The organism is Kaistia nematophila (genome assembly GCF_026343855.1).
Lineage (GTDB): Bacteria > Pseudomonadota > Alphaproteobacteria > Rhizobiales > Kaistiaceae > Kaistia > Kaistia nematophila.
Genome location: NZ_JAPKNK010000001.1, coordinates 1 through 453,879, shown reverse-complemented (window position 1 = coordinate 453,879; position 453,879 = coordinate 1). Strand labels below are relative to the sequence as shown.

The following is a 453,879-nucleotide window of genomic DNA, read 5'->3' as shown; positions in this document are numbered from 1 at the left end:
CTTGCTCCGCGATGTTGATCCGGATCCCATTCGCTTCGATAAACCGATGCTGCATCCTATCCTCCGGCCTGGCGGGTGGTTTCGCGGTGGCGCTGCGGACGGGAACCGACGCCAGAGCCGAAGAAGCCGCCCCGGCCAGACTGGCCAAAAATGTCCGTCTCAACATGTGCCACACCTCGTATGCGAAACTACATAAGTTACACATTCGGACGAGTCAATAATCCGTAACAGGATCAGTTACAGACGAGGATACCGCCTTGCGAAGCGACAGCCGCCTTTCCCGGATGCTGCATGTGCTCGTCCACATGCAGCTTCTCGGAGGAACCGAGACATCCGACACCATCGCGCTGATGCTGAAGACGAATCCGGTCGTCGTGCGTCGCACGATGGCCAAGCTGAAGCAGCATGGGATCGTTTCGTCGGAGGGAGGTCCCGGCGGCGGCTGGCGACTGCTGCGCGCGCCCGCGGACCTGACGGTGCTGGAAGTCCACCGCGCCCTGACCGACGCCTCGGTCTTCACGCTGGCGCTATCCGCCGATCATCCGGCCTGCCCCGTCGAACGCGCGGTCAATGCCCGACTCTCCCATGCGATGAGCCGCGCGGAAGCCGTGCTGGCCGAGGAGTTCGGAGCAACGACGCTCGCCGACATTGCCCGCGAATTCCAGCCGGCGGGCTAAAGCGGCGCGATCCGGAACTCCCGAAGAGGCCGCGGATTACGGCAGGTCGGTCGTCGACCCGCCGCCAAGCCGCCCGAAATATCGCCGGACCGAAGCGAAAAAAGCGCCCGAAAGGGCGCCACGACGTCATTAAGCAAACAAGGGAAATGGCGCGCCCGAAGAGATTCGAACTCCTGCCCCCCAGATTCGTAGGCTCTCTGGGCCATTGACTTCATTAAATTGCGTTCCCAACCGGGCGGACGGGAATGGCATGAAGGCGGCTCTCGACGGGAGCCGCCTTTTCTATTGCAGTTGCAGCTTTAGGACTTCGATGGCGCGGCACTGGGCGCTGCGGAGGCAGTTGCGACTCGATCGCCTTGATCGTCGCCTGCGGCATCTTGTTGCCAAGATCTGCTTGCAGGTCGTTGGCCGATCAGCCCATCGAGTGAACGCGATAAACGCTCCAGCCGCGCACATCGAGCGACAGTTCGCGCGACTCGAAATCCTGCTCTTCGGCGATGACGCCTCTGCTCTCGACGAACGTGCGACGGGTGATCTCGACCATGGGGCCTACTGCATTTGGCCCGGTCGCATTTGAATTCGAGTGAGGACCCACGCGCCGCCTCGCTCAGCCGCTCCAGGCTCCGGCAGCCTCAACCAATCTCTTGGTCCAAGCGGGAACGGACACGGCGGATGCGTCCTTCCCACAGCCCGGTGCCGAGCATGACGAGGCTGGTCAGCCATCCCGCGACCAGCAGGTCGGCGCTGAGCAGGACGGGGATCAGCGCGACGAGCACGATCGCGCCGACGACATGCGATACCGGAAAGGCGCCGTAGACGACCTTCTTGTAGATCGCGCTGCCGGCCAGATAGAGCACCGGGCCAAGCGACAGAATCAGGCCGTAGGCGAGCTTCACCTCGTCATGCGGATGCGCCATGACGAGGTCGTTGCCGACCGCCGTCGCAATGATGCCGGCGATCAGGATGGCATGCACATAGTGGAAGGCGGCGCCGATCCGGCCGGGATCGTCGGAATGGGTGATGGCATCGGTGGCATCCTTGCTCGACGTCCCGAAATAGAGCCACCACATGGCAAGCGTGCCCATGAAGGTCGCGAGCATCGCCGACAGGACCGGCACGTCCCAGACTTCCGCGCCGGCCAGCATGGCGCCGGTGGCGAGCAGCGTCTCGCCGAGCGCAACGATGACGAAGAGCTGGCAGCGTTCGGCGAGGTGGCCACCTTCGATCGTCCAGTCCCGGGTCGAGGAGCGGCCGAGGCCCGGCAGGGCGAAGCCGAACATCGGCGAGACATATTCGCAGAGAACCGCCACGGCCCAGAAGCCGGCGCGCAGCCAGGATTCCGAAAGCCCGCCGGCGATCCAGAAACACGCCGCGATCAGCAGCCAGCCGAGCATCCGCCGGTAGTTGGCGGCGAGCGGATGATCGCGCCCGAGCGAGAACAGGATGAAGGCGGTGCGCCCGACCTGCATGGCGGCATAGGCGCCCGCGAACACCAGGCCGCGATCGCCGAACGCGCCATCGAGCGCCGAGGCCATCACCAGGGCCAGCGCCATGGTGGCGAACAGCACGCCGCGAATGGGCGGCGCCTCGGGATTGAACCAGTTGGTGAACCAGCAGGTATATTGCCAGCCGAGCCAGACCGCGAACCAGAGGATCAGCGTCTGCAGGATGCCGACCGGGCCCAGATCGTGCAGCAGTTCGTGGCTCAACTGCGTGACGGCGAAGACATAGACGAGATCGAAGAACAGTTCTTCGAAGGTCACGCGCGCATGGTGCCCGTCGCGCCGGCGCAGCAAGGGATGGTGATTGGCCTGTCCGCTCATGTCCGTCCGTCTCCCTACCGCCCGACACGCCAGAGCGCGACACCGGCAAGCGCCGCCGGCACCGTGAAGACGATGACAAGGATCGGCAGCTCCTGCTTCACCGAATAGCCGGCGCGCGTCACGCCGACCCACAGATTGGCCAAAGCGACCAGCGCCCAGACCGGTATGAACAGCTTCGCCGCGAGGGCGAAGTCCGGCGCCGTGCCGCCCCAGAGCCTGCCGAAGAGCAGGAACAGCCCGAGCAGCACGGCCCCGCCACCGATCACCAAAAGCACATGCATCGTTCTTCTTTTCCCATCCTGCGGGAGTCGAAAAAGACGCCGGCCTGCCCGCCCGGCGTCTTGTCTTATTCAGGTATTGCGTCGCCGTGCGACTACCACTTGACGCGGAAGCCGGCAGTCCCCTTCAGGTCGTAGCTGTCGGCGACGTTCTCGAGACTGGTGTTGACCGAACCCTCACCATAGATCGAGTACTTGTCGTCATTCCAGTCATAGGATCCACCGAGGCCGACGCCGCCCCACAGCCGGTCGGAGCGGCTGGCCAGAGTCGCGCCGGAGACATCGACGGAGGTCCCGTCGAGGAACTCGTAGTAGAGGTTGGCGATTCCGTAGACGTGGCTACGCGACACCAGACCGTTGTCGCCACGCCAGGACTTGTTCTGGTCGAGCGACATGCCGAGACGGCCGCGCAGGCTGTCGTTGTTCAGCAACGAGATCGCGGCAACGTCCTCACCGCCATAGGTCTGCGTGAACGAGTCGAAGTCGACGGAGGAATAGACCAACTGGGCCTGCGGCGTGAGCGAAAGGCCATTGTCCAGGCCGATCCGCTTGCCGGTCTCCAGCGACAGGGCATAGCCCGTGCCGTCATTGCCGGAAGCGAGGTTGCCCAGCACATCCGAGCCGAGATCGCTGTCGTACCAGCTCACCTGCGCCTGACCGTCGACATAGAAGCCGCTATTGCCGTACCAGGTCAGCGTGCCGCCGAAGCCCGCGCCGTCCGTGCTGATCGAGCCATTACCGAACGAGGACGAGATATCGGCCGATGCATGACCATAATGCCCGGTAACGGCACCGATCAGCTTGCCGGATTCGTTCTCGAGGACCGCGAAGTCGACGCCGGCCTGGAACTTCAGCGTGTCGAAGTCATAGCTGGAACCCGTGGTCGAGACGGCCGGATCGATCGAGTTGTGTGCCGCCTCGATGCGACCCCAGATGCCGCGACCCTCGATGCCCGACAGGGGCTCAGGAGCCAGCTTGGAGTCTGTGTCGACCGGACCACCGCTCCACGAGCGGTTGCCGACGCGCTGCTGCAGGGTCGGCAGGCTGTTCAGGCCGAGCAGGACACCGGCATAGGCCTCGAACACCGGCGCGCCGGGCTGGTAGAGGAGACCGCCCGGGTTCGAGCCGGTCGGAGCGAGCTGCGAACGCAGGTACCAGTCGCCGTCATCCGGGGTCGAGATGCCGTTCTTCCACAGCGTGTAGCCGTAAGCACCGCCAAGGACGGCCTGCTGTCCGGCGATCTCGTAGTCGCCGACCAGCGAGAACGTGCCGTCCGAAGTACCCGTAACGTCGATGATCTTGATGCCTTCGACCGTCTGGGCTCCCAGTCCGCCGGTATTGTTCACCGCGACGCTTGTGGTGCCTTCGGCCGTGCCGCCATTGAAGTACAGCCGGTCGGTGACGGAGGTGTCATCGCCAAGTACCGTGTCGATCAGGATCGCGCCGCCATCGCCCGAGTACTGGCCGCCGATCGTCAGCGTATCGCCGGCAGCGCCGACACCGGCCGGCGTGGCAAGCGAGACGAGGCCGTCATTGTGGAGGCCGCCGAGGATCAGGACGCCGTTCCCGACCGCGTCGCCGCGGGAATAGAACGTGCTGGTCGCGTCGATCGAGAGGTTGCCGTAGGAGTCGTAGTCTGGGTTCTCGCTGACATCGAGCACCGAATTGTGCAGGAAGATGCCGTTCGACATGTCCACTGCCGCACCGACATCGGTATCCGTGCCGGTCGAGAGCTTCAGCGTGGTGTCATAGAGGTGGATCGAGTCCCAGGGACCGAGTGCGTCGGCATCATAGGTGCTGTTGGCATCATAGACATTCAGCGTGTCGCCGATGGTCTTGCCGCCATAAAGCGAGGTGATGCCGGAGAAGCCGCCATGCAGGTTCAGCACGTCGACGCCGTCACCGAGATTGATCTGGCCAACGATGGCGTTCGAGGCCTCGGAGGCGTCCCAGATGGTGACGATGCTGTCGCCGTCGGCGTTGAAGATGGCAAGGTTGCTATCCGCCTTGACGGTCGAGCCAGCAAGGACATCGATCTTGGTCATCACGCCGGGATCGGTATCGGTATAGATGCCCCAGCCGGTGCCGGCCTTGATGTTGCCGCGGGTGACGATGGTCAGGTCGTTGCTGGGATCGCCCGGGCCGACGGCGTCGGAGACGTCGACGACATAGATGCCGTAGTCGGCGCCCTTGGCGTTGTTGACGTCGAGGTTCACGTCCTTGACGGCGCCGTTGTCGAGGACAAGCTCGATGGCGTCATCGCCGGAGTCGATCGAACCCCTCACCGTGACGTTGACAGAGCCGGTGCCGCTGTGGACGGCATTGATGCCATCGTTAGCGGCCGTGATGTTGTTCACATCAATGGTGAGGTCCTTCGTGGTCCAGTCCGTGTCGAGCCAGATGCCGACAAAGCCTGAGTCGATATCGTTGGCAGTGACAGAGACGTCGCCGGAACCCCAAGTGTTGAACCGGATACCGCTGGCGCCTGACGTAACGTCGTTCACCTTGATCGTGAGATCGGTCGTATTCGCATTCGCTTCGAGATTGATGCCTTCGTTGCCGGCGTAGATATCGCCGACATCGATGGTCGTCGCGCCCGCGGCGAGGCTCGGATCGATATCGATCCAGATGCCGTTGGTGCCGGCCGTGATCGAGTCATGCACCGTTATGTTGGTGTCGCCGGTGCCGCTGGAGAAGCCGTAGATGCCGTTGGCGTTCGTGGACGTGATCTTGTTGACGTCAATCGTGAAGTCGTGCGTCAGCGGACCATTGTCGAAATGGATGCCGTTGCTGCCCGACTCGATGTCGTTGGCCGTAACCGAAATGTCGCCCGTGCCGGAATTGCCATTCAGAAGGACACCGTAGACCCCGGCATTGATATCATGGGCGTCGACGGTCAGGCCGTCGGTATTCGCCCCCATCGTGGCGGTGATACCCGAGAAGTTCGTGCCCGAAGTAACATCGTTCGCCGTGATGGAAAAGGTCCCGGAGCCAAAGTGATAGGCGTGGATGCCCTCGTTACCGCCATGGACGTCATTGACTTCGATGGTCAGGTCCGAGGAATTCGACCCCCCTACGACATAGATGCCGTCATAGTTATCCGACTGGACGTTGTTGGCCTTTATGTTGACCGCGCCCGAGCCGTAATAATTGTCGATCCTGATGCCGTATCCAAATCCGTTGACGTCGTTGACGTCGTAGGTCAGCCCGGTCTGGTTGGTGGTGCCCGTGTAATAGATGCCGGCACCGCCCTGCCCCGTGATCGTACCATTGGACGTGATGGTGACCGAGCCCGCGTTGCTGCCGTCGACCACTATACCAGCATTGCCGCCGCCGATGATCGTTGACTGGTTGGTGTCGGTGAACGAGACGTCGCCAGTGCCGCTGCCCACGAGCGTGATGGCCGTGCCGCTGGCGTCGATCCCGAAGCCCGGATCGGTCGTCACCGCCGTCGCGCCAGGATTATTGATCACGATCGGCGTGTCGGTGCCGGGTGCGCCCGCCGCGCCCGAGCATTCGAAATTGGTGTTGTCGGAGGTGCTGCACGTGCCGGCGTTCGCGACAGAACCGGAGAACGCGACGACACCCAGCGCGACAAGTCCGGCCGAGGCCAGATGAGGGGCGACGCTGCCGACGATGCCCTTGTACTTGACCATGCGCCCGCCCCTCACGAGGAACGCGCGCCAGCTGGCTTCTCGTGAGGCGTTGTCCCGGCTCGTTTCGCCAGCGGATGTCGTGGGAATTGCGTTGCGCATGGTTCGTTCCTGGTGATGCGAATGGCTATTCGAGGTCATGGGAGGCGATCATCGAGGCGGGACTTGCCAGCGCTCGAGCCGATCAGAGACAGTTGAAACGTCCCGGGGCCCGGGCACGGCAGTCGACCTGCGCGGCGGGGACGATGCGGCGAGCATGGCGAGCGGATGCAGAAACTCGTCCGCCTTGCGCCCGCTGCCGATGCTGCTTTTTCGGTGGTAGGACTATGAGATTGGTCGAAGACGACCGACGATACCCATGGCGATCGGCTGTGAAGCGATCGAATGGATCGCCCCGCGAGACGCCATTGGTCCAAACGTCTTGGCACGTCTTGCTTGAGTAGGTTCGACCTGCTTTGCCAGGTCCGTCGAGCAAAACCCGATCCATACTAACCCCGCCTGCACGCGACGAAGTCATCACCGCATATCTAGCGATGCTCGTGCATGCATTTCTCATTCGAGCGCGCCAATCGCGCACTCTTCCCCTCCCTTACAAATAATTAATGAGACGATTCTTCACAATTTCAGTATCTGTCGCCTCCTGTCACTCGCTGTCACTCGAACTAACGTTGACACCAAGGACTGCCAGCGAACATTACGCTACGACATCTTGCAGGCCATCACCGGAGCGGGCCATTTTACTCGGCAAAAGCAAAACCCTGCCCACGCACGGCATGGAGAGGGAGGCGCATGTCGCATTTCTCCGCTCTTCGGCGCAGGCGGCTCGCAATGGTGTCCAGGTGTGCATAGTTGAATTCATAGACATCGGCGCCAAGGGCCTCCACGAGCGCACGGCGCTCGACGGTTTTCCCGCGCTCCTGGAACAGGCGCTCCAGAAAGCGCTGCTCCGAGACGGTGAGGCGGAGGCGATGGCCCAGACCATCGGTCAGCACCCAGCCGGCCTCCACCAGCGCCCAGTTCGGCGTTGGCGGCGATGCGGCAAGTGCGTTCCGGTTCAGCCGCGCATGGAGAGCGATGACCGTGGCAGCGAGTTCGCGGACGTCGATGGGCTTTACAAGATAGGCGTCGGCGCCCTGCTCGAGGCCGTGTACCTTGTCCTCGATGTCTCCCCGGCCCGTCGCCATCACGATCCCGACCGATTGCGAGGCGCGCAAATGGTTTGCAATCGACAGACCGTCTTCCCCTTCCAGGGCGATATCGAGAATGACGATATCGCAGGGTCTACCGGCATAGGCCCGGTAGAACTCGGAAGCGTCATTGAATCCGTGGGTGTTCAGGCCCAATCTGGATAAGCCAAACACCATTTCGTCCCGGAAATCCTCGTCGTCATCAACGAGGTAGACGAGCGGAGCTGGTGTGCCGTCGTTAGATCTGGGCTTTTTGCTGGCCATCAATGCGAAGCTCTGGTCGTGCTTAGATATGGAAATCGGTAGAGGCGGATCGGCCACCCGCGGCAGCCTGAGGCCGGCGCACGCGTCGTCCGACGCTATTCGTCCGGCACCACTGCCGGTGCGCTGCCAGCATCCTCGGTCGGGCCTGGCTCACGGGACTGCCGGCCGAGGACAGGCGCCTTGAGGGTCCGCTTCACTCGGTGGTTCGCGTCCGCTTTCGAGAGGCCCGAGGGTGAAACACCCTTCAGATAGTTCTTCTGCCATTTCTGTTCTTCGGTCAGTTCGTCCCGCATCTGAAGTCCGGCATTGAACAGCCGACGCTCGCTGTTCCAGATCTTGTGCTCCCGGTGGAAATCAGGATCGTCCTCCATCGGCAGGATGACCGGCTGCACGTCTTCGATGGCGACGCTCGGTGTCATGGTGATGAAGCAGAACGGCTCCCCCTTGGCGAAGGTCACGGCGCCGGGGCGGGTGAACTTCCAATTCATGGTGAAGCTGAATGGAAGCCAGTTGGTCTCCACGAGGCCGTCGAGCGGATGGATACCGTCCTTGATGCGATTGGGGCCGCCACGAGCCCAGACCATCCAGCCCGGATCGGTACGGAAGACATAGCCGGGATGGAAGGTGACGATGCCATGGCCAAAGGTCGACGAGATGAAGCGGTGCGTCACGCCCGGCTCGTGCACGCGGATGATGATATCGCTGGTGCTGTTGTAGCCCGTCCAGATGACCGTCACCTCATGCGGGTTGAGGAGTTCCCATCCGGAAGCGTTGGCGATCGACAGCGGGGTGCAGCGATAGGCGAAATGCTCGTTGGTGGCATCCATCCAGTCGCGCTGGCCGGGAGCCGGCACGAGAGCCGGCGGATTGGGCGACTGGATCATGCATTCTAGGCGCGGTGGGGCCATCTTCTGCTCGCGACAGTGGGCGCTTGAAGTGTCCATTGCCATGCTTCTGGCCGGCCATTTCAGCTTCTGGCAAGGTTGACGCATCGGCAGCGGGATGAGCAAGCGTTGCATGATGCCCGCAACACACCCATCCTGGGAATTCCTGCCTTTTCACGCCCTGGAAACGACCATCGCGGCAAGCTGCCGCGATGGGTTCCGACGGACGATGTCGTGGATCAGCCGGAGGCACCGGGGGCGCCGGGCGGGCCCGTCGGCCCTTCCGGCCCGGGATCTCCCGGTGCACCCGGAACACCGGGCAGGCCATCCTTGCCTGGACTTCCCGGCTGGCCGTTTGCTCCCGGAGTTCCCGGCAAGCCGTCCGATCCGGGCGTACCGGGCAGGCCATCCTTTCCTGGCGTGCCGGGCAGACCGTCCGATCCGGACGGCCCTGCCGGGCCCGTGGGGCCGGTAGGGCCAGCGGGCCCCGTGGGGCCTGTAGGCCCAGCGGGCCCGGTAGGTCCCGTGGCTCCATCGCTGCCAGGCGCACCTGGTGCGCCCGGCTGGCCGACGACATTGACCGAACGCGGCAGATCGCCCGCGTCGCGACCGAGATAGGTCGGCAGGTAATCCTCGCGATCGCGCCGGATGAGGGACTTGTTGCCCGTTCCGAAGTGGAAGCGAAGTCCGCCCATGGCGGTCACGTCATTGCCCCCGCCGTCATTGCCGCCGACGTCGAACGCGACATCGCCGAAGATCGACGCGGCGGTACCGGTCGAGAACTGGGTCAGGTATTCCGCCCCGCCGACGACCTCGGTCCTGTCGCTGCCAAACGCATCGGCGTAGCGCAGGCCGGCATTGACCTTGAAGTTGTCGGTCGCATACCAGCTGGCTCGCCCCTCGGCGAACAGGCCGGCATTGTCGTCCAGCGAATCCCAGTTGACGCCGGCGAGACCCTCCAGGGTGAAGCGGTCGAGATAGAGCTGGCCCTCGACGCCGACCTTCGCCTGCGAGACTCCCTGTTCGAAGCTATCGCCGTCCTGATACGAGCCGTTGCCATAGAGGTAGCTGGCATAGGCGCCGACCGCTCCCTTTTCGGGATCGCGCGTGAACAGATGCACGGCGGAGCCGGCAAAGCCGTTCTCCTGCGAAATGCCGCCCAGCGCATCGAGCTGGACCCCTCCGCGCTCGCCGAGCGGTATGGCCAGCGACCCCTCCGTATAGCCATAGCCTTCGTAGCGGCCATTGCCGCCGCCACCGCCGATGCGGAAGTTGGGAGCTGCCACCGCGAGGCGGCTGGGCGGCGCCTCGCCGCCATAGTCCACCATCATCCGGCTTCCGGCCGCCTGTGCGGAGATCTGCCCCTGAATGGCGGTCGATGCAGACCGGACCTCGGCGAGCTCGGCCTGGGCCCTGGCCGTTTCGGCGCGGGCCGCCATCAGTTCACCCTCCAGGCGACGCTGACCCTGCTGGAGGTCCAGGATCATCCTGTAAAGCTGGTCATTGCTGGGCGTCCGAGCCATCGCCCCGGGGATCGCCCGACCGCGGGGCTGGCTGGACTGCTCCACATAGCCTTGACCTTCAGCGAGGTCTGCGGCTCGGGCGAGCCCACTGCCGAAGACGGCGGTAAGGGCAAGAACCGAGCAACTTATAAGCAGTCTATTCCGATCTGGTTTCATTCCATTATCCCCCGGGGCTGAATAGAACTCAGGGTTTTCGCCGCATGTTCAATCCACGCTAACTCCGCCGGCCCTCAATCCTGCCCAGATCGGTCCCGCGATACGCGCCAGCCAGATTGGAATTGATGTCGGTTTGATCGATACCGTTAACGATCTCCTGCGTAATGGCTCGTTTGATTTGCGACAATTTCAGAGACTGTCAGTTACTGACACTTGCTTTCACTTGATGAGAATTTGCGCAACAACGCCCTAAATTCGCTCTGTCTAGGCAAACGAAGAACTTGATTGCCGACACCGAAGAAGAGAACTCTGTTTAGTGAAAGCGGATGGCTGGGGAGCATGAGACGGTGAAATGAGGCTTGATGGACCCTTGGCATCGCCGGCGTCTGCCCAAACGGGGCCTGACCCATTTGCGCAGCCAAGAGAACAGGCGTTTCAGACAATCGGCCCTAGACCCAAGCCCGGCCGGCCCACAGCGGTATCTGGCACCTCGCAATCCATGGGCGCGGAAAGGATGAGAGCCTATCCATGACAAGCACGAGGCCGGATCAAGCCGCTTCGGGCCAGAGCATTCCTACTGCGGGGGAAGAGAGCCCGGCTCAGCCACGACGCAATCGGAAGATGCTGCCGCTCGTTCACCGACTAACGTTGAGTGCAGCCCTGACCTGGCTGGTACTGGTGGCCGTCGCGGGTTTGTGGATGTCGCAGCGCACGATGACGGCTCAGCTTGGCAGCCTGACCGCCAGCGCCGAATACGAGGCCATCACCACCGCACGCGTGATGGACCGGCTGTTCACCGAAATGGTCAGCGTCTCGAACATGGTGGCGAGCCAGGGTCAGGTGATCGAACTCGCGACCCGCTACCGCACCGATCTACCCGGCGCTGCCGAACTGACACGCCAGCAGCGGGCTGCCCAGTTCACCCGCGACCCGCTGGTTCGGCAGGTCGGCGACTTCATGAATGCGCTGGCAGGCGATCTTCGCTATGCCCGCATCTACATGAACAACATGTCCGACGACACGGTGACGGCCAGCAACTGGGCCGAACCGGAGAGCATCGTCGGCATGATCTACACCGGTCGCCCTTACCTCATGGACGCGCTGCGTTACGGCAAGGGCGCATCGTTCGGCATTGCCCGCATCAACAAGACCCCATCCTATTTCGTGGCCAGCCGCGTCGACGACGCAAACGGTATTCCGCTGGGCTCGGTCACTGTGAAATTCGACGCACCCGACGTAGCCCACTACCTCACGGGACGACACATTGCTCTGGTCGTAAACCGCCAAGGGCGCGTCATCACCACCACATCCGAACCCTTCATGCTGCGCAACGTGGCGGCGTTGCTGCCGCCCGACAGCATCGAGCCCCCCGACGGCGGGGAGGAACTGGGCGAGCCGATGGCCATACGCGCGCTGGCCGACGCGGGCCAGGGGGACCAATGGTCGATCGAAGGCAACCCTTATCTTCTGCGCAGCCAGCCCCTGACCAATACGCCATATCAATTGCTGATTCTGGCCGCGCTGGACGAACTGGCCCCCATGCGCACGCAGCATCTCGTGACCACGGGACTGGTGGCGGGCTTCGGCCTCGCCCTCATCCTTCTGTGTGGCCGTATTGCTGCACAGTTGGGCGAGCGCCGTGCGCGCGCGGAACAGGATCGCGTCCTGGCGATCTCCCAGGCGGCAGAACGCGACCTGACGATCAAGGTACGCGAGCGAACATCGGAGCTGTCGGACGCGAACGCATCGCTCAAGGAAGAAGTGGATCGGCGTCACGTCCTGGAAACCAGGCTCCGGCAATCCCTGGACTCCGTCAACGAAGCGCTTTCCCAGCAGCGGGACTTCCTGGCGGTCGTCTCGCACGAGTTTCGCGGCCCCCTCGCCGTCATTGCAGCAGCCGCCGACAACCTGTCGCTTTCCGCGCCCGAAGGCGCCGATGACGTCAAGACCCGAAGCTCGAGGATCCGACAGACCGTCAAGCGAATGACCCTGCTGATCGAAAACGTCCTGGCCGGCGACCGGCTTGACGCCGCGGAGACGCCCAACGCGATCGTCGAAACATTCGATATCAACGAGATCCTGCGGATCGCGCAGACGGGACTGGATGACGATGCCGCCGGTCGGGTCAGCTTCTTTGCCGGCGAGCCAGCCCTGGTGAACGGCGACCGCTACCTGCTGGAAATCGCGCTGCAGAACCTTGTCCAGAATGCGCTCAAATATTCGACGCCTCCCAGCCCGGTGATAGTTCGCCTGTCGACCGAGAGCGGCTTCGTGCTGGTGAGCGTGACAGATCAGGGCATGGGCGTCCTGCCGGAGCACCGCGAATTCATATTCCTGAAGTACTACCGAGCCGCCGGCCACCGGACCAAGGGCTCCGGCCTGGGACTCTACATATCGAGGGAAATCGCGCGGCAGCACGGCGGAGAATTGGCGCTGACCGCCAGCGACGGAAGCGGATCGACATTCTGCCTGTCCCTGCCGCTCGCTCCCCGGCCTTCCGGAGACACATAGGTCGAGCGTACCCGCCTTCGAAACAGGAGGGCTAAATCGAAACTATGTATGCGACCAGACGCACAAATTTGCATGACATCGCCACGTCAGAAGATGACAGGAAATGTAACAAAGCGACAGTTACGTATATCTCGATAGCGAAGGTCTCATCGACTTCGCGACATCGAAGCCCGGCCGCGAGATGAAGATCGACACGACGCTCTATCCGCTCATCTCGGCCGAGATCGCCAGGGTGAAGCCGGCGGACCGCATCGGGCCGATGATCATCGACGAACGCTCAGGGCTGCCCTACTCCGAAAAGGAGTACAGCAAGCGCTGGCGCAAGATCGCGACGGCGGCCGGCGTGCCAAAGGAAGTCTGGAACAGGGACAGCCGCGCAGGCGGCATCACCGAAGGACGGGATGCGGGCGCGGCCGTGGAAGATGTGTCGAAGCATGCCGCCCATACCGACGCGACCGTCACGTCACGCGTCTACGATCGCGGCGAACTGGAAGCCTCACGCCGCGTCGCGACGAAGAGAAAGGAGCACCGGGAACGCGTGGGGAACGTGTAATGGGGAACGCGTGGGGAACGCGTTACAGGAAACTTCGGCTAAGTCATTGAAAAGATGGCGCGCCCGAAGAGATTCGAACTCCTGACCCCCAGATTCGTAGTCTGGTGCTCTATCCAGCTGAGCTACGGGCGCCTGTCGATTTGCACCACCCTGAAGCAACACTCCCGGGCGCCGCGCCGACCCTCAGGTCGTCGACGAGGGGATTGCTACAGCCTCACTTCGCCGATTGCAAGCGCCGAGTTGGACGAGGCTGTGGAGAATTTTCTATCCCACCTAAAAACCCGAGGCAGTGCCGCGCGGCGCGGGCGGCTTTGCCCGAGCTGCGTCGTCCGCCGGAAGCCGCGCTAGCCGACGCGGGCGCGCGCGGCGAGATCGAAGTCGATCGGCCGGTCCGGCAGCGTGATCTCGAAGGCCGCGCCCGGCGCGCTCTGGTCGACCAGGGCGATGGTGCCGCCATGGGCGCGCACGATCTCGGCCGCGATGGCGAGGCCGAGGCCGGCGCCGCCGGGGCGGACGCCGCCCTGGAAGGCCTGGAACAGATGCTGGCGCGCCTTGGCCGAGACGCCAGGGCCGGTATCGCAAATACGGATGACGACGACGCCGCCCTCGCGCCGCCCCTCGACGAACAGGCGGCGCACGACGGCCGGGTCGGCCTCGCCGTCCATCGCCTGCACGGCATTGCGGCAGAGATTGAGCAGGACGCGGAACAGCTGGTCCGGGTCGGCGTCCACCTCGAAGCCCGCCTCGATCCGGCTGTCGAAGACGATGGTCGCGTGATGGTCGAGCCCGAGCACGTCGGCGACCTCGCGACAGATCCGGCCGAGATCGACGAGGCGGCGCTGCGGCTCGCGCTCGCGCGCCCGGCCATAGGCGAGCGTCGTCTGGCAATAGTCGATGGCGCGGCCGAGCGTGGCGATCAGCTTCGGCGCGAAGCGCTGCACCGCCGGGTCCGGCAAGGCCGCGATGCGATCGGAAAAGAGCTGCGCCGAGGCGAGCAGGTTGCGCAGGTCGTGGTTGACCTTGGACACGGCGAGACCGAGATCGGCGAGATGTCGCTTCTGCGCCAGCGATTCGGTCAGGTGGTTCTGCATGGCGGCGAGCTTGTCCTCGGCGATGCCGATCTCGTCGGAGCGGCCGCTCGGCTCGATGATGCGGGACTTGTCCTCCGGATCCTCCGAATAGCGCACCATGGCCTGCGCCAGCTGGCGCATCGGCCGGATCAGCAGGCGCTGCAGGCTGATATAGATCAGCACGGCCGTGAGGATCGAGATCACCGCCGACAGGATCAGGATATTGGCGGCGAAACGCATCATCGCCGCCCGCAGCGGCCGGTCGCTGATCACGAGCTCCAGGCTCTTGCCGTCCCGGTCCGCGCCGATGACACGCAGGGTGCGCGGCGTCCAGGCGGTGAGCGTGGTGAAGGCGGCCTGGGCGGAGCGCCAGAGCGAGGTATCGCGCAGGTCCGCCACCTCGTCGACGGATGGCGGCATCTCAACGGCGGCGAGCAGCCGGCTCGCCTTGCCGGTGCGCAGCACGATGGCGGTGGCGCCAACGGTCGCAAGCAGCTCGTCCTGGACGGTGCGCGGCACATTATCCCAGGCGGCGGAGCCGAGCAGCACGGCGGCGGCCTGCGCGGTCGCCAGCTTCTCTTCCAGGAAGCGGACGCGATAGCTCGAGACGGACGGCACGAAGGCCGCCACTTCGCTGACCATGACAAAGACGATCGTCAGGAGAATGAGCTTGATCGACAGGCCGAAGGCATGACGCCGTGGCCGCGCAGGAGCGACATCCGGCAAGGGGACCTGCGCGACTAAACCGGATTGCAAGGGGCTCGCGTTGAGATCCGTCACTTTGGCGTCATTCAATCGGCGCTCCCATCTCGGGCCGACGACCCCTCTATGATGACTCGGGCGGGTGGACCGCGTCAAATTCACGTCGGAATCGCCGTGGACCACGGAATTTCGCGTTATTCATGGCATTGGGTGGCCGCCAACGCCTTCTCTACGCGGCGCGCCGGACTCGCGTTGACTTGGCTGGACCTTCTCCGTATAAGCCGGGCTCACGAGAGCACGCTTCCTGTCGTGTCATGGCTTCGGCCGTGGCCGCGGCGCCAAACCGCCGGGACGGCTCGCTCATCCGATGACAAACTCTGAATTCGAGGGGCCGCCCCAAGCGGTGACGACGCATGAAGCGCACCTATCAACCTAGCAAGCTCGTTCGCGCCCGCCGCCACGGCTTCCGTTCCCGCATGGCCACCGTCGGCGGCCGCAAGGTCATCGCGGCTCGCCGCGCGCAGGGCCGCAAGAAGCTCACTGCCTAATCAGGCGGTCGAACAGCCGGCCGGCGCCCGGAAAGGCCTCCCATGGATCACATGAAGACCATGGATCGTCTCAAGAAACGCGCCGAATTTCTTGCCGTCGCCGGTGGGCCCCGCGCCTCCCGGCGCGGTTTTGTTTTGCAGAAACGCAGCCCGCGCGCCGAGGAGGCCGATCGGCCGGCGCGCATCGGCTACACGGTCACGAAGAAGATGGGCAATTCGCCCGAGCGCAACCGGATCCGCCGGCGCCTGCGCGAGGCGATCCGCATCGCGGGCGGCGAACATGCCGCCGTCGGCACCGACTATGTCCTGGTCGGCCGCCGCGCCGCTCTGTCGCAGCCCTTCGAACTTCTCGTTGCCGACCTTATCTCCGGCTTCGACGCGCTGCAGCGCCCGACGCCGGCTTCGCGCCCGAAAGCGCGCGGCAAGGAAACGGCCCGGCAGCCGGGCCAAGCGACTCACCCGAAAGACGTGAACGATGACCGATAACCGCAATCTGATCCTAGCCGTCGTCCTGTCGGTGGCGGTCGTCTTCGGATGGCAGTATTTCGTCGCGGGCCCGAAGGTCGACCAGGCGCGCCAGCACGCCGCCCAGACCAGCACGGCCACGCAGACCACGGGCGCCGCGACGTCGACCGCGGCCGGCACGGAAGGCGCGGCGACAACGACCGGCGCCGCCCCCACCACGGCGGCACAACCTGCGGTCATGACCCGCGACCAGGCGCTCGCCGCCAACCCGCGCGTGCCGATCAACACCGCCTCGGTGACCGGCTCGATCAACCTGAAGGGCGCCCGCTTCGACGACCTGCATCTCGACGGCTTCCGCGAGACGGTCAATCCGAACAGCCCGACGATCGTTCTGCTGTCGCCCTCCGGCGCGCCGAACGGCTATTTTTCCGAATTCGGCTGGGTCGCACCCGCCGGCGTCGCCGCTCCCGGCCCGGACACGCTCTGGAAGGCCGAGCCCGACGCCAAGCTGACCGACACCACCCCCGTCGTGCTGACCTGGGACAATGGCGCCGGCCTGACCTTCAAGCGCACGATCTCGATCGACCCGCGCTTCATGTTCACCGTCAAGGACGAGGTGGCGAACGCCACCGGCGAGGCCGTCAGCCTGTCGCCCTATGGCCGCGTCGTGCGCCTCGGCGAACCGACGGTTGCCGGATACTACATCCTGCATGAAGGCCCGCTCGGCGTGCTCGGCGAAAAGGGCCTGCAGGAGATCACCTACAAGAACCTGCGCAAGGCCGGCTCCGAATCCTTCCAGAACATCGAGACCGGCTGGCTCGGCATCACCGACAAGTACTGGGCCGCCGCCGTCGTGCCGCGCGACACCAAGTCGTTCGACGCCTCGTTCAGCTTCGTCGACGGCCAGACGCCGCTCTACCAGACCGACTTCAAGAGCAAGGCCGTCACGGTCCCCGCCGGCGGCAGCGCCTCGGCCGAGGGCCTGCTGTTCGCCGGCGCCAAGCAGGTGTCGGTGATCCAGGACTACCAGAACAACCTCAAGATCGACCGCTTCGACCTGCTGATCGACTGGGGCATGTTCTATTTCTTCACCAAGCCGCTGTTCTTCCTGATGGACTATTTCTTCAGGCTGTTCGGCAATTTCGGCGTGGCGATCCTGCTCGTCACCGTCATCGTCAAGGCCGTGTTCTTCCCGCTCGCCAACAAGTCGTACAAGTCGATGAGCGCGATGAAGAAGGTGCAGCCGGAGATGCAGGCCATCCGCGAGCGCTTCGCCGACGACAAGGTGAAGCAGCAGCAGGAGCTGATGGCGCTCTACAAGAAGGAAAAGATCAATCCGCTCGCCGGCTGCTGGCCCGTGCTGATCCAGATCCCCGTCTTCTTCTCGCTCTACAAGGTGATCTTCGTCACCATCGAGATGCGGCACGCGCCGTTCTTCGGCTGGATCCAGGACCTGTCCGCGCCCGATCCGACGACGATCTTCAACCTGTTCGGCCTGATCCCCTGGACGCCGCCGCACATGCTGATGATCGGCATCTGGCCGCTGATCATGGGTCTCACCATGTGGGTGCAGATGCGCCTGAACCCGGCCCCGGCCGACCCGGCTCAGCAGGTGATCTTCAACTGGATGCCGGTGATCTTCACCTTCATGCTCGGCACGTTCCCGGCCGGCCTCGTGATCTACTGGGCCTGGAACAACACGCTGTCGATCGCCCAGCAGTGGGTAATCATGCGGCGCCAGGGCGTCGACGTGAACCTGCTCGGCAACATCATGGCCACCTTCAAGAAGAAGCCCAAGGACGGCGGCGACAAGACCTCCGTGCCAACCAAGGCCAAGAGCTGATGCCGGAAATCGACCCGGAAGAGATCGACCGCATCGAAAGCGGCCGCCTGTTCTTCGCCAAGGCGTGGGACTTCGTGATGAGCGTGCCCACGATCGGGCACCTGCCGCCGATCGACGTCGCCGAGATCGCCTTCGCAGGCCGCTCGAATGTCGGCAAGTCGTCGCTGATCAACGCGCTGACCAACCGCATCGGCCTGGCGCGCACGTCGAACACGCCGGGCCGCACGCAGGAGCTGAACTTCTTCACCTCCGGCAGCGGCCTGTCGATCGTCGACATGCCGGGCTATGGCTATGCCGAGGCGCCGAAGAAGCTCGTCGACGCCTGGAACCGGATGATCCGCGACTATCTGCGCGGCCGCGTCAGCCTGCGCCGCGTCTACGTGCTGATCGATTCGCGCCACGGCATCAAGGCGAACGACAAGCTGACGCTCGATCTCCTGGACGAGACGGCGGTCTCCTACCAGATCGTCCTCACCAAGGTGGACAAGCTGAAGACCGGCGAACTCGCCAAGGTCAAGGCGGCGACTGAGTCGGCGATCGCCCGACGTCCGGCCGCTTATCCGACCGTCATCGCCACCTCATCCGAGACCGGCGAGGGCATGGACCTGCTGCGCGCCGAGATCGCCCAGCTGGCGAGCTGACGAAAGCGGGGCGGCGGACGCGTCACCGTCATTGTTCCGCCATCTCAAAATCGCTATAGAGCGCTGCCTTTAGCGGAGCGGAGATTTGAGGATGGATATGCGGGTAGAGGACAGCACGGATCCGGTGCTGACCGCGCGACTGATCGCCACTGCGCTGCCCTACATGCTGCGCTATGACGAGAAGACGGTGGTGGTCAAGTTCGGCGGCAATGCCATGGGCTCGGAAGAGCTCGGCAAGGCCTTCGCCGAGGACATCACGCTCCTGAAGCTCGCGGGCATCAATCCCGTCGTCGTCCATGGCGGCGGCCCCCAGATCAACGCCATGCTGAACCGCCTCGGCATCAAGTCCGAATGGGCGGCCGGCATGCGCATCACCGACAAGCCGACCGTCGAGGTCGTCGAGATGGTCCTCGCCGGCTCGATCAACAAGGAGATCGTGCAGACGATCACCGAGGCGGGCGGCCGCGCCATCGGCCTGACCGGCAAGGACGGCAACATGGTCACGGTCAAGCGCCTGACGCGCAAGGTCGTCGACCCCGACTCCAACATCGAGAAGGTCGTCGACCTCGGCTTCGTCGGCGAGCCGACCCGCGTCCGCACCGAGGTGCTGGAAGTGCTGGCGAAGTCGGAAATCATCCCGGTCCTGGCACCCGTCTGCGCGGGCGAGGACGGCGAGACCTACAACGTCAACGCCGACACCTTCGCCGGCGCCATCGCCGGCGCGCTCGGCGCCAGCCGCCTGCTGTTCCTGACCGACGTCCCCGGCGTTCTCGACCGCAACAAGCAGCTGATCAAGGAACTCACGGTCGCCGAGGCGCGCGCCATGATCGCCGACGGCACGATCTCGGGCGGCATGATCCCCAAGGTCGAGACGTGCATCGAGGCTCTCGACCGCGGCGTCGAGGGCGTCGTCATCCTCGACGGCAAGACGCCGCACGCCGTCCTGCTCGAGCTCTTCACCGAGCGCGGCGCCGGCACGCTGATCAAGCGCTGAGCCGGAAATGAGCGGAAGCCCAATGTCGGCGGATCCGGCGCTCGCCCGGTTCGCCGACATCCGCGCCTGGGTGTTCGACCTCGACGACACGCTCTATTCGAGCCACACCGGCCTGTTCCGGCAGGTCGGCGACCGCATCCAGCTCTATCTGCAGCAGTTCCTGTCGATCACGCCCGAAGAGGCGGTCGAGGTCCGGCGCGACTATTACCGTCGCCACGGCACCACGCTGCGCGGGCTGATCGTCGAGCACGGCATAGCGCCCGACGCCTTTCTCGACTTCGTGCACGACATCGACCATTCGCCGCTCGACCCGGATCCGGAACTCGTCGCCGCAATCGAGCGGCTGCCCGGCCGACGCTTCATCCTGACCAACGGCTCGCTCAGCCATGCGGAGCGGATCCTGGCGCGGATCGGTTTCGACAAGCCGTTCGACGACATCTTCGACATCATCCGGGCCGACTTCCTTCCGAAGCCGAATCCGGACACCTATGCCCGCTTCCTCGGCCAGAACGGCATCGACCCCGCCACGGCGGTGATGTTCGAGGACCTGCCGCGCAATCTCGAAGTGCCGAAGTCCCTCGGCATGGCGACCGTCCTCGTCGTGCCGCGCGGCACCAGCGACGTGCCGCTGGAGGCGTGGGAGACCAGCGCCAACGCGGCGCATATCGATCATCTGACCGATGATCTCGGCGCGTTCCTCGCCCGACTCGGGCCGCTCGGCTAGCGCCTCGGCCGCAGCATGAGCGTGGCAGGAAAGTCACGCCGCCCCGCTTTCACCGCATTTCGCCCGGCCGCGCCGCCAGCGCCGGCCGGCCTCTTCCTGGCATCGCCGCGCAACTCGCCCGCATGGCGATCCCGCGCGCATCATGGCGAACGCTGCGTCAGCTCCAAGCCCGTCCCGACGTCAACCTTCCTCCAAACTAGACTAAGAACATCTCTAATATTCGATTCTATATTTGAACGATAATAGATCATAATTTTGCCATTTCGTTGACACCGCGCAAATCGAGGCACTAAGCAAGCCCCGACCTGCCAGCAGCCAGCGATTGCAAGACAACAAGCCAGCGACTGGTCTCCCCAATTTATCGCAGGAGGCTCTATTGCACCCTCACGCCGTGAGTGTGGCGCACTTGTTGTTGTCCACGACGATCCTTGCAACATCTTTGACAATCTTGACGACGACTGCGCACGCCCAGAGCGCCGCGGTGACGTCGCCGGCCGCTACAAGCGAAGAAGAAGCCGAGGCCAGGAAGAAGGCCGACGCGCAGAAGGTCACCGTTCTCGAGCCGATCACCGTCACCGCCGGCTCGGTGATGGACGCGCCCTACATGACGCCCGGTGGCGTCAGCGTCGTCGACGGCAATGTCGTGCAGGAGAAGTTCGGCGGCGACGCCAACGCCATCATCCGCTCGATCCCCGGCACCTTCACCCGCATCACCTCCAGCCAGCCGGGCGTCGCCGTCAACATCCGCGGCTTCGAGTCGGACGGCCGCGTCAAGACGATGATCGACGGGGTGCCACAGACGTTCCGCAACACCAACGGCCACGCCTCGACCGGCGGCGAACTGCTCTACATGGACACGATCCTGCTGGCGGGCATCGGCGTCGAGCGCGGCGCGGTCAACGGCGCCAACGGCATGGGGGCGCTGGCGGGCGCGGTCAATTTCCGCACCATCGACTTCGAGGACGTCGTCCTCGACGGCCAGAATGTCGGCGTGATGACCCGGCTCAAGACCGGCAGCAACGGCTTCGGCTTCTCCAGCATGATCGCCGGCGGCGCCAAGGCCTCGCTGCCGCAGTTCGGCACGGCCAGCATCATGGGCGCGCTCAGCTACAGCGAGCACGAGAACTACCGGCGCGGCGACAACGGCATCATGAACACGCCCGACGCCAGCAACTCGCCGACTTCGGGCCTGGTCAAGCTGCACTACGAGCCGAATGGCGAGCACGACCTGAAGCTGGGCGGCCGCTGGTACGACAACGCCTTCATCGTCTCGGGCTATGACTGGGGCGTCAAGAACGCCACCTACACGGCGAACTACCACTACGACCCGGACAATCCCTGGATCGACCTCAAGCTCAACGCCTTCTACAACAAGACCGACATGTCCTACGATCCGACGGTCGGCGGCTCCTATCGCTACCGCGAGACCGAGGCGGTCGGGCTCGGCTTCGACATCGCCAACACCAGCCGCTTCAACCTAACCGACACGATCGGCGTCAGCTGGAACTACGGCGCCGCCTATACGTCGGACGACTACACGGTGAACCAGTACCGCGGCGCCAACCCGCCCGGAAAGATGGAGAAGGCGCGCGCCTTCACCGATATCGGTTTGAACTGGGGCATGTTCGACCTGAACGGCGGCCTCAACTACGACTACTGGACGCTGTCCGGCCACCAGAGCCCGTGCACGGCCGGCGTCGGCTTCTGCCCGGATACCGGCGGCGACGTCGACGTCTCGCGCGACGGCAACTCGCTCAACCCGAAGATCACGCTGTCGGCCAAGCCGCTCGACTGGCTGCAGCCCTATGTCACCTATGCCCACACCTATCGCCCGCCATCGGCGCGCGAGGCGCTCTGGGCCCTGGTGCCGATCGGCGCCGGCATCGGCGGCGGCCAGTATTCGAACTTCTACCTGGAGCCCGAAACCAGCAAGGGCTGGGAGTTCGGCGCCAACGTGCTGAAGAACGACCTGCTCTTGGCCAACGACGCGCTGCGCCTCAAGGTCAATTATTTCGACATGGCGATCGACAACTACATCGTCAACGACCTGCTGACCCTGCCGGGCGACCCCTACCAGCGGGCGATCTGGGTCAACGTGCCGGGCACGACCCATTCGCGCGGCGTCGAGATCGAGGGCGGCTACGATGCCGGCTTCGCCTATGTGAACCTCGGCATGACCTTCTCGGACATGAACCAGCCCGTGGGCTGGGGCGCCGGCATCGGCAATGGCGACTCGACCTTCCTGCCGGAAGACTATTCAACGGTCGATATCGGCATCCGCCTGTTCGACAAGGCGCTGACCATCGGCGGCAAGATGAACCATGTCGGCGGCAGCCGCTATGCCACGGGTCTCGGCGCAACGGCCGAGAAGGAGGCCTACACGCTCTACGACCTCTACGCCTCCTACAAGGCGAACGAGCATGCAACCGCCTTCGTCAATGTCGAGAACCTGACCGACGTCGCCTATAGCCCGGCCGTGTCGGGCGACTCGACCGTGCAGAGCGGCCGCGGGCGCACCATCGTCGGCGGCGTCACGCTGCAGTTCTGACAATCCGTCCCCGCCGGCCGCCCCTGCCGGCGGGGACGTCTCTCCCCCACCTCCCCGCTCCCACCCCGCCCCGGAATGGCCGACTGGCCATCGGGGCGGGCAGACGCCGGCAAACCGAACGCACGAGCGGCGCAAAACCGCCCTCTCCGCGCCTTGCGCGTTGACTTCCCCCGATTGGCCGATATCGTCCCGGCCGAACCTATCCGGCGGCCTCCGCGCCGGGGGATGTCCGCTCCAAGGAAAAAAGATGACCACGCACGACCTCGCCGCCCTGAAGTCCACCGTCGAAGCCGCTTTCGAGGATCGCGCGAATATCGGCCCCGCCACCCAGGGCGCCGTCCGCTCGACCGTCGAGACCACGCTTGGCCTGCTCGACCGCGGCGAGGCGCGCGTCGCCGAGAAGATCGACGGCGACTGGGTCGTCAATGACTGGCTGAAGAAGGCCGTCCTTCTCTCCTTCCGCCTGAACGACATGGGCCCGATTCCGGGCGCGCCGAACGGCTCGACCTGGTGGGACAAGGTGCCGACCAAGTTCGAGGGCTGGGGCGCCGACGAATTCACCAAGGCCGGCTTCCGCGCCGTGCCGGGCGCGGTCGTGCGCCGCTCCGCCTTCATCGCGCCGAGCGTCGTGCTGATGCCGTCCTTCGTCAATCTCGGCGCCTATGTCGACAGTGGCACCATGGTCGACACCTGGGCAACCGTCGGCTCCTGCGCCCAGATCGGCAAGAACGTCCATCTTTCCGGCGGCGTCGGCATCGGCGGCGTGCTGGAGCCGCTGCAGGCGAGCCCGACCATCATCGAGGACAATTGCTTCATCGGCGCGCGCTCCGAGGTGGTCGAGGGCGTCATCGTCGGCGAGGGCTCGGTGATCTCGATGGGCGTGTTCATCAGCGCCTCGACCAAGATCGTCGACCGCGAGACGGGCGAGATCCATATCGGCCGCGTGCCGCCCTATTCCGTCGTCGTCTCCGGCTCGCTGCCCGGCAAGAACCTGCCGAACGGCCAGCCCGGCCCGTCGCTCTATTGCGCCGTGATCGTCAAGAAGGTCGACGCCAAGACCCGCTCGAAGACCAGCGTCAACGAGCTGCTTCGCGATTAAGACCCGGCCGGCTCGCGTCTTCGTCTCGCGAGCCGGCATTTCCTATATTCGAACTGCTCGGGCAGGACCCAACGCCATGGCCAGCGATCCCATTCGCATCCTGCAAGACCTGATCCGCTGCCCGTCGGTGACGCCGGCCGAAGGCGGGGCGCTCGCCTATCTCGAAAGCGTCCTGACCGAGGCGGGTTTCACCGTCGATCGGCCGGTGTTCACCGAAGCCGGCACGCCGGACGTCGAAAACCTGTTCGCCACCATCGGCAGCGGCGCGCCGCATTTCGTCTTTGCCGGCCACACCGACGTCGTGCCGCCGGGCGACGAGGCGCACTGGCAGCACGGGCCCTTCTCCGGCGAGATCGCCGACGGCATGCTCTACGGCCGCGGCGCCGTCGACATGAAGGGCGGCATCGCCGCCTTCGCTTCCGCCGCGCTCGACTTCCTGTCGGAAGGCGGGCTGAAGCAGGGCACGATCTCGCTGCTGATCACCGGCGACGAGGAAGGTCCGTCGGTCAACGGCACGGTCAAGCTGCTCGACTGGGCGGCGAAGAAGGGACACCGGTTCGACGCCGCGATCGTCGGCGAGCCGACCAACCCGCAGGCGCTCGGCGACGCGATCAAGGTCGGCCGGCGCGGCAGCCTTTCCGGCACGATCATCGTCCAGGGCCGGCAGGGCCACGTCGCCTATCCGCATCTGGCGGTAAACCCGATCCCGCAGCTGACGACGCTGATCCGCCGGCTGACCGCCGAGGCGCTCGATGCCGGCAGCGAGCGCTTCGATGCCTCCAACCTGGAATTCGTCGGCCTCAGCGTCGACAACAAGGCCTGGAACGTCATCCCCGCCGAGGCCAAGGCGCGCTTCAACATCCGCTTCAACGACCAATGGACGCGCGACACGCTGGAAGCCTGGCTGATAAGCCGGCTGGAGGAGGCGGCGCGCGGCGCCATCGAATTCGAGCTCGACCTCGAGCCGGGCGGCAGCGAGTCCTTCCTGACCCACTCGGAGACGCTGATCGGCACGCTGTCGGACGCGGTCGAACGGTCGACCGGTCGTCGCCCCGAACTCTCGACCAGCGGCGGCACCTCGGATGCCCGTTTCATCAAGGACTATTGCCCGGTGGTCGAGTTCGGCCTCGTCGGGCAGACGATGCATCAGGTCGACGAGCGTGTCGCCGTCGAAGATCTCGTCACGCTCACCGCCATCTATCGCTGCTTCCTCGACCGGTATTTTGCGTGACGGCAGAGGCGCGATGATCTCCCCCTCGTCATCCAGCGCGCTGACCGGCGCGTTCGAGCTGTTTCTCGGGCGGCGCGAGGGATTGCAGCGCTTCGATTTCAGCGTCGAGGGCTTCTGGCGCTCTTTCGGCGCCATCTTCTTCATGCTGCCCTTCTTCGCGATCAGCGTCGCCGTCGAGCACCGGCTGCGGCCGGAGGACGTCACCGTCGCCGGCCCGACCGACGCGATGTTCATCGTGTCGCGCGGGCTCGACCTGATCCTCGACTGGACGGCGATGCCGGTCCTGCTGGCGATTTTCGCGAGAAGGCTCGGCATCGCGCGCAGCTATGCGTCCTATATCGTCGTGCGCAACTGGGCGTCGGTAATCATGGCGGCGCCGCAGGCGGGCGTGGCGCTGCTGGCCGGGCTTGGCCTGATACCGATTGAGTTCGCGGCCGTGGTGTCGCTCGCCATCGTCGGCGTCATGCTGCGCTACCACTACCAGATCGTCGGCGCGACGCTCGGCAAGTCAGTCGGCTTCCGGGTTGGGCTAGTCGCCGCCGACCTCGCCCTAAGCCTCGTCCTCAGCGGGGTCTTCACCCAGCTGTTCGGCGCCTGAGCCGTAGTCGACCTGCACGAGATAGAGCCCGCCGGGCGGCGCCACCGGGCCGCAGGCCTTGCGGTCGCACGCTTCCAGCACCTCGCCGACGCGGGCGACGGGCCACTTGCCCTCGCCCACCTTCTTCAGGGTGCCGACCATCGACCGCACCTGGTTGTGCAGGAAGGAGCGCGCGGAGACCCCGAACAGGACATGGTCGCCCTCGCGGGTGATCTCCAGCCGGTCGAGCGTCTTCATCGGGCTCTTCGCCTGGCAATCGGCCGAGCGGAAGGTGGTGAAATCATGCCAGCCGAGCAGCAGGTTCGCCGCCTGCTGCATCGCGTCGATATCGAGGCGCTTGCGCACGTCCCAGACGCGGTTGATCTCGAGCGCGGCGGGGGCGCGACGATCGAGCACGCGATAGATGTAGTGCCGCTTGACCGCCGAACGGCGCGCGTCGAATTCGTCCGGCACCGGCTCGGCCTCGATCACGGCGATCGGCTCGGGCCGCAGCTGGGCGTTCATGGCGTCGCGAATGCGCAGCCCGGTCCAGTGCCCGGTCAGGTCGAAATGCACCACCTGGCCCGTCGCATGAACGCCGGCATCGGTGCGGCCGGCGCCGCGCGTCGGTACCGCCTCGCCGGAAAAGCGCAGGATCGCCTCCTCCAGCGCCTGCTGAACGGAAGGCGCATTCGCCTGTCGCTGCCAGCCGGCATAGGGCACGCCGTCATATTCGACGAGAAGCTTGTAGCGAGGCATCGACCGGCTAGCCGAGGACGGCGCCCGGCGCGATCGCCGCGCCGCGCAGGAACTCGACGGCGCCGAGCGGCTTGCCGCCGGCGCGCTGCACCTCGACGAGGCGCACCGCGCCGTCGCCGCAGGCGATCACCAGTTGGTCGTTCAGCACGGTGCCCGGCGCACCGGAACCGGCCGCCAGCGTCGAGCGCAGCACCTTCACCCGCTCGACCTTGTCGCCGAACGTCATCTCGCACCAGGAGCCTGGAAAGGGCGACAGGCCGCGAATGTGGTTGTGCACCTCGGCGGCCGGCTTCGACCAGTCGATCCGCGCCTCGGCCTTGTCGATCTTGGCGGCGTAGGTGACTCCCTCTTCCGCCTGCGGCACGGCATCGAGGCCGCCACGCGAGGCGGCGGCGAGCGCCCGCACCATCAGATCGGCGCCGAGCCGCGCCAGCTTGTCGTGCAGGTCGCCGGTGGTGATGTCAGGCGCGATGGCCAGCTTCTCGGCCATGGCGACCGGGCCGGTATCGAGGCCGGCCTCCATGCGCATGACCATCACGCCCGTCTCGGCATCGCCGGCCATGATGGCGCGATGGATCGGCGCGGCGCCGCGCCAGCGCGGCAGCAGCGAGGCATGCAGGTTGAGGCAGCCCTCGCGCGGCGCGTCGAGGATCGCCTGCGGCAGGATCAGCCCATAGGCGACGACGACGGCGACGTCGGCATCGAGCGACGCGAAGGCCTCCTGCTCGTCGGCACCCTTCAGCGATTTCGGCGTGAAGACGGGAATGCCAAAGCGCTCGGCCGTCTCGTGCACGGGCGACTTGCGCTCGGCCATGCCGCGGCCGGCCGGACGCGGCGGCTGCGAATAGACGGCGACGACCTCGTGCCCCTGACCGATGATCTCGACAAGCGTGGGCACCGAGAATTCGGGCGTGCCCATGAAGACGACGCGGAGGCTCATCTCGGCCTCACATCTCGTCGGGGGTGTGCGACTTGAATTCCGGCCGGACGCCGGACTTGGCGGCCTTGACGAACTTCTTGATGACCATGTCGCGCTTCAGCCGCGACAGGTAGTCGATGAACAGCTTGCCATCGAGATGGTCGATCTCGTGCTGGACGCAGGTCGCGAGGATGTCGTCGGCCTCGATTTCCTGCAGCTTGCCGTCGCGATCGAGATAGCGGATGCGCACGGAGGCGGGGCGCTCGACCTCGGCATAGTAATCCGGGATCGACAGGCAGCCTTCCTCATACACCGAGCGCTCGTCCGACGAGGTCAGGATCTCGGGATTGATCAGGAACAGCGGCGCGGGCTTGCTGCCCTCCTCGCGGCCCGAGACGTCGATGGTGACGACGCGGCGCGGCACGCCGACCTGGATGGCGGCAAGGCCGATGCCCGGCGCCTCGTACATCGTCTCCAGCATGTCGTCCATGAAGCGCAGCAGTTCGTCGTCGATGCGCTCGACCGGCTCGCTGACGAGCCTCAGCTTCGCGTCCGGCAGGGTGATGATGTCGAGAAGAGCCATGAAAACCTCGGTTTGAGCCGTTTCAGATAAGAGATGCGGCCGGGTCGGTCAACGAGGAATGATGGGCGGGACCTCAGGCCGCGCCGCTCATGTTCTTGTTTTGATCTCGTCTATCGGCCCGAATCTGCTATGAAGGTGGGATGCAGGACACCCTCTTTCTCCTCGGCGACCGGCCGATCACCGTCGCCATGCTGGTGCTGGCCGCCGTCCTCCTCGGCGTCGTGCTGCTTTTCGTCGTGCTGGTCGTGGTCTGGCGAGGCATGCGCCGCCGGGATCTGGCCGAGGCCGACCAGGCGATACTCGGCGGCGAATTCGAGCGCCGGATCGCCGATCTGGTGCGCATCCAGAGCGAGATGACCGGCCGGATGCAGGCGATGGCCGAAGTCTTCGGCTCGCGGCAGTCCGAATTGCTGCAGGGGCTTTCCAGCCGCATGGACGGGCTCGGCCACCGGATCGGCCAGACCATGGTCGAATCGACCCGCCACACGCACGAGAACCTCACCCGGCTGAACGAACGCCTCGCCGTCATCGACACGGCGCAGCGCAACCTGACCGAGCTTTCCAGCCAGGTGGTCGGACTGCAGCACATCCTCGCCAACAAGCAGACGCGCGGCGCGTTCGGCCAGGCGCGGATGGAGGCGATCGTCCAGGACGGCCTGCCCCTCGGCGGCTACCAGTTCCAGGCGACACTCTCCAACGGCAACCGGCCGGATTGCGTCATCGCCTTTCCGAACGGTGCCGCCAGCCTGGTCGTCGACGCCAAGTTTCCGCTCGAGGCCTGGAACGCGATCCGCGCCGCCGAAGGACCGGACATGGCGCGCGCCGCCGAGACGCAGTTCCGCCGCGACGTCACCAAGCATCTGAAGGACATCGCCGAGCGCTATTTGATCCCCGGCGAGACGCAGGACACGGCCTTCATGTTCGTGCCGTCGGAATCGATCTTCGCCGACATCCACGAGCGCTTCGAGGATCTGGTCCAGGCGGCGCACCGGCTGCGGATCGTCATCGTCTCGCCCTCGCTCCTGATGCTGTCGATCCAGGTGATCCAGTCCGTGCTGAAGGACGCCGGCATGCGCGAGCAGGCGCATCTGATCCAGGGCGAGGTAATGAAGTTGATGGAGGATCTCGGCCGGGTGGACGAGCGCGTCCGCAAGCTGAAGACGCATTTCGACCAGGCGTCGAAAGACATCGACGACATCCTGATCTCGACCCGCAAGCTGACCGCCCGCGGCGCCAAGATCGAGGCGCTGGAGTTCGGCGACGAAGGCTCGCCGGCCTATGACCGCCAGCCGGATCTCCTGGCCGGGGAGTAGCCCATGGGCGCGATCCGGGCCGGAGCGATCTACTTCCTGATCGTCTTCGCGATCGGCTTCGTGCTCGGCTCGGCGCGGGTGCTGCTGCTCGAGCCCCGGATCGGCGCCCTGGCGGCAGTGGCGATAGAGCTTCCGTTGATGCTCGCCGCAGCCTGGATCGTCTGCGGCGGCATCCTGCGCCGCTCGCAGGTTCGCGCGCGGCGCGGCGCCGACCTCGGCATGGGAGCCGTCGCCCTGCTGTTGCTGCTGGCCGCCGAGTTCGCGCTAGGCCACTTCGGCTTCGGCCGTGATATGACCGCTCTATTCGCGGCTTATGGGAGGTCGCCCGGCCTGCTCGGCCTCGCAGGCCAGATCGGCTTTGCCGCGATCCCGGCCGTCCGATGCCGATGGCTCAGTAGCCGCGGCCATCCTTGAGAAACTCGATCTCTTCCGGCGTCGAGGCGCGGCCGAGATCGGCATTTCGATGCGGGAAGCGGCCGAAGCGCCGGATCAGGTCGCGGTGCTTCTCGGCATAGCCCACAAACGACTGATAATCTTCCTTGTCCGCCTCCGGCACTTCGGCCAGCAGCGCCTCGTAGAGGCTGACGGAGAGATCCTGGTCCGCCAGTTCCTCGCTGTGTTCGAACGGAAGATAAAGGAAGACACGCTCGATCGGCGCGAAGCGCTCGACGCCGCCGGCGATCAGCCGCCGCACCGCCGCGCGGGCGCGCGCGTCATAGGCAAAGGCGCGGCCGTCATCGCGGAACAGGTTGCGCGGAAACTGGTCAAGGAAGAGGACGAAGCCGATGCCGGCCGCCGGCGGCAGCGTCTCGAACGACCAGTCGGTATCGGCGACGGCGTCGAGGTGAGCGCCGAACCGAACGCGGCAGGCGTCGTCCGTCGCGTCGTGGCGCGAGAACCAGACCTTGACCCGCTCGGCCGGCACGTCGATGCCGGCAACCAGCTCCTCGAACCAGAAGCAATGCGCATCCAGGAGGATGGCAGGGTCGAGCGTATCAGTCGTCATGGTTCTTTTTCCCCGTATGTCGCAGGTCGGTAAGGCCCCTCCCTCTGCACGGCGCGGTGCAGACATCAGAGCCAAGCCGGCTCCGGCAGTCCCCTCTCCCGCTCGCGGGAGAGGATTGGTGAGGGTCTATTCAGAAAGGCGTGCGGGCGCGGATAGCTGCGGCGAGCGTGCCCTCGTCGAGATAGTCGAGCTCACCGCCGACCGGAACGCCATGCGCGAGGCGCGAGACGCGGACCGGCGTGCCGGTCAGACGGTCGGTGATGACATGCGCCGTGGTCTGGCCATCGACGGTCGCGTTGACGGCCAGGATCACCTCCGCCACCTCGCCGGTCGAACAGCGGCTCACCAATGATTCGATGTTCAAATCTTCCGGACCCACGCCGTCGAGTGGCGACAGCGTGCCGCCCAGCACGTGGTAGCGCGCCTTGATGGCACCGGCCCGTTCCAGCGCCCAGAGATCCGAGACGTCCTCGACGACGACGATCGTCTTCGTGTCGCGCGCCGGATCGCTGCAGATCGTGCAGGGATCGGAGGTGTCGATGTTGCCGCAGGTCGAGCAGGTCAGGATCCGCTCGGCCGCCACCGTCATGGCGCCGGCCAGCGGCACCAGCAGCTGGTCCTTCTTCTTGACCAGCGCCAGCGCCGCGCGGCGGGCCGAGCGCGGGCCCAGGCCGGGCAGCCGCGCGAGCAACTGGATCAGGCGTTCGATCTCGGGGCCGGCGGTGCTGCGCGACATTCTTATTCCAGGGCTGCGGCGGGTCGGAGCGGATGCCTCGGCACCCGCCCCTCAGAAGACTAGAACGGCAGCTTGAGGCCGGCCGGCAGACCGAGGCCGCCGGTCAGCGCTTCCATCTTCTCGGCCATGGTGCGCTCCGCCTTGGCGCGCGCATCGGCATGGGCCGCGGTGATCAGGTCCTCAAGGATTTCGACGTCTTCCGGCTTCAGCAGCGACGGATCGATCGAAAGCTTGCGCAGGTCGCCCTTGGCGGTCATCACAACCTTGACGAGGCCGGCGCCGGAAGAGCCTTCAACCTCGATATTGGCGACCTCGGCCTGCATGTCCTGCATCTTCGACTGCAGTTCCTTGGCCTTGCTCATCATGCCGAGAATGTCGCGCATGCGGGTTCTCCTGGTTCGATTGGAATTGATTGCGACGGATCAGTCGTCGTCGGGATCGGGCGCTTCGTCCGGATTGTCGACGGGAACGGCCGGCGACGGCAGGCCCTCGGGCTCCTCGGCGCCGCGGATCTGGATGTCGACGATCTTGGCGCCCGGGAAGCGGGAGAGCACCGCCGCGACCAGCGGATCGGCGGCGGCGTCCGAGCGCGCCTTGTCGCGGGCGAAGGCGCGCGCCTCAGCGATCGTCGGCTCGGTAGCGCCGCGCCCGAGTGCCACGACCCAGCGTTCGCCCGTCCAGTCGGAAAGCTTGCGGCCGAGATCCTGCGCGAGCGTGCGCGGCGCGTCCTCGGTCGGCTCGAACTCGAGCAGGCCGGGCTCGAACCGGATCGGCTTGACCTGCTGTTCGAGCGCGAGCTTCAGCGGGATGTCGCGCTTCAGACCGACATAGGCGACGAGGTCCTCGAAGCGCTGGAAGCGGATCGCCGGCTCGGCCTTGGCCTGGGGCACTCCAGCCGGCTGCGCCATCGACGCGGCGGCCGGCATGGCAGCCGTGTTGGTGATCGTGCGCATCTGGCCGATCGGCCCGCCATTCGAACCGCCCGAAGCCTGCGGCGCGGAAGCCGGCTGGTAGGAAACCTGCGGGGTCGCGCCGCCAGCCGAAGAAGCGGCGCCGAACTGGCCGCTCTTCAGCAGGCGCAGCGCCTCGTCCGGCGTCGGCAGGTCGGCGGTGTGGGCGATGCGGATCAGCACCATGTCGGCGGCGGCGAGCGGCCGGCTCGAGCTCGACACTTCCTCGATGCCTTTCAGCAGCATCTGCCAGGCGCGCGCCAGAACGCGGAGCGAAACGGTCCCGGCCAGCGCGCGGCCGCGCGTCCGCTCGTCCTGCGGCAGCGCGGCGTCCTCGCCCGAGTCCGGAACGACCTTGAAGCGGGTCACGGCATGGGTGAAGGCGGCGAGATCCTGCAGCACCACGGCCGGGTCGGCGCCGATGTCGTATTGCTCCTTGAGCAGCGCCAGCGCTTCCGCGATGCGGCCGCCCATCAGCGCCTCGAACAGGTCGATGACGCGGGCGCGGTCGGCGAGACCGAGCATGCCGCGCACGTCTTCTGCCGTGATGGCGCCGGCGCCATGCGCGATCGCCTGGTCGAGCAGCGAGAGCGAATCACGTGCCGATCCCTCGGCGGCGCGGGCGATCATCGCCAGCGCGTCGTCACCGATCTCGACATGTTCCTTGTCGGTGATCGAGCGCAGCAGGCCGATCAGCCGGTCCGATTCGATCCGGCGGAGGTCGAAGCGCTGGCAGCGCGACAGCACGGTGACGGGAACCTTGCGGATCTCGGTCGTCGCGAAGATGAACTTCACATGCTCGGGCGGCTCCTCGAGCGTCTTCAGCAGGCCGTTGAAGGCCGCGCCGGAGAGCATGTGCACTTCGTCGAGGATGTAGACCTTGTAGCGCGCCGAGACCGGCTTGTAGCGCACGGCCTCGATGATCTCACGGATGTTGTCGATGCCGTTGTTGGAGGCGGCGTCCATCTCGAGCACGTCGACATGGCGGCCTTCCATGATCTCGGCGCAATGGACGCCGAGCTCCGGCATGTCGATGGTCGGACGGTCGACCTTGCCGGGAACGGAATAGTTCAGGCCACGGGCGAGGATGCGAGCCGTCGTCGTCTTGCCGACACCGCGAACGCCGGTAAGCATGTAGGCCTGCGCGATGCGGCCGGTCTCGAAGGCATTCTTGAGGGTGCGGACCATCGGCTCCTGGCCGACGAGGTCGTCGAAGCTACGAGGCCGGTATTTGCGCGCAAGGACGCGGTAGGCGCCGGTCGCGCCATCCTTCGGGGTGCTGGAAAGATCGCCGCCGTCCATGCGTCGCCGTTGCCGTCCCTGCTTCCGGGTCCAATCCGCGCCACCCTCGCGGGCAAGCCTCTTCGACCTTAGCACACCCTTGAGGGCGCGCCGTCATCGAGGCTGACGCGATGGCTGGGGAAAAGGTGGGAGGCTGGCACGCGACCCGTGCCGTGGCTCGTTGGGGCTGCTTCCTTCCGGACCTGACCCGGTTGGCGAGTGGCTCGTCCACCACCAACCTCCCGCGGAGACATATCGTCGTTCCCGATCGAAATGGCAAGCCCGAAGCGCAAGGAGGGGCTATCGCCGGCCGAAACCCTGTGGCGTAATCACCGGATTGTTTTCGAGTCGGCGCCCGCCGACCCGCTTTCCAGCACCACAGCAGCACCATGACCCGCAGTTTTTTTGATCGATTGCCGCCGGTCGAGCCGAGCACGACCGTCGGCTTTTCCGGCAATTCGCTCGACCGCCGCAGCGAGGCGCGCAACGAATCGACCTTCGCCGCAGCCCTCGCCGATCCCGGCGCACGGGTGTTCCTGCTGCGCGGCGACGAGGCGATGCTTCGCTCCGGCGGCGCCGCCGAAAGCCTGTTCACGCTGAAGGAAGCCAAGGCGCTCGGCGCCGCGATGGACGACGCCATCCTGCTCGGCTGGGACAATTCCGCGCCGCGCATCGCCGCCACCGTCGGCAGCGACACGTCGTTCGACGTCGACGCCTTCCACGCAGTGCCGCTGCGGACGCTCGCGATCAACGCCTATTCCGGCAGCGTCCTGTCCGACACGGTCGAGCCGGGAACGCTCGGCGCGCTGGCGCAGGCGCGCGCCCTGCTGCACTGGCACGCCGCCAACCGCTTCTGCGGCCGCTGCGGCACGCGATCAGCGATGGCGCAGGGTGGCTATCGCCGCGACTGTCCGAATTGCGGGCTGCAGAAGTTTCCGCGCACCGACCCGGTCGCGATCATGCTGGCGGTCGATGGCGACCGCTGCCTGATGGGGCGCCAGGCGCGCTTCGCGCCCGGCACCTATTCCTGCCTCGCCGGCTTCATCGAGCCGGGCGAGACGATCGAGGATGCGGTCCGCCGCGAGATCCAGGAAGAGGCCGGCATCCAGATCGGCCGCGTCGCCTATCACGCCAGCCAGCCCTGGCCGTTCCCGATGTCGCTGATGATCGGCTGCATCGCCGAGGCGACCTCGACCGAGATCGTCCCCGATACGGAAGAGCTGGAGGATTGCCGCTGGTTTTCGCGCGAGGAAACGCGCGCGATGCTCGACGGCGACCATCCGGACGGCCTCTCGACGCCGCCGCGCATGGCGATCGCCCACACGCTGATTCGCGCTTGGGTGGAGGCCGGCTGAAGCCGGCCCGGGCGCCCAAGGCCCCGACGCACCCCTCTCCCGCGCGGGAGAGGGTCAGGGTCTGCTAGACCACCACGCGAAAACTTCCTAGCTGGGCTCGACAATGTCGGCGCGGAACGGCGCCGCCGGATAGACGCCGAGAATGCGCAGCTCGGCCGAGAAGAACGCCAGTTCCTCCAGCGCATGGGCGAGGCCCGTATCCTCCGGATGGCCCTCGACGTCGACATAGAAGCGCGTCGCCGAGAAGCGGCCGTCGAGCTGGTAGCTTTCGAGCTTCGTCATATTGACGCCGTTGGTGGCGAAGCCGCCGAGCGCCTTGTAGAGGGCGGCCGGAATGTTGCGGACGCGGAAGACGAAGGTGGTGATGACAGGGCCGGCGCCATAGGCGGCGGGCTGCGGCTCGCGCGACAGGATGACGAAGCGGGTCGTGTTGTGGGCGGCGTCCTCGACATTCTCGGCCAGGATGTCGAGGCCGTAGATCTCGGCGGCGAAGCGCGGCGCGAGCGCGGCCCGCGTCAGATCGTCGGTTTCCGAAATCACGCGGGCGGCGCCGGCCGTGTCGCCGGCGACGATGGCGCGATAGCCGTGCTCGCGCAGGATGCGGCGGCACTGGCCGAGCGCATGCACATGGCTTTCCACCGTCTTGATCGTCTCCAGCGTGGCGCCCTTCAGCGCCATCAGCTGGAAGCGGATCGGCAGGAAGTATTCGCCGATGATGTGCAGGCCCGAATCCGGCAGCAGATGGTGGATGTCGGCGACGCGACCGGCGAGCGAGTTCTCGATCGGGATCATGGCGAGGTCGACATCGCCGCGCGTGATCGCCTGGAAGCAGTCCTCGAAGGTGGCGGCCGGCACGGCCTCGTAGTCGGGATAGACGTCGGCGCAGGCGATGTGCGAGTTGGCGCCAGGCTCGCCCTGGAACACGATCTTCTTCATGGGATTGGGACTTCTGTTCGAGAGTGCCGGTTCTAGGAGCCGTGCGGGACGGCCAGCAGGGCGCGCGCCCTTTCCAGATCGGCCGGAGTATCGACACCGAGCGGCACGGCGTCAACGAGAGCGACGTCGATGCGCATGCCGGCCTCGAGCGCCCGCAACTGCTCCAGCTTTTCGCGCTTTTCCAGCGTCGAAGGCGGCAGCGCGACATAGCGGTCGAGGGCGGCGCGGCGATAGGCGTAGAGCCCGATATGGTGCAGCAACGGCCCCGGGCCCCAGGGCGCGGTGGCGCGGGTAAAGTAGAGCGCCCGCAGGCGTTTCTCCGAGAGCGGCGACCCGACGATCTTCACGACGTTCTCGTTGGTGCGGTCCTCGTCGCGATCGATCACCGCGGCGATCGTAGCGATGTCGACGGCCGAATCAGCAAGCGGCGCGAAGCAGGCGGCGACCGAGGCCGGCTCGATCGTCGGCAGGTCGCCCTGCACGTTGACGATGACGTCGTAGCGCCGAGCCGGATCGAGGATCGCCACCGCCTCATGAATGCGCGCGGAACCGTTCTCGTGATCGGCACGGGTCATCACCGCCTCGCCGCCTGCGGCGCGCACGGCCTCGGCGATACCGGCGTCGTCGGTCGCGACCACCACCGGCCCGATCTTCGCCTCGCTGGCCCGGCGCCAGACATGGACGATCATCGGAACGCCGTGAATATCGGCCAAAGGCTTGCCCGGAAGCCGCGTCGCCGCCATGCGGGCGGGGATAAGCACCAGGGCCTCGGAGGCGGAAGACATCGGGGTTTTCCTCATATTTGCCCGATGAAGGGCATGCAGGTGTCAAAACGTCTCAATCTGGAAGCGTTCATACGTATTGCACCCAACACTGGAAAGCTTGTAGTTTCCGCGCCACATGCGGGGGCGATGGCGCCGAGGCGGCTGCCGACCCCTATCGTCTATTCGAAGCGTCTGGGGCCAAGACCGATGGATTCTTTCGAGCTCAACAAGATCGTCGGTGCGATCCTGTTTACGCTTCTGGTTGTGATGTCGCTGAGCATCTTCTCGGGAGTGATCTATTCACCTGCCGTCCCGGAGAAGCCCGGCTTCGTCATCGAAGTCGCCGAAGAGGCATCCGAGGGCGGCGCCGCACCGGCAGCCGCGCAGGATCCCGCGATCTCGACCCTTCTGGCCAGCGCCAATGTCGATGCCGGCGCGGCCGTCGCCAAGAAGTGCGCCGCCTGCCACAACTTCGTCGAGGGTGCCGGCGCCAAGGTCGGCCCGGACCTCTACAACGTGATCGACCGTCAGATCGGCTCGGCCGAGGGCTTCAAGTATTCCGCCCCGCTGCAGGCCGCGCATGACGAAGGCAAGAAGTGGACCTACGAGCACCTCTACCACTTCCTGAAGAACCCGAAGGCCGACATGCCGGGCACGGCAATGGGCTTCGCCGGTCTCGCCAAGCCGGAAGATCGCGCCAACCTGATCGCCTACCTGCGCACGCTGTCGCATGAGCCGGCCCCTCTGCCGGCCCCCGAGGCTGCCGCCCCGGCGGAAGCGGCTCCGGCCGCCGCCGAGGCTCCCGCTGCACCGGCTGCTGCCGAACCGGCGCCGGCTGCACCGGCCGCCGAGCCTGCACCGGCAGCCCCCGCGGCTCCGGCCGCAGAGCCCGCTCCGGCGGCTCCGGCTCCCGCAGCCGAGCCGACCCCGGCCGCTCCGGCACCTGCCGAGCAGCCCGCGGCGCACTAAGCCCCGCACATCCCTGCGACAATTTCGAAAGGCCGGAGATCACTCTCCGGCCTTTTTCTATTGCCAAGTCGGTTGCATGCGGTCACGCGGGAGTTGCCCTTCGCGCGATCCGCCTTAGTAATGAGCGTAACCAGCCGGAGAATCGCCGATGAAGCTTGCCGCCGCCGCCCTGCTCAGCCTGTCGCTCCTGCTGCCCGCGACAACAGGTGCGAAAGCGGACGACGTCTGGCGCACATCGACCTCGCTGATCGGCAAGCCGAAATACGAAGACGGCTTCAAGCATTACGACTACGTCAACCCCGACGCGCCCAAGGGCGGCACGCTGAACCAGGCGGCCGTCGGCACGTTCGACAGCCTCAATCCCTATATTGTCCAGGGCAGCCCGGCGGCGGGCCTGTCGCAGACCGGCGGCGGCCGGCTCTACGACACGCTGATGGACACCGCGACCGACCAACCCGGCACGGGCTATCCGCTGATCGCAGAGGCACTCAGCTATCCGGACGATTACAGCTGGGTGAAGTTCCGCCTCAATCCGGCGGCGCGCTGGCATGACGGCACCCCGATCACGACGGACGACGTCGTCTGGACTTTCAATACGCTGAAGGCGCAGAGCCCGTTCCACAACAAATACTACGCCAACGTCGTTAAGGCCGAGGCCACGGGCGAGCGCGAAGTGACCTTCACCTTCGACAAGGGCGGCAACCGCGAACTCCCGAACATCATGGGCGAAATGGTCGTGCTGCCGAAGCTCTGGTGGGAGGGCACCGACGCAAGCGGCAAGAAGCGCGACGTCACGAAATCGACGCTCGAACTCCCGCTCGGCTCCGGCCCCTACAAGATCGATTCGATCAGTGCCGGTCAGCGGATCACTTGGGCCCGCGTTCCCGACTATTGGGCCAAGGACCTGCCGACGCAGCTCGGCCGCAACAACTACGATCGGGTGGTCATCGACTATTACCGCGACCCCAACGCGGCGTGGCAGGCCTTCCAGAAAGGCGGCCTTGACGATATCCGCCAGGAGAACCGCATCGCGCGCTGGATTCAGGAGTACAATTTCCCGGCCGTGAAGCGCGGAAATGTCATCCTGCACTCCTATCCGATCGCTTCCTCGGGGCGCATGCAGGGCTATGTGCTCAATCAGCGCCGCGACCAATTCAAGGACCCGCTCGTCCGCGAAGCGCTGAACTATGTATTCGATTTCGAGACGATGAACCGGACGCTGTTCTTCGACAAATACAAGCGCATCAACAGCTACTTCGCCGGCATCGACCTCGCTTCCAGCGGCCTGCCCCAGGGCCAGGAACTGGAGATCCTCGAAACGGTTCGGGACGAGGTGCCGCCGGAAGTCTTCACCAAGGAATTCAAGGGACCGGTCAACGACACGCCGCAGGCATTGCGGGAAAACTTCCGCACGGCGCTGCAACTGTTCGAGAAGGCCGGCTGGGTTCTGAAGAACAACAAGCTCGTCAACGCAAAGACCGGCCAGCCCTTCACCATCGAATTCCTCGAGGCGGACCCGTCCTTCGAGCGCGTCGTGAACCCGTATATCCAGAATCTGAAGCGGATCGGCATCGATGCGAGCCTGCGTATCGTCGACACGGCCCAATACATCGCCCGCATCAACGACTTCGATTTCGATGTCGTCTCGACCGTGATGGGCCAGTCGCATTCGCCCGGCAACGAGCAGCGCGAGTTCTGGGGTTCGGCCGCCGCCGACCTGAAGGGCAGCCGCAACCTGATGGGCATCAAGAACCCGGCGGTCGACAAGCTGATCGACCGCGTCGTCTATGCCAAGGACCGCGAGGAGCTGGTTGCCGCCACGCACGCGCTGGATCGAGTGCTGCTCTGGAATTATTACGTCGTGCCGCAGTGGTACAGCGACACGATCAACGTCGCCTACTGGAACAAGTTCGGCATCCCGGAGAAGCAGCCTGAATATGTCGGTATCGACATTGATTCATGGTGGGTGGATCCGGCCAAGGCAGCGGCCCTGGGGGCCAAGCCTTGAGCGGCGGGCCGTTGCACGACGCACATCACCGACCGAGTCTGACGCGGCGTGCCTTGCTCACAGGGGCGGCGGCGGGCGCCATCGCGCCGATGATCGGCCTTCCGCCGTTCCACGCCATCGCGGCAGAGTCCACGAATTCGCACGGGCTCTCCGTCTTCGGCGACCTGAAATACCCGCGTGATTTCAAGCATTTCGACTATCTGAACCCGGCCGCGCCAAAGGGCGGCAGCTTCGTCTTCGCGGCACCAAACTGGTACTACAACCAGAACGCCTACACCTTCAACACACTGAACGGCTTCACCTTCCGGGGCGACGCGCCGCCGCGGATCGAGCTCTGCTTCGACACGCTGATGGCGGCAGCCTCCGACGAACCGAGCTCGGTCTACGGCCTCGTCGCCGAAAGCGTCGCCGTCTCGGAAGACGGCAACACCTACGTGTTCCGCCTGCGCGATGACGCGAAGTTCAACGACGGCTCGGCACTGACCGCCGACGACGTCGTGTTCTCGTTCCAGACGCTGAAGGAAAAGGGTCATCCCGACATCTCGCAGTCGATCCGCGATATGGTCTCGGTGACAGCGACCAATCCGCGCGAGGTGACCGTGGTCTTTTCCGGCAAGCAGAACCGGAAGGTGCCGCTGATCGTCGCCTCGACGCTGCCGATCTTCTCGAAGGCCTACTACGCCGGCCGCGATTTCGAGGCCTCGACCATGGACCCGCCGCTCGGGTCCGGCCCCTATCGCGTCGGCAAGATCAGCCCCGGCCGCTCGATCGAATATGAGCGCGTCGCCGACTATTGGGGCAAGGATCTGCCGGTGGCCGTCGGCGCTTACAATTTCGACCGCATCCGCGTCGAGTTCTACCAGGACGACGAGGTGCAGTTTCAGGCCTTCGCCAAGGGCGAACTGCTGTTCCGCGAAGAAGTCTCGTCCAAAACCTGGGCGACGGGCTACGATTTTCCGGCCGCCCGCGACGGCCGCGTGCAGAAGCCGTCCTTCGCGGCCGAACGCCGGCCGGACATGTATGGCTGGTTCTTCAACCTGCGCCGCGCCAAGTTCGCCGATCCGCGCACCCGCCAGGCGATCGGCATGGCGCTCGATTTTCCCTGGACCAACAAGAACCTGTTCTTCGGCCTCTATGTCCGGGCGACCTCCTTCTTCGCGATGTCGGATTTCGCCGCCTCCGGCTTGCCCGGCCCGGATGAACTGGCGCTGCTAGAGCCGTTCCGCGACCAGCTGCCGGCCGAGGTTTTCGGCACGGCGGTCATGCCGCCCGAGGCCGACGGCAGCGGGCGCGATCGCAAGCTGCTGCGCCAGGCCGCCACCCTGCTGGCGGATGCGGGCTGGCAACGGAAAGGCAATGACCTGGTCAATGCATCGGGCGAGACGCTGACGCTCGAATTCCTGATCCAGTCGCAGGCGTTCGAACGCGTGCTGTCGCCCCTGATCGCCAATCTGAAGGCGATCGGCGTCAACGCGTCGATGCGCATGGTCGACGCCGCGCAGTACCAGAGCCGCAAGAACAGCTTCGATTTCGACATCATGGCGCATCGCATCATGTTCGACGCCACGCCGATCGACGGCATCGAACAGATCTTCGGTTCCGCCAGCGCCGATCTGCCGAGCGGCTCCAACCTGGCCGGACTGAAGAATCCGGTGGTCGACGCCCTGGTGGCGAAGGCTGCCAACGTCCGGGACCGCGCCGAGCTGGAGACGCTGATGCGCAGCCTGGACCGCGTGCTCAGATCCCTGCATATCTGGTTCCCGGCCTGGCTTTCGACGGCGCATCGCGTCGCCATCTGGGATATGTTCGGCTGGCCGGCGACAAAGCCGGACTACGGCTTTTCGCCGGAAACGACATGGTGGCAGGACGACGCCAAGGCCGCCGCCATCGGCAAGGCCGGCTAGGGCGGGAGACAGATGGCAGCCTATATCTTTCGACGCATCCTGCTGATGATCCCGACGATCTTCGGCATCATGGCGATCAGCTTCATCATCGTGCAGTTCGCGCCCGGCGGTCCTGTCGAGCGCGTCATCGCCCAGTTGCAGGGCAATGACGTCTCCGCGACCAACCGGATCGGCGGTGGCGGCGGCGCCGATGCCGGCATGGGCGGGCAGGACCGGACTCTGGGAAGCGCTCCCGTCTCCTCGAAATATCGCGGCGCGCAAGGGCTCGACCCGGAGTTCATCGCCAAGCTCGAAAAGCAGTTCGGCTTCGACAAACCGCCGCTGGAGCGCTTCGGCCTGATGCTCTGGAACTACATCCGCTTCGATTTCGGCCAGAGCTATTTCCGCGATATCAGCGTGCTGCAGTTGATCAAGGAAAAGTTGCCCGTCTCGATCACACTCGGGCTCTGGATGACGCTGATTTCCTACGGTATCTCGATCCCGCTCGGCGTCGCCAAGGCGGTTCGCGACGGCGCCCGCTTCGACATCTGGACCTCGGCGGTGATCGTCGTTGGCTATGCCATCCCCGGCTTCCTGTTCGCCATCCTGCTGGTGGTACTGTTCGCCGGCGGCAGCTTCTTCGACTGGTTCCCGCTCCGGGGGCTGACCTCGGACAATTTCTCCAGCCTGTCGCTCGGCGGCAAGATCGTCGACTATTTCTGGCACATCGCGCTGCCGATCATCGCCATGTCGCTATCACAATTCGCCACGACGACGCTGCTGACCAAGAACTCATTCCTCGACGAGATCCGAAAGCAATATGTCGTGACGGCGCGCGCCAAGGGGCTGTCGGAGCGCAAGGTGCTCTACGGCCATGTCTTCCGCAACGCGATGCTGATCGTCATCGCCGGCTTCCCCGGTGCGTTCATCACATCCTTCTTTGCCGGATCGCTGCTGATCGAGACGATCTTCTCGCTCGACGGGCTCGGCCTGCTCGGCTTCGAATCCGTCATCAACCGCGACTATCCCGTCGTGTTCGCAACGCTCTTCATCTTCTCGCTCATGGGGCTCGTCATCGGCCTGCTTTCCGACCTGACCTACACCTGGATCGATCCGCGCATCGATTTCGAAAAGCGGGATGTCTGACGTGACCGATGTCTCCATACAAGCCCGCGAAATCGAGCCGAGCCGCTTGGCGCTCTCGCCGCTCAATCTCCGCCGCTGGCGCAATTTCAAGGCGCACCGGCGCGGATACTGGTCGCTCTGGATCTTCCTGGCACTGTTCGGGCTGACGCTCTGCTCGAACTTCATCGCCAACGACCGGCCGCTGGTCGCTTCCTACAAGGGCGAATTGCTGCTGCCGGTCTTCACCGACTATCCGGAGGAGAAGTTCGGCGGCTTCCTGGCGACCACCAACTTCCGCGATCCCTTCATCCAGGAAGAGATCAACGCCAATGGCTGGATGATCTGGCCGCCGATCCGCTATTCCTACGACACCGTCAACAACGACATGGCGACGCCGGCGCCCGCCCCGCCCTGGTGGATGATCCCGAAGGAAGATCGCTGCCGCGCCTATCCGCTCGGCGACGCCGACCCCAATTGCACGCTCGGCAACTTCAACTGGATGGGCACCGATGACCAGGGCCGCGACGTCGTCGCGCGCCTGCTCTATGGCGTGCGCCTGTCCGTGCTGTTCGGCCTGGTACTCACCGTCGTCTCCTCGGCGATCGGCATCCTCGCCGGCGCGGTGCAGGGCTATTTCGGCGGCTGGCTCGACCTGATCTTCCAGCGCTTCATCGACATCTGGACCTCGCTGCCCGAGCTCTACATCCTCTTGATCATGGCCTCGATCCTGGTCCCGAGCTTCTGGGTCCTCCTCGGCATCCTGCTGCTGTTCTCCTGGGTCCGGCTGGTCGGGCTGGTGCGCGCCGAATTCCTGCGCGCCCGAAACTTCGAATATGTCCGAGCGGCGCGGGCGCTCGGCGTCAGGAACCGGACGATCATCGTCCGCCACGTCCTGCCCAACGCCATGGTGGCGACGCTGACCTTCCTGCCCTTCATCCTGAACGGCTCGATCACCACGCTGACCTCGCTCGACTTCCTCGGCTTCGGCCTGCCGCCGGGCTCGCCGTCGCTCGGCGAATTGCTGGCGCAGGGCAAGAACAACCTTCAGGCGCCCTGGCTCGGCCTGACCGGCTTCGTCGTCATCTCGGTGATCCTGAGCCTGCTGGTCTTCATCGGCGAGGCCGTGCGCGACGCGTTCGACCCCAGAAAGACGTTCGGCTGATGACGGAAAAGACCATGACCGCCGAACCCGGCACCGCCCCGCTCCTCGCCGTCGAGGACCTCTCCGTCCACTTCCTGCAGGGAGAGACGCGCACCGTCGCCGTCGACCGGATCTCGTTCACCGTCGGGCGCGGCGAAACCGTCGCGCTGGTCGGCGAATCCGGCTCCGGCAAGTCGGTGACGGCGCTCTCCATATTGAAGCTGCTGCCCTACCCTTCGGCCGAGCACCCGACCGGCCGCATCCTGCTCCACGGCAAGGACCTCCTGACCGCCAGCGACCGCGAGTTGCGCAAGGTGCGCGGCAACGACGTCACGATGATCTTCCAGGAGCCGATGAGCTCGCTCAACCCGCTGCACACGATCTCGCAGCAGATCGGCGAGATCCTGAAGATCCATCGCGGCATGTCTGGCAAGGCGGCGGAGAAGCGTATCCTCGAGTTGCTCGTCGAGGTCGGCATCCGTGACGCGGAAAAGCGCCTGAACGCCTATCCGCACCAGCTTTCGGGCGGCCAGCGCCAGCGTGTCATGATCGCGATGGCGCTTGCCAACGAGCCGGACCTGCTGATCGCCGACGAGCCGACCACCGCGCTCGACGTCACCGTTCAGGCGCAGATCCTGAAGCTCCTGAAGGAGATCCAGGGCCGCACCGGCATGGCGATGCTGTTCATCACCCATGACCTCGGCATCGTGCGCAAGATCGCCGACCGGGTCTGCGTGATGACCAAGGGCAAGATCGTCGAACAGGGGCCGACGAAGGAAATCTTCGCCCACCCGCAGCACAGCTACACCAGGCACCTGCTGGCGGCCGAACCGAAGGGCGCGCCGCCGCCGGCCGACGACAGCGCACCGGTCGTCGTGCAGACGCATGATCTCAAGGTCTGGTTCCCGATCAAGCGCGGCATCTTCCGGCGCACGGTTGACAACATCAAGGCGGTCGACGGCATCGACGTCGCCGTCCGGCGCGGCCAGACGCTCGGCGTCGTCGGCGAATCCGGCTCGGGCAAGACGACGCTCGGCCTCGCCATGATGCGGCTGATCAGCTCGAAGGGCGCGATCGACTTCCGCGGCGAACGCATTGACAGTCGCGGCTTTCAGGCGATGCGGCCGCTGCGCCGGCACATGCAGATCGTTTTCCAGGATCCGTTCGGCTCGCTCAGCCCGCGCATGTCGGTCGGCGAGATCGTCGCCGAGGGGCTTCGCGTGCATGAGCCGCAGCTCTCGTACCGCGAGCGGGAGCGGAAGGTGGCGCAGGGGCTGGAGGAAGTCGGCCTGGATCCGGCGACCCGACACCGCTATCCGCACGAATTCTCCGGCGGCCAGCGCCAGCGCATCGCGATTGCCCGCGCCATGGTGCTGGAGCCGCAATTCGTCATGCTCGACGAACCGACCTCGGCACTCGACATGTCCGTGCAGGCACAGGTCGTCGACCTCCTGCGCGACCTGCAGAAGCGGCACGGCCTCGCCTATCTGTTCATCAGCCACGATCTCAAAGTGGTGCGCGCGCTCGCCAACGAGGTCGTCGTCATGCGCGGCGGCAAGGTGGTCGAGCGCGGCGCCTCGGAGAAGATCTTCACCGCGCCGGAAACCGACTATACCCGCGCCCTGATCGCAGCCGCCTTCTCGATCGAGACGGCCCCGGAAGGCATCGTTTCGCAATGACCGACAAGACCGTTCTGCCCGGCGTCCTGATCGCCTCCGGCAATTGGGCGCCGGAGCCGTGGGCGGCGCCCTTCGGCCGCGAGCCGGAGCGGCCGCTGGCGATCTGGCCGGACGTGCCGGACCGGGCCGCCATCCACTATGTGCTGGCCTGGCGTCCGCCGGCGGAGGCCTTTGCCGATCTTCCCAACCTCAAGGCGGTGTTCTCGCTCGGCGCCGGCGTCGATCATGTCGTCGGCAACACAGCCCTGCCCGACGTGCCGATCGTCCGCGTCGTCGATCTCGACCTCACCACCCGCATGACCGAATGGGTGACGCTGCAGGTGCTGCTGCACCACCGCCAGCATCTCGCCTACGCCCGCCAGCAGGCCGCGCGCCAATGGCGCGAGCTGCGCCAGCCGGTCGCCCACGACGTCCGCGTCGGCATCATGGGCCTAGGCGAGCTCGGACGCGACGCGGCGGAAGTGCTCGCCCGCCTCGGCTTCCAGGTCGCCGGCTGGAGCCGCTCGGCCAAGGACATTGCCGGCATCGAGTGCTTCCACGGCGAGGACGGCCTCACCGCCTTCCTCGGCCGCACCGACATCCTCGTCGCGCTGGTGCCACTGACGCCGGATACGCGCGGCATCCTCAACGCCTCGGTATTCGATCGGCTTGCCAGGGACGGAGCGCTCGGCGGGCCGGTGCTGATCAATGCCGGCCGCGGCGGGCTGCAGGTCGACGCCGACATCCTCGCCGCGCTCGACGACGGCCGCCTGATCGGCGCCAGCCTCGACGTGTTCGAGCCGGAGCCGCTCGCCGCCGACAGCCCGTTCTGGGGCCACCCGCGCGTGGTCGTGACGCCGCATGTCGCCGCTTCCAGCGAGGCAAGCGTGCTCGCAGTCGGCATCCATCGACAGATCCTCGATTTCGAGGCCGGAAAGCCGCTCGGCAATCTGGTCGATGTCACGCGCGGCTACTAACCAACGCGCTATCTGAAAAAATTGGAGCGCTTCACGTTTCCATGAAGCGCTCCGGAGGGTGCCGGCGAACCGGGGGGCACGCCGACGACCTTTCTCGATCCGGAACCTAGCCGCGCGTCTCGCCCGACGCGGACGGCAGTCCCTCCGCGGCCCGCTCTACGTTCGCCCTGGCCTCCTCCGAGGCCAGCTTGAGCAGATAGGCCAGGTCCTGGAGGCCATGTTGCTGAGCGAGTTGGCTCAGCTGACCCGACAGCTCCTCGATATATTTGGCGGTTCTTTGCATCGCCGACCCCATCGTCCTGCGCCCCGATCGCCCCGAACGAAGTGTTTCAAACGGTTCTAAACCGTGGCGAGCCAATAGCATTGACCTGCCTCAAGCGGGAGGCCAGATCGCCCTGATTACGAAGAAGTAAGGAAGCGGCAGGGTTACGGTTAGGATCAGGGGCGTCGAACGGTAGTTGCGACGAGGCCTATACCGGCATAGCGCCCAAGAACATCCGCCAGCGGTTCCGAAACGACAACCATCTGCAGGCCACTTGCATGCAGCAGCGTTTCGGAATCTCGCAAGATGCCGACATGCCCTTTCCAGAAAACGAGATCACCCCGCCGGAGCGAGCCATCGATACCTTTTTCGACCCGCGAACCGATCGCCTGCTCTTGCTGGTCGGTATCGCGAGGGACCCGGACGCCAGCCTCCGCCAGAGCGACCTGCACCAGCCCCGAGCAATCGAGCCCGAAGCCGGACCGGCCACCCCATAGATAGGGCGTTTCGAGGAAGCGCTCGGCGACCGCGACATAATCGGGGGCTGCCGCCTCGTCCAGCGCCGCGACGTGACGGGCGATGACGGTGCCGCTGCCGTCCCCCAGCCAGCGATAGCGCGTGCCGCGTGTCTCCGCCTCGCCGCCGAGGGTTAGCAGGCTGCCGATCGAGAGCGCGGTGACCGGCGGAAACTTCAGATCGGCCACCGGATAGACGAAGGTGCGGAGCGCGGTGACGCGATGCGTTGGCGCAGGATCGACCGGCCCCAGCGCGTCCGACGAGACGAAGCCGACATAGGAGTCGGTTTCAAGCTGGATCCAGGCCCAGCCCTCGGCGGTCGCCTCGAACACCCGCACCACCTCGCCGCGCAGCGCCTCGCTGTTGATCGACGCGTCGGAGCGCGGCGCGCTGCGGATCGGCGTGGTCGGCGCGGCGACACGGCGCCGTTCTCCCTCGACGAAACGCGCGGCCTCGACCTGTGCCTGCAACCGGATATCCGCAAGATCCGGACGGTAGGCATGCATGCGGGGATCCAGCGTCAAAGCGGCAGTTCCTTGTGGCGGGCGATGACGAGATCGCCGAGGCGTTCGACCGCCAGCGCCCCGGCAACGGTCCTTTGGATCACGACATTGCGGCGATCCTTGGCATCGCGGTGACGGCTGACGAGGCCGAGCCGCCCCATCGTGTCGAGCGCGCGGGTGATCGCCGGCTTGGTCACGCCGAGCTTGGCGGCGAGACCGCGCACGGTGTGCGGCGGCAGCTCGAGATAGACGGTTAGCAGCACGGCCATCTGGCGGGCCGAGAGATCGTGCTCGCCGTCGCGGACCAGATCGAGCGTCACGTCATGCCAGAGGCGCAGCGCCTGGGTTGGACGCAGTTCGACGGGCATGGACGGCTCCCCTCATCCAATCGTTTCGGATCCGATCTATCTAAGCGCCCGCCTGCCTCCTCCACAAGACAAGGTTGCGATTCCGCTCCTATGCCGTGCCGAATCGCTCCTGGATCAGGGCGAACAGGGCGCGGATCGTCTGCGCCTCGCCGCCCTCCGGCCGGCCGGGCCGGCTCGACGCGTTCCAGGCATAGATGTCGCCATGGATCCACGGGATCGTCTTGGGAACGAAACGGTCCAGGAACAGCGCCGCCGTGATCGAACCGGCGAAGCCGCCGGCGCCGGCATTGTTGATATCGGCGATCTTGGAATCGATCATCGCCTCATAGGGCGCCCAGAGCGGCAGCCGCCAGAGCGGATCGAGGCGCTGGACGGCATGGCGGGCGAGATCGGCAGCAAGCGCCTCGTCATGCGTGTAGACCGCCGGAAGCTCGGGGCCGAGCGCGACGCGCGCCGCGCCGGTCAGGGTGGCGAGGTCGATCAGCAGCGCCGGATCCTCCTCCGCCGCGACGGCCAGAGCGTCCGCCAGGATCAGCCGCCCCTCGGCATCGGTATTGCCGATCTCCACCGTGACGCCGCCGCGCGAGCGCAGCACGTCGCCGGGCCGGAAGGCGGGGCCGGAGATCGCGTTCTCGACCGTCGGCACCAGGAGACGCAGCCGGACGGGCAGCTTCGCCTCCATGATCATGTGCGCCAGGCCCATCGTGTTGGCGGCGCCGCCCATGTCCTTCTTCATAAGCAGCATGCCGCTCGACGGCTTGATGTCGAGACCGCCGGTATCGAAGGTGACGCCCTTGCCGACCAGCGTGACCTTGGGATGGGCGGGATTGCCCCAGACGAGATCAACCAGGCGCGGCTCGCGATCGACGTCGGCGGCGCGGCCGACGGCATGGATCATCGGCAGGTTGGCCGAAAGCAGTTCGTCACCGACGATCTCGCTGACCTTGGCGCCGAAGCGCGCGCCGAGATCGTGAATCGCCTGCGACAGCTCCGCCGGGCCGAGATCGTTCGCCGGCGTGTTGATCAGGTCGCGGACCATGGTGATCGCCCGCGCCATGCCGCGCGCCTCAGCCGGGTCGACGCCGCGCGGCACCACGAGGCGGGGAATCGGCGACAGATTGGTCTTGTAGCGCTCGAAGCGGTAATTGCCGAGCGCCCAGCCGACCGCGCCCAGCATCGGATCAGGCAGCTCGGTGGCGAACTGGTAGTCGCCCTGCGGCAGCATCGCCGAGAGCTTGCCGGTGATCATCGCGGCGCGGCTCCTGTCAGAGCGGCCGAGGCCGAACAGCACCCGGCCGATGCGGCCGCCCGCATCGGCGATGATGGTGACGGCGCCGGCCGCGGCGTCGAAGCCGGTCGAGCGCGCCCAGGCCGCCTCGACCTCGCCGATCGACGCCAGCAGCGCATCGAGCCCTTCCGGATCCACCGCGTGGATCGGAATGGCGACGTCGGAACTGTCGATCAGGCTGTCGCTCACGGCATTCATCCTTGGCTTGGTTCGAGTCGAAACGGGTGCCGATCATGGCCTCCCGCCCGGCGCGGATCAATTGCGCCGGGGTGACGCGGCAACCGGCCTGGCGGATCGGCAGATATAGCTGATCGCGCCGAATTTCGGCTAAGCTGCGACGGGGCTTCAACTCTCCATCTGACGAAGGACATCATGCCGCCTGCCGCCGAAGCTCTCCCTGACGACCGGATGGCATCGCCTCGCGATACCGTGACCCTGGACGGCTCGGCCCTCCGCCTTTCGACCCTCTCCCTGATCGGGCGCGGTCTTCTGCATGTCGTTCCCTGCGAGACCCGCCTCGTCGAGGTGGCGACCGCCTATGAAGCGGTGCGCGGCGCCGTCGAGGGCGGAAGGCCGCTCTATGGCGTCACGACCGGCGTCGGCGCCATCAAGGATCGCGCCGTCGCGCTAGCGGCCTCGGCCGACCGCACCGACCTGGTGCGCGCCCATCATTTCGGCGTCGGCGAGCCGCTCGCGCCGGAGATCGTCCGCGCCGGCATCGCCATCCGCGTCAACACCGCGCTTTCCGGCATGGTCGGCTGCAGTCCGGAACTGGTGCGCGCCTATGTGGCGGCCCTCGACGCCGACATCGTGCCGGTGGTGCGGCGGCTCGGCTCGATCGGCGCCGCCGATATCGGGCTGATGAGCCAGGTCGCGACGGCGCTCGCCGGCGAGGGACAGGTGTTCCATCGCGGCGTACTGAGATCGGCCGCCGACGCGCTGCGCGCCGCCGGGCTGACGCCGCTGGTGTTCCGCCTGAAGGACGCGCTTTCGGCCGTCAGCACCAATGCGCTGACGATCGCCAGCGCCGGCGCGACGCTGATCGACGCGGCGCAGACGGTGCGCGTCGCCATGGCCACAGGCTCGAGCGCGGCGGCGGCGCTGCGAGCGTCGCCGGAGCCCTGGCGGGTCGCCATCCGCATCGGTTCGCCGCGGGAGGCCGCCGCTGGCACCGTGCTCACCGCCGTCGCCGAAGCCTTCCCGTGGGCGCCCGCCACCCATCTGCACGACCCGCTCAGCCTCCGCATGATGGCGCAGATCTTCGGCGCTTCGGCCGGCGTGGTCGCCTTCGCAGCCGCCGCCGTCGAGGCGGCGACGGCGCGGCCGGACGACAATCCCGTCGTCATAGACGGCATTCCGATGGCCTCGGGCGGCTCGCTGCCGCTGGAACTGGCGCTGACGCTGCAATCCGTCGGGCCCGGCCTCGCCCATCTCGCCCGCAATATCCTGAACCGCATTGTCCTGATCGCCAATGGCGGCCGCGGCGTGCTGCCGGCCAACCTCGTCTCGGAGACGACCGACGCCACCGGCTTCGGTCCGCTGGTCAAGCTCGCCGGCGACCTCGCCAGCCGCGTCATGGGCGAGCTGGCGCCGGTTTCCGCCATGCCGCTGCTGATCGCCGGCGGCATGGAGGACGAGGCGATGTTCGCGCCGCTGATCGTCGAACGGCTCAACCGCCAGGTCGCGGCGCTGAAGATGATGACGGCGATCGAGGCGCTGCTCGCCGCGCAGGGGCTCGACATGCAGGGGATGAAGCCGGCCGGCCTGGTCGCCGCCGTCTATGATTCCGTCCGCTCCGAGGTGGCGTTCCTGCACAAGGATCGCGCGCTGTCGCTCGACATCGAGACCATCGAACGCAACCTTTTTCAGCCGGCGCTCTTGGAGACAGTCAGGAATTTCTACGAATCCATAACAACGGACGAGCTGATTTTCTCGCGTTGACGCGCGCGGAACCCTAAGAAGAAAGCAAACCGCCAGATCCACCGACAGTAGAGGAATTCCGCCATGAAAGCCTTGAAGACCCTTGCGGCCGCCACCGCGCTCCTCGCCTCGCTCGGCGCGGCGCACGCGGCCGATGTCGTCGTCTCGTCGAAGATCGATACCGAGGGCACGCTGCTCGGCAACGTCATCGCCCAGGTGCTCGAGGCCAACGGGATCACGGTCGAGGACCGCATCTCGCTCGGCGGCACGCCGGTCGTGCGCAAGGCGATCACCGCCGGCGAGATCGACATCTACCCGGAATATACGGGTAACGCGGCCTTCTTCTTCAACAAGGCGGACGACCCGCTCTGGAAGGACGCCGCCAAGGGCTACGAGACGGCGAAGACGCTCGACTATGACGCCAACAAGATCGTCTGGCTTTCGCCCTCGCCCGCCAACAACACCTGGGCGATCGGTCTTCGCGGCGACGTAGCGAGTGCCAACAGCCTGAAATCGCTCAGCGATTTCGGCAAGTGGGTGACAGGTGGCGGCAAGGTGAAGCTGGCCGGCTCGGCCGAGTTCGTAAATTCCGCCGCGGCGCTTCCCGCCTTCCAGACCGCCTATGGCTTCGCGCTGAAGCCCGAGCAGCTGCTGGTCCTCTCCGGCGGCGACACCTCGGCGACGATCAAGGCGGCGGCCGAGCAGACCGACGGCGTCAACGCCGCCATGGTCTATGGCACGGATGGCGCGATCCAGGCGGCCGGCCTCGTCGTGCTCGACGACGACAAGTCGGTGCAGCCGGTCTATGCCCCGGCGCCGATCATCCGCGAGGAAGTGCTGAAGAAGTTCCCGAAGATCGAGGAAGCGCTGAAGCCGGTGTTCGCCGCGCTCGATCTGAAGACGTTGCAGGAGCTGAACGGCCGCATCCAGGTCGGCGGCGAGCCGGCCAAGGACGTCGCCAAGGCGTTCCTGACCCAGAAGGGCTTCGTGAAGTAGCGCCCGGGCGCCGAAACCCGCTTCACGTGAAACCCGGACGGCGTCGAAACCACGCCGTCCGGCGGCTGTTAACAGCATGCTCGCCTGTTAGCCCCGCGTTAACCTTGCGGTACGCCGAATTGCCCTTAAGCTCTTCGGCAACGAGAGGGAGCCATCCGGCGTGACGGAAGCGAGCCAGACCGCAGCCCAGCCCCTGACCGCGCGCCTCGACCGCGTCGGCGTCGTCGTTGCTGTTATCGCCGTGCTCGGCATGGACTGGCAGCCCTTCGCGACCCTGAAACCCAATCGCCTCATCTCCGGCCAGGGCCTCAGCCTGTCCGCCTCGCTGCCGACACTGTGGGCGGCGATCGGGATCGGCGTGCTGTCGATCGCCACCATCGTCGCCGTTCTCCGGACCGGGGCGCTGCTCCGGCTCGCCACCGGCATCGGGTCGCTGCTGCTGCTCGCCATCCTGATCGGCATCGTGCCGGCGACCGTCGTGCCGCCCGAAAACACCTATGCCCGCGTCTCGCCGGCTTCCGGCTTCTGGCTGATGGCCTTCGCCTTCGACGTGCTCACCACCGACGCCATCGCCAAGCTCCGGCTCGGGCCGCTGGCGCGGCTCGCCATGCTCGCCGGCGCCGTGGTGGCGGTGGCGGTCATTCTCGGCTCCGGCCACTGGGACGGGCTGTCGATCCTGAAGGAATACGCCACCAATTCGCAGAAGTTCTGGCGCGAGGGGGCGAAACACATCGAACTGGCGCTGGGTTCGCTCGCCGCCGCCGTCGTCATCGGCCTGCCGCTCGGCGTCGCCTGCCACCGCAACGCGACGCTGCGCGGCATCACGCTTCCCGTCCTCAACATCATCCAGACCGTGCCGTCGATGGCGATGTACGGGCTGATGATCGTCCCGCTCGGCCTGCTCGCCGCCTGGTCGCCTCTCGCCGCCTCGCTCGGCATCCGCGGCATCGGCACGGCGCCGGCGCTGATCGCGCTGTTCCTCTATTCGCTGCTGCCGGTCGTCGCCAACACCGTCGTCGGGCTCGGCGAGGTGCGCCGCTCGGTGGTCGAGGCGGCCGAGGGCATGGGCATGACCCGCCACCAGCGCCTGTTCCAGGTCGAGCTGCCGCTGGCGCTGCCGGTCATCCTCACCGGCATCCGCATCGTGCTGGTGCAGAACATCGGCCTCGTCACCATCGCGGCCCTGATCGGCGGCGGCGGCTTCGGCACCTTCGTCTTCCAGGGCATCGGCCAGGCCGCCACCGACCTCGTGCTGCTCGGCGCGGTTCCCACCATCGCGCTCGCCTTCACCGCCGCCGTCCTGCTCGACGCGGCCATCGAGCTTTCCGAAAGGCGCCGGCTTTGATCGAACTCGAACATGTCAGCCGCCGCTTCGGCGACCAGATCGCCGTCGACGACGTCTCGCTCTCGGTCGAACGCGGCACCATCACGGTGATCGTCGGCACGTCGGGCTCCGGCAAGTCGACGACGCTCCGCATGATCAACCGGCTGATCGAGCCTTCCGCCGGCACGATCCTGATCGACGGCAAGGACACCGCCGCTGTCTCCGGCGAGGAGCTCCGGCGCGGCATCGGCTATGTCATCCAGGGCAACGGCCTGTTCCCGCACTGGACGGTCGCCCGCAACATCGCCACCGTGCCGACGCTGCTCGGCTGGGATTCCGCCCGCATAGCCAGGCGCGTCGACGAGCTGTTGACCCTCTTCAGCATGAAGCCGGCCGATTTCCGCGAGAAATTCCCGCATCAGCTCTCCGGCGGCGAACAGCAGCGCGTCGGCGTCGCCCGCGCGCTCGCCGCCGAGCCCGGCCTGTTGCTGATGGACGAGCCGTTCGGCGCGCTCGACCCGATCATCCGCGCCAAGGCGCAGGAGGATCTCCTCGCGGTCCAGCAGCGGCTCGGCATCACCGTCGTGCTCGTCACCCACGACATGGAGGAAGCGATCCATCTCGGCGACCGGATCGCCGTGATGGACAAGGGCAAGCTGCTGCAATACGCGACGCCGACCGAGATCCTCGCCCGGCCGGCGCCCGGCTTCGTCGCCCGGCTGGTCGATGGCGTCGACCGGCCGTTCCGGCTGCTTTCGCTCGCGCCGGTCTCGCAGATCGTCGAGCCCGGCACGGCGGAGGGGCCGCCCATCCTCGAAACCGCGACCCTGCGCGACGCGCTTTCCGAGCTGCTCTGGCAGCAGCGCGACGCCCTCCCCGTCACCGCCAGCGACGGCAGCGCCCGCGGCCGGATCTCGCTCGCCGCGCTGATCGCGCATGCCGGCGGCCCGACCGGCGGCCTGCCGGCAAGCGGTCCGGCAGCGAGCAGTCCGAGATGAGGCGGTTCGTCGGCCCGCTCGCCCGCCTCGCGGCGCTGGCGCTGCTCCTCGCGCTCGTGCTTCGGCCCGAATGGTTCGAGCCGATCCTGAAGCCGTTCACCGAGAACAACGCGCCGGTGATCTACACCCAGTCGAGCCTGCTCAGCCTGACGCTCGCCCATCTCGCGCTCGTCGCGGTGGCGAGCGTGATCGGCGCCGCGCTGGCGCTCGTGATGGGGGTGTTCGTGACGCGGCCGATGAGGGCGGAGTTCCTGCCGCTGTCGAGGAGCCTGGTCAATATCGGCCAGACCTTCCCGCCCGTCGCCGTCCTGGCGCTCGCCGTGCCGGTGGTCGGCTTCGGCGTCAAGCCGACCCTTATCGCGCTCGTCCTCTACGGCCTGCTGCCGATCTTCGAGAACACGATCACCGGGCTCAAGGAAGTGCCGGAGAACATCGTCGAGGCGGGGCGCGGCATGGGCCTCAGTCCGTCGCAACAATTGTTCCGGGTCGAGCTGCCGCTGGCGCTTCCCGTGATCCTGGCCGGCATCCGCCTGTCGGTGGTGATCAACATGGGCACGGCGACGATCGGCTCGACGGTGGCGGCGAAGGGGCTCGGCGAAGTGATCATCGCGGGCCTCTTGACCTCCAACACCTCGTTCATCCTGCAGGGCGGCATCATCGTCGCGCTGCTCGCCGTGCTGATCTATGACGGGCTGGCGATCCTCGAGCAGCATGTCGCCAAGCGGACGGGGCGGCTGGCCGAAGGGTCGCTGTGACTTCAGTCACAGCGTCGGCAAACGCCCTTCACTATCGACCCCTTGGGCCGCATGCAGCGGCGTGGCCACTGGCGGGGGCGAAATGGGTCTGGAATCGAAGGTCGGCGACGGCGCCGCCGGCGCAGCGCGCCTCTCTCACAGAACGGCCTTTCCATTTCGACGGCAAAGCCGTCAACATGGCGGCAAGCCTGCGCCGTGGACGCTTCGCCCCCGCGATTCGATCCCAGCCAACCCCCCGGTGACCGCATGAGCGATTTCGATCTCGTCCTGTCCGGAACCGTCGTCACCGCCGATCGCCTGATCGAGGGCGGCTTCGTCGCCGTGCGCGACGGCAGGATCGCGATGGTCGGCCAGGGCGAAGCGCCTTCGGCGCCGGAACGGCACGAATTGGGCAAGGCCCTGATCCTGCCCGGCGCCATCGACGCGCAGGTGCATTCGCTGAGCCAGAAGGACCAGGAGGATTTCATCTGGTCGACCCGCTCGGCGGCGGCCGGCGGCGTCACCACCATCGTCGACATGCCCTATGACGAGGGCAATCTCGTCTGCTCGGCCGAGGCGGTGCGGAGGAAGGTGGCGCATGCTGGCGCGCAGGCGCGCGTCGATTTCGCGCTTTACGGCACGATCGATCCAGAGGAAGGCACGTCGCGCATCCGCGAAATGGTGGCGGCCGGCGTCGCCGCCTTCAAGTTCTCCACTTTCGGCACCGACCCGAAGCGGTTTCCCCGCATCGCGCCGGCGCTTCTGGCCGACTGCTTCGCCGCCATCGCGCCGACCGGGCTGACGGCCGGCGTCCACAACGAGATCCACGAGGCGGTCGACGCCCACATGGCGCGCGTCCGCGCCGCCGGCATCACCGACTGGCGGGCGCATGGCCTGTCGCGGCCGCCGATCACGGAACTCCTCGCCGATGTCGAGATCTTCGAGACCGGCGCTATGACCGGCTGCCCGGCGCATGTCGTTCACTCCTCGCTGGCGCGCGGGGCGGAACTCGCCGCGCGCTACCGCGCCGAGGGACACGCGGCGACGGTCGAGGTCTGTATCCACTATCTGACGCTCGACGAGGAGCACGACGTCTGCCGGCTCGGCGGCAAGGCGAAGATCAATCCGCCTATCCGGCCGCGCGCCGAGGTCGAAGCGCTGTGGCGGCAGGTGGCTGAGGGCAGCGTCACGCTGGTCTCGACTGACCATGTCTCGTGGTCGGAGGACCGCAAGACCAGGCCGGCCATGCTCGACAACGCCTCCGGCGTGCCCGGGCTAGAGGTGATGGTGCCGCTCTTCGTCAAGGGCGCGCTGGAACGCGGCATTCCGCTCACCTGGGCGGCGCGGCTGATGGCGGCGAACCCGGCGCGGCACTTCCGCATCGACCATGAAAAGGGCGCGCTGGAGGTCGGCAAGGATGCCGACATCATCGTGCTGACACCGGAGCCGCAGCTCTATGACGCGGCGGCGAGCGGGCATAATGTCGTGGGCTGGAGTCCGTATCACGGCATGACCCTCCCCTGGCGGGTGAGCGGCACGTTCCTGCGCGGAAATCCGGTCTTCGATGGCCGGAACGTCCTGGCCGAGCCCGGCTCGGGCCGTTTCGTGCGTCCCCTCGCGTCCCTGCCGATCGAGATCTGAACCTTATGCGTACCAATCTGCCCATCGACGCGACCCGGCTCTGGGACGACCTGATGGCGCTCGCCGAGATCACGGACCCCGACCGGCCGTGGACCCGGCGCGCCTTCTCCACCGTATTCCTGGAAGGCCGCGCCTATGTCGCCCGACGCATGCGCGAGGCCGGGCTGACGGTCCGGCTCGATACGGCCGGCAACATGATCGGCCGGCGCGAGGGCCGCTTCCCGGGCCACAAGGCGATCGTCCTCGGCTCGCACACCGACACCGTGCCTGACGGCGGCCGCTTCGACGGCACCGCCGGCGTGATGGCGGGCATCGCCGTGGCGCGCAGCCTGCACCGCGACGGGGTCGTGCTCGATCACCCGCTCGAGGTGATCGACTGCCTGGCCGAGGAGGTCTCGATCTTCGGGCTTTCCTGCATCGGCAGCCGCGCCATAGCGGGCCAGCTTTCGACCGAGCAGCTCAGACGCCAGGCGCCGGACAGCCACGAGATCCTGCACGACGCCATCAACCGCATGGGCGGCGACGCCGCCGATGTCGGCGCGGCGCGGCGCGACGACATCGCGGCCTATCTCGAGCTGCATATCGAGCAGGGGCCGGTGCTGCAGGACGAACGGCGCGACATCGGCATCGTCACGGCGATTTCCGGCATCACGCGACTGGAGATCGTCATCGAGGGCCAGGCCGACCACGCCGGCACGACGCCGATGCATCTGCGCCGCGACGCGCTGGTCGCCGCCGCCGCCGCCGTCACGGTGATCCGCAAGGACGCGCAGAGGCGCGCCGCCGCCGGCCACGGCCATTTCGTTGCCACCGTCGGCGAATTCCGCGTCGAGCCCAATGCCGGCAATGTCGTGCCGAGCCGGGTGACGCTGCTGGTAGACGCGCGGGCCGAGGAGCGGAGCTTCATGGAGGGCTTCGTCGCCGAGCTGCCGCCGCTGATCGAGCGGGCGATTTCCGGCTCTGGCGCCGAGATCACCAGCTTCCGCGCCATCTCCGACAATCGTCCGGCGCTCTCCGATCCGCTGCTGCTCGAGGTGCTGGAGCAGTCGACCGAGAAGTTCGGCTTCGCGGCGCGCCGGATGGCGTCCGGCGCCGGCCACGACATGGCCTGGTTCTCGCGCGTCGCGCCCTCGGCGATGATCTTCATTCCCTCGCGCGACGGACGCAGCCACACGCCGGAAGAATGGACCGAGCCGGGCGAGGTCGCCGCCGGCGCCGCCGTGCTGCACCAGGCCGTGCTCTATCTCGACAAACTGCTCGCCTGACAGAAGGAGACCGACCATGGGCCGCATCCTGACCGAGAAGGACGTCGAGCCCGCCGTGCGCGGCGGCTCGGTCTACGCGGCCGGTGGCGGCGGCTGGGCCGACCACGGCCGCATGCTCGGGCTCGCGGCGGTGCGCATCGGCCGGCCCGAACTGGTCTCGGTCGAGGAACTCGCCAAGGACGACTGGGTCGCCACCGCCGCGGCGATCGGCGCGCCGGCCGGCACCACGGCCTGGGAGATGCAGGGCGTCGACTACGTCAAGGCGGTACGGCTGCTGCAGGAGGCGATGGGCGAGCCGATCGCCGCGCTGATGGTGGGCCAGAACGGCCGCTCCTCGACGCTGAACGGCTGGCTGCCCTCGGCCATCCTCGGCACGCGGGTGCTCGACGCCGTCGGCGACATCCGCGCGCACCCGACCGGCGACATGGGCTCGATCGGGCTCGCCGCCTCGCCGGAACCGACGATCCAGACGGCGGTCGGCGGCAACCGCGCCGAGAACCGCTACATCGAGCTGGTCGTGCGCGGCGCGACGGCCAAGGTGTCGCCGGTGCTCCGGACCGCTTCCGACATGTCGGGCGGCTTCATCGCCTCGGCGCGCAACCCGGTGCGCGCCAGCTATGTGAAGAAGAACGCGGCGCTGGGCGGCATCTCGATGGCGCTGGCGCTGGGCGAGGCGATCCTCGCCGCCGAGGGCCGGCATACCGGCCACAGCAAGGGCGCCGCCGTCATCGACGCGATCTGCAGGACGACGGGCGGCCACATCGCCGTTTCCGGCCGGATCACGAAGAAGGACGTCGTCTACACCAACGCCGCCTTCGACATCGGCACCGTGGTGATCGGCAGCGGCGACCAGGCGATGACGCTGCATGTCATGAACGAATACATGGCGATCGACGACGCCGGCGGCGCCCGCCTCGCCACCTTCCCGGACGTGATCACCACGCTCGACAAGGACGGCGAGCCGCTGTCGGTCGGCCAGCTCCGTGTCGGCATGACCGTGCATGTGCTGCATGTGCCGAAGGCGATCATCCCGCTCTCGGCCGGCGTGCTCGATCCCTCCGTCTACCCGCCGGTCGAGGCGGCTATGGGCATCGAGATCGCGCGCTATGTGTTCGAGGAGACGCCGAAGAAGAAGCGGAAGGGCAGGAAGTGATGCGGAACCCCCGCTATCCCGTCACCTCGGGAACGACGCTCCGCTGCAAGGGCTGGCGGCAGGAGGGCCTGCTGCGGCTCCTGGAAAACGTACTCTCGGTCGGCGAGGACCCCGACAGCCTCGTCGTCTATGCCGCGCTCGGCAAGGCGGCGCGCAACTGGGCGGCGCATGACGCCATCGTCGAGGCGCTGACGACGATGGAGGAAGACGAGACGCTGGTGGTGCAGTCCGGCAAGCCGATCGGCCTCCTCCGCACCCAGGTGCAGGCGCCGATCGTCATCATGGCGAACTGCAACATCATCGGCCAATGGGCGAAGGCCGAATATTTCTACGAGCTGGAGAAGAAGGGCCTGATCTGCTGGGGCGGGCTCACCGCCGGCGCCTGGCAGTATATCGGCAGCCAGGGCGTCATCCAGGGCACCTACGAGATCTTCATGCGCATCGCCGAGAAGCACTTCGGCGGCGATCTCGCGGGACGCTTCATCCTGACCGCCGGGCTCGGCGGCATGGGGGGCTCGCAGCCGCTCGCCGGCCGCATGGCCAATGCCGCCATCCTCACCGTCGATGTCGACCCGGAGCGGGCGGAGAAGCGCAGGGCGATCGGCTATGTCGACGAGATCGCGCCCGACCTCGACACGGCGCTGCAGCGCATCGCGCATGCCCGCCATCACCGCGAGGCGCTGTCGGTCGCGCTCGTCGGCAACGCCGCCGAGATCTACCCCGAGATTTTTCGGCGCGGCATCGTGCCTAATATCGTCACCGACCAGACCTCGGCGCACGACCTCGTCTACGGCTATGTGCCGGCGGGCCTGCCGCTCGCCGAGGTCCGGGCGCTGCGGCAGAACGATCCGGCGAAACTGATGGCGCTGTCGCGCGCCTCGATCGTCCCGCATGTCCGCGCCATGCTCGATTTCCAGAGACATGGCTCGGTCGTGTTCGACAACGGCAACCTGATCCGCACCCAGGCGCGCGAGGCGGGCGTCGCGAACGCCTTCGACATCCCGATCTTCACCGAGGCCTATCTGCGGCCGCTGTTCGCCCGCGCCATCGGCCCGTTCCGCTGGATGGCGCTCTCCAACGATCCCGACGACATCCGCCGCATCGACGACCTCGTGCTGGAGCGGTTCCCCGACAACGCCATCGTCACCAACTGGATCCGCCTCGCCCGCGAGAACGTGCCGTTCGAAGGCCTGCCGGCGCGGATCGCCTGGCTCGGCCACGGCGCCCGCACCGAGCTGGCGCTCGCCGTCAACGACATGGTGGCATCAGGCGCCCTCTCCGGCCCGATCGCCTTTTCGCGCGACCATCTCGACGCCGGCGCTATGGCGCATCCGAACATCATGACCGAGAAGATGCGCGACGGCTCGGACGCGATCGCCGACTGGCCGCTCCTTGACGCGATGGCGCTATCCGCCTCCGGCGCCGACCTCGTCACGGTGCATTCCGGCGGCGGCGGCTATGCCGGCTACATGACCTCGGCCGGCGTGACCCTGATCGCCGACGGCCGACCGACGGCGGGCGAGCGGCTGGCGCGGGCGCTTACCAACGACACCTCGCTCGGCGTCATGCGCTATGCCGACGCCGGCTACGAGGACGCGCTCGACGAAGCGGCGGCAAAGCACATCCGCCGCTTCGACGTGCCGTCGGAGGCGGTCGAGCGGCGGGGGTGACCTTCGACGCGCGCCGGCACACGCGCCGTCGTCCTCTCCACCCTCGCCGTCATCCCGGGCTTGACCCGGGATTCATGCAGCCGTGTTTTCACAGGACGAGACCCCCGTTGCCTCGAAAGATGGATCCCTGCTTTCGCAGGGATGACGCCTGAGTCCGGGGAGATGGCAGAGCGGACTTGCCGAGCCCTACCCGTGCGGACGGGAGAAGATGTCGGCCAGCATGGCGACGAAGCGCTTCGGGTTGGCGTCGAAGGCGACGTCGGCGTTCGGCGCGCGGTTTCCCCGGAAATGCGTGTCGATGACGGTGCGGCCGACGGTCAGCGCGCCGCCGGTCTCGACGTCGACATGCAGGTGCCGCGTCGTCAGGATCTCGCGGTCGACGAGATAGGCGACGCAGACGGCGTCATGCACCGGCGCGGTGCCGAGCACGTCCATCTTCTGGGCGATGTCGTGCATCTCGATACGGAAGCGGACGATGTCAGAGGTCGCCTGCGCGGCCGGGGTGCCGAGCATGGCGAGATGGTCGCAATCGGCATAGGACACCAGCGCCCGGTGCGTCGCGTCGAGCGTCACCAGCGTCACCTTCTCGAAGCCGGCATTGAAGACGCGCGCCGCCGCTTCCGGATCGGCCCAGATGTTGAACTCGGCCGACGGCGTCATGTTGCCGATCTCGTGGCCGCCGCCCATGATGATCAGCTCCGGCACGCGGCTGGCGAAATCCGGATCGGCGGCGAGCGCCGCCGCGATGTTGGTGAGCGGGCCGACCGGCATCAGCACGATCGGATCGGTGGCATTGCGATAGGTCTCGACCAGATAGTCGACGGCGCCCTTGTCGGCCTTCCTCGACTTCGCCGCCGGCACGGGCAGCGTCTCGACATGGAACTTCGACGCCTGATCGGTGACGCCGCGCGCGACCGGGAAATTGTCGCGCACCAAGGGACGGTTCGAGCCCTCGTAGACAGGGATGTCGGAACGGCCGATATGGTCGAGCACGCGCAGCGTGTTGTCGGTGCAGAACTTCACCTCGACATTGCCGTTGACCGTGGTGACGCCGATCAGCTCGATCTCCGGGTGCAGCGCCGCCAGCATGATGGCGACCGCGTCGTCGGTTCCGGTATCGACATCGAGAATGAGCTTCTGGGCCACGCGCGGCTCTCCATGGGCAGGAACAACAGGAAGGCGGGAAATTCCCGGCGCCGGCCGAACCGTCGTCGGCGGGCTGGGCCGGCGGACGTTAGGGGCGCGCGCCTCGAAGCGTCAAGCGCGAGTTCGACGCCCGGCCGGGTCCCACCGATCGCCCGGGGCGGAACCGGCGCGGCGGCCGCGGGTTTACCGGAGGGCGGGCCGCGGGCGCGGCGCCACCCGCCGCGCATTCCGCCGCTTTCGGCGCGCAACCTGCCGGCGGCACCCGCTATGGTGTTGCTTTGGCAATGATTTCCACGCCAATCTCCGCTCCAGCCTATTCGAACGGGAGTCCCCCATGTTTCCGACGCCGGTACCCAAGCTCGTCCCCAACACCTACGACTTCGAATCGAAGCCGATGGTGAAGCCGACGGGCTTCCGGGAGTACGACGCGCGCTGGCTGTTCGGGGACGAGATCAACCTGATGGGCGTGCAGGCGCTCGGCATGGGCCTCGGCACGCTGCTCGGCGAGCTCGGCGTCGCGCGCGAGCTCGTCACCGGCCACGACTTCCGCTCCTATTCGGCATCGATCAAGCAGGCGCTCGTCAACGGCCTGATGGCGGCGGGCGTCAAGGTGCACGACATCGGCCTCGCCGTGACGCCGATGGCCTATTTCGCCCAGTTCGACCTCGACGTGCCGGCCGTCGCCATGGTCACCGCCTCGCACAACGAGAATGGCTGGACCGGCGTCAAGATGGGCGCGGCGCGGCCGCTGACCTTCGGCCCCGACGAGATGAGCCGGCTGAAGGAGATCGTGCTCACGGCCGCCTTCGACCTCTCCGGCGGCGGCTCCTATGTCTTCCACGAGAACTTCCCGGCCCGCTATCTCGCCGACATCACCAACCGGCCGAAGCTCAAGCACCCGATCAAGGTGATCGCCGCCTGCGGCAACGGCACGGCCGGCGCCTTCGCGCCCCGGGCGCTGGAGATGATCGGCGCCGAGGTCATCCCGATGGATGCCGAGCTCGACTACACCTTCCCGCGCTACAATCCGAACCCCGAAGACATGAAGATGCTGCACGCGATCCGCGACGCGGTGCTCGAGCATGGCGCGGCGGTCGGCCTCGGCTTCGACGGCGACGGCGACCGCTGCGGCGTCGTCGACAACGAGGGCGAGGAGATCTTCGCCGACAAGGTCGGCGTGATGCTGGCGCGCGACCTGTCGGCGCTGCACCCGAATTCGACCTTCGTCGTCGATGTCAAGTCGACCGGCCTGTTCGCCACCGATCCAGTGCTGATCGCCAATGGCGCCAAGGCCGATTACTGGAAGACCGGCCACTCCTACCTGAAGCGCCGGGTGCACGCCCTGAACGCGCTGGCCGGCTTCGAGAAATCCGGCCACTATTTCTTCAACAAGCCGATCGGCCGCGGCTATGACGACGGCCTTGTCTCCGCCTTCGCCATCCTCGACATGCTCGACCGCAACCCCGGCAAGAGCATGGCCGAGCTGAAGAACGCGCTGCCCAAGACCTGGGGCTCGCCGACCATGTCGCCGCATTGCGACGACGAGAAGAAATACAGCGTCATCGACAGGGTGGTGAAGCGCTTCGAGGAGAAGAAGGCGAAGGGCGAGCTGGTCGCCGGCCAGAAGATCATCGACCTCGTCACCGTCAACGGCGTGCGCGTCGTCAACGAGGACGGCACCTGGGGCCTCGTGCGCGCCTCGTCGAACAAGCCGGAGCTGGTCGTCGTGGTCGAGAGCCCGGTCTCGGAAGCGCGCATGCGCGAGATGTTCAAATCGGTCGACGAAACGCTTCGCGAGAATCCGGAAGTCGGCGCCTACAACCAGACGATCTGATCTTTTGATCCCAATAAGCCCGCGGCCGGCACGCCGGTCCGGGCCGATAATAAACGCAGAGAAAAACACCCAACGGAGAGAATGCCCATGACTTCCCGCACCTTCGGCACGATGCCGGATGGCACCCCCGTCAAGTCCGTCACCATTTCGAACGGCGACCTGACGGCCACGATCCTGACCTTCGGCGCCGTCATCCAGGACATCCGGCTTGCCGGCGTGCCGCATCCTCTGGTGCTCGGCTACGACAACATCGAGGCCTATCGGCGCAACCGCACCTATTTCGGCGCGATCGCCGGCCGCTTCGCCAACCGCATCGCCGAGGGCCGCTTCTCGATCGACGGCCAGGACTACCAGGTGTCGCAGAACGAGGCGCCGAACCACCTGCATGGCGGCTTCGACGGCTTCGGCACCCGCGTCTGGACGCTGCTGCGCTCCAGCCCGTCCAGCGTGACGCTCGGCATCACCAGCGCCGACGGCGAGGAAGGCTATCCCGGCAAGGTCGAGGTCGAGCTGACCTATTCGATCGAGGCGCCCGGCACGCTGAAGACCGAAATTTCCGCCACCACCGACAAGCCGACGCTGGTGAACCTGGCGCAGCACAGCTATTTCAACCTCGACGGCGCCGGCACCATCCGCGACCATGTGCTGACGATCCCGGCCGAGACCTACCTGCCGATCGACGCCGGCAAGATCCCGACCGGCGAGTTCCGCCCCGTCGCCGGCACCGAATACGACTTCCGCAACGGCCGGCGCTTCGGCGAGGGCCATGACGGCGTCGTCGAGAGCTACGACCACAACATGGTGGTCCGGCGCGAGAAGGTATCGACGCCGCAGCCGATCGCCGTGCTCGCCTCGTCGAAGAGCGGCGTCGCGCTGGAAGTCACCTCGACCGAGCCCGGCGTGCAGTTCTATGGCGGCCAGATGGTGGCCTCGAAGGACAAGGGCATCAACGGCGAGGTCTATGGCGCCAATGCCGGCCTCTGCCTGGAGGCGCAGCTCTTCCCCGACGCGCCGAACCAGAAGGATTTCCCGAGCGCGGTGCTCCGCCCCGGCGAGACCTACCACCAGGAAACCCTGTTCCGCTTCAGCCGCACGGGCTGAGGACAACACATCCCGTCCCCTCCCTCACGCGGGAGGGGACACATCCACGGTCCCCACCCTCGCCGTCATCCCGGGCCTGACCCGGGATCCATCCAGCCGGGTTTCGGGACAAGCGAGCCTCCCCATGCTTCGGCGGCATGGATCCCCGCCTGCGCGGGGATGACGCAGGGGGCGCGCTTCGCGGAACCGCTCCAAACACGCGATTTTTCTTCCCTTCCGCAGCGGCGCGGCCCATTCTGACGTGCTCTCGCAGTCCGGTTCGCTGGAGCATCATGACGACGATCAACCGTTCGACGCATATCCGTCTCACCTCGCATCCAGGCGCCCAGGCGCCGGTCCGCTTTCCGATCCGCTGGGGAAATGCCGATCCGCTGAAGCGCGGCCCCGTCATCGGCACCGTGTCGAACCCGGCCGACCGCAACACCGTCGGCACGCATGGCGGCTCCTATTCGCTCTATCGCGCGCTCGCCGTCTCCTCCGGCGCGCTCAACCCGATCCAGCGGCCCGATTTCCGCAACACCGCGCCGGTCACGCCGATCGGGCCGCATCCGCAATGGTCGGAGCCCGGCAGGATCGTCTCGCTCGACCCGTTCGGCCATCTCGCCGCGCAGATCTTCGCCGACCGCATCGCCGAGGGCGTCGACATCCGCCCGACCATCGCCATCACCAAAGCGCGGCTCACCATGATCGAGCTGCACGAGGCGATTCGGCTGAAGCGGCTGCCGATCGACGGCGCCATCGTGCACGACAATGGCGACGTCGCCGTCACCAAGGCGGCGATCGACCCGGTCTGGCACCTGCCGGGCATCGCCGGACGCTTCGGCGTCAGCGAGGAGCAGTTGCGCCGCACCCTGTTCGAGCAGACCGGCGGCATGTATCCCGAGCTCGTCACCCGGCCCGACCTCGAGGTCTTCCTGCCGCCGATCGGCGGCATGACGCTCTACATCTTCGGCGATCCGGCCGCGCTGGCCGATCCGGCGCGCCGCCTCGCCTGCCGCGTGCACGACGAATGCAACGGCTCCGACGTGTTCGGCTCCGACATCTGCACCTGCCGGCCCTATCTCGTGCACGGCATCGAGGAGGCGGTGAAGGAGGCGCAGGCGGGCGGCGTCGGCCTGATCGTCTACAACCGCAAGGAAGGCCGCGCGCTCGGCGAAGTGACGAAGTTCCTCGTCTACAACGCCCGCAAGCGGCAGGAGGGCGGCGACCAGGCCGCCACCTATTTCGAGCGGACCGAATGCGTCGCCGGCGTGCAGGACGCGCGCTTCCAGCAATTGATGCCCGATGTGCTGCACTGGCTGGGGATCACCAAGATCGATCGCTTCGTCTCGATGTCGGACATGAAGTTCGACGCCATCACCGGCTCCGGCATCGCGATCGGCGAACGGGTGCCGATCCCGGACGAACTGATCCCGATCGATGCGCGCGTCGAGATGGAGGCGAAGAAGGCGGCCGGCTATTTCACCGCCGACGCGCCGCCGACGGCTGACGAGCTCGCCCACACCATCGGCCGCTCGCTGGAGAAATACTGAGGGCGGGCCGCAAACGGTCCCCTCCCCCTTGCGGGGAGGAGACCTCCGGAGACGGCATCCAGCGGTCGGGACGGACGCAACTCTTGCCTCCGCCTCGAGGGATAGGTCGGGGCGACGCTCCGGGCGAGGGTTTACGCCCTCTTCGGAAACGCCGTACACCTTGTCCCTGTCCGACCTCTCGTCCTGCCGGAGCATCCCTTGGCCTCGATCCCCTCCCTCCTCACCGCCGCCGCCGTGCGCGAGCGCGCCAACCGGCTGCTCGAACTCGGCGTCGCCGGCAAGCTCGACCATTTCGCCGTCGACCTCGACCGGCTGCCGACGGTGGCGGACTTCGTGATCGATACGGCGCGCGAAAGCTATCCGGACCTCGACATTCCGTTCCATTCCCGCTGGCGTCATTTCGAGGCCGGACGGATCGACCGCTTCGGCGGGCTGATCGACGCGGCCGGCATCACCGATCCCATCCGCTTCGGCCGCACCGCCTATGACCTCGCCATCGTCAGCGTGCTGCTCGATGCCGGCGCCGGACCGGACTGGCGCTACCACGAGGCGGCGACCGGCGAGACCTATTCACGCTCGGAAGGGCTGGGGGTCGCCAGCTTCGCCATGTTCGCCTCGGGCCTGTTCTCGCAGGATCCGGCCGACCCGCTGCGCGCCGACGCGGCGGCGCTCGCCGTGCTCGACGCGGCCGATCTCGCCGAGGGCTTCCAGGTCACGGCCGAGAACCCGATGGTCGGGCTCGACGGCCGGGCCAGGCTGCTGAACGCGCTCGGCCGGGTGGTCGCGGACCGGCCCGACCTCTTCGGCACCGGCGAGGCGCGGCCGGGCGGCCTGTTCGACGCCGTGCTCGCCACCGCCGACGCCGACGGCCGCGTGTCGGCGCCCAGAATCCTCGAACTGGTGCTGGAGGCGTTCGGGCCGATCTGGCCGGGCCGGCTGCTGCGCGACGGCGTGGCGCTCGGCGACACCTTCGAGCACCGCAAGCTTGTCACCGACGACGCCACCGCCGGTCTGATGCCGTTCCACAAGCTGTCGCAGTGGCTGACCTATTCGCTGATCGAACCGCTGATCTGGACCGGCGTCGAGGTGATCGACCTCGACGGACTGACTGGCCTGCCGGAATACCGCAATGGCGGGTTGTTCCTCGATTTAGGCGTGCTGGTGCCGAAGGATGCGTCCGCCGTCAAGCGGCGCTGGAAGGCGGGCGACGAGTTCATCGTCGAATGGCGCGCGCTAACCGTGGCGCTGCTCGACCGCACCGCGCGGCTGATCCGCGACAAGCTGGGGCTGGATGCCGATTCGTTGCCGCTGGCGAAGGTGCTGGAGGGCGGCACCTGGTCGGCCGGCCGCCGCATCGCCCGCGAAAAGCGCGCCGACGGCGTCCCGCCGCTCACGATCGAAAGCGACGGGACGGTGTTTTAGGGATCGGATTGGTTGCTTCACCTCTCCCACGGGGAGAGGTCGACGGCCGGAGGCCGGCGGGTGAGGGGTTCAGCCCTCACCGGAGAGATCGCAACCCCTCACCCGGAGCTTCGCTCCGACCTCTCCCCATGGGAGAGGTGGCGAGGGGGCGGCCGATCAGGAACAGCCTCAGCCCTTCTTGCCCGGCTGCAGCAGATAGACCCAGGCGAGCAGGATCGGGCCGATGGTGAGCGCGACGTCGGCGAGGTTGAAGACGAAGAAGCCGCGCTCGTTCCAGTGCAGGAACAGGAAATCGATGACGTGGCCGTGCCAGACGCGGTCGATCAGGTTGCCGAGCGCGCCGCCGACGATCAGCGCGAAACCGGTGGCGGCGATCCGGCCGCCCTCGGTCGAGCCGCGCCAGACATAGATCACGACCGCCGTCACCACCGCCGTCAGGGCGATCAGGATCAGGCTGTCGGCGCTGTTGCCGAGCGAAAACGCGATGCCGGTGTTGTTGACGCGATAGAGCGCCAGCAGGGACGGGATCAGCTCGATGCCCTGCTGGTAGACCAGATTGGCGTCGGCGATCCATTTCGACAACTGGTCGACGACAACGGTCAGCCCCACGATGGCGAGGCCGAGCGCCGAGAGCGGGCCGGGAATGCGGGTGGCGGCGGGGGCGGCCTCGGTGTCCGTCTCTGGCGTCATCGCGTCCAAGCCTTCATCGTCGTCCTGCCTGTTGTCAGAGCTTCAGCTTGTCGCGGCGGATCTCGTAGAGCATCACGCCGGTGGCGATCGCCAGGTTGAGCGAATCCGCCCTGCCCGCCTGCGGGATCTTGACCAGGTGATCGCAGAGCGCGGCGAGGTCGTCGGGCAGGCCCGACTGCTCGTTGCCCATGAACAGCATCACCGGCCGGTCATAGTCGACGGCGCGATAGTCCGACTTGCCGGAAAGATGGGTGCCGACGACGATGCCGGGCCAGCCCTTCCGCCAGGCCTTGAACTCGTCGACGGCCATGCGGGCGAGCTTCATGTGGAAGATCGAGCCCATGGTGGCGCGCACCGCCTCGACGCCGAACGGATCGACCGTGTCGCCGACCAGGATGACGCCCTCGGCGCCGACCGCGTCCGCCGTGCGGATGATGGTGCCGAGATTACCGGGATCCTTGATGCCCTCGAGCGCAACCCAGACGCCGGCGGGGCCCGGCCGGACCTCGCTCTTCGGCGTCAGCTTCTGCTCGAACACGCCGACGACCATCTGCGGATTGTCGCGGCGGGTGATCTTAGACAGCACCGCTTCCGAGACTTCGAGCACGTCGCCGCCGCGCGCCCGCGCCGTGGTGGCGACGCGCTTGACGACGGGGTGGTCGGCGACCTTGGCGCCATAGACAAGGATCTTGATCGGCCAGTTTTCCTCGACCGCGTCGGCGACCAGCTTCATGCCCTCGGTGACGAACAGGCCGCTTTCCTTGCGGTTCTTCGGCAAAGCGAGGCCGCGAATGTCCTTGATCGTCGGATTGGTCAGGCTCGTGATGGTCCTGACCGCGCCGGGCGCGGCAATGTCGGAATGATCAGCCATCGCGGGACCACCGGGAAAAGAGCGACGTGGAAAGGAAACGGCCGCCGCCTTCCTCGCGGATCAGCAGCTCGCCGGATTCGAGCGTGCCCGGCAGGCCCGAAAGCGCCTCGGCCGAGGTCTCGTGGATCGCCATGAACGAGGCGCGGATCGAATAGGCGGAAAGGCAGAGGAACAGCGCGTCGTCGGCGAGAAGCTGGCGGCAGAGCGCCATCATCTCGGGCAGGCGCTCGAAGATGTCCCAGACCTCGCCATTCGGGCCGCGACCGAATTTCGGCGGGTCGAGGATGACGCCGTCATATTTCGAGCCGCGACGCACCTCGCGCTGCACGAACTTCATCGCGTCGTCGACGATCCAGCGCACCGGCAGGTCGGCGATCCCCGACATCTGCTGATTGTCGCGCGCCCAGCCGATCGCCTTCTTCGAGGCGTCGACATGCGTCACCTGCGCGCCCGCCATGGCGGCGACGAAGGAAGCGATGCCGGTATAGCCGAACAGGTTCAGCACCTTCGGCTGCCGCTTCGGATCGGCATATTGCGCCTCGCGGATCTTCTTGCCAAACCAGGCCCAGTGCATCTCCTGCTCGGGGAAGAAGCCGACATGTCGGAAGGCGGTGAAGCGGCCGAGGAAACGCACCTCGCCCTCGCCGACGGCGCGCGGCAGCGGCCAGGCCATCGGCCAGGTCTCGCCGATCGGCTTCCTGTATTTCCAGCGGCCGTCGGAATCCTCGTCCTTGGCGCCGGTGAAGATCGCGTCGGCGCGATCCCATTCCTCGGCGGAGAGACGCGGCGTCCACAGCGCCTGCGCCTCGGGCCGCACGATGCGGTAGGGACCATAGCGCTCGAGCTTGCGGCCATGGCCGGAATCGATCAGCGCATAGTCGGGCCAGCCCTCGGTCGTCAGCATGACCGGCCAGCGGGACGCGGGCGCTGTCGCGCCGGAGGCGGAATGGGGAATGTCGGAAGCGATCGTCATGGTCGGTTCATAGCGTTCGCCGCGGCGAAAGCCAATCTCGTCCTGGCAAGCGAGACGACGGCCGGCTTGCCGTTCCGGGGGGCCCATGCAAGATAAACTCACAGGCGACCCGCGCGTGGATGCACGCGGCGAAAACGGTCGGCCGGCGGACGAGGACGACGATCGATGGAGATGACGGGCGAATATCGCATTCCCGCCAGCCGCGACGCGGTCTGGCAGGCGTTGAACGACCCGGAAGTCCTGAAGGCCTGCATTCCCGGCTGCGAGGCGCTGGAGCGCACGGCGGACGACGCCATGAGCGCCAGGGTCACTGCCAAGGTCGGGCCGGTGAAGGCGACCTTCGTCGGCCAGGTCACCTTCTCCAATGTGCACGCGCCGGAAAGCTACACCATCACCGGCGAGGGCAAGGGCGGAGTCGCAGGTTTCGCCAAGGGCGGCGCCGATGTCCGCCTCGCCGAGGACGGCGACGCGACCGTGCTGACCTATGACGCCAGGGCGCAGGTCGGCGGCAAGCTGGCGCAACTCGGCTCAAGACTGATAGACACAACCGCGAAGAAGCTGGCCGACGAGTTCTTCGGCGCTTTTGCCACCCGACTTTCTGGAGACGAGCCGACGATGGCCTCACCCACCCTGACCACCCCGACCGATGCCGAGCCCGCCGACGCGGCCGCCCGCGAGGAACTGACCGACCGCATCGAGCACAAGATCGACGACGAATCGCTCGATCTCGGCGAAGTCGCGGAAGAGATCGAGGAAGAGGTCGAGGTCGCGGCCGGACGCGGCTTCCTGGGCGGCCCCTATGTATGGGGCCTGCTGGCGCTGATCGTCGTCATCCTCTTCCTGGCGGTCGTCAGCCGCTAGGCCTGGTTCGACATCGAGCAAGAAGGACGCTCCGGGGAAATCGCCTCCGGGGCGGTCCGACCCGAAAGGGAAAGACTGGCGTCGTCAGAGGTTTCGGGGTCCCGCAAGGGCAGCCGGAAAGGAGGCGTTGGATGACAAGCATCTCCGTCACGGTCAACGGCACCGTGCGGCAGGCGGATGTCGAGGGGCGGACGCTGCTCGTCAGCCTGCTGCGCGAAACCTTCGGCCTGACCGGCACGCATGTCGGCTGCGATACCTCGCAATGCGGCGCATGCGTCGTTCATGTCGACGGCAGGGCCATCAAGTCCTGCACCATGCTGGCAGCGCAGGCCGACGGCTCGACCGTGCTGACGATCGAGGGACTGGCGCGGGACGGCGCGCTGCATCCGGTGCAGGCAGCGTTTCACGAACATCACGGCCTGCAATGCGGCTTCTGCACGCCGGGCATGATCATGGCCGCAATCGACATGATCGAGCGGCATGACGCCGAACTCGACGAGGCGACGATCCGGCACGAGCTCGAGGGCAATATCTGCCGCTGCACCGGCTACCACAACATCGTCCGCGCCATCCGGGCCGCCGCCGACCGCATGGCCGGCCTGCGCCGCGCGGCGGAGTGAACCAGGGAGGGAGTCGCCATGTACGAGACGAACTATCATCGTCCGCGCGATCTCGCCGAGGCCGAGAGCCTGTTCGCCGCCGCCGCCGAGGGCCGTTATCTCGCCGGCGGCATGACGCTGCTGCCGACGATGAAGCAGCGCCTCGCCGCGCCGACAGACCTCGTCGATCTCGGCCGGCTGCCGGCACTGAAGGGGATCACAATTGCCGAGGGAACCGTGACGATCGGCGCCGGCGTCGTCCATGCCGATGTCGCCGCCTCGGCCGAGATCCGCGCCGCCCTGCCGGCGCTCGCGGCGCTCGCCGGCCAGATCGGCGACCCGCATGTGCGCCATCGCGGCACGATCGGCGGCTCGCTGGCCAATGACGACCCGGCCGCCGACTATCCCGCCGCCGTGCTGGCGCTCGGCGCGACCATCGTGACGACGCGACGCGAAATCGCGGCGCAGGATTTCTTCCAGGGCCTGTTCACGACGACGCTGGAGGAAGGCGAGATCCTCGTCGCGGTCCGCTTCCCGGTTCCCGTGCGCGCGGCCTATGCCAAGTTTCCCAATCCCGCCTCGCGCTATGCCATGGCGGGCGTGTTCGTGGCGCAGTTCGCGGACGGCGAGGCGCGGGTCGGCGTCACCGGCGCCGGGCAGGACGGCGTCTATCGCGACCCCGCCTTCGAGGCGGCGCTCACCGCGCGCTTCGATCCGGCGGCGCTCGACGGCGTTTCCGTCGACGCGACGAACATGCTGGCCGACCTGCACGGATCGGCCGCCTACCGGGCCAACCTGGTCAAGGTCATGGCGAAGCGGGCGGTCGCCGCCGCCCTCGCATGATCCGGCGTCATCGAAACGCCCTCATCGCGGCGGAAAACGACTGAACGCGCGACGGGGTGCGGCACAACCGGAAGAAGATTGGCAGTCCGGTGGCGGATTGCGCCGGCAACGTCTATCTTTGACCAAACGGAAGCCCACGGAGGCAACCCCAGTCCCCTGTCATGATCGTCTGTTCCTGCAATACCCTCACCAAGGCACTGATCCTCGAAACCGCCGAACGCCTGGCGCGTGAAACGCCGGGGCGGCCGTTGACGCCCGCCCGCGTCTACCGCGCCCTCGGCATGAAGGCGCAATGCACGGTCTGCTTCGCGCTGGTGCGCAAGCTGCTCGCCGAATCGGGCGCCATCATCACCTGCCCCGAACCGCTCGGCAGCGGCGCGGAAGAGCCGGAAGACGTCGCGCTGTTCGGCTGAACCCAGGCACCAACCCTGCCGGGTGCAAATCGCGTTTGACCATCGACGCGACGCACCCTAGTCTGGATTAGAACTATTCCAGACAAAAGGGTGCCGCGATGAAGGGTGATGCCAAGGTCATCGAATATCTCAACCGGGCGCTTCGCCTCGAGCTGACCGCGGTCAACCAGTACTGGCTGCACTACCGGCTCACCGAGGATTGGGGCTACGCCAAGCTCGCCAAGAAGGAGCGTGCCGAATCGATCGAGGAGATGCACCACGCCGACAAGCTGATCGCGCGCATCATCTTCCTCGAAGGCTTCCCCAACCTGCAGGTGCTCGACCCGCTCGAGATCGGCCAGAACATCAAGGAAGTGCTCGAGGCGGACCTGCGCGGCGAATACACGGCGCGGAACTACTACAAGGAAGGCCGCGACGTCTGCTTCGCCGCCGGCGACTATGTCTCCATGGCGCTGTTCGAAGAGCTGATGAAGGACGAGGAAGGCCACATCGACTTCCTCGAGACTCAGCTTGGCCTGCTGAACGACCTCGGCAAGGAGTTCTACTACCAGCTGCAGGCGGCCCCGAGCAACGAAGCCGAATAGCTTCGCGCCAGCACAGGTTCCGTTAGCCTCGGCGTCATCCGAGGCTCGCCGGCGCCGCCGCGGTACACCACACCGCGCCGGCGCCGGTTTTCTTTTGCCGGCTCGGAAAACCCCGCCGGGGCAGCGATCATCACCCCAGCCACTGTCCTGATCCTGTCACAGAGCCTGCCGTATTCCTGTCCGCCATGGCGCCATGCGGCGTATCCGGGGCGGCAGCGGGGGCCGGGTGATGGCAGAACGACAGGCGGTTCCACACAGGGACTTTTCGGCCGGCGGCAAGACCGCGCCCCCCCTGCGCGCCCGACCCGGCGACGCCCCGCTATCGCTGACGCGGCTCTACGGGGCGATGGGCATGCTCGCCGCCGTCTCGCTCTTCTTCATCGCGTTTCCCGGCCTCGACCTCCATGTCGCCGCCCTCTTCCATGCCGATGGCGGCTTCCCGGCGACGCAGAATCCGTCGCTCGTCGCCCTGCGCGCGCTCGGCAAGAACCTCGTCGTGCTGGCTTGCGCCGTCCTTATCGCCGGCCTCGCCATGCAGCTCGTCCGCTCGCCGCGCCGGATGCCGATCCGCGCCAGCCACATCTGGTTCCTGCTCGCCTCGCTGGCGCTCGGGCCGGGGCTGATCGTCAATGGCATCCTGAAGAGCCTCTGGGGCCGGCCGCGCCCGATCCAGGTCGACCTCTTCGGCGGCGCAGCGCCGTTCGAGACGGCGTGGACGATCAGCGGAGCCTGCCAGTCCAATTGCTCCTTCGTCTCCGGCGAGGCGGCGTCCGCGTTCTGGCTGCTCGGCCTCGTGCTGCTGGCGCCGCCGCGCTACCGGCCCGCGCTCGCGGCCGGCATCGGGCTGCTCGCCTTCGCCCTGTCGCTGAACCGGCTCGCCTTCGGCGGCCATTTCCTCTCCGACATACTGATTTCCTGGGCCATCACGCTCGTCGTCATGTTCGGCCTCGCCCGCCTCATGCTGGAGGAGCCGTTCCGCAGCCGCATCGACGCTGCGACCGAAAGCGCGCTCGGCCAGCTTGCCCTTGCGTCTCGGGCCGCGTTGGGGCGTATTGCGCGGCAGCGAACCTCGGACCATCGCAGCGGACCGGACAGAGTTGACCCACCGAATTGAGATGCATGCCGGCGCGCGGCCCGTCGCGGAAAGCCGCGTCGGCCTGCTCGTCCTCCTCCTGGCCGTCATCACGCTGGCACGCCTGCTGGCGCTGCGCTTCTCGGTGACCGACCTGCAGGTCGACGAGGCGCAATACTGGGATTGGTCGCAGCATCTCGCCTTCGGCTATTTCTCCAAGCCGCCGCTGATCGGCTGGACCATCGCCGCCGCCAACATGGTCTGCGGCACGGGCGTCGCCTGCGTGCGGGCGCCGTCGCCGCTGTTCTATTTCGGCACCTCGCTGCTGATCTACGCCACCGCCGTCAGGCTCTACGACCACCGCATCGCCTTCTGGGCGTCGCTCGGCTTCGCCTTCGCGCCGGGTGTCGCCTTCTCGTCGGCGATCATGTCGACCGACGTGCTGCTGCTGTTCTTCTGGGCGCTGTCGCTCTACGCCTTCGTCCGGCTGCGAGCCGGCGGCGGCTATCGCTGGAGCCTGCTGCTCGGCTTCGCGCTCGGCTGCGGCCTGCTGGCGAAATACGCCATGGCCTATTTCGTCGGCTGCGCGCTGATCGCCGCCGTCCTCGACCCGCAGTCGCGCGCCGTCATCCGCTCCGGCCGGTTCTGGCTCGCCGTCGCGATCGGGCTGCTGCTGCTCTCGCCCAACATCGGCTGGAACCTCAACAACCACCTGGTCACGCTGCGCCACACCAACGAGAACATCTCGGGCGACGGCCTGAAGATCAGCCTCGGCAACGCCATCGGCTTCCTCGCCGCCCAGTTCGGCATCATCGGGCCGTTCCTGATGGGCGGCGCCTTCGCCGCGGCGATCGCCGCCTGGCGCAAGGGCGTGCCGGACGAGGACCGGATGCTGCTCGCCTTCGCGCTGCCGGTGATCCTGGTCGTCACAATCGCCAGCGTGCTCACCGTCACCAACGCCAACTGGGCCGCCTCCGGCCTGGTCGCCAGCGCCCTCGTCGGCACCGCCTTCCTGATCCGCGCCGACCGCTTCTCACTGGTGCGCGCCGGCCTCGTCATCGGCATCGTCGCGCAGGTCGTGCTCATCGCCGGCAACACCATCGCCGACAAGGTGAAGCTGCCGCTCCTGAAGCATGGCGACATCTACAAGCAGGTGCTCGGCTGGAGCCGCCTCGGCGATGCCGTCCGCGCCGAGGCGAAGGCATCCGGCGCGACCATGGTGGTGACGCTCAGCCGCGCCGACGCGGCGGCGCTCGTCTACTACCTGCGCAACGACCCCGTCGCGGTCACCGTCTGGCCCGACGATCCCGGCCCGGACAACCAGTTCGAGCTGACCCGCAGCATCGTCGATCATGCGCCGACCGGCCCTGCCCTGCTCGTCGCCGGCTGCGCCGAGGCGGCCCGGCTCGGCCCCTTCTTCGGCGGCGTCGAGGACAAGGGCCGGCTGACGATCCCGAGCGGCCCGGGTTCAAGCCGGCAATACCAGCTGTTCCGGCTCGACCAGCCAATCGCGCCGCTCAGGACCGTGCCGCTCTGCGTCCGCGACGCGGACTAGGGTTCTCGGCGGCGCGTGGCGCGCCGCGCGCAGGCCAGGCCCAACGCCGCTGCGGTTGCTGGCGGGTGGCGCGCATACTATAAGCGCAGCCATCCTTCATCTTCGCGGAAACGGCCTTACCATGTCCGATGTCAAGAAGGTCGTCCTCGCCTATTCCGGCGGGCTCGACACCTCCATCATCCTGAAGTGGCTCCAGCTCGAATACGGCGCCGAAGTCGTCACCTTCACCGCCGACCTCGGTCAGGGCGAAGAGCTCGAGCCGGCCCGCAAGAAGGCCGAGATGATGGGCATCAAGCAGATCTACATCGAGGACGTGCGCGAGGAATTCGTCCGCGACTTCGTGTTCCCGATGTTCCGCGCCAACGCCCTCTACGAGGGCACCTACCTGCTCGGCACCTCGATCGCCCGGCCGCTGATCGCCAAGCGCCTCGTCGAGATCGCCCGCGAAGTCGGCGCCGACGCCGTCGCCCATGGCGCCACCGGCAAGGGCAACGACCAGGTCCGCTTCGAGCTCTCGGCCTATGCGCTGAACCCGAACATCAAGGTCATCGCGCCCTGGCGCGAATGGAGCTTCAAGTCGCGCACCGACCTGCTCGATTTCGCCGAGAAGAACCAGATCCCGGTTCCGAAGGACAAGCGCGGCGAGGCGCCGTTCTCCGTCGACGCCAACCTGCTGCACTCCTCCTCCGAGGGCAAGGTTCTGGAAGATCCCTCGCAGGAAGCCCCGCCCTACGTCTTCATGCGCACCATCGCGCCGGAGGATGCGCCCGACGTCGCGACCTATGTCGAGATCGGCTTCGAGAAGGGCGACGCGGTTTCGATCAACGGCGTGCACATGTCGCCGGCGACGATCCTGACCAAGCTGAACGAACTCGGCCGCGACAACGGCATCGGCCGTCTCGACCTGGTCGAGAACCGCTTCGTCGGCATGAAGTCGCGCGGCATCTACGAAACCCCCGGCGGCACCATCCTGCTCGCCGCGCACCGCGCGATGGAGAGCCTGACGCTCGACCGCGAGGCCGCCCATTTGAAGGATTCGATCATGCCCCGCTATGCGGAGCTGATCTATTACGGCTTCTGGTTCTCGCCGGAGCGCGAGATGCTGCAGGCGCTGATCGACAAGAGCCAGGAGCATGTCGAGGGCACGGTCCGGCTGAAGCTCTACAAGGGCAGCGCCACCGTCGTCGGCCGCTCGTCGCCGAAGTCGCTCTATTCCGACGCGCTCGTCACCTTCGAGGACGATCGCGGCGCCTATGACCAGAAGGACGCGGCCGGCTTCATCCGGTTGAACGCGCTCCGTCTGCGCACGCTGGCCGCGCGCGACAAGCAGGGCTGAGGCCCGGACGAGCTTTTCGCGTTTCGAAGGGACGCGGAAAGGCAAATTGCTCAACCCGGTTGCGTCTTCGGACCTAGGAGCCATAGCCGGCTCACCCGGAAACGCCCGAAAAAGCGAGGCAACAGGCCAACGTCATTGGCCTGTTGCTAAAGCTTCATTTTAGAGTTAGGTTATTCGGACTGGCCCGGCCCCCACCTCGGGGGCGGGACCGGTCCGGTGCCTGAAAGCGCCGGCGCCTCGGACACAAGACACGGACGGCCGCAAGATGCGTATGGATCTCGTCAGGAAAGCAGCCCGCACGGCCGACAAGAAGGCTTCGGAAGTGCGCGTGATGCTGCGTACGGCGGGCCTGCGTCCGACCCGGCAGCGCCTGGCGCTCGCGGAAATCCTGTTCGAGCGCGGCAACCGTCACATCTCGGCCGAAGGCCTGCACGAAGAAGCGATGAGCCATCGGGTGCCGGTGTCGCTCGCCACCGTCTACAACACGCTGCACCAGTTCACCGAAGCCGGCCTGCTGCGCGAAGTCGCCGTCGACGGCTCGAAGACCTATTTCGACACCAATGTCGACGACCACCACCACTTCTTCGTCGAAGGCGAGAATCGGGTGCTCGACATCCCGATGTCGTCGCTGCGCGTGGAAGACGTGCCGGTGCCGCCGGAAGGCATGGAAATCACCCGCGTCGACATCGTCGTGCGCCTGCGCCGCATCGGCAGCTGATCCCGCCCGATACCGAATTCACAACGCCGCGCCGGCCCACCCGCGCGGCGTTTTTGTTTGTTCGCTTTTGCGCGCAGGAATGGTGGCCGCGGCCGGGCGAGGCAAGACAGGTGCGGGAGCGCAGCGAAGCAAGCCCCTCAGTCGATCACTTCGTCCGGATAGACGCCCCAGAGATTGGTCTGCTTGATCCAGCCGCGAAAGCGCTTGTCGACCAGGCGGCACCAGCCGCCCTCGCAGGTCGCCACCGAGGAGACGACCTTCGGCTGCAGATAGGCGGTGATCTCGGCCGTGTCGTTCGGCGCAGCGCGGATCGGCAGCGGGTCGCCGTCCTGCCAGGGCGCGACCACGGCGGTGCGCTTGCCGACGAGCAGGCTGTGGAAAACCCAGCCCTCGGTGCCGTCGGAATCGCGGATGCGGCGCCAATTGTCGAATTCCTGCACGATCTCGACCGGCAGGGCCGAACGGGTGAACACCCACGAGACCTTGTAGCCCTGGCCGGGACCGACGCGGACATTGACGCGGCCGGCCTTGAGCGAGACGAAGCGCGGCAGAGGCAGGCCGCTTGGCCCAAGTTTCGGCGCGGCGCCGGCGGCGCCCTGCGCGTTGGCGGAGCCGGTCGGCTGGGCGACGAGGACGAGCGCGGCGACCATCGCCATGCCAAGCGCGGAGGGGATTGCGCGCGCCTTGTGCAGCCGACGGGACATCCCCTGGAACACAGCCCAAACCATCACGCATTCACCCCTCTTTACCGCCCGTTGCTGCGACCGGAAGTGCTTTCCCGAAAGCCCGACCACCGATACGGTTGTGATCGTCGGGCTGTCTGGTAAGGGATCGCGATACGCAGCGACGGGGTACACCAGCCGACGCGCATAGTCTGACGCTCCATGGTTAAGGAGCTCTCAACGGGGAGGCCGCGATGAAGAAGAAGCCGCTGGTCATCGTCACGCGCCGGCTGCCCGACGCGGTCGAGGCGCGCATGCGCGAACTGTTCGACACTGAGCTCAACATCGACGACCGGCCGATGTCGCCGGCTGAGCTGATCGAGGCGGTGAAAGTGGCCGACGTGCTGGTGCCGACCGTCACCGACCGCATCGACGGCGCCATCCTCGCCGAGGCGGGCGAGCAGCTGAAGCTGATCGCCAGCTTCTCGAACGGCTTCGACCATATCGACGTCGAGAAGGCCTTGGCGCGCGGCATCACCGTCACCAACACGCCGGGCGTGCTGACCGAGGACACCGCCGACATGACGATGGCGCTCATCCTCGCGGTGCCGCGCCGGCTGGTCGAGGGCGCGCATGTGCTGCGGCCGGACCACGACTGGGCCGGCTGGTCGCCGACCTGGATGCTCGGCCGGCGCATGTCGGGCAAGCGGCTCGGCATCGTCGGCATGGGTCGGATCGGCCAGGCCGTCGCCCGCCGCGCCAAGGCCTTCGGCCTGTCGATCCACTACCACAACCGCCACCGCCTGCCGGCGGAGATCGAGGAAGGGCTGGAGGCGACCTATTGGGACAGCCTCGACCAGATGCTGGCGCGGATGGACATCATCTCGGTGAATTGCCCACGCACGCCCGGCACGTTCCACCTGCTGTCGGAACGTCGGCTGAAGCTGCTCCGGCCCGAGGCCTATGTGGTCAACACCTCGCGCGGCGACGTCATCGACGAAAGCGCGCTGGCGAAGCTGCTCGAGACGGGCGCCATCGCCGGCGCCGGCCTCGACGTGTTCGAGCACGAGCCGGCGGTGAACCCGAAGCTGCTGCGCCTCGCCGCCAAGGGCAAGGCGGTGCTGCTGCCGCATATGGGCTCCGCGACGATCGAGGGCCGCATCGCCATGGGCGAGAAGGTGCTGATCAACATCCGCGCCTATTTCGACGGCCACAAGCCGCCGGACCGCGTGCTGCCGTCGATGCTCTGAGTCGGCTAAGCGCCGGAGCTAAGCCGGATTCGGATTTTCGGAATGACCTCACCTCTCCAATGGGGAGAGGTCGGAGCGAAGCTCCGGCGAGGGGTTGAGGCCGGCTCCGAGCCACCACATCACGCGACCCACTCCGCCATCATCCTGAAGTGCTTCGTGAGCGAAGCCTCGAAGGATGATGGGCGAGCTCGGGAAGACGTCGCGAACGTCTTCTTGTCTGACCCGATCGGACCGCCCTACCCGGTCCTCGGCGCTGCCGTCGACTGACGGACCAGCAGTTCGACCTCGAAGCGCTCGCGGCGCGGGCTGTCGATGCCGTCCAGGATCATCTCGGCCGCCATACGGCCCATCACGTCGATCGGCTGCGCCACGGTGGTGAGCGGCGGCTCCGATACCTCGCCTTCCGCGACGCCGTCGAAGCCGATGACCGAGACGTCGCCCGGCACGGAAAGGCCGCGCTGGCGCAGCCAGTCGAGCGCAATCAGCGCCGACCGGTCGGACATGCACAGCAGCGCCGTCGGCCGGCGCCCCTCGGCATAGAAATGCTCCAGCGCCGCGCCGACCGTCCGCGCATTGTTCTGCGTCTCGAAGACGGGGACCGCCACCGGATCGACGCCGAACTCGGCCAGGCCGGCGAGATAGCCCTGGATGCGGTTTCGCGTGCCGGAATAGAACGCGGCCTCGACCTCGCCCGGCGCGACAGGACCGATGCGATCGTCGACCAGCTCCAGCGACACGACGGCGACGTCGCGATGGCCGAGCGCGCCGATATGGCGGGCGGCGGTGCGGGCGCCTTCGAAATCATCCACGCCGATCACCGAGATCGTCTCGTCCGAGGCGTCGAGCTGCAAGGCGACGAAAGGCAGCCGGCGCTCGCGTGACAGCTCGACCAGTCGCTCGCCACCCTCGATGCAGAAAAGGACGAAACCGTCGACGATCGCGCTCTGGATGTTCCACGACAGCTTTTCGTCATTGGCGGCGGAGATCAGCGATATGCCGGCGCCGCGCTCGTCGCAGGCGGCGGAGATCGAGGCCATCACGGCGCGGGCATAGGGATCGGCGAAGAAATAGTCGAGCGTCTCGGTGGTGGCGACGCCGATGGCGTTGACCTTGCCGGCGCGCAGCAAGCGGCCCTTCGGATCCGGCCCGGCATAACCGAGTTCGCGCGCCGCCGCCTCGACCTTCTCACGCACTTCCGGCCGGACGATTTCCGGACGATTGAACGCATTCGAGGCGGTGCCCTGCGACACGCCGGCGGCCTTGGCCACATCCGAAAGCTTGATCACGCGATTCATGCCGGTCTCTTGCCCGCTCCATCTCTGCGCCGGGGCGCCTGCCTGCCGTCTCTCCCTACCATAACGCCCGGCTTCGCGCGCCGCACCCGTCGTCGCGCCCGCCTCTCCCGGCGATACTGTCTGTTCACGTCTTCTTGTATCGGTTCAATTTCCGCTTGACCAGCCCCGCGAGCGTACCTAGATTTGAACCGGTTCAATCGGACGCATCCGCGTCGAAATTGAATCGATTCATTCCAGCCCACACGGGAGCGGAAGCCATGATTCCCGCCAGCTATCTGTACAAGAGCCTGTATCAGGACCGGTTCGAGCGCGAGCTGCCGCCGGCCGAAACCCGCGACACGCGGACGCCGCCACAGGATGGCCTGCGCGGCGCGCGCCATCCCGCCGTGCCCTTCCTCGCTCTGCTCGGCCTGTTCGGCCTCGCGCGCTAGAACCATTCCGTGTTTCATGGAAACACGGAATGGTTCTAGCTCTTTGTTTGGTCGCGTTTTCTTCACGCGAACCGGTATCCACTTCGCTCGGAAACGCTCTAGGATTCCGCCGGGCGCGCCTTGCGCCTGTAGCGGATGGTCTCGAAGCGCATGGAGAGCGCGTCGACCAGCAGCAGCCGCCCGACCAGCGGCTCGCCGATGCCGAGGACAAGCTTCAGCACCTCCGCCGCCTGCAGGCTGCCCAGGATCCCCGTCAGCGCGCCGAGAATGCCGGCCTCCGCGCAGCTCGGCACAAGGCCGGGCGGCGGCGGCGCCGGAAACAGGTCGCGATAGCTGGGGTTCTGCGCGCCCTCGGCATCGACCGTCCAGGGCAAAAGCGTCGTCAGCGAGCCGTCGAAGCGTCCGACCGCCGCCGTCACCAGCGGCCGCTCCAGCGCAGCGCATCGGTCGGCGGCGAGATAGCGCGTCTCGAAATTGTCGGTGCCGTCGGCGACGACGTCATAGGCGGCAAGCAGCGCATCGGCGTTTTCGGCCGTGAGCCGCAGCGCATGCGCCTCGACGGCGACATGCGGGTTCAGCCGATGCACGGCGGCGCGGGCACTCTCGACCTTGAGGGCGCCGACCGCCGCCGTGTCATGGATGACCTGGCGCTGCAGGTTGGAGAGCGCGACGCGGTCGTCGTCGACGACGCCGATCGTGCCGACGCCGGCGGCGGCCAGGTACTGGATCAGCGGCGCGCCGAGCCCCCCGGCCCCCAGCACCAGCACCCGCGCGGCGGCAAGCTTCTGCTGGCCGGGGCCACCGACCTCGGCGAGCAGAAGATGGCGCGAATAACGCTCGATCTCGTCGGCGGAGAACGCCATGTCCGTTGTCCGAAACCGGCAGCGCGGAGGCCGGACCGAAGCCCGGCCTCCGACGCTTGGGTCCTTACTTGGTGCCGTACATCCGGTCGCCGGCGTCGCCGAGGCCCGGAACGATATAGCCCTTCTCGTTCAGCTGCTTGTCGATCGAGGCGGTGAAGATCGGCACGTCGGGATGAGCGCCCTGGAAGTTGGCGATGCCTTCCGGCGCCGCCAGCAGGCAGAGGAAGCGGATATCCTTGGCGCCGCGCTCCTTCAGCCGCTCGACCGCGGCGATCGCCGAATTGGCGGTCGCCAGCATCGGGTCGACGACGATGGTCAGCCGCTCGTCGAGGCTGTCCGGCGCCTTGAAGTAATATTCGACCGCCTGCAGCGTCTTCGGATCGCGATAGAGGCCGATATGGGCGACGCGCGCCGCCGGCACCAGGTCGAGCATGCCCTCGAGCAGGCCGTTGCCGGCGCGCAGCACCGAGGCGAACACCAGCTTCTTGCCGGCCAGCGTCGGCGCTTCCATCTCGGTGATCGGCGTCTCGATCGTCGTCGTCGTCATCTCGAGGTCGCGCGTCACCTCGTAGCAGAGCAGCGTCGAGATCTCGCGAAGGAGCCGGCGGAAGCCGGCGGTCGAAGTGTGCTTGTCGCGCATGATGGTGAGCTTGTGCTGCACCAGGGGGTGGTTGATCACCGTCACGCCGTTCATCATTGGCCTCGCTTGTCTTGGTTGCGCCTACCGTAGCCTGCCAGCCCGGCGCTGGAAACCGCGCCGCTGCGTCAGCTCGCCGGCAGCCGCCGATTGTCCCCACGGATCGCCCCGCTTGTGACCGTGGCCAAGCCTGGCCTATCTTGTCGGCCCGATCGCTCAGGTTGTCCCTTCATGCCGCGCGCCATTCTGATTGTTCTCGATTCCGTCGGTATCGGCGGTGCTCCCGACGCCGAAGCCTATGGCGACGCCGGCGCGGATACGCTCGGCCATATCGCGGAAGCCTGCGCCGCCGGGCGCGGCGACCGCGCCGGCCTGCGCGCCGGGCCGCTGGCGTTGCCGAATCTCGGTCGCCTCGGCCTCGGCGCGGCGGCGGCCGGCGCCAGCGGCATCTGGCCGGCCGGCCTGCCCGAGCCGGCGCCGACGGCGATCTTCGGCCGTGCGGCGGAAGTCTCGAACGGCAAGGACACGCCGTCCGGCCATTGGGAGATCGCCGCCGTGCCGGTGCCGTTCGACTGGGGCTATTTCCCCGAGACCGAGCCCTGCTTCCCGGCCGAGCTGACCGAGGCGATCCTGCACGAGACGGGCCTGCCCGGACTCCTGGGCAACAAGCACGCTTCCGGCACGACGATCCTGGCCGAGCTCGGCGAGGAACACATCCGCACCGGCAAGCCGATCGCCTACACCTCGGCCGATTCGGTCTTCCAGATCGCCGCGCACGAGACCCATTTCGGCCTCGACCGGCTTTACGCCCTCTGCGAGACGGTGCGCCGCCTGGTCGACCCCTACCGGATCGGCCGCGTCATCGCCCGGCCCTTCATCGGCGAGACGGCGGAGACCTTCGAGCGCACCGGCAACCGGCGCGATTATGCCGTGCCGCCGCCCGAGCCGACCCTGCTCGACCGGGTCATAGCCGCAGGCCACACCACCCGCGCCATCGGCAAGATCGGTGACATCTTCGCCCACCAGGGCATCGGCAGGCTCTACAAGGCGGCCGGCAACAAGGCACTGACCGACGCGACGCTGGCGGCGATCCGGGACGCGGCGGACGGCGACCTCGTCTTCTCGAACCTGGTCGATTTCGACATGCTCTATGGCCATCGCCGCGACGTTCCCGGCTATGCGGCGGCGCTAGAGGCGTTCGACGCCCGCCTGCCGGAGATCGAGGCGGCGCTCAGGCCCGGCGATCTCGTCGTCATCACCGCCGATCATGGCTGCGACCCGACCTGGCGCGGCACGGACCACACCCGCGAGCAGGTGCCGATCCTCGCCTTCGGCCCCGGACTACCGGGAAAAGACATCGGCGCGCGCGCCAGCTACGCCGATATCGGCGAGACGGTCGCGGCGCATCTCGGGCTCGCGCCCGGACGACATGGACGGAGTTTTCTCTGATGGTTGCCCAACTTCTCAAGGCCGAGCTGCATTGCCACGTCGAGGGTGCGGCGTCGCCGGAACTGGTGCGCCATGTCGGCGCCCGCCACGGCGTCGACCTGACCGGCCTGTTCGACGAGCAGGGCGCCTTCGCCTGGCACGACTTCACCTCGTTCCTGAACGCCTATGACCGCGCCGCCGCCGTCTTCCGCACGCCGGAGGACTATCGCGACCTCACCTTCACCTATTTCTCCAGCCTCGCCGCCGAAGGCGCGATCTATGGCGAGGTGTTCATCTCGTCCGACCACGCGCTCGCCTCCGGCCTTTCCTATCGCGACTATGTAGAGGGCCTGGCGCAGGGCATTCGCGATGCGGAAGCTGCGACCGGCATCGTCGGGCGGATGATCGCCACCGGCGTGCGCCATTACGGCCCGGACCGCATCCTCGTCGCCGCCGAGACGGTGGCGAACGAGCCGCATCCGCTGGTCACCGGCTTCGGCGTCGCCGGCGACGAACGCATGCACCACCCCAGGGACTTCGCCGACGCCTTCCGCATCGCCGGCGAGGCCGGACTCGGGCTCACCGTGCATGCCGGCGAATTCGGCGGCCCGGAGAGCGTGCGCGCCGCGCTCGACCATCTCGGCGTCACGCGGATCGGCCATGGCGTGCGCGCCATCGAGGACGCCGACCTCGTGCGCCGCATCGTCGAGGAAGGCATCGTGCTGGAGCTCTGCCCCGGCTCCAACGTCGCGCTCGGCCTCTATCCGGCGATCGCCGACCACCCCTATCGCCGCCTGCAGGACGCGGGCGCCCGCGTCACTGTCAGCTCCGACGATCCGCCCTATTTCCGTTCTTCGATCGGGGCCGAATATGGCTGGCTGTCGCGCGATCTCGGCCTGTCCGACGCCGCGCTCGAGCAGGCGACCCGCACCTCGATCGAGGCTGCCTTCGTCGACGAGCCGACGCGGAGCCGCCTGCTCGCCCGCCTGCCCGCCTGAGGAGAAGACATGCGCCGCGCCCTCGCCTGGATCGCCCTGCTGCTGACCTTGACCGCGCCGGCCTTCGCCAGCTGGCGCGACGACGTCGGCACGCTGCGGGTCGGCTTCATCGCCGGCGACAATCCGAACTACGAGGTAGCGCGGCTGGAGAAATTCCGCTGGCAGCTGCAATACGCGCTCGCCGTTCCGGTCGAGCTGTTCCCGGCCAGAAGCTATGAAGCGCTGATGGAGGCTCAGGCGACCGGCCGCGTGCAATATGCCGTGCTGTCCTCGCTGGCCTATATCACGCTCGACCGGCGCTGCGATTGCGTCGAGCCGCTGGTACAGCCGACCTCGGCCGACCATCTGCGCGGTTTCCGCGCGTTGCTGGTGGCGCGCACAGACGGCCCGGTTTCCACCCTCGCCGAGGCGCGCAACATGCGGCTTGCCGTCGGCGGCAAGGATTCGCTCTCCGGCCGCCGCGCCGCCTATGCGGGGATGGCGAAGGAAGGCATCGATCCCGCCAGCTATTTCCTGCGCATCGTCGAGACACCCGACAGCGCCGCGGCGCTCGCCGCCCTTGCCGCCGGCGAAGTCGACCTCGCCACGGCATGGTCGATGGCGTCCGATCCGCTGAGCCCCTCGATCGGTTCCGGCCCGTTCGGCCAGCTCGCCGGCGACGGCGTGCTCTCGCCCTCCACGCTCAAGATCGTCTGGCAGTCGGATCTGATCCCTTTCGGGCCGCATGTCGTCCGCAAGGACCTGCCGGAGATGGCGAAGTCGAGCCTGCTGCAGGCGCTGACGGAAATGCGCAATGTCCAGCCCGAGGCCTATGACGCGATCGAGCGCGGCCTGCCCGGCGGCTTCGTCGCCGCCGATCCCGCGCTCTATCGCCAGTTGGCCGAGACGCTGAACCTGCCCCGCCGCCGCGACTAGGCCCTCTTCGCGTGCAGCAACTCGGCGCCGAGCACGCCAGCGCCGGCACGCCCCCCCAAACGAAAAAGCCCGCGTCGATCGAAATCGGCACGGGCTTCAACTGGATCAGGCTCGGGTGGCCGGGCGCATCGCTGCGCCCAGTGGATCAGACGAGCACGTCGTCGCTGGCGAGGATGTTGTCCTGCATCTTCAGGAGCGCCAGGCGCATCGTCTCGATGACGGCCGGGTCGATGCCGCGCTCGGCATCCTCGCGCACCGTCTTGCCGACGGCGCGGATGCGCCGCACGACGCCGGCGGCGTTCGGCGTCAGCCGGATCAACTTGGCACGGCGGTCGGCCGGATCCTGGATCCGCTCCACCAGCGTCGCCGCCTCGAGCCGGTCGAGGAAGCCGACGAGCGTCATCGGCTCGACGCAGAGCTCCTCGGCAAGGGTCGACTGGCGAAGGCCGGGATGACGGCTCACGAAGGCCAGGGTTCGCGCCTCGGCGACCGTCAAACCGAGCCCGGCGTTTTCCAACGCCTTCTCAAAGCGCCGACGCAGCAATCGCGCGACATCGACGAGGACGAGACCAAGCGGATCTTCGGTCGTGGCTGCCAAAAGTTGACTCTCCAGCGTATAATAAGAATTCCATATTATAAATCGCGATGGCCGGAAAAGTCAACGCGACGCTGGGGAAAGCGCGATCCGCTGGTCAAACTTACGTTACGTCACAAGCCGAGCCTTCCGTAGCGTCATCACAACCCCCGCAAGGGAGGTTGCGTTTTACGGCCTTTTCGATCATTTTGCGCCGCAAAATCTGCCGGCCGTCTCGAGGCACCTGTCCGACGCCGCCGTGCCTTTTCGGATTCGCACATGACCCTTCGCAATATCGCCATCATCGCGCACGTCGATCATGGCAAGACAACCCTCGTGGACAAGCTGCTGCAGCAGTCCGGCTCCTTCCGTGACAACCAGCGCGTCGCCGAGCGCGTCATGGATTCGAACGACATCGAAAAGGAGCGCGGTATCACCATCCTCGCCAAGGCGACCTCGATCACCTGGCACGATGCCCGCATCAACATCGTCGACACCCCCGGCCACGCCGATTTCGGCGGCGAGGTCGAGCGCATCCTGAACATGGTCGACGGCGTGATCGTGCTGGTCGACGCCGCCGAAGGCCCGATGCCGCAGACCAAGTTCGTCGTCGGCAAGGCGCTGAAGCTCGGCCTTCGCCCGATCGTCGCGATCAACAAGGTCGACAAGGCCGACGCCCGCGTCCAGGAAGTCGTCAACGAGGTGTTCGACCTGTTCGCCGCCCTCGACGCCACCGACGAGCAGCTCGACTTCCCGATCCTCTACGGTTCCGGCAAGAACGGCTGGATGTCGCTGTCGCCCGACGGCTCGCATGAGGAGGGCATGGCGCCGCTGTTCGAGCTCGTGCTGAAGCACGTGCCGGAGCCCCGCGTCGAGGAAGGCCCGTTCCGCATGATCGGAACGCTGCTCGAATCCAATCCCTATCTCGGTCGCCTGATCACCGGCCGCATCACCTCCGGCAACGTCAAGCCGAACCAGATGCTCAAGGTGCTGTCGCAGGACGGCTCGACCGTCGAGTCGTTCCGCGTCTCCAAGATCATGGCTTTCCGCGGCATCGAGCGGCAGCCGATCGAGGAAGGCGTGGCGGGCGACATCGTCGCGATCGCCGGCATGACCAAGGGCACCGTCGCCGACACCTTCGTCGACCCGGCCGTCACCGAGCCGATCAAGGCGCAGCCGATCGATCCGCCGACCGTGTCGATGACCTTCATGGTCAATGACAGCCCGCTCGCCGGCACCGAGGGCGACAAGGTCACCAGCCGCATGATCCGCGACCGCCTGCTGAAGGAAGCGGAAGGCAATGTCGCGCTGAAGATCGAGGAATCGTCCGAGAAGGACTCGTTCATCGTGTCCGGCCGCGGCGAGCTCCTGCTCGCCATCCTGATCGAGAACATGCGCCGCGAAGGCTACGAGCTGGCCGTGTCGCGTCCGCGCGTCGTGTTCCAGAAGGACGTTTCGGGCCAGACGCTGGAGCCGATCGAGGAAGTCATCATCGACGTCGACGAGGAGCATTCCGGCGTCGTCGTGCAGAAGATGTCCGAGCGCAAGGCCGACCTGGTCGAGCTGCGCTCGTCCGGCGGCGACCGCCAGCGCCTCGTCTTCCACGCGCCGACCCGCGGCCTGATCGGCTACCAGGGCGAGCTTCTGACCGACACGCGCGGCACGGCGATCATGAACCGCCTGTTCCACGCCTATGCCCCGCACAAGGGCGAGATCCCCGGCCGCCGCAACGGCGTGCTGATCTCGACCGACCAGGGCGAGGCCGTCGCCTTCGCGCTGTGGAACCTCGAGGATCGCGGCCCGATGATGATCGAGCCCGGCTGGAAGGTCTATGGCGGCATGATCGTCGGCGAGCACACCCGCGACAACGATCTCGAAGTGAACGTCCTGAAGGGCAAGAAGCTGTCGAACGTCCGCGCCGCCGGCAAGGACGAGGCGGTCCGCCTCACCCCGCCGATCCGCATGACGCTCGAGCGCTCGCTTTCGTGGATCTCGGACGACGAGCTGGTCGAGGTCACGCCGAAGTCGATCCGCCTGCGCAAGGCGATGCTCGACCCGATCGAGCGCAAGCGCGCCGACCGCTCCAGCAAGACGGCCTGATTCAACGGCCTGATCCGGGCCCATCCGCCCGGCGGATCCAATATTCCGGACGGCGCCCTCGCGGCGCCGTCTTCGTTTCATGCGTCGTTCCGGTGACACCGGCGTCACGGCTTGGCGAACGCGCTCATCAATCCCAAAATCCCTCTTCCCCGATGCGAAACTCGGACATATCTTGATCGACATGAGCACTCTGTCGATCGGTGTCCGTCGCGCAGAAGCCAGTGACGCGGAAGCAATCACCGCGGTTCACGACAGCGCTTGGCGTCAGGCGTATGATGGGTTGATCCCGGCTCGGGAACTCGGCCGGATGATCACGCGGCGCGGTCCTGCGTGGTGGAGCCGGGCGATCCGGCGGGGCACCGGCATCGTCGTCATCGACGTGGGCGGCACGGTCGCCGGCTATGCCACCTTCGGCCCCAACCGGGCGCGCAACCTCGTCCAGCGCGGCGAAATCTACGAAATCTACATGCGGCCGGAATATCAGGGCGTCGGCCTCGGCACCCGCCTGTTCCTCGCGGCGCGGCGCGAACTGCTGCGGCACGGCTTCGATTCCGCCGTCGTCTGGGCGCTGGCCGAGAACGAGGGCGCCTGCCGCTTCTACAAGAATGCCGGCGGCCGCAAGGTCGCCCGCGGCAGCGAACGCTTCGGCGACACGGTGCTGGCCAAGGTCGCCTTCGCCTTCGCCCGCGGCTGAGCCGGCTTCCCTTCAGCGACCGGATCGGGACCGCGGCGTGCTGCGCTGCGGCGAATTCGGACTTGCGGGCCGGCATGGCGACCTCGTAAAGGAAAGCGCCCTTTTCACTCGAGGTACCACCATGCGCATCGACGCTGTTCCGATCGGCAAGAATCCCCCGCACGACATCAACGTCATCATCGAAGTGCCGGTCGGCGGCGAGCCGATCAAGTACGAGATGGACAAGGACGCCGGCGCGCTCTACGTCGACCGCTTCCTCTACACGCCGATGCGCTATCCCGGTAACTACGGCTTCGTCCCGCACACGCTCTGCGGCGACGGCGACCCGATCGACGTGCTCGTCGCCAACCAGCGCGCCATCGTCCCCGGCGCGATCATGAGCTGCCGCCCGGTCGGCGTGCTCAAGATGCGCGACGAAGGCGGCGAGGACGAGAAGATCCTGGCGGTTCCGTCGACCAAGCTGACCCGCCGCTACGAGACCGTGAAGTCCTACAAGGACCTGCCGGCGATCACGCTGCAGCAGATCGAGCACTTCTTCCGCCACTACAAGGATCTCGAGAACGGCAAGTGGGTCGAGATCACCGGCTGGGGCGACCTCGACGAGGCGCAGCAGCTGATCGTCGACGCCATCGAGCGCGCCAAGAAGGGCTGATCCGATGACGCTCACGCGGCGCGGCGTCGCGCGGCTTTTCCTGGTCGCGACGCTCGGCGCGGCGGGCTTTTCGACCTCTGTCGGATCGTCGGTCGCCGCCGACGATCCGGAAGCCTTCGTCGCCTCGATCTACGAGCGCTACGAGAATGGCGGCGACGGCGTGCCGCTCGACGATGCCGCGACGATCCGCGCCCTGTTCGAACCGCGCCTGGCCGAGATGATCCTCGCCGACCGCGACGAGGCGGCCGCTGTCGGCGACGTGCCGAAGCTCGACGGCGACCCCTTCGTCGACGCGCAGGATTTCGACATCACCGATCTCCGCATCGACGTCGAGGACGGCACGCCCGACCGGGCCGAGGCCCATGTCAGCTTCCTGAACTTCGGCGAGCCGAAGCGGATCGACCTGCGGCTGGAGTGGCTTGAGACCGGCTGGCGCATCCGCGACATCTACTGGCCGGAAGGGTCCCTGCGCGGACTCTATACGCACTAGGAATCGAAGCTGCGGGGTTCCGGGCTCAGCCCGGGGCCGCCGCCCCGCCGAGCCGCCGGACGATCGCGTCCGCGTCGCCCTCGATGCGCAGGCTCTTCAGCCGCGCCGTATGGCCGGAGAGAATCGTGACCGCCGAACGCGGCACGCCGGCGGCCTTCGCCAGCACCGCCTCGATAGCCGCGTTGGCGGCGCCCTTGTCCGGCACGGCGCGCACCCGCGCCAGCAGCACCTTGCGGCCGTCGGAGAGCTCGCCGACTCCGTCGAGCCCGTCGCGGCCGGCCTTCGGCGTCAGCCGCAACTGCACCACGACATGGCCGTCGCCGACGCGATAGAAACCGGCCTCGCTCAAAACACGTTCGGGTAGATGTACCGGATGATGACCTGCTGGATCAGGATGATGCCGAGCAGCAGGATGATGGGCGAGATGTCGATCGCGCCGAGATTGGGCATGAAGGCGCGGATGCGGCGCAGCGGCGGCTCGGTCGCCTGGTAGAGGAAGCGGCCGATCGACGACACGACCTGGTTGCGCGGATTGACCACGCCGAAGGCGTAGAGCCAGCTGAACAGGGCGCTGGCGATCACGATCCACCAATAGAGGTTGAGGGCGATCATAACGACGTCGAGGATAGCGCGCATGGGTTTCCCGGATCTGACGCGGAACAGGTCGCTCCTGATGTAGCGGTCGCCTGTCGCCATCGCAACCCGGGGACGCGGCGCTTCTCGCCGCCGGCAAATCCGCGCCGGAGCGGGCGCGTCCGGCCCGGACGGCGCCGGCCGGCCCAAGCGACGAATAGCGAGCGCGCCCCGAAGCCCGGGAAACGCCAACGGGCTTCCCGGCCGCACGGAAGAAGCGCCTGCCGCCCCGCGGATCGGGCCCCGGCCGAAGCGTGCGCCGGCAAGGCCGGCCTTCGCGCCCGTCCTTCCACACCACACTTCGCAGAGCGCTTGACAGCCCTCGGTGCCCCCCTCTAAATGGCGCCCGTCGCGACGCGACGGGGCCGTAGCTCAGATGGGAGAGCGCTGCAATCGCACTGCAGAGGTCAGGGGTTCGATTCCCCTCGGCTCCACCAATTTTCCAAGCCATTCGTCTTTCTGAAACATGATGGCTTGCTGTCGCACTCGCTTTCCGCATTCCTGACGATGAAATCGGCGGAGCCATCGGCTCGCTGCACGACCTGCGCTGCGCCACGATTGACGCGGTCCTTGCCTCGGTCGAGATCCGAGAATGCGGCGGAGTTCGCGCCCCGCCGCGTCGTCTTGAGAAGTACCGCGCGCGGGTCAGGCGAGCGCGCGCCGGAGGCCGGGCAGGAGGCGCAGGAGCGTCGCGTCGAGCAGGAGCACGGCGACGATGGTTGCCCCGGCCAACGGAAAGGCGATGCCGAGGACGACGACCAGCGCCGCCGCTCCCTTCCAGAACGGCACATCTTCAGGTCGCGGCGGCGCCGCCAGCCTTCCCGCCCCGCTCGGCCGCCGCCGCCACCACATCACCAGGCCGGAAACGGCCACGCCGATGACGGACAGGCAGAACACCGTGTTCAGCACGAAGTTCCAGACGCCGAGATCGCCCTCGTGGAACGCGATGCCCCAGGCCATCGCCTTGGCATAGGGCGAATAATCGGCATAGCGGACATCCGCCAGGACGTTGCCGGTGAAGCGGTCGATATGGATGGTGCGATCTGCCGCCGGATCGGGACCGTCATTCGACATGCTGTCATGGCTGATGGTCCAGACGCCGGCATCCCCCTTCGGCAGATTGACCTGGAAGCGGCCGACGAAGCCGAGGCTGCGAGCGAAGTCCGCGACACTGTCGATGTCGACGGTCCCCTCAATCGCCGCGGTGCCCTTCAGAGAACCCGAGGCCGGCATCGGCGTCTGCTCCAGCCCCCACGGCACCTCCTTGGCGGCGCCGTGATTCATGCCCGCATGCACGTCGTCGGACAGGGGCACGCTGTCCCATTTCTCGGCCGGGAATGTCGACCAGGCCTGGACGATCTTCTCGCCCCAGATGCCGGCCCAGCTCAGGCCGGAGATCAGGAAGACGATCAGCATCAGCGACACCCAGAAGCCGACGACGCCATGCAGCGACTTCCAGAACGTCCGGCCTCGCGCCGAGAGACGCGGGACCAGCGCGTTCCGCCAGGAGGCGCCGCGCCGGGGCCAGTGCAGATAGACGCCGCTCGCCACCATCACGAGCCCGAGGCTGGCCGCGATCTCGATCAGCCGGTCGCCGAATGCGCCCAGTAGCAGCGTGCCGTGGATCTTGTTGGCCAGGTCATAGGCGCCGGCCCGCCACGGGAAGGTGTGCAGCACCTCGCCCGTATAGGGGCTCAGCGCGACGCCGGTGTTGCCGGCTTCGGTCGCCACCGAGAAGACGGCGACGCGATCGGCCGCCAGCGGCTCGACATACTGGATCGCGCGGCCGCCCGGTATGGCCGCTTCGGCGGCCATCTGCAGCGTGCTCGCGGACAGGGCCACCCCGCCCGGCTGGACGGCCATGCGCTCGGCGCCGACGCCGGCCATCCACGAGATCCAGAGCATGACCAGGCCGGTCGTCGCCAGCATGATCAGGAACGGGATCACGTAGAGCCCGGCGTAGAAGTGCCAGCGCCAGGCGATGAAGTAGAACTTGTTGGCGGCAGGGGACTGCGCAGCCGCCAGCGCCGACCCGCCGGTGCGAACCGGGGGAATTGTCGTATCCGTCATGGTTCCCTCGATCTCAGGCGCCGGCGACCAGCCGCTTCAGCTTTTCCAGCATCGTGTCGCGCGCTTCGCCATAGGCGAGCGTGCCGATGAATTGCCCTTTTCCGTCCATGAGATAGACGGAAGCGGTGTGATCGATCGTGTAGTCTCCGCCCTCGACGGGGACGCGCTTGTAGTAGACGCGATAGGCCTTGGTGACGGTCTCGATCTCCGCCTCGGTGCCCGACAGGCCCTGGATGCGGCCGTCGAAGGCGGAGAGGTAGCTCGCCATCTCCTTCGGGCCGTCACGACCCCAATCGACCGAGACAAAGACGAAGTTCATCTTCTCTGCCTCGGGTCCGAGCTCCTTGATCAGCCCGGAGAGCTCGTAGAGCGTCGTCGGGCAGACCTCGGGACAGAAGGTGAAGCCGAAGAAGATGGCGGTCGGCTTGCCGAGGAAGTCGCGCTCGGTCACCGCCTTGCCGTCGCTTCGCGTCAGCGTGAAGGGGCCGCCAATGCTGGCGACCCCCGTGACGACCTGGCCGGCGGGCGTCGACTGCCGCGACTTCACCAGCGCGGTGAAGCCGACCAGCGTCAGGACGATGGCGAACGCACCGCCGACGAGAAGGCCTATGTGCCGCGGTCGCATCAGTTCGCCCCCCCGTGCGATGCACCGTGATCCATCGCGCCGTGCTGCATCGCCGGGGAGCCGAGCGCGCCGGCAGCCAGTTCGACGTCGACCGCGCCGGCATGCTCGAAGCGGAGGGTGACCGGCACCTTTTCGCCCTCGCGGATCGGCGCCTTCAGGTCGATCAGCATCAGGTGAAAGCCACCCGGCTCGAGCTTGACCGTTTCGCCGGGCGGGATCGGCAGGCCGTCGGCCAGTTCCCGCATCTTCATCACGCCATCGACCACTTCCATCTTGTGGACCTCGACGCGGCCGGAAGCGGACGACGAACCGCCGAGCAGGCGGTCGGCGGTCTGGCCGTGATTGATCAAGGTGAGATAGCCGCCGCCGACCCGCGCGGCCGGCGGCGTGGCCCGCGTCCAGGGATGGCCGATCTCGATGTCGCCGGCCTTGTATTCGTGGGCGAAGGCGGAAGGGGCGGCCAGCAGGATGGCGGCCGCGAGCAGACGCGAAAAGATTCGCATGATGATTCTCCAAATGCGCGAGAGCGGCCGGCGCGCGGGATGCGCGCCGAGCCGTGAAATCAGGCGTCAGATGGAGAGCGAGGGCGGTCCCCGGGCCTCGGGAACCAGGCGGGTTTCGGAAGGCGGGCCCCTTACCGTGCCGGCCGGGCGCCATTGCGCGGGCCGGGCATCGACCCGGAAGGCGAACACGACCGGAGAGGGAGCCAGTGACGGCCCGATGGCGCTTGCCGCCTGGCAGAGCGTCGAACAGCAGTCGCGCGCCAGCGCCTTGATCGGATCCTCTGCGTCCGCCCCGCCGAGCGGAGAGCAGATGATGAAGCGGGGCCCTGCCTCCGCCGCGGCCATTGCGGTCTGGGCGTAGGCCGAAATCAGCCCTTGCGAGAGCAGCAGATAGACGACGCCGACCGCCAGAAGGGCAGTCTTCAGCTCTTGCCAGATGAGCTTGCGCAACGCGTCCATGAATCGCTGATCGCATGAGGCGGGGGCTTTGTCACCGCGACAATTCTCCCCGTGATCGCCAGGCGGGCGGGAAAGCACCCCGCGGACCCTCGCCATTTCAGGTTGTGAGTATGAACTTTTTGACTCGACATCATACTCGCTTACCACCTAGCCTCGCATCCGGCAGAGAAAATCACTTAGGGGTTGATGGATGCGCGGAATTCTGGTCGGGGCGCTGCTCGGGATCGCGGCGGCCATGGCGCCTGTTTCGGGCGCGGTCGCGGAGACGCTGAATTTCTCCTGGCCGTCCAATGTCGGGCCGCTCGATCCGCACGGCTATGCGCCGAGCCAGATGTTCGCGCAGGGCATGGTCTACGAATCGCTGGTGAAATACCGACCGGACGGCAGCGTCGTCCCCTGGCTCGCCGCCTCCTGGACCGCCTCCGAGGACGGCCGCACCTATGTTTTCAGGCTGCGCGACGACGTCACCTTCGCGAACGGCGAGCGGTTCGACGCGGCGGCGGTGGTCGCCAACCTCGAGACCGTCATGGCCAATCGCCGGAGTCATGACTGGCTGGAGCTCATCCACCAGCTCCGGTCGGTCGAAGCGCTGGACGACTTCACCGTCGAACTGAAGCTGAAGGACCCGTATTACCCGCTGCTGCAGGAACTGGCGCTCGTGCGCCCCGTGCGCTTCCTGGCGCCGTCGCAGCTCGCCGCCCCGGGCGGCATCAAGGCGCCGATCGGAACCGGCCCATGGAAACTCGCCGAAACGCGGCTCGGCGAATATGACGTGTTCGAGCGCAACGACCGCTACTGGGGCGAAAAGCCGGCCTACGACAGGGTCGTCGTCAAGGTCATCGCCGACAGCAACACGCGCGCCGTCGCGCTCGAGACAGGCGACATCGACCTGATCTACGGCGACGAGGGCCCGATCACGCCGGACACCTTCGCCCGCCTCAAGGCGCAGGGCTACCAGGCGGGGATCTCGCCGCCGCTCGGCACGCAGGCCATCGCGCTCAACACCAACAAGGCGCCGACCAGCGAGCTCGCCGTGCGCCAGGCGATCAACCACGCCATCGACAAGGACACGCTGATCGCAGCGATCTATCACGGCACCCAGACCCGCGCCGACACGCTGTTCGCGCCGACCGTCCCCTATGCCGATATCGGCCTGAAGCCCTACGGTTATGACGCGGCGCTGGCGGCGAGCCTGCTCGACAAGGCCGGCTGGACGCTCGCGCCGGGCGCCGCCTTCCGCGCCAGGGACGGGCAGACGCTGCGGGTCGATCTCGCCTATATCGGCACCGACGCGGTGATGAAGTCGGTGGCGGAGGTGCTGCAGGCCGATCTCGCCAAGGTCGGCATCGAGGCCACCCTGCTGGGCGAAGAGGCCAATTCGTTCTATGCCCGCCAGACGGACGGCAATTTCGGCATGATCTTCGGCAGCACCTGGGGCGCGCCCTATGATCCGCACGCCTTCGTCAGCGCGATGCGCGTGCCGGCGCACGCCGATTACCAGGCCCAGCTCGGCCTCCCCGACAAGGCGAAGATCGACGCCGAGATCGGCCAGGCGCTGACGAGCACCGACGCGACGAGGCGCCAGGCGCTCTATACCGACATCCTGACCCGGCTGCACGAGGAGGCGGTCTACCTGCCGCTGACCTATTCGACCGCCATGCTGGTCGCGCGCGGCAATGTCGGCAATCTCACCTTCGGCGCCACCTCGTTCGACTATCCCTTCGCCGACCTCAAGCCGAAGGACTGAGCGCCGCCATGGCCGGCTTCATCCTCCGCAGGTTGCTCCTGCTCGTCCCGATCCTGCTCGGCGTCTCGATCCTGATGTTCGTCATCCTGCGGATGGCGCCCGGCGATCCGGCCGTCGCCTATCTCAAGCTCTCGAACATCCCGCCGACGCCGGGCGCCGTCGCCGAAGCACGCCACACGCTTGGCCTCGACCAGCCCATTCTCTCGCAGTATGTCAGCTGGATCAGCAACGCGGTGAAGGGCGACTTCGGCGTCTCGCACGTCACGCGGCGCCCCGTCCTCGACGACATCCTGCACTATCTGCCGGCGACGCTGGAGCTCGCCGGGCTGGCGCTGCTGTTCACGCTCACCGTCTCGGTGCCGCTCGGCATCTGGTCGGCGCGCTACAGGGACCGCTGGCCCGACCACCTCGTGCGCGGCTTCGCCTTCCTCGGCGTCTCGACGCCGAACTTCTGGCTCGGCTTCCTGCTCGTGCTGCTCTTCTCGCTGACGCTCAGATGGCTGCCGCCGATGGGCAAGGGCGGCTGGCAGCACATGATCATGCCGGTGCTCGCCGTCTCGTTCATGTCGCTCGCCATCAATGCCCGCCTGCTGCGCGCCAGCATGCTGGAGACGGCCAGCGCCCGGCATGTGCTCTATGCGCGGCTGCGCGGTCTCTCCGACCGGCAGGTGGAACGCTCGCACATCCTGCGTAACGCCATGCTGCCGATCGTGACGGCGACCGGCATGCATGTCGGCGAGCTCTTGGGCGGCACGCTGGTGATCGAAAGCGTGTTCGGCTGGCCGGGCATCGGCCGCTATGCCGTGTCGGCGATCTACAGCCGCGACTTCCCCGTCATCCAGTGCTTCACCCTGTTCCTGGTGACGATCTTCGTCGTCTGCAACCTGCTGGTCGACGTCCTCTATGCGTGGCTCGATCCGCGCATCCGCCTGAATGCGGAGGCCGCCCCGTGACCCTTGCCAGCCTCGACGAACACGCGCCCCGGCGCCCCGCCTGGCGCTTGCCGCTGCGCGACACCTGGCTGGTGCGGCTCGCCCTTGCCATCGTGGTCGTGCTCGCCATCGCCGCCGTCGCCGCGCCGTGGATCGCGCCCTATGACCCCAACGCCGTCGACCTGACCCAGCGCCTGCAGGGGCCGAGCCTGGCGCACTGGCTCGGCACCGACCATCTCGGCCGCGACGAACTCTCCCGCCTGATCTATGGAACGCGGATATCGCTCGGATCGGTCGCGCTCTGCATCGTGCTGATCATGACGCTCGCGATCGCCGTCGGCGGCGCGTCCGGCTATCTCGGCGGCCGGGTCGACCAGGCAGTGATGCGCTTCTGCGACATCTTCCTCGCCTTCCCGACCATCGTGCTCGCGCTGTTCCTGATCGGCATCCTCGGCACCGGCATGGTCAACGTCGTCATCGCCATCGCGCTGTCGCACTTCGCCTGGTACGCGCGCATGGTGCGCGGCCTCGTGCTTTCCTTCCGGCAGCGCGATTTCGTGCTCGCCTCGCGCGCCGCCGGGGCGGGCCGGGTACGGATCTTCATGGAGCACCTGCTCCCCGCCATCCTGGCGCAGATGATCGTGCTCGCCACGCTCGACATCGGCCACATGATGCTGCACGTCGCCGGCCTCTCCTTCCTGGGCCTCGGCGTGCAGCCGCCAACCGCCGAATGGGGCGTGATGATCGGCGACGCCCGCCAGTTCGTCTGGTCCAACCCGATGCTGATCGTCTGGCCCGGCCTCGCGCTGCTCCTGAGCGTGATGGCCTTCAACATACTGGGCGACGCGGTGCGCGACCGGCTCGATCCGAGCCTGCATGGAGACCACCAGCATTGACCGAGACGCTCACCATCGAAGACCTGCGCATCGCGGCCAGGCATGGCGACCACGACCACGTCCTCGTCGACGGCGCCAGCCTGACGATCCGGCGCGGGCGCATCCTCGCCCTCGTCGGTGCCAGCGGGTGCGGCAAGTCGATGACCTGCGGCGGCGCCCAGGGCGTGCTGCCGCCCGGCGTCCGGGTCACCGCCGGCCGCGTGCTCCATGACGGCCGGCCCATCGCATCGGAAAAGCTGCGGGGCCACCTCGTGGCGACGATCCTGCAGAACCCGCGCTCGGCCTTCAATCCGGTCCTCACCATGGCGGATCACGCCAGGGAAACGCTGCGCGCGGTCGGCAAGCTCGATTCCGGCTGGCGTGGCCGGACGCTGGAGGCGTTCGCGACCGTCGGCCTCGAGGATGGCGACGCGGTACTACAGTTGCATCCGTTCGAGATGAGCGGCGGCATGCTGCAGCGGGCGATGATCGCGCTGGCGCTGCTTTCGGACGCGCCGTTCCTGTTCGCCGACGAGCCGACCACCGACCTCGACCTGATCGTCCAGGCGCGGATCCTCGACCTGCTCGACGACCTCGCCCGCCGCCGCAATCTCGGCGTCCTCATGATCACGCATGACATGGGCGTCGTGGCGCGGCTCGCCGACGAGGTAACGGTGATGGAGAACGGCCGCATCATCGAGACGGCGCCGACCCGCGAGATCTTCGACAACCCGAAGCGCGCCGCGACCCGCGAACTGGTCGAAGCGCACATGGCGCTCTATCCGGAGGTCGCATGAGTCCCATCCTCTCCGCGCGCTCGGTGTCGAAGGTCTATTCCACCACGTCGCTGGTCGGGAAATCCGCGCCGAAGGCGGCGCTCCGCGACGTGTCGCTGGATATCGCGGCCGGCGAGAGCATCGCGCTGCTCGGCCGCAGCGGCTCCGGCAAGAGCACGCTCGGCCGGCTGCTGCTCGGCTTCGAGCGGCCGGACGCCGGCAGCGTCGCCTTCGAAGGAAGCGATCTGCGCGGCCTCTCCGGCGAGGCATACCGGACCTACCGGCGCTCGGTGCAGATCGTGTTCCAGGATTCGATCGGGGCCACCAACCCGCGCCATACGGTCGGCCGCATCATCGCCGAGCCGTTGCGCCACCTGACGACGCTCGACGCGGACGCGCGCGAGCGCAGGGTCCGTTCTCTGCTGATGCAGGTCGGCCTCGCACCGGATGATGCCCGCAAGCTGCCGACGCAGATGAGTGGCGGCCAGCTGCAGCGCGTCTGCATCGCCCGCGCCATCGCGCCGGCGCCGAAACTGCTGGTGCTGGACGAAGCCGTCTCCAATCTCGACCTCGTGCTGCAGATGCAGATGATCGCGCTGCTGAGGGAACTACAGTCGACCCTGAAGATGGCCGTGCTGTTCATCACGCACGACCTTCGCCTGGTGCGCCTCTTCTGCAGCCGCGTCATCGTGCTGGCGGAAGGGCGGATCCAGGAGGACGCCGCCGTCGGACGCGGGCTGGAACTGCGCTCGGCCGAGGGCCGGCTGCTGCAGGCCGCCATCCTGCCGGCGCGGCCGGTGCATCGATCGCTGGAACCGGCCTAGCCGACCGGCGCGCCGGTCAGCCCGCGCGCATGGTGGCGCGGCCGGCGGCCTTGGCGGCATAGAGGCCGCGGTCGGCGCGCGCCAGCCAGTCGGCCGCCGTCTCGCCGGAGGCGAGAGTCGCGAGGCCGATGCTGGTCGAGGCGGTGCCGCGCGTCGGATGCGGGATCGCCGCCGCCGCGAGATCGTCGAGGAGGCGCTGCGCCACGATCGCCGCGCCGGCCTGGTCGGTGCCGCTCAGGATGAGCGCGAATTCCTCGCCGCCGACGCGCGCGGCCAGGTCGTCGGAACGCCGGGCCGAGCCGGGCAGCATCTGGCCGAATCGCGCCAGCACGGCGTCGCCGCCGGCATGACCGAGCCCGTCATTGATCTGCTTGAAATGGTCGAGGTCGATCAGGAGCACCGAGGCGGGCTCGCCGGTGCGGCGGGCGCGCCGCCAGGTCCGCTCGAACTCGTCGTCGAACATGCGGCGGTTGGCGAGGCCGGTCAGCGCGTCCGTATGGCTCAGCTTGCGCAGCTCGGTGTTGCGCTTGGCGAGCAGCAGCTCGTGGCTGGAAATGGCGGCGAGATCGCGCAGGATGTCGGTGCTGAAGGCGGCAGGGGCGCCCGGCGCCTCGCGCAGGATGCAGAGCGTGCCGATGATGTGGCCCTGCTCGCCGCGCAGCGGCACGCCGGCATAGAAGCGCCAGGGCAGATTGCCGGCGATCGGATGTCCATCCAGCCGCGGCGACGTCCGCATGTCCTCGATCACCACGTCGTCGTCCGCCGCGATCACCAGCGTGCAGACGGCCTGGTCGCGGTCGATATGCTCGTGCAGCGCGTCGCAACTGCGCGATTTCATCCATTGCTGGCTGGCGTCGATGAAGCTCAGGAACGCGACGTCGGCCGCGTAATAGCGCGACGCGATCCGGGTGATCCGGTCGAAGCGCTCATCCGGCGTCGTGTCGAGAATGTCGTAGCTCTGCAGTTCGGCGAGACGTTCGGCCTCGGATGCAGGCGGGGGAGGAGTTTGCCACATAAGCCATTGCAATTGCGAAACGATGCCCGGACAGGATCACAGGTATCGGCTGCAATGGAAAGACGCAATCCAAGGTGTCGTAAACATCGAGTAAGCGGGGCGCCGAAGACGCCCCGCCGATCGCGCGGGCTACTGGCCCGACTGGTTCTTCAGCGCCTCGTCGATCTGCGCCTTGACGGCCTCGAGATTGAACGAGGCCGGCGCTTGCATCGGCGGAAATTCCAGCGCCGTGCTCGCGAGCTCGGCAACGGCCTTCTGCACGAGAACGAAGCGCCAGAACTGGCGGGCGTAGAAGTCGTTCATGTAGCCGCCACCCATGTCGTTGATCGTCTCGCCCCGGATCGACGGCGTCCTCTCGAACGGGTCCTGCCGGATGTTGACGATCGTCGGCATGTCGGTCGTGACCTTCTCGCCCGGCCAGCCATAGGGCTGCTGGAAGAACTGGAACTTGAAGTCGTCGAAGCGCAGTGCGCCGAGCTTCGCGCCACCGAAATAGAACAGCTCATGCCGGGCCGACGGTCCCTTGCCCCGCAGCAGGTCGAGCTGGTTGTAGCCGTCCAGATGGTTCTTGTAGGTCTGGCCGTTGAGCTGGACGCCCTTCAGCAGCTGTTCCTTGATGTCGGGATTGCCGGCAGCCGCCGCGAGCGTCGGCAGCCAGTCGAGGCCGGAGAATATACCGTTCTCGATGCTGCCCGGCTTGACCTGGCCCGGCCAGCGGATGATCGCCGGCACGCGGAAGCCGCCTTCCCAGGTCGTGCCCTTGGTCGCCTTGAACGGCGTCATGCCGCCATCCGGCCAGGTGAACACCTCGGCGCCGTTGTCGGTCGTGAAGATGACGATGGTGTTGTTTTCCTCGCCGATGTCCTTCACGTGCTGCAACAGCGCGCCGATGCTGTCGTCCATCTGCGCCATGCCGGCTTCCTCGAGACCATAGTTCGAGGTCGGCGTCATCATCGCCTGATACTTGGGCGGGATGTACGTGAAGACGTGCATGCGCGTGGTGTTGTGCCAGACGAAGAACGGCTTGCCGTCCTTCTTGGCCTTGTCCATGAAGTCGCTGCTGGCCTTGACCAGCACGTCGTCGAACGTCTCCATGTTGTATTTGGCGTCGCGGCCCTTCTGCCAGTTCTGCCGCCCTTCCATGTTCGGGAACGGCGCCAGCGGACCCTCGTCGACGATACGCTGCTTGCCGACCTTGCCCCAGCGCGTCTCGACCGTGGTGTCGTCCGTCGCCGTGGCGTAGCTGTGGATCAGGTCGCGCGGGCCATATTTGTCGATCCAGTCCTGCGGGTAATCGTACCAGTAGGGATCGGACATGGCGTCCAGATGGTACAAGTAGCCAAAGAACTCGTCGAAGCCGTGCACGGTCGGCAGATACCTGTTCAGGTCGCCGAGGTGATTCTTGCCGAACTGCCCGGTCTCGTAGCCCTGCGCCTTGAGCACGGTGGCCAGCGTCACGGCCTGGTCCGGCATGCCGACATCTGCGCCGGCCTGGCCGACGGTGGTGAGGCCGGTGCGGATCGGCAGTTCGCCGGTGATGAAGTTGGCGCGGCCGGCAGTGCAACTCGCCTCGGCATAATAGTCGGTGAACATCATGCCTTCCGACGCCAGCCTGTCGAGGTTGGGCGTCTTGCCCGACATGATGCCGCGATGATAGGCGCCGATATTGAACCAGCCCACATCGTCACCCATGATCACCAGGATGTTGGGCTTTTCGGCGGGCGCCTGAGCCAACGCCGGGCCGGCGCTGCTCAGCGCCGACGCCACCATCATTCCAGCGGCGAGAAGACCAAAACCGGCGCGCCGACAATTCATGGCGGCCCGATCAGACATTGAATGCTGCAGGCTCATTATCCACTCCTCAAAATAAAGAAGTCTGACAAAGATCCAATTGCATTCGATCGGCGTGCCCGGCCGGGACCATACAATGGCGGCCTCTGCAACTTCCAATGACAAGCTCGCGAGATGATTCGCGCGCCGGCGGGAGGGATTTTCACGGGCCGATCCGGACCGGCGATCTCCCGATACTGGGAATGAGCGGGCATCCGCCGGGCGAAGACCAGCTCAGTGCCGCGAAGAAAGGGAAAACGATCCGACTCTTTGTCTTGTCGCGGTTTCTTCACGAAAGCCGGTATCCACTTCGCTCGAAAGCGCTCTAGCGCCGCCGCTTCCCCTGCTTGCGGCCGACGGCGAAGCGCCTCCGGAACGCGGCCCAGTCACGGCGAAGCGCCGCCTCCGCCTCGACGCGGCCGAAGGCCTCCTGGCCGAGCAGGACGCCGAGGGCGCGGTTGGCGGCGGGGGAGAGTTCCGCGTCGGCAAGCCGGCCCAGCAGCTCCGGCGACCGACGGGCATCGTTCTGCCGCCCGAGATCGTCCTGCAGCTGCCTCAGCCGGTCGACATGCCGCTCCGCCCTCCGCCCGGCCTGCACCATCGGCAGGAACATGTCGCTGGCATAGCGCAGCGTCTTGAGGGCGATGCGCAGGCGATGCCGCCCCTCGGCATCGAGGCGATCGAAGTTGCGACCACGGCGGAGCACCTTGCGATGCGACGCGACGAGCGCCTTCTTCGCCAGCCGGGCGACCGGACGGTCCGTCGGCCCCCGCCCGTCCGTCGCGCCGTCGCGCCAGCCATGCCGGCTCGCCCAGAGGCCGAGATCGAGCAGGAAGCGCCCGGCGCGGGACGACGCCATCGCCGCCCCCGCGCGGGCATGCGCCGCCAGCCGCAGCGGCTCGATGCGCGCCGCCAGCTCCCGAAAGCCCTCGCCTTCCAGGCCCCGGTCGGCGACGGCCGGCATCGTCTCGGTCGCCAGCACGTCCCATTCGCGAGCGTCGCTGAGCTCATTCGCCAGCCAGGCGGCCTCGGCCGACAAGGCGCGCGCCTTCTCCGGCGGGCCGACCTGCTGCGCCAGCCACAGCGCCACGCGGATCCGGCGCAGCGCCACGCGAAGCTGGTGGACGCCCTCGGGATCGCCCGCGTCGCCCACCCGCGGCAGGTGATCGACCGCCTGCGCCAGGGCGGCGGTAAGGATGGCCAACATCGCCTCGTCGCTCGTCATGTCGCGCCTGAGCGAGGGAGCGACGCTCGCGCCGGGCTCGGGCAATCCTGCGCTGCCGAGCGCGAGGGCGAAGCCGCGATCCGACTTGGTGCGCGCGCTCGGCACCAGCGCCACATCGGCCGAAAGCTCCAGCGCAAGCGCGTAGAGCGCCGCGACCGGGCCGCGCTTCAGCTCCAGCTCTAGCTCCACGAACGGCTCGGCCCGCGCGCCGGCGATAACCCGGCCGCGATCCATGGCGACCTCGATCGAGGCGCCGGCGAAATCGAGCGTGACCTCCTCGCGCTCGATCCGCGACACGAACACCGGCAAAAGCGGCTCGCCCTCCAGCGCGTCGAGGAGCGCGACGGGAAGCAGGCGCTTCAGCTGCTGGCGATCGAGCTGCGCCGAACTGTGCCTTTCCTCGCGCTCGAACCGGGTCAACCCCGGTCCGCGCTTCGCCTTGACCGTCACGATGTAGCGGCCGACATCGTCGCGGACGCGCAGCGTATAGCCCTGCCGCAGCAGCCTGTAGTCCGGCGTGTCGTAATAGGTCGAGACCAGTTGCCGGGTGCGCCTCGCGGCCGCCTGGGCCAGGAGCGGCATCGCCGCGACAAGGTCGAGATCCGCCGGATCGCGGCACAGGAGCTTGAGTTCCGTCTCCTCGTCGCCCGCCGGGTCCGCCGCCCAGGGGGCATGCCGCCGCGCCGCGCCAAGCTCCCCATCCCCACCCCGCACGCTATGCAAGACCACCTCCCCTGCCCACCGAACCGTCCGTAGCCACGCCCGGTTGCAGCCGAAGCCGATCCGGACCCCCTCCAGATCTACGCCTTCCCGCGCGTTTCACAAATCACTTGCCGGTTTTCTTTGCCGTTGCCTTTCCGGTTCCTTGCCGCTCCCTGCCCGTTTCGTCGCCAGCGCGCGCGCAGGCAGTCTCGATGCCGCCGGAGGCTGTCCGAACAACGATCATATGATGATTTTACGGACAATATTGAGCGTTGATATTTGATAGTCCCTGCCATAACGTGGCCGGTGACGTCGAAAGCCCGACGCCGAAGCGGGGTCGGAGTTCTTCCGGAATTTCCCCGCCCAACGCGACAAGAACAGGCTTCGCCGTCCACCGACCAGACCGGAGACTGGCACAGGGGACTCGGCGCCAGGCGCCGCGATCGAGGTTTCGGGCGAACGGAAGACCAAAGGGTCGACGGACGGCAACAGTCCGCGACCCCGGACGGCGCGGAGCGGCCGGGCCGCCTCCCGCGAGACGACGCGGAAGACCACCCAAGGGAAGGGGTTCACGATGAAGACCAGAGACACAGGGATGAAGCTTGCGGGCGGCCTCGATCGGCGCGCCTTTCTGAAGGCCGGCGGCGCCACCGCGCTCGCCGCCATGCTGGCGCCGGGCCTCGCCGGCCGCGCCGAGGCCGCCGGCTTCACCGGTTCGCTCGACATGCTCGCCTGGGACTTCCAGCCCGACACGATCAAGAAGCTGGTCGGCGAGTGGACGGCCAAGGGCAATCCGGCCGTCAATGTCGCCGTCATCCCCAATCTCGGCTATTCGCCGGCGCTGCAGACGCGGCTTCGCGGCGGCGACGCGATCGATCTCTACTACAACTTCGCCTACAATTCGCAGAAGTTCATCGACCAGGGCTGGGCGTCGAAGCTGAACGGCCTGCCCGGTGTCGACGACATGGTCGGCGACATGTTCGAGAGCGCCCGCTCGGCCTATGTCAACGCCGCCGGCGACATCATCAGCGCGCCCTATTTCTCCGCCGTGCACATGATGCACTACAACGACCGCATGCTGAAGGCGGCCGGCATCGCCGCCGCGCCGCAGACGCTGAAGGAAGTCTATGACGCGTCGAAGACGCTCAAGGACAAGAACGTCGTCGCCTCGCCCTATGTCGCCTATTGGGTGAAGGAATTCTGCGAGGAATACCTGCACACCTATCTGCTGAACGAGGGCGTCACCGCCTTCGACGCCGCCGGCAAGCCCGTCTTCGCCGACGACCCGAAGACCGAGGGCGTCTTCGAATGGTGGCAGGCGATGTACCAGGAGGGCCTGGCGCCGAAGTCGGTGCTTAACGACGACCCCGGCAAGCTCTCCAACCAGATGGCGCAGGGCGAAGCCGCCTTCTTCGTGCTGCACCACTACTTCCTGTCGTCGATCCGCAGCCTCGGCGGCCCGGAATCGAACAACGTCATGCAGGGCCCGATCGGCGGCTCCAATCACACCTTCCAGATCGGCGAGGTGCTGCAGCTCGGCGCCGGCGAGGATCCGGCCCGGCGCGAGGCGGCCTGGGACCTGATGAAGTTCTATGGCTGGAAGGATTCGGCCGGCAAGTTCAGCGTCTTCAACCAATGGGCCAAGGCCGCCGGCCTCGCCGCGCCCTATCCGGGCTTCTTCACCGACCCCGACGTGATCGCCGCCTTCCCGGACTATTTCGACCTGCCGATGATCTCGAAGACGTTCGCCACCGGCTCCAAGGTCGTGCCGGCGCGCACGCTGCCCTGGTATCCGGACTTCCAGGCCAAGGTCGGCGACATCGTGCATGCGCTGCTGCTCGGCCAGGCGACGCCGAAGCAGACGGTCGAGGACCTGACGACGGCGGCGAATGGCGCCCAGAAGGGCCGCAGCCTCTGAGGCTGCCCTTCTTTGCCTCTTCCTGAGGGAGAGGTCGACGGGGCAGGAACGGTCCACGCGGCCATCCTGCCCCGTCGCCGCAAACCCATGACATGCCCGAGGGAGTGACCGTGTCGGCCTCACCCATTTCCAGCGGCGCGCTCAGCCGCGACGACCGGCGTTTCGGCTTCCGGCTGACGGCACCGGCCGGCCTCATCCTGGCCGTCCTGCTGCTCGTCCCGACGACGCTCACCATCCTCTACAGCCTGCACGACGTGCCGGCGAACGGCCGCAGCCTCGGCCCGTTCGTCGGGCTCGAAAACTACACCATCGTGCTCGGCAGCTCGGTGTTCTGGCGCTCCGCCAAGGTGACGATCATCTTCTCGATCGGCTTCGTCGTGTTCTCGACGCTGATCGGCCTCGCCATGGCGCTGCTGCTCAACCAGCGCTTCATCGGCCGCGGCCTCGCCCGCGCCCTGCTGATCATTCCCTGGGCGACGCCCTGGCTGATGATCGGCATCCTGTGGAAGTGGTTCGCCGATGGCAGCGTCGGCGGCCTCAACGCCGTGCTGCTGATGCTCGGCGCCACCAGCGACTATCACGACTTCCTGTCCGACCCGAATTCGGCGCTGGCGATCACGATCGCCGCCGCCGTGTGGCGTCAGGCGAGCTTCGCCGGCATCCTGCTGCTCGCCGGCCTGCAGACCCTGCCCGACGACCTGAACGAGGCCGCCTCGCTCGACGGCGCCAATCTCTGGCAACGCTTCCGCAACATCACCCTGCCCTGGCTGCGGCCAGCGCTCGTCACCGTCACGGTGCTCAACATCATCTACGCCTTCCTGCAGTTCGACGTGATCTTCGCCATGACCCAGGGCGGACCGGGCGACGCGACCCAGGTGCTGTCGATCCTGATCTACCGCCAGCTCTTCGGCGTCACCCAGATCGGCCTCGGCTCGGCGCTCGCCGTCATCCTCGGCTTCATCGCGCTGGCCGGCGGCCTCATCACCGTCAAGCTGCTCTACCGCACGGAAAGGCAACCGGCATGAGCGACATCGCCCTTTCCCGCGCGCCGCGCCGGCGCGGCAAGGCCGCCACGGCCGCCGGCCTCAAGCGCAGCACCACGGCGACGGTCATCCTCTATCTCTGCGTCGCCGTCTTCGCCGTCTGGATCCTGCTGCCGGTCTGGTATCTCGTCGTCTCCAGCCTGATCACGCCGACCCAGCTCGGCGTCAAACCCTTCCCGATGGTTCCCTCCAGCATCACGTTCGACAATTACCGCTCGGTGCTGACGGGGGCGACCGGCTCGAAGGGCTTCGGCAGCACCGACATGGGCGCGCGCCTCATCCCGGCGATCGGCCAGAGCTTCTTCGTCAGCGCCGTGCTGGTGGTGCTGAACCTCTTCATCGCCGGCATCGCCGCCTATGGCCTGTCGCGCTACCCGTTCCGCGGCTCGCGCCTGTTCGAGCTGTCGATCATCGTCTCGCGCGTCGTGCCGGCGATCGCCATCATCGGCCCGTTCTTCGTGGCCTTCCGCGTCGTCGGCATCCTGAACACGCCCTGGGCGCTGATCATCAGCTACAACGTGTTCACGCTGCCGCTCGCGATCATGATCCTGAAGAACTATTTCGACCAGCTGCCGCGCGAGATCGAGGAGGCGGCGAAGATCGACGGCGCCTCGCGGCTGCAGACGCTCTGGATCATCGTCATGCCGCTCGCCCGGCCCGGCCTCGTCGCCGCCGGCGTGCTGATCTTCCTCGAGGCGTGGAGCGAGTTCTTCTATTCGCTCGTGCTCACCAACCAGCTGACCGTGCCACCGCTGCTCGCCGGCTTCCAGTCGGTGCAGCAGTTCAACTGGAACGCGCTCGCCGCCGCCACTGTCATGTCGATGATCCCGCCCGTCGTGCTGGTCGTCATCTTCCAGCGCCATGTCGTCGGCGCGCTGACCGCCGGAGCCGTGAAATGACCAAGCCCATCCGCGCCGGCGTCATCAGCGCCGGCGCCTGGTCGCAGTCGAGCCATCTGCCGACGCTCGCCGCCCATCCCGATGTCGATCTGTTGGCTCTTTCGAGCCCGAACGCCGAGACGGCGCAGAAGCTCGCCGCCGCCTTCGACGTTCCGCACGCCTTTGCCGACTGGCGCGACGTGCTGGCCGAAAAGCCCGACATCGTCGTCGTCTCCAGCCCGCCGGTGGCGCACGAAGAACAGGTGATCGCGGCGCTTGAGGCCGGCGCGCATGTGCTGGTGGAAAAGCCGTTCGCGCTCGAAGGAGGCGCCGCGCGCCGCATGCGCGACACGGCGGAGCGCGTCGGCCGCGTGCTCCTCGTCGGCTTCGGCTGGCCGGCCGCGCCATGCTTCGCGCTCTCGAAGCAGCTGATCGACGCCGGCGAGATCGGCGCGATCGAACATCTGACCATGCATCTCGCCGTCAACACGCGTGCGCTGCTGATGGGCGGCACGGATGGCGGCTGGGGTGGCGACGGCAGCTCGGCCGCCTCGACCTATACCGACCGCAGAATCTCGGGCGGCGGCTCGGCCGCCGTCTCGATGTCGCACCAGCTCGGCCTGATCGAATGGCTGGCCGGCGAACCGATCGTCGCGCTCAACGCCAGCACCTATCCGCCGGGCCGCGAGATCGACCTGCACGCGACCGTCAACGCCGAATTCGCCGGCGGCGGTTCGGCGGCGATCAGCAGCGCCTCGACCCATCCCTACCTGGCGCGGCCGCAATGGCACATGGCGCTCTATGGCTCGAAGGGGCAGATCTGGCTCGATTCCGTCGCCGACCATGTCCGCCTGGTGCGGGCGAATGGCGACGTCGTCGAATACAACCCCGTCGAAGCATCGGGCGTCTATGACGCCGGCGCCCCGACCAAGGCGCTGATCGCCTGCGCGCAGGGCGCCCCCGCGCCGACCGGCCTGACAGCGGAACTCGCGGCCCATGTGGTCGCCGTCACGGACGCCATCTACGAGAGCGCCCGGACCGGAGAGAAGATACGGATCCCCACAGAATGACTGCAAAGACCACGCTGTTTGCCGGCGGCATCCTCGTCGACGGCCTCGGTTCCGATCCCGTGCGCGGCGACGTGCTGGTGGAAGGCGACCGCATCGTCCGCGTCACCGACGGCACGGAAAAGCTCGAAGCCGACCGCATCATCGCGATTCCCGGGCTGATCCTCGCGCCCGGCTTCATCGACATGCACACCCATTCCGACCTGCAGGTGCTGGTCCAGCCCGACCACACCTCGAAGATCACGCAGGGGGTGACGACCGAGGTGCTCGGCCAGGACGGCCTCAGCTACGCGCCGATCGACGAGGCGACGCTGGCCGAGCTTCGCGCGCAATTGAAGGGCTGGAACGACGATCCGCCGGGCTTCGACTGGAACTGGCGCTCGGTCGCCGAATATCTGAAGCGGCTCGACGGCAACACGGCGGTCAACACCGCCTATCTCGTGCCGCACGGCAATCTGCGCATGCTGGTGATGGGCAACGCCCCCCGCCTCGCCACATCCGACGAGCTGGAGCAGATGAAGGCGCTGCTGCGCACCGCGCTCGAGGAAGGCGGCGTTGGTCTCTCGACCGGCCTCACCTATGTGCCGGCGATGTATTCCGACACCGACGAGCTGGTGGCGCTCTGCGAGGTGGTGGCGGAATATGGCGGCTTCTATTGCCCGCATCACCGCAATTACGGCCTCGACGCGCTCGGCGGCTACCGGGAGTGTTTCGAGATCGCCCGCCGCTCCGGCGTCGCGCTGCATCTCGCCCACACGCACCTCTCCTTCGAATGCAATCGCGGCAAGCTGCCGGAACTTTTGAAGATGCTCGACGACGCCATCGCCGACGGCGTCGACCTGACCTTCGACAGCTACCCCTATCTCGCCGGCATGACGACGCTGCTGTCGCAATTGCCGAGTTGGGCGCTCGCCGGCACGGGCGCCGAGCAGATGGCGCGCCTCCGCTCGCCGGAAGACCGTGCGAAGATCATCGAGGCGCTCGACGTCATCGGCTCGGACGGTCACCAGGGCCTGACCGTCAACTGGTCGACGGTGCATGTCGTCGGCACGCCCGGCGTGCCGGAGCTCGAATGGGTGATGGCGACCGACCTCGCCACCGCTGCCGCGAAGGCCGGCAAGCGCCCGGCCGAATTCGCGCTCGACCTGCTCGTCGCCACCGAGCGCAGCGCCCCTTGCGTCTTCTTCATCGGCCACGAGGAACATGTGCGCGCGCTGATGCAGCGTGACGAGCACACGGTCGGCAGCGACGGCATCCTGGTCGGCGACCGGCCGCATCCACGCTCCTGGGGCACCTTCCCGCGCATGCTGGAAACCTATGTGCGCGAGGAGAAGGTGCTCACGCTCGCCGAATGCGTCCGCCACATGACCAGCACGGCGGCGAACCGCCTGCGCCAGCCCGACCGCGGCCGCATCGTCGAGGGCGCCAAGGCCGACCTCGTCGTGTTCGACCACCTGACGGTGAAGTCGCACGCGACCTATGAGGTGCCGCGCCAGGCCGCCTCCGGCATCTTCCATGTGATGGTCAATGGCGAACTGGCGCTGGAGGACGGCCAGATGACCGGTCGCCGCGCCGGCCGCGTCATCCGCATGCCTGCCTGATATTTCAGCGTGCTCATCGCATGAGCGCGCTGCTATGAACGCCGCACCGATCCGCCCGCCCATCCGACCAAAGGCTCCCCGCATGTCCGCCACCGCCCCCGCCGTCGCCGCCTCCCGCTGGGCCGAAATCCCGGTCGCCACGCCGGGCCTCGTGCTCGATCGCGACGTCCTCGACGCCAACCTCGACGAGATGGCGGCGATCGCCCGTTCGGCCGGGGTCGAACTGTTCCCGCATGCCAAGACGCATCGCATGGCCGAGGCCGGCCGCCGCCAGATCGAGCGCGGCGCGCACGGGCTCTGCGTCGCCAAGCTCGGCGAGGCGGAAGCCTTCGCCGATGCCGGCATCGAGCGGCTCTTCATCGCCAACCCGATCTTCGGCGCCGAGAACGGCGCGCGCGCGCTGGCGCTTTCGCGCCGCGCCGACGCGCTGTTCGCGACCGACAGCGTCGCCGCGGCGGCGAGCATCGGCGCCGTCTTCGCGGCTTCGGGCGAAACCGCGCGCATGATGCTGGCGATCGATTCCGGCCTCGGCCGCGAGGGCGTCACGCCGGCCAAGGCGGCCGAGGTCGCCAGCGCGATTGCCGCCGCGCCCGGCGTCGAGCTGGTCGGCATCTATACGCATGAGGGCGCCACCTATGGCGCAAAGGACCGCGCCGACCTCGAGGCGCGCGCCGTCGCCGCCGGTGAACTCATGGTCGGCGTCGCCGAGGCGATCCGCGCCACCGGCATCGCGCTGCCGATCGTCTCGCTCGGCGCCTCCGCCTCGGCCCGCGCCGTCGCGCATGTGTCGGGCGTGACGCAGATCCGCCCCGGCATCTACGCCTTCAACGATGTCGGCCAGATCGCGCTCGGCAACGCCACGCTCGACAGCGTCGCCGTCCGCGTCATCGGCACCGTCGTCAGCCATCCCGATCCCGACCGCGCCTGCATCGACGCCGGCTCGAAGTCGCTGTCGACCGACCTTGTGCCGGCCGCCGCCCACCGCGACGAATATCCGGGCATGGGGCTGATCGTGAATGCACCCGGCTGGGTGATCGAGAAGATGTCGGAGGAGCATGGCTGGCTGCGCTGGCACGGCGAAGGCGAGCCGACGCCGCTGCCGGTCGGCACGCGGCTGGAAATCGTGCCGAACCATGTCTGCATGGCTTTCGCCATGCTCCGCCGGGCCGCCATCCTCGGCGACGGCAAGGTGGTGGAGACCTGGGAAGGGTTCGGGCCGGGTTCTTCGGAGTAGAGATCGGGACGCGGAGCAGCTGCTCTCCTCTCCCATGGCGTCCCTGTCCAGCCGTCATGCCGCGCACGATTTCCATCATCCTGAGGTGCCCGAGCGCAGCTCGGGCCTCGAAGGACGCACGGAGGCGATGCAGCCGATCGATTGCACAGCCGCCCTGCGTGCTTCGAGACGGCCCTCCGGGCCTCCTCAGCATGATGAGGATGGTGTTTGACAGACACCTCCTCAAGGCGAGAGGTGAAGCAGAGCGTCTTGTTTCAGAGCCGATGGATCTTGCACTAAGCTCCACGGGAACAGCAAAATTCGATCGGGGGAGACCAACATGTCCGACGTCCATCTCGCCAGCGGCGAGGCGCTCTTCATCGCCTCGCGCGGCGTTTTCGAACTGCACGGCCTGACGCGCTGGGCGCTGAAGGACGGTGCCTGGAAGGGCGAGACGCTCGGACGGGCCGAGCATCTCTCGGCGCTGGCCTGGCACCCGACCCTGCCGGTGATCTACGGCACCTCGCGGGTCGGCATGGACGGCTCGATCCACGCCTGGCGGATCGACGGCGACAAGGCCGAGACGATCGGCGAGAAGGAAAGCGGCGGCGCCGAGCCCTGCCACCAGGTCGTCGATCCCTCGGGCAGGCTGCTGGTCTTCACCAACTACACCACCTCGACGCTCGGCCTGCAGCGCCTCGCCGCCGATGGCAGCTTCGATGGCGACGTCGCGCTCGTGAAACTCGCGGGCGGTGGCCCGGAACTCGACCGTCAGGACGACGCCCATCCGCACCAGGCCTTCTTCGTCGGCGAAACGCTGTTCGTCATCGACCTTGGCGACGATTCGGTGCGCGAATTCAGCGTCGACCTTTCGAAGCCGGGCGCCGAGGCGCTGACGCAGACTCGGGTGACGAAGCTCCCGGCCGGCTGCGGTCCGCGCCATGCCGTGGTGCTGAACGACGGCCGCCTCGCCATTTCGGGCGAGCTCGGCTCCAACCTTCTCGTCGGCCATCCCGGCGCGCCGGAAGGCGCCTGGCAGAGCGTGCCGAGCACGACGCGGCCGGGTCCCGCCCGCACCCGCCACCGCCGCAATTATCCCGGCGACATCCAGCGCTCGGCCGATGGCCGCTTCGTCTATTTCGCCAATCGCGGCAACGACACGATTTCGACCTTCGACGTATCCGGCGCCACGCCCAGGCTTGTCTCCGAGATCGACTCGACCGTGTTCTGGCCGCAGCACCTGCTGGTGCAGGGCGACCGGCTGCTCGTCGCAGGATGGGACTCCTCGCGCATCGCCGTATTAACGCTTGAGGACGGCGTGCCGGTCTCGGCGGCGACCGCGTTCGAATGCGCGTTCCCCGGCTGGATCCTGGCGCAGCAGCGGGCCTGACAGCGCTATTTCGCGACGGAAACCGCGCCGCGCCCGACCGACGACGACGTCGGGGAAGCCGCTCCCCGGCGCCGCCTCCATGCCGCTGGCGCGATGAAAATTGTCATCGAACTGTCGCGCCAGCTTCGCAACGCTGACAACAAACGCCGTCACTGAGCGCCTGATGGCGCGGTACCGGACGCGCCTCCAGCAGGAAGCGAAGACGGGTGATGACGGATATCGCGATCTCGGGACTCGGCAAGGCATTCGGCGGCAACCGGGTCGTCTCGGATGTCAGCATGCACATCCAGTCCGGCGAGTTCGTCGCCGTGCTGGGGCCGTCGGGTTGCGGGAAGACGACGCTGCTGCGGCTGATCGCAGGGTTCGAGCGGCCGGACGCCGGCAGCATTCGCTTTGCCGGCGAACTAGCGTCTTCGGCCAGCCATCACACGCCGCCGGAACAACGCGATCTCGGCATCGTCTTCCAGAACTATGCGCTCTGGCCCCACATGTCGGTGGCCGAGAATGTCGGCTACAGCCTGAAGGTCACGGGCGTCCCGGCCGGTGAGCGCAGGCGCCGCGTCGCCGAGGCGCTGAAAACCGTCGCGCTCGACGGGATGGCCGAGCGCCGCCCTTCCGATCTTTCCGGCGGCCAGCGCCAGCGCGTGGCGCTCAGCCGCTGCCTCGCCGCCCGCAACGGCATCGTCCTGCTCGACGAGCCGCTCGCCAATCTCGACGTGCATCTGCGCGCCGCCATGGAACACGAGTTCACCCGCTTCCACCAGGCGAGCGGCTCGACCATGGTCTACATCACGCATGACCAGTCCGAGGCAATGGCGCTCGCCGACCGCGTCGCGGTGATGGATGCCGGAAGGCTGGTGCAGTTCGCAGCCCCGGCAACGCTCTATCGCGAACCCGCCACCGAAATGGTCGCCGGCTTCATCGGCGAAGGCATCGTGCTGCCGGCCGAGGATATCATCGCCGACGGCGCGGGCCGCGCGCAGGCAAACATCCTCGGCGCCCCGGTGACGCTGCGCTGCGCGCCGGGCGAACGCGCGCGCCGAAGCGCCGCGATCGGGCTGCACCCGCAGGATATCCGCCTCGCCGTGCCAGGCGAGACGAGCCTTCCCGCCCGCATCCGCCGCCTCTCCTATCGCGGCGGCAGTTTTCGCGCCGAAGCGGTCTGCGAAGCCGCACCCGAGACCGTCCTCGCCTTCGATCTTCCCGAACAGGCACCGCTCGCGCCCGGCGCGCCGGTGTCGCTTGCCATCGGCGATGGCTGGGTCATCCCCGCCCTCGCCGCCTGACTTCCATGCTGCCCCTTCCGCCTCCCTTTGAAACAGAGACAGCCATCATGCGCATCCTCGCCGCGACTGCCCTTCTGCTCCTGGCCGGCACCGCCGCCAATGCCGGCACCCTGACGCTCTACACCTCGCAGAGCGCCGAAATCGCCCAGCAGACCGTCGACGCCTTCCAGGCCAAGTACCCGGACGTGAAGGTCGAATGGACCCGCAACGGCACCAGCCAGCTGATGAACGTGCTGCAGGCCGAGATCGCCGCCGGCGACATCCGCCCGGACGTGCTGCTCGTCGCCGACACCATCAATCTCGGCCAGCTCAAGAAGGACGGCCGCCTGCTCGCCTATCCGGAAGCCAAGGTCGGCGCCTATGACAAGGCGACCTACGACAAGGACATGATGTTCTTCGGCACGAAGATCATCTCGACCGGCATCGCCTACAACACGGCCTCGGCCAAGCCGATCGACAGCTGGAACGCGCTGCTCGACGAGGCGAACCGCAACCAGATCGCCGTGCCGAGCCCGCTCTATTCGGGCGCGGCCCTCAACCACCTGCACACCGTCATCCACGTGCCGGCGATCGGCTGGGACTTCTACACCGGCCTCGCCAAGCTCGACATCGCGCCGGAAGGCGGCAACGGCCCGGCCCTGAAGGCGGTCGCCAGCGGCATCGCCAAATACGGCCTGATCGCCGACGCCGACGTCATCCGCGCCAAGGCCGCCGGCTCGCCCGTCGACCTGATCTTCCCGAAGGAAGGCGTCTCGTTCATCACCGAGCCGGCCGCGATCCTTTCCTCGGCCAAGAACCCGGCCGACGCCAAGCTCTTCATCGACTTCCTGCTCTCGAAGGAAGGCCAGGAAATGGTGGTGAAGCAGGGCAACATGCCGCTCGACCCGACGCTGACGCCGCCGGCCGGCTTCCCCAAGCTCACCGACATCAAGCTGCTGCCGATGGATGCCGACGCGGCGGTCGCCACCGACGCCGACGTCCGCGCCAAGTTCACCGCCACCTTCGGCGGCTGAGCATGACCTTGGCAGCGGCCGGCTTTGCCCGGGAGCGCCCCAGACGGGCGCTCTCCCTTTCGACGGAGACCTGGGTGCTGGGGGCACTCGGGCTCTTCGTCATCGGGCTTTCCTTCGCGCCGCTGCTGCGCCTCGTCTTCACGGCGATCGCGCCGGACGGCTGGCCGGATGCCAGCCGTCTCGGCGAGGTGCTGGGCACGCGCCAGGTGCTGGCGGCGACCGTCAACACGCTGCGCGTCGCCCTGTTCTCGACGCTCGTCTCGCTGATCGGCGGCACGCTGGCGGCGACGCTGGTGGCGCTGACCGACATGCGCGGCAAGTCCGTCTGGGTGTTCGCCTTCATCCTGCCGCTGATGATCCCGCCGCAGGTATCGGCGCTCGCCTGGGTGCAGGCCTTCTCGCCGTCGAGCCCGATCCTCGGCCTGCTCGGCCTGTCGCTGCCGGCCGGCGCCCGTCATCCGCTCTATTCCGAAGCCGGCATCGTGCTGCTGCTCGGCATCTACAACAGCCCGCTCGTCTTCCTGACCGTGCGCGCCGCGCTGCGCCGCCTGCCGGCCGAACTGGTCGAGGCCGGCCAGGCCGCCGGCGCCTCGCAGGCGCGGCTGCTCCTCACCATCATCCTGCCGCTGGCGCGGGCGGGCATCTTCGCCGGCGCCGCGCTCGCCTTCGTCTCGGCGATCGGCAATTTCGGCATCCAGGCGATGCTCGGCATCCCCGCCCGTTTCCCGACGCTGATCACGCTGATCTACCAGAAACTCAACACCGTGGGCCCCTCCGCGCTCGCCGACATGGCGATCCTCTCCATGCTGCTCGCCGCGCTCACCATCGGCGGCATCACGCTGGCCGGCTGGCTCGGCAGCCGACGGGATGTCCGCGTCGACGGGTCGGCACGGCCGCTGACGCTCCGCCTCGGCCGCTGGCGGTTGCCGGTCGAGCTTTTCGCCTGGCTAGTCCTCGTCGCGACGCTCGTCCTGCCGCTGTCGGCGCTCGTCACCACCTCGCTCGTCCGGGGCTTCGGCCAGGAGCTGACGCTGGCGACCCTGACGCTCCAGAACTACACCAGCGCCCTCTTCCGCCAGGCGGCGATCCGCGAAGGCTTCCTCACCAGCCTGTGGCTGACGACCACGACGGCGCTCGTGCTGACCGCCGTCTCGATCCTGCTCGGCTACTTCCTGACCTGGCATCGCAGCGGCTTCGTGCGCGTGCTGCATCTCGCCGGCGAACTCGCCTATGCCCTGCCCGGCATCGTCATCGGCGTCGCCATGATCCTGTTCTTCCTGAAGCCGCTGCCCTTCACCGGCTTCAGCATCTACGGCACGGTGTGGATCATCCTCGCCGCCTATCTGGCGTCGTACCTGGCATTGTCTCTGCGCTCGACGCTCGGCGGCTTCGCACAGGTCGACCGCTCGCTCGAGGAGGCGGCGCGGGTGGCGGGCGCCGGTTTCCTGCGGCGGATGCGCGACATCGTCGGCCCGCTCGTCTCCCCCGCCGCGGCGGCCGGCGCCATCATCGTCTTCATGAGCGCGCTCAACGAGATCCAGTCCTCGATCCTGCTCGTCTCGTCGAAGGCGAAGACGCTGGGGCCGATGGTCGTTTTCCTGGAGGAAGGCGGGTCATCGACGCTCGCCGCCGCCGTGGGCTGCCTGATGGTCGCCATCGTGCTCGCACTGATGCTGACTGCCTCGGCGCTGTCCCGCTTCCTGCCGCGCGGGGTTCTGCCATGGCAAAACTGACGGTCATCAGCGGCGTCGGCGGCAAGCTCCCCGCCGCCTTCCTTCTCGAAATCGGCGGCGCCCGCCTGCTGCTCGATCTCGGCGAGGGACCGGAAGCGGGCGTGCTGCCGGATCTCACCAAGGTCGGCCGCGTCGACGCCATCCTGCTCTCGCATGCGCATATCGACCATGTCGGCGGCCTCGGCCTGCGCGGGACGATCGGCAATCCGCCCGTGTATGCGACGGCGGAAATATGGCGGCAGATTTCGGAAACGCTCGTCGCCCCGGCCGATCGCCATGTCCTGCCGCTCCGCGGCACCGCCACCGTCGCCGGCGTTGCGCTGACCACCGGCCGGTCCGGCCATGCGCCGGGCGGCATATGGGTCCACACGGCCGAAGCCGGCGGCTTTCTCTACACCGGCGACTGGAGCGTGGAATCGACCGTGTTCCCGTTCGACCCGCCGCCGCCGGCCGCGACCGTCTTCACCGATGCCTCCTATGGCGACCGCGAGACGACGCTGGAAAGCCAGATCGATGATATCGCCGAAGCGGCGCGGGACGGGGCCGTGCTCTGCGTGCCGGCGTTCGGACGCGGGCCGGAAATGGCGCTGCGCCTCTCCGCGCTCGGCCTGCGGCCCAGGCTATGCCCGGCGATCCGCGCCGAGGTCGAGCATCTGGCCGCCGACCGCTCCGGGCTCGCCGCGCCCGGCGCCACGGACGCGTCCGCCGCCCTGCTGGCGACACTCGCCGACGGACCCGTGACGCCCGACGACGTCGTCATCGCCACCGAAGCGAACGCGGAATCCGGATTCGCCGCGACGCTCTACGCCCGCCGCGACGAGGGGTTCCGCTTCCTGTTCAGCGGCCATGTCCCCGCCGGCACGCCGGCCGCCCGGCTGATCGCCGCCGGCGAGGCGCGCTGGCTGCCCTGGAACGTGCATCCGCGCCTCGCGGACACGCTCGACCTCGTCGACCGGCTCGGCGCGCGGACGGTGATCGCCGCCTTCACCGCTCCCGCCAGCATGCCGGTCCTCGCCGGCCGGCTCGGCGACCGCCTGTCCTGGCAGGCCAATATCAACCTTGCGAATAGCCGATGACCTGCCCAATGACCCTCGGAACGACCGCGCCCGCCCCGATGCTGACCGACGAGCAGGAGGATGCGCTTCCCGTCCTGCTGCCGGTCGCCGGGCCGTTCGGACCGGCGCGGGCGACGATCTATCTCGGTAATCGCGTCGCCGCCGACGATGCCGCGCTGCTGTTGGCGGACGGCATCACCTCGACGATGAACCTCGCCGTCAATGTCGAGATGGGGCCGCTGGCGCTCGGTGACGGCAGCTTCGTCCGCCGCACCCATATCGGGCTGATCGACGGGCCGGGCAACACGCCCAACCATCTGCTCGCGGCCGTGCTGGCGCTCGATGGCATCCTCGGCCAGGCAAGCCCCGGCAAGGCGCATTATCCCATGCACCGGGCGGGCAATGTCCTGGTCCATTGTCGCGGCGGCCGCAGCCGCTCCGCCACCGTGATCGCGCTTTATCTGCATCTCGCGCGGCCAGAACAGTTTCCGACCCTCGATGCGGCGCTGGCGCGCATCCGCGCGCTGCGAAACCTCGAGGCGAAGCTGCCGGCGGCCTCGATGATCGCGCTGGCGGAAGCCGCCCTGAAGACGGCTTCCGGCCTCGTCGTCGGAATGGACTGAAGCCCGCCGCTAGATCATTTCAGCGTTTCGCGGAAACACTGGCGTGATCTAGCTCCCTGTCTTCTCGCGCTTTCGTCACGCGATCCGGTATCCGCTTCGCTCGAAAGCCCTAGGAGGCGTGGAAGCGCTTCTGCGCCGCCTCGTGCAGATCGCCGAGCTGGATCAGCTTCAGGAAGTTCAGGTCGTCATTGTCGAGCCCGAGACGGCGGAGCGTCAGGAACTCCAGCGATTCCGCGATGGTGAGGCCGCGAAAGCATTCGCGCCCGACGGCATCGATCACCAGCGCCTGCTGAGGCTCCAACTCGTCGCGCTCCTCGACGGTCAGTTCGAGGAGGCGCACCGGCCGGTGGTTCGGCTCGGCGGCGGCCACGCCGGGCCGTCTTGTATCCGTGAAAGCAGCCACCGGCGGCGTCGGCTTCTTCGGCAGCTTCGTCTTCTTTCCTAGCGACATCGAGTTCTTGCCTTGCAGGTCGTCCCTGACCCGATAAAGCGGCCTCACCCGTTCGCAAACTCAAAAACGGATCATCGCAATTTGAACGATCTCGCGATTTCCGCGGCAGCGGCGAAAGGCGCGGCAAGCGCGGCTTTGCCACGGGCGCGGGCGTGCCCGAGGCATCCGGAAAGCGTCGATCGGAACAGGGAATCGGAATGGGCGCTCACACGTCGTCAAGCGATCGCGAGGGACCGCATCGGGCCTGCCGGACGCCCCGGAGACGCCCTAGTGGCGCGACTTCGACATCGACTTGGAGTGCTTCTCCATCGACATCAGCGCATCGGCCTGACTGAGCAGGTCGTCGAGCGACTCGTTGCCGCCCGGCTTCGCCTGGACGATGCCGACGCTGATCGACAGCGTGCACTGAGCGGGCGACAGGCGATTGAAGTAGTCGAGCCGGGTACGCAGGCTGTTGCGCAGCGCCTCGGCCGGCGCCAGCGGCGCCTGCACGAGCACGCAGAATTCGTCGCCTCCCATCCGGCCGACGATATCGGATTGGCGCACGCTGTCGCGCAGCACGCTGGCGCAATCGGCGATCAGGCTGTCGCCGACCGTGTGGCCGAACTTGTCGTTGACCTTCTTCAGCCCGTCGACGTCGATGAAGGCGAGCTGGCAGCCATTGCCGCCGGCGAGGATCGCCTCGGCGGCGCGGCGGAAGCCGCGCCGGTTGAGCAGGCCAGTCAGCTCGTCGGTGATCGAAAGCTCCTCGATGTCAGCCTTGGCCTTGTCGAGCTCGGCCGCGCGCAGGCGCACGCGCTCCTCCAGCTCGCCATGGATGCGGATGTTCTCGATCGCCAGCGACACCGCATCGGCGAGCTTCGAAAGCAGGCGGAGATCATCCTCGTCGGGACCGCCGGGCGCCGCCCAGTAGACGCCGATGGCGCCAACGGGCTCATGGCCGCGCACCGGCACGACGGCCAGGCTGCGGACGAAGGTCGCGTCATAGGCTCCGGGCAAGACCCGGTCGTCGGCGGCGACATCGCGCACCAGCACCGGCTGGCGATGCAACATCGCCGAACCCTCGATGCAGCTCGAGAGCGGAACGCGCATACCCTTCCAGAGCGGCGTGACCGCATCCTCGTCGACGAAATGGCAGGAGGCGCCGTCGCGCAGGACGAAACAGGCGCCGTCGCTACCGGTCAGCTGGCGCGCGGCGGTCTTGACGATCCGCTGCACCTGACCCGGCTCGCGCGTGAAGGACAACGCCTGCACGGCCGAGAACAGGACTTCGACGCCGCGAAAATAGCGCTCCGGGTCGCGCGGAGGCGTGTAGGGCGTCGCGCCCGGTGTGTCCGATCCCTGCCCTTGCATTTCCGTCATCAACCGCCCCGAACTGATCGCTTCCTCGTAGCAGATGCAATCATTCCGACACAATCATTATGGCGGTTCGCAAGCGAACAAGCCTTCACATTACGTAGAAGTGGATCCTCCCGCGAGAACAACGCGGGAGGATCGCGCCCCTAGCCGTTGACCGAGGCCAGGAACTTCTTGAACACGAAGCCGCGCTTGCCATCGACGACGACCTCGCACCAGCCCTTGCACTGCACCACCTGGACCTGCTCGCCGGCCTTGAGCAGGCCGACCGTCGGAGCGCCATTGTCCGGGTTGCCGCGCAGCTTGACGGCGCTGGTGACCCGGGCGAGGCCCGGCGCCGGGGATCCGGCGGAGACAGCCTTCGACGGCGCGACCGCGGCCGGCTTCGGCGCGGCGGCCTCCGGCTCGGCGGCGACGCCGGCGTCATCGGCGGAGGGTGCGGGCTCCGTCACCGACGCGGTCTCTACCGCGGTCGGCTTCGTCACCTCGGCCGGGGCGGCGTAGGCGGCGCGCACGTTCGGCGTCACCGGCTGCGTGCTGACGGCGGAGCCCGGCAACATCGCGGCGCCAAGCGTGGGGGCCGAACCGGGCACCGGGTCAACCGAGGCCTGCGCGGTCGGCGCCTGATTGAGCGGCGTCGCCTGGTTGATCATGTCGGCGCCGCGCAGCTGCGGCGATTCCGGCAGCGACCGGTCCTCTGCGGCGCGGTCATAGGACTGCTTCGCGGCCGGGGCCGGCAGCGGCGCCGGCGGGTCGGCCTTGACGATGCCGGCCGTGGCCGCGCTGTCCAACTCGCCGACGACGGTGGCGTCGCCCGACGCGGTGACGGAGCGGATCGTCAGCAACGCGCCACCGCCAACGATGGCGAGCAGGGCGACGACGGCGAGCAACTGCTTGTTGAGGGTGGTGAGGCCACGGCTGCCGCCAGCATTGAGGCTGCGGTCGGCATCAAGGGTCGGTTGCTCGCCATCGGCGATGCGCAACTCGTCGACAGCGATGGAAAGGCGTTGGGCCAGTTCGCCGGCGAGCCGGTCTTCCAGCTCCACGGCCGCCGGGGCCCGCTCCGCCGGCTTCGGCGCCGCCGAAGGCTGGCGTCCGCGCGCCAGCAGCAGCTCGACGGCGAGGCGGTCCTGCTGCGGCAGGTCGTCCTTGGTCAGCTCAGCCGGCGGCAGCTCGGAAGCGAGCGTCGGATCGAGCTCGACCTGATCGAGCGCCATCGGATCCCGCGCCGCTTCGTTGGCCGCTACCTGTTCCGGCGACATCAACGCGGGAAGGGCAAGCTCCGGCAGGGCGAGTTCCGGCAGAGCCAGTTGCCGTGTCGGCGGGGCGGAAGATTCAGACGCGGCCGCAGCCTCGGGCTCGTCCCAGAGCGAGGCGACCTTCTGAAGGTCGCCCATCAGCGCGGCTTCGAGCTCGGCCGCGAGATCTTCCAGCTGCGGCAGCGCCGTCTCGGCCGGCGGCTCCGGCTGCTGTTGAACCAGCTTGGGGAATCCGCGAACGACGTTCGAGCGGATGTTTTCGTGCGATGAATCGCGTTCGGAGGCCGGGTTGGAGAGACCTGGATCGGTCAGCTCAGCGAGACTGCGCACGCGCAAGGCGGCGCTCGATTTGCCCGAATGTGTCATGGTACTCATCTCTACTTTGTTTCGACACGTAACCCCCGCTGCCGCCAAAACAGATCGCAAACTCTCCTTGGTTAATGTTTCGTTTCGAGACGCTGTTCTGAGTCATTCGTCGAACAATATCGCGGAAACGGAATCGAACCGGCTTGGATCGATCCACCGTGATCATGAACGACAATTACGGCGACTCTTTGCCGCCTGTAGGGCTGGAGTCACAACGACCGCGAGCAACTGCAACTTCTACGACGTTGCTTAGTTGACCTGACGATCAGGGCGCGGACGCAAGGTGCGCAGCGTGAAGATGTAGACGGGCAGGCCCGAAATCAGCACCAGCAGCGCCGCGAAGGGCGCGGCGGCGGCGTAGGCGCTGTCATTGGTGTGCGACCAGACCTCGGTCGCGAGCGTGACGACGCCGGTCGGCGCCAGGATCAGCGTGGCGGTCAGCTCGCGCATCAGCTCGAGCGCGACCAGCGCCAGCGCGGCGCCGAGCCCCGGCGCCAGCGACGGCAGCGTCACCGAGACGAAGGCCTGCCACGGGCTGCGGCCGAGCGTGCGCGCCACTTCCTCGATCTCGCGCGGCACCAGCTCGGCCGAGGCGCGGATCGCCGATTGCGCCAGCGGCAGGAACAGGATCGCATAGGCCGCGAACAGCACCGCGCGGGTCTGGTAGATCGCCGGCAACAGGCGGATGGACAGATAGACCAACGCCAGCGCGACGACGAGGCCGGGCAGGCCGTGCACGACATAGGGCAGCCGGTCGGCGAAGCGGGCGAAGACGCCCCGGCTGCGCAGCACGAGCAGAACCAGCGGCAGCGCGATCACCGTGGTGACGAGCGTGCCCGGCAGCGCCAGGGACAGCGAGCCGAACAAAGCCGGGCCGAGCGCATCGAGGCCGCGACCGGCCGAGACGCCCCTGACCAGCCAATAGCCGAGCCGGCCGAACGGCACGCCGAGCGAGACGATCGAAACGGCCACGAAGCCGAGCATGACGAGCGGCGCCCAGCGACCGAGGCGGGCCGGCGAGCCGCGCCGGGCCGTGTTGCGGCCGACCTTGGAAAGGCGGACGCCGCGCCGCAGCCACATCTCGCCGAACGCGACCGGAAGGCAGAGCAGCATCAAGAGGCCCGAGAGCACCGCCGCCGAGGCATTGTCGAACTGCAGCTCATATTGCTGGAAGATCGCGGTGGTGAAGGTCTGCACGCGCAACAGCGCCAGCGCGCCGAACTCGGACAGCATGTGCGCGGCGACCAGCAGCGCGCCGCCGCCGAGCGCAGGCAACGTGCGCGGCAGCGTCACCTTCCAGAACGTTTCCCCCGGCCCCTTGCCGAGCGAGCGCGACACTTCCTCCATGCCGGGGTCCATGCTGCGCAGGGAGGCGGCGACCGGCAGGAAGATGAGCGGGAAGCTCTCCATGGTCAGGATCAGGATGGCGCCGGACATGCCCTGAAAACCAGGGCCGAGCGACTTCCAGGCAAAGCTGGCGACGAAGGCCGGCATGGCGAGCGGCAGGCAGCAGAGCACCCGCCAGAGCCATTTGCCGGCGAGATCGGTGCGCTCGGTGAACCACGCCGCCGTATAGCCGATCAGGCTGGCGAACAATGTCACCGACAGGCAGAGGGTGACGGTATTGCCGAGCAGCATCAGCGTGCGCGGCCGCGCCAGCTCGGCCCAGACGCCGCTCCAGCCGGCGCCCCAGGCACGCATCAGCACATAGATCACCGGCAGCGCGATCAGCGCGGTCGGGATCAGGGCCAGCGCGACGAGCAGGCGCGATGCCGGCGCGCCGTGGCGGGCGTCGCGCCGGGAAGGGCTGCCGGAAGCGTCGGCAGCGGCCGTCAAGCGAGGTCCGCTTCGCGCAGCAGCGCCAGCGCGTCGGCGGCGTCGCCGAGATCGGCCGGCGTCACGGGGGCGGGATCGAGCTGGTCGAACGGCTTCAGCGGGAACGGCGAGACGACGCCGGGCCGGAGCGGATATTCGGCGATCGCGCCGACGATCGCCGCCTGGCCCTCGGCGCTGACCATGAAGGAAACGAAGCGCTGGGCGGCCTCGGCCTTCTTGGAAGTCTTCAGCACGCCGGCGCCGGAAACGGTGATCAGCGTTCCGGGATCGCCATTGCCGATGAAATACAGCGCCGAGTTCATATTGTCGGGGCCGAGCTCCTGCTCGAGCGCGTACCAATAGTAGTTGTTGCTGAGCGCGACGGGGATGTCGCCGCCCTCGACGGCCTCGACCGCGGCGGAATCGCTGTTGTAGACGCGGCCATACTGGCGCAGGCCCTTCAGCCAGGCGAGCGCCGCATCACGGCCCTTGAGCAGCGCGACCGCGACGACCTGCTGCTGGAAGGCGCCGCTGTTCGGCGCGAAGGCGACCTTGTCGGCCCAGGCCTCGCCGGCGAAATCGAGCACGCTCTTCGGCAGCGCCGACGCCTCGATCATCGACTTGTTGTAGACGACGACGCGGCAGCGGGCGCCGGCGCCGACCCAGGTGCCATCCCTGGCGGTGTACTTCTCCGGGATCTGCTTCAGCGTCTCGGGATCGAGCGGCGCGAGCAGGCCCTTGCCGTCAACGGCGGCGAGCGACGGGCTCTCCTCCGACCAGAAGACGTCGGCCGGCGAATTGGCGCCCTCCTCGATCAGCTGGCTGGCGAGCTGGGCGCTGTTGCCGTTGCGGGTGACGACGGCGATGCCGGTGGCGGCGGTGAAGGCGGCGACCAGCGCCTCGACCGGCGGCCGGTGCTGGCCATTATAGAGCGCCAGCGTCTGGTCCTCGGCCCGCGCCGGGACCGAAAGGCCCGGCAGCATCGCGGCGCCGGCAGCGCCGATGCCGAGATGCATCAGCTGACGTCGCGTGACGTCGTACATTGGAATAACTCTATGTTATTGATGTCGATTGCTTTTCGTACCAATACCTGCGCGGCGGCCCTGTCAACTCCGTAGCCATACGGAGCGGAAAGCGTCGCAGGCCGGTTTGCCGGGGAAAGCAGCGAAGCGGCAAAAGCCGGACGACGGACCGCGCGGACAGGATTGCGGCCGGGGGCGAAGGCTAGGCGCGGATGCGCAGCCCCTCCGGATCATAAAGCGGATCGAGATGCGCATAGGCCACGACGCGCTCGCCGGCGACCTCCAGCTCGTAACTTCCCGACAGCACGAAATCGCGATCGACGCCGGCAGCGCGGCGGACATAGCCATAGCCGATGGGCCGCCCGACCGCATAGCCATAGCCGCCGCTCGCCAGCCAGCCGACCCGCTCGCCGTCGCGATAGATCGTCTCGCGGCCGAGCAGGACGATCGACGGATCCTCGGTGGTGAAGGCGGCGAGCAGGCGCGGCAGCGGCTTTGCCGCCTGCGCCTCCAGCGCCGCGCGGCCAAGGAAGGGGATGGGCTTCCTGAGCTTGACGAAGGCGCCGAGGCCGGCGACCAGCGGCGAATGATCCGGGCCGATCTCGGCGCCCCAGGCGCGATAGCCCTTTTCCAGCCGCAGCGTCTCGATGGCGCGGTAGCCGGCGAGCTTCATGCCCAGAGGACGCCCGGACTGCATCAGCGCGTCATAGAGCGTCAGCGCGAATTCCATCGGCACGTGCAGTTCCCAGCCCAGTTCGCCGACATAGGTGACGCGCAGCGCCAGCACCGGGCAGCCGGCGATGGAGAGCCTCTTTGCGCGGCCGAACGGGAAGGCGGCGTGCGAGATGTCGGCGTCGGCCAAGGGCTGCAGGATTTCTCTCGCCCGCGGCCCCATCAGCACGAGAACCGCGTTCTGCGAGGTGACGTCGGTCAGCCGGGCGTCGAGACCTTCCGGGATGTTCGACTGGATCCAGTGAAAATCATGCGTGGCGAAGCCGGTGCCGGTGACGATGTAGTAGCGGTCCTCGGCCACGCGGGCGACGGTCAGGTCGCATTCGATGCCGCCCTTCGCGTTCAGCATCTGCGTATAGACGAGATGGCCGACCGGCCTGGCGACGTCGTTCGCCGCGATCCAGGAGAGCGCCTTCTCGGCGTCACGGCCGGAGAGCTCGAACTTGGCGAAGGAGGTCTGGTCGAACAGCACCGCCGCCTCGCGCGCCGCCCGATGCTCGCGGCCGACCGGCTCGAACCAGTTCGGCCGTTCATAGGTGTAGCGGTCCTCGGCCGCCTCGCCTGCCGCCCGGTCGGCGAACCAGTTGGCGCGCTCGAAGCCGAGCTTCTCGCCGAACACCGCGCCCTCCGCCGCCAGCCGGTCATAGAGCGGCGAGCGGCGCAGCGGCCGGCCGGAGAGGAATTCCTCCGACGGCCACGCCATGGTGTAGTGGCGGGCATAGGCCTCCAGCGTCCGGTTGCGGATCCAGGAGAGGTCGTGGTGGTTGCGGCCGAAGCGGCGGATGTCGACCGGCCAGAGATCGAAGGGTGGCGCGCCGTTGACCACCCATTCGGCCAAGGCCATGCCGGCGCCGCCGCCGGACGCGATGCCGAAGGCGTTGAAGCCGGCGCCGACGAAGACGTTCTTCACCTCCGGCGCCTCGCCGAGAATGAAGTTGCCGTCCGGCGTGAAGCTTTCGGGCCCGTTGATGAACTCCTTGATGCCGACCGTCTCCATCGCCGGCACGCGGCCGAGCGCCTGCTCCAGGATCGGCTCGAAATGGTCGAAATCGGACGGGAGCAGCTGGAATTCGAAATCGCGCGGCAGCGGATCGACGTCCCAGAGCTTCGGGTTCGGCTCGTAGCCGCCCATCACCAGCCCGCCGACCTCCTCCTTCCAGTAGGTGAGGCGGTCGGGATCGCGCAGCGTCGGCAGGTTCGGCGTGACGCCGGGGACGGCGTCGGTGATCAGATACTGGTGCTGCACCGAGACGAGCGGAATGTTGACGCCGGCGAGCCGGCCGATCTCGCGCGACCATTGGCCCGCGCAGACCACGAGTTTCTCGCAGGCGATGCGGCCTTCGCTGGTCTCGACGGCGACGACCGCGCCATCCTCGACGACGATGCCGGTGACGGCGACGCCCTCGCGGATCGTCACGCCCTTCTGGCGCGCGCCCCTGGCGAGCGAGGCGGAGATGTCGGAGGGCGAGACCTGGCCGTCGGTCGGCAGGAAGGCGGCGCCGACGACGTCGTCGACCTGCATCAGCGGCCAGAGGTCCTGCGCCTCGCGCGGCGAAAGGAGCTGCATCTCCAGCCCGAAGGAGCGCGCCGTCGTCGCCTGGCGGCGCACCTCGGTCCAGCGCTCGGCATTGCAGGCAAGCCGCAGGCCGCCATTGCGCTTCCAGCCCGTCGCCTGGCCGGTCTCGGCTTCGAGCCGGTCGTAGAGCGCGACCGAATAGCCGAGCAACTGGGTGATGTTCGCCGAAGTGCGAAGCTGGCCGACCAGGCCGGCGGCATGCCAGGTCGAGCCGGAGGTGAGCCTGCCGCGCTCCAGCAGGATGACGTCGGTCTGCCCCATGGCACCGAGGTGATAGGCCACCGACGCGCCGACAATGCCGCCGCCGATGATGACGATGCGGGCGGAACCGGGAAGATCGCTCATGCGCGCTCCATCTCGTCAAAGCTGGCGAGCGCGAGCTTGAAGCGCCCGAGATATTCGGCCGTATAGGCGGGATAGTCGAAGACCAGGTGGCTGTGCAGCTCCGACACCATGCTCCACATGGTCTCGCGCAGCAGCGACGCCGCCGTCATCGCCGCCGCCCGCCGGCGGAGTTCATCGGTGAGCGGCCGGTCGAAATAGAGTTCGAGCGCGCGCTCGGCCTGCTGCCGCGACAGCAGGTTGTTGGAGGCCAGCCCGCCGAGGTCGAACAGCGGCGAGTTGAAGCCGGCATAGTCCCAGTCGACCAGCCAGAGGCGCTGGCCGTCGTCGATCAGATTGGCCGCCAGCATGTCGTTGTGGCCGAAGACGAGCTCTACCGGACCGACCGCCTTTTCCAACCGCTCGGTCGCGTCGAGCACCCGCACCAGCATCGGCAGGTAATGGCTCTCGCCCGCCTCGAGCGTGTGGGTGTAGTCGCGGATGACCTGGAACACCCAGAACAGCGGCGCCGGGCCGCGAAAGAAGCGCGGGATGTCGTGATGGGCCCGCCGCAGCAGCTCGACGATGCGGCCGAGATAGCGCTCGTCGCGGATATCCGCCGGCGTCAGGCTGCGGCCCTCGACGAAATCGATCACCATCGCGCCCGGCTCGGCATGCACGACGATCGGCGAGATGCCGGCCTCGGCGGCCGCGTGGCTCGCCGCCAGCTCGGTCGAGCGGATGATGCCGTGCTCGATCATGTCGCCACCGATGCGCACGACATATTTGCGGCCGCCATCCTCGACCAGGCAGTTGGTGTTGGTGAGGCCGCCGGCCAGGGGCTGCGGCGAGACGGGGCCGCTCCAGAACGAGAGCCGCGCGGCGCGCGCCAGCGAATCCTGCGTGTCCGTCATGACCGAAGGTTCCCCCCGCGACGGAAGGAATCCGCCACGCCGCTATAGGAGACCAGGGAGGGGTTGGGATGCAAGCGCCGCGTGCAGGGGCGACGGAAAGCGGAGCGGAGAAGGGTTACCGGGGGTCATCGGTTCCACCCTTCTCCGTCCGATCAGAGCTGACTACGCACAACCGGAAGGTCAGCTTGCCAAGATGTGTCGCAAGCCTCCTGCCAGTTGTGCCGGCCCATGCCACCACCAGATATGGTTATAATTTGAATCAAATCGTCCAGATCTGGGGATGGTTAACGACCGATTCACCTTCCGCGCATCGCAATTTGCAAGAGGTTTCGCAATTTGCAACGCGGAGGCGGCTCAGCCGAGGCCGATCGGCTCGGGCGTGCCGGGATCTACCTCGGCCGGTTCGCCATTGGCGCGCGGCAGGCGCAGCCAGAAATCGAGGAAGCCGTCGAGGAAGCGCGAGGTCTGGCCGTCATAGACCGCCCGCCCCTCCATGTGCTGCGCGCGCGGCTGGGCGCCGGGCAGCTTGAAGCGCTCTTCGCCGGTCGTGGTCCAGCGATGCATCATCGCCAGGGTCAGCTCGATATGGAACTGGAAGCCGAAGGCGGACGGGCCGTATTGAAAGGCCTGGTTCTGGTAGAGCTGGCCCTCGGCGAGCAGCGCCGCGCCGGCGGGCAGGTCGAAGCCCTCGCCATGCCACTGGTAGACGATCTCGGGCCAGGCGCAGAGCCCCTGCCCCGCCTCGGTAGCGCGCAGCGGATAATAGCCGATCTCGACCAGACCGTCCGGGCGCGGCCCGACGCGGGCGCCGAGATGGCGCGCCAGCATCTGCGCACCGAGGCAGATGCCGAGCAGCGGCGCCTGTTCGGCGAGCGGCACCGACATCCAGTCGATCTCGCGGCGGATATAGTCCTCGTCGTCATTGCTCGACATCGGGCCGCCGAAAACGATCGCGCCGGCATGATCGGCGAGCGTGTCGGGCAGCGGATCGCCGAAGCGCGGCCGACGGATGTCGAGCGGATGGCCGCGCTCCGCCAGCCGATGGCCGACGCGACCGGGCGTCGAATGCTCCTGGTGCAGGACGATCAGTACAGGCTTCGGCGACTGCGGCACGGCGGAGATCCTATCCCCGGAGCCACCGGCTCCGCGGGTCGTTGCGATTCATTCCTTCGGCGGAACCAGCATCTCGACGGCATTGCCGCCGGACTGGACGATCTTCTTCAGGCGCAGCCGCGCCCGGCCGGAAACGCCAAGCAAATCGGCGACGCGCCAGATCGCGTTGTCCTCGAACTCGGTCAGCCGTCCATCCGCATAGACGAGGTCCCACATCATCGCGACCACCTGCTCGCGGTCGATCTCTTCGAGCTGCGATTTCAGCACGCTGGTGAAGCGGTAGAAGTCGACCGCCTCGTCGTCGGCCTGCTCGGCGGCGCGCATGAGGTCGTCGGTCGCCTCCTCGTCAAGGCCGAAGCGCGCCTTGAGCAGGTCGTGCAGGCGGACGCGCTCCGCTTCGGAGACCTCACCGTCGACGGCGACGACGTGGTAGAGCAGCGCCGCCGCGGCCAGGCGGTGGTCATTCTCGCCGAAACGCCGGGCCGGCGCCTCGCCGGTCAGCTCCGCGATGAAGTTGCGAAGAACGTTGAGCATCCAATTCCTCCAGGCAACCGACTCGAACGCCGATTCGGTCGTCGTGACGTCCCAAGCTGCATGAGATTAAGGCATGGATAGGAAAGTGGCGCGCGACATGCCGTCGCCGGGCAGAATCGAGACTGGGCCGCCGCGGAATCGCCCGAATCCAGCCGAGTAGCAGGCCGGCAGCGCCACACTCGGGCAAAGTAAACGGCCCACAAAAACAAACCGCCGACCTTTTGGGCCGGCGGCTAAACCATAACTTAAGAAGAATAATTCTTCGCCCGAACCAAAAAAAACTCGAGCTCATCAATTCTAACTACAACTGCGTATCCAATAAGATTCGAATACACTTCTAACCGGGAAGCTCCCGAATGCGTCGAGAGAGAAGGCGACTTAAGATTTGGTGAATCGTCTGCCCCCGCGACAAGAAAAGAATATGGTCTTCTGCGGCAGGACGCAAGCGGGTTTTGCCCTCCAGGCGCCACATTTTCACAACCCGCCGAATTTCGGCCCAATTTGGGGTTAATCCGAGGAAACCATACTAGGGTTAGTAAAAGGTTGAGAAAAGCGGCCTCGCCGGACCGGATCGAGCCCCGGCGAAGCCGGCCACCCGAGCCCGCCGTCCGCCGGCCAAAAAGAAAGGGCCGGCGCGATTGCTCGCGTCGACCCTCATGATCTTCACCTGGCGTCGGATGTCAGCGTCGACGTGCCGCGCCACCGCGGAAGGGCGGCCTGGGTGCTTGCGGTGCAAGCGGTTCGCCCTTGTGCCGGAAAACCAGTCGCGCCCGATCGAGATCGTATGGCGTCATCTCGACGGTTACGCGGTCGCCCGCCAGCGTCTTGATCCGGTTCTTCTTCATCCGGCCTGCGGTGTAGGCGACGACGACATGCCCGTTCTCGAGTTCCACGCGGAACTTGGCGTCGGGCAGGACCTCGACGACCGTACCCTCGAATTCGAGCGCTTCTTCCTTCGCCATGTGTCGTTCCTTACGAGACCTTCAGTTCCGTCGCGGACGTCTTGCCGCGACGGTCGGTCTCGAGCTCGTACGAGATCTTGGCGCCGTCGCGCAGCGTCGACAGACCAGCGCGCTCAACGGCGCTGATGTGCACGAACACGTCCTGACCACCCTGGTCCGGCTGGATAAAACCGTAACCCTTGGTCGCATTGAACCACTTAACTGTACCCGTCGCCATGGAAATCTCCTTCAGTCTGGCGGTAGAGAACTTTGCTAACGACGTTCCCGTCGTCAAGCCGCTCGACGGCGCTGTTGGCCACGCCACCGATTTTTCTTGCTCTTTTCTTGCATAGGCTGCCCGTCCCGAGCCGGCTTATCGCCCCGATGCGTCTCCGCAGCGGGTCTCTGAGCCGAAGACGGGGCTTTGAAATTGGTCGCGACTTCCGGAATCGAACGGCGAATCAGCCGCTCGATGGCCTTCAGACGCGCAGCTTCGCCAGCGTCGAACAGAGAGAGTGCGAGCCCGCTGCGACCAGCACGGGCCGTACGTCCGATACGATGGACATACGATTCCGGCTCGTCGGGCAGGTCGAAATTCACAACATGGGTCACGCCAGAGACATCGATGCCGCGGGCAGCGATGTCGGTCGCGACGAGCACGCGAAGGCTTCCATCCTTGAAGCCTTCCAGCGCCTTTTGACGGGCGCCCTGTGACTTGTTGCCATGCAGGGCGAGCGTCTCGACGCCTGCCTTCTGCAGGTGTTGCGCGACGCGGTCGGCGCCGTGCTTGGTACGCGTGAAGACGATGACGCGCTCCATCGCCGGATTGGAAAGCAGATCCAGCAGGAAGTTGCGCTTTTCCGCCGTCGGCACGCGGTAGAGCTTCTGGTCGATGCGATCGACCGTGACGGCCTCCGGCGTCACCTCGACCCGGACCGGGTCCTTGAGGATCTTGCGAGAAAGCTGCGCCACTTCGGCCGGCATGGTGGCCGAGAACAGCAGCGACTGCCGGTTCTCGGGCAACAGGCCGACGATCTTCATGACGTCGCGGACGAAGCCCATGTCGAGCATGCGATCGGCTTCGTCGAGGACGAGATGGGTGACCTCGTCGAGGCGGACGACGCGGGCCTGCAGATGGTCGAGCAGGCGGCCGGGCGTGGCGACGAGGATGTCGACACCCTTTTCAAGGGCGCGGATCTGCGGCTGATGGCCGACGCCGCCGAAGACGAGCGCATGGCGAATGCCGAGATATTTCGAGAACTTGCGCAGCTCGGAGTCGATCTGGATCGCCAGTTCGCGAGTCGGGGCCAGGATCAGCGAGCGCACGCTCTTCGGCGCAAGGCCATCGGCGCGGCGCGAGAGCTGCTGCAGCAGCGGCAGGCCGAACGCGGCGGTCTTGCCGGTTCCGGTCTGCGCAATGCCGAGCATGTCGCGGCCTTCGAGAAGCGCGGGGATTGCCTGGGCCTGGATCGGCGTCGGCGTCGTGATGCCGGCCACGTCGAGCGCGCGCACCAACGGCTCGGCAAGTGCCAGAGCCGCAAAATTTGTCAGTTGATTCAAGAAGAAAGCCTAATTGTGCGAATACCACCCGGTACTCGACTTCTAGCCATGACCCACGCGCGACAGGATCAGAGGACGGGGTCGTGTCCCGCCATTTCCAGCGAGATGGAGCCACCGAATCTCGTGTGGCACAGCGCGATCACGATGATCGTCGCCGCGTATATGCAGGTTCGACGCGGAAAAAGCAAATGAAAAGTCGCCGCCCCGCAGAAGAAGCCGCCGGATCGCGACGGAAGGGTCTTCGTTCCGGTTGCCTCTGCCGTGCTTCTGTGCAGAGTGCATATTCTCTCATCCCCCAAGTGATCTCATGTCCGCCACCAGCCCCGCCGCTACCGTCCGCCCGCTCTCCGGCCCCCTCCTCGGCATCGCCCTGATGGTACTGGGCATCCTGCTCTACTCCGTCAACGACACGCTCGGCAAATGGCTGGTCGGCACCTATTCGGTCGGCATGATCCTGCTGATCCGCTCGCTGGCGGCGCTCCTCGTCATGCTGCCGGTGATCTGCCGCGACAATGGCGTGCGCCAGCTCGCCAAGGCGCCGCGCCCCTGGATGCAGTTGCTGCGCGTCGGGGTCATCACCGGCGAGATCGGCTTCTTCTACTGGGCGGTGTCGCTGCTGCCGCTCGCCGACGTGATGACCTATTACCTCGCCGGACCGATCTATGTGACGGCGCTGTCGGCGCTGCTGCTGAAGGAAAAGGTCGACGGCCCGCGCTGGGCGGCGATCCTCGCCGGCTTCGTCGGCGTGCTGATCGTGCTGCAGCCCTCGTCCGACAGCCTGAGCTGGGGCGCGCTGATCGCGATCGGCGGCAGCCTGTTCTTCGCCGCGCTGATGATCGTCACCCGCCAGCTGCGCGGCACGCCGGACAAGACGCTGCTGACCTTCTCGACGGTGAGCACGTTGCTCGTCGGCGCGGTGATCGCGCCGTTCAGCTGGGTGACGCCGACGACGATCGACTTCGGCCTGCTCGGCCTGCTCGGCGTCGTCGCGCTGATGGCGCAGTTCTGCGTCACCCGCTCGCTCAAGCTGGCGCCCGCCTCGGTGGTGGTTCCCTACCAGTATACGATGCTGATCTGGGCCGTCGTGTTCGGCTATTTCGTATTCGGCGACCAGCCCAAGGTGTCGATGCTGATCGGCGCCGCGATCATCATCGCCTCGGGCCTGTTCATCTTCATGCGCGAGCAGCGCGAGACGAGGAACAAGGCCGGCGAGACGATTGCCGAAGAAGTCGGCGACAACGTCCCCGGCTAGCCCGCAACGATGCTTCCGGCGCGCCGAAAAAGGCCGGCGCGCTCACGATTGCGTGTTGGAAAAGGTCATAGCGGCGCCGCAATTGCGGCGGGAGATCCGCACTCCGGATGGTGCTCCGATCCCGAGGCGCCGCTCTTCCGGAGCCTCTTGCGGATCGATCGAAATGGGCGTTCCATCGCGCCTCGTGAGTGCCGTCGACGCCCCATCGCCTCCCGTGTTCACCGTGCGCCCCGCACTGGCCGCCGATGTCGACGGGCTGGTCGCGATCGAGGCCGCCGCCTTCGAAACGGACCGGATCGCGCGGCGCAGCTTCCGCAAGCTGGTCGAGGCGCCGACTGCCGCCATCACCGTCGCGGCGCTGCCCGGCGGCAGGTTGATCGGCTACGCGCTGCTGCTGTTCCGGGCCGGCACCGGCATGGCGCGGCTCTATTCGATCGCCGTCGTTCCCGAGCAGCGCGGCAGCGGCGCCGGCACGGCGCTGATGGCAGAAGCCGAGCGGGTCGCCTACGCCCGCGACCGCCTGCTGCTGCGGCTCGAGGTGCGCGAGGACAATGCCCGCGGCATCCGCCTCTATGAACGGCTTGGCTATCGCCGCATCGGCCGCTATCTCGACTATTACGAGGACCACGCCAACGCGCTTCGCTACGAGAAGCGGCTGCGCGGCGACGCCCAGACCACCGCCGTCCGCTACTATGAGCAGACCACCGATTTCACCTGCGGCCCCTGCTGCGTGATGATGGCGCTCGGCCATTTCCGCAAGGACTACGCCCTCGGCCCGGTCGAGGAGATCAAGCTGTGGCGCCAGGCGACGACCGTGTTCATGATGGCCGGACTCGGCGGCTGCGACCCGCACGGGCTGGCCGTTTCCGCCGCGCGCAACGGCCTCTCGGCCAGCGTGCATGTCAGCCGTGAGGGCTCGCTCTTCCTGGAATCGGTGCGCGATCCCGAGAAGCGCCGCGTCATGGAGCTGGCACAGGAGGATTTCCGCCGCCAGACCATCGCCTTCGAGATCCCGATCGCCTATCGGCCGCTCGACGTGGCGGCGATCCGGGCGGGGCTGGCCGAGGGCGCGCTCGTGATCGTGCTGATCTCGGCCTACCGGATGTTCGGCAAGAAGGTGCCGCACTGGGTACTGGTGGTCGGCGACGACGGCCGCCATCTCTTCGTGCACGACCCCTGGGTCGAGGACCGCGAGCACGAAACCCATGCCGACGCGGCCAACCTGCCGATCCCCTACGCCGATTTCGAGCGCATGGCGCGCTGGGGGCGGGAACCGTTGCGCGCCGCCGTCGTTCTGAGACCGAGGTGAGCCATGGTGGATTGGGTGATCCTGGTCGACGCGGCCAAGGACTTTCCGAATGAAGACACGCCGCACAAGGTGATCACGACCAAGGACTATCTGGCCCGCGCCAACCTGTTCCGCGGCTCCCGTCCGAAGATCATCAACCTGTCGCGCTCCTTCGCCTATCAGAGCCGGGGCTACTACGCCTCGCTTCTCGCCGGCGCGCGCGGCCATCGCGTCGTGCCGACGGTCGAGACAATGATCGATCTCGGCAGCCGCACCCTCTATGCCCAGGCCCTGCCCGAGTTGGAGGACCAGCTGGCCAAGGCCGTCTCCAACGGCGACGACAGGGAAATGCCCGCCCGGCTGCTGGTGATGTTCGGCATCTGCGAGGATCACCGCTTCGACCGCTTCGCCCGGCTGCTGTTCGACTGGTTCCGCTGCCCGGTGCTGGAGGTGACGATCGAGCCCGCGGGCCGCGCCGAGATCCGCAAGCTCGCCCCGGTGCCGATCAACAAGTTGACCGCCGATGAGCTCGCCTTTTTCCATCAGGCGCTACACGACCATACGCGCCGCGAATGGCGCTCGAAGAAGGCGACCCCGACGGCGCCGCGTTATTCCTTCGCCGTGCTGCACGACCCGGCCGAGGCGATGCCGCCCTCGAACCTCGCCTCGCTGAAGCACTGGGCCCGCATCGCCGAGAAGCTCGGCGTCGAAGTCGAGCCGATCACCAGGAAGGACCTGGCGCGGCTGGCCGAGTTCGACGCGTTGTTCATCCGCGAGACGACCTCGATCGACAATCACACCTATCGCTTCGCCCGCCGCGCCGTGCAGGAAGGCATGCCGGTGATCGACGATCCCGTCTCGATGATCCGCTGCACCAACAAGGTCTATCTGCAGGAGCTGATGACCGGGAACGGCATCGCCGTGCCGCCGACCATCATCCTCGCCGGCAATGGCGACCTCGAGCGGGCGGCCGACGAGCTCGGCTTCCCGCTGGTGATGAAAATCCCGGATTCCTCGTTCTCGCGCGGCGTGAAGAAGGTCGACAACCATCGTGAGATGGACCAGTTGGCGCGCGCCTGGTTCAAGGACACCGATCTGCTGCTGGCGCAGAAATTCATGCCGACGGAGTTCGACTGGCGCGTCGGCGTGCTCGGCGGCAAGCCGCTGTTCGTCTGCCAGTACACCATGGCGCGTAAGCACTGGCAGATCGTCAAGCACCAGCGGAACGGCAAGGCGCTCGAAGGCGGCCTGCGCTCGATGACGATCGGCGAGGCGCCGCCGGAGGTGATCGACATCGGCCTCCGCTCCGCGCAGTTGATCGGCAGCGGGCTCTATGGCGTCGACATCAAGCAGACCGACGACGGCTTCTTCGTCATCGAGGTGAACGACAACCCGAACATCGAGCACGGTATCGAGGACGCGGCCGAAAAGGACCAGGTCTGGATCGAACTGACCCGCTGGTTCGTCAACCGGCTGGAACGGTGAGGCAGGCTCTCCGGTCTCTCCAGCTCATGCAATCATGGCCGCGAACCCGCGGTCATCCCGGGCTGGACCCGGGATCATTCAGCCGGACTGACCACCGCGAAACTCCCGGCTTCGCGGCTGCATGGATCCCGGATCTCCGCTGCGCTGCGTCCGGGATGACGGCGAGCGTGGAACTGGGGCAGCGGCACCCAGCCTCAATGATCCCAGGCCTGGATGTTGGTCTGGCGGCGGATCTTGCCGTCGGCGAGCTCCAGCATGGCGCTCATGTAGACCTTGACGCCGTCCGGATAGGTGCAAGTCTCGGAAAAGGCCATGTGGCTGCCATCGACCAGTCCGTCATCGACGTGGTGCTTCATGGCGCGGTTGCAGACGTCGTCGAGCATGGCGCCGATCGCCTGCTTGCCCTTGAGCACCAGCGGCCGGCTCGGCGGATGATCCTGGTCGATCACGCGGATCTCGGCATCGTCGGCATAGAACGCCGCCAGCGCCCTCGCGTCATTGCCTTCCACGGCCTTGCGGAGACTGGAGAGATTGAGCCCATCCTGCATCGCTTCCTCCCATGGCTTGGACACGCGCCGCCCGGGGCGCGAAGGGAAGCTTAGCCGATCCGGGCTGGGGCAGGAGGCGTTCGCGACGGCCGCCCGGTCACATTCGGGCGACCGGGTCGCGATCGGGAGGGGGAAAGGGATCAGCGCTTGCCGTCGCGGTCGCGCGGTTCGACGACGTGGTAGTCCGCGTCGATGGTCGGGCCGTCGCCGGCACGGGGACCGGACGCGCCACGGAACGGATTGGGCTCTTCGAAGGGCGTCGCCGTCTCATAGGCCGTGTCGTAGCCGGTCTCGCGGCCGAAGCCGGCGGCGCCGGGCTGCGCGCCCGGCGGCATGGCGCGCGCCAGGATGGCGCGCAGGATGCGCTTGCGGAAGAGATAGACGACGGCAAGGACGGGGATCAGCACCAGCGCGATCGAGAACGACACCACCAGAGCCGCGAAGACCACGGCAGCGCCGACGACCATGGCTGCGCCAAGCTTGAGCTTGTCCTTCCAGCTGGTCGCGCCACGGGGGCCTGAAAGCACGTAGGTCCGGTAGGTCGTCATCATCTCCGCCTGTTCAATATCGCCGACACCATGTGGGAGCGATGGATCGTTCGTGCAATGCCCGTGCGATCCGTAACGGCAGGATTGCGGGCGAATGCGCCCGGATTTGGGCCGTCGCGCAACGGTGCGTTGCGCGACGGTATCATTTTGTTTCCGCGCCGGCGCCGGCGCGAAGCGGCCTCAGGCCTGGATCTCGGATCCGTCCTGGCTCCAGCGGGTGTGGAACTTGCCGGGCTTGTCGAGGCGGCCATAGGTGTGGGCGCCGAAATAGTCGCGCAGGCCCTGCAGCAGGTTGGCCGGGCCGCGGGCGCGGCGCAGCCCGTCATAATAGGCGATCGACGAGGCGAAGGCCGGAACCGGGATGCCCTCGGCGATGGCGAGGCCGACGACCTTGCGCCAGTTCGCCTCTGCCTGGACCACGGCGTCGCGGAAATAGTCCTGGAGCAGCAGGTTGTCGCCGGCGCCGCCCGTTTCGTAGGCCTCGCGGATGCGGTTCAGGAAGCGGGCGCGGATGATGCAGCCGCCGCGCCAGATGGTGGCGAGGTCACCGAGCTTCAGGTCCCAGCCGAACTGCTGCGAGGCGACGGCGAGCTGCTCGAAGCCTTGCGCATAGGCAACGATCTTCGACGCGTAGAGCGCATCTCGGATCGCGTCGATGTCGGCCTGGGTGATGGTCCGCTTCGTCGTGGCCGGATGCGGGAAGCGCTTTTCCGCCTCGGCGCGCTGGGCGCGGCGGCCGGAAAGCGCGCGGGCGAACACGGCCTCGGTGATCGAGGTCAGCGGCACGCCGAGATCGAGCGCCGATTGCGCGGTCCAGCGGCCGGTTCCCTTCTGCTCGGCTTCGTCGACGATCGAATCGACAAGCGGCTTGCCGGTCGAGTCGACCTTGCGCAGCACGGCGTCGGTGATCTCGATCAGGTAGGAGTTGAGCTCGCCCTTGTTCCATTCGGCGAAGATGTCGGCGATCGCGCCGGCCTCCAGCCCATAGACCGTCTTGAACAGGTCATAGGCCTCGGTGATCAGCTGCATATCGGCGTATTCGATGCCATTATGCACCATCTTGACGTAATGGCCGGAACCCTCGGTGCCGATATAGGTGCAGCAGGGCTCGCCATCGACCTGAGCCGCCATCTTGGTAACGATCGGCTCGATGCGGGAATAGGCCTCGCGCGTGCCGCCCGGCATCATGCTCGGACCTTCGAGCGCGCCTTCTTCGCCGCCCGAAACGCCCATGCCGATGAACTTGATGTCCCGGTCCTTGAGGTAATGGAAGCGGCGGTTGGTGTCGGTGTAGAGCGAGTTGCCGCCGTCGATGATGATGTCGCCGACTTCCAGATGCGGCAGCAGTTCCTCGATCACGTCGTCGACCGGCTGGCCGGCCTTGACCATGATGATGATGGCGCGCGGCTTGGCGATCGAGGCGACGAATTCAGGGATCGTCTTCGACGGCGTGAAGCGGCCTTCGCCGCCATGCTCGTTGATGAGTTCGTCGGTGCGGGCGCCGTTGCGATTGAACACGGCGACACCGAAGCCCTTGCGGGCAGCGTTGCGGGCGAGGTTCGCGCCCATCACGGCGAGACCGAGCACGCCAATATCAGCGAGTTGCTGCAATGTGTTTCATCCCTGATGCGTGTGAGTTGTTGACCATCGCACTGCTTATGCTGGCGAGTATGGCACCGGCCACGCGGCTTGCGGAAGTAGACGAGCGCATGACGTATGAACCGATGGCGGAGCGAGGGCAATATGGCGACGGCAAATTGCTACGAACCTCGAACCATCGGGCGCTTGCCGGCCGATGAAATCCGGCCTCTATTGGACGTGGATCAGCCGGGGAGAAACCCATGCGCCGCTTCGTTCTCATCGCCGCAATGACGCTTGCGGGACTGCCGGCGGCGCAGGCCGTCGACTGCGACAATGCCGAAGACCAGGCAACGATGACCGCCTGCGCCGACATGGCGCTGAAGGCGACCGACAGGCAGCTGAACACCACTTATCAGGCGATCACCCGCCGTCTCGCCGACGATCCGGACACCGCCAAGCAACTCGTCGCCGCCCAGCGCGCCTGGATCGCCTTCCGCGACGCCGAATGCGACTTCCGCAGTTCCGGCGTGTCGGGCGGCAGCGCCTATCCAATGGTTCGCGCCGCCTGCCTCGATGGCCTCACCCGCACGCGCCTCGATCAACTGAAGACGCTGCTTGCCTGCCAGGAAGGCGACATGAACTGTCCCGTGCCGGCCGAATAGGCCGGCCGAGACGGCGCCCCCTCCCGATCAGACGTCGAGATTGACGACGCTGAGGGCGTTGTCCTGGATGAAGTCGCGGCGCGGCTCAACCTCGTCGCCCATCAGCTTGGTGAAGAGATCGTCGGCGGCGTCGGCCTCCTTGATCTTCACCTGCAGCAGCGAGCGGACGTTCGGGTCGAGCGTCGTCTCCCAGAGCTGGCTGGCGTTCATCTCGCCGAGACCCTTGTAGCGCTGCAGCTGGATGCCCTTGCGACCGGTGACAAAGACAGCCTCCAGCAACGAACGCGGGCCGTGGATCGGCGTCGACACTTCTTTGCGGCGCAGCGTCGAAGGCCTGGCGAAGACGTCGGAGATGCGCGCGGCGATGGCGTGCAGCTTGCGGGCATCGGCCGAATCGATCAGCGCCATGTCGATCGAATGCACCTCGCGGACGCCGCGGACCTCGCGCTCGAAGCGGTAGCCGCCCTGCGGGTCGAGCGTGCCCTGCCAACCGCGCTCGGTTTCCTCGGCGATCAGGTCGAGCCGCTCGGCAATGGCGTGGGCGGCGGCGAGCGCGCGGTCCTTGTCCTCGAGCAGCGCCGGGTCGAGGCCACCGGCCATCGCCGCCTGCTCGACCATGCCGCGATCGTAGCGGGTATGGATACCGCTCAAGATCTGGGCAATCTGGCGCGCGTCCTGGATCAGGTGTTCGAGATCGGCGCCGGCGCGGACTTCGCCGTCCTCCAGCTGCAGCGCGGCCTCGTCGAGGCCCTGCTGGATCAGGTAGTCCTCCAGCGCCCGCTCATTCTTCAGATACTGCTCCGAACGGCCCTTGGTGACCTTATAGAGCGGCGGCTGGGCGATGTAGACATGGCCGCGCTCGATCAGCTCCGGCATCTGGCGGAAGAAGAAGGTGAGCAGCAGAGTGCGAATATGGGCGCCGTCGACGTCGGCGTCCGTCATGATGATGATCTTGTGGTAGCGCAGCTTTTCCGGCGTGAACTCGTCCTTGCCGATCGAGGTGCCGAGCGCGATGATCAGCATGCCGATCTGCTCGGACGACAGCATCTTGTCGAAGCGGGCCCGCTCGACGTTCAGGATCTTGCCGCGCAGCGGCAGCACGGCCTGGTTCTCGCGGTTGCGGCCCTGCTTGGCGGAGCCACCTGCCGAGTCACCCTCGACGATGAAGATTTCGGACTTGGCCGGGTCGCGCTCCTGGCAGTCGGCGAGCTTGCCGGGCAGCGAGGCGATGTCGAGCGCGCCCTTGCGGCGGGTCAGCTCGCGCGCCTTGCGGGCGGCCTCGCGCGCGGTCGCGGCCTCGACGACCTTGGACAGGATCGCCTTCGATTCCGCCGGATGCTCCTCGAACCACTGGCCGAGCATTTCGTTGACGATGTTCTCGACGACCGGGCGCACCTCGGACGAGACGAGCTTGTCCTTGGTCTGCGACGAGAACTTCGGGTCCGGCACCTTGACCGAGAGCACGGCCGTCAGGCCCTCGCGGCAGTCATCGGCCGAAAGCGACACCTTCTCGCGCTTCGAAATGCCCTCGCGGTCGGCATAGCCGGTCACTTGGCGCGTCAGCGCGCCGCGGAAACCGGCGAGATGGGTGCCGCCATCGCGCTGCGGGATGTTGTTGGTGAAGCAGAGCACGTTCTCGTGGTAGCTGTCGTTCCACCACATCGCGACCTCGACGGTGATGCCGTCGCGCTCGTTGCTCATGGTGACCGGCGCCGGCATCAGCGGCTTCTTGGTGCGGTCGAGATAGCGCACGAAGGCCTCGAGGCCGCCGTCATAGACGAGTTCCTCGCGCCGAACCTCGACGCCGCGCTTGTCGGTCAGCACGATGCGGACGCCGGAATTCAGGAAGGCGAGCTCGCGCAGCCGGTGCTCCAGCGTGTCGAAATCGAACTCGACCTTGGTGAAGGTCTCGGTCGATGGCAGGAAGGTGACCTCGGTGCCGTTGCGGCCGTCCCAGTCGCCGACCACCTTCAACGGCGACACGGCGTTGCCATGCGCGAACTCGATCTCGTGCACCTTGCCGTTGCGCCAGATCTTCAGCTTCAGGAAGCTCGACAGCGCGTTGACCACCGAGACGCCCACGCCATGCAGACCGCCGGAGACCTTGTAGGAGTTCTGGTCGAACTTACCGCCGGCATGCAGCTGGGTCATGATGACCTCGGCCGCCGAGACGCCCTCTTCGGCGTGCAGATCGGTCGGAATGCCGCGGCCATTGTCGCGGACCGTGCACGATCCGTCCGGATTGAGGGTGACGTTCACCTCGTCGGCATGGCCGGCCAGCGCCTCGTCGATGGCGTTGTCGACCACCTCATAGACCATGTGGTGCAGGCCCGAGCCGTCGTCGGTGTCGCCGATATACATGCCCGGGCGCTTCCGGACGGCGTCCAAGCCCTTGAGCACCTTGATAGAATCGGCGCCATAGGCTTCAGAGGCTTGATCGCGGGCGGTATCGGACATTCAGGCTTCCTTGAACGTGTCGCGCGCGCGTGCGCGCGAACAGTCGAATCGAGTGGCTAATATATTGCCTGGACAAGCAAATTGCACCCTTTCCCCTAGCAGGAAATCGCGGCGGCGCCGTGGCGAAACGCAGCTGCCGCGCCATCCGGGCACCATGACCGCAACGGCGCTTGCCAGCCTGGCCATGGCACCGGATGCTGTCGGCCTGCCGCCGGTCCCGGCGCCCGCGCAAGGAATGTCCGCCCGATGTCTGCGATCCACGCCTTCCTCGTCCAGTACGGCCTGATCGTCGTCTATCTCGGCGTCATCATCGAGGGCGAAAGCGTGGTGGTCGCCGCCGGCTTCCTGGCGCACCAGCACGTCCTGAACCCCTACTCCGTGTTCCTCGCCGCCTTCGCCGGCTCGGTCACCGGCGATCAGCTGCTGTTCTTCGTCGGGCGCTATTTTGCAGGCAGCCGCTTCGTGCAGCGTCAAACGAAGCGACCCTTGTTCATCCGGGTGCTCGACCAGATCCAGCGCAACCAGGTGGCGTTCATCCTCGCCTTCCGCTTCATCTACGGCATGCGGACGATCAGCCCGATCGCGATCGGCATCGCCCGCGTCAACCCGGTGCTCTATGCGGGGCTGAACCTGGCCTCGGCCGCCGCCTGGGCGGCGATCATGACCACGATCGGCTACCTGTTCGGCCAGACGGTCGAGCGCTTCGCCGGCAGGCTGCACCAGGATCACAAGCTGATCATCGCCGGGCTGCTGCTCATCGGCCTGCTGGTGGCGATCGGCCTTGCGCGCAGCTGGCACGCCCACCGGCAGGCGCGCGCCGCATCGGACGCGGAGGCGCCGTAGCTGGCGCCGGTCAGGCGTGCAGCGCCTCGAGGAACGCCTCGCCATAGAGGGTCAGCTTGCGTTCGCCGACGCCCTGCACGGAGCGCATCTCGTCGAGCGTGCCGGGCATCGCCTCGGCCATTTCGATCAGCGTGCGGTCTGGGAAGACCATGTAGGCCGGCACGCCCTCGTCGCGGGCGATCTCGCGCCGGAGCGCGCGCAGCCGCTCGAACATCGTCGCCGTCGCCTCGTCGAGACCATCGGCGCGGTCGTCCTTGTCGGCGCGACGGGCGCCGCGCCGCGGCGGCGCCTCGCGGATCGAGCGCAGCGCGATCTTCTCGTGGCCGAACAGCACCGCCTCGCCTTCCGGGGTGATGCGGAAGCCGCCATGCTCGGCGCTCGCCTCGGCGAGCGCGCCGGCGGCGAAGAGCTGCCGCACCAGCGTGCGCCAGACATGGGCGCTGCGATCGGTGCCGACGCCGAAGGTCTTGATGCGGTCGTGGCCCTGACGCTGCACGGCGTCGGTCGCCTCGCCGCGCAGGACATCGACCAGATGCGCGGCGCCATAGCGCTGGCCGGTGCGCACCACGGCGGAGAGCACCTTCTGGGCGTCGATGGTGGCGTCGACCAGCTCGGCGCCGCCCTGGCAGAGGTCGCAATGCCCGCACGGCCCCATCTGCTCGCCGAAATAGGAAAGCAGCGCCTGGCGCCGACAGGTGGCGTTCTCGGCGAGATCCGTCATCGCCTGGAGCCGCTTCATCTCGACCCTGCGCTGCGCCTCACTGATCGCCTTCTCCTCGATCTGGCGGCGGCGGAACGCCATGTCGTCGAGGCCGTAGAGGGTGAGCGTGTCAGCCGGTAGGCCGTCGCGGCCAGCGCGGCCGATCTCCTGGTAGTAGGCCTCGACGCCGCCCGGCATGTCGGCATGAACCACGAAGCGCACGTCGGGCTTGTTGATGCCCATGCCGAAGGCGACGGTGGCGACGACGACGACGCCGTCCTCCTGCAGGAAGACGTCCTGGTGCCTGGCGCGGACCTCGGAATCGAGGCCGGCATGATACGGCACCGACCGGATGCCCTTGCCGACCAGCCATTCCGAAAGCTTCTCGGTCTTGTCGCGCGACGAGGCGTAGATGATGCCGCTGCCGCCCTTGTGACGGGCGAGGAAGTCGGCGATCTGCGTGCGCGGCCGGTCCTTCGCCTCGAAGCGCAGATGGATGTTGGGCCGGTCGAAGGAATGCACCACGACGCGGGGCGGTTCCGGAAACAGCTGGGCCGCGATGTCGTTGCGGGTCGCCTGGTCGGCGGTCGCCGTCAGCGCCACCACCTGCACGCCGCCGAGCGCCTCGCGCACCGAGGCGAGTTGGCGGTACTCGGGCCGGAAATCATGCCCCCATTGCGACACGCAATGCGCCTCGTCGATCGCCAGCCGCCGCACGTCGCAGGCGGCGAGCAGCGACACCAGGCCATCGCCGGCGAGGCGTTCGGGCGAGACGAAAAGCAGCGTGATCTCGCCGGCGCGCAGCCGCCGCAGCGTCTCGCGATTGGCGTCCTCGCCATTCATCGAGTTCAGCGTCGCCGCGGCGACGCCGACATGCTGCATCTGCTGCACCTGGTCGCGCATCAGCGCGATCAGCGGCGAGACGACCAGCGTCAGCCCGCCATCGACGATCGCCGGGAGCTGGTAGCACATGGACTTGCCGGAACCGGTCGGCATCACCGCGAGCACATGCTCGCCGCGCATCACCGCAGCGATGACCTCGTCCTGTCCGGGGCGGAAATCGTCATAGCCGAAGACGGATTTGAGCGCGGCACGGGCGCGCGAAAGCGGCATGGGGTATCCGGGAGTGATTCGTTTTCGCGCCAATGCTAACCGCTCGACAGCCGGCTTACACGCGCGAAAGCCGGGGCGCGGCGATCCGTCTGGCGCCCAGCTCTTTGTTGGGTCGCGTCTTCTTCAAGCGACCCGGCATCCGCTTCGCTCGAAAACGATCTAGCGCGAGGCGATCGCCACCGCCGCGCCGGCCATGACGACGCTGCTGCCGCGATTGACGAGCCGCACCGCCTTCGAACTGGTGATCAGCCGGCGCGCGCGCAGCGCCACCAGGACATAGAAAGCGAAGACGCCGCCGACGACCGTCAGCGTGACGGTGGCGAGTTCCAGGAAGGCGAGGCCGTCGATCTTGTTGATGTCGAGGATCGAGGGCAGCAGAGCCAGGTAGAACACCATCGTCTTCGGGTTGCCGAGGCAGACGGCGAGCCCGGCGAAGAACAGTTTCACCCGGCTCTCGCGCGTCGTCACCGGGGCGAGGTCGGGCGCGGCGGCGGGCGCCTTCCACATCTTCCAGGCGATGTAGAGCAGATAGGCGGCGCCGGCATATTTGATGACGGCGAAAACCTCATGGAAGGTCTGCGCCACGACGGCGAGGCCAAGCACGGCGAGCGTCAGCCAGACGATGTCGCCGATCGCCATGCCGGCGGTGAACGCGACGGCGCCGGGGCGGCCGCGACCGAGCACGCGGGCGACGATCGCGGCGATGCCCGGACCGGGCGCGAAGGCGGCGACGGCCAGCGCGGCGGCGAACAGCGCCAGTCCCGAGATCGAAAGTCCTGTCATCTCACCCCTCGCCCGAAAACGGCTCGACGCGACCCGGCGTCACCGTGAAGATCTGCGCCGATTGCGGCAATTCGGCGAAGAGCGCCGGATCGGCGCCGGTCATGAACACCTGTCCGCCCAGCCTGTCCAGTGCCTCGAACAGCGCGGCCCGGCGACGCTGGTCGAGATGCGCGGCGATCTCGTCGAGCAGCACGATCGGCGCCAGCCCGCTCATCCGCGCAACGAGGCGGGCATGAGCCAGCACGATGCCGACCAGAAGCGCCTTCTGCTCGCCGGTCGAGGCTCGGCCGGCGGGCACGTCCTTCGGGCCGTGGCGGACGACGAGATCGCTCGCCTGCGGACCGACCAGGGTGCGGCCGGCGGCGCGATCGCGGGCACGGCCATTGCGCAGCGCGGCACGGTAGCGGTCCTCGGCCTCGACGGCGGGACCCTCGCCGATCCAGCCCTCGACATCGCCCTCCAGCGCCAGCACGGCGAACGGGAACGGCGAGGCGTCGTCGCGCTCCTCGGCGATCAGGCCGGCGAGGCGCTCGGCCGTCTCCTTGCGCGCCGCGGCGACCGCCACGCCGATCTCGGCGATCTCGGCCTCCAGCCCGTCGAGCCAGGCGCGATCGGGCGCGGGATCCTCGAGCAGGCGATTGCGGCCGCGCACGGCCTTTTCGAACGCGTTGACGCGGGCGCCATGCTGAGCGTCGACCGCGAGCACGAGCCGATCGAGGAAGCGGCGACGGTCGCCGGCCGGCCCGGTGAAGAGGCCGTCGAGCGTCGGCGTCAGCCAAACGATGCGGAGATATTCGGCAAAGGCGGTGGCGGAGGAGACCGGCGCGCCGTCGATGCGGCAGCGGCGCGACGGCGGCTGGCCGTCGAGCGCCGTGCCGAGGCGGACCGGCCCGTTCGCCGTGTCGAGATCGACCGCGACGACGAATCCGCCACCGCCGCCGATCCGCGCCATATCGGCCATGTCGGCCCGGCGCAGGCCGCGTCCGGGCGCCAGCAGCGAGATCGCTTCGAGAAGGTTGGTCTTGCCGGCGCCGTTCTCGCCCGAAAGCGCCACCAGCCGTCCGCTGATCGGGACATCGAGGCGGGTATAGGAGCGGAAATCGGCCAGCGTCAGCCGCGTGATGCGCGGCTGGGCAACCTCGGAAACCAGGCTCACACGCGCATCGGCATCAGGACGTAGAGCGCGTCCTCGTCGCCGTCGTCCTGGATCAGCGTCGGCGAACCGGGATCGGCCAGCTTGAACAGCGCCGTCGCCGTCTTCAGCTGTCCGGCAATGTCGAGCAGGTAGCGCGAATTGAAGCCGATATCGATGGGATCGGCGCCATAGTCGACGTCGAGCTCTTCCGTCGCCGAGCCAGAATCCGGATTGTTGACGGTGAGCGCCAGCCGGCCCTCGGAGGAGAGCGACAGCTTGACGGCGCGGCCGCGTTCGCTGGCGATGGTCGAGACGCGGTCGACGGCGTTCGAGAAGGTGCCGCGATCGACCTTGAGCAGCTTGTCATTGCCCTGCGGGATGACGCGCGCATAGTCCGGGAAGGTGCCGTCGATCAGCTTCGAGGTCAGCACCACGCCGCCGAAGGAGACGCGGATCTTGGTCTCGGACAGCTCGATCGTCGCCGTCTCGTCGGAGTTCTCGAGCAGCTTCTGGATCTCGCCGACGGCCTTGCGCGGCACGATCACGCCCGGCATGCCCTCGGAGCCGGCCGGCGCGGCGGTCTGCGCCCGGGCGAGACGATGGCCATCGGTCGCCACCGCCCGCAGCACGGTGCGGCCGTCGATCGTCGGCGTGTGCAGATAGATGCCGTTCAGGTAATAGCGGGTCTCTTCCGTCGAGATCGCAAACTGGGTGCGATCGATCAACGTCTTGAAGGCGGAGGCCGGCATCTCGAAGCGGATCGGGAATTCACCGGTGGTCAGGTCCGGGAAATCCGCCTCTGGCAGCATCTGCAGCGAGAAGTTCGAGCGGCCCGAGCGGACCGTCAGCGTCTGGCCGTCGGCCGAAGTCTCCAGCGCCACCTCGGAACCGTCCGGCAGCTTGCGGACGATGTCGTAGAGCATGTGCGCCGGCACGGTGGTCGCGCCGGGGCGGCCGACGTCGGCGGCGATGGTCTCGAGGATCTCGAGGTCGAGATCCGTCGCCTTCAGCGTCAGTTCCGAACCGGAGGCCCGCAGCAGGACGTTGGAGAGGATCGGGATCGTGTTCCGCCGTTCGACCACGCGATGGACGTGGTTGAGGGACTTGAGGAGATTGGATCGCTCGAGGGTCGCTCTCATGGAACGCAGGAACCTTGACAGAAAAGCCGCGCGGATGGCGCGGCGGCACCGACAGAGGCCGGACATGCGTCCGGTACGGACCGTGGAAGTTGGCTTGTTCCAGACCGGAACGCAAGGCCTCCACAGCGAATGGACGAAGCGCGGCGAAAGCCGGGACGGAAACGGGCCGGCGGAAGGGATCCGCCCGGCCCGCCGTCTCGACTATTCGTCGATCATGCGCTTCAGCAATTCGATCTCTTCCGCCAGATGCTGGTCGCCCTGCATCATCTCCTCGACCTTGCGGACGGCGTGCAGCACCGTGGTGTGGTCGCGACCGCCGAAGCGGCGACCGATCTCGGGCAGCGAGCGCGGCGTCAGCGTCTTCGACAGATACATGGCGATCTGGCGCGGGCGCACGATGGTGCGGGTGCGCCGGCTCGACAGAAGGTCGGCCTTCGAGACGTTGTAGTGGCGCGAGACGATCTTCTGGATGTCCTCGATCTTGACCCGGCGCGGCTCGGAAGCGCCGACCAGATCGCGCAGCGTGATCTCGGCCGAGCTCATCGTCACCGGCTGGTTGGTGAACTGCCACTGCGCCACGAGGCGGTTCAGCGCGCCTTCGAGGTCGCGGCCGTTCGAGACCACGGACTGGGCGACATATTCGATGACGGTCTCGGGAACGTCGACGCCCGGGTTCTGCGACTGCGCAATCACATAGCGTGACTTCAGTATATCGCGACGAAGATCCAGGTCCGGCGAGCCGATCTCGAAGGCGACGCCGCCGCGCAGGCGCGAACGGACGCGCTCGTCGAGCGTCTCCAACTCGGCGGCCGGCCGGTCGGCCGCCACCACCACCTGGCGCGCGCCGTCGATCAGCGCGTTCAGCATGTGGCAGAATTCCTGCTGCACGGACTTGCCCTGCAGGAACTGCAGGTCGTCGATCAGGAGCAGGTCGATCTCGCGAAGGTTTTCCTTGAAGGCGATCGCCGACTGGTTCTTCAGCGCCGCGACAAAGCGGAACATGAAGTGCTCGGCGGTCAGGTAGACCACCTTGCGGCTCGGATCGGCGCGGCGCGCCGCCTGGGCGATCGCATGCAGCAGATGCGTCTTGCCGCGGCCGACGCCGGCATGGAGATAGAGCGGGTTATAGGGCGTCGGCCGGCCGGCCGGCGTCTCGGCGACGGCGCGGGCCGCCGCATAGGCGACGCGGTTGGCACCGCCCTCGCAGAAGGTTTCGAAGGTGAAGCGCGGGTCGACCGGCGAGCCGGCGCCATCGGCCTCGGCGCGGGCGGGGCTGGCCGGCGCAAGGACGGGCGCGGCGCTGGCCGCGGGAATGAAGGTCGGCGTCGGCGCGGCCGGAGCCGCAGCGGTCGTCGCGACCGGTTTGTCGACCTTGGCCGGAGCACGGGCACGGACAGCGCCGCGCACCACCAGCTCGACGCGCCGCACGCTGTCGACTTCCGCCGTCCAGAGGCCAAGCAGCTTGTCGAAATAATGCGACTGGATCCAGGACTTCAGGAACCGGGTCGGCACCGACAGGTTGACCGAGGCGCCATCCGCGCCCTCGAATTCGACCCGGGCGAACCAGCTCGAAAAGACGTCCTCGCCCAGTTCGGTCCGGAGCCGCGTCTTGACGCGCTCCCACAGCACCGCATCGGCACGACCGCTCATCGGCTGAACCTCATCGACGGCGAGAGCCCGCAGGGCCGAAGCCCCCGATCCGAATTCGCCAGTCCTGTCGTCGCGCATCTGAGCCCCTCTCGTATCGAATGGCATCTATTCATGATTGGACCCAAGGCAGTCCCGCGGCTTTCCAGCCATCCACGGAACCACGATGTCGGCCCTCGTCCAGCGGCCCTTCGAAGCCGCCGGCAATGTTGAAGCACCGGTCGTAACCGGCATCGGCCAGGGCGTTCGCCGCCGCGAGGCTGCGCGCGCCGGACCGGCACAGAAAATACAGGGCCGTCTCGCGGCCGACGCCGCGCCGGTCCAGCTCGGCCGCCAGCACCTCGGCGAAGTCGGCGTTGACCGCCATCGTCGGGTAGCTCTGCCACTCCACCAGCAGCGTTTCCTTGCCGATCGCGCTCAGATCGACGATGCCGACATAGGCCCACTCGGCCCGGGTCCGAACATCGATCAGCATCGACTGCGGCTCGCTGGAAAGACCTTCCCAAGCCTCATCGGCCGAAACGTCGCCGGCGAAGCTGCCGGCAGGCGAACGAGACATACTGCCCCCTCACGCACATGACCGTCAGATCATGGGCTATGTGTAAAACGCTAAGTTGATACAGGGTGGTGGAGGTTCTTCCAGAACGCGGAAGCAGTTAAATACGCATAAACACTACATATAGAGTAAACTTAATGTCCGCGCTTTCACTGCCTGTACGCCCCTAAACTTTCAGGGGCGAGAAACGCCCGTTTGAATAATGGCCGGCTCACCCGTCCGGCGGAGGACGACTGCTGTCGCCGTCTCCATGAACAGGAAAATACACAGGGGGTTGGTGGCTCGCAACGGCGATGGGCCAAGATTCGCCCGCGCCCCCGCGCCGCACCCCCTGCCTTCCGCCCCCTCACTCCCGCCAGCCCGTCCGAATCCCTTACGACTCAAAGGGTTCAGATGGCGTCCGCCGGGACCGAGAAAAGATCCGAAGCAGGCGAAAAATATTCGACCTGCGCCTCTTGACTCGCCCAGAATCCGCCCGAGTCGATGGAGACCGATCGGACCGCAACGCAAGTCATTGATTTTGTTTATCAAATGCTGCGAAGCAGTCTGGCCGTCGGCGCTCGCGCCATGGCCAAAACGGCATTTCTGAGGCAAGGCAGTCACTTACCCGCATAACAAAAAAGCCCGGCCGAAGCCGGGCTTTTTGTCAATCCCCAGAACTCTGAGATCAGGCGGAGATCGCCTTCACGCGAGCGGCAAGGCGCGAAACCTTGCGGGAAGCGGTGTTCTTGTGCAGCACGCCCTTCTGGGCGGCGCGCATCAGTTCCGGCTGGGCGCTCTTGAGCGCATCGGCGGCGGCGGCAGCGTTGCCGGAAGCGATCGCCTCCTCAACCTTGCGGATGAAGGTGCGCATGCGGCTGCGACGGGTGCGGTTGACCTCGGCACGGCGAGCAATCTTGCGGGTCGCCTTCTTGGCGGACGGCGTATTGGCCATGAGGGGCCTTCCTGAAAAAGCGGTTCGTTGGACTTTCCGTGCCACAAACCCACGCGGAATTCGGGCTAAACGGAAGGGGCGGCTTCGCGGCCGCCCGGGTTCATGGCGGGCTTATAGTCGTCTGCCCGCGCGGCGTCAATCGGGAAGCGCCGGATTCAGCGGTTGCGGAACGCGGCCGGCCGCTTGTCGAGAAAGGCCGCCATGCCCTCGCGCGCATCCTCGGTGGCGAAGAGCGAATGAAACAGCCGACGCTCGGTACGGATGCCTTCGGAAAGCGGGCTTTCGAAGGCGCGGTTGACCGCCTCCTTGGCCATCAGCACAGACGGGCGCGACAACGCGGCGATCTTCTGCGCCGCCGCCAGCGCCTGCTCGACCAGCTCGGCCGCCGGCACGACGCGCGAGACCAGGCCGATCCGCTCCGCCTCGGTCGCGTCGACCATCCGGCCGGTCAGGACCATGTCCATCGTCTTCGCCTTGCCGACCGAACGGGCGAGGCGCTGGCTGCCGCCGGCGCCCGGGATCAGGCCCAGCGTGATCTCCGGCTGGCCAAATTTCGCGTTGTCAGCGGCGATGACAAGATCGCACATCAGCGCCAGCTCGCAGCCGCCACCGAGCGCAAAGCCGGCGACCGCCGCGACGACCGGCTTGCGCACGCGCGACAGCCGCTCCCAATGCGCGACGAAATCGTCGAGGAAGACGTCGACATAGCCGAGCGCCTGCATCTCCTTGATGTCGGCGCCGGCGGCGAACGCCTTCTCGGATCCGGTCAGCACGATCGCGCCGATGGCGTCGTCCGCCTCGAAGGCGTCGAGCGCGGCGTTCAGATCGGCGATCAGCTGGCGGCTCAGCGCGTTCAGCGCCTTGGGACGGTTCAGGCGGATGAGACCGACGGCGTCCCGCGTCTCGACAAGGATGGTCTCATAAGCCATGGCGCGCTCCGCTCTTCCGGTTGTGCCCTGCTCCGCCGGCGAGGGCGGCGCGAAGGGCAGATCGAGGCAAACGCCTAGCCGACGCGTCCCGGACCTTCAAGGGCGCCGGCTCCCCTCCTCCCGCGAGCCACGCGGGAGGAAGATCATTTCTGGCAGGTGGCGCAGAAGAAGGTGGAGCGACCGGACTGCACCTTGCGCTCGATCACGCCGGAACAGTCGAGCTTCGGGCAGGGTTCGCCCTCGCGGTCATAGACGCGGAACGAATGCTGGAAATAGCCGAGTTCGCCATTCGCCTGGCGGTGGTCGCGCAGCGATGAGCCGCCGGCGGCGATGGCGGCCGCCAGCACCTCGCGGATCGCCGCCGCCAGCCGGTCGGCCGCCTTGGCGGTGAGCGATCCGGCGGCCCGCTCCGGCGACAGGCCGGACATGTTGAGCGCCTCGCAGACATAGATATTGCCGAGCCCGGCGATCAGACCCTGGTCGAGCAGCGCGGCCTTCAGCGGCGCCTTCTTCGCCTCGAACAGGCGATGCAGGACCTTGCCGTCGAAGGCGTTGCCGACCGGCTCGACGCCGAGGCCGGCGAGATGGCGCGCCGTCTCGATGCCGGCGCGCGAGGCGAGATCCATGAAGCCGAAGCGGCGAGGGTCATTATAGATGACGCGCTTGCCGTTCGAGAGATGGAAGACGACGTGGTCATGCGCCAGCGCTTTTCCGCGCGGATGATGGAAAGCGCCCGGCGTCTCCGGGTCGGCGAGCGGCCCCTCCTCGACGCGGAACGAGCCCGACATGCCGAGATGCATGATGACGACGCTGCCGTCGTCGAGATCGGCAAGCAGATATTTGGCCCGCCGCCCCAGCCCGTCGATGCGCCGTCCGGTCAGCCGCTCGGCGAAGCGCTCGGGAAAGGGAAAGCGCAGGTCCGGCCGGCGCTGCTCCAGCCGGTCGATCACGGCGCCTTCCATGGCGGGGGCGAGGCCCTGGCGGACGGTTTCTACCTCGGGAAGTTCTGGCATTTAGGCTGCGTCAACTCTGCGGGTGTCGGGGCCGTGGCGCATGAAGGGCGCTTCGGTTATCAAGGACTTCGATTTTCCCGAGATCGGGCGGGGGACGCCGCTTCTGCGCGGCGCGACCCGTCCAAGCGATCTCTGGCTCACATGCGTAATATAAGGAGTGGGACGCCATGGCGACCGAATCTCGCAGCGAGACGCCCGGAACGGGCCGCGCCTCCTTCGGATTCCGCGATGTCGACGTCGATGCCAAGCAGGGCATGGTCAATGACGTCTTCCACAAGGTCGCCTCGCGCTACGACCTGATGAACGACTTCATGTCGGCCGGGCTGCACCGCGTCTGGAAGGACGCGATGGTGTCGTGGCTGACGCCGCCGCGCAACCGCCCCTTCGAGGTGCTCGATGTCGCCGGCGGCACCGGCGACATCTCGTTCCGCATCGTCGAGCGCTCGCACAAGTCGGCAACCGCCACTGTCTGCGACATCAATGCCTCGATGCTGGAAGTCGGCCGCGAGCGCGCCGAGAAGCGCGGCCTCGCCGACCATGTCAGCTTCGTCGAGGGCAATGCCGAGGAGCTGCCCTTCGAGAGCAACCGCTTCGACGCCTATACGATCGCCTTCGGCATCCGCAATGTGCCGCGCATCGACCAGGCGCTGAGAGAGGCCTACCGCGTGCTGAAACCGGGCGGCCGCTTCCTCTGCCTGGAGTTCTCCGACGTCGACGTGCCCGGCCTCGACAAGATCTACGATTTCTATTCGTTCAACCTGATCCCGGCGATGGGCAAGGTGGTCGCCGGTGATTCCGAAAGCTATCGCTACCTGGTCGAATCGATCCGCCGCTTCCCGCATCAGGAGCGCTTCGCCGAGATGATCCGGCAGGCGGGCTTCGCCAAGGTCTCCTATCGCAATCTGACGGGCGGCATCGCCGCCATCCACTCGGGCTGGAAAATCTGACGCGATGGCGCTCGGCATAGCCGCCCTCTTCCGCCTCGCCGCGGCAGGCTTCGTTCTGGCGCGCGAAGGCGCGTTCGGCCTCGTCGACATCGACGACCTGCCCTCCGGCGCCCGCCTCGGCGTCCGGCTCGGCCGGCTGCTCGAGCGCCGTTCTGCCGCCGACGCGGATCGCGGCGAGCGGATCACCGCCGCCCTCAACAAGCTCGGCCCCTCCTATGTGAAGCTCGGCCAGTTCATGGCGACCCGGCCCGATTTCGTCGGCGAGGATGTCGCCGATGCGCTCGGCCGGTTGCGCGACGAGATCGAGCCGTTCGGCGAGCCGGCGGCGCGCGTCGTGATCGAGAAGAATTTCGGCCGGCCGGTCGAGACCATCTTCGCCTCGTTCTCGCCGCCGCTCGCCGCCGCTTCGATCGCCCAGGTGCACAAGGCCGAGGTGGTCGAGCGCGATGGCAGCCGGCACGCCGTCGCGGTCAAGGTGCTGCGGCCGGGCGTGCGCGCCCGCTTCCACCGCGACCTCGAGACCTTCTATGCCGGCGCGCATCTGGTTGAGCGGGTCGATCCGGCGATGAAGCGGCTGAAGCCGATCGCCGTCGTCGACACGCTGGCTCGTTCGGTCTCGATGGAGATGGATCTTCGCCTGGAGGCGGCCGCGCTCTCCGAAATGGCGGAGCGCACGAAGGGCGACCCCGGCTTCCGCGTCCCCAGGGTCGACTGGGCGCGGACGGCGCGCGACGTGCTGACGCTCGAATGGATCGACGGCGTCAAGCTTTCGGATCCCGCCGGCATCGAGGCGGCCGGCCATGACCTGAAGGCGGTCGCCCGGCGGCTGATGCAGGCCTTCCTGCGCCACGCCATGCGCGACGGCTTCTTCCATGCCGACATGCACCAGGGCAACCTGTTCGTCGACGCGGCCGGCGACGTCGTCGCGGTCGATTTCGGCATCATGGGCCGGCTCGGCCAGGCCGAACGGCGCTTCCTCGCCGAAATCCTCTACGGCTTCATCAAGCGCGACTATCTGCGCATCGCCGAAGTGCACATGGAAGCCGGCTATGTCCCGGCCCGCCACGCGCCGGAAGACTTCGCCCAGGCGCTGCGCGCCATCGGCGAACCGATCCACGGCCAGCCGGCCAGCGACATCTCGATGGCCAAGCTGCTGACGCTGCTGTTCGAGGTGACCGAGCTCTTCGACATGCAGACGCGGCCGGAACTGCTGATGCTGCAGAAGACCATGGTCGTCGTCGAAGGCGTCGCCCGCTCGCTCGATCCCGAGTTCGACATGTGGGCCGCTTCCGAGCCGGTGGTGCGCGAATGGATCGAGCGCAATCTCGGTCCGCTCGGCAAGCTGCAGGAAGCGGGCTCCGGCATCGCCGATCTCGGCCGCGCCGCGACGGGCCTGCCGGCGCTGCTGCAGAACGGCGCCCGGATCGCGGCGCAGCTGAGCGACGCGACGCGCGACGGCATCACGCTGTCGCCGGAAACCGTCGAGGCGATCGGCCGCGCCGAGGGCCGGGGCAATCGCTGGCTGACGATCGGCGTCTGGGTGGCGGTTGTGCTGCTAGCCTGGAATATGTTCACCTGATCCGGCGCATCGACGCGCCAGATCGAGCGGGGAAGCATCATGGCGGATATTGACGCGACGCTTCGGGGCAAGCGCATCCTGCTCGTCATAGCGGGCGGCATCGCGGCCTACAAAAGCCTCGACCTGATCCGCCGGCTGAAGGAGCGCGGCGCCACGGTGCGCGTCGTCATGACCCGCGGCGCGACCGAGTTCATCACGCCGCTCGCGGCCGGCGCGCTCGCCGGCGGCACGGTCTACACGGACCTGTTCGACCGCGAATCCGAGCAGGATGTCGGCCATATCCGCCTCGCCCGCGAGGCGGACCTGATCGTCGTCGCGCCCGCCACCGCCGACCTGATGGCGAAGATGGCGGGCGGCCATGCCGACGACCTCGCCAGCGCAATCCTGCTCGCCACGAAACGGCCCGTGCTCGTCGCGCCGGCGATGAACCCGGCCATGTGGGCGCATCCGGCGACCCAGCGCAACGTCGCGACGCTTCTCGCCGACGGCATCCATCTCGCCGGCCCCGAGCGCGGCGAGATGGCCGAGAGCGGCGAGGCGGGAACCGGGCGCATGGCCGAACCGCTCGCCATCGTCGCCGCCGTCGAGGCGCATTTTCCCGGCAGCAAGACCGACACGGTCGACGCGACGAAGCCCTTGACCGGAAAGCATGTTCTGGTCACGGCCGGGCCAACGCACGAGCCGATCGACCCGGTCCGCTACATCGCCAATCGTTCCTCCGGCAAGCAGGGCTTTGCCATCGCTGCTGCTGCGGCGGCGGCCGGCGCCCGCGTGACGCTGGTGGCCGGACCGGTCGGCCTGCCGGATCCCGACGGCGTCGCCGTCCGCCGCGTCGAGACGGCGCGCGACATGCTGGCCGCCGTCGAAACCGCGCTGCCGGCCGATATCGCCATCTTCGCCGCCGCCGTCGCCGACTGGCGCCCGGCGCAGGAGGCGACGTCGAAACTGAAGAAGGACGGCTCCGGCGTCGTGCCGCCGCTCCATGTCACCGAGAATCCCGACATTCTCGCCACCATCGCGCACCTGAAGGACCAGCGCCCCGGCCTCGTCGTCGGTTTCGCGGCCGAGACGGACGATGTCTTTGAAAACGCGAAGAAAAAGCTCGGCCGCAAGGGCGCCGACATCATCGTCGCCAACGACGTCTCGCCGGAGACCGGCGTCATGGGCGGCGGCGCCAACACCGTGCATCTGGTGACGGCGGAGGGGATCGAGAGCTGGCCGCAGATGCCGAAGGACGAGGTGGCGCGCCGACTCGTGCACTGGATCGCCGGCCGACTTTCGCCCACCGCCTGACCGGAGGCACGCATCATTCGCGCGCTTCGCACCCTCCTGCTCTGGCTCGGACGACTGCTGCTCTGGCTCGCCATCGCGCTGACGGCGGTGCTGGTCGGCATGGCCTTCTGGTACCAGCTGCCGCTGCCTCAGACGGCGCTGAAGCTCGCCATCGGCGCCTGGGCGATCTTCGCGATCGTCGTGCTTTGCCTTGAGATAACAAGGCGTTCGTGGATTTCGCGCGGCGTCTATGGGCTCGCCCTGATCGCGGCCGTGCTCTGGTGGGCGGGCATCCGGCCGAGCTTCGACCATGAATGGGCGCCGGATGTCGAGCACATCGTCACCGGCACGCGCGACGGCGACATCGTCACGCTGAAGGACGTCCGCGACTTCGACTGGAAGAGCGAGACCGACTTCACGCCGCGCTGGCAGACGCGGACCTACGACCTCTCGAAGCTCGAGACGGTCGACCTGTTCCTCTCCTACTGGTCGAGCCCGGCGATCGCCCACACGCTCGTCTCCTTCGGCTTCGAGGGCGGCGAACATATTGTCTTCTCAGCGGAAATCCGCAAGGAGAAGGGCGAGAGCTTCTCCTCGATCGGCGGCTTCTTCAAGGAATTCGACCTGGCGCTGATCGCCGCCGACGAGCGCGACATCATCCGCCTCAGGACCAATATCCGCGGCGAGGACGTCTATCGCTACCCGATCCACATGCCGCAGGCCGGCATGCGGGAGCTGTTCCTCTCCTATCTCGAGACCGGCAACCGGCTTGCGACCGTGCCAACCTTCTACAACACGGTCACGACCAACTGCACGACGGTGGTCTTCCGCCTGCTCCGGGCGCTCGATCCGGCGCTGCCGTTCGACTACCGCATCCTGCTTTCGGGGTATCTCCCCGGATATATCTATCAGAATCAGGGCTTTAGCACTGGCCTGACCGAAGCGGAATTCCGCGCCCGCGCCGCGATCAGCGCGCTCGGAATCGCCGCCGGCGACAGCCCCGATTTCTCCGCCGCCATCCGGGCCGCCGGCACGCTGCCGCGTTAACGGCCCGTTATCGTCTTGTTAAGCATGAGGACCGCGCCGTGCCGCACCAGCCGACCATCGAACTGAAGGTGCTCGACCCGCGCCTCGAGGCCTGGGGCATGCCCGCCTATCAGAGCGACATGGCGGCGGCGATCGACCTGCGCGCCGCCATCGACGCGCCGCTTGCGATCGAGGCCGGCTCGCCGGCCGTGCTGGTCCCGAGCGGGCTCTCCCTCTTCATCCGCGACCCGTTCGTCGCCGCGATGATCCTGCCGCGCTCCGGCCTCGGCCACAAGCAGGGCCTCGTGCTCGGCAATTCGACCGGGCTGATCGACGCCGACTATCTAGGGCCCATCCTGGTCAGCGTCTGGAACCGCAATGCCGCCGGCACGGCGCCGATCGCGATCCAGCCCGGCGACCGCATCGCCCAGATGATGTTCGTGCCGGTGGTGCGGCCGCGTTTCGAGGTGGTCGCCGAATTCTCCACGGAGACGGCGCGCGGCGCCGGCGGCTTCGGCTCGACCGGCGGCAAATAGCCGGCGAGGCTCGACCCGGCCGCCGGGCTCGACTAGACTTCCGCCACAAATCCAACGGGTTAAGGAGGAACGAATGGCCGAAGCAACCAAGCGCGGACGCGGCAAGATCTACGCCTCGATCACCGACACGATCGGCGACACGCCGATCGTCCGGCTCGACCGTATCGCCGCCGAGAAGGGCGTGAAGGCCAACCTCTTGGCCAAGCTCGAATTCTTCAATCCGATCGCCTCGGTCAAGGATCGCATCGGCGTCGCCATGATCGACGCGATGGAGGCCGAGGGACGGATCACGCGCGGCAAGTCGACCCTGATCGAGCCGACCTCCGGCAATACCGGCATCGCGCTCGCCTTCGTCGCCGCGGCGCGCGGCTACCGGCTGATCCTGGTGATGCCGGAGACGATGTCGATCGAACGGCGCAAGATGCTGAAGCTGCTCGGCGCCGAGCTGGAGCTGACCGAGGGCGCCAAGGGCATGAAGGGCGCCATCGCCCGCGCCGAGGAGCTGAAGGCCGAGATCGGCGACGCCGTCATCCCGCAGCAGTTCCAGAACCCGGCCAACCCGGCGATCCACCGCGCCACCACGGCGGAGGAGATCTGGAACGACACCGATGGCGGCATCGACATCCTCGTCTCCGGCATCGGCACCGGCGGCACCATCACCGGCGTCGGCCAGGTGCTGAAGCCGAGGAAGCCGTCGCTGAAGGTGATCGCGGTCGAGCCGGCCGAGAGCCCGGTGCTCTCCGGCGGCGCCCCCGGCCCGCACAAGATCCAGGGCATCGGCGCCGGCTTCGTCCCCGGCGTGCTCGATACCTCGATCTATGACGAGGTGGTGCAGGTGGCGAGCGCCGAGGCGCTTGCGACGGCGCGCGAGGTGGCGCGGATCGAGGGCATCCCGGTCGGCATCTCGTCCGGCGCCGCCGTCGCCGCCGCGCTCAAGGTCGGCGCGCGCCCGGAAAACGCCGGCAAGAACATCGTCATCATCATCCCCTCCTTCGCCGAGCGCTATCTCTCCACCGCGCTGTTCGAAGGGCTGGAATAAGGCTCGCCCCCGCTCCCGCACGCGCGAGAGGGGGGGGTTAGGGTCTGCCCGCATCCTCTCCGCGTCATCCCTGCTTTCGCGGGGATGACGGCGAACCGGATGTCTGGCATGGCGAGCCCCTCACCTCTCCCACGGGGAGAGGTCGACGCACGCAGTGCGGCGGGTGAGGGGTTCAGGCCTCGTCCGTGAGATCGCATCCCCTCACCCGGAGCTTCGCTCCGACCTCTCCCCATGGGAGAGGTGAACGACATCGCCCCGGCACTCCAAGCGTGCCCCCAAAAACAAAAAAGGGCCGGCGCGGACGCCGACCCTTCTTCTCGAAATGGGAAAAACTCAGACCCAGCCGCCGTCGACGATGTAGCTCTGGTTGGTGCAGCCCGACGCCTCGTCGGAGGCGAAGAACAGCACCGGTTTGGCGATGTCATCGGGGAAGAGCTTGCGCTTCAGGCACTGCTTGTTCATCAGGTCGACCTCGGCTTCCGGCGTCAGCCAGAGGTCGATCTGGCGCTGCGTCATGATCCAGCCGGGGACGACCGAGCAGACGCGGATGTTGAACGGCCCCAGATCACGCGCGAGGCCGCGGGTAAGACCCTGCACGGCGGATTTCGCCGAGGTATAGGCCGGCATGCCGCCCTGGCCGATCATCCAGGAGGTCGAGCCCATGTTGATGATGGCGCCCTTGCCGGCGGCCTTCATGTCCTCGACCACGGCCTGCGCCGCGAAGAACTGGTGGCGGATGTTGACCTGGTAGCGCTCGTCCCAATATTCGGGCGTCACGTCTTCCAGCTTGTGGCGCTGGTCGTGCGCGGCGTTGTTGATCAGGATGGTGATGGCCCCAAGCTTTTCGCGCACATTGGCGATCGCCTGGCGCAGCGCCGCGATGTCGCGCAGGTCGCACTTCTCGAAATGCACGGTGCCGGAAGCGGAAAGCTCCTTTGCAAGGGCTTCCGAGGCCTCGGCGTTGATGTCGAGGAAGCCGACCTTCGAGCCCTGGGCGACGAAGTGGCGGACGATGGCCTCGCCGATTCCGCTGCCGCCGCCGGTAACGAGCACGGTCCGGTCCCTGAGGCTCGGATAGATGGCGCCGCTGGTCATAGATGTCTCCGTCCCTGGATCTCGCGAACGGTCGCGAGCGATGTCTGCAACGCGCCGGTCAAGCCGGCCCGCGCCTGTTTTAGGCGAAAGGCCGAGCGAGCGGAACCGAAATTTGAGGGGCGCACGTCAGGGAGGCCAAGCCACTGATATCATGCAGGCGCATTGCCAACGACCAAAAGCTCGGCTAGGAACAGATAAGGAACAGGATGCCATGTCCAGCGGTTATGACGGGCGAGCAGTAGCGAACTACGTCCTCGATTTTTGCGCCAGCAAAGATCGACACGTCACTAACCTTTCGCTGCAAAAGATAGTATATTTTTGCCACGTCTGGTCTCTGATCGAACTACGGAAGCCATTGGTTCGACAGAGCTTTGAGGCTTGGGAGTACGGACCAGTACTCCCCTATCTCTACAGAGAGTTCAAAAGGTACGATAGATCACCTATTGTCGGGAGGTCAGAGCGCATTGACCCTTTCACCGGCGGAAGCCGGATAGTAGAATTCGACTTCGACTCAGAGACGACTCTCCTTTTAGAGCGAATCGTCGATTTCTACAGTAGGCTTTCTGCGGGCTATTTGATCGATCTAAGCCACGTAGATAACGGACCATGGCACTCAGTTTGGAACCATGGCGGGGCAACCAACCCCGGAATGAAGATTAGCAATACGGAAATTGAGAAATTCTATGAAAGAGTAGCGCGTCCATTCTCACTCCAATAGCGGCAGAGCTATATGACGGAACTGCGTGTCCCTTCTATTCAACATCTTGCCCGAAATTGGCACAACGATCCAAATGCCATCGCCAAGAAATTGGTCTCGTTGGCCCGCAATCCTCCGACCTTCAATTACAATCCACTTATCAGTGCAACTAAGGATCTACTCGTTCTAGGCGCATCCTACGATAGCGTCCTAGAGGGACTTTCTCGCCTTCCCCGACGAGATGTTCGGAATAATTTCCTAGAAGTCCTACCTTTGATATACGGCCACTTCTCAGGACTATCTCCTGACTTTTATCAGAATGTTGGCAGAAGGCACTATCAACTGGGTCGAGATCTGGCAATTCCGTTCGACCCCATCATGATCTACGGCATTAACGGCCAGTTGCATTTTCCGTGGTTAAGCTTTTGGAGAAGCAACCCGCTGGATCGTGAGCGCTTGTCTCTTTTCGTCACCCTTGCTGACGAAATACTTATGCAAGACCCCGATCTCGAAGATGCACGCTTCGAAATTCTGGACTTTAGCTGCCCCAGGGCAAAGACACCCAGAGAGCTCCGCATAACAGATGCTCGCGACATCCCTCGGATAGAAGCTGCAAAGAAAGCGTCCATGCTGGAGACTTTCGCGCAGGGCTTCTTGATGGCGAAGTCCATACTTGCCGCAGATCCGGCGGCAGCGTCGCAAGAGCGACCGCAAAGAGAACGAAATATCCATCCCGGTCAGGACGATTTATTTCCCCCCGAATGAGGAAACTCGCCCCGACCAGCGCCTCCTAAGGCGCCAGTCGGCGGAATCGCGGAGGGTTGAGCCGCGCCGTTGCTCACCGGACAGGCCATCCTTCGCGCGTGGATCCTCATCGCCTTCGTCGCGCACTTCGGCATCGTGCTCGGGCTGCTTTCGGAGGCGTTTTCCATCGCCTTTGACGGCGTCTATGCGCTTGCCGGAGCTGGCGTGATTTCGCAGGCGCTCAGCCTTTGCTAAGTCGGCTTTCTTTCCTTCTGCTTCCCCCCGGACCGCGCCATACGCCGCGCGGTCCGAGTGAGCCACACCCTACCCCAACACCACCCCACCCGCCGCCTTGACCGGGATCTTCAAGTAGCGGACGCCGTTCGCTTCGGCCTCCGGAAAACGGCCGGCGCGGATGTTGACCTGGATCGACGGCAAAAGCAGCGTCGGGGCCGAGAGGGTGGCGTCGCGTGCTTCGCGCAGCGCGACAAAATCCGCCTCGCTCGTGCCGGCGCCGACATGGACATTGGCGGCGCGCTGCGCGGCAACGGTCGTCTCCCAGGCATAGTGATCGCGGCCCGGCGCCTTGTAATCATGGCAGAGGAAGAGCCGCGTCCCGCCCGGCAGGTCGAGTAACCGGCGGATCGAGCGATAGAGCGTGCGCGCGTCGCCGCCGGGAAAATCCGCCCGCGCCGTGCCGTAATCCGGCATGAACAGCGTATCGCCGACAAAGGCGGCGTCGCCGACGCGATAGACGATATCGGCCGGGGTGTGGCCGGGCGTATGCAGCACCGACGCTTCCAGCTCGCCGATCCGGAAGCGCTCGCCATCGGCGAAGAGATGGTCGAAATCGCTGCCGTCGGCCTTCAGGTCGGTGGCATTGAAGACGGGCCGGAAGATCCGCTGCACGTCCTTGATGTGCTCGCCGATGCCGATCTTCGCGCCCGTCCGCGCCTTGATGAAGGGGGCGCCGGAGAGATGGTCGGCATGGGCATGCGTCTCCAGCGCCCAGACGATTTCGTAGCCGGCCTTCGCGGCGGCGGCGAGGATCGCCTCGACCGAGCGGGTGTCGACCGTGCCGGAGGCGGCGTCATAATCGAGCACGGGATCGATGACGGCGGCTTTTCGCGTGGCCGGGTCGGCGACGAGATAGCTGATCGTATGGGTCGGCTCGTCGAAGAAGGCGCGGATTTCCGGCGCGCTGGCGGCGACCGGGGCTGAGTTCAGGGTTTCGGTCTTCATGTCGGCAACTCCATCGGGTTGGTGCTTGACATATATATTAGCGATATCTAATTTAGCAACAGCTAATGTAAGGAGCCGACAAATGGCCGTCTTCCTCGACCTCTCCGCCTTCGAAGCGAACGCGCTTCAGGTTGCCGATCTCCTGCGCGCGCTCGGCAACGAGAAGCGGCTGATGATGCTCTGCAAGCTGGTGGAGCATGGCGAGATGACGGTCGGCGCGCTCGCCGACGCCGTCGGCCTCGGCCAGTCGGCGCTGTCGCAGCATCTGGCGCGCATGCGCGACGAGGACATCGTCGCCTTCCGCCGCGACGGCCAGACGCTCTGGTACCGCATCGCCGATCCCCGCATCGAGGAGATGATGGCGCTGCTGCACCGCCTCTATTGCCGGGACAAGCCGGCCGGCTGATCCCCTCCCCCTGAACAGAAAGAAAGCCATGTCCCTGACCCCGATCTCCGCTGACCGGGCGGCCGAACTCGTCGCCGCCGGCGCCCTCCTCGTCGATATCCGCGAGGCCGACGAATATCGCCGCGAGAAGATCGCCGGCGCCTTGTCGCGGCCGCTCAGTGCGCTTTCCGCGCTGGCGCTGCCGGAAGAGCGCGCCATCATCTTCACCTGCCGCTCCGGCGCCCGCACCACCGCGCATGCCGACCGCCTCGCCGCCGCCGCCGGCCGTCCCGCCTTCCGCATCGAGGGCGGGCTCGACGCCTGGAAGAAGGCCGGCCACGCCGCGGTCGCCGACAGGCGCCAGCCGCTCGAACTGATGCGCCAGGTGCAGATCGCGGCCGGCAGCCTGGTTGTCGCCGGCGCGGCGCTCGGCGCCTTCGTGCATCCGGGCTTCTACGCGCTCTCCGCCTTCGTCGGCGCCGGGCTGGTGTTCGCCGGCGCCACCGGCACCTGCGCCATGGCGCGGCTGCTCCGGCACGCGCCCTGGAACCGGCCCGCCGCGACGGCGGCCATCACCACGGGATGAGGCAACGGCAATGATCCATGGCACAGACGGGCTCGCCATCGGCTTCGGCTCGGTGGTCGGCTTCATCCTCGGCCTGGTCGGCGGCGGCGGCTCCATCCTCGCCGTGCCGTTCCTGGTCTATGGCGTCGGCGTCGCCTCGCCGCATGTCGCGATCGGCACCGGCACGGTCGCCGTCGCCGTCAGCGCCTTCGCCAATCTCTTCCCGCACTGGCGGTCCGGCCGGGTGAAGTGGCGCTGCGGCGCGGTCTTCGCCGCCGCCGGCGTTCTCGGCGCGCTCGCCGGCTCGGAACTCGCCAAGGCGGTCGACGGCGAGAGGCTGCTGATGCTGTTCGGCGCGCTGATGGTGGCGGTCGGCTTCGTCATGCTGCGCCGGCGCGGCGCGGCCGGCGATCCCGACATCCGCCTCCAGGCATCGACGGCCTGGCGGCTGCTGCCGCGGCTGATCGCGGCCGGCTTCGGCGTCGGCGCGCTTTCCGGCTTCTTCGGCATCGGCGGCGGCTTCCTGATCGTGCCGGGGCTGATGCTGGCGACCGGCATGCCGCTTCCCTTCGCCATCGGCACCTCGCTGGTGGCGGTCAGCGCCTTCGGCGCGGCGACGGCGTCGAGCTATGCGGCGAGCGGGCTGGTCGACTGGCGGCTGGCGCTCGTCTTCATCCTGGGCGGCCTCGCCGGCGGGCTGGGCGGCGCGGCGATCGGCGGCAAGCTCGCCAACCGCAAGGCGCTGCTCGGCCGGATCTTCGCCGGCGTCGTGATCACCGTCGGGCTCTATGTGCTGCTGCGCGGCTTTCTCGCCTGAGCCGGACGGGCGTGCATCGCGCCCCGGGGATCGCTAAGCTCCCGCTCCGGTTGCGATCCGGCAACCGGGGAGCAGGAGAAGCCATTTGACCGAGCAGGGCGTGCTGCGTGCCTCGATCGTCGTCACCTTCCTCGTCGCGACGTTCGGCATCGTGTTCGGCCTGCTCTCGGGCTCGTTCTCGATCGCCTTCGACGGCGTCTATTCGCTGGCCGACGCCGGCATGACGACGGTGGCGCTCGGCGTCTCGCACCTGATCGTGCAATCGGCGAAGCGCGACGCACTTTCCGGCAAGCTGCGCAACCGCTTCACCATGGGCTTCTGGCATCTCGAGCCGATCGTGCTCGGGTTGAACGGCACCATCCTGATCATCGTCGCCATCTACGCGCTGATCAACGCCCTCCTCTCGATCCAGGGCGGCGGCCGCGAGCTCGAATTCGGCTTCGCCATCGCCTATGCCGCGACGACGCTTCTGATCTGCCTCGTCATGGCGGCGATCGACTGGCGCGCCAACCGCGCCATCCAGTCCGACTTCCTGAAACTCGACATCCATTCCTGGGTGATGTCGGGCGCGATCAGCGGCGCGCTGCTCGTCGCCTTCGCCATCGGCTATGGCGTCGAGGACACGATGCTCGAATGGATCTCGCCCTATATCGATCCGGTCGCGCTCGCGGTGATCAGCGCCGCCATCATCCCGATCCCGATCGGCACGGTGCGGCAGGCCGTCGCCGACATGCTGCTGCTGACCCCGCCCGACCTGAAAGAGCAGGTCGACGGCGTGGCGAAGGAGACGGTGGCGCGGCATGGCTTTCTCGGCTACCGCGCCTATGTCGCCAAGGTGGGCCGCGCCAAGCAGATCGAGATCTATTTCATCGTCGCCCGCGACGGGCCGGCGCGGCGGCTGGAGGAATGGGACCGGATCCGCGACGAGATCGGCGAGGCGATCGGCGACGAGAGCCACAATCGCTGGCTCACCATCGCCTTCACCACCGACCGCGAATGGGCCGAATAGGTTTTTTCGCCGCCGCTGTCGATCCGGGCCGGGCTCGTTCGTTGTGCAAGGAAGGCGTGGCCGTTTCGGCCGCGCCGGGGAAAGACCTGCGAAAGGGATGGACCATGCCTCACGACCAGATCACGCAGCCAGGCCTCGTTCCGGCAACGGCGCTGGCCGCCCGCAACGACCACCGCGTCCGCAATGAAAGCGACGCATACCGCCGCGCCCGCCAGGCGCTGCTGGCGGAGGAGATCGAGCTGCGCCGCCAGATCGAGCGGGTGGCGGCGCTGCGGCGCGACCTGCCGCCGGGCGGCATCGTCGACAGGGACTACCGGTTCGATGGCGAACTGGGGCCGGTCGATTTCGCCGGCCTGTTCGGCGACAAGCAGACCCTCGTCGTCTACAGCTACATGTACGGGCCGCAGCGCAAGCGCCCCTGCCCGATGTGCACCTCGCTGATGAGCGCCTGGGATGGCGAGGCGCAGGACGTCGAGCAGCGCGTCGCGCTCGCCATGATCGCCCGCTCGCCGATCGAGCGGCTGTGGGCGTTCAAGCAGGAGCGCGGCTGGAAGGGGCTGAAGCTCTATTCCGACATCAGCGGCGACTATACGCGCGACTACGTCGATCCCGCCGACGGCGACTCGCCGGGCCTCAACGTCTTCACCCGGCGCGACGGCACCATCCGCCATTTCTGGGCCGGCGAAATGGGGTTCGAGACGGCCGATCCCGGCCAGGACCCGCGCGGCGCACCCGACCTGATGCCGCTCTGGAACATCCTCGACATGACGCCGGAAGGCCGCGGCACCGACTGGTATCCGAGCCTCGAATATCGCTGAGATCGAAAGGGGAGGTCCCGATGCAGTTTGCCTGTCTGGTCTATGTCGACGGCGACGCGATGGCGGCGCTCTCGAGCGAAGAGCAAGCCCAACTCACCGACGAGACGATCGCCCAGGACTGGGCGCTGCGCCAGGCGGGCCGGCTGATCCTGGCGCGGCCGCTGCAGGCGCCGACAACCGCCGCCATCGTGCGCGTGCGGGCGGGTCGCGCCACCGTCACCGACGGCCCCTTCGCCGAGGCCAAGGAAATGCTCGGCGGCTTCCTGATCATCGAAGCGGATGACCGGGATCAGGCGATCGCGGTCGCCAAGGCCTCGCCCATGGCGCGGATGGGCAGCATCGAGGTGCGGCCGATCCTGGTCCAGACGCACAGCGTGACGGGAGAGGGGCGGCCGCCCGCCCTCTCGCCCGCCGGATAGGCGACGGCGGAATCAGCCGTCGACGCGTTCGTAGACCGTCGCGGTGACTTCGGGGCGGCTGCCGAGGCGGTAGGCGGCGCGCAGCAGCCGGGCGGCATGCGCGGCCTCCGCCTCGCTGCGGGCGTGCACGCGGGCAAGCGGCGTCTGCGCATCGACCCGCGTTCCCATGCCGGCGAGACCGGAGAAGCCGACCGAGAGGTCGATCGGGTCGCTGGCGACGCGGCGGCCGCCGCCGAGCTCGATCACGGCGATGCCGACGGCGCGGGTGTCGATCGCCGCGACATGGCCATCCCCCTCGGCCAGCACGTCGCGGACGACGGCCGCCTTCGGCAGGTAGTCGTCGACGCGCTCGACGAAATCGGCGGGGCCGCCGAGGCCGGCCACCATGCGGCCGAAAATCTCGGCCGCATGGCCGGAGGCGATCGCCGTCTCGATGCGGTCGCGCGCGGCGCTGACGCCATCGGCCCGGCCGGCGGTGATCAGCATTTCGGCGCCGAGCGCCACGGTGATCTCGTGCAGGCGCGGGTCTCGCGCCGCGCCGGTGAGATAGTGAACGGCGTTGCGGACCTCGAGCGCGTTGCCGGCGGCCGACGCCAGCGGCTCGTTCATATCGGTGATCAGCGCCGTCGTCCGCACCCCCGCGCCGTTCGCCACCTCGACCAGGCTCTTTGCCAGCGCGCGGGCGTCAGCGTGGCTGGCCATGAAGGCGCCGGTGCCGGTCTTGACGTCGAGGACGAGGCCCTGCAGGCCGGCGGCGAGCTTCTTCGACAGGATCGAGGCGGTGATGAGCGGGATCGACTCGACCGTCGCGGTGACGTCACGGATGGCGTAGAGGCGCTTGTCGGCGGGCGCGAGATCCGCCGTCTGGCCGATCACCGCCGTGCCGCATTCCTTGACCACCTTGCGGAACAGGTCGAGGTCGGGCTGGCTGCGATAGCCGGGGATGGAATCGAACTTGTCGAGCGTGCCGCCGGTGTGGCCGAGGCCACGGCCGGAGATCATCGGCACATAGACGCCGCAGGCCGCCACGGCGGGCGCCAGCATCAGCGAGACATTGTCGCCGACGCCGCCGGTCGAATGCTTGTCGACGACCGGTCCGTCGAGCTCGGACCAGTCGAGCACCGACCCGGAATCACGCATGGCGAGCGTCAGCGCCACCGCCTCGTCCCGCGTCATGCCACGGAAGAAGATCGCCATGGCGAAGGCGGCGACCTGGCCCTCGGAGACAGAGCCCGAAGTCAGGCCCTCGACCATGAAGCGGATCGCCTCGGCGGGCAGCACCTCGCCCTCGCGCTTGGCGCGAATGATTTCCTGCGGCAGCATCGTTTTGCTTTTTCCTCCCTTACCGATACGCGTCCAGCCATGGTCACGGATCGCACGAATTCTCACCTCTCCCATGGGGAGAGGTCGACGGCCAAAGGCCGGCGGGTGAGGGGCTGCGATCTCTCCGGAGAAGCCTGCCCCCCTCACCCGGCCCTGCGGGCTGACCTCTCCCCATGGGAGAGGTGGAGGCCCCTCTTCGTCAGTCCTCCAGATCCCTGAGGAACCGGCGGATGATCTTCTCGAGCTTCTTCGCGCCGAGGGGAGCCATCTCCTTGGTCTCCTCATGCGACAGCTCGCCCGCCGCCATGCCGGCGCCGAGATTGGTGATGTTGGAGACGGCGGCGACCCGGAGGCCGAAGAAGCGCGCCAGGATCGCTTCCGGCACGGTCGACATGCCGACGGCGTCAGCGCCGAGGATGCGCGCCATGCGGATCTCGGCCGGCGTCTCGAAGGACGGGCCGGAGAACCACATGTAGACGCCGCTCTCCAGATCGATCGCCTCGCGCTTGGCGGCGCGCTCCAGGCTCGCGCGCCAGACGAGATCATAGGCGGTCGACATGCCGACGAAGCGGGCGTCGGTCTCCTCGCCGATCAGCGGGTTGCCGCCGGAGAAATTGATGTGGTCGACCAGCATCATCAGCGAACCCGGCCCCATTTCGGGCCGGAGCGAGCCGGCGGCATTGGTCAGGATCACGCCCTCGCAGCCGAGCGCCTGCAGCATGCCGATGGCATTGCGCATGACGCCCGCATCGCCGGATTCATAAAAGTGCGAGCGGCCGGAGAAGACGAGCACGTCGACGCCCTCGAGCCTGCCGGCGACAAGCGTGCCGGCATGGGCCGAGACTTTCGAGAGGGGCATGCCGGGCAACTCGGCATAGGGGATGCGGACGGCGTCGATGACCGCGTCGGCCAGCGGGCCGAGGCCGGAGCCGAGCACGATGCCAAGGCGATAAGGCGCATCGCGCCGCTCGCGCACAACGGCGGCCGCGGCGCGGCCGTCGTCCCGGAACGCCGACATCAGAACCGCTCGTCCATGGAAAAGCCGGCCGGCAGTAGCTCGGCCATGGTGAAATCCTGGCCCTTGCCGGTCGGGTCCGAACAATGGATCTGCGTCTTCGGATGCGAGAATTCCTTCAGCCGCTGGCGGCAGCCGCCGCAGGGCGTGCAGACGATGCCGCCATCGACGCGATCGGCGACGACGACGACCGCCGCGATGCGGCGGCCCTCGCCCGGAACACCGGCGGCGATCATCTGGCCGATCGCCGAGGTCTCGGCGCACCAACCCTCGGGATAGCTGGCGTTCTCGACATTGGCGCCGACATAGACGCTGCCGTCCTCGGTCAGCACCGCCGCGCCGACCATGAACTTCGAATAAGGCGCATGCGCGTTGATGCGAACGGCCTGGGCTCGTTCGAACAGGTCCGCCTTGATTTGGTCGTCCATTCTAGCGCTCCTTCACATAGGGTACGCCGCCGGCCTTGGGCGGGATCGCCTTGCCGATGAAGCCGGCGAGCAGGATGACGGTCAGGATGTAGGGCAACGCCTGGATCAGCTGCACCGGCACTTCGCCGATGCCCGGCAGGATGATGCCCTGCAGGCGGATCGAGGCGGCGTCGAGGAAGCCGAACAGCAGGCAGGTCAGAAGCACGTTGAGCGGCTTCCACTTGGCGAACACCAGCGCGGCGAGCGCGATATAGCCCTTGCCGGCCGACATCTCGCGGATGAAGCTCGCCGACTGCGCCACCGACAGATAGGTGCCGGCAAAGCCGGCGAGAATGCCGCAGCAGATCAGCGCGCGATAGCGCAGCCAGGCGACCGAAATGCCGGCCGTGTCGACGGCGCCGGGGTTCTCGCCTACCGCGCGGACACGGAGGCCGAAGCGCGTGCGGTAGAGCACCCACCAGGTGAAGGGCACGGCGAGGAAGGCCAGGTAGACGAGGATGTTCTGGCCCGAGATCAGCCCGGAATAGATGGGCCCGAGGACCGGGATCGGGGCGATATCGGCAGCGAACGGCAGCGTGATCTCGGTGAAGCGCGCCGAATTGGGCAGTTGCGGCGTGCGGCCGCCCTGGCCGAACCAGGCATTGCCGAGCAGGATCGTCAGGCCGGAGGCGATGAAGTTGATCGCGACGCCCGAGATGATCTGGTTGCCGCGCTGGGTGATCGAGGCAAAGCCGTGCAGCAGGCTGAGCAGCACGCCGGTCAGGATGCCGGCGAACAGCCCGAGCCAGGCCGAGCCGGTGACGGTCGCAACCGAGGCGGCGGAGAAGGCCGCGAACAGCATCTTGCCTTCAAGACCGATGTCGAAGATGCCGGAACGCTCGGCATAGAGGCCGGCGAGGGCCGTGAAGATCAGCGGCACGGAAAGGCGGACCGTGGCGGCGAGAATCTGGATCAGATCGGCGAAGTCCATGATCGCTCCTCAGGCCGCGCGGGCGGCCGGGGCCGCCGCCTTGGGTTTGGGCGCGAAAAGCGCGATCAGGGCGGGGCGGAACATGTGCTCCAGCGCGCCGGCGAACAGGATCACCAGGCCCTGGATCAGGATGATCACCTCACGCGAGATGTTGGGCATGTCGAAGGCGAGCGCCGCGCCGCCCTGGTAGAGCACGCCGAACAGGATCGAGGCGATGATGATGCCGACCGGATGCGAGCGGCCCATCAGCGCGACCGCGATGCCGACAAAGCCGGCGCCGGCGGGGAAATCGATCTGCAGCTTGCCGGCGTCGCCCATCACCGGGTTCAGCGCCATCATGCCGGCGAGGCCGCCGGAGATCAGCATGGTGACGACGACGGTCTTCACATAGGGAATGCCGGCATAGACCGCCGCCGTGGCATTCGTCCCCATGGTGCGGATCTCGTAGCCGAAGCGGGTGCGCCAGATCAGCAGCCACACCGCGAAGGCCGCTATCAGCGCGATCAGGAACGAGACGTTGAAGGGCGCCGCGCCGATGTCGAGGCCGAAGAGCTGCATCAGCCAGCCGAGCTTCGGCAGCTGGCCGCCTTCCTCGAACAGGCGCGTTTGCGGCGACATGTTGCCGGGCTGCTTGATGACGTTGACCAGCAGGTAGACCATCAGCGCGGCGGCGATGAAATTGAACATGATCGTCGTGATGACGATGTGGCTGCCGCGCTTCGCCTGTAGCCAGGCCGGGATGAAGGCCCAGAGTGCGCCGAAGGCGAAGGCGCCGGCCGTCGCCACCACGGCGGTGATGTACCAGGGCATGATCCGGTCCAGCGCCAGCGCGCCGAAGGCGACGCCGAGGCCGCCGAGATAGACCTGGCCCTCGCCGCCGATGTTGAACAGGCCGCCATGAAAGGCGACCGCCACGGCGAGGCCGGTGAAGATGAAATTGGTGGCGTAATAGAGGGTGAAGGCGATGCCCTCGCCATCGCCGAGCGCGCCCTGGACGAGGTATTTCACCGCCTCGATCGGGTTCTCGCCGATGAACAGCACGACGAGGCCGGAAAGGGCGAAGGCCACGGCGACGTTGAGAAGCGGCAGCAGGCCAAAATTGACCCAGCGCGGCAGGGTTCCGAGTGGGACGCTCATGGGTGTGCTTCCGGGTGGTGGGCCGTGGTGGTAGCTGCACCTCTCCCAGAGGGAGAGGTCGACGGCAAAGCCGGCGGGTGAGGGGTTGCGATCTTCCCGGTGAGGCTTGAACCCCTCACCCGGCCCTTCGGGCCGACCTCTCCCCGTGGGAGAGGTGAAAGCAGCAGCCGTTCGCGAGATGCGACAAACGCCATCACTCCGCCGCCTCCCGGCCGATGCCGGCCATCATCAGGCCGATCTCCTGCTCGTCGGCATGGGCGTCCGGCTCGCCGACGATGGTGCCGGCGAACATGACGAGGATGCGGTCCGACAGCGAGCGGATCTCGTCGAGCTCGACCGAGACGAGCAGGATCGCCTTGCCCTGGTCGCGCAGCGCGACGAGCCGCTTGTGGATGAACTCGATGGCGCCGATGTCGACGCCGCGCGTCGGCTGGCCGACCAGCAGGCAGGCCGGGTCGCGCTCGATCTCGCGCGCCAGCACGATCTTCTGCTGGTTGCCGCCGGAGAAATTCGCCGTCTTCAGGCGCGGATCGGCCGGGCGGATGTCGTATTTCTCGATCTTCTCGACCGCGTCCTTGCGGATCGCGTCGATGTCGAGGAACGGCCCCTTGAGATATTTCGGATCGTCCTGGTAGCCGAGGATCGAGTTTTCCTTCTCCTCGAAGGCGAGCACCAGGCCCATGTGGTGCCGGTCCTCCGGCACATGGGCGAGGCCCTTCTTACGCAATTGCGCCGGGTCGACATGCTCGACCGGCTCGCCGTTCAGGAGGATGCGGCCGGACGACGGCTTGCGGATGCCGGCGATCGCCTCGAGCAGCTCGGACTGGCCGTTGCCGGCGACGCCGGCAATGCCGACGATTTCGCCGGCGCGGACCTCGAACGAGACGTTGTCGACCATGGTGACGCCGCGACCGTCCTTGACGGTCAGGTTCTCGACCGCGAGCACGACCGGGCCGGGCTTCGACTCGCTCTTCTCGACGCGCAGCAGCACGCGGCGGCCGACCATCAGCTCGGCCAGCTCCGGCATGGTGGTTTCGGCGGTCTTGCGGGTCGCGACCATCTCGCCGCGCCGCATGACCGAGACGGTGTCGGTGATCGCCATGATCTCGCGCAGCTTGTGCGTGATCAGGATGACGGTTTTGCCCTGCGCCTTCAGCTGCGCCAGCATCTTGAACAGGTGATCGGCCTCGGCCGGGGTCAGCACGCCGGTCGGTTCGTCGAGGATCAGCACCTCGGCGCCGCGATAGAGCGCCTTCAGGATCTCGACCCGCTGCTGCTTGCCGACGGGGAGCTCCTCGATGATCGCGTCCGGGTCGACGTCGAGCCCGTATTCGCGCTCGATCTGCTGCAGCGCCTTGCGCACGGCGGTCTCGCCGCCCTTCAGCAGCGCGCCGCCCTCGACGCCGAGCATGACGTTTTCGAGGACGGAGAAATTCTCGACCAGCATGAAGTGCTGATGGACCATGCCGATGCCGGCCCGGATCGCGGTCTGGCTGTCGGTGATACGGATCTCCTTGCCATCGACCAGGATCTGGCCGCTGTCGGCATGGTAGAAGCCGTAGAGGATCGACATCAGCGTCGACTTGCCGGCGCCGTTCTCACCGATGATGCCGTGGATGGAGCCCTTGGCGACGGAGAGATGGATGTTCTTGTTGGCGTGGACCGGCCCGAAGCGCTTGTCGATGCCGACAAGCTCGATGGCGGGCGTTGCATCCAGGGTCGAAGCTGTCATTCAGGGGCCCCGAAACGGCTGCGCCTTCGCGCGAAGGCGGCCGAACCAATCATCGCCGTGACCGGATCCGGGGCCGGACCTCCGTACCCGGCGCGGAGCCGCTGCTCCACCGGGATGCCCCTTGTCCGGCGTCGCCGCCGCCCTCAATGCCGAGAGGAACGACCGCGCTTCCGGCCGCATGGATCGAAGAGCCGCGACGCCGGATAGCTCCGGCATCGCGGCCTTTGTCTCAGGAGAGGCGCGGGCTTAGCCCGGGCACTTCTCGTCGGTCATGTAGTTGTGCACCTTGACGGCGCCCGAGATGATGTCGGCCTTGGCCTTCTCGACGGCGGCCTTCATGTCGTCGGTGACGAGCGGCTTGTTGTTGTCGTCGAAGGCCCAGTCCACGCCGCCTTCCTTCAGGCCGAGCTGCTGGGTGCCGGCGGTGAACTTGCCGTCCTTGACGTCGGCATAGGCGTTGTGCACGGCGACGTCGACGCGCTTGACCATCGAGGTCAGGATCTTGCCGGGATGCAGGTGGTTCTGGTTGGAATCGACGCCGATGCCGAGCTTGCCCGCGTCGACGGCCGTCTGCAGCACGCCGAGGCCGGTCGCGCCGGCAGCGGCGTAGATCACGTCCGCACCCTGGTCGATCTGCGACTTGGCGAGTTCACCGCCGCGAACCGGGTCGTTCCAGGCGGCGCCCGTGGTGCCGGTCATGTTCTGGAACACTTCGGTCGCGCCGGCCGCCTTGGCGCCCTGGACGTAGCCGCAGCCGAACTTGCGGATCAGCGGGATATCCATGCCGCCGACGAAGCCGACCTTCTTCGATTCCGACTTCAGGCCGGCGAGCACGCCGACGAGATAGGATCCCTCGTCCTCGGCGAAGACAACCGAACGAACGTTCGGCGCGTCGACGACGGAGTCGACCAGCACGAACTGGGTATCCGGGAATTCCTTCGAGACCTTGGCGATGGCGTCGGTCCAAGCGAAGGAGAGCGCCACGACCGGGTTGTAGCCGCGCTTGGCGAAATTGCGGATCGCCTGCTCGCCCTGGGTGTCGTTCTGCGGCTCGAAATCCTTGTAGTCGATGCCGGTCTCTGCCTTGAACTTCTCCGAGCCGTTGTAGCCGGCTTCGTTGAAGGACTTATCGAACTTGCCGCCGGTGCCATAGACGATGGCCGGCTTGACGTCAGCCGCCCAGGCCGCGCCCGTGGCCATGAGCGCAACGACGGCCGCCCCGATGAACTTACGGATCATGATGCTAGCTCTCTCCTCTTGAAGCCAATTCGACCGGCGTTTCCCGCCCGGCCGAGAGTTCCCCTGACGCCGCGGCCAAGCGGCGGTTCCTTTTTCTATTTCGCACGGGGACCGGCAAATTTCATGCGCTTTCTTTATTCAGGCCCCGTCGATCCGCCACCCCTGCAAACGAGACGGATCCTGACTCTCAGATTATGCGGCGACATTTTTTTATACAACTGATCAAAGAAACGCCGACCCGCGGATGCCCCAATCAAATTGTCGCCCTGCCTCACTTTCGGCTTTTCCTCGGACCCCGATTTTTCTATCACTGGCGGACCGGTCCGGACGACCGCATGGAGACTGCCAATGACGATCCGCCCGGCCCTGGCGCTGGTTGCCCACGACAAGAAGAAGGACGATCTCGTCGCCTTCGCCGTCTCGCACCAGAACAAGCTCGCCGAATTCGACCTTTACGCCACCGGCACCACCGGCAGCCGCATCCTCGCCGCCGCGCCCGACCTACCGGTGACGCGGCTGAAGAGCGGACCACTCGGCGGCGACCAGCAGATCGGCGCCCTGATCGCCGAGGGCCGCGTCAAGGGCCTGATCTTCTTCGTCGATCCCCTGACGCCGATGCCGCATGACGTTGACGTCAAGGCGCTGATGCGGCTTGGTGCGCTCTACGACATCCCGATGGCCCTGAACCGGGCCACGGCCGACCTTCTGATCGCCCACCCCGACGCCTTCCTGCAGACCACCTGACGCCTGCCTCGACCTCTCCTGCGACCGCTCAGCCCAGACCAAGGCACCATGACCACGACAACACCGAGCCGCGCCTTCGTTCCGTTCCCGACGCTGATCGGCGACATCGGCGGCACCAATGCCCGCTTCGCGCTGGTTCCTGACGAGACGGGCCGGGTCATCCGCTTCCCGACGGTGCTGACGGCCGATTTCGCCACCATCGACGACGCGATCGCCGCCGTGCTGCCGCCGGACGTGACACCGCATTCGGCCGTGCTGGCGCTGGCCGGGCCGATCCAGGGCGACCGGGTGCCGCTGACTAATTGCCACTGGGTGGTGGAGCCGAAGCGCATGATCGCCCGCTTCGGCATCGACGAGGTGATCCTGCTCAACGATTTCGAGGCGCTGTCGCTGTCGCTGCCGGCGCTCGCCGGCGACGACCTGGTGTCGATCGGCAGCGGCGCGCCGCTCGCCAATGCCGCCCAGGTGGTGGTCGGCCCCGGCACGGGCCTCGGCGCCGCGGCGCTGATCCACGCCAACGGCGCCTGGCTGCCGGTCCCCGGCGAAGGCGGCCATATCGACCTCGCCCCGGTGAGTGCGCGCGACTTCGCGATCTGGCCGCATATCGAGCGGCCGCACCAGCAGACCGATCCGTTCGCCCGCATCGAGGGCGAGACGCTGCTCTGCGGCAGCGGCCTGCTCCGCCTCTACCGCGCCGTCGCCTCCGCCAATGGCGTGGCGCCGCGCTTCGACGATCCCTCCGGCATCACCGCGGCGGCGATCGAGCGCTCCGACGCCGTGGCCGAGGAGGCGCTCGAGCTCTTCTGCGTGCATCTCGGCCGGCTCGCCGGCAATCTGGCGCTGGTCTTCATGGCGCGCGGCGGCGTGTTCCTCGCCGGCGGCATCGCCGCCAAGATCGCGCCCTTTCTAGCCGAGAGCGGATTTCGCGAGGCCTTCATCGACAAGGTTCCGCATGGCGCGCTGATGGACCGGATGCCGACCTCGGTCGTCGTCCATCCCGAACCGGCGCTGGCCGGCATCACCGCCTATGCCCGCCACCCCGACCTGTTCGGCGTCGTCACCGAAGGCCGCCGCTGGCACAAATAGGCGGCACCCGGCGAAGCCCCTCACCCAACCCTCTCCCGCAAGCGGGCGAGGGCTTTTGGACTGCGCAGGCGGCGATCACTCGGACTCCGTCATCCTGGCGAAAGCGAGGATCCATGCCGCCGAAGCCTCGGGGAACCCGAACCCGGCTTTTGCGGCGATAGCCCGGATGAATGGATCCCCGCCTTCGCGGGGATGACGGCAAGCGTGGGACAGCGACCGGCGTCCAACGGGAGAGACTCGCTCAGCTGGTCCGCAGCAGGCTCGCGATCTCGATGTCCTCGCCGAGATCCGGCCAGTGGATCGCCTCGCCGCGACCGGTCAATCGCCAATTCTCGCGCTCGGCGCGGGTGGCGCCGACGAGGCGGGGAAACCAGTCGATCGGGGTCGCCAGTTCGCGGCCATCGGCGAGGCTGACCAAGAGCGCATCCCTGGTGACGGCCGCATCGATGGCGACGGGATCAATCTTCATGGTCGTTCCTTTCCACGGCGGCCGGGATGATTCGGATCTGTCCAGCATGCCCACAGCAGCATGGCGATTCCGAGTCCCTCAACGCGCCCTGTTGGGACGTCACGTCCCGCGCGGCTTGGCGCGCGCCGTCGCCTGCGCGGTCAGCGGGTCATCCGGCCAGACATGCTTGGGATAGCGGCCGCGCATGTCGGAGCGCACGTCCTTCCACGACCCGCGCCAGAAACCGGGCAAATCCTTCGTGATCTGGATCGGCCGGTGGCCGGGCGACAGCAGCGTCACCGTCACCGGCGCGGCGCCATCGGCAACGGCCGGGTGGCGATCGAGACCGAACAGTTCCTGCACCCGGATTTCCAGCACCGGGCCGTTCTCGTTCGAATAGTCGATCGGCACGCGCGAGCCGGATGGCGGATCGAAATGGGTCGGCGCGAGGCGATCCATCTGCGCGCGCCTGGCCCACGGAACGAGGCTTGCCAGCCCCTCATGCAGGATGCCCGGCGTCACCGCGTCGAGCCGGCGCTTGCCACTCAGAAACGGCCCCAGCCAGTCTGCAAGCGTTTCGGCCAGCGCTTCATCCGAGACATCCGGCCAATCATCACCGAACCGCGCATGCAGGAAGGCAATGCGGGCGCGGAACTGTTCGGCCGTCTTTTCCCAGGGCAGGTCAGCGACGCCGCGCCGGCGGATTTCGGTGAGCAGCGCCGCCTGCACCGCCGCGTCGGAAACCTTGCCGCTGGCGCGGTCGGCGAGAACCAGCCGGCCGAGCCGTCGCACGCTGCGGCCGCGGACGGAACCGGTCTGCGGATCGAAGGCGACGCCCTCCTCCTCGGTGATCAGGCTGGCGAAATTTGCCTCGATCTCGGCGAGCGTGATTGGCGCCGCCGTCAGGATGCGGGCCTTTTCCGCCGCGCCCTGCAGGCTGGCGATCGCGAGGAAGGGTTCGCGCGACAGGGCATCGGACGCTTCGAGAACGCCGCCACGGCCATTCGCCATGACGAAGGCGCCCGGCGCGCCGCGCGCCATGGCGATGCGATCCGGGAAGGCGAAGGCGATGAGCAGACCAGCCTCCTCCGGGGTATCGCGGCCGTCATCGGGCCGCGCGCCGACATCGCGGGCCCAGCGCGAGGCGAGCTGCAGCGAGTCCCGGCTCCTGGGATCGCGGGCGGCATAGAGCCGGCGCAGCCGCTCGCGCAGGTCGGTGTCGCTGCCACCAAGACCGGTTTCGGACAGCACGGCGGCGATAGCGCCGGCAAGCCCGCCGAGCCCAAGCTCCGCCCCCTTGCGCAGCATGTGGCCGAGGCGCGGGCTGACGGCAAGACGGGCGAGCGCCTCGCCCTCCCGGGTCAGGCGGCGATCGGCGTCGAGGGCGTCGAGCCGGGAGAGCAGCGCGACGGCTTCCTCCCAGGCCGGCTTCGGCGGCGGATCGAGGAAGGCGAGCTGACCGGGATCGGCGACGCCCCAGTTGGCGAGATCGAGCACCAGCGGCGCGAGATCGGCTTCGAGGATTTCCGGCCGGTCGAAGGGCGCAAGCGCCGCCGTCTGCCCCTCCTCCCAGAGCCGGTAGCAGACGCCGGGCTCGGTGCGGCCGGCGCGGCCGCGCCGCTGGTCGGCCGAAGCGCGCGAGACGCGACGGGTTTCGAGCCGGGTCAGCCCCGTCGCCGGCTCATAGATCGGCGCGCGGGCAAGACCTGAATCGATGACGACGCGCACGCCCTCGATGGTGAGCGAGGTTTCGGCGATCGAGGTCGCCAGCACGACCTTGCGCCGGCCCGGCGCGGCGGGTCGGATGGCGCGGTCCTGCGCGGAAAAGTCGAGCGCGCCATAGAGCGGCGCGATCTCGACATCGGCCCCGACGCGCCCCTCCAGCCGCTCGGCGACGCGGCGGATTTCCGCCTGGCCGGGCAGGAAGACGAGCAGGCTGCCGGCCTCGGCGGCGAGCGCGCGGCGCACCGCGTCAGCGACGTCGTCCTCGATGCGGCGGGCGGGATCGCGGCCGCCATGCCGGGTCTCGACCGGGAACATGCGGCCGAGGCTTTCGACCACGGGCGCGTCGCCCAGGAGCCGCGCCACGCGGGCGCCGTCGATCGTCGCCGACATGACGAGGAGGCGCAGGTCGTCGCGGAGACCCGCCTGTGCGTCCAGCGCCAACGCCAGGCCGAGATCGCCATCGAGGCTGCGCTCGTGGAACTCGTCGAAGATCACCGCAGCAATGCCGTCGAGCGCGGGGTCGTCGAGGATCATGCGGGTGAACACGCCCTCGGTGACGATCTCGATCCGGGTCTTCGCCGAGACCTTCTTCTCCAGGCGGACGCGGTAGCCGACGGTCTGGCCGACCTCCTCGCCGAGCGTCTCGGCCATGCGGCGGGCGGCGGCGCGGGCGGCGAGCCGGCGCGGCTCCAGCATCAGGATGCGGCGATTCTCCCGCCAGGGCGCGTCGAGCAGCGCCAGGGGTACACGCGTCGTCTTGCCGGCGCCGGGCGGCGCCACCAGCACGGCGCTGTTTCCGCGTTCCAGCGCGGCTTTCAATTCGGGAAGGGCATCATCAACGGGCAGCATGGCTGCCGTCATAGAGTGGGATGGGCGTTCGTGCCAGTGGGGACAAGGTTCTCGCGAAGATGCGGCTGGAAAGGCGGAGCGCGCGATCAACATGGATCCCTGCTTTCGCAGGGATGACGGCGAGGGTGGGACTACAACGAGATCTCGCCGTAGAGATCGAGCCAGTCCGGATTGGCACGTTCGATCAATTCAATCTTCCAGTCCCGCTTCCAAAGCTTCATCTGCTTTTCGCGACGGATGGCCGATTCCATTGTGTCATGCACCTCGAAGTAAACCAGCGTCTTGATCCCGTAGCGACGCGTGAAGCCCTCCAGCAAACCTTCCCGGTGCTGCCAGATCCGCTGAGGCAGATTGCTTGTCACGCCGATGTAGAGCGTTCCATTTCGGGCACTGGCGAGGATGTACACGCACGGTGTCATGCACCCAAGATTGCACGACCCATCCTCGCCGTCATCCCTGCTAAAGCAGGGATCCATGGCCGGTTCACGCGCGGACGCAACCGGGATGACCGCAAGGGCAAGCCGTGTCTCGCCGCCTACAGCCACCCCCCAAAACGCAAAAAGGGCGCCGCGGGGGCGCCCTTCGAAATCGTCGACGGGGCCGAAAACCCTACTCGACCGCCTGCGGGTTGTTCGCCTCGGCATTGGCCTCGTGCACCTTCAGCTCTTCCAGCCGCGGCATCGAGACGATGTTGTAGCCGGAATCGACGAAATGCACGTCGCCGGTGACGCCGGCGCCCAGCTCCGACAGCAGGTAGAGCGCCGAGCCGCCGATCTCGTCGAGCGAGACGGTGCGGCGCAGCGGCGAATTCTTCTTCTGGTAGTTGTACATGATGCGCGCATCGGCGACGCCGGAGCCGGCGAGCGTGCGGACCGGGCCGGCCGAGATGGCGTTGACGCGGATGTTGTCGCCGCCGAAATCCATGGCGAGGTAGCGCACCGAGGATTCGAGCGCCGCCTTGGCGACGCCCATGACGTTGTAGTTCGGCATGACCCGGGTCGAGCCGCCATAGGTCAGCGTCAGGATCGAGCCGCCATCCTTCATCAGCGTCGCGGCGCGCTTGGCGATCTCCGTGAAGGAGAAGCAGGAGATCACCATCGTCTTCACGAAATTGTCGCGCGTCGTGTCGGCGTAGCGGCCCTTCAGCTCGTTCTTGTCGGAGAAGCCGATGGCATGAACGATGAAATCGATCTTGCCCCATTCCTTCTCCAGCGCCGCGAAGACGCTGTCGACCGAGGCGAGGTCCTCGACATCGCACGGCAGCAGCAGCTTGGCGCCGACAGCGTCGGCCAGCGGCTTGACGCGCCGGCCGAAGGCCTCGCCCTGATAGGTGAAGGCGAGTTCGGCGCCATGCGCGGCCAGCGTCCGGGCGATGCCCCAGGCGATCGAATGATCGTTGGCGACACCCATGATGAGACCGCGCTTGCCGCTCATCAGGTTGCTGATTGGTGCCGTCATTCGATCGTCCTTGTTCTTGTTGTGTCTCAGGCGACGTAGCGCTGGAAGACCAGCGAGGCGTTCGTGCCGCCGAAGCCGAAGGAGTTGGAGAGTACGGTATCGATCTTCGCGTCGTCGATGCGCTTGCGCACGATCGGCATGTCGGCGAAGGCCGGATCCAGTTCTTCGATGTGCGCCGATTCGACGATGAAGCGGTTGTTCATCATCAAGAGGCTGTAGATCGCTTCCTGCACGCCGGTGGCGCCGAGCGAATGGCCCGTCAGCGCCTTGGTGGCGGAAATCGGCGGGCACTTGTCACCGGAGCCGAACACGGTGCGGATCGCCTCGATTTCCGGGGCGTCGCCGGCCGGCGTCGAGGTGGCGTGCGGGTTGATGTAGTCGATCGGGCCCTTCACGGTCGAAAGCGCCTGGCGCATGCAGCGGATGGCGCCCTCGCCCGACGGGGCGACCATGTCGTAGCCGTCCGAGGTAGCGCCGTAGCCGACGACCTCGCCATAGATGCGGGCGCCGCGGGCCTTCGCATGCTCGAGCTCTTCCAGCACCAGCACGCCGGCGCCGCCGGCGATGACGAAGCCGTCGCGGTTCTTGTCATAGGGGCGCGAGGCGACGGCCGGGCGGTCGTTGTACTTGGACGACATGGCGCCCATGGCGTCGAACAGCACGGAGAGCGTCCAGTCGAGCTCCTCGCAGCCGCCGGCGAACATCACGTCCTGCTTGCCGTACTGGATCATCTCATAGGCGTTGCCGATGCAATGATTGGAGGTCGCGCAGGCGGACGAGATCGAATAGTTGACGCCCTTGATCTTGAACCAGGTCGCGAGCGTGGCGGAGGCGGTCGACGACATCGCCTTCGGCACCGCGAACGGGCCGACGCGCTTCGGGCCCTTGGAGCGGGTGATGTCGGCCGCCTCGACGATGGCGCGGGTCGACGGGCCGCCCGAGCCCATGATGATGCCGGTGCGCTCGTTCGAGACCTCGTTCTCCTCGAGGCCGGCGTCGCGGATCGCCTGCTCCATGGCGACATGGTTCCAGGCGGTGCCGCCGCCGTGGAAGCGCATGGCGCGACGGTCGACGACCTCGGCCGGATCCAGCGTCGGCATGCCCTGCACCTGGCAGCGGAAGCCGAGCTCGGCGAAGTCCTTGGCGGCGGTGATGCCGCTCCGGGCCTCGTGCAGGCTCGCCAGCACTTCCTGGGTGTTGTTGCCGATGGAGGAGACGATACCCGTCCCGGTCACTACGACCCGCTTCATCGCTCGGTGTCCTTCCTGAATTCTAACGTTCGGCCATGACCGGCCGGCCCGCACGGGCCGGCCCCGCCATCAACCGACGGCAGGTGTCGCCTCGCCCTGGAACAGGCCGACGCGCAGGTCCTTGGCGCGGTAGATGGTGACGCCATCCGCCTTCAACCAGCCATCGGCGATGCCGAGCACCAGCTTGGAGCGGAGAACGCGCTTCAGGTCGACGCCGTATTCGACCTTCTTGACGCTCGGCACGACCATGCCGGAGAACTTGATCTCGCCGGTCGAGAGCGCGCGGCCGCGACCGGGCGAACCGCTCCAGCCGAGGAAGAAGCCGAGCATCTGCCACATGGCGTCGAGGCCGAGGCAGCCCGGCATCACCGGATCGCCCTTGAAGTGGCACTGGAAGAACCAGAGATCGGGATTGACGTCGAGCTCGGCGCGGATGTGGCCCTTGCCATACTCGCCGCCCTCTTCGCTGATCGACGTGATGCGGTCGAACATCAACATGGGCGGCAGCGGCAATTGCGCATTGCCTTCGCCAAACAATTCCCCTCGCCCGCAGGCGAGCAGAGCCTCATAGTCGAAGCTCGACGGGCGATCTGCCATGCCGTCAATCTACCTCTGTTCGGCGCGGCCTCTTAACAATGCGGGCCCGCGCACTATCCTGTTTGCGTGGAGACGTTCGCCCCCCGACGCTGATCGAGGCCTTCCTAACATAGCCGTTCCCCGATCGAAAGCCCGGCGGATTTGTTCGTTCGTGCTGCGCCGGCCGCGCTGATAGGATGAAGCGGGCCGCGATCGCCCCGATGCCGCCAGGAGATGATTCGATGCCGAGATCCTTCCGCAGGAGCGTCGTTTTCGGCGCGCTGGCGATGTTTGCCGGCTTGGCAGCGGGGCCGGCGCTCGCGGGCAGCGGCATCGACACGCCGCAACTGTTCCAGCAACCCAATCTTTTCAGCCAGCCAAAGATGTTCACGGCGCCACAGCCGACCGTGCGCACGCCAGCCGGTCCGCAGATCCGGCCGATGGTCGGCAGCGAATGCCGCACCCTGCTCGGCACCTGCCCGCTCGGCCGGCTGGAGCAGGCCGGCGACCGCTGCTTCTGCCGGACGCCGAGGGGAGCCGTGCAGCAGGGCACGACGGAGATCCGTCGCCAGGGTCGCTGACGGCCGGGGCCGCGTGGCTCTTCAACGTCGGGAAGGCAACGCCCGGAGGCGCCGGTCAGGACTTCGGACCGAGGATCGCCGGCAGCAGGCCGGGGAAGCGGGCTTCGAGGTCGTCGAAGCGGACCGAGATCATCCGCTTGGCGCCATCGATGCGGGCGCGGGTGACGCCGGCCTCGCGCAGCTTGGCGAGGTGATAGGTCAGGTTGGTCTTGGGCAGGCCGGAAAAGGCCGAGGTCGCGCCGCAGCTGTCCTCGCCAACCTTCATCAGGTGCTGCACCACGTCGCGCCGGATCGGGTCGCTCAGCGCCTCCAGCACGGCGGAAAGATCGATCTGCTCGGTGAGCGGGTGAAACAGGTCCTTGGCCATGGACGAGACATAAAGCTGGCGACCAATCAGTTCAAGAGTTATTGAACTTTGCTTGACGCCTCCGATTGCCGCGCCATATTGTCCAACAGTTTTTGAACTCTTGGATAAAACACCATGCTTCGCTCCCTGATCTGGCTGGCGCTCGGCACCTTCGCCATCGGCACGGAAGGCTTCATGATCGCCGGCATCCTGCCGATGATCGCCGGCGACCTGCAGGTGTCGGTCGCGGCGGCCGGCCATCTCGTCACCTGCTTCGCGCTGGTCTACGCCGTGGCGGCGCCGCTGCTCGCGGTGGCGACGGCCAACTGGCCGCGCAAGACGCTGCTCGCCGCCGCCATCACCGCCTTCGGCCTCGCCAACATCGTCGCCGGGCTGGCGCCGGACTATCTCTGGCTGATGGTGTCGCGCGTGCTGCTGGCGCTGTCGGCCGCCGCCTTCGTGCCGTCCGCCTCGGGCACGGCGGCGACCATGGTCGCGCCGGAAAAGCGCGGCCGCGCCATCTCGATCATCTACACGGGCATGACGGTGTCGATCATCGTCGGCGTGCCGATCGGCACGCTGGTCGCCGAGCATTTCGGCTGGCGCGCCACCTTCCTCGGCGTCGCCGGGCTGGCGGCGATCGCCCTTGTCGGCATCCTCGCCGCGCTGCCGCGCGTCGACGCGCCGGCCAGCGTCTCGCTCGCCGCCCGCATCGAGATGGTCCGCCGCCCCGACCTCCTGATCGTGCTGGCGCTGACCTTCCTGACGCTCGGCGGCATCTTCGCGATCAACACCTATTTCGGCGCCCTGATGACCGAGATCTTCGGCGCGACGCCGGAAATGGTCGCCGGCGCGCTGTTCCTGGCCGGCATTGGCGGCGCCGCCGGCAACCTGATCGGCGGCTATGCCGCCGACCGCTGGAACGGCAGGCGCTTCCTCACCGCCGTGCTGGCGACGCTGACGATCAACTTCGCCGCGCTGTCGCTGGTCTCGGTCTTCGCGCCCGACCGGCACGGCCTCGTCGTCGCCTATGTCATCGCCGCCGTCTGGGGCCTAGCGGGCTGGTCGTTCCCGGCCGTGCAGCAGGTGCGGCTCGTCCGCCTGGCGCCGTCGCTCGCCGCGGTGTCGCTGTCGCTGAACTCGTCGGCGCTCTATTTCGGCACGGCGACCGGCGCCGCGATCGGCGCGCTCGCGATCGATTTCGTCTCGATCACGGCGATCGGCTGGACCGCCGCGCTGTTCGAGCTGGCGGCGCTCGTCCTGATGCTGGCGACGATGAAGGCGCCGGCGCGACAGGCGGAGCCTTCTCCCTGCCCCGCCGCCGAGCGGGCCTGATCAGGCCTTCTCGGGATAGAGACCGAGCAGGCCGGCGCGGCTCGCCTCGGCGACGCCGCGCTCGGTGACGAGGCCGGTGACGAGGCGGGCGGGCGTCACGTCGAAGGCCGGGTTGCCGACCTTGGTCCCCTTCGGCGCCAGCCGAACCTTGACGATCGAGCCGTCGCCGGCGACGCCGGAGATATGGGTCACCTCGTCGGAGGCGCGCTCCTCGATCTCGATCTCGGCGACGCCGTCCTCCATGTTCCAGTCGATCGTCGAGCCGGGCAGCACGACATAGAAGGGCACGTGGTTGTCTTTGGCCGCGAGCGCCTTCAGATAGGTGCCGATCTTGTTGCAGGCGTCGCCCGAGGCGGTGACGCGGTCGGCGCCGACCAGGCAGATGTCGACCTGGCCATGCTGCATCAGGTGACCGCCGGCATTGTCGACGATCAACGTGTGCGGCACGCCATGCGAGCCGAGCTCCCACGTCGTCAGGCTGGCGCCCTGGTTGCGCGGCCGGGTCTCGTCAACCCAGACATGGACGGGGATGCCGTCGTCATGGGCGCGGTAGATCACGCCGAGCGCCGTGCCCCAGTCGACGCAGGCGATCCAGCCGGTGTTGCAATGGGTCAGGATGTTGACCGGGCGCGAGCGGCCATTGGCCTCGTAGATCTCGCGCACCAGCCGCGCGCCCTGTTCGGCGATGGCGCCATTGGTCTCGATGTCCTCTGCACGCAGCCGGTCGGCGACGACATAGGCGGCGACGGCGCGATCGTCCGGGGCCAGGTCGCGGATCTCGCGGCGCAGGATCTCGAGCGCCCAGCGCAGATTGACGGCGGTCGGCCGGGCGGCGTTGATCGCGTCGAAGGCGGCATCGACATTGGCGTCGGACGGGTCGTCGCGCAGCGCCATCGCATAGCCATAGGCGCCGGTGACGCCGATCAGCGGCGCCCCGCGCACCACCATGCGCTTGATCGCGTCGATGGCGTCGGCGACGTTCATCAGCTTCAGCGTATCGAAGCGATGCGGCAGCAGGGTCTGGTCGACGACGGTGACCGTGGTCTCGGAGGGATCGCGCCAGATCGACCGATAGGATACGCCGTCGACTTTCATCAAAAACTCCGCGACCGAAAATGGGATGACCGCCCTCACGTAATCGAGTAGAGGCGGAAGTACCAGTAACCATCAGGGCTCCATCGATGTCGACCCCGCAAATCCGCGCCATTTTGACCGATATCGAGGGCACGACCTCGTCGATCTCCTTCGTCAAGGACGTGCTGTTTCCCTTTGCGCGCAGTCGCCTCGCCGGCTTCGTCGCCGAACACGCGGCCGACCCGGAAGTCGCCGACGCGCTGGCCGAGGCGCGCACGCTGGCCGAACGGCCCGATCTCGACACGGAAGCGACGATCGCCCTCCTGCAGGGGTGGATCGACGAGGACCGCAAGGCCAAGCCGCTCAAGGCGCTGCAGGGCATGATCTGGGAGGACGGCTATCGTTCCGGCGTGCTGAAGGGCGACATCTATCCCGACGCCATCGCCGGGCTCGAGGCCTGGAAAGCCGAGGGCCTCGCCCTCTACGTCTATTCGTCCGGCTCGGTGCTGGCGCAGAAGCTGATCTTCGGCTTCACCCATGCCGGCGACCTGACGCCGCTCTTCTCCGGCTATTTCGACACCGCCATCGGCTCGAAGCTCGAGGCGGCGTCCTATACCGCGATCGCCGGCGAGATCGGCATCGCCCCGGCCGAGATCCTGTTCCTCTCCGACAACACGAAGGAACTGGACGCGGCCCGCGCCGCCGGCATGAAGACGATCGGCCTCGACCGCGGCGAGGCGGTGATCCCGCCCGACCAGACCCATCCGCTCGTCACCGAATTCGGCGCCATCGACGCGAAGGCCGGCACCGTCCGCAACGCAGGATGAACCGGGAATCGGGCTCCGCCACGGCGGTCGGCGCCGCCGCGATCGGCCTCTGGGCCTGCCTCGCGGCGCTGACCGGCGCCAGCAAGTCCGTTCCGACCTTCGAGGCGCTCGGCCTCACCTTCGCCATCGCCGCCGTCGCGGCGCTGGCCGGCTTCCTCGCCATGCGCGGCCCGGCCGGCGTCCGCGCCGGCCTGCGGCAATGGCCGCTCCGGGCATGGGTCCTGACCACGGTCGCGATCTTCGCCTATCACGCGCTCTATTTCGCCGCGCTGCGCCTCGCCCCGCCGGCGCAGGCAAGCCTGATCAACTATCTCTGGCCGCTCCTGATCGTGCTCTTCTCCGGCCTGATCCCCGGCGGCAGCACCAGGCTCGGCCTGCCGCAGGTCGCCGGCGCCGTCCTCGGCTTCGCCGCCACGCTGCTTCTGGTCGGCGGGCCCGGCCCGGTCGAGGCGAGCGGCACGGCGATGGCCGGCTATCTCGCCGCCCTCGTCTGCGCCTTCACCTGGTCGCTCTATTCGGTGCTGAACAACCGCATCAACGCGCCGGGCAGCGAGCCGATGATCGTCGTCTGCGCCCTCGTCGCCGTGCTGGCGGGCCTCTGCCATCTCGCGATCGGCGAGACATTCGTCCTGCCCGATACCGGCGCGACATTGTCGCTGCTCGCGCTCGGCATCGGCCCGATCGGCGCCGCCTTCGTCGCCTGGGACCACGCCACCAAGCATGGCAGGCTGGCCCTGCTCGGCGCCATGTCCTATGCGGCGCCGCCGCTGTCGACGCTGATCCTGGTGCTGACCGGCCAGGCGGAGCCGAGCCTCACCCTGCTCGCCGCCACCCTGCTCGTCGTCGCCGGCGCCGGCCTCGCGGCGTTCGGCTCGAAATGGCTGCAGCGCCGCGGCCAGCCGGCCTGAGCGCGCCGCGAAGGGGCCGCTCTAGCGCAGCGTCTCGGCGAAGAAGTCGAGCAGCCGCTTCCAGTGCCGCGCCGCGCCAGCCTCGTCATAGACGCCGTGATCGCTGACCGCCCAGCCATGCGCCATGCCGACATAATTCTCGACGATATGGTCGACGCCGGCCTCGCGCAGCGCCTCGGCCAGCTTCGCCGATTGCGCCGGCGGGAAGCTCGCGTCGACGCCTGCCTCGCCGACATAGACGCGCGCCCGGATCGAGCCGGCGCGCAGATGCGGGCTGTCGGGCGCGTCGCTGGCGAGATTGCCGCCATGGAAGCTCGCCGCCGCCGCGATCCTGTCCGGATAGGCCGCCGCCGCCGTCAGCGCCCGGCCGCCGCCGAAGCAATAGCCGACCGCGCCGATCGGACCGGTCGCGCCGGCCGCGGTCAGCGTCTCGATGAAGGCGGCGCCGTCGCGCTCGGTCATCGCCTGGGTCGTCGCCTGCAACATCGCCCGCAGTTGGACCCGCGTCGTCTCGTTGCTGAAAGCGGTGGTGTCGAACGGCCCATAGGGCGCGGACCGGTAGAAGAGGTCCGGCACGAGGACGAAATAGCCGGCATCCACCAGCTTCTCGGCCATGCCGTAGAGCGCCGGCCGGAGGCCGAAGGCGTCCATGTAGAGGATGACGCCGGAAAGGGTGGCGTTCGGCCCGGCCGGGGCGAACAGGGCGGCGCTGGCGGCGCCGTCGGCGGTCTTGATCTCGACGTCCTGTCTCATCGCAATGCGTCCGTGGTGGGAGAAGCAGCCGGAAGGCAACGGACGGAAGATAAGGCGGCCGAAGCGAACCTCAATCGCCGTCGCGGCCGAAATTGCGCACCAGCACGGCGGCCAGGATGATCGCGCCGGTCAGCAGGTCCTGCAGGAAGCTCGGCACGCCGAGGATGGTGAGGCCGTTGGAGACGACGGCGATGATCGCCGCGCCGACCAGCGTGCCGGGCACGCTCGGCTCGCCCTCGCGGAACGCCGTCATGCCGAGGAAGACGGCCGCATAGGCCTGCAGCAGGTAGCCGCCGCCGCCGGTCGGATGCGCGCTGCCGAGGCGGGCCGTCAGCAGCAGGCCGGCGAGGCCGGCGAGCGCCGCGCAGAGCGCGAAGGCGATGACCATGTCGCGCCGGACCGGCAGGCCGACCAGGCGCGCCGCCTCGCGATTGCCGCCGATCGCATAGAGCCGGCGGCCGAACTCGGTCTGGTCGAGCAGCAGCCAGAACACGATCGCGACGCCGATCAGCCACAGCGTCGGCACGGGCACGCCGGCGAGCGTGCCGCGGCCGAGATCGCGAAAACCGGCCGGAATGCCGGAAAAGAGGGTGGCGCCGTTGGAAACCCAGAAGGTCAAGCCGCCGATCACCGTGCCGAAGGCGAGCGTGGCGATGAAGCTCGGCACCTTGTAGCGGGCGACGAGGAAGCCGGAGACGGCCCCCATCGCCACCGCCGAGACGAGGACGACGATCATCACCACGGGAACGGCGACGCCGGCCGCGAACAGGGCGGCGGCGGCGATGCCGGCCCAGGAGACGACGGCGGAGACGGAGAGGTCGAACTCGCCCAGCACCATCACCAGCGTCGCGCCGATGGCGACGATGGCGAGCAGCGCCATCTGCTGGGTGATGTTGACGAGGTTCGACATCGAGCCGAAGGCCTGCGGCGAGGCGATGGCGAAGACGAGGATGATCAGCGCCAGCGCCAGAAGCGTGCCGTAACGGCGAAAGAAGGTCATGCGGAGCGTTCCGAGGGCGGCCGATGCTCGTCCGGAGCATGGCCGAAGGCGGCGGCGACGACCGCCGCGCGGGTGAGCGAGGAACCGTCGAGCTCGGCCACCAGCCGACCGGCATGGAGCACGAGGACGCGGCCGGAAAGGGCGAGGAGTTCCTCGATGTCGCTGGTCGCCATCAGGACGGCGGCGCTGTCGGCGGCGATCCGGCGCATCTCGGCATGGATCTCGCCCTTGGCGCCGACATCGACGCCGCGCGTCGGCTCGTCGACGAGCAGGGCGCGGATCGGGCGGCCGAGCCAGCGGCCGAACAGCAGCTTCTGCTGGTTGCCGCCGGAAAGCGTCGCCGGCGAGCGGTCCGGACCGGCGGCGACGAGGCGGAGACGGGCGCCGGTGGCCTTGGCGAATTTGCGGATTTTCGAGCGCGACGGGACCGGAAGGCGCGGGACCGCGCGAAAATCGGAAAGGTGAGCCAGCGAAAGATTGCTCTCGATCGAGAGCGAATTGGCGAGGCCCTCGCGGCGGCGGTCCTCGGGCACATAGGCGCAGCCGGCGGCGATGCGGCCGGCCGGCCCATGCCCGGGCACCTGGCCGTCGATCGCGATCAGCCCCCGTCCCGGCGTCGCGCCCCAGAGCGTGCGCAGGAGCGACGAACGGCCGGCGCCGACGAGGCCGTAGAGGCCGACGATCTCGCCCGGCCGCACGGCAAGGGCGACGCGACCGTCGCCCGGGCCGAAGGCGAGATCGGCGGCCAGCGCGGGCTTTTCACCTCTCCCATCGGGAGAGGTCGACGGCGCAGCCGGCGGGTGAGGGGTTGCGGCGTTGCCGGAGGGGCCTGTCCCTCTCACCCGGCCCTCCGGGCCGACCTCGCCCCCTGGGAGAGGTGAATGAGTGGAAGAGCCCGCCCCCGTAGTCCCCGACATCATCGCGACCAGACCGGCGCGGCTGGTGTTGGCGACGGCGCCGAAGCCGACCGTGCGGCCGTTTCTGAGCACAGTGTAGCTGTCGCAGAGGTCGAGCACCTCGTCGAGCCGGTGCGAGATGAACAGAACGGCGCAGCCCTCGGCCGAAAGCTGGCGCACGATCGCGTGCAGCCGCTCGGCCTCGCCCTCGGACAGGCTGGAGGTCGGCTCGTCCATGACGACGAGGCGGCAGGGGTCCATCAGCGCGCGAACGATTTCCGCCATCTGACGCTGGCCGGGCGTCAGCCGCGCCGCCGGCCGGTCGAGCGGCAGGTCGGGGGCGATGCGCGCCGCCACCTCGGATACCTTCGCCCGCATGGCGCGGCGATCGATGAACGGGCCGCGGCGCGGATGGCGGCGGCCGATCCAGGCATTGCCGACGGCGTCGAAATGCGGAACCAGGTTCAGTTCCTGGTGGATGAAGCGGAGACCCAGCGCCTCGGCCGCGCGCGGGCCGTCGATGGTCACGTCGGCGCCATCGAGGCGGATCGTGCCGGCATCGGGCTGGTAGAGGCCGGAAAGCGTCTTGATCAGGGTCGACTTGCCGGCGCCGTTTTCGCCGACAAGCGCATGCACCGACCCCGCGCGGAGCGCGAGATCGGCGGAATCGAGAGCTTTCGTCGCGCCGAAGTGCTTGACGAGGCCGCCCAGCGCGAGAAAGGAATCCGATGTCACGGGCAGGTGACGCCCAGCGTCTCCGGGGTGATCAGCTTGGCCGGCGCGTAGATCTCGGCCTTCTCCGGCGCCTTGCCGGCGAGAATGCCGGTCAGGCCCTCGGCCGCGAGGCTGGCCATGGCGTCGAAGTCCTGGCTGACCGTGCCCTTGATGTGCGAGCACGACTTGATCAGCTCGACCGCCTGCGGATTGCCGTCGATGCCGGCGATGATGATCTTCGAATCCGGCTTGTCTGCCTCGATCGCCAGCTGCGCGCCGATCGCCGGCTCGTCCCAGGCCGCCCAGACCGCGTCGATCTGGTCGCCCTGGCTCTTCAGCCAGTTCTCGGTGGTCTTGCGCGCGTCGTCGACCGGGCCCGGCACGACGACATAGTGATCGGCGACGACCTTGATGTCCGGGTACTTCTTCAGCGCCGCGTCGAGCGCCAGCTCGCGCTGGTGCACGCCCGGATGGGCCGAATAGTAGAACTTGGCGATGTTGCCCTTGCCGCCGAGCTTGCCGAACAGGAAGTCGGACAGCTTGGTGCCGAGCTCGAAATTGTCCGAGGTGACGTTGAGCACGACGCCCGGCGCCTTGGCGCCGTCGATGGTGACGACCGGAATGCCGGCAGCGGCGGCGGCGTTGACCTGATCCTGGATCTGGGTCGGATCGACGCTGACGAGCACGATCGCCGCGACCTTGGCGGCGATGACATCCTCGATGCGGCTGGCGAGCTGGCCCATGTCGCCGCGCGTGTCGACGACCGTGGCGTTCCAGCCGGCCGTCTTGGCCTTGTCCTGGAACACGTTGATCATCTGATTGGTGGCGACCGAGCTCTGATACGGCGTCAGCACCGCCACGTCGGCGGCGAAGGCGCCAGCCGTCGAGGCCATCAAACCGGCCAAGGCCAAACCAAGAATTCCAGCCCGCATTTTTTCACTCTCCCCTTGGGTGCGGGGAGAGTGATATCGCTTCCGCCACGCCGGGCGCAAGCGGCTCAGAGCGCCGGATCGAGCGCGGCGGCGAGCGCCCGCGCATGCGACGCCGCCTCACGATAGGCGGCAAAGCGCCGGGCAGCCCGTCTGGCCCGATCCTTCCTCGGCTTGACGACGGTTTCGTCGCTGCCGGCCGCCGACTTTTCCGCCTTGCCCGCAGCCTTCTTGGCGCCGACGCCCGCCCTGGTCGCACTCGCGGCCTTGGCGGCGGCCGAGCCGCCCTTCGGCGCGAGCCCGATGATCGGCGCGATGATGCGGAAGGCGCCATAGGCGGTGACGATGCGCGAAGCGGCCGGAACGGTGACCCTGGCGCCGGTGACGTCGGCGATCAGATGCGCCACCGTCAGGCTGCCGGCGACGCCGCCGGCGAGCGCGATGGTGGCGGGCTTGATCGGCAGCGCGTCGAGATTGTCGCGGATGGCGTGAGCAAGCCCTTCAAGCACGGCATAGGCCAGCGCTTCCGGCGCGTGATCGCGATCGAGGCCGAAGAAGGCGCCGCGCACGGCGCGATCGGAAAACGGCGCCCGCTCGCCGATCAGATAGGGAAGGAACAGCGCGCCCGGCGGGTTGGCGTCCTGCGCCTCTGCCGCCGCATAGAGCTCGGCGACCGGCCGGCCGGCGACATGGGCGAACCAGTCGATGGCGAGCCCTGCGGCGAGGAAGGGCGAGATGACGATGACGTCGGTGCCGACAGGAGCGGCGAGCGTATAGGCATCGCGCGGCGGCTTCGCCACCGAATGGGGCATGGTGGCGGCGATCCAGCCGGTGGTGCCGAGATAGGCGTGCGGCCGGTCGTGCTGCTCGCTCGACGTGCCCCAGGCGGTGGCCCCGCCATCGCCGGCGCCGACATAGACGGGAATGCCGGGCTTCAGGCCAAGCGCGCCCGCGGGCTCCGGCAGCAGCGGCCCGGCGAGCGCGTCGGCATCGAGGATGTCGGGCAGGATCCGGAGCGACAGGCCGATGGAACCGAGGATCGTCGCGTCCCAATGCCGCTCGGCGAGATTGAGCAGGCCGGTGGTGGTGGCGCAGGTCGGATCGACGACGGCGCGGCCGGTCATGCGGTGGATCACGGCGTCCTTGGCGCCGAACAGCACGCGCTCGACCGCCGTCATGGTGTCGATCTCGTGGTTGAGCAGCCAGTCGAGCCGGAACAGGCAGAGCGCCGGCTCGGCGCGGTTGCCAATGCGGTTCTCGAAATCGGGCGGCAGCTGCGCCTTCACGGCCGCGATCTCGGCCGCCGTCACGCGGGCGTCGCTATAGAGCAGCGCCGGCCGCACGCTGGCGCCGTCGCGGCCGAGCAGGATGACGTTCTGCATCGAGCCGGTCAGCGTGATGGCGATCGGCTGGATGTCGATGGCGAGCGCCTGGACGGCGTCAACGGTCGCCTTCCACCAGGCGGCCGGATCCTGCTCCGCCCAGCCGGGATGCGGCACGGCGGTCACGATCGGCGTATCGGCCGAGCGCAGGGTGCGGCCCGTCTCGTCGAACAGCGCAGCCTTCACCGACGAGGTTCCGACGTCGATGATCAGTACCGTGCGCTCCGGCGACGGCTTCCTGACCGGCTTCCTGACTGCCATGTTCGAATCCCTGTCCGCGGTTTCGGGAGGCGCAATCTAGAGCCTGTTCCCGCCGGAGGGAATCGGCATGGCGACGCGCCCCTCCCCTTCGGGCAGGTTGTTCGCCGGAAACGCTCTGGGCCGCGCGGCCGGGACGGGAGGCCGCCGCTCAGGCGGCGTGGGCGCTGTGCGGCAGGATGAAGGGCGCGTCGGTCGGCACACCGCCGACATGGACGCTGACGCCGAAGACGGAACGCATCATCGCGTCGGTCAGCACCTCGCGCGGGGTGCCGCTCGCGGCGATCCGGCCGGCGCTGACGACGAGGATCTTGTCGGCATAGAGCGCGGCGAGGTTCAGATCGTGCAGGATGGCGACGACGCCGCCGCCGGCGCGGGCGAAGCTTCGCGCCGTGTCGAGGGTGAGCAGCTGGTGGCGGAGATCGAGGCTCGCGGTCGGCTCGTCGAGGAACAGATAGCGCGGCACGCCGGCCACGACCGGCTCCCAGACCTGGCAGAGCACGCGGGCGAGATGGACGCGCTGCTGCTCGCCGCCGGAGAGCTCCTGGAAGAAGCGGCCGCCGAAGCCGTTCAGGTCGACGCGGGAGAGCGCGGCGGCGACGCGGGCGGCGCGGGCCGCCGGGTTCAGCGCGCCGCTGGTGCCGAGGCGGACGACCTCGTGCACGGTGAAGGGAAAGGCGAGCGACGAGGCCTGCGGCAGCACGGCGCGGCGCTGCGCCAGCTCATAGGGCCGATAGGCGGAGAGGTTCCTGCCGTCGAGCCGGATCGAGCCGGAGGCCGAGCGCAGCTCGCCCGTCACCGCCTTCAGGATGGTCGACTTGCCGGCGCCGTTCGGCCCGACCACCGCCGTCAGTTCGCCCGGCTTCACGCGCAGCGACACATTGTCGAGGATGGCGCGCTGGCCGGCGCGGACGGTGAGGGCTTCGACTTCGAGCATGACGGCTTCCGGTTCGGAGGAGCGCGGCCGCCGGGCGGCCGCAGCTCCACGGTTCAGGTCGGGGCGTTGCCGCCCTAGAGGTCGATGACGCCGCGCTTCCTGAGCAGGATCGACAGGAAGAAGGGCGCGCCGATGGTGGCGGTGACGATGCCGATCGGCAGTTCGGCCGGGGCGACGATCGTCCGGCAGACCATGTCGGCGACGATCAGCAGCGTCGCGCCGAGCAGCGCCGTCGCCGGCAGCAGCGTGCGGTGCTCCGGGCCGATCACCAGGCGCAGCACATGCGGCACGACGATGCCGACGAAGCCGATGATGCCGGCGAAGGCCACCGACACGCCGACCGCGAGCGCCACCACCAGGATGATCAGGCTCTTCAGGAACTGCGTGTTGAAGCCGAGATGGCGGGCTTCCGCCTCGCCCAGCACCAGGGCGTCGAGCCCCCGCGCCGTGAACGGCATGGCGATGAAGACGCCGATGACGAAGGGGAGCGTCAGCAGGATCTTGTGCCAGGTGGCGCCGCCAAGGCCGCCCATCGACCAGAAGGTCAGCTCGCGCAGCTGGAAGTCGTTGCTGCGGAAGACGAGATAGGCGGTGATGGCGCCGGCGATGGCGCCGAGCGCGATGCCGGCGAGCAGCATGGTGCCGACCGAGGTCTGGCCGCGCCGGGTCGCGATCGAATAGAGCAGCAGCGTGGTGCCGAGACCGCCGAAGAAGGCGGCGATCGGCAGCGCGCCGATGCCGAGGAAATCCATCACCGGGGCGAGGAAGGCGCCGCCGAGCACGATCACCAGCACCGCGCCGAGCGCCGCGCCGGCCGAGACGCCGACGAGGCCGGGATCGGCGAGCGGGTTGCGGAACAGGCCCTGCATCATCGCGCCGGCCAGCGCCAGCGCCGCGCCGACCATCGCGCCGAGCAGCGTGCGCGGGATGCGGATGTCGAACAGGATGACGTGGTTGACGGTGTTGATCGCGTCGAAGCGGCCGGCAAGCGCATCGGAAAGCAGGCCCGCCACCTCCGCCGTCGACAGGCCGGACGGACCGACGCACACCGAGATCACGCAGACGGCGAGAAGCAGCAGGACGAGGGCGGCGGTCACCACCCGCGCCCGGCCGCGACGGTCGCCGGCGATCGGCGCTGTCATCACGAGGCTCATCAGTTCGCCGCCGGCCACTCGGGAAGGTCGAGCTTCGGATAGAGCGCGTGGGCGAGGTCGCGCGCCGCATCGGCCGTGCGCGGACCGAAGCCGAGCAGATAGAGGCCGTCCATCGCCACCAGCGCCTTGTCGCGGGCGGCGGGCGTGGCGCGCAGCGCCGGCGAATCGAACACGACGTCCGGATCCGGCACCGACTGCGAATTCATCATCACGACGACCTCCGGGGCGGCGGCGATCAGCGCCTCGTCGGAGGCGGGCTTGTAGCCCTCGACGGCGGCCATCGGATTGACGCCGCCGGCAAGCGCGATCATCGAATCGGCGGCCGTGTTGTGGCCGGCCGCGAGCGGCTTGCCGCCGTTCAGGCTCATCACGAAGACGGCCTTCTTGCGCTCGTTTTCCGGGATCCTGGCGATCGCCGTCTCAAGCGCCTTGAACTTGGTGGCCAGGTCGTTGGCGATCTTGTCGCCCTTCTCCGTCTCGCCGAGGATGTCGGCGATCAGGCGGACCTTGGCGATGATGCTGTCGCCCGAGCGGCGCTCCGGCACGATGACGATCGGCACCGAGGCGGATTCGAGCAGGGTGATCGCGTCCTTCGGGCCGGAGCCCTCGACGGCGATGATCAGGTCCGGCTTGACCGAGAGCACACCCTCGGCCGACAGCGCGCGCATGTAGCCGACATCCGGCTTGGCGTTCGCCTCGGGCGGATAGGACGAGGTGGTGTCGCGGGCGATGATGCGGTCGCCGGCGCCGAGCGCATAGACGATCTCGGTGATGTCACCGCCGATGGTGACGATGCGGTCCGTCGAGCCGATCGTGACCTTGCGGCCGGTGGCGTCCTCGATCACCCGCTCGGCCGCGACCGACTGGACGATGGCGCCGCAGGTGATGACGATGGCGAAGGCCAGGCCAAAGAGGAACTGGAAGCGACGACCTGCCAGGCGCTCGACCGAGCGAGCCAGGCCGAAATGCAGGGGAGAGTGCGCGAGCCTCATGATTGATCCCGTCTACTTGTTCAATATGAGCTTGCCGGCCCGGGTGAGGCGCAGCCTGTAATCCTCGCCGACATGGCGAATGATGATTTCCCGCGCTCCCCGAAGCAGTTCTTCACTGGCAATCACGCGCGGACCGGAGCCCGGGGCGGGCGAGTCCAGCGCTTCTGCGGCCGAAAATGTGTCGTGCATGTCAGCTCCACCGGATTGCCTGGGTGGCGGCAATTTCGAGTCATTCTAAACTTGCGAACTATTCGCAACAATTTAGTTGACTGACGTACTCACCTTTTCGTATCTCCGCAAGTGAAAGATCACTGCGCCGGTTCGGCCGCCCTCGGGGGAGCCGCGGACGACCGGCATTCCGCCAAGCACGCCAGTGCCGCGCGCCCCGCATCGAGCGGGCCCCGGACAGCCAGCCAGGCCTTCCACCTACAGAACGCCTATGGGGCTCGCATGCGTGTCGCTCGACATAAGACTTGGCTGATGGCTGGTACGGCCGCAGCCCTCCTCGCTGCCTTTTCCGCGACCGTTGCGAAGGCGCAGTCCGCCGCCGCGCCGACCGCCAACAGCTCGGAAACCGACGAAGAGCTGAAGAAGAAGGCCGCCAAGGGCCAGACCAGCTTCCTGGCGCCGATCACGGTGACCGCCGCGCCGGAAGGCTGGAAGAACCCGTTCGCGACCCCGGCGCCCGTCAGCTCGGCCGGCGAGGACGAGATCCAGCTGTTCGGCCAGCGCAACCTCGGCAACGTGCTGCGCGCCATGCCCGGCACCTTCTCGCGCGATTCGATCCAGAACGCCGGTCTCTCGGTGAACATCCGCGGCCTCGAAGGCTCGGGCCGCGTCAACACCATGATCGACGGCGTCCGCCAGAACTTCCGCTTCACCGGCCACGAGGCGCAGGGCTTCGCCTATGTCGACCCGGCTCTGGTCGCCGGCGTCGACGTCACCCGCGGCGCGATCTCGACCGCCGGCGGCGCCGGCGCGCTGGTCGGCTCGGCCAATGTCCGCACGCTCGGCGTCGACGACATCCTGACCGACGGCAAGAACTGGGGCGCGCTCGCGACGCTGACCTGGGGCAGCAACGGCGTCGGCTTCTCGGAAATGGCGGCCGGCGCGGTGCGCTCGGCCGGCGGCGGCGCGGCGATCGCCGGCGCGATCAGCTACGCCAACCCCGACAACTACAAGAACGGCGACGGCATCGAGGTGCCCTATACCGGCCAGGATCGCCTGTCGGGCCTGGTCAAGGGCGAGTTCGCCCCGACCGACGACCTGACCGTCAATGTCGGCGCAGTGCTCTACACCAACGACTTCCTCGCCAATTCCTACAACCAGAACATCCGGTCGGACACCTACACCGCCGGCTTCAACTGGGATCCGGACAGCGAACTGGTCAACGTCTCCGGCCATTTCTACGTCAATGACGTCAAGATGACCTATGGCGACAACGCCGCCGGCACCGCCAACACGACGTCCGGCCGCGTCATCGAGGACCTCGGCATCGGCTTCGACCTGTCCAACACCTCGAAGTTCAACCTCGGCAACGTCGCCGTCAGCTCGACCTATGGCGTCGAGTACTTCCACGACGACGTCGACGCCTACAACACCTGGACGCCGAACAGCGAAGGTGGCGTCAATCCGAGCGGCAACAGCGGCATCGGCGGCGTCTTCTCGGAGACGACCTTCACCTACAACATCGTCGACGTGATCGCCGGCCTTCGCTACGACTTCTACACGCTCGACGGCACCACCAACGTGCCGAGCAACAATCTGGCCGGCCTGCCGGCGGGCAATTACGACCTCGACCAGTCGGAAGGCCGCGTCGATCCCCGCATCACCCTGGCGCTCAACCCCTATGAGTGGCTGCAGCCCTACGTGACCTATGCGGAGACCTTCCGCGCGCCGACGATCAGCGAGACCATGCTGGGCGGCATCCATCCGGGTAGCGGCCCGACCAACAGCTACAGCCCGAACCCGTTCCTGGAGCCGGAAATCGCCAAGGGCTGGGAATTCGGCGCCAACATCAAGAAGGACGGCCTGCTGACCGAAGGCGACATCTTCCGCCTGAAGGCCAACTACTACTACCAGAACATCGAGAACTACATCGCCGTCCAGAACGTCGGCTATGTCTGGTGGTTCGTGAACACGCCCGGCACCTCGGTCATCAAGGGTCTCGAACTCGAGGCTCTCTATGACGCCGGCTTCGCCTTCGCCAACGTGTCCTACACCCATGCGGAATCGAACCTGCCGCCGACCCAGAACGGCCTCGGCGTCGCGAGCTACCTGCCGGACAACGTCTTCGCTCTGACCGCCGGCGCCCGCTTCCTGGAGCGTCGCCTGACGGTCGGCGGCCGCGTCAACTATGTCGGCAACACCGACGCCGGCCAGGGCTTCTTCGGCTCCACCGTCGCCGACTGGGACGCCTACACGCTGGTCGACGCCTTCGCCAACTACAAGTTCGACAACGGCCTCGACCTGTCGCTCAACGTGACCAACATCTTCGACAAGGCTTACACCCCTGCCCTGTCGACGCTGAGCAGCTGGACCGGCGACACCGGCCGCGGCCGCACCGTCCTGCTGACGGCGAAGATGCAGTTCTGAGCCGGATCTGAATACACCGGCCCGGCGGTGTGGTGACGACGGGCAGGTGTGAGGAGGGAAGGCCGGCGACGGTCCTCCCTCCTCCTTTTTTTGCCGGATTGCCGGCGCACACCCACACGCACCTCATCGGCACGCAAACGGAAGATCCATCATGTACATCGCCATGAACCGCTTCAAAGTCATCAAGGGCATGGAAGCCGAGTTCGAGGAAGTCTGGCGCAACCGCCCGCGCAACCTCCATGAGATGGAAGGTTACGTCTCCTTCAACCTGCTGAAGGGCGCCACGGCGGAAGACCACACGCTCTATTCGTCGCACACCGTCTGGCAGACCCAGGAGAACTTCGTCGCCTGGACCAAGTCGCAGCAGTTCCGCGATTCCCACAAGGGCGCCGGCGACCGCAAGCCGATGTTCCTCGGCCATCCGAACTTCGAGGGCTTCGAGTCCGTGGAAGGCGTCGGCTAGCCAGCAGGCCGCATCGGCCGTCACGAGATTTTGAAGCCAGAGCCCTTGCGATCGGCCGACCTGTGGGCCTATCGATGATTAGGTCAGGGTAACTTACTATATCCCGATCATATCAATAGGGCGCGCTTTCTGTCGTTCGTCCGCAGCTCCGCCGCGGACGAACCCCAAAAAGGCCCCTCGGGGCCACAAGAATGCAAGCCGAACACCACGCCGCGCGCCCGGCGAACTACAAATGGGTCGCGCTCAGCAACACGACGCTCGGCATGCTCGCCGCGTCGATCAACGGCTCGATCCTCCTGATCAGCCTGCCCGCGATCTTCCGCGGCGTCGGCCTCAAGCCGCTCGAACCCTCCAACGTCAACATCCTGCTCTGGTCGATCATGGGCTACATGGTCGCGACCTCGGTGCTGGTGGTGACCTTCGGCCGGCTCGGCGACGCACTCGGCCGCGCCCGGATCTACAATCTCGGCTTTCTCATCTTCACCATCTGCGCGGTGGCGCTCAGCCTGATCCCGAGCGGCGGCGGCGCGCTCGCCGCCTGGTACATGATCGGCGTGCGCGTCATCCAGGGCGTCGGCGGCGCCATGCTGATGGCGAACTCCACCGCGATCCTCACCGATGCCTTTCCGCAGGACCAGCGCGGGCTGGCGCTCGGCATCAACACGGTGGCGGCGATCGGCGGCTCGTTCATCGGCCTTTTGATCGGCGGCCTGCTCGCCGACATCGACTGGCAGCTGGTGTTCTGGATCAACGTGCCGTTCGGCGTCATCGGCACGGTCTGGGCCTACTGGAAGCTCAGGGATCGCACCACGCCGCGCCGCCGCCCGGTCGACTGGGCCGGCAACCTCACCTTCGGCATCGGCCTGATCCTCGTCCTGATCGGCATCACCGAGGGCATCCAGCCCTATGGCAGCTCGGCCATGGCCTGGGGCAGCCCGGAAGTGCTGACGCTTCTCGGCGTCGGCCTGGCGCTGATCGTCGCCTTCCTGATCGTCGAGAGCCGCGTCGCCTTCCCGATGTTCGACCTGAAGCTGTTCCGCATCCGGCCGTTCTCGCTCGGCAACCTAGCCAGCCTCAGCGCCTCGATCGGCCGCGGCGGCCTGCAGTTCATGCTGATCATCTGGCTGCAGGGCATCTGGCTGCCGCTGCACGGCTATTCCTTCGAGGAGACGCCGCTCTGGGCCGGCATCTTCATGCTGCCGCTCACCGTCGGCTTCCTGGTGGCGACCCCGGTCTCCGGCTATCTCTCCGACCATCACGGCGCCCGGCCCTTCGCCGTCGGCGGCATGCTGATCGGCGCGCTGAGCTTCGCCGCGCTGATGATGCTGCCGCCCGATTTCAGCTATCCGCTGTTCGCGGCGCTGCTGTTCCTGAACGGCCTCGGCTCCGGCCTGTTCGTGGCGCCGAATTCGACGGCGATCATGAACTCGGTGCCGGCGGCCGAGCGCGGCCAGGCGGCCGGCATGCGGGCGACGACGCTGAACGCCGGCCAGGTGCTCTCGATCGGCATCTTCTTCAGCCTGATGATTCTCGGCCTGACCGAGCAATTGCCGGGCGCGATGGAAGCGGCGCTGATCGCCGAGCAGGTGCCGCAGGCGGTCGCCCATCACGCGGCCTCCGCGCCGGCGGTGGCGAGCCTGTTCGCCGCCTTCCTCGGCTACAACCCGATGGGCGAACTGCTGTCGCCGGACGTGCTCGCGACGCTGCCGCCGGCGAGCGTCGCCGAGATCACCGGCAAGACCTTCTTCCCGCATCTGATGGCGGCGCCGTTCATGCACGGCCTCGTCTTCGCCTTCACCTTCTCGATGATCCTGAACCTGATCGCGGCGGCGGCGTCCTGGGGCGCGGGCGGCAAGTTCGTCCACGCCGAGAGCGAAGCGTCCCCCGTCCCGGCCGAATAGGCTCTTTCCCAAAAAACAAAGGCGCGGCCCTGCGGCCGCGCCTTGTTATGTGACACAGGCACCCCTTCACCTCTCCCTGAGGGAGAGGTCGACGGCCGCGGGCCGGCGGGTGAGGGGTTGCGATCTCACCGGATGGGCCTCAGCCCCTCACCCGGCCCTTCGGGCCGACCTCTCCCCATGGGAGAGGTGAAGGAGAGGCTAAGCCGAATATCAGTGCGCCTCGTCCCAGTTGTCGGCGGCGCGGGCGTCGACGTTCAACGGCACGCTGAGCGCCACCGCCGGGCTGGGCGCGTTCTCCATGATACGGGTGACCAGCGCCAGCGTCGGCTCGACCTCGGCGTCCGGCACCTCGAAGATCAGTTCGTCATGCACCTGCAGCAGCATGCGGGCGTTGAGGCCGGCCGCTTCCAGCGCCGGCTCGACGCGGATCATGGCGCGGCGGATGATGTCGGCGGCCGTTCCCTGCAGGCGCGCGTTGATCGCGGCGCGCTCGTTGAAGGCGCGGATCGAGGCATTCTTCGAGGTGATCTCGGGATAATGGCAGCGGCGGCCGAACAGGGTCGTGACATAGCCGAGGTCGCGGCAGATCCGCTTCGTCTCCTCCATGTAGTCGCGGATACCCGGGAAGCGCTCGAAATAGCGCTTGATATAGGCGCCGGCCTCGTCGCGGGCGATCGACAGCTGGTTGGCGAGGCCGAAGGCCGAGATGCCGTAGATGATGCCGAAATTGATCGCCTTGGCGCGACGGCGCACTTCCGAAGGCATGCCCTCGACCGGCACGCCGAACATCTCCGACGCCGTCAGCGCGTGGATGTCGATGCCCTCGGCGAAGGCGTTCTTCAATTGCGGGATGTCGGCGATCTCGGCGAGCAGCCGCAGCTCGATCTGCGAATAGTCGGCCGAGACCAGCTTGTGGCCGGGCTCGGCGATGAAGGCGGCGCGGATCTTGCGGCCCGCCTCGGTGCGGACCGGGATATTCTGCAGGTTCGGCTCGGACGAGGACAGGCGGCCCGTCGTCGTCGCCGCCAGCGCGTAGGAGGTGTGGACGCGCCTGGTCTCGGGATGCAGGTAGGTCGGCAGCGCGTCGGTATAGGTCGAGCGCAGCTTGGAGAGCTGGCGCCAGTCGAGGATCTTCTGCGGCAGCTCGTAGCCCTGCTCGGCCAGGTCCTCGAGGATGCTGGCGCCGGTCGCCCAGGCGCCGGTCGCCGTCTTGGTGCCGCCCGGCAGGCCCATCACGCCGAACAGGATGTCGCCGAGCTGCTTCGGCGAGCCGACATTGAAGGGCTGGCCGGCCAGCTCCTGGATCTCGGCCTCGAGCGCGCCCGCCTTCTGCGCGAACTCGCCGGAGAGGCGCGAAAGGATGGCGCGGTCGATCGAGATGCCGCGCCGCTCCATCGAGGCGAGCACCGGCACCATCGGCCGCTCCAGCGTCTCGTAGACGGTGGCCATGCCCTCGGCGGCGAGGCGCGGCTTCAGCACCTGCCAGAGCCGCAGCGTGACGTCGGCATCCTCGGCGGCATATTCGCTGGCGCGCTCGATCGGCACGCGGTCGAAGGTGATGCGCGACTTGCCCTTGCCGGTGACGTCGTCGAACGAGATCGGCTTGTGGCCGAGCCACTTTTCCGACAGCGGGTCCATGCCATGCGTGCCGCGGCCGGCATCGAGCACGTAGGAGATCAGCATGGTGTCGTCGAACGGCGCCGTGTCGATGCCGTAGCGCGCGAGGATCAGCCAGTCATATTTGAGGTTCTGCGCCACCTTGAGCACGGCGCGGTCCTCGAGCAGCGGCTTCAGGATGGCGAGCGCCGTGCGGATCTCGAGCTGGCCGGGCAGCAGACCCTCGGTGAAGAGGCCATCGCCCTCACCGCGATGGCCGAGCGGGATGTAGCAGGCCTCGTTCGGCGCAACGGCGAGCGAGACGCCGACGAGCTCCGCCTGCATCGGATCGAGCGAGGTGGTCTCGGTGTCGACGGCGACGACGCCGAGCTCGGTGGCGCGCGCCACCCAGGCCCAAAGCCTGTCCTCCGTCGTCACGACCTCATAGCCGGAATGGGTGAACGGGACCGCCTTGACGGCGGCGGCGCGCGCGGCGGCGAGGCCGGAGGGCGTCAGACCGCCAATATCCTCGATCGCCGGCTGCGGCATACCGTCGGGGCCGAGGACGGGCGCAGCGGCATCGGCCTGACGCCCCTTCGCGACCAGCGCGCCGCTCGCCTCGACCGCGCCGGATTCGACCCCTGTCGCGGCGGCGACGCGGCCGGTCAGCGTGGTGAACTCCATCGCCTTCAGGAACGAGATCAGCTGCTCGCCGATGACGGGCCGCACGCCGAGCCGGTCGATCGGCTCGTTCAGGGGCACGTCGCGGTCGAGCGTGACGAGCCGCATCGAGATGCGCGCCAGCTCGGCATTGGCGATCAGCGCCTCGCGCCGCTTCGGCTGCTTGATTTCCTCGGCCCGGTTCAGGAGCGTCTCGAGATCGCCATAGGTCTCGATCAGCTGCGCCGCCGTCTTGATGCCGATGCCCGGCACGCCGGGGACATTGTCGACCGAATCGCCCGCGAGCGCCTGCACGTCGACGACCTTCTCCGGCGGCACGCCGAATTTCTCGATCACCTCGTCGCGGCCGATCGTCTTGCCCTTCATCGTGTCGAGCATCAGCACGCCCGGCTCGATCAGCTGCATCAAATCCTTGTCGGAGGCAACGATCGTCACATCCGCGCCGGCCGCCACCGCCTGCTTCGTGTAGGTGGCGATCAGGTCGTCGGCCTCGAAACCTTCCTGCTCGATCGACGGCACGTTGAAGGCGACGACGGCCTGTCGAATCAGCCCGAATTGCGGGCGCAGGTCCTCCGGCGGCTCCGGGCGCTGGGCCTTGTACTGGTCGTAGAGCGCATTGCGGAAGGTGGTCGAGGAATGGTCGAAGATGACGGCGAGATGGGTCGGCTTGACGCCGGTCTCGTTCGCGTCCTTCAGCAGCCGCCACAGCATGTTGCAGAAGCCGGCGACCGCGCCGACCGGCAGGCCGTCGGACTTGCGCGTCAGGGGCGGCAGCGCGTGATAGGCGCGGAAGATGTAGGAGGAGCCATCGACGAGAAAGACGTGATCGCCTTTCTGGACGGGGCGGGACTGGATGGCGGAAGCGAGCGTGTCTGACATGCGCGGACTATGCCCGCGAGCATCCGGTTTGGCTACAGCGGCCGATACGATGACAACGGTTCTGCTGCCATCGTGCTGTCGGCCGGGAACGGTCAGCGGAGCCGGACAGGCGCGACCGGGACCGGGCTCGTCGCGACGACGCTGGCGACGGCGAGACAGGCGGCGATGCCCGTCAGCGCCAGCACCATCTGCATCAGCGGGCCCTCGGTGAGGCCGGCGCCGGCGGCGATGGCGACGACCAGGCCGAGGCCGAAGGCGCCGCACAGGCTGCCGAGCCGCTCGCGGGCGAAGGCGGCGACGACGGCGCGCAGGCTGGAAGCGGTGAGCAGGCCCAGGATGGCGAAGGCGGCGAAAAGCGCCCAGTCCTCGGAGGGCGGCAGCAGCGGCCCGAACGGGGCGATGCCGGTCAGCGCCGCGGCGCCGAGGATCGGCCGGCGCGACAGGCTCATGACGCTGACCGCGGCAAGCGCGCCGGCAAGGTAGAGCAGCGCGCAGAGGGCGATCGGGGCCAGCGCGGCCAGCGCCGCCGCCGGCTCGAGTGGCGCCTTGCTGCCGAGGAAGAGGACGATCGTCGTCGAGGCCGCCAAAGTCGCCGCGATGCGCATTGTCGCCTGCTGTCCTGTCAATTCCGCTACCTGTGCCATTGCGGTCTCCTTCCAACGACCTGCTGTTTAACGGAACATTATCCATCTTCGTTCCCGGCGCTGTTACGCGGGTCACAGCCTCCCGCCGGCCGTTACCGGCGCTCCCCTCCGCCGCCGCCGCGAAGAGTGGTGGGCAAGTGCCAATTCCCCTTAAATCGCCGCATTCAGGGAGCATTCGGACCGGTAAGGATGCGTTCGACGCATTTTCCGGCGCCCCGCGCCTCACCACCCCTTGGACTGGAAGACGAAACAGGCATGGCGAGACCGCCGCGGAACGAACGGATCGAGCCGGCGCTCGACAAGCCGAACGACAGCGACGAGGGCGCCTTCGACATCCGCCTCGGCGCCGAGGACCGGACGGCCGGCGGCCACTACGCACCACGCGCCGAGCGGAGCCGCCCGCGTCAGGAACGCAGCGATCCGAGCTTCAGCGACCAGCGCAGCGAACCGGGCTTCGGCGGCCAGCGCAGCGAGCCGGCCTTCGGCGCGGAACGCGCGCAACCCGAATTCGGCAAGGCGCGCGTAGAGCCCGGCTTTGGCGCCGAACGCGGCGAGCCCGCTTCGGATCGCCAGGCGCGGAGCGAGCCGAGCTTCGGCAGGAGCGCTGCGGAAAAGACGGACGATGCCGACTGGGACGACAGCGACTGGGACGATCTCGGCTGGGACCAGTACGAGGCGGAATCCCGCAATCCGAAGGCCAGTGCGAAGACGGAGCCGAAGGCTGGCGCGGGCGAACGGCGCGAGCCCGGCAAGTCGCTGGAGCGGACCGAGCGCCGCCGCGAGCAGGCGGATCCGGGGCCCGGCCCGAGCGCTGGCCGCGAGCGGCGCGAGGGCGATCTCGGCGCCGCCGATCGCCGCGACCGCCCCGGCGAGACCGGCCCCCTGATCGACATTGAAGATGCGGAATTCATCGATCTCGGTGAAGATGACCCCATGGCCGAATCCCGTCGCTCCAAGCCCCGCCGCAGCAAGGCGCCAGCCCGCAAGAAGGCGCGCTCTGGCGGCCGCAAGCGGTCGTCCGGCGGCTCGGGCGTGGGAAAATGGATCCGGCGCGGCATCAAGTGGACCGTGATCCTGATGTTCTGGGGCACGATCGCGCTGGCCGGCGGCATCGCCTGGTACGCGACGCAATTGCCCTCGACGGCCAACTGGTCGGTGCCGAAGCGGCCGCCCAACATCAAGATCCTCGCCAATGACGGCACGCTGATCGCCAATCGCGGCGATACGGGCGGCGAATCCGTCCGGCTGGAGGAACTGCCGCCCTATCTGAGCCAGGCGGTGATGGCGATCGAGGACCGGCGCTTCCAGAGCCATTTCGGCATCGATCCGCTCGGCCTGCTGCGCGCCGCCTACATCAATTTCCGCTCCGGCGACGTCGTGCAGGGCGGCTCGACCGTCACCCAGCAGCTCGCCAAGAACCTGTTCCTGAAGCCGGAACGCACCATGGACCGCAAGATCCAGGAAGCGATCATGGCGATCTGGCTGGAGACGAAATACTCCAAGGCGCAGATCATGGAGTCCTACCTGAACCGAGTCTATCTCGGGGCCGGAACGTATGGCGTCGACGCGGCGTCGCGGCGCTATTTCGGCAAGTCGGCCCGCGACATCTCGCTGAAGGAAGCGGCGATGCTGGCGGGCCTGCTCAAGGCGCCGTCGCGCTATGCGCCGACCAGCGATCCGGTCGCCGCCAATTCGCGCGCCAATGTCGTGCTCGGCGCGATGCGCGAGGCGGGCTTCATCACCGCCGCGCAGCAGAAGGAAGCCGCCTCGATCACCGTCAAGGCGCAGCCCGAGGGCGAAGGCGGCGCCGGCCGCTATGTCGCCGACTGGGTCGCCGACCTGGTGCCGGAAGTTGTCGGCGCGCTCGACCAGGACGTGATCGTCGAGACGACGATCGATCCGCATCTCGAGGAGAGCGCCGGCAAGGCGCTGACCGAGGCGCTCGACAAGAGCGGCAAGTCGTTCGGCGTGTCGCAGGGCGCCCTGGTGGCGATCGACGGCACCGGCGCCGTGCGCGCCATGGTCGGCGGCCGCGACTACCAGAAGAGCCAGTTCAACCGCGCCGTCGAGGCGAAGCGCCAGCCGGGCTCCGCCTTCAAGCCGTTCGTCTACCTGTCGGCGCTCGAATACGGCATGGTGCCGGAGACGATCCGCGTCGACGAGCCGACCCGCATCGGCAACTGGGAGCCGAAGAACTACGAGAAGATGTACAAGGGTCCGGTCTCGTTGCAGACCGCCCTCGCGCTCTCGATCAACACCGTCGCCGTGCAGCTCGCCAACGAGGTCGGCCCGGACCGCGTCATCAAGACGGCGGAGCGGCTCGGCATCAATTCGCCGTTGCAGCCCAACCCGTCGATCGCGCTCGGCACCTCGGAAGTGAATCTGCTGGAGCTGACCGACGCCTATGTGCCCTTCGCCAATGGCGGCTATGGCGCCAAGCCGCATGTCATCGCCACGGTGAAGAACGTCGCCGGCAAGACGCTCTACGAGCATCCCGCCACCAAGGCGACGCAGATCATCGACCCGCTCTATGTGGGCATGATGAACAGCATGATGACCGACACGCTGCAGCGCGGCACCGGCCGCAAGGCGGCGATCGCCGGCTGGCAGGCGGCCGGCAAGACCGGCACCACCAATGATTCGCGCGACGCCTGGTTCATCGGCTACACGGCCAACCTCACCACCGGCGTCTGGCTCGGCAACGACGATTCGAAGCCGACCAAGCGGATGACCGGCGGCAGCCTGCCGGCGCAGATCTGGAACCGCTTCATGACCGAGGCGCACAAGGGCGTCGCGGTCGCGGCGCTGCCGGGCAACTATGCCTATCGCGACCCGGCCGAGACAGCGCAGGAGCTCTACCAGAACGGCCAGTATGTCGGCCCCGAGCAGGGCGGGCTGGTCGATGAATACGGCCAGGTGGTCGGCAGCGGCCCGCCGCCGTCGCAGCAACAGCAACAGCCCACCTATCAGGGCCAGCAACAGCCGTCCTATGAAGGCCAGCAGCAAGGTCAGCCGGGCGGCCAGCAGCAGCCGCAATATCGCGACCAGCAGGCGAGCCAGCCCGATTATGGCGGCTACAACGACCCCGAGGCCGCCGACGGCTCCTGGAGCGACGGCGGCGACTACCAGAACCCGCCGCCGGGCGCGCGCATCTATCGCGAGGGCGACCCGTCCTATGGCGCCGAGCGCGGCGCCCCGGTGCCGCCGGCCGCGGTCGGCGAGGACGGCCAGGCGGGCGTCTACCAGGCGCGCCCGCACCGCCGCAACCTGCTCGACCGCCTGTTCGGCGGCTGAGCGGGCGGGCGGCCGGCCATCGTGCGGTGGACATTGCCGGCCAGCCGTGGATAGTGGCGACGCGCCGCTTCGCGGCGCTTCCTTTCCATGCCCATCCTTCCCTGCGGAACGGCCGGGCGCCCTGCCCCAGGGAGAGATCCGGCAATGGCCGACAAGCGCAAGCTCTACCGCGAGTTGGCCGTCGAACCCGACGCGACGCCGGCCGAGATCGACAAGGCCTATCGCCAGCGCGCCCGCACCGCGCATCCGGACGCCGGCGGTACGGCCGAGGCGTTTCACGCGCTGAGCCACGCCTATGCCATCCTTTCCGATCCCGACCGCCGCAAGGCCTATGACGAGACGGGCTTCGAGGGCGAGCTGACAGACGACATCGTCAGCCGGGCCATGGAGCGCATCCATGCGCTGGTCGCCTCGGTGCTGGAAAGCGACCTGCCCTTCGAGACCGTCGACCTGATCGCGCCGATCCACGACACGCTGACCAAGCAGAAGGCCGATATCGGCGCCGGCATCCGCAAGCTAGAGCGCCAGGCGAAGCGCGCCGAGGCGATGGCCGCCCGCTTCCGCAAGCGCGAGGGCGACAACATCATCCGCAAGGTGCTCGAGCGCCGCGCCGCCGACACGCGCGAACAGGCGGAAAAGACCCGGCGCGAGGAGGCGATCTTCGCCAAGGCGATCGAGCTCCTGGCCGACTATTCGTTCGACTTCGAACCGCCGCCGCCCAAGACCGCGGAGCCGATCAAGGCGTCCGAACCGGCGCGGCCGGCCCCGGCGGCAAAGCCCGCCGAGCCGATCCGCCCCGTGCCGACCGCCACAAAGCCGGGCGAACCGGTCAAGCACGCGGAAGCGGCCGCGAAGCCCGCCAAGCCGGGCCCCCGGACGCTCAACCTGGTCCGCTGAAATCAGCCGGCGCTGGCGCGCGCATCCTCATAGTGCCGGCGAATGAAATCGCGCTCGATCGCGAGATTGCCGAACTCGTCATCGTCCGGACCGTCATAGATCAGCGTCAGCGGGCCGCGGAAGCCGGCCGCGTCCGCCGCCATCAGGCAGCGCCGGTAGTCCTCCGCATGCAGCACGCCGCCGCCGAAATCGGCCTTGGCGTGGCAGCAGGTGGCGAGATCGAAGATCGCCTCGAGGTCGTCATACTTGGCCGGGCCGGACCAGTTGCCGAAATCGCCGTTCAACCCCACCGTGTCGTCGAGCCGGTCGAACAGGTAGCGTACCTCGCGCGGGCCGGGCAGCAGCTCGAACCAGTTCTCGGTGACGACGCGGACGCCGCGCGCCTCGCCATAATGGCCGAGGCGGGTCAGGCCGGCGATGCTGCGATCGAGCGCCTCGCGCGTCGGCTCGGCCCGGCCGGCGATGACGCGGGCCTGCTCGGCGCCGAACAGCGCCGCCGTATCGATCCAGCCCTCGATCCAGGCGAGGTCGCGCTCGGCCGTCGCCGGGTTGGAGATGTCGCCATATTCGATCAGCAGCGTCTGGAAGCGGACGCCCGCCTTCTGCAGCGCCGCCCTGAACGCCGCCGCATAGTCGGCCTCCCGGCTCGGCAGGTGGAAGGAGCAGACCTCGATGCGATGGACGTCGAGCGCGGCGACGACGGCGGCAGGCATGTCGAGCAGGCTCAGCTTGCCCACGCCATAGGTCGGCTCCGGCGCCAGCGCCACGTCATGATCCGGACGGTTCGGATAGGTAAGCCCGAGCGTGCGGTGCAGGCTCCAGCTCGATACGGCCAGAGCTGGCGAGTTTTCGGCAGACATCACGCACTCCCGTCTTGTGACACGGTGCGATCATAGCGGGTGACGGCATCTCCGAAAATGTCTCGCCGTCCCAGAATTGCCGCGCCGGAATGGATAGCCGTCGCGCTATTCGGCCCCGACCGCATGCAGCGAGGCGCCATGGCGGGTGAGCCAGGCCTTGGCCTCCTCCATGCCGGGGCAAATCGCGGCGACATGGCGCCAGAAGCGGACGGAATGGTTCATCTCGCGCAGATGCGCCACTTCATGCGCGGCGAGATAATCGAGCACGGCCGGCGGCGCCATGATGATCCGCCACGAATAGGCGATCGTGCCCGACGACGAGCAGGAGCCCCAGCGGCTGGTCGGGTCGCCGAGCCGGATGTTCTTGACGGTCACGCCGAGCGACGCCGCATGGCGAGCGGTCGCCGCCTCCAGGTCGCGGCGCGCCTCGCGCTTCAGGAAATCGGTGACGCGGCGCGGCAGGTGGTCGATCTCGCCGGGAATGACCAGCTCGGCGCCCGCCTCGGCCTCGTGCAGGCGGACGATGCCGCGCCCGGGCCGATGGACGATGCGGACAGGCACGCCGCGCAGCGGGATCATGGCGCCGTCGGCGAGCGGCGTCGCATCCGGCAGGGCGGCGAGCCGCGCCTGCAGCCAGCCGCGATTGCGCTCGAGGAAGGCGCGCGCCTCGGAGAGCTTTCCGCGCGCCGGGATCGTCACCACCGGCTCGCGCACCGATCCGCGCAGGCGCAGCGTGTAGCGCTGCGCGCGCTCGTTCCAGACCAGCGCCACCCGCACCGGCTCGCCGCCGATCTCGACATGGCAATGGTCCGGCTTGGCGGCGGCGCGCGTGGGGGAACCGGTGAGGCGCTCGAAGAAACCCATGAAGCGTCAGTCTGCTGATTCGCAGGCTGCATGATGGCACGAAGCCGGCGCAACCCCGAAACCAGCGACGGAAGGGGCAGGCCGCGCCGAGGCCGGCCTGCCGCGAAGGGAGGGAGGTTCAGTGCTTCAGCTCGTCGGGGACCTTGCCGCCATTTTCCGCCAGCTTCTGCATCACGGCCTTGTGCAGCCAGATGTTCATGGCGGCGGAATCATGGCCATCGCCGGTGTAGTGGAGCTCGCTGGCCAGTTCCTTGCGGGCGGCAAGGCTGCTGTCGAGGTCCAGCAGCTTGAGCAGATCGACGATCGACTTCTTCCAGTCCAGCTTCTGGCCCGACTTGGCGGCCATCGCCGTCAGCACCGCCACGACATCGACGCCCGCCTGCGGCGGGGCGGCCGAACCGGCAGCTTTGGCGGAACCGGTCTCAGCGGGACTGGCGCCGGCGGCCGGCGGCGCGGCCGGGCTGGCGGCCCCCTTCGCTGCGACATCCGGCGCGCGCTCGGCCGCCTGGGCCTCGCCGCTCTTGAAGATCTTGTTCAGGATCACGCTCAATCGGCTCATGCTTCACCGCTCCTGCTCGTTGCTGCACCCGTCGTCGAAGTCGCATTCCGATCCGGAAAAGAAGAAGGGCCGCGCCTGCGGCGCAGCCCTTCCCGACGTCATGCCGTCAGAGGTCGATCACCGGACCCGGCCCGTCGTCGCGCGAAGGCGGCGTCTGGTTCCGGCGCGCCTCGGCGCGATCGGCCTTGAAGCGATCGAACTCCTCCTGGTCGCGGGCGCGACGCAGGTTGCGGACGAAGGCCTCGAATTCGGCGCGCTCTTCGTCGAGCTTGCGCCGCTCCTCGTCGAGCCGCTTCAGTTCGGCGGCGCGATAGTCGTCGAAGGCGGCGTTGCCGCTATGGCTCTGATAGGCGCCCCAGCGCTGCTCGCGCCGGCTCTGCCAGCCGCAGCCGGAGAAGGAGCGCTTGAAATCGTCGCGCATCCCTTCCGCGTTGCGGCGGAACTCGGGTAGCCGGTCGCCCCAGATGATGTAGGCGAGCATGGCGAGGCCGAGCGGCCAGAACACGAAGAAGCCGAGGACCATCAACGCGATGGTGAGCGGCGTCCATCCCGGACGCAAGGCCTGAGTATGGGACATGGAACCTTCCTCTCTCGCACCCCCAGCAACGGAAGTGGGAAAGGTTCGATCCCGATTCAAGAAGATTTATCCAGCGGACGCTGCGGCAGCTTCCCCGCCCGCCGCAGGCGCCGATTGCATCAGAGCCTTGGCCTGCTCGATCCATTTCTCGCGCGCGAGGCGGCCGCGCAGGCCAAGCCGGGCGTCGAGCGCCGTCGCCTGCTTCGCCGTCAGCCGCGCGATCTGGGCATAGCGATGGATGCCCGCGGCGTTGAGGCTCGCCTCCAGCTTCGGGCCGATGCCGGCGATCCGCTTCAGATCGTCTGCCGGATCGCTCACGGACTTTGCCACTGGTGCCTTGGCCACCGGAGCCTTGACGACCGGAGACCTGACGACCGAAGGCTTCACCGGCTCGGGCTTCGTGGTTTCGACGCCGGCTTCCTTCGCGGGCGCGACCGGCTTGGCGGTCTCGGCCGTGGCGGCCGCCGGCTTTGCCGTGGCGGCGGGCTTCGGCGCGGACGCGCGATCGCGGTTGTGCGTCAGCACGAAATCGCTGATGCGCGGCGCGATCTCGGCCCGGAAGCGGGAGCCGTTGAACACGCCGTAATGGCCGACCTTGGGCTGGACATAGTGCGCCCGCATGTCCTCGGGGATGTTGACGCAGAGATGCTGCGCCGCCTCGGTCTGGCCAACCCCGGAAATGTCGTCGTTCTCCCCCTCGACCGTCAGCAGCGCGACGTTGCGGACCGCCGTCAGGTCGACCGGGACGCCGCGATGCATCATCGTCCCCCTCGGCAGGGCGTGGGTGATGAACACCGTCTCGACCGTCTGCAGGTAGAACTCCGCCGTCAGGTCCATGACCGCCAGATATTCGTCGTAGAAGTCGCGGTGCTTGGTGGCGCTGTCGCCGTCGCCGGCGACCAGGTGCTTGAACAGGTCCTGATGCGCCGTGACATGGCGATCCAGGTTCATGCTCATGAAGCCAGAGAGCTGCAGGAAGCCCGGATAGACGTCGCGCATGACGCCGGGATGCGGGAACGGCACCTTCATCACGACATTGTCGCGGAACCAGTCGAGGTTCTTGCCCTCGGCCAGCTTGTTGACGGCGGTCGGGTTGATGCGGGTATCGATCGGGCCGCCCATCAGCGTCATCGAGCGCGGCGCGAAGCGGTCGCCGGCGGCTTCCATCAGCGCCACGGCAGCGAGCACCGGCACCGCCGGCTGGCAAACGGCGATCACATGCACGTCGTCGCCGAGGAAGTGCAGCATCTCGATCAGGTAGTCGATGTAGTCGTCGAGATCGAAGTCGCCATCCGACAGGGGCACCATGCGCGCATCGGCCCAGTCGGTGATGTAAACGTCGTGGCGCGGCATCATCGCCTCGACCGTGCCGCGCAGCAGCGTGGCGTAATGGCCGGACATCGGCGCGACGATCAGGAGCTTGGGATCCTTGCGCGGCCGTTCCAGCTGGCGCTCGAAATGGATCAGGTCGCAGAACGGCTTGCTCCAGGCGATGCGCTCGACGACCGGCACGCGCGTGCCGCCGACCAGCGTCGTCGGCAGGTCGAAGCTCGGCTTGGCATAGCGCCGCGTCGTCCGCTCGAACAGCTCCAGCCCGGCCCGCCAGTTGCGGGCGAGCGGCGTCTGCCCCATCGGGTTCAGCGGGTTCTTCAGGAAAAGATCGAACATGTCGGCGGCCGCGCGCATGGGCGTCAGCGCCGCATGGTTCAGTTCATAGAGCTGATAGTAGGATAGGAAGCCCATCATGCCGTCCATCTGCCGCTCCGCGAAGGGATCGTCCCGGCCGGATATTCCGTCTGGCAGTAAGGGCGGCGGCCAGCCTTGTGCGTTGCAATATGTAAGAATGATCCGAGCTTCGATGCAAGGGAATTGCGGATACGGACACCCGCAAATCGCCTGATCGGACTGGTAACGTGCTATAAGCCGGGCAAATTTCGCATTTTCAACCCAGGTTCAAGCCCATGCCCGAGCAAGCCCATCCCTCGCACGATTTCGGCGCGCGAAGGCTGAAGCTCGACACGCTGGTCCGCCTGCGCTGGCTCGCCATCGCCGGCCAGACGGCGGCGGTGGTGTTCGTTCGCTTCTGGCTCGAATACCCGATGCCGATCGGGCTCTGCCTGGCGGCGATCGCGCTGTCGGCCTGGCTCAACCTGTTCATCAAGATCCGCTATCCCTCCAGCCTGCGCCTGCAGGGACGCACGGCGGCGCTGCTGCTCGCCTATGACGTGCTGCAGCTGACCGTGCTGCTGTCGCTGACGGGCGGATTGCAGAATCCATTCGCCGTCCTGATCATCGTGCCGGTCATCGTTTCCGCGACGACGCTGGCGCCGCGCCTGACCGTGGCGCTGGGCGGGCTGGTGATCGTCGCCGTCACGGTGCTGTCGGTCTGGCACATGCCGCTGCCCTGGGCCGGCGGCCAGGCGCTCACCCTGCCCTTCCTCTATGTCGTCGGCGTCTGGGTGGCGCTGGTCTCGGCCGTCTTCTTCATGGGCGTTTACGCCTTTCGCGTCGCCGAGGAGGCGCGCCAGCTCGCCGACGCGTTGACCGCGACCGAGCTGGTGCTGGCGCGCGAGCAGCATCTCTGGGCGCTGGACGGGCTCGCCGCAGCCGCCGCGCACGAGCTTGGCACGCCGCTCGCCACCATCGCGCTGGTGACCAAGGAGATGGAGCGCGAGCTGCCGCCCGACAGCCCCTATGCCGAGGACATCGCCCTGCTGCGCAGCCAGTCGCAGCGCTGCCGCGACATCCTGGGCAAGCTGACCTCGCTCTCGACCGAGCCCGGCCAGCATGTCGACCGCATGCCGGTCAGCCACATGCTGGCCGAAGTGATCGAGCCGCATGCCGATACCGGCATCGACATCGAGATCAAGTTCGTCGGCGAGCCCGCCAGCGAACCGGTCGGCCGGCGCAATCCGTCCATCCTCTACGGCATCGGCAACCTCGTCGAGAACGCCGTCGACTTCGCGGAGACGACCGTCGAGATCACCGCCGCCTGGAACCCGGACAATGTGTCGCTGACCATCGCCGACGACGGGCCGGGCTTCGCCTCGGAGGTGATCGACCATATCGGCGAGCCCTATGTGACGACCCGCTCGCGCGCGATCGAGGGCGCCGAAGACCATGAGGCCGGCGGCCTCGGCCTCGGCTTCTTCATCGCCAAGACGCTGCTGGAACGCACCGGCGCGCGGCTCGAACTCTCCAATCGCGAAGCGCCTGCGCATGGCGCGATCGTGCGCATCACCTGGTCGCGCGACGCGATGGACCGGCTCGGCATTTCTGGCAAGTCGGACGGCGGCGACGGCCCCAGAGGCTCCGCATCGCACAGTTGACGCCGAGAACTGCGCCGGCGCAGGGCTGTTTTGGCGTTCCCGCCTGCAGGCTGGCCTTGGCGCGGAGGCTCGGGATGCCTATAACCCGGTCTGGAAGATAAAGAGAATTCAGGGAGGCGCGGAGTTAAACGTCTATGACAGACCTAGAGTCGGCCGGCCTCGCCGGCACCGATACGTCGCTCATCATCGTCGATGACGACAAGGCTTTCCTGCAGCGACTTGCCCGGGCGATGGAAGCACGCGGCTTTGAAGTCGAAACCGCCGATACGGTCGCGGAAGGCATGCGCAAGGTCGACCAGAAGCCGCCGGCCTATGCCGTCGTCGATATGCGCCTGGAAGACGGCAACGGCCTCGACGTCATCGAGCTGATCCGCAAGCGCCGCCCGGAATCGCGCACCGTGGTCCTGACCGGCTATGGCAACATCGCCACCGCCGTCACCGCCGTGAAACTCGGCGCGGTCGACTATCTCGCCAAGCCCGCCGATGCCGACGAAGTGTTTTCGGCGCTCACCCGCGATCCGACCGAACGCGCCCTGCCGCCGGACAATCCGATGTCGGCCGACCGCGTCCGCTGGGAACACATCCAGCGCGTCTACGAACTGTGCGAGCGCAACGTCTCGGAGACGGCCCGCCGGCTCAACATGCACCGCCGCACGCTGCAGCGGATCCTGGCGAAGCGCGCCCCGCGCTGATCGACCGATCCTCGCAGAGATGAAAACGGGCGCCGCGGCGCCCGTTCGCATTTTTGATCCGAAGCCGGCGCCTACGGCAGCGCGGCGACGATGATGATCTCGACCAGGTGCGCCGGGGTGGCGAGCTTGGATTCGCCCGTGGCGCGGGCCGGCGGGTTGGCCTTGTCGACCCAGGCGTCCCAGACGGTGTTCATGGTGCCGAAATTGGCCATGTCGGCCAGCCAGATCTGCGCCGACAGGATGCGCGACTTGTCGGTGCCGGCCTCGGCCAGCAGGCGATCGATGGTGTCGAGCACGGTCTTCGTCTGGGCTGCGACGTCGTCGCCCGGATTGCCGACCTGGCCAGCGAGATACACGGTGTTGCCGTGGACGACGCCTGCGCTCATGCGGGGGCCCGGCTCGATGCGACGAATGCTGCTCATGGGATTTTCCTTTTGCGGATTGGCCGAACCCGTCTAGCGGCATAGCGCCGCTGCTTCAAGCCCGGAGCGGCAACCAATGCTGCGCACGTCGCCATCTGGCGTCGGTCAGGATTGGCGATGAGCCCGCGCATAGGCCCGGAGCACGTCCTGCATCCGCGTCAGATGTCCCTTTCCCTTGGCCTTGAAGAAATCGAAGACATCCGCGTCGAGCTTCAGATGCACCGAGCGCGGCGCCTGCTTCGGCTCGACGGCCATCGCCTTCTGCCAGAAATCCGGTCCCAGGGACTCGCCTTCCGGTGCGTCGGCATCATGAAAGAGTTCATTCCTCGCCTTCATCTCGCGGATCTCGGCGAGCGAGGCCTTCTTCATATTGTCGTCGCTCATCGCGACCTCCCTTCCATGCCGTGATCAGCCGCGTCCTGCCGTTTCGCTCGGTATGAACGACGATGAAGCATTCGTCGTCGACCATGCCCAGCGAAAGCTGCCTCACCTCGCCATAGACCCGATCATCCGGCCGGGTCAGCACGACACCTTCGAAGATGAGGGCCGCGTACAGCATGTCGACGCCCCGCTCCCGGATGACCTGCTGACGCTTGTTCTCATCCCACTCGAAATCCAAGGAACGGTCCTTCGACGATGCGAGAATTGGCAGGTCTGAATGAAAGCGACCGAGGGTTAGTGTACGATAAAAGTGTACACTTGTCACGACATCTCAGAGAATCTCGCGAAATCCGGCTTCGGGGTCGAACAGGCCGTGCAGGCGGTGGGCGGCGGCCTGGGCGAAGCGAAGCGTCATCGCCTTCCGCCTTGCGGCGACCAGCGGCGCATGCGGCGCCTCGCGCAGGATTTCCGCGCCATAGGCATCGGCCAGGATCAGCCCCGCCTGCTCGGGAAAGATCTCCTGCGGCACGCCGGCATGGCTGGCGAAATAGAGCCGGTCGCAATAGGGCGCGTAGTCCGGCCATTTGCCGTCGGCGCGAAAATCGGCGATCGACGACTTGATCTCGACGATGGTGATCTCGCCAGAAGGGCCGAGTGCGATGATGTCGGCGCGCCGCCCCGTAGCCAGCACCAGCTCGGTGACGATGGCATGGCCCCGCGCACGAAAAAGCCGGCCGACGCCGCGCTGCAACGCCAGCGCCATATCCGACTGGCGGCCGTCGCGCGGAACCGCAAGGACAGGAGAATGAACCATGAACAGAGTTTGCCACGCGGCGGCGCGGAATTAAAGGGCGCTGTGGTTCGGATCATTGATCGAACGGGCGCGCGTGGGAGAAGCACTGCCAGAAACGCGGCCTTCCCTACCTTCACCTCTCCCGGCGGAAGAGGTCGGAGCGAAGCTCCGGGTGAGGGGTTAGGGACCCTCCGGTGAAGCCGTAAACCCTCACCCGCCGGCCTTCGGCCGTCGACCTCTCCCTCAGGGAGAGGTGAAGGAAGAGCTCGACCCGCCTAGCGCCAGCGATTGTGCAGCCAGAGCCACTGCTCGGGATGCTCGCGCACCCAGCCCTCGACCACCGACATCACCTTGGCGGTGCCGGCGTCGACGTCGATCAGGCCCTCCGCGTCGCGCGGCAACTCGACGGGGGGCGTCAGCTCGACGCGAAAGCGGCCGTTCGGCAGGCGCACGGTGCGGGCGCCATGCACGGGGCAGTCATAGTGGCGGGCGAGGCGGGCGACGAGCGGATTGGCGTGCACCGGACGGCCGAAGAACGGCACCTTCGGCCCGCGGCTGTGGTGCTGGTCGCACAGCATGCCGACATGCTCGCCGCGATCGAGCGCCGCGCCGACCTCGAAGGTGGCGCCGCGGTTGGAAGCGACGAGCTTGCCCATCATCTGCTCGCGCTGCTGCATCAGGTCTTCGGCGATGACGTTGTTGGTCGGCGCGCGGAACAGCGACACCACCGGCAGGCCGAAACGGGCGGCGACGACCGCGAGGATCTCCCAGTTGGCGAGATGGGCCGAGAAGATGATGCCGGGCTTGCCGTCGTCGCGCATCGCCAGGAACTGGTCGACGCCGACGACCTCGATCCGGCCCTCGCCGAGCCGTTCCGGGTCGATATCGACCAGCTTGTCGAGGAAGACATACTCGACCATGGTCTGGCCGAGCCCGCTCCAGACGCCCTGCAGGATCTTCTCCCGCTCGGCGGCGGACTTTTCCGGGAAGGCGGCGGCGAGGTTCTTGCGCGCCAGCCTGGTCTCCGACACGAAGCGGCCGACGAAGCGGGCGACCGCCCCACCGACACGGCCGGCGCGTTCCTCGCCGAGCGAGCGTACGCCGGCCACCATCCCGCGCACGACGAAGGCGATCGACGCATGCGCCGCCTTCGAGCGCGTGATGCGCCGCGTCAGCTTCTTGAACGGCTTCTTCTTTTTCTTGCCCGGAAGCGCCATCAGATCAGAGCGTGACGATGATCTTGCCAAAGACCTGGCGCTGCTCGATCCGGTCGAGCGCCGCGTCGATGTTGTCGAACGGCACCACGCTGTCGATCACCGGCTTGACGACGCCGGCGCCGATCTTAGCGAGCGACGAGGCGATGTTCTCGATCCGGCAGCCAAACGAGCCGATCAGGCGCAATTGCTGCTGGTAGAGCTGGAACAGGTTGATCTCGGTCGAGATGCCCGTGGTCGAGCCGCAGGTGACGAGCGTGCCGCCGCGCTTCAGCGAAAAGACCGAGCCGGCCCAAGTGTCGACGCCGACATGCTCGAACACGACGTCGCAGCCGCGCTTCTTGGTCAGCTTGCGGACGACGCCCTCGAAGCGCTCCTCGCGGTAGTTGATGACGTGGTCGGCGCCGAGCGCCTTCGCCTTCTCGCCCTTCTCGTCGCTGCCGACGGTGGTGATCACCGTGGCGCCAACCGACTTGGCGAGTTGGATGGCGGCGGTGCCGATGCCGCTGCCGCCGGCCTGGATCAGGATCGTCTGGCCGGCCTCGAGCTTGGCGTTGTCGAACAGCATGTGCTCGACCGTGCCGAAGGTGATCGGCGTGCAGGCGGCAGCCTGGATGGAGACATTGTCCGGCGCCGGCACGACATGGCGGGCCTTCAGCGTGACGTAGTCGCAGGCGAGCCCGTCGATGTGGAAGCCGCGAACGCCGGCGACGTTCTCGCAGAGATTGTCCTTGCCGGCATGGCAGGCCGGGCAGGCGCCGCAGGTCTCGGCGCCGTAGATCGCGACCGTCTGGCCGACGCGGACGTTGGTGACGTCGGCGCCGACCGTCTCGATCGTGCCGGCAGCCTCGGCGCCGACCGTCAGCGGCAGCTTGCGCTTGGCGAAGGCCATGCCGCGCCAGCCCCAGACGTCGATGTGGTTCAGCGCCACCGCGCCAATCTTGACGCGCACCTCGCCAGGGCCCGGCTCCGCGGACATGGGGACGTCAACGATCGAAAGCTTGCGGTCGGCGAGCAGCTGAAGGGCGCGCATGGAATATCCGTCTGTCGTTCTGAACAGCGCCTGCATACCGTCTCGGCGCGGAACATGCCAGAGGCTGGCTCCGCGCCAAGCGTCGCGGTCAGGCCGGGCCGGCCGCGATCACCAGGCAGGCGTTCTGGCCGCCGAAGCCGAAGGAGTTCGACAGCACCATCGAGACCGGGGCGGTGCGGGCGACATTCGGCACCACGTCGAGCGAGATCGACGGGTCGGCGACATCGTGGTTGATGGTCGGCGGAATGACGCCGCTGCGGATGGTCTGGATCGAGAAGACCGCCTCGATCGCGCCGGCCGCCGTCAGCGTATGGCCGATCATCGACTTGTTGGAGCTGATCGGGATCTTCTTGACGTTCTCGCCGAACACGGCCTCGAGCGACAAGGCTTCCATCTTGTCGTTTTCCGGCGTGCTGGTGCCGTGCGCGTTGATGTAGTCGACCTCGTCGAGCGCGATGCCGGCATCGCCGAGGGCCTGGCGCATGGCGCCGATGACCGGCGAGCCGTCCGGCTTGGAACGGGTGCGATGGAAATCGTCGGCCTGCTCGGCCGCGCCGCGGATGACGGCGAGGATCTCGGCGCCGCGCGCGACCGCCGCGTCGTAATCCTCGAGCACCAGCGCGCCGGCGCCCTCGGCCATGACGAAACCGTCGCGGTTCTTCGAGAACGGCCGCGAGGCGGCGGCCGGGTCCTCGTTGTTGGTCGAAAGCGCCGACAGCAGCGAGAAGCGGATCAGCGATTCGACCTGCACGGAGCCGTCGGTGCCGATGCAGAGCGCGGCCTCGGTATCGCCGCGGCGGATCGCCTCGACGCCGAGCTGGATGGCGGTGGCGCCCGAAGCGCAGGCCGTCGACAGCGAGATCGGCGCGCCGCGCGTGCCGAAGCGGTCGGCCGTCTTGTCGGCGACGCAGGCATAGAGCGCGTATTCGTAGGTGTCGGGATCGTTGAGCGTCATGGCGCTCTCGATCATCCGGTCATAGGGATCGCTGACGCCGGCGTCGCCCTTGTCGTAGAGGTCGCGCTTGACCGACCAGTCGAGCTCGACCGGCGGCACCGCCATGAACAGCATGCCGGGAAAATCGCCGGGCGTGCCGATTTTGGCGCGGGCGATCGCCTCCTCGGCGGCGAGTTCGGCCAGCTTCTCCGTCAGCACGGCGGAGCGCGGCGCCTCGTCGAACAGGAAGTCGACCGTGCCGGCCATCGTCGTGCGGAGATGGTCGACCGGGAAGCGGGTGATGCGATGGATGCCGGACTTGCCGGATGTCAGCGCCGACCAGTTGTCGTCGATGCCCTGGCCGAGCGAAGTGACGACGCCCATGCCGGTGACGGCGACGACCGGACGCCCGAGATGATCCCGCGTCTTGCCCATGATCCCAACCTTTCTCAGTCGATCGCTTCGAGGAGCGCCATGCCCTCGCCGCGCCAGAAGCCCCAGCTCGTCGCCAGGATCTGGGTGGGGACGTCGGTCGCTTCAAGCTCCAGCCCGGTCGGATCGGACGGCCGGTAGAAACCTTTTCGCGACAGCGCCAGGGCGGCGAGCGCGATCTGGGCCGGGAAAGCAGCCTCGAGGCTGTTGCCGATCCAGCTCTGCGTGGCGCGGATCGGCCCGACAAGGCCTTCCGCGACGAGCGATTCGAGCAGCGCGCGCTCTTCGCGCGTCGGGCTCGCAATGCCGGTCGCGCCCGACAGCACGCCGACCGGCTTGTCGCCGAGCGACGGACGCAGCGCATCGACCTGGCTCTTCGCCACGGCCGTGGCCTGGCCGGGCTCGCGGCGGCTGCGGCCGGAAAGCACCGGACCGAGCCGGGCGTAGCCGGCCTTGCCGCGCGCTTCGGCGTGCTCGCGCGATTCGAGCACGAGGAAGACGCCGAGCGAGCCGGTGACCATGCCGCCGCCCGCCTCGGCGCGCTCCCAGACGGAGTCGACGGCGCCCTTCCAGAGCGTGTTGCCGAGCGCCAGGCTCAGCAACATATCCTTGCGCTCGGCATTGTAGGCGGCGCCAACGAGGAACTGGTCGCCCTGGCCGGCGCGGATGCGCCGCGCGGCGATCTCGACGGCGCTGATGCCGGCGATTTCCTCGCCCATGAAGGTGCGCGACGAGCCGGTCACCTTGTGAACGATCGACACATTGCCGGCGAGCAGGTTGGAAAGCTGGGCCAGGAACAGGGTCGGGCGCAGATCGTTGGCGAGGCGCTCGTTCAGGAACGCCTCCGTATCGGCCGCAGCGCCGAGGCCGGCCAGGATCTGGCCGTCGACGACGAGATCGCGCTCGCCGCCGCCCGCCGCGACGATCATGTCCATATGCGCCAGGCGGTCGAGATCGCCGGCAAGGCCCGCATCGGCGAGCGCCAGGCCGGCGGCATAGGTGCCGAGGCGCTGCCACGGCTCCATCTGGCGAATGTCGGCCTTGCGCGGGATCTGCTTGTCGAGCTCGAGCGGCACCATCGGCAGCACCGGGAACGGCGCGAAATGCTCCGTATCGGCGGCGGCCGGCCTGGGCTCGTCGACGGCCAGCGCCTGCCAATGCGCATCCAGCCCCTCGCCGAGCGAGGAAATCAGGCCGATGCCGGTGATCCAGACGTCGCGGGCGTCGCTCATGCCGTATCTCCGACCGGCACCAGGCCGATCTGCCGCACCCGCTCGCGCATGTTTTCGATGAGCTCGGGAGCCGGGAAATCCATTACGCGCAGCGTCAGCTCCGCGTCGCAGACCGGGCCGTTCGACTCGATCTTCGCCTCGGTCACGCCGAAGCCGGAGCCGTCATGCGTCAGCGTCGCATAGACGTCGAGCTCGGCGCCCGGCTCGATGAACTTGCGGAACTTCGCCTTCTTGCTGCCGGCGAAGAACGGCATGCGCGAAAGACCGTTCAAGCCGAGGATCAGGAAGCCGGAGGCCTGCGCCATGGTCTCGATCAGGAGCACGCCCGGCAGGATCGGATAGCCGGGAAAGTGACCCTCGAACACCGGGCTCGCCTCAGGGACGAATGCCTTGGCATGAATCCGACCGTTCGCAGCGTCAAAATCGACGATGCGATCGATCATCTGGAAATATTCGAGACGCATGGTGGCTTCGACGCCGGATCCGTCAGGCGTTCTTCTTGGCGACGAGATCGTCGATATGCGCGCAGAGGTTCTTCAGCAGGAAGTATTCCTCGACCGAGGCCTTGCCTGCGTTGACTTCCTGGGTCCACTGCTCGAGCGGGATCTTGATCCCGAACTTCTTGTCGAGCGCGAACACGATGTCGAGGAAATCGAGGCTGTCGATGCCCAGGTCGTCGATGGCATGGGACTCGGGCGTGATCTTCTCGCGCGGAATTTCGCTGGTCTGGGCGATCACATCGGCGACGACGTCGAACGTGGAGGACATGACGGTCACGTAATCCTATCTAGAATGGCTCTCGCATTTCGGGGCCGATCCGCACTTGCACCACTCGATCGAAGCCAGTGCGGCAGACATGCCAACCGATCCCGCAAGCCAAGGCGGCAGGGAATTGCATTCGTCCTGATACCGTGTGCCGCCGAGAAATACCAGCCTGTCGCGCTCAGCCGTCAAATTCGTTCTTGGAATGATGCTATCCGGCATCGGACCCGGAGATGGCGAGAACGTCGACCTCGACGTCGAGTTGGTGCGCGCCCGAGGTGACGATGACGCCGTCGACCGGCGCGGCGTCGGAATAGTCACGCCCCAGCGCCAGGATGACGTGATCTTCCGCCGCGACGACGCCATTGGTTGGATCGAGCCCGACCCAGCCAACCTCGCTGCCGCACCAGACGGCGACCCAGGCGTGGGTGGCGTCGGCGCCTTCCAGCCGGGGCTGGCCGGGCGGCGGCAGCGTGCGCAGGAAGCCGCTGACATAGGCGGCGGGAAGCCCCAGCGTGCGCAGGCCGGCGATCATCACATGGGCGAAATCCTGGCAGACGCCCGCCCGCTTGGCGAAAGCATCGGCCGGCAGCGTCCGCACGTCGGTCGCCTCGGGGTCATAGGCGAAATCGGCCTTGATCCGGCAGGTGAGGTCGAAGGCCGCGGCCAGGATCGGCCGGCCGGGGGCGAAGCTCTCCATCGCATAGGCGGCGATCGCGTCATCAATGGCGACGACGCGGCTCGCGAACAGGAAATGCACCGGCGACAGCGGCCCGAGATCGGTATCCGCCACGGCCTGGCCGCGGATCTCCTCCCAGCCGGGCGTGGCCTCGACATCGAGCTGACCGCCGGCGTCGACGGCAACGCGCGCCCGCGTCTCCAGAGTCAGCTCCTCATGTGGAAACGCGAAGGCGACGGTCGTGATGCGGTTGCCGAAAAAATCGAAGCCGTCATGGCGTTCGGTCGGCTCGGGCGTGATGACGAGGTCGGCGGCGATGACGCGCTGGCTGTCGCGGGCGACCGGCAGCAGGCGCAGAACCTGGCGGGCGAAGGGCACCGGCGAGGCGTAGCTGTAACGCGTGGTCTGGCGGATGTCGTACAGCATCGTCAGTCCCCGCGATCGGCCGGTTCGGCGGAGCGCCGATGGGTGAAATAGGCGAGCGTGATCTCGTCGGAGATCTTCATCAGCGTCTGCTCGAAACCGAACAGACTGTCGGCATCGAGGGCGGCGGCATCGGCCGTGCCGAGCTCGGCCGCAAGGCGCGTGGCGAGACGATCTGCCGGCGCCAGCAGCCCGGCCGGCGCATGCGCCGGCATGCCGGCCAGCAACTGGCGGATCTGGTCGGCCTGGAAGGCGAGCGCCCGCGGATTGCCGCCATCGAGCAGCACGAGATCGACGACCGGAACGCGCGCCGCCAGCATCACATAGCGGATGCGGTAGGTGATCTGGCTGTCGGCGAGCTCCAGCAGCGCATCCAGTTCGCCGGGCTTGCCCGAGAGGCCGCAGAAGCGGGCGGCTCGGGCAATGGCGAGGCCGCGCTCGATGCGGCGGCCGGTTTCGAGAAAGCGCCAGCCCTGCTGACGCACCATGTTCTCGTGCACCAGGCCGGAAAACGCCGCGATCAGACGCAGCGCCGCGTTGGCGCGCTCGAGCGTGTCGCTGTCGGTCCCGGCCTCCAGCGGCTGGTTCAGCAGCGCCTCGAGGTCGGCGACGGTGCGCCAGGCGTCCGGCGACAGGCGGTCGCGGATGACCGAGGCGGCGCGGCGCGACGCCTGGGCGAGCCGGGGCACGGTGTTGAAATCGCTGCGGTCAGTCAGGATGGCGATCGCCCGCGCGGTCGGCCCCGCCTCCGCCGGCACCTCGCCGATCGAGCCGGCGGCGGCGAGCGTCGCGTCGAGCTGGGCGATCACCGCCTCGCCGTCATATTCGGCGTCGATGTGCCGGGCGGCAATGGCGCGCACGATGCGCAGCGTCGCCTCGGTCCGCTCGACATAGCGGCCGAGCCAGAACAGGTTCTCCGCCGCCCGGCTCGGCAGCGTCTGCGTCATGCGCTGCAACGCGACCTTGTCCGGCGAGGCGAGCAGCGTCGTCTCGGCCACGGGCTTGTCGGAGAGCACCCAGACATCGGCCGAGGAGCCGCCCTGCTGTAGCGTCACGGCGCGCGCGTCGGGCTGGTCGGAAATCCGGCAGAAGCCGCCGGGCATCACGGTCCAGCCGTCCGGCGTGCGCGCCACATAGAGACGGAGGATGGACGGGCGCGGCTCCAGCCTGGCGGCGTCGCCCTCGCCGCGCCAGACCGGCGTCGTCGAGAGCTTGACCGCTTCCTGGCCGACGAAATCGGTGCCGCGCCGGCCGATGGCGCGGATGAGGTCCGCCTTGCGGTCGGGATCGAGCGCGCCGCCCAGCACGGCGCCCCGGTCGATCAGCCCGGGCACGCTGGCGCCGAGCGCCGGGGCGATCACCATGCGGTCGAATTCGGCGACGACATGGTCGCGCTCCTGCGTCTGGCCGCACCACCAGGTGGCGACATTCGGCAGGATCAGGTCCTCGCCCAGCACGCGGCGGGCAAGGCCGGGAAGGAAGCCCAGCATGGCGCGCGATTCGACCAGGCCCGAACCGAGCGCGTTGGCGATCGCAACATTGCGCTGGCGCACGGCGCCAGCGAGCCCGGGCACGCCGAGCCGCGAGGCCGGGTTCAATTCGAGCGGATCGGCGAAATCGGCATCGAGGCGGCGCCACAGCACGTCCGCCCGCTTCAGGCCCGAGATGGTGCGCATGTAGACGGTGTCGTCGCGCACCGTCAGGTCCTCGCCCTCGACCAGCACGAAGCCGAGATAGCGCGCCAGATAGGCGTGCTCGAAATAGGTCTCGTTGAGCGGACCCGGCGTCAAAAGCGCGACGCGCGTCTCCTCATGCCGGTTCAGCCGGTTCAAGCCGGCGCGAAACGCCTGGAAGAATCCGGCCAGCCGCTCGACGTTGAAGCCGCGATAGAGATCGGGCAGCGCGCGCGACAGGGCAATGCGGTTTTCGAGAGCATAGCCGGCGCCGGACGGCGCCTGGGTGCGATCGGAAACCACCCACCAATTGCCGTCCGGTCCACGCCCGACATCGACGGCATAGAAACGCAGGTGATGGCCGCCAACCGGCTTGGCGCCGACCAGCGGACGCAGATATTCCGGGCTGCCGGCGATGATCGCCGCCGGCAGGCCGCCATCGGCGGCGAGCTGCCCCTCGCCATAGGCATCGGCCAGCACGGCATCGAGCAGCTTCGCCCGCTGGATCAGCCCGGCCTCGAGACGGCTCCACTCCTTCGGTTCGATCAGGAACGGCACATGCGACAGCGGCCAGGGGCGCTCGTCGCCATTCTCGGCGCCGTAGACACGCAGCACCACGCCGGAATCCGCCAGATGCCGATCGGCCAGGCCGAAACGATGCTGCACCTCGCTCGGGCCGAGCTCGGCCATCGATTCGACGAAGCGCATCCAATGCGGCCGGATGCTGCCGTCAGGACCGATGAACTCGTCGGCGACGCCGGCGAGCGGCCGGTAATTGGCGATCAGCCGTTCCGCCCTGTCGGCGGCGATCCTGCTGCGGCGGATCGCTTCCTTGCGCGTGATCGGCATCAGAGATTGGCCGGTCGGCGAAGATCGAGGGTCATGGGGAACTCCGGCGAGCCGGTCTCGGGCTGTGGCATGAAATGCCCAGCTGTATGCCCCATCGCCTCGAACCGCGCCAGCCGGCGGGCCTCCGCCTCGTAGGAATTGACCGGGAAGGTGTCGTAGTTTCGGCCGCCCGGATGGGCGACGTGATAGACGCAGCCGCCGAGCGACCGCTGCGACCAGCTGTCGACGATGTCGAAGGTGAGCGGCGCATGGGCCGGAATGGTGGGATGCAGGCCGCGCGCCGGCTGCCACGCCTTGTAGCGCACGCCGGCGACGAACTGGCCGGCGGTTCCGGTCGACGTCATCGGCACGCGGCGGCCATTGCAGGAAACGACGTGCCGGCGCGGGTCAAAGCCGTCGACGCGGACCTGGATGCGCTCGACCGAACTGTCGACATAGCGCACCGTACCGCCGATCGCCCCTTCCTCGCCCAGCACATGCCAGGGCTCCAGCGCCTGGCGCAGCTCCAGCTTGACGCCCTGCTGCTCGATCCGGCCGATGAAGGGGAAGCGGAATTCGCGCTGCGCCTCGAACCAGACGGGATCGAAGGCATAGCCGGCGCGCTGCAGGTCGCCGAGAACGTCGAGGAAATCGGACCAGACGAATTGCGGCAGCATGAAGCGGTCATGCAGCTGCGTGCCCCAGCGCATCAGCGAGCCCTGCTGCGGGTTCTGCCAGAACATCGAGATCAGCGCCCGGACGAGCAGCTGCTGCGCCAGGCTCATGCGATAATCCGGCGGCATCTCGAACGAGCGGAACTCGACCAGGCCGAGCCGGCCGGTCGGGCCATCCGGCGAATAGAGCTTGTCGATGCAGATCTCGGAGCGATGGGTATTGCCGGTGACGTCGACGAGCAGGTTGCGGAACAGCCGGTCGACCAGCCAGGGCGCCGGCGTGAGGCCGTTGCCGGGCGCCGGCACGCTGGCGAGCGCGATCTCCAGCTCATAGAGCCCGTCATGCCGCGCCTCGTCGATGCGGGGCGCCTGGCTGGTCGGGCCGATGAACAGGCCGGAGAACAGGTAGGACAGCGAGGGATGGCGCTGCCAGTAGAGCACGAGGCTCTTCAGAAGATCCGGCCGGCGCAGGAACGGACTATCGGCGGGATGGGCTCCACCAACGACGACATGATTACCCCCGCCGGTGCCGGTATGGCGACCGTCGGTCATGAACTTCTCGGTGCCGAGGCGCGACAGCCGCGCTTCCTCGTAGAGGTCGCGGGTGATGGCGACGCATTCGGTCCAGTTGCCCGCCGGCTGCACGTTGACCTCGATGACGCCGGGATCAGGCGTCACCTTGATGACGTCCATGCGCGGGTCGATCGGCGGCGGATACCCCTCGACATGCACGGCGAGGCCGAGCGCGCGGGCCGATTCCTCCAGCGAGGCGAGCAGCTCCAGATAGTCCTCCAGCGTCTCGGTCGGCGGCATGAAAACGCAGAGCCGGCCGTCGCGCGGCTCGACCGAAAGCGCGGTGCGCACCGAGCGGCCGCCGGCCAGATACTGCGCGACCTGCTCGCCGCGCTCGCCCTCGGCCGTTTCCGAGCCGGCGCCGGCAAGATGGCGGGCGCGCTCCTCCTGCCGCGACAGCGCCTCATGCCGCTCACGGCCGAGATCCTCGGGATCGGGCAGCGGCTCGCGGACCGAGCCCGGATCACGCTGGACGATGAAGGGATAGGAGGAGACCGGCACGTAGGGCAGCGACGACAGCGGCAGGCGGAAGCCGACCGGGCTGTCGCCAGGAACCAGGAACATCTTGCCGCGCCGGAGCGGCCATTTCTCCGATATCCAGCGCCGCTGCGCCCGCGCCTGCCAGCGCTGCACCGGCAGGATGTAACCGGAGGGCTCGGCGAGGCCGCGCTCGAACACGCGGGCGATGCGGGCGCGCGCCTCCGGATCGTCGAGCTTCGAATCGTGCGGCGTGACGTTCTCCGGCAGCTCGGCTTCCTTAAGGATCCAGTGCGCCGGATCCTCGTAGGCCGGGACGACATGGTCGGCGGAGATGCCGAGCCGCTCGGAGAGATTGGCGAGCAAGGCGCCTGCCTGTTCCGGCGTTGCATTCAAATCGTCGGCTTCCGTCGCGATCAGGCCGGCGTCGCGCCAGATCGGCTTGCCGTCCTTGCGCCAGTAGAGCGCGAAGGTCCAGCGCGGCAAGCTCTCGCCCGGATACCACTTGCCCTGGCCGTAGTGCAGGAAGCCGCCCGGCGCGAAGCGCTCGCGCAGCCGGCGGATCAGGTCGTCGGCGCGGTCGCGCTTGGTCGGACCGACGGCGTCCGTGTTCCATTCGCCGGCCTGGTAGTCGTCGATCGAAACGAAGGTCGGCTCGCCGCCCATGGTGAGGCGGACGTCGTTCGCCTCGAGATCGGCATCGACGCGGTGGCCGAGCGCGTCGAGCGCCGCCCAGCTATCGTCGGAAAAGGGCAGGGTCACGCGGGGATTTTCCGCGACGCGGTCGACACGCATCTCGAATTCGAAAGCGGTCTCGGTGCCCGGATCGGCCGAGAACGCGCCGGTGATCGGCGCGGCCGAGCGATAATGCGGCGTGGCGCAAAGCGGCAGATGGCCCTCGCCGGTGAACAGGCCCGAAGTCGGGTCCATGCCGATCCAGCCGGCGCCCGGCACATAGACCTCGGCCCAGGCATGCAAATCGGTGAAATCGACATCGGTGCCGGACGGACCGTCGAGCGCCGCGACGTCCGGCTTCAGCTGGATCAGGTAGCCGGAGACGAAGCGGGCGGCGAGGCCGAGATGGCGCAGCGCCTGCACCAGCAGCCAGCCGGAATCGCGGCAGGAGCCGGCGGCCGAGGAAAGCGTCTCCTCCGGCGTCTGCACGCCCGGCTCCATGCGGATCAGATAGCGGATGTCGTTCTGCAGGCGCTGGTTGATCGCGACGAGGAAATCGACGATCTGCGTGCTCTCGCGCGGGATCGATGCCAGAAACTCGGTCAGCAGCGGTCCGGCCGGCTCCGGCGCCAGATAGGCGGCCAGTTCCTCGGCAAGCGCCGGCTCATAGGCGAACGGGAACTGCTCGGCATAGGGCTCGACGAAGAAATCAAACGGATTGTAGACCTCGAGCTCGGCCAGCAGGTCGACCTCGATGGCGAATTCGGTGGTCTTTTCCGGGAAGACGAAACGCGCCTGCCAGTTGCCGTGCGGATCCTGCTGCCAGTTCACGAAATGATCGGCTGGCGTCACCTTCAGCGAATAGCTCGGCACCTTGGTGCGGCAATGCGGAGCCGGACGCAGGCGGATGACCTGCGGCCCGAGCGCGACGGGGCGGTCATAGCGATAGCGGGTGACGTGGCGAAGCGCGGCGAGGATCGACATCGGCTCTTGGGCTCTCCTTCAGCGTTCGCCGCGGGACATTCCGGCGGGCACACCCGCCGCAACGACGCAAGATTCACGCCATGCCGGCCGCCCCGAAGCCCCAGAGACAGCTTAGGACAGGACAGGTTCCGTTTGGAATACGGATCCCGCCCATCCCCTCTCCCCGGGGGAGAGGTCGACGCACCAAGTGCGGCGGGTGAGGATCTACGACCTCACCCGGATCGCTCCCCAAGCCCTCACCCGGAGTGCCCGAGGCCTATGCCTTGACGACGGTCGAGCGGAATTTCGACGCGAGATATTCGCCGGAACCGACCGGCGGATAGGTCGCCGTCTCGCCCGGCTTCAGGCAGGTCTCGATGCAGGCGATCTCGGCGTCCCAGTTCGGCTGATGGAAGAAAGCCATCGACTGGCGGCGGGCCGAGCGGCCGACATCGCGCGGCGGAATGGTGACGCGGTGCAGCGTCGACTTCCACTGGTCGTTGGTCCAGCGCTGCATCAGGTCGCCGATGTTGATGACAAAGCTGTCGGCGATTGCCGGCACGCGGTGCCATTCGCCATCCAGGCCCTTCACCTCGAGACCGCCCGGGGCGTCTTCCTGCATCAGGATGGTGATCGAGCCATAGTCGGAATGCACGCCGGCACGCAGCTGGCCGGGAACGGGATCCTCGGTCAGGTCCGGATAGTTCAACAGGCGCAGGGCGCTCGCCTCATGGTCGATGAAGCGGTCGAAATAGGCCTCGTCCAGATCGAGCGCGAGGGCGAAGAAGCGCATGATGCGACCGGCGAGCGCCGACATCTCGCGGTAATAGGCCTGGGTCGCGAGGCGGAACTCGTCGCCGCCGACCGGCCAGGGATTGGCGGAGAAGACGAAGGCCTCGGCGTCGTCGCCCGGCTTGTGGTCGAGGCGCTGGAAAGCGGACGGACCGAAGGAAAACGTCTCCTTCAGATCGGCCGGCTTGGCGTCGCCGAGCGAGGCGGCGAGCGTCTCGCCCTTGACCGGGCTGTAGCCATAGGGATAGCCCGGATACGGCATCACGGCGGTCAGCTTCTCTTCGACCGGGCGATCGAAGAAGGAACGCGCCGCCTGCCAGCCGCGCTTGACGACTTCGGGGTCCGCACCGTGACCGGTAATGAGGAAGAAACCCGTTTCGCGGCAGGTGCGGCCGATGGCATCGGCGACGGCGCGCGGGCCCTGGGGATCGGAGAGATCGATGATCGGAATGATCGACATGCGGGTCCTTGAACCATGACTGAACGACGCGTCGAGACTATGGGCGGCAACGGCGCTTGGGAACCGTCAATCGGCGGCGCGTGCACATGAATGATGCAACCGTGATGCCGGCTGATGCAGAGCCGCAGGCCGATGCCATTGCGCCCCGCAGCCGGCGCATCGCCGCCCTCGACGTGGCGCGCGGCGTCGCGCTCGTCTGCATGGCGATCTTCCACGGCGCCTGGGACGTCGCCTTCCTGCACATCGTCCGCTTCGATCCCGGCGCCTCGATCGGCTGGGTCGTCTTCGCGCGCTCGATCGCCGGCTCGTTCCTGCTGCTGGTCGGCATCAGCCTGGTGCTTTCGACCCGCAACGGCTTCCGCCCGAAGCCCTATTTCAAGCGGCTGGCGATGATCGTCGGCGCGGCGGCGCTGGTGTCGCTCGCCACCTATTTCGTCATGCCGGAGGGCTGGATCTTCTTCGGCATCCTGCACCAGATCGCGCTGGCGAGCGTGCTCGGCCTCGTCTTCCTGCGGCTTCCGCCGCCGGCGGTGCTCGTCACGGCCGGCGCCGTCTTCGCCCTGCCCTTCCTCTATCGCGATCCCGTCTTCGCGCAGCCGGCGCTCTGGTGGATCGGCCTGGCGCCGAAGCCGCCGACCTCGTTCGACTTCGTGCCGGTGTTCCCCTGGTTCGGCGTGGTGCTCGCCGGCATGGCGTTGGCGAAATTCGCCATCGCCCGCGGCTGGGACCAGCGCCTCGCCCTCTGGCAGCCGCGCTTCGCCCCCGGCCGCTGGCTCGCCTTCGGCGGCCGCCACTCGCTCGCCGTCTACCTGATCCACCAGCCGGTGCTCTACGCCTTCTTCTACGTCCTTGCGGCCATCGTCGCGCCGAACGGAGCGGAGGACGCGGCGCGCGCCGATTGCGCCGACCGCTGCGTCGCCGTCGGCAAGAGCGCCGCCGATTGCCAGAGCTATTGCGGCTGCGTCTTCGACACGCTGAAGGACAAGCAATTGATGTCGCCCTTCCTGGCCCGCACGCTTTCCGACGACCAGACGCTGCGCGTGCAGGAGACGGTCGCCGTCTGCTCCGCCACCACCTTCCCCCCCGCGCCGGAAGCCCCGGAAAGCGGAACGCTGCAATGAGTTTCGAGGAATCCGATGCCTGAACCCATCCGCACCCCGATCGTCCAGTTCGGCACCAGCCGCTTCCTGCAGGCGCATGCCGACCTCTTCCTGTCGGAGGCGCGCGGCCAGGGCCAGGACGTCGGCCCGGTCACCATCGTGCAGACCACGGCCTCCGGCGCCCGCGCCGGCCGGCTCAGGGCCTTCGACGGATCGCCGATCCCGATCGTCATCCGCGGAATCGAGAACGGCGCGCCGGTCGAGCGCACGGTCGGCGTCACCTCGCTGGTGCGCGGCCTCTCCGCCGTCGACGACTGGGCCGAGGTCGAGCGCGTCGTCGTCGACGAGGCGGAGATCCTGATCTCCAACACCTCGGACGCCGGCTTCGCGCTCAACGAAGGGGAACGGCTCGGCGCCGAGGTGCCGCGTTCGTTCCCGCTCAAGCTGCTGAAGCTGCTCGTCGCCCGCTGGCGGGCGGACGGCGCGCCTCTGACGCTGTTTCCCTGCGAGCTGATCCCGCGCAACGGCGACATGCTACGGGCGCTGCTCCTGAAGCTCTCCGACGAGAACGGCCTGTCGGAACCGTTCCGCGCCTGGCTGGAGTCCTGCATTTTCGCCAATTCGCTGGTCGACCGCATCGTATCCGAGCCGATCGAGCCGGCCGGCGCCGTGGCCGAGCCCTATGCGCTCTGGGCGATCGAGAAGCAGCAGGGCCTGGTCGCGCCCTGCATCCATCCGGACGTGCGGATGGTGGACGACCTCGCCGTCGTCGAGCGGCTGAAGCTGTTCATCCTCAATCTCGGCCACACGGTGCTGGCCGAATGGTGGCGCGAGGGCGGCCGGGCCGAGGGCGAGCTGGTGCGCGAGATCGTCGCCGACCCGGCGCTGCGCCGGCGGCTCGACGCGATCTACGACGCGGAAGTACTGCCGATCTTCGCCGCCGGCGGCATCGCCGAGGCGCCGGAATACCGGGCGAGCGTGCTGGAACGCTTCGAAAACCCGTTCCTCGCCCATCGGCTCGCCGAGATCTTCGGCAACCACGCGGAAAAGAAGCGCCGCCGCATCGGCGGGCTGCTGGCCTGGAAGCAGACGATCGGCCTCGACCTCCAGACGCCGCAGCTCGACGCGATCCTGGCGTCCGCGATCGGCTGAGGCTCGGACCGGTCAGTCTCCAAGCAAGCCCCTCACCCTACCCTCTCCCGCAAGCGGGCGAGGGTTTTGGCCGGCATTCGTCATCAAGTGAGGGCGCAATTGCGGATGCGGGTCGCCGATGAGCCCCCTCGCCCGCCTGCGGGAGAGGGCTGGGGTGAGGGTCTTTCGACCTCCGCCCTCGACACCTATCCCGTCGGCCTCGCATTGTAGCCGCGGTACCAGTCGACGAAGCGGTCGATGCCCTCGTCGATCGAGGTTTTCGGCGCGAAGCCGAGTTCCGCGCCCGCAAGGTCGATATTGGCAAACGTCGTCTCGACGTCGGCCTTGCGCATCGGCGCGAACTGGATCTCCGCCTTGCGGCCGGTCGCCCGCTCGATGGTCGCGATAAAATCCATCAGCGCCACCGGCTGGTTGTTGCCGAGGTTGAAGAGGCGGTTTTCCGCCCGCGCCGGCGTCCGGTCGGCCGCGCCCAGCACGCCGGCGACGATGTCGTCGATGAAGGTAAAGTCGCGCCGCATCGCCCCGTTGTTGAAGACGGTGATCGGCCGCCCCTCGAGGATGGCGCTGGTGAACAGCCACGGCGCCATGTCCGGGCGCCCCCACGGACCATAGACGGTAAAGAATCGCAGGCCGGTCGAGGCGACGCCCTGAACATTGGCATAGGAATGGGCGATCAGCTCGCCGGCGCGCTTGGTGGCGGCATAGAGCGAGGCGGGACGGTCGCAGCGATCGGTCTCGCGGAACGGCACGTCCTCGTTCAAGCCATAGACCGAGGAGGACGAGGCATAGACGACATGGCGCAGCTTCGGCAGCCGCAGCGCCGCCTCGAACATCACCACCTGGCCGGTGACGTTGGCGTCGGCATAGGCGATCGGGTTCTCGATCGAATAGGCGACGCCGGCCTGGGCGGCGAGATGCACCACCGTCTCGATGTCGGCGTGGGTGGTAACGAGGCGCTCCATCGCCGCCATGTCGCTGACGCTCGCCTCGACGAACTGGAAATGCCGGTGCGCCGAAAGCCTTTCGAGCCGGGCCTGCTTCAGCGCCGGGTCGTAATAGGCGTTCAGATTGTCGACGCCGATGACGGCGTCGCCACGCTCTAGAGCCGCTTTCGCGACATGCGAGCCGATGAAGCCCGCCGCACCGGTGATGAGCATTTTCATGCCCAACGGCTTTAGCTGATTTGCGGTCTCGGACAAAGGCATGCGCTCGCTTTTCGCGGCCTTTCGTTTCTTTCCGCGCGCCGATCCGCTATGACACGGAAAGCGTCGCACCTGGCGCATCAGAATTGCTGGATCTCGGATGATTTCGCAGAAGGCCAAATACGCGTTCAAGGCGCTGATCCATCTTGCCAGGCAGCCCCAGGGCGAGACGACCCAGATCGACGACATCGCACGCGAGGCCGGCGTTCCGCGCAAGTTCCTCGAGCACATCCTGCTCGACCTGAAGCATCGCGGCATCATCGCCAGCCGGCGCGGCCGGGCCGGCGGCTATGTCATGATCAAGCAGCCCGGCGACGTGACGATCGGCCAGGTGCTGCGCGCCATCGACGGCCCGATCGCACCGCTTTCCTGCATTTCCCGCACCGCCTACCAGCCCTGCGCCGATTGCCCCGACGAGGCCGCCTGCGCCGTGCGGCGGATGTTCGCCGGCCCCTACGAGACCCAGCTCCAGGCCTTCGAGGCGACGACGCTGGCCGACGCGCTGATCGACGAGGCCGGCGCGGCGGATCTGGACAACTCCCGCGACATCGTTTCTGCTGAGGGGCGGATCTAGGAAGGATTTTCTAGAACGGCTCTAACAGAAGGCGTCCCGTGGTTTGAAATTGTCGAGCGCCTATGTCGAGATAGTGGGATCATCGATCAGGGAGCACACGATGGTCCGACCGATATCCTCGCTTGTCCGCCGCCTTCGACCCGCGCTTGCCGCCCTGGTCGCCGGCGCCGCGATGGTTGTGACGCCGGCGCTGGCCGACGTGGCGCTGCTGAACGTCAGCTACGACCCCACCCGTGAGCTCTACAAGGCCTACAACGCCGCCTTCGCCAAGCACTGGAAGGCGGAGACCGGCGAGACGGTCACCATCCAGCAGTCGCATGGCGGCTCCGGCAAGCAGGCCCGCTCGGTCATCGACGGCCTCGACGCCGACGTCGTGACGCTGGCGCTGGAGGCCGACATCGACGCCATCGCCAAGGCGACCGGCAAGATCCCGGCCGACTGGCGCGGCCGCCTGCCGCACAATTCCTCGCCCTACACCTCGACCATCGTCTTCCTCGTCCGCAAGGGCAACCCGAAGGCGATCAACGACTGGGGCGACCTGATCAAGGACGGCGTCGAGGTGATCACGCCGAACCCGAAGACCTCGGGCGGCGCCCGCTGGAACTACCTCGCGGCCTGGGCCTACGCCAACAAGGCGTTCGGCAATGACGAGGCCAAGACCAAGGAATTCGTCTCGACCCTGTTCAAGCACGTGCCCGTGCTCGATACTGGCGCGCGCGGCTCGACCACCACCTTCGCCCAGCGCGGCATCGGCGACGTGCTGCTCGCCTGGGAGAACGAGGCGTTCCTGGCGCTCGAGGAGCTCGGTCCCGACAAGTTCGACATCGTCGTGCCGCCGCTCTCGATCCTCGCCGAACCGCCGGTGGCGCTGGTCGACGGCAATGTCGACGCCAAGGGCACCCGCAAGGCGGCGCAGGCCTATCTCGATTATCTCTATTCGCCCGAGGGCCAGACCATCGCCGCCAAGAACTTCTATCGCCCGTCCAAGCCGGAAACGGTCGACGCCGAATTGCTGAAACGCTTCCCGAAGATCGATCTCGTCTCGATCGACGATCCGCAATTCGGCGGATGGGCCAAGGTCCAGCCGGAGCATTTCGGCGACGGCGGCATCTTCGACCAGATCTACAAGCCGAACTGAACGGACAAAGATGGCCGCCACGACCATCGCAACGGTCAGGAAGTCGAGCGTCATCCCGGGTTTCGGGTTGGCGCTCGGCGTCACTTTGACCTATCTCGGCCTGATCGTGCTGATCCCGCTCGCCGGCCTGTTCTGGCGCTCGGCGAGCGGCGGCCTCGACGAGTTCATCCGCATCACCACCGACCCGCGCACGCTCGCGGCGCTGCGGCTCTCCTTCACCACCTCGTTCCTGGCCGCGCTGGTCAATCTCGTCTTCGGCATGATCCTCGCCTGGATCCTGGTCCGCTACGATTTCCCCGGCCGCCGCCTGATCGACGCCGTCATCGACCTGCCCTTCGCGCTGCCCACCGCCGTCGCCGGCATCGCGCTGACGACGCTCTATGCGCCGAACGGCTGGATCGGCGCCTGGCTGCAGCCACTCGGCATCCGCATCGCCTATAGCGAGACCGGCATCATCATCGCGCTGATCTTCATCGGCCTGCCCTTCGTCGTGCGCAGCGTGCAGCCGGTGCTGGAGGACCTGAACCGCGAGGTCGAGGAAGTGGCAGCGACGCTCGGCGCGAACCGGCGCCAGACGGTGCGCCGCGTCGTCATGCCGGCGCTGCTGCCGGCGCTGCTGACCGGCTTCGCGCTCGCCTTCGCGCGGGCCGTCGGCGAATATGGCTCGGTGATCTTCATCGCCGGCAACAGCCCCTACAAGACGGAGATCGCGCCGCTGCTGATCGTCATCAAGCTGGAGGAATTCTCCTATTCCGGCGCCACGACGATCGCCGTGCTGATGCTGATCGCGTCCTTCCTGATCCTGCTGGCGATCAACCTGCTGCAGGCCTGGAACCGGCGGAGATATGGCGATGTCTGACGGAGCCTTCACCACCGCCCGCCTGCCGGGCGCTTCGGCGATCCATTTCCGCCCGGTGACGATGGAGCGCAAGCGCGTCCGCGTCGGGCTGATCCTGCTGTCGCTGGCCTTTCTCGGCCTGTTCCTCGTGCTGCCGGTCGTCGCCGTCTTCGTCGAGGCGTTCCGCGGCGGCCTGCCGGCCTTCTGGGAAGCGATCTTCGAACCCGACGCGGCGGCCGCCATCCGGCTGACCCTGCTGGTCGCGGCGATCTCGGTGCCGTGCAACCTCGTCTTCGGCCTCGCCGCCTCCTGGGCGATCGCCAAGTTCGACTTCAAGGGCAAGAGCCTGCTCAACACGCTGATCGACCTGCCCTTCTCGGTCTCGCCCGTCATCGCCGGCCTGATCTACATCCTGATGTTCGGCTCGCAGAGCCTGATCGGGCCGTGGCTGAAGAGCGAGGGCGTCCAGATCATCTTCGCCGTGCCGGGCATCGTGCTGGCGACGATCTTCGTCACCTTCCCCTTCGTGGCGCGCGAGCTGATCCCGCTGATGGAGGAACAGGGCCGCGGCGACGAGGAAGCGGCGCTGTCGCTCGGCGCCTCCGGCTGGCAGGTGTTCTTCCGCGTCACGCTACCGAACGTCAAATGGGCGCTGCTCTACGGCGTGCTGCTCTGCAACGCCCGCGCCATGGGCGAGTTCGGCGCCGTCTCGGTGGTCTCCGGCCACATTCGCGGCCTGACCAACACCATGCCGCTGCATGTCGAGATTCTCTACAACGAGTATAATTTCGCGGCCGCATTCGCCGTAGCCTCGCTGCTGGCGCTGCTTGCCCTCTTTACACTGGTCGTCAAGTCGGTCTTGGAATGGCGTTATGCCGACGAGATCGCCGCGACGCGCCGCCACTGAGGTAACTGCAATGAACGCGATCACCCCGATCGACAAGGGTGCTTCGGTGGCCCTCGGCGCGCCCATCGACGTCACCATCGAGAACGTCCAGAAGGCCTTTGGCGATACGCCGGCCCTGCACGGCGTCTCGCTCGACGTCAAGGCCGGCGAACTGGTGGCGCTGCTCGGGCCCTCCGGCTCCGGCAAGACGACGCTGCTCCGGATCCTCGCCGGCCTCGACGCGCCGACTGCCGGCCGCGTCCTGTTCGGCGGCGACGACGCGCTCGGCCTCTCGGTGCAGGACCGCAATGTCGGCTTCGTGTTCCAGCATTACGCGCTGTTCCGCCACATGACGGTATTCGACAACATCGCCTTCGGCCTGACGGTGCGGCCGCGCGGCGAGCGGCCGCCCAAGGCCGAGATCCGCAAGCGCGTGCTGCATTTGCTCGACCTCGTCCAGCTCTCCGGCCTCGACAAGCGCTATCCCTCGCAGCTCTCCGGCGGCCAGCGCCAGCGCGTGGCGCTCGCCCGCGCGCTCGCCATCGAGCCGCGCGTGCTGCTGCTCGACGAGCCCTTCGGCGCGCTCGACGCGCAGGTGCGCAAGGATCTCCGCCGCTGGCTGCGCGAAATCCACGACCGGACCGGCCACACCACCTTCTTCGTCACCCACGACCAGGAGGAGGCGCTCGAGCTCGCCGACCGCGTCGTCGTCATGTCGAAGGGGCGGATCGAGCAGGTCGGCACGCCGGACGAGATCTATGACGCGCCGGCGAGCCCGTTCGTGTTCGAGTTCATCGGCGAATCCTCGTTCCTGCCGGTCACCGTCGTCGACGGCGCCGTGCAGCTCGACGGCCAGCCGCTCGACCTCGCCGCGCTCGGCGCGCCGACCGGCGCGGCCACCCTCGGCTTCCGGCCGCATGACGTGACGATCGTCACGGATGGAAGCCCGGCCGTCATCGGCACGATCGTCACCGAGCGCCGGCATGGCGGCGCCCGCCGGCTCGAGCTCGAGGTCGGCGCGGAGAAGCACCGCGTCGAGATCGACATGGCGGTCGACCACACCCGCCTGCCCGGCGGCCAGGTCGCCTTCCGTCCGCATCGCTGGCGGATTTTTCCGCGCTGAGGCCGGCCCCGGGGGCCCTCCCCCGGTCCTCCATCCGGCTGTGCCACGAGGTCGCTCTCGGCCGTCCGGATCATCTTCCGCATTCGCGCGCCAGGGCCTAGTCTGGCCACTCCAAGGCGACGACGGTGGAGGAGACCGGAATGAAGCGCTCGCGGATCAATGAAATCATGCTGCAGGGGGACGAGTTCATCCGCTCGTTCGGCTATGTGCTGCCCCCCTTCGCCTACTGGACGCCGGAAGAGCTGCGCGCCCGCAAGGCGCAGGCGCCCGGCATCCTCGACGCGCGGCTCGGCTGGGACATCACGGATTTCGGCGCCGGCGATTTCGACGCGCTCGGCCTGTTCCTGTTCACCGTCCGCAACGGCAACGCGGCCGACCTCGCGACCGGCCGCGGCCTGCTCTATGCCGAGAAGATCATGATCGCCCGGCAGGACCAGGTGACGCCGATGCACCGCCACGTCATCAAGGGCGAGGACATCATCAATCGCGGCGGCGGCAAGCTGACGCTCGAACTCTTCGCCTCCGACGCGGCCGGCAGCCTCGACCGCAAGGCCGGCGTCACGGTGATGACCGATGGCGTCGAGCGCAGCCTCGCCGCCGGCGGCAAGCTCAAGCTCGAGCCGGGCGAGAGCATCACGCTGACGCCCGGCATCTGGCATTCTTTCTGGGCCGAGGGCGCCGACGTGCTGATCGGCGAGGTATCGACCGTCAACGACGACCGCACCGACAACATCTTCGCCGATCCGGTCGGCCGCTTCGCCGAGATCGAGGAAGACGAGCCGCCGATGCACCTGCTGGTGTCGGACTACGACGACTGGCTCGCCCCGTAGCGGCGACGAGCCTCGTCAGGACCAGGCTTCGTCGAGGATCGGCGCGAAGCCGCCGAAGATCATGCGCTGGCCGTCGAAGGGCATGTCGAACTGCATGCGCGGATCGGCCATCGCCTTCTGCCATCCCTCGGCGCGCGCCGCCTTGGACGGCCATTCGATCCAGGAATAGACGATCTTCTCGTCCCCGGTCGCCTTCACGGCGCGGCGGAAATCCGTGACCTTGCCCTCCGGCACGTCGTCGCCCCAGGTCTCGACGACCCGCGTCGCGCCATATTCGCGCAGGATCGGCGCCGTCTTCGCCGCCATGGCGCGATAGGCCTCCTTGTTGGCGCCGGGCACGGCGATCAGCGCGCCGTCGACATAGCCGGTCCCGCCGCCCCCGCCCTGCTCGACCAGAAGGGCCTCGAACCCGCCGAAGATCATGCGCTGGCCATCGAAGGGCATGCTGGCCGCCATCTCCTTCATGCGCGGGTCGTTCATCATCTTCTCATTGGCGGCGTCGCGGGTTGCGCGATCCGGATATTCGAACCAGGAGAAGACAACGACCTCATCCGGCTTCGCCTGCACGGCGCCCTTGAAATCGGTGAGCTTGCCGTCCGGCACCTCGTCGCCCCAGGTCTCGACCATGCGAGTCGCGCCGCTATCCCGAATGAAGGCGGCGGCCTCGGCGGCATGCTTGCGGTAGGCTTCCTTGTTGGCGGCCGGCACGGCCACCACGAATCCCTCGACATAGGTCATGGCGTCTCCTCCTTGGTCCCGCCTGGCGGGCTCTCCTCCGCTCGTCCCGCGCCGCCTGCCATGCCGTGGCAGACAATGCGGGACAACGGCTTCCTGGACGGATTGTTCACTTGACAATTTAGGTTGATATCAACATAAAAAGAGCATGTCAAATTCCGGCCCTGTACCCTTTTCGACCACGCTGCATGTCCGCGATCACTGCCTCTGCCTGGCCGCCCAGCGCGCCGCCCGCGCCCTGGCGCGCCGCTTCGACGAAGCGTTGCGGCCGGCCGGGCTGACCAGCGGCCAGTTCTCGCTGCTGATGTCGCTGAACCGGCCCGTGCCGCCGTCGATCGGTTCGGTGGCGTCACTGCTCGCCATGGACCGGACAACGCTGACGGCCAATCTGAAGCCGCTGGAGCGGCAGGGACTGCTGGAGACCGCCATCGACCCGCAGGACCGGCGCAGCCGCCTGCTGACGCTGACCGACGCCGGCCATGCGGCGCTCGCGGCCGCCGTGCCGATCTGGCAGCGCACGCATGCGGAGGTCGAGGCGCCGCTCGGCGAGGGCGTGGCCGATCTCCTGCGCGCCGGGCTGATGGCGCTCGTCTGACGGATCGACGGCCGGTCGGCTATTGACGCGCCAGTTCCTCGACGCCCTGCTTGCCGCGCCTGCGCAGCGGCTGCCGCTTGAAGGCGACGTCGACCGACCCGACGGTCATGCCGAGCATGGAGATGACGCCGTTGTTGACGATGGTGTCGCGGCCGGAGCGGCGGATCGTATCCTCGAAATGAAGCTGCAGCTTGCTGCCGTTCTTGCCGCGCGTGATCAGGTCGTAGGACATGCGAATGACATCGTCATCGACCCGCACCTTGGCGGTGCCGACGACGTCCTCGCGTGTGCCGATATAGGTGTTCGGGCCGGTCTTCTTGAAGCGCCAGGTGCGGCGGTCGAGCGCGCCATTGTCGAAACGAAAGGCCTGGTCGAGCACGAAATGGCCGCCGCTGCCGCGCCCGCTCGTGGTGACGACGAAGCCGCGGTCGACGCCGGCGAGCCGGCTCTTGAAGCGGCCGACGCCGGTCGCCTGGCCGCGAAACGCGTCTTCCAGCGTCTGCCCGGTCTCGGCCGCGCCGGAGCCGGCGCTGGAAACAAGCAGCGCCAGCGCGACGACAAGACAATGCGCGATCTTCATTGCGGGCCCCCGGATGCGCCGGATTCGGTATCCGCGCAGTCTAGCCTGAGTTTCGGGGGTTCGTCAGCCTCGCTTGCGCAATGGCGGCAAAACGGGCCCGCGGCCGGCCTCAGCCCGAGGCGCTGACCGGCGCGGCAGCGCTCTCGGTCAGCACGGCATAGAGCGCCGACTGGTCGCCGGAGGCGCGCAGCTTGTTGGCGAGCCCGGGCTCGCGCAGCAGACGCGCGATGCGGGCGAGCGCCTTCAGATGGTCCGCGCCGGCGTTTTCCGGCGCCAGCAGCAGGAAGATCAGGTCGACGGGCTGGTCGTCGAGCGATTCGAAGTCGATCGGCTTGGGAAGGCGGGCGAAAACGCCATGGATGCGGGTCAGCGCCGGCAGCTTGCCGTGCGGGATCGCGATGCCGTTGCCGACGCCGGTCGAGCCGAGGCGCTCGCGCTGCAACAGGGTATCGAAGATCTGCCGTTCGTCGAGACCGGTCAGTTTCGCGGCCTTTTCGGCCAGTTCCTGAAGTGCCTGCTTCTTGCTGTTGGCCTTCAGGGCCGGGACGATGGCGTCCTGGCTGATGAGATCACTGAGGTCCATGACTTGGTTCAAAAATGCCTCGGTTCAAACCTTCGGTCCAAGACCCGTCGTTTCGGCGCGCTCCCCGAGCGCGCCGAAATCTCGATTCCAAGCTTACGCGGAATCAGCTGGCGACGGAATCCCCCTTGCCGCCCTGCGCCGGGTCGATCCACCCGATATTGCCGTCGCGCCGGCGGTACACGATGTTCACGCCGCCATGTCCGGCATGCCGGAACACGACGACCTGCGATTCTGCCAGGTCCATCGCCATCACGGCGCCGGATACGGACATCGTCCGCAGCGCCTTGGTTTCCTCGGCGATCACCATCGGCTTGTAGTCCGCCGCCAGCTCCTCGTCCTCGTCCGGCGTTGCCGCCAGGACGGTGTAGTTGGCGTCGATATCGGCCGCGCCATTGCGCGGATGATGGTCCTTCAGCTTGCGCTTGTAGCGCCGCAGCTGCTTCTCGATGCGATCGGCGGCCTGGTCGAATGTCGGATAGATCTCATGACCCCGTCCCTCGGCATGCAGATCCGCCCCGCTGTCGAGATGCAAGGCGCAATCGACGCGATAGCCGGTTCCATCCCGCTCCAGAACCACGCGACCCGAAAAGCCGCCGGAGAAATATTTGCCGATGGCGTCGCCGACCCGGCCCTCCACATGCGTGCGATAGGCGTCGCTGACTTCGATGTTCTTACCGGAGATGCGCAGAGACATGGACTTCTCGTACCCCTTGGTCGTCGTTGCGAACCGAGGCTCGCTTCGCGCTCCCGCGTGAAGCAGCCCCGTCGGGCACGTGCTTTCCGGCGTCACCAAGGCCTGCCGACTTCGAGCCGTTGGCGTTCCGGCTCCAAGGCCTCGGCCGCCTTCGGCGCCGCGCCCTTCTAGTGACAGCATGCCGGGAAGTCAAGAAACACGCCCCGGCAACAGCCATCATGTCTTGGACTTGGTCATCCGTCGAGCCCAAGGCAAGGGCAGCCGTCTAAACTTTAGCAGGCGGCGACCGCCTGCTTTTCACGACGACGCTGGACCGATGACGGAATCCGCAGGGCTTCGCGGTACTTGGCGACCGTCCGACGCGCGATGTCGATCCCCGAGTCACGCAGCATCTTGACCAGCGTATCGTCGGAAAGAACATCATCCGGTGTCTCGGCGTCGATCAGCGCCTTGATGCGGTGGCGGACGGCCTCGGCCGAATGCGCCTCGCCGCCCTCGGAGGAAGCGATCGAGGCGGTGAAGAAATATTTGAGCTCGAACACGCCGCGCGGCGTCGCCATGTACTTGTTCGAGGTGACGCGCGAGACGGTCGACTCGTGCATGGCGATCGCCTCGGCGACCGTCTTCAGGTTCAAAGGCCGCAGATGGGCCACGCCATGCGCCAGGAAGGCATCCTGCTGGCGCACGATCTCGGTCGCGACCTTCAGGATGGTGCGGGCCCGCTGGTCGAGGCTCTTCACCAGCCAGTTCGCCGTCTGCAGGCACTCGCTCAGATAGGTGCGGTCCTCGCCCTTGGAACGTCGCGCGACCTTGGAATAATAGCTCTGGTTGACCAGCACGCGCGGCAGCGTGTCGGTGTTGAGCTCGATCCGCCAGCTGCCGTCCGGCGCCGCGCGCACGACCACATCCGGCACGACGGGATGGATCGGCGCCGATCCGAAGGCGCTGCCCGGCTTCGGATCGAGCGTGCGCAGCAGGCGCAGCCGCTCGGCCAGGTCCTCGTCGCCGATGCCGCAGAGCCGCTTCAGCCCGCTCATGTCGCGCCGGGCGACCAAGTCGAGATGGCCGATCAGCGTCCTCATCACCGCATCGAGGCGTCCGCGCTCGCGCAGCTGGATCGCGAGGCAATCCGCGAGGTCGCGGGCGGCAATGCCGGTCGGCTCGAAGGTCTGCAGGATGGCGAGCGCATCCTCGACCTGCTCCAGCGGCGCGCCGAGGCGGCTGGCGACAGCCTCCAGGCTGGCGCGCATGTAGCCGGCCTCGTCGATCTCGTCGATCAGCGCCTGGCCGATCAGGCGGAGGCCCGGATCGATGACGGCAAGGCCGAGCTGGTCGCCCAGCAACGCCGCGAGCGACCGCTCCTCGGCGACGAAGGCTTCGAGATTGTAGTCGTCGCTGCTGACGGCGTGGCGATCGGAGGGCGTCGACCAGGGATCGACCGGCGGCAGGCCCGCCGCTTCGCCAGCCGGGGCGCCGTGATCGTCGGGAAACACGTTGGCGAGGTCGGTGTCGAGCCGCTCGGCGATCGCGTCCGGCGAGACCTCCAGGCGGGTCTCCAGCCAGTCCGGCCGCTCCTCGGCGACATCCGCCGCGAGCGCGCGGTCCTCGGCGGCGTCGGAGGCGCCCTCGGCCGGGAGCGTGAAGCCGGTTGCGTCATCGCGGTCGTCGCGCTCGAGCAGCGGATTGCGCTCGAGTTCGGCATCGACATAGGCGACCAGGTCGAGATTGGAGAGCTGAAGCAGCTTGATGGCTTGCATCAGCTGCGGCGTCATCACGAGGGACTGGCTCTGCCGGAGCAGGAGTTTTTGTGAAAGAGCCATTCTTCGGCAGCGTATCCCGGAGTGTGGTCCAAGGCTTTTTTTGCCTTATGGCCACCGGCCTCCCGGCCTGGTGGCCCAAGACTTGCTTGGTTCACCCTTTGGTATCGCAAGCCGCGCCGGCTTCAAAGCGTAAACTGCTCTCCGAGATAGAGACGACGCACGTCCGGGCTGGCGACGATGTCCTCCGGACGGCCTTCCATGAGCACCTCGCCGGCGTGAATGATGTAGGCGCGGTCGATCAGGCCCAGCGTTTCGCGGACATTGTGATCGGTGATCAGCACGCCGATGCCGCGCTGGGTCAGGTGGCGCACCAGCGTCTGAATGTCGCCGACCGCGATCGGATCAATGCCGGCGAACGGTTCGTCGAGAAGCATGAAGGTCGGACGGCTGGCGAGCGCGCGGGCGATCTCGCAGCGGCGCCGCTCGCCGCCGGAAAGGGCGATTGCCGGCGATTTGCGAAGATGGCTGATGTGGAACTCGGCGAGAAGCGAATCGAGCTCTTCCTCGCGCCGGTGGCGATCGGGCTCGACGACCTCCAGCACGGCCTTGATATTCTGCTCGACCGTCATGCCGCGGAAGATCGAGGTTTCCTGCGGCAGGTAGCCGATGCCGAGGCGGGCGCGGCGATACATCGGCAATTGGGTGACGTCGTTGCCGTCGAGCTCGATGCGGCCGTGATCGGCCTGCACCAGGCCGGTGATCATGTAGAAGATCGTCGTCTTGCCGGCGCCGTTGGGGCCGAGCAGGCCGACCGCCTCCCCCCGCGCCACGGCGAGGCTGGCGGAATTGACGACGCGGCGGCGGCGATAGCTCTTGCCGAGGCCATGGGCGACCAGCCAGCCGGGTCCGCCGGCATCCTGGGCGTAGCGGGTTACCTGCGGTTCGGCGCCACGACGGGCGGCGATATCAGCCACTGCCGGTTCCCGGCTCCTGAAAAGGCTCGAAAAAATGACCGGCGCTCCGTTCACTGCCCCGGCGCTGCCGGCTGCTTCTGTCATCGGGACGATCCCAGAGGGGATCCGAGGCGTCAATCCGACACCTCGCCTCAGGCCGGCGCATGGTGCGCGGCCTCAGGCCTGACGCGCTAGGGCGTCTTGCCCGGGGCCGAGCCCGGCGTGAAGATGCCGCGGATGCGAGCGCCCGGCTTCTGGTCGACGCGGGCGCGGCCCGTCGTCATGTCCCAGGTCAGCTTGTCGCCGGTGATGACGTTGGGGCCCTGGCTCAGCACGACATTGCCGGTCAGCGTCACCAGCTTGCCGACCATGTCGACGACGGCGGTGTCGCCGGTCGCGGTCTGCTGGCCGGAATTGACGTAGACCTTGCCGGTCGCCTCGATGCGGGTGAAGCTGCCGGCGCCCGGCAGCGTGCCCTCGAGCTGAGAGGCTTCCTTGCTGGCGGCGGCGGGCTTCGCCGCGCCATCGGCCGACTTGCCATCGGGGCTCTTGCCATCGGCGGCGTCGGCCGGCTTGCCATCCTTCGGCGCGGTCTTGGAGCCGGCCGAGAAGATCGAGATCTTGCCGGCCTTCAGCACGCTGTCGCCGCGCGTCACGGTGACATTGCCGGTGAAGGTCGAGATGCGCTGACCGTCCTTCTCCACCACGTCGAGCGAATCCGCCTCGACATTGACCGGGCCCTTCTGGCCGGTCTGGAATCCCTTGAACAGGTCGGCATTGGCCTGCGCGCGCGCCTCGACGGCGCCAAGCGCCAGCGGCAGGAAGGCGAGTGCAAAGACGAGGCGGTGGGACAGTCTTGTCATTCGATCACCGAAGGTGCTGCGGGCTGCGGGGAAGGCGAGTCGGCAGAATGGGTTGCAGGAGCCGAGTATGTCACCTTTACCCCGTTCCTGAACAGAATACGTTTGCCGCGATCCTGCACTTCAACGCTGTTGGCCTGGATCCGGCTGCCCTGGGCGGTGAAATCGATCGGCTGGTCCGATCGCATCGTGCCGGCCTTCATGTCGATATCGGCGTTTTCCAGCTTGCCGGCGATGCCGGTCGAGGTCGAAAGCGTGATCGACTTGTCGAGGAACAGGCGCTGCTTGTCGGCGTAGTAGGTGCCGGTGGTGGCGACCACCTTGGCCGTGTCGTCATTGTCCATGCCGATCGTCGCGCCGATCCGCTGCAGGGTGACGACCTTGGTGTCCTTCAGCGACTGCTCGGCCCGGTCGGCCTTCAGCTCGTAGGCGCGGCCATTGTTGGTGAAGCCCGAAACGTGCGGGTTCTCCATCACCACGGCGTTGTTGGTGACGTCGATCGAGCCGAAGGCGACGCCCTCCGGCAGGCTCGGCGCGAAATAGGTGAACAGGAAGAAGGCGCCGGCCGCCAGCACGCTGACCGTCGGCAGGGCGATCTTCAGGATGCGGACCAGGCGGCTGTGCCGCATGGCGGCGCGATAACGCGCGTCGACACCCTGGCGCGGATCCACATGGGAACCGCGGCCTCCTGCTGACCAGGTCGGGTCAGTCGACGCTCTCATGCGCTCTCCGCTCTTTCAAGTCTCGCTGCCGCGGCCGGCAGCCTGCGTCAGCAATATGGATACTTAGCGGCGCAAACCAAGGCGCGACGCAACGTCGCCGCGCGCGGTCAGGAATGCGCGAAGATATCCTGTTCCGCCCAGCCTGCAAGATCGAGTTCGGCGCGGGTCGGCAGGAAACGGAAGCAGGCTTCGGCCAGTTCGGCGCGGTTTTCGCGGGCAAGGCGCTCGTCGAGCCGCGTCTTCAACCCATGCAGATAAAGCACATCGGAGGCGGCATAGGCGAGCTGCGCCTCGCTGAGCTTTTCGGCCGCCCAGTCGGAGCTTTGCTGCTGCTTGGAAAGATCGACGTCGAGCAGTTCCTTCACCAGATCCTTCAGGCCGTGCCGGTCGGTATAGGTGCGGGTCAGCCGCGAGGCGATCTTGGTGCAATAGACCGGATTGACGGTGATGCCGAAGGCATGGCCGAGGACGGCGACGTCGAAGCGGGCGAAATGGAAGATCTTGGTCACGCCCGGGTCGGTCAGCAGCTTGACGAGGTTGGGCGCCTCGCGCTGGCCGCGCGCGATCTGCACGACGTCGGCGGTGCCGTCGCCGGGCGAAAGCTGCACCACGCAGAGACGGTCGCGATGCGGGTTCAGACCCAGCGTCTCGGTATCGATCGCGACCGATGCGCCGTAGTTCGACAGATCGGGCAGGTCGCCACGATGCAGGCGGATCGTCATGGCAGAAAAACCTCAAATTCCGGAAGCGTTTGCGTTTTCCTAGCGAAGCATGTCGTCTTCTGCAATGACGCAGGTCACAGCCGGAAGGCCATAGGGACGAAGGAACGCAACCGATGACCAATCTGCCAGGCGAACCCGCGACCGATCCGGTGCGCTGGGGCATATTGAGCACGGCGCGGATCGCGCGTCAGCGCGTCGTGCCGTCGCTGCTGAAGAGCCCGTCGTCACGGGTCGCGGCCGTCGCCTCGCGCAGCCTCGACAACGCCCGCAATTTTGCCACCGCCTTCGACATCCCGAAGGCCTATGGCTCCTACCAGGAACTGATCGACGATCCCGAGATCGATGCCATCTACAACGCTCTGCCGAACAACCTGCATGTCGAGACGACGCTCGCCGCCACGGCGAAGGGCAAGCATGTGCTCTGCGAAAAGCCGATCGGCCTCGATCTCGCCGACGCGCTGCGCCTGAAGGCAGTGCCGCGAGGCATCCTGATCGGCGAGGCCTTCATGATTCGCCATCACCCGCAATGGCACGAGGTGCGGAAGATCCTCGCCTCGGGACGGATCGGCAAGGTCCGCGCGGTGCAGACTTTCTTCGCCTTCCTGAATGTTGACCCCGCCAATATCCGCAACCGGCCGGAAACCGGCGGCGGCGCCATCCTCGATATCGGCTGCTATGCGATCGCCTCGGCCCGCCTGATCTTCGGTTCCGAGCCGCTGCGCGTGCTCGCCCTCATAGACCGCGACCCGGCGATGCTGACCGACCGCACCACCTCGATCCTGGCCGATTTCGGCGAGGGGAGGCAGTTCTCGGCGACGATCTCGACCCAGGCCTTCCGCCACCAGCGCGTCGGCATCATCGGCACGGAAGGCCGGATCGAGATGGAGACACCCTTTTCGGCGCCGACCGACGAGAAGTCGCGCATCCTGCTCGACCTGCACGGCCCCGGCCAGCCGGTCGAGTCGGTCGTCTTCCCGCCGGTCGACCAATACGCCCTGCAGGTCGAGGCGTTTTCGCGCGCGGTGCGCGGGACGGGGCCGTGGCAATTCGGGCTCGACGACGCGCTCGCCAATATGGCGGTACTCGACGCGCTGTTCCGCTCCGAGCGCTCCGGCACATGGGAGAGACCCTAGCCGGCGGACGTTCTCTCTCCGGCGGGCGGCGCCGCAATCCGGCCATTCGCGGCGCAAACCGGCGCGCCGCGGCTGCGGCAACCCGCCGTCAACAGGTCGGCTGCCGATCTTCTTGAAGCCGCCGACCGGCACGACCATATTGGGATCACGGGATGGTTCCCGTCGGATGCCTCTTCAGAGGGTCCGGTGACAAGGTCGCTTAGTGAAAGGACTTTGTGGATGTCGCGCGTTTCTGCGTTCTCCAGTCCGTTGCTTCTCGGATTCGACGAGATCGAGCGAGCTCTCGATCGGGTCGCGAAAGCATCCGGAGACGGCTACCCGCCGTATAATATCGAGCGGGTCACCAAAAGTGGCGCGCGCGACGAGTGCCTTCGCATCACGCTGGCCGTGGCCGGCTTCTCCCGCGAGGCGCTCGAAGTGACCGTGGAAGAAAATCAGCTCGTCATCCGCGGCCGCCAGCAGGACGACCGCGAGCGGATCTACCTTCATCGCGGCATCGCGGCACGACAGTTCCAGAAGACCTTCGTGCTGGCCGACGGGATCGAGATCATCTCGGCGGAGTTGAAAGATGGACTGCTTGCCATCGATCTCGCCCGGCCGACGCCGGAGCGGGTGGTGCGCAAGATCGAGATCGGCGTTCGCGACTGAGGGTCGCCGGTCCTCTCGCTCGATGATGAGGAGAATAATGATGTCTGCTACACGTTTCGCCATTTCGCCGGAGAGCCTCGCTGGCCTCGGCAACGGTCAGATCGCCTACGTCAAGGCGGTCAAGTCCGAGAACATCCGGGACCTCTTCCCCGACGCGCCTGAAATCGCCGCCGGCCAGAAGTTCTGGGCCCTGCTCGACGCGCGCGGCACGCCGCTGATGATTTCCGACAGCCGCGATGCCGTGGTCATGAACGCCCATGAAAACGACCTCGAAGCGGTGAGCCTCCACTAGGCTCCTGCCCGGCTCCCCACCCCGCCGGCCTCCCCCGACGGGGCGCGGGCGCCGCCGAGACGAACGACCGATGCCGGGCATCGGATTCTCCCAACTGGGAGGATCCGGTGCCTTTTGCGTTTCAGGGCCACCTCGCAAAGAAAAGGGCCGCCCGGATCGGATCCGGACGGCCCTTTCTTCATCAAATCCGCGCGAGCCGTCAGGAGCGCAGCACACCCTGCGTCGCCTTGGAGACCTGGGCGACGATCTTGGCCGCCACCGCCTCGATCTCTTCGTCGGTGAGCGTCTTCTGCGTCGGCCGCAGCGTCACTTCGATGGCGATCGACTTCTGGTCGGCGCCAAGCGACGCGCCCTCGAACACGTCGAACACCGACACATTGGAGATCAGCGCCTTGTCGGCGCCCTGCGCCGCCTTGACCAGCTTCGCCGCTTCCACCTTGCGATCCACCACGAAGGCGAAGTCGCGCGTCACCGGCTGGTAGGGCACCAGCTCGAGCGGCGGCTTCGTCTTGGTCGGGCGCGCGCGCGGCGCGGGGATTGCGTCAAGGAGGATCTCGAAGCCGACCAGCGGCCCCGCGACGTCGAGCTTGTCGAGCACGGACGGGTGCAGTTCGCCGAACCAGCCGATGACGTTCTGCGGACCGAGCTGGATCGTGCCGGAGCGGCCGGGATGGAACCATCCGGGCGCGCCGGCGACGATCTGGAACTTGTCGACCGGCGCCCCGAGCGCGTCGAGCAGCGCCAGCGCGTCCGCCTTGGCGTCATAGACGGAAACCGCCGGCGCCTTGCCCTGCCAGTGACGGCCGGCGCCGTTCACCGTCGCGCTCAGGCGACGGATGCCGGTGGCGGCGGTCAGCTGGTCGGACGGCTTGGTGCCGCGGAAGATCTGGCCGACCTCGAACAGGGCGAGATCCGCCGTGCCGCGGTCGGCATTGCGCTGCGAGGCCAGCAGCAGGCCGGGCAGCAGGCTCGGGCGCATGTCGGACATGTCGGCCGAGATCGGGTTCGCCAGCGCCAGCTCGGGCTTGCCGCCGCCGAAGGCCTCTGCCACCGGCTTGGCGACGAACGACCAGGTGACGGCCTCGACGAGGCCGCGCGCCGCCAGCGCCCGCTTCGCGCGGCGGGTGCGGGTCTGCGCCAGGGTGAGCACCGGCTTGGTGACGTTTTCCGACTTCGGCAGCGGCGTCGACGGCACGCGGTCGACGCCGAGGATGCGCATCACTTCCTCGACCAGGTCAGCCTTGCCGTCGACATCCGGGCGCCAGGACGGCACACCGACGGAGAGCGACGGCGCGCTGCCCGAAACGGTGAAGCCGAGCGCCGTCAGCACGGTGCGGATCTCGTCCTCGGTCGGATCGATGCCGGCGAGGCGCTTCACCTCGGCGATCGGGAAGGCGATCGTCAGGTAGCGCTCCGGGGCCGCGCCGGTGACGACGACCTCGCTGGCCTCGCCGCCGCAGATCTCCTGCACCAGCCGCGTCGCCAGCTCGATGCCGGGCACCATGAAGGCCGGATCGACGCCGCGCTCGAAGCGATAGCGCGCATCCGAGTTGATGCCGAGCTTGCGGCCGGTCTGGGCGATGTTGAGCGGCTCCCAGAGCGCCGACTCGATCAGCACGTCGACCGTGTCGTCGGAGCAGCCGGAGGCTTCGCCGCCCATGATGCCGCCGAGCGACTCGAGGCCGTTGTCATCCGAAATCACGCAGATCGACGGATCGAGCGCGTAGGTCTTGCCGTCGAGCGCGAGCAGGGTCTCGCCCTCCCTGGCGCGGCGCACGACGAGGTCGCCCTTGACCTTGGCGGCGTCGAAGACGTGCAGCGGGCGGCCGCGGTCGAAGGTCAGGAAGTTGGTGATGTCGACGAGCGCATTGATCGGGCGCAGGCCGATGGCGCGCAGCTGGCGCTGCATCCATTCCGGCGACGGACCATTCTTCACGCCGCGCACCAGGCGCAGCGCGAAGGCCGGCGACAGCGCCGGCGTGTCGCCGAACTCGAACTTCACGCTGACCGGCGAGGGGAACTTGCCCTCGACCGGGGCGACCGAACGATCCCTGAGCGTACCGAGGCCGGCCGCCGCCAGGTCACGGGCGACGCCATGGATTCCGAGGCAATCCGGGCGGTTCGGCGTGATCGCGATGTCGATGACGGGGTCGCCGAGGCCCGCCCATTCGGCATAGCCCATGCCCACCGGCGCATCGGCCGGCAGCTCGATGATGCCGTCATGGTCTTCCGACAGCTCCAGCTCGGCGGCCGAGCACAGCATGCCGTGGCTCTCGACGCCGCGAATGGTGCCGACGGTCAAGGTGATGTCCTTGCCGGGAATGTAGGTGCCGGCCGGCGAGAAGACGCTCTTCATGCCGGCGCGGGCGTTGGGCGCGCCGCAGACGACCTGCACCGGATCGCCCGAGCCGGTGTCGACCATGCAGACGCGCAGGCGGTCGGCGTTCGGGTGCTGAACCGCCGAGACGACATAGGCGATGGTGAACGGGGCGAGCAGCTTCGCCTTGTCCTCGACGTCCTCGACCTCGAGGCCGACGCGGGTCAGCGCATCGGTGATCTCGTCGAGCGAGGCATTGGTCTCAAGATGCTCCTTGAGCCAGGAAAGCGTGAATTTCATGGGTCTTTCCTTACGAGCTCAGGCCGCCGACGAGCGTCGGCAGGTCCAGCGGACGGAAGCCGTAATGATTCAGCCAGCGCTGATCGGCGTCGAAGAAGGCGCGCAGGTCCGGCATGCCGTATTTCAGCATGGCGATGCGGTCGATGCCCATGCCGAAGGCGAAGCCCTGATAGACGTCGGGGTCGAGGCCGGCGAAGCGGATGACGTTCGGGTGAACCATGCCGCAGCCGAGGATCTCCAGCCAGTCGTCGCCCTCGCCGAAGCGGACCTCGTTGCCGACCCGCTTGCAGCGGATGTCGACTTCCATCGACGGCTCGGTGAACGGGAAGAAGGACGGGCGCATGCGCATCTCGACCTTCTCGACCTCGAAGAAGGCGCGGCAGAACTCCTCCAGCAGCCACTTCAGATGGCCGATATGGCTCGACGTGTCGATCACCAGGCCCTCGACCTGGTGGAACATCGGCGTGTGGGTCTGGTCGCTGTCGCAGCGATAGGTGCGGCCGGGCGCGATGATGCGGATCGGCGGCTTCTGGCTCTCCATCGTGCGCATCTGCACCGGCGAGGTGTGGGTGCGCAGCAGCAGCCGCTCGCCCTTCTCGTCCGGATTGAAGAAGAAGGTGTCGTGCATCTCGCGCGCCGGATGGCCGACGGGGAAGTTCAGCGCGGTGAAATTGTAGTGGTCGGTCTCGATATCCGGCCCCTCGGCGACGGCGAAGCCGAGGTCGCCGAAGATCGCCGTGATCTCGTCGATCACCTGGGAGACGGGATGGATGCGGCCCTGCTCGAGCGGGCTCGGCCGGAGCGGCAGCGTGACGTCGACCGCTTCCGAGGCGAGGCGGGCGGCGAGGCCGGCTTCCTTCAGCGTGGCGCGGCGGGCGCTCAGGGCTTCCGTGACGCGATCGCGCAGGCCGTTCAGCGCCGGTCCCATGACCTTGCGCTCGTCCGGCGTCATCGCGCCGAGGCCCTTCAGCAGTTCGGAGACGGAGCCCTTCTTGCCAAGGGCGGCGACGCGAACCGTCTCGATCGCCGCTTCGTCGGAAGCGCCGTCGATGGCCGCGTGGATGTCGCGTTCGAGAAGTTCGAGATCGGACATGTCATTCCTCATGGGCGCCCGTGCGGCGCCGGATCATCGTCAGTTCGATCCGAAGAGGAATGCTCGCCGGATCACGCCAAACGCCGCAGCCACATTCAAGCGGCGGCGGCGCGATTGCGTTCCGGCCCCGGAAAGTCCGGCGGGAGGCCGCCCGAAGGCGGCCTGCCCAACTCAGGCGGCCTTGAGGGCGCCCTGAGCCTGATCGACCAGCGCCTTGAAGGCTGCCGGCTGGCTGATCGCCAGTTCGGCCAGAACCTTGCGGTCGACTTCGATACCAGCCTTTGCGAGGCCGTCGATAAATCGGCTGTAGGTCAGGCCCTCGGCGACTTCGCGGACGGCGGCGTTGATGCGCTGGATCCAGAGAGCGCGGAAATTGCGCTTCTTGGCCTTGCGGTCACGGAACGCGTACTGGGCGGCCTTGTCGACGGCTGCCTTGGCGGTCCGGATGGTATTCTTGCGGCGACCGTAGAAGCCCTTGGCGCGCTTCAGGATCTTCTTGTGCTTGGCGTGAGACGTTACGCCCCGCTTAACTCGCGACATGGTTCAAACTCCAGGTAAGGGGGACGGTTCAGCCGTTCAGGAACTGCTTGACGATCTTGGCATCCGCATCCGAAAGCACGGTGGTGCCGCGTGCATTGCGGACAAACTTGGCGGTGCGCTTGATCATGCCATGGCGCTTGCCAGCCTGGCCTGCCTTGACGCGTCCGGTACCGGTGAGCTTGAAGCGCTTCTTCGCGCCGCTCTTGGTCTTCAACTTGGGCATTTTGCTCATCCTTAATCATGCTGCCGGGATGCAGACCACAGCGCCCGTCTTGCGAGGAGCGTTCCAATGGTCGCTTCGGCATGGAAGCATTCGTGAGCCGACGCGGCATGCCCTGAGGAATATCGCCAACGAATTGGCGTTCCCCGCGCCGGGCGGCTCGGAAACGGCGGATCTATAGCGGGCGGAAACCGACGTGGCAAGGGCGGGCCGATGATTCCGGCCCGCCGACTTGCCAAATCCGTGACGCCGACCCCAAGGGTCGATCGCCCGGGTGGCCAAGCGCTCAGCGCGGGGCCAGAACCATGATCATCTGGCGGCCTTCGAGCTTCGGCTCCGCCTCGACCTTGGAAATCTCGGCGGTCTCGTCGCGAACCCGCTCGAGCAGCTTCATGCCCAGGTGCTGGTGCGCCATTTCGCGGCCGCGGAAGCGGAGCGTCAGCTTGACCTTGTCGCCCTCTTCGAAGAAGCGCTTGATCGCCTTCATCTTGACCTCGTAGTCGTGGTCATCGATGGCGGGGCGCATCTTGATTTCTTTGACTTCGACGATCTTCTGGTTCTTGCGAGCCTCGTTCGCCTTCTTCTGGGTCTGGTACTTGAAGCGGCCGAAATCGAGGATCTTGCAGACCGGGGGCTCGGAATTCGGCGCGATCTCGACGAGATCGAGGCCCGCTTCCTGGGCAGCGGCCAGCGCATCCTGAATCGAAGTGACGCCGATGTTCTGGCCGTCCTCTCCGATCAACTGAACTTCACGGACACCACGGATTTCGCGGTTGATACGCGGCCCATCCTTGGTGGGCTCCTGCGCTTTGAACGGACGGCGAATGGGGGCAGTCTCCTCTAACATTTATGAATCTGTCCGGCTTGACTAAATGGTTACGGTCCGCGTGTTTGCCTAGGGCCGACAAAGGCCGAGGCAAGCAGCAGACACGCGGGTCAAAGATCCCGGACAGCCCTGCGAAACTCGGCCAAGCAGGCGGGAAAGTCAACAGAAAGCCGCCATTCCACGCCACTTGAGCGCGGATCGACGCAGATTTCGAGCGACGGATGAGCGATTGATGCAACCAGAACACAAGACCCTGCCCGTCGGCGCCGGCGCCGAAGCGCGCGACATAGCCGTTCTCGCCCGTGCCGGGACGGGCCCCGGCGTGCTGTTCCTCGGCGGCTTCATGTCCGACATGCTGGGCTCCAAGGCCGAGGCGCTCGACCACTGGGCGGCGGAAAAGGGCCGCGCCATCACCCGCTTCGACTATTCCGGCCACGGCCAGTCCGGCGGCGACTTCGCCGACGGCACCATCACACGCTGGCTCGAGGAGGCGCGCGCCGTGCTCGAGCGCGAGACGGAGGGCCCGCAGATCCTCGTCGGCTCGTCGATGGGCGGCTGGATCGCGCTGCTGCTGGCGCTGGAAATGACCACCCGCGCGCCGGGCCGGATCGCAGGCCTCGTGCTGCTGGCGCCCGCCGTCGACATGACGCGCGACCTCATCCTCGCCCGGATGACGCCGGCCGAACGGCAGGAAATGGAGACCACCGGCGCGCTGAGGCAGCCGAGCGCCTATTCCGACCAGCCCTATCTGATCACCAGGAAGCTGATCGACGACGGCGAAGCGCATCTTCTCGGCCACAGGCCGGTTGCACTCGGCGCGCCGGTCCATATCCTTCAGGGCGTCCTCGACGACGAAGTGCCGTGGCAGGTGGCGATCGACCTTGTCGCACAGCTGGCACAGGACGATGTGGTTCTGACGGTGATCAAGGATGCCGGCCATCGGCTGTCACGGCCGGAGGATCTCAAGAAACTGATCGCCGCGGTCGAGGCGATCGCCTGAACGGCAGGTGGCGGGACCGGATCTGCGGCCCGCACAAGCAGGATCGGAGCAAGGCATGGCGACACGCGGCTTCATCGGCAAGCGTCCGAGCGACGGCATCGGCGACAGGCTGCCGCCGGGACAATATCTGACCGAGGATTTTCCGGTGCTTTCGGCCGGGCCGACGCCGCGCGTCGCGCTCGCCGATTGGCGCTTCACCCTCAAGGACGGCGTGCGGCCGGTGGCGAGCTGGGGCTGGGACGCCTTCAACCAGCTGCCGCAGTCGAAGCTGACGCGCGACATCCACTGCGTGACGAAATGGTCGAAGTTCAACACCGCCTGGTCGGGCGTGATGGTGGACGACATCCTCGCCGAGGCCGGCATCGCCGCGCCGAGCGACTTCACGCTGGCGCATTCCTATGACGGCTATTCCACCAATGTGCCGACCGAGGATCTAATCAACGGCAGGGCGATGGTGGCGACCCATTTCGAGGGCAAGCCGATCAGCCCCGACCATGGCGGCCCGGCGCGGCTGCTGGTGCCGCATCTCTATTTCTGGAAATCGGCGAAATGGGTAAGCGGCCTGCAATTCACCAGCCGCGACGAAGCCGGATTCTGGGAACTGCGCGGCTACCACATGCGCGGCGATCCATGGCGCGAGCAGCGCTTCAGCGGAGATTGACAGCCTCGTGAATGCCTCCCCCGTCATCGCGCCGCAGCCGGAACGGCTGATCTGGCAGATCGCCACCGTCGTCGCCATCACGACCGAGACGCCCCGCGTAAAACTGTTCCGGCTGAAGCCGGCGGACTGGCACGGCTTCACCGCCGGCCAGCATGTCGACGTGCGACTGACCGCGCCGGATGGCTACCAGGCCGAGCGCAGCTATTCGATCGGCTCGGCGCCGGACGACAGCGGCACGATCGAGCTCGCGATCGATCTGATCGACGACGGCGAGGTATCGCCCTTCTTCCACGAGGTCGTGGAGGTCGGCGACGAGATCGAGGTACGGGGCCCGATCGGCGGCCATTTCATCTGGCGCGCCGAAGATGGCGGGCCGCTGCTGTGGATCGCCGGCGGCTCCGGCCTGGTGCCGCTGATGTCGATGCTGCGCCACCGCGCCGCCACCGCACCCGAAATCCCGGCGGCGCTGATCTATTCCGCCCGCCGCCGCGAGGACCTGATCTGGTGCGACGAGCTTTTGCAGCACGCGGCGCGGGACCCGAACTTCACGCTTTTCGCCACGCTGAGCCGCGAGGCGGCACCGGGCGGGGGCGTCTGCCACGCCGGCATCCGCCATGGCCGCATCGACCGCGACCTCGTCGACGCCGCGCTGGCGAGGTTGCCGTCGGCGCCGAAGACCACCTTCATCTGCGGCTCGAACCCGTTCGTCGGCGCCGCCTCGACCTTCGCGCTCGACGCGGGGCTCCCCTTCGCCAGCATCCGGGCGGAGCGCTATGGGGGTTGAGCCGAATTCGATCGTCGCCGCCGCCGTTCCGGCCGAGATCGACGCCCGCGCCGCCGACGAACTGCTGGCCTTCGCCCGCCATCTCGACCGGGCGGCCTCGGCTTGGCTCGACAGCCTCGGCGAGGACGGGCGGCGTCACGGCCGGCGCGTCGGCTATGTGCTGATCGGCACGCCGGAATATGCGCTCGGCATGGACGTGCTGGTGCGCTCGCTGCGGGCCGTCACCGACCTGCCGATCCTGGTGCTGGCGGCCGGCGGCTGGAAGCCGACGCTCCGCGCGACGAACCTCGCCGTGCTGGCCGTGCCGGAGATCGTCAAGCAGGACCTCGAAGGCAGCCTGGCGGCGCGTTTCCGCCGCACGCTGACCAAGCTATGGGCGTTCAGCTTCGTGTCGCTCGACCGCCTCGTCTATCTCGACGGCGATTGCCTGGTGCGGCAGACAATCGACGACCTCTTCGACGGCGAGGGCTTCGCCGCCGCGCCGGACCTGCTCTGCAACCAGCCGCATCCGGTCTTCAATTCCGGCGTCTTCGCGCTTTCGCCCGACGCGGCGATGCGGCAGTCGCTGTTCGCCTCCCTGCCGGCAACCCCCTCCTTCGACGGCGGCGACCAGGGCATCCTCAACGCCTTCTTCGGCGCCGACGTCACCTGGCTGCCCGCCCGCGACAATTATCTCAGGACCTACGAGCCCCTGATGCCGGGTGCGGCCGACGCGGCGCGCGTCATCCACTACACCGCCAAGAAACCCTGGACGCCGCAATCGGAATCGATCGGCGACCACGCGCTGCTCGGCCTCGACGACGTCTGGACCGAAAAGCTCGACAGGGCCGGGCTGATGGCGCTGGTCGGAACGTGGCGGCGCGCTGTCGCCGACTCCGAGACGGCCGCGAACACGGCGCTCCGGCGCATCGAGGCGGAGCTTGTCGACCAGCGTCGCGGCGCCAAGCGGCTGATGCGCCGCGTGCTGCTGGCGCTCGGCCTCGTCGCGCTGCTGCAGGCCGGCCTGCTTGTCGCCTGGCTATCCGGCTGAGCCGCGCCAGCTGCCGTCGTTCCAGAGCGCCGCGATGCCCTCGCGATAGGTCGGAAAAGCGAGCTTCACGCCGAGATCGGCGGCGAGCCGCCTGTTGCCGACGCGCTTGTTCTCGCCATAGAAGGAGCGCGCCATCGGCGACAGCTCGGCGGTGGCGAAGTCGATCTCGGGCGGCGCCGGCTGGCCCGCAAGCCCGGCGGCGAAGGCGACCACGTCCTGCGGCGGCCCCGGCTCGTCGTCGGTGACATTGAAGACGCCGGAGGCCTTTTGCGCCGCGCCGGCGGCGACCGCGGTCGCGATATCGGCGACATGGATGCGGTTGAACACCTGCCCCGGCTTGACCAGCCGGCGGGCCGTGCCCTCCATCACCTGCGCCAGCGCGTTGCGGCCCGGGCCATAAATGCCGGAAAGGCGGAACAGCGCCACCGGCACGCCGCGCTCCTCGCCGAGAATGCGCCATTCCATCTCCGCCCGCACGCGCTCGACCGAGCGGCTGGAAAGCGGGTTCGGCTCCGTCGCCTCGTCGACCCAGCCGCCGCCATGGTCGCCATAGACGCCGACCGTCGACAGATAGCCGAGCCATTCGAAGGCTTCGGCGCCGAGGATGGCGCCGCGCAGCAGCGTGATAACCGGATCGCCGGCCGAGCCCGGCGCGATCGACTGGACGATGTGGGTGGCGCGCCTCGTGGCGGCGACGACGGCGTCGCTCGCGCTCTCGCCGTCGAAGACCAGCGCGTCGATGCCCTTCGCGCGCAGCCGCGCCGCCTTCTCCTCGGTGCGGACCGTGCCGCCGACGGTGGCGTAGTCGCCCTTCGCCCGTTGCGCCAGCGCCTGGCCGGAGAAGCCGAGGCCGAAGATGAAGAGGTGCTTTTCGGTCATGCGGTCTCCGACGCTCGGGGAAAGAAACCCGGTCTATCGCCCAAGCCCATGCGCAGACAAGTCTTTTGGACGCGGATGCGCCCGCCCCTCAGGCGTGGCGGACGGAGGCCAGCGCCTTCGACAGCGCGCTGGCGAAGGATTCGCGATCGTCCGGATTGAGGAAGCTGCCGATCGAAAGGCGGCGGCCATGCGAGGCGAGCGCCATGCGGATGATGCCCCAATCCGGCACGCGCTCGACTTCCAGCCGCGCCCAATACGGGTTGAAGTCGAAATCCTCAGCCCGCCCGTTCGGGGCGATCCGGCGCACGGTCAGATGCTCGTCCGTCATCTCGACAATCTCGCAGGCGCGGCCGGAGCGGTAGTTGAGGCGGAAGGCGAGCTGGATGGCGAGGATGTCGAGGCCGAAGAAGGCGGCAATCGGCCAGGCTCCCATCGACCAGAACAGCAGGCCGCAGCCGAAGCTGGTCAGCACGATGACCATCATCAGCGCCGCGAAGCCGCGCGGCGACAGCGAACGGTACGGCGTCAGCGTCGCCCGGAACAGCACGGTCTCGGGTGTCGTCGACGGGTTCTGCGGCATGTCGACATTGCGGTCGCTCATGGCTCGTCAGTATAGAGGATGTATGTCGAATGCACAGCCTCTCCCACCATCCGCGCCACCGCGCCGCAAGGCCCCGCGCGCCCCGAAGCGCTTCACCAGGGCCGAGGTGGAAGAAGTGTTCGCCCGCTTCCAGGCGCGCGATCCCGAGCCGAAGGGCGAGCTCGAAAGCGTCAACACCTTCACGCTGCTGGTCGCCGTCGTGCTGTCGGCGCAGGCGACCGACGCCGGCGTCAACAAGGCGACGCGGGCGCTGTTCGCCATCGCCGACACGCCGGCCAAGATGCTGGCGCTCGGCGAGGAGCGCGTCAGCGACCACATCAAGACGATCGGCCTCTACCGCACCAAGGCGAAGAACGTGATCGGCCTGTCGAGAATGCTGGTCGAGCAGCATGGCGGCGAGGTTCCGGACGACCGCGCCGCGCTGGAGGCCCTGCCGGGCGTCGGCCGCAAGACGGCGAATGTCGTGCTCAACATCGCGTTCGGCCACCCGACCATCGCCGTCGACACGCATATCTTCCGGATCGGCAACCGCACCGGCCTCGCGCCCGGCAAGACGGTCGACGCGGTCGAGAAGGAGCTGAACCGGATCATCCCGCCGAAATACATGCTGCACGCGCATCACTGGCTGATTTTGCACGGCCGCTATGTCTGCAAGGCGCGCAAGCCCGACTGCGCCGTCTGCCTCATCAACGACCTCTGCCGCTACCCGGACAAGACGCTGGCGTAGTCAAATCCCTCCGCGCCCTGCCCCATCCTCGCCGTCATCCTCGCGAAAGCGAGGATCCACGCAGCCGGGAACGCTGCCCAGCGAAGCTCCCGAGATCACGGATGGATGGATCCCGGGTCTCCGCCCGGGATGACGCCGGATGTGGGACAAGGGCTGGAGCCAGACTCCGCCCTCAGTCGGAAGCGCTCCGCGACCTCTCCCCATGGGAGAGGAGAAGAAAAACTCACATGCCGATGCCGCGCGCCATCATCGACGCGAGGATCGCGACGACCACCAGCATCGCCGTCTCGGCATGGACCAGGCGGCGGACGCCGGCGATCTCGCCGGGCGAAGGCTGGAAGGCAGGATCCGCCTTGGCGGCCTTGCGCCAGGCGAGGATGCGCATGGTCGGCTGGATCGAGAGCAGGCCGAGCGCGGCGAAAGCGATGATCTTCGCCCAGAACACCGGATTGCCGACATAGAAGCCGGAGCCCTTGAGGCCGAGGAAGACCCGGCCGAAGCCGGCGAGCACCAGAAGCGTCGCCGCGCCGCCATAGATCGCATCGACCCGGCCCAGCTTTTCCAGCGCCGCGCCCGCAAGCCCAGGCTTCAGCAGCATCAGCTCCATCGCCAGCACCGTGACGATGGCGAAGACGAGCAGGAAATGGGCAATGGCGAGCAGCAGATCGACCAGCATCTCATGTCCCCGTGGCGCGGAACCCTGAACCCCGGGGCGATCTTGCCTAGATTTCGAGCGGACGGGAACCCGTCACGCGCTTGTGCACATGCGTCATGAAGGCTGTGGCGAAGAGCGGCGTCAGAAGGTTGAGGATCGGGATCGCCAGGAAGGCGGCGATGACGAAGCCGGCGAGAAGCACGGTGACGGCGTTGTCGCGGCGGAGCTGGCGGGCCGCCTCGACCGGACGGAACCGCGACGCCGCCGCTTCGAAGAATTCGCGACCGAGCAGGTAGCCGTTGCCGAGGAAGAAGGCGACGAGATTGACGCCCGGCACCAGCAGCAGGATCAGGCAGACGATGTTGACCAGGATCACCGTCGCGGTGAAGCCGAGCGTCGACACGACGCTGTCGACGAAGGAAAGTCCCTGGCCGGGCGGATCCTGCGGGTAGTGCGTGGCCTCGACGACCGCCGCGATGTCGTCGGAGAACAGCCCCGCCATCAGCGCCGAAACCGGAGCGATCAGGAAGCCCAAGCCGACGACCAGCCCGAAGCCGGTGACGATGGCGACCGAGGTGTTGATCCAGGGCTGGCTCGGCCAATCGGCGAAATGCACGACCAGCGCCTGCAGGCCGAACCAGATGCCGATCAGGAACACGAAGGTCAGGCCCAGCGTCTTCCACAGCACGGCGCGGAAGGGCGGCGTTCCGATATCGGTCAAGGCGAGCCAGGCGGCCGCAAGCATGGACGTTCTCCCAGATGGACGCTGGCAGATAGGATGCGGGCCACGAAGCCGCAAGGCAACTCAGCCGGCGGGGCGGACGCCCAGTTCGCGGGCGAAGTCGAGCGTCGCCGCGACGACCGGCGCGAGCGGGATGTCGGTCATCGCCTCGCCGCCGAAATCCTGCGCCGAGACGATGCGCGAGGCGGGCGCGTTCGGCGCCCAGCGCTCGGCCTTCGTCGGACCGAACAGGCTGACCACCGGCACGCCGGCCGCGCCGAACAGATGGCCGAGGCCGCAGTCATTCGCCACCAGCAGCTTCAGCGACGGCGCCAGCGCCAGCGGCGCGTCGAGTTTTCCACGCGGCGCATCGATCTTCATCGCCGTCATGTCGACGACGTCGACATCGGGCGCCGTCTCGGCAAGCACCGGCAGCGCCGCCCGCTCGTCCGGGCCGGCGAGCAGCACCGGCCGGTAGCCCTGCTGGCGAAGTTCGCGTGCCAGGGCGACGAAGCGCTCGAGCGGCCAATTCTTCCACGTCTTGTTGCTGCCGAAGGCGAAGCCGATCCACGACTCTACAGGCGGCAGCAGCGTCGCCGCCACGGCTTCCGCCCCGGCGCTGGCGGCGATCCGGCCGCTGGCGTCGACATTCCCCAAAGCCTGACGGGCCAGGCCGAGCGCCCGCTCGCCGATGTGCTTCGGCCGGCGCCGGTCCCACCAGGGCGCGCCGACGCGGCGGTTCAGCCCGGGCAGGCAGGCGTAATATTCGTCGTAGCGGAGCACCAGCCGGGCCGCGAGCACGCTGGCGACGCGGGTTCGAGTGTCGAACACGGCGCTGAAGGGCGGCAGCGTCTTCAGCGTGCGCATGCCCTGCAGGAGCGGCTCGGTGAAATCAAGCTCCGCCATCACCCTGGCGATCCCGCCCTCGACATAGGGCAGCACGGCGGTCTGCATGGCGGTGTCGTGCGCCGAGATCCACCAGATCTCGCGGTCGGGCCTCGCATGACGGATGGCGCGCAGAAGCGGCAGCTTCAGGATGACGTCGCCCAGCCCCTCGCGCTCGACGATCACCGCGATGGGGCGGCTCGCCTGGTCTCCGACGGTCTGGTTCATCCTGCGACTCATTTCTGTAGGCGAAGGTGCCGCGACACCTGGCATGCGGGCCGACCGAACGGTCGGCGGGCGTCTCTGTGCTGCCTATTTGTGTCGCTCTCGCGACATCGGCGCGGCGCCATGCAAAAAGCGCGGTTCCGCCGGGCGGCCTCGGTGGTTGCACGGCGAACGACCGGCTGTATAGTCCGGCTCCGTCACCCCTTTCCGCCGGCCGACCGGCCGCTTGCCCTATCAGGAAATTCTCATGACGGAAGCCCGCTACGACGTTCTCGGGATCGGTAACGCGATCGTCGACATTCTGGCGCGGGCGGAGGACGATTTCCTGGTCGAGCAGCAACTGGTCAAGGGCTCGATGCGGCTGGTCGACATGACCGAGTCGAAGCGGCTCTACGACGCCATGGGCCCGGCGATCGAGGCATCCGGCGGTTCGGCCGGCAATACGGTTGCCGGCGTCGCCTCGCTCGGCGGCAAGACCGCCTTCGTCGGCAAGGTCGCCGATGACGAGCTCGGCGCCATCTACGGCCATGACATGCGCTCGATCGGCGCCACCTTCGACGTGGCGCCGCTGGTCGGCGGCGCCCCCACGGCGCGCTGCATGATCTTCGTCACGCCGGACGGCGAGCGGACGATGAATACCTATCTCGGCGCCTGCCACGCGCTGACGCCGGACGACATCGACCCGGTGCTGTTCGCCGATACCAAGATCACCTATTTCGAGGGCTTCCTCTGGGACGCGCCGACGGCGCGCGACGCCTTCTTCAAGGCGGCCGACATCGCCCACAAGGCCGGTCGCCAGGTGTCGCTGACGCTTTCCGACGCCTTCTGCGTCGATCGCTTCCGCGGCGACTTCATGCGCCTGCTGCGCGACGGCACGATCGACATCCTGTTCGCCAACGAGGTCGAGCTGAAGTCGTTCTACGAGACGTCGAGCTTCAACACGGCGCTGAAGGCGCTGCGCCAGGATTGCCGCATCGCCACCGTCACGGTCGGCGCCGAAGGCTCCTATGTCGTGACCCAGGACGGCATCGAGCACGTGCCGGCGACGACGGTCGAGAACGTCATCGACACCACCGGCGCCGGCGACCTCTATGCGTCGGGTTTCCTCTACGCCGTCGCCAAGGGCCTCGATCTGAAGACGGCGGCGGCCCTCGGCTCGCTCGCGGCCGGCGAGGTGATCAACCATATGGGGCCGCGCCCCTCGACCTCGCTGGTCGATCTGGCGCGGCAATCCGGCTACGCCGTCTGAGGCCACGTTCCAGCGCGGCCGACAGCGATCCGCGCCCGGAAGGCGTGGATCCATCCACCCGAAGCCTTTCATCGATCCCGCCGCGGATGATGGAAGGCTTTCGCATTTTCGGGGATCTAGACACGCCGCCAGAGGTCCGCGCGCAGGGGATGGCGAGCGGAAGCAGATGCCTTCCGGGGCGGATCGGCTTAGGCGGCTCGGAGTTTTCCCCAGCCCCGAATAATCCCGGACGATCGCATCGTGTCGTGATTGACAAGGCAACGGGGTCCCCTTATTCATCCGTCCGCGCCCAGATGGCGGAATTGGTAGACGCGCACGGTTCAGGTCCGTGTGACGAAAGTCGTGGAGGTTCGAGTCCTCTTCTGGGCACCAATTTCCGCAAAAGCCCCGCACTCCGGACCGGATGCGGGGCTTTTGCTTTTTGGCATCCCCCCAGGTCCACCTTCCGATCATCGCCGAAGCCGAGAGATGGCCTTGCTGCCGACTGCAGCGAGCTCGACGGCCGACGCACGCAAAACGGATATCATTTCCGGTTTGCTCCCCTCCGCCCCGACTGCCGGTGCCTCACGGGAGGGACAGGCTGCGCCTGACGAGTCGCGCGCCCTATTGACCGCCGATGCGCGCGTGCCATCCTCGGAGAGGGCGAGGCGAAGTCGGCTCGACCTTCGATTTTTTGATGAGGGCTGTCGACGAAGACAGCGTAAGCATTTCCGGGGGAGTCGCGACCCCACAGTCGATTGCGGGTGCTGGTGGGTCGAGAGATGTGGGACAGAAGTCCGGTCAAGCTTTCCCTGCTGCACATGGTGCCGGCCGTCGCGGCGAAGTCGGACATTCTCGTCCCGGATCTACTGGGGCGCGCTGGATTGGCGGCCGACGCACTTTCAATGCGCGGCGCCGTGGCGACGCGAAGTCAGATTTGCACGCTGCTGAACATCTTCGCCCGGAGGTCCGGCGAGGCAACGCTCGGTCTTGATCTTGCAGCGGCGGCCGACCCCCTCCAGCTCGGGTTGAGCGGGCAAGCGTTGATCGGCGGCAGGACTATCCGTGAATGCCTGGCCGCGCATGCGCGCCAGATGCCGACACTCCAAGGCGGCGTCGAGCTCTCGCTCGCGGTCTCGGAGGGAAGGGCGTATTGGCGCCATTCGCTTCTAAACAGCGACGCGCTCCATGCGAGCGTGCTCAACGAGGGGATCGCCGCATTCGTTGTTTCGGCGCTTCGCTCCCTCGCCGGCACATCCCTCGACCTGCACATCGCACTGCCGCACCGGGCACGGGCCCCCATTCGGAGCTACGAAGACAAGCTGGCAGCTGACGTCTCGTTCGGCGCGGGCGCAGGAATCACGATCAGCTTCAGCGCCACATGGCTGGATCAGCCGAGCCACCTCTTCGCGACCACCATCCCGGAAGCGGCGGATCAATCCGCATTCGACACCTTGCCCATGTGGCAAGATGACAGGCAACTCGAAGCGGCCCTCGCCCGCATCTTCGCGAGCGCCGCGCTGGTCGGCGCGCTGTCGCTGGTCGATGCCGCCCGCAGCCTCGGTATCTCCCCACGTAGCCTGCAGCGGCGGTTGGCATCGTGCGGAACATCCTTCGAGGAACAGACAGAGGTCTGGCGCCGGAACCTGGCCCAACAATTTCTGGCTGCCTCCGGCATGGAGATTGGCGCCATCGCCAGGGCCCTGGGCTACAGCGACCCATCGCATTTCATCCGGGCTTTCCGGCGTTGGCATGGAGTCACGCCGCTTGCCTATCGACGGTCCGCTTTGGCGCGAAATGGCAATTGAGCCACGCGGGGCCTTCCATTACGGCAAGAAGCAGAACCTCTCACGGCCTCGCGCGCTTTCGGTGACCCATGCCCCACTCATCCAATCCCGAAACCAAGGACGCCGCCGGCCCCAGTCGGCGGACAGTTCTGGCTGGCGGCGCGGGCTTCGCAGCCGCCATCGCCGGCCTGTCGCTCCTGGCCCGGCAGGCCCATGCTGCTCCCCAGCCCCGGCCTCACGTCGTTTATATCCTGGCGGATGACCTCGGCTTTGCCGATGTCGGCTTCCGCGGATCGGACATCCACACTCCGCATCTGGATCGGCTCGCCGCCGAGGGGGCCACGCTTTCGCAGCTCTACACCCAACCCCTCTGCACACCGACCCGGGCCGCGCTGATGACCGGCCGGTATCCCCTGCGCTACGGCCTGCAGACGGGCGTCATCCCGTCGGGAGGCGACTATGGGCTCGCGACCGACGAGTATCTGTTGCCGCAGGCCCTCCAGCAGGCCGGGTACAAGACAGCGCTGGTCGGCAAATGGCATCTAGGCCATGCCGACCGGAAATACTGGCCCCGCCAGCGCGGATTCGATTTCTTCTACGGGCCGCTCGTTGGAGAAATCGACCACTTCAAACATGAAGCGCATGGCGTGACCGACTGGTATCGCGACAACGACCTGCTCGTCGAGGACGGCTACGACACAGAGCTGTTTGGCGCCGAAGCCGTGCGCCGGATAGGGACGCACGATCCATCTACGCCTCTGTTCCTCTATCTCGCCTTCACGGCCCCCCACACGCCCTATCAAGCGCCGCAGCGCTATCTCGACCTCTACCCGCGCATCGAGGACCCGTCACGGCGGGCCTATGCGGCCATGATCACCGCGATGGACGAACAGATCGGCAAGGTGATCGAGGCACTGGAAGCGCGTGGCATGCGCGAAGACACGCTCCTGATTTTCCATTCGGACAATGGCGGAACACGGTCGAGGATGTTCGTTGGGGAAGGGGCCGTTTCGGGTGAATTGCCGCCCAGCAATGCGCCGCTGCGCGATGGCAAGGGGACGCTCTATGAAGGCGGGACCCGCGTCGTCGGTCTGGCCAACTGGCCGAAGCGCATCCCCGCTGGCCAGGTTGACGCCGTCATTCACGTCGTCGATATGCTGCCGACGCTCGGGGCGCTCGCCGGGGCAGACCTGTCGCGATCCAAGGCTCTGGACGGGAACAACGTCCTGCCCGCGCTGCTTGAAGGCCAGGACGGTCGAACCGGCCTCGTCTACAACATAGAGCCTACCCAAGGCGCCGTTCGACGCGGCTCCTGGAAGTTGATCTGGCATGCCGTCCTGCCTCCCAAGATCGAACTCTTCGATCTCGCGGCGGATCCTGGCGAAACGCGTGATGTGTCAGCGGCTCATCCAGAACTCGTTGCAGAGCTGCAGACCGAAGTCGTGAAACTCGCGCAAAGCATGGCACCCCCGCTGTTCTACGGGACCGCCCTGAAGGCGACGCTCTCCGCCCCGCTCGCAACACCGAGTGCTGCGCTCTATGATCTTGGCTCGCAGGACGACTGAACACAGGGGGCGGAGCCGGCTCTTCCTCGCCGGAGCCGGCCCGGCCATAGGGCGGCGGGAACCCTCGCGCCTGCGCCGAATTGATCTTCCGGGTCTCGGAAGAGGCGCAGCGTGGGAGGACGACATGGCCCAGTTTACCGAACAGCAGATCGCCGACGAGGCGCACCGGCTCTGGCTCGAAGAGGGCAGCCCCGAGGGCCGCGCCGCCAGCCACTGGCAGCAGGCAATCGAAATCCTGAAGGCCCGCGAGCCGCTGCCGCCGAAGAGCCAGAGCGAGATCGCCGGCGACAAGATGCCGCCGGAACAGATCGCCTCCGAACTCTGAGGGGATCGCCGCGAACCGAGGGATGGCCGCCATGGCGATGCCGCCCGATCCCCGCACCCGCGCCTTCGCCCGCGTCATCGGGCCGTTCGTGGCGATCGTCTCCGTCATCGCCGTCTTTCGCATGCCCGAGATCACCGCGACGGCCTTCCTCGACGCCTTCTTCCAGAACCCGGTCCTGGTCTGGATCGCCGGCGCGACACTGGTCCTGTTCGGCATCCTGATCCTCGCGCAGCACCCGGTCTGGTCCTCGGCACCGGCCGTCGGGATCTCGCTTTTCGGCTGGATCCTGCTCGCGCGCGGCATCGCGCTTCTGACGGTGCCGCAGGCCTATGAGCGCATCGTGCTGACGCTGGCGAATGTGACAGGGCTCCGGATCGGCGCCGGCCTGCTGGCGATCATCGGAATCTGGCTCGCCTCCGTCGGCTGGCGGACGCCGCCGGCCAGCCGGCCCTGACGACGCCGCGCCTCAGTTGAAGGCGCGCACCTCGACCGGCGCCCGGCAAGCAATGGCGGCCTTGCGGCCCCAGGCGAGCGCCTCGTCCAGATTGGCGGCCTCCAGCACCCAGAATCCGGCGACATGCTCGCGGGTCGCGAGATGCGGCCCCTCCGCCGCGCGCACCGCGCCATCCGGCCCGGCCCGCAGCGCCATGGCGCGGCGCACCGGCTCCAGCCCGCCGACGAAGATCCGCACGCCCGCCGCCACCATCTCTTCGTTGAGGACGTCGATGGCGCGATGCATCGCCTCGTCCTCGGCAGTGGCGGGATCGTAGTCATCGGGGTGATGGATGGCGACCCAATATCGTGTCATGACGTCTCCTGTCGTGCTCCGGGCCGGCCCGATACCTGCCCCCAAGCTGACGACGAACGCCGGCGCCGGAATTCGACAAAGAGCCGGATGATTTTCCGCGTCCGCCTTGCCCGAAGGTCGGCAACCATCCGCACCAGCGCCCGGATTGCAGATGGGGCCTCGCCATTCCTCCGGGATGTAGCCGAGGCGGCGGCCTGCTCGAACCCGCTGGCATGGAAGCTACCGGCACCCACGTCATCGACCTGTTTCCACCAGCACCGGGTCAATCCGGCTGTGCCGATCGGGGACGTCGCCGGCGCCGTCAAGGAGTTGATCGCAAACCGAGGATCCGGCTACGGCGGCGAGAGCCCGGCACCGGCCCGCTGCCGCAGCACGTCCGCCGAAGCCCATTGATACCGGAATAGCTCGACCGGAGGGTCCCCGCGCATGAACCGTTCAACGGGGGCTCCCCCGAGCCGTTCATACAGGGCGCGCGCCGGTTCGTTGGCCCGGTACACCAAGAGATGCACCGGAGCAGCCCTCACATCCGAGCCCAGGCCGGAAACGCCTTCGACCAGCAGGCGTCTCGCGATGCCCTGCCGTTGATGGCTGGAAGCGACGTAGAGATTGTGAAGATAGCTTCCCCAGGCGTCGTTGGGCTCGAGGACGAAGCAGATGAAGCCAACCACCTGGCGAGCGTCGCTCTCCGCCACCAGGATCGACAGACGCTCGCGGTCGGCGCCGGGCGCGAGCCGCGCGCTCCACAGGACGCGCTTTTGAGCAGGCATTTCCTCGCGCAGATATCCCGCAGGAAGAATATGGGCATAGGCTCGCCATTGCTCCTCGACGTGCAGCGCGATGATCGGCTCCAGGTCTGACGCACGCGCATTCCGGTACAGCATCGCCCCTCCCAGCCTTCTCCGCCTGCTCCGGCGACGGTATCGGCAGCGAGGCGCGATCGCCAGCAGCGCGCACGGCCCTCAGCCCTCGGCGTGGCGGATCTGGATCTGCGGCAGGCCGATGATCTCGATGTCGAACCGGCGCGCCAGGGCGGCGAAGGCTTCCGTCTCGATCAGCCGGCGATAGGGCTGGTCGGGAAAGGTGATCCCGGCACGATGGATGGCGGCATCGACCAGCAGCATGGTGCCGCCGACGGAATCGAGCCGAACCCGGCGGAGATGGCGGAGATCGTGCTGGTAGAGCCGCAGATGGCCGACCGGCGGCTGGTAGAGCCCGTCCCGCACATGCTTGATCCATTGGTCGTCGCGCGGCTCGGCCAGGGCGATCCAGGCGTTCAGGTCGAAGCTCGGCCCGCCCGGCTGCCGGACGCAATCGGGATGCACGACGCGCGCCCGCTCGGCCAGCATGCGACAGAGAATGTCGGGCGGAAAATCGACGATGTCCGCATCGATCCAGAGCACCCAGTCCTCATCGACCAGCGCTGCGTCGAGCAGGCGGTTGCGAGCCTGGGCGATGCGGCTCCGCCGCACCCGCTGATGACGCAGGTTCCAGCGCGGACCGCTGTCGGGGGCCGCGAAATCCTGCTCGACCAGCAGGGTCCGGCGGAAGCGCCGCTGCGAGCGGGCGAGGAAGGCGCGCAGTCGCTCGAGGCTGTCATCGATCGAATTGCCGATGAGGAAGGCGATCGACAGCTTCTCGGCCGGATAGTCCAGCGCCTCGATATGGGCGAAGAGCGCGTCGAGCGTGGCGGCGGCGTTGCGGACGGGAATGGCGACCAGCACCGTGCCGTCGGCCGGCGCCTGCCTGGCGAGCGCGGCGCGGTCGACCGCCGCCTCGCGTACCGAAGCGGGCTCGGCGCCGCGCTCGCGCCAGCGGAGCCTCGCCTTGCGAAACGCCGTCTTCAAACGCACCGGCAGACGCAGCGTCTCGTCCGCGCCGACCCAGGTGTGCAGCCAGTGATGCTGCGCCAGCGCGGGGCGGGCGGGATCGATATCCGTGCAGTCGCGGCCGGCCTTGTCACGCGGCGAGAACATGTAGCCGGGCAGGACCTCGGGGCGGATCTCCGCATTCGCCGCCTCGACCGCGCCGGTCAGCAGGAAGGGCCCGGTCGAATCGAGCGGATCGAGCGCGTGGCGGCATTCGATCGCGAGATCGATCACCGCGTTCCAGAAGGGATGCCCGGCCGGCGACAGCATGACGGCATTGGAGACGACGTGCGAAAACTGCCGCACCGCGACCACCGTCTCGGCGAGATGGCTGCGCGGCTCCTCGGCAAAGACCGGGCGGTCGGCCCCGAGCCATTCATCGAACGGCCGCAGCGCTTCGGCATCGAGATCGGCGTAGACGCCGCCATGGCTCCTGAGCACGAGGTAGCGGCCGAGATCGGCGCGCTGGATCGGCCTGGCATAGCCGAAATAGAGCTCGGCGAGATGCGGATAGTCCGTCTCGACCAGCCGCGCCAGGTCGTCATCGGTCCAGAGGCGGATCTCCCAGCCCGGATGCAGCTTCGGCCAGCTGGCGACGAAGGCCTGCATCGCCTGGGGAATGTCGCGGTCGCGCCAGGTCTGGTGGATGATTTTCGGGATCACGGGTTCGGCACGGCTCCAGGGGCGGCAAGCGCTCGAAGCGCGCCAAGGACGGCCCGCTCGATCGGCTCGGGACCGAAGCGCTGCCAGGCGGCGGCGTGCGCCCGACTGCGCAAGGCGGCGCGCCGGCCCTCATCGCGCCAGAGGCTTTCAATGGTATCGGCGAACACCCGGTCGCTCTCGGCGAGCAGCAGATCCTCTCCGTCCGCAAGCCCGAGCCCTTCGGCCGCGAGCCGGGTCGCCACCACCGGCAGGCCCCACGCCATCGCCTCGACGATCTTGAAGCGCGTGCCGCCGCCACTGGTGAGTGGCACGACGGCGATATGGGCGCTGGCGAGCAGCGGCGCCAGTTCGTCCGGATCCGCCACGATGCGCACGCCCGCAGCGGCGAGGCGACGGACGCGGCGCGCCGGGTGACGGCCGGCGAGCGTCAGCCTGGCCTCCGGCAGGCGCAGGCGCAGCCTTGGCAGGATCCTGCGCGCCAGCCGCCCGCAGGCGGCGATGTTCGGCTTGTAGCCGAGATGACCGATGAAGAGCAGTTCCGGCCCCGGCGGCGGCGGCACCGCGCCAAGCGCGACCGGCGCCGTCTCCGGGCGCGGCAGGCCGTTCGGTACGACGATGGCCTCGCCGAGGCCGCGCGCCGCGAGCCGCCCGGCATCGTCGGCGGAGCAGCACCAGACCTGGTCCACCCTGGCGATGGCGGCGGCCTCGATCTCGGCGATCGCCCGGCTGTCGCGCCGGCGCTTCGTTCCGAACCAGTCGCGCCGCAGCGGGATCTGCGCGGCGAGATGCGATTCGACATTGTGCAGGTCGAGCACGAGACGGGCGCCGCTTTCCCCCGCCAGCCGCAGGAACGGGTGAAGGCCGAGATGCTCGACGACGACGGTGTCGGGCCTGAAATCGGCCAGCATCGCCGCGAAGGCGGAAAGCATGGGCGGTTCGATGTGGAGGTCGATCGAACTAAGGCCGGCGACCGGCCGATAAAGCGAGGCGGCGGCGCCGCCGAGATGACGCACCTCGATCCCGGCCGGACTAGCGCTTCCCTCCGGCGCGGCCAGCACGGAGACGAAGCGGACCGGGCCGAGCTTCGCCGCGGCCGACGCGTTCTGCCAGTTGCGCAGGTCCGCGCCGGTGATCGCCGGAAAGGCCGGATGCGCGGCCAGGAACAGGATGCGCCTCACTGGGCCGCCCTGTCGCGAGGCCGGGTCCGCAGCGCCAACTTCAGGCGGATGCGCAGCCACCGATAGGTGTCGGCCGCCGTCTTCGGCGTCCGCCAGGCCACGCCGAGGAAATGATGCGCCAGCGCCGTCTCGCCGCGGGCGAGATGCACGCGCGCCACCTTGATCGCCATGAAGGCCTCGCGCCGACGCAGCGCGCGGCGGCGGATGCCGCGCGCCTCGAGGCTCGAGAGGCAGCGGCGCCAGGCCTGGAAGCGCTCGCGCGAATCCACCGCCAGCCGGTCGTCGGCGCGCGTCAGGCTGACATTGTAGGTCATCACCACGGCATCGACGGCGGCGATCCGGCATTTGGCGAGCAGCGCCGCCCAGAACAGCGTGTCCTCGTCATAGGCGAGGTTGCCGTGGAAGCGCAGGCCCTGCAGCGCCGCGCGGGCGATCAGCGCGCTGCCGACGACGATGACCACCGCCCGGCCGGCGAGATAGCTCTCGGCAGAAAGTCCCTGCAGCAGCGGCGCGAACGGCTCCGGCTCGCGCCCGGCCCGCCGACAATGATAGCCGCCGAGGATCAGGTCCGGGGCGTCGGCTGCCTGGCCGGCCGCGACCAGCGCCCGCAGGCCGCCCTCGTGGTGCACGTCGTCGGCGTCGAGGAAATAGATCCAGCGGCCGCTTGCGCGCGCCAGCGCCCGGTTGCGCGCCTCGCCGGCATCGCGGCAGTTGCTGGAAAGCACAACCAGGGGAAGATCAATATCGGCGGCGCAATTTCCGGCGATGGTAGCGGTATCGTCGTCGGAATCATCGTCTACGACGATCACTTCATGAATAACCGCCCGCTCGCCCGCCAGCGATCGCAACGTCAATCCAATCGTCTTGGCCGCATTCCGCGCCGGAATGACCACGCTGACGGTTTCGGGCTGCGAGCCCTGCGTGGAACGCGACACGACGGCACCTGCCAAGAATAGCTGCGGCAAAGGAAAAGGATCAGTCTGGATATTATCCAAACCGCGCGCGGCTGAAAATAGGCGATCCCGCCCGACGCCGGGTAACACCCCGAAGATCGGCGGAGACGGCAGGGCGGTGGCGGCAAAGGGACGGCGGCGACTTGGCGCCGCCGCCCCTCGCGGCTCAGGCCGGCGTCGGCGCGTCGGCGCGCAGCAGACCGGCGGTCTTCAGGTCCGACCAGAGCGAGGCCGGCACGGCGCGATCGAAGGCGGCGCGGTTGCGTTTCGTCTCCTCGGCCGCGACCGAGCCCATCACCAGCGAAGCGACGGCCGGATGACCGAGCGGGAATTTCAGCGCCGCGTCGGCAAGCGTCACGCCATGCGCCTCGCAGATCCTCTGGATCGCCGCGACCCGCTCGAGGATCTCCGGCGGCGCGTCGCGGTAATTGTACTTGGCGCCCTTGACCGGGCCGGTGGCGAGGATGCCGGAATTGAACACACCACCCAGCATCATGCCGATGCCCTTTTCCTCGGCCAGAGGCAGGAAGCTGTCGAGCGCCGGCTGTTCGAGCAGCGAATAGCGGCCGGCAAGCAGCATGGCGTCGAAATCGCCGGCGCGGGCGAAGCGCTCGCACATGTCGGCTTCGTTGAGGCCGACGCCGATCGCGTCGATCACCTTCTCGGCGCGCAGTTTCTCCAGCGCCTTGTAGGCCCCCTCCATCGCCGCCTTGAAGTGGCCGTCGACCGCCGCCGCGCCGTGCGAATAGACGTCGACGTCGTGGATCAGCACGATCTCGATGCGGTCGGTGCCGAGGCGGATCAGCGACTGCTCGAGCGAGCGCATGGCGCCGTCATAGGAATAATCGAGCCGGGCGGGATGCGGCAGGCCGCCGGCGAAGTTCGGCGGCTGGGTGTTGCCATCGGCCGGCTGGTGCAGCGGATCCATCCAGCGGCCGACCTTGGTCGAGAGCACGAAGGACTTGCGGGGCACGCCGCGCAGCGCGGTGCCGATGCGGTGCTCGGCGAGGCCGTGCCCGTAGAAGGGCGAGGTATCGAACAGGTTGACGCCGGCCTCGACCGCCGCCGTGACGGCGCCGCGGGCGGTGGCGTCGTCCAGCCGGTGATAGAGGTCGCCGAGCGGGGCGGAGCCGAAACCAAGGACCGTGACCGGAATCCCCGTGCGTCCAAGCGGGCGCGTCTCAAGTGCCATGACGTTCATTCCTTTGCGTTTCCAAGATCGCGGAGCCGTCATGGCAAGACCCGCGACCGCGCCGTTCCGGCCGTCGGTCACGCCCGCAACATCGCTGGATGCGGCCCCGTCCTCGCCCGCAGGTTCGGCGCTCGCTGCCGCCGCCGTCAAGACCCCAGCTTCGGCGCGGGCGATCCTCGCCCCCTGCGCCACAAGAAAGGGCCGCCCCTGGGGGCGGCCCTTTTCAACCCGCTCGACGCGGCAGCGTCGAATCCAGACATCACAGGCGCCGCGCGGCCGCCCTACTGGCCCGTCTGGCCGCCACCATCCGAATAGCTGCTGTCTTCCTGGAAGCCGACGGTGCCGTTGTCGTTCTTGGTGATGATCACATGCTCACCGCCGTAAACGCCACGCAGCAGTTGCGGATACGTGACCTGGAATGTCTGCCCGCCAACGGAGACGATGCCCGTCGCGGGATTGGCGTAGTCCACCACGCCGCCCATGGTTTCGGCGGCCATGGCCGGTCCGATGGCCAGAACGCCAGCGAGGGGGATAAGCAGAGCAATCTTTCTCATGATGTCCATCCGTTTTTTTTTCGGCCCCGTATGGAATTTGGGGCTGCGAAACAGGTCGGCAACGGGGTGGCCGGTTCATGAACAAAATTTCATGCAGCGGACATGAAATCAGCGTTCATCCCGCACCGAACCGATAAAATTAACAAAGTTAATCAATCACTTACTATTTAAGTGACAAGGGTCATCATTAATAACCTGACCGGTGCAATTCGCGTTCGCCCCACAGCGGGCGAGGCTTGGCGGCCGAAGTCTTTGCGGCCGAATTCCTGGCGGCCGAAGTCTTGGCAGCCGCGCGTGGTGTGGCCCCGCGATCTGGCGGCGCCAACACCGGGACGCTTGAAAGGCGCTAGTTGCTGCTGCCGGAGCCCGAATAGGAGCTGTCCACCTGCACGCCGATCGTGTCGTTGTCGTTTCGCGTGATGATCACGTGCTCGCCCGGCGCCAGATGGCGCAGGACCGACGGGTCGCTCACCTGGATATTGGCGCCGCCGAGCAGCACCAGTTCCCCGGTATAGGGGTCTGCCCGCGCGACCACGCCGTTCATGGTCTCGGCCGCGAGAGCGGTGCCGGACGCAAGCAACAGGCCGGCAAGTGGGAGAAGGTAGAGATGCTTCTTCATGGCTGGTCTCCAGCGTTTTCAGCATCGGAGTGCCCCGGTCGCCGATCCCGGCGACGGCCCCAACATGGGGACATCCACCGGCCGGGCCTATAAAACCTCAAGGGATTGTGATCGGCCGGCCGGCATTCGCGGGCCGCCGGCCCCGACCGCGAAATGCGCCGCGCCCGGCGCCGCCCCACCCCTGCCCGGTGGCGGCAGCAAAGGCCGGCGCCGGACAAAGCGTTGTCCCGTTTCACCATTTCATGCGCGCATCGAAATGCTCTAAGTCTCGGACCATCGAGGCGGGAGCTTGGAATGCGCGGGATGAGCAGGAAACGGAAAATAACGGGCTTGGGTCAGGTGGCGGCGCGCATCGGCGTCGGAACCGTGGCACTGCTGGCGCTCTCGGTCGGCGCCAACGCCGACGACGCCGCAGCCCGCGGCAAGCAGGTGGTCGATCAATGGTGCCGGATGTGCCATCTGCGCGCCAACGACAAGCCCGACCCGAAAATGGCGCCGCGCTACGAGGACATCGTCAAGCGGCCCGGCCGCGACCAGGCCTATTTCACCAAGTTCCTCGCCGAGGATCATTTTCCGATGACGATCTACCGGCTGTTCGACGACGAGAAGCGCGACGTCGTCGCCTATCTGATGTCGCTGAAGAAGCGCTAGCCGGTCCCGCGTCCGCTTGCCGAAGACGGCACCAATCGGTCAGGACGAATCGGGACCCTCGGCCCCGATATCGGCCGGCCGCGCCATCGATCGTACGCGGGAAAAAAGCTGCGCCGGCTTTCGGCTCGCCGATCGGCGGAGAGGCCGTCCCGGATTTTGTGCGCATACCTGGGTCTACGCGCATACTTGGCCGGCAAAGCCCCAAAAAGCGAAAAGCCGCCCGGAGGCGGCTTTCGTTCCCTTCAGCGAAGGGGGGAGGATGGTGGAGCCAATCGGAATCGAACCGACGACCTCTTGAATGCCATTCAAGCGCTCTCCCAACTGAGCTATGGCCCCACTATCTCGAAGTCGGAGGGGTTGGGGACCCCCCCGGAACGGCGCAACTCTTAAGCCGCGCCTTTTTTCAAATCAAGCGCCAATTCAAAAAATCGAACCGGTGCCTGTGGATAGGTTTACGACTCTTCGTCGTCGACGCCACCGATGATGTCGGTCACGTCGTCACCTTCCTCTTCCTCGTCCTCGATGAAGACGTCATCGCCGTCATCGTCGGCGAGCTCGACGTCGTCTTCGTCGCCTTCGACCGCGATCGCGCCGCCCGAGGTCTCCTCGTCGGCCTCTTCGAGGCTGACGAATTCGGCGCTCTTGTCGCCCTCGTCCTCGATCTCTTCGTCTTCATCGTCCGTCACATTGGCCGGGCGGGCCTTGGGGGCCGTGCCCGATTCAAAGAACGAACGGGGATACGAAACGCCCGTGAAGGGCGAAACGATGGGATCTTTGTTCAGGTCGTAGAACTTCTTGCCCGTCTCCGGGTCGACCCGCTTGGTGCCGAGTTCCGCTTTCGCCACGTCGTGCCTCATCGGTTGAAAAGAGCGGCTGTCCCTTAATGACTCGCACAGGCCCTGTCAAAAGCAATTCTAGCACAGGCGCTCCCTTGCATTCAGGCGGTTCCCGGCGGCAAGCCGCGATCCGACGCCTCGACCCGGATGACGGCGGGCGGTGGCCGTGCTATCCGACGACCGTCCCTTCTGGTCCTTGAGCCGCATGCGCGACCCCGAATTCGCCTGTGCCGAATACCGAGGAGCCCGACCCTATGCCATCTGCCGCGCCACCTCCCGCCGCCCTGACCGCCCGGACCGCCGGCCCGCTCCGCGGCCGCGTCCGCGTCCCCGGCGACAAGTCGATCTCGCATCGCGCATTGATGCTCGGGGCGGTGGCGATCGGCGAGACGACGATCGAGGGCCTGCTCGAGGGCGCGGACACGCAGGCGACGGCCGCCGCCCTGCGCGCCTTCGGCGCCAGCGTGACGCGTACCGGCGCCGGGATCTGGAAGGTTCGCGGCGTCGGCGTCGGCGGCTTCCTCGAGCCGGAGGACGTGATCGACTACGGCAATTCCGGCACGGGCGCCCGCCTCGCCCTCGGTCTCGTCGGCAGCCAGGCGATCAGCGCGACCTTTGGCGGCGATGCCTCGCTGCGCAACCGACCGATGGGCCGCGTCCTCGATCCGCTGCGCCGCATGGGCGTGCAGGTGCTCGCCCGCTCGAAGGATCGCCTGCCGCTGACCCTGAAGGGCCCCGACATCACCCTGCCGATCGAGTATCGCGTGCCGGTCCCCTCGGCGCGGGTCAAGTCGGCGGTTCTGTTCGCCGGCCTCAACACGCCGGGCGTCACCACCATCATCGAGCCGACGCCGACGCGCGACCACACCGAGCGGCTGCTGCAGGCCTTCGGCGCGGCGATCGAGATCGAGCTCGGCGCCGACGGCGAACGCGTCGTGCGGCTGGAAGGCCGGCGCGATCTGAAGCCGCAGCAGGTTGCCATTCCCGGCGATCCGAGCTCGGCCGCTTTCCTGATCGTCGCCGCCCTCCTCATCGAAGGCTCGGAACTGACGATAGAGGCGGTGCTGCTCAATCCGATGCGCACCGGGCTGATCGAGACGCTGATCGAGATGGGCGGCGACATCGAGATCGGCAATCGCCGCACGATCGGCGGCGAGGCGGTCGGCGACATCCATGTCCGCGCCAGCCGGCTTCGGGGCGTCGTCGTGCCGGCCGAGCGGGCGCCGTCGATGATCGACGAGTATCCGGCGCTCGCCATCGCCGCCGCCTTCGCCGAGGGTATCACCGTAATGGACGGCATCGGCGAATTGCGGCTGAAGGAATCCGACCGCCTCGCCTCGCTCGCCGCCGGCCTCGGCGCCAATGGCGTCACCGTCGAGGAGGGGCCGGAATCGCTTGCCGTCACCGGCGGCGCGGTGCGCATCGGCGGCGGCGACGTCGCGACCCGGCGCGATCATCGCATCGGCATCAGCTTCCTTGTCCTCGGCCTCGCCGGCCAGGCGCCGGTGACGATCGACGACGCCACGCCGATCGACATCCACTTTCCCGAATTCCAGGCCCTGATGAGCGGGCTTGGCGCGCATTTCGAAAGGGCGGAGCCCGCCGCAGCATGATCATCGCAATCGACGGACCCGCCGCCGCGGGCAAGGGCACGATCGCCCTGAAGCTAGCGAAGCACTATGGCCTCAACCATCTCGACACCGGACTGCTCTACCGCGCCATCGGCCGGCTGATGACAGAACAGGGGCTCGACCTCGACAACGCCGCCGAGGCCGGCGCCGTCGCCCGCCGGCTGACGCCGAAGGACCTCGACCATCCCGAACTGCGCGGCCGCGAGGCCGGCGAACTGGCGTCGCGCGTCGCCGTGCATCCGGAAGTGCGCGCCGCGCTCGTCGAGTTCCAGCGCGCCTTCGCCCGCACGGCGCCAGGCGCCGTGCTCGACGGCCGCGACATCGGCACGGCGATCTGCCCGAACGCCGACGTCAAGATCTTCGTCACGGCGTCGCCGGAAGTGCGCGCCCGCCGCCGCACCGACGAGCTGAACGCCAAGGGCCGCAACGTGCCCTATGAGCGGATCCTGGCCGAGATCCTGGAGCGCGACGAACGCGATTCGCACCGCTCGGCCGCGCCGCTGCGCCAGGCCGACGATGCGGTGCGCCTCGACACCACGGCGCTCGACGCCGAGGCGGCCTTCGCGGCCGCGGTGGCGATCGTCGAGGCCGGACACGACTGATTGAACGTCGGCACCGGCCAAAGGCGCAGAAATCGGCCAATTTGGCCTTGCCGCTGCGAGATCGACCCTATATAGAGCCCAGATCTTTGCGTTCAGGGCGTCGGAAATGGCCATCCGAGGCCGTTTCGGCGTTCCGAGCGCATCGATAAGCACCCGAATCGCGGTCCGGAAGCGTCGGTCCGCCCCAATGCGGTAGCCCCGATTTCCGTCGTGGGCAGGAACGCGATCCGGGTTTTCGCAACACGAACCGCCGACGCATGCCAGCAATGGCACCAGGAGTTTTCATGGCTGTAACCAATCCGTCCCGGGAAGATTTTGCCGCGCTTCTCGAGGAATCCTTCCAGAATGAAGACCTCTTCGAGGGCAGCGTCGTCAAGGGTACGATCGTCGCCATCGAGAAGGACCTCGCCGTCATCGACGTCGGTCTGAAGACCGAAGGCCGCGTGGCCCTCAAGGAATTCAACGGCCCGGGCCGCGAGAACGCGCTCAAGGTCGGCGATGTGGTCGAGGTCTATCTCGAGCGCGTCGAAAATGCTCTCGGCGAAGCCGTTCTCTCGCGCGACAAGGCGCGCCGCGAGGAGAGCTGGATCCGTCTCGAGGAGCAGTTCAACAAGAACGAGAAGGTCACGGGCGTCATCTTCAACCAGGTCAAGGGCGGCTTCACCGTCGACCTGGACGGCGCCGTCGCCTTCCTGCCGCGCTCGCAGGTCGACATCCGCCCGGTGCGCGACGTCGGCCCGCTGATGCACACGCCGCAGCCCTTCCAGATCCTCAAGATGGACAAGCGCCGCGGCAACATCGTCGTCTCGCGCCGTACCGTCCTGGAAGAGACCCGCGCCGAGCAGCGCTCCGAGCTCGTCCAGAGCCTGGAAGAGGGTCAGATCATCGAGGGCGTCGTCAAGAACATCACCGATTACGGTGCGTTCGTTGACCTCGGTGGCATCGATGGCCTGCTGCACGTCACCGACATCGCGTGGCGCCGCATCAACCACCCGACCGAGGTGCTCTCGATCGGCCAGACCGTCCGCGTGCAGATCATCCGCGTCAACCATGAGACGCACCGCATCTCGCTCGGCATGAAGCAGCTCGAGGCCGATCCGTGGTCTGGCATCGAGGCCAAGTACCCGGTCCAGGCCAAGTTCTCGGGCCGCGTCACGAACATCACCGACTACGGTGCGTTCGTCGAGCTGGAGCCGGGCATCGAAGGCCTGATCCACGTCTCCGAGATGTCCTGGACGAAGAAGAACGTCCATCCGGGCAAGATCGTCTCCACCTCGCAGGAGGTTGAGGTGATGATCCTCGAGGTCGATCCGGTCAAGCGCCGTATCTCGCTCGGCCTGAAGCAGACCCTGTCGAACCCGTGGGAGAGCTTCTCCGAGAAGTACCCGATCGGCTCGATCGTCGAAGGCGAAGTCAAGAACAAGACCGAGTTCGGCCTGTTCATCGGTCTCGACGGCGACGTCGACGGCATGGTCCACCTGTCGGATCTCGACTGGAACCGTCCGGGCGAGCAGGTCATCGACGAGTACAACCGCGGCGACATGGTCAAGGCGCAGGTGCTCGACGTCGACATCGACAAGGAGCGCATCTCGCTCGGCATCAAGCAGGTCGGCGGCGATCCGTTCGTCGAGGCTTCCGGCGAGCTGCGCAAGGGCGCTGTCGTCACCTGCGAGATCACCGCAGTGACCGAAGGCGGCCTGGAAGTTCGTCTGGCCGACAGCGACCTGACCTCCTTCATCCGTCGCGCCGACCTGTCGCGCGATCGTTCGGAGCAGCGTCCGGAGCGCTTCGCCGTCGGCGAGAAGGTCGATGCCCGCATCACCAACTTCGACAAGAAGGCCCGCAAGGTCGCCGTCTCGATCAAGGCGCTGGAAATCGCCGAAGAGAAGGAAGCGGTCGCCCAGTACGGCTCGTCGGATTCGGGTGCGTCGCTCGGCGACATCCTCGGCGCCGCCCTCAAGGCACGCCAGGACAGCGAAGAGTAATCTTCCCGTCCCATCGAACTAAGGAAACGCCCCGGCTCGTCCGGGGCGTTTTCGTTTGGGGCCGATGCAGAAATCGCCTGTGCCGACAATCGCTTGGCACGGACTTGTTTGATTCTGCATTGCAAAACATGTAACCCGTTCTGGGTCTTCGAGATCGACCGGGAGCGCATGGATGAGCATGGACGCGGATCAGATCCTGGATCGCCGACGGTTACGGCGAAAACTGACCACCTGGCGCATCCTCGCCTTCGTGGCGGCGGCGCTCGCCATCGTCGGCGGCGGCCTGCTGGCGGCCGGTCCCGACGGCATCGGCGGACGCTCCCGCCCGCACATCGCCCGGGTGACGATCTCCGGCTTCATCTCCGAAAACCAGGACCAGCTCGACCTGATCGACAAGATCGCGAAGAGCGACGCCGTGCAGGGCGTGATCGTCTCGATCAATTCAGGCGGCGGCGCCACCGCCGGCGGCGAGGCGCTCTATGACGCCATCCGCAAGCTCGCCGCCGAGAAACCGACCGTCGCCGCGATCCGCACCGTCGGCGCCTCGGCCGCCTACATGACCGCCATCGCCACCGACCACATCGTCGCCTATCGCAGCTCGATCACCGGCTCGATCGGCGTGCTGTTCCAGTCGCCGGAAGTGAGCGGCGCCATGGAAAAGCTCGGCATCAAGCTGACCGAGGTGAAGTCGTCGCCGCTGAAGGCGGCGCCCTCCCCCTTCGCGCCGCCCTCGCCCGAGTCGCTCGCCGTCATCGACAGCCTGATCCGCGATACCTACAACTGGTTCGTCGACATCGTCGCCGAGCGCCGCAAGCTCGACCGGCCGAAGGCGCTCGCGCTTGCGGATGGCCGCGTCTATTCCGGCCACCAGGCGCTCGAGGCCGGGCTGATCGACGAGATCGGCGGCGAGGAGGCGGCGATCGGCTGGCTGACAACCAAGCGCGGCGTCGATGCGCGCCTGCACGTGATCGACTGGGAGCCCGAAGGCAGCTCCAGCCCGTTCTCCTTCGCCAGCGCCGCTTTCGCCTGGCTGGCGCGCGAGGCCGGCTTCGCGCCGGACTGGCTGCGCGGCAGCGGCCTTTCCGGCCTGATCCCCGCCAGACTCCAGCTTGACGGTCTCCTATCCGTTTGGCAGGCTCCGGCGGGTCTGAACGACGCTGAGGGGGCTCCGCGGTGATCAAGTCCGAACTGGTGCAGAAGATCGCCGAACAGAATCCGCATCTCTACCAGCGGGATGTGGAGCACATCGTCAATTCGATCCTCGACGAGATCATCGATGCGCTGGCCCGGGGCGACCGGGTCGAACTCCGCGGTTTCGGGGCCTTTTCGGTGAAGAACCGGCCGGCGCGACAGGGCCGCAACCCGCGCACCGGCTCGAAGGTCGAGGTCACCGAGAAATACGTGCCGTTCTTCAAGACCGGCAAGGAGATGCGCGAGCGTCTCAACGACGGCGACTGATCGCGGCCGGCTCGACGGGCGGCGGGCCGCCCGTTGAACCAAATGTGATCCCGTGTGTTTATTGGCGGGTTATCCTGTCCGGAGCGGTGGAAGCCATCCGGGCGTCCTGCTTGAGGCGGTATCGATGAAGAAGATTCTTGCGGTCGTCATCCTGGTTCCGATCGCAATCGTCGCGGTGGCGCTTTCGGTCGCCAACCGCCATGCCGTGGCGCTGTCGCTGGATCCGTTCAATTCCACCGATCCGGCCGTCGTCATCAGCATGCCGCTCTTCGTCCTGATCTTCGCCGCCATCGCGCTCGGCGTCGTCATCGGCGGGATCGGCACCTGGCTCGGCCAGGGTCGATGGCGCCGGCAGAGCCGCCGCCTGCGCCACGAGCTCCAGGACGCGAAGCGCGAAAACGCACAATATCGCGCCGCCGCGAGCCCGGCGACCGCGCTGCCGACCCCGCGCCGCGCCGCCTGAAGGCCCATCGCTCCGGCTCTGCCGCTTTTCACGTGAAACCGGTCCACGGACCGGCCGGCCCCGCACCGGCCGGAACCCGTTCGCCGCTTCGCGCCGGCACGGACTTTGCGGCTCGGACTTTTCTTGGACTTGCCGCCGCTTTCGTGCCAAACCCTTCCGCCAAGCTAGGTGCGTGACAATGAACGCTGCCCGTGAACCCAAAGCCGCAACAGAAGCTCGGACGCCCGAGACCGTGACGCCATGTCGGTAACGCTATGTCCGTGATCGTCAAGATCTGCGGTCTCTCCACCGAGGAGACGCTCGATGCCGCGCTCGACGCCGGCGTCGACATGGTCGGCTTCGTGTTCTTCCCGAAGAGCCCGCGCGCCGTCTCGATCGAGCGCGCCGCGGCTCTCGCGGCGCGGGCCCGCGGCCGCGCCGAGATCGTCGCGCTCACCGTCGACATGGATGATGCCGGCCTCGCCGCGATCGTCGACACGGTGAAGCCCGACTGGCTGCAGCTGCATGGCGGCGAGAGCGTCGCCCGCGTCGCCGAAATCCGGCAGCGGTTCGGGCTCAAAGTGATGAAGGCGCTCGGCATCCGCTCCGCCGAGGATATCGCCGGCGTGCCGGCCTATGCCGAGGTCGCCGACCGCCTGCTGCTCGACGCCAAGCCGCCCAAGGGCGCCGCCCACCCCGGCGGCAACGGCGTCACCTTCGACTGGCATCTGCTCGATGCGCTTGACCCCGGCCTTTCCTATATGCTTTCGGGAGGGCTGGATGCCGACAACGTCGCGGAGGCTCTGGCGCTGACGCGGCCGTTCGGGATCGACGCTTCCTCGGGCGTGGAAAGCGCGCCCGGCATCAAGGATCCCGCGCGGATCCGCGCCTTCATCGCCGCGATCCGCGGCTTCCGACCCACAGCTGACCAAGGCCGGACGATTGCCGGCGAGAGGATTTCGTCGTGACCGCTCCTGTCGAGCCCAATTCCTTCAAGACCGGCCCGGACGAACGCGGCTTTTTCGGCATCTATGGCGGACGCTTCGTCGCCGAGACGCTGATGCCGCTGATCCTCGAACTGCAGCAGGCCTATGAAGACGCCAAGGCCGACCCGGCCTTCAAGGCCGAGCTCCAGGCCCTCTCGACCTACTACGCCGGCCGGCCCTCGAAGCTCTATTTCGCCGAAGGCTTGACCAGGCATCTCGGCGGCGCGCGCATCTTCTTCAAGCGCGAGGACCTGAACCACACCGGCAGCCACAAGATCAACAACTGCCTCGGCCAGATCCTGCTCGCCAAGCGCATGGGCAAGACGCGGATCATCGCCGAGACCGGCGCCGGCCAGCACGGCGTCGCCTCCGCCACCGTCGCGGCCCGCTTCGGCCTGCCCTGCGTCGTCTACATGGGCGCCACCGACGTCGAACGGCAGGCGCCGAACGTCTTCCGCATGAAGCTGCTCGGCGCGACCGTCAATCCGGTCACCGCCGGCAACGGCACGCTCAAGGACGCCATGAACGAGGCGCTGCGCGACTGGGTCTCGAATGTCGAGAACACCTATTACCTGATCGGCACCGCCGCCGGCCCGCATCCCTATCCGGAGCTGGTGCGCGACTTCCAGTCGGTGATCGGCACCGAGGCCCGCGCCCAGATGCTGGAGCAGGAAGGCCGCCTGCCGGACATGATCATCGCCGCCGTCGGCGGCGGCTCGAACGCCATCGGCCTGTTCCATCCCTTCCTCGATGACAAGGACGTCGAGATCGTCGGCGTCGAAGCCGGCGGCCACGGCCTCGACATCGAGAACGGCCACGCCGCCTCGATGAATGGCGGCCGCCCCGGCGTGCTGCACGGCAACCGCACCTATCTGCTGCAGGATGCCGACGGCCAGATCCTCGAGGGTCATTCGGTCTCGGCCGGCCTCGACTATCCCGGCGTCGGCCCCGAGCACAGCTTCTTGCGCGACACCGGCCGCGTCAACTACGTGCCGATCGTCGACCAGGAGGCGCTCGACGCCTTCCAGGTCTGCACCCGCGTCGAGGGCATCATCCCGGCGCTGGAATCGGCCCATGCCATCGCGCAGGCGATCAAGGTCGCGCCGACCATGGCCAAGGACAAGATCATCATCGTCAATCTCTCCGGCCGCGGCGACAAGGACGTCCACACTGTGGGCAAGCTGCTCGGTATGGATATCTGAGCAAGAGGCGGCACGTTCCATGACTGAAACCCGTATCGATCGCCGCTTCGCGGCCCTGAAGTCCGAGGGCCGGCCGGCGCTCGTCACCTTCATGACCGCCGGCGACCCCGATCCCGCCACGACGCTCGCGCTCCTGAAGGCGCTGCCCGGCGCCGGCGCCGACGTCATCGAGCTCGGCATGCCGTTTTCCGATCCGATGGCCGACGGCCCGGCGATCCAGGCCGCCGGCCTGCGCGCGCTGAAGGGCGGCCAGACGCTGGTGAAGACCCTCGACCTCGTCCGCGAGTTCCGCCAGTCGGACGATGCGACGCCGATCGTGCTGATGGGCTACTACAACCCGATCTACAGCCACGGCTCGGAAGCCTTCGTCGCCGAGGCCAAGGCCGCCGGCGTCGACGGCCTGATCATCGTCGACCTCCCGCCGGAGGCCGATGACGAACTCTGCATCCCGGCGCTCGAGGCCGGCCTCAACTTCATCCGCCTCGCCACGCCGACCACCGACGACAAGCGGCTTCCCGCCGTGCTCGAGAACACCTCGGGCTTCGTCTACTACGTCTCGATCAACGGCATCACCGGTTCGGCAGCCCCCGACGCCTCGCGCGTCGCCGAATCCGTTGCGCGGATCAAGCGTCACACCCATCTACCGGTTGCCGTCGGTTTCGGCGTCAGGACAGCCGAGCAGGCGGCAGCGATCGGCGCGAATGCCGATGGCGTCGTGGTCGGCTCGGCCATCGTATCGGCCGTTGCCGGCTCGCTCGACAGCGAAGGCCGCGCCACGGCCGCCACCGTACCGGCCGTCCTGGCCCTCGTCTCCGAGCTTTCGGGCGGCGTTCGCGCCTCCCGCAAATCGGTCGCCGCCTGAACAAGGATCACGCGATGAATTGGATCAACGACGTCGTCCGTCCGAAGATCAAGAGCCTCCTGAACAAGCGCGAGGTTCCCGAGAACCTCTGGATCAAGTGCCCCGAGACCGGCGAGATGGTTTTCCATCGCGACCTCGAGGCCAACCACTATGTGATCCCGAACTCGGGCTATCACATGCGCATGAGCGCGCCGAAGCGGCTCGCCTACTTCTTCGACGACGGCAAGTATGAAGCCGTCACCGTGCCGGACGTGGCGGTCGATCCGCTGAAGTTCCGCGACGAGCGCCGCTACACCGACCGCCTCAAGGACGCCCGCACCAAGACCGGCCTGCAGGACGCCATCCTGGTCGGCGCCGGCACCGTCGAGGGCGTGCCGATGGTCACGGCCGTGCAGGACTTCGACTTCATGGGCGGTTCGCTCGGCATGGCCGCCGGCGAAGCGGTCATCGCCGGCATGGAAGCGGCGCTGAAGCGCAAGCAGCCCTTCGTCATGTTCGCCGCCTCCGGCGGCGCGCGCATGCAGGAAGGCATCCTGTCGCTGATGCAGCTGCCGCGCACCACCGCCGGCGTCATCGCGCTGCGCGAGGCGAAGCTGCCCTATATCGTCGTGCTGACCAACCCGACCACGGGCGGCGTCACCGCTTCCTATGCCATGCTGGGCGACATTCAGATCGCCGAGCCGGGCGCGCTGATCGGCTTCGCCGGACCGCGCGTCATCGAGCAGACGATCCGCGAAAAGCTGCCGCCGGGCTTCCAGCGCTCGGAATTCCTGCATGACCACGGCATGGTCGACCTCGTCGTCCATCGCCACGAGTTGCGCCAGACCATCGCCCGGCTCTGCAGCCTGCTCGGTCCGCAGCCGGCAAAGCCGGCCGACAAGCCGGAAGGCGCCAAGGCGAAGGCCAAGCCGGCGCCGTCGCAGGACGTCGCGCTGGCGTCCTGACCGACGCCGAGCGCCCGCACAACACAACATCACGGTCGGCGGCCACAAAGCGTTTTCTAGCGAAGTGCCTCCGGTTCGCGTGAGGAAAACGCGGCTAGAAACGAACCGGAGCCGTTCAACGTTTCCTTGAAACGTGAACGGCTCCACGGCCGCCACCGGCATTGCGTGGGGAATCGCCACGCCACGGGATCGCGTCATGGACCGTATCATGGACCGCAGCAGCGTCATCCTGGAGCGCCTGTTCCAGCTTCACCCCAAGGAAATCGACCTCTCGCTCGACCGGCTGAAGCCGCTGATGGCGAAGCTCGGTTCGCCCGAGACGAAGCTCGGCCCGGTGCTGCATATCGCCGGCACCAACGGCAAGGGCTCGACCACTGCCTTCCTGCGCGCCATGCTGGAGGCGGCCGGCCTCACGGTGCATGTCTACACCTCGCCGCATCTCGTCCGCTTCCACGAGCGCATCCGCCTCGGCCGCAAGGGCGGCGGCCGCTTCGTGAGCGAGGACGAGCTGGTCGACACGCTTCTCGACATCGAAAAGGTCAATGACGGCGCGCCGATCACCCATTTCGAGATTACCACCGCCGCCGCCTTCAAGCTGTTCGCCGAACACCCGGCCGATGTGACGCTGCTGGAAGTGGGCCTTGGCGGGCGCTACGACGCCACCAACATCATCGACCGGCCCGACGTCGCCGTGATCACGCCGATCTCGGTCGACCACGAAAAGTTCTTCGGCAGCGCCCTCGACGGCATCGCGCATGAGAAGTCCGGCATCATCAAGCGCGGCCGGCCGGTGGTGGTGGCGCCGCAGCCGGCGATCGTGCGCGAGGTGATCGAGCGCGACGCCGCCCGTCTCGCCGCGCCGATGTTCCTCGGCAACCAGGACTGGGTGGCGCATCCCGAGCGCGGCCGGCTGGTCTACCAGGACGAGGACGGCCTGCTCGACCTGCCGCCGCCGCGCCTGCCCGGCCGGCACCAGTTCGTCAATGCCGGCACCGCCATCGCAACGCTGCGCCGCTCCAGCCTGGACGTGCCGGTCTCGGCGATCGAGGCGGGCCTGCAGGGCGTCGAATGGCCGGCGCGGATGCAGCGCCTCTCCAGCGGCAAGCTGGTCGACCAGGCGCCGCCCGAATCCGAGGTCTGGCTCGACGGCGGCCATAATCCGGGCGCCGGCCTGGTCGTCGCCGAGGCGGTCGCCGATCTCGAGGAGCGCGTCTCGCGGCCGCTCTACCTGATCGCCGGCATGCTCGTGACCAAGGACCCGGTCGGCTTCTTCCGCCCCTTCGCCGGGCTGGCGCGGCATGTCTATACCGTGCCGATCGAGGGCTCGAATGCCGGCCGCGACCCGGTCGAACTCGCCGCCGCCGCCGAGGCCGCCGGGCTCAGCGCCGAGGCGACGACGGGCGTCGAGGCGGCGCTCGCCGCGATCCGCCGGCAGCTGCCGCCCGGCATCGCGCCGCGCATCCTGATCTGCGGCTCGCTCTATCTCGGCGGCGCGGTGCTGGCGGCTAACGGAACGTTGCCGGCCTGATACCCAATCCGTGGCCGTTGACCCGGCCACACGCCCAAACGAAAACGGGACCCAGCGGGTCCCGTTTCCATATCCGGATCGGTTCGAAAGGCGATCAGATCGCGCCCTTGATCCAGTCGGCCAGGCGGCTCTTCGGCGCGGCGCCGACCTGGATCGACGTCGGCTCGCCGTCCTTGAACAGAATCAGCGTCGGAATCGAGCGCACGCCATAGCGCACGGCAATGTCGGGGTTCTCGTCGATATTGAGCTTGGCGATGGTCACCTTGCCCTGCATCTCGGCCTGGATCTCTTCCAGGGCCGGCGCGATCATGCGGCAGGGACCGCACCATTCCGCCCAGAAATCAACGACGACCGGGCCGGATGCCCCCAGAACGTCGGCGTCGAAGGAACTATCCGTTACTTTGGCAGTCGCCATGGCAAGCCTCAAAGGGATGGAGGAGAGTGGTTCTAAGGTAGGAACCCGCCTCTTGCCGGTCAAGGCAATCGGATTTCACCCCGCGGTAATGGCAGCCATGCGACTATCGAGCAACTCCGACGGGATCGCCATCAACAGCGGGATTTCGGTCCAGAGCAGCGCCGTCTCGATCGGCCGGTCGGGATAGAGCGCCGACAGCAGCGCGCGGTAAAGCGCCAGCTGCGCCAGATGCGCCTCCGGCACCTCGGCAAGCTCGCGCGGCGCCGGCCGGTTGGTCTTGTAGTCGACGAGGATGACCCGGTCGGGCAGCACGACAAGCCGGTCGATGCGGCCGGAGACCGACGCCATGCCGCTCCGCGTCTCGATCGTGCCGGCAATCGGCACCTCGGCGCGGCTCTCCGGCCCGAACAGGGCGGAAAAGCTGTCGTCGTCGAGGATCGGCAGGATCCGGTCGAGCAGGCCCTGGCGGGCCGCTTCCGGCCATTCGCGACCGACCACTTCCAGATAGCGCGTCGCCACCGCCGCGCGCTGTTCCGCCGGCTGGTCCGGCAGCGCCTGCAGCAGGCGGTGGATGATCCTTCCACGATCGAGCGCCGTCAGCGCGGCCGGATCGAGCCTTGCATCGAGCGCCGTCACCGGCGGAAAGGCGGGCTCGGCCTCAGCGAAACCGACCGCCGCCGAGGGCGTCAGCCGCTTCGGCTGCGCCGGGGGCGGCGGCGGATTTTCGGCCAGCCAGTCAGGCAGGGCTTCGACGACGCGCTCGCCGGAGCCCGCCACATCGGCGAGCGGCGGAACCGCCTGCCGGCTCCAGTCCTGCCGCCATTCGATCGTCTCGAAACTCTCGCTCGGCAGATCGACCGGTACGGGATGACCGTCAACGCCGAGTGCCTTGCCGACCAGCTCGTGCCAGAGCAGATCGGCGCCGGTATTCGCCTTCACCGTGCCGCAGACAACAAGATGGTCGCGCGCCCGCGTCAGCCCGACATAGAGCAGCCGCCGATATTCCTCGCGCGCCTTGTCGCGGAGCGTGCCGATCGCATCCTCGACAATCTGCGGCTTGCGCGCGCCCGGCGCGATCCAGACCAGCGGCGCGCCATCGGCGGCGTCGGGATCCTCCGCCAGCGCCACGATCTTCGGATCATGGCTCGCATGCACCGGCTTGGAGCCGGTATCGACCAGGAAGACGATATCGGCCTCGAGCCCCTTGGCGCCGTGCACGGTCATGACGCGGATTTCGTCGCGGGCGAGGTCGGCGTCGCGCTTGATCTCGGTCGCCGCCTCGCGCATCCAGCCGACAAAGCCCTGCAGCGACGGCACCGAGGCCTGCTCATGCGCCAGCGCCTGCGCCAGGAACTCGTCCAGCACATCGTCGGCCTCCGGCCCTAGCCGCGCCAGCAACCGCTTGCGACCGCCATCGGGGCCGAGGATGCGGGCGAAGAAGGCGTAGGGGCTCATGAACTCGGCCCGGCTGCGCCAGCCCTTCAGCCGCGCCGAGGCCTCGATCGCGTCGGGATCGGTCGAGCGGTCGAGCGCATACCAGAGCGAACCGCCGCGCGGATGCGCCAGCTCGAAAAGCTGCTCCTCGGAGAGGCCGATCAGCGGGCTCTTCAGCAGAGCGGCGAGCGCGAGATCGTCGCGCGGCTGCAGCAGGATCTCGGCCAGCGCCAGCAGGTCGAGCACGGCGATGTGGCTGGCCAGCGCCAGCCGATCGGCGCCGGCGACCGAAAGCCCCGCCGCCTTCAGCGCGCGGTTGATGGCGTCGGTCTGCGGCCCGCGCTTTCGCGTCAGCACGAGGATGCCGCCCTCGCGGATCGGCTTGCCGGTCGCGGCGATGGTCGCCTTGTCTCGCTTCCAGCCGGCGATCGTCTCGGCGATGCGTTCGGCCAGCCGGACTTCCGGGCTCTTGGCGTCGAGACGGTCGAGCGGGGTGTGCCAGTCGTCCGGCTGCGGCGGCTTGTCGGCCTCGATCGGCGGCCAATAGGTGACGCGACCGGGGTCGAGCCGGCGCGCCGCCGCATGGACCGGGGCCGCCTTCGCCTGCGTCAGGCCCGCATGCGCATCCTCGGGCGCGAAGATCTCATCCACCGCGGCCAGCACATCCGGCGTCGAGCGGAAGGAGAGTTGCAGTTCAAGGTTATGCCAGAGTGCCCTGGCCTCGTCGGCGCGCGCCGAAATCGCCTCGCGCTGGCGGGCGAACCAGGCGGGAACGGCGCCCTGGAACGAATAGATCGACTGCTTCTCGTCGCCGACGGCGAAGAAGGTGCGGATGACGTCGCGCGCGCTCTGGCCGGTAAAAAACTCGCCCGCCAGCCGCTCGATCACCTGCCACTGGCGCGGGCTGGTGTCCTGCGCCTCGTCAACGAGGATATGATCGAGGCCGCGATCGAGCTTGTAGTGCACCCAGGCGGCGGCATCCGAACGCGACAGCAGATTGGCGGTCTTGACGACGAGATCCTGGAAATCGAGCGCGCCGCGCAATTGCTTGGCCCGCTCGTAATCGCCGATCACCGCGTCGCCGAGCGTCAGCAGCGCGCTCGTCACCGCATAGGCCTCGGCCGAGGCGATCCGGTCGAGCAGCATCTCGATGCGGTCGCGCTCGTCGCCGAGCGTTTCCTCCAGGCCGGGCCAGCCATCGCGGATCGCCTTGGCGGCGAGGCCGCTGACCTCGCGCAGCTTGCGGCCATCGCTGGTCATGAGATAGGCGAGCCAAGCGGTCGCCCGCCCTTCCATCGTCTCCGCCGTCAGGATCGGCGCGAGGCGCGCCGCGCTCTTCTTGTCGTTGGCGCCGCTGGCAGCGAGCCGGTCGACCAGTTGGCGAAGCTCGGCATCATCGAACGGGATTTCCGAACCGAGGCGATCGCGCAGACTTTCCGCCGTCTCGCCCGAGCCGAGGCTGAGCGCGCGGCGGAGGTCACGCAGGCCGCTTGCGAGATCGCCGGCGCCGACGATGAACTCGCGCACCGCGTCACGCGACGAGACGATCGCCGCCAGCGCCGCCTCGATGCCCTGGTCGCTCGCCGCTTCCAGCACCCGCGCGAACGCTCGGCCCTGCGCGGTGTCAGCCTCCAGCGACGCGCGCGCGATGACCCGGCGCTGCGCATCGGCGATCAGGATCGAGGCGCCGCGATCATCCAGCACCTCGAAGCTGCCGGCGACATTGGCCTCGAACGGGAACTGGTGCAGCAGCCTTTCGCAGAAGGCATGGATGGTCTGGATCTTCAGCCCGCCCGGCGTTTCGAGCGCACGGGCGAACAGCCGACGGGCGCTGACGAGATGGGCGGGTAGCGCCGGCACGCCCTGGTAGTCGGCCAGGATCGCCGAGAGCTCGGCATCGGCCATCGTCGTCCAGCCGGCGAGGATCTCGAACACGCGGCTCGACATCTCGGCCGCGGCCGCCTTGGTGAAGGTCAGGCAGAGGATGGAGGCCGGATCGGCGCCGTTCAGCAGCAGGCGGATCACCCGCCGCGCCAGCACATAGGTCTTGCCGGAGCCGGCATTGGCGGAAACCCAGGCCGAGGCCTCGGGATCGGTCGCCCGTGCCTGCGTATCCTTCGTCTTCGCGTCAACCGAGATCACGCCGCTCATTCGCCGCCCTCCTCGCCGTCGCCGAGCGACCATTCGCGGATGCGGGCGAGATGATCATAGGGGCTCTCGAAGCGGGTCTCGAACATCGGCCGCGCCCGCGAGACATAGGCGCGCTTCGGGTCGTCGAAGGCCGAGATCAGCGCATGCAGGCGTTCCTTGGCCTCGTCGCCCAGCTCGTCCGCCGTCTTGTCCTTGGTGACGGCCGAGGAGAAGGGATCGCCCTTGCCGACCTTGCCGAGGCCGAGCCAGCCGAGCACGGACACCGATACGCCGGCGTCGACCTCGCGAAAGCCGCCGCCGCGCGCCATCGCCACTTCCAGCGCCAGCTGTGGCGCGAGGCCGGTCGAGAGCTGCTTGGCGCTCGGCGGCGAGCCGGTCTTGAAATCGAGGATCTCCAGCGAGCCATCGAGCCGGACATCGACGCGGTCGGCGCGGCCGGTGAGTTTGAATTCGCCGGCCGGCGTCTGGAAGGCCCAGGCGCCGCCGATCTCGGCAAGGCGCCGCGCGACCGAGCTTCGGCCCGCCTCCCAGCCGATGAACCATTCGGCAATCGCCAAGAAGCGCGGCCACCACAGCGCATAGACGGCCGGGAACGGCTCGATCCGCGCGAAGACACGGCGGCCGACGACGATCAGCGCCGTCAACGCCGTGGCGTCAAACGGGCCCTCCCATTCCTGGACGAAATCGCCCAGAGCATCATGGATCAGCGTGCCGCGCAGCGCCACGTCCGGCACGACGCCGATCGGGTCGAGCGGATCGAGCTTCAGGATACGGCGCGCATAGATCGCATAGGGATCGCGGATCAGAGTCTCGATCTCGGTGACCGAAAGCCGGCGTGGGCGCGCCTCCAGCGGAGGCAAAGGCTCGGGACGGCGCACCGGGACCGGCCGCGCCGTGCGGTCGAGCGCACGGGCCCAGTCGAGATAGCGCAGGCCGCGGAGGCCAAGCGCCTTCGCCTCGCTCTTGCCGAGGCGGGCGAGCAGGCGCTGCAGCCAGCGCGCGGCGACCGTCGGCGTGCCGCCCCGGCGCTCGGCGCGGGTGACGACTACTTTGCCGGCTGACAAGGCGCTGGTGAAGTCATGCGCCGACTGGCCGAGCTTGCGCTCCGGCGCCTCCAGACCGAGTTCCGCCCGCATCGAGCGCGACAGCCAAGGGTCGGTGCGCGTCTCGGACGGCCAGACGCCCTCGTCGAGCCCCCCGAGCACCATCAGGTCGACGATCTGCAGCCGCGCTTCGAGCGTGCCCCAGATGAACAGGCGCGGATCGGAGCCCGGCCGCGCCGGCACGCCGACGCCGGCCATGGTCGCGTCGAGGAAGCCCGGATATTCGTAGCCGGCCATGTCGAGCGCCTCGGCGTCGTCGCTCATCAGCCCCGCGAGCAGCGTCGCCAGCGCCTGGCCGGATTCATCGGCCCAGAGGACGTCGTCGCTGCCATCCTCGCGCGCCGCGACGAGCTTGAGCGCGGCGACCAGCGCCGCCGTCATCGCCTTGGCGTCGGAGGCATTGACGCCATCCATGAGTCGGCTAAGCGGCTCGATCGCCTCGGCCATGCGGCCGGCGAGATCGCGCGCGGCCTGCCATTCCGTTGGCGCCAGACGCTTGACCGCCTGCGGCGCGTAGCGGCCCTTCGGCAGGTCTTCCTCGGCCTGGTCCAGCGCCTCGACCAGCCCCTCGACGCCATCGGCGAGCAGCTGGCCGCGGAACAGCACCAGGTCGAGAATGTCGATCGCGGCGCGACAGGCGGCGCGCCCAAGGCCGAAGGAGGCGAGCGGATGCTTGGCCAGCGCCAGCAGGTCGAGCGGCGCGCCATTCGATCTTGCCGCCGCCACCAGCAGGCGCGCCAGCGTGCCGGGCGAAGACGTCATCAGCGGCCGTCCGGCGGAATCATCGACCGAGAGGCCGAAGCGTCCGAGTTCGATGGCGACGCGGCCGGCAAGGCGGCGATCCGGCGTCACCAGCGCTGCCGTCCGGCCCGGCTCGCGGATCGCCTCGCGCATGGCGAGCGCGATCGCGACGGCCTCTTCCTGCTCGGTGCGGGCGACGACCAGCGCGACATCGCCGATCGCCGACGCCGCGACGGGCGGCGCCGTGGCCCAGTCCTCGGTCGTCTCGGCCGGCCGCATCGCCTCCGAGATCAGGCGGACGCGCTCGGCCATCTCCGGCGTCATCGCGCCAAGCGACACAATCTCGTCGCGCTCGACGCCGATCGTCTCGATCAGCTGCTTCAGGCCATATTGCGGATGGCCGGGCGCCGAGCGGGTCGGCGCCGCGAGCCCGCCGATCGCCATCCAGCCATTGGCGTCGAGCTCGGTATCGATGCCGGGCATGACGACGGCGCCGTTCGGCAGATGGGCGATGACCGACAGCAGCTCGGCGACGGCGGGGATCGAGCCCGTCGAGCCGGCGGCGATGACGAGGCCGCGCGGCGGCGAGGCGGCGAGACGCGCGGCGGCGGCGCGGAGCAGGTGGTCGCGCCGGACCGAAGGATCGGCGAGGCCGCGCTCGTTGAGGAAGGCCGGCCAGTGCACGCCGACGATGCGCAGGAAATCGAGCGAGATCTGCCAGTAACGGGCAAGGTCCTCGGGGACCAGCGTCTCCAGCTTCTCCCAGGCAATGCCCGTCGTCTCGATGTCGTCGATCAGCCGGGCGAGGTCGCCGGCAAGATGGAACGCGTCGGCGGCGGAGGCCGGCACCAGCACGCGGTCGTCCTCGGAGAGAGACAGCAGTTCGCGCCGCACCGCCCGCCCCCAGGCGAGCGTCAGGCGCGTCAGCACCAGCAGGCGGTCGAGCCTCGAGATCGCTTCGGGCAGGACGAGGCGGCCATCCGGATCGTCGGCGGCGGCCTCGAGGATCTGGTCCTCCTCGTCGACATCGCCGATCGGCCGGATCGCCGGCAGGATGGCGGCGCGGCCGCCGAGCCGTTCCAGGATTTCGGCATGCAGCGAGCGCGCGGCGCGGCGCGTCGGCACGAGGATGGTGATATCGGCGAGCGCCAGCGGATCCTTAGCCGGATTCGGAATGGCTCCGAAGCGGCCGGAGAACAGCGCATCGACGAGGGTCGGCAGGAAGGGCGTGCCCGGCGGGATCGTGAAGACGCGCGGGTTCGACCTCGTCATCGTGCCTCAGGCTGCGCTTTCGGAAACCGACATCTCGGCCTCGCGGATCGCTTCCGGCGTGCCGACATGCAGCCAGGTGCCGTCCATGCGGATGCCGAACAGGCGGTCCCTGGCGATGGCGCGGTCGAACAGCACATTCAACGAGAACGAGCCTTCCGGCGCATCGGCGAAGAAGCGCGGCGACAGGATGGCGGTGCCGGAATAGACGAAGGCGGCAACCGTGCGCTCGACGCGGCGGGAAAGCCGGCCGTCCTTGTCCATGATGAAATCGCCGAGGCCGGGATAGCCGATCGCGGTCACCGTCGGCGCCAGCATCAGGAGCGCGTCCATCTTGCTGTCGTCCCAGGCGCGGGCGAGCCAGTCGAGATTGGGGCGCGGCCCCTCCAGCCAGAACGAATCCGAATTCATCACGTAGAACGGCTCGTCGCCGAGTAGCGGCAGCGCCTTGGTGATGCCGCCGCCGGTCTCGAGCAGCGCGCCGCGCTCGTCCGAGACGATGACCTTCGGCGCCGTGCGCTTCCTGACGTGGGTTTCGACGAGATCGGCGAGGTAGTGGACATTGACCACCGCCTCCTCGACGCCGGCGTGGGCGAGGCGATCGAGCGCATGGTCGATCAGCGAGCGGCCGGCGATCTCGATCAGGGGTTTGGGAACCGTTGCCGTGACGGGCCGCATGCGCTTGCCGATCCCGGCGGCGAGCACCATGGCGCGCTTCGGATGGATCGGCGTGTTGAGATGGGAGGTCGGCATATCGGTCTCGGACAATTCCGTTGTTCTTGGCTCTGGCTTCGGCCGCCTCGAAGGCGCCGTCAGTCGTCGAGCGGCAGGTATCGTTCATACCAGAGTGCCAGACCGGAAAGAACCGGATGGCGCAGACACCGCCGCAGATAGCCCCTTACACGGGGAATGTGACGAAGATATTGGGGCTTGCCCGCCGCCGCCGCCAGGCGGGCAAATCCGCCCAGCACCTTGGTCGCACGCTGCGCCCCGGAAATCGCATAGGCCTCGCGGAAGGCGGCCTCGTCGAAGGTCCCGAGCGCTCGCCGCGCCGCCACATAACGATCGGCGAGCAGATGCTCCAGCGCCGGCTCGACCGAAACGCGGACGTCCTGCAGAAGCGAGGCGACGTCATAGGCCGAGGCGCCGATCATCGCATCCTGATGGTCGAGAATGCCGATCCGCCGCAATCCCTCGCGCTCCGACAGCCAGAGCAGGTTGGGCGAGTGGAAATCGCGCAGCAGCCAGCTCTTCTCGGCCGCGTCGAACCGCTCGAACAGCTCGCACCAGACCGCGACGAAGGCCATCTCCGCCTCGTCGGACAGCGGCTCGCCATTGACATAGGGCGCGTACCAGCGCGGCAGCAGGTCGACCTCGATCGCCAGCGCCCCCTCGTCAAAGGGCGGAATGCGATGGATCGTGCCGTCCGGCAGCGGCAGATCGACGGGACGCGGCACCGCATGCAGCGCCGCGAGCACATCGATGGCGACGCCATAGCGCCCGGGATCCGGCGCGCCGCCGGTCAGCACGCCCTCGCTGCCCAGATCCTCGACAAGCAGCAGCCCGGCCGGCATGTCGGCGGCCAGGATCGCCGGCGCCGAGAGGCCGGCGGCGCGCAGGCCGTCGCTCATCGCCACGAAGGGGCGGACATTGGTGGCACGATGGGCGAGGTCATCATAGGTGCGGCCATCGCGCACCGCCGGGCCCGGCCGCTCCGGCGCGTCCATCACCACGGCGCGACGGCCATCCGGCGTCTCCACCCGCTCATAGGCGCGCGTCGACGCATCGCCCTGCAAATGCCGGCGGATGGCATCCGCCATGCCGGCGGCAGCAAGGAAGGCGCGGATCGCCAGCGTGCGCCGCAGCCGCTTCAGCCAGCCGGCATCGCCCGAAAGCGTCGCCACGCGGCCGGCGCCATGGATCTCAAGCGCGATCTCGAGCCGGTTGGCCGGCAGGCTTTCCTCGGCCCGCTCCGGCCATTCGACCAGCACGACGCCCTCGCTCACAGCCTCGTCGAAGCCGATCTCCTCCAGCTCGTCGGCGGAGCCGAGGCGATAGAGATCGAAATGAGCGATCGGCAGGCGGGTATCGTAGGTCTGGACGATGGTGAAGGTCGGGCTCGGTACCTCGAGCTCGGAATTGCCCGCGACGGCACGGATCAGCGCGCGGGCGAAGCTGGTCTTGCCGGCGCCGAGATCGCCGCGCAGCGCGATGACGTCGCCGATGGCGAGCTTGGCCGCGACGTCCTCGGCGAGACGGATGGTGGCCGCCTCGTCGGGCAGCTCAACCCGGATCGGATCCAGCGGGCTCATTCAGCGGCAACAGCGAGCTCGGTCGGCCGGATCGGCAGATGCACGCTGACCTCCGTGCCGCGACCTTCCTCGGAGCGGATGCTGACCGTGCCGCCATGCAGCTCGACGAAGCTCTTGACGATGGCGAGGCCGAGGCCGGCACCGCCGCGCGCCGAGCCAGCGGCGCGGCTCTCGAAGCGATCGAACACCGAGGCGAGGAATTCCGGCGCAATGCCCGGGCCCTGGTCTTCGACGCTGAAGACGATCGCCTCGGCGGTGCGGCTGGCGCTGAGCACGACCGAGCTGCCGAGCGAGGAGAAGCCGACGGCGTTCGAAAGCAGGTTGTAAAGGATCTGGCGGACGCGCTTCTCGTCGGCGATGAAGCTGCCGATGCCGGCGGGGATCCGCGTCTGCAACAGCAGCTGCGATTCCTGCAGCCGGTCGCGCACGCCCTCGATCGCCGCAGCGACCGTGCGCTCGATATCGACCTCGCCCAGTTCGAGCGCAATGATGCCGGCGTCGACGGTCGCGAGGTCGAGAATGTCATTGACGATCGCGAGCAGCGCGCCGCTCGAGGACAGGATGTAGCCGGTATATTCCTGCTGCTTCTCGGTCAGCGGCCCGATCGAGACGTCCGAAAGCAGCTGGGTGAAGCCGATGATGTTGGTGAGCGGCGAGCGCAGCTCATAGGACACATGCTGGATGAAGGCGTTCTTCAGCCCGTCGGCGGCTTCCAGCGCCTCGTTGCGGTCGGTCAGGGCGCGCTCGACCTGCACCGTATCGCTGACGTCCATGAAGGTGACCATGGTCTGCCCCCCGGGCAGCGGCACGGTCGCATAATCGACGACGCGGCCATCGGAGCGCTCCATGCGCCCGGACGTCGGGGCGCGGCCCTCGTCGAGACCCGCGACCGAGGCGGTGAAGCGCGTCCAGGCGGCCGGCGCGTCATGGAGGCGGCGGCAGGCGCGCTCGACCTCGCTGATATGGGGATGGCCGGCCAGGAAGGCCGGATCGAGCCGCCAGATCCGCGCGAAGGCGGGATTGTCGAGCCGCAGGCGTCCATCCGAGCCGAACACCGCGACGCCTTCGGCCAGATGGTCGAGCGTCTCTCCCTGCACGCGCGACAGCGCGTTGTAGCGGCTCTCCAGCTCCAGCTGCTCGGTGACGTTCTCGTAGATCCAGGTGATGCCGCCCTGCGGATGCGGATTGGCGAGGACGCGCAGCGTCTGGCCGTCCGGCAGGTGCCACCAATGCTCGCGCGCATCGAGCGACTGGTAGGCGGTGAGCAGGTCGTTGCGCCAGCTCTTGAAGTCCGCCTGTTCGGGCAGGCGGCGGCTGGCGCGCATCCGGTCGAGCACGGCGCTCTCGTCGGGCTGGCTGTCGAGGAAACCGGCCTCGAGGCCGAACAGCGAGCGGAAGGCGGCGTTATAGGAACGCAGCCGGCGATCGGAGCCGAACACGGCAACGGCGGTGGCCAGCTGGTCGAGCGTCCGGGCATGGAACTCGACCAGCCGCTTCATCTGGTTCTGCACGGTCTCGAGTTCGGTCGCGTCGATGGCGATGCCGGCGCTGCCGGTGCCGGAGACAACGTCGACGACGTCGAAGATGCGCCGGGCGCCGGCGACGATGGCCGGCAGGCGGCGCTCCGAAACCGGCTGGCCATCGTGACCGGAACCGATCGCCTCACGGCCGGCGGTATCGAGGAATTCGAGATTGCGCGTGACGGCGTCGACCGGGTCGCGCGCCTCGACGGCGCGGGCAAACGCATTGTTGACCCAGGACAGCTTGCCATCCCTGCCACGGATCCAGGCCGGCATCGAGGTCGCCTGGAACAGCGCCCGCATCGCCTCGACGTCCTCGGTCAGGCGATGGTGGCGCGCCTCCAGCTCGGCCAGCGCCAGCCGGTCGCCCGAGAGATCGCGGAAACGCACCACGGCGCGGCCGCCGGCGGTCCGGCCGACCGCCTCGACGAAGCTGCCATTGCCAGTCTCGAGCGTGATCGCGAAGATCTCGCCGCGCTTGCGCAGGGTTGCGATCGCCGTATCGAGCGAGCTCGCGGCCATCGGCTCGAGCCAGGCGCCAAAGGCGAGGAAGGCGGAGCGATCTTCCGGCGCGCCGCAGGATTTCGGCAGGCGCCCCATCACCAGCGGCGGCTCGCCGGGAGCGCTCCAGGCGACCAGACGCTGGTCCTCGGCATCGACCAGCGCCTCGGCGCGATCGGCGCCGGCCTTGAAGTCCGCCAGGCGAAGCTTCAGCGCGGCATTCTCGGCTTCCGCCCGGTTGCGCGCTCGCATCAGCGCCATGGCGCCGAGGACGGAGAAGGCGACGACTCCCAGCAGCGCGCTCGTCAGGGCGGTGTTGCCGGCATTCAGCGTCGCGGCGACCGGCCCGGCGGCGAGCGCTTCGCCGGCGGACAGGGCAAGACCGGTCAGGGAGGTGGCGGCGAGCAGGGTCTGGCGCAGATGTGGCCGGACGAGGCTCCAGCGGCGTGCACCGCGAGTTCCATCCATATTCCTGCGATGCCAGAGCATGCGGCAGGGCCCTTCCGCCGTCAGAGTAATGTATCGACCCGTCCCGGCGCCGACTACGAACTCCGGCTCTCATGCGAATCATCCCCAATGTAGCGGCAGGGGGAATCCGGTGTGAAGCCGATGACGACGAGAAAAAGGCCATGCGGTGGATCCGCATGGCCCTGGATTGTCAGATGATCGTGGTTAACCGCCAGTTAAGGCGATGGACACTCAAAATATAGCGCTCATGCCTCTCTCGAACCACGATGGGTAGCGCTCGACTGCGACGGATCGTCAGCGCCGGATTATTCGGTCAGTAACGATAGTGGTCCGGCTTGAACGGACCGGCCGGAGAAACGCCGATATAGGCCGACTGCTTCTCGTTCAGCATCGTCAGCTTGACGCCGATCTTGGCGAGATGCAGCGCCGCCACCTTCTCGTCGAGGTGCTTCGGCAGCGTGTAGACCTTCTTCTCGTACTGGCCCGGCTTGGTCCAGAGTTCGATCTGCGCCAGCGTCTGGTTAGTGAAGGACGCCGACATCACGAAGCTCGGATGGCCGGTGGCGTTGCCGAGATTGACCAGTCGGCCTTCCGACAGAAGGATGATGCGCTTGCCGTCGGCGAACTCGACCTCGTCGACCTGCGGCTTCACATTGTTCCACTTCAGATTGCGCAGCGCCGAAATCTGAATCTCGCTGTCGAAGTGGCCGATGTTGCAGACGATGGCGCGATCCTTCATGGCGCGCATATGGTCGATCGTGATGACGTCGACATTGCCGGTGGCGGTGACGAAGATGTCGGCGCGCGGGGCGGCGTCGTCCATCGTCGTGACCTCATAGCCTTCCATCGCCGCCTGCAGGGCGCAGATCGGGTCGACTTCGGAGACGAGCACGCGGCAGCCGGCCTGGCGCAGCGAAGCGGCCGAACCCTTGCCGACGTCGCCGAAGCCGGCGACCATCGCGACCTTGCCCGACATCATGACGTCGGTGCCACGGCGGATGCCGTCGACGAGCGATTCACGGCAGCCATAGAGGTTGTCGAACTTCGACTTGGTGACGGAGTCGTTGACGTTGATCGCCGGGAAGAGCAGCGTGCCCTTCTTCTGCATCTCGTAGAGGCGATGCACGCCGGTCGTGGTCTCCTCGGTGACGCCCTTGATCGAGCGGGCGATCTCACCGTACCAGCCGGGCTTGGTAGCGAGGCGCTTTTTGATCGCGGCGAAGAGGACTTCCTCTTCCTCGTTCTCAGCCTTGTCGAGGAAGGCGGTGTCGCCGCCCTCGGCGCGCAGGCCGAGATGGACCAGCACGGTGGCGTCGCCGCCGTCGTCGAGGATCATGTTGGGAACGCCGCCATCCGCCCATTCGAAGATGCGGTGGGTGTATTCCCAGTAGTCCTCGAGGCTCTCGCCCTTGATGGCGAAGACCGGGACGCCGGACTTGGCGATCGCCGCGGCGGCGTGGTCCTGCGTCGAATAGATGTTGCACGAAGCCCAGCGGATGTCGGCGCCGAGCGCCTTCAGCGTCTCGATCAGCACGCCGGTCTGGATCGTCATGTGCAGCGAGCCGGCGATCCGGGCGCCCTTCAACGGCTGCGACGGGCCGAATTCGGCGCGCACGCTCATCAGGCCGGGCATTTCCGTCTCGGCGATGGCGAGTTCCTTGCGGCCCCAATCGGCGAGACCGATATCCTTGATCGCGTAGTCGTTGGCGGCAACCATCTTGGCTATCTCCATGCGTTGCGTTTGTCGCGCTTATAGCGGAGACGACGCCGGGCAGCAATCAGGATATAAAGATGTCTTTATGTGGCGCAGCAATGCGCCGTTCGCCGAGCCGGAGGGAGGGGTTATTCCTCTTCGCCGAAGCGATCGGCCACCAGCGCCGCGATGGCGTCGAGGGCGGCTTCCGCATCCGGCCCCTCAGCGGCGACGCGGATGGACGAGCCAATGCCGGCGGCCAGCATCATCAGGCCCATGATCGAGGTGCCGCCGACCGTATTCTGATCCTTGGACACGGTGATCGACGCCTCGAAGGCGTCGGCGCACTGGACGAACTTGGCGGAAGCGCGGGCATGCAGTCCCTTGCGGTTGACGATCGGCAGGTCGCGATAGAGCTCGGTCGTGTCGATGTCGGTCATGCTACGCAACCCTAATGCCCGGCCAGAACCTGACTGGCTACATTGATGTATTTGCGGCCGGCTTCCTGGGCGCCGGCCACCGCGTCGGCGAGCGGCTTTTCGATGCGCACGCTCGCCAGCTTGATCAGCATCGGCAGGTTGACGCCGGCGATCACCTCGACGCGGCCCGCTTCCATGACCGAGATCGCCAGGTTGGACGGGGTGCCGCCAAACATATCGGTCAGAAGAATGACGCCGCTGCCATCGTCGACGCTGAGCACGGCCTCCAGAATGTCCTGACGGCGACGCTCCATGTCGTCTTCCGGACCGATCGCGATCGTCTCGATCTGCGTCTGGCGACCAACCACGTGCTCCAAAGCCGCCCGAAATTCGGTCGCGAGCTGGCCGTGGGTTACAAGGACGAGCCCGATCATGCCCTTCGAATACCTGCTTTTCTCAGTTCGAGCCCCGAAGGGACCCTGGAAAACGTCGAGACCGCTTTGTTCCGGCGGCCGGTCATGATCGGCCATGGCGCCGCATCTTGACCGAACCCTACCGCAACGCAAGAAAAAAGCGGGGCGCTCTCCATACGAACAAGAACGATACTAGACAATCGCCGAACGGAACGCCAATGCGGCCCGGACGCGGATCCAGCCATCCGCCTGCCCCTGCGGAAGGGCCAGCCGGCGAAGGTCGACGCCGAGGATCGAAACCGTCCGATCCGCCGCCTCGGGCATACGCGGACAGCACTCGGGCGCTTCGAAATCGACGACAAGTTCGATCGGAACCGGCGACAAATACGGCACAGTTACAAGGCCCTGGCCGCGAATCTCCAGAAGCCCGGCGAGAATTTCCGGTACGCCGGCGAAGAGTCGCCCGTCCGAGACGGAGAGGATGACGCGGTCGTCGGCGACCAGCCGGCCTGCCTGGCGGTCGGCCATCAGCAGGGCGAGAAGCAGCGACGATTTTCCACACCCGGAAGGCCCGCGGATCAGCACGCCGGCGCCGTCGACGAGGACGGCGCTGGCATGAACCGTGGCCGGAGCCGCCGTCACGAGTCGGCCGCGGGAAGGCGGACGGTGAAGCGCGCGCCGACGATTTCGGCCCGATCCGCCTTGCTCGACTTGCCCCTGGAACGGTTCTCGGCCCAGATCCGGCCGCGATGCGCCTCGACGATCTGCTTGGAGATCGACAGGCCGAGGCCGGAATTCTGACCGAACGCCTCCTGCTCGGGACGATCCGTATAGAAGCGCTCGAAGATCCGGTCGATCTGCTCCGCCCGGATGCCCGGCCCGTCATCGTCGATGACGACGTCGACGAAGCTGCCATTGCGGCGCACCTGCACGCGCACGGCGCCATCCTGGCGGCAGAACGAGCGGGCATTGTCGATGAGATTGGTGAAGACCTGCGCCAGGCGGCTGTCATGGCCGAGCACGATGAAGGCGTCGGTCTCCTCCGCCTCGGCGATCTCGATCAGGATGCGCGGCCCCTCGGGGGGCGTGGTGTCGCGCGCCATCGAGACGACCGCCTCGACTACGCCGGCGACGTCGATCGGCGTCGCGTCCTGGCGCGCCAGCTCGGCATCGAGACGCGAGGCGTCGGAGATGTCGCTGATGAGGCGGTCGAGCCGGCGGACGTCATGCTGGATGATGTCGTTCAGCCGCTTCTTGGACGCCGCCGTCTTGGCGAGCGGCAGCGTCTCGACGGCGCTGCGGAGCGAGGTGAGCGGGTTCTTCAGTTCATGGCTGACATCGGCGGCGAAGCTCTCGATCGCCTCGATGCGATTGAACAGCGCGCCCGTCATCTCGCGCAGCGCCACCGACAGATGGCCGATCTCGTCGCGGCGGTTGGAGAAATCGGGGATCTGCGGCCGCGCCGTGACGCCGCGGCGGACACGGTCGGCGGCGTCGGCGAGCCGGCGCAGCGGCGCCGCGATGGTGCTCGCGAGCAGGATCGACAGCAGCACGACGACGCCGGCCGAGACGAGGAAGACGCGCACGATCGCCATGCGCTCGGCATGGACGATCTGGTCGATGTCGCCGCCCTGTGTCGAAAGCAACAGCACGCCAAGCACGGAGCGATAGCGCTGGATCGGCACGGCGACCGAGACGATCAGCTCGCCACGGTCGGTGATGCGCACGATCGAGGACGGGCCGCCGTCGAGCGCCGTCGCGACCTCGGGATAGCCGCGGCCGTTGGAGCCGCCGAGCTCCTGGTAGATCGGCAGGTCGTCGCGCTGCAGATGGACGTTGAACCATTGCCAGATGCGATCGAACAGCGCCGGCTCCTCGTCCGCCGGCGGCAGATCGAAGCGCAGGATCTGGCCGCGCGAATAGAGATGGCGCGAATCGACGACGAGGCTACCGTCGCGGTCATAGATGCGGGCGCGGGTGCGTGTCGGTGAAATCAGCCGGCGCAGCACCGGCGCGACGCGCTCCGGATTGATCGGGAAATCGAGCCCCTCGATCGAATTCTCGCCCGGCACCAGGCTTTCGCCCGCCTGCAACTCCAGCAGCTTGTCGGGATCGATCGTCAGGTTGTTGGTCTCGACCGTGGCCGAGGCGGCAATGGCACCGGCGATGATCTCGCCCTGCGTCAGCAGGCTCTCCAGCCGCGCGTCGATCAGGCCGGCGCGAAACTGGTTCAGGTAGAGAATGCCGGAGACGAGAACGATCAGCGCGGCCAGATTGAGGATGATGATCCGGCGCGTCAGGCTCGAGAAGGCATGCGGGCCGATCGAGCGCATCATGCGGCCGAAAGAACGGCGCATCATGCGCATGCGAAAGCGCCAGGGGCGCCTGCGCGTCGCTACCGTCGGCTCCTCAATACTGATCGTCATGCCTCTTTGCGCAGCCCGACTTCGCGTCAGGCCTCCTTGAAGCGATAACCGACGCCATAGAGCGTCTCGATCATGTCGAAGTCGTCATCGACGACCTTGAACTTCTTGCGCAGCCGCTTGATGTGGCTGTCGATGGTGCGGTCGTCGACATAGACCTGATCGTCATAGGCCGCGTCCATCAGGGCATTGCGGCTCTTGACGACGCCGGGCCGCTGCGCGAGCGCGTAGAGGATCAGGAATTCGGTGACCGTCAGCGTCACGGGCTGACCATTCCAGGTGCAGGTGTGGCGCTCCTGGTCCATCGACAGCGCACCGCGATCAAGATTGCGGGCGGCGTCCGGCACCTTGGCCGGGACGACGGCCTCGCGCGGCTGGAAGCGGCGCAGCACCGCCTTGACCCGCTCGACCAGCAGGCGCTGCGAGAACGGCTTCTTGATGAAATCGTCGGCGCCCATCTTGAGGCCGAACAACTCGTCGATCTCGTCATCCTTCGAGGTCAGGAAGATGACCGGCAGGTCGGTGCGCTGGCGCAGGCGGCGGAGCAGCTCCATCCCGTCCATGCGCGGCATCTTGATATCGAGAATGGCGAGGTCCGGAAGCGACTGCTGGAAGCCGTCAAGGGCGGAGGCGCCGTCGGTGTAGGTCTGGACCCGATAGCCCTCGGACTCCAATGCGATCGACACGGAGGCGAGGATGTTTCGATCGTCGTCGACCAGAGCGATCGTCGGCATAGATAGGCTTCTCCCGAAATCTGCCCCGGATGGGCGTTTGACCGGCCTGAAGGCAAGCGGATGTCACGTCACGCCGGCCCCCGCCTAAACGTCGCAGGAATACGCGGAAAATATGGCGTGCAGCCTACCGGATTTAAACCCTCGGCGCCAATCGCCCGGAAAACCGCCATCGAATGAGAGACATAGAAAGTTGAAGGTGTTAATCAGCTTTCGAGGCAGCTAGTCCCAAGGAAAGCAATATGTCCGAGAATTCTCCGTTCGATCCGGTCGAAACCGGCCGCGCCGTGATCCGCAGCACGATCGCCGGCAGCCTGGCGACGCTGGACGAGGCCGGCAATCCCTTCGCCACCCTGGTCACCATGGCGACGACGGTCGACCTGCGGCCGGTCCTGAGCCTTTCCGACCTCGCCGTACACACGCAGAACCTGAAGCGCGATCCGCGCGCCTCGCTCCTGCTCGTGGCGCCGGGCGGCGAAACCGGCAATCCGCTCGCCGGGGCCCGCATTACCCTGGTCGGCACGATCGAGCGCGTCGACGACGAGCATGCCGCCTGGCGCTACGGCCTGCGTCAGGGCAAGGCGGCCCGCGCCTCCGCCCTGCCCGGCTTCCACCACTACGTGATGAACGTCACCAACTCGCACCTCGTCGCCGGCTTCGGCAACATCGCGCAGATCGCGGGCAAGGATCTTCTTCCCGATTACTCGGACAGCAAGGATCTACTCGACGGCGAGAAGATGGTCGTCGAGCACATGAACGATGATCATGCCGACGCCATTGCGCTCTACGCCATCAAGCTGCTCAATCAGCCGGGCGGCGCCTGGCGCATCACCGGCTGCGACCCGGAAGGCATCGACATTGCTACGAGCACCTTGCGCGCGCGGCTGCCTTTTCCTACCCGCGCCACCACGGTCGGCGAGGCCGGCGGCTATCTGAAGTCCTTCGCAAAACAGGCGAGATCGCTGGAACAATAGTGTCATTTTACGAACAAATAGAATATTCTGTTTGTTCGGATGTCAAATAATTGGTTTCCGGCCATCGGTTGCTTTGGGACCAGTCGATTAAATCGTTTTAATGCGATCACGATAACTGGACCCATGCAGTTTTTGTTGCAGTTGCGAAATCCGATCCTCTAGGTTCTGGCCTGCCGGCAGCGTTGTCGCCGGCAGAGCCGGTGCCGTCCGCTGATGCGGCGCACCATTCCCGGAGCGAGGCCTCGCGAAGGTGCGCGTGCCTCTCAGAGCGGAGACGACCCTGTGACCGAGAACGGCATTCGCAATCCTGCCCATGGCGCCGAGCAGTTCGGCCTGAAGTGGCTGGCCGGTCTCTATTGGAACTATGGGGCGCCGGCTCTCTATGAGGAATCGCTGCGCCGCGGCGAAGCCGTGGTGTCGATCGACGGCGCGCTGACCGTCGAGACCGGCGTGCATACCGGCCGCTCGCCGCAGGACAAGTTCGTCGTCCGCGACACGCTGACCGAGAATGCGGTCTGGTGGGACAACAACAAACCGATGTCCCCGGCGCATTTCGAGACGCTTTACGCCGACATGCTGGCGCACGCCTCCGGCCGCGAGCTGTTCGCGCAGGACCTGCAGGGCGGCGCCGACCCGGCCGAAGCGGTCGCGGTTCGCGTCTTCACCGAGAAGGCATGGCACTCGCTCTTCATCCGCAACCTGCTGATCCGTCCGGAGGCGGCCGCGCTGAAGAGCTTCGTGCCGAAGCTCACCATCCTCGACCTGCCGAGCTTCAAGGCCAATCCGGAACGGCATGGCTGCCGGACAGAGACCGTCATCGCCTGCGATTTCACCCGCGGCATCGTGCTGATCGGCGGCACCTCCTATGCCGGCGAGATGAAGAAGGCCGTCTTCACCTACCTGAACTTCACCCTGCCGCCGAAAGGCGTCATGCCGATGCACTGCTCGGCCAATGTCGGCCCGGACGGTGATGCCGCGGTGTTCTTCGGTCTCTCCGGCACCGGCAAGACGACACTCTCCGCCGACCCCGCCCGCACGCTGATCGGCGATGACGAGCATGGCTGGGGCGCGGACGGCATCTTCAACTTCGAGGGCGGCTGCTACGCCAAGACGATCAAGCTCTCGGCCGAGGCCGAGCCGGAGATCTTCGCCACCACCAAGCGCTTCGGCACGGTGCTGGAGAATGTCGCCATCGATCCTGCGACCCGCGAGATCGACTTCAACGACGCCTCGAAGACCGAGAACACCCGCGCCGCCTATCCGCTGCACTTCATCCCGAATGCGAGCGAGAGCGGCCGGGCCGGCCACCCGAAGACGATCGTCATGCTGACCGCCGACGCCTTCGGCGTGATGCCGCCGATCGCCAAGCTGACGCCCGAGCAGGCGATGTACCACTTCCTCTCCGGCTACACCGCCAAGGTCGCCGGCACGGAGAAGGGCGTGACCGAGCCGCAGGCGACATTCTCGACCTGCTTCGGCGCGCCGTTCATGCCGCGCCATCCGGCCGAGTACGGCAACCTGCTCAGGAGCCTGATCGCCGAGCACGGCGTGTCGTGCTGGCTGGTCAACACCGGCTGGACCGGCGGCGCCTACGGCACCGGCCGCCGCATGCCGATCAAGGCGACCCGCACACTGCTCACCGCGGCGCTGAACGGCTCGCTGGACGGCGGCCGCTTCTATACCGACCGCACCTTCGGCTTCCAGGTGCCGACCGACGTCGCCGGCGTCGAGCCGCACATCTTGCATCCGCGCAAGACCTGGCAGGACAAGGCCGGCTACGACGCGCAGGCGGCGAAGCTGGTCGGCATGTTCCTGAAGAACTTCGAGAAGTTCGAGAACCATGTCGACGCCTCGGTGACGGCCGCCGCTCCGGGCACGATGGTCGCCTGACCGGCCCCGATCGCTGCGCCCTTTTCGCGGGGCGCCGCATTCACTACCCTCCCGGGCTGCCTCGCGCAGCCTGGGAGCTTCTCATGCCTCCGCCGATCCCGGTCGATCTCCAGCCCCATACGCCCGCCTGGTCCGATGCCGCTGCGCGGGAGGCGCAGCGCCTCGCCGAGGCGCTCGGGCCGCAACTGATCGCCGTCCACCACATCGGCTCGACCGCGATCGCGGGCCTTCTCGCCAAGCCGATCCTCGACATGATCCCCGAAGTCCGCGCGCTGGCTGCGTTCGACGCCTGCCAGGCAATCCTTGCGCATCTCGGCTATGAGTGGTGGGGCGAATACGGCATGCCCGGCCGCCGCTATGCGACGCTCACCGACGGCGCGACCGGCCAGCGCTGCATCCAGCTGCATGTCTTCGAAACCGGCTCGCCGCATATCGTGCGCCACCTGGCATTCCGCGACTATCTGCGTTCGCATCCCGCCAAGGCGCGCGAATATGAAACGGTCAAGCTCCGGAGCCGGGAGCAGCATCCGCACGATTCGCATGCCTATTCCGAAGCGAAATCGGACTGGGTGCGCCTGACCGAAGCCGAGGCAATCGCCTTCTACCGCCTTCTACCGGACGCGCTAAGGCGGGCTGGCCCAGCAGAGCCGAGCCTTCCGAATGGCCACGCAGCTGCAAATCGTTCTAGCCTGCGACGAACGGGAGCAAGCCAAATGCGCCAGCCAACCTTTCATCGCGTCGTCGGCCTCGGCGAGAACTGCCGGGCGAAGCACAATATCGAGCGGAAGTGGACCGAGTATCGGCGCACGAGCTTGCGGGCGACGACGGATTGCCTGACGCGGACGGTGTTCGATTGGCAGGCCACGCCCTACCCGGCCCTGCTCGAATATCTCCGCCGCGATTTTCGCGGCATGTTCGAGCGGGAAGACCTGGGCATGCTCGACGGCCGCGTCGTCAACAAGCGTTATGGAACGCTGCATCGGCACGACTTTCCCGACAGTCCCGACCTCGCCATCCACTATGCGGCCGCGCGCTCCCGCCACGACCATCTCTGCAACAAGACGCGAAGCGCCGTCACGGACCGGCTGCCGACCCTGTTCATCCGCTATGGCGCGCTGGCGCCCGGCGAGGAACGCGTGCTGCACGACGCCATCGCCGCGCTCCGGCATGGCCGGCCCTTCGCGCTGGCGCTGATCGACGATGACGGGCACCCGCCTTCCGATCCGGCCGAGCCCTGGCAGGGCAACCACGACTATTGGCATGCGGCGCTGTCCCGCTATTCGATGCGATCCGACGCGTCGCTCGGCACCCTGCTGCCGAAGATCGCCCGCGAGCAGGCCCGCCGCATCGCCGGCCACATCCGGCACCTCCGCTTCTGAGGCCCCCCAATGCAAAAAGGCCCGGCGATCGCTCGCCGGGCCTTCTCATTTTGTCGACAAAAGCGGGCGATTACTCGCCGGCGGCTTCCGTCTTTTCCTTGATCTCTTCGCCGGTCGCCTGGTCGACGACCTTCATCGACAGGCGGACCTTGCCGCGCTCGTCGAAGCCGAGCAGCTTGACCCAGACCTTGTCGCCTTCCTTGACGACGTCCTGGGTCTTCGCCACGCGCTGACTCGAGAGCTGCGAGATGTGGACGAGGCCATCCTTGGCGCCGAAGAAGTTGACGAAGGCGCCGAAATCGACGGCCTTGACGACGGTGCCCTGGTAGATGGCGCCGACTTCCGGCTCGGCGGCGATGCCCTTGATCCAGTTCAGCGCGGCGGTGATCGCCTTGCCGTCCGAGGAGGCGACCTTGACGGTGCCGTCATCGGAGATGTCGATCTTGGCGCCGGTCTTTTCCACGATCTCGCGGATGACCTTGCCGCCCGAACCGATCACTTCGCGGATCTTGTCGGTGGGGATCTGGATGACTTCGATGCGCGGCGCATGCTCGCCGAGCGACGGACGCGCGCTGGTCAGCGCCTTCGCCATTTCGCCGAGGATGTGCTCGCGGCCGCCCTTGGCCTGGTCCAGAGCGACCTTCATGATCTCTTCGGTGATACCGGCGATCTTGATGTCCATCTGGAGCGAGGTGACGCCCTCGGAGGTGCCGGCGACCTTGAAGTCCATGTCGCCGAGGTGATCCTCGTCGCCCAGGATGTCGGAGAGGACCGCGTAGCGATCGCCTTCGAGGATCAGGCCCATGGCGATGCCCGCCACCGGACGCTTCAGCGGTACGCCGGCATCCATCAGCGACAGCGAGCTGCCGCAGACGGTCGCCATCGAGGACGAGCCGTTCGACTCGGTGATCTCGGAGACGACGCGCAGCGTGTAGGGGAACTCGTGGTGGTTCGGGAGAACCGGACGGACAGCGCGCCAGGCGAGCTTGCCGTGACCGATCTCGCGACGGCCGGGCGAACCCATGCGGCCGGTCTCGCCGACCGAGTAGGGCGGGAAGTTGTAGTGCAGCAGGAAGGTTTCCTTGTAGGTGCCTTCCAGCGCGTCGATGAACTGCTCGTCATCGCCGGTGCCGAGGGTGGCGACCACCAGGGCCTGCGTCTCGCCGCGGGTGAAGACCGCCGAGCCGTGCGTGCGCGGCAGGACGCCGACTTCCGACACGATCGGGCGGACCGTCTTCAGGTCGCGGCCGTCGATGCGGCTGCCGGTGTCGAGGATGTTCCAGCGAACGATCTTCGCCTGGAGCTCCTTGAAGACGGCGCCGATCTTTTCCTTGTCGAAGCGGGGCTCTTCGCCTTCCGGGAAGAAGTGTGCCAGCACCTTCGCCTTGACGGCGTCGACGGCGGCATAGCGCTCCTGCTTGACGGTGTTCTTGTAGGCCTCGCGCAGCTCGGCCTCGGCGATGCCGAGCATCTCCGTCTCGATCGCCGAAAGGTCGGCCGGCGCGAACTCGCGCGGCTCCTTGGCGGACTTCTCGGCGAGCTGGATGATCGCGTCGATCACCGGCTGGAAGCCGCGATGACCGAACATCACGGCGCCGAGCATGGTCTCTTCCGAAAGCTCCTGCGCTTCCGACTCGACCATCAGGACGGCGTCCTGGGTGCCGGCGACGACGAGGTCGAGCTTCGAGCTCTCATTCTGCTCGAGCAGCGGGTTCAGCACGAACTCGCCGTCGATCAGGCCGACGCGCGCGCCACCGACCGGGCCCATGAAGGGCACGCCGGAGATCGTCAGCGCAGCCGAGGCGGCGACGAGGGCGACGATGTCGGGATCGTTCTCGAGGTCATGCGAGAGAACGGTCGTGACGACCTGGGTCTCGCAGCGGAACCCTTCCGGGAACAGCGGGCGGATCGGACGGTCGATCAGGCGGGAGGTCAGCGTCTCCTTCTCGGAGGGCCGGCCTTCGCGCTTGAAGAAGCCGCCGGGGATCTTGCCGGCTGCGAAGGTCTTCTCCTGGTAGTTGACCGTCAGCGGGAAGAAGTCGACACCCGGCTTCGGCGCCTTGGCGGCGACGACGGTCGCCAGCACGGTCGTTTCGCCATAGGTGGCGAGAACGGCGCCGTCAGCCTGGCGGGCTATCTTGCCCGTCTCGAGGACGAGCGGGCGGCCGCCCCATTCAATTTCGACGCGTTGGACATCGAACATGGCAATTCCTTTCCTGCGCGGATGCGCCCAAGGAGCCATGAGCAAGACGGCTAGAGGCTTTCGACCCTACGAGGAAAAAGCATCCGGCGATCCTGCCATGGCTCGACCGCTGATCCGCGGGCAAATCGCGCGGCAGCCCCATGCCGCCGCGCCGTACAGGCGTCTGTGGAGGCAGGCCCCGAGGGCCCGCCTGTCTCAGCGACGCAGGCCGAGGCGCTCGATGAGCGTCTTGTAACGCTGCTCGTCCGTCTTCTTCAGGTAGTCCAGCTGGCTACGACGCTGGCTGACCATCTTGAGCAGGCCGCGGCGCGAATGATTGTCCTTGCTGTGACCCTTGAAGTGTTCGGTGAGGTTGGCGATGCGCTCCGAGAGCACGGCAACCTGCACTTCCGGCGAGCCGGTGTCGTTCTCGACGGTCGCGAATTCCTTGATCAGTTCCGCCTTGCGAGCAGCTGTGATCGACATCGGGTATCCCTTTCCTGGGCTCTAGTTCCGGCTTCCTCGCCGGAAAATCAAAATCCGACCGACTTCCGCAGCAAGCCCCACGCCGGCTCGCGCCGTTCGGGACATGCAGGACGACGGTCTCGACGTCCCCGGACGGCCGAGGCCGTCGCGGTCGCCGCTGTTTCGACGGCCAGTGCCGGGATGTCGTCCAGCACGGTCGCCGTTCCAAGCGGCTTGGCCCGGACGGCAAAACCGTCCGGGAGCGCGGCCTATATGGCCGAATTTGCCTGCAATAGCCAGAGGAAACTTCCCTGACGTCCGTTCACGCGCCGACGAAGACGCGTGATGGATGCAGCTCGCCGCGCTCGACTTCGCCGATCGCGACCAGGGTGCCGGCGACGGTGGCGAACACCGTCGCGCCATTTTCAGGCGCGTCGCGGCCGCGCAGCAGCACGCTCTGGCCGTTGCGCAGCCGGGCCCCGTCGGTCTCGGAGATGCGCACCTCGGCGAGGTCGCCGAGCGCGAGCTCGACGGGCGCGAGATGCGCGTCGCAGCCCTCGGCCCCGCCCTCCTCCTGCGCGGCGCGCAGATCGTCGAGCTTGATCATCGACGCCTCGTCGAACGGCCCGACCAGCAGCCGGCGGAGGCCGACGACGTGGCCGCGCGTGCCAAGCGCCCGCGCCATGTCGCGGGCGATCGCCCGCACATAGGTGCCCTTGCCGCATTCGGCGGCGAAGACGGCGGTGTTCTCGTCCGGCATGTCGACCAGGTCGAGGCGATGGATCTGGATCGGTCGCGCCTCCAGCACGACGTCCTCGCCGTCGCGCGCCAGGTCATAGGCGCGCTCGCCCTCGACCTTGATGGCGGAAAAGGCCGGCGGAACCTGCATGATCTCGCCGGTGAACTGATCCAGGATCGCCTCGATCGCCGCCCGCGTCGGGCGCACGTCGGAAGTGGCGACCGGCTGGCCTTCGGCGTCGTCGGTGCGCGTCTCCTCGCCCCAGCGGACGGTAAAGCCGTAGATCTTGCGGCCGTCCATGATGAACGGCACGGTCTTGGTCGCCTCGCCGAGCGCGATCGGCAGGCAACCGGTGGCGAGCGGATCGAGCGTGCCGGCATGGCCGGCCTTCTGCGCGCCGAACAGGCGCTTCACCACCGAAACGGCCTGGGTGGAGGTCATGCCCAGCGGCTTGTCGAGGCTGACCCAGCCGGAAACCGGCCGCCCCTTCTTCTGGCGTTGGCCCATGATCTACTCTTCGTCGGTCTCGTCGTGGCCGCGACCCGCCTCGATATCCTGGCGGACGACGGGGTCGTTCCGGAGCAGCGCATCGATCTTGGCGGCTTCGGCAAAGGACTTGTCGAGCACGAATTTCAGGTCGACGGCGAACTTGAGCTCGATCCGGCGCGAAACCTCGCCGCGCAGATATTTGCGATGCTGCTCGAGCGCCGCCACCACGGCGTCGCCATTGTCGCCCCCGAGCGGCATGACATAGCAGGTCGCCATCTTGAGATCGTTCGAGACGCGGACCTCGGGCACCGTGACGATAACGCCGTCGAGCACGGGCTCGTTCAGATTGCCGCGCGACAGAACCTCGGACAGGGCATGGCGGACCAGCTCGCCGACGCGCAGCTGACGCTGGCCGGCGACGCCGATCTTCTTCCCATTGGCAGCCGTTCTGGCCATTTCGGAAATACTCCATCGCGCCTTCAGGCGGCGCGTGCGGGCCGCTTGTGCGACGGATCCGCCTCGGGCCGCGACATCCGCCGGGCCGAACCAATTTGAAACGGGACGAACGCGACCGAGACGGCCGCGTTCGTCACCACGATTTCGGGATCGAAGCGTACGCGATCAGAGCGAGCGCTTGATCTCCTCGACGCGGTAGCACTCGATGATGTCGCCTGCGCGCATGTCTTCGTACTTCTCGAAGGCCATGCCGCATTCCTGGCCCGCCGGCACTTCCTTGACTTCGTCCTTGAAGCGCTTGAGCGTCGACAGCTTGCCCTCGTGCACCACGACGTTGTCGCGGATGAGGCGGACATTGGCGCCGCGCTCGACCGTGCCGTCGGTGACGCGGCAGCCCGCGACCTTGCCGACCTTGGAGATGTGGAACACCTCCAGGATCTCGGCATTGCCGAGCATCGTCTCGCGCCGCTCGGGCGTGAGCAGGCCGGACATCGCTGCCTTCACGTCATCCACGAGGTCGTAGATGATGTTGTAGTAGCGGATCTCGATGCCTTCGCGGTCGGCCACGTCGCGCGCCTGCTTGTTGGCGCGAACGTTGAAGCCGATGATCGCGGCGTTCGAGGTCGCGGCCAGCGTGACGTCGGACTCGGTGACGCCACCGACACCGGACAGGATGATGCGAGCCTGCACCTCGTCGGTGCCGAGCGCTTCCAGCGCACCGGCGATCGCCTCAACAGAGCCCTGCACGTCACCCTTGATGACGAGCGGGAATTCCTTGAGACCGGCGCTCTGACGCTGGTTCATCATCTCGGCGAGCGAGCCGCGCGCCGTCGTCTGGCGGGCAACAGCCTTCTCGCGCTTCTGGCGGGCGCGGTAGTCCGCGATCTCGCGGGCACGGGCCTCGTTCTCGACCACGGCGAAGCGGTCGCCGGCGGCCGGCGCGCCCTGGAAGCCCAGGACCTCGACCGGCATCGACGGCGCGGCGTCGGTCATTGCGATGCCGCGATCGTTCAAGAGCGCGCGGACGCGGCCCCATTCCGAGCCGGCGACGACGATGTCGCCCGGACGCAGCGTGCCGCGCTGGACGAGGACGGTCGCGACCGGGCCGCGGCCCTTGTCGAGCTTCGCCTCGATGACGACTCCGTCGGCGGTGCGGTTCGGGTCGGCCTTGAGGTCGAGCACTTCCGCCTGCAGCAGGATGGTCTCGAGCAGCCGGTCGAGATTCTGGCCGGTCTTGGCCGAAACCTCGACGTCCAGCGTCTCGCCGCCCATCGATTCCACGAAGACTTCGTGTTGCAGCAGCTCGGTACGCACCCGGGTCGGGTCGGCCGAGGGCTTGTCGATCTTGTTGATCGCCACGATCACCGGAACGCCAGCCGCACGGGCGTGATTGATCGCCTCGATGGTCTGCGGCATCACGCCGTCATCGGCGGCGACGACCAGGATGACGATATCCGTCGACTTGGCGCCGCGCGAACGCATCGCCGTGAAGGCGGCGTGGCCCGGCGTGTCGATGAAGGTGATCTTCTGGCCGTTCTGCTCGACCTGGTAGGCGCCGATGTGCTGGGTGATGCCACCGGCCTCACCCGACACGACGCTGGTCTTGCGGATGGCGTCGAGCAGCGAGGTCTTGCCGTGGTCGACATGGCCCATGATGGTGACGACGGGCGGCCGGGTGACCAGCTCGCCTTCCGACTCGCGGGTGTCGAACAGGCCTTCCTCGACGTCGGACTCGGCGACGCGGCGAACCGTGTGGCCCATTTCCTCGGCGATCAGCTGGGCCATGTCGGCGTCAATGACGTCGGTAGCCTTGAGCAGCTGGCCCTGCTTCATCAGGAACTTGATCACGTCGACGGCGCGCTCGGCCATACGATTGGCGAGATCGCCGATCGAGATGGTCTCCGGCAGCACGACCTCGCGCGACACCTTCTCGCGCGGACCCTGCGAGATATTGCGGTTGCGCTCGCGTTCGCGGCGACGACGGACCGAGGCGAGCGAACGCTCGCGCTCGGAATCGTTCAGCGCGTTCGAGAGCGTCAGGCGACCGCGCGACGCGCCGTCATCCTTCTTGACCGGCTTCGGATCGACAGCCTTCGGACGCTTCGAGGTCGACGGGCGCAGACCGCCCGAACGATCGTCGTCGTCGAGCGCGCGGCTGGTCGGGCGGGCGCCCGGGGCCGCGGTGCGCTGCGCCGGCTTTTCGGTCGCGTTGGGGTCGCGCTGCGTCGGCGCGGCCGCACGGGCCGCCGGCTGGGCGGCCGTGGTCTGGCGAGCCGCCGGCGCGGCCGCAGAGGTCTCGCTCTGGCGACGGCGGGCGGCCTCCTCGGTCTTCTCGCGAAGGGCTGCCTCGGCGGCGCGGCGGGCGTCTTCCTCAGCCTGGCGCTTGGCGGCTTCCTCGCGCTCCTTGGCGAGGCGAACCTCTTCCTCGGCGCGGCGGATCGCATCGAGCTCGGCCTGACGGCGCTCTTCGGCATCGCGGACACGGGCATCGGCGAGCGCCTTGGCGCGGGCGTCGAGCTCATCAGCCGAGAGCTGGCGCAGCACCATGCCGGGGCGTCCGCCCTGCGGACGCGACGACTGGGCCGGAGCGGCCGGTCCCTGGCGCGACGGCGCCGAAGACTGGATGGGCTTCACGGAAGAGGTCGGCGAAGGAGCCGGCGACGGACGCGGCGCGACGGGCTGGGCCGCGGTCGGCTCAGCCTTGCCATGCATCAGAACCCGCTTCTTCTTCTCGACGACGACGGTATTGGTCCGGCCATGCGAAAAACTCTGGCGCACGGTACCGCGCTCCGGATCGCGGCCCTTGAGGCTCAGGGTCTTCTTCGCGCCGCCAAGATCCTTGTCGCCGCTGTTGTTCGTATCGTTCATTCGGTCTTCTGTCCTGCGGGGTCTTCGGCCATTGCCGACACGTTCGGTTCACGCACTTGCGGCGCGTCGATCGCGCCAACGTCATCGCCAATAGCAACGAGCCCGTCTTCTCCCAGAAAACAGGCGAGCGCGGCGACACGCTCTATCACATTTTCGCTCGCCCGGCCCACGAGCAGAGCAGCATGTATCACATTTGACCGGCCCAATGCCAAATCCAATTGCTCCGATCGGAACATACGGAGCACCGGAACGGCATCGGTTCGTCCAAAACGGCGTTTCAGGGCCGCCTCGATCTTCGCACGGCCATCCTCGGCCGCTTCCTTCGCCTGGACGATCCCGGCGAGGCCCTCGCGGGCGATCGCCGTCTCGACCTTGGCGAAACCGGTGACGATCTCACCGGCCTTTCGCGCGAAGGACAGGGCCTGAAGGGCCGCATCCTCCAGCAGGCTCTCGACGCGCCCGGCCAGGCCGGGCTCGACGACGACTTCCTGCTTGAAGCCGCGCGCGAAGAGCCGCTTCTTTTCCGCCTGCGCCACGAGATCCGCGCGGGCGGTGATCCAGACGCCCCGGCCCGGCAGGCGATGCCGGAGATCCGGAACCACCCTGCCTTCCGGGTCGAGGACGAACCGGATCAGTTTCTCGGTTGGCATCGCCTCTCGCGTGACGATGCAGCTTCGGGTCGTCGGTTCGCTCTTGCGCGGCAAAACTTCTCTCCGCGGTCCGAACGCCTCAGGCCTCGGCCTCTTCGCCGGCGGCATTGGCTTCCTGCTCGGCGGCGGCCTCGTCCTCGGTGATCCAGCCGGCCCTGACGCGGGCGGTCATGATCATGTTCTCGGCGTCGCTGCGCGAGAGGCTGAAGCCGTCGAGCACGCCGCCATGGCGGGTCGTCTCGCCTTCGTTCCGCTCGGCCCAGCCGACGAGATCGTCGGGCACGTAGCCAGCAAAATCCTCGATCGTCTTGACGCCGTCCTTGCCGAGCGCGACGAGCATGGAGCTCGTGAGGCCCGGGATTTCCTTGAGCTCGTCGAGCACGCCCAGCGACTTGCGCTCCTCGTCGTGCTCGGATTCGAGCCGGTCGAGATAGTCACGCGCGCGCTGCTGCAGCTCGGCGGCAGTCTCTTCGTCGAAGCCTTCGATCGATGCCAGTTCATCCGGCTCGACGAAAGCGATTTCCTCGAGCGAAGCAAAACCTTCGGAAGCGAGCAGCTGGCCGACGACTTCGTCGGCATCGAGCGCCGTATTGAACAGCGCCGAACGCTCCTGGAATTCCTTCTGGCGACGCTCGGATTCTTCCTGCTCGGTCAGGATGTCGATATCCCAGCCGGTCAGCTGCGAAGCAAGGCGCACATTCTGGCCGCGACGGCCGATGGCAAGGGATAGTTGGTCATCCGGGACCACGACTTCAATACGCGACGCGTCTTCGTCGAGCACGACCTTGGCGACTTCCGCCGGCTGCAGCGCGTTGACGATGAAGGTGGCAGCGTCGGGCGACCACGGAATGATGTCGATCTTCTCGCCCTGCAGCTCGTTGACGACGGCCTGGACGCGGCTGCCGCGCATGCCGACGCAGGCGCCGACCGGATCGATCGAGCCATCGCGCGAGATCACGGCCATCTTGGCGCGCGAACCCGGATCGCGGGCGACCGACTTCACCTCGATGATGCCGTCATAGATCTCGGGCACTTCCTGGGCGAACAGCTTCGCCATGAACTGCGGATGGGTGCGCGACAGGAAGATCTGCGGGCCGCGCTGCTCGCGGCGCACGTCATAGACATAGGCGCGGATGCGGTCACCATAGCGGAAGGCTTCGCGCGGGATCATCTCGTCGCGGCGGACGATGCCTTCACCACGGCCGAGATCGACGATCACGTTGCCGTATTCGACGCGCTTGACCGAGCCGTTGATGATCTCACCGATGCGATCCTTGAACTCGTCGAACTGGCGATCGCGTTCGGCCTCGCGCACCTTCTGCACGATGACCTGCTTGGCCGACTGGGCGGCGATGCGGCCGAAATCCATCGGCGGCAGCGCTTCGGCGATATAGTCGCCGACCCGGGCCGCAGGATTCTGGTCGGTCGCGAGATCGAGCGAGATCTCGATCGCCGGGTTCTCGACATTGTCGACGACCTGCAAGAGGCGCTGCAGCCGGATCTCGCCCGTCTTCGGGTTGATCTCGGCGCGCACGTCGGTCTCCGAACCGTAACGCGAACGGGCCGCCTTCTGGATCGCATCTTCCATGGCGGCGATCACGATCTGCCGATCGATCACCTTCTCGCGGGCAACCGCGTCGGCAATCTGCAGAAGTTCGAGGCGGTTGGCGCTGACTGCCATCGTCCTGTCTCCGTTAACCTGAACCTGATGACGGCGTCGCGATCAAGCGTCGCTGGTCTCGTCTGTTAAGTCGTTGTCGTCGATGTCGTCGTCGGGTTGCTGGCGCTTGGCATCGCGCAGCGTCTCGGCGATCAGGGCGTCGGTCATGACGAGCCTGGCATCGGAAATGGCGTCGAGCGGCAGCCAGACCCGGTCGGGCGCGCCCTGCGGCGCATCCTCGAGCTTGACGCCGGTGGCGTCGCCGTCGAGGCCGATCAGGATGCCGCGAAAGCGCTTGCGGCCCTCGATCGGCGCGCTCAGCTCGATCTTCGCCTCATGCCCGGCCCAGCGCACGAAATCGGCGCGGCGTACGAGCGGGCGATCGATGCCGGGCGACGACACCTCGAGGTGATAGGCGCCGGAGATCGGGTCCTCGACGTCGAGGGCGGGCGAAATGTTGCGGCTGACCTCGCCGCAATCCTCGACCGTCATCGTGCCGTCGGGACGCTCGACCATAACCTGCAGCGTCTGACCGTTGCGGGTGGAAAGCTTGACGCGCACCAGCCGGTAGCCGAGCCCCTCGATGATGGGTTCGACGATCGCCGCGACGCGGGCGTCGAGCCCCGTCTCGGTGACGATGCGTGCTTCGTTTTCCGGGGCGATATCCGCCAAATGCATGCTCCGTTCAAGGATCTCGTAGAGTGCGTCCGGCCGGAGCGGGCCCGGAGGTCCACTCTCTCTTACGACCGATCGTTTGAGATGAATGAAAGGCGTATAGGCCCAGGATCGCGCGAATGCAAGCAAAAGTGGCTCTATCGGCGAGCGGCGAGGCCGGATCGGCCGCGCCGCGGGGCGAACAGGGCGCCCTAGCGGCGCTGGAAGGTCAGGTAGCTTCCCTGCCGACCCTCGCGAAAAGCCTTCTGCTCGTAGCGCGTTCCCGGCCAGCCGGCCCAGGGCTTGCGCCAGTCGTCGGCGTCGCGCGCCGTCCAGGTGAATTCGGCGTGATCGCGCACATGCAGAAGCGTCCACTCGACATAGGATTCGATGTCGGAGGCGAAGCGGAACAGGCCGCCCGGGCGCAGCACGCGGGCGAAACGCGTCAGGTTCTTTTCGGAGACGAAGCGGCGCTTCCAGTGACGGAACTTCGGCCAGGGATCGGGATAGAGCAGATCGATCGCCGCGAGGCTCGCCGGCGGCAGCCAGTCGAGCAGCTCGGCCGCGTCGCGATCGAACAGGCGGACATTCGCGAGCCCGCCCGCATCGATCGCCGAGGCCGCCTTGGCCATGCCGTTGACGAAAGGCTCGACACCGATGCGGCCGACGGCCGGCTCGGTGGTGGCGCGATGCACGAGATGCTCGCCGCCGCCGAAGCCGATCTCGAGCACGACCTCGCCAACCGGCGCCTTGAACAGGGACGGAAGGGCGGCGGGCGCCGGTGCGGAAACGTCGATGCTCAGCCGCGCCAGGACGTCGGCGAGCGTTTCGGCCTGACCGGCGCGGAGATTGTGTCCCTTGCGCCGGCCATAGAAGGAATCGCGCCGGAGCGCGTGGTCAGGAGTGGTCACAGCGATTTACGGATCGCTTCCACGAGGTCGGTCCGCTCCCAGGAGAAGCCACCATCCGCTTCCGGCGCACGGCCGAAATGACCATAGGCCGAGGTCCGGGCGTAGATCGGCCGGTTCAGCTGCAGGTGCTCGCGGATACCGCGCGGCGACAGGTCCATGACCTGGGCGAGGACCTGCTCGACGCGGGATTCCTCCACCTTGCCGGTGCCGTGCAGGTCGACATAGATCGACAGCGGCTGCGACACGCCGATGGCGTAGGAGAGCTGGATCGTGCAGCGAGCGGCGGCGCCGGAGGCGACGACGTTCTTGGCAAGATAGCGGGCGGCATAGGCGGCCGAGCGGTCGACCTTGGTCGGGTCCTTGCCGGAGAAGGCACCGCCGCCATGCGGCGCGGCGCCGCCGTAGGTGTCGACGATGATCTTGCGGCCGGTCAGGCCGGCGTCGCCATCGGGCCCGCCGATGACGAACTTGCCGGTCGGATTGACATGCCAGATGGTGTTGGCGCCGATCCAGCCCTCGGGAAGCGCCTCGCGGATATAGGGCTCGACGATCGAACGGACGTCGTGCGAGCTCAGGTTCTCGTCGAGATGCTGGGTCGACAGCACGATCTGCGTGACTTCGACCGGCTGGCCATTCTCGTAGCGGACGGTAACCTGGCTCTTGGCATCCGGACCGAGCGCATGCGTCTCGCCGGAGCGACGCGCCTCGGAGAGGCGCTTCAGGATGCGGTGGGCATAGAAAATCGGCGCCGGCATCAGCTCGGGCGTTTCCGAGCAGGCATAACCGAACATGATGCCCTGGTCGCCGGCGCCTTCATCCTTGTTTCCCGCGGAATCGACGCCCTGGGCGATGTCGACCGACTGGGCGTGCAGATGCACGTCGATGTCGGCCGTCTCCCAATGGAAGCCGCCCTGCTCGTAGCCGATATCCTTGATCGCCAGCCGGGCGATGTGGGAAACGAGATCGCGGGTGATCGCGGCCGGGCCGCGCGTTTCGCCGGCGATCACCACGCGATTGGTGGTGGCGAGCGTCTCGGCGGCGACGCGAAGGTGGCTCGGATCCCAGCCCTGCTCCGGACCGATGCGGAAGAAGGCATCGACGATTTCGTCGGAGATACGGTCACAGACCTTATCAGGATGCCCTTCGGAAACTGACTCACTCGTGAACAGATATGACGTTCTCGACACCGCAACGGACCCCGTGCAGAAAATGGCCGGAGCAGGTGCTCCGGCGATACCATGGCTTTTTTAGCCAGTACCGCCAGTGGGTCAAGCCGCAAAGGGCCCGTTCGCGCGGAACCGCGACGACGGAGAAGAAACTTCCGACCCAACCCTGTCCGACGCAAGCTGAAACTCAATTGCCGCCTGCCCGCCCGGCCTCAGCCGGCGAAGCAATCAATCGTCGGTTTCTTCGCCGGCCACGGCCCGCACGAGTTCGACGATACGACGACGCACCTTGGTGTCCTTGATACGGACGAAGGCCTTGTTCAGCTGCAGGCCTTCGGTGCTGGTCAAAAAGTCGGTGACGAAGGCGGCAGGGCGCGCTTCGGCGAAACCGCTTTCTGCAGATGCGCCCGGCGCATCCTCGAAAAAGAACGAAACCGGCACTTCGAGCACCTGCGCGATGTGCTGCAAACGGCTGGCGCCGATGCGGTTGGTGCCCTTCTCATACTTCTGAATCTGCTGGAACGTGATGCCGAGGCTCTCGCCCAGCTTTTCCTGACTCATGCCCTGCATCATTCGGCGGAGCCGGACGCGCCCACCCACATGCATATCGACGGGATTGGGCTGCTTCTTGTTAGCCATCAAGGGCTTCTTCTCCTAGACCCATGCCGCACCGGCCGGAAATTACAGAAAGGGCTTCTACCCTGACTAGTCCGCGTGCCTGCACGCACTATCGGCGGAAGCTCCGCCGATCTAATAAGCCCCGCCCGCGCGCAAAATGCCGCTGCGCAATCTGCGTGTCAATTGCGTTGTTTAGTCCGGGTGAAACTTCCAGTAGAGGCTACAACGATCGCGAGTATGATCAAGGCGAAATAAAGACTGTCCCGATACTTGGAATAGATTGTAGGCCTTATTGCAACTGGAAGAGTACCGTCGACAACGCCATCTTGGTCAACTCCAAGATATGCCAAGAGGTTCCCATAGGGATCGATGATTGCCGACACGCCTGAGTTTGCAGAACGTGCTACCGGGATGCCCTCTTCGACCGCTCTTATGGTTGCCTGATGCAGATGCTGCCAGGGGCCCGGAGTATCGCCAAACCAGCCATCATTGGTGACATTGACGATCCAGCCGGGTCGATCGGCACCGTCGACCACCTCGCCGGCGAAGATAATCTCGTAACAGATGAGCGGACTAAAGGACGGCGCCCCCGGCAGATCCAGCGTCATCCGTCGTTCGCCGGCGTCGAAACCGCCCGGCAAAGCAATCATTTGACTGATGCCGAGACCCCGGAGAATTCTGTCGAATGGCAGGTATTCTCCGAATGGGACTAAGTGCACCTTATCGTAACTGCTCCGAACTATCCCGTCGGAATCGACTATTTGCAGGCTGTTGAAAACCCGCGGCTCGATTTCTTCGCCCACAACCGCCTGGCCGCGGGCGGCGCCGGTGATCAACGTCGCGTTGTCCGGCAGGAACGAACCGATCAGCGCCAGCGCGTTCGGCTGCTCGTCGAGCAGGAAGGGAAAGGCGGTTTCCGGCCAGATCAGATGGGTGAAAGGGGCGGGTTTTCCCTCTTCCATGCCGGTTGCGCTCAACCGTAGATATCGGCCAAGAATTTCGTCGCCGCGACCGGAGGCCCATTTTTGGTCCTGTGCGATCACAGGTTGCACCAGACGGAGCCTGACGCCGGGTACCATTGCCGTTTCGGCCGATGCGAGGCGTGCAAAACCGAAGCCGAGGTCCGCCAGGAACAGCGCGGCGATCACAAAAAACGCACAACGATCCACAACTCGATCGCCGGGATCGCGGCTGAACCACAGGATTGGCGCCGCAGCGACGAGAAAGGCGAAGAAGGTGACGCCCCAGACGCCGATCAGCGAGGCCACCTGCATCATCACGGGCACCGGCATCATGGCATAGCCAAAGGCGTTCCATGGAAAGCCGGTCAGGACGTGCCCGCGCAGCCACTCGACCAGGCTGAGGCAGACGGCGAGGACGAGGATACGGGGCCAGCCGCGCGGCCAGGCGATGCGGGCGACGCCGGCGCCAAGCCCCCAGAACAGGGCGAGGCCGGCCGGCAGGACCAGAACGGCGAGCGGCATGAGCCAGGCGAAGGCCGCCGCGTCGACGAGGAAGGCGGCGCCGATCCACCAGAGCCCGCCGACGAAATAGCCGAAGCCGAAGCTCCAGCCGACGGCGAAGCCGGAGCGGAAGCGCGATAGCCCACCGGCAGAGGTGGCCGGCGCGCGGTCGAGCAGGAACACGAGGAACGGGAGCGTGATCCAGAGGACGGGAAACCAGCCGAGCGGCGGCAGCGCCAGGGCCGAGCCGGCCCCGGCGAGAATGGCGAGACCGGCCCGCCGCCAGCCTCGCGCCAGTGCCATGGGGCGGGGCCGATCCGGCGCCGCCAGACTGTTCGAGCGAAAGGCCATGGTCTCCCGGATCTCTGGTGGGCCGCGCTCAGGCGCGGGAACGAGGGATGCGGGAGCGCGGCACGGCGGTCACGCGGCCGCCGCGTCCGTGCGGCGGATACGCAGGCGCTTCACGCGGCGCGGGTCGGTCTCGAGGATCTCGAACTGCAGGCCACCGGGAACGTCGATCTGCTCGCCGATGGCCGGGATCCGGCCGAGCAGCGTGAACACCATGCCGCCGAGCGTGTCGACGTCGTCATGCTCGGAGCCGAGATCGAGCCGTGTGCCGAGCACCGCCTCGACATCGTCCAGGTCGGCGCGGGCGTCGGCGAGATAGGAGCCGTCGGCATCGCGGACGATCATCGGCGCCTCGACGTCGTGCTCGTCCTCGATATCGCCGAAGACGATCTCGACGACGTCCTCGAGCGAGACCAGCCCGTCAGTGCCGCCATATTCGTCGATCACCACCGCCATCTGCACGCGCTTCGCCTGCATGGTCGAAAGCAGCGTCGCGGCCGGCATGGAGGGCGGCACGAACAGCACTTCGCGGATCACCGATGTCTCGCCGAGAGGAATGCCGAGATTGATCCGGGAGAGGTCCAGCCCGCCCTCGATCGAGGCCGCCGACATCATGTAGTCCATCAGATCCTTGATATGGACCATGCCGATCGGGTCATCGAGGCTTTCGCGGTAGACAGGCATGCGCGAATGGCCGGAATCGCGGAAGGCCGCCACGGCCTCGCCGACGGTCTGGTCGACGTCGAGGGCAAGGATGTCGGCGCGCGGAATCATCACGTCGTCGACGCGGACCTCGCGCAGATGCAGGATGTTGCGCAGCATGCGGCGCTCTTCGGCGGTGAAGGTGTTGTCCGCCTCGCCCGCGTCCAGGGCGTCCTCGATGTCGTCGCGCAGGGATCCGGCTACCTTGAGCCCCACCGCCTGGCGGATTCGATCCAGCCAGCTTTCGGGTGCGCGTTCCGTCTCGCGCAATTCGGGCGCGGGGGTTTGACTACTCTGGGGCTCGGGGTTCGATTCCGCGCTCGAACCGGGCGTCTCGGTGTCACTCATCGTCCGTCGTTTGTCAGTGCTGATCGATCGCCGCCGCCTTACAGCGGAGGCTCGGCGTAAGGGTCGGCAATGCCAAGGCGGGCCAGGATCTCCGTCTCCAGAGATTCCATGCGTTCCGCTTCGTCATCCTCCAGATGATCATGCCCGAAGAGGTGAAGCAACCCGTGCACCACCAGATGGGTCAGATGGTCCTCGAAAGCCAGCCCCTGCTCGGCGGCTTCGGCGACCACTGTTTCACGTGCAACCACGATGTCACCGAGCAGCGGGCCGAAGCGCTTGGAGTCCGGCGGGCTGCCGGGAAAGGACAGCACGTTGGTCGCCTTGTCCTTGTCGCGATAATCCGCATTGAGCTGCCGCACATGCTCGTCGTCGGTGAACACGACGGAAAGCTCGGAGCCCTTGACCGCAGGCAGCTGGCCGACGGCAAAGCTCGCCTCGACCGCCTGCGCCACCAGACGCGCGAGCTGGTCCTCCTCCGGCCAGTCGCCAGCCTCGACCAGCAGGTCGATCGCGATCGGCAGGGTATTTGCGCTCATGCCGGGCCTCCCGAGCGAGCGCCGCGCGGCGGCGGCGAGACGGGACGCGGCGGCGCCTTGTCATAGGCGCGCACGATGCGGCCGACGAGCGGATGGCGAACGACGTCGACATCCGTGAACTTGATCTGGACGATGCCGGGCACGTCGCGCAGCAATTCGCTCGCCTCGACGAGGCCGGAGATCTGGCCCGGGGGCAGGTCGACCTGGGTCGGGTCGCCAGTGACGATCATCCGCGATCCCTCGCCAAGGCGGGTCAGGAACATCTTCATCTGCATCGAGGTGGTGTTCTGCGCCTCGTCCAGGATGACGACGGCGTTCGCCAGCGTGCGGCCGCGCATGAAGGCGAGCGGCGCCACCTCGATCATGCCGGAAGTCAGGCCGCGCTCGACCTTTTCCGGCGGCATCATGTCGTAGAGCGCGTCATAGAGCGGGCGGAGATAGGGATCGACCTTCTCCTTCATGTCGCCGGGCAGGAAGCCGAGCCGCTCGCCCGCCTCGACGGCGGGCCGCGACAGGATCAGGCGCGAGACATCGCCGCGCTCGATCAGGGCGGCAGCATAGGCGACGGCGAGATAGGTCTTGCCGGTGCCGGCCGGGCCCATGCCGAAGACGAGCTCGGCCCGGTCCATCGCCCGGATATAGGCGTCCTGGGCCGGATTGCGGGCCATCACGGTGCGGCGGCGGGTCGAGATCTGCGCCATGGCGAGCCGGCCCTTCGGCTCCAGGCTCGGCAGCGAAAGCTGCTCGTCGTCGGCGATCGCCATGCGGATGGCGCCCTCGACGTCGGCGGGACCGACCTCGTGGCCCTGCTGCAGGCGGACATAGAGCAGGTCGAGCGCCAGCCGCGCCTGGGCGCAGGCTTCGGGGCGTCCGCGCACGGTCACCTGATTGCCGCGCGCCACCGCCTCGACGCCGAGCTTCTGCTCGATGATGGCCAGGTTCTGGTCGAACTGGCCAAGGAGCTCGCTCGCCAGCCGGTTGTCGTCGAAGGCGATCACGACATGGGTGATGTCGGAAGCATGCGACATGTCAGCGGCGCGGCCACCCGGCACTCCGGGCGGCGTATGGGAGCGTGCATTCACGTAATGGCCTCCACGGTGCTCGAGATCGCGGCCGTCCGGCCAACCGGCTCGGCCAAGGTGCCAAACAGGGAATTCGAACCAAGTCCGGTGATCGAAACCCGGCCGATCGTGCCGATCCGGCTCTCGTCGCCGTCGACCAGCACGGCCTGCAGATAGGGCGAGCGGCCCATCAGCTGGCCGGGACGGCGGCCGGCCTTCTCGAACAGCACGTCCATCTCGGTGCCGACGCGCGACCGGTTGAACGCCGTCTGCTGGTCGAGAATCAGCGCCTGCAGACGCTGCAGCCGCTCCGACATCACCCGCTCGTCAACATGGCCGTCCCGGCCCGCCGCCGGCGTTCCCGGGCGGGCGCTGTACTTGAACGAATAGGCCGCGGCATAGCCGACCGTCTCGACCAGGCGCATCGTCGCTTCGAAATCCTCGTCCGTCTCGCCGGGGAAGCCGACGATGAAATCGGAGGAAAGCGCGATGTCGGAGCGTGTGGCGCGGATGCGGTCGACGAGGCGGAGATAGTCGTCCGCCTTGTGCTTGCGGTTCATCGCCGTGAGGATCCTGTCGGAACCCGCCTGCACCGGCAGGTGCAGATAGGGCATCAGCGCCGGCAGGTCGCGATGCGCCGCGATCAGCGCGTCGTCCATGTCGCGGGGATGGCTGGTGGTGTAGCGCAGCCGGTCGAGGCCCGGGATTTCGGCGAGGCGGAACAGCAGCTCGCCGAGGCCCCATTCGCGGCCGTCGGTGCCGGCGCCGTGCCAGGCATTGACGTTCTGGCCGAGCAGGGTCACCTCGCGCACGCCGGCATCGGCCAGCCGCTGGGCTTCCTCGACAATCCGGGCGACCGGTCGCGAGACTTCCGCCCCTCGCGTGTACGGCACGACGCAGAAGGTGCAGAACTTGTCGCAGCCTTCCTGGATGGTGAGGAAGGCGGTGACGCCGCGCGCCCGCGTGCGCTCGCGGGTCGCGGCCGGGAGACGCTCGAATTTCTCGGCGAGCGCGAACTCGGTCTCGACCGCCCGCTTGCCGCCGGCGACGTCGCGCAGGAGCTGCGGCAGGTGCTGGTAGGATTGCGGCCCAACGACCAGGTCGACGACCGGGGCGCGGCGGGCGATCTCGGCGCCCTCGGCCTGGGCGACGCAGCCCGTCACACCGATGGTCACGGCACGGCCGCTCCGCGCCGCCTCTTCCTTCATCACGCGCAGGCGCCCGAGTTCGGAATACACCTTCTCGGCCGCCTTCTCGCGGATGTGACAGGTATTGAGGAGGACGAGGTCGGCGTCATCGACCTTGTCGGTCGCTTCGTAGCCATCGCTTGCCAGGGCATCCGCCATACGATCGGAATCGTAGACGTTCATCTGGCAACCATAAGTCTTGATGAAGACGCGCTTCTTTTCTTGGGTTCCGGTCATTGATCCGGTTATCTACCGCCACGGTTCGGCTTGGCACGATCGCTTCCGGCGGGTGTCCCGCCGTCGCCTGTCCCTTCCTATCCGCTTTCTGCCTCGCTGAGAATAGGCGCTTCCGGTGACGGCGCGGTGACGGTGATGTTCTTGAGGCCCCGCGCCCGGATCGAGCGCACCAGCGCGCGCACTTCCGCCTCGGCCGAGGCCGTCACCTGCTTGCGGTCGACGTCCGGTCCGAACACGATCGGCTCACCGAACGCGACCACGGCATCGACGGCGCCGATATCAATCAACCCGACCAGATGCGGCGCCAGATCCATATCGCCATGCCAGGCGATCTCGGCCATGCGCGAGCGGTCGATCGGCAGGCCCTGGAAGCCGACATAGACGATGGCGACGGGCTGAACGACGATCGGCCGGTCGCCGCCGCCCGCCTCGCGCGCGGCCCCGACCAGGGCGCTGCGGAAGGGCAGGATCGAGATGCCGTCGCCAGTCGTGCCCTCGGCGAACAGCACCAGCGCCTCGCCGCCGGCCAGCCGCGCGGCGATGGCATTGCTGGCGGCGGCGGTCGCCGTCCGCCGCGTGCGGTCGATGAAGACGCTGCGCTGCAGCCGCGCCAGCCACTTCACCACCGGCCAGCCGCCGACCTCGCTCTTGGCGACGAAGGAGACCGGCAGCAGGCTGCCGAGCGTAACGATATCGACCCAGGAAACATGATTGGAGACGATCAGGAGCGGCCGGTCCGTCGCCGGCGTTCCCTCGACCCGGACGCGCAGGCCAAGGCAGCGCGCCGCCACACGCTGCCACCACATCGGCACGCGGGCAGCCAGCTTGGGCCGGAAGCGGATGGCGAAGAGCTGGACCGGCAGCAGGACCAGCGTCGTCAGCAACAGGCCCGCCAGGATCGCGGCGAGCCGCAGCCGCCCCATCAGGAACGGCCCTTCGGCGTCTTGTCGTCGATCGGCACGGCATAGAGCTCGAGCCGATGGTCGACCAGCTTGTAGCCGAGACGGCGGGCGATCAGCTCCTGCAGCGCCTCGATCTCCTCGCTGCGAAACTCGATGACGTCGCCGCTGCGCAGGTCGATCAGGTGGTCGTGATGCTCTTCCGACACCGCCTCATAGCGGCTGCGACCGTCGCGAAAATCGTGACGCTCGATCATGCCGGCGTCCTCGAACAGCTTCACGGTGCGGTAGACGGTCGAGATCGAGATACGCGGATCGATCGCCGAGGCGCGGCGATAGACTTCCTCGACATCGGGATGATCCGTGGCGGCGTCGAGCACGCGCGCGATGACGCGGCGCTGCTCGGTCATGCGCATGCCCTTCTCGACGCAGGCGTCTTCCAGGGTTGTCGGATGCTGCAGCTCTTGCGTCACACTCATCTCCTGCCCCCTGACACAAACTCGCTTCACCGGAGCTTCAAGCGCAGCACCAGCGCCGTTCCGCCCGGACCATGGTCCTCGGCATAGTAGCCCTTTCGGCGGCCCACTTCGACAAATCCGAGCGAGCGGTAGAGTGATACCGCGCTTGCATTCTTCTCGTCGACTTCCAGAAAGATCTCCGGCACGAGGTCGCGATAGAGCGCGCGCAGCGCCGCCTCCATCAGCCGGCGGCCATAGCCGCGGCCGCGCGCGGCGGGCGCCACCACGATGGTCAGCACCTCGGCCTGATCAGCCACGGTGCGGATCAGGATGAAACCCTGCGGCCGGCGGACCCCGAACAGGGATTCGCGCCGCAGAACATGGCTGCTCACCGTCTTGTCGGCGATCAGCGCGTCGATCTCGTCGGCGCTCCAGCCGCGCCGGAAACCGGTGGCATGGATCTCGGCCAACGCCTCGGCATCCTCCGCCTCGGCGGCGTCCAGGATGATGCGAGGCCGCAACAACATATCCATCATCGGCGCGCAATTCCCTTGTGAAGCTGCGGCTTGGCGTCGGGAGGGCGGACATAGAGCGGCTTCGGCGGATGACCGGCGGGATCGAGCGCCGCGCCGAGCTCCAGCAGGGTCGCGATATCGGGAGCCGAGCGGTCATGGAGGATCCGTCCCGACGATCCGAGCCGCGCCGCGCCGGCGCCGGCAAGGTCCGCGCCCGACTGCGCCGCCAGCTCGGCAAAGAACGGCATGGCTTCAAGCACGGCCTCGCCGACCGGCTCGGCATTCGCGGAGAAGAGCTGGCCGTAGAGATCGTCGCCACGCGCCGGCAGCAGCGCCAGGATCGGCCGATCGGCGACCTCCCCGCGCTCGCGCTTCGCCAGCGCCGCATGGACCTGCAGCGTGCCGACACCGACGACGGGGATACGGTGGACGAGCGCGAGGCCGCGCGCCGCCGAAATCCCGACGCGCAGGCCGGTGAACGAACCCGGGCCGATCGAGACGACGATGCGGTCGAGGCTCGCCGCCGACACACCGGCCTCGGCGAGCAGCGCCGCGATCTCCGGCATCAGCCGCTCGGCATGGCCCTTGCCGATGGTTTCGACGCGCGAGAAGACGACTCCGCCGCTCGCGAGACCAACGGAGCAGTTTTCGAGCGCGGTATCGATGGCGAGCAGGTTCATGCGCCCCGGATAGAGGCTGAACGGGCCGCTGTCGAGCGCTGCGGATCAGGAAACCGCTTCAACCTCGCGCACTTCAGGCACGAAATGACGCAGCAGGTTCTGGATTCCGTGCTTCAGCGTCGCCGTCGAGGACGGGCAGCCCGAGCAGGAGCCGCGCATGTTGAGATAGACGACGCCATCGCGGAAACCCTGGAAGGTGATGTCGCCGCCATCCTGCGCCACGGCCGGGCGGACGCGAGTCTCGATCAGCTCCTTGATCGTCTCGACCAGCTCGGCATCGCCCTCGTCGAAGAATTCCTCGTCGCTGGCATGCGGCTTCAGCGTCGCCATCACCGGCACGCCGGCCATGAAATGCTCCATGATCGCGCCGAGGATGGCCGGCTTCATGTGCTGCCACTCGCCGTCCTTCTTGGTCACGCTGATGAAATCGTGGCCGAGGAACACGCCGGAGACGCCATTGACGGAGAACAGGCGCTCGGCCAGCGGCGAGCGTTCGGCTTCGCCGGCATCGCGGAAATCGGCCGTGCTTTCCGGCAGGACAAGCCGGCCGGGCAGGAACTTCAAGGTCGACGGATTCGGCGTCGCTTCGGTTTGGATGAACATGATGCGGGCTCCGTGCGAACTTGTTTAGAATATTTCCAGAATTGGCATCGTAGTCATTGTCGAGGCCCGATCCAAGCGGAATCCGGCTCCGGCGCCTAAAATCGTAGTCTCGGGGTCAGGTTTCAAGCGATGGCGGCGATGTCGTCGTCGGAAAGCGTGCCCGGGACGATGGTGATCGGCACCGGGAAGGTCGCCGCGAGCTTGCCGGCGATCGAGGAAACCAGCGGTCCCGGCCCTTCCTTGTCGGTGCCGGCCGCCAGGACGAGAATGGCGATGTCCTCGTCGCCCTCGATCAGCGCCGTGATCTGCTCGGCGCGGGTGCCTTCGCGAATCACCAGTTCCGGCTCGATCGAGGAATGGCGGCGGGCGAGATCGGCGAAGCGGCCGAGCGCCGCCTCGGCCTCGTCCATCGCCTCGGCCCGCATGATGTTCTCGACGCCGATCCAGTGCTGGAAGCCGGTCGGCTCGATCACATAGAGCAGGACGAGGCCGCCGCTGGTGCGGTCGGCGCGCCGGGCGCCGTAGATGACGGCGCGCGAGCATTCGGGCGTGTCGTCGATCACCGCCAGAAACTTGCGGCGGTGACCCGTTTCCGTGCTCTTGCGCTTCATCAGCATGCTGCAATGCTGCCATCCGGCGGGCCGCCCGGCAAGCGCCGGATGGCCCCGGGGAGGCCCTACTTGCGGCGGATGAAGCCGACGATGTCCTTGACGCCGTCGAGGATCGGGCGCGCGATCGCGTCGGCGCGCGCCGCGCCATCGGCGAGGATCGCGTCGATATGGCCGGGATCGGCCATCAGGCGGCGCATCTCGCCGCCGACCGGACCAAGCTTGTCGACCGCGAGATCGGCGAGCGCCGGCTTGAAAGCGGAGAACTGCTGGCCGCCAAACTCGCGCAGCACGTCGTCCTTGGTCAGACCGGAGAGCGCGGCATAGATGCCGACGAGGTTGTCGGCCTCGGGACGGCCCTTCAGGCCCTCGGCCTCGCCGGGAAGCGGCTCGGCGTCGGTCTTGGCCTTGCGGATCTTCTGCGCGATCGCGTCGGCGTCGTCGGCCAGGTTGATGCGCGAATAATCAGACGGATCCGACTTCGACATCTTCTTCGAACCGTCGCGCAGCGACATGATGCGGGTGGCCGGCCCGGTGATGACCGGCTCCGTGATCGGGAAATAAGCGTCGCCGAAACCATGCGCGGCGATCGACTCGGCATAGTCGTTGTTGAACTTCTGGGCGATATCGCGCGTCAGCTCGAGGTGCTGCTTCTGGTCCTCGCCGACGGGCACATGCGTCGCCTGGTAGGCGAGGATGTCGGCGGCCATCAGGCTCGGATAGGCGAGAAGGCCAAGCGAGGCGTTCTCCTTGTCCTTGCCGGCCTTGTCCTTGAACTGCGTCATGCGGTTCATCCAGCCGATGCGCGCGACACAGTTGAAGATCCACGCCAGCTCGGCATGGGCCGAAACCTGGCTCTGGTTGAAGACGACGTGCTTCACCGGGTCGATGCCGGCGGCGACGAAGGCGGCCGTGACCTCGCGGATCTGCCGCGTCAGCTCGGCCGGCTCCTGCCAGACGGTGATCGCGTGCATGTCGACGACGCAGTAGATGCACTCATTGGCTTCCTGCAGCGCGACGAAATTGACGATCGCGCCGAGATAGTTGCCGAGATGCAGATTGCCGGTCGGCTGGACGCCGGAGAAGATGCGCGTCTTGAATTCAGTCATCGGAAACCCCATTTTTCCGGCGCGTTATCGCGCGGAGCGCTGCGCCGTGCAAGCATTCGATCAGCGACGGCCGCGGTTGCGCAGCTTGCCGACGATCGCGCCGAAATGGACGACGCCGGTCAGCTGGCAGAAGAGCGCGAACAGCACCAGCCCGATACCGCAGATTGTGCCCATCGCCACCGCGCGGAACAGGATGCGCTGATCGGCGAAATAGGGCTCTGCCCACCAGGCGGCGAGGAAGACGGAGAGCCCCATCGCCAGGGCGGCGACGAGCACCATCGGCATGTTGCGCTTCACCTTGTCGTCGAACTGGAAATGACCGCGCCGGTGCAGGGCCCAGGCGAGCAGGGCCGCGTTGACCCAGCCCGAAATGCTGGTCGCGATGGCGATGCCGACATAGGTCAGCGACGGGAACAGCGCCAGCGAGCCGATGATGTTGACGGCGACGCCGATGGCGGCGAACCACATCGGCGTCTTGGTGTCCTCGCGGGCGAAGAAGCCGGGCGACAGCACCTTGATCAGCACGAAGGCCGGCAGCCCGACGGCATAACCCATCAGCGTGTGCGCGGTGGCGATCGTGTCGTCCAGGCCGAACTCGCCGCGCTGGAACAGCACCTGCACGATCGGCTTCGCCAGCACGAACAGCGCGATCGCCGCCGGCAGCGTCAGCGTCATCGCGAATTCGAGGCTGCGGTTCTGGGTATGATGGACCAGGTCGGTGCGGCCGGAACGGACATGGCGCGACAGGTCGGGCAGCATGACGACGGCGATGGTGGCGCCGACGATGCCGAGCGGCAGCTGATACAGCCGATCGGCATAGCCGAGGATGGCGATGGCGCCTGGCGCGAACGAGGCGATCATCGTGCCGATGACGATGTTGATCTGGGTAACGCCGCCGGCGACGAGGCCCGGAACGGCGAGCGTCGTCAGCCGCCGAACGCCGGCGGTCAGCCGCGGCCAGCGCAGCTTCAAAAGCATGCCCGTCCGCCAGGCGTCGACGACGACGACGGCGAGCTGCAGGACGCCGCCGATCAGCGTCGCCCATGACAGCAGGATGCCGGCCTCGGCCGTGTTTTCGAGCTTGTAGAACAGGATGTAGGCGAGCGCGGCCACCAAAACGACGTTGAGAAGGCCTGGCGCCATCGCCGCCGCCATGAAGCGGCCCTCGGCGTTGAGCACGCCGCTATAGAGCGCCAGCAGCGAGATCAGCGTCAGATAGGGGAACGAGATCCGCGTCAGCAGCACGGCGAGATCGAATTTCGACGGCTCTGCCACGAAGCCGGGCGCCATCACATACATGAGCGGGACCATGGCGATCAGCGCGATCACCGTCAGCACGATCAGGAAGGCGAACAGGGCCGACAGCGCCTCGGAACCAAATTCCTTCGCGGCGTCGCGGCCCTCCGCCTCGAGCTTGCCGGCGAACAGCGGAATGAAGGCGGAGGAAAAGGCGCCCTCGGCGAAAAGCCGGCGGAACAGGTTGGGGAAGCGGAAGGCGACCATGAAGGCGTCCGCCACCGGCCCGGTGCCGAGCGCCGCCGCCATGAACATGTCGCGCACGAAGCCGAGAAGCCGGCTCGATGTCGTCGAGCCACCGACGGTGACAAAGTTTTTCAGGAGAGACATTGCCACCTGGCGGATCGGAAGGAGGGACATGACCGCCCGCGGCCGCGGGCGGGTCGAGTTAGACCCTTGGTTGCTGGAAAATCAAGGCAAAGGGAAGGCCGGGCCGACTGGGCCCGTTCGAGACGCGCCACGGGTGAAACCCGCCACGGCCCGCCTTGGACGGCACGGTTCACCCGGCCTTGCGCGCCGGTGTCTTGTCGGTAGGCGTCGTCCCCTCGAAGGCCTGGCGCAGGCGACGGCGGATGCTCGCCTCGCGATTGGCGTTCATCACCTTCCGGCCGGTGAGATCGGTGACGTAGAAGACGTCGACCGCCCGCTCGCCGAAGGTCACGACATGGGCCGAGGCGATATTGAGGTTGAGATCCGAGATCGACCGGGTCAGGTCATAGAGCAGGCCCGGGCGGTCGAGCCCGGACGCCTCGATGGCGGTGAACTGGTTCGACCAGGAATTGTCGAGCAGGATCTGCGTCTCGACGGTGAACGCCTTGATCTTGGCGCGCGGCTTCGCCTTCTTGGCGATCACGTCCGGCAGGGCGACGGCGCCGGAAAGTGCCTGTTCGATCAGCGCGCCGACCCGGCGGGCGCGATCGGTTTCCTCCGCATCGGTCTCGAATTCGCGCGCGATGAAGATGGTGTCGAGGGCGAAACCGTCCGTCGTCGTGAAGATCTGCGCGTCGACGATGTTGCCGCCGGCAGCCGTGCAGGCGCCGGCGATCATCGAAAGCAGGCGCGGATGATCCGGCGCCAGCACGGTGATCTCGGTGATCGCCTCGAAGGCGTGCGCCGAGACGGCGGTGGCGAGGGTCTTGCCGGAGCGGTCGGCGTCGCGGATCAGGCCCGCATGGGCGATCTTGCGCGGCAGGTCGACCCGCAGCCAATAGGCCGGGTAGTGCCGGTCGAGATAGGTGGCGAGCTCTTCCTTCGGCCAGTCCTTCAACGCATCGGCAAGCTCCGCCTTGGCGGCGGCGACGCGCTCGTCGCGCGATACCTGGCTGTGGCCGCCGGTCAGGAGCGGCTCGGTCTCGTAATAGAGCGTGCGCAGCAGCTGGCCCTTCCAACCGTTCCAGACCCCGGGCCCGACCGCCTTGATGTCGGCGATGGTGAGCACCAGCAGCATGCGCAGCCGCTCGAGGCTCTGCACGACGGCGGCGAAATCCTGGATCGTCTTGCGGTCGCCGAGGTCGCGCGATTGCGCCGTCATGCTCATGACGAGATGCGCCTCGATCAGCCATGCGACCGTCTCGGTCTGCGCCGGCGTCAGGCCGAACCGTGGCCCGAGCTTGCGCGCTACCCGCGCGCCGGCGATCGAATGGTCCTCCGGCCGGCCCTTGGCGACATCGTGCAGGAACATCGCGACATAGAGCGCGGTGCGGTCCTGGATCGTCGGCATCACCGTGTTGGCGAGCGGATGCTCCTCGCTGCGCGCGCCGGCGTCGATCTCGGCCAGCACGCCGACCGAGCGGATCAGATGCTCGTCCACCGTATAGTGGTGGTACATGTTGAACTGCATCATCGCCACGACCTTACCGAACTCCGGCACGAAGCGGCCGAGCACGCCAGCCTCGTTCATGCGGCGGAGCACGGTTTCGGGCTGGTTGCGCGAGGCGAGCAGTTCCACGAAGAGCCGGTTTGCCTCGGGATCGTCGCGCAGCTTGGCGTCGATCAGCTTCAGCGAGCGCGTCACCTCCTTCATCGCATCGGGATGGAAGGCGAGGTTCTGCTTGTCGGCGAGATGGAAGATGCGGATCAGATTGACGGGATCGCGCTCGAAGATGTCCGGCGCCGCCATGTTGATGCGGTCATGCTCGACGATGAAGTCGCTCGTGCCGGTAATCTTGCGATGGCGGCGGCGCGAGCCGAAGTTGAAGAACCGGTTCAGGAGCGGCGCCGGCTTGGCGTTCTCCTCCTCCAGCCCGGCGCAGAAGATCATCGTCAGGTCGCCAACGTCCTTGGCGACGAGAAAGTAGTGCTTCATGAAGCGCTCGACATCCTTCATGCCCGGATGCGAGGTGTAGCCGAGCCGCACCGCCATCTCGCGCTGGACGTCGAAGGACAGCCGCTCCTCCGGCCGGCCGGTCAGGAAATGCAGGTGGCAGCGCACCGACCAGAGGAAATCCTCGGACTTGCGGAACAGCGCGAGCTCGGAGCGCGAGAACAGCCCGGCCTCGACCAGCGCGTCGCCGGAGCGGACGCGGTAGAAATACTTGGCGATCCAGAACAGCGTATGCAGGTCGCGGAGGCCGCCCTTGCCTTCCTTGACATTCGGCTCGACCAGATAGCGCGAGGCGCCCTGGCGCCGATGGCGCTCGTCGCGCTCGGCGAGCTTGGCGGCGATGAACTCCGGCCCGGTGCCCTTGACCACCTCGGCGTCGAAGCGCTGGGTCAGTTCGTCGAACAGCTTCTGGTCGCCCCAGAGGAAGCGCGCCTCGAGGATCGCGGTGCGGATCGTCATGTCGCCGCGCGACAGGCGGATGCACTCGTCGACATTGCGGGTGGCGTGGCCGACCTTCAGGCCGAGGTCCCACAGCATGTAGAGCACGAATTCGACGATGCTCTCGCCCCAGGGCGTCTGCTTGTAGGGCAGCACGAAGAGCAGGTCGATGTCGGAGCCGGGCGCCAGCATGCCGCGGCCATAGCCGCCGACGGCAACCAGCGCCATGCGCTCGGCCGAGGTCGGGTTCTCGGCCGGATAGATGTGCCGGGACGCCACCTCGTAGATGGCGCCGATGATCTCGTCCTGCAGGGCCGAGAGGCTGCTGGCGCAGACGCTGCCGCGCCCGTCGGCGATCAGTTGCGCCTCGGCGCTCGCGCGCCCCTCGCGCAGGCGCTGCTTCAGATGAGCGAGGACCGCCGCCCGGATGGCCGATTTCTCCAGCCCGGCCGCCAACGCGAGCAATTCCGCCGCGAGGGATGGGCGGTCGAGAAGCGCGGTATCGGATCGGGTCATGGAGGCAATCGGCCTTGAGGCGTGACGGGAGGCGAGGACCGTAAACCGCTTTTTCCGCGCACGCCAACAAAAGGCGGCGCCTCAGGCCCGGCGGGGCCGTAGCGCCTTCAACCGGTAGAGCGCCTCCAGCGCCTCGCGCGGGGTCATATCGTCCGGCAACAGCCCGTCGAGCACGGGACCGAGGGGATCTTCCGCAACGACGGGCGCCGGTTTCGCCACCAGCGCGGCAAAAAGCGGCAAATCGTCTATCAGCGTCGCGGCAGGGGATTTCCGGTCGGTTTCCTCCAGATGCGCCAGCACGTCGCGCGCCCGCGCCACCACCGAGGCCGGCAGGCCGGCGAGCTTCGCCACCTGGATGCCATAGGAACGGTCGGCGGCGCCGGCGACGATCTCGTGCAGGAAGACGACGTCGCCGTTCCATTCCTTGACGCGGACAGTGGCGTTCTCCAGCCGGGCCAGGCGCTGCGAAAGCGCGGTCAGCTCGTGGTAATGCGTCGCGAACAGGCCGCGCGCGCGATTGACCTCGTGCAGGTGCTCGATCGCCGCCCAGGCGATCGACAGGCCGTCGAAGGTCGCCGTGCCGCGACCGATCTCGTCGAGGATGACCAGCGAGCGGTCGGTCGCCTGGTTGAGGATGGCCGCCGTCTCGACCATCTCGACCATGAAAGTCGAACGGCCACGGGCGAGGTCGTCGGCCGCGCCGACGCGGCTGAACAGCCGGTCGACGATGCCGAGATGCGCGCTTTGCGCCGGCACGTAGGAGCCGATCTGCGCCAGGATGGCGATCAGGCCGTTCTGGCGCAGGAAGGTCGACTTACCGGCCATGTTCGGTCCGGTGATCAGCCAGATCAGGCCCGCGTCGCCCTCCTTGCGGGCGCCGAGGTCGCAGCCATTGGCGACGAAAGCGGCGCCGCCCTCGCGCTTCAGCGCCTGCTCGACGACGGGATGCCGGCCGCCCTCGATCGAGAAGGCCAGCGAGCGGTCGACCACCGGGCGGGCGTAATTGTCGGTCTCGGCGAGCGTCGCCAGCGCGGCGGCGACGTCGATGACCGCGAGCGCCGCCGCCACGGCGCGCAACGCGTCTGAGACGGCGACGACATGGGCGAGCAGCGCGTCGAAGGTCGCCTGCTCGATCGCCAGCGCCCGGTCGCCGGCCGAGGCGATTTTCGCCTCGAGATCGGCGAGCTCAGTGGTGATGAAGCGCATCGCCCCCGCCATGGTCTGGCGGTGGATGTAGCGGCCGGCATAGTCAGCGCCGAGCAGGCGCTCGCCATATTGCTGCGGCACCTCGATGAAATAGCCGAGCACGTTGTTGTGCTTGATCTTCAGCGCCTTGATGTCGGTCTCGGCCGAATAGGTCGCCTGCAGCCCGGCGATCACCTGCCGGCTTTCGTCGCGCAGCGCCCGCGTGGTGTCGAGATCGGCGTCATAGCCGGGCCGCACGAAGCCGCCGTCGCGCTTCAGCAGCGGCAGCTCGTCGGCCAGCGCCGCCGCCAGCTCGGCCGCGAGATCGTGCGGCGCGCCAGCCAGCACGGCACAGGCCTCGGCCAGTTCGTCGGGCAGCGCCTGACCGTCGCCGCCCAGGACCTCGGCAAGCCGCGCCGCCGCGTCGAGGGAGTAGCGGATGCCGGCGAGGTCGCGCGGGCCGCCGCGATTGAGCGACAGGCGCGACAGGGCGCGGGCAAGATCAGGGCTCGCCGCCAGCGCCTCGCGGATGGCGGCGCGGCGACGGCCCTGGCGCAGCAGGTGGTCGAGCGCGTCGAGCCGGCGCTCGATCCACTCCGGATCGGTGGAGGGGCTGGCGAGCCGCTCGGCCAAAAGCCGCGAGCCGGCGCCGGTCACGGTGCGATCGATGGCGGCAAGCAGGCTTCCGCGCCGCTCGCCCGAGAGCGTGCGGACGAGCTCCAGATTGGCGCGCGTCGCCGCGTCGATCAGCATCACCGCGCCATCGCTCTCGCGGACCGGGCGCGACAGCGGCGGCCGCTCGCTGATCTGCGTCTTCTCGACATAGGCGAGCGCCGCCGCGGCGGCCGAAAGCTCGACGCGCGAGAAGGAGCCGAGGCCGTCCAGCGTGCCGACGCCGTAATAGGCGGCAAGCCTTGCGCCCGCCGTCGCACCGTCGAAGAAGGCGCCCGGCAGCGGCGTCACCGACACGGGCAGCTCGCGCACATAGGGGCCGAGCTCGTCATCGGCGAAGAAGCTGTCCGGCACCAGCAGCTCGCGCGGATCGACGCGGGCGATATCGGCGGAAAGACGCAGCTGGTCGGTCTCGGCGAGGCGGAAATCGCCGGTCGAGATGTCGATCCAGGCGATGGCGAAGCGATCGCTGCCATCCGCCGCGCCGCCGCGCAGGCGGGCGACCGAGGCGAGGTAGTTGTTGCGGCCGGCCTCGAGCAGCGTGTCCTCGGTCAGCGTGCCGGGCGTGACCAGGCGGACGACGCCGCGCTTCACCACCGACTTGCCGCCACGCTTCTTCGCCTCGGCCGGATCCTCCTGCTGCTCGCAGACCGCGACCCGATGTCCCAGCGCTATCAGCTTCTGCAGATAGTCGTTGGCGGCGTGGACCGGCACGCCGCACATCGGGATGTCCTCGCCGAGATGCTTGCCGCGCTTGGTCAGCGTGATGCCGAGCGCGCGCGACGCGATCTCCGCATCGTCGAAGAACATCTCGTAGAAGTCGCCCATGCGGTAGAAAAGCAGGCTGCCCGGGTTGGCTTCCTTGATCTCAAGGAACTGTTCCATCATGGGCGTCGGGCGGAGCGCGGCGGCGTCGGAGGTCGGGCTGGAGTCGAGCATGGCCGAACGCTAGCAAAACGTTGAAGGTGTTTCACCCTCGTCCGCGTGAAGGGCAGGCTTGAGATCACAGAAACCGGTGATATCGTCGCCGTCCACCAAACGAGACGGCTCATGCCGTCCGCCCCGGAAACGCCCACGCCGAGCTCCATACATGACCGAGACCAAACGCCCCGCCAAGAGCGGCCCTGCGCTGACCGACAAGGAGGCGCTGGATTTCCACGCCCTGGGGCGGCCCGGCAAGCTGGAAATTTCACCCACCAAGCCGATGGCGACGCAGCGCGACCTGTCGCTGGCCTATTCGCCCGGCGTCGCCGTGCCGGTGAAGGCCATCGCCGAGGACCCCTCCCGCGCCTTCGACTACACCACGCGCGGCAACCTCGTCGCCGTCATCTCGAACGGCACCGCCATCCTCGGGCTCGGCAATCTCGGCCCGCTCGCCTCAAAGCCGGTGATGGAAGGCAAGGCCGTCCTGTTCAAGCGTTTCGCTGACGTCGATTCGATCGACCTCGAGCTGGATACGGAGGACGTCGACGCCTTCGTCAATTCGGTGCGCTATCTCGGGCCGTCCTTCGGCGGCATCAATCTCGAGGACATCAAGGCGCCGGACTGCTTCATCATCGAGAGCCGCCTGCGCGAGCTGATGGACATCCCGGTCTTCCATGACGACCAGCACGGCACGGCGATCATCGCCACCGCCGGCATGATCAACGCGCTGCACCTGACCGGCCGTGACATCAAGACCACCAAGCTCGTCTGCAACGGCGCCGGCGCTGCCGGCATCGCCTGCATCGAGCTGGTCAAGGCGATGGGCATGCCGTCGGAAAACGTGCTGCTCTGCGACACCAAGGGCGTGGTCTACCAGGGCCGCACCGAGGGCATGAACCAGTGGAAGACGGCGCATGCGACGGCGACCGAGGCCCGCACGCTCGAAGACGCCATGAAGGGCGCCGACATCTTCTTCGGCGTCTCGGCCAAGGGCGCGCTGACGCCGGACATGGTCCGCTCGATGGCGCCGAAGCCGATCATCTTCGCGATGGCCAATCCCGATCCGGAGATCACGCCGGAGGAAGTGGCCGATATCCGCGACGACGCCATCATGGCGACCGGCCGCTCTGACTATCCGAACCAGGTCAACAACGTCCTCGGCTTCCCCTACATCTTCCGCGGCGCGCTCGACGTGCGCGCGACGACAATCAACGAGGAAATGAAGATCGCCGCGGCGCAGGCGTTGGCCGCGCTTGCCCGCAAGGACGTGCCCGACGAGGTCGCCGCCGCCTACCAGGGCGTGCGCCCGCGCTTCGGGCCGCAATACATCATCCCGGTGCCGTTCGATCCGCGCCTGCTGTCCGAAATCCCGGCCGCCGTCGCCCAGGCCGCGATGGAAACCGGCGTCGCCGGCAAGCCGATCGCCGACATCGGCGCCTACAAGATCGAACTCTCGGCCCGCCGCGACCCGATCGTCGGCACGCTGGCGCGCATCTATGAGCGCGTCCGCCGCAATCCGAAGCGCGTCGTCTTCGCCGAGGGCGAGGAGGAACAGGTGATCCGCGCCGCCGCCAGCTTCGTCGCCCAGGAGCTGGGCACGGCGATCCTGATCGGCCGCGAGGACATCATCCGCGAGACCGCGGCGAATGCCGGCATCGAGCTGGTCGACGGCATGGAGATCCACAATGCGCGGCTGTCGCAGCGCAATCCCGCCTATATCGACTTCCTCTATGCCCGCCTGCAGCGGCAAGGCTACCTGCACCGCGACAGCCAGCGCCTGATCAACACCGACCGCAACTATTTCGGCGCCACCATGGTGGCGCTCGGCGATGCCGACGCGATGGTCTCGGGCGTGACGCGCAACTATTCGACCGTGCTGCACGACGTGCGGAAGGTGATCGACACCCGCCCCGGCCACCGGGTGATCGGCGTCTCGATCGCGTTGGTGCGCGGCCGCACCGTCGTCGTCGCCGACACCGCCGTGCACGACATGCCGACGGGCGAGGAACTGGCCGACATCGCCATCGAGGCCGCCGGCGTCGCCAAGCGCCTCGGCTACGAGCCGCGCGTCGCCATGCTCGCCTATTCCACCTTCGGCCAGCCCGAGGGCGAGCGTTCGCGCCATGTGCGCGAGGCGGTGCAGATCCTGGAGAAGCGCCGCGTCGGCTTCGAGTTCGACGGCGAGATGGCGGCGGACGTCGCGCTCAATCCGAAGGCGATGGCGGCCTATCCGTTCTGCCGCCTGTCGGGCCCGGCGAACGTGCTCGTCATGCCCGCGTTCCACTCGGCCTCGATCTCGACCAAGATGCTGCAGGAACTCGGCGGCGCCACCGTGATCGGCCCGCTGCTGGTCGGCCTCGACAAGCCGGTACAGATCCTGTCGCTCGGCGCGCGCGACAACGACATCGTCAACATGGCGGCGCTCGCCGCCTTCAACGTCGGCGGCTGACGCAGATTTCGGGCGCGGACGGCCAAGCCACCGCGCCCGTTACTTCCCGTGGCCGCTCAGCGCGCCACGCTGGCCGAATGGACGCGGCGAACGCCGGCGCGGTCCATCACCGCGATCGCCTTGGCCAGGGACCCCTCGGTGTCGATGGCGCGGCAGGCATCCTCGATCATCACCGTCTCGAAGCCGTGCTCGCGCGCATCCTGCGCCGTCCACGACACGCAGAAATCCGTTGCCAGGCCGACGACGAAGACCCGCTCGATGCTGCGCTCGAACAGGTAGCCGGTGAGGCCGGTCGGGGTCTTGCGGTCCGCCTCGAAGAAGGCCGAATAGCTGTCGGTGTGGGCGTGATAGCCCTTGCGGATGATCAATTGCGCGTGCGGGATGTCGAGGCCCGCCGCCAACGCCGCTCCCTGCGAGCCCTGGATGCAATGATCCGGCCAGAGCACCTGGGGCCCGTAGCGCAGGTCGATCGTCTCGAACGCGCTCCGCCCGGGATGGCTGGAGGCGAAGGAGATGTGGCCGGCCGGGTGCCAGTCCTGCGTGATCACCACATTCGCGAAGCGCCGCGCGAGATCATTGACCAGCGGCACGATAGCATCGCCATCCGTCACCGCCAGCGCGCCGCCCGGCAGGAAATCGTTCTGAATGTCGGTAACGATCAGCACGCTGTTTGAATCCGGCACGACGTTTCCTCTGTTGTCGCAGGAAGGTTCGAAGCCCTTAGTTAACCAACAATGGCCGGATCGGGAATAGCGCCGATCACTTTCGAGACCCGGCGCAACGTCAGATTGATCCGCCCGCCTTGCGACAGCAGGGTCGAGGTGGAGGGGTAGATCCGGTCCACCCCATGGAATGCAAGCCTCGATGCGCCGCCGAGCAGCACCACGTCGCCGGAGGCGAGCCGCAGCGAACGGGTCGGATCGCCGCGCTTGGCGCCGCCGATCCGGAACAGACAGGTGTCACCGAGCGAGACCGAAAGCACCGGCGCGCCGAATTCCGCCTCGTCGAGATCCTGGTGCAGGCCCATGCGCGCATCCGGCTCGTAGAAATTGACGAGGCAGGCCTCGGGCGGCGCGGGATAGTCGGCCAATTCCTGCCAGAGCTCGAGCAGCACCGGCGGAATGGGCGGCCAGGGCGCGCCGGTTACCGGATGGCTCGGCTGGTAGCGGTAGCCGGCCTGGTCCGAGACCCAGCCGAGGCTGCCGCAATTCGTCATCCGCACCGAGAACGGCTTGCCGGTACGCGGCATGGTCGGGCGGTAGAGGGGCGCCGCCGCGACGACGGCGCGGATCGCGTCACGCAAGGCCTCCTGCGTCGCGCGGTCGAGCCTTCCCGGCACGACGCGGAACCCATCCGGCGGTGACGCGGACGGTGCGGTCATCGGCATTTCCTCACATTCGGTCCGGCAACCGCAGCTTGCCCCTCAATCAAGCGAGAGAGCCGCCTTGCGGCCGTTTAGGCATCTTCTTATATACGCGCTGAACCTGCGAAGGCCGGCACGTTTTGCCGACACCGCGCAAATCACAGTGTTCATGGGGGCCGTACGGGCAGTTGCCCGGCACGGCGGAAGCCTCGAAGAGGGTCCGCACGGCCCGCCGACAAGGAGAGAGAATATGGCTAAGGTCATCGGCATCGACCTCGGAACGACGAATTCCTGTCTCGCCGTCATGGACGGCAAGACCCCGAAAGTCATCGAGAACGCCGAGGGCGCGCGCACGACGCCGTCCATGGTCGCGTTCACCGACGACGGCGAAAAGCTGGTCGGCCAGCCGGCCAAGCGCCAGGCGGTCACCAATCCCGAACATACCTTCTTTGCGGTGAAGCGCCTGATCGGCCGCCGCTACGACGACCCGATGGTCGAGAAGGACAAGCACCTCGTTCCCTACAACATCGTACGGGGACCGAACGGCGACGCCTGGGTCGAGGTCGAGGGCGAGAAGTACTCCCCGGCCCAGATTTCCGCCTTCATCCTGCAGAAGATGAAGGAAACCGCCGAGGCCTTCCTCGGCACGCCGGTCGAGCAGGCCGTGATCACGGTTCCGGCCTATTTCAACGACGCCCAGCGTCAGGCAACCAAGGACGCCGGCAAGATCGCCGGCCTCGAGGTCCTGCGCATCATCAACGAGCCGACGGCGGCAGCGCTCGCCTACGGCCTCGACAAGAGCGAAGGCAAGACGATCGCGGTCTATGACCTCGGCGGCGGCACGTTCGACATCTCGATCCTCGAGATCGGCGACGGCGTCTTCGAGGTGAAGTCGACCAACGGCGACACTTTCCTCGGCGGTGAAGATTTCGACATGCGACTGGTCGGCTACCTCGCCGACGAGTTCAAGCGCGAACAGGGCATCGACCTGCGCGGTGACAAGCTCGCCCTGCAGCGCCTGAAGGAAGCCGCCGAAAAGGCCAAGATCGAGCTTTCCTCGGCCCAGCAGACCGAAATCAACCTGCCCTTCATCACGGCCGACGCCAAGGGTCCGAAGCACCTCGCGATCAAGCTGACCCGCTCGAAGTTCGAAGCGCTGGTCGATGATCTGGTGCAGCGGACCGTGGCGCCCTGCAAGGCCGCGCTGAAGGATGCGGGCCTTTCGGCCGGCGAGATCGACGAAGTGGTTCTGGTCGGCGGCATGACCCGCATGCCGAAGATCCAGGAAATCGTGAAGCAGTTCTTCGGCAAGGACCCGCACAAGGGCGTCAACCCGGATGAAGTCGTCGCCATGGGCGCGGCGATCCAGGCCGGCGTTCTGCAGGGCGACGTCAAGGACGTGCTGCTGCTCGACGTCACCCCGCTGTCGCTCGGCATCGAGACGCTCGGCGGCGTGTTCACGCGCCTGATCGAACGCAACACGACGATCCCGACGAAGAAGAGCCAGGTCTTCTCGACGGCTGAGGACAGCCAGTCGGCCGTGACCATCCGCGTCTTCCAGGGCGAGCGCGAAATGGCGGCGGACAACAAGATGCTCGGCCAGTTCGACCTCGTCGGCCTGCCGCCGGCGCCGCGTGGCGTGCCGCAGATCGAAGTCACCTTCGACATCGACGCCAACGGCATCGTCAACGTCTCGGCCAAGGACAAGGGCACCGGCAAGGAGCAGCAGATCCGCATCCAGGCCTCGGGCGGTCTTTCCGACGCCGACATCGAGAAGATGGTCAAGGACGCCGAAAGCCACGCCGCCGAAGACAAGAAGCGCCGCGCCGTCGTCGAGGCGAAGAACCAGGGCGAGGCCCTGATTCATTCGACCGAGAAGTCGCTCGGCGAGTTCGGCTCGAAGATCTCGGCCGCCGACAAGTCGACGATCGAGACCGCGATCGCCGATCTGAAGACGGCGCTGGAGGGCGAGGATCCGGAAGCGATCCAGCAGAAGACCAACACGCTGGCCCAGGCTTCCATGAAGCTCGGCGAGGCGATGTACGCCGCGCAGCAGGCCGACGGCAGCGAAGGCAATGCCGAGAAGGCCGGCTCCGACGATGTCGTCGACGCCGACTTCGAGGAAGTCGACGACAACAAGAAGTCGTCCTGAGGCACGAATGCACGTCATGGAGGCCCGGCGCGCCGCGCCGGGCCTCTATCCTATCCAGGCGCGGGCCCAGCCCGTGCCCTCCACCCTTGAGTTCGGCTCGGATCCTGAGTTCCAACTCGTTTGCACCACGGGCGCCGAATGGCAAAAGTCGATTATTATGAGTTGCTGGGCGTCGCGCGCGATTGCGACGACAAGGGCCTGAAGGTCGCCTTTCGCAAGCTCGCCATGCAGTATCACCCGGACAAGAACCCGGGCGATCACACTGCCGAGGCCAAGTTCAAGGAAATCAACGAAGCCTACGAGATGCTGAAGGACCCGCAGAAGCGGGCGGCCTATGACCGCTTTGGCCACGCGGCCTTCGAAAACGGCGGCGGCGGCCCGGGCTTCTCCGGCGACTTCTCCGCCTCCATGTCGGACATCTTCGACGACATCTTCGGCGAGTTCATGGGCGGCGGGCGCCGCGGCGGCGGCGGTGGACGCTCCGGCGGCCGCGAGCGCGGCGCGGACCTGCGCTACAACATGGAAATCACGCTCGAAGAAGCCTTCAACGGCAAGACGGCGGAAGTACATGTCCCGACCAAGGTCGCCTGCGACGCCTGCTCCGGCACCGGCGCCAAGCCCGGATCGCACCCCAAGGTCTGCACCACCTGCGACGGCCACGGCCGCGTGCGCGCCGCACAGGGCTTCTTCTCGATCGAGCGCACCTGCCCGACCTGCCAGGGTCGCGGCGAGATCATTTCCGACCCGTGCGACAAATGCGCCGGCTCCGGCCGCAAGACGCAGGAGCGCACGCTCTCGGTCAACATTCCCGCCGGCATCGAGGACGGCACCCGCATCCGCCTGTCCGGCGAGGGCGAGGCCGGGCTGCGCGGTGGACCGGCCGGCGATCTCTACCTGTTTCTGTCGGTCAAGCCGCACAGCCTGTTCCAGCGCGAGGGCGCCGACATCTTCTGCCGCGTGCCGATCTCGCTGACGACGGCGGCGCTCGGTGGCCAGTTCGACGTGCCGACGGTGGATGGCGGCAAGACCCGCGTCAAGGTTCCGGACGGCACCCAGACCGGCAAGCAGTTCCGCCTCAAGGGCAAGGGAATGCCGGTCCTGCGGTCGAGCCAGATGGGCGACATGTACATCCAGGTGGTCGTCGAGACGCCGCGAAACCTGTCGCGCCGCCAGCGCGAACTGCTCGAGGAGTTCGAAAAGGCTTCCTCCGAAGAGACCAATCCGGAATCGGCCGGTTTCTTCGCCCGCATCCGGGACTTTTTCGGCGGCACCTGATCGCTGTGGACTGCCACAGGATTGCCGTGAACCATCGCGCATAGTTCGGTCGGTCAATGATTCGGGTGCTGCATGTCCTCAATCCAGAAGCGGAAGTTCAAGGCGCTTGTGGCGGACGAAGTCCGCTTCTTTCGGAGTTGGATGGGCAAGCCGCTTTCGATGGGCGCCGTCAGCCCGTCCGGCAAGGCGCTGACCCGGCTGATGGCGAGCTTCGTCGATCCCAACGACCCGCTTCCCGTCATTGAGCTCGGGCCCGGCACCGGCGTCGTCACCCAAGCCCTGCTGGAGCGCGGCGTGGCGCCGGAGCGGATCGCCTCGATCGAATACAGCGCCGACTTCTGCCGGCTGCTGGAAACGCGCTTTCCGGGCGTTCGGATCATCCAGGGCGACGCCTATGCCTTCGACCCGTCGCTCGCCGGCATCGTCGACGGCCCCGTCAGCGCGGTCATCTCCAGCCTGCCGCTTCTGACCCAGCCGCCGAAGCGGCGCAGCGCCCTGATCAGCGCCGCCTTCGCCCGCCTGAAGCCAGGACAGCCCTTCATCCAGTTCTCCTACGGGCTGAACTCGCCCATTCCGCCGGATCCGGATCTCTTCTCCACCTCGCATACCGGCTGGGTGATGAAGAACGTGCCCCCGGCCCGCGTCTGGATCTATCGACGGACGCATTGAGTTCTGCGTCGCCCCGTGGCATTGCCTAACCGCATTCCCCGCCGATGATCGACCGAACCGCCTCGCGGGCGGTCCGTCGCGCGAATGTGCTTGCCACGGGGGCGGCCGCCCCTGCTCCGCCTCTTGCCAACCCTGCGTTGTCGCGCGAATTGATCCCTGCGAGCCGCCTCGTCGCGGCGAACCATAAGGCCACGCCCATGCCCCTTCTCGATATCCGCGACCGCCTGATCGTCGGCCTCGACGTCCCCACCGTGGAAGCCGCGGAAGAGATGGTGGCGACGCTCGGCGACACGGTCACCTTCTACAAGGTGGGGCTGCAGCTGACCTTCGCCGGCGGGCTCGCCTTCGCCGAGCGGCTGGTCGACCAGGGCAAGAAGGTCTTCCTCGACGTCAAGCTGCTCGACATCGACAACACGGTCGAACACGCCGTGCAGAACATCGCCAAGCTCGGCATGCATTTCTGCACCATCCACGCCTATCCGCGCGCGATGCGCGCCGCCGTGCAGGGCAAGGGCGCCAGCGACCTGCGCCTGCTCGCCGTGACGGTGCTGACCTCGATGGACGAGAGCGACCTCGCCGCCGCGGGCTACGCCGTCGGTCCGGCCGAACTCGTCGCCCGCCGCGCCGCCGACGCCCGCGCCGCCGGCATGAACGGCATCGTCTGCTCGCCGGAAGAAGCCGGCGCCATGCGCGCCGTCGTCGGCGCCGGCATGGCCATCGTCACCCCAGGCATCCGCCCGGCCGGCTCGATGCTCGGCGACCAGAAGCGCATCGCCACGCCGGCCGCCGCCATCAAGGCCGGCGCCGACCATCTCGTGGTGGCCCGGCCGATCATCGAGGCGGCCGATCCCCGAGCCGCGGCGAAGGCCATTCTCTCCGAAATCGAGACGGCTTCGGCAATCTAGTCTCCCGCACGGGCGATCTGCCTGCTATATGCGCTTGGAAACCGGGGGATACCTGCCATGACCGATATGGGTCTCGTCATCGTCGGCGCCGCCGGCCGCATGGGCCGGACGCTGATCCGGACCGTCACCGAAACCGAAGGCGTTGCTGTCGCCGGCGCGATCGAGCGCGAGGGATCGCCCTTCCTCGGCCAGGATGCCGGCGTGGTGGCCGGCCTGCCGCCGCTCGGCATCCCCGTCACCGACGATCCGCTGCCCGTCTTCGCCAAGGCGCAGGGCGTGCTCGACTTCACCAGCCCGGCCGCGACCGTGGGCTTCGCCGAGATCGCCGCGCAGGCCCGCATCGTCCATGTCGTCGGCACCACCGGGCTGGCTCCGGAAGACCATGCCGCCCTCGACGCGGCCGCCCGCCACGCCGTCATCCTGCAATCCGGCAATATGAGCCTCGGCGTCAACCTGCTGGCGCAGCTCGTGCGCCAGGCGGCGAAGGCGCTGGACGAGGATTTCGACATCGAGGTGCTGGAAATGCACCATCGCCACAAGGTCGACGCGCCATCCGGCACGGCGCTGATGCTCGGCAAGGCCGCCGCCGAAGGCCGCGACGTCGACCTGAACGACCACGCCGTCCGCGTCCGCGACGGCATCACCGGGCCGCGCCCGCGCGGCGCCATCGGCTTCGCCACCCTGCGCGGCGGCAGCGTCATCGGCGACCATTCGGTGATGCTCTCCGGCGAGGGCGAGATGATCACCCTGTCGCATCACGCCTCGGACCGCGCCCTCTTCGCGCGCGGCGCCGTCAAGGCTGCGCTCTGGGCCCGCGGCCGCAAGCCGGGCCGCTATTCCATGGCCGACGTGCTCGGCTTCACCGACTGACCCCAAAAGGAGCCTTCCGTATGGATCGCCTTCTCGTGCTCGTGCGCCATGGCCAGAGTGACTGGAACCTGAAGAACCTGTTCACCGGCTGGCGCGACCCCGACCTGACCGAACAAGGCGTCGCCGAGGCGTCCGCCGCCGGCAAGCGACTGAAGGCCCTCGACCTTTCCTTCGGCCTCGCCTTTACCTCCGAGCTGACCCGCGCCCAGAACACGCTGAAGCTGATCCTCGGCGAGCTCGGCCAGCCCGACCTGACGACGATCCGCGACCTGGCGCTGAACGAGCGCGACTATGGCGACCTGTCGGGCCTGAACAAGGACGACGCCCGCGCCAAGTGGGGCGAAGAGCAGGTCAAGATCTGGCGCCGCTCCTATGACGTGCCGCCGCCGGGCGGCGAGTCGCTCAAGGATACCGGCGCGCGCGTCTGGCCCTATTACATCTTCAACATCCTGCCGCCGGTGATGCGCGGCGAAAAGGTGCTGGTCGCGGCGCATGGCAATTCGCTGCGCGCGCTGATCATGGCGCTGGAAGGACTGACGCCTGCCGAGATCCTCGAGCGCGAGCTGGAGACCGGCGTGCCGATCGTCTACCGCCTCAACGCCGACACCACCGTCGCCGAGAAGAAGGTCCTCAAGGGCTGATCCATGAGCCGGCCGGGGCGCGCGTTCGGTATGCGCCGAGCGGAAGTACAGCAAGCCCCTCACCCCGGCCCTCTCCCGCTCGCGGGAGAGGGGGTCTGGCTGAGCCCGATCGATCCGGCCAGCCTCTTTGGCCAGCCTGCGCCCGATCGATCCGCCCTCGCCCGAGCTCGGCGCGTCTGAAGGTCGCCGGCCCAAAAGCCCTCGCCCGCTCGCGGGAGAGGGTTGGGTGAGGGTCTTGCCTTGCTTGCGACGGCGGGCCCCGTCCCGCCATCTTCAGCTCGCCGACTGAGCAGCCCGCCATTCCTCCAGGACCGTCGCGTCCGGCTCACTCTCCATCGCGGCAAGCCCCAGCGCGACGAGTTCGTCCGGCGCGAGCCGTGACAAGGCCCAGACGGCGGCGCCCCGGACCACCGGCGCCGGGTCGTCGAGCAGCCTCCGCACCGCCTCCAGTAGGCCGGCATCGCCGGAATTGCCGATCGCCACCAGCACGTTGCGCACGAAGCGGTCGCGGCCGATGCGCTTCACCGGCGAGCCGGAAAAGAACGCCCGGAACGCCGCGTCATCGAGCGCCGCCAGTTCGGCAAGCTTCGGCCCCTCATATTCCGGCCGCGCCTTCAGCTTCATCTCCGCCGACGCCTTGGCGAACTTGTTCCAGGGACAGGCGGCCAGGCAATCGTCGCAGCCATAGATGCGATTGCCCATGGCGACGCGGAACTCGCGCGGGATCGGCCCGGCATTCTCGATCGTCAGGTAGGAGATGCAGCGCCGCGCATCGATGCGGTAGGGCGTCGGAAACGCGTTGGTCGGGCAGGCGTCGAGGCAGGCACGGCACTTGCCGCAATGATCGCGCTCGGGCGCATCGACGGGCAGCTCCAGCGCGGTGAAGATCGAGCCGAGGAACAGCCAGGAGCCGAACTCGCGCGAGACGAGATTGGTGTGCTTGCCCTGCCAGCCGAGGCCGGCGGCCTCGCCGAGCGGCTTTTCCATCACCGGCGCCGTATCGACGAACACCTTGACCTCATGGCCGGTGCGCGCGGCGAGCCGGCCGGCGACCTGCTTCAGCTTGCCCTTGATGATGTCGTGATAGTCGCGGTTGCGCGCATAGACGGAGATGTTGCCGCGATCGCGCGCCGAGAGCAGCCCGCGCGGATCCTCCTCCGGCCCGTAGTTCAGGCCGAGCATGATGACGGTGCGGACATCGGGCCAGAGCACCTTCGGATCGGCACGGCGCTCCGCCGTCTCTTCCATCCAGGCCATGCTGCCGTGATGGCCGTCCCTCAGGAAGGCCTGCAGACGCCCGGGCGCAAGCGGAATGGCGTCCGGTCCAGTGATGCGGACGACGCTGAAGCCCTCGGCGAGCGCATCGGCGACAAGCCGCGACTTTTCCGCCGCGAGCTGCTTCGGCGTCAACGGATCGGAAATCAGAAGTCCAGGTCGACGTAGTGCGGCGCCGGCGGCACGCCCCGGACCACGTCGTTCAGCAGCGACCGGAACGACGGTCGCGACTTCACCCGCGCGTACCACGCCTTCGCCGCCTCGTCCGCGTCCCATGGCACCTCACCGAGATAGTCGATGACGGAGATCTCGGCAGCGGCCGCGAAATCGGCGAGCGTCAGTTCGCGTCCCGCCAGCCAGTTCCGCCGCGCCGCCAGATAGCCGATGTACTGGATATGATAGCGGACATTGGCGCGCGCCGCGCGGATCGCGGCCGGATCGGGCGAGGTATGGCCCTCGCCCTGCTTCATCTGCCGCTTGTAGATCTTCTCGGTGACGAGATAGTTCGTCACTTCGCCATGCAGCTTGCCGGCAAACCATTCGACCAGGCGCCGCACTTCGGCGCGGTCGGCGGCATGCTCCGGCATTAGCCGGACCTCGCCCATGCGGGCGCCCTTGGTTTCGACAAGATATTCCGTGATCACGGAGCCGCCGGCGACGACCGTCTCGTTGTCATCAATGAAAATCGGCAGGATTCCAGCCGGATTCAGCGCCAGAAGCGCCGCATTGCGAACCCAGGGTTTCTCTTCGACGAACTCGACGGCCTCGTCATATTCCGACAGGACCAGGCGGGCATAGCGCGAAGCGGCGGAAAAAGGATGATGATGGAGGAAGGACATCGTTACGCAGATCGAGAGCTGAAAATGCGAAGCGATTCTGCGGCGGTCTTGCCAGTTGCGAGAACGGCTCCAGCGCCCGCATATAGGCCGCGATTGTGGCGAGTATCAAGCCGAATCGCGGTTTCGACCTTCAACAGCAATCGCAGGAGCGATGATGGATATCCCAGGTTTGCTGGATGCGCTTGTACTCGGCCTGATCGAAGGCCTCACTGAATTCATTCCCGTCTCCTCGACCGCGCATCTGCTGCTGGCTGGCCATTTCCTCGGCTTCGACAGCCCGGGACGCGCCTTCGAGGTGCTGATCCAGCTCGGCGCCATCCTCGCCATCCTGACCGTCTATTTCGGGCGGCTGCTGAAGATCCTGCGCGACCTGCCCTCCGATCCGCGTACGCGCCGCTTCGTGCTCGGCATCCTGCTCGCCTTCCTGCCGGCCGCCGTCATCGGCGCGGCGGCGCACGGCTTCATCAAGCAGGTGCTGTTCGAGAGCCCGATGCTGATCTGCGTCATGCTGATCCTCGGCGGCTTCGTGCTGCTGATCGTCGACCGGGTCGACCTGAAGCCGCGCTATCACGACGCGATGGACTTCTCGCTCGGCATGTATCTCGGCATCGGCTTCGCCCAGTGCCTGGCGATGGTGCCCGGCGTGTCGCGCTCCGGCGCCTCGGTGGTCGCCGCCATGCTGTTCGGCAGCGACAAGCGCTCGGCGGCCGAATTCTCGTTCTTCCTGGCCATGCCGACCATGGTCGGCGCCTTCGCCTACGACCTCTACAAGACGCATGACCAGATCACCGCGGCCGGCGCTTGGAACATCGTGGTCGGCTTCGTCGCCGCCTTCGTCGCCGGCGTCTTCGTGGTCCGCCGCCTGCTCGACTTCGTCAGCCAGCGCGGCTTCGCGCCCTTCGCCTACTGGCGCATCCTCGTCGGCGCCGTCGGCCTCGCCGCCCTGCTGACCTTCGGCTGATAGCCATACCCCCGCCACAACGAAAAAGCCCTCGTCCGGGACCCGGACGAGGGCTTTTCAATGTCGGCGACAGCGCGGAACTAGGCCGTGCGCTTGTGATCGAACTGGCCGTGCGGCTTGAAGCGCTGCAGATAGGACGGCAGCACAGCGAGCAGATTGCTCGCATTGATGCCGATGCCCGAAAGCGTACGGCCCTCCGCCTCGGCGGCGGTGGAAACGATATTGTCGTGCTTCAGCAGCCGGACCTGGTCGGTGGTCAAGAGCGGGTTCGGCAGAAGCTGCGTCAGCACCGCGCTGTAATGCGCGACCGACCACGGCACCGATACCAAGAGCGGCGAACGCTCGATCTCGGTCAGGAGCAGCTCGAGGCACTGGCGGAAGGTCTTCACTTCCGGCCCGCCGAGCTCGTAGATCGTGCCGCCGGAGAGCTGGCCCTCGACGCCGCGCGCGATCGCCTCGGCGACGTCGCCGACGAACACCGGTTGCAGCTGGGTCTTGCCGCCGCCGATCAGCGGCAGGAAGGGCGAGATGCGGGCGAGATCGCCGAACCGGTTGAAGAACTGGTCTTCCGGTCCGAACACGATCGACGGGCGCAGGATGACCGCGTCCGGAACGGTCTCGAGCACGGCCGCCTCGCCCAGCGCCTTGGTGCGGGCATAGAGCGAATCCGACTTCGGATCGGCGCCGAGCGCCGACTGGTGCACCAGCGTCTGGATGCCGGCGGCGCGGGTCGCCTCGGCGACGGCGCGGGCGCCGAAATTGTGCAGCACCGAGAAGTTCTGCCGGCCGCTCTCGTTCAGGATGCCGACGAGGTTGACGACGGCGTCGGCGCCCTCGACCGCGCGGTCGACCGACCAGCGGTAGCGGAGGTTCGCCTGCACCGGCATGATCTGGCCGACAGCGCCGAGCGGCTGCAGATGACCGGCAAGATCGGGCCGGCGCACGGCGACACGGATGCGCCAGCCGCGCTTGGCCAGCGCGCGCACCACATGACGACCGATGAAGCCAGAGCCGCCGAAAACCGTGACCAGTTTGTCGGTACCCGTCGCCATGTTCTCGTCTCCGTTATCTTTGAAGCGTTCTCATATCGGCTTGCCGCGATGCTGTACAGACGCCAGACGGTCGCGCTCAGCCGATCAGCCGGCCGACCAGCTTGGCGGTATAGTCCACCATCGGCACGATGCGCGCATAGTTGAGCCGCGTCGGCCCGATGACGCCGAGCACGCCGACCACCCGGCTCTCGGAATCGCGATAGGGCGACACCACCAGCGACGAGCCGGACAGCGAGAACAGCTTGTTCTCCGAGCCGATGAAGATGCGGACGCCGTCACCCGCCTCGGCGCTGCCGAGCAGGCGCACCAGCTCGCGCTGCGTCTCGATGTCGTCGAACAGCAGGCGGATCCGTTCGAGATCCTCGGCGGCGCGCACGTCCTCGAGCAGATTGGCCTGGCCGCGCACGATCAGCGTGTCCGGCCGGCCGCCGGTCGCCTCGACCCAGCTGGCGAGGCCGGCATCGATCAGCCGCGCCGTCAGCTGGTCGAGCTCGGCGCGCACGCGGACCTGCCGCTGGTTCAGCTCGGCGCGGGCCTCCGCCAGGCTGCGGCCGCGCAGATGCGTGTTCAAATAGTTCGCCGCCTCGACCAGGCTCGACGGCGTGGTGCCGGGGTCGAGGTCGATCAGCCGGTTCTCGACCGAGCCGTCCTCGCCGACGAGCACGACCAGCGCCTTGGTCGGCTCGAGCCGGACAAATTCGACATGCTTCAGCCGCTGGTCGCTCTTCGAGGCGAGCACGACGCCGGCGCCGCGCGACAGGCCCGACAGCATGCGCCCGGCCTCGCTCAGCACCCCGTCGACGGTCCGGCCGCCGCCACCGCCGGCCACCCGGCTCTCGATGTCGCGCCGCTCTTCCGAGGTCAGGTCGCCCACTTCCAGCATGGCGTCGACGAACAGGCGCAGCCCGCTTTCGGTCGGCAGCCGCCCGGCCGACGTATGCGGCGCATAGATCAGGCCGAGCCCTTCGAGATCCGACATGACGTTGCGGACGGAGGCCGGCGACAGCGCCATCGGCAGGATGCGTGCGAGGTTGCGCGAGCCGAGCGGTTCACCCGTCTCCAGATAGCTGTCGACGATGCGGCGGAAGATCTCGCGCGAACGCTGGTCGAGCGCCGAAAGCGCCGACGTCGCCGTCTCGGAAGTCGTGCGGTCGACGGGCAAGACGCTGGATCCTCTCCTCGAATGGTTCGAACTCTTTGATTAAGTGTCGATTTCCGCCCCCGGTTCAAGCAGGGCTTTACGTTTTGAGCCGGCGACCTGTACAAGCGGACCAACGAAACAGCCAGGAATATCCCATGCGACCTTCGAAACGCGCCGCGGACGCCCTGCGTGCGGTAACGCTTGAACGCGGCGTGGCCAAGCACGCCGAGGGCTCCTGCCTGGTCAAGTTCGGCGACACGCACGTGCTCTGCACCGCCAGCCTCGAGGACAAGCCGCCATCCTGGCTGCGCGGCACCGGCAAGGGCTGGGTCACCGCCGAATACGGCATGCTGCCGCGCTCGACCGGCGATCGCATGCGCCGCGAGGCGGCGACCGGCAAGCAGTCCGGCCGGACGCAGGAAATCCAGCGCCTGATCGGCCGCTCGCTGCGCGCCGTGGTCGATCTCGTCCATCTCGGCGAGAAGCAGATCACCATCGACTGCGACGTGCTGCAAGCCGATGGCGGTACCCGCACGGCCTCGGTCACCGGCGCCTGGGTGGCGCTCTATGACTGCGTGCAGTGGATGAAGTCGCGCGAGATGGTCGGCCCGAAGGTGATCCGCGACCACGTCGCCGCCGTCTCGGTCGGCATGTATCGCGGCACGCCGGTGCTCGACCTCGACTATGCCGAGGATTCGGAGGCCGAGACCGACGCCAACTTCGTCATGACCGGCGCCGGCGGCATCGTCGAGATCCAGGGAACCGCCGAAGGCAAGCCGTTCAACGAAGCCGAGCTGACCGCGATGCTGACGCTCGCCAAGGGCGGCATCGCCGACCTGGTCGAGCTGCAGAAGCTGGTGATCGGCGGATGAGCATGTCCGACCATCGCCTGTCGGCCGGCGACACGCTCGTGCTCGCCTCGCACAATCGCGGCAAGCTGCGCGAGTTCGCCGGCCTGATGGAGCCATTCGGCCTCAAGGTCGTCTCGGTCGGCGAACTCGGCCTGCCCGTTCCCGACGAGACCGGCACCACCTTTGAGGAAAACGCGGCGATCAAGGCGCATGCCGCGGCGACGGCGTCGGGCCTGCCGGCGCTTTCCGACGATTCCGGTCTCTGCGTCGACGCGATCGGCGGCGACCCGGGCGTCTACTCGGCCGATTGGGCCGCGCCCGACGGCGACTTCGCCCGCGCCATGCGCAATGTCGAGGAGAAGCTGCAGCTTGCCGGCGCCACCACGCCGGAGAGCCGCACCGGCCGCTTCGTCGCCGTGCTCTGCCTCGCCTTCCCGGACGGCACGACGCGCTATTATCGCGGTGAGGTCGAGGGCACGATGGTCTGGCCGCCGCGCGGCGAGCTCGGCTTCGGCTACGATCCGGCCTTCCTGCCGGAAGGCCATGCGCGTACATTCGGCGAAATGGAAGCGGAAGAGAAGCACGGCTGGTCGGCCGGCCGCACCGATGCGCTGTCGCACCGGGCGCGCGCCTTCGCGCTGTTCGCTGAAGCCGAGCTCGGGGCCTGAACCCATGGCGGCACCGATCGACCCCGGATTTGGCGTCTATGTGCACTGGCCGTTCTGCGCGGCCAAGTGCCCCTATTGCGACTTCAACTCGCATGTCCGCCACCAGGGTGTCGATCAGGAGCGCTTTGCGAAAGCCTTCGTCACCGAGATCCAGACGATGGCGGCCAAGTCGCCCGGCAAGACGGTCAATTCGATCTTCCTCGGCGGCGGCACGCCGTCGCTGATGGACCCGAAGACCGTCGGCACCATTCTCGACGCCATCGGCGCTGCGTGGAACGTCGCGCCGGACGCCGAGGTGTCGATGGAGGCGAACCCCTCCAGCGTCGAGGCGGAACGCTTCCGCGGCTATCGCGCCGCCGGCGTCAACCGCGTGTCGCTCGGCGTGCAGGCGCTGAACGACGTCGACCTGAAGGCGCTCGGCCGGGTCCACAATGTCGAGGAGGCAATGCGCGCCATCGACATCGCCCGCGCCACCTTCCCGCGCCTCTCCTTCGACCTGATCTATGCCCGCCCCGGCCAGACGCCGGACATGTGGCGGGCCGAGCTGCTGCAGGCGCTCGACCGCGCCTCCGACCACCTGTCGCTCTACCAGCTCACCATCGAGCCGGGGACGATGTTCGAGAAGCTCTACGCGGCCGGCAAGCTGGCGATCCCGGACGAGGATACCGCCGCGACCCTGTTCGAGATCACGCAGGAAATCTGCGACAAGCATGGCCGCCCGGCCTACGAGATCTCCAACCACGCCGTTCCCGGCGGCGAGTGCCGGCACAACCTCGTCTACTGGCGCTATGGCGAATATGCCGGCATCGGCCCCGGCGCGCATGGCCGCCTCGTCATCGACGGCCAGCGCCACGCCACCGCGACGACGCTGCTGCCGGAAACCTGGCTCGGCCGCGTCGAATCCTGGGGCGACGGCATCGAGACGGATGAGATCCTGACGCCGGAAGAAGCCGGCGACGAGATGCTGCTGATGGGCCTGAGGCTGACCGAAGGCATCGATCTGCGCCGCTACAAGGCGATCGCCGGCCGGCCGCTCGATCCACGCCGCATGGCGGATCTGATCGAGCACGGCATGGTCGAGCAGCTCGACGAGAACCGCGTCCGCGCCACCCGCTCCGGCTCCTTCGTTCTGGACGCGGTGGTAGCCGACCTCGCGGCCTGAGCTGGTCTCAGAAGAAAAGACCCTCACCCCAACCCTCTCCCGCAAGCGGTAGAGGGGGCCGGCCTGCGCCCGTCCGGCGGCCGGTGCCAAATGCTCTCCCTCTCTCACCTCTCCCACACGGGGAGGTCTGACCGAAAGTCCGGGTGAGGGGTTGATATCCGGCGAGGGCTGAACCCCTCACCCGTCGGCCTGCGGCCGTCGACCTCTCCCCATGGGAGAAGTGAAGATCCCCCGCCTGCCGCAGCGTCCATAGAGAGCGCCGGCCCAAAAGCCCTCGCTCGCTTGCGGGAGAGAGGTGGGTGAGGGTCTCGCTTGCCGCCTCGGCGAGCCGGCTACGCCCCCGTGCGGGCAAAGGTCTGCGGCGCCGGGGCGATCATGACCGGGGTGCCGCCGCCGAGCTCGTAGATCGCGAGCTGGCGCTGGTTAGTGCCGTCCGGCAGGAAGCGGAAGGCGCCGTCGACGCCGATGAAGCCGTTCGGATTGGCCAGCATGTCGGCGGTGAAGCGCTTGTCGCCATAGCGGGCGGCGAGTCCGGCGGCGAGGCTGGTCGCGTCATAGCCGAGCGAGGCGGTGCGCAGCGGCGGCGCGCCGAAGACACTCTGGTAGCGAACGGCGAAGGCGGCATAGCCGGCGCGGTCCGGCGCCGGATACCAGCCGCCGCGCAGCGTCGGCTCGGCGGCGATGCGCGGATCGTCCCACTGGCCGGACCCGAGGAACTTGACCTGGCCCGGCCTTATGCCGCGCGCGCTCAGGATCTGCGCCAGGAACGGCGCGGCGTCGCCGGCGTCGGGCATGAACACGGCGTCGACCTGGCCGCTCTGGATCACGGTGGCGAGCGCCTCCGCCTTCTGCTGCATGGCGACGCGATCGAGGCCGTAGCGCTCGATGGCGACGACCCGGGCTCCATTGGCGGTGGCAGCGCGCTGCAGCGCCGCCTCCATCACCGTGCCATAGCCGTTTTCCGGCAGGATGGCCGCGATCGAGCGTTTCCCCTGCGAGGCGGCATAGCCGATGATGCGGTCGGCGTCCGACTGCGGCAGGAAGCTCAGCAGATAGACGTTGCGCGCGGCGACGCTGGTATCGGTCGAAAACGCAACGATCGGGATACCGGCGGGCCTTGCCACGGAGGCGGCCGCTGCGACGGAGGGCGAGAAGAGCGGACCCATGATGAGCTCCGCTCCCTGCGAGATCGCCTCGGTCGCCGCCTGACGGGCGCCCTCCGGCGTGCCGCGATCATCCTTGATGAGGATCTGCAGATTGGCGCCGCCCTGGAATTCGCGCAGCGCCAGGTCGGCGGCATTCTTCAGGTTGGCGGCGATGACGCCGGCATTGCCGGTGGCCGAGGAGGGCAAAAGCAGCGCGACGCGAACCGTGCCGTTGCCGAGCGTGTCGCCGACGACCGGCTGGCCCCCCGTCGCAGACGGCGTCACGCCGGCTCCGGTGCCGGGTCCTCCGACGGTCGAGGCACAGGCGGCCAACAGGCCGAGCGCGGCGAAACAGGATGCGAACAACCCTGCCCTGCCACCGTCCAGCCGTTCGGAACGGAACCAACCCACACGCCTTCTCCTGTTCAATCGCAAGATGTAACTGTACTGGAAAGCCCATGGTTGTTCAGCGGCAAAGAGCGGCGGTCTCGGTGAATTCAGGTCTGGTGTCACTTCTCCACAACGTCGGCGCGGGCGCGTCATGAGCGCTCCCGGACAGGCGGAAACGCCGGAAGCAGGGCACGGCGAAAGCCGCGCCTTCTATCTGATCGACGGCCAGCGCCTGCGCGCGCCACGGATCGAGCCGGGCCTCTACATCGTCTCGACGCCGATCGGCAATCTGCGGGACATCACGCTGCGCGCGCTCGCGACCCTCGCCGCCGCCGACGTCATCGCCTGCGAGGACACCCGCGTCACCCGCGTGCTGACCCGCCACTACGGCATCGACACCGAGCTATTCGCCTATCACGAGCACAATGCCGACCGGCAGCGCCCGAAGCTGCTGGCGGCACTCGCAAGTGGCAAGGTGGTGGCGCTGGTCAGCGACGCCGGCACGCCGCTGGTCTCCGATCCCGGCTTCCGGCTGGTCGGCGACGTGCTCGCGGCCGGCCATCGCGTCGTGCCGATCCCCGGCGCCTCGGCGCTGCTGACGGCGCTGGTCGCGGCGGCGCTTCCGACCGACACCTTCCTGTTCGCCGGCTTCCTGCCCAACCGCACCGTCGGCCGCAAGAAGCGGCTCGCGGCGCTTGCCGACGTGCCCGGCACACTGATTTTCTACGAGTCGCCGCATCGAACCGCGGATTCGCTCGCCGACATGGCCGAGACGCTCGGCGGCGACCGCCCGGCCGTGGTGGCGCGCGAGCTGACCAAGACTTTTGAAACCGTCCGGCGCGGCACGCTCGCTTCCCTCGCCGAGGCCTTCGGCAGCGAGCCGTCGCCGAAGGGCGAGATCGTCATCCTGATCGGCCCGCCGATCGATGCCGAGCCCGATGCCGACGAGGTCGACACGCTGCTGGCGCGGCTGCTGGAAAGCCACCCGCTGAAGGAGGCGGCGTCGCTTGCCGCCACCGCGACCGGCATGGCCAAGCGCGACCTCTACCAGCGCGCGCTGGAGCTGAAGGCGGAGGCCGCCGAGGCCGAGGATGACGAAGACGGCGACGACCCGGGCGACGACGACGATGGCGAGGCCTGACCGCCGCGCCTCGGAACGACGCGGCCGTTTCGCCGAAACGGTCGCCGCCCTCTATCTCAATCTGAAGGGCTACCGCATCGTGGCGCGGCGCTTCCGCAGCCCGCTCGGCGAGATCGACCTCGTCATGCGGCGCGGCGACATGCTCGTCTTCGTCGAGGTCAAGGCGCGGCGGACGCGCGACGCCGCCATCCTGGCGATCACGCCGGCGGCGCGCGACCGCCTCATCCGGGCGGCGAAGAGCTTTATCGGCCGCCATCCCGAGACGGCAGGGCTAGCGCTCCGCTTCGACATCGTCGCGATCCTGCCGCGCCGGCTGCCGCACCACATCGTCGACGCTTTTGCTCGGGATCGCTGACGACGGCATTGCCATTCGGCCCCGCCACACGACATAAGAGGCCTATTCCGCATTGGGGGCCTATATGTCGCTTTCCGTCGCCGTCCAGATGGACCACATCGCCAGGATCAACATCCGCGGCGATTCCACCTTCGCCCTGATGCTGGAAGGCCAGCGGCGCGGCCACAAGCTCTACCACTACACGCCCGACCGCCTGTCGCTGAACGACGGCCGCGTCGAGGCGGCGATCGAGGCGGTCACCGTCCGCGACGTTCCCGGCGACCATTTCTCGCTCGGCGAGGCGGAGCGGACCGATCTCTCGACCATGGACGTCGTGTTCCTGCGCCAGGATCCGCCCTTCGACATGGGCTACATCACGACGACGCATCTGCTCGAGCGCATCCATCCGAAGACGCTGGTCGTGAACGACCCGGCCGAGGTGCGCAACGCGCCGGAAAAGATCTTCGTCACCGAATATCCGAAGCTGATGCCGCCGACCTTGATCTCGCGCGACGCCGACGAGATCCGCCGCTTCCGCCAGGAGCATGGCGACATCATCATCAAGCCGCTGTTCGGCAATGGCGGCGCCGGCGTCTTTCGCCTGTCGGAAGGCGACCAGAACCTCGCCTCGCTCTTGGAGATCTTCTCGGCCGCCTATCGCGGCGAGCCCTATGTCGTGCAGCGCTACCTGCCGGCGGTCCGGGCCGGCGACAAGCGCATCATCCTGGTCGACGGCGTCGCCGTCGGCGCCATCAACCGCGTGCCGGCGGATGGCGAGTCGCGCTCCAACATGCATGTCGGCGGTCGGCCGGAGCCGATCGAGCTGACCCGGCGCGACCGCGAGATCTGCGAGGCGATCGGGCCCGACCTGAAGAAGCGCGGCTTCGTCTTCGTCGGCATCGACGTCATCGGCGACTACCTGACCGAGATCAACGTCACCTCGCCGACCGGCATCCGCGAGGTGAAGCGCTTCGGCGGCGCCGACATCGCCTCGCTGGTCTGGGACGCCGTCGAGAGCAAGCGCTAGGGTTAACGGATTGCTACCAGGATCCGCGCCGCGAGGCCGGCGCGGATGTTCACGACCTGTTCTTGTATTCGCCCGAAAGTTGACGTAGCGTCATTCCGCAACGGGGATGACGGATATGGTCGCGCATGTCACGACGGTGGCGTTCCAGGGCATCGAGGCGGTGCCGGTCGACGTCCAGATCCAGATCGCGCCGGGCTTTCCCGGCATAGTCATCGTCGGCCTGCCGGACAAGGCCGTGGCAGAAAGCCGTGAACGGGTGCGCGCCGCCCTGCACGCCTCCGGCCTCGCTCTGCCGCCGAAGCGGATCATCGTCAATCTGGCGCCGGCCGACCTGCCGAAGGAAGGCAGCCACTACGATCTGCCGATCGCGCTCGGCCTGATGGCGGCGCTCGGCGTGCTGCCGGGCGACCAGCTGGCCGATTTCGTCGCGCTCGGCGAACTGGCGCTCGACGGCACCATCGCCTCCGTCGCCGGCGTGCTGCCGGCGGCGATCGGCGCCAACGCCATCGGCCGCGGGCTGATCTGCCCTTCCGCCTGCGGCCCGGAAGCGGCATGGGCCGGCGGCGGCATGGAGATCCTGGCCCCGCGCAGCCTGATCGCCATCGCCAACCACTTCAAGGGCACGCAGGTGCTTTCGCGGCCCGAGCCGGCGCTGAAGCGCGACGGCGCGGCGCTCGCCGACCTCGCCGACGTCCGCGGCCAGGAGAGCGCCCGCCGCGCGCTGGAGATCGCCGCCGCCGGCGGCCACAACCTCCTGATGGCCGGGCCGCCCGGGGCCGGCAAATCGATGCTGGCGAGCCGCCTGCCCTCGCTGCTGCCGCCGCTGTCGCCGAAGGAACTGCTTGAGGTGGCGATGATCGCATCCATCGGCGGCGAACTTGCCGGCGGCAAGCTGACCGACCGGCGTCCGTTCCGCGCGCCGCACCATTCGGCCTCGATGGCGGCGATGGTCGGCGGCGGCCTGCGCGCCCGGCCGGGCGAAGCCTCGCTCGCCCATCACGGCGTGCTCTTCCTCGACGAACTGCCCGAATTCACGCCGCAGGTGCTCGATTCGCTGCGCCAGCCGCTGGAGGCCGGCGAGGTGATGATCGCCCGCGCCAACCATCGCGTCCGCTATCCCTCCCGCTTCCAGCTGGTCGCCGCCATGAACCCGTGCCGATGCGGCATGGCAGGCGAGCCGGGCATGAGCTGCAAGCGCGGCCCGCGCTGCGCGGCCGACTATCAGGCGCGGCTGTCCGGCCCCTTCCTCGACCGCATCGACATGCGGATCGACGTGCCGGCGGTGACCGCGAGCGACCTGATCGGCGCGACACCTTCGGAAAGCAGCGCCGTCGTCGCCGAACGTGTGGCGGCGGCGCGCGCGCTGCAGGCCGAGCGGTTCGAGGCGCTCGGCATCGACGACATCCGCACCAACGCGCAATGCGGCAGCGCCCTGGTCGAGACGATCGCGACGCCGGACAAGGCCGGGGCGAAGCTGCTTGCCGAGGCCGCCGAGGCGCTGCGCCTTTCGGCGCGGGGCTATCATCGCGTGCTGAAGGTCGCCCGCACCATCGCCGACCTCGACGGCGCCGAGACGGTCGGCCGGCCGCATCTCGCCGAGGCGCTCCGCTACCGCATCGCCGGCGACCGGCTGCTGGCCGCCGCCTGAGCACGGCCGGAGGCCCGGCCGGCGACTCTGGATCGGCCCGATATTTCGACCGCTTGCCGGCTGGACGCGCCATCGCCGTCAGCGACCGGGCCAAACGACGGAACCGCGGACGGCCGAGACCGAGAAAGCGCTTCGTCACCGAACTGTCGGAGAACTGTGTTCTTCTCCGCAACGGGGTCAGAAATCCCGGCGGGAAAGCGTTGGGGACCAGCAGGAGAAGGTCAGATGGTCAAGCGCGGCAATGCGGCGACCCAGCAGGTTCTGCGCGTATCGGAAGCGATCATTGCTTTGCCGGCTCTATCGAAGCGGGCAATTGGCGGTATAAGACTCCCGATGCCGAAAGCCCTTCGCCCTGCTGCCATCCTGCCTGAAACGCTCGGTCGAATCGGAGCGCTGGAAGTGCGCCTTGCCGCCACGCCGCGCGAGGTAAAGAAGGCGCAGAAGCTGCGCTACAAGGTCTTTTACGAGGAGATGTCGGCGATCCCCGACGTGCAGGCGCAGCTGTCGCGCCGCGATCGCGACGGTTTCGACAAGATCTGCGACCACCTGCTCGTCATCGACCACGACACCCGCCTCGCTTCAGGCGAGGCGGCGATCGTCGGCACCTACCGCCTGCTGCGCCAGGAAGTGGCGAACCGCCACACCGGCTTCTACACGGCGAACGAATTCGACATCGGGTCGCTGCTGGAGCGGCATAGCGGGCTGAATTTCCTGGAGCTCGGCCGCTCCTGCGTGCTGAAGCCCTACCGCACCAAGCGCACGGTCGAACTGCTCTGGCACGGCATCTGGAGCTATGTCCGCAGCCACGGCATCGACGTGATGGTCGGCTGTGCCTCGCTCGAAGGCACCAATCCCGATGCGCTGTCGCTCCCCCTCTCCTTCCTGCACCACAGCGCCCGCGCCCCGGCCGAATGGACGGTGAGCGCGCTGCCGCACCGCCGCGTGCCGATGGACCGGATGGCAGAAGACGCGATCGACATGAAGGCGGCGCTGAAGACGCTGCCGCCGCTGATCAAGGGCTATCTGCGCCTCGGCGCCTATATCGGCGACGGCGCCGTGGTCGACCGCCAGTTCGGCACGACGGACGTGCTGATCGTGCTGCCGGTATCGGCGATCAGCGAGCGCTATGTGAACCACTACGGCGTCGACGCCACCCGCTACGCTGCCTGAAGGCCGGCAACCGCGGCTCCGGATGCGGGCCTAGCGGGGAGGAAAGGCGCGGCCGGGACGCGACCGGTAGGTCGGCAGCGTCCAGCCGAAGGTCAGTGCGCCTGCCCGCACCGCGAAGGCCGAAAGCGCACCCAGCACGGAAGCGGTCCAGAACGGCACGCCGAGCAGGATGGCGAGCACGAACAGGGTCGCGCCCACCACCGTCGCTGTCACATAGATTTCCCGGCGCAGGATCACCGACGGCTCGCCGGCGACGATATCGCGGATGATGCCGCCGAAGGTCGCGGTGACGACGCCCATCACCACCGCGCCGAAGGGGCTGGCGCCCGCGTCGAGCGCCCGCGCCGCGCCCATGACGCAATAGCCGGAAATGCCGATCGCGTCGGCCCAGAGCAGCAGGCGGTAGCGATATTCGACGAAGGGCGCGACAAAGTAGACGAAAACGGCGGTCGCGACGCAGAGCACGACCGGGGCGGGCTGGGTGATCCAGAACACCGGCGTCGCGCCGAGGATGACGTCCCGCAGCGTACCGCCGCCGACGCCGGTGATCGACGCCAGAAAGGCGAAGCCGACGATGTCGAGCTGCTTGCGAGACGCCGCGAGCGCCCCGGTCAGGGCAAAGACGAAGACCCCGATGAGATCGAGGCTGTAGAGCACGGGAGCATCCACAGCCTCGTCCGCCTCAGACGGAGTTGGGCGAGGAATCGCCGGCTTCGGTCTTCGCTTCCCTCGGCTTCGGCGCGCCCTTGGCAACGCCGACCATGGCCGGGCGCAGGACGCGGTCGCCAATCACGTAGCCGGACTGGACAACCTGCATGACGGTGCCGGCCGGCTGCTCGGTGGTCGGCACCTCGAAGACGGCCTGGTGCAGATGCGGATCGAACTTCTGGCCGAGCGGCTCGAGCTTGCGGACGCCGTGGCGCTCCAGCGAATTGACGAGATCGCGCTCGGTCATCTCGACGCCGTCGATCAGCGCGGTCAGCGCCTCGTTGCCGCCGCGCGCCTCATCCGGAACCGCCTCGATGGCGCGGGCGAGGTTGTCGCCGGCGGTCAGCATGTCGCGAGCAAAGGCGGCGATGGCGTACTGGCGCGCATCCGCGACCTCGCGCTCGGTGCGGCGGCGCAGGTTTTCCATCTCGGCGATGGTGCGCAGGACGCGATCCTTCAACTCGGTCGCTTCAGCCTCGAGCGTCGCGATGCGAGCCGCCGCGGCGTCGCCATCCGCAGCCGTCGCGGCCGCGTCGGCGGCTGCATCGGTGGAGGAGACGGGCTGGGTATCGTCAGACATGGCGAACTCTCTTTTGATCAGAACCAAAGGTTAGGCCCGATATCATGAGTTTGGGGCAGAAAATCAAGCTCTGCGCCCCTCCGCCGCGCCGCGATATGGGGCGGAAACGGACGGAAGGACGCTAGAGAACGATCACGCCGTGATGCAGCGCCTCGGCCTCGGGCTCGATGTGGATCAGGACTTCCGAGCCCTCGATCGCCTTGTTCAGTGCCGCCTCGATGCGATCGCAGATGACATGGCCGGCGGCGACCGTCATCGATCCCGGCACGACGAGATGGAACTCGATGAAGATGGCGCGGCCGGCATTGCGGGTGCGGAGGTCGTGCACCTCGATCGCGCCCGTCGCCTCGGTCGAAATGATCGAGCGGATCTCGCTTTCCACCTCGCCCGAGACGGCATGATCCATCAGCCCGCCGACGGAATCGCGAATGACGCGCCAACCCGACCACAGGATGTTGACGGCGACGATGACGGCGAGCAGCGGATCGAGCACCACCCAGCCGGTGAGCGCCACCAGCACGAGGCCGATGAAGACGCCGACCGAGCTGATGACGTCGCTGGTCAGGTGCCAGGCCTCGGCGATGAAGGCGGGCGAGCGGCGGCGGCGGCCGAAGCGGAACAGATACATCGCCCAGGCGCCGTTGATCGCCGTGGCGACCAGATTGATCGTCAGGCCGATACCGGCGTTTTCGAGCGCCCGCTTCTCCTCATAGGAGATCCAGGCTTCGCGCAGGATGAGCAGCGCCGCCACGACGATCAGCACGCCTTCCAGCACGGCGGAGAAATACTCCGCCTTGTGGTGGCCGAACTGGTGGTCGCTGTCGGCCGGCTTGTGGCTCAGCCGAATCGCCCAGAACGCCGCCACCGCGGTGGCGAGATTGACGATGCTCTCCAGCGCGTCCGAATAGAGCGCGACGCTGCCGGTCTTCCAGTAGGCGGCATATTTCAGCGCCATCACGACCAGCGCGATGACGATCGAGGAGAGCGCGACAAGCGTTATCCTGTCGTTCCATTTCGGCATGATCGTCCTCGGTGTGTCGGCGGTTTCGGCGCATTAACACCGCCGGCAGGAGGCTTCAACGGCTATCTTCGCAACTGCGAACGAGTGGCAATCAGAGCTGCCGGAAACCCAGCAAAAGCCTCAAAGACGACGCAGCGCGACCCGCTCGATCAGGTGGCTTTCCCCTTTGCTGAGGATAAGATCGGCGCGCGGGCGGGTCGGCAGGATGTTCTCGTAGAGATTGACCCGGTTGATGCGCGACCAGAGCCGGTCGGCGATCGCCAGCGCCTCGGCGTCCGACACCATCGCATAGCGGTGGAAGTAGGAGTTCGGGTCCTGGAAAGCGGTTTCGCGCAGGCGCTGGAAGCGCTCGACATACCAGCGCCGGATGTCGGCCTCCTCGGCGTCGATATAGATCGAGAAATCGAAGAAGTCGGACACGAAGGGCACCGCCGTGCCGTCGCGCGGCAGGCGCGGCGCCTGCAGCACGTTGATGCCTTCGACGATCAGGATGTCCGGCCGGTCGATGGTGATCCGCTCGCTCGGCACGATGTCGTAGACGAGATGCGAATAGACGGGCGCGGAGACGCTGCCGAGCCCGGCCTTGATGTCGGACAGGAAGGAGAGCAGCGCCGGCAGGTCGTAGCTCTCCGGGAAGCCCTTGCGCTCCATCAGCCCTTCGCGCTCGAGCACGGCATTGGGATAGAGGAAGCCGTCCGTGGTGATCAGGTCGACCTTCGGCGTGTTGGTCCAGCGCGCGAGAAGCGCCTTCAGCACGCGCGCGGCGGTCGACTTGCCGACCGCGACGGAGCCGCCGATGCCGATGATGAACGGCGTCTTGCCCTCATTGGCGCCGAGGAAGGTGCGGGTGGCGTTGTAGAGCCCCTGCGTCGCGGCGACATAGAGGCTGAGCAGGCGCGACAGCGGCAGGTAGATCGTCACGACCTCATCGATCGAGATCGGATCGTTCAGACTGCGCAGGCGGAAAAGATCCGCCTCGGTCAGCGTCAGCGGCATGTCGGCCCGGAGGCTCGCCCATTCCTGACGGCCGAAGGTGCGATGCGGTGCGTGCTCGAGCCGCGCGGACTTGTCCATGTTCTTCTCCCCGACCGCGAACTACTCCGCCGGCCGCGACGCCTTTTCCTGCAGTCCGGTCTGCCGGGTGCGGCCCTCGAGCTCCTGCATCACCGCGTCAAGCGGCAGATCGGACGCCTCGAGCATCACCAGCAGATGGTAAAGCACGTCGGCCGCTTCCGCCGTCAGCTCGGCCTTGTTGCCCTCGGTCGCGGCGATGACGGCCTCGACCGCCTCCTCGCCGAACTTCTTGGCGCAGCGCGACGGACCCTTGGCCACCAGCTTGGCGGTGTAGGAGCCGGGATCGCCCGAATTGGCGCGGTTGCGGATGATGGCCGCGAGGTCGGAAAGCGTGAAATCGGACATGCCCTGCCCTCCTCAGCCGTCGAGCCGGACGGGAATGCCGGCCGCCGCCATGTGTGTCTTCACCTCGCCGATGGTGAACTGGCCGAAATGGAACACCGAAGCCGCCAGCACCGCGCTGGCATGGCCTTCGACGACGCCATCGACGAAATGATCGAGCGCGCCGACGCCGCCCGAGGCGATCACCGGGATCGGCACCGCATCGGCGATGGCGCGGGTGAGCGCGAGGTCGAAGCCGTCGCGCGTGCCGTCGCGGTCCATCGAGGTCAGGAGGATCTCGCCGGCACCCAGCGCCGCGACCTCGATCGCATATTCGATCGCGTCGATGCCGGTCGCCTTGCGGCCGCCATGGGTGAAGATCTCCCAGCGGTCGTGGTGGTCGCCGCTCATGCCGCGCCGCTTCGTCTGCTTGGCGTCGATGGCGACGACGATCGCCTGGGCGCCGAACTTCTCCGCCGCGCGGGCGACGATCATGCGGTCCGTCACGGCGGCCGAGTTGATCGCTACCTTGTCGGCGCCGGCCAGCATCAGCGCGCGGATATCCTCCACCGCCCGGACGCCGCCGCCCACCGTCACCGGCATGAAGCAGGCTTCGGCGGTACGCGCCACGACATCGAGGATGGTGCCGCGGTTCTCGTGCGTCGCGGTGATGTCGAGGAAGCAGAGCTCGTCGGCGCCGGCGGCGTCATAGGCCTTGGCGGCCTCGACCGGGTCGCCGGCGTCGATCAGGTCGACGAACTGCACGCCCTTGACGACGCGGCCGTCATGCACGTCCAGGCAGGGAATGATGCGGGTCTTGAGCATCAGGCGGTCTCCCGCGCTTCGCGGATCAGCTTCAGCGCCTCGGCCGGGTCGAGCCGGCCGTCATAGAGCGCGCGGCCGGAGATCGCGCCCTCGAGGATGGCGCAATCCGGCTGCAGCAGGCGCTTGACGTCGTCGAGCGAGGCAAGGCCGCCTGAGGCGATGACAGGGATCTCAACCGCGCGGGCCAGCGCCAGAGTCGATTCGATGTTGAGGCCCTTCAGCACGCCGTCGCGATCGATGTCCGTGAAGACGATCGCCGCGACGCCGGCATCCTCGAACCGGCGCGCCAGCTCGATGGTGGTCAGCTCCGAGGTCTCGGCCCAGCCCTCTACCGCGACCTTGCCGCCGCGCGCGTCAATGCCGACGGCGACCTGACCCGGATAGGCCTTGCAGGCCTCGCGGACGAGATCGGGATCGCGCACGGCGATGGTGCCGAGGATGACGCGGGCGATGCCCTTGTCGAGCCAGGCCTCGACGCCGGCGCGGTCGCGGATGCCGCCGCCGAGCTGGACCGGCATCTTCACGCGCTTCAGGATCGCCTCGACGGCGGCGCCATTGACCGGCTGGCCGGCGAAGGCGCCGTTCAGGTCGACGACGTGGAGGTATTCAAAGCCCTGGCTCTCGAATTCATGCGCCTGGGCGGCGGGGTCGGTGTTGAACACCGTCGCCTGCTCCATGTCGCCGAGCTTCAGGCGAACACAGGCGCCGTCCTTCAAATCGATGGCGGGAAAGAGGATCATCAGGGCTTCCACTTCAGGAAGTTGGCGAGAAGGGCGAGACCGAGCTTCTGGCTCTTCTCGGGATGGAACTGCGTGCCGGCGACGTTGCCGGTGGTGACGATCGCCGTGACCGGGCCGCCATAGTCGGCGGTGGCGATGACGTCGCCCGGCTGCTCGGCAAAGAGCTGATAGCCGTGCAAGAAATAAGCGTGCCAGCCATCGTCGCCGAGCGCGATGCCGTCGAGCAGGGGATGCGAGCCGGACGCGTTCAGCGTGTTCCAGCCCATATGCGGGATCTTCAGGCGCGGATCGTTCGGCTCGATGCGCCGGACCTCGCCCTGGATGCGGCCGAGGCCCTTGGTGACGCCGTATTCGATTCCGCGCGTCGCCAGCAGCTGCATGCCGACGCAGATGCCGAGGAATGGCCGGCCGCGCGCGTCGATCGCCTCGTTGATCGCCTCGATCATGCCGTCGACGCTGTCGAGATTGGTGCGGCAATCGGCGAAGGCGCCGTCGCCGGGCAGCACGATGTGATCGGCCCTGGCGACGACGTCAGGGTCGGCGGTGACGACGACAGGCGCCGTCGAGCCGTTGCGCGCAGCGGCGAGCTCCAGCGCCTTGGCGGCCGAGCGCAGATTGCCGGCGCCGTAATCAATGATCGCAATGGTCATCGGGTTGTCCCCGGGGTCGGAAAGAGGCCAACGATGTCGGCCGAGAAATGGGGTTGCGCGAGTGGAGCGGAGGCCGGGCCGGAGGGGCTCGGCGTCTCGTCGTCAGCACGGACGAAGAAGCGGATCTCCGCCTCTTCGAGCGAGCGGCCATCGGCGACGCCGCGCTCGGTGAAGCGGCGGCGCGCGAGCGTCCAGCGCCGGAGCGTGTTGCCCTCGAAGCCGAGATAGAGCGCGCCGAGCAGCCCGAGCGCCGCAGCCGTTGGCGCCCCGAGCATGCGCCCCGCCCATTCGATGCCGACGGCGAACAGCGCATAGAAGCAGAGCACCAGCCACATGCGCCGATAGAGCATCCAGATCACCGGGATCAGGAAAGCCGCCCAGCAGAAACCGTCCCTGACGAAGACCACGCGCTCGGCCTCGCGCATCCCGCCAGTCGCGGAAACGGGCGGTGCGTGCACGGTGTAGGTCGTCATGACGCTCCCTCAGTCGCCCAGCTTGCCCTTGGTCGACGGCACGCGGTCGGCCTGCCGCGGATCGATCGACGCGGCCACCCGGAGGGTGCGCGCCACCGCCTTGAAGCAGGTCTCGGCGATATGGTGGTTGTTGTCACCATAGAGATTTTCGATGTGCAGCGTGATGCCGGCGTTCTGGGCGAAAGCCTGGAAGAATTCCTTGAACAGCTCGGTATCGAAATCGCCGACCTTGGGCCTCGTGAACTCGACCTTCCAGACCAGATAGGGCCGGCCGGAAACGTCGATGGCGCAGCGGGTCAGCGCCTCGTCCATGGCGAGGTGGGTATCGGCATAGCGGGTGATGCCGCGCATTTCGCCCAGCGCCTTCTTGAGCGCCTGGCCGATGGCGATGCCGACATCCTCGACCGTGTGGTGCTGGTCGATATGCAGGTCGCCCTTGCAGCGGATCGTCAGGTCCATCAGGCCATGGCGGGCCAGTTGATCGAGCATATGGTCGAAGAAGCCGACGCCGGTTGCAATGTCGGCGCGGCCGGTGCCGTCGAGATCCAGCGTCACCGCGATCTCGGTTTCCTTCGTCTTGCGCTCGATCGTGGCGCTACGCATATCTGCTTTCCTTCTCGGTCCCTGCCCGGTCCAGCGATCTGGGCGCATTTCGCTCAGGACAGCCGGCTTTTATCAGGCGTTTCCCCATAGCGCCATAAGGTTGAGCAAGCCTTTGCATCGGCCGAGGAGGCGCCTACATAAGACGCTCTAGCCAACAGGGATCGCCGCGGGGCCTGATGGGACCAAAGCGATCCGCCACGAAAGCAGATCATGACACAACCCCAGAATGACAGCCCCTATGCGGCGTGGCACGGGACGACCATCATCACCGTCCGCAAGGGCGACAAGGTCGTCATCGCCGGCGACGGCCAGGTTTCGCTCGGCCAGACGGTGATCAAGCATACCGCCCGCAAGGTGCGCCCGCTCGGCAAGGGCGGCGTCATCGCCGGTTTCGCCGGCTCGACCGCCGACGCCTTCACCCTTTTCGAGCGGCTCGAGGCCAAGCTCGAGCAATATCCCGGGCAGCTGACACGCGCCTGCGTCGAACTCGCCAAGGACTGGCGCACCGACCGCTATCTGCGCCATCTCGAGGCGATGATGCTCGTCGCCGACAAGTCCACCAGCCTCGTGCTGACCGGCAATGGCGACGTGCTGGAGCCGGAAGGCGGCGTGATGGGCATCGGATCGGGTGGCAACTACGCGCTTGCCGCCGCCCGCGCCCTGATGGACAGCGATTTGACCGCCGAACAGATCGCCCGCAAGGCGATGGCGATCGCCGCCGACATCTGCGTCTACACCAACACCAGTGTCACGCTCGAGCAGCTCGACGCAGCCTAGAGCGTCTCACCGTTTTCCCAAAACGGTTCGACCCTCTAGGTCTTTGTTTTGACGCGTTTTCCGGTCGCGAAGCGCACGCACTTCGCTTGAAAACGCTATAGGCGGACAGGAAGTCCAATGACCAATTTCTCTCCCCGCGAGATCGTCTCCGAACTCGACCGCTACATCATCGGCCAGAACGACGCCAAGCGCGCCGTCGCCATCGCGCTGCGCAACCGCTGGCGCCGCCAGCAGCTCGAAGGCACGATGCGCGAAGAAGTGCTGCCGAAGAACATCCTGATGATCGGGCCGACCGGCGTCGGCAAGACCGAAATCTCCCGCCGTCTCGCCAAGCTGGCCGGCGCGCCCTTCCTCAAGGTCGAGGCGACCAAGTTCACCGAGGTCGGCTATGTCGGCCGCGACGTCGAGCAGATCGTGCGCGATCTCGTCGAGATCGGCATCGGCCTGACGCGCGAAAAGAAGCGCAAGGACGTCGAGGCCAAGGCCCATCTTTCGGCCGAGGAGCGCGTGCTGAACGCCCTCGTCGGCGAGGCCGCCAGCCCCGCCACCCGCGAGAGCTTCCGCAAGAAGCTGCGCGCCAACGAGCTCGACGACAAGGAAATCGAGATCCAGGTGCGCGACCAGTCGGGCGGCATGCCGCAATTCGACGTTCCCGGCATGCCGGGCGCATCGATCGGCGTGATGAACATCGGCGACATGCTCGGCAAGGCGTTCGGCGGCAAGACCAAGACGCGCCGCGTCACCGTGCGCGACAGCTACAAGGTGCTGATCGACGAGGAATCCGACAAGCTGCTCGACGACGACCAGCTGACGGCCGAAGCGATCGCCGTCGTCGAAAATGACGGCATCGTCTTCCTGGACGAGATCGACAAGATCTGCGCCCGCGAAGGCCGCTCCGGCGATGTTTCACGTGAAGGCGTGCAGCGCGACCTGCTGCCGCTGATCGAGGGAACCACGGTCGCCACCAAGTACGGGCCGGTGAAGACGGATCACATCCTGTTCATCGCCTCGGGCGCGTTCCACATCGCCAAGCCTTCGGACCTGCTGCCGGAACTGCAGGGCCGCCTGCCGATCCGCGTCGAGCTCAACGCGCTGACCCAGTCCGACTTCCGCCAGATCCTGACGGAACCGGAATCGAGCCTGATCAAGCAGTATGTCGCGCTGATGCAGACCGAAGGCGTCAACCTGGTCATCGCCGAGGATGCGATCGACGCGATCGCCCGCATCGCGGTCGAGGTCAACTCGTCGGTCGAGAACATCGGTGCCCGCCGCCTGCAGACGGTGATGGAGCGGATCCTCGACGAGATCAGCTTCGCCGCCCCGGATCGCTCCGGCGAGACGGTGACGATCGATGCCGCCTATATCGAGGCGCATATCGGCGACCTCTCGCGCAACATCGACCTGTCGCGCTACATCCTCTGACGAGAATTGCCTCCCCCGCGCCGGCGTGCGGGGGAGGCAGCCGACACGGCGTTATCCGGGCCAGTGTGGCAGGTAAGCCGTTTTCGAGCCCGGTTTTCCGATGCTATAAGCCGGGATCGGCCGATCCGTCCCGGGTGCGGTCATGTTGACCGACCGACGGAATCCCCATGCGTCTCCTGCGCAGTGCCCTGCTCGCCTCCCTGATCCTCGCGACCACCCTGCCCGCTTTCGCCGTCGTCGCCGTGCCGCCGGGCAACCGGTCGAAGGAACAGCCGACGATCGACATGAGCTCGATCAAGCGCGCGGGCGAGACCAAGGAAAGCTTCGAGGCCAAGTACCGCCGCATCTATGCGCTGCTGCAGCGCGACAAGGGCCTGATGCGCTCGATCAAGCGCTCGGCCGCCACCTATGGCGTCGATCCCGTCCACCTGGTCGGCGCCATCATCGGCGAGCACACCTACAATGTCGGCGGCCTCGACAGCGCGCAGTCCTACTACGTCAAGGCGCTGGCCTATCTCGGCACCACCGACCTGGCCTTCGGCTACCAGGGCGAGTCCGTCACCCAGTTCGTATCGCGACCGCAGTTCGAAGACTGCGACAGGCTCAAATCCGCCTATGACCTGTGGACCTGCCGCGAGGACGTCTGGGACAAGGATTTCCGAGGCAAGAAGGTCGACGGCAAGTCGTTCCCGCGCGACCGCTTCTCGAAGGTCTTCTTCCAACCGCTCTATGCCGGCCAGACCTTCGGCCTCGGCCAGATCAACCCGCTGACGGCGCTGACGGTGACCGACATCGTCCACCGCAAGAGCGGCCTGCCCCTGCTCGACGCCGAACGCGCGCCGCAGCTCTACCAGGCGATCATGGATCCCAACATGTCGCTCGACTACATGGCGGCGATCATCCGCCTGTCGATCGATGTCTATCGCGACACGGCCGGCGTCGATATTTCCAACAATCCCGGCATTACCTCGACGCTCTACAATGTCGGCGACGTGAAGGTGCGCGCCCGGGCGCTCGCGGCCGAGCGCAAGCGCAACAAGAACGCCATGCCGCAGGAAAACTACTATGGCTGGCTGGTGAACGACCGCATCGATGAGCTGCGCAAGCTGCTCTGAGTACGGACCCTAACGGGCTCTTGCGGAAAGAGCTTCGGTTCAGGCGCCGTCGACATGATCGCGCGCCGCCGCGTCGCGAACCGCTTTCTTCAGATCCCGCAAGGACTTGGCGCTGAGGCCGGCGATTTTCGCCGCCAGCAGATGCGCCAGTTCCGTCGCCGCGGGATCGAGCCCCGCCGTATCGACGACGACGCGAGGATGCGACGTCTCGGCCAGCCGCTGCAGTTCCTCCGCCTCGTCCCAGATCACGTTGAAATAGGCGATGATGCGCTGGACCATGAACCAGCTCGGGCTGCCGCGCCGGCCATGCTCGAGCGCCGACAGGTAGGAGCTCGACACCTGCAGCCCCTCGGCCATCGTCTTCAGCGACAGCCCGCGCTCGTCGCGCATGGCCCGCAGCTTTCGTCCGAACGGCGTCACACCTCGCCTACCTTGTGCAGGGTCCGCTTCTTGCGGATGCGGACATAGAGGGCGCCGCCGCCGCCATGGCTGCGATGCGCTTCCTCGAAACCGATGACGATATTGCGCAGGCCCGGCTCCGCCAGCCATTGCGGCACGCGCCGCCGCAGCACGCCGCGCTCGTTCATGCCGAACGGATCCTCGCCGCCGACCTTGCCCTTGCCGGTGATGACGATCACCAGCTTGGAGCCACGTGACTGGGCGTCGATCAGGAAACCCCGCAGGCGGTCATGCGCGTCGAGCTGGGTCAGGCCGTGCAGGTCGATGCGGCCATCGATCTCGATGGTGCCGCGCGCGACGCGCGTCAGCGTCCGGCGCTCGATCGGATGCAGGGGCGGCGGAGGCGGCGGCACGGCCTTGCCGATCTTGCCGGCCTTCGCCGGCGTCGCAGTTCCCCTGGCAGGCGCCGTGGCGATTGCCGGCACTTCGGCGACCGGTGGCTCCTGAGGCTCGACGACCGCATCCTCCGGCCGAAGCGGCGCCACCGTGCGGGCGACGGTCGCCCAGAGCGTGCGTTCCTCGCCGGACAGATTGCGCTTGCGGCGCGTCATGGAACGCTCCGCGGCGCCAGCACGACGAAATCGCCGGCGGCCTGCATGCGTCCCGCGATGCGGCCGGCCTCGTCGCCCGAGCCGAAGAAGATATCGCCCCGCGCCGGGCCGAGAATGGCCGATCCGGTGTCCTGCGCCATCATCAGCCGCCGATACGCACCACCGCCCTCGGCGGCCGGCAGGCGCGTGTCGATCCAGATCGGGGCATGGAAGGTATGAAGCGTGCGATCGACGGCGAGGCTGCGGCCCGCCGTCAGCGGCACCTTGGCGGCGGCGATCGGGCCGAGCTCGGGATCGATCACCGGCGCCTCGCGGAAGAAGATATAGGACCGGTTCTGCCAGATCACCTCGGACGCCTGGTCCGGATGCTCGGCGAGCCAGGCGCGGATCGACTGCATGCTGACGCCGCCCTTCGGCAGCGCCTGCCGGTCGAGCAGGACCTTGCCGACCGAGGTATAAGCGTGGCCCGACTTCGCCGCATAGGTCACGCGCAGCAGCGTGCCGTCAGCCATGCGCAGGCGGGCTGCGCCCTGGATATGGATGAAGAGCGCATCGACCCGGTCAGCGACATAGGCGAGTTCCAGTCCGCGACCGTCGAGCGCGCCGCGCTCGATCTCGCCGCGGTCGAAGAAGGGCTCGAACCCGGCCGCGGTCTGGCGCGCAAAGCGCATGCCGGGCTCGATGCCCGGCGGCGGCGCATGCTCGTCGACCTCGACCAGTTCCGGCGGCGGCGCCAGCAAGGGCACGCGGAACGTCTCGTCGGGCTGGCGCGAGGCGGCGACTTCCGGCTCGTAGAAGCCGGTGAAGAAGCCATTGCCGGCGGCCGGCGTCACCCGCATTGGCTGGAAGTGGGTCTCGAAGAACGCGCGGGCCTCGGCGGAAGAAATCTCCGCCGGCATGACGGCGGCGATCCGGGCGACGCGGGCGAGGGCGGTTCCGTCGATGCCGAGGCTGCGGGTCTTCGGCTCGCTGGCGGCGGCGTAAGTCGCGCTCAGACGATAGGCGCGCCACGCAGCGGCATGGTCATCGTCCTGCCAGCCCTCGATCGCGCCGAACGGCAGGGACACAAGCCGGGCGTTTCCTTCCGTGGACACGAGCGAGTTTCCCGGTCATTCAACGGTTTCGGTGGCGACGAGCAGCCAGTTGGGGTCGCGGGACGAGACGTCGCGCGCGAAGGTCCAGATGTCGGTGACATCGGCAATGTGCACCGGATCGCCATCGACGACCTCGCCGGCCTTGTCGCGGGTCGCCGAAATCAGCTTCGACACGAACTTGACCGAAACCTGCGCCGTGCCGCCCTTCAGCGCCGCATCGACCATCTCGACCTTCTCGAAGCCGACGAAATTGAACTCGACCGTCTCGCCGCGCGACTCGCGATCCCCGATCGCGCTGACGAAGCCGTCATAGACCTCGCGGCCGAGCAGCGGCTTCAGCGTCTTCTGGTCGCCGCGGGCAAAGGAAGTGACGATCATCTCATAGGCGGTGCGGGCGCCGTCGATGAACTGCTGCGGATCGAAATTGCGGTCGGCGGCCATGATCTGGCCGAGCGCGGTCGCAAGCGGGGTGCCGGCGGGCGCGACGGCGGCGATCCGCTGGTCGTCGGCCGGCGCGCCGGCGGGCGCGGGGGCGACGTCGTCATTGGCGCGGCGGGGCAGGGGGATGACCTTGTCGTCGGCGCTGGCGTCCGGCTCGCTCGCCTTGCGGCGGGTGAACGGATCGAAGGGCGGGCGCTCATTGCCGGTCCGCTGGCCGAGCACGCCACGCAGCTTGAAGAAGATCACCACCGCGAGGACGAGGAAGATCAGCGTGTAGATATCGACGAAGCCGTTCATGCCGAAGGCATCCTGTCCTATTCCGGGGGCGTCCATGAAGCCGATTGCGCGATCGGCCGGCACGGACCCAATGTGGTAATCGTTGGGCGTCGATCCAAGTCCGTCAAGACCACAAAGGCCGCCCGGGCTGGAATGCCGAGGCCAGGCCCTGCGCGCGCCATCGACGAGCTCGGTACAGCCGCTTGTATCACCGAGACGGAAGTGTTAGCGAGCCCACTTGTTGAGATCAGGCCATTCGGCCGGATTGTTCCAGGGGAGCCGCCTTTATGGCCGATGATAACGAAAATGGCGCGGGCCAGCTCGCCCAGCCCAACCTTTCGATCCTGCTGCAATATGTGAAGGATCAGTCCTTCGAGAACCCGGCCGCGCCGCGCTCGCTCGGCCCGCGCCGCACGGCGCCGCAGATCAACATCGGCATCAATGTCGGCGCCACGCCGCTGGACGGCGACGACTACGAGATCGAGCTGCGCCTCGAAGGCCGCGCCACCGATGGTGACCAGGCGCTGTTCGTCGCCGAGCTGGTCTATGCCGGCGTGTTCCGCGTCTCGAACGTGCCGCAGGAAAACCTGGCCCCGATCCTGATGATCGAGTGCCCGCGCCTGCTGTTCCCGTTCGCGCGCCAGATTCTGGCCGACATGACCCGCAATGGCGGCTTCCCGCCGCTGCTGGTCGACCCGGTCGACTTCACCCAGCTCTACCGTCAGCGCCTGATGGAAATGGCCGCCGCCCAGCAGGGTTCGCGTCCGAGCTGATCGAACTTCGATCACCCGAGATGAAAAAGCTCCCGAGCCGGCGGTTCGGGAGCTTTTTTGTTGCCTGCCCGGAAAGCCCGGGTCAGCCCGGCTCGACTTCCTCGGGCATATAGGTCTTCCACAAGGCGCTGTCGCCCATTTTGGCGATGAAGGCGCGGTGCGCCGCCTGCTCTTCCGCCGTGACTCGAAAAGCGCGCGGCACGGCCCGCTGCTGCGGCGCGGCCACAACCGCCAGGCCGCCATCGACGGTCACCTCGGCGACGGCTTCCGGCACCAGGACCAGGTCCGGCTGGCGGCCGCCGATCAGCTCCAGATAGACGTCGGCCAGAAGCACGGAGTCGATCAGGCCGCCGTGGACGGTGCGCGAGCTGGTATCGATGCCATAGCGCGAGCAGAGCGCGTCCAGCGTGTTCGCCGCCTTCGGATGCTTGCGCCGCGCCAGCGCCAGCGTGTCGATGACGCGCTCGGGCGGAATCGGCGGCTTGCCGAGCCGGGCGAATTCGGCGTTCAGGAAGCTGATATCGAAATTGGCGTTGTGGGCGATCAGCGTCGCGCCGTCGATAAAGGCGAGGAATTCGTCGACGACGGCGCCGAACAGCGGCTTGTCGGCGAGGAACTCGTCCGACAGGCCGTGCACGCGGAACGCCTCTTCCGGCATCGAGCGTTCCGGATTGATGTAGACGTGATAGTCACGACCGGTCGGCAGGTGGTTGAACAGTTCGACGGCGCCGATTTCGACGAGCCGGTCGCCCTTCAGCGGCTCCAGGCCCGTCGTTTCGGTATCGAAGACGATTTCGCGCAAGGCTCAGCTCCGGTTCGTTCCAGTCATCATGGCATGTCGGCGGGCGGATTGGATCCGCTTGCCGCCCGCGCCGCCAGCGCGCGAACGATATCGGCCACGCAACGGGCCGAAGCCGCCTTGCTGCCGCCGGTATCGACAATGAAATGCGCCCGCCGCCGCTTCTCGGCGTCCGGCATCTGGCGCGCGAGAATGGCGGCCAGCCGCTCGGCCGTCATGCCCGGCCGCTGCAGCACCCGCTCGGCCTGGATATCGGCCGGCGCGCTCGCGACCACCACGACGTCGACCCGGCCCTCGGCGCCGGTCTCCAGCAGCAGCGGCACGTCGACGACGAACAGGGACCGCCCCTCGGCGCGGGCCGCCGCCATCCGCTCCTGTTCGACCGCCTGTACCATCGGATGAACGATCGCCTCGAGATCGGGCAGGGCGGCGGGATCGGCGGCCAGGATGGCCGACAGCTTGCCGCGATCGACCACGCCGTCGGTAATCGCATCGGGGAACCGCTCCGCAACGCGCGGCACGGCAGCGCCGCGATAGAGCGCGTGCACGACGGCATCGGCGTCATGCAGCACGGCGCCATGGGCGGCGAACAGGCGGGCCGTCGTCGACTTGCCCATGCCGATCGAGCCTGTGACGCCGATGACGATCACGCCGCCACACCCGTTTCCGTCACGCCCATGTCGGCGAGGATCAGGCGCCGGAGTTCCGGCGTCACCACCGGGCGGCGGCCGAACCAGCGCTCGAAGCCCGGCACCGCCTGGTGCAGCAACATGCCGAGGCCGTCGACCGTCTTCAGGCTGCGCGATCGCGCCACCTTCAGGAGCGGCGTCTCGAGCGGGATATAGACGATATCGGTGACGAGAAGATCGTCGCGCGCCGCGGCGAGATCGATCACCAGCGGCGGCTGGCCTTCCATGCCGAGCGAAGTGGTGTTGACCAGAAGCGAGGCCTGCGGCAGCAGGGCAGGGAGATCCTCCCAACCGGCCGGGTGGATATCACTGCCGAAACGCTCGGCCATCGCCTCGGCGCGGTCGCGCGTGCGGTTGATGACATGGATCGGCGCGAAGCCGCGCGCCTGCAGGGCCCAGATCACCGCCCGGGCGGCGCCGCCGGCGCCGAGCACGATCGCCGCGCCCGGATTAGCGTCGAAGCCCGGCGCCCCATGATCGAGATTGGCGATGAAGCCTTCCGCATCGGTGTTGGAGCCCATCAGGCGCCCGTCTTCCAGCCAGACCGTGTTGACGGCGCCGAGCGCGGTCGCCACCGCATCGGCGTGATCGACGGCGGCGAAGGCCACCTCCTTGTGCGGGACCGTGACGTTGCAGCCGACAAACGGGCCCGTGGCGAACCCGGCGAAGAAGGCAGCCGCCTGCTCCGGCTCGACCGGATGGCGCACATAATCGCCGGCTAGTCCCAGTTCGGACAGCCAATGGCGATGGATGATCGGCGAACGCGAATGCTTGACCGGCCAGCCAATCACGCAGGCGGTTGGAACGGCGGCGGTCGGAGAAGCGGAAGTCGTCATGTCGCCTCGTCAGGAAGGAAGCACGCCACGCTGGCGCAAAATGTCGAGCAGCGGCAGCAGCGGCAGACCGAGAATGCTGAAATAGTCGCCATCGATGGCGGAGAACAACTGGATTCCGACGCCTTCGAGCAGATAGGCGCCGACCGACCATAGCGCCGTCTCGCCGGCTTCATCCAGATAGCGATCAATCGCGGCGTCGGTAAGCGGGCGCATGGTGAGGCTCGCCGTGCTGACATGCTCCCAGACGATGGCGCCTTCGCTCGCCAGCGCGACCGCCGTGCGCAACCGGTGGGTCCGGCCGGCGAGCCGCGCGATCTGCCGGAACGCATCGGCGCGGTCCGTCGGCTTCACGAAACGTTCGCCCTCGAGATCGAGCACCTGGTCGGCGCCGAGCACGACCGCACCGGGCGACGCGGCGAGCGCCAGCGATTTGGCCCGGGCAAGCGCCTGCGCGATCTCGGTCGGGCTGGCGCCGGCCGCCAGCAGCGGCATTTCCAGCGCGCGCTCGTCGACGCCGGGCGACCGCGCCTCGAAAGCGATGCCGGCATTGCGGAGGAGGGCGATGCGAGTCGAACTGGTCGATGCGAGGACAAGCGTCATCGTCAGCCTCCCACCGGGCCGAGGCCATCCTTCGCAGCGCCCTTGTTGCGCAGCGCCAGGATGGCGGCGGCGGTTTCCTCGATCGAGCGGCGCGTCACGTCGATCACCGGCCAGCCCTTGCGGGCGCAGATCTTGCGCGTCGAGGCGATCTCGTTGGCGACCGCGGCGCGATCGACATAGGGATCGTCGTCGCCGAAGCCCGAATTGGTGAGCAGGCGATTCTCGCGCATCTGCACGATGCGGTCCGGCGTCGCCACCAGGCCGACGATCAGCGGCCGGGTCGCCGCCTCCAGTTCCGCCGGCAGGCCGATCCCCGGCACGATCGGGATATTGGCGGTGCGCACGCCGCGATTGGCGAGATAAATGCTGGTCGGCGTCTTCGATGTCCGGCTGACGCCGATGATGACGATCTCGGCAAGGTCGAGATCCTCCGGCAGTTGACCGTCGTCATGCATCATCGTGAAGGTCAGCGCCTCGATCCGGCGGAAATAGTCGCCATCGAGAGAATGCTGCGCGCCGACCCGCCCCTGGATCGAGGCGCCGAGATAGGACTGGAACACCTGCAGAACCGGATCGAGGACGGAGAAGCAGGGAACGCCGATGTCCCGGCAGCCCTGCTCTAGCATCGACGCCATAGACCGATCCACCAGGGTGAACAGGACGATGCCCGGCTCCTGACCGATTTCAGAGACGAGGCGCTCGATCTGCTTCGGCGCGCGCACCATGGAATGCATGTGCTCGATCACCTCGACACCGGGATATTGCGCCGAGGCGGCGCGGCCGACCGTCAGCAGGGTCTCGCCCGTGGCGTCGGAAATCAGGTGGAGGTGCAGGTGGCGAAGCTCGTTTTTCACACTGTCATCCCCAGGGCTGTGGACAGGAACGGGAGAACTCGGCGGCCGGACGGTCAGAGCCCGACTTGTCCCCGATGGCCGGAAAATGATCAACAGCCGCTGAGGCTGGGGAAAGAGATTCACAGCTGTCGAGGCAAATGGGGATTAGGGATTTGTTAACCAATTCCTTGCGTGGATATTAACAGTCCGATTCAGGCACCCGGATTTGCGGTCGCGATCGGATAATCCGGTGCTGACTCAAGGAGATGATCCGAAACGACCCGAGCGGTTCCCGGATTGGATTCACAGGCCGTGGAAAACACGTGCGGGTTGCGCGGTCGTCTCGGTCGCATTGTGGACAGCCGTGAATGCCGGTAATCCACCGTCAAAGAAAAGAAGAAACTACAGATAGATCTCTTTCTTTGGTGATGGTGGTGCAGAACGACCCGACGGCTTTGATGACGAAGGCGCGCCTTTTGCGCGTGCTCGATGGCGAAGCGATCGCCCAGCCGCCGATGTGGCTGATGCGACAGGCCGGCCGCTATCTGCCGGAATACCGGGCGCTGCGCGCGCAGGCCGGATCGTTCCTCGATCTCTGCTACACGCCGGAACTGGCGACCGAGGTGACGCTGCAGCCAATCCGCCGCTTCGGCTTCGATGCGGCGATCCTGTTTTCCGATATCCTCGTCATCCCGCATGCGCTCGGCCGCGACGTCCGTTTCGTCGAAGGCGAGGGGCCGCGGCTCGATCCGATCGAGCGCGCGGATATCGACCAGCTCACTATCGGTGCCGTCCTCGAGCGGCTGGCGCCCGTACTGGAGACCGTCGGCGCGGTTCGCCGGGAATTGGCTCCGGACAAGGCGCTGATCGGCTTCTGCGGCGCGCCCTGGACGGTTGCCACCTACATGATTGCCGGCAAGGGGACGCCGGACCAGGCACCATCGCGCCTGCTCGCCGCACGCGACCCCGAGGCGCTGGACCGGCTGATCGACAAGCTCGTGCAGGCCTCGATCGTCTATCTGGTGGCGCAATTGCGCGCCGGCGCCGATGCCGTGCAGGTTTTCGACAGCTGGTCGCGCGTGCTGTCGCCGGCCGCCTTCGAGCGCTGGTCGGCCGGACCGATCGCCCGGATCGTCGCCGGCGTTCGCGCCGAGGTTCCCGACGCCCGCTTCATCGGCTTTCCGAAGGGCGCCGACCGCGGCCTGGCCGATTTCGTCGAGACGACGAAGGTCAATGCCGTCGGCGTCGACTGGACCGTGCCGCTTGCCACCGTTCGGCGGGAGATCGACGGACGCGCCGCCATCCAGGGCAATCTCGACCCGATGGTGCTGGTGGCCGGCGGCGCGCAGCTGGACGAAGCGGTCGACGAAATTCTCGAGGCGATGCGCGGGGCCAGGCTGATCTTCAATCTTGGTCACGGAATCGTGCCGCAGACGCCGATCGAGCATGTCGAGCGGCTGGTCGAGCGCGTCCGCCGCTAGGCGCGGCGGCGGGCTCCGATATTGCCGTGGGCGCGTTTTCCGCGCGCCGGCCGGTATCCATTTCGTTCGAGAACGCGCTTAGGGCAGGGGAAACAGATGGCCTATTACGACTGGATCAAGGCGCTGCACGTGATCTCGGTGATCGCCTGGATGGCGGGCATCTTCTATCTGCCGCGCCTGTTCGTCTATCACACCGGCGCCGCGATCGGATCCGACAAGTCCGAGACGTTCAAGGTGATGGAAGCCAAGCTGCTCAGGATGATCATGAATCCGGCGATGATCCTGACCTGGATCACGGGACTGACGATCGTTCGCCTCGGCGGCTGGGAGCAGCAGCCCTGGTTCATGGCAAAGTTCGTGCTTGTCATCGCCATGTCGGCTTTCCATATGTGGCTCGCGTCGTGCCGCAAGGCGTTCGCGGCGGACCGAAACACCCGTTCGGAGCGGGCCTACCGTCTGGCGAACGAGATTCCGACCGTCCTGATGGTGCTGATCGTCATCCTGGTCGTGGTCAAGCCGTTCTAGATTTCTGCGAAATTGCGACGTTTCTGACGCTTGCCGTGGAACCGGCGAGCGATTATGGTGCGCCATCTTGTCGAAGCAGACGGATGCCGGTTGACCTGCCAGGGTCGACCGAAGCGTCGCGCCGGCGGGCCTTGTCCCCGCCAGGCTGAAGTTCTGCCAATCCCCATTTTCGATACCATTCGACCCTTCCTTTCTTGAATCCCAACGAGATTCACAAAACCCATGCGTGAAATGAAACTACAGGACCTCAAGTCCAAGTCCCCGACGGAGCTGCTGGCCTTCGCCGAGGAACTTGAGGTCGAGAATGCGAGCACGCTGCGCAAGCAGGAGCTGATGTTCGCCATCCTGAAGCAGCTGGCGGACAACGACGTCGAGATCGTCGGACAGGGCGTCGTCGAGGTCTTGCAGGACGGTTTCGGTTTCCTGCGCTCCCCCGACGCCAACTATCTCGCCGGACCGGACGATATCTATGTCTCTCCCTCGCAGATCCGTCGCTTTTCGCTGCGGACCGGCGACACGGTCGAGGGCTATATCCGTAGTCCGAAGGACGGCGAGCGCTATTTCGCCCTGCTGAAGGTCTCGACGATCAATTTCGAGGACCCGGACAAGGCCCGGCACAAGGTTCACTTCGACAATCTGACGCCGCTCTACCCGAACGAGCGCTTCAAGATGGAGCTCGAGGTTCCGGCCGGCAAGGACATGACGCCGCGCATCATCGACCTGGTTGCGCCGCTCGGCAAAGGCCAGCGCGCCCTCGTCACCGCGCCGCCGCGCACTGGTAAGACGGTGTTCCTGCAGAACATCGCCCACTCGATCGCCCAGAACCATCCCGAGTGCTACCTGATCGTCCTGCTGATCGATGAGCGCCCGGAAGAAGTCACCGACATGCAGCGCTCGGTGAAGGGCGAGGTCATCTCCTCGACCTTCGACGAACCGGCCACGCGCCACGTCGCCGTCGCCGAAATGGTGATCGAGAAGGCCAAGCGCCTGGTCGAGCATGGCCGCGACGTCGTCATCCTGCTCGATTCGATCACCCGCCTCGGCCGCGCCTACAACACGGTGGTGCCGTCTTCCGGCAAGGTGCTGACCGGCGGTGTCGACGCCAACGCCCTGCAGCGCCCGAAGCGCTTCTTCGGCGCCGCGCGCAACATCGAGGAAGGCGGCTCGCTGACGATCATCGCGACGGCGCTGATCGATACCGGCAGCCGCATGGACGAAGTCATCTTCGAAGAATTCAAGGGCACCGGTAACTCGGAAATCATCCTGGACCGCAAGGTCGCGGACAAGCGCACCTTCCCGGCGATCGACATCACCCGTTCCGGCACCCGCAAGGAAGAGCTGCTGGTGCCGCCGGACGTGCTCAAGAAGATGTACGTGCTGCGCCGCATCCTCATGCCGATGGGCACGGTCGACGCGATCGAGTTCCTGCTCGACAAGCTGCGCCAGACCAAACACAACTCCGATTTCTTCGACCAGATGAACACCTGATCGGCGATCGCCAGAATGCGAAATGGCCGGGCTTGTCCCGGCCATTTTCGTTTCGGGACGGGGTTAACGCGTTAGCCTTTCGTTAGCCATGCGGTAACCAGGCGCCGTGCAATACGGCGACGAGCGCTTCCGCGTCGGTGATCGGCAGCGAGCAGTTGCCTTCCCGGCAGACATAGGCGGTCGCCCGACCGTCGATCGCCCGCTTGCCATGCGCCGGATGGCTCGCCGGCAGGGCGTGGTCCTCGGGCCGGACGTCGAGCACGAAGGTTGGCCGCCAGTCCTCGCGCAGCGCGCTCCGGAGCTTTGCGCCGTCATCCGTCGCCGAGGTCAGGATGACTACCGTGCGCACGGCGAGGCGGAGGTCGAGGCCGGAGAGCAAGCTCGCCGTGCCGAAGACGTTGCGGTTGATGATCGGTGCCGCGGCGGCGAGCGCGCGGTCGGCTCGGTCGCGGAAGCGGTCCTCGCCGGTCAGCGCCCAGAGCCGGACGAGGCTGTCGACGGCCAGGCCATGCGGATTGGGCGAGGCGTCGTCGATCCGCTCCGCCTTGCGCAGGATCAGCGCCTCGGCGTCGTCGGCGGTGAAGAAATAGCCGCCCTGGCCGTCGCCGTGATGCGCTTTGAGCTGGTCGAGATAGCCGATGGCGCGGTCGAGATAGGCGCCCTCCTGCGTCGCCTGGTGCAGGGCGATGGCGGCGCGGGCGAGCGAGGCGAGATCGGACGAGAAGCCGGGATGAACGGATTTGCCGTCCCGCGTCGCATGGCCGGGCCGGCCGTTGCGGGAAATCGATTCGGCCAGGAAACGAAATGCCGTCGCGGCGAGTTCGGTCCAGTCCGGCCGGTCGAGCAGCCAGCCGGCGGTGGCGAGCCCGGTGATCGCATAGCCGTTCCAGTCGACCAGGATCTTGTCATCGAGGCCGGGGCGGACGCGCGTTTCGCGCGCTGAAAGCAGCTTCGCGAGCAGCGTTTCGGCCCGTCCCGCCGCGTCGGCAGCGAGCGGGGCAGGGTGCTGCAATCGATTCGGGATCGAAACGCCCTCCCAGTTGCCGCCGTCGCGGATGTCGTGGAGATCGCCGAGAAAGGCGGCGTCCTCGGCTCCGAGCAGCTTCTCCAGCTCGGCGCGGGTCCAGACATAGAAGCGGCCCTCATGGCCCTCGCTGTCGGCGTCGAGGCTGGCGGCGAAGGCGCCGCCCGGCAGCCGCATCTCGCGGACGAGCCAGCCGATCGTGGTCTCGATCCGGGCGCGATAGAGGGCGCCGGCGCCGCTGATGCCGGCGAGCAGGGCGAGCTGCTCGAGGAGCAGGCCGTTGTCGGAAAGCATCTTCTCGAAATGCGGCACCAGCCAGTCGGCATCGGTCGAGTAGCGGGCGAAGCCGCCGCCGACATGATCGAAGATGCCGCCGTTGCTCATGCCGATCAGCGCTGCGTCGACGGCGCGCGCCATGTCGCTGTCGCCGGTGCGGTGGGCGCTGCGGGCGAGGAAATCGATCACCGCTGTGTTCGGGAATTTCGGCGCGCCGCGCGTGCCGCCCTTGTCGAGATCCATGATGCCGAGGATGGCGCGCGCCGCCTCGTCGAGCAGCGGCCGGCCGAGCGGCGGCCCGTCGCCCTCCGGGCGCGGCTGCAGATGCGCCGCGATGCGGTCGGCCTGGGCGACGATCTCGTCGCGGTCCTCGGCATAGAAGCGGGCGATTTGCTCCAGCACGTCGACGAAGCCGGGCCGGCCATACCGCGACGTCCTGGGGAAATAGGTGCCGCCCCAGATCGGCTTGCCGTCCGGCGTCAGGAACATGGTGAGCGGCCAGCCGCCCTGGTCGCCGATCGCATGCAGCGCCGCCATGTAGATCTGGTCGATGTCCGGCCGCTCCTCGCGATCGACCTTGATGTTGACGAAGAGACGGTTCATCACCGCTGCGGTCGCCGGATCCTCGAAGGATTCATGCGCCATGACATGGCACCAGTGGCAGGCGGCATAGCCGATCGAGAGCAGGATGGGCCGGTCGAGTTGCCGCGCCTCCTCCAGCGCGGCGGCGTTCCAGCCGCGCCAGTGGACGGGATTGTCCCGGTGCTGCAGCAGATAGGGGCTGGTCTCGAGGCGCAGCAGGTTTTCGGACATCGCGGCTTTCGCTGGCTGGAAGGCTTTCAACAATCAGCCGCTGAAGGTAGACCGCTGCGGCGGACACGCAAGCGCGAAGGCATCGGCCGGGCGGGCAGGACGACGAGCAGGACGGCATGACACAACGACGCGACGATACGATCTTCGCCCTTTCGAGCGGCGCCGCACCTTCCGGCGTGGCGGTGATCCGGCTGTCCGGTCCGGGTGTTCGATTCGGACTCGAAACATTGATCGGCGAGGTGCCGAAAGCGCGGATGGCGGCGCTGCGGACGCTGCGCGCGCCGGAAACGGGGGATATCCTCGATCGCGGATTGGTTCTGTTCTTTCCCGGTCCGGCCAGCTTCACCGGCGAGGATGTCGCCGAGTTGCAGGTGCATGGCGGTCGGGCGGTGATCGCCAGCCTGCTCAAGACGCTGGCCGGCTTGCCCAGCTACCGCCAGGCCGAGGCGGGCGAGTTCACCCGCCGCGCCTTCGAGAACGGCCGCGCCGACCTGACCGAGATCGAGGGTCTGGCCGATCTGGTCGCCGCCGAGACGGAGATGCAGCGGCGCCTCGCCGTGCGCCAGGCCGAGGGCGGCCTGCGCAAGCTCTATGAGGACTGGCGGCGGCGGCTGATCCGCGCCCGCGCCCTGATCGAGGCCGGGCTCGACTTCGTCGACGAGGAAGACGTGCCGGACGACGTGATGGCGCCGGCCTGGCACGAGGCGGCGGAGGTGGCGATCGAGATGGCGGCGCATCTCGACGACCAGCATTTCGGCGAGCGCGTCCGCGATGGTTTCGAAGTCGTTCTGCTCGGGCCGCCCAATGCCGGCAAGTCCAGCCTCCTGAATGCGCTGGTGCGGCGCGAGGCGGCGATCGTCACGGCCGAGCCCGGAACGACGCGCGACCTGATCGAGGTATCGCTCGACCTTGGCGGCCACGCCGTTACCCTGGTCGACACCGCCGGCCTGCGCGAGACGGAAAGCCTGGTCGAGCGCGAGGGGATCGCCCGCGCCCGCCGCCGGGCCGGCGCCGCCGATCTCGTGTTGGCGCTGTCCGACAACGACTCCTGGTCCGAAACGATTCCCGAAGGCGCGGCTATGCTGCGCGTGCGCACCAAGCTCGATCTTGTCGATTCGGACTCGAAACTATCCGCCGGGACGGCGGACATCGCCCTGTCGGCGCGGACCGGCGAGGGGCTGGATCATCTGGTCCGGGCGATCGGCACGGCGCTGGATCTGGCCCGGCCGATGCCGGCGGCGCTGATTACCCGCGCTCGCCAGCGCGACGGCATCAGCCGGTCGCTGGAGCATCTGCGCGAGCTGGAGCGCGAGGCCGGCCGCGCCATCGAGGTCAAGGCGGAACTTTTGCGCAGCGCCGCCGATGCGCTCGGTCGGGTCACCGGCAAGGTCGATGTCGAGGATCTGCTCGACGTCATCTTCGCCGAGTTCTGCATCGGCAAATAGGATCGTCTCGGCCCCTGTTCCACGTGAAACAGTTTTCGGCTTTGACGTCGTTCCGGCGAGCGATTAGGAAGGCCGCATCAGAGGGATCGGAACCATGACAAGCGCAGCAGAGGCGACCTTCGACGTCGTCGTCATCGGCGGTGGCCATGCCGGAACCGAGGCGGCCGCCGCCTCGGCGCGGATGGGCGCCCGCACCGCCCTGGTCACCCATTCGCGCGATACCATCGGCGTGATGTCGTGCAACCCCGCGATCGGCGGTCTCGGCAAGGGTCATCTCGTGCGCGAGGTCGATGCGCTGGACGGCCTGATGGGCCGCGTCGCCGATGCCGGCGGCATCCAGTTCCGCATGTTGAACCGGCGCAAGGGCCCGGCGGTGCGCGGCCCGCGCGCCCAGGCCGACCGCAAGCTCTATCGCGAGGCTATGCAGGCGGAGATCGCCGCCACCGCCAATCTGACCGTCGTCGAAGGCGAGGCGGACGACCTGACGGTGGTCGATGGCCGCATTGCCGGCGTCGTGCTCGCCGATGGCCGCCGCATCGCCTGCGGCGCCGTGGTGATCACCACCGGCACCTTCCTGCGCGGGCTCATCCATATCGGCGAGACCAAGATCCCGGCCGGCCGGGTCGGCGAGAAGCCGGCGATGGGCCTCTCCGGCGCGCTGGAGCGCCACGCCTTCAACCTGGCGCGGCTGAAGACCGGCACGCCGGCGCGGCTCGATGGCCGCACCATCAACTTCGACATTCTGGAGCGCCAGCCGGGCGACGACGAGCCGGAGCCGTTCTCGACCCTGACGGCGCGGATCGAGCGGCCGCAGGTCGACTGCTTCATCACCCGCACCACCGAAGCGACGCACGACGTCATCCGGGCCAATTTGCATCGCTCGCCGATGTATTCTGGCCAGATCGAAAGCCGGGGCCCGCGCTATTGTCCCAGCATCGAGGACAAGATCGTCCGCTTCGCCGAGCGCGAATCGCACCAGATCTTCCTGGAGCCGGAAGGGATTGACGACCCGACCATCTATCCGAACGGCATCTCGACCTCGCTGCCGGAGGATGTGCAGAAGGCGCTGATCGCCACCATCCCGGGCCTGGAGAATGCCGTCATCCTGCGGCCGGGCTATGCCATCGAATATGACCATGTCGATCCGCGCGAGCTGACCGCGTCGCTGGAGACCAAGAAGGTGCAGGGCCTGTTCCTCGCCGGCCAGATCAACGGCACCACCGGCTATGAGGAGGCGGCGGCGCAGGGCGTCGTGGCCGGCCTCAACGCGGCCCGCCGCGCCGGCGGTCAGGACGGCGTCGGCTTCAGCCGTTCCGACAGCTATATCGGCGTGATGATCGACGACCTGATCACCCGTGGCGTCACCGAGCCCTATCGCATGTTTACCTCGCGGGCCGAATACCGGCTGTCGCTCCGGGCCGACAATGCCGATCAGCGCCTGACGCCGTTTGGCCTGTCGATCGGCGCCGTCGGCGCCCGGCGCGAGCAGGCATTCGCCGCCAAGCTGGCGCAGCTCTCGGAAGCGCGGCAGGCCTTTGCCGAACGCAGGCTGACGCCGAACGAGGCGGTCAAGGTCGGGCTCGGCGTCAACCAGGACGGCGTGCGCCGTTCCGCCTTTGACCTGCTGGCCTACCCGGATATCGACGCGGCGCGGCTGGTGCAGGTCTGGCCGGAGCTCGGCCGCTTCGCGCCGGCGATCCTCGACCAGATCGAGGCCGATGCGAAATATGCCGTTTATTTGAATCGGCAGCAAAACGATATCGAATCGGTGAAGCGCGACGAGGCCGTGCCGCTCGGCGACGACATCGACTATCGCGCCATCGAGGGCCTGTCGAACGAGCTGCGCCAACGGCTGATGCTGGTGCGTCCTGCGACGCTCGGCCAGGCTGGCCGCATCGAGGGCATGACGCCGGCGGCGCTGGCCCTTCTCCTGACCACGGCGCGTCGTCGCCCGCAAGCCATCCGGACCGTTGCATGACCGATACGATCGCGGCCGTCGAGGCCATTCTCCCCGTTTCACGTGAAACAGGCGAGCGGCTGGAGCGCTATGTGGCGCTGCTGCGCAAGTGGCAGCCGGCGCAGAACCTCGTCTCGCCGAACACGCTCGGCCAGATCTGGACCCGGCATGTCGCCGACTGCGCCCAGCTGGTGGCGATGTTCCCGGACACGCGCCGCTGGCTCGACCTCGGCAGCGGCGCCGGCCTGCCGGGCCTGATCACGGCGATCCTGCTCGCCGACACCGACGGCGCCGTCGTCCATTGCGTCGAGGCTAACCAGCGCAAATGCGCCTTCCTGCGCACGGTGATCCGCGAGACCGGCGCCAAGGCGATCGTGCATGAGGGGCGGATCGAATCGGTTCTGAAACGTTGGAGCGAGCCGGTCGAGCGGATCAGCGCCCGCGCGCTCGCTTCGCTGGCGGACCTGCTCGATCTCTCGGCGCCGGTTCTGGCCGCCGGTGCCACAGGAACCTTTCATAAAGGTGAAGATTTCGAGGGGGAATTGGCGGAAGCCTCTAAATCTTGGTCCCTCGATCTGATAAGACACAAGAGCATGATCGATGAACGCAGTTCGATCGTCGAGATTTGCCGGGCAGAGCGCCGGATCGTCTGATCCCGCGCGCCATCGATGAGGCCGCCATGTCCTATGCCGATACGTTTTCGCCGCCGTCCCTGCTGCCGCCGCAGCCCCGTGTGATCGCGCTGGCCAACCAGAAGGGCGGCGTCGGCAAGACGACGACGGCGATCAACCTGGGGACCGCGCTGGCGGCGATCGGCGAGGAAGTGCTGATCGTCGATCTCGATCCGCAGGGCAACGCCTCGACCGGCCTCGGCATCGACCGCAAGAGCCGGTTGCGCTCGACCTATGACGTGCTGGTCGGCGAATCCACTCTGGCCGAGATCGTCATGGAGACGGCGGTGCCGCGGCTGTCGGTGGCGCCCTCGACGATGGACCTGCTCGGCGTCGAGCTGGAAATCGCCAGCCGTTCCGACCGCGCCTTCAAGCTACGCCGGGCGATCGCCAGCCACATGCAGCGGCCGGAGTCGATTCGGTCCCGAAACTACAGCTATGTGCTGGTCGACTGCCCGCCCTCGCTCAACCTGCTGACGATCAACGCGCTGTCGGCGGCGCATTCGATCCTGGTGCCGTTGCAGTGCGAGTTCTTCGCGCTCGAAGGCCTGAGCCAGCTGCTGCAGACGGTCGACCAGGTCAAGCATGCGCTGAACCCGGAACTGTCGATCCACGGCATCGTGCTGACCATGTTCGACAGCCGCAACAACCTGGCCAGCCAGGTGGTGGCCGACGTCCGCGCGCACATGGGCGACGCCGTCTATGACACGGTGATCCCGCGCAATGTCCGCATTTCGGAAGCGCCGTCGCATGGCAAGCCGGTGCTGCTCTACGATTTCAAGAGCACGGGCAGCCAGGCCTATCTCCGCCTGGCCTCGGAGATCATTCAACGCGAGAAGCGCCTGCGTGCCGCCTGAGGCGCCGCGGGCTCTGGGATTTGTGGGAGTTGACGCTATGAGCATGGAAGACGGATCGCGCCGGCGTCTGGGCCGCGGGCTTGCCGCCCTGATCGGCGATGTCGGCAGCGCCGATCAGGTTGCGAGCGACCCGCGCAGCCGCAATTCGCGCCGCGTGCCGGTCGAGTTCCTGCGTCCCAATCCGCGCAACCCGCGCAAGGCATTCGAGGAAGAAGACCTCGCCGATCTCACCGCCTCGGTGCGCGAGAAGGGGATCATGCAGCCGATCCTCGTCCGCCCGGTGCCGGGCGGGCCGGCCGACGCCTATGAGATCATCGCCGGCGAGCGGCGCTGGCGCGCGGCGCAGCGCGCCGCCCTGCACGACGTCCCGATCATCATCCACGACGTCAACGACAAGGAAGCGCTCGAGCTCGCCATCATCGAGAACGTCCAGCGCGCCGATCTGAACGCGCTGGAAGAAGCGCTCGGCTACCAGCAGCTGATCGACGAGTTCGACTATAGCCAGACGGCGCTCGCCGACGTCATCGGCAAGAGCCGGCCGCATGTCGCCAACACGCTGCGCCTGCTGAAGCTGCCGCCGGCGGTGCAGACCTATCTGCGCGACGGCAAGCTGACCGCCGGCCACGCCCGCGCGCTCGTCACCGTCGACAATCCGGAAGCGGTGGCGCAGCGCATCGTCGACATGGGGCTGACCGTGCGCGACGCCGAGGCGCTGACCCAGAACGAGCCGAAGAAGGGCCAGCGCGCCGCCAGCAAGGCCGAGAAGGACGCGGATACGCGGGCGCTCGAGAAGCTGCTCGGCGACGTGCTCGGCCTGATGGTGACGATCGACCACAAGTCGAACGGCAGCGGCGAGCTCAAGGTGCGCTACAAGTCGCTCGAACAGCTCGACGAGGTCTGCCGCCTGCTGAAGCGCGACTAGATCTTTCCCGCCTGGGCGCTGTCTGCGGCCCGGGCAGGATCGAAAACAGACGCCGACGCCGACCGTTCCCCCAGGGGCCTGCGGTCGGCGTTTTTGTTTGGGGCGACGCCGGCGCGCCGAATGGTGGATGCAGATCCCCGGATCGGACAGGATCGGCCAAACAAAATAGTTGGTCGGCTAACAAAACCAAAAAGTGACAAAAAACCTAGCGGCGGGCGCGGGCCATCATGGCGATGGCGAGCAGTGCCTGGCCGATTACTTCGTCGGCTATGCTTGCCTTCAGGCGGCTGTCGAGGATGGCGCGGTCGAGCCGTTCGAGCGCCTGCTGCAGCCGCTCGGTCGACCAGCTGCGCAATTGCTGTTCGAGCTTGCCCTTGCGCTGGAAGAAGATGCCGCCGGCGTAACGCTCGATCGCGGTCGATTGCGGCATGCCCTCGTCGGCGGCGGCGCGGATCCGGTGCAGCAGCTGGAAATGGCGCAGCGCCGCATTGGCGACGACGAAGGCGGCGGTGCCGGAGCCGAGGATGCGGCGGAAGGCCTTGTCGAGGCCGGTAGCGTCGCCGAGCGCCGCGGCGTCGACCGCCTCGTCGGTTGCCGAGGCGCCGGCATCGCCGACGACGGCGCGCACGGCGTCGGCGTCGATCGAGCCCTGGCCGAGGGCATAGAGGCAGAGCTTGGCGACTTCGGAGCGGCTGGCGAGCCGGTCGGCGCCGAGCAGGCCGCGCAGCATCTGCCGCGCATCCGGCTCCATCCTGAGCCCGGCAAGCTGCAGCTCGGAATCGATCAGCCGGTCGAGCGCGGCGTCATTGTCGGCATAGCAGGCGATCGCCGCGGCGCCGCGGGCGTTCTCGCAGACCTTGCGCAGGCCGACGCCCTTCTTGATGTCGCCGGCCTCGAGGATGACCCAGGCGTCCTGCGGCGGGTTGGCGAGCACGGCCTCGACCGCGGCCTGGATCGGCCGGTTGCCGGCCACCTTGACCCAGATGGCGCGGGTGCCGCCGAAGAGCGCGATCGTGTTGGCCTCGTCGGCGAGGCGGCCGGTGTCGGAGGCGATCTCTGCCGAATCGAGCTTCACCAGCGCGAAGGGATCGTCGCTCTGGCCGAGCACGGTCTTCGCGAAGGCGGCGGCGCGCTCGGAGATGAGGCCGGTGTCGCTGCCATGCAGCAGCACCACGCGGATGCCGGGATCCGGCCGGCTTAGGAACCGGTCGGCATCCTGGGGCTTGATCTGGACCATTCGTCTGGCCGGCGCCGGGCCTAGCTCGACTTGCCGGTCGCCAGCGCCGCTGCCAGGCGCAGCTGGATATCGTCGGCGACGGACTGGGCGGCGCGGTTCTGCGCGTCGATCTGGGCCCGCTGGTTGGCGAAGGCCTGGTTCGAGCGGTCATAGGAGGCGACGCCGCGATTGATCGAGCGGAGAATGACCTTGCCGGTGGCAATTTCCTTCAGCTGGTAGGCGACGGTGACCGTCACCGAATAGGCCGGCGCCGTCTCGTCGCGTTCGAAGCCGAGGCGCGCGTCGGCCGAGGTGACCCGCATGGTCAGTTCGTAGCGCGGCGGGGCGGGGTTGCCGCCACCCGTGAAGCCGAAGATCAGGTTGTTGCGGACTTCCTGGCCGACGCGGTCGCTGACATCCTCGACCTGGATGGCGGAGAGGTCAGCGGCGACGTTGGGGCCGCTTGCGATAGGCATGTAGATTGGCTGGACCGTGCAGCCGGCCGCCAGCACGCCGAGCGCGAGGGCGGCAAGGCCGCCCCGCACCAGCCGCGTCAGGCCGCTGCCCGAGGGGCGCGCCAAATCCAGTCCGCGATCAGACGACGACATTGACGATCCTCTTCGGCACGATGACGATCTTGCGGGGCGTACGGCCCTCCAGCGCCTTGACGACGCCGTCGAGCGCCAGCGCGGCCGCTTCGATGTCAGTTTCCGACGCCGTCGCCGAGATTGTCAATTCGGCGCGTTTCTTGCCGTTGATCTGGATCGGCAGGACGATCTCGTCCTCGACCAGCAGCGCCGCGTCGACGGTCGGCCAGGGCGACTGCGCGGCCAGACCATCGCGACCGAGCGCGACCCAGAGCTCTTCGGCGAGGTGCGGGATCATCGGGCCGATGGCGGCGACGAGGAACTCCGCCGCTTCGCGGAGCGCGTAGGCAAGGTCCGCCGGCAGTTGGTCGCCGGCCTTGCGGGCGGCGCCGATCGCATCGCCGAAGACGTTGGCGAAGCCGTGGATGCGGGCGACGGCGACGTTGAAGCGCAGCCGGTCGATGTCGTCCTCGACATTCGCGGCCAGCTTGTGGCTCGCGCGCCGCAGCGCATTGGCCTCGGCGCCGAAGGTCTCCGGCCGGGCCTGGCCCGCCCCGGAAAGCTCGACCGCGTCGCCGACCAGACGCCAGATGCGCTGGGTGAAGCGCCAGGCGCCCTCGATGCCGGCTTCCGTCCATTCGCTGTCGCGCTCGGGCGGCGTGTCGGAGAGCATGAACCAGCGGGCGCAGTCGACGCCGTAGGTCTCGGCCACCACTTCCGGCGGCACGACGTTCTTCTTCGACTTCGACATCTTCTCCGGCGGGCCGACCGTCACCGGCTCATCGGTGCCGACCTTGACCGCCGTGCCGTCGGCGCGCTTCTCGACCTCTTCGGGGAACAGCCACTTGCCGTTCTGGTCCTTGTAGGTCTCGTGCACGATCATGCCCTGGGTGAACAGGCCCGCGAAGGGCTCCGTCACCGAGACACGGCCGGTGCGCTCGAGCGCGCGGGTGAAGAAGCGCGAATAGAGCAGGTGCAGGATCGCGTGCTCGATGCCGCCGATATACTGGTCGACCGGCAGCCAGTGATCGACCGCGTCCTTCGAGAGCGGCGCCTCGCCGGGCGCGCTGGCGAAGCGGGCGAAATACCAGGACGAGTCGACGAAGGTGTCCATCGTGTCCGTCTCGCGGACCGCCGGCTCGCCACAGTGCGGGCACTTGACGTGCTTCCAGGTCGGGTGACGGTCCAGCGGGTTGCCGGGCTGGTCGAAGGTGACGTCTTCCGGCAGCCTGACCGGCAGGTCCTGCTTCGGCACCGCGACCGGGCCGCAGCTCGGGCAATGGATGATCGGGATCGGGCAGCCCCAGTAGCGCTGGCGCGAGATGCCCCAGTCGCGCAGGCGGAAGTTCACCTGGCGCTTGGCCTGCGGCGCGTTGCCCAGAACCTGGCCTTCCAGGCGCAGCGCCACCGCTTCCTTCGCCTCGGGGATGGTCATGCCGTTCATGAAATCGGAACGGAACAGCGTTCCGTCATCGGTATAGGCGACGTCGCCGACCTCGAAGGAGAGCGCGTCGGCGCCTTCCGGCAGCACCACGGCCTTGACCGGGAGATCGTATTTGCGGGCGAAGTCGAGGTCGCGCTGATCATGCGCCGGGCAGCCGAAGACGGCGCCGGTGCCATAATCCATCAGGATGAAGTTGGCGACGTAGACGGGCAGGTACCAGCCCGGCACCAGCGGGTGCTTGGCGCGGATTCCGGTATCGAAGCCCTTCTTCTCCTGCGTCTCGATCGCTTCGGCCGAGGTGCCGGTGCGGCCGCATTCGACGATGAAGTCGGCGAGCGCCGGATTGCTCTCGGCGAGCTTGGCGGCGAGCGGATGGTTGGCGGCGATGGCGACGAAGGAGGCGCCATAGAGCGTGTCCGGACGGGTCGTGTAGACCTCGATCTCGGTCTCGCCCTGCGGGGCGGAAATGGCGTCGAGGCCGAAGCGGACCATCAGGCCCTCGGAGCGGCCGATCCAGTTCTTCTGCATCAGCCGGACCTTGTCCGGCCAGCGGTCGAGACCATCCAGCGCGCCGAGCAGCTCCTCGGCGAAATCGGTGATCTTGAAGAACCACTGCGACAGCTTGCGCCGCTCGACCAGCGCGCCGGAGCGCCAGCCGCGACCGTCGATCACCTGCTCGTTGGCGAGCACGGTGTTGTCGATCGGGTCCCAGTTGACCTCGCTCTCCTTGCGATAGACGAGGCCGGCGGCATGCAGGTCGGTGAAGATGCGCTGCTGCTCGGCATAATAGGAGGGATCGCAGGTGGCGATCTCGCGGCTCCAGTCGAGCGAGAGGCCGAGCAGCTTCAGCTGGCCCTTCATCGTCTCGATGTTCTCGTAAGTCCAGATCTTCGGATGGCTGTTGCGCTCGATGGCGGCGTTCTCGGCCGGCAGGCCGAAGGCGTCCCAGCCCATCGGATGCAGGACGTTGAAGCCCTTCTTCCGCTTGAAGCGGGCCACCACGTCGCCCATCACATAGTTGCGGCCATGGCCGATATGGATGCGTCCCGACGGATAGGGGAACATTTCCAGCACATAGTATTTCGGACGCGGGTCGTCGTTCTTCGTCTCGAAAATGCCCTGCTCGGCCCAGGCACGCTGCCAGCGCGGTTCGGCGTCACGAGGGTTGTAGCGTTCTGTGGCCATGGTCCGTCGTCGAAAGGAGTGGGAAAAGGGCGGCTTCACGCCGCCGGAGCAGGGTGCGACCTTCACCAGAAACACACCGCCCGGTCAACCGCTATCGCTGCCGCAGGCCGATCCGGGGCGGTCGGCGGGTCTCTGCGCGCCGCCGTTCGGTTGAGCGCGGCGGTCCAGCATGCTAGGCGCAGCATCAGCTCCGGTCTGAACGTCGTTTCCCTGAAGCGAGGCCCGACCCAGCATCCGTTTCGCCCTTGCGCGCGAACCCTATCTTGCTCGAAACGCTCCAGTCCGGAGGCGACATGCCCGATCCAGCGCCCGATACCGTCCAGTCCCGTCTTGCCTCCGTCCTCGCCCGCGTCGAGGCGAGGGAAGCGCAGTCCGGTCGCGCTCCAGGATCGGCCCGGCTGATTGCCGTGTCGAAGACGTTCGGCGTCGACGAGATCCGTCCCGTCATCGCCGCCGGCCAGCGCCGCTTCGGCGAGAACCGCGTGCAGGAGGCGCAGGCGAAGTGGCCGCTGCTGCGCGAGATGGCCGATGACATAGAGCTGCACCTGATCGGGCCGTTGCAATCCAACAAGGCGAAGGAAGCGGTGGCGCTGTTCGACGCCATTCATACGATCGATCGCGACAAGATCGCCGGCGCGCTGGCGGACGAGATCGCGAAGCAGGGCCGCAAGCCGCAGCTCTTCGTGCAGGTGAATACCGGGCTGGAACCGCAGAAGGCCGGCATCGCGCCGCGCGAGGCGGCCGAATTCGTCGAGCGCTGCCGCACCGTGCACGGGCTGGCCATCGGCGGATTGATGTGCATCCCGCCGGCCGGCGAGGCGGCCGGCCCGCACTTCGCCCTGCTCGCCAAGATGGCGGCCGAGATCGGCGTTTCCGAACTTTCCATGGGCATGAGCGGCGATTTCGAGACCGCGATCGCCTTCGGCGCGACCTATGTGCGCGTTGGCGGCGCCATCTTCGGCTCGCGCCCGCCGATCGCGCCGGCGGTGGCGCCTGACGAACCCGCGGCGGGCTGAGCTTTCCGCTGCACCTGAGCCGGGTCTTGCACCTCTCCCATGGGGAGAGGTCGACGGCCGCAGGCCGGCGGGTGAGGGGTTCAGTCCTCCCCGGAGAGTCCGCAACCCCTCACCCGGAGCTTCGCTCCGACCTCTCCCCACGGGAGAGGTGAGGGCGGGCGCCTCAGCCCGTGACCACGGCCGCTATCTTACCTCGATCGCCGACGAAGCATGGATCCTTGCTTTCGCAAGGATGACGGCGAGGGTTTGCCTTCGTCCTTCGCGCTTTTCATGGCGCCTCTGTCGCAACCGGCGCGAGCGAGCCCCCTCTACCGCTTGCGGGAGAGGGTTGGGATGAGGGCCTTCGACGAGGCCCTACCGCACCTCGATCGCCGCGCCGGGCTTCAGGCGGCGCAGGATGTGGCGCATGTCGGCGAGGCGGACCGCGACGCAGCCCTCCGTCGGCAGGAAGCCGGGGCGGGCGAGATGGAAGAAGATGGCGCTGCCGCGGCCCTGGCTGCGGCGGCTCAGGTTCCAGTCGAGGATGACGACGACGTCGTAGAGAGGGTCCGCCCGCCACATCGTCTCGGCGCTCTTCGGATAGGGCATGCGGACCGGCCGGTTGTAGTTGCGGTCGCCGACGGCGTCGCACCAGCCGTCGCGCGGCCGCGACGGGCGCAGCGGCAGGCGGGTCGCCGGCCGACGGATGCGGTCAGCTCGGTAGCGGATGTCGACGATCGCGTAGCGGCCGGCCGGCGTGGCGCCGTCGCCCTCGCGCTTGGCGTGGGTGACGCCGCAGCGGCCAAGCGCGCAGGGGAAGCGGCGGTCGCCAAGACGGAGGATTCCCTTCGTCGGCGCGCCGGGGCGGGCGTGGACGAAAAGCGTCTGGCGGCTGGCGCCGGGAGCGGGGCGGAGGGATTTCTGCATCCAGGCTTTCCCGAGACGAAGGCCGGCTTAACCGGCGAAACGGGGCGCTTCTTGCATCGCGCCATGATTGGGGTCTAAACCTTACGCCAGCGATTCAGAAGAAGCTTCGGGTCTTCTCTCGAAATCCGAAGAACCGTCAGGGGCAAGAGCCATGGCCGCACGGCGAATTCTGGTTGTTGATGACGATGATCTGCTGCGCGAAAGCCTTGTGGAGCAATTGTCGCTCTACGAAGAATTCGAGCTGATGGACGAAGCCACGGCCACCAAGGGCGTCCAGCGCGCCCGGGCGGAGCCGACCGACCTTCTCATCATGGATGTGGGCCTGCCCGACATGGACGGCCGCGAGGCGGTGAAGCTGCTGCGCAAGGGCGGCTTCAAGGGTCCGATCATCATGCTGACGGGCCAGGATTCGGAATCCGACACCATTTTGGGCCTCGAGGCCGGCGCCAACGACTATGTGACCAAGCCGTTCCGCTTCGCGGTGCTTCTGGCGCGCATCCGCGCCCAGCTGCGCCAGTTCGAGCAGAGCGAGGACGCCACCTTCTCGATCGGCCGCTACACCTTCCGCCCCAGCGCCAAGCTGATGCTCGACGAGCGCGGGCAGAAGATCCGTCTCACCGAAAAGGAGACGTCGATCCTGAAGTTCCTCTACCGCGCCGGCGAGAAGGTCGTCGGCCGCGACATCCTGCTGCACGAAGTCTGGGGATATAATTCCGGCGTGACGACGCACACGCTGGAAACCCATATCTATCGTCTCAGGCAGAAAATCGAGCGCGAGCCGTCGATTGCGGAACTGCTCGTCACGGAAGCGGGCGGATACAAGCTGGTTCCATGATACAGTTCCGGCGTGGCTGCTTCGTTCGTGGCCCCGGGGCAGGGATAACGGTGTGACGCTTGAACAGGATATCGCACTCCTCTCGACGGTGCCGCTCTTCGCGGAGCTGGCGAACGACCATCTGCGACTGATCGCCTTCAGCGCCACGCGGCTGGAGTTGCCGGCCGGGCGGGTGCTGTTCCGCGCCGACAGCAAGGCGCTGTCCGGCTTCATCGTGATGTCGGGTGAGATCGAGCTTTCCGAGGGCCATGGCGAGGACCACCACCGGCTCGGCGTCTACGGGCCGGGCACGCTGCTGGGCGAGATGGCGCTTTTCATCGAGACGCGCCGGCCGGCGACGGCGACCGCCGTCGGCGAGGCGCTGGTGATCGAGATCGACCGGACGCTGATGCGCCGCATCCTGACCGAATATCCGGACGTGGCGGCGCGGATGCACACCCGCATCGCCGACCAGCTGATGGAAACCGTCAACGAGTTGGGCGGGCTGGAAGGCCGGCTCGACGCCGTGCGGTTCGCCGCGCCGACCCAGTAGGCCGCTGTTTCCTCAGTCGAGCACCGAGCCGCAGGTCAGGTTCGCCAGCGCGCCGGTCATGGCGCCGGCGCGGTCGGAGGCGACGAAGGCGGCATAGTCGGCCACCTGGTCCAGCCGCGGCAGCCGGCCGAGCAGCGTGTCCTGTTTCGCATGCGTCTCCAGCCAGGCCTCGGTCGTGGTGCCGAAGCGGCGGGTCATGTCGTCGAACAGCCCCTGCGTATAGGAAAGCGGCACCGCGTCGGGAATGGCGTCCGAGCGCAGGCAGATGACGCGGATGCCGCGATGGCCGAGCTCCACCGCGAGCAGGCGCGAAAAGGTCTCGACCGCGCTGCAGGCGACGCCGTGGCCGAGGAAGCCGGGGCTGGTGATGCGCGAGCCCGGCGCCGTCAGCGTCAGGATGACGCCGCCACCCCTTTCGGCCATGTGCGGCGCCACGGCCTTTGCCGTGACGTAGTTGGTGCGGGCATTGGCGTTGATGACGTGCAGGAACTGGTCGACGCCGACATCGGCCATCGGCAGGCCCTGGGTATGCACAACGCTGACCGCATTGAGCGCGATGTCGATGCCGCCCGCGCGTTTGGCGACCCGGCCGGCATGCGCGTCCACGGCGTCCTGGTCCTGCGCGTCGACGACGTCGACGCTGGCCCTGCCGCCTTCGGCGCGGATGTCGGCGGCGACCCGCTCGAGCCGTTCGAGCGTGCGGCCGGCGAGGAAGATCTCGGCCCCCTCGCGGGCGAAGGCGCGGGCGGTGGCCCCGCCGATAGCGCCGCCGCCGCCATAGATGACGGCGATCTTGTCTTTGAGCAGCATGACAGCCTCCCTGGCTGGTAGGGAAAATGCAGGTCTGGAATCGAGTGGTGCGTGCGACGCGTCGCTACCAGGCCGGGATCTGCCGCTCATAGGCGGCGTCGAGCCGGGTCATGGTGCGCCAGAAGCTCTTCGGCGCCGCGCCGTCGAGGTTGGCCTCGAGAATGCCGAGATGGGTCTGCCATCCGGCCGAAACGCTGACCAGCGCCGCGCGCGACGGCAGGCGCGTATGGGTCAGGCGCAGCAGCACCTTGTCGCCGCTCGGCTCCATCTCGACGCGCACGTCGGATTCAAGCCCCGGCCCGTGCTGCCAGCGGAACCCGAACAGGCGCGGCGGCTCGCAGACGGTGACATGGCCGATGATCCGGCCTTCATTGCCATGCTCGGCATATTTCGGCGGCGGCAGGTCGCCGGCGTCGGAGAGATCGCCGTTGCGGATCTCGATGGCGACTTGGCCGCCGGCGCGCGGCTCGATCTCGCCGGCACCGAACCAGGTGCGGCGCTTGTCCGGATCGATCCAGTAGCTCCAGAGGCGCTCGATCGGTCCGGGCATCCATCGTTCGATGCGCACGGCGTCCTTGGCGATCAATTGGCCGAACAGGGTTTCGCCGGATACGGCCTGGTCAAGCATGGTCATGACTGGACTCCTTCGCTGTCGTCCCGCTTCGGGTCTGGGTCGGCCCCCGTCCCGCGATCCTTGTCTTTCCGTTTGGCGTCCTCGGCGACGAGCAGGCCTTCGAGCGTGTCGAGGCCGCGCTGCCAGAACCGTTCGTAATGGCGCATCCATTCCATGCCGGCATGCAGCGGCGCGGCGTCGAGCCGGCAGACATGCGTGCGGCCCGTGACGGTTCGGGCGACGAGGCCGGCCCGCTCCAGCACCTTGATGTGCTTGGAGGCGGCGGCCAGCGTGATCGCGAACGGCGCCGCCAGCTCGCCGACCGTCTGCTCCGATTGCGACAGGCGCGCCACCATCGCCCGCCGCGTCGGATCGGCCAGGGCATGGAAGACGTCGTCGAGGGGGAATGCGCTATGTTCAACCATGTAGTTGAATATAACGCATCAACGCTGACAGTCAACCGATTGGTATAATATTTTGGCGCAGGCGGTCGGGGGGGGGGCGGCCTGACCCTTTCACCTCTCCCATGGGGAGAGGTCGGAGGGCAGCTCCGGGTGAGGGGGGCTGGGCTATCCGGTGAGGGCTGAACCCCTCACCCGCCGGCCTGCGGCCGTCGACCTCTCCCCCTGGGAGAGGTGAGGGCCGCGCTGCGGCCGCGCCGATAGACTGCGCCGTCTCAGACCGCGAGGCGGGCGATGACCGGGACGTGGTCGGACGGCTTGTTCCAGCCGCGCGCCTCTGTCAGCACCTTGATGCCCTGCAGGCGGGCGCTGAGCGGCGGCGTGACCCAGACATGGTCGAGGCGGCGGCCGCGATTGGAAGTCTCCCAATCCTTGGCCCGGTAGCTCCACCATGTGTAGAGCTTCTCGTCCATCGGAACGAACCGGCGCATGGCGTCGATCCAGCCGCCGGCGTCGCGCACCTCTTCCAGCAGCTTCGTCTCGACCGGCGTGTGGCTGACGACGTCGAGCAGCTGCTTGTGCGACCAGACGTCGTGCTCATAGGGCGCGATGTTCAGATCGCCGACGAGGATGGCGGGGCCGCTGGTCTCGGCGCCGGTCAGCCAGCTCTTCATCTCTTCCAGGAAGCCGAGCTTGTGGGCGAACTTGTCGTTGATCGCGGGATCCGGCTCGTCGCCGCCGGCCGGGATGTAGAAATTGTGCAGCGTGATCGGCAGCTCGCGGTCGGTCAGCGAGACGGAGATGTGGCGGGCATCCTCCTTGCCGAAGAAGCCGCGCCGCTTCGTCTCGATGAACGGCTTGCGCGAGACGGTGGCGACGCCGTGATAGCCCTTCTGGCCGTGGATCGCCTGGTGGACATAGCCGAGCTTGTTGAAGGCACCGGCCGGGAAATTGTCCTCGATGCACTTGATCTCCTGCAGGCAGAGCACATCGGGCTGATGCGCCTCCAGGAAGGCGGTGACGAGATCGATCCGGAGGCGGACCGAATTGATGTTCCAGGTCGCGATGCTGATGGTCATGACAGGCCCCTGCGGCGGAAGAACCGCAGGCCCGCAATACGCAATCGGGCCGCGCATCGCCAACGAAAAATCGTCGCCGCCGCGCGCCGCCGGCGCGGCGTGGCGGACGGGCGACAATGGGAGGAGCGGTCAGAAGCAAGCCCAAAAAGGAACGCCCAGCTCCGGGGGGGAAGCTGGGCGTTGCGCTTTTCAGCGCCTTGCGCCCGTCTGTGACGCGGCGCTTCGCGGGACCATCTTCGGCGAGACGGGGGGCACTACCGATCGATGGAATGGCCCGCTGTCTATAGACTTGGGGATGTCGGAACCGAATTCAAGGCTGCGTGGCATTTCCGTCGCAGTGGCCCGTTCACAAGGTCGCGAGCCCGGCGTGTCGGGGCAGGTCCGTCAGCGCAGGCTCTTGTTGGGCAGGTAGTAATTGATCTTGAAATGCTTCGGATCGGCCGGCTTGCCGATCTCGACGTCATAGACGGCGACCGAGGTGTCGAGGCCCTGCGCGTCGGTGACGACCCACTGGCGCAGCTCGTAGGTCTTGTTGTCGAAGATCAGCTTCAGGCTGCCGCCGCCGAAGGCCGAATCCTGCTCCAGCACCAGCGAGATCAGGTCGGGTTCCTCGATCAGCTTGCGCACGATGTTGGACGAGGTCAGGTCCATCTGGTCGGCGAGAAGATAGCGCAGCGGCGTCTTCTTCAGCGGATAGAGGTCCTGCGTCATCATCTTGTTGTCACGGATCGCGACCTGGTTGCCGTCGCTGACGACGTCCATCTTGACCGGCGGGCTGTAGTTGAAGCGGATCTTGCCGGGGCGGGCGAGGAAGAACACGCCTTCCGACTGCTCGCCGTTCGGGCCGAACTGGATGAAGCGGCCCTGCATGGTGCGGATCGAGTTGAAATAGGCGTTGATCTTGCGCAGCGCCGCCATCTGTTCGGCGTTGAAGGCGGCTTCGGCGCGGCCGGGCAGGCCGATGGCGCCGAGGCCGAGCGAAGCGCCGAGGCCGAGCGTGGTGGTCAGGAACCGACGCCGGGTCATGCCGGCAGCTTTATCGATCGTCACGATGGGCATCCTTCGCGTGGTTCGCGTTTCTCGCGTTCTTGTCGTTCTTGCGTCAATCGCCGCGGCTCTTGCCGCGCCTGCCGGACGCTCGTCTCCGACCGGCCGCAGGCGGCGGCTGAAAACGAGGGCACTCGCGACCTAGTTCCGCTTGATGGCGATTTCGCGACGTCAGAAGCGGCCGTCTTCCTCGCCCTCGACCAGGATCTCGCGCTTGCCGGCATGGTTGGCGGGGCCGACGAGGCCCTCCTTCTCCATGCGCTCGATCAGCGATGCGGCGCGGTTGTAGCCGATGGAGAGGCGACGCTGGATATAACTGGTGGAGGCCTTCCGGTCCCGCAAGACCACGGCGACCGCCTTGTCGTAGAGGTCGTTCGATTCCTCGCCGCCCAGCACCGACGCGGCCGGATCGCCTCCCATTTCGCTCTCGCCGTCGTCCTCGGTGATGGCGTCGAGATAGTCGGGACGACCCTGCAGCTTCAGGTGGTTGACGATCTTCTCGACTTCCTCGTCGCTGACGAACGGGCCATGCACGCGCTGGATGCGGCCGCCGCCGGCCATGTAGAGCATGTCGCCCTGGCCGAGCAGCTGCTCGGCGCCCATCTCGCCGAGAATGGTGCGGCTGTCGATCTTCGACGTCACCTGGAACGAGATGCGGGTCGGGAAGTTGGCCTTGATCGTGCCGGTGATGACGTCGACCGACGGGCGCTGCGTCGCCATGATGACGTGGATGCCGGCGGCGCGCGCCATCTGCGCCAGCCGCTGCACGGCGCCTTCGATGTCCTTGCCGGCCACCATCATCAGGTCGGCCATCTCGTCGATGATGACGACGATGTAGGGGATCGGATCGAGCGGCAGGTCTTCCTGCTCGTAGATCGCCTCGCCGGTCTCCTTGTCGAACCCGGTCTGGATCGTCCGCGTCAGGATCTCGCCGCGCGCCTTCGCCTGGCCGACGCGGGCGTTGTAGCCGTCGATGTTGCGGACGCCGACCTTGGACATCTTGCGATAGCGGTCCTCCATCTCGCGCACGGTCCATTTCAGCGCGACGACGGCCTTCTTCGGGTCGGTGACGACCGGGGTCAGGAGATGCGGGATGCCATCATAGATGGAGAGCTCCAGCATCTTCGGGTCGATCATGATCAGCCGGCATTCCTCCGGCGTCAGCCGGTAGAGCAGCGACAGGATCATGGTGTTGATGGCGACCGACTTGCCGGAGCCGGTGGTGCCGGCGACGAGCAGATGCGGCATGCGCGAGAGGTCGACGACGACGGGCTCGCCGCCGATCGTCTTGCCGAGGCTGATCGGCAGCCGCGCCTTGGAGTTCTCGAAATCCTCGGCGGCCAGCATCTCGCGCAGGAACACCATTTCGCGGCGGGCGTTCGGCAGCTCGATGCCGATGGCGTTCTTGCCGGGAATGACGGCGACGCGCGCGGCGATCGCGCTCATCGAGCGGGCGATGTCGTCGGCAAGGCCGATGACGCGCGACGACTTGATGCCGGGCGCCGGCTCCAGCTCGTAGAGCGTCACGACCGGGCCGGGGCGGACATTGATGATGTCGCCGCGAATGCCGAAATCGTCGAGTACGCCTTCGAGCACGCGGGCGTTCTGCTCCAGCGCCTCGGTGTTGATCTTGGTGCGCGGATCGACGGCGCGCGGCGCGGTCAGGAAGTCGAGCGTCGGCAGTTCGAAAACGTCGTTCTGGCCGCGTGTCGGCTGCACGTCGCGGGTCTGGCGCTTGCCGGGTTTCGCGCGCGCCGCGGGCTGGGCGGCGCGGCCGGCGGGCGCCGGCGGCGGCAGCTCGTCCTCGTCGTCGCCGGACCAGTCGTCCTCGGCGTCGTCGAGCGGGGCGGTGCGGACGCGGCCGCCGGCCTGACCGGCCGCCTGGCCCGCCATGCGCGGCTCGACCCGGCCGCCTCGAACGTCTTCAAGGTCCGGGTCGCTCCTGCGCGCGGCCTTGCCGGCCTCGCCGCGACCGAACAGGCGCGCCAGGCTCGCCTTGGCCGAATAGCCGAAATGCGCCATGGCGCCGAGCGGCACGGCCAGGAAGCTCGTGCGCTCCTCGTCGCCCATCAGGTCGTCGGCGTCGAAATCCTCGTCGCGGCGCGGGCGCCTGGCCGGTGCGGCTCGGGCGGCCTCGCGGGCCTGTGGCCGTTCCTCCTCCTCGCGGCCGAAGCGGATGAAGCCGGTCGCGTGCAGGAACAGGGCGACGGCGACGATGGCGAAGAACGCGCCGGAGACGAGCGTGGCGTTGGCGCTGACGGGCGTGCCGACGACGAGCGCCGGCAGGCGGGCGAGGATGTCGCCGATGACACCGCCCATGCCGGTCGGCAGCGGCCATTTCGGCGTGACCGGCATCAGCGCCATCACCGCCGCGGCGAAGGCGCTGGCGCCGAGCCAGGAGAGCAGCATCGTCTTGCGGAAGGGGCGGCCGCCGAACAGGCAGCGCCAGCCCCAGACCACCGCCGGCAGCAGCAGCACCGAGACGGCGAGGCCGAGGAACTGCATCAGGAGGTCGGCGATGATCGCGCCCGGCAGGCCGAGCATGTTGGCGGCCGGCTTGCTCACCGCATAGGAAAGCGAGGGATCGTCGACCGTCCAAGTGGCGAGCGCCGTCGCGGTGGCGGCGATGGCGGCGATGAGCGCCAGGCCGAGCAATTGTCCGAGATGGCGGCGGACGAGGCGGCTCATCCCGCCTTCGTCCTCGGCGGGCATGGGCATTGTAACCGATCGTGTCGAACGCATTGTCCGCTCATGTCCTTTGCGCATCTGGCGCGCCGATGGTCCGACATTGCCGGGCCATCGCCGCGCTGCCTCCTTCGCCGGAGCTGTCGGGCCGATGCCCGTCGATGCTCCCTTTCATGCATGGCCGCGTCGTCGTCACGCGGGCCGGTATTCGTCGCGCCTCGCGGCGCTCAGCCAAGCACCCGCGCCATCCGGGTCAGCGCTTCCTGGGTGATCGCGAGATCCTGCACCATGGCGACGCGGATATAGGGCGCGCCGGGATTGCTGCCGTCCGGCAGCGGCAGCGACAGATATTCGCCGGGAATGGTGCGCACGCCCGCCTCGCGCCAGAGCCGGTCCGCCGCCGCGACGCCGTCGCCGACCTCGAGCCAGAGGAAGAAGCCGCCTTCCGGCCGGCTGGCGCGGACCTTCGGTCCCAGCGTCTTCAGCGCGGCGTCGTATTTGGCGTTGTAGAGGGCGCGGTTCTCGGCGACGTGGCTCTCGTCCGAATAGGCGGCGACGGCCACGGCCTGGATCGGGCCCGGCACCTGCGGCGCCGCCACGTTGCGGAAGCGCTGCCAGTTGTCGAGGAAATCGGGGTCGCCGGCGACGAACCCGCAGCGCAGGCCCGGCAGGTTGGAGCGCTTCGACAGTGAATGGAAGGTCAGGATGTTGCCATGGCCGGCGCCGAGGCTATCGGCCGCCTGCAGCACGCCGGGCGGCGGCGCGTCGCGGTAGATTTCGGAATAGCACTCGTCGGCGAACACCATGAAATCATGCGCGCGGGCGATCTGGATCACCTGCGTCCAGTCGGCCAGCGTGGCGACGTCGCCCTGCGGCGCGGTCGGCGAGGCGACGTAGACGGCGATGGTGCGGGCGAGCACCGCTTCGTCGACGCGGCCGAGATCCGGGAAGGAGCCATCGCGGCCGGAGCCGAGCAGCACCACCTCCGCCCCGGCGACTTCGGCGCCGGCGGCATAGGCCTGGTAGAACGGGTTCGGCAGCAGCACGACCGGCGTCTCGATGTCCGGCCGGCGCTGGCGGGCGCTCAGCGCGGCGAGCGTCAGCCCCTCGCGCGAGCCGTTCAGCGGCAGCACCATGCGCTCGGGATCGATGCGGGCCGTGAGGCCGTAGCGCTGGTCGAGCCAGCCGGCGATGGTCTGTCGGAACGCGTCGGTGCCGCGGATCGGCGGATAGCGGCCGAACAGGGCGACGTTTTCCGCGATCACCGGCGCCACGAAGGACGGGATCGGGTGCTGCGGTTCGCCGATGGTGAGGTTGATCGCCGGCATGCCAGGTTCGACGCCGGCCAGCTGTTCATTCAGGCGGGCGAAGGGCGAGGTCGATTTTCTGGTGCTCGTCGGGCCGAGCATGGCGCCGATCCTTGTATCTGGGGTCCGAGGAAACCACCGTAGTGGCCGTTGGTTAAGCCCGCTTTAACCATGGCCGGCATGGCCAAAAAAAGACCCCGGCCGCAGGGCCGGGGTCTCGTCGCTCTGGAAGGTGTTGTTTCTTGTGTGGTGTGCGGGTGGCGCCTCGCGGCGCCAGCCGGTCTTAACCGTGGTAGGCGCGCTCGCCGTGCTCGACGATGTCGAGGCCTTCGCTCTCGACTTCCTTGCGGACGCGCAGGCCGACGATGACGTCGACGATCTTGTAGAGGATCGCCGAGCCGACGCCCGACCAGACGAGGGTGAACAGCACGCCTTCGATCTGGATCCAGAGCTGGTGGCCCATCGCGTAGTCGGCGACGCCGACGCCGCCGAGCGACGGGGAGACCAGGATGCCGGTTGCGATGGCGCCGACGATGCCGCCCACGCCGTGGATGCCGAAAACGTCGAGGCTGTCGTCATAGCCGAAGGTGTTCTTCACCGTCGTGACGAAGAAGAAGCAGATCAGCGAGGCGATGAAGCCGAGGACAATGGCGCCGACCGGGCCGATGAAGCCGGCAGCCGGGGTAACGGCGACCAGGCCGGTGACGACGCCGGAGATCGCGCCCAGCATGGAGGGCTTGCCGCGGACGATCCACTCGATCAGCGACCAGCCGATGGCGGCACCCGCCGTGGCGACGAAGGTGTTGATGGTGGCGAGACCGGCGACCGAGCCGGCCGTCAGGGCCGAACCGGCGTTGAAGCCGAACCAGCCGACCCACAGCATGGCCGCGCCGACCATGGAGAGCGTCAGCGAATGGGGAGGCATCAGGTCCTTGCCGAGGCCGGTGCGCTTGCCGATGATCAGGGCGCCAACCAGGCCGGCGATACCGGCGTTGATGTGGACGACCGTGCCGCCGGCGAAATCAAGCGCGCCGCGCTTGAACAGCCAGCCCGTCGACTGCCAGACCGAGTGGGCGATCGGCAGGTAGACGATCGTGATCCAGAGGATCATGAACAGGATGACGGCCGCGAACTTCGTGCGCTCGGCGAACGAGCCGACGATCAGCGTCGCGGTGATGGCCGCGAAGGTCATCTGGAACGAAAGGAAGACATATTCCGGGATGGTGCCGGAAAGCGTGTCCGGCGTGATGCCGGCGAGGAAGGCCTTCGACAGGCCGCCGATCAGCGCGCCGCCATCGGTGAAGGCGAGGCTGTAGCCGTAGAATACCCAGATGATCATCGCCACGCAGGCGATCAGGAGAACCTGCATCAGCACCGACAGCATGTTCTTGGCGCGGACGAGGCCGCCGTAGAACAGCGCGACGCCCGGAACGATCATGGCGAGGACGAGGATGGTCGAGACGAGCATCCAGGCGGTGTCGCCGGAGTTCAGCGTCGGCACGGCGGCGGTGACCGCCTCGACCGCCGGTTCGGTGGCGTCCTGCGCGAAGGCGGCGACGGCCGAAGCCAGAAGCGCGCCTCCCGCCGCAGCCAGAGAGAAGGGAGCATTTCGAAGGTTCATTGCATTTCTCCTGTCGGGCCGGCGTTTCCGCCGGTTGCCTGCGCCCGGGGCGGTGCCCTTCTCGCAGCTGGTCTTCGATGGGATGGTGGGTCGACTTGAAATTCTGCTCATCCGCCGCCGCCGGGCGACGGCGCGGTCGGACGGGGCCTAGAGCGCGTCGGCGTCAGTCTCGCCGGTGCGGATGCGGACGGCCTGCTCGATCTGGTAGACGAAGATCTTGCCGTCGCCGATCTGGCCGGTCTTGGCGGCGCCGGCGATCGCCTCGACGACCTTGTCGACGGCCTCGCTCGCCACCGCGACCTCGATCTTGAGCTTGGGCAGGAAGCTGACGGCGTATTCGGCGCCACGGTAGATCTCGGTATGACCCTTCTGGCGTCCGTAGCCCTTGACCTCGGTCACGGTCAGGCCCTGCACGCCAATGCCGGTCAGGGCATCGCGGACCTCATCCAGCTTGAATGGCTTGATAATCGCCATGACGATTTGCATCGGTTCGGATCCCATTTCTCTCTGCGTCTGGTGGACGAAGGGCTCCGATCTCTCTCGGCCCTCGGCAACGATCGCGGACAAGCGAGCGCCGCCGCTGGCATAGGCCAATCAAGGTCCGTGCCAAGTTCTGAAATTTGCCGAAAAAAATGCGGACCGCCGAGAACAACGGCAGATAAGACGTCAAAGAATGGGCGTTGCCGCGCTCTTGCCGCAAACCGTGATCACGGCGAAGGCAATTGCGATCATTTGCCTAAATAATAGGCGCCCGGATGGCGCCTGCGCAAATCCGCGTCAGCGGCTGACCGGCCGGACCAGGCCTTCCTGCGCCACCGAGGCGACGAGCACGCCGCGGCGGTCGAACAGGCTGCCGCGGTTGAAGCCGCGCGCGCCGAAGGCGGACGGGCTGTCCTCGACATAAAGCAGCCAGTCATCCATACGCAACGGCCGGTGGAACCAGAGCGCATGGTCCAGGCTCGCGACCTGCAGGCCGGCGTCGAAGGCCGACCTGCCATGCGCCAGGAGGGTGGTGTCGAGCAGCGTCAGGTCGGAGGCATAGGCGAGCACGCAGCTGTTCAGAACCGGATCGTCGCCGATCGTGGTCTTAGCGCGGATCCAGATCGCCTGGTGGCTGCGCGGCTCGTCGCGGCGGAAATAGCCCTTGAGGTCGACCGGGCGCAATTCGATCGGCCGCAGCCGCTCCCAGTAGCGGCGCACGCCGGGCGGCGCGCCGTCGAGCAGGGCGGCGCCGATCTCGCCGTCGACCGGCAGCTCTTCCGGCGCCGGCACGTCCGGCATGGCGATCTGGTGGTCTAGCCCGGCCTCGCGGATGTGGAAGGAGGCGGACATGATGAAGATGGTCTGGCCGTGCTGGATGGCGACGACGCGGCGGGTGGAGAAGCTGCCGCCGTCGCGGACGCGCTCGACCTCGTAGACGATCGGCGCGGCGGGATCGCCGGCGCGCAGGAAATAGCCATGCAGCGAATGCACGGGCCGGTCGGTGACGGTGCGCGAGGCGGCGACCAGAGCCTGGCCGATGACCTGGCCGCCGAAGACGCGCTGCCAGCCGGGGTCGAAGCTGCGACCCCGGAACAGATTGTGTTCGAGCGGTTCGAGATCGAGTATCGAGAGAAGGTCGTCGATCATGCTTGCATCGGTCGCGTTCGGGAATTTCGTATCGGCAGGTAGCGCTCCGGCGGCTGGCCGGTCAAGTCAAGCGGCGGATCGCCGGAAGGGATGGAGTCCATGGCCACGCAGCAGCAGCGAACCCCTGCCATCGACGTCCTGATCGCCGGCGGCGGCTATGTCGGGCTGTGCACGGCGCTGGCGCTGAAGCAGGGCGCGCCGTCGCTTGCCATCGCCGTCGTCGATCCGGCGCCGGCAGGCAGCGGCGCGCGCGACGGCCGCGCCTCGGCGATCGCGGCGGCGGCGAAGCGGATGCTCGGCACGCTCGGCATCTGGGACAAGATCGTCGACACCAGCCAGCCGATCCACGAGATGATCGTCACCGACAGCCGCCTGCGCGACGCGGTGCGGCCGGTGTTTCTCACCTTTTCCGGTTCCGTCGACGATGGCGAGCCCTTCGCGCACATGGTGCCGAACGGGGCGCTGGTCGGCGCGCTGTCCGAGGCCTGCCGCGATGCCGGCGTCGAGCTGATCACAGGTGATTCGGTCGCCGATTTCGTCACCCGCGCCAGCGCCGTCGAGGCGAAGCTCGGCAGCGGCAGGACGATCTCCGCCCGCCTGCTGGTCGCCGCCGACGGCGCCAGGTCGCGCCTGCGCGATCTCGCCGGCATCCGCACGGTCGGCTGGGACTATGGCCAGTCCGGCATCGTCACCACCGTGCAGCACGAGCGGCCGCATCACGGCCGCGCCGAGGAGCATTTCCTGCCGGCCGGTCCCTTCGCGATCCTGCCGCTGCCGGGCAACCGTTCGTCGCTGGTCTGGTCGGAGCGCAGCGAGCACGCCGAGCGGCTGGTCGCGGCGGACGAGTTCACCTTTCAGCTCGAGCTCGAGCGCCGCTTCGGCCACCATCTCGGCCCGATCGAGGCGATCGGTCCGCGCCGCGCCTATCCGATCGGCCTGAAGCTGGCGCGCTCCTTCATCGCGCCGCGCGTGGCGCTGGTCGGCGACGCCGCGCATGCGATCCACCCGATCGCCGGCCAGGGGCTCAATCTCGGCTTCAAGGATGCGGCGGCGCTTGCGGAGACGGTGGTCGACGCGGCCCGCCTCGGGCTCGATCCGGGCACGCTCGACATTCTCGAGCGCTACGAGCGCTGGCGCCGTTTCGACACGGTGCAGATGGGCATCGTCACCGACGGGCTGACGCGGCTGTTCTCGAACGACAATCCGGCGCTGCGGATTCTGCGCGATGTCGGCCTCGGCCTCGTCGACCGGCTGCCACGGCTGAAGGACAGTTTTATCGGCGCCGCCTCCAATGTCGGCCAGGCCGGCCCCCGCCTTCTGCGCGGCGAGGCGATCTGACCGTAGACCCTCACCCCGACCCTCTCCCGCAAGCGGGCGAGGGGCTAGCCGGCACCCCGTCGGGCCATGGCGTCTCAAAAGGAGCCGGCCGAAAAGCCCTCGCCCGCTTGCGGGAGAGGGTTGGGTGAGGGGCTTGCTTGATTGCGGCGTGCCGGCGCTGCCCCGGTGGACGCAATCCGGCGTCATCCCCGCGTCGGCGGGGATCCATGCAGCCGGGCTTTCGGCTGGATCCTCAACATTGCGGCTGGATGGATCCTGGGTCTGCGCCCGGGATGACGGCGAGGATGGGAAATCGGCGGTGGCAGGACACCCGACTCTGGGGAGCCCCGGGCCGCCTCAGAACGGACGGGCTTCGTCCGGCAGCAGGATCGGGATGCCGTCGCGGATCGGGTAGGCGAGCCGCGCGGCGCGGCTCACCAGTTCCTGGCGCTCGGCGTCATATTCGAGCGTCGTCTTGGTGAGCGGACAGACGAGCAGCTCCAAGAGCTTGGCGTCGATCCGGCTGGCCGGGCGCTCGACATGGACCATGGTCCGCTCCTATTGCAGCTGCGAATTGGCGGTGCCGTCGCCGCGCCGCGCCAGCGAGATCTCGGTGAGCGCGATCAGCGTCTCGGCGCGGGTGCGCAGGTCCGGCGCCTCGAGCAGCGCCTGCTTCTCGGCCATGCCATAGGGGCTCATCATCGACAGCGCGTTGACCAGCGTCTCGTTCGACGCCTTCTCGATGCTGTCCCAATCGGCCTCGAGCTGGTTGGCGTCGAGATAGAGGCGGAACGTGTCGAGCAGGTGGCCGCGGTCGACCGTCTCGGAACCGGCGTCCTCGACGAAATCCGACGGGAAGTCGGCGGCCGAGACGCGGCAGCGACGAAAGCCCGATTCCGGCTCCACCTCCTCCAGGATGCGGAAGCGGCTGATGCCGGTCAGGCAGATCATGTAGCGGCCATCGCCCGTCTCCGAATAGGAGGTGATGCGGCCGGCGCAGCCGACGGCGAACAGCTCTGCCGCCTCTTCGCCGTCCTCGGTCACCGTCATCGGCTGCACCATGCCGATGATGCGGTCGCCGGCCATGGCGTGGTCGACCATCGCCATGTAGCGGGGCTCGAAGATGTTGAGGGGCATCTGGCCGCGCGGCAGGAGCAGCGCTTCGGGGAGCGGGAAGACCGGAATCAGGCCAGGCAGATCGTCCGGACCTTCGTAGGTGGCATTGCCTGCCTGCATGCGAACAGCGCCTTACGCGAAGAGAAGGGAAGAAAGCCGGCGACGACCATAGAGGGTCGCCTCGTCGGTCGGCCCCCAGGCCTCGAAGAACTGCACGAGCTGCTTGCGGGCCTTGTCCTCTTCCCAACTGCGGTTCATGCGGAAGATGTCAAGAAGCTGGTCGGCGGCGTCTTCGCGCTGGTCCTTGGCGTTGAGCAGCAGGGCGAGGTCGAAGCGGGCGTCGAAATCCTTCGGATTGCCCTCGATGCGGGCGCGCAATTCGCCCTCCTCGCCGAGATCGGCGGCCTGGTCGGCGAGCGCGATCTGGGCACGGATGGCGCTGACGCCGGGATCTCTGGCCTTGTCGTCGGGCAGCGAATCGAGCAGTTCGCGCGCCGCGTCGATATTGCCGGTCGCGACATCGCAGCGGGCGAGGCCGACCAGCGCCTTGAAGGTGTCCGGCTCGGCGGCGAGGATCGCGGCGAAGAGCTCGGCCGCCTGGGCGAACTGGCCCTGCTCGACGAGGCCGTCCGCCTCGGCCAGCGCGGCCTCGATTTCGGCGCCGCCGGCGGGGCCGGCCACGCGCTCGATGAATTCCTTGATCTGGCCTTCCGGCAGCGCGCCCATGAAGCCGTCGACCGGGCGGCCGTCGACGAAGGCGATGACGGCCGGGATCGACTGGATGCCGAGCTGGCCGGCGATCTGCGGATGATCGTCGATGTTCATCTTGACCAGGCGAACCGTGCCGCGCGCCGTCTGCACGACCTTCTCGATCACCGGCGTCAGCTGCTTGCACGGGCCGCACCAGGGGGCCCAGAAATCGACGAGCACCGGCTGGCGGCGCGATTCCTCCAGCACGTCCTTGGCGAAGCTGTTGGTCGTCGTGTCCTTGATCAGCGCGTCGGCGCCGTTGCCGGGCTGGGTCGCGGTCGTGCCGGAGCTGAAGCTTTGCTGGTTCATGCGGATTGCCTCGATCGTCGGGGGCCGGCGCGGCGCCGGCATGTTGGGCTGAACATGGCGCTTCGAGCCCGGATTTACAAATCCGGATTGCCGGAAGGCCCGGAAAAGGCGAGCAGAAGCGGCTCGTGCCCGGTGGCGCGCAGGAAGGTCATGAGATCGTCCGCGGCGATCGTCGTCGTCGCCGTGTTGACGAGCGGATGGAAGTTGACCGGGCCGCCTTCGACCAGCGCCGCGTCGAGCACGACGCGGATCTCGGCCGGCTGGTCGCTCAGGACGCCGAACGGCGTCACCGAGCCCGGCAGCACGCCGAGCCGGCTCTGCATCAGCTCGGCCGAGCCGAACGAGACACGGCCGGAGGCGCCGATGCGCTCGTGCAGGCGCTTCAGGTCGATCACCGCGTCCTCCTGCGCGACGACGAGGAACAGCGCCCCCTTCTTGTCCTTCAGGAACAGGTTCTTGCTGTGCAGGCCCTCGATGGTGCCGCGCAGCGCCTGCGACTGCTCCACCGTATGGAGCGGCGGATGGGTGACGGTGGTCGTCTCGATGCCGAGGCCTTCGAGAAACGCGAACAGATCGTCCTGGCTGGCCGGCATCTTTCCATCGCTCTTCGTTGCGAGTTTGCGCCCTTGTGAAGCACGTCGCGGCGGGGGCGGCAAGCGCCCGCGCCAGTGGAGATTCGTCCCAAAAGAAAGCCCGGCGCGAGGCCGGGCTTTCCATGCATTCGGGATCGGGTCGATCAGAACTTGAAGTTCAGGCCGGCCGTGATCGCGTGACCCGTGGCGCCGCCATTGACGACCGGATCGAAGTTGCCGATGTCCTTGTTGCCGAGGTCGACATAGTCGTACTCGAGACGGGCGGTGAGGTTCTTGGTGAAGGCGTATTCGACACCGGCACCCGCCGTCCAGCCGACCGCCCACTGGCTCTCGTCGGCATATTTCAGGTCGCCATAGGCGACACCGCCCTTGGCGTAGAGCAGGAAGTTGTCCCAGGCGTAACCGGCGCGGGCCGTGGTCTTGCCGAGCCACTGCAGTTCGGCGACGTCCTTCAGCGACGAATAGGCGATGTCGGTCTCGACGCCGATCACCCAATGGTCGATCTGGTAGTTGTAGCCGGCCTGCGCGCCGACGAGGCCGCCGGTGCCGCTCAAGCCATCGAGATCGCCGGTGAAGTCGCCGAACAGCGCGCCGCCATGCACACCGACATAGAAGCCGGTCCAGTCGAAGGCGGCTTCGGTGACGACAGGGGCGGGAGCGGGGGCCGGCTCGTAGGTGAGATCGGCGGCCGATGCGGCGCCGGTGAGTGCGACCAGGGCGGCGCCGGCGAGAAGGAGCTTATTCATGGGAACCTCAAGAGATGCGAGTCCGGGCAAGAACGCACCCGAAACTTCCTATCTCAGCCACCCCTGGCTTACCCGTGTCGGGGAGGTAGCACGCTCTCTGCCGCCTGACGACCCTGAAGCCGGGGGCGAGGGCGCGAAAGGCCGGATTCACGGGTGCGCTGCGGTAAAAAGGTCGCGCATCGTGGCGGACCGGTGGCAGCTTTCTGGCCCAAATCGGGATGAAAAAACCCTCTTGCAATCGATCAGAGCTTCGGTCATAAGGTGCGCACGCCGGCGGCGCCGGATGTATGCGGGTGTAGCTCAGGGGTAGAGCATAACCTTGCCAAGGTTAGGGTCGAGCGTTCGAATCGCTTCACCCGCTCCAATTCTTCCGGTCACCCACCGGATGTTCAAAAAGGCCACGGTTTTCCGTGGCCTTTTTGCTTTTCGGCTCGCGATCGTCTTGGCATCGCGGCGCGGCGACTTTCGCTTATCTGTGTTTTCCCGGGAAAATCATGCGCCGGCTGAACGGATCGGGCCGGCCGCCCGGGTCCGAAACGCCCCGTTGGCGCCCGGCGATCGCGTTGTTCGCACGGCCTGTGCAAACTCGTCCGGACGCTTGCAATCGATCCGGGCTTGCGCCATAAGGTGCGCATGCCGGCGGCGCCGGATGCAAGCGGGTGTAGCTCAGGGGTAGAGCATAACCTTGCCAAGGTTAGGGTCGAGCGTTCGAATCGCTTCACCCGCTCCAATTTCTCCGGTCACCCACCGGATGATCAAAAAGGCCACGGTTTCCGTGGCCTTTTTGCTTTTCGGGCTTCTTTCGCCGGTGCGGCGAGACACGGCCGGGCGCGCTTCCCGCCGCCCCCGCCGCCGGGCCGACCTCCCTCGAAACTCCCCCGCCGCACGCTATTTGGCTGCAGGCGGAGACGGTTCGCGCTCGGCCCCGGCCGGCGTTTCCGTCGCGCCCTCCGTCCTGCGCTGCGATGCCGGCCGGGGCAGGGCGGTCGGTATCGACGACAGGCCGGCGATCCCATCGACAGGAGAAACGATCATGGCACGTCATCCGCTCGTCCCCTTCGGCGGCAGCCAGCTGGCCGGCAGCGACCCGTTCTTCTCGCTTCAGCGCGGCATGAACCGCCTGTTCGAGGACGTGTTTCGTGGCGGCGGGCTGCCGACTGCCGGCGCGGAAGGCCAGGAAGCCGGCATGCTGATGCCGCAGATCAACGTCTCCGAGACCGATTCCGAGATCCGCATCACCGCCGAGTTGCCCGGCGTGGCGGAGAAGGATGTCGACGTCACGCTCGACGACGACATGCTGACCATTCGCGGCGAGAAGCGGCTGGAGCAGAAGGAAGACAAGGAGAACTACCACTTCGTCGAGCGGTCGTTCGGCCGTTTCATGCGCTCCGTCCGCCTGCCGCAATCGGTGAATCGCGACCAGGTGCGGGCGAATGTCGAGAACGGCGTCCTCACCATCGTGCTGCCGAAGAATGCGGCCCAGGAAAAGACCCGCCACATCCCGGTGATGGGCGCCGAGCCCAAGGGCAGCGGCACCGGCACCAGCCACTGAGGCGCGCTGCGCCGTTCCCGACGGAGCGCGGATCCTAGGGCGATTCCGGCAGGCCGAGAAGCTCGTCACGGAGCGCGATCACGTCGGGGCGTAGGTTTTCCGGCACGCGCGGCGAGGCGGCGCCATCGAAATCGACGAAGGCGGCGAGCCGCGCCAGCGCGTGACTCGTCCTGCCGGCGTATTTGAGCGCCAGCGCCTCATGATAGACCGCCCGCCACAGGAGGTCGGATTCGACCACGGCGGTGGCAGGCGAAAGGCGGATCTTGGTGTGGCAGAGCCGGGCAGCGGCCCGGAAATGCCGTGCTGCCCCGGGATAGTCGGCTCGGTGGATCATCATCAGCATGGCGAGATAATAGGTTGAGGCGGCGATGCAGATCGGCCAGCGCGCGGCGAACCCCGCCGACGTCCCGATGTCGTCGACCATCGGCGCCGCATCCGCCAGATCGGCGGTGAACACCGTCTCGGCCAGTGCATAATCGCCGCCGTCCATTGCACTCCGGAACAACCGGTAGCGTAGCCCGGTAGCCAGCGGCGTGCCGGGCGTGGCGCGATCAAGTGCCTCTTGCAGGTATCGGTGCAGCAGCCCGGCGAATTCGGCCGGGGATCGCTGGTGGAGCCGCAGCGGCTGCCGCGAGGCATAGACCAGCATGCTCGGCGCGCTCCGGTCGATCTCGACATGGGCGAAGCCGGCGGCCCTGAGCGCGTCCGTCAGGGCGGCTTCGCTGAACAGGACGGTGTGGGCGCCCGGCGAGAGCAGCGCCAGCAGCGAGCTCGGATCGGTAGCGGGCCGGATCCGGTCGGCATCCGGCGTCGTCAGGATCAGAACGCCCGCATCGGTCAGATAGCTCGCCAGGATATCGATGAATTCGTGCGGGTTCTGGACGTGCTCGATCACCTCGGAGCAGTGCACGATGTCGAAGCGGTCGCCGGGTTCGGCATTCCGGTTCGCGAATGCGCTGACGATATCGAGCTTCAGCTGTTCCCGCCCCAACTCGCCGTAGCGGGAAGGCTCGTAGCCCTTCACCTGCCAGCCGGACATGCCGCGCACCGCCGCCGGCCCGAAGCCGAAGCCGCAGCCGATGTCGAGCAGTCGGCCGTGGCTGCCTTCGGGAATGGCGCGCAGGATGTTTCGCGCGATCAGGTCGATCGCGGCGTTGAACTCCACATAGTCGCGGACGGCGAGGTCGGTCGAGGTGTGCTGCGTGTAGTCGATCTCGGGGAACGGATCATAGGTCAGCGAAAGGCAGTCATCACAGCGATAGAGATGCAGCGGCGAGCCCGGCTTTTCCGCCGACTGGGTGTTGCCGACCGTGAGAAGATGCGGCTTCGGAGCCGAGCCGGCGCAGACGGGGCAGGCGAAGGTCGAAGGCTGCCAGTGGCCTTCGTTGAATCGGATGGACAAGGTTCGGTCCTTTCCGACCGTGCGTTTCGTTGGGAGGGCGTTTCCGGCGCTTCAGCCGGCGCCATGCGACGGATAGGCCCTGCCGTGCTCGAAGGAGACTGCGCGCTCCAGCGGCCAGCGGACGGCGTCGTCCGGTAGGTCGGACGTCTTGCGGGCGAGGATCCAGGCATTGGCCATGCCGTCGTGAAGCTGGAAATCCAACATCGGCCCCGATCGGAGCGAGGGGTGTATCAGCATCCGCACCGGGTCCGTCATGCCGGCCGCGACGACCTCGAAACCCATGGCCGGAGAGAAGAGAATCTTCAGCCCCTCGCTCGACATGCGCCAGAAATCGTTCGGCATCTCGTGGATCGGAAACGAGTGCGGCACTGCGTGCAGGGTGAGGCCGCCGATCTTCAGGACCTTGTTGATCTCGTGCGCTACCAGCCAGGGACAGGCCAGGTGCTCTATGACAGCGTAGGAACAGACGCCGTCCAGGCTTCCGGCCGCCACATGGTCACTGAGAAAATGCGCGTCGCCGACGATGTCGACGCCGGGAGCCTTGTGGATGTCCAGCCCGATGAATTTGCATTCCGGGGCGAACCTGCCGGCGTTCAGGACCGCTAACGGGCTGACGGCGCGCGCGCCGATTTCGAGGACCGTGCCGCCGCTTCGCTTCATCTCGGCGATGAACTGGTCGACCGGCAGGCCGGCATCGCTGGCGGGGGAATTGAGCGGGTGGTCGGCGGGAAGGCCGGCCACGTCGAATTCCAGCGTGCCGTGCGCGGTTTCGACCTCCAGCGTCACGGGCCGGAATGGCGCGCAGGGCAGGTAGACGGCAAAGCCGCAGCGGGTCGAGGCGAGCGAGGGAAAGAACGGCTGCAGGTCCGGGCGATCGAAAAGCTCCGTCGCCGTCGTGCGGGATTCGCCGCTACGCAGATGGATGGCCGTCGGAGCCGCGAAATAGGCGTGCGCCCAGCCCTTCACATACACGCCGTGCAGATCGCACCACAGCGCGTCGATCATGTGAAATGCGTAGGGGTCTAGCGTCGAGTTCTCTGCGGTCATGGATGATCGATTCAATCAGCGTTGCATACCGCATTCTCTGTACCGGGTGGGCTGGCAATCGTCAGCGATTTTTCCTAACGCTTCAGAATCGGACAAGGGTGTGATGAAGCTTGTCTTTTCGGGAGCCATGCATGACGATCCTTACGATCGCGACGATCATCCCGCTCTACAACGGCGGCGCCTTCATTCGCGATGCGTTGGAGAGCGTGTTGGCGCAGTCCTGGCCCTCTGACGAAATCCTCGTCGTCGACGACGGCTCGACCGATGACGGCCCCGCGATCGTCGAAGAAATGGCGAAGATCCATCCGATCACGCTTCTCCGCAAGCCGAATGGCGGCCAGTCTTCGGCCCGAAACTTTGCCGCCGAACGATGCAGCAGCAGCCACATCGCGCTGCTGGACCAGGACGACATCTGGTATCCGGACCATCTCGCAACGCTTCGGCAGCCCTTTGTCGACGCGGCCACGGACGAGCGTCTGGCGGTCGTCTATGGCAACCTCGATCACGTCGACCGCGACGGGAAGATGGTGGCTCACAACTGCCTGGACATCTTCTGCGCGACGCATCCCAAGACGACGCTGCAGCAGTGCCTGGGCGAGGATATGTTCATTCTTCCCGGCGCGACGCTCATCGAGAAGGGCGCCTTTTTCGCTGCGGGAAAATTCGACGAGCGGCTGTCCGGCTATGAGGACGACGACTTCTTTCTCCGGATTTTCCGCGATGGCTATCGCAGCGCCTACGTCGATCACGCCGTGACGAAGTGGCGGATTCATCCCGGATCCACCTCGTACAGCCTGCGGATGGCCGTCTCGCGGATGATCTACTATCGCAAGCTGGTCGAGACGTATCCCAATGAGCCGAGATTGCATCAGTTCTGGATCCGGGATCTGGTTGCGCCGCGGTTCTTTCGTTCCGTCGTCGGCGACTACATCAACGGGTCGAAGGCTGGCGACAAGCCGCGCATGGACCGTTGCTGGGCCGACATGCGGGTCATTGCGCCGGAACTCCCACGCCGGACGCGCCGGCGCTTCCGGCGGGTCGCGCCACTGATCCATGTCGTCCACCGCGTCCGCTTGACGAACCTTGCCCGGATGCTGCTTCGCTACGCGATATCCGACCGCAAGAAGGCGGCGGTCGTGCTTCAGCGACAGGTCGCCTAGGCGCGCGCGGGGCCGTTCACTCGATCCGGTTGCCCGAGTCCGGGTCGAACAGGCTGATCGAGTCGGGCTGGATGGCGAGGCCGAGGGGTTCGCCCGGTGCGATCGCGAGCTTGGGGCCAAGCCTTGCCGTGATCGATTGCCCGCCCAGCGTCAGCACCACCAGCGTGTCCGGGCCGGTCGGCTCGACGACGTCGATCGTGCCGGTCAAATCCGGCTCGGAGGCGTTGGCCGCGAAGGATTCCGGCCGCACGCCGAGCACCACCTTGCGGCCGGCAAGGCCTTCCAGATTGGCGGCGACGCGCGGCAGGCGAATCGTCGTCGGGTCCCTGCCTTCCGTTTTCAGCGCCATGTGCTCATCGTCGCGTGCCAAGACGCCATGGACAAAATTCATCGAGGGCGAGCCGATGAAGCCGGCGACGAACATGTTGGCCGGCTTTTCATAGGTGGTCATCGGGTCGGCGAGCTGCTGGATCACGCCGCCCTTCATCACCGCGATGCGGGTGCCGAGCGTCATCGCCTCGATCTGGTCGTGCGTCACATAGACGACCGTGGTGCCGAGCCGGTTGTGCAGGCGCTTGATCTCCGTGCGCATCTCGGCGCGCAATTTGGCGTCGAGGTTGGAGAGCGGTTCGTCGAACAGGAACAATTCCGGCTCGCGCACGATGGCGCGGCCCATGGCGACGCGCTGGCGCTGGCCGCCGGAGAGCTGGCCGGGCTTGCGGTCGAGCAGGTGGTCGACCTGCAGCATGCGCGCCGCGCCATCGACGGCGCGCTTGCGGGTGTCCGTCTCGACGCCGCGCATTTCCAGGCCGAAGCCGATGTTCCGCTCGACCGGCATGGTCGGGTAGAGCGCGTAGGACTGGAACACCATGGCGATGTTGCGGTTCTTCGGGTGGACGTCGTTGACCCGTTTGTCGCCGATCCGGATGTCGCCTGCGGTCGGCGTCTCGAGCCCGGCGATGAGGTTCAGAAGGGTGGACTTGCCGCAGCCCGAAGGGCCAAGCAGGACCAGGAATTCGCCATCCTCCAGCTTCAGGTCGATGCTCTGCAGCACATCGAGCGCGCCGAAGCTCTTGCGTACGCCGTTCAGCGTCAGTGTCGACATGGTTTCGTCCTCAACCCTTGACCGCGCCGGCGGTGATTCCGTGGACCATGGTCCGCTGCACGATGGCGAACAGGATCATGACGGGGATGATGCTGATGATGCCGCCGGCGGCGAGCACGCCCCAGGGCAGCTGGAATTCGCCGACCATCAGCTGCAGGCCGACCGGCCAGGTGCGCGAGCCCTGGCTGGTGGTGAGCATCAGCGCGAACAGGAACTCGTTCCACGCCGCGATGGCGACGAAGACGGAGGTGGCGACGAGGCCGTTGCGGGCGAGCGGCAGCACGATGCGGACCATGGCGCCGAGCCGCGTGCAGCCGTCGATGCGGGCGGCACTTTCGAGCTCCTTCGGCGCGGCGTCGAAGAAGCCCTTCAGCATCCAGACGAATAGCGGCAGCAGGAAGCTCGTATAGGCAAGCGCGAGGCCGAAGCGGCTGTCGAGCAGGCCGACGCCGCGCATCAGGATGAAGAGCGGGATGATCATCAAGACGGCCGGGAACATGCGGATGACCAGATAGCCCAGCATCAGCGCGCTTCGGCCGCGATAGTGGAAGCGCGAGAAGGAATAGGCGGCGAGCGTGCCGGTGATCAGGCAGAGCGCCACCGTGGTCGCCGTGACGACGAAGGAATTGAACACCAGCGTCGGGAAGCCGGACTGGGTCCAGATCGCGACGTAATTGTCGAAGGTGATCCGGGTCGGGATGTACTGGATCGTCTGGGTGACGATGTCGGCCTCGTATTTGAGCGAGGTCAGGAAGGTCCACAGAAGCGGGAAGATGCAGAAGATCGTCAGCGTGATGAGCACCGCATAGGTGGCGATGTTCCAGGCCAGACGGGCGCGGCGGCTTGTCGTGATCATGGCTCGTTCCTCAGTCCTGGTTCACCTTGGAGACGCGCACATAGGCCCAGGCGAACAGCATGAGCAGCACGAACATCACGACGGAAAGCGCGCCGGCATAGCCGAAGTTGAAGTCCTTGTAGGCCTTCTGGAACGCGTAGAGCGACAGCACCTGGGTCGACTGGCCGGGGCCGCCGCCGGTCAGGATCAGCAGGAGATCCGGCGAATTGACCAGGCCGATGACGCGGAGGATGACGGCGGCGGCGATGACCGAGCGCAGCATCGGCAGCGTGATCAGCCGCAATTGCCGGATCGGGCCGGCGCCGTCGACGGAGGCTGCCTTGTAGAGGTCGTCCGGCACGCCCTTCAAACCAGCGAGCAGCAGCAGCGCGAAGAAGGGGAAGCCGTGCCAGGCCTCGACGAGGATGGCGGCGCCGAGCGCGGTCGAGGGATCGGCGAACCAGGCCTTGTAGGTTTCGAGGAAGCCGAGGCGGACGAGGATGTCGTTGATGACGCCGAGGCGCGGGTCGAGCAGCAGCGCCCACATGTGGCCGGCGACGACGTTGGGCAGGAAGTAGGGCAAAAGGATCAGCACGCCCATCAGCTTGGTGCCGGGCAGGTTGCGGTTGAGCGCCAGCGCCGCGACGAGGCCGAGCCCGAACTCGATCACCACGGCGAAGGTGACCCAGACGGCGGTGTTGCGCAGCGAAAGCCAGAACACCTTGTCGGACCACATGGCGATGTAGTGCTTGAAGCCGACGAAGCCGGTGCCGAGATCCGGCCGGTTCAGCCGCATCTGGCGGAAGCTGAGCTGGAAGCCGTAGACGGTCGGATAGAGCACCACCGCCAGGATCAGGATCGCGCTGGGGACCAGCAGCAGATACATCCAGTAGCGGCTTTCGGAGAGACGGCCGAGCGCCGCCGCCGGATCGAGCCGCCGCCAGATCGAGGGTGACGGCTCGGAAAGGGCTGACATGCGTTCGGCCATCCGCTTCTCCTCAGACGATTGCGAGCGCGGTGCGCTCCAGATGGGCCCAGTCCGGCTCGAAGCCGAGGCCCGGCGTCTCCGGTACGGTGATGTAGCCGTCGACGACCGGCAGCTCCGCCATGGTGGCGAGGCCGGCGATCTGCTCGCTCGACATCACGAGCTGCTCGTAGAAGTCGTTGTTGGGGATGGCGCCGCAGATATGCGCGTTGGCGACGCCCATGCCGTGCACCTGGGCGCGCATCCCGTGCGATTCCGCCAGATGCGCCACCTTCATCGCGCCGGTGATGCCGCCCTTGTAGAAGGAAGAGGTGCGCATCATGTCGAGCGCGCCCATGTCGATCCAGGTGGCGGCGTTCCAGTGACAGCCATCCGAGGTCTCGGCGGCGAGCACCGGGATTTCGAGCTGCTCGGTCAGCTTTACATAGCTCCTGAGGTCGAATTCGCGCATCGGTTCCTCGTACCAGAGGAAGCCGGCGTCCTCGAGCTGGCGGCCGAACCAGAGCGAGGTGACGAAATCCCAGCCGGCCGAGCCGTCGAACATCAGCGCCGCGTCGTCGCCGGTCCATTTGCGCAGATTGTGGCTGAGCCTGGCATCCTGCTTGGCATCGCCCCAGGCATGCAGCTTGAAGGCGGTGAAGCCGACATCCATGCATTGCTTGATGTAGCGCTCATACTCTTCCATCGTGTTCCAGGTGACGGTCGAGGCATAGGCCTGGATGCGGTTCGAATTGCCGCCGAGCAGCTGGTAGAGCGGCAGGCCCGCCTTCTTGGCCTTGATGTCCCAGGCGAGCTGGTCGATCAGGCCGAGATGGCGCATGTGCAGTTCCTCGATCCGGTCGATCTCCCAGATTCTGGTCCAGAGCCGCTCGGTCATCAGCGGGTTCTCGCCGATCAGCGACTTCAGCCGCCGGCGCGTCAGGCTGGCGATCGCCTCGCCGTCGCCGATCTTGATCGCGCCGGTGACGCCCTCGTCGGTATCCATGCGCAGGATCGCCGATTTCGGGCGCTGGTCGAGCGGCGTGCCGTCGCCCGAGCCGGCGAGGCCCTCGCGCCAGCGGAAGGGATATTGCGGGTGATCGTCCTCGACGATGTAGGCGCGGATATCGGTGATCTTCACGAAAGGCTCCCGGCGTGATCGGCACGCCTTGACGGATTGCGATGAGCGGTAGGGATGGCGTTTCAGGAACGGTCGAGGGGGGGGGCGTCGCCTTACCTCTCCCAGAGGGAGAGGTCGGCTCGCAGAGCCGGGTGAGGGGTTAGGGAACCATCCGGAGAGGCCGTAAACCCTCACCCGCCGGCTACGCCGTCGACCTCTCCCTCAGGTGAAGACGATGCCTTGATGCACGGGGCTATTTGGTCTCTTCGAGCCCGGCGATCATCTCGTCGACGGCGTCCTCGGCCGTCATCTGGCCGATCAGCACCTTCTGGAAGGCGGCGAGCACGGTATGCTCCGACCAGCCGGCGATGCCGACGAAATTGGCCGGCAGGCGGCCGAACGAAAGCGTCTCGACGGCCGGCGCATAGAGCGGGTTCGAGGTGATGCGCTCGTCCTTGACCACGGCGGCATTGGCGGGGAAGTAGCCCGTCTTTTCCAGGAAGGCGATGGCCGGCTCGGACTGGCCCCAATAGCTGATCCAGTCCCAGGAAGCGTCGGCGTTCTCTTCCTTCATCAGCGCATTGTAGAGATAGGCGAGGCGGGCGACGCGCGCGGCCGGGCCGGCGGGAATCGCGAAGGTCTTGAACTCGACGCCCGGCTTGAGGGCGGCCGAAATCTCCTGGAACGAGCCGGTGTGGTGCCAGACCATCGCCGTCTGGCCGGTGCGGAAGGCTTCCATGATCTGCCGGTAGCCGTCGCCCGGCGCGCTCGGCGGCACGACCTTCTCGGTGGTGAACAGGCCGGCATAGAACTTGACCGCCTCGATCGCCTTGTCGCGGTCGAGGCCGATATTGCCCTCGGCATCGACGACCGGCGCGCCGAAGGATTCCATCATGTCGAGCACGTATTTCTGGCCGCCGGCGCCGCCGCGCATGCCGAAGCCGAAGCGGCCCTTGGCCGGGTCGGTCAGCTTCTTTGCGATGTCGACGAACTCGGCATAGTTGGTCGGCGGACCGGCGATGCCGGCCTCCTCGAACCAGTCGGAGCGGTAATAGCCCCAGTCGACGAAGGCGAAGGCCGGCACGCCGTAGATCTTGCCTTCGCGCGAGATGCCCTTCCAGCGGTCCTCCGGGAAGTGGGCCTTTTCGCTCCAGCCGTCGACGCGGGCGGTGATGTCGACGAGGCCTTCCATCGCCAGCATGTCGGCGAGGCGCTCGGCCGTCACCATCGTCGTGTCGGGGCGGCTGCCGGAGACCACGGCGGCGGTGAACTTCGCCATGAATTCCGGGTTCGGGATGTTTTCCTGGGTGATCGTGATGTCCGGCTTCGCCTTGGCGAACGCCTCCATCACCGCCTGCAGGCCGGCGAACTCGGCCTGGCTGGTGAAATGGTGCCAGTAGTTGATGTTGCTGGCGGCGAAGGCGCGCATCGGCGCCAGCGCTGCGCCGGCAACGAGCGCGGCGCTGCCGGCCATCAGGCTGCGGCGGGTGATGTTGGCGACCATTGGTTTCCTCCCAGTGTCGACATATGGGCGAGTTTGGCCGCCTCTCCCGCAACCAAATTCCGCATCTGATTATTCATATCGACCATCTGATAGCAACAGGCTTGCTGTTTCATATATGAAGAATGTGCTATAGGGCTGGCGAGGAGGACTTTCGTCACCATGGCCCAGATCGCCGAAGCCCCGACCAAGCTCAGCCAGATCGCCTATCAGCGCTTCAAGGAGGCGCTGTTCTCGCGCCGGATTCCGATCGGCGCGACCGTCTCGCAGGGCGAGCTGGCGGAGCTGCTCGAGGTGCAGACGGGCGCGCTGCGCGAGGCGATGCAATTGCTCGAGAAGGAGGGCTTCCTCACGGTCCTGCCGCGCTCGGGCATCCGCATCGTCAAGCCGGACATGAGCCATCTGAAGGACTGCTTCCAGATGCGCCGCGTGCTGGAGGGGGAGGCGGTGCGCCGCTTCGCCGAGCGGGCGACGATGAGCGAATTGGCCGACTGGCGGGCGCGGCACGAGGCGATCATCGAACTCGCGCGTGGTGGCACGGTCGAATCGGCCCTGATCGCGCGCTCGGCCGAGGTCGACCAGGCCTTTCACCGGGCGCTGCTGGAGAGCACGCGCAACCCGCTGATGATTTCGGCCCATGCGCATATGATGGAGCAGATCGGCGTCATCCGGCTCGACAACATGTACATGCTGTCCTCGCTCGCCATCGTGCAGACGATGCAGGAGCATCTCGCCGTGCTGGCCGCGCTCGAGGCGCAGGATCCCGACACCGCCGTCGCGGCGATGGACGCGCATCTCGCCCGCGCCATGCATCGCGCCATGGGCCTCTGACGCCGCGCGATCGCAAAAGGCGAAGCAAAAAAAAGAAGGCCAGGGCATCCCGCCGTACCGGCGAAAGGCCCTGGCCTTTTTCGTGTCGACCGGTCCGGGCGAAGCGCGGCGCCTCGCCCGGACGAAGCGCCTAGCGCTCCATGAAGATCTCGCGCTTGCCGGCGTGGTTGGCCGGGCCGACGATGCCTTCCTGCTCCATCCGCTCCATGATCGAGGCGGCGCGGTTGTAACCGACCTGCAGGCGGCGCTGGATGTAGGAGGTCGATGCCTTGCGGTCGCGCAGCACCACCGCCACGGCCTGCTCGTAGGCGTCGCCGCCTCCCTCCTCGCCCATCGTGCTCTTGTCGAACACGGCGACGTCGTCCTCGGCCGGCGCGGCGGCTGCCTCGGTCTCTTCCTCGTCGCCGGCGGTGACGGCGTCGAGATATTCCGGCCGGCCCTGGCGCTTCAGATGCGCCACGACATGCTCGACCTCGAGATCCGAGACGAACGGGCCATGCACGCGCTGGATGCGGCCGCCGCCGGCCATGTAGAGCATGTCGCCCTGGCCGAGCAGCTGCTCCGCGCCCATCTCGCCGAGAATGGTGCGGCTGTCGATCTTCGACGTCACCTGGAAGGAGATGCGGGTCGGGAAGTTGGCCTTGATCGTACCGGTGATGACGTCGACCGACGGGCGCTGCGTCGCCATGACCAGATGGATGCCAGCGGCGCGGGCCATCTGGGCGAGCCGCTGCACGGCGCTTTCGATGTCCTTGCCGGCCACCATCATCAGATCGGCCATCTCGTCGATGATGACGACGATGTAGGGCAGGTTGGAGAGGTCCATGACCTCCTCTTCCTGCATCATCTCGCCGGTGGTGCGGTCGAAGCCGGTCTGGATCGTGCGGGTGATCACCTCGCCGCGCTCGCGCGCCTCGGCGACGCGCTGGTTGAAGCCGTCGATGTTGCGGACGCCGAGGCGCGACATCTTGCGATAGCGCTCCTCCATCTCGCGCACGGCCCACTTCAGGGCGGTGACGGCCTTCTTCGGATCGGTGACAACAGGGGTGAGCAGATGCGGGATGCCCTCATAGACGGAGAGCTCGAGCATCTTCGGGTCGATCATGATCAGCCGGCACTCTTCCGGGCGGTGCCGGTAGAGCAGCGACAGGATCATGGTGTTGATCGCGACCGACTTGCCCGAGCCGGTGGTCCCCGCGACGAGCAGGTGCGGCATGCGGGCGAGGTCGGCGATCACCGGCTCGCCGCCGATGGTCTTGCCGAGGCAGAGGCCGAGCTTGGCCTTGGCCTCCGCGAACGCCTCGCTCGCCATCAGCTCGCGCAGCCACACCGTCTCGCGGGTCTGATTCGGCAGTTCGATGCCGATGACGTTTCGGCCCTCGACCACGGCGACGCGCGCCGACACCGCACTCATCGAGCGGGCGATGTCGCCGGAAAGGCCGATGACGCGCGACGACTTGGTGCCGGGCGCCGGCTCCAGCTCATAGAGCGTGACGACCGGGCCGGGATTGGCGTCGATGATCTCGCCGCGAATGCCGAAATCGCGCAGCGTCTGCTGCAGGAAGTTGGAGTTCTGGTCGAGATATTCGGCCGAGAGCTCGAAGGGCGGCTCGGTCACCGGCGGTTCGGCCAGCAGCTCGAGCGGCGGCAGTTCGTATTCGCCGGCATGGAAGCTGACGACCGTTTCGGTGCGGACCGGGGCGACGGGGGCCTCGGCCACGACGGCGACGGGCGCCGCCGGTGCGTCAGAAACCTCGGCAGCCTCGACCGCGGCCTCGATGGCGGCGGCTTCGGCGAAGCTCTCGCGGCGCAGGCGGCGGGATTCGCGCGAGCGGGCGCTGAGGCTCTGCACCGGCGTCACCCAGATCGGCCATTCGAACCAGACCTGGATCGAGGCCTGGACATGTCCCGGCAGCAGCGTTTCCGGCGCACGCAGGACCGGAGCGACGATTTGCGGAACCGTGATGGCGACCGGCGCCGGAGCGACGGTTTCGACAGGGGCGGCAACGACTTCCGGCGCGGGCGCGACGGGAGCCTGCACGGCCGCGGGCGTTTCCGTCTTCGGCGCAGGGCGGACCGGCTGCGTGACGCGGGCCGGCGCAGCTTCGGCGACCGGCGCGTGCGGCGCGGCCTCGAGGCCGATCGCGCGCTGCGGCGGCACGGCGCGGCCGACCTGGATCAGGCGCTCGAGCCGGCGGATGTTGGAGGGCCGCGACGCCGCGACGATCTCGGCCTGGTACTCGGCCGGTTCGGTCGGCAGCGGCGCCTCGGCGGCAGGGGCGGGCGGCGGCGGCGCAAGCTCGACCAGCGGCTTGACCGGAGCGGCGACCGCTTCCTCGATGGCGATGGTCTCGGCGATTACGACTTCGGCGATCGGTTCGGCGGTGACGGCCTCGGCGACGACCGGCGCCTCCTCCGTCTCCATCGTCTCGGCCGGCGTTTCAGCCTCGGCCTCTGTCTCGGCATTGCGCGGGCGGCGCAGATAGTCCGGCGTGCGCGTGAAGCGCGCGTTCATGCCCGCGGTGAAGGGCTGCAGCCAGGACGGCAGCGGCTCGCCATCGGGCCCGAGCACGGGGGCCTCGCGCAGGACGGGCGGCGCCGGCGGAGCCGCATTGGCGCGCGTCGGCGCGGCGGGCGCGCGGGACGGATTCTGGTAGCGGGAAGCCTCCCGATCCACCGAACCCGGCACCGCCGGCTCGGCTGGAATGAAGGGGAGAGGCTGGGGAGGCCGATTGGAAGAACGCATGTTTGTCGCTGACCCTGGTACGCGGTCTGGCCGACCGTTGCTGGTCGCTCAGAGATACGAAGAACAGCGTTAACGAATGGTTTGAGTCGGCTGTTCAATCCACCATTCGACCCCCCTGTTGCAGCGCTCCCACAGGGGGCGGATCCGCCGGCCGCGACGTGTGGACGAGGCCGGCGCGCCGAGCCCGGGAATTCCCTGCCGGACGGTGTGGAAATCAGCCTCGATTTTTCCCCCTTGTCGAAATCCGCAACTGCTAGCAAGCTGCGAGAACTTGGCCGAAAGGCTGGGAGTTAAACGATTACCATTCGGAGGCACCACGCATGGATACGATCGATCCGACGACCAGCCGGGATGGCGTCGCCGCCGTCTCCTACAAGGACCCCGCAGCACCGGCGCTCTTCACGGATTCGCTCCACCGCACCGGCTTCGGCGTCGTCCGCGACCACCCGATCCCGCAGGCGCTGGTCGAGCAGGTCTATGCCGAATGGCTGGACTTCTTCGATGGCGACGCCAAGCACGCCTATGCCTTCGACAAGGCGAAGCATGACGGCTTCTTTTCCTCGGCGGTTTCGGAGACGGCCAAGGGCAACACCAAGCGCGATCTCAAGGAGTTCTTCCACGTCTTCCCGTGGGGGCGCTATCCCGCCGAGGTGTCCGACGCGGCGCGGCGCTATTATGCGCTCGCGAGCGAATTTGCCGGCGAACTTCTTTCCTGGGTCGAGGCGCATACGCCGCCCGAGGTCAGCGCCAAATTCACGATGCCGCTCGCCAGCATGATCGACGCCAGCCCGGCGACGCTGCTCCGCATCCTGCGCTATCCGCCCCTGACCGGCGAGGAGGAGCCGGGCGCGGTCCGCGCCGCCGCGCATGAGGACATCAATCTCCTGACCGTGCTGCCGGCCTCGAACGAGCGCGGCCTGCAACTGCTGACGGCTTCGGGCGAATGGGCCGACGTTCCGTCGGATTTCGGCACGCTGGTGATCAATGTCGGCGACATGCTGCAGGAGGCGTCCGGCGGCTTCTACAAATCGACGACGCACCGGGTGGTCAATCCGAGCGGCGAGGGCGCCCGCCGTTCGCGCGTCTCGATCCCGCTTTTCCTGCAGCCGCGGCCGGAAGTGGTCCTTTCCGAACGCTACACGGCCGAATCCTATTTGGACGAGCGCCTGCGCCAGCTCGGCGTCAAATAGCGCCGTCAGATGTCTCGGATAGACCGGACGCTGTCGCGTTCGGTCAGTTCGACCTCGAGCGATGTGACCTCGGTCGCTTCGCGATCGGTCATCAGCGTCACGATGCGCGCCACGACATGGGCGGCGATCTGCGGGATCGACGGCGAGACGGTGGTCAGGCGTGGCGCGCACTGCTCCGTCTGCTTGCAGTCGATATAGCTCAGGACCGAGAGGTCGCCCGGCACATTGATGCCAAGCTGATAGGCGGCCTGCAGCACGCCGAAGCCGAACTGCGTGCCGAAGGTGAAGACCGCCGTCGGGCGGGGCGATTTCTCCAGCATGGCGCGCGCCCGGTCGCGCGCGTCGGGAAAGTCATAGCTCGTCTCGACCATCCAGCGCGGGTCGAGGTTGAGGCCGAGCCGATCCGCAGCCTTGCGCGACGCAGCCAGCAGCCCTTGCGCGCGCGGCAGGCTCGGGCCGGTCATCAGGCCGATGTCGCGATGGCCGCGCTCGGCCAGGTAGGTCAGCGCCATGTCGGCGCCGAGGTCGAGATGCTCGACCAGGCCCTGCTCGCGGAATTCCACCAGCCGGTCCCAGTTCAGCATGACGGTCGGCAGTTGCGCCGCCAGCGCCGCCTCGTCCTCGATCCATTCGTCGGAATGGCCGAGCACGACGACGCCGGCCGCCCGTTGCAGCAGCGAAGCGAGCGGGCCGCCGCGCCGCATCCGTTCCAGCGTCGCCAGCTGCACCCGCAGCACGCTCAGATCATGTCGGTCGAAGCGTTCCTCGATCGCCGCCGAGACATCGTCGAAGAACGAGGTGTCGGCATGCGGCGTGGCGACGAAGATGACCGGGACCTGGGAGGTCTTGAACCAGGCCGCCATCGAATCCTTGCTGTAGTCGAGATCGGCGATCGCCTTGCCGATGCGCTCGGCCGTCGCCTCGCTGACCGCCTTGGTCTTGTTCATGTAGTGCGAGACCGTGGCGATCGATACGCCCGCCAGCGCCGCTACGTCCTTGATCGTGCTCATGCAAGCCACCTCGTTGGCGCGATCATGGCGTCTCCTTCCGGCCTGTCCAGTCCCTCGGCCGGCGAAGGTTGCATTGTCCCGTCCCGTCTGCCCGCTTCTTCAGCCGCGGCAGCCTGCGAAATCGGCTTGACGCTTCGATAGCCTCGATTAAGCTCATGGAAAACGTTTAACCGAATTCAATACCGTCGTCATCCGGGCCGTGGCGACTCCTAAGAAAACGAGCCCGATCCAGAGCGAACAAGCGAGCAGGGACAACAAAGATCATGGCGCACATCACCCGCAGGGGACTCTCCAGCCTTCTTCTCGCCACCGTCGCGGCAGCGACGTTCGGCTTCGCCGCCTCGACCGGCGCGGCGCTTGCCGACGGCCCGAAGAAGGTGGTCTTCCTCGTCAACGGCAATCTCGGCGACAAGTCGTTCTTCGACCTCGGCGCCGCCGGACTGAAGGAAATCAAGGCCAAGTATGGCGATGCCGTCGAGACCAAGGTCATCGAGATGGGCACCGACCAGACCAAGTGGATGCCGACCTTCGAGGACGTCTCCGAGCAGGATTGGGATCTGATCGTTTCCTCGACCTTCGAGATCTCCGACATCATCGGCGAGGTCGCGCCGAACCATCCCGACAAGACCTATGTGCTGGTCGACGGTGTCGTGCCCTATGAGAATGGCGGCTACGACAATGTCTATTCGGTCGTCTTCAAGCAGAACGAGGGCTCCTATCTCGCCGGCATCCTCGCCGCCGGCCTGCTGAAGGACGGCACGATCCCGGCCGACCAGGGCAGCTCGATCGGCTTCCTCGGCGGCATGGACATCCCGGTCATCAACGACTTCCTCACCGGCTATGTCGAGGGCGCGCGCTCGGTCAATCCGGACATCAAGGTCGCGATCTCCTATGCCGGCTCGTTCAACGACGCCGCCAAGGGCAAGGAACTGGCGCTGGCGCAGTATCGCACCGGCACGGCGATCGGCTTCAACGTCGCCGGCCTGACCGGCCTCGGCCAGCTCGCCGCCGCCAAGGATGTCGGCAAGTGGGCGCTCGGCGTCAATTCCGACCAGGAAGCGATCTTCAAGGAGAGCGATCCGGCCATGGCCGCCAAGGTCGCGACCTCGATGGTGAAGAACATCGACGTATCGATCCTGCGCGCCTACGACCTGTTCCTCGAAGGCAAGCTGCCGACCGGCAAGGTCGAGGCAATCGGCCTGGCCGAGAACGCTGTCGGCCTAGTCGAGACCGGCAACTTCGTGACGCTCGTCCCGGAGGCACTGAAGAAGCAGATCGCCGATGCCCGCGCCGGCATCATCGACGGGTCGATCAAGGTGACCTCGGCCTTCGGCCTGGAGACCGACAAGCTCAACGCGCTGCGCGACAGCGTTCGCCCCTGAGCCGTCGCTCCCTCCCGCTCCGATAGTTCCAGGAGGTCGCATGACCGATCGGCCGATCATCGCCTTTGCCGGCATTTCCAAGACCTATGGAAACGGCACCCTGGCGCTCGACGACGTCTCGTTCGCGATCCGGCCCGGCGTCATCCACGCCGTCTGCGGCGAGAACGGCGCTGGCAAGTCGACCCTGATGAAGATCCTGTTCGGTCTCGAGCAGCCTTCGGCCGGATCGATCCTGCTCGATGGCGAGGCGGTGGCGATCGCGTCGCCGCGCGTCGCCGCCGATAGGGGCATCGGCATGGTGCACCAGCATTTCTCGCTGGTGCCGTCGCTCTCGGTGGCCGAGAACATCGTTCTCGGCCAGGAGCCGCGCCGCGGCGCCTTTCTCGACCGGGCGGCCGCGCGCCGCCGGGTCGAGGATCTCGCGCGGCGCTACAATCTCGCCGTCGATCCCGACGCGGTCGTGCGCACCCTCTCGGTCGCCGCGCAGCAGAAGGTCGAGATCCTGAAGGCGCTGTCGCGCGACGTCCGCGTACTGATCCTGGACGAGCCGACCGCCGTCCTGACCCCGCCGGAAACCGACGAACTGTTCGAGCGGCTGCGCGACATGCGCGCCACCGGCCTCACCATCCTGTTCATCTCGCACAAGCTGCGCGAGGTTCGCGCGCTGGCGAGCCACGTCACCGTGCTGCGCGCCGGCAGGCTTGCCGGCGACGCGCCGCTCGCCGCGATCGACGACGAGGCGATTGCCCGCCTCGTCATGGGCCAGGCGGCCGGCCCGGCGCTGAAGCGCGGCGGTCGGGTTTCGGGCGCTCCGCGCGTCCAGCTTTCCGGCGTCCATCTGAAAGCTCGCGACGCCAATGACCGCATCGACGGCATCGACCTGACGGTGCATGCCGGCGAGATCCTCGGCGTCGCCGGCGTCGATGGCAGCGGCCAGCGCGGGCTCGTCTCGCTGTTGACCGGCCGCGCCCAGCCGACCGCCGGCAGCATCGCCTATGAGGGCCAGCCGACCGCCGGCCTCGGCACCGCCGCGCTCCGACGGCTCGGCCTCGCCCATCTGCCGGCCGATCGCTTCCAGGACGGCGGCTCGAAGCGGATGACGCTGGTCGAGAACGCCATTGCCGGCGCCCATCGCCTCGCCGCCTTCTCAAGCGGCCCCTTCCTGAAGCGCCGCGCCATGGAAACGCGGACCGAGGAGATGATCGCGCGCTACAAGGTGCGCTGCCCCGGCCCGAACGCGCCGCTCTCGGCGCTCTCCGGCGGCAATGCGCAGAAGCTGATCGCGGCGCGCGAATTCGCCACCGAGCCGCGCTTCATGATCGCCGACCAGCCGACGCGCGGCATCGACGTCGCCGCCGCGGCGTTCCTGCATGAACGCCTTTCCGAGCTGGCGGCGAAGGGCGGCGCCGTGCTGCTCGTCACCGCCGATCTCGACGAACTGCTCACCCTCTCCGACCGTATCGTCATCCTCTATGCCGGCCGCATCGTCGCCCGGATGGAGAACGAGCCCGGCCTGACGCCGGAACGGCTCGGCCCCTACATGCTCGGCCTGGAGAGCGCCGCATGATCCGCTCCGCCTTCGCCTCCTTCGTCATCACCGCGGTCCTGCTGGTGCTGGTCGTCGGCATCGTGCTCGTGCCGATCGCCATGAGCCTGCCCGATCCGCTCGCCGTGCTCGACACCTTCGTGTTCGGGCCATTCCGCAATCCGCGCCACACCGGCAACATCATCGAGATGGCGACGCCGGCGATGATGTGCGGCCTCGCCGTCGCCGTGATGTTCCGGGCCGGCATGTTCAATCTAGGCGTCGAGGGCGCGTTCTTCCTCGGTGGCCTCGCCACGGTCGCGACCGTGCTGCTGGTGCCGTTGCCGGCCTTCGCCATGGCGCCGGTCGGCATTCTCGTCGGCGCGATCGTCGGTTCCAGCGTCTGCGTGGTGCCGGGCTATCTGCGCGCCCGCTACGAGGCGTCGGAACTGGTCTCGTCGCTGATGCTGAACTTCGCGGCGCTGTTCATCGGCCTGTTCGTCGTCAACTACTTCCTGCGCGATCCCGCCGCCGGCGCGATGGTGTCGTACAAGATCCCCAATGACGCCAAGCTGCCGAAGCTGATCGCCGGCACGCGCATCCATCTCGGCACCCTGATCGCGCTCGCCGCCTGCGGGCTCGGCGCCGTCTACCTGTTCATGACGCGGGCTGGCTTCGAGGCGCGCATCGTCGGCTCCAATCCGAGCTTCGCCGCCCATCTCGGGCTGCCGATCCGCTCGATCCTGCTGCGCTCGCAGGTGATCGGCGGGCTGATCGCCGCCGGCGCCGGCGGCATCGAGATGCTGGGCCTCTACCAGCGCTTCTCGTGGCAATCGCTGCCCGGCAATGGCTGGACGGGCGTCGTCGTCGCCATCCTGGCGCGCGACAACCCGATCCTGCTGATCCCCGCCGCCCTGTTCCTCTCCTACCTGCAGGTCGGCGGCGATCTGATCGCCCGCAATTTCGACGTGCCGAGCGAGGCCGTCGGCCTGATCCAGGCGCTGGTGCTCATCGTCGTCACCGCCCAGGCCATCATGCGCAATCCGCGCCTGCTCCGCTTCGTCGCGGGCAGCAAGCCGGCGACGAACGCCGCCAAGGAGACGAAGGCCGTGGAAGGAGGCGTCGCGTGACCCAACTCGACCTCGCCAGCCTGATCACCTTCATTCCCGCCATCCTGCGCGTCACCACGCCGATCCTGCTGGCCGGGCTCGGTGTGCTGATCTCTTCACGCGCCGGCGTGCTCAATATCGGCGTCGAGGGCATGATGCTCTCCGGCGCCTTCGCCGGCGTCGTCGTCAGCGCCGCGACCGGCAGCGCCACGCTCGGCTTCCTCGCCGCGCTGGTGGTCGGCGGCGCGCTCGGCGCGGCGCTTTCCTTTGCCGTGCATGTGCTGAAATCCGACCTGATCCTCTCCGGCATCGCGCTCAACATGGCCGCCGCCGCCGGCACGACGCTGCTTTTGTTCATGCTGACCGGCGACAAGGGCATGTCGGGATCGCTGTCGAGCCAGGTGCTGCCGAGCCTGACCATTCCCGTCCTTGCCGGCATTCCCGTGCTCGGTACGCTGCTCTCCGGCCACCACATTCTGACCTATGCCGCCTTTCTGGCGGTGCCGGGCGTCGGCCTGTTCCTGATGCGCACGCCGATGGGGCTGCGGCTGCGCGCTGTCGGCGAAAATCCGGAATCGGCGGAGATCGCCGGCATCAATGTCCGTCGCGTCCAGGTCGGCGCGCTGGTGGCATCCGGCGTCTTCGCGGGCGCCGCCGGCGCGTTCCTGTCGATGGGCTATGTCAGCTGGTTCTCGCAGAACATGAGCGCCGGCCGAGGCTTCATCGCGCTCGCCGCCGAGGTGATGGGCCATGGCAGCGCGACCGGCACCATGTTCGCCTCGCTGCTGCTCGGCATCGCCGAGGCGGCGTCGATCGCGCTGCAGGGCGTTGGCCTGCCGAGCGAGCTGATGCAGACCGTGCCCTACCTCGTCCCCGTCATCGCCCTCGTCGTCCACGCCCGCCGCCGCCAGCGCCTGCTGGCGCGGGCGTGATCGCGCGGCCGGAACGCACCCGCCCTCTTCTTCCAGCCCGACCGCCGGATTCCGGCCGGGCGGCAATCGATAACCAGAGGAAATGCCCCGCATGAGCAAGATCAAGGTCATCTTCGATACGGATCCCGGCGTCGACGACGCCATGGCGCTGCTGTTCCTGAAGCACTCGCCGGAGATCGAACTGGTCGGCATCACGACGACGCTCGGCAATGGCACGATCGCGACCACCACCCGCAACGCGCTCTATCTGGTCGAGCGCTTCGGCATCGACGTTCCCGTCGCGCAGGGCCCGGCGACGCCGCTGGTCGGTCCGGCCGGTGATCCGCCGCATTATGTCCATGGCCACAACGCCATCGGCGACATCGAACTGCCCGAGACCATCGCCAGGACCGTCGATCCGCGTCCGGCGCATCGCCTGATCATCGACCTCATCCGCGAAAATCCCGGCGAGATCGCCATCGTCGCCGTCGGCCGCATGACCAATCTGGCGCTGGCGCTGCGCGAGGCGCCGGAGATCGCCGGGCTGGTCAAGCAGGTCGTGATCATGGGCGGCGCCTTCGGCTTCCACGGCAATCACGGCAACGTCACGCCGGCCGCCGAGGCCAACATCGCCGGGGATCCGCTGGCGGCCGACGAAGTGGCGGGCGGCAGCTGGCCGGTTACCTGGGTCGGCCTCGACGTCACCCAGCGCACGCAGCTTTCGACAGAATATCTGGAAGCGCTGGCGAAGGACGGCGGCGAAGCCGGCCGGTTCATCTGGGACATCACCCGCGTCTATGTCGCCTACCACCACGCCGCCGGCGTGGAAAACATGTTCGTGCATGATTCCTCCGCCGTCGCCTACCTGCTCGATCCCACCCTGTTCACGACGCGCAGCGGCGCCATCCGGGTGATCACCGAGGGCATGGCCGTCGGCCAGACCATCCAGAAGCCGGACAGCCACCGCTTCCCGCCGGGAGACTGGGACAACCGTCCGTCGCACAGGATCTGCACCGAGGTCGATTCCGAGCGCTTCAAGGCGCTGTATCGCCAGACGATTCTCCGCGGGGCATAGGCGGAGCCGGAGGCGACGGGCGGGTCAGCAGCAGGACCCGCCGGTCGCCCAGCGCCCTCGTCTCCGCCCGCCATTCCGGCCGGCCGGCCAGCGGCGCGAGGAGGCCCTGTTGTTCGGTGGCCGCGATTTCGCGGTCATGCAGCATGGTGGCGAGGTGGAGCGGCCGGCTGACGGTTTCGACCGTCATCGAGGCGAGATGGATCCGCTCCGGCGCGCCGCTTTCGAGCACGAGATTCGGCGTCGGCCAGAAGCGAAGCACCAGCCGGCTCGCCGGCCCCGTTTCGCGCACCATCGTCAGGCCGGCAAACCGGCCGGCATGGGTGAGCGGCAAGGGCGGCAGGCTGTCGAGCGCCGCTTTCGGCGACAGGAACCCGGCGATGCCGACGACATCGCCTGCCGGCGCCATCTGCCAGCCGGACGCGATCAGCCCCTGCCGCAGCGCCGCGAGCGAGACGTCCGCCTGCAGCACCAGCGCGCCGCCATCCGATCCGTCGAGCTCCAGCCTCTCCGCCGCAAGATCCGCCCAGCCGCCACCGAGCCAGCTTTCCGCCGTCACCGTGGTTTCGACGACGCGCGGCCGATAGGCCTCGAGCGCATGCGGGAAATTGGTGTAGGCGCGCGCGCCGCCGGCAACCAGCAGCGTCGCCAGCACGACGGCGACCAGCCGCCACGGCCCCATGGTGCGGCTGTCGGTACGACGGAAAACGAGCGCATAGATCGCCGCCAGCGCCAGGCCGAGCGTCAGGCCCGCCAGCACGTCGGATGGCCAGTGGGCGGCGAGATAGACGCGCGACGCCGCGATGGCGGCTGTCATCACGCCGGCCAGCGCGAAGCCGACGATCTTCCAGCGCAGCGCCGCATTGTGGGTCGCGAGCCAGGCGAGCGAGGCATAGAGGGCCGCTGCCGACGTGGCGTGGCCGCTCGGAAAGCTGAAGGCATCGGCGCCGGAATAGATCTCGATCGGACGCGGGATTGACAGCACGCTCTTCAGCGCCGGCACCGAGACTGCCGCCAGAACCATGGTGAGCGCCAGCCCGACGCCGAGCTTCCGCTCGCGGTGGACGAACAGCCAGATCACGGCCGCGGCCACCACGGCGGTGACGACGACGCCGTCACCAAGGCTGGTGATCGCGATCATCACATCGTCGAGCGCCGGCGTGCGCCAGCCCTGCACCAGCGTCGAGATCGCCGCATCCATGCGGGTGATCTGTTCGCGCATGAACACGTCTTCGGCGAGGCCGACGAAGATCCGCGCCAGCGCGATCACGGCGACGCCCATGACGATCAGCGTCGAGGTGCCGGGATCGTCCGGATCGAGCGCATAGACGATGGCGCGGTCCACCCAGCTGCCGCGGCGCTTGCAGCCGGCGACGAAGCGGCGGTAGCGCCGGGCGGCGCCGGGCGCGATCCAGCGCACGCCGAGATGAATGGCCCAGATCGCGAGGCCCGCGAAGACGAGGACGCCGACCAGGACCGCGACGAGCCTTCCGGCGATCGAGCCGAGCACGCCGAGCGCGAGGCCCATCCCGGCGCCCGGCAGGATATGCGCCGGCGCCCAGACCATGGCCGAGAGGATGTTGACGGCATAGAAGCGCAGCGGCGGCATGCCGACGACGCCGGCCACCACCGGGATGATGGCGCGGACGCCGGGCACGAAGCGGCCGATTGCGACGCTCATGGCGCCGTAGCGATGGAAGAACGCCTCGCCCTTCTCGAACAGTTCCGGCCGCTCGCGCAGTGGCCAGCCGGCGCGGATATGCTCCTTGTAGCGATGGCCGATCCAGTAAGAGACGCCATCGCCGGCGACCGCGCCGAGCGTCGCCCAGACCAGCAGCGGCCAGAGCTTGAGCTCGCCGAGCCCGGCAACGGCGGCAATGCCGATCAGGATCGCCGTTCCCGGCACGAACATGCCGACGACGACGATCGATTCGGCCATCGCCGTCACGAAGACGAGCAGGCCCGCCCAGTGCGGGTGCTGGACGACGAGATCGATGAAGCCCTGCAGCCAGTCGTTCATGGCGGTGCCCGCTATCGATCCCGGATCGCCCGTTCCCGCATCAGGCGGCCGCTTCGTCGCCGCCGACCTGCAGCACGGTCAGCCGCTTCAGCTCGCCATTGCGGGTCTCCCAACTGATCGATTCGCCAACCCCGACGCCGATCAGCGCGGCGCCGATCGGAGTGAGGACGGAGATCCGGCCCTGGCCGATATCGGCGTTTTCCGGATAGACGAGCGTCACCTTGCGCACCGTGCCGGCGACGTCGTCGCGAAACTCGACCTCGTGATTCATGCGGACAAAGGGATGCGAGCGCCTGGCATCGGCGACGACCCGGGCCCGGTCCAGCTCCTCGGTCAGCACGGTCGCGACATCCGGCAGCGTATGGGCCGCGGCGCGCGCCAGTGTCGAGAGCCGCTCGTGATCGGCCGCCAGAATGGTGATCCGGGGCTTCAGGCGGCCGGCGCTGCGGGTGGTCATGTCTTGTCTCCAGTCTGGGTCGGGAGCTTCGCGCTTCAGCGGCGGTCCCGGGAAGGGGGTTGGGGTCGTTCGCTCCCCGCGCAGCGCTCGATGGCAGGGAGCGGTAAGATTCCGGCAGCCCGCGCGAAATGCGCATGGCGGCCCGTCTGTCAGGAAAGGTTTGGGCAGGAGCAGTCGTACCGGCAGAAGCCCCGTGTTCGGGGCGAACGCGCACGCCGAACCCGGGGCTAATGGCCCGCGATCAGGAGACCCGCATGGTGCAGAGAACGGCAGAAGGTCGAATGGCTCAACATGGTCTTCAAGACATAAGCACGCCGGCTGGAAAGTCAAACGGTCGGCGAGGGAGGGCGAAACAGGGCCGCGCCGGGCGCGCCGAGGGGCCGGCGCCGGGTCGCTCCGCGGGGCGCGCCGCGCGGAAAAACGTCACACGTGAAACACCGGCATTCGCCTAGCGCGGCGCAAACGGCGCGATGTCGACCTCGGGCCGGACGCCGGAGATGTGGTCGGCCAACGTCTTGCCGGAGCCGCAGGCCATGGTCCAACCGAGCGTGCCATGGCCGCTGTTCAGATAGAGATTGGGATAGCGGCAGCGGCCGATCCGTGGCGGCCCGTCCGGCGTCACCGGGCGCAGGCCGGACCAGCGTTCCGCCGAGGCGATCGCCGCCTCGGGCACCTTCGGGAACAGCATCCGGAGCGAGGCGATCAGCCCCTCATAGCGCTTTTCCGGCTGGGAGAAATCATAGCCGGCCAGCTCCGCCGTGCCGCCGACGCGGATGCGGTTCTCCAGGTTCGTATGGCCGACCTTGAGCGATTCGTCCGAGACCGTGCTGACCGGTCCGACGTCGTCGGAATGCGCGTCGATGGTCAGTGAATAGCCTTTCACCGGATAAATCGGCACGGGGATGCCGTGCGGCTCGAGCAGGCCCTTCGACCAGACGCCGAGCGCGACGACGACGGCGTCCGCCTCGACCATGTCGCCGCCGGCGGCGACGCCGATCACCTTATTCCGTTCGATCACCAGCCTGTCCGCCGTGCGGCCATAGAGGAACCGCACGCCGCGCGCGGCGCATTGCTCGGCCAGCGCCTGGGTGAACAGGAAGCAGTCGCCGGTCTGGTCGGTCTCCAGCAGCACGCCACCGACGACGCCGCTTTGCGGGTCGATGTTCGGCTCCAGGCCGAGCAGGTCGTCGCGGCCGAGGCGGCGATGCGGCACGCCGAGTTCGTCGAGCACGGCGAGGTCGCGCTGGTAGCCCTCGACCTGCTTCGCCTCGCGGAAGGCGACGATCAGTCCCTTCTGCCGGCCATCATACTTTATGCCGATCTCGGCGCGCAGCGCGTCGGAGCAATCGCGGCTGTATTCGGCGAGCCGGACCATGTCGCGCTTGGCGCGCAGATATTGCTCGAGGCTGGAGGCGCGCCACATCCGGAACAGGAACTGGCTCATGGCGAAGTCGGGCATGCGGCTCAGGATCAGCGGCGGATGCCTGGCGAAGATCCACGACGCCGCCTTGCCGATCAGACCGGGAAAGGCCCAGGGCGAAGACAGCGCCGGCGAGATCTGCGCCGCATTGGCGTAGCTGGTGCCGTGCCCGGCGGAAGCGTTCTTCTCGATCACCGTGACCTGGTGGCCGGCCTCGGCCAGATACCAGGCCGTCGTCACGCCGATCACACCGGCACCGAGCACGACTATGCGCATTGCGTTCCTGTCCCCATCGCCGGAAGCCGAGTGGCTCCAGCCGCCGCCGATGCAGCGCCTTTATCGTTCAAGCGGAAGTCGGTCCGACGATCAAGCGCTCCCTCCCGAAAGCCGGACGGCGGCGCGAAGATCGTTCAGGCGAGGCGGGGGATCGGATCGCTGCCGAGCGTCTCGACATGCCGGCGCAGCATCGCCTGATAGAGCGCGCGCCAGCCAGTCTGTGGCGTCCGCAGGAACCAGGAACGGCGGAGATCCCAACTGCGCCCCATCTGCGCCAGCACCGCCGGATCCGAGTTGGTCATGAGCCCGGCCGAGGGATAGGGCGTGATCTCGCCGCCATGGAGCTTGCCGTCGACGACCATGAAATCGACGCGGAGATAATCCGTGTCGGCCGCGAGCCGCCGCGCCACTTCGATGGCGCGACCGAAGCAGTCTGGCACGCGGTAACCCGCAGGCAGCGCCCGGCCGGGATCCTTGGCCACGACCGAATTGGTGACGCGGAGCCGGCGGCCATCCCGGTCGAAGATGCCGGACCGGCCGTCGGGCGTCTTCTCGCCCCGGTAGATCAGCGCATAGAAGACCTCGCCCGAGAACAGATGCACCTTGATCTCGTCAATCCCGCGCGGATCGTCCGCGAGGACGCGTTCGGCGAGGAGCCGCTTCGGCGCCGCGCCATAGGCCCATTCGAGCGCGTCGACGCCAAAAGTCTGCTCCAGCCAGCCCCGGCAGGTCGCTTCGAAGGCGGCGCTGTCCTCGTCGCGGTGGCGGAAGAACCAGTTGCGGTCGCAGGCGGCGTTCATCTTCACCACGACGTCGCCATGGCGCAGCGCGTCGGGCAGGGCGGCCGGGTCGGTTCCGCTCCACAGCAGTTCGGCCACCGCAACGTCCTGTTGGACGAAAAGCCGCTTCGTCGCGAGCTTGTCGCAATGGGCGACGAAGGCCGGGTTGCGGTCGAACACCCGCCGCCAGAACATCTTGTCGCTATAGCTGACCGGCAGCAGGATCTGCGGCAGCGCGCCGATCTCGGCCCGGAAGGCGCGCGTCGCCTTGCGATGCGTCGCGTGCAGCGCCGCATCGATCGGGCGCGCCAACAGGCGGCAGGCGGCGGTCATGTTGCGCGCCCTGAACATGCATGGCAGGCCGGCAGCCTGGCGGCGGCGGTGAGGTGGAGACGGTGTCGCAAGATTGGCCCCCCGGCCCTTGTGGCGAAAGCCGTGCTTCAACCGTCCCGCATCACGGTCGTCAAGCCGCGGGCAGATCTTCCGCGCTGTGGCCTTGCGGTTCAGGCGTCGAGCACGGCCGGCGCCACCGTCTCGTTCATCAGGATCGACGCCGCCTTGTTGCCGAGCGCGAGCGCGATCGCGTTGGTGTTGGCGGAGGGAATGAAGGGGATCGCCGCGCAGTCGATGACGCGCAACCCCTCGACGCCGCGCACGCGCAGCTTGCTGTCGAGCACCGCCATCGGATCGTCGTCGCGCCCCATGCGGGCCGAGCCCGAGGGATGGTAATTCGTCTTCACCGTCTTGGCGCAGAAGGCGGCGAGTTCATCGTCGCTGAGCTTGTCGGAACCCGGCAGCAATTCGCCCCTGATGTTCGAGCCGACCGGCTCGGTCTGCAGCAGTTTTCGAGCGAAGCGCATCGAGGCGATGGTCAGGCGCAAATCGTCGGGATCGCCGAAGAAGTTGGAATCGACCACCGGCTTCGCCGACGGGTCGGCCGAGCGCAGCTTCACCGAGCCGCGCGCCTTCGGCCTGAGCAGGCAGGAGGTCAGCGTCACGCCATGCGTCGGCTGCATGTCGGTGACGTCGCGGTCGAGATAGACGATCGGCGCGCAATAGAGCTGTACGGTCGGCCGGTCGCCGCCATCGGGATCATAGAACAGGCAGGATTCGATGCCCGTCGTCGTCACCGGACCGGTGCCGAACATCATGTATTGCAGGCCGTTGCGCAGCATCGGCCAGCCCTTGTCCTCGCCGAAATAGCCGCTCGCCCGCCTGGTCGTGGCGATCACCGGCACCTCATGGTGATCCTGCAGATTCTGGCCGACGCCGGGCAGGTCGGTATGGACCGCTATGCCGTGCTCCTTCAGATGCGCCTCGGGCCCGATGCCCGACAGCATCAAAAGCTTGGCCGTGTTGTAGGTGCCGGTCGCGACCAGCACCTCCTGGTCGGCCCGCGCCTCGATGCGCTTGCCCTCTCGGACATATTCGATGCCGACGGCGCGGCTGCCCTCGATGAGGATGCGCGTCACCAGGGCGTCGGTGACGACGGTGAGGCGCCTGTCGTTCATCACCTGCGACAGGAAGGAGAACACCGCATCGCTGCGGCGCATCCTGCCGTCGACCACGCCCATGGTGTGCTGCATGACGCCGACGCCGTTCTGCCGGGCGCCGTTGAAATCGGGATTGTAGGGAATGCCGGCGCCCTGCGCGGCGAGGATATAGTCGCGCGTCATTTCGCAGAGCTGGCCGGGATCGGAGACGAGCAGGCTGCCGTCGATGCCGTGATAGGCGTCGTTGAATTTCTGGTTCTTCTCCAGCGCCTTGAAGTGCGGCAGCAGGTCGGCATAGCTCCAGCCGGCATTGCCGCCGAGGAAATTGTCCCAATGGTCGTAGTCGTCGCGCTGGCCGCGCATATAGACCATGGCGTTGACCGAGCTGCCGCCGCCGAGCACCTTCGCCTGCGGCACGATCGGGCCGCGGCCGCCAAGGCGCGGCTGCTCGACCGTGTGGTGCATCTCGAGGAAATCCTCGCGGCCGAGATATTTCATGTAGCCGGCCGGCATCTGCATCAGCCTGGCGTAGTGCGCCGGGCCGCGCTCGACCAGCAGCACGCGCGCGCCGTGGTCGCGCACCAGTCGGGTCGCCGCGACGCAGGCGGACGAGCCGCCGCCGGCGATGATGTAGTCATAGGCCATCAGGATCGGTCCTGTCAGAAGCGGAAGCGCGGGGTGCGCGGCGCTCCAAGCTGAATCGGCCGGGTCGATTGCGCAAGGGTGGCGCGGCTCTCCCTTTCACCAAGGCGTGATGCGTGTGTGATCACAACCGCGCGATCATCCGGGCGGTCTGTGTGGCGCCGGTAGGCGAGGGCCACCCCGGAATCGGCAGCGGAGGTCGCTCCCGGCGCCGGCATCTGCGGCATGTCGGCCGGAAAATCGACCGGGAAGCTGAGCCGGCGATGTTGTGGCGAACCTCTGCTTGAGCTCCAGGGCGGGGTCGTCCGGCCCGATCGATCAGGCTCGATTGTCTGCTTCGGCAGGCTTGCCAATTGCTAATGAAAATTAATGTTTGTCAGTGTGTTAGCTGGAACCCAGCAATTGCGCGGCTTTGCGCCTGGCGCGGCCCGTCTTATCCACATGGCGGGCCGGCCGGCGTCAGGAAAGTTCGAATTTTCGGA

The 453,879-nt window shown here is 67.4% G+C and carries 421 protein-coding genes, 6 tRNA genes and 1 other RNA gene (1 of these 428 only partly in view); 186 read left to right on the top strand and 242 right to left on the bottom strand.

Annotated elements, in window-relative coordinates:
* Positions 1-55 carry the beginning of an alpha/beta fold hydrolase gene (locus tag OSH07_RS02135; RefSeq protein WP_266336947.1) on the bottom strand. The gene continues 923 nt to the left of window position 1, outside the view, so the window shows 55 of its 978 coding nt (coding positions 1-55); the start codon lies at positions 53-55; its stop codon lies off the left edge, out of view.
* 202 nt (positions 56-257) lie between these two features.
* Between OSH07_RS02135 and OSH07_RS02130 the strand changes: the two genes are divergently transcribed.
* On the top strand, positions 258-677 hold the full coding sequence (locus OSH07_RS02130; RefSeq protein ID WP_266336946.1) for an Rrf2 family transcriptional regulator: 420 nt from the start codon (positions 258-260) through the stop codon (positions 675-677).
* Between the two features lie 412 nt (positions 678-1,089).
* Here the strand turns inward: OSH07_RS02130 and OSH07_RS02125 are convergent, their stop codons facing one another.
* The 7 genes from OSH07_RS02125 to OSH07_RS02095 all read right to left on the bottom strand — a co-directional run bounded on the left by OSH07_RS02125 (position 1,090) and on the right by OSH07_RS02095 (position 10,445).
* Positions 1,090-1,221, bottom strand: a complete 132-nt coding sequence (locus OSH07_RS02125) for a hypothetical protein (protein ID WP_266336945.1) — start codon at positions 1,219-1,221, stop codon at positions 1,090-1,092.
* Positions 1,222-1,309: 88 nt separating this feature from the next.
* Positions 1,310-2,500, bottom strand: a complete 1,191-nt coding sequence (locus tag OSH07_RS02120; protein ID WP_266336944.1) for a low temperature requirement protein A — start codon at positions 2,498-2,500, stop codon at positions 1,310-1,312.
* 14 nt (positions 2,501-2,514) lie between these two features.
* On the bottom strand, positions 2,515-2,781 hold the full coding sequence (locus OSH07_RS02115; RefSeq protein WP_266336943.1) for a hypothetical protein: 267 nt from the start codon (positions 2,779-2,781) through the stop codon (positions 2,515-2,517).
* Between the two features lie 92 nt (positions 2,782-2,873).
* Positions 2,874-6,434, bottom strand: coding sequence for an autotransporter outer membrane beta-barrel domain-containing protein (locus OSH07_RS02110; protein ID WP_266336942.1), 3,561 nt, complete (start codon positions 6,432-6,434; stop codon positions 2,874-2,876).
* A 734-nt stretch (positions 6,435-7,168) separates the two neighbouring features.
* Complete coding sequence (locus OSH07_RS02105; RefSeq protein WP_266336941.1) at positions 7,169-7,882, bottom strand: response regulator transcription factor; 714 nt, start codon at positions 7,880-7,882, stop codon at positions 7,169-7,171.
* Positions 7,883-7,977: 95 nt separating this feature from the next.
* Positions 7,978-8,790 carry a DUF6065 family protein gene (locus tag OSH07_RS02100; RefSeq protein WP_266336940.1) on the bottom strand — a complete coding sequence of 271 codons (813 nt, stop codon included), beginning with the start codon at positions 8,788-8,790 and terminating at the stop codon, positions 7,978-7,980.
* Between the two features lie 215 nt (positions 8,791-9,005).
* On the bottom strand, positions 9,006-10,445 hold the full coding sequence (locus OSH07_RS02095; protein ID WP_266336939.1) for a collagen-like domain-containing protein: 1,440 nt from the start codon (positions 10,443-10,445) through the stop codon (positions 9,006-9,008).
* 621 nt (positions 10,446-11,066) lie between these two features.
* Here OSH07_RS02095 and OSH07_RS02090 point away from each other — a divergent pair.
* Positions 11,067-12,956 carry an ATP-binding protein gene (locus OSH07_RS02090; RefSeq protein WP_266336938.1) on the top strand — a complete coding sequence of 630 codons (1,890 nt, stop codon included), beginning with the start codon at positions 11,067-11,069 and terminating at the stop codon, positions 12,954-12,956.
* A gap of 181 nt (positions 12,957-13,137) precedes the next feature.
* Entirely contained in the window at positions 13,138-13,509 is a 372-nt protein-coding gene (locus OSH07_RS02085; protein WP_266336937.1) for a site-specific integrase, read from the top strand.
* A gap of 55 nt (positions 13,510-13,564) precedes the next feature.
* Here the strand turns inward: OSH07_RS02085 and OSH07_RS02080 are convergent.
* Both OSH07_RS02080 and OSH07_RS02075 read right to left on the bottom strand, forming a co-directional pair.
* Positions 13,565-13,641: transfer RNA gene (locus OSH07_RS02080), tRNA-Arg, on the bottom strand.
* A 212-nt stretch (positions 13,642-13,853) separates the two neighbouring features.
* Positions 13,854-15,374 (bottom strand): sensor histidine kinase, encoded by a 1,521-nt coding sequence (locus tag OSH07_RS02075; protein WP_266336936.1) that lies wholly within the window; start codon positions 15,372-15,374, stop codon positions 13,854-13,856.
* Between the two features lie 320 nt (positions 15,375-15,694).
* Here OSH07_RS02075 and rpmH point away from each other — a divergent pair, with 320 nt between their 5' ends.
* The 10 genes from rpmH (at position 15,695) to OSH07_RS02025 (ending at position 25,972) form a co-directional block, all read left to right on the top strand.
* On the top strand, positions 15,695-15,829 hold the full coding sequence (gene rpmH, locus OSH07_RS02070) for a 50S ribosomal protein L34 (protein WP_201401895.1): 135 nt from the start codon (positions 15,695-15,697) through the stop codon (positions 15,827-15,829).
* 42 nt (positions 15,830-15,871) lie between these two features.
* On the top strand, positions 15,872-16,315 hold the full coding sequence (rnpA, locus tag OSH07_RS02065; RefSeq protein WP_266336935.1) for a ribonuclease P protein component: 444 nt from the start codon (positions 15,872-15,874) through the stop codon (positions 16,313-16,315).
* The gene (yidC, locus tag OSH07_RS02060; RefSeq protein ID WP_266336934.1) at positions 16,305-18,137 is read left to right on the top strand and encodes a membrane protein insertase YidC; all 1,833 of its coding nucleotides are present in this window, start codon (positions 16,305-16,307) and stop codon (positions 18,135-18,137) included. Before rnpA ends, yidC begins: the two co-directional genes overlap by 11 nt.
* A complete protein-coding gene (gene yihA, locus OSH07_RS02055; protein WP_266336933.1) occupies positions 18,137-18,778 on the top strand; it encodes a ribosome biogenesis GTP-binding protein YihA/YsxC in 642 nt (213 codons plus the stop codon). The genes yidC and yihA overlap by 1 nt, the downstream gene beginning before the upstream one ends.
* Before the next feature lie 91 nt (positions 18,779-18,869).
* Entirely contained in the window at positions 18,870-19,772 is a 903-nt protein-coding gene (gene argB, locus OSH07_RS02050; protein WP_266336932.1) for an acetylglutamate kinase, read from the top strand.
* Between the two features lie 22 nt (positions 19,773-19,794).
* Complete coding sequence (locus OSH07_RS02045; RefSeq protein ID WP_266336931.1) at positions 19,795-20,496, top strand: pyrimidine 5'-nucleotidase; 702 nt, start codon at positions 19,795-19,797, stop codon at positions 20,494-20,496.
* A gap of 448 nt (positions 20,497-20,944) precedes the next feature.
* Positions 20,945-23,044 carry a TonB-dependent receptor domain-containing protein gene (locus tag OSH07_RS02040; RefSeq protein WP_266336930.1) on the top strand — a complete coding sequence of 700 codons (2,100 nt, stop codon included), beginning with the start codon at positions 20,945-20,947 and terminating at the stop codon, positions 23,042-23,044.
* A gap of 247 nt (positions 23,045-23,291) precedes the next feature.
* Entirely contained in the window at positions 23,292-24,143 is an 852-nt protein-coding gene (gene dapD / locus OSH07_RS02035) for a 2,3,4,5-tetrahydropyridine-2,6-dicarboxylate N-succinyltransferase (RefSeq protein ID WP_266336929.1), read from the top strand.
* Between the two features lie 76 nt (positions 24,144-24,219).
* Complete coding sequence (gene dapE / locus OSH07_RS02030) at positions 24,220-25,374, top strand: succinyl-diaminopimelate desuccinylase (protein WP_266336928.1); 1,155 nt, start codon at positions 24,220-24,222, stop codon at positions 25,372-25,374.
* A 13-nt stretch (positions 25,375-25,387) separates the two neighbouring features.
* Positions 25,388-25,972 (top strand): hypothetical protein, encoded by a 585-nt coding sequence (locus OSH07_RS02025; protein ID WP_266336927.1) that lies wholly within the window; start codon positions 25,388-25,390, stop codon positions 25,970-25,972.
* Here the strand turns inward: OSH07_RS02025 and truA are convergent.
* The 3 genes from truA to def are packed head-to-tail and all read right to left on the bottom strand — an operon-like array spanning position 25,925 to position 28,212.
* Entirely contained in the window at positions 25,925-26,710 is a 786-nt protein-coding gene (gene truA, locus OSH07_RS02020; RefSeq protein WP_266336926.1) for a tRNA pseudouridine(38-40) synthase TruA, read from the bottom strand. The two genes, OSH07_RS02025 and truA, sit on opposite strands and share 48 nt — an antisense overlap.
* 7 nt (positions 26,711-26,717) lie before the next feature.
* Entirely contained in the window at positions 26,718-27,650 is a 933-nt protein-coding gene (fmt, locus tag OSH07_RS02015; RefSeq protein WP_266336925.1) for a methionyl-tRNA formyltransferase, read from the bottom strand.
* A 7-nt stretch (positions 27,651-27,657) separates the two neighbouring features.
* Positions 27,658-28,212, bottom strand: a complete 555-nt coding sequence (gene def / locus OSH07_RS02010) for a peptide deformylase (protein ID WP_266336924.1) — start codon at positions 28,210-28,212, stop codon at positions 27,658-27,660.
* Positions 28,213-28,352: 140 nt separating this feature from the next.
* Here def and OSH07_RS02005 point away from each other — a divergent pair, with 140 nt between their 5' ends.
* Both OSH07_RS02005 and OSH07_RS02000 read left to right on the top strand, forming a co-directional pair.
* Positions 28,353-29,525 carry a DNA recombination protein RmuC gene (locus OSH07_RS02005; protein ID WP_338149862.1) on the top strand — a complete coding sequence of 391 codons (1,173 nt, stop codon included), beginning with the start codon at positions 28,353-28,355 and terminating at the stop codon, positions 29,523-29,525.
* Between the two features lie 3 nt (positions 29,526-29,528).
* Positions 29,529-29,939 carry a hypothetical protein gene (locus OSH07_RS02000; RefSeq protein WP_266336923.1) on the top strand — a complete coding sequence of 137 codons (411 nt, stop codon included), beginning with the start codon at positions 29,529-29,531 and terminating at the stop codon, positions 29,937-29,939.
* Here the strand turns inward: OSH07_RS02000 and OSH07_RS01995 are convergent.
* The 5 genes from OSH07_RS01995 to ffs all read right to left on the bottom strand — a co-directional run bounded on the left by OSH07_RS01995 (position 29,917) and on the right by ffs (position 33,738).
* Entirely contained in the window at positions 29,917-30,531 is a 615-nt protein-coding gene (locus OSH07_RS01995; protein ID WP_266336922.1) for a DUF924 family protein, read from the bottom strand. The genes OSH07_RS02000 and OSH07_RS01995 overlap by 23 nt on opposite strands.
* 130 nt (positions 30,532-30,661) lie before the next feature.
* Positions 30,662-31,267 (bottom strand): recombination mediator RecR, encoded by a 606-nt coding sequence (gene recR, locus OSH07_RS01990; protein WP_266336921.1) that lies wholly within the window; start codon positions 31,265-31,267, stop codon positions 30,662-30,664.
* Positions 31,268-31,326: 59 nt separating this feature from the next.
* Complete coding sequence (locus tag OSH07_RS01985; RefSeq protein WP_266336920.1) at positions 31,327-31,650, bottom strand: YbaB/EbfC family nucleoid-associated protein; 324 nt, start codon at positions 31,648-31,650, stop codon at positions 31,327-31,329.
* A gap of 39 nt (positions 31,651-31,689) precedes the next feature.
* Positions 31,690-33,519, bottom strand: coding sequence for a DNA polymerase III subunit gamma/tau (locus tag OSH07_RS01980; RefSeq protein ID WP_266336919.1), 1,830 nt, complete (start codon positions 33,517-33,519; stop codon positions 31,690-31,692).
* Positions 33,520-33,647: 128 nt separating this feature from the next.
* Positions 33,648-33,738: signal recognition particle sRNA small type (gene ffs / locus OSH07_RS01975), an RNA gene on the bottom strand.
* Positions 33,739-33,887: 149 nt separating this feature from the next.
* On the opposite strand from ffs, the gene nudC reads away from it, so the two are divergent.
* Positions 33,888-34,853, top strand: a complete 966-nt coding sequence (gene nudC, locus OSH07_RS01970; protein ID WP_266336918.1) for an NAD(+) diphosphatase — start codon at positions 33,888-33,890, stop codon at positions 34,851-34,853.
* An 87-nt stretch (positions 34,854-34,940) separates the two neighbouring features.
* Here the strand turns inward: nudC and OSH07_RS01965 are convergent, their stop codons facing one another.
* Positions 34,941-35,789 carry a prephenate dehydratase gene (locus tag OSH07_RS01965; protein WP_266336917.1) on the bottom strand — a complete coding sequence of 283 codons (849 nt, stop codon included), beginning with the start codon at positions 35,787-35,789 and terminating at the stop codon, positions 34,941-34,943.
* Positions 35,790-35,821: 32 nt separating this feature from the next.
* Positions 35,822-36,574 (bottom strand): 3-deoxy-manno-octulosonate cytidylyltransferase, encoded by a 753-nt coding sequence (locus OSH07_RS01960; protein ID WP_266336916.1) that lies wholly within the window; start codon positions 36,572-36,574, stop codon positions 35,822-35,824.
* 186 nt (positions 36,575-36,760) lie between these two features.
* On the opposite strand from OSH07_RS01960, the gene OSH07_RS01955 reads away from it, so the two are divergent.
* The 7 genes from OSH07_RS01955 (at position 36,761) to OSH07_RS01925 (ending at position 46,314) form a co-directional block, all read left to right on the top strand.
* Positions 36,761-37,522 (top strand): c-type cytochrome, encoded by a 762-nt coding sequence (locus tag OSH07_RS01955; protein WP_266336915.1) that lies wholly within the window; start codon positions 36,761-36,763, stop codon positions 37,520-37,522.
* A gap of 148 nt (positions 37,523-37,670) precedes the next feature.
* On the top strand, positions 37,671-39,530 hold the full coding sequence (locus OSH07_RS01950) for an extracellular solute-binding protein (protein ID WP_266336914.1): 1,860 nt from the start codon (positions 37,671-37,673) through the stop codon (positions 39,528-39,530).
* Between the two features lie 53 nt (positions 39,531-39,583).
* Positions 39,584-41,434, top strand: a complete 1,851-nt coding sequence (locus tag OSH07_RS01945; RefSeq protein WP_266336913.1) for an extracellular solute-binding protein — start codon at positions 39,584-39,586, stop codon at positions 41,432-41,434.
* Between the two features lie 12 nt (positions 41,435-41,446).
* Complete coding sequence (locus tag OSH07_RS01940; RefSeq protein WP_266336912.1) at positions 41,447-42,559, top strand: microcin C ABC transporter permease YejB; 1,113 nt, start codon at positions 41,447-41,449, stop codon at positions 42,557-42,559.
* Entirely contained in the window at positions 42,552-43,700 is a 1,149-nt protein-coding gene (locus OSH07_RS01935) for an ABC transporter permease (RefSeq protein ID WP_266336911.1), read from the top strand. Before OSH07_RS01940 ends, OSH07_RS01935 begins: the two co-directional genes overlap by 8 nt.
* Positions 43,701-43,714: 14 nt before the next feature.
* Entirely contained in the window at positions 43,715-45,358 is a 1,644-nt protein-coding gene (locus OSH07_RS01930) for an ABC transporter ATP-binding protein (protein ID WP_266336910.1), read from the top strand.
* Positions 45,355-46,314, top strand: coding sequence for a 2-hydroxyacid dehydrogenase (locus OSH07_RS01925; protein WP_266336909.1), 960 nt, complete (start codon positions 45,355-45,357; stop codon positions 46,312-46,314). Before OSH07_RS01930 ends, OSH07_RS01925 begins: the two co-directional genes overlap by 4 nt.
* 106 nt (positions 46,315-46,420) lie before the next feature.
* Here OSH07_RS01925 and OSH07_RS01920 read toward each other — a convergent pair whose 3' ends face one another.
* The 4 genes from OSH07_RS01920 to OSH07_RS01905 all read right to left on the bottom strand — a co-directional run bounded on the left by OSH07_RS01920 (position 46,421) and on the right by OSH07_RS01905 (position 49,449).
* Positions 46,421-46,597 (bottom strand): hypothetical protein, encoded by a 177-nt coding sequence (locus tag OSH07_RS01920; RefSeq protein ID WP_266336908.1) that lies wholly within the window; start codon positions 46,595-46,597, stop codon positions 46,421-46,423.
* A gap of 155 nt (positions 46,598-46,752) precedes the next feature.
* Complete coding sequence (locus tag OSH07_RS01915) at positions 46,753-47,598, bottom strand: C40 family peptidase (protein WP_266336907.1); 846 nt, start codon at positions 47,596-47,598, stop codon at positions 46,753-46,755.
* A gap of 14 nt (positions 47,599-47,612) precedes the next feature.
* On the bottom strand, positions 47,613-47,963 hold the full coding sequence (locus OSH07_RS01910; RefSeq protein WP_266336906.1) for a MarR family winged helix-turn-helix transcriptional regulator: 351 nt from the start codon (positions 47,961-47,963) through the stop codon (positions 47,613-47,615).
* 88 nt (positions 47,964-48,051) lie between these two features.
* A complete protein-coding gene (locus OSH07_RS01905; protein ID WP_266336905.1) occupies positions 48,052-49,449 on the bottom strand; it encodes a leucyl aminopeptidase family protein in 1,398 nt (465 codons plus the stop codon).
* A gap of 210 nt (positions 49,450-49,659) precedes the next feature.
* Here OSH07_RS01905 and OSH07_RS01900 point away from each other — a divergent pair, with 210 nt between their 5' ends.
* From OSH07_RS01900 to OSH07_RS01860, 9 genes are all read left to right on the top strand, one after another.
* On the top strand, positions 49,660-51,192 hold the full coding sequence (locus tag OSH07_RS01900; protein WP_266336904.1) for an aromatic amino acid lyase: 1,533 nt from the start codon (positions 49,660-49,662) through the stop codon (positions 51,190-51,192).
* 63 nt (positions 51,193-51,255) lie between these two features.
* On the top strand, positions 51,256-52,167 hold the full coding sequence (osmF, locus tag OSH07_RS01895) for a glycine betaine ABC transporter substrate-binding protein OsmF (protein ID WP_266336903.1): 912 nt from the start codon (positions 51,256-51,258) through the stop codon (positions 52,165-52,167).
* A gap of 193 nt (positions 52,168-52,360) precedes the next feature.
* On the top strand, positions 52,361-53,512 hold the full coding sequence (locus OSH07_RS01890) for an ABC transporter permease (protein ID WP_266337364.1): 1,152 nt from the start codon (positions 52,361-52,363) through the stop codon (positions 53,510-53,512).
* On the top strand, positions 53,509-54,489 hold the full coding sequence (locus tag OSH07_RS01885; protein ID WP_266336902.1) for an ABC transporter ATP-binding protein: 981 nt from the start codon (positions 53,509-53,511) through the stop codon (positions 54,487-54,489). Before OSH07_RS01890 ends, OSH07_RS01885 begins: the two co-directional genes overlap by 4 nt.
* Positions 54,486-55,244 (top strand): ABC transporter permease, encoded by a 759-nt coding sequence (locus tag OSH07_RS01880; RefSeq protein ID WP_266336901.1) that lies wholly within the window; start codon positions 54,486-54,488, stop codon positions 55,242-55,244. The genes OSH07_RS01885 and OSH07_RS01880 overlap by 4 nt, the downstream gene beginning before the upstream one ends.
* Positions 55,245-55,490: 246 nt before the next feature.
* Positions 55,491-56,864 (top strand): dihydroorotase, encoded by a 1,374-nt coding sequence (locus OSH07_RS01875; RefSeq protein ID WP_266336900.1) that lies wholly within the window; start codon positions 55,491-55,493, stop codon positions 56,862-56,864.
* A gap of 5 nt (positions 56,865-56,869) precedes the next feature.
* Positions 56,870-58,129, top strand: a complete 1,260-nt coding sequence (locus tag OSH07_RS01870) for a Zn-dependent hydrolase (protein ID WP_266336899.1) — start codon at positions 56,870-56,872, stop codon at positions 58,127-58,129.
* Between the two features lie 16 nt (positions 58,130-58,145).
* The gene (locus tag OSH07_RS01865) at positions 58,146-59,282 is read left to right on the top strand and encodes a DUF917 domain-containing protein (protein WP_266336898.1); all 1,137 of its coding nucleotides are present in this window, start codon (positions 58,146-58,148) and stop codon (positions 59,280-59,282) included.
* A complete protein-coding gene (locus tag OSH07_RS01860; protein ID WP_266336897.1) occupies positions 59,282-60,952 on the top strand; it encodes a urocanate hydratase in 1,671 nt (556 codons plus the stop codon). The genes OSH07_RS01865 and OSH07_RS01860 overlap by 1 nt, the downstream gene beginning before the upstream one ends.
* A gap of 186 nt (positions 60,953-61,138) precedes the next feature.
* On the opposite strand, the gene OSH07_RS01855 is transcribed toward OSH07_RS01860, so the two are convergent.
* On the bottom strand, positions 61,139-62,098 hold the full coding sequence (locus OSH07_RS01855) for a nucleoside hydrolase (protein ID WP_266336896.1): 960 nt from the start codon (positions 62,096-62,098) through the stop codon (positions 61,139-61,141).
* Between the two features lie 334 nt (positions 62,099-62,432).
* Here OSH07_RS01855 and OSH07_RS01850 point away from each other — a divergent pair, with 334 nt between their 5' ends.
* The 4 genes from OSH07_RS01850 to OSH07_RS01835 all read left to right on the top strand — a co-directional run bounded on the left by OSH07_RS01850 (position 62,433) and on the right by OSH07_RS01835 (position 67,987).
* Entirely contained in the window at positions 62,433-63,932 is a 1,500-nt protein-coding gene (locus OSH07_RS01850) for a phosphomannomutase/phosphoglucomutase (protein WP_266336895.1), read from the top strand.
* 87 nt (positions 63,933-64,019) lie between these two features.
* Positions 64,020-65,033, top strand: coding sequence for an aldose epimerase family protein (locus OSH07_RS01845; RefSeq protein ID WP_266336894.1), 1,014 nt, complete (start codon positions 64,020-64,022; stop codon positions 65,031-65,033).
* A 272-nt stretch (positions 65,034-65,305) separates the two neighbouring features.
* The gene (locus OSH07_RS01840; protein ID WP_266336893.1) at positions 65,306-66,565 is read left to right on the top strand and encodes a GTP cyclohydrolase II; all 1,260 of its coding nucleotides are present in this window, start codon (positions 65,306-65,308) and stop codon (positions 66,563-66,565) included.
* 198 nt (positions 66,566-66,763) lie between these two features.
* Positions 66,764-67,987, top strand: coding sequence for a URC4/urg3 family protein (locus OSH07_RS01835; protein ID WP_266336892.1), 1,224 nt, complete (start codon positions 66,764-66,766; stop codon positions 67,985-67,987).
* Between the two features lie 168 nt (positions 67,988-68,155).
* On the opposite strand, the gene lspA is transcribed toward OSH07_RS01835, so the two are convergent.
* The 3 genes from lspA to OSH07_RS01820 are packed head-to-tail and all read right to left on the bottom strand — an operon-like array spanning position 68,156 to position 70,521.
* Positions 68,156-68,677: a signal peptidase II gene (gene lspA / locus OSH07_RS01830; RefSeq protein ID WP_266336891.1), complete on the bottom strand. Its 522-nt coding sequence runs from the start codon at positions 68,675-68,677 to the stop codon at positions 68,156-68,158.
* A gap of 34 nt (positions 68,678-68,711) precedes the next feature.
* Entirely contained in the window at positions 68,712-69,548 is an 837-nt protein-coding gene (locus OSH07_RS01825) for a TrmH family RNA methyltransferase (protein ID WP_266336890.1), read from the bottom strand.
* Complete coding sequence (locus OSH07_RS01820; RefSeq protein ID WP_266336889.1) at positions 69,541-70,521, bottom strand: class I SAM-dependent methyltransferase; 981 nt, start codon at positions 70,519-70,521, stop codon at positions 69,541-69,543. The genes OSH07_RS01825 and OSH07_RS01820 overlap by 8 nt, the downstream gene beginning before the upstream one ends.
* 165 nt (positions 70,522-70,686) lie before the next feature.
* Here OSH07_RS01820 and OSH07_RS01815 point away from each other — a divergent pair, with 165 nt between their 5' ends.
* From OSH07_RS01815 to irrA, 9 genes are all read left to right on the top strand, one after another.
* Positions 70,687-71,382 (top strand): SRPBCC family protein, encoded by a 696-nt coding sequence (locus tag OSH07_RS01815; RefSeq protein WP_266336888.1) that lies wholly within the window; start codon positions 70,687-70,689, stop codon positions 71,380-71,382.
* A gap of 131 nt (positions 71,383-71,513) precedes the next feature.
* Positions 71,514-72,002: a (2Fe-2S)-binding protein gene (locus tag OSH07_RS01810; RefSeq protein WP_266336887.1), complete on the top strand. Its 489-nt coding sequence runs from the start codon at positions 71,514-71,516 to the stop codon at positions 72,000-72,002.
* Between the two features lie 18 nt (positions 72,003-72,020).
* A complete protein-coding gene (locus tag OSH07_RS01805; protein WP_266336886.1) occupies positions 72,021-72,824 on the top strand; it encodes an FAD binding domain-containing protein in 804 nt (267 codons plus the stop codon).
* Between the two features lie 161 nt (positions 72,825-72,985).
* Positions 72,986-73,237: a (2Fe-2S)-binding protein gene (locus OSH07_RS01800; RefSeq protein WP_266336885.1), complete on the top strand. Its 252-nt coding sequence runs from the start codon at positions 72,986-72,988 to the stop codon at positions 73,235-73,237.
* Between the two features lie 98 nt (positions 73,238-73,335).
* Complete coding sequence (gene bfr, locus OSH07_RS01795; protein WP_266336884.1) at positions 73,336-73,821, top strand: bacterioferritin; 486 nt, start codon at positions 73,336-73,338, stop codon at positions 73,819-73,821.
* Between the two features lie 229 nt (positions 73,822-74,050).
* Positions 74,051-74,935, top strand: a complete 885-nt coding sequence (locus tag OSH07_RS01790; protein WP_266336883.1) for a phosphatase PAP2 family protein — start codon at positions 74,051-74,053, stop codon at positions 74,933-74,935.
* Entirely contained in the window at positions 74,919-76,448 is a 1,530-nt protein-coding gene (locus OSH07_RS01785) for an ArnT family glycosyltransferase (RefSeq protein ID WP_266336882.1), read from the top strand. The genes OSH07_RS01790 and OSH07_RS01785 overlap by 17 nt, the downstream gene beginning before the upstream one ends.
* 121 nt (positions 76,449-76,569) lie before the next feature.
* Positions 76,570-77,784, top strand: a complete 1,215-nt coding sequence (locus OSH07_RS01780; protein WP_266336881.1) for an argininosuccinate synthase — start codon at positions 76,570-76,572, stop codon at positions 77,782-77,784.
* A 265-nt stretch (positions 77,785-78,049) separates the two neighbouring features.
* The gene (gene irrA, locus OSH07_RS01775; protein ID WP_277614102.1) at positions 78,050-78,502 is read left to right on the top strand and encodes an iron response transcriptional regulator IrrA; all 453 of its coding nucleotides are present in this window, start codon (positions 78,050-78,052) and stop codon (positions 78,500-78,502) included.
* A 137-nt stretch (positions 78,503-78,639) separates the two neighbouring features.
* Here irrA and OSH07_RS01770 read toward each other — a convergent pair whose 3' ends face one another.
* Positions 78,640-79,158 (bottom strand): SH3 domain-containing protein, encoded by a 519-nt coding sequence (locus OSH07_RS01770; RefSeq protein WP_420909594.1) that lies wholly within the window; start codon positions 79,156-79,158, stop codon positions 78,640-78,642.
* A gap of 260 nt (positions 79,159-79,418) precedes the next feature.
* Here OSH07_RS01770 and OSH07_RS01765 point away from each other — a divergent pair, with 260 nt between their 5' ends.
* Positions 79,419-80,414 carry a 2-hydroxyacid dehydrogenase gene (locus OSH07_RS01765; RefSeq protein ID WP_266336880.1) on the top strand — a complete coding sequence of 332 codons (996 nt, stop codon included), beginning with the start codon at positions 79,419-79,421 and terminating at the stop codon, positions 80,412-80,414.
* Between the two features lie 236 nt (positions 80,415-80,650).
* Here OSH07_RS01765 and OSH07_RS01760 read toward each other — a convergent pair whose 3' ends face one another.
* Complete coding sequence (locus OSH07_RS01760) at positions 80,651-81,709, bottom strand: LacI family DNA-binding transcriptional regulator (RefSeq protein WP_266336879.1); 1,059 nt, start codon at positions 81,707-81,709, stop codon at positions 80,651-80,653.
* A gap of 257 nt (positions 81,710-81,966) precedes the next feature.
* Between OSH07_RS01760 and OSH07_RS01755 the strand changes: the two genes are divergently transcribed.
* Positions 81,967-82,140, top strand: coding sequence for a hypothetical protein (locus OSH07_RS01755; RefSeq protein ID WP_266336878.1), 174 nt, complete (start codon positions 81,967-81,969; stop codon positions 82,138-82,140).
* A gap of 98 nt (positions 82,141-82,238) precedes the next feature.
* On the opposite strand, the gene moeB is transcribed toward OSH07_RS01755, so the two are convergent.
* Both moeB and upp read right to left on the bottom strand, forming a co-directional pair.
* A complete protein-coding gene (moeB, locus tag OSH07_RS01750) occupies positions 82,239-83,003 on the bottom strand; it encodes a molybdopterin-synthase adenylyltransferase MoeB (protein ID WP_266336877.1) in 765 nt (254 codons plus the stop codon).
* 64 nt (positions 83,004-83,067) lie between these two features.
* Positions 83,068-83,697 carry a uracil phosphoribosyltransferase gene (gene upp / locus OSH07_RS01745; RefSeq protein ID WP_266337361.1) on the bottom strand — a complete coding sequence of 210 codons (630 nt, stop codon included), beginning with the start codon at positions 83,695-83,697 and terminating at the stop codon, positions 83,068-83,070.
* Positions 83,698-83,871: 174 nt separating this feature from the next.
* Here upp and OSH07_RS01740 point away from each other — a divergent pair, with 174 nt between their 5' ends.
* From OSH07_RS01740 to OSH07_RS01730, 3 genes are read left to right on the top strand one after another with little or no spacing between them, the layout of a single operon-like run.
* Positions 83,872-85,089, top strand: a complete 1,218-nt coding sequence (locus OSH07_RS01740) for a phosphopentomutase (protein WP_266336876.1) — start codon at positions 83,872-83,874, stop codon at positions 85,087-85,089.
* Positions 85,089-86,066 (top strand): adenosine deaminase, encoded by a 978-nt coding sequence (locus OSH07_RS01735; protein WP_266336875.1) that lies wholly within the window; start codon positions 85,089-85,091, stop codon positions 86,064-86,066. The genes OSH07_RS01740 and OSH07_RS01735 overlap by 1 nt, the downstream gene beginning before the upstream one ends.
* A 9-nt stretch (positions 86,067-86,075) precedes the next feature.
* Positions 86,076-86,981, top strand: coding sequence for a phosphate/phosphite/phosphonate ABC transporter substrate-binding protein (locus tag OSH07_RS01730; RefSeq protein WP_266336874.1), 906 nt, complete (start codon positions 86,076-86,078; stop codon positions 86,979-86,981).
* A 145-nt stretch (positions 86,982-87,126) separates the two neighbouring features.
* Here OSH07_RS01730 and OSH07_RS01725 read toward each other — a convergent pair whose 3' ends face one another.
* On the bottom strand, positions 87,127-87,579 hold the full coding sequence (locus tag OSH07_RS01725; RefSeq protein ID WP_266336873.1) for a MarR family winged helix-turn-helix transcriptional regulator: 453 nt from the start codon (positions 87,577-87,579) through the stop codon (positions 87,127-87,129).
* A gap of 255 nt (positions 87,580-87,834) precedes the next feature.
* On the opposite strand from OSH07_RS01725, the gene typA reads away from it, so the two are divergent.
* The 4 genes from typA (at position 87,835) to OSH07_RS01705 (ending at position 91,491) form a co-directional block, all read left to right on the top strand.
* Positions 87,835-89,655, top strand: coding sequence for a translational GTPase TypA (gene typA, locus OSH07_RS01720; RefSeq protein WP_266336872.1), 1,821 nt, complete (start codon positions 87,835-87,837; stop codon positions 89,653-89,655).
* A gap of 181 nt (positions 89,656-89,836) precedes the next feature.
* Positions 89,837-90,349 (top strand): GNAT family N-acetyltransferase, encoded by a 513-nt coding sequence (locus OSH07_RS01715; RefSeq protein WP_266336871.1) that lies wholly within the window; start codon positions 89,837-89,839, stop codon positions 90,347-90,349.
* 121 nt (positions 90,350-90,470) lie between these two features.
* Positions 90,471-91,001, top strand: a complete 531-nt coding sequence (gene ppa / locus OSH07_RS01710; RefSeq protein ID WP_266336870.1) for an inorganic diphosphatase — start codon at positions 90,471-90,473, stop codon at positions 90,999-91,001.
* A gap of 4 nt (positions 91,002-91,005) precedes the next feature.
* Entirely contained in the window at positions 91,006-91,491 is a 486-nt protein-coding gene (locus OSH07_RS01705; RefSeq protein ID WP_266336869.1) for a YqhG/Tai3 family protein, read from the top strand.
* A 25-nt stretch (positions 91,492-91,516) separates the two neighbouring features.
* Here OSH07_RS01705 and OSH07_RS01700 read toward each other — a convergent pair whose 3' ends face one another.
* Positions 91,517-91,840: a DUF167 family protein gene (locus OSH07_RS01700; protein WP_266336868.1), complete on the bottom strand. Its 324-nt coding sequence runs from the start codon at positions 91,838-91,840 to the stop codon at positions 91,517-91,519.
* Positions 91,837-92,127: a YggT family protein gene (locus tag OSH07_RS01695; RefSeq protein WP_266336867.1), complete on the bottom strand. Its 291-nt coding sequence runs from the start codon at positions 92,125-92,127 to the stop codon at positions 91,837-91,839. The genes OSH07_RS01700 and OSH07_RS01695 overlap by 4 nt, the downstream gene beginning before the upstream one ends.
* Before the next feature lie 358 nt (positions 92,128-92,485).
* Between OSH07_RS01695 and OSH07_RS01690 the strand changes: the two genes are divergently transcribed.
* Positions 92,486-92,561, top strand: a tRNA-Ala gene (locus OSH07_RS01690).
* Between the two features lie 208 nt (positions 92,562-92,769).
* Here the strand turns inward: OSH07_RS01690 and OSH07_RS01685 are convergent.
* The 4 genes from OSH07_RS01685 to OSH07_RS01670 all read right to left on the bottom strand — a co-directional run bounded on the left by OSH07_RS01685 (position 92,770) and on the right by OSH07_RS01670 (position 95,781).
* On the bottom strand, positions 92,770-94,194 hold the full coding sequence (locus OSH07_RS01685; protein WP_266336866.1) for a PepSY-associated TM helix domain-containing protein: 1,425 nt from the start codon (positions 94,192-94,194) through the stop codon (positions 92,770-92,772).
* 13 nt (positions 94,195-94,207) lie between these two features.
* Positions 94,208-94,819 (bottom strand): SCO family protein, encoded by a 612-nt coding sequence (locus OSH07_RS01680; RefSeq protein WP_266336865.1) that lies wholly within the window; start codon positions 94,817-94,819, stop codon positions 94,208-94,210.
* The gene (locus tag OSH07_RS01675; protein ID WP_266336864.1) at positions 94,819-95,322 is read right to left on the bottom strand and encodes a copper chaperone PCu(A)C; all 504 of its coding nucleotides are present in this window, start codon (positions 95,320-95,322) and stop codon (positions 94,819-94,821) included. The genes OSH07_RS01680 and OSH07_RS01675 overlap by 1 nt, the downstream gene beginning before the upstream one ends.
* A 66-nt stretch (positions 95,323-95,388) precedes the next feature.
* Complete coding sequence (locus OSH07_RS01670) at positions 95,389-95,781, bottom strand: hypothetical protein (RefSeq protein WP_266336863.1); 393 nt, start codon at positions 95,779-95,781, stop codon at positions 95,389-95,391.
* A gap of 190 nt (positions 95,782-95,971) precedes the next feature.
* Here OSH07_RS01670 and nikA point away from each other — a divergent pair, with 190 nt between their 5' ends.
* Genes nikA through nikE form a run of 5 tightly spaced genes read left to right on the top strand, consistent with a single transcriptional unit; the run spans position 95,972 to position 100,935 of the window.
* Positions 95,972-97,528, top strand: a complete 1,557-nt coding sequence (gene nikA / locus OSH07_RS01665) for a nickel ABC transporter substrate-binding protein (RefSeq protein ID WP_266336862.1) — start codon at positions 95,972-95,974, stop codon at positions 97,526-97,528.
* Positions 97,529-97,536: 8 nt separating this feature from the next.
* Entirely contained in the window at positions 97,537-98,481 is a 945-nt protein-coding gene (gene nikB / locus OSH07_RS01660) for a nickel ABC transporter permease subunit NikB (protein ID WP_266336861.1), read from the top strand.
* A gap of 47 nt (positions 98,482-98,528) precedes the next feature.
* Positions 98,529-99,356: a nickel ABC transporter permease subunit NikC gene (gene nikC, locus OSH07_RS01655; RefSeq protein ID WP_266337360.1), complete on the top strand. Its 828-nt coding sequence runs from the start codon at positions 98,529-98,531 to the stop codon at positions 99,354-99,356.
* Positions 99,353-100,132: a nickel import ATP-binding protein NikD gene (locus OSH07_RS01650; protein WP_420909583.1), complete on the top strand. Its 780-nt coding sequence runs from the start codon at positions 99,353-99,355 to the stop codon at positions 100,130-100,132. The genes nikC and OSH07_RS01650 overlap by 4 nt, the downstream gene beginning before the upstream one ends.
* Positions 100,129-100,935: a nickel import ATP-binding protein NikE gene (gene nikE, locus OSH07_RS01645; RefSeq protein ID WP_266336860.1), complete on the top strand. Its 807-nt coding sequence runs from the start codon at positions 100,129-100,131 to the stop codon at positions 100,933-100,935. Before OSH07_RS01650 ends, nikE begins: the two co-directional genes overlap by 4 nt.
* Positions 100,936-100,951: 16 nt before the next feature.
* Here the strand turns inward: nikE and OSH07_RS01640 are convergent, their stop codons facing one another.
* The 3 genes from OSH07_RS01640 to OSH07_RS01630 all read right to left on the bottom strand — a co-directional run bounded on the left by OSH07_RS01640 (position 100,952) and on the right by OSH07_RS01630 (position 105,719).
* Positions 100,952-101,950 carry a GGDEF domain-containing protein gene (locus OSH07_RS01640; protein WP_266336859.1) on the bottom strand — a complete coding sequence of 333 codons (999 nt, stop codon included), beginning with the start codon at positions 101,948-101,950 and terminating at the stop codon, positions 100,952-100,954.
* A 129-nt stretch (positions 101,951-102,079) separates the two neighbouring features.
* Entirely contained in the window at positions 102,080-103,723 is a 1,644-nt protein-coding gene (locus OSH07_RS01635; protein ID WP_420909582.1) for an arylsulfatase, read from the bottom strand.
* 382 nt (positions 103,724-104,105) lie between these two features.
* Positions 104,106-105,719, bottom strand: coding sequence for a CYTH and CHAD domain-containing protein (locus OSH07_RS01630; RefSeq protein ID WP_266337357.1), 1,614 nt, complete (start codon positions 105,717-105,719; stop codon positions 104,106-104,108).
* A gap of 562 nt (positions 105,720-106,281) precedes the next feature.
* Between OSH07_RS01630 and OSH07_RS01625 the strand changes: the two genes are divergently transcribed.
* The 12 genes from OSH07_RS01625 to OSH07_RS01570 all read left to right on the top strand — a co-directional run bounded on the left by OSH07_RS01625 (position 106,282) and on the right by OSH07_RS01570 (position 120,527).
* Positions 106,282-107,625 (top strand): ABC transporter substrate-binding protein, encoded by a 1,344-nt coding sequence (locus OSH07_RS01625; protein WP_266336858.1) that lies wholly within the window; start codon positions 106,282-106,284, stop codon positions 107,623-107,625.
* Positions 107,626-107,735: 110 nt separating this feature from the next.
* On the top strand, positions 107,736-108,650 hold the full coding sequence (locus tag OSH07_RS01620) for a carbohydrate ABC transporter permease (RefSeq protein ID WP_266336857.1): 915 nt from the start codon (positions 107,736-107,738) through the stop codon (positions 108,648-108,650).
* A complete protein-coding gene (locus OSH07_RS01615; protein WP_266336856.1) occupies positions 108,647-109,567 on the top strand; it encodes a carbohydrate ABC transporter permease in 921 nt (306 codons plus the stop codon). The genes OSH07_RS01620 and OSH07_RS01615 overlap by 4 nt, the downstream gene beginning before the upstream one ends.
* Entirely contained in the window at positions 109,564-110,616 is a 1,053-nt protein-coding gene (locus OSH07_RS01610) for a Gfo/Idh/MocA family protein (protein ID WP_266336855.1), read from the top strand. Before OSH07_RS01615 ends, OSH07_RS01610 begins: the two co-directional genes overlap by 4 nt.
* Positions 110,613-112,214 (top strand): N-acyl-D-amino-acid deacylase family protein, encoded by a 1,602-nt coding sequence (locus OSH07_RS01605; protein WP_266336854.1) that lies wholly within the window; start codon positions 110,613-110,615, stop codon positions 112,212-112,214. Before OSH07_RS01610 ends, OSH07_RS01605 begins: the two co-directional genes overlap by 4 nt.
* 82 nt (positions 112,215-112,296) lie before the next feature.
* On the top strand, positions 112,297-113,448 hold the full coding sequence (locus tag OSH07_RS01600; RefSeq protein WP_266336853.1) for an alanine racemase: 1,152 nt from the start codon (positions 112,297-112,299) through the stop codon (positions 113,446-113,448).
* A 319-nt stretch (positions 113,449-113,767) separates the two neighbouring features.
* Complete coding sequence (locus OSH07_RS01595) at positions 113,768-114,817, top strand: lactonase family protein (protein ID WP_266336852.1); 1,050 nt, start codon at positions 113,768-113,770, stop codon at positions 114,815-114,817.
* Between the two features lie 209 nt (positions 114,818-115,026).
* The gene (locus tag OSH07_RS01590; RefSeq protein ID WP_266336851.1) at positions 115,027-116,103 is read left to right on the top strand and encodes an ABC transporter ATP-binding protein; all 1,077 of its coding nucleotides are present in this window, start codon (positions 115,027-115,029) and stop codon (positions 116,101-116,103) included.
* A gap of 47 nt (positions 116,104-116,150) precedes the next feature.
* Complete coding sequence (locus OSH07_RS01585; RefSeq protein ID WP_266336850.1) at positions 116,151-117,116, top strand: ABC transporter substrate-binding protein; 966 nt, start codon at positions 116,151-116,153, stop codon at positions 117,114-117,116.
* 2 nt (positions 117,117-117,118) lie between these two features.
* Positions 117,119-118,849, top strand: a complete 1,731-nt coding sequence (locus OSH07_RS01580) for an ABC transporter permease (RefSeq protein WP_266336849.1) — start codon at positions 117,119-117,121, stop codon at positions 118,847-118,849.
* Positions 118,837-119,925 carry an MBL fold metallo-hydrolase gene (locus OSH07_RS01575; protein ID WP_266336848.1) on the top strand — a complete coding sequence of 363 codons (1,089 nt, stop codon included), beginning with the start codon at positions 118,837-118,839 and terminating at the stop codon, positions 119,923-119,925. The genes OSH07_RS01580 and OSH07_RS01575 overlap by 13 nt, the downstream gene beginning before the upstream one ends.
* Positions 119,926-119,933: 8 nt before the next feature.
* Positions 119,934-120,527 carry a phosphatase domain-containing protein gene (locus tag OSH07_RS01570; protein WP_266336847.1) on the top strand — a complete coding sequence of 198 codons (594 nt, stop codon included), beginning with the start codon at positions 119,934-119,936 and terminating at the stop codon, positions 120,525-120,527.
* Between the two features lie 109 nt (positions 120,528-120,636).
* Here the strand turns inward: OSH07_RS01570 and OSH07_RS01565 are convergent, their stop codons facing one another.
* The 12 genes from OSH07_RS01565 to OSH07_RS01510 all read right to left on the bottom strand — a co-directional run bounded on the left by OSH07_RS01565 (position 120,637) and on the right by OSH07_RS01510 (position 134,355).
* The gene (locus OSH07_RS01565; RefSeq protein ID WP_266336846.1) at positions 120,637-120,978 is read right to left on the bottom strand and encodes a hypothetical protein; all 342 of its coding nucleotides are present in this window, start codon (positions 120,976-120,978) and stop codon (positions 120,637-120,639) included.
* 267 nt (positions 120,979-121,245) lie between these two features.
* Positions 121,246-122,340, bottom strand: a complete 1,095-nt coding sequence (locus tag OSH07_RS01560) for a GGDEF domain-containing protein (protein ID WP_266336845.1) — start codon at positions 122,338-122,340, stop codon at positions 121,246-121,248.
* Positions 122,341-122,480: 140 nt separating this feature from the next.
* On the bottom strand, positions 122,481-123,959 hold the full coding sequence (locus OSH07_RS01555) for an SH3 domain-containing protein (RefSeq protein ID WP_266336844.1): 1,479 nt from the start codon (positions 123,957-123,959) through the stop codon (positions 122,481-122,483).
* A gap of 249 nt (positions 123,960-124,208) precedes the next feature.
* Positions 124,209-125,795 carry an ABC transporter permease gene (locus tag OSH07_RS01550; RefSeq protein ID WP_266336843.1) on the bottom strand — a complete coding sequence of 529 codons (1,587 nt, stop codon included), beginning with the start codon at positions 125,793-125,795 and terminating at the stop codon, positions 124,209-124,211.
* A complete protein-coding gene (locus tag OSH07_RS01545) occupies positions 125,792-126,817 on the bottom strand; it encodes an extracellular solute-binding protein (protein ID WP_266336842.1) in 1,026 nt (341 codons plus the stop codon). Before OSH07_RS01545 ends, OSH07_RS01550 begins: the two co-directional genes overlap by 4 nt.
* A gap of 181 nt (positions 126,818-126,998) precedes the next feature.
* The gene (locus OSH07_RS01540) at positions 126,999-129,449 is read right to left on the bottom strand and encodes a GcvT family protein (protein WP_266336841.1); all 2,451 of its coding nucleotides are present in this window, start codon (positions 129,447-129,449) and stop codon (positions 126,999-127,001) included.
* Positions 129,446-130,339, bottom strand: coding sequence for a choline/ethanolamine kinase family protein (locus OSH07_RS01535; RefSeq protein ID WP_266336840.1), 894 nt, complete (start codon positions 130,337-130,339; stop codon positions 129,446-129,448). The genes OSH07_RS01540 and OSH07_RS01535 overlap by 4 nt, the downstream gene beginning before the upstream one ends.
* A gap of 354 nt (positions 130,340-130,693) precedes the next feature.
* Positions 130,694-131,461: a glutamine amidotransferase gene (locus tag OSH07_RS01530; protein ID WP_266337356.1), complete on the bottom strand. Its 768-nt coding sequence runs from the start codon at positions 131,459-131,461 to the stop codon at positions 130,694-130,696.
* A 39-nt stretch (positions 131,462-131,500) separates the two neighbouring features.
* Positions 131,501-131,986: a tellurite resistance TerB family protein gene (locus tag OSH07_RS01525; protein ID WP_266336839.1), complete on the bottom strand. Its 486-nt coding sequence runs from the start codon at positions 131,984-131,986 to the stop codon at positions 131,501-131,503.
* A gap of 680 nt (positions 131,987-132,666) precedes the next feature.
* Complete coding sequence (gene infA / locus OSH07_RS01520) at positions 132,667-132,948, bottom strand: translation initiation factor IF-1 (RefSeq protein WP_201401761.1); 282 nt, start codon at positions 132,946-132,948, stop codon at positions 132,667-132,669.
* Positions 132,949-132,958: 10 nt separating this feature from the next.
* Positions 132,959-133,165: a cold-shock protein gene (locus OSH07_RS01515; RefSeq protein WP_018182467.1), complete on the bottom strand. Its 207-nt coding sequence runs from the start codon at positions 133,163-133,165 to the stop codon at positions 132,959-132,961.
* Positions 133,166-133,218: 53 nt separating this feature from the next.
* Positions 133,219-134,355, bottom strand: coding sequence for a DEAD/DEAH box helicase (locus tag OSH07_RS01510; RefSeq protein WP_266337355.1), 1,137 nt, complete (start codon positions 134,353-134,355; stop codon positions 133,219-133,221).
* Positions 134,356-134,794: 439 nt separating this feature from the next.
* On the opposite strand from OSH07_RS01510, the gene OSH07_RS01505 reads away from it, so the two are divergent.
* The 3 genes from OSH07_RS01505 (at position 134,795) to OSH07_RS01495 (ending at position 138,512) form a co-directional block, all read left to right on the top strand.
* Entirely contained in the window at positions 134,795-135,739 is a 945-nt protein-coding gene (locus OSH07_RS01505; protein WP_266336838.1) for a DMT family transporter, read from the top strand.
* A gap of 163 nt (positions 135,740-135,902) precedes the next feature.
* Positions 135,903-137,048, top strand: a complete 1,146-nt coding sequence (locus OSH07_RS01500; protein WP_266336837.1) for a GNAT family N-acetyltransferase/peptidase C39 family protein — start codon at positions 135,903-135,905, stop codon at positions 137,046-137,048.
* Between the two features lie 6 nt (positions 137,049-137,054).
* Entirely contained in the window at positions 137,055-138,512 is a 1,458-nt protein-coding gene (locus OSH07_RS01495; protein WP_420909593.1) for a RimK family protein, read from the top strand.
* Positions 138,513-138,706: 194 nt separating this feature from the next.
* Here the strand turns inward: OSH07_RS01495 and OSH07_RS01490 are convergent, their stop codons facing one another.
* The 3 genes from OSH07_RS01490 to gndA all read right to left on the bottom strand — a co-directional run bounded on the left by OSH07_RS01490 (position 138,707) and on the right by gndA (position 141,219).
* Positions 138,707-139,084, bottom strand: coding sequence for a nuclear transport factor 2 family protein (locus tag OSH07_RS01490; protein WP_266336835.1), 378 nt, complete (start codon positions 139,082-139,084; stop codon positions 138,707-138,709).
* A 116-nt stretch (positions 139,085-139,200) separates the two neighbouring features.
* Positions 139,201-139,611: a hypothetical protein gene (locus tag OSH07_RS01485; RefSeq protein ID WP_266336834.1), complete on the bottom strand. Its 411-nt coding sequence runs from the start codon at positions 139,609-139,611 to the stop codon at positions 139,201-139,203.
* Between the two features lie 177 nt (positions 139,612-139,788).
* Complete coding sequence (gene gndA, locus OSH07_RS01480) at positions 139,789-141,219, bottom strand: NADP-dependent phosphogluconate dehydrogenase (protein WP_266336833.1); 1,431 nt, start codon at positions 141,217-141,219, stop codon at positions 139,789-139,791.
* Positions 141,220-141,449: 230 nt separating this feature from the next.
* Here gndA and OSH07_RS01475 point away from each other — a divergent pair, with 230 nt between their 5' ends.
* A complete protein-coding gene (locus tag OSH07_RS01475) occupies positions 141,450-141,851 on the top strand; it encodes a lysozyme inhibitor LprI family protein (RefSeq protein ID WP_266336832.1) in 402 nt (133 codons plus the stop codon).
* Between the two features lie 27 nt (positions 141,852-141,878).
* Here the strand turns inward: OSH07_RS01475 and gyrB are convergent, their stop codons facing one another.
* Entirely contained in the window at positions 141,879-144,308 is a 2,430-nt protein-coding gene (gene gyrB, locus OSH07_RS01470; RefSeq protein ID WP_266336831.1) for a DNA topoisomerase (ATP-hydrolyzing) subunit B, read from the bottom strand.
* Positions 144,309-144,554: 246 nt separating this feature from the next.
* Between gyrB and OSH07_RS01465 the strand changes: the two genes are divergently transcribed.
* The gene (locus tag OSH07_RS01465) at positions 144,555-145,151 is read left to right on the top strand and encodes a DedA family protein (RefSeq protein WP_266336830.1); all 597 of its coding nucleotides are present in this window, start codon (positions 144,555-144,557) and stop codon (positions 145,149-145,151) included.
* A gap of 10 nt (positions 145,152-145,161) precedes the next feature.
* Here OSH07_RS01465 and recQ read toward each other — a convergent pair whose 3' ends face one another.
* From recQ to mutM, 9 genes are all read right to left on the bottom strand, one after another.
* The gene (recQ, locus tag OSH07_RS01460) at positions 145,162-146,964 is read right to left on the bottom strand and encodes a DNA helicase RecQ (protein ID WP_266336829.1); all 1,803 of its coding nucleotides are present in this window, start codon (positions 146,962-146,964) and stop codon (positions 145,162-145,164) included.
* 159 nt (positions 146,965-147,123) lie between these two features.
* A complete protein-coding gene (locus OSH07_RS01455; protein ID WP_266336828.1) occupies positions 147,124-147,747 on the bottom strand; it encodes a LysE family translocator in 624 nt (207 codons plus the stop codon).
* A gap of 1 nt (position 147,748) precedes the next feature.
* Positions 147,749-148,903 carry a DNA replication/repair protein RecF gene (gene recF / locus OSH07_RS01450; protein ID WP_266336827.1) on the bottom strand — a complete coding sequence of 385 codons (1,155 nt, stop codon included), beginning with the start codon at positions 148,901-148,903 and terminating at the stop codon, positions 147,749-147,751.
* On the bottom strand, positions 148,900-150,021 hold the full coding sequence (gene dnaN / locus OSH07_RS01445; protein ID WP_266336826.1) for a DNA polymerase III subunit beta: 1,122 nt from the start codon (positions 150,019-150,021) through the stop codon (positions 148,900-148,902). The genes recF and dnaN overlap by 4 nt, the downstream gene beginning before the upstream one ends.
* Positions 150,022-150,222: 201 nt before the next feature.
* On the bottom strand, positions 150,223-151,671 hold the full coding sequence (gene dnaA, locus OSH07_RS01440; RefSeq protein WP_266336825.1) for a chromosomal replication initiator protein DnaA: 1,449 nt from the start codon (positions 151,669-151,671) through the stop codon (positions 150,223-150,225).
* A 109-nt stretch (positions 151,672-151,780) separates the two neighbouring features.
* Positions 151,781-152,227: a rhodanese-like domain-containing protein gene (locus OSH07_RS01435; RefSeq protein WP_266336824.1), complete on the bottom strand. Its 447-nt coding sequence runs from the start codon at positions 152,225-152,227 to the stop codon at positions 151,781-151,783.
* A gap of 664 nt (positions 152,228-152,891) precedes the next feature.
* Positions 152,892-153,158 carry a 30S ribosomal protein S20 gene (rpsT, locus tag OSH07_RS01430; protein ID WP_266336823.1) on the bottom strand — a complete coding sequence of 89 codons (267 nt, stop codon included), beginning with the start codon at positions 153,156-153,158 and terminating at the stop codon, positions 152,892-152,894.
* Between the two features lie 155 nt (positions 153,159-153,313).
* Entirely contained in the window at positions 153,314-154,087 is a 774-nt protein-coding gene (locus OSH07_RS01425; RefSeq protein ID WP_266336822.1) for an enoyl-CoA hydratase, read from the bottom strand.
* A gap of 143 nt (positions 154,088-154,230) precedes the next feature.
* Complete coding sequence (gene mutM, locus OSH07_RS01420) at positions 154,231-155,100, bottom strand: bifunctional DNA-formamidopyrimidine glycosylase/DNA-(apurinic or apyrimidinic site) lyase (protein ID WP_266336821.1); 870 nt, start codon at positions 155,098-155,100, stop codon at positions 154,231-154,233.
* Positions 155,101-155,267: 167 nt separating this feature from the next.
* On the opposite strand from mutM, the gene ubiE reads away from it, so the two are divergent.
* The 6 genes from ubiE to cysK all read left to right on the top strand — a co-directional run bounded on the left by ubiE (position 155,268) and on the right by cysK (position 161,499).
* The gene (gene ubiE / locus OSH07_RS01415) at positions 155,268-156,047 is read left to right on the top strand and encodes a bifunctional demethylmenaquinone methyltransferase/2-methoxy-6-polyprenyl-1,4-benzoquinol methylase UbiE (protein WP_266336820.1); all 780 of its coding nucleotides are present in this window, start codon (positions 155,268-155,270) and stop codon (positions 156,045-156,047) included.
* 4 nt (positions 156,048-156,051) lie between these two features.
* Positions 156,052-157,626, top strand: coding sequence for a 2-polyprenylphenol 6-hydroxylase (gene ubiB, locus OSH07_RS01410; RefSeq protein WP_266336819.1), 1,575 nt, complete (start codon positions 156,052-156,054; stop codon positions 157,624-157,626).
* 39 nt (positions 157,627-157,665) lie between these two features.
* On the top strand, positions 157,666-158,919 hold the full coding sequence (gene coaBC, locus OSH07_RS01405) for a bifunctional phosphopantothenoylcysteine decarboxylase/phosphopantothenate--cysteine ligase CoaBC (protein WP_266336818.1): 1,254 nt from the start codon (positions 157,666-157,668) through the stop codon (positions 158,917-158,919).
* A 99-nt stretch (positions 158,920-159,018) separates the two neighbouring features.
* Positions 159,019-159,945, top strand: coding sequence for an Lnb N-terminal periplasmic domain-containing protein (locus tag OSH07_RS01400; RefSeq protein WP_266336817.1), 927 nt, complete (start codon positions 159,019-159,021; stop codon positions 159,943-159,945).
* A 38-nt stretch (positions 159,946-159,983) separates the two neighbouring features.
* Entirely contained in the window at positions 159,984-160,460 is a 477-nt protein-coding gene (gene dut / locus OSH07_RS01395; RefSeq protein WP_266336816.1) for a dUTP diphosphatase, read from the top strand.
* A 73-nt stretch (positions 160,461-160,533) separates the two neighbouring features.
* A complete protein-coding gene (cysK, locus tag OSH07_RS01390) occupies positions 160,534-161,499 on the top strand; it encodes a cysteine synthase A (protein WP_266336815.1) in 966 nt (321 codons plus the stop codon).
* 333 nt (positions 161,500-161,832) lie between these two features.
* Here cysK and OSH07_RS01385 read toward each other — a convergent pair whose 3' ends face one another.
* Positions 161,833-162,594, bottom strand: a complete 762-nt coding sequence (locus OSH07_RS01385) for an SDR family NAD(P)-dependent oxidoreductase (protein ID WP_266336814.1) — start codon at positions 162,592-162,594, stop codon at positions 161,833-161,835.
* On the opposite strand from OSH07_RS01385, the gene OSH07_RS24495 reads away from it, so the two are divergent.
* From OSH07_RS24495 to OSH07_RS01375, 3 genes are all read left to right on the top strand, one after another.
* The gene (locus tag OSH07_RS24495; RefSeq protein WP_420909581.1) at positions 162,578-163,312 is read left to right on the top strand and encodes a Panacea domain-containing protein; all 735 of its coding nucleotides are present in this window, start codon (positions 162,578-162,580) and stop codon (positions 163,310-163,312) included. The two genes, OSH07_RS01385 and OSH07_RS24495, sit on opposite strands and share 17 nt — an antisense overlap.
* Before the next feature lie 12 nt (positions 163,313-163,324).
* Positions 163,325-164,056 (top strand): hypothetical protein, encoded by a 732-nt coding sequence (locus OSH07_RS01380; protein ID WP_266336813.1) that lies wholly within the window; start codon positions 163,325-163,327, stop codon positions 164,054-164,056.
* 69 nt (positions 164,057-164,125) lie between these two features.
* Positions 164,126-164,290: a hypothetical protein gene (locus tag OSH07_RS01375; RefSeq protein WP_266336812.1), complete on the top strand. Its 165-nt coding sequence runs from the start codon at positions 164,126-164,128 to the stop codon at positions 164,288-164,290.
* A gap of 69 nt (positions 164,291-164,359) precedes the next feature.
* On the opposite strand, the gene OSH07_RS01370 is transcribed toward OSH07_RS01375, so the two are convergent.
* Entirely contained in the window at positions 164,360-165,277 is a 918-nt protein-coding gene (locus tag OSH07_RS01370) for an MBL fold metallo-hydrolase (protein ID WP_266336811.1), read from the bottom strand.
* 82 nt (positions 165,278-165,359) lie between these two features.
* Here OSH07_RS01370 and OSH07_RS01365 point away from each other — a divergent pair, with 82 nt between their 5' ends.
* From OSH07_RS01365 to OSH07_RS01340, 6 genes are all read left to right on the top strand, one after another.
* Positions 165,360-165,683, top strand: a complete 324-nt coding sequence (locus OSH07_RS01365) for an ArsR/SmtB family transcription factor (protein WP_266336810.1) — start codon at positions 165,360-165,362, stop codon at positions 165,681-165,683.
* Between the two features lie 28 nt (positions 165,684-165,711).
* Complete coding sequence (locus tag OSH07_RS01360; protein ID WP_266336809.1) at positions 165,712-166,248, top strand: rhodanese family protein; 537 nt, start codon at positions 165,712-165,714, stop codon at positions 166,246-166,248.
* Positions 166,249-166,258: 10 nt separating this feature from the next.
* Entirely contained in the window at positions 166,259-167,044 is a 786-nt protein-coding gene (locus tag OSH07_RS01355; RefSeq protein WP_266336808.1) for a sulfite exporter TauE/SafE family protein, read from the top strand.
* Between the two features lie 85 nt (positions 167,045-167,129).
* Complete coding sequence (locus tag OSH07_RS01350; RefSeq protein WP_266336807.1) at positions 167,130-168,053, top strand: cation diffusion facilitator family transporter; 924 nt, start codon at positions 167,130-167,132, stop codon at positions 168,051-168,053.
* Between the two features lie 104 nt (positions 168,054-168,157).
* On the top strand, positions 168,158-168,871 hold the full coding sequence (locus OSH07_RS01345; RefSeq protein WP_266336806.1) for a DUF899 family protein: 714 nt from the start codon (positions 168,158-168,160) through the stop codon (positions 168,869-168,871).
* Positions 168,872-168,891: 20 nt separating this feature from the next.
* Positions 168,892-169,290 (top strand): YciI family protein, encoded by a 399-nt coding sequence (locus OSH07_RS01340; RefSeq protein WP_266336805.1) that lies wholly within the window; start codon positions 168,892-168,894, stop codon positions 169,288-169,290.
* Between the two features lie 12 nt (positions 169,291-169,302).
* On the opposite strand, the gene deoA is transcribed toward OSH07_RS01340, so the two are convergent.
* From deoA to OSH07_RS01305, 7 genes are all read right to left on the bottom strand, one after another.
* The gene (deoA, locus tag OSH07_RS01335) at positions 169,303-170,613 is read right to left on the bottom strand and encodes a thymidine phosphorylase (protein ID WP_266336804.1); all 1,311 of its coding nucleotides are present in this window, start codon (positions 170,611-170,613) and stop codon (positions 169,303-169,305) included.
* A gap of 199 nt (positions 170,614-170,812) precedes the next feature.
* Positions 170,813-171,631: a purine-nucleoside phosphorylase gene (locus tag OSH07_RS01330; RefSeq protein ID WP_266336803.1), complete on the bottom strand. Its 819-nt coding sequence runs from the start codon at positions 171,629-171,631 to the stop codon at positions 170,813-170,815.
* Positions 171,631-172,056 carry a cytidine deaminase gene (gene cdd, locus OSH07_RS01325; RefSeq protein WP_266336802.1) on the bottom strand — a complete coding sequence of 142 codons (426 nt, stop codon included), beginning with the start codon at positions 172,054-172,056 and terminating at the stop codon, positions 171,631-171,633. Before cdd ends, OSH07_RS01330 begins: the two co-directional genes overlap by 1 nt.
* Before the next feature lies 1 nt (position 172,057).
* Positions 172,058-173,026, bottom strand: coding sequence for an ABC transporter permease (locus OSH07_RS01320; RefSeq protein ID WP_266336801.1), 969 nt, complete (start codon positions 173,024-173,026; stop codon positions 172,058-172,060).
* A 9-nt stretch (positions 173,027-173,035) separates the two neighbouring features.
* Entirely contained in the window at positions 173,036-174,163 is a 1,128-nt protein-coding gene (locus OSH07_RS01315) for an ABC transporter permease (RefSeq protein ID WP_266336800.1), read from the bottom strand.
* A gap of 193 nt (positions 174,164-174,356) precedes the next feature.
* The gene (locus OSH07_RS01310; RefSeq protein WP_420909580.1) at positions 174,357-175,895 is read right to left on the bottom strand and encodes an ABC transporter ATP-binding protein; all 1,539 of its coding nucleotides are present in this window, start codon (positions 175,893-175,895) and stop codon (positions 174,357-174,359) included.
* Between the two features lie 246 nt (positions 175,896-176,141).
* Entirely contained in the window at positions 176,142-177,134 is a 993-nt protein-coding gene (locus OSH07_RS01305; RefSeq protein ID WP_266336799.1) for a BMP family lipoprotein, read from the bottom strand.
* Positions 177,135-177,482: 348 nt separating this feature from the next.
* Here OSH07_RS01305 and OSH07_RS01300 point away from each other — a divergent pair, with 348 nt between their 5' ends.
* Together OSH07_RS01300 and glk are read left to right on the top strand one after the other, a co-directional pair.
* Positions 177,483-177,878, top strand: a complete 396-nt coding sequence (locus OSH07_RS01300) for a methylglyoxal synthase (RefSeq protein ID WP_266336798.1) — start codon at positions 177,483-177,485, stop codon at positions 177,876-177,878.
* 48 nt (positions 177,879-177,926) lie between these two features.
* Positions 177,927-178,964, top strand: coding sequence for a glucokinase (gene glk, locus OSH07_RS01295; RefSeq protein ID WP_266336797.1), 1,038 nt, complete (start codon positions 177,927-177,929; stop codon positions 178,962-178,964).
* A gap of 241 nt (positions 178,965-179,205) precedes the next feature.
* Here the strand turns inward: glk and OSH07_RS01290 are convergent, their stop codons facing one another.
* From OSH07_RS01290 to fabA, 6 genes are all read right to left on the bottom strand, one after another.
* Positions 179,206-179,433, bottom strand: coding sequence for a DUF2442 domain-containing protein (locus OSH07_RS01290; RefSeq protein ID WP_266336796.1), 228 nt, complete (start codon positions 179,431-179,433; stop codon positions 179,206-179,208).
* 99 nt (positions 179,434-179,532) lie between these two features.
* Positions 179,533-181,986 (bottom strand): ATP-dependent helicase HrpB, encoded by a 2,454-nt coding sequence (gene hrpB, locus OSH07_RS01285; RefSeq protein WP_266336795.1) that lies wholly within the window; start codon positions 181,984-181,986, stop codon positions 179,533-179,535.
* Positions 181,987-182,117: 131 nt separating this feature from the next.
* Complete coding sequence (locus OSH07_RS01280) at positions 182,118-182,405, bottom strand: GIY-YIG nuclease family protein (protein WP_266336794.1); 288 nt, start codon at positions 182,403-182,405, stop codon at positions 182,118-182,120.
* Positions 182,406-182,595: 190 nt separating this feature from the next.
* Positions 182,596-183,444 carry an enoyl-ACP reductase FabI gene (gene fabI, locus OSH07_RS01275; protein WP_266336793.1) on the bottom strand — a complete coding sequence of 283 codons (849 nt, stop codon included), beginning with the start codon at positions 183,442-183,444 and terminating at the stop codon, positions 182,596-182,598.
* 26 nt (positions 183,445-183,470) lie between these two features.
* Positions 183,471-184,694, bottom strand: a complete 1,224-nt coding sequence (fabB, locus tag OSH07_RS01270) for a beta-ketoacyl-ACP synthase I (RefSeq protein ID WP_266336792.1) — start codon at positions 184,692-184,694, stop codon at positions 183,471-183,473.
* A 69-nt stretch (positions 184,695-184,763) separates the two neighbouring features.
* Positions 184,764-185,291, bottom strand: a complete 528-nt coding sequence (gene fabA, locus OSH07_RS01265) for a 3-hydroxyacyl-[acyl-carrier-protein] dehydratase FabA (protein WP_266336791.1) — start codon at positions 185,289-185,291, stop codon at positions 184,764-184,766.
* Positions 185,292-185,512: 221 nt separating this feature from the next.
* Here fabA and OSH07_RS01260 point away from each other — a divergent pair, with 221 nt between their 5' ends.
* Positions 185,513-185,851: a hypothetical protein gene (locus OSH07_RS01260; RefSeq protein ID WP_266336790.1), complete on the top strand. Its 339-nt coding sequence runs from the start codon at positions 185,513-185,515 to the stop codon at positions 185,849-185,851.
* Between the two features lie 55 nt (positions 185,852-185,906).
* On the opposite strand, the gene OSH07_RS01255 is transcribed toward OSH07_RS01260, so the two are convergent.
* On the bottom strand, positions 185,907-186,218 hold the full coding sequence (locus OSH07_RS01255) for an ArsR/SmtB family transcription factor (protein ID WP_266336789.1): 312 nt from the start codon (positions 186,216-186,218) through the stop codon (positions 185,907-185,909).
* Positions 186,219-186,332: 114 nt separating this feature from the next.
* Here OSH07_RS01255 and OSH07_RS01250 point away from each other — a divergent pair, with 114 nt between their 5' ends.
* Positions 186,333-187,532, top strand: a complete 1,200-nt coding sequence (locus OSH07_RS01250; RefSeq protein WP_266336788.1) for an MFS transporter — start codon at positions 186,333-186,335, stop codon at positions 187,530-187,532.
* Here the strand turns inward: OSH07_RS01250 and mtnA are convergent, their stop codons facing one another.
* Positions 187,533-188,627, bottom strand: coding sequence for an S-methyl-5-thioribose-1-phosphate isomerase (gene mtnA / locus OSH07_RS01245; protein ID WP_266336787.1), 1,095 nt, complete (start codon positions 188,625-188,627; stop codon positions 187,533-187,535).
* Positions 188,628-188,713: 86 nt separating this feature from the next.
* Here mtnA and mtnC point away from each other — a divergent pair, with 86 nt between their 5' ends.
* Together mtnC and OSH07_RS01235 are read left to right on the top strand one after the other, a co-directional pair.
* Complete coding sequence (gene mtnC, locus OSH07_RS01240) at positions 188,714-189,433, top strand: acireductone synthase (protein ID WP_266336786.1); 720 nt, start codon at positions 188,714-188,716, stop codon at positions 189,431-189,433.
* Complete coding sequence (locus tag OSH07_RS01235) at positions 189,430-190,341, top strand: DMT family transporter (RefSeq protein ID WP_266336785.1); 912 nt, start codon at positions 189,430-189,432, stop codon at positions 190,339-190,341. The genes mtnC and OSH07_RS01235 overlap by 4 nt, the downstream gene beginning before the upstream one ends.
* Positions 190,342-190,362: 21 nt before the next feature.
* Here the strand turns inward: OSH07_RS01235 and OSH07_RS01230 are convergent, their stop codons facing one another.
* The 9 genes from OSH07_RS01230 to hemP form a co-directional block, all read right to left on the bottom strand.
* The gene (locus tag OSH07_RS01230; protein ID WP_266336784.1) at positions 190,363-191,094 is read right to left on the bottom strand and encodes a dienelactone hydrolase family protein; all 732 of its coding nucleotides are present in this window, start codon (positions 191,092-191,094) and stop codon (positions 190,363-190,365) included.
* A gap of 70 nt (positions 191,095-191,164) precedes the next feature.
* A complete protein-coding gene (locus OSH07_RS01225) occupies positions 191,165-192,094 on the bottom strand; it encodes an ABC transporter permease (protein WP_266336783.1) in 930 nt (309 codons plus the stop codon).
* The gene (locus OSH07_RS01220) at positions 192,091-193,725 is read right to left on the bottom strand and encodes a sugar ABC transporter ATP-binding protein (protein ID WP_266336782.1); all 1,635 of its coding nucleotides are present in this window, start codon (positions 193,723-193,725) and stop codon (positions 192,091-192,093) included. The genes OSH07_RS01225 and OSH07_RS01220 overlap by 4 nt, the downstream gene beginning before the upstream one ends.
* On the bottom strand, positions 193,722-194,597 hold the full coding sequence (locus OSH07_RS01215) for a sugar ABC transporter substrate-binding protein (RefSeq protein ID WP_266336781.1): 876 nt from the start codon (positions 194,595-194,597) through the stop codon (positions 193,722-193,724). Before OSH07_RS01215 ends, OSH07_RS01220 begins: the two co-directional genes overlap by 4 nt.
* Positions 194,598-194,701: 104 nt before the next feature.
* Complete coding sequence (locus OSH07_RS01210) at positions 194,702-196,276, bottom strand: xylulokinase (protein WP_266336780.1); 1,575 nt, start codon at positions 196,274-196,276, stop codon at positions 194,702-194,704.
* 148 nt (positions 196,277-196,424) lie between these two features.
* Complete coding sequence (locus tag OSH07_RS01205; RefSeq protein ID WP_266336779.1) at positions 196,425-197,210, bottom strand: heme ABC transporter ATP-binding protein; 786 nt, start codon at positions 197,208-197,210, stop codon at positions 196,425-196,427.
* A gap of 74 nt (positions 197,211-197,284) precedes the next feature.
* A complete protein-coding gene (locus OSH07_RS01200; protein WP_266336778.1) occupies positions 197,285-198,352 on the bottom strand; it encodes a FecCD family ABC transporter permease in 1,068 nt (355 codons plus the stop codon).
* 11 nt (positions 198,353-198,363) lie between these two features.
* Positions 198,364-199,356: a heme/hemin ABC transporter substrate-binding protein gene (locus tag OSH07_RS01195; protein WP_266336777.1), complete on the bottom strand. Its 993-nt coding sequence runs from the start codon at positions 199,354-199,356 to the stop codon at positions 198,364-198,366.
* 12 nt (positions 199,357-199,368) lie between these two features.
* Positions 199,369-199,545, bottom strand: a complete 177-nt coding sequence (gene hemP / locus OSH07_RS01190; protein ID WP_266336776.1) for a hemin uptake protein HemP — start codon at positions 199,543-199,545, stop codon at positions 199,369-199,371.
* 291 nt (positions 199,546-199,836) lie between these two features.
* On the opposite strand from hemP, the gene OSH07_RS01185 reads away from it, so the two are divergent.
* From OSH07_RS01185 to OSH07_RS01175, 3 genes are all read left to right on the top strand, one after another.
* Positions 199,837-201,951 (top strand): TonB-dependent receptor domain-containing protein, encoded by a 2,115-nt coding sequence (locus OSH07_RS01185; protein WP_266336775.1) that lies wholly within the window; start codon positions 199,837-199,839, stop codon positions 201,949-201,951.
* Between the two features lie 151 nt (positions 201,952-202,102).
* Entirely contained in the window at positions 202,103-202,414 is a 312-nt protein-coding gene (hmuQ, locus tag OSH07_RS01180) for a heme-degrading protein HmuQ (RefSeq protein ID WP_266336774.1), read from the top strand.
* A 191-nt stretch (positions 202,415-202,605) separates the two neighbouring features.
* Positions 202,606-204,315 (top strand): MFS transporter, encoded by a 1,710-nt coding sequence (locus OSH07_RS01175; RefSeq protein WP_266336773.1) that lies wholly within the window; start codon positions 202,606-202,608, stop codon positions 204,313-204,315.
* A gap of 210 nt (positions 204,316-204,525) precedes the next feature.
* On the opposite strand, the gene polA is transcribed toward OSH07_RS01175, so the two are convergent.
* Complete coding sequence (gene polA / locus OSH07_RS01170) at positions 204,526-207,471, bottom strand: DNA polymerase I (protein ID WP_266336772.1); 2,946 nt, start codon at positions 207,469-207,471, stop codon at positions 204,526-204,528.
* Between the two features lie 92 nt (positions 207,472-207,563).
* Positions 207,564-208,115, bottom strand: coding sequence for a hypothetical protein (locus tag OSH07_RS01165; protein WP_266336771.1), 552 nt, complete (start codon positions 208,113-208,115; stop codon positions 207,564-207,566).
* Positions 208,116-208,370: 255 nt separating this feature from the next.
* Between OSH07_RS01165 and OSH07_RS01160 the strand changes: the two genes are divergently transcribed.
* Together OSH07_RS01160 and OSH07_RS01155 are read left to right on the top strand one after the other, a co-directional pair.
* Positions 208,371-211,409: a PBP1A family penicillin-binding protein gene (locus OSH07_RS01160; protein ID WP_266336770.1), complete on the top strand. Its 3,039-nt coding sequence runs from the start codon at positions 208,371-208,373 to the stop codon at positions 211,407-211,409.
* A gap of 144 nt (positions 211,410-211,553) precedes the next feature.
* Positions 211,554-212,306 (top strand): J domain-containing protein, encoded by a 753-nt coding sequence (locus OSH07_RS01155; RefSeq protein WP_266336769.1) that lies wholly within the window; start codon positions 211,554-211,556, stop codon positions 212,304-212,306.
* A 2-nt stretch (positions 212,307-212,308) separates the two neighbouring features.
* Here OSH07_RS01155 and OSH07_RS01150 read toward each other — a convergent pair whose 3' ends face one another.
* The 5 genes from OSH07_RS01150 to phaZ all read right to left on the bottom strand — a co-directional run bounded on the left by OSH07_RS01150 (position 212,309) and on the right by phaZ (position 216,921).
* Positions 212,309-213,166 (bottom strand): sugar phosphate isomerase/epimerase family protein, encoded by an 858-nt coding sequence (locus tag OSH07_RS01150; RefSeq protein WP_266336768.1) that lies wholly within the window; start codon positions 213,164-213,166, stop codon positions 212,309-212,311.
* A gap of 105 nt (positions 213,167-213,271) precedes the next feature.
* Positions 213,272-214,030: a M48 family metallopeptidase gene (locus OSH07_RS01145; RefSeq protein WP_266336767.1), complete on the bottom strand. Its 759-nt coding sequence runs from the start codon at positions 214,028-214,030 to the stop codon at positions 213,272-213,274.
* A gap of 118 nt (positions 214,031-214,148) precedes the next feature.
* On the bottom strand, positions 214,149-214,589 hold the full coding sequence (locus OSH07_RS01140) for a DUF3597 domain-containing protein (protein ID WP_266336766.1): 441 nt from the start codon (positions 214,587-214,589) through the stop codon (positions 214,149-214,151).
* 106 nt (positions 214,590-214,695) lie between these two features.
* Positions 214,696-215,166 carry a DUF2852 domain-containing protein gene (locus OSH07_RS01135; RefSeq protein ID WP_266336765.1) on the bottom strand — a complete coding sequence of 157 codons (471 nt, stop codon included), beginning with the start codon at positions 215,164-215,166 and terminating at the stop codon, positions 214,696-214,698.
* A 66-nt stretch (positions 215,167-215,232) separates the two neighbouring features.
* A complete protein-coding gene (gene phaZ, locus OSH07_RS01130) occupies positions 215,233-216,921 on the bottom strand; it encodes a polyhydroxyalkanoate depolymerase (RefSeq protein WP_266336764.1) in 1,689 nt (562 codons plus the stop codon).
* A gap of 206 nt (positions 216,922-217,127) precedes the next feature.
* Here phaZ and OSH07_RS01125 point away from each other — a divergent pair, with 206 nt between their 5' ends.
* Entirely contained in the window at positions 217,128-218,495 is a 1,368-nt protein-coding gene (locus OSH07_RS01125; protein ID WP_266336763.1) for an ActS/PrrB/RegB family redox-sensitive histidine kinase, read from the top strand.
* 134 nt (positions 218,496-218,629) lie between these two features.
* Positions 218,630-219,187 (top strand): ActR/PrrA/RegA family redox response regulator transcription factor, encoded by a 558-nt coding sequence (locus OSH07_RS01120; protein WP_266336762.1) that lies wholly within the window; start codon positions 218,630-218,632, stop codon positions 219,185-219,187.
* A gap of 71 nt (positions 219,188-219,258) precedes the next feature.
* On the opposite strand, the gene OSH07_RS01115 is transcribed toward OSH07_RS01120, so the two are convergent.
* From OSH07_RS01115 to OSH07_RS01050, 14 genes are all read right to left on the bottom strand, one after another.
* Positions 219,259-219,609 carry a RidA family protein gene (locus tag OSH07_RS01115; protein ID WP_266336761.1) on the bottom strand — a complete coding sequence of 117 codons (351 nt, stop codon included), beginning with the start codon at positions 219,607-219,609 and terminating at the stop codon, positions 219,259-219,261.
* A gap of 105 nt (positions 219,610-219,714) precedes the next feature.
* A complete protein-coding gene (locus OSH07_RS01110; protein WP_266336760.1) occupies positions 219,715-219,993 on the bottom strand; it encodes a BrnA antitoxin family protein in 279 nt (92 codons plus the stop codon).
* Positions 219,929-220,228, bottom strand: coding sequence for a BrnT family toxin (locus tag OSH07_RS01105; RefSeq protein WP_266336759.1), 300 nt, complete (start codon positions 220,226-220,228; stop codon positions 219,929-219,931). The genes OSH07_RS01110 and OSH07_RS01105 overlap by 65 nt, the downstream gene beginning before the upstream one ends.
* Positions 220,229-220,321: 93 nt before the next feature.
* Positions 220,322-220,804: an MmcB family DNA repair protein gene (locus OSH07_RS01100; RefSeq protein WP_266336758.1), complete on the bottom strand. Its 483-nt coding sequence runs from the start codon at positions 220,802-220,804 to the stop codon at positions 220,322-220,324.
* 254 nt (positions 220,805-221,058) lie between these two features.
* Complete coding sequence (locus OSH07_RS01095; RefSeq protein ID WP_266336757.1) at positions 221,059-222,000, bottom strand: lipid A biosynthesis lauroyl acyltransferase; 942 nt, start codon at positions 221,998-222,000, stop codon at positions 221,059-221,061.
* A gap of 4 nt (positions 222,001-222,004) precedes the next feature.
* A complete protein-coding gene (locus OSH07_RS01090) occupies positions 222,005-223,030 on the bottom strand; it encodes a zinc-binding dehydrogenase (protein WP_266336756.1) in 1,026 nt (341 codons plus the stop codon).
* An 88-nt stretch (positions 223,031-223,118) separates the two neighbouring features.
* On the bottom strand, positions 223,119-224,399 hold the full coding sequence (locus OSH07_RS01085; RefSeq protein WP_266336755.1) for a beta-ketoacyl-ACP synthase: 1,281 nt from the start codon (positions 224,397-224,399) through the stop codon (positions 223,119-223,121).
* A gap of 14 nt (positions 224,400-224,413) precedes the next feature.
* Positions 224,414-225,628 carry a beta-ketoacyl-ACP synthase gene (locus tag OSH07_RS01080; RefSeq protein WP_266336754.1) on the bottom strand — a complete coding sequence of 405 codons (1,215 nt, stop codon included), beginning with the start codon at positions 225,626-225,628 and terminating at the stop codon, positions 224,414-224,416.
* Positions 225,625-226,092 carry a 3-hydroxyacyl-ACP dehydratase FabZ family protein gene (locus tag OSH07_RS01075; RefSeq protein WP_266336753.1) on the bottom strand — a complete coding sequence of 156 codons (468 nt, stop codon included), beginning with the start codon at positions 226,090-226,092 and terminating at the stop codon, positions 225,625-225,627. The genes OSH07_RS01080 and OSH07_RS01075 overlap by 4 nt, the downstream gene beginning before the upstream one ends.
* A 22-nt stretch (positions 226,093-226,114) precedes the next feature.
* Positions 226,115-226,396, bottom strand: coding sequence for an acyl carrier protein (locus OSH07_RS01070; RefSeq protein WP_018182383.1), 282 nt, complete (start codon positions 226,394-226,396; stop codon positions 226,115-226,117).
* Positions 226,397-226,601: 205 nt separating this feature from the next.
* Positions 226,602-227,495 (bottom strand): transglutaminase family protein, encoded by an 894-nt coding sequence (locus OSH07_RS01065; protein ID WP_266336752.1) that lies wholly within the window; start codon positions 227,493-227,495, stop codon positions 226,602-226,604.
* Positions 227,496-227,497: 2 nt separating this feature from the next.
* Positions 227,498-230,014 (bottom strand): circularly permuted type 2 ATP-grasp protein, encoded by a 2,517-nt coding sequence (locus tag OSH07_RS01060; protein ID WP_266336751.1) that lies wholly within the window; start codon positions 230,012-230,014, stop codon positions 227,498-227,500.
* Positions 230,014-233,376, bottom strand: a complete 3,363-nt coding sequence (locus OSH07_RS01055) for a transglutaminase family protein (RefSeq protein WP_266336750.1) — start codon at positions 233,374-233,376, stop codon at positions 230,014-230,016. The genes OSH07_RS01060 and OSH07_RS01055 overlap by 1 nt, the downstream gene beginning before the upstream one ends.
* A gap of 256 nt (positions 233,377-233,632) precedes the next feature.
* Positions 233,633-234,607: an isopenicillin N synthase family dioxygenase gene (locus tag OSH07_RS01050; protein WP_266336749.1), complete on the bottom strand. Its 975-nt coding sequence runs from the start codon at positions 234,605-234,607 to the stop codon at positions 233,633-233,635.
* A gap of 86 nt (positions 234,608-234,693) precedes the next feature.
* Here OSH07_RS01050 and OSH07_RS01045 point away from each other — a divergent pair, with 86 nt between their 5' ends.
* A complete protein-coding gene (locus OSH07_RS01045; protein WP_266336748.1) occupies positions 234,694-235,728 on the top strand; it encodes a heparan-alpha-glucosaminide N-acetyltransferase in 1,035 nt (344 codons plus the stop codon).
* 15 nt (positions 235,729-235,743) lie between these two features.
* Positions 235,744-236,859, top strand: a complete 1,116-nt coding sequence (locus OSH07_RS01040) for a mannitol dehydrogenase family protein (protein WP_266336747.1) — start codon at positions 235,744-235,746, stop codon at positions 236,857-236,859.
* Between the two features lie 185 nt (positions 236,860-237,044).
* Here the strand turns inward: OSH07_RS01040 and OSH07_RS01035 are convergent, their stop codons facing one another.
* The gene (locus OSH07_RS01035) at positions 237,045-238,022 is read right to left on the bottom strand and encodes an NAD-dependent epimerase/dehydratase family protein (RefSeq protein WP_266336746.1); all 978 of its coding nucleotides are present in this window, start codon (positions 238,020-238,022) and stop codon (positions 237,045-237,047) included.
* A 139-nt stretch (positions 238,023-238,161) separates the two neighbouring features.
* Here OSH07_RS01035 and OSH07_RS01030 point away from each other — a divergent pair, with 139 nt between their 5' ends.
* The 6 genes from OSH07_RS01030 to OSH07_RS01005 all read left to right on the top strand — a co-directional run bounded on the left by OSH07_RS01030 (position 238,162) and on the right by OSH07_RS01005 (position 243,450).
* Positions 238,162-238,635 (top strand): RrF2 family transcriptional regulator, encoded by a 474-nt coding sequence (locus OSH07_RS01030; RefSeq protein WP_266336745.1) that lies wholly within the window; start codon positions 238,162-238,164, stop codon positions 238,633-238,635.
* 100 nt (positions 238,636-238,735) lie between these two features.
* On the top strand, positions 238,736-239,773 hold the full coding sequence (locus tag OSH07_RS01025) for a sulfate ABC transporter substrate-binding protein (RefSeq protein WP_277614099.1): 1,038 nt from the start codon (positions 238,736-238,738) through the stop codon (positions 239,771-239,773).
* Positions 239,774-239,783: 10 nt separating this feature from the next.
* Complete coding sequence (gene cysT, locus OSH07_RS01020; protein WP_266336744.1) at positions 239,784-240,632, top strand: sulfate ABC transporter permease subunit CysT; 849 nt, start codon at positions 239,784-239,786, stop codon at positions 240,630-240,632.
* A 61-nt stretch (positions 240,633-240,693) separates the two neighbouring features.
* Positions 240,694-241,518 (top strand): sulfate ABC transporter permease subunit CysW, encoded by an 825-nt coding sequence (gene cysW / locus OSH07_RS01015; protein ID WP_266337352.1) that lies wholly within the window; start codon positions 240,694-240,696, stop codon positions 241,516-241,518.
* 64 nt (positions 241,519-241,582) lie between these two features.
* Positions 241,583-242,620, top strand: coding sequence for a sulfate/molybdate ABC transporter ATP-binding protein (locus OSH07_RS01010; protein WP_266337351.1), 1,038 nt, complete (start codon positions 241,583-241,585; stop codon positions 242,618-242,620).
* A 140-nt stretch (positions 242,621-242,760) separates the two neighbouring features.
* Positions 242,761-243,450, top strand: a complete 690-nt coding sequence (locus OSH07_RS01005; protein WP_266336743.1) for a D-lyxose/D-mannose family sugar isomerase — start codon at positions 242,761-242,763, stop codon at positions 243,448-243,450.
* 15 nt (positions 243,451-243,465) lie between these two features.
* Here OSH07_RS01005 and OSH07_RS01000 read toward each other — a convergent pair whose 3' ends face one another.
* Positions 243,466-244,188: a DUF1428 domain-containing protein gene (locus tag OSH07_RS01000; protein ID WP_266336742.1), complete on the bottom strand. Its 723-nt coding sequence runs from the start codon at positions 244,186-244,188 to the stop codon at positions 243,466-243,468.
* Between the two features lie 145 nt (positions 244,189-244,333).
* Between OSH07_RS01000 and OSH07_RS00995 the strand changes: the two genes are divergently transcribed.
* The gene (locus OSH07_RS00995; RefSeq protein WP_266336741.1) at positions 244,334-244,780 is read left to right on the top strand and encodes a MarR family winged helix-turn-helix transcriptional regulator; all 447 of its coding nucleotides are present in this window, start codon (positions 244,334-244,336) and stop codon (positions 244,778-244,780) included.
* Positions 244,781-244,799: 19 nt separating this feature from the next.
* Here the strand turns inward: OSH07_RS00995 and OSH07_RS00990 are convergent, their stop codons facing one another.
* The 8 genes from OSH07_RS00990 to OSH07_RS00955 form a co-directional block, all read right to left on the bottom strand.
* Positions 244,800-245,360 carry a DUF3833 family protein gene (locus OSH07_RS00990; RefSeq protein WP_266336740.1) on the bottom strand — a complete coding sequence of 187 codons (561 nt, stop codon included), beginning with the start codon at positions 245,358-245,360 and terminating at the stop codon, positions 244,800-244,802.
* A gap of 109 nt (positions 245,361-245,469) precedes the next feature.
* Complete coding sequence (gene ptsN, locus OSH07_RS00985) at positions 245,470-245,943, bottom strand: PTS IIA-like nitrogen regulatory protein PtsN (protein WP_266336739.1); 474 nt, start codon at positions 245,941-245,943, stop codon at positions 245,470-245,472.
* A 103-nt stretch (positions 245,944-246,046) separates the two neighbouring features.
* The gene (hpf, locus tag OSH07_RS00980) at positions 246,047-246,637 is read right to left on the bottom strand and encodes a ribosome hibernation-promoting factor, HPF/YfiA family (RefSeq protein WP_266336738.1); all 591 of its coding nucleotides are present in this window, start codon (positions 246,635-246,637) and stop codon (positions 246,047-246,049) included.
* Between the two features lie 272 nt (positions 246,638-246,909).
* On the bottom strand, positions 246,910-248,457 hold the full coding sequence (rpoN, locus tag OSH07_RS00975) for an RNA polymerase factor sigma-54 (protein ID WP_266336737.1): 1,548 nt from the start codon (positions 248,455-248,457) through the stop codon (positions 246,910-246,912).
* A 122-nt stretch (positions 248,458-248,579) separates the two neighbouring features.
* A complete protein-coding gene (gene lptB, locus OSH07_RS00970) occupies positions 248,580-249,506 on the bottom strand; it encodes an LPS export ABC transporter ATP-binding protein (protein WP_420909592.1) in 927 nt (308 codons plus the stop codon).
* 35 nt (positions 249,507-249,541) lie between these two features.
* Entirely contained in the window at positions 249,542-250,213 is a 672-nt protein-coding gene (locus OSH07_RS00965) for an LptA/OstA family protein (RefSeq protein WP_266336735.1), read from the bottom strand.
* Positions 250,210-250,932 carry an LPS export ABC transporter periplasmic protein LptC gene (gene lptC, locus OSH07_RS00960; protein ID WP_266336734.1) on the bottom strand — a complete coding sequence of 241 codons (723 nt, stop codon included), beginning with the start codon at positions 250,930-250,932 and terminating at the stop codon, positions 250,210-250,212. The genes OSH07_RS00965 and lptC overlap by 4 nt, the downstream gene beginning before the upstream one ends.
* Before the next feature lie 107 nt (positions 250,933-251,039).
* A complete protein-coding gene (locus tag OSH07_RS00955) occupies positions 251,040-251,654 on the bottom strand; it encodes a ribonuclease D (protein ID WP_266336733.1) in 615 nt (204 codons plus the stop codon).
* 113 nt (positions 251,655-251,767) lie between these two features.
* Here OSH07_RS00955 and OSH07_RS00950 point away from each other — a divergent pair, with 113 nt between their 5' ends.
* From OSH07_RS00950 to OSH07_RS00940, 3 genes are all read left to right on the top strand, one after another.
* Positions 251,768-252,787, top strand: coding sequence for a Gfo/Idh/MocA family protein (locus OSH07_RS00950; RefSeq protein ID WP_266336732.1), 1,020 nt, complete (start codon positions 251,768-251,770; stop codon positions 252,785-252,787).
* A gap of 219 nt (positions 252,788-253,006) precedes the next feature.
* On the top strand, positions 253,007-253,435 hold the full coding sequence (locus OSH07_RS00945) for an Hsp20 family protein (RefSeq protein ID WP_266336731.1): 429 nt from the start codon (positions 253,007-253,009) through the stop codon (positions 253,433-253,435).
* A 40-nt stretch (positions 253,436-253,475) separates the two neighbouring features.
* The gene (locus OSH07_RS00940) at positions 253,476-253,727 is read left to right on the top strand and encodes a BQ00720 family protein (protein ID WP_266336730.1); all 252 of its coding nucleotides are present in this window, start codon (positions 253,476-253,478) and stop codon (positions 253,725-253,727) included.
* Between the two features lie 199 nt (positions 253,728-253,926).
* Here the strand turns inward: OSH07_RS00940 and pheT are convergent, their stop codons facing one another.
* From pheT to infC, 5 genes are all read right to left on the bottom strand, one after another.
* Entirely contained in the window at positions 253,927-256,344 is a 2,418-nt protein-coding gene (pheT, locus tag OSH07_RS00935) for a phenylalanine--tRNA ligase subunit beta (RefSeq protein ID WP_266336729.1), read from the bottom strand.
* A gap of 10 nt (positions 256,345-256,354) precedes the next feature.
* Complete coding sequence (gene pheS, locus OSH07_RS00930) at positions 256,355-257,437, bottom strand: phenylalanine--tRNA ligase subunit alpha (protein WP_266336728.1); 1,083 nt, start codon at positions 257,435-257,437, stop codon at positions 256,355-256,357.
* 171 nt (positions 257,438-257,608) lie between these two features.
* Positions 257,609-257,977, bottom strand: coding sequence for a 50S ribosomal protein L20 (gene rplT / locus OSH07_RS00925; RefSeq protein ID WP_266336727.1), 369 nt, complete (start codon positions 257,975-257,977; stop codon positions 257,609-257,611).
* A gap of 28 nt (positions 257,978-258,005) precedes the next feature.
* The gene (gene rpmI / locus OSH07_RS00920; RefSeq protein ID WP_201401663.1) at positions 258,006-258,200 is read right to left on the bottom strand and encodes a 50S ribosomal protein L35; all 195 of its coding nucleotides are present in this window, start codon (positions 258,198-258,200) and stop codon (positions 258,006-258,008) included.
* 283 nt (positions 258,201-258,483) lie between these two features.
* Positions 258,484-259,023: a translation initiation factor IF-3 gene (gene infC / locus OSH07_RS00915; protein ID WP_266337350.1), complete on the bottom strand. Its 540-nt coding sequence runs from the start codon at positions 259,021-259,023 to the stop codon at positions 258,484-258,486.
* Between the two features lie 232 nt (positions 259,024-259,255).
* Between infC and OSH07_RS00910 the strand changes: the two genes are divergently transcribed.
* The 4 genes from OSH07_RS00910 to OSH07_RS00895 are packed head-to-tail and all read left to right on the top strand — an operon-like array spanning position 259,256 to position 262,498.
* Positions 259,256-260,023 carry an alpha/beta hydrolase gene (locus OSH07_RS00910; protein ID WP_266336726.1) on the top strand — a complete coding sequence of 256 codons (768 nt, stop codon included), beginning with the start codon at positions 259,256-259,258 and terminating at the stop codon, positions 260,021-260,023.
* Between the two features lie 55 nt (positions 260,024-260,078).
* Positions 260,079-260,684, top strand: a complete 606-nt coding sequence (locus OSH07_RS00905; protein ID WP_266336725.1) for a sulfite oxidase-like oxidoreductase — start codon at positions 260,079-260,081, stop codon at positions 260,682-260,684.
* 7 nt (positions 260,685-260,691) lie between these two features.
* A complete protein-coding gene (locus OSH07_RS00900) occupies positions 260,692-261,468 on the top strand; it encodes a ferredoxin reductase (protein WP_266336724.1) in 777 nt (258 codons plus the stop codon).
* Positions 261,458-262,498, top strand: a complete 1,041-nt coding sequence (locus OSH07_RS00895) for a glycosyltransferase (RefSeq protein ID WP_266336723.1) — start codon at positions 261,458-261,460, stop codon at positions 262,496-262,498. Before OSH07_RS00900 ends, OSH07_RS00895 begins: the two co-directional genes overlap by 11 nt.
* Here OSH07_RS00895 and OSH07_RS00890 read toward each other — a convergent pair.
* Both OSH07_RS00890 and OSH07_RS00885 read right to left on the bottom strand, forming a co-directional pair.
* The gene (locus OSH07_RS00890; RefSeq protein WP_266336722.1) at positions 262,487-263,377 is read right to left on the bottom strand and encodes an SDR family oxidoreductase; all 891 of its coding nucleotides are present in this window, start codon (positions 263,375-263,377) and stop codon (positions 262,487-262,489) included. The two genes, OSH07_RS00895 and OSH07_RS00890, sit on opposite strands and share 12 nt — an antisense overlap.
* 88 nt (positions 263,378-263,465) lie before the next feature.
* Positions 263,466-263,978 carry a DUF2244 domain-containing protein gene (locus tag OSH07_RS00885; RefSeq protein ID WP_266336721.1) on the bottom strand — a complete coding sequence of 171 codons (513 nt, stop codon included), beginning with the start codon at positions 263,976-263,978 and terminating at the stop codon, positions 263,466-263,468.
* Positions 263,979-264,000: 22 nt separating this feature from the next.
* Between OSH07_RS00885 and nth the strand changes: the two genes are divergently transcribed.
* Positions 264,001-264,705, top strand: a complete 705-nt coding sequence (nth, locus tag OSH07_RS00880; protein ID WP_266336720.1) for an endonuclease III — start codon at positions 264,001-264,003, stop codon at positions 264,703-264,705.
* A gap of 223 nt (positions 264,706-264,928) precedes the next feature.
* Here the strand turns inward: nth and OSH07_RS00875 are convergent, their stop codons facing one another.
* Genes OSH07_RS00875 through OSH07_RS00865 form a run of 3 tightly spaced genes read right to left on the bottom strand, consistent with a single transcriptional unit; the run spans position 264,929 to position 267,194 of the window.
* Positions 264,929-265,381 carry a DUF2214 family protein gene (locus tag OSH07_RS00875; protein WP_266336719.1) on the bottom strand — a complete coding sequence of 151 codons (453 nt, stop codon included), beginning with the start codon at positions 265,379-265,381 and terminating at the stop codon, positions 264,929-264,931.
* Between the two features lie 46 nt (positions 265,382-265,427).
* The gene (locus OSH07_RS00870; protein WP_266336718.1) at positions 265,428-266,105 is read right to left on the bottom strand and encodes a sulfate transporter family protein; all 678 of its coding nucleotides are present in this window, start codon (positions 266,103-266,105) and stop codon (positions 265,428-265,430) included.
* A gap of 60 nt (positions 266,106-266,165) precedes the next feature.
* Positions 266,166-267,194 carry a glycosyltransferase family 9 protein gene (locus OSH07_RS00865; protein WP_266336717.1) on the bottom strand — a complete coding sequence of 343 codons (1,029 nt, stop codon included), beginning with the start codon at positions 267,192-267,194 and terminating at the stop codon, positions 266,166-266,168.
* A 244-nt stretch (positions 267,195-267,438) separates the two neighbouring features.
* Between OSH07_RS00865 and OSH07_RS00860 the strand changes: the two genes are divergently transcribed.
* The 6 genes from OSH07_RS00860 to OSH07_RS00835 all read left to right on the top strand — a co-directional run bounded on the left by OSH07_RS00860 (position 267,439) and on the right by OSH07_RS00835 (position 272,550).
* On the top strand, positions 267,439-268,440 hold the full coding sequence (locus OSH07_RS00860) for an adenosine kinase (RefSeq protein ID WP_266336716.1): 1,002 nt from the start codon (positions 267,439-267,441) through the stop codon (positions 268,438-268,440).
* A gap of 287 nt (positions 268,441-268,727) precedes the next feature.
* Positions 268,728-268,812: transfer RNA gene (locus OSH07_RS00855), tRNA-Leu, on the top strand.
* A 389-nt stretch (positions 268,813-269,201) separates the two neighbouring features.
* The gene (locus OSH07_RS00850) at positions 269,202-270,227 is read left to right on the top strand and encodes an AraC family transcriptional regulator (protein WP_266336715.1); all 1,026 of its coding nucleotides are present in this window, start codon (positions 269,202-269,204) and stop codon (positions 270,225-270,227) included.
* Between the two features lie 68 nt (positions 270,228-270,295).
* On the top strand, positions 270,296-271,771 hold the full coding sequence (locus tag OSH07_RS00845) for an arylsulfatase B (protein ID WP_266336714.1): 1,476 nt from the start codon (positions 270,296-270,298) through the stop codon (positions 271,769-271,771).
* 124 nt (positions 271,772-271,895) lie between these two features.
* Positions 271,896-272,096 (top strand): DUF2934 domain-containing protein, encoded by a 201-nt coding sequence (locus OSH07_RS00840; protein WP_266336713.1) that lies wholly within the window; start codon positions 271,896-271,898, stop codon positions 272,094-272,096.
* 31 nt (positions 272,097-272,127) lie between these two features.
* Positions 272,128-272,550: a hypothetical protein gene (locus tag OSH07_RS00835; RefSeq protein WP_266336712.1), complete on the top strand. Its 423-nt coding sequence runs from the start codon at positions 272,128-272,130 to the stop codon at positions 272,548-272,550.
* A 12-nt stretch (positions 272,551-272,562) separates the two neighbouring features.
* Here OSH07_RS00835 and OSH07_RS00830 read toward each other — a convergent pair whose 3' ends face one another.
* From OSH07_RS00830 to OSH07_RS00795, 8 genes are all read right to left on the bottom strand, one after another.
* Positions 272,563-272,904, bottom strand: a complete 342-nt coding sequence (locus OSH07_RS00830) for a YciI family protein (RefSeq protein WP_266336711.1) — start codon at positions 272,902-272,904, stop codon at positions 272,563-272,565.
* Positions 272,905-273,236: 332 nt separating this feature from the next.
* The gene (locus OSH07_RS00825) at positions 273,237-273,785 is read right to left on the bottom strand and encodes a GNAT family N-acetyltransferase (RefSeq protein WP_266336710.1); all 549 of its coding nucleotides are present in this window, start codon (positions 273,783-273,785) and stop codon (positions 273,237-273,239) included.
* Positions 273,786-273,863: 78 nt separating this feature from the next.
* Complete coding sequence (locus OSH07_RS00820) at positions 273,864-275,432, bottom strand: glycosyltransferase (protein ID WP_266336709.1); 1,569 nt, start codon at positions 275,430-275,432, stop codon at positions 273,864-273,866.
* Positions 275,429-276,610: a glycosyltransferase family 4 protein gene (locus OSH07_RS00815; RefSeq protein ID WP_266336708.1), complete on the bottom strand. Its 1,182-nt coding sequence runs from the start codon at positions 276,608-276,610 to the stop codon at positions 275,429-275,431. Before OSH07_RS00815 ends, OSH07_RS00820 begins: the two co-directional genes overlap by 4 nt.
* Positions 276,607-277,545 (bottom strand): glycosyltransferase family 2 protein, encoded by a 939-nt coding sequence (locus tag OSH07_RS00810; protein ID WP_266336707.1) that lies wholly within the window; start codon positions 277,543-277,545, stop codon positions 276,607-276,609. The genes OSH07_RS00815 and OSH07_RS00810 overlap by 4 nt, the downstream gene beginning before the upstream one ends.
* Before the next feature lie 184 nt (positions 277,546-277,729).
* Positions 277,730-278,755, bottom strand: a complete 1,026-nt coding sequence (locus OSH07_RS00805; protein ID WP_266336706.1) for an aldo/keto reductase — start codon at positions 278,753-278,755, stop codon at positions 277,730-277,732.
* A 281-nt stretch (positions 278,756-279,036) separates the two neighbouring features.
* The gene (locus OSH07_RS00800) at positions 279,037-279,309 is read right to left on the bottom strand and encodes a hypothetical protein (protein ID WP_266336705.1); all 273 of its coding nucleotides are present in this window, start codon (positions 279,307-279,309) and stop codon (positions 279,037-279,039) included.
* 346 nt (positions 279,310-279,655) lie between these two features.
* Positions 279,656-279,928 carry a hypothetical protein gene (locus OSH07_RS00795; RefSeq protein ID WP_266336704.1) on the bottom strand — a complete coding sequence of 91 codons (273 nt, stop codon included), beginning with the start codon at positions 279,926-279,928 and terminating at the stop codon, positions 279,656-279,658.
* A 339-nt stretch (positions 279,929-280,267) separates the two neighbouring features.
* On the opposite strand from OSH07_RS00795, the gene OSH07_RS00790 reads away from it, so the two are divergent.
* Positions 280,268-280,579: a c-type cytochrome gene (locus OSH07_RS00790; protein ID WP_266337349.1), complete on the top strand. Its 312-nt coding sequence runs from the start codon at positions 280,268-280,270 to the stop codon at positions 280,577-280,579.
* Positions 280,580-280,839: 260 nt separating this feature from the next.
* Here OSH07_RS00790 and OSH07_RS00785 read toward each other — a convergent pair.
* Positions 280,840-280,915, bottom strand: a tRNA-Ala gene (locus tag OSH07_RS00785).
* Between the two features lie 116 nt (positions 280,916-281,031).
* On the bottom strand, positions 281,032-281,424 hold the full coding sequence (locus OSH07_RS00780; RefSeq protein ID WP_266336703.1) for a TIGR02300 family protein: 393 nt from the start codon (positions 281,422-281,424) through the stop codon (positions 281,032-281,034).
* A gap of 245 nt (positions 281,425-281,669) precedes the next feature.
* On the opposite strand from OSH07_RS00780, the gene aroA reads away from it, so the two are divergent.
* The 11 genes from aroA (at position 281,670) to OSH07_RS00725 (ending at position 293,055) form a co-directional block, all read left to right on the top strand.
* A complete protein-coding gene (gene aroA, locus OSH07_RS00775; RefSeq protein WP_266336702.1) occupies positions 281,670-283,028 on the top strand; it encodes a 3-phosphoshikimate 1-carboxyvinyltransferase in 1,359 nt (452 codons plus the stop codon).
* Positions 283,025-283,648 (top strand): (d)CMP kinase, encoded by a 624-nt coding sequence (gene cmk / locus OSH07_RS00770; RefSeq protein ID WP_266336701.1) that lies wholly within the window; start codon positions 283,025-283,027, stop codon positions 283,646-283,648. The genes aroA and cmk overlap by 4 nt, the downstream gene beginning before the upstream one ends.
* Positions 283,649-283,932: 284 nt before the next feature.
* Positions 283,933-285,633, top strand: a complete 1,701-nt coding sequence (gene rpsA, locus OSH07_RS00765; protein ID WP_266336700.1) for a 30S ribosomal protein S1 — start codon at positions 283,933-283,935, stop codon at positions 285,631-285,633.
* 172 nt (positions 285,634-285,805) lie between these two features.
* Positions 285,806-286,810 (top strand): signal peptide peptidase SppA, encoded by a 1,005-nt coding sequence (sppA, locus tag OSH07_RS00760; RefSeq protein WP_266336699.1) that lies wholly within the window; start codon positions 285,806-285,808, stop codon positions 286,808-286,810.
* On the top strand, positions 286,807-287,091 hold the full coding sequence (gene ihfB, locus OSH07_RS00755; RefSeq protein WP_266336698.1) for an integration host factor subunit beta: 285 nt from the start codon (positions 286,807-286,809) through the stop codon (positions 287,089-287,091). The genes sppA and ihfB overlap by 4 nt, the downstream gene beginning before the upstream one ends.
* Before the next feature lie 124 nt (positions 287,092-287,215).
* Positions 287,216-287,554 carry a lipopolysaccharide assembly protein LapA domain-containing protein gene (locus OSH07_RS00750; protein ID WP_266336697.1) on the top strand — a complete coding sequence of 113 codons (339 nt, stop codon included), beginning with the start codon at positions 287,216-287,218 and terminating at the stop codon, positions 287,552-287,554.
* A gap of 254 nt (positions 287,555-287,808) precedes the next feature.
* A complete protein-coding gene (locus OSH07_RS00745; RefSeq protein WP_266336696.1) occupies positions 287,809-288,501 on the top strand; it encodes a phosphoribosylanthranilate isomerase in 693 nt (230 codons plus the stop codon).
* The gene (gene trpB, locus OSH07_RS00740; RefSeq protein WP_266336695.1) at positions 288,498-289,721 is read left to right on the top strand and encodes a tryptophan synthase subunit beta; all 1,224 of its coding nucleotides are present in this window, start codon (positions 288,498-288,500) and stop codon (positions 289,719-289,721) included. The genes OSH07_RS00745 and trpB overlap by 4 nt, the downstream gene beginning before the upstream one ends.
* A 19-nt stretch (positions 289,722-289,740) precedes the next feature.
* Positions 289,741-290,583 carry a tryptophan synthase subunit alpha gene (trpA, locus tag OSH07_RS00735; protein ID WP_266336694.1) on the top strand — a complete coding sequence of 281 codons (843 nt, stop codon included), beginning with the start codon at positions 289,741-289,743 and terminating at the stop codon, positions 290,581-290,583.
* 14 nt (positions 290,584-290,597) lie between these two features.
* Complete coding sequence (gene accD / locus OSH07_RS00730) at positions 290,598-291,527, top strand: acetyl-CoA carboxylase, carboxyltransferase subunit beta (RefSeq protein WP_266336693.1); 930 nt, start codon at positions 290,598-290,600, stop codon at positions 291,525-291,527.
* 208 nt (positions 291,528-291,735) lie between these two features.
* Positions 291,736-293,055 carry a bifunctional folylpolyglutamate synthase/dihydrofolate synthase gene (locus OSH07_RS00725; protein ID WP_266337348.1) on the top strand — a complete coding sequence of 440 codons (1,320 nt, stop codon included), beginning with the start codon at positions 291,736-291,738 and terminating at the stop codon, positions 293,053-293,055.
* Positions 293,056-293,149: 94 nt separating this feature from the next.
* Here OSH07_RS00725 and trxA (OSH07_RS00720) read toward each other — a convergent pair whose 3' ends face one another.
* The 12 genes from trxA (OSH07_RS00720) to OSH07_RS00665 all read right to left on the bottom strand — a co-directional run bounded on the left by trxA (OSH07_RS00720) (position 293,150) and on the right by OSH07_RS00665 (position 310,651).
* Positions 293,150-293,470: a thioredoxin gene (gene trxA / locus OSH07_RS00720; protein WP_266336692.1), complete on the bottom strand. Its 321-nt coding sequence runs from the start codon at positions 293,468-293,470 to the stop codon at positions 293,150-293,152.
* 75 nt (positions 293,471-293,545) lie between these two features.
* On the bottom strand, positions 293,546-297,055 hold the full coding sequence (addA, locus tag OSH07_RS00715; RefSeq protein ID WP_266336691.1) for a double-strand break repair helicase AddA: 3,510 nt from the start codon (positions 297,053-297,055) through the stop codon (positions 293,546-293,548).
* The gene (gene addB, locus OSH07_RS00710) at positions 297,052-300,171 is read right to left on the bottom strand and encodes a double-strand break repair protein AddB (protein ID WP_266336690.1); all 3,120 of its coding nucleotides are present in this window, start codon (positions 300,169-300,171) and stop codon (positions 297,052-297,054) included. Before addB ends, addA begins: the two co-directional genes overlap by 4 nt.
* Positions 300,172-300,177: 6 nt before the next feature.
* Positions 300,178-300,921 (bottom strand): nucleotidyltransferase family protein, encoded by a 744-nt coding sequence (locus OSH07_RS00705; protein ID WP_266336689.1) that lies wholly within the window; start codon positions 300,919-300,921, stop codon positions 300,178-300,180.
* Positions 300,922-300,980: 59 nt separating this feature from the next.
* On the bottom strand, positions 300,981-302,480 hold the full coding sequence (tsaE, locus tag OSH07_RS00700) for a tRNA (adenosine(37)-N6)-threonylcarbamoyltransferase complex ATPase subunit type 1 TsaE (protein ID WP_266336688.1): 1,500 nt from the start codon (positions 302,478-302,480) through the stop codon (positions 300,981-300,983).
* Positions 302,477-304,969, bottom strand: a complete 2,493-nt coding sequence (locus OSH07_RS00695; RefSeq protein WP_266336687.1) for a sensor histidine kinase — start codon at positions 304,967-304,969, stop codon at positions 302,477-302,479. The genes tsaE and OSH07_RS00695 overlap by 4 nt, the downstream gene beginning before the upstream one ends.
* Positions 304,970-305,282: 313 nt before the next feature.
* Complete coding sequence (gene ahcY / locus OSH07_RS00690) at positions 305,283-306,686, bottom strand: adenosylhomocysteinase (protein WP_266336686.1); 1,404 nt, start codon at positions 306,684-306,686, stop codon at positions 305,283-305,285.
* A 125-nt stretch (positions 306,687-306,811) separates the two neighbouring features.
* A complete protein-coding gene (locus OSH07_RS00685; RefSeq protein ID WP_266336685.1) occupies positions 306,812-307,102 on the bottom strand; it encodes an HPr family phosphocarrier protein in 291 nt (96 codons plus the stop codon).
* An 11-nt stretch (positions 307,103-307,113) separates the two neighbouring features.
* A complete protein-coding gene (locus tag OSH07_RS00680; RefSeq protein ID WP_266337347.1) occupies positions 307,114-307,515 on the bottom strand; it encodes a PTS sugar transporter subunit IIA in 402 nt (133 codons plus the stop codon).
* 171 nt (positions 307,516-307,686) lie between these two features.
* On the bottom strand, positions 307,687-308,136 hold the full coding sequence (locus tag OSH07_RS00675) for an HPr kinase/phosphorylase (RefSeq protein WP_266336684.1): 450 nt from the start codon (positions 308,134-308,136) through the stop codon (positions 307,687-307,689).
* The gene (locus OSH07_RS00670; RefSeq protein ID WP_420909579.1) at positions 308,133-309,920 is read right to left on the bottom strand and encodes a stimulus-sensing domain-containing protein; all 1,788 of its coding nucleotides are present in this window, start codon (positions 309,918-309,920) and stop codon (positions 308,133-308,135) included. The genes OSH07_RS00675 and OSH07_RS00670 overlap by 4 nt, the downstream gene beginning before the upstream one ends.
* A 26-nt stretch (positions 309,921-309,946) precedes the next feature.
* Positions 309,947-310,651, bottom strand: coding sequence for a response regulator transcription factor (locus OSH07_RS00665; protein WP_266336683.1), 705 nt, complete (start codon positions 310,649-310,651; stop codon positions 309,947-309,949).
* A 239-nt stretch (positions 310,652-310,890) separates the two neighbouring features.
* On the opposite strand from OSH07_RS00665, the gene OSH07_RS00660 reads away from it, so the two are divergent.
* From OSH07_RS00660 to OSH07_RS00650, 3 genes are all read left to right on the top strand, one after another.
* Complete coding sequence (locus OSH07_RS00660; protein WP_266336682.1) at positions 310,891-311,622, top strand: HugZ family pyridoxamine 5'-phosphate oxidase; 732 nt, start codon at positions 310,891-310,893, stop codon at positions 311,620-311,622.
* Positions 311,623-311,904: 282 nt separating this feature from the next.
* Positions 311,905-313,512 carry a phosphoenolpyruvate carboxykinase gene (locus OSH07_RS00655; RefSeq protein ID WP_266336681.1) on the top strand — a complete coding sequence of 536 codons (1,608 nt, stop codon included), beginning with the start codon at positions 311,905-311,907 and terminating at the stop codon, positions 313,510-313,512.
* An 83-nt stretch (positions 313,513-313,595) separates the two neighbouring features.
* Positions 313,596-314,891: a GrpB family protein gene (locus OSH07_RS00650; protein WP_266336680.1), complete on the top strand. Its 1,296-nt coding sequence runs from the start codon at positions 313,596-313,598 to the stop codon at positions 314,889-314,891.
* Positions 314,892-314,961: 70 nt separating this feature from the next.
* Here the strand turns inward: OSH07_RS00650 and pnp are convergent, their stop codons facing one another.
* The 26 genes from pnp to mutS form a co-directional block, all read right to left on the bottom strand.
* Positions 314,962-317,094, bottom strand: coding sequence for a polyribonucleotide nucleotidyltransferase (gene pnp / locus OSH07_RS00645; RefSeq protein ID WP_266336679.1), 2,133 nt, complete (start codon positions 317,092-317,094; stop codon positions 314,962-314,964).
* Positions 317,095-317,289: 195 nt separating this feature from the next.
* A complete protein-coding gene (rpsO, locus tag OSH07_RS00640) occupies positions 317,290-317,559 on the bottom strand; it encodes a 30S ribosomal protein S15 (RefSeq protein ID WP_266336678.1) in 270 nt (89 codons plus the stop codon).
* Between the two features lie 301 nt (positions 317,560-317,860).
* Entirely contained in the window at positions 317,861-318,784 is a 924-nt protein-coding gene (gene truB, locus OSH07_RS00635; protein WP_266336677.1) for a tRNA pseudouridine(55) synthase TruB, read from the bottom strand.
* Positions 318,785-318,787: 3 nt separating this feature from the next.
* Positions 318,788-319,222: a 30S ribosome-binding factor RbfA gene (gene rbfA, locus OSH07_RS00630; protein ID WP_266336676.1), complete on the bottom strand. Its 435-nt coding sequence runs from the start codon at positions 319,220-319,222 to the stop codon at positions 318,788-318,790.
* Positions 319,223-319,387: 165 nt separating this feature from the next.
* Positions 319,388-322,090, bottom strand: coding sequence for a translation initiation factor IF-2 (infB, locus tag OSH07_RS00625; protein WP_266336675.1), 2,703 nt, complete (start codon positions 322,088-322,090; stop codon positions 319,388-319,390).
* On the bottom strand, positions 322,087-322,794 hold the full coding sequence (locus tag OSH07_RS00620; RefSeq protein WP_266336674.1) for an RNA-binding protein: 708 nt from the start codon (positions 322,792-322,794) through the stop codon (positions 322,087-322,089). The genes infB and OSH07_RS00620 overlap by 4 nt, the downstream gene beginning before the upstream one ends.
* A 25-nt stretch (positions 322,795-322,819) precedes the next feature.
* On the bottom strand, positions 322,820-324,421 hold the full coding sequence (nusA, locus tag OSH07_RS00615) for a transcription termination factor NusA (protein ID WP_266336673.1): 1,602 nt from the start codon (positions 324,419-324,421) through the stop codon (positions 322,820-322,822).
* Between the two features lie 42 nt (positions 324,422-324,463).
* A complete protein-coding gene (gene rimP, locus OSH07_RS00610; protein ID WP_266336672.1) occupies positions 324,464-325,078 on the bottom strand; it encodes a ribosome maturation factor RimP in 615 nt (204 codons plus the stop codon).
* A 188-nt stretch (positions 325,079-325,266) separates the two neighbouring features.
* The gene (trmB, locus tag OSH07_RS00605) at positions 325,267-325,965 is read right to left on the bottom strand and encodes a tRNA (guanosine(46)-N7)-methyltransferase TrmB (RefSeq protein WP_266336671.1); all 699 of its coding nucleotides are present in this window, start codon (positions 325,963-325,965) and stop codon (positions 325,267-325,269) included.
* Positions 325,962-327,152 (bottom strand): methionine adenosyltransferase, encoded by a 1,191-nt coding sequence (gene metK, locus OSH07_RS00600; RefSeq protein ID WP_266336670.1) that lies wholly within the window; start codon positions 327,150-327,152, stop codon positions 325,962-325,964. The genes trmB and metK overlap by 4 nt, the downstream gene beginning before the upstream one ends.
* 207 nt (positions 327,153-327,359) lie before the next feature.
* Positions 327,360-327,773 carry a helix-turn-helix domain-containing protein gene (locus OSH07_RS00595; protein ID WP_266336669.1) on the bottom strand — a complete coding sequence of 138 codons (414 nt, stop codon included), beginning with the start codon at positions 327,771-327,773 and terminating at the stop codon, positions 327,360-327,362.
* 155 nt (positions 327,774-327,928) lie between these two features.
* Positions 327,929-329,563: an apolipoprotein N-acyltransferase gene (gene lnt / locus OSH07_RS00590; RefSeq protein ID WP_266336668.1), complete on the bottom strand. Its 1,635-nt coding sequence runs from the start codon at positions 329,561-329,563 to the stop codon at positions 327,929-327,931.
* Between the two features lie 69 nt (positions 329,564-329,632).
* Entirely contained in the window at positions 329,633-330,610 is a 978-nt protein-coding gene (locus OSH07_RS00585; RefSeq protein ID WP_266336667.1) for a hemolysin family protein, read from the bottom strand.
* A 38-nt stretch (positions 330,611-330,648) separates the two neighbouring features.
* On the bottom strand, positions 330,649-331,146 hold the full coding sequence (gene ybeY, locus OSH07_RS00580; RefSeq protein WP_266336666.1) for an rRNA maturation RNase YbeY: 498 nt from the start codon (positions 331,144-331,146) through the stop codon (positions 330,649-330,651).
* The gene (locus tag OSH07_RS00575; protein WP_266337345.1) at positions 331,143-332,174 is read right to left on the bottom strand and encodes a PhoH family protein; all 1,032 of its coding nucleotides are present in this window, start codon (positions 332,172-332,174) and stop codon (positions 331,143-331,145) included. Before OSH07_RS00575 ends, ybeY begins: the two co-directional genes overlap by 4 nt.
* A gap of 50 nt (positions 332,175-332,224) precedes the next feature.
* Entirely contained in the window at positions 332,225-333,631 is a 1,407-nt protein-coding gene (gene miaB / locus OSH07_RS00570) for a tRNA (N6-isopentenyl adenosine(37)-C2)-methylthiotransferase MiaB (RefSeq protein WP_266336665.1), read from the bottom strand.
* Between the two features lie 77 nt (positions 333,632-333,708).
* Entirely contained in the window at positions 333,709-334,554 is an 846-nt protein-coding gene (gene olsA, locus OSH07_RS00565) for a lyso-ornithine lipid O-acyltransferase (protein ID WP_266336664.1), read from the bottom strand.
* Positions 334,554-335,009: a Fur family transcriptional regulator gene (locus tag OSH07_RS00560; protein WP_266336663.1), complete on the bottom strand. Its 456-nt coding sequence runs from the start codon at positions 335,007-335,009 to the stop codon at positions 334,554-334,556. The genes olsA and OSH07_RS00560 overlap by 1 nt, the downstream gene beginning before the upstream one ends.
* 26 nt (positions 335,010-335,035) lie before the next feature.
* On the bottom strand, positions 335,036-335,509 hold the full coding sequence (locus OSH07_RS00555; RefSeq protein ID WP_266336662.1) for a GNAT family N-acetyltransferase: 474 nt from the start codon (positions 335,507-335,509) through the stop codon (positions 335,036-335,038).
* 11 nt (positions 335,510-335,520) lie between these two features.
* Positions 335,521-336,183 (bottom strand): tRNA (adenosine(37)-N6)-threonylcarbamoyltransferase complex dimerization subunit type 1 TsaB, encoded by a 663-nt coding sequence (gene tsaB / locus OSH07_RS00550; RefSeq protein WP_266336661.1) that lies wholly within the window; start codon positions 336,181-336,183, stop codon positions 335,521-335,523.
* Between the two features lie 45 nt (positions 336,184-336,228).
* A complete protein-coding gene (locus OSH07_RS00545) occupies positions 336,229-336,786 on the bottom strand; it encodes a NifU family protein (RefSeq protein WP_266336660.1) in 558 nt (185 codons plus the stop codon).
* Positions 336,787-336,908: 122 nt separating this feature from the next.
* A complete protein-coding gene (locus OSH07_RS00540; protein ID WP_266336659.1) occupies positions 336,909-337,403 on the bottom strand; it encodes a universal stress protein in 495 nt (164 codons plus the stop codon).
* 59 nt (positions 337,404-337,462) lie between these two features.
* Positions 337,463-338,503 (bottom strand): tryptophan--tRNA ligase, encoded by a 1,041-nt coding sequence (trpS, locus tag OSH07_RS00535; protein WP_266336658.1) that lies wholly within the window; start codon positions 338,501-338,503, stop codon positions 337,463-337,465.
* Positions 338,504-338,563: 60 nt separating this feature from the next.
* Positions 338,564-340,129, bottom strand: a complete 1,566-nt coding sequence (murJ, locus tag OSH07_RS00530) for a murein biosynthesis integral membrane protein MurJ (RefSeq protein ID WP_266336657.1) — start codon at positions 340,127-340,129, stop codon at positions 338,564-338,566.
* 169 nt (positions 340,130-340,298) lie between these two features.
* Complete coding sequence (locus tag OSH07_RS00525; RefSeq protein ID WP_420909591.1) at positions 340,299-343,085, bottom strand: [protein-PII] uridylyltransferase; 2,787 nt, start codon at positions 343,083-343,085, stop codon at positions 340,299-340,301.
* 72 nt (positions 343,086-343,157) lie between these two features.
* Positions 343,158-345,872, bottom strand: a complete 2,715-nt coding sequence (mutS, locus tag OSH07_RS00520) for a DNA mismatch repair protein MutS (RefSeq protein ID WP_266336655.1) — start codon at positions 345,870-345,872, stop codon at positions 343,158-343,160.
* A gap of 151 nt (positions 345,873-346,023) precedes the next feature.
* On the opposite strand from mutS, the gene OSH07_RS00515 reads away from it, so the two are divergent.
* Positions 346,024-348,306, top strand: coding sequence for an NADP-dependent malic enzyme (locus tag OSH07_RS00515; protein ID WP_266336654.1), 2,283 nt, complete (start codon positions 346,024-346,026; stop codon positions 348,304-348,306).
* A gap of 56 nt (positions 348,307-348,362) precedes the next feature.
* On the opposite strand, the gene pncA is transcribed toward OSH07_RS00515, so the two are convergent.
* The gene (gene pncA / locus OSH07_RS00510; RefSeq protein ID WP_266336653.1) at positions 348,363-348,989 is read right to left on the bottom strand and encodes a bifunctional nicotinamidase/pyrazinamidase; all 627 of its coding nucleotides are present in this window, start codon (positions 348,987-348,989) and stop codon (positions 348,363-348,365) included.
* A gap of 41 nt (positions 348,990-349,030) precedes the next feature.
* Positions 349,031-349,687, bottom strand: coding sequence for an alpha-ketoglutarate-dependent dioxygenase AlkB family protein (locus tag OSH07_RS00505; protein ID WP_266336652.1), 657 nt, complete (start codon positions 349,685-349,687; stop codon positions 349,031-349,033).
* A gap of 232 nt (positions 349,688-349,919) precedes the next feature.
* Here OSH07_RS00505 and dnaK point away from each other — a divergent pair, with 232 nt between their 5' ends.
* The 6 genes from dnaK (at position 349,920) to OSH07_RS00475 (ending at position 356,181) form a co-directional block, all read left to right on the top strand.
* The gene (dnaK, locus tag OSH07_RS00500; protein ID WP_266336651.1) at positions 349,920-351,821 is read left to right on the top strand and encodes a molecular chaperone DnaK; all 1,902 of its coding nucleotides are present in this window, start codon (positions 349,920-349,922) and stop codon (positions 351,819-351,821) included.
* Between the two features lie 138 nt (positions 351,822-351,959).
* On the top strand, positions 351,960-353,096 hold the full coding sequence (gene dnaJ, locus OSH07_RS00495; protein ID WP_266336650.1) for a molecular chaperone DnaJ: 1,137 nt from the start codon (positions 351,960-351,962) through the stop codon (positions 353,094-353,096).
* A gap of 141 nt (positions 353,097-353,237) precedes the next feature.
* Positions 353,238-353,765, top strand: a complete 528-nt coding sequence (locus tag OSH07_RS00490) for a class I SAM-dependent methyltransferase (RefSeq protein ID WP_338149861.1) — start codon at positions 353,238-353,240, stop codon at positions 353,763-353,765.
* Between the two features lie 197 nt (positions 353,766-353,962).
* Positions 353,963-354,670: an orotidine-5'-phosphate decarboxylase gene (gene pyrF / locus OSH07_RS00485; protein WP_266336648.1), complete on the top strand. Its 708-nt coding sequence runs from the start codon at positions 353,963-353,965 to the stop codon at positions 354,668-354,670.
* A 57-nt stretch (positions 354,671-354,727) separates the two neighbouring features.
* Positions 354,728-355,540, top strand: a complete 813-nt coding sequence (gene dapB / locus OSH07_RS00480) for a 4-hydroxy-tetrahydrodipicolinate reductase (protein WP_266336647.1) — start codon at positions 354,728-354,730, stop codon at positions 355,538-355,540.
* 20 nt (positions 355,541-355,560) lie between these two features.
* Positions 355,561-356,181 carry a 2,3-bisphosphoglycerate-dependent phosphoglycerate mutase gene (locus tag OSH07_RS00475; protein ID WP_266336646.1) on the top strand — a complete coding sequence of 207 codons (621 nt, stop codon included), beginning with the start codon at positions 355,561-355,563 and terminating at the stop codon, positions 356,179-356,181.
* Positions 356,182-356,454: 273 nt separating this feature from the next.
* Here OSH07_RS00475 and queG read toward each other — a convergent pair whose 3' ends face one another.
* On the bottom strand, positions 356,455-357,591 hold the full coding sequence (queG, locus tag OSH07_RS00470; protein ID WP_266336645.1) for a tRNA epoxyqueuosine(34) reductase QueG: 1,137 nt from the start codon (positions 357,589-357,591) through the stop codon (positions 356,455-356,457).
* A gap of 11 nt (positions 357,592-357,602) precedes the next feature.
* Positions 357,603-358,295, bottom strand: coding sequence for a glutathione S-transferase family protein (locus tag OSH07_RS00465; protein ID WP_266336644.1), 693 nt, complete (start codon positions 358,293-358,295; stop codon positions 357,603-357,605).
* Between the two features lie 154 nt (positions 358,296-358,449).
* Between OSH07_RS00465 and OSH07_RS00460 the strand changes: the two genes are divergently transcribed.
* Positions 358,450-359,256 (top strand): undecaprenyl-diphosphate phosphatase, encoded by an 807-nt coding sequence (locus tag OSH07_RS00460; RefSeq protein WP_266336643.1) that lies wholly within the window; start codon positions 358,450-358,452, stop codon positions 359,254-359,256.
* Positions 359,257-359,336: 80 nt separating this feature from the next.
* Here the strand turns inward: OSH07_RS00460 and OSH07_RS00455 are convergent, their stop codons facing one another.
* Both OSH07_RS00455 and hrcA read right to left on the bottom strand, forming a co-directional pair.
* Positions 359,337-360,308, bottom strand: a complete 972-nt coding sequence (locus tag OSH07_RS00455) for a complex I NDUFA9 subunit family protein (protein ID WP_266336642.1) — start codon at positions 360,306-360,308, stop codon at positions 359,337-359,339.
* A gap of 76 nt (positions 360,309-360,384) precedes the next feature.
* On the bottom strand, positions 360,385-361,470 hold the full coding sequence (gene hrcA / locus OSH07_RS00450) for a heat-inducible transcriptional repressor HrcA (protein WP_266336641.1): 1,086 nt from the start codon (positions 361,468-361,470) through the stop codon (positions 360,385-360,387).
* A 134-nt stretch (positions 361,471-361,604) separates the two neighbouring features.
* Between hrcA and rph the strand changes: the two genes are divergently transcribed.
* Genes rph through hemW form a run of 3 tightly spaced genes read left to right on the top strand, consistent with a single transcriptional unit; the run spans position 361,605 to position 364,130 of the window.
* A complete protein-coding gene (gene rph / locus OSH07_RS00445; RefSeq protein ID WP_266336640.1) occupies positions 361,605-362,321 on the top strand; it encodes a ribonuclease PH in 717 nt (238 codons plus the stop codon).
* Positions 362,318-362,968 (top strand): non-canonical purine NTP pyrophosphatase, encoded by a 651-nt coding sequence (locus tag OSH07_RS00440; RefSeq protein ID WP_266336639.1) that lies wholly within the window; start codon positions 362,318-362,320, stop codon positions 362,966-362,968. Before rph ends, OSH07_RS00440 begins: the two co-directional genes overlap by 4 nt.
* Before the next feature lie 4 nt (positions 362,969-362,972).
* On the top strand, positions 362,973-364,130 hold the full coding sequence (gene hemW / locus OSH07_RS00435) for a radical SAM family heme chaperone HemW (protein ID WP_266336638.1): 1,158 nt from the start codon (positions 362,973-362,975) through the stop codon (positions 364,128-364,130).
* Between the two features lie 332 nt (positions 364,131-364,462).
* Here hemW and OSH07_RS00430 read toward each other — a convergent pair whose 3' ends face one another.
* Positions 364,463-365,560 (bottom strand): penicillin-binding protein activator, encoded by a 1,098-nt coding sequence (locus OSH07_RS00430; RefSeq protein ID WP_266336637.1) that lies wholly within the window; start codon positions 365,558-365,560, stop codon positions 364,463-364,465.
* A 256-nt stretch (positions 365,561-365,816) separates the two neighbouring features.
* Here OSH07_RS00430 and rsmI point away from each other — a divergent pair, with 256 nt between their 5' ends.
* From rsmI to olsB, 5 genes are all read left to right on the top strand, one after another.
* Entirely contained in the window at positions 365,817-366,806 is a 990-nt protein-coding gene (gene rsmI / locus OSH07_RS00425) for a 16S rRNA (cytidine(1402)-2'-O)-methyltransferase (RefSeq protein WP_266336636.1), read from the top strand.
* Positions 366,757-367,161: a YraN family protein gene (locus tag OSH07_RS00420; RefSeq protein WP_266336635.1), complete on the top strand. Its 405-nt coding sequence runs from the start codon at positions 366,757-366,759 to the stop codon at positions 367,159-367,161. The genes rsmI and OSH07_RS00420 overlap by 50 nt, the downstream gene beginning before the upstream one ends.
* Before the next feature lie 64 nt (positions 367,162-367,225).
* Positions 367,226-368,167, top strand: coding sequence for a glutathione synthase (gshB, locus tag OSH07_RS00415; protein ID WP_266336634.1), 942 nt, complete (start codon positions 367,226-367,228; stop codon positions 368,165-368,167).
* A gap of 115 nt (positions 368,168-368,282) precedes the next feature.
* Positions 368,283-369,815, top strand: coding sequence for a YifB family Mg chelatase-like AAA ATPase (locus OSH07_RS00410; protein WP_266336633.1), 1,533 nt, complete (start codon positions 368,283-368,285; stop codon positions 369,813-369,815).
* Between the two features lie 333 nt (positions 369,816-370,148).
* On the top strand, positions 370,149-370,985 hold the full coding sequence (gene olsB / locus OSH07_RS00405; protein ID WP_266336632.1) for a l-ornithine N(alpha)-acyltransferase: 837 nt from the start codon (positions 370,149-370,151) through the stop codon (positions 370,983-370,985).
* 30 nt (positions 370,986-371,015) lie between these two features.
* Here olsB and OSH07_RS00400 read toward each other — a convergent pair whose 3' ends face one another.
* From OSH07_RS00400 to hisB, 10 genes are all read right to left on the bottom strand, one after another.
* Entirely contained in the window at positions 371,016-371,654 is a 639-nt protein-coding gene (locus OSH07_RS00400) for a trimeric intracellular cation channel family protein (RefSeq protein WP_266336631.1), read from the bottom strand.
* A 13-nt stretch (positions 371,655-371,667) separates the two neighbouring features.
* Entirely contained in the window at positions 371,668-372,273 is a 606-nt protein-coding gene (gene grpE / locus OSH07_RS00395) for a nucleotide exchange factor GrpE (RefSeq protein WP_266336630.1), read from the bottom strand.
* Positions 372,274-372,394: 121 nt separating this feature from the next.
* Positions 372,395-373,294 (bottom strand): cation diffusion facilitator family transporter, encoded by a 900-nt coding sequence (locus OSH07_RS00390; protein ID WP_266336629.1) that lies wholly within the window; start codon positions 373,292-373,294, stop codon positions 372,395-372,397.
* 120 nt (positions 373,295-373,414) lie between these two features.
* Positions 373,415-374,368: a type I pantothenate kinase gene (coaA, locus tag OSH07_RS00385; protein WP_266336628.1), complete on the bottom strand. Its 954-nt coding sequence runs from the start codon at positions 374,366-374,368 to the stop codon at positions 373,415-373,417.
* Positions 374,369-374,389: 21 nt separating this feature from the next.
* A complete protein-coding gene (locus OSH07_RS00380) occupies positions 374,390-374,713 on the bottom strand; it encodes a phosphoribosyl-ATP diphosphatase (protein WP_266336627.1) in 324 nt (107 codons plus the stop codon).
* A gap of 12 nt (positions 374,714-374,725) precedes the next feature.
* Positions 374,726-375,514, bottom strand: a complete 789-nt coding sequence (hisF, locus tag OSH07_RS00375) for an imidazole glycerol phosphate synthase subunit HisF (RefSeq protein ID WP_266336626.1) — start codon at positions 375,512-375,514, stop codon at positions 374,726-374,728.
* Entirely contained in the window at positions 375,514-376,254 is a 741-nt protein-coding gene (gene hisA / locus OSH07_RS00370; protein ID WP_266336625.1) for a 1-(5-phosphoribosyl)-5-[(5-phosphoribosylamino)methylideneamino]imidazole-4-carboxamide isomerase, read from the bottom strand. Before hisA ends, hisF begins: the two co-directional genes overlap by 1 nt.
* Positions 376,254-376,904: an imidazole glycerol phosphate synthase subunit HisH gene (gene hisH, locus OSH07_RS00365; RefSeq protein WP_266336624.1), complete on the bottom strand. Its 651-nt coding sequence runs from the start codon at positions 376,902-376,904 to the stop codon at positions 376,254-376,256. The genes hisA and hisH overlap by 1 nt, the downstream gene beginning before the upstream one ends.
* Positions 376,901-377,377 (bottom strand): DUF2628 domain-containing protein, encoded by a 477-nt coding sequence (locus OSH07_RS00360; RefSeq protein ID WP_266336623.1) that lies wholly within the window; start codon positions 377,375-377,377, stop codon positions 376,901-376,903. Before OSH07_RS00360 ends, hisH begins: the two co-directional genes overlap by 4 nt.
* Positions 377,378-377,386: 9 nt before the next feature.
* Entirely contained in the window at positions 377,387-377,980 is a 594-nt protein-coding gene (gene hisB / locus OSH07_RS00355) for an imidazoleglycerol-phosphate dehydratase HisB (RefSeq protein WP_266336622.1), read from the bottom strand.
* A gap of 210 nt (positions 377,981-378,190) precedes the next feature.
* Between hisB and hslV the strand changes: the two genes are divergently transcribed.
* The 3 genes from hslV to OSH07_RS00340 all read left to right on the top strand — a co-directional run bounded on the left by hslV (position 378,191) and on the right by OSH07_RS00340 (position 381,294).
* Positions 378,191-378,757 (top strand): ATP-dependent protease subunit HslV, encoded by a 567-nt coding sequence (gene hslV / locus OSH07_RS00350; RefSeq protein WP_266336621.1) that lies wholly within the window; start codon positions 378,191-378,193, stop codon positions 378,755-378,757.
* A gap of 117 nt (positions 378,758-378,874) precedes the next feature.
* The gene (hslU, locus tag OSH07_RS00345) at positions 378,875-380,179 is read left to right on the top strand and encodes an ATP-dependent protease ATPase subunit HslU (protein WP_266336620.1); all 1,305 of its coding nucleotides are present in this window, start codon (positions 378,875-378,877) and stop codon (positions 380,177-380,179) included.
* Positions 380,180-380,346: 167 nt separating this feature from the next.
* Positions 380,347-381,294: a DUF1402 family protein gene (locus tag OSH07_RS00340; RefSeq protein WP_266336619.1), complete on the top strand. Its 948-nt coding sequence runs from the start codon at positions 380,347-380,349 to the stop codon at positions 381,292-381,294.
* A gap of 39 nt (positions 381,295-381,333) precedes the next feature.
* On the opposite strand, the gene OSH07_RS00335 is transcribed toward OSH07_RS00340, so the two are convergent.
* Genes OSH07_RS00335 through OSH07_RS00320 form a run of 4 tightly spaced genes read right to left on the bottom strand, consistent with a single transcriptional unit; the run spans position 381,334 to position 384,136 of the window.
* Positions 381,334-381,714, bottom strand: a complete 381-nt coding sequence (locus OSH07_RS00335; protein ID WP_266336618.1) for a helix-turn-helix domain-containing protein — start codon at positions 381,712-381,714, stop codon at positions 381,334-381,336.
* Positions 381,711-382,304 (bottom strand): Smr/MutS family protein, encoded by a 594-nt coding sequence (locus OSH07_RS00330; RefSeq protein ID WP_266336617.1) that lies wholly within the window; start codon positions 382,302-382,304, stop codon positions 381,711-381,713. Before OSH07_RS00330 ends, OSH07_RS00335 begins: the two co-directional genes overlap by 4 nt.
* Positions 382,301-383,398: a murein transglycosylase A gene (mltA, locus tag OSH07_RS00325; protein ID WP_266336616.1), complete on the bottom strand. Its 1,098-nt coding sequence runs from the start codon at positions 383,396-383,398 to the stop codon at positions 382,301-382,303. Before mltA ends, OSH07_RS00330 begins: the two co-directional genes overlap by 4 nt.
* Positions 383,399-383,413: 15 nt before the next feature.
* Positions 383,414-384,136 (bottom strand): Tim44/TimA family putative adaptor protein, encoded by a 723-nt coding sequence (locus OSH07_RS00320; protein WP_266336615.1) that lies wholly within the window; start codon positions 384,134-384,136, stop codon positions 383,414-383,416.
* Positions 384,137-384,402: 266 nt separating this feature from the next.
* Between OSH07_RS00320 and secB the strand changes: the two genes are divergently transcribed.
* A complete protein-coding gene (gene secB / locus OSH07_RS00315; protein ID WP_266336614.1) occupies positions 384,403-384,888 on the top strand; it encodes a protein-export chaperone SecB in 486 nt (161 codons plus the stop codon).
* Positions 384,889-384,970: 82 nt separating this feature from the next.
* Here secB and dnaQ read toward each other — a convergent pair whose 3' ends face one another.
* The 5 genes from dnaQ to OSH07_RS00290 are packed head-to-tail and all read right to left on the bottom strand — an operon-like array spanning position 384,971 to position 388,666.
* Positions 384,971-385,690 carry a DNA polymerase III subunit epsilon gene (gene dnaQ / locus OSH07_RS00310; RefSeq protein ID WP_266336613.1) on the bottom strand — a complete coding sequence of 240 codons (720 nt, stop codon included), beginning with the start codon at positions 385,688-385,690 and terminating at the stop codon, positions 384,971-384,973.
* Between the two features lie 26 nt (positions 385,691-385,716).
* Positions 385,717-386,337: a dephospho-CoA kinase gene (gene coaE, locus OSH07_RS00305; protein WP_266336612.1), complete on the bottom strand. Its 621-nt coding sequence runs from the start codon at positions 386,335-386,337 to the stop codon at positions 385,717-385,719.
* The gene (locus tag OSH07_RS00300; RefSeq protein WP_266336611.1) at positions 386,334-387,212 is read right to left on the bottom strand and encodes a shikimate dehydrogenase; all 879 of its coding nucleotides are present in this window, start codon (positions 387,210-387,212) and stop codon (positions 386,334-386,336) included. Before OSH07_RS00300 ends, coaE begins: the two co-directional genes overlap by 4 nt.
* A gap of 9 nt (positions 387,213-387,221) precedes the next feature.
* Positions 387,222-387,818, bottom strand: coding sequence for a Maf family protein (locus tag OSH07_RS00295; RefSeq protein ID WP_266337344.1), 597 nt, complete (start codon positions 387,816-387,818; stop codon positions 387,222-387,224).
* A complete protein-coding gene (locus OSH07_RS00290; protein WP_266336610.1) occupies positions 387,815-388,666 on the bottom strand; it encodes a pyruvate, water dikinase regulatory protein in 852 nt (283 codons plus the stop codon). Before OSH07_RS00290 ends, OSH07_RS00295 begins: the two co-directional genes overlap by 4 nt.
* Positions 388,667-389,103: 437 nt before the next feature.
* Here OSH07_RS00290 and hemE point away from each other — a divergent pair, with 437 nt between their 5' ends.
* The 3 genes from hemE (at position 389,104) to rho (ending at position 392,139) form a co-directional block, all read left to right on the top strand.
* Positions 389,104-390,126: a uroporphyrinogen decarboxylase gene (hemE, locus tag OSH07_RS00285; RefSeq protein ID WP_266336609.1), complete on the top strand. Its 1,023-nt coding sequence runs from the start codon at positions 389,104-389,106 to the stop codon at positions 390,124-390,126.
* A 96-nt stretch (positions 390,127-390,222) separates the two neighbouring features.
* Positions 390,223-390,651: a protoporphyrinogen oxidase HemJ gene (gene hemJ / locus OSH07_RS00280; RefSeq protein ID WP_266336608.1), complete on the top strand. Its 429-nt coding sequence runs from the start codon at positions 390,223-390,225 to the stop codon at positions 390,649-390,651.
* Between the two features lie 222 nt (positions 390,652-390,873).
* On the top strand, positions 390,874-392,139 hold the full coding sequence (gene rho, locus OSH07_RS00275) for a transcription termination factor Rho (protein ID WP_201401535.1): 1,266 nt from the start codon (positions 390,874-390,876) through the stop codon (positions 392,137-392,139).
* 82 nt (positions 392,140-392,221) lie between these two features.
* On the opposite strand, the gene OSH07_RS00270 is transcribed toward rho, so the two are convergent.
* Complete coding sequence (locus tag OSH07_RS00270; protein WP_266336607.1) at positions 392,222-394,252, bottom strand: thioredoxin domain-containing protein; 2,031 nt, start codon at positions 394,250-394,252, stop codon at positions 392,222-392,224.
* A 116-nt stretch (positions 394,253-394,368) separates the two neighbouring features.
* On the opposite strand from OSH07_RS00270, the gene mnmE reads away from it, so the two are divergent.
* From mnmE to OSH07_RS00245, 5 genes are all read left to right on the top strand, one after another.
* A complete protein-coding gene (gene mnmE / locus OSH07_RS00265) occupies positions 394,369-395,697 on the top strand; it encodes a tRNA uridine-5-carboxymethylaminomethyl(34) synthesis GTPase MnmE (RefSeq protein ID WP_266336606.1) in 1,329 nt (442 codons plus the stop codon).
* A gap of 94 nt (positions 395,698-395,791) precedes the next feature.
* Positions 395,792-397,675, top strand: a complete 1,884-nt coding sequence (mnmG, locus tag OSH07_RS00260; RefSeq protein ID WP_266336605.1) for a tRNA uridine-5-carboxymethylaminomethyl(34) synthesis enzyme MnmG — start codon at positions 395,792-395,794, stop codon at positions 397,673-397,675.
* Positions 397,672-398,307: a 16S rRNA (guanine(527)-N(7))-methyltransferase RsmG gene (gene rsmG / locus OSH07_RS00255; protein ID WP_266336604.1), complete on the top strand. Its 636-nt coding sequence runs from the start codon at positions 397,672-397,674 to the stop codon at positions 398,305-398,307. Before mnmG ends, rsmG begins: the two co-directional genes overlap by 4 nt.
* Positions 398,308-398,333: 26 nt before the next feature.
* Positions 398,334-399,182 carry a ParA family protein gene (locus OSH07_RS00250; RefSeq protein WP_266336603.1) on the top strand — a complete coding sequence of 283 codons (849 nt, stop codon included), beginning with the start codon at positions 398,334-398,336 and terminating at the stop codon, positions 399,180-399,182.
* Between the two features lie 37 nt (positions 399,183-399,219).
* Entirely contained in the window at positions 399,220-400,104 is an 885-nt protein-coding gene (locus tag OSH07_RS00245) for a ParB/RepB/Spo0J family partition protein (RefSeq protein WP_266336602.1), read from the top strand.
* Between the two features lie 205 nt (positions 400,105-400,309).
* Here OSH07_RS00245 and holA read toward each other — a convergent pair whose 3' ends face one another.
* The 3 genes from holA to leuS are packed head-to-tail and all read right to left on the bottom strand — an operon-like array spanning position 400,310 to position 404,536.
* The gene (holA, locus tag OSH07_RS00240) at positions 400,310-401,341 is read right to left on the bottom strand and encodes a DNA polymerase III subunit delta (protein WP_266336601.1); all 1,032 of its coding nucleotides are present in this window, start codon (positions 401,339-401,341) and stop codon (positions 400,310-400,312) included.
* Positions 401,342-401,361: 20 nt separating this feature from the next.
* A complete protein-coding gene (gene lptE / locus OSH07_RS00235) occupies positions 401,362-401,928 on the bottom strand; it encodes an LPS assembly lipoprotein LptE (protein ID WP_266336600.1) in 567 nt (188 codons plus the stop codon).
* Positions 401,915-404,536 carry a leucine--tRNA ligase gene (leuS, locus tag OSH07_RS00230; protein WP_266336599.1) on the bottom strand — a complete coding sequence of 874 codons (2,622 nt, stop codon included), beginning with the start codon at positions 404,534-404,536 and terminating at the stop codon, positions 401,915-401,917. The genes lptE and leuS overlap by 14 nt, the downstream gene beginning before the upstream one ends.
* 293 nt (positions 404,537-404,829) lie before the next feature.
* On the opposite strand from leuS, the gene OSH07_RS00225 reads away from it, so the two are divergent.
* Complete coding sequence (locus OSH07_RS00225; RefSeq protein WP_266336598.1) at positions 404,830-405,552, top strand: YggS family pyridoxal phosphate-dependent enzyme; 723 nt, start codon at positions 404,830-404,832, stop codon at positions 405,550-405,552.
* Between the two features lie 354 nt (positions 405,553-405,906).
* Here the strand turns inward: OSH07_RS00225 and OSH07_RS00220 are convergent, their stop codons facing one another.
* Positions 405,907-406,458, bottom strand: a complete 552-nt coding sequence (locus tag OSH07_RS00220; protein WP_266336597.1) for a L,D-transpeptidase family protein — start codon at positions 406,456-406,458, stop codon at positions 405,907-405,909.
* A 151-nt stretch (positions 406,459-406,609) separates the two neighbouring features.
* On the opposite strand from OSH07_RS00220, the gene OSH07_RS00215 reads away from it, so the two are divergent.
* Together OSH07_RS00215 and OSH07_RS00210 are read left to right on the top strand one after the other, a co-directional pair.
* Positions 406,610-407,293 (top strand): response regulator transcription factor, encoded by a 684-nt coding sequence (locus tag OSH07_RS00215; RefSeq protein WP_266333909.1) that lies wholly within the window; start codon positions 406,610-406,612, stop codon positions 407,291-407,293.
* Positions 407,294-407,345: 52 nt separating this feature from the next.
* Complete coding sequence (locus OSH07_RS00210; protein ID WP_266336596.1) at positions 407,346-407,825, top strand: cyclic nucleotide-binding domain-containing protein; 480 nt, start codon at positions 407,346-407,348, stop codon at positions 407,823-407,825.
* Between the two features lie 12 nt (positions 407,826-407,837).
* On the opposite strand, the gene OSH07_RS00205 is transcribed toward OSH07_RS00210, so the two are convergent.
* The 10 genes from OSH07_RS00205 to tesB all read right to left on the bottom strand — a co-directional run bounded on the left by OSH07_RS00205 (position 407,838) and on the right by tesB (position 419,017).
* The gene (locus OSH07_RS00205) at positions 407,838-408,635 is read right to left on the bottom strand and encodes an SDR family NAD(P)-dependent oxidoreductase (RefSeq protein ID WP_266336595.1); all 798 of its coding nucleotides are present in this window, start codon (positions 408,633-408,635) and stop codon (positions 407,838-407,840) included.
* Positions 408,636-408,699: 64 nt separating this feature from the next.
* A complete protein-coding gene (locus OSH07_RS00200; RefSeq protein WP_266336594.1) occupies positions 408,700-409,269 on the bottom strand; it encodes an SRPBCC family protein in 570 nt (189 codons plus the stop codon).
* Positions 409,266-409,673, bottom strand: a complete 408-nt coding sequence (locus OSH07_RS00195; protein ID WP_266336593.1) for an ArsR/SmtB family transcription factor — start codon at positions 409,671-409,673, stop codon at positions 409,266-409,268. Before OSH07_RS00195 ends, OSH07_RS00200 begins: the two co-directional genes overlap by 4 nt.
* Positions 409,674-409,924: 251 nt before the next feature.
* Positions 409,925-410,728: an exodeoxyribonuclease III gene (gene xth / locus OSH07_RS00190; RefSeq protein ID WP_266336592.1), complete on the bottom strand. Its 804-nt coding sequence runs from the start codon at positions 410,726-410,728 to the stop codon at positions 409,925-409,927.
* A 384-nt stretch (positions 410,729-411,112) separates the two neighbouring features.
* Positions 411,113-411,787 (bottom strand): LolA family protein, encoded by a 675-nt coding sequence (locus tag OSH07_RS00185; protein ID WP_266336591.1) that lies wholly within the window; start codon positions 411,785-411,787, stop codon positions 411,113-411,115.
* Positions 411,788-411,946: 159 nt separating this feature from the next.
* Positions 411,947-414,463 (bottom strand): FtsK/SpoIIIE family DNA translocase, encoded by a 2,517-nt coding sequence (locus OSH07_RS00180; protein WP_266336590.1) that lies wholly within the window; start codon positions 414,461-414,463, stop codon positions 411,947-411,949.
* A gap of 224 nt (positions 414,464-414,687) precedes the next feature.
* Positions 414,688-415,869, bottom strand: a complete 1,182-nt coding sequence (locus OSH07_RS00175) for an aminotransferase class I/II-fold pyridoxal phosphate-dependent enzyme (protein ID WP_266336589.1) — start codon at positions 415,867-415,869, stop codon at positions 414,688-414,690.
* A gap of 181 nt (positions 415,870-416,050) precedes the next feature.
* A complete protein-coding gene (locus OSH07_RS00170; RefSeq protein WP_266336588.1) occupies positions 416,051-417,388 on the bottom strand; it encodes an ammonium transporter in 1,338 nt (445 codons plus the stop codon).
* A 147-nt stretch (positions 417,389-417,535) separates the two neighbouring features.
* On the bottom strand, positions 417,536-417,874 hold the full coding sequence (locus tag OSH07_RS00165) for a P-II family nitrogen regulator (RefSeq protein ID WP_266336587.1): 339 nt from the start codon (positions 417,872-417,874) through the stop codon (positions 417,536-417,538).
* A gap of 291 nt (positions 417,875-418,165) precedes the next feature.
* Positions 418,166-419,017, bottom strand: coding sequence for an acyl-CoA thioesterase II (tesB, locus tag OSH07_RS00160; protein ID WP_266336586.1), 852 nt, complete (start codon positions 419,015-419,017; stop codon positions 418,166-418,168).
* Between the two features lie 99 nt (positions 419,018-419,116).
* Between tesB and OSH07_RS00155 the strand changes: the two genes are divergently transcribed.
* Positions 419,117-420,355, top strand: coding sequence for a ubiquinone biosynthesis hydroxylase (locus OSH07_RS00155; protein WP_266336585.1), 1,239 nt, complete (start codon positions 419,117-419,119; stop codon positions 420,353-420,355).
* Positions 420,356-420,691: 336 nt separating this feature from the next.
* On the opposite strand, the gene OSH07_RS00150 is transcribed toward OSH07_RS00155, so the two are convergent.
* From OSH07_RS00150 to OSH07_RS00130, 5 genes are all read right to left on the bottom strand, one after another.
* Positions 420,692-420,883, bottom strand: coding sequence for a Trm112 family protein (locus OSH07_RS00150; RefSeq protein ID WP_266336584.1), 192 nt, complete (start codon positions 420,881-420,883; stop codon positions 420,692-420,694).
* Positions 420,884-420,892: 9 nt separating this feature from the next.
* Complete coding sequence (locus OSH07_RS00145) at positions 420,893-421,570, bottom strand: LON peptidase substrate-binding domain-containing protein (RefSeq protein ID WP_266336583.1); 678 nt, start codon at positions 421,568-421,570, stop codon at positions 420,893-420,895.
* Between the two features lie 12 nt (positions 421,571-421,582).
* The gene (gene trxA / locus OSH07_RS00140) at positions 421,583-422,509 is read right to left on the bottom strand and encodes a thioredoxin (protein ID WP_266336582.1); all 927 of its coding nucleotides are present in this window, start codon (positions 422,507-422,509) and stop codon (positions 421,583-421,585) included.
* A gap of 74 nt (positions 422,510-422,583) precedes the next feature.
* Positions 422,584-423,102, bottom strand: a complete 519-nt coding sequence (locus OSH07_RS00135) for a prolyl-tRNA synthetase associated domain-containing protein (protein ID WP_266336581.1) — start codon at positions 423,100-423,102, stop codon at positions 422,584-422,586.
* A 143-nt stretch (positions 423,103-423,245) separates the two neighbouring features.
* Positions 423,246-423,848 carry an outer membrane protein gene (locus OSH07_RS00130; protein WP_266336580.1) on the bottom strand — a complete coding sequence of 201 codons (603 nt, stop codon included), beginning with the start codon at positions 423,846-423,848 and terminating at the stop codon, positions 423,246-423,248.
* Between the two features lie 289 nt (positions 423,849-424,137).
* On the opposite strand from OSH07_RS00130, the gene OSH07_RS00125 reads away from it, so the two are divergent.
* The 3 genes from OSH07_RS00125 (at position 424,138) to OSH07_RS00115 (ending at position 425,400) form a co-directional block, all read left to right on the top strand.
* A tRNA-Gly gene (locus tag OSH07_RS00125) sits at positions 424,138-424,212 on the top strand.
* 291 nt (positions 424,213-424,503) lie between these two features.
* A tRNA-Gly gene (locus tag OSH07_RS00120) sits at positions 424,504-424,578 on the top strand.
* A 303-nt stretch (positions 424,579-424,881) separates the two neighbouring features.
* Complete coding sequence (locus OSH07_RS00115; protein ID WP_266336579.1) at positions 424,882-425,400, top strand: Hsp20/alpha crystallin family protein; 519 nt, start codon at positions 424,882-424,884, stop codon at positions 425,398-425,400.
* A gap of 34 nt (positions 425,401-425,434) precedes the next feature.
* Here OSH07_RS00115 and OSH07_RS00110 read toward each other — a convergent pair whose 3' ends face one another.
* A complete protein-coding gene (locus OSH07_RS00110) occupies positions 425,435-426,802 on the bottom strand; it encodes a class I SAM-dependent methyltransferase (protein WP_266336578.1) in 1,368 nt (455 codons plus the stop codon).
* A gap of 51 nt (positions 426,803-426,853) precedes the next feature.
* Positions 426,854-427,849 carry a methyltransferase domain-containing protein gene (locus OSH07_RS00105; protein WP_266336577.1) on the bottom strand — a complete coding sequence of 332 codons (996 nt, stop codon included), beginning with the start codon at positions 427,847-427,849 and terminating at the stop codon, positions 426,854-426,856.
* 131 nt (positions 427,850-427,980) lie between these two features.
* On the opposite strand from OSH07_RS00105, the gene OSH07_RS00100 reads away from it, so the two are divergent.
* Positions 427,981-429,009, top strand: a complete 1,029-nt coding sequence (locus OSH07_RS00100) for a glycosyltransferase family 2 protein (protein WP_266336576.1) — start codon at positions 427,981-427,983, stop codon at positions 429,007-429,009.
* Positions 429,010-429,025: 16 nt separating this feature from the next.
* Here OSH07_RS00100 and OSH07_RS00095 read toward each other — a convergent pair whose 3' ends face one another.
* The 5 genes from OSH07_RS00095 to OSH07_RS00075 all read right to left on the bottom strand — a co-directional run bounded on the left by OSH07_RS00095 (position 429,026) and on the right by OSH07_RS00075 (position 434,537).
* On the bottom strand, positions 429,026-430,114 hold the full coding sequence (locus OSH07_RS00095) for an ABC transporter ATP-binding protein (RefSeq protein ID WP_266336575.1): 1,089 nt from the start codon (positions 430,112-430,114) through the stop codon (positions 429,026-429,028).
* 10 nt (positions 430,115-430,124) lie between these two features.
* Positions 430,125-430,970, bottom strand: coding sequence for a carbohydrate ABC transporter permease (locus OSH07_RS00090; RefSeq protein WP_266336574.1), 846 nt, complete (start codon positions 430,968-430,970; stop codon positions 430,125-430,127).
* A 10-nt stretch (positions 430,971-430,980) separates the two neighbouring features.
* Complete coding sequence (locus tag OSH07_RS00085) at positions 430,981-431,937, bottom strand: carbohydrate ABC transporter permease (protein ID WP_266336573.1); 957 nt, start codon at positions 431,935-431,937, stop codon at positions 430,981-430,983.
* A 10-nt stretch (positions 431,938-431,947) separates the two neighbouring features.
* Positions 431,948-433,054 (bottom strand): enolase C-terminal domain-like protein, encoded by a 1,107-nt coding sequence (locus tag OSH07_RS00080; protein ID WP_266336572.1) that lies wholly within the window; start codon positions 433,052-433,054, stop codon positions 431,948-431,950.
* A gap of 232 nt (positions 433,055-433,286) precedes the next feature.
* Positions 433,287-434,537 (bottom strand): extracellular solute-binding protein, encoded by a 1,251-nt coding sequence (locus tag OSH07_RS00075; protein WP_266336571.1) that lies wholly within the window; start codon positions 434,535-434,537, stop codon positions 433,287-433,289.
* A 159-nt stretch (positions 434,538-434,696) separates the two neighbouring features.
* Between OSH07_RS00075 and OSH07_RS00070 the strand changes: the two genes are divergently transcribed.
* Complete coding sequence (locus tag OSH07_RS00070) at positions 434,697-435,365, top strand: GntR family transcriptional regulator (RefSeq protein WP_266336570.1); 669 nt, start codon at positions 434,697-434,699, stop codon at positions 435,363-435,365.
* A gap of 130 nt (positions 435,366-435,495) precedes the next feature.
* Here OSH07_RS00070 and OSH07_RS00065 read toward each other — a convergent pair whose 3' ends face one another.
* Entirely contained in the window at positions 435,496-438,111 is a 2,616-nt protein-coding gene (locus OSH07_RS00065) for a DNA translocase FtsK (RefSeq protein WP_420909578.1), read from the bottom strand.
* A 320-nt stretch (positions 438,112-438,431) separates the two neighbouring features.
* Between OSH07_RS00065 and OSH07_RS00060 the strand changes: the two genes are divergently transcribed.
* Complete coding sequence (locus OSH07_RS00060; protein ID WP_266336568.1) at positions 438,432-439,301, top strand: 2OG-Fe(II) oxygenase family protein; 870 nt, start codon at positions 438,432-438,434, stop codon at positions 439,299-439,301.
* Between the two features lie 5 nt (positions 439,302-439,306).
* Here the strand turns inward: OSH07_RS00060 and OSH07_RS00055 are convergent, their stop codons facing one another.
* Complete coding sequence (locus tag OSH07_RS00055; protein WP_266336567.1) at positions 439,307-440,311, bottom strand: LacI family DNA-binding transcriptional regulator; 1,005 nt, start codon at positions 440,309-440,311, stop codon at positions 439,307-439,309.
* Positions 440,312-440,574: 263 nt separating this feature from the next.
* Between OSH07_RS00055 and OSH07_RS00050 the strand changes: the two genes are divergently transcribed.
* The 5 genes from OSH07_RS00050 to OSH07_RS00030 all read left to right on the top strand — a co-directional run bounded on the left by OSH07_RS00050 (position 440,575) and on the right by OSH07_RS00030 (position 446,313).
* Positions 440,575-441,693: a BMP family lipoprotein gene (locus OSH07_RS00050; RefSeq protein ID WP_266336566.1), complete on the top strand. Its 1,119-nt coding sequence runs from the start codon at positions 440,575-440,577 to the stop codon at positions 441,691-441,693.
* Between the two features lie 40 nt (positions 441,694-441,733).
* Positions 441,734-443,260, top strand: coding sequence for an ABC transporter ATP-binding protein (locus OSH07_RS00045; RefSeq protein WP_266336565.1), 1,527 nt, complete (start codon positions 441,734-441,736; stop codon positions 443,258-443,260).
* Positions 443,257-444,348 (top strand): ABC transporter permease, encoded by a 1,092-nt coding sequence (locus OSH07_RS00040; RefSeq protein WP_266336564.1) that lies wholly within the window; start codon positions 443,257-443,259, stop codon positions 444,346-444,348. The genes OSH07_RS00045 and OSH07_RS00040 overlap by 4 nt, the downstream gene beginning before the upstream one ends.
* Positions 444,345-445,259, top strand: coding sequence for an ABC transporter permease (locus OSH07_RS00035; protein ID WP_266336563.1), 915 nt, complete (start codon positions 444,345-444,347; stop codon positions 445,257-445,259). Before OSH07_RS00040 ends, OSH07_RS00035 begins: the two co-directional genes overlap by 4 nt.
* 91 nt (positions 445,260-445,350) lie before the next feature.
* The gene (locus OSH07_RS00030) at positions 445,351-446,313 is read left to right on the top strand and encodes a nucleoside hydrolase (protein ID WP_266336562.1); all 963 of its coding nucleotides are present in this window, start codon (positions 445,351-445,353) and stop codon (positions 446,311-446,313) included.
* Here OSH07_RS00030 and OSH07_RS00025 read toward each other — a convergent pair.
* The 5 genes from OSH07_RS00025 to OSH07_RS00005 form a co-directional block, all read right to left on the bottom strand.
* The gene (locus OSH07_RS00025) at positions 446,273-448,330 is read right to left on the bottom strand and encodes a bifunctional DedA family/phosphatase PAP2 family protein (RefSeq protein WP_266336561.1); all 2,058 of its coding nucleotides are present in this window, start codon (positions 448,328-448,330) and stop codon (positions 446,273-446,275) included. The genes OSH07_RS00030 and OSH07_RS00025 overlap by 41 nt on opposite strands.
* Positions 448,331-448,370: 40 nt before the next feature.
* Positions 448,371-448,787, bottom strand: a complete 417-nt coding sequence (rnk, locus tag OSH07_RS00020) for a nucleoside diphosphate kinase regulator (protein WP_266336560.1) — start codon at positions 448,785-448,787, stop codon at positions 448,371-448,373.
* A 448-nt stretch (positions 448,788-449,235) separates the two neighbouring features.
* Positions 449,236-450,483, bottom strand: a complete 1,248-nt coding sequence (locus tag OSH07_RS00015) for a D-amino acid dehydrogenase (RefSeq protein WP_266336559.1) — start codon at positions 450,481-450,483, stop codon at positions 449,236-449,238.
* A 134-nt stretch (positions 450,484-450,617) separates the two neighbouring features.
* The gene (locus OSH07_RS00010) at positions 450,618-451,595 is read right to left on the bottom strand and encodes an ATP-grasp fold amidoligase family protein (RefSeq protein WP_266336557.1); all 978 of its coding nucleotides are present in this window, start codon (positions 451,593-451,595) and stop codon (positions 450,618-450,620) included.
* Positions 451,596-451,765: 170 nt separating this feature from the next.
* Positions 451,766-453,400 carry a GMC family oxidoreductase gene (locus OSH07_RS00005; protein ID WP_266336556.1) on the bottom strand — a complete coding sequence of 545 codons (1,635 nt, stop codon included), beginning with the start codon at positions 453,398-453,400 and terminating at the stop codon, positions 451,766-451,768.
* Positions 453,401-453,879: the final 479 nt, after the last annotated feature.

What these genes read in the sequence shown, in the direction of transcription:
- OSH07_RS00095 (WP_266336575.1), bottom strand. Translation starts at nt 430,114, where the DNA reads ATGTCGACACTGACGCTGAACGGCGTACGCAAGAGCTTCGGCGCGCTC.
- rsmI (WP_266336636.1), top strand. Translation starts at nt 365,817, where the DNA reads ATGAGCGCTCCCGGACAGGCGGAAACGCCGGAAGCAGGGCACGGCGAA.
- OSH07_RS01595 (WP_266336852.1), top strand. Translation starts at nt 113,768, where the DNA reads ATGTCCGACGTCCATCTCGCCAGCGGCGAGGCGCTCTTCATCGCCTCG.
- lptC (WP_266336734.1), bottom strand. Translation starts at nt 250,932, where the DNA reads ATGAGAGCGTCGACTGACCCGACCTGGTCAGCAGGAGGCCGCGGTTCC.
- cysT (WP_266336744.1), top strand. Translation starts at nt 239,784, where the DNA reads ATGGCCGCCACGACCATCGCAACGGTCAGGAAGTCGAGCGTCATCCCG.
- OSH07_RS01545 (WP_266336842.1), bottom strand. Translation starts at nt 126,817, where the DNA reads ATGTACGACGTCACGCGACGTCAGCTGATGCATCTCGGCATCGGCGCT.
- hemW (WP_266336638.1), top strand. Translation starts at nt 362,973, where the DNA reads ATGGCGGCACCGATCGACCCCGGATTTGGCGTCTATGTGCACTGGCCG.
- OSH07_RS01765 (WP_266336880.1), top strand. Translation starts at nt 79,419, where the DNA reads ATGAAGAAGAAGCCGCTGGTCATCGTCACGCGCCGGCTGCCCGACGCG.
- OSH07_RS01625 (WP_266336858.1), top strand. Translation starts at nt 106,282, where the DNA reads ATGAAGACCAGAGACACAGGGATGAAGCTTGCGGGCGGCCTCGATCGG.
- OSH07_RS01100 (WP_266336758.1), bottom strand. Translation starts at nt 220,804, where the DNA reads ATGGTTCATTCTCCTGTCCTTGCGGTTCCGCGCGACGGCCGCCAGTCG.
- dnaK (WP_266336651.1), top strand. Translation starts at nt 349,920, where the DNA reads ATGGCTAAGGTCATCGGCATCGACCTCGGAACGACGAATTCCTGTCTC.
- infA (WP_201401761.1), bottom strand. Translation starts at nt 132,948, where the DNA reads ATGGCGAAGGAAGAAGCGCTCGAATTCGAGGGTACGGTCGTCGAGGTC.
- OSH07_RS00560 (WP_266336663.1), bottom strand. Translation starts at nt 335,009, where the DNA reads ATGAGTGTGACGCAAGAGCTGCAGCATCCGACAACCCTGGAAGACGCC.
- miaB (WP_266336665.1), bottom strand. Translation starts at nt 333,631, where the DNA reads ATGACCGGAACCCAAGAAAAGAAGCGCGTCTTCATCAAGACTTATGGT.
- OSH07_RS01590 (WP_266336851.1), top strand. Translation starts at nt 115,027, where the DNA reads ATGACGGATATCGCGATCTCGGGACTCGGCAAGGCATTCGGCGGCAAC.
- OSH07_RS00440 (WP_266336639.1), top strand. Translation starts at nt 362,318, where the DNA reads ATGAGCATGTCCGACCATCGCCTGTCGGCCGGCGACACGCTCGTGCTC.
- OSH07_RS01680 (WP_266336865.1), bottom strand. Translation starts at nt 94,819, where the DNA reads ATGCGACCGCGGCACATAGGCCTTCTCGTCGGCGGTGCGTTCGCCATC.
- OSH07_RS00890 (WP_266336722.1), bottom strand. Translation starts at nt 263,377, where the DNA reads ATGACCGAAAAGCACCTCTTCATCTTCGGCCTCGGCTTCTCCGGCCAG.
- holA (WP_266336601.1), bottom strand. Translation starts at nt 401,341, where the DNA reads ATGGTCCAGATCAAGCCCCAGGATGCCGACCGGTTCCTAAGCCGGCCG.
- OSH07_RS01345 (WP_266336806.1), top strand. Translation starts at nt 168,158, where the DNA reads ATGCCTCACGACCAGATCACGCAGCCAGGCCTCGTTCCGGCAACGGCG.
- ubiB (WP_266336819.1), top strand. Translation starts at nt 156,052, where the DNA reads ATGGCGCTCGGCATAGCCGCCCTCTTCCGCCTCGCCGCGGCAGGCTTC.
- hisH (WP_266336624.1), bottom strand. Translation starts at nt 376,904, where the DNA reads ATGACCATTGCGATCATTGATTACGGCGCCGGCAATCTGCGCTCGGCC.
- OSH07_RS00175 (WP_266336589.1), bottom strand. Translation starts at nt 415,869, where the DNA reads ATGCTCGGCCCGACGAGCACCAGAAAATCGACCTCGCCCTTCGCCCGC.
- OSH07_RS00940 (WP_266336730.1), top strand. Translation starts at nt 253,476, where the DNA reads ATGTCTGCTACACGTTTCGCCATTTCGCCGGAGAGCCTCGCTGGCCTC.
- OSH07_RS00005 (WP_266336556.1), bottom strand. Translation starts at nt 453,400, where the DNA reads ATGGCCTATGACTACATCATCGCCGGCGGCGGCTCGTCCGCCTGCGTC.
- OSH07_RS01080 (WP_266336754.1), bottom strand. Translation starts at nt 225,628, where the DNA reads ATGAGCGACGCCCGCGACGTCTGGATCACCGGCATCGGCCTGATTTCC.
- OSH07_RS01025 (WP_277614099.1), top strand. Translation starts at nt 238,736, where the DNA reads ATGGTCCGACCGATATCCTCGCTTGTCCGCCGCCTTCGACCCGCGCTT.
- OSH07_RS01250 (WP_266336788.1), top strand. Translation starts at nt 186,333, where the DNA reads ATGCTTCGCTCCCTGATCTGGCTGGCGCTCGGCACCTTCGCCATCGGC.
- OSH07_RS00270 (WP_266336607.1), bottom strand. Translation starts at nt 394,252, where the DNA reads ATGTCCGAAAACCTGCTGCGCCTCGAGACCAGCCCCTATCTGCTGCAG.
- OSH07_RS01200 (WP_266336778.1), bottom strand. Translation starts at nt 198,352, where the DNA reads ATGACAGCGCCGATCGCCGGCGACCGTCGCGGCCGGGCGCGGGTGGTG.
- OSH07_RS01825 (WP_266336890.1), bottom strand. Translation starts at nt 69,548, where the DNA reads ATGGCTGATCATTCCGACATTGCCGCGCCCGGCGCGGTCAGGACCATC.
- rpsO (WP_266336678.1), bottom strand. Translation starts at nt 317,559, where the DNA reads ATGTCGATCACAGCTGCTCGCAAGGCGGAACTGATCAAGGAATTCGCG.
- OSH07_RS01850 (WP_266336895.1), top strand. Translation starts at nt 62,433, where the DNA reads ATGTTTCCGACGCCGGTACCCAAGCTCGTCCCCAACACCTACGACTTC.
- OSH07_RS00685 (WP_266336685.1), bottom strand. Translation starts at nt 307,102, where the DNA reads ATGACCGACATCGACACGACCGAGCTCTATCGCGACCTGCCGATCGTC.
- OSH07_RS00860 (WP_266336716.1), top strand. Translation starts at nt 267,439, where the DNA reads ATGACGGAAGCCCGCTACGACGTTCTCGGGATCGGTAACGCGATCGTC.
- OSH07_RS01865 (WP_266336898.1), top strand. Translation starts at nt 58,146, where the DNA reads ATGGGCCGCATCCTGACCGAGAAGGACGTCGAGCCCGCCGTGCGCGGC.
- OSH07_RS00165 (WP_266336587.1), bottom strand. Translation starts at nt 417,874, where the DNA reads ATGCAAATCGTCATGGCGATTATCAAGCCATTCAAGCTGGATGAGGTC.
- OSH07_RS01290 (WP_266336796.1), bottom strand. Translation starts at nt 179,433, where the DNA reads ATGAAGATTGATCCCGTCGCCATCGATGCGGCCGTCACCAGGGATGCG.
- OSH07_RS01425 (WP_266336822.1), bottom strand. Translation starts at nt 154,087, where the DNA reads ATGGCTTATGAGACCATCCTTGTCGAGACGCGGGACGCCGTCGGTCTC.
- OSH07_RS01475 (WP_266336832.1), top strand. Translation starts at nt 141,450, where the DNA reads ATGCGCCGCTTCGTTCTCATCGCCGCAATGACGCTTGCGGGACTGCCG.
- OSH07_RS00515 (WP_266336654.1), top strand. Translation starts at nt 346,024, where the DNA reads ATGACCGAGACCAAACGCCCCGCCAAGAGCGGCCCTGCGCTGACCGAC.
- upp (WP_266337361.1), bottom strand. Translation starts at nt 83,697, where the DNA reads ATGAACGGCGTGACGGTGATCAACCACCCCCTGGTGCAGCACAAGCTC.
- cdd (WP_266336802.1), bottom strand. Translation starts at nt 172,056, where the DNA reads ATGGACGACCAAATCAAGGCGGACCTGTTCGAACGAGCCCAGGCCGTT.
- infB (WP_266336675.1), bottom strand. Translation starts at nt 322,090, where the DNA reads ATGAACGATACGAACAACAGCGGCGACAAGGATCTTGGCGGCGCGAAG.
- OSH07_RS01070 (WP_018182383.1), bottom strand. Translation starts at nt 226,396, where the DNA reads ATGTCCTCCACGTTCGACGTCGTCGCCGATGTGATCGCCCAGACCAGC.
- OSH07_RS01610 (WP_266336855.1), top strand. Translation starts at nt 109,564, where the DNA reads ATGACCAAGCCCATCCGCGCCGGCGTCATCAGCGCCGGCGCCTGGTCG.
- OSH07_RS00065 (WP_420909578.1), bottom strand. Translation starts at nt 438,111, where the DNA reads ATGCGTTCTTCCAATCGGCCTCCCCAGCCTCTCCCCTTCATTCCAGCC.
- OSH07_RS01435 (WP_266336824.1), bottom strand. Translation starts at nt 152,227, where the DNA reads ATGTCTCGTTCGCCTGCCGGCAGCTTCGCCGGCGACGTTTCGGCCGAT.
- OSH07_RS01175 (WP_266336773.1), top strand. Translation starts at nt 202,606, where the DNA reads ATGCAAGCCGAACACCACGCCGCGCGCCCGGCGAACTACAAATGGGTC.
- OSH07_RS01340 (WP_266336805.1), top strand. Translation starts at nt 168,892, where the DNA reads ATGCAGTTTGCCTGTCTGGTCTATGTCGACGGCGACGCGATGGCGGCG.
- OSH07_RS00490 (WP_338149861.1), top strand. Translation starts at nt 353,238, where the DNA reads ATGGGCAAGCCGCTTTCGATGGGCGCCGTCAGCCCGTCCGGCAAGGCG.
- OSH07_RS00650 (WP_266336680.1), top strand. Translation starts at nt 313,596, where the DNA reads ATGCCTCCGCCGATCCCGGTCGATCTCCAGCCCCATACGCCCGCCTGG.
- OSH07_RS01905 (WP_266336905.1), bottom strand. Translation starts at nt 49,449, where the DNA reads ATGAATGCCGTGAGCGACAGCCTGATCGACAGTTCCGACGTCGCCATT.
- OSH07_RS01040 (WP_266336747.1), top strand. Translation starts at nt 235,744, where the DNA reads ATGCCTGAACCCATCCGCACCCCGATCGTCCAGTTCGGCACCAGCCGC.
- OSH07_RS02045 (WP_266336931.1), top strand. Translation starts at nt 19,795, where the DNA reads ATGTCGGCGGATCCGGCGCTCGCCCGGTTCGCCGACATCCGCGCCTGG.
- fabI (WP_266336793.1), bottom strand. Translation starts at nt 183,444, where the DNA reads ATGACGGCACCAATCAGCAACCTGATGAGCGGCAAGCGCGGTCTCATC.
- argB (WP_266336932.1), top strand. Translation starts at nt 18,870, where the DNA reads ATGGATATGCGGGTAGAGGACAGCACGGATCCGGTGCTGACCGCGCGA.
- OSH07_RS02125 (WP_266336945.1), bottom strand. Translation starts at nt 1,221, where the DNA reads ATGGTCGAGATCACCCGTCGCACGTTCGTCGAGAGCAGAGGCGTCATC.
- hpf (WP_266336738.1), bottom strand. Translation starts at nt 246,637, where the DNA reads ATGTCTCTGCGCATCTCCGGTAAGAACATCGAAGTCAGCGACGCCTAT.
- polA (WP_266336772.1), bottom strand. Translation starts at nt 207,471, where the DNA reads ATGTCAGACACGCTCGCTTCCGCCATCCAGTCCCGCCCCGTCCAGAAA.
- OSH07_RS01965 (WP_266336917.1), bottom strand. Translation starts at nt 35,789, where the DNA reads ATGAAGAAGATCGTGTTCCAGGGCGAGCCTGGCGCCAACTCGCACATC.
- moeB (WP_266336877.1), bottom strand. Translation starts at nt 83,003, where the DNA reads ATGGCGTTCTCCGCCGACGAGATCGAGCGTTATTCGCGCCATCTTCTG.
- murJ (WP_266336657.1), bottom strand. Translation starts at nt 340,129, where the DNA reads ATGTCTCTCCTGAAAAACTTTGTCACCGTCGGTGGCTCGACGACATCG.
- OSH07_RS00085 (WP_266336573.1), bottom strand. Translation starts at nt 431,937, where the DNA reads ATGGCCGAACGCATGTCAGCCCTTTCCGAGCCGTCACCCTCGATCTGG.
- OSH07_RS01915 (WP_266336907.1), bottom strand. Translation starts at nt 47,598, where the DNA reads ATGCATGCCTACCGTCCGGATCTTGCGGATATCCGGTTGCAGGCACAG.
- OSH07_RS01600 (WP_266336853.1), top strand. Translation starts at nt 112,297, where the DNA reads ATGTCCGCCACCGCCCCCGCCGTCGCCGCCTCCCGCTGGGCCGAAATC.
- OSH07_RS01870 (WP_266336899.1), top strand. Translation starts at nt 56,870, where the DNA reads ATGCGTACCAATCTGCCCATCGACGCGACCCGGCTCTGGGACGACCTG.
- OSH07_RS00885 (WP_266336721.1), bottom strand. Translation starts at nt 263,978, where the DNA reads ATGAGCGACCGCAATGTCGACATGCCGCAGAACCCGTCGACGACACCC.
- OSH07_RS00015 (WP_266336559.1), bottom strand. Translation starts at nt 450,483, where the DNA reads ATGCGCATAGTCGTGCTCGGTGCCGGTGTGATCGGCGTGACGACGGCC.
- ppa (WP_266336870.1), top strand. Translation starts at nt 90,471, where the DNA reads ATGCGCATCGACGCTGTTCCGATCGGCAAGAATCCCCCGCACGACATC.
- OSH07_RS01050 (WP_266336749.1), bottom strand. Translation starts at nt 234,607, where the DNA reads ATGTCGATCATTCCGATCATCGATCTCTCCGATCCCCAGGGCCCGCGC.
- OSH07_RS00390 (WP_266336629.1), bottom strand. Translation starts at nt 373,294, where the DNA reads ATGCCGAAATGGAACGACAGGATAACGCTTGTCGCGCTCTCCTCGATC.
- OSH07_RS00745 (WP_266336696.1), top strand. Translation starts at nt 287,809, where the DNA reads ATGTCCGTGATCGTCAAGATCTGCGGTCTCTCCACCGAGGAGACGCTC.
- OSH07_RS01985 (WP_266336920.1), bottom strand. Translation starts at nt 31,650, where the DNA reads ATGCGCGACATTCTCGGCATGATGAGCAAGGCCAAGGAACTGCAGTCG.
- OSH07_RS01900 (WP_266336904.1), top strand. Translation starts at nt 49,660, where the DNA reads ATGGCATCGCCTCGCGATACCGTGACCCTGGACGGCTCGGCCCTCCGC.
- OSH07_RS01525 (WP_266336839.1), bottom strand. Translation starts at nt 131,986, where the DNA reads ATGCTCAACGTTCTTCGCAACTTCATCGCGGAGCTGACCGGCGAGGCG.
- lnt (WP_266336668.1), bottom strand. Translation starts at nt 329,563, where the DNA reads ATGGCCTTTCGCTCGAACAGTCTGGCGGCGCCGGATCGGCCCCGCCCC.
- OSH07_RS00245 (WP_266336602.1), top strand. Translation starts at nt 399,220, where the DNA reads ATGAGCATGGAAGACGGATCGCGCCGGCGTCTGGGCCGCGGGCTTGCC.
- lspA (WP_266336891.1), bottom strand. Translation starts at nt 68,677, where the DNA reads ATGACGCCAGAGACGGACACCGAGGCCGCCCCCGCCGCCACCCGCATT.
- OSH07_RS01555 (WP_266336844.1), bottom strand. Translation starts at nt 123,959, where the DNA reads ATGACACATTCGGGCAAATCGAGCGCCGCCTTGCGCGTGCGCAGTCTC.
- OSH07_RS01920 (WP_266336908.1), bottom strand. Translation starts at nt 46,597, where the DNA reads ATGCAAAGAACCGCCAAATATATCGAGGAGCTGTCGGGTCAGCTGAGC.
- OSH07_RS01560 (WP_266336845.1), bottom strand. Translation starts at nt 122,340, where the DNA reads ATGACGGAAATGCAAGGGCAGGGATCGGACACACCGGGCGCGACGCCC.
- OSH07_RS01955 (WP_266336915.1), top strand. Translation starts at nt 36,761, where the DNA reads ATGGATTCTTTCGAGCTCAACAAGATCGTCGGTGCGATCCTGTTTACG.
- OSH07_RS00045 (WP_266336565.1), top strand. Translation starts at nt 441,734, where the DNA reads ATGACCGATCGGCCGATCATCGCCTTTGCCGGCATTTCCAAGACCTAT.
- OSH07_RS01695 (WP_266336867.1), bottom strand. Translation starts at nt 92,127, where the DNA reads ATGCGCGCTATCCTCGACGTCGTTATGATCGCCCTCAACCTCTATTGG.
- OSH07_RS01860 (WP_266336897.1), top strand. Translation starts at nt 59,282, where the DNA reads ATGCGGAACCCCCGCTATCCCGTCACCTCGGGAACGACGCTCCGCTGC.
- OSH07_RS00215 (WP_266333909.1), top strand. Translation starts at nt 406,610, where the DNA reads ATGGCCGCACGGCGAATTCTGGTTGTTGATGACGATGATCTGCTGCGC.
- OSH07_RS01925 (WP_266336909.1), top strand. Translation starts at nt 45,355, where the DNA reads ATGACCGACAAGACCGTTCTGCCCGGCGTCCTGATCGCCTCCGGCAAT.
- OSH07_RS00380 (WP_266336627.1), bottom strand. Translation starts at nt 374,713, where the DNA reads ATGTCCGATTTCACGCTTTCCGACCTCGCGGCCATCATCCGCAACCGC.
- OSH07_RS01805 (WP_266336886.1), top strand. Translation starts at nt 72,021, where the DNA reads ATGTACGAGACGAACTATCATCGTCCGCGCGATCTCGCCGAGGCCGAG.
- glk (WP_266336797.1), top strand. Translation starts at nt 177,927, where the DNA reads ATGACCACGACAACACCGAGCCGCGCCTTCGTTCCGTTCCCGACGCTG.
- OSH07_RS00965 (WP_266336735.1), bottom strand. Translation starts at nt 250,213, where the DNA reads ATGACAAGACTGTCCCACCGCCTCGTCTTTGCACTCGCCTTCCTGCCG.
- OSH07_RS00100 (WP_266336576.1), top strand. Translation starts at nt 427,981, where the DNA reads ATGACGATCCTTACGATCGCGACGATCATCCCGCTCTACAACGGCGGC.
- leuS (WP_266336599.1), bottom strand. Translation starts at nt 404,536, where the DNA reads ATGGCCACAGAACGCTACAACCCTCGTGACGCCGAACCGCGCTGGCAG.
- cysK (WP_266336815.1), top strand. Translation starts at nt 160,534, where the DNA reads ATGGCCGAAGCAACCAAGCGCGGACGCGGCAAGATCTACGCCTCGATC.
- OSH07_RS01910 (WP_266336906.1), bottom strand. Translation starts at nt 47,963, where the DNA reads ATGCCCGTCGAACTGCGTCCAACCCAGGCGCTGCGCCTCTGGCATGAC.
- OSH07_RS00420 (WP_266336635.1), top strand. Translation starts at nt 366,757, where the DNA reads ATGACGAAGACGGCGACGACCCGGGCGACGACGACGATGGCGAGGCCT.
- OSH07_RS00360 (WP_266336623.1), bottom strand. Translation starts at nt 377,377, where the DNA reads ATGACGACCTACACCGTGCACGCACCGCCCGTTTCCGCGACTGGCGGG.
- OSH07_RS00825 (WP_266336710.1), bottom strand. Translation starts at nt 273,785, where the DNA reads ATGCTGTACCGGAATGCGCGTGCGTCAGACCTGGAGCCGATCATCGCG.
- OSH07_RS01820 (WP_266336889.1), bottom strand. Translation starts at nt 70,521, where the DNA reads ATGACGATCGCTTCCGACATTCCCCATTCCGCCTCCGGCGCGACAGCG.
- fmt (WP_266336925.1), bottom strand. Translation starts at nt 27,650, where the DNA reads ATGAGCCTCCGCGTCGTCTTCATGGGCACGCCCGAATTCTCGGTGCCC.
- dnaA (WP_266336825.1), bottom strand. Translation starts at nt 151,671, where the DNA reads ATGAGCGGTCGTGCCGATGCGGTGCTGTGGGAGCGCGTCAAGACGCGG.
- OSH07_RS01075 (WP_266336753.1), bottom strand. Translation starts at nt 226,092, where the DNA reads ATGCGTCTCGAATATTTCCAGATGATCGATCGCATCGTCGATTTTGAC.
- OSH07_RS00090 (WP_266336574.1), bottom strand. Translation starts at nt 430,970, where the DNA reads ATGATCACGACAAGCCGCCGCGCCCGTCTGGCCTGGAACATCGCCACC.
- OSH07_RS01225 (WP_266336783.1), bottom strand. Translation starts at nt 192,094, where the DNA reads ATGACCTTCTTTCGCCGTTACGGCACGCTTCTGGCGCTGGCGCTGATC.
- pnp (WP_266336679.1), bottom strand. Translation starts at nt 317,094, where the DNA reads ATGTTCGATGTCCAACGCGTCGAAATTGAATGGGGCGGCCGCCCGCTC.
- OSH07_RS01755 (WP_266336878.1), top strand. Translation starts at nt 81,967, where the DNA reads ATGATTCCCGCCAGCTATCTGTACAAGAGCCTGTATCAGGACCGGTTC.
- phaZ (WP_266336764.1), bottom strand. Translation starts at nt 216,921, where the DNA reads ATGGACGGCATGATGGGCTTCCTATCCTACTATCAGCTCTATGAACTG.
- OSH07_RS01760 (WP_266336879.1), bottom strand. Translation starts at nt 81,709, where the DNA reads ATGAATCGCGTGATCAAGCTTTCGGATGTGGCCAAGGCCGCCGGCGTG.
- OSH07_RS00130 (WP_266336580.1), bottom strand. Translation starts at nt 423,848, where the DNA reads ATGAATAAGCTCCTTCTCGCCGGCGCCGCCCTGGTCGCACTCACCGGC.
- OSH07_RS01125 (WP_266336763.1), top strand. Translation starts at nt 217,128, where the DNA reads ATGCCCGAGCAAGCCCATCCCTCGCACGATTTCGGCGCGCGAAGGCTG.
- OSH07_RS01685 (WP_266336866.1), bottom strand. Translation starts at nt 94,194, where the DNA reads ATGACGGATACGACAATTCCCCCGGTTCGCACCGGCGGGTCGGCGCTG.
- fabB (WP_266336792.1), bottom strand. Translation starts at nt 184,694, where the DNA reads ATGAAGCGGGTCGTAGTGACCGGGACGGGTATCGTCTCCTCCATCGGC.
- lptE (WP_266336600.1), bottom strand. Translation starts at nt 401,928, where the DNA reads ATGTCGTCGTCTGATCGCGGACTGGATTTGGCGCGCCCCTCGGGCAGC.
- hisF (WP_266336626.1), bottom strand. Translation starts at nt 375,514, where the DNA reads ATGCTCAAGACCCGCATCATTCCCTGCCTGGACGTGCATGACGGCCGC.
- tsaE (WP_266336688.1), bottom strand. Translation starts at nt 302,480, where the DNA reads ATGAGCCCGCTGGATCCGATCCGGGTTGAGCTGCCCGACGAGGCGGCC.
- accD (WP_266336693.1), top strand. Translation starts at nt 290,598, where the DNA reads ATGAATTGGATCAACGACGTCGTCCGTCCGAAGATCAAGAGCCTCCTG.
- OSH07_RS00010 (WP_266336557.1), bottom strand. Translation starts at nt 451,595, where the DNA reads ATGACCGCCGCCTGCCGCCTGTTGGCGCGCCCGATCGATGCGGCGCTG.
- OSH07_RS00465 (WP_266336644.1), bottom strand. Translation starts at nt 358,295, where the DNA reads ATGTCCTTCCTCCATCATCATCCTTTTTCCGCCGCTTCGCGCTATGCC.
- OSH07_RS02025 (WP_266336927.1), top strand. Translation starts at nt 25,388, where the DNA reads ATGATCTCCCCCTCGTCATCCAGCGCGCTGACCGGCGCGTTCGAGCTG.
- OSH07_RS00200 (WP_266336594.1), bottom strand. Translation starts at nt 409,269, where the DNA reads ATGACCATGCTTGACCAGGCCGTATCCGGCGAAACCCTGTTCGGCCAA.
- OSH07_RS00995 (WP_266336741.1), top strand. Translation starts at nt 244,334, where the DNA reads ATGTCAAATTCCGGCCCTGTACCCTTTTCGACCACGCTGCATGTCCGC.
- OSH07_RS00150 (WP_266336584.1), bottom strand. Translation starts at nt 420,883, where the DNA reads ATGGTCCATGTCGAGCGCCCGGCCAGCCGGATCGACGCCAAGCTCTTG.
- OSH07_RS01055 (WP_266336750.1), bottom strand. Translation starts at nt 233,376, where the DNA reads ATGTCGATCCTCGCCGCGCTTCGCCACGTCACCCGCTATCGCTATGAC.
- OSH07_RS00060 (WP_266336568.1), top strand. Translation starts at nt 438,432, where the DNA reads ATGGATACGATCGATCCGACGACCAGCCGGGATGGCGTCGCCGCCGTC.
- mutS (WP_266336655.1), bottom strand. Translation starts at nt 345,872, where the DNA reads ATGCTCGACTCCAGCCCGACCTCCGACGCCGCCGCGCTCCGCCCGACG.
- OSH07_RS01960 (WP_266336916.1), bottom strand. Translation starts at nt 36,574, where the DNA reads ATGTCTTCCGCCTCCGAGGCCCTGGTGCTTATCCCCGCCCGCATGGCG.
- OSH07_RS01575 (WP_266336848.1), top strand. Translation starts at nt 118,837, where the DNA reads ATGGCAAAACTGACGGTCATCAGCGGCGTCGGCGGCAAGCTCCCCGCC.
- OSH07_RS00725 (WP_266337348.1), top strand. Translation starts at nt 291,736, where the DNA reads ATGGACCGCAGCAGCGTCATCCTGGAGCGCCTGTTCCAGCTTCACCCC.
- OSH07_RS00840 (WP_266336713.1), top strand. Translation starts at nt 271,896, where the DNA reads ATGGCCCAGTTTACCGAACAGCAGATCGCCGACGAGGCGCACCGGCTC.
- rpsA (WP_266336700.1), top strand. Translation starts at nt 283,933, where the DNA reads ATGGCTGTAACCAATCCGTCCCGGGAAGATTTTGCCGCGCTTCTCGAG.
- hemJ (WP_266336608.1), top strand. Translation starts at nt 390,223, where the DNA reads ATGGCCTATTACGACTGGATCAAGGCGCTGCACGTGATCTCGGTGATC.
- aroA (WP_266336702.1), top strand. Translation starts at nt 281,670, where the DNA reads ATGCCATCTGCCGCGCCACCTCCCGCCGCCCTGACCGCCCGGACCGCC.
- OSH07_RS00040 (WP_266336564.1), top strand. Translation starts at nt 443,257, where the DNA reads ATGATCCGCTCCGCCTTCGCCTCCTTCGTCATCACCGCGGTCCTGCTG.
- OSH07_RS01385 (WP_266336814.1), bottom strand. Translation starts at nt 162,594, where the DNA reads ATGACCAGCGGCGCCATCTATCCGAGCCTCAGGGACCGGACCGTGCTC.
- OSH07_RS01740 (WP_266336876.1), top strand. Translation starts at nt 83,872, where the DNA reads ATGCCGCGCGCCATTCTGATTGTTCTCGATTCCGTCGGTATCGGCGGT.
- olsB (WP_266336632.1), top strand. Translation starts at nt 370,149, where the DNA reads ATGCCGAAAGCCCTTCGCCCTGCTGCCATCCTGCCTGAAACGCTCGGT.
- OSH07_RS00410 (WP_266336633.1), top strand. Translation starts at nt 368,283, where the DNA reads ATGGTCGCGCATGTCACGACGGTGGCGTTCCAGGGCATCGAGGCGGTG.
- OSH07_RS00945 (WP_266336731.1), top strand. Translation starts at nt 253,007, where the DNA reads ATGTCGCGCGTTTCTGCGTTCTCCAGTCCGTTGCTTCTCGGATTCGAC.
- OSH07_RS01485 (WP_266336834.1), bottom strand. Translation starts at nt 139,611, where the DNA reads ATGATGACGACCTACCGGACCTACGTGCTTTCAGGCCCCCGTGGCGCG.
- OSH07_RS01005 (WP_266336743.1), top strand. Translation starts at nt 242,761, where the DNA reads ATGAAGCGCTCGCGGATCAATGAAATCATGCTGCAGGGGGACGAGTTC.
- OSH07_RS01280 (WP_266336794.1), bottom strand. Translation starts at nt 182,405, where the DNA reads ATGACACCGTGCGTGTACATCCTCGCCAGTGCCCGAAATGGAACGCTC.
- OSH07_RS00750 (WP_266336697.1), top strand. Translation starts at nt 287,216, where the DNA reads ATGAAGAAGATTCTTGCGGTCGTCATCCTGGTTCCGATCGCAATCGTC.
- OSH07_RS00070 (WP_266336570.1), top strand. Translation starts at nt 434,697, where the DNA reads ATGGCCCAGATCGCCGAAGCCCCGACCAAGCTCAGCCAGATCGCCTAT.
- hisB (WP_266336622.1), bottom strand. Translation starts at nt 377,980, where the DNA reads ATGCGTAGCGCCACGATCGAGCGCAAGACGAAGGAAACCGAGATCGCG.
- rpoN (WP_266336737.1), bottom strand. Translation starts at nt 248,457, where the DNA reads ATGGCTCTTTCACAAAAACTCCTGCTCCGGCAGAGCCAGTCCCTCGTG.
- OSH07_RS01605 (WP_266336854.1), top strand. Translation starts at nt 110,613, where the DNA reads ATGACTGCAAAGACCACGCTGTTTGCCGGCGGCATCCTCGTCGACGGC.
- sppA (WP_266336699.1), top strand. Translation starts at nt 285,806, where the DNA reads ATGAGCATGGACGCGGATCAGATCCTGGATCGCCGACGGTTACGGCGA.
- tesB (WP_266336586.1), bottom strand. Translation starts at nt 419,017, where the DNA reads ATGATCGACGACCTTCTCTCGATACTCGATCTCGAACCGCTCGAACAC.
- OSH07_RS01140 (WP_266336766.1), bottom strand. Translation starts at nt 214,589, where the DNA reads ATGAGCCGATTGAGCGTGATCCTGAACAAGATCTTCAAGAGCGGCGAG.
- OSH07_RS00835 (WP_266336712.1), top strand. Translation starts at nt 272,128, where the DNA reads ATGGCGATGCCGCCCGATCCCCGCACCCGCGCCTTCGCCCGCGTCATC.
- OSH07_RS00665 (WP_266336683.1), bottom strand. Translation starts at nt 310,651, where the DNA reads ATGCCGACGATCGCTCTGGTCGACGACGATCGAAACATCCTCGCCTCC.
- coaA (WP_266336628.1), bottom strand. Translation starts at nt 374,368, where the DNA reads ATGGACAAGTCCGCGCGGCTCGAGCACGCACCGCATCGCACCTTCGGC.
- OSH07_RS01185 (WP_266336775.1), top strand. Translation starts at nt 199,837, where the DNA reads ATGGCTGGTACGGCCGCAGCCCTCCTCGCTGCCTTTTCCGCGACCGTT.
- OSH07_RS01045 (WP_266336748.1), top strand. Translation starts at nt 234,694, where the DNA reads ATGAATGATGCAACCGTGATGCCGGCTGATGCAGAGCCGCAGGCCGAT.
- OSH07_RS00050 (WP_266336566.1), top strand. Translation starts at nt 440,575, where the DNA reads ATGGCGCACATCACCCGCAGGGGACTCTCCAGCCTTCTTCTCGCCACC.
- dapB (WP_266336647.1), top strand. Translation starts at nt 354,728, where the DNA reads ATGACCGATATGGGTCTCGTCATCGTCGGCGCCGCCGGCCGCATGGGC.
- OSH07_RS00220 (WP_266336597.1), bottom strand. Translation starts at nt 406,458, where the DNA reads ATGCAGAAATCCCTCCGCCCCGCTCCCGGCGCCAGCCGCCAGACGCTT.
- OSH07_RS02095 (WP_266336939.1), bottom strand. Translation starts at nt 10,445, where the DNA reads ATGAAACCAGATCGGAATAGACTGCTTATAAGTTGCTCGGTTCTTGCC.
- pheT (WP_266336729.1), bottom strand. Translation starts at nt 256,344, where the DNA reads ATGAAATTCACGCTTTCCTGGCTCAAGGAGCATCTTGAGACCAATGCC.
- OSH07_RS24495 (WP_420909581.1), top strand. Translation starts at nt 162,578, where the DNA reads ATGGCGCCGCTGGTCATAGATGTCTCCGTCCCTGGATCTCGCGAACGG.
- OSH07_RS00105 (WP_266336577.1), bottom strand. Translation starts at nt 427,849, where the DNA reads ATGACCGCAGAGAACTCGACGCTAGACCCCTACGCATTTCACATGATC.
- OSH07_RS01675 (WP_266336864.1), bottom strand. Translation starts at nt 95,322, where the DNA reads ATGCGAATCTTTTCGCGTCTGCTCGCGGCCGCCATCCTGCTGGCCGCC.
- OSH07_RS01540 (WP_266336841.1), bottom strand. Translation starts at nt 129,449, where the DNA reads ATGAGCGATCTTCCCGGTTCCGCCCGCATCGTCATCATCGGCGGCGGC.
- OSH07_RS02005 (WP_338149862.1), top strand. Translation starts at nt 28,353, where the DNA reads ATGCAGGACACCCTCTTTCTCCTCGGCGACCGGCCGATCACCGTCGCC.
- cysW (WP_266337352.1), top strand. Translation starts at nt 240,694, where the DNA reads ATGGAGCGCAAGCGCGTCCGCGTCGGGCTGATCCTGCTGTCGCTGGCC.
- OSH07_RS01465 (WP_266336830.1), top strand. Translation starts at nt 144,555, where the DNA reads ATGTCTGCGATCCACGCCTTCCTCGTCCAGTACGGCCTGATCGTCGTC.
- xth (WP_266336592.1), bottom strand. Translation starts at nt 410,728, where the DNA reads ATGACCATCAGCATCGCGACCTGGAACATCAATTCGGTCCGCCTCCGG.
- OSH07_RS01995 (WP_266336922.1), bottom strand. Translation starts at nt 30,531, where the DNA reads ATGACGACTGATACGCTCGACCCTGCCATCCTCCTGGATGCGCATTGC.
- OSH07_RS01635 (WP_420909582.1), bottom strand. Translation starts at nt 103,723, where the DNA reads ATGATGGTGGCGTCGGCGCTGAGCAGCGCCGGCCCGGCGTTGGCTCAG.
- OSH07_RS01770 (WP_420909594.1), bottom strand. Translation starts at nt 79,158, where the DNA reads ATGGCGATGGTCGCCGCGCTCGTCCTCGTCGCCCAGCCGACCGGCTCC.
- OSH07_RS01315 (WP_266336800.1), bottom strand. Translation starts at nt 174,163, where the DNA reads ATGAGCGTCCCACTCGGAACCCTGCCGCGCTGGGTCAATTTTGGCCTG.
- OSH07_RS00155 (WP_266336585.1), top strand. Translation starts at nt 419,117, where the DNA reads ATGGCCACGCAGCAGCAGCGAACCCCTGCCATCGACGTCCTGATCGCC.
- OSH07_RS01615 (WP_266336856.1), top strand. Translation starts at nt 108,647, where the DNA reads ATGAGCGACATCGCCCTTTCCCGCGCGCCGCGCCGGCGCGGCAAGGCC.
- irrA (WP_277614102.1), top strand. Translation starts at nt 78,050, where the DNA reads ATGCGTATGGATCTCGTCAGGAAAGCAGCCCGCACGGCCGACAAGAAG.
- OSH07_RS00300 (WP_266336611.1), bottom strand. Translation starts at nt 387,212, where the DNA reads ATGACGACTTCCGCTTCTCCGACCGCCGCCGTTCCAACCGCCTGCGTG.
- OSH07_RS01400 (WP_266336817.1), top strand. Translation starts at nt 159,019, where the DNA reads ATGGCCTTCTGGTACCAGCTGCCGCTGCCTCAGACGGCGCTGAAGCTC.
- OSH07_RS01840 (WP_266336893.1), top strand. Translation starts at nt 65,306, where the DNA reads ATGACGACGATCAACCGTTCGACGCATATCCGTCTCACCTCGCATCCA.
- OSH07_RS01215 (WP_266336781.1), bottom strand. Translation starts at nt 194,597, where the DNA reads ATGGCCTCGACGGCTGGCGCCTTCGCCGCCGACGTGGCGGTGCTGACG.
- OSH07_RS01060 (WP_266336751.1), bottom strand. Translation starts at nt 230,014, where the DNA reads ATGCCGATCACGCGCAAGGAAGCGATCCGCCGCAGCAGGATCGCCGCC.
- OSH07_RS01455 (WP_266336828.1), bottom strand. Translation starts at nt 147,747, where the DNA reads ATGACAGGACTTTCGATCTCGGGACTGGCGCTGTTCGCCGCCGCGCTG.
- gyrB (WP_266336831.1), bottom strand. Translation starts at nt 144,308, where the DNA reads ATGTCCGATACCGCCCGCGATCAAGCCTCTGAAGCCTATGGCGCCGAT.
- rsmG (WP_266336604.1), top strand. Translation starts at nt 397,672, where the DNA reads ATGACCGATACGATCGCGGCCGTCGAGGCCATTCTCCCCGTTTCACGT.
- OSH07_RS01305 (WP_266336799.1), bottom strand. Translation starts at nt 177,134, where the DNA reads ATGATCCGTAAGTTCATCGGGGCGGCCGTCGTTGCGCTCATGGCCACG.
- mtnC (WP_266336786.1), top strand. Translation starts at nt 188,714, where the DNA reads ATGTCGACCCCGCAAATCCGCGCCATTTTGACCGATATCGAGGGCACG.
- OSH07_RS00680 (WP_266337347.1), bottom strand. Translation starts at nt 307,515, where the DNA reads ATGATCGGGCTCGTCCTTGTAACCCACGGCCAGCTCGCGACCGAATTT.
- OSH07_RS00185 (WP_266336591.1), bottom strand. Translation starts at nt 411,787, where the DNA reads ATGCCCATCGTGACGATCGATAAAGCTGCCGGCATGACCCGGCGTCGG.
- truB (WP_266336677.1), bottom strand. Translation starts at nt 318,784, where the DNA reads ATGGGCCAACGCCAGAAGAAGGGGCGGCCGGTTTCCGGCTGGGTCAGC.
- OSH07_RS01235 (WP_266336785.1), top strand. Translation starts at nt 189,430, where the DNA reads ATGAACCGGGAATCGGGCTCCGCCACGGCGGTCGGCGCCGCCGCGATC.
- dapE (WP_266336928.1), top strand. Translation starts at nt 24,220, where the DNA reads ATGGCCAGCGATCCCATTCGCATCCTGCAAGACCTGATCCGCTGCCCG.
- nth (WP_266336720.1), top strand. Translation starts at nt 264,001, where the DNA reads ATGTCGAATGCACAGCCTCTCCCACCATCCGCGCCACCGCGCCGCAAG.
- def (WP_266336924.1), bottom strand. Translation starts at nt 28,212, where the DNA reads ATGGCTCTTCTCGACATCATCACCCTGCCGGACGCGAAGCTGAGGCTC.
- OSH07_RS00575 (WP_266337345.1), bottom strand. Translation starts at nt 332,174, where the DNA reads ATGTCGCATGCTTCCGACATCACCCATGTCGTGATCGCCTTCGACGAC.
- recQ (WP_266336829.1), bottom strand. Translation starts at nt 146,964, where the DNA reads ATGCCGCTTTCGCGCGCCCGTGCCGCGCTCAAATCCGTCTTCGGCTAT.
- OSH07_RS01085 (WP_266336755.1), bottom strand. Translation starts at nt 224,399, where the DNA reads ATGGGCAAGACGCGGGATCATCTCGGGCGTCCGGTCGTCGCCGTCACC.
- pheS (WP_266336728.1), bottom strand. Translation starts at nt 257,437, where the DNA reads ATGTCCGATCTCGAACTTCTCGAACGCGACATCCACGCGGCCATCGAC.
- OSH07_RS00205 (WP_266336595.1), bottom strand. Translation starts at nt 408,635, where the DNA reads ATGCTGCTCAAAGACAAGATCGCCGTCATCTATGGCGGCGGCGGCGCT.
- OSH07_RS01035 (WP_266336746.1), bottom strand. Translation starts at nt 238,022, where the DNA reads ATGAAAATGCTCATCACCGGTGCGGCGGGCTTCATCGGCTCGCATGTC.
- nikA (WP_266336862.1), top strand. Translation starts at nt 95,972, where the DNA reads ATGCGCGGAATTCTGGTCGGGGCGCTGCTCGGGATCGCGGCGGCCATG.
- ubiE (WP_266336820.1), top strand. Translation starts at nt 155,268, where the DNA reads ATGGCGACCGAATCTCGCAGCGAGACGCCCGGAACGGGCCGCGCCTCC.
- OSH07_RS01735 (WP_266336875.1), top strand. Translation starts at nt 85,089, where the DNA reads ATGGTTGCCCAACTTCTCAAGGCCGAGCTGCATTGCCACGTCGAGGGT.
- OSH07_RS00030 (WP_266336562.1), top strand. Translation starts at nt 445,351, where the DNA reads ATGAGCAAGATCAAGGTCATCTTCGATACGGATCCCGGCGTCGACGAC.
- addA (WP_266336691.1), bottom strand. Translation starts at nt 297,055, where the DNA reads ATGAGCGGCGTGATCTCGGTTGACGCGAAGACGAAGGATACGCAGGCA.
- OSH07_RS01780 (WP_266336881.1), top strand. Translation starts at nt 76,570, where the DNA reads ATGTCCGATGTCAAGAAGGTCGTCCTCGCCTATTCCGGCGGGCTCGAC.
- OSH07_RS00830 (WP_266336711.1), bottom strand. Translation starts at nt 272,904, where the DNA reads ATGACACGATATTGGGTCGCCATCCATCACCCCGATGACTACGATCCC.
- mtnA (WP_266336787.1), bottom strand. Translation starts at nt 188,627, where the DNA reads ATGAAAGTCGACGGCGTATCCTATCGGTCGATCTGGCGCGATCCCTCC.
- OSH07_RS00875 (WP_266336719.1), bottom strand. Translation starts at nt 265,381, where the DNA reads ATGCTGGTCGATCTGCTGCTCGCCATTGCCCATTTCCTGCTCGTCTTC.
- pyrF (WP_266336648.1), top strand. Translation starts at nt 353,963, where the DNA reads ATGCCCCTTCTCGATATCCGCGACCGCCTGATCGTCGGCCTCGACGTC.
- dapD (WP_266336929.1), top strand. Translation starts at nt 23,292, where the DNA reads ATGACCACGCACGACCTCGCCGCCCTGAAGTCCACCGTCGAAGCCGCT.
- hslV (WP_266336621.1), top strand. Translation starts at nt 378,191, where the DNA reads ATGACACAACCCCAGAATGACAGCCCCTATGCGGCGTGGCACGGGACG.
- OSH07_RS01715 (WP_266336871.1), top strand. Translation starts at nt 89,837, where the DNA reads ATGAGCACTCTGTCGATCGGTGTCCGTCGCGCAGAAGCCAGTGACGCG.
- OSH07_RS01570 (WP_266336847.1), top strand. Translation starts at nt 119,934, where the DNA reads ATGACCCTCGGAACGACCGCGCCCGCCCCGATGCTGACCGACGAGCAG.
- trxA (WP_266336692.1), bottom strand. Translation starts at nt 293,470, where the DNA reads ATGGCGACTGCCAAAGTAACGGATAGTTCCTTCGACGCCGACGTTCTG.
- OSH07_RS00075 (WP_266336571.1), bottom strand. Translation starts at nt 434,537, where the DNA reads ATGGTCGCCAACATCACCCGCCGCAGCCTGATGGCCGGCAGCGCCGCG.
- OSH07_RS01195 (WP_266336777.1), bottom strand. Translation starts at nt 199,356, where the DNA reads ATGAGGCTCGCGCACTCTCCCCTGCATTTCGGCCTGGCTCGCTCGGTC.
- OSH07_RS00910 (WP_266336726.1), top strand. Translation starts at nt 259,256, where the DNA reads ATGCAACCAGAACACAAGACCCTGCCCGTCGGCGCCGGCGCCGAAGCG.
- OSH07_RS01255 (WP_266336789.1), bottom strand. Translation starts at nt 186,218, where the DNA reads ATGGCCAAGGACCTGTTTCACCCGCTCACCGAGCAGATCGATCTTTCC.
- OSH07_RS02000 (WP_266336923.1), top strand. Translation starts at nt 29,529, where the DNA reads ATGGGCGCGATCCGGGCCGGAGCGATCTACTTCCTGATCGTCTTCGCG.
- OSH07_RS02090 (WP_266336938.1), top strand. Translation starts at nt 11,067, where the DNA reads ATGCTGCCGCTCGTTCACCGACTAACGTTGAGTGCAGCCCTGACCTGG.
- OSH07_RS01510 (WP_266337355.1), bottom strand. Translation starts at nt 134,355, where the DNA reads ATGCTCGGCATTGCGCAGACCGGAACCGGCAAGACCGCCGCGTTCGGC.
- OSH07_RS01365 (WP_266336810.1), top strand. Translation starts at nt 165,360, where the DNA reads ATGGCCGTCTTCCTCGACCTCTCCGCCTTCGAAGCGAACGCGCTTCAG.
- OSH07_RS01155 (WP_266336769.1), top strand. Translation starts at nt 211,554, where the DNA reads ATGGCCGACAAGCGCAAGCTCTACCGCGAGTTGGCCGTCGAACCCGAC.
- OSH07_RS00905 (WP_266336725.1), top strand. Translation starts at nt 260,079, where the DNA reads ATGGCGACACGCGGCTTCATCGGCAAGCGTCCGAGCGACGGCATCGGC.
- OSH07_RS01300 (WP_266336798.1), top strand. Translation starts at nt 177,483, where the DNA reads ATGACGATCCGCCCGGCCCTGGCGCTGGTTGCCCACGACAAGAAGAAG.
- OSH07_RS01585 (WP_266336850.1), top strand. Translation starts at nt 116,151, where the DNA reads ATGCGCATCCTCGCCGCGACTGCCCTTCTGCTCCTGGCCGGCACCGCC.
- OSH07_RS01505 (WP_266336838.1), top strand. Translation starts at nt 134,795, where the DNA reads ATGTCCGCCACCAGCCCCGCCGCTACCGTCCGCCCGCTCTCCGGCCCC.
- OSH07_RS00180 (WP_266336590.1), bottom strand. Translation starts at nt 414,463, where the DNA reads ATGAGCCGCCTCGTCCGCCGCCATCTCGGACAATTGCTCGGCCTGGCG.
- OSH07_RS00320 (WP_266336615.1), bottom strand. Translation starts at nt 384,136, where the DNA reads ATGAACGGCTTCGTCGATATCTACACGCTGATCTTCCTCGTCCTCGCG.
- trpS (WP_266336658.1), bottom strand. Translation starts at nt 338,503, where the DNA reads ATGACTGAATTCAAGACGCGCATCTTCTCCGGCGTCCAGCCGACCGGC.
- rpsT (WP_266336823.1), bottom strand. Translation starts at nt 153,158, where the DNA reads ATGGCCAATACGCCGTCCGCCAAGAAGGCGACCCGCAAGATTGCTCGC.
- OSH07_RS01940 (WP_266336912.1), top strand. Translation starts at nt 41,447, where the DNA reads ATGGCAGCCTATATCTTTCGACGCATCCTGCTGATGATCCCGACGATC.
- OSH07_RS01535 (WP_266336840.1), bottom strand. Translation starts at nt 130,339, where the DNA reads ATGACGGACACGCAGGATTCGCTGGCGCGCGCCGCGCGGCTCTCGTTC.
- OSH07_RS01640 (WP_266336859.1), bottom strand. Translation starts at nt 101,950, where the DNA reads ATGTGGCAAACTCCTCCCCCGCCTGCATCCGAGGCCGAACGTCTCGCC.
- mutM (WP_266336821.1), bottom strand. Translation starts at nt 155,100, where the DNA reads ATGCCAGAACTTCCCGAGGTAGAAACCGTCCGCCAGGGCCTCGCCCCC.
- OSH07_RS01160 (WP_266336770.1), top strand. Translation starts at nt 208,371, where the DNA reads ATGGCGAGACCGCCGCGGAACGAACGGATCGAGCCGGCGCTCGACAAG.
- OSH07_RS01815 (WP_266336888.1), top strand. Translation starts at nt 70,687, where the DNA reads ATGGAGATGACGGGCGAATATCGCATTCCCGCCAGCCGCGACGCGGTC.
- OSH07_RS01670 (WP_266336863.1), bottom strand. Translation starts at nt 95,781, where the DNA reads ATGGACGCGTTGCGCAAGCTCATCTGGCAAGAGCTGAAGACTGCCCTT.
- hrpB (WP_266336795.1), bottom strand. Translation starts at nt 181,986, where the DNA reads ATGCTGCCCGTTGATGATGCCCTTCCCGAATTGAAAGCCGCGCTGGAA.
- nikB (WP_266336861.1), top strand. Translation starts at nt 97,537, where the DNA reads ATGGCCGGCTTCATCCTCCGCAGGTTGCTCCTGCTCGTCCCGATCCTG.
- osmF (WP_266336903.1), top strand. Translation starts at nt 51,256, where the DNA reads ATGAAAGCCTTGAAGACCCTTGCGGCCGCCACCGCGCTCCTCGCCTCG.
- OSH07_RS01790 (WP_266336883.1), top strand. Translation starts at nt 74,051, where the DNA reads ATGGCAGAACGACAGGCGGTTCCACACAGGGACTTTTCGGCCGGCGGC.
- OSH07_RS00330 (WP_266336617.1), bottom strand. Translation starts at nt 382,304, where the DNA reads ATGACGCGCCGCAAGCGCAATCTGTCCGGCGAGGAACGCACGCTCTGG.
- OSH07_RS01935 (WP_266336911.1), top strand. Translation starts at nt 42,552, where the DNA reads ATGTCTGACGTGACCGATGTCTCCATACAAGCCCGCGAAATCGAGCCG.
- OSH07_RS00340 (WP_266336619.1), top strand. Translation starts at nt 380,347, where the DNA reads ATGCGTCTCCTGCGCAGTGCCCTGCTCGCCTCCCTGATCCTCGCGACC.
- dnaN (WP_266336826.1), bottom strand. Translation starts at nt 150,021, where the DNA reads ATGAGAGCGACCCTCGAGCGATCCAATCTCCTCAAGTCCCTCAACCAC.
- rph (WP_266336640.1), top strand. Translation starts at nt 361,605, where the DNA reads ATGCGACCTTCGAAACGCGCCGCGGACGCCCTGCGTGCGGTAACGCTT.
- OSH07_RS01260 (WP_266336790.1), top strand. Translation starts at nt 185,513, where the DNA reads ATGCCGAGATCCTTCCGCAGGAGCGTCGTTTTCGGCGCGCTGGCGATG.
- OSH07_RS00895 (WP_266336723.1), top strand. Translation starts at nt 261,458, where the DNA reads ATGGGGGTTGAGCCGAATTCGATCGTCGCCGCCGCCGTTCCGGCCGAG.
- OSH07_RS01135 (WP_266336765.1), bottom strand. Translation starts at nt 215,166, where the DNA reads ATGTCCCATACTCAGGCCTTGCGTCCGGGATGGACGCCGCTCACCATC.
- OSH07_RS02100 (WP_266336940.1), bottom strand. Translation starts at nt 8,790, where the DNA reads ATGGCCCCACCGCGCCTAGAATGCATGATCCAGTCGCCCAATCCGCCG.
- OSH07_RS01800 (WP_266336885.1), top strand. Translation starts at nt 72,986, where the DNA reads ATGATCGTCTGTTCCTGCAATACCCTCACCAAGGCACTGATCCTCGAA.
- nikE (WP_266336860.1), top strand. Translation starts at nt 100,129, where the DNA reads ATGAGTCCCATCCTCTCCGCGCGCTCGGTGTCGAAGGTCTATTCCACC.
- OSH07_RS01065 (WP_266336752.1), bottom strand. Translation starts at nt 227,495, where the DNA reads ATGCTGTACGACATCCGCCAGACCACGCGTTACAGCTACGCCTCGCCG.
- OSH07_RS00135 (WP_266336581.1), bottom strand. Translation starts at nt 423,102, where the DNA reads ATGCCGGCCAGCCAGGACGATCTGTTCGCGTTTCTCGAAGGCCTCGGC.
- OSH07_RS00195 (WP_266336593.1), bottom strand. Translation starts at nt 409,673, where the DNA reads ATGGTTGAACATAGCGCATTCCCCCTCGACGACGTCTTCCATGCCCTG.
- OSH07_RS02120 (WP_266336944.1), bottom strand. Translation starts at nt 2,500, where the DNA reads ATGAGCGGACAGGCCAATCACCATCCCTTGCTGCGCCGGCGCGACGGG.
- OSH07_RS01705 (WP_266336869.1), top strand. Translation starts at nt 91,006, where the DNA reads ATGACGCTCACGCGGCGCGGCGTCGCGCGGCTTTTCCTGGTCGCGACG.
- OSH07_RS01580 (WP_266336849.1), top strand. Translation starts at nt 117,119, where the DNA reads ATGACCTTGGCAGCGGCCGGCTTTGCCCGGGAGCGCCCCAGACGGGCG.
- ybeY (WP_266336666.1), bottom strand. Translation starts at nt 331,146, where the DNA reads ATGAGCGCAAATACCCTGCCGATCGCGATCGACCTGCTGGTCGAGGCT.
- trpA (WP_266336694.1), top strand. Translation starts at nt 289,741, where the DNA reads ATGACTGAAACCCGTATCGATCGCCGCTTCGCGGCCCTGAAGTCCGAG.
- OSH07_RS01090 (WP_266336756.1), bottom strand. Translation starts at nt 223,030, where the DNA reads ATGCGCGCCCTTCAGCTGCTCGCCGACCGCAAGCTTTCGATCGTTGAC.
- OSH07_RS01110 (WP_266336760.1), bottom strand. Translation starts at nt 219,993, where the DNA reads ATGAGCGACGACAATATGAAGAAGGCCTCGCTCGCCGAGATCCGCGAG.
- hemE (WP_266336609.1), top strand. Translation starts at nt 389,104, where the DNA reads ATGACGAAGGCGCGCCTTTTGCGCGTGCTCGATGGCGAAGCGATCGCC.
- OSH07_RS01730 (WP_266336874.1), top strand. Translation starts at nt 86,076, where the DNA reads ATGCGCCGCGCCCTCGCCTGGATCGCCCTGCTGCTGACCTTGACCGCG.
- hslU (WP_266336620.1), top strand. Translation starts at nt 378,875, where the DNA reads ATGACCAATTTCTCTCCCCGCGAGATCGTCTCCGAACTCGACCGCTAC.
- OSH07_RS01980 (WP_266336919.1), bottom strand. Translation starts at nt 33,519, where the DNA reads ATGGACGGCGGCGATCTTTCCAGCACCCCGAAGGATGGCGCGACCGGC.
- OSH07_RS01030 (WP_266336745.1), top strand. Translation starts at nt 238,162, where the DNA reads ATGATTTCGCAGAAGGCCAAATACGCGTTCAAGGCGCTGATCCATCTT.
- rbfA (WP_266336676.1), bottom strand. Translation starts at nt 319,222, where the DNA reads ATGGCCAGAACGGCTGCCAATGGGAAGAAGATCGGCGTCGCCGGCCAG.
- typA (WP_266336872.1), top strand. Translation starts at nt 87,835, where the DNA reads ATGACCCTTCGCAATATCGCCATCATCGCGCACGTCGATCATGGCAAG.
- yihA (WP_266336933.1), top strand. Translation starts at nt 18,137, where the DNA reads ATGCCGGAAATCGACCCGGAAGAGATCGACCGCATCGAAAGCGGCCGC.
- OSH07_RS00455 (WP_266336642.1), bottom strand. Translation starts at nt 360,308, where the DNA reads ATGGCGACGGGTACCGACAAACTGGTCACGGTTTTCGGCGGCTCTGGC.
- OSH07_RS01880 (WP_266336901.1), top strand. Translation starts at nt 54,486, where the DNA reads ATGAGGCGGTTCGTCGGCCCGCTCGCCCGCCTCGCGGCGCTGGCGCTG.
- hisA (WP_266336625.1), bottom strand. Translation starts at nt 376,254, where the DNA reads ATGATCCTCTTTCCCGCCATCGATTTGAAGGACGGCGCCTGTGTTCGC.
- recR (WP_266336921.1), bottom strand. Translation starts at nt 31,267, where the DNA reads ATGTCGCGCAGCACCGCCGGCCCCGAGATCGAACGCCTGATCCAGTTG.
- OSH07_RS00170 (WP_266336588.1), bottom strand. Translation starts at nt 417,388, where the DNA reads ATGAACCTTCGAAATGCTCCCTTCTCTCTGGCTGCGGCGGGAGGCGCG.
- OSH07_RS00950 (WP_266336732.1), top strand. Translation starts at nt 251,768, where the DNA reads ATGACCAATCTGCCAGGCGAACCCGCGACCGATCCGGTGCGCTGGGGC.
- OSH07_RS00545 (WP_266336660.1), bottom strand. Translation starts at nt 336,786, where the DNA reads ATGTTCATCCAAACCGAAGCGACGCCGAATCCGTCGACCTTGAAGTTC.
- OSH07_RS01355 (WP_266336808.1), top strand. Translation starts at nt 166,259, where the DNA reads ATGATCCATGGCACAGACGGGCTCGCCATCGGCTTCGGCTCGGTGGTC.
- OSH07_RS01150 (WP_266336768.1), bottom strand. Translation starts at nt 213,166, where the DNA reads ATGTCTGCCGAAAACTCGCCAGCTCTGGCCGTATCGAGCTGGAGCCTG.
- OSH07_RS01875 (WP_266336900.1), top strand. Translation starts at nt 55,491, where the DNA reads ATGAGCGATTTCGATCTCGTCCTGTCCGGAACCGTCGTCACCGCCGAT.
- OSH07_RS01165 (WP_266336771.1), bottom strand. Translation starts at nt 208,115, where the DNA reads ATGGCACAGGTAGCGGAATTGACAGGACAGCAGGCGACAATGCGCATC.
- OSH07_RS00670 (WP_420909579.1), bottom strand. Translation starts at nt 309,920, where the DNA reads ATGACGATCAGTATTGAGGAGCCGACGGTAGCGACGCGCAGGCGCCCC.
- OSH07_RS00870 (WP_266336718.1), bottom strand. Translation starts at nt 266,105, where the DNA reads ATGCTTGCGGCCGCCTGGCTCGCCTTGACCGATATCGGAACGCCGCCC.
- OSH07_RS00025 (WP_266336561.1), bottom strand. Translation starts at nt 448,330, where the DNA reads ATGAACGACTGGCTGCAGGGCTTCATCGATCTCGTCGTCCAGCACCCG.
- olsA (WP_266336664.1), bottom strand. Translation starts at nt 334,554, where the DNA reads ATGGGGCGGCTGCGGCTCGCCGCGATCCTGGCGGGCCTGTTGCTGACG.
- OSH07_RS00955 (WP_266336733.1), bottom strand. Translation starts at nt 251,654, where the DNA reads ATGACGATCCGCCTGCATCGTGGCGACCTGCCCGATCTGTCGAACTAC.
- trxA (WP_266336582.1), bottom strand. Translation starts at nt 422,509, where the DNA reads ATGAACCAGCAAAGCTTCAGCTCCGGCACGACCGCGACCCAGCCCGGC.
- rplT (WP_266336727.1), bottom strand. Translation starts at nt 257,977, where the DNA reads ATGTCGCGAGTTAAGCGGGGCGTAACGTCTCACGCCAAGCACAAGAAG.
- OSH07_RS02105 (WP_266336941.1), bottom strand. Translation starts at nt 7,882, where the DNA reads ATGGCCAGCAAAAAGCCCAGATCTAACGACGGCACACCAGCTCCGCTC.
- OSH07_RS01000 (WP_266336742.1), bottom strand. Translation starts at nt 244,188, where the DNA reads ATGACCTATGTCGAGGGATTCGTGGTGGCCGTGCCGGCCGCCAACAAG.
- rpmI (WP_201401663.1), bottom strand. Translation starts at nt 258,200, where the DNA reads ATGCCCAAGTTGAAGACCAAGAGCGGCGCGAAGAAGCGCTTCAAGCTC.
- ptsN (WP_266336739.1), bottom strand. Translation starts at nt 245,943, where the DNA reads ATGGACCTCAGTGATCTCATCAGCCAGGACGCCATCGTCCCGGCCCTG.
- OSH07_RS00805 (WP_266336706.1), bottom strand. Translation starts at nt 278,755, where the DNA reads ATGGCACTTGAGACGCGCCCGCTTGGACGCACGGGGATTCCGGTCACG.
- yidC (WP_266336934.1), top strand. Translation starts at nt 16,305, where the DNA reads ATGACCGATAACCGCAATCTGATCCTAGCCGTCGTCCTGTCGGTGGCG.
- hmuQ (WP_266336774.1), top strand. Translation starts at nt 202,103, where the DNA reads ATGTACATCGCCATGAACCGCTTCAAAGTCATCAAGGGCATGGAAGCC.
- OSH07_RS01120 (WP_266336762.1), top strand. Translation starts at nt 218,630, where the DNA reads ATGACAGACCTAGAGTCGGCCGGCCTCGCCGGCACCGATACGTCGCTC.
- OSH07_RS02085 (WP_266336937.1), top strand. Translation starts at nt 13,138, where the DNA reads ATGAAGATCGACACGACGCTCTATCCGCTCATCTCGGCCGAGATCGCC.
- OSH07_RS00475 (WP_266336646.1), top strand. Translation starts at nt 355,561, where the DNA reads ATGGATCGCCTTCTCGTGCTCGTGCGCCATGGCCAGAGTGACTGGAAC.
- OSH07_RS01310 (WP_420909580.1), bottom strand. Translation starts at nt 175,895, where the DNA reads ATGACAGCTTCGACCCTGGATGCAACGCCCGCCATCGAGCTTGTCGGC.
- fabA (WP_266336791.1), bottom strand. Translation starts at nt 185,291, where the DNA reads ATGGCAGATCGCCCGTCGAGCTTCGACTATGAGGCTCTGCTCGCCTGC.
- hemP (WP_266336776.1), bottom strand. Translation starts at nt 199,545, where the DNA reads ATGCACGACACATTTTCGGCCGCAGAAGCGCTGGACTCGCCCGCCCCG.
- OSH07_RS01205 (WP_266336779.1), bottom strand. Translation starts at nt 197,210, where the DNA reads ATGCTCGAAGTCGAAGCCCTCACCGTCCGCGCCGGCCAGCGCGCCATC.
- OSH07_RS02115 (WP_266336943.1), bottom strand. Translation starts at nt 2,781, where the DNA reads ATGCATGTGCTTTTGGTGATCGGTGGCGGGGCCGTGCTGCTCGGGCTG.
- OSH07_RS00850 (WP_266336715.1), top strand. Translation starts at nt 269,202, where the DNA reads ATGTGGGACAGAAGTCCGGTCAAGCTTTCCCTGCTGCACATGGTGCCG.
- OSH07_RS00540 (WP_266336659.1), bottom strand. Translation starts at nt 337,403, where the DNA reads ATGCTGATGAAGCGCAAGAGCACGGAAACGGGTCACCGCCGCAAGTTT.
- OSH07_RS01360 (WP_266336809.1), top strand. Translation starts at nt 165,712, where the DNA reads ATGTCCCTGACCCCGATCTCCGCTGACCGGGCGGCCGAACTCGTCGCC.
- mnmG (WP_266336605.1), top strand. Translation starts at nt 395,792, where the DNA reads ATGACAAGCGCAGCAGAGGCGACCTTCGACGTCGTCGTCATCGGCGGT.
- nusA (WP_266336673.1), bottom strand. Translation starts at nt 324,421, where the DNA reads ATGGCAGTCAGCGCCAACCGCCTCGAACTTCTGCAGATTGCCGACGCG.
- OSH07_RS00115 (WP_266336579.1), top strand. Translation starts at nt 424,882, where the DNA reads ATGGCACGTCATCCGCTCGTCCCCTTCGGCGGCAGCCAGCTGGCCGGC.
- OSH07_RS01515 (WP_018182467.1), bottom strand. Translation starts at nt 133,165, where the DNA reads ATGGCGACGGGTACAGTTAAGTGGTTCAATGCGACCAAGGGTTACGGT.
- OSH07_RS01565 (WP_266336846.1), bottom strand. Translation starts at nt 120,978, where the DNA reads ATGTCGCTAGGAAAGAAGACGAAGCTGCCGAAGAAGCCGACGCCGCCG.
- cmk (WP_266336701.1), top strand. Translation starts at nt 283,025, where the DNA reads ATGATCATCGCAATCGACGGACCCGCCGCCGCGGGCAAGGGCACGATC.
- OSH07_RS00990 (WP_266336740.1), bottom strand. Translation starts at nt 245,360, where the DNA reads ATGAAGATCGCGCATTGTCTTGTCGTCGCGCTGGCGCTGCTTGTTTCC.
- truA (WP_266336926.1), bottom strand. Translation starts at nt 26,710, where the DNA reads ATGCCTCGCTACAAGCTTCTCGTCGAATATGACGGCGTGCCCTATGCC.
- OSH07_RS00800 (WP_266336705.1), bottom strand. Translation starts at nt 279,309, where the DNA reads ATGAGAAAGATTGCTCTGCTTATCCCCCTCGCTGGCGTTCTGGCCATC.
- OSH07_RS00695 (WP_266336687.1), bottom strand. Translation starts at nt 304,969, where the DNA reads ATGGATGGAACTCGCGGTGCACGCCGCTGGAGCCTCGTCCGGCCACAT.
- OSH07_RS02110 (WP_266336942.1), bottom strand. Translation starts at nt 6,434, where the DNA reads ATGGTCAAGTACAAGGGCATCGTCGGCAGCGTCGCCCCTCATCTGGCC.
- OSH07_RS00865 (WP_266336717.1), bottom strand. Translation starts at nt 267,194, where the DNA reads ATGAACCAGACCGTCGGAGACCAGGCGAGCCGCCCCATCGCGGTGATC.
- ahcY (WP_266336686.1), bottom strand. Translation starts at nt 306,686, where the DNA reads ATGGTTGCCGCCAACGACTACGCGATCAAGGATATCGGTCTCGCCGAT.
- OSH07_RS00845 (WP_266336714.1), top strand. Translation starts at nt 270,296, where the DNA reads ATGCCCCACTCATCCAATCCCGAAACCAAGGACGCCGCCGGCCCCAGT.
- mnmE (WP_266336606.1), top strand. Translation starts at nt 394,369, where the DNA reads ATGACACAACGACGCGACGATACGATCTTCGCCCTTTCGAGCGGCGCC.
- OSH07_RS01095 (WP_266336757.1), bottom strand. Translation starts at nt 222,000, where the DNA reads ATGGCGCTTCCGGGCAAGAAAAAGAAGAAGCCGTTCAAGAAGCTGACG.
- OSH07_RS00225 (WP_266336598.1), top strand. Translation starts at nt 404,830, where the DNA reads ATGCCCGATCCAGCGCCCGATACCGTCCAGTCCCGTCTTGCCTCCGTC.
- grpE (WP_266336630.1), bottom strand. Translation starts at nt 372,273, where the DNA reads ATGTCTGACGATACCCAGCCCGTCTCCTCCACCGATGCAGCCGCCGAC.
- OSH07_RS00250 (WP_266336603.1), top strand. Translation starts at nt 398,334, where the DNA reads ATGTCCTATGCCGATACGTTTTCGCCGCCGTCCCTGCTGCCGCCGCAG.
- OSH07_RS01500 (WP_266336837.1), top strand. Translation starts at nt 135,903, where the DNA reads ATGGGCGTTCCATCGCGCCTCGTGAGTGCCGTCGACGCCCCATCGCCT.
- rho (WP_201401535.1), top strand. Translation starts at nt 390,874, where the DNA reads ATGCGTGAAATGAAACTACAGGACCTCAAGTCCAAGTCCCCGACGGAG.
- secB (WP_266336614.1), top strand. Translation starts at nt 384,403, where the DNA reads ATGGCCGATGATAACGAAAATGGCGCGGGCCAGCTCGCCCAGCCCAAC.
- OSH07_RS01210 (WP_266336780.1), bottom strand. Translation starts at nt 196,276, where the DNA reads ATGGCAGTCAGGAAGCCGGTCAGGAAGCCGTCGCCGGAGCGCACGGTA.
- deoA (WP_266336804.1), bottom strand. Translation starts at nt 170,613, where the DNA reads ATGCTGCCGCAGGAAATCATTCGCGCCAAGCGCGAGGGCGAGGTGCTG.
- gshB (WP_266336634.1), top strand. Translation starts at nt 367,226, where the DNA reads ATGTCGCTTTCCGTCGCCGTCCAGATGGACCACATCGCCAGGATCAAC.
- OSH07_RS00505 (WP_266336652.1), bottom strand. Translation starts at nt 349,687, where the DNA reads ATGACCGCACCGTCCGCGTCACCGCCGGATGGGTTCCGCGTCGTGCCG.
- OSH07_RS01330 (WP_266336803.1), bottom strand. Translation starts at nt 171,631, where the DNA reads ATGTCGGCGTTCCGGGACGACGGCCGCGCCGCGGCCGCCGTTGTGCGC.
- dnaJ (WP_266336650.1), top strand. Translation starts at nt 351,960, where the DNA reads ATGGCAAAAGTCGATTATTATGAGTTGCTGGGCGTCGCGCGCGATTGC.
- addB (WP_266336690.1), bottom strand. Translation starts at nt 300,171, where the DNA reads ATGACGAGGTCGAACCCGCGCGTCTTCACGATCCCGCCGGGCACGCCC.
- OSH07_RS01320 (WP_266336801.1), bottom strand. Translation starts at nt 173,026, where the DNA reads ATGGACTTCGCCGATCTGATCCAGATTCTCGCCGCCACGGTCCGCCTT.
- OSH07_RS01845 (WP_266336894.1), top strand. Translation starts at nt 64,020, where the DNA reads ATGACTTCCCGCACCTTCGGCACGATGCCGGATGGCACCCCCGTCAAG.
- tsaB (WP_266336661.1), bottom strand. Translation starts at nt 336,183, where the DNA reads ATGAACCTGCTCGCCATCGATACCGCGCTCGAAAACTGCTCCGTTGGT.
- rpmH (WP_201401895.1), top strand. Translation starts at nt 15,695, where the DNA reads ATGAAGCGCACCTATCAACCTAGCAAGCTCGTTCGCGCCCGCCGCCAC.
- OSH07_RS01145 (WP_266336767.1), bottom strand. Translation starts at nt 214,030, where the DNA reads ATGGGTTTCTTCGAGCGCCTCACCGGTTCCCCCACGCGCGCCGCCGCC.
- coaBC (WP_266336818.1), top strand. Translation starts at nt 157,666, where the DNA reads ATGGCGGATATTGACGCGACGCTTCGGGGCAAGCGCATCCTGCTCGTC.
- nudC (WP_266336918.1), top strand. Translation starts at nt 33,888, where the DNA reads ATGACCCGCAGTTTTTTTGATCGATTGCCGCCGGTCGAGCCGAGCACG.
- OSH07_RS01370 (WP_266336811.1), bottom strand. Translation starts at nt 165,277, where the DNA reads ATGAAGACCGAAACCCTGAACTCAGCCCCGGTCGCCGCCAGCGCGCCG.
- OSH07_RS00145 (WP_266336583.1), bottom strand. Translation starts at nt 421,570, where the DNA reads ATGCAGGCAGGCAATGCCACCTACGAAGGTCCGGACGATCTGCCTGGC.
- rnk (WP_266336560.1), bottom strand. Translation starts at nt 448,787, where the DNA reads ATGACCACCCGCAGCGCCGGCCGCCTGAAGCCCCGGATCACCATTCTG.
- OSH07_RS01930 (WP_266336910.1), top strand. Translation starts at nt 43,715, where the DNA reads ATGACCGCCGAACCCGGCACCGCCCCGCTCCTCGCCGTCGAGGACCTC.
- OSH07_RS00460 (WP_266336643.1), top strand. Translation starts at nt 358,450, where the DNA reads ATGGATATCCCAGGTTTGCTGGATGCGCTTGTACTCGGCCTGATCGAA.
- rimP (WP_266336672.1), bottom strand. Translation starts at nt 325,078, where the DNA reads ATGCATTTGGCGGATATCGCCCCGGAAAACGAAGCACGCATCGTCACC.
- rnpA (WP_266336935.1), top strand. Translation starts at nt 15,872, where the DNA reads ATGGATCACATGAAGACCATGGATCGTCTCAAGAAACGCGCCGAATTT.
- OSH07_RS00795 (WP_266336704.1), bottom strand. Translation starts at nt 279,928, where the DNA reads ATGAAGAAGCATCTCTACCTTCTCCCACTTGCCGGCCTGTTGCTTGCG.
- OSH07_RS00705 (WP_266336689.1), bottom strand. Translation starts at nt 300,921, where the DNA reads ATGCCGACCTCCCATCTCAACACGCCGATCCATCCGAAGCGCGCCATG.
- OSH07_RS00055 (WP_266336567.1), bottom strand. Translation starts at nt 440,311, where the DNA reads ATGAGCACGATCAAGGACGTAGCGGCGCTGGCGGGCGTATCGATCGCC.
- OSH07_RS01230 (WP_266336784.1), bottom strand. Translation starts at nt 191,094, where the DNA reads ATGAGACAGGACGTCGAGATCAAGACCGCCGACGGCGCCGCCAGCGCC.
- bfr (WP_266336884.1), top strand. Translation starts at nt 73,336, where the DNA reads ATGAAGGGTGATGCCAAGGTCATCGAATATCTCAACCGGGCGCTTCGC.
- OSH07_RS00585 (WP_266336667.1), bottom strand. Translation starts at nt 330,610, where the DNA reads ATGAGTGACACCGAGACGCCCGGTTCGAGCGCGGAATCGAACCCCGAG.
- OSH07_RS01950 (WP_266336914.1), top strand. Translation starts at nt 37,671, where the DNA reads ATGAAGCTTGCCGCCGCCGCCCTGCTCAGCCTGTCGCTCCTGCTGCCC.
- OSH07_RS01810 (WP_266336887.1), top strand. Translation starts at nt 71,514, where the DNA reads ATGACAAGCATCTCCGTCACGGTCAACGGCACCGTGCGGCAGGCGGAT.
- OSH07_RS01115 (WP_266336761.1), bottom strand. Translation starts at nt 219,609, where the DNA reads ATGAGCAGCATTCGTCGCATCGAGCCGGGCCCCCGCATGAGCGCAGGC.
- OSH07_RS00660 (WP_266336682.1), top strand. Translation starts at nt 310,891, where the DNA reads ATGTCCGAGAATTCTCCGTTCGATCCGGTCGAAACCGGCCGCGCCGTG.
- OSH07_RS01380 (WP_266336813.1), top strand. Translation starts at nt 163,325, where the DNA reads ATGACGGAACTGCGTGTCCCTTCTATTCAACATCTTGCCCGAAATTGG.